General features: G+C 37.8%; 415 protein-coding genes, 13 tRNA genes and 6 pseudogenes (2 of these 434 running past the window's edge). 197 read left to right on the forward strand and 237 right to left on the reverse strand.

Features of this window, described 5'->3' with window-relative positions; all coding sequences use genetic code 11:
- From QUE72_RS09255 to QUE72_RS09345, 19 genes are all read left to right on the forward strand, one after another.
- Window positions 1-148, forward strand: partial view of a hypothetical protein gene (locus tag QUE72_RS09255; protein WP_286272925.1) — the final stretch only. 350 nt of this gene lie to the left of the window's left edge; 148 of the gene's 498 nt are visible here — the last part of the coding sequence; the start codon falls outside the window, past its left edge; the stop codon is at window positions 146-148.
- 13 nt (window positions 149-161) lie between these two features.
- Window positions 162-554, forward strand: coding sequence for a DoxX-like family protein (locus QUE72_RS09260; RefSeq protein WP_286272926.1), 393 nt, complete (start codon window positions 162-164; stop codon window positions 552-554).
- Between the two features lie 14 nt (window positions 555-568).
- Complete coding sequence (locus QUE72_RS09265; RefSeq protein WP_074499534.1) at window positions 569-1,021, forward strand: thiol-disulfide oxidoreductase DCC family protein; 453 nt, start codon at window positions 569-571, stop codon at window positions 1,019-1,021.
- Between the two features lie 212 nt (window positions 1,022-1,233).
- A complete protein-coding gene (locus tag QUE72_RS09270) occupies window positions 1,234-1,455 on the forward strand; it encodes a hypothetical protein (RefSeq protein WP_074499535.1) in 222 nt (73 codons plus the stop codon).
- Between the two features lie 194 nt (window positions 1,456-1,649).
- A complete protein-coding gene (locus QUE72_RS09275; RefSeq protein WP_286272927.1) occupies window positions 1,650-2,096 on the forward strand; it encodes a hypothetical protein in 447 nt (148 codons plus the stop codon).
- Between the two features lie 58 nt (window positions 2,097-2,154).
- Window positions 2,155-2,565: an LIC_13387 family protein gene (locus tag QUE72_RS09280; RefSeq protein ID WP_286272928.1), complete on the forward strand. Its 411-nt coding sequence runs from the start codon at window positions 2,155-2,157 to the stop codon at window positions 2,563-2,565.
- 362 nt (window positions 2,566-2,927) lie between these two features.
- Complete coding sequence (locus tag QUE72_RS09285) at window positions 2,928-3,545, forward strand: MarC family protein (RefSeq protein WP_286272929.1); 618 nt, start codon at window positions 2,928-2,930, stop codon at window positions 3,543-3,545.
- A gap of 70 nt (window positions 3,546-3,615) precedes the next feature.
- Complete coding sequence (locus tag QUE72_RS09290) at window positions 3,616-4,032, forward strand: hypothetical protein (protein ID WP_286272930.1); 417 nt, start codon at window positions 3,616-3,618, stop codon at window positions 4,030-4,032.
- Between the two features lie 104 nt (window positions 4,033-4,136).
- A protein-coding gene (locus QUE72_RS09295) for an IS3 family transposase (protein ID WP_286272963.1) occupies window positions 4,137-5,245 on the forward strand; the annotation gives its coding sequence in 2 pieces (ribosomal slippage) (window positions 4,137-4,386 and window positions 4,386-5,245; 1,110 coding nt in all).
- Window positions 5,246-5,841: 596 nt separating this feature from the next.
- Window positions 5,842-6,591 carry a gamma-glutamyl-gamma-aminobutyrate hydrolase family protein gene (locus tag QUE72_RS09300; protein ID WP_286268622.1) on the forward strand — a complete coding sequence of 250 codons (750 nt, stop codon included), beginning with the start codon at window positions 5,842-5,844 and terminating at the stop codon, window positions 6,589-6,591.
- Window positions 6,588-7,262, forward strand: coding sequence for a TVP38/TMEM64 family protein (locus QUE72_RS09305; protein WP_074498997.1), 675 nt, complete (start codon window positions 6,588-6,590; stop codon window positions 7,260-7,262). The genes QUE72_RS09300 and QUE72_RS09305 overlap by 4 nt, the downstream gene beginning before the upstream one ends.
- 18 nt (window positions 7,263-7,280) lie before the next feature.
- Window positions 7,281-8,357, forward strand: coding sequence for a DUF748 domain-containing protein (locus QUE72_RS09310; protein WP_286268624.1), 1,077 nt, complete (start codon window positions 7,281-7,283; stop codon window positions 8,355-8,357).
- 82 nt (window positions 8,358-8,439) lie between these two features.
- Window positions 8,440-9,363 (forward strand): MlaA family lipoprotein, encoded by a 924-nt coding sequence (locus tag QUE72_RS09315; RefSeq protein ID WP_074498995.1) that lies wholly within the window; start codon window positions 8,440-8,442, stop codon window positions 9,361-9,363.
- Complete coding sequence (locus tag QUE72_RS09320) at window positions 9,356-11,779, forward strand: efflux RND transporter permease subunit (protein WP_286268626.1); 2,424 nt, start codon at window positions 9,356-9,358, stop codon at window positions 11,777-11,779. Before QUE72_RS09315 ends, QUE72_RS09320 begins: the two co-directional genes overlap by 8 nt.
- 227 nt (window positions 11,780-12,006) lie before the next feature.
- Window positions 12,007-12,531 (forward strand): PEP-CTERM sorting domain-containing protein, encoded by a 525-nt coding sequence (locus tag QUE72_RS09325; RefSeq protein ID WP_286268627.1) that lies wholly within the window; start codon window positions 12,007-12,009, stop codon window positions 12,529-12,531.
- 433 nt (window positions 12,532-12,964) lie between these two features.
- Window positions 12,965-13,396: a GNAT family N-acetyltransferase gene (locus tag QUE72_RS09330; protein WP_286268629.1), complete on the forward strand. Its 432-nt coding sequence runs from the start codon at window positions 12,965-12,967 to the stop codon at window positions 13,394-13,396.
- 107 nt (window positions 13,397-13,503) lie between these two features.
- A complete protein-coding gene (locus QUE72_RS09335) occupies window positions 13,504-14,052 on the forward strand; it encodes an HPP family protein (RefSeq protein ID WP_074498991.1) in 549 nt (182 codons plus the stop codon).
- 126 nt (window positions 14,053-14,178) lie between these two features.
- On the forward strand, window positions 14,179-14,667 hold the full coding sequence (locus tag QUE72_RS09340; protein ID WP_286272964.1) for a YdcF family protein: 489 nt from the start codon (window positions 14,179-14,181) through the stop codon (window positions 14,665-14,667).
- A gap of 90 nt (window positions 14,668-14,757) precedes the next feature.
- On the forward strand, window positions 14,758-15,060 hold the full coding sequence (locus QUE72_RS09345; protein ID WP_286268631.1) for a hypothetical protein: 303 nt from the start codon (window positions 14,758-14,760) through the stop codon (window positions 15,058-15,060).
- Window positions 15,061-15,104: 44 nt separating this feature from the next.
- Here QUE72_RS09345 and QUE72_RS09350 read toward each other — a convergent pair whose 3' ends face one another.
- Window positions 15,105-15,689 (reverse strand): TetR/AcrR family transcriptional regulator, encoded by a 585-nt coding sequence (locus tag QUE72_RS09350; RefSeq protein ID WP_286268632.1) that lies wholly within the window; start codon window positions 15,687-15,689, stop codon window positions 15,105-15,107.
- Window positions 15,690-16,023: 334 nt separating this feature from the next.
- Between QUE72_RS09350 and QUE72_RS09355 the strand changes: the two genes are divergently transcribed.
- The 4 genes from QUE72_RS09355 to QUE72_RS09370 all read left to right on the forward strand — a co-directional run bounded on the left by QUE72_RS09355 (window position 16,024) and on the right by QUE72_RS09370 (window position 18,556).
- Window positions 16,024-16,584, forward strand: a complete 561-nt coding sequence (locus tag QUE72_RS09355) for a carboxymuconolactone decarboxylase family protein (protein WP_286268635.1) — start codon at window positions 16,024-16,026, stop codon at window positions 16,582-16,584.
- 35 nt (window positions 16,585-16,619) lie between these two features.
- Window positions 16,620-17,477, forward strand: coding sequence for a glutathione-dependent disulfide-bond oxidoreductase (gene yghU / locus QUE72_RS09360; protein WP_286272965.1), 858 nt, complete (start codon window positions 16,620-16,622; stop codon window positions 17,475-17,477).
- Window positions 17,478-17,506: 29 nt separating this feature from the next.
- A complete protein-coding gene (locus QUE72_RS09365) occupies window positions 17,507-18,151 on the forward strand; it encodes a DsbA family oxidoreductase (protein WP_286268636.1) in 645 nt (214 codons plus the stop codon).
- A 201-nt stretch (window positions 18,152-18,352) separates the two neighbouring features.
- Window positions 18,353-18,556: a hypothetical protein gene (locus QUE72_RS09370; RefSeq protein ID WP_286268638.1), complete on the forward strand. Its 204-nt coding sequence runs from the start codon at window positions 18,353-18,355 to the stop codon at window positions 18,554-18,556.
- 81 nt (window positions 18,557-18,637) lie between these two features.
- On the opposite strand, the gene QUE72_RS09375 is transcribed toward QUE72_RS09370, so the two are convergent.
- From QUE72_RS09375 to QUE72_RS09385, 3 genes are read right to left on the reverse strand one after another with little or no spacing between them, the layout of a single operon-like run.
- Window positions 18,638-19,309: a TVP38/TMEM64 family protein gene (locus QUE72_RS09375; protein ID WP_286268641.1), complete on the reverse strand. Its 672-nt coding sequence runs from the start codon at window positions 19,307-19,309 to the stop codon at window positions 18,638-18,640.
- A gap of 10 nt (window positions 19,310-19,319) precedes the next feature.
- Complete coding sequence (locus tag QUE72_RS09380; RefSeq protein WP_083602026.1) at window positions 19,320-19,754, reverse strand: DUF2141 domain-containing protein; 435 nt, start codon at window positions 19,752-19,754, stop codon at window positions 19,320-19,322.
- Window positions 19,755-19,764: 10 nt separating this feature from the next.
- Window positions 19,765-20,496: an SDR family oxidoreductase gene (locus QUE72_RS09385; RefSeq protein ID WP_286268643.1), complete on the reverse strand. Its 732-nt coding sequence runs from the start codon at window positions 20,494-20,496 to the stop codon at window positions 19,765-19,767.
- A gap of 77 nt (window positions 20,497-20,573) precedes the next feature.
- Between QUE72_RS09385 and QUE72_RS09390 the strand changes: the two genes are divergently transcribed.
- Genes QUE72_RS09390 through QUE72_RS09410 form a run of 5 tightly spaced genes read left to right on the forward strand, consistent with a single transcriptional unit; the run spans window position 20,574 to window position 23,104 of the window.
- Window positions 20,574-21,107: a Crp/Fnr family transcriptional regulator gene (locus tag QUE72_RS09390; RefSeq protein WP_286268645.1), complete on the forward strand. Its 534-nt coding sequence runs from the start codon at window positions 20,574-20,576 to the stop codon at window positions 21,105-21,107.
- Window positions 21,108-21,126: 19 nt separating this feature from the next.
- Window positions 21,127-21,549, forward strand: coding sequence for a hypothetical protein (locus QUE72_RS09395; RefSeq protein ID WP_286268646.1), 423 nt, complete (start codon window positions 21,127-21,129; stop codon window positions 21,547-21,549).
- A 2-nt stretch (window positions 21,550-21,551) separates the two neighbouring features.
- On the forward strand, window positions 21,552-22,196 hold the full coding sequence (locus QUE72_RS09400; RefSeq protein WP_286268647.1) for a DUF6058 family natural product biosynthesis protein: 645 nt from the start codon (window positions 21,552-21,554) through the stop codon (window positions 22,194-22,196).
- Window positions 22,197-22,205: 9 nt separating this feature from the next.
- Window positions 22,206-22,631, forward strand: coding sequence for a GNAT family N-acetyltransferase (locus QUE72_RS09405; protein ID WP_286268648.1), 426 nt, complete (start codon window positions 22,206-22,208; stop codon window positions 22,629-22,631).
- Between the two features lie 53 nt (window positions 22,632-22,684).
- A complete protein-coding gene (locus QUE72_RS09410) occupies window positions 22,685-23,104 on the forward strand; it encodes a hypothetical protein (protein ID WP_286268649.1) in 420 nt (139 codons plus the stop codon).
- A 69-nt stretch (window positions 23,105-23,173) separates the two neighbouring features.
- Here the strand turns inward: QUE72_RS09410 and ald are convergent, their stop codons facing one another.
- On the reverse strand, window positions 23,174-24,292 hold the full coding sequence (ald, locus tag QUE72_RS09415; protein ID WP_074498977.1) for an alanine dehydrogenase: 1,119 nt from the start codon (window positions 24,290-24,292) through the stop codon (window positions 23,174-23,176).
- Window positions 24,293-24,428: 136 nt separating this feature from the next.
- On the opposite strand from ald, the gene lrp reads away from it, so the two are divergent.
- From lrp to QUE72_RS09480, 13 genes are all read left to right on the forward strand, one after another.
- A complete protein-coding gene (lrp, locus tag QUE72_RS09420) occupies window positions 24,429-24,908 on the forward strand; it encodes a leucine-responsive transcriptional regulator Lrp (protein WP_074498976.1) in 480 nt (159 codons plus the stop codon).
- 159 nt (window positions 24,909-25,067) lie between these two features.
- Window positions 25,068-27,479 (forward strand): DNA translocase FtsK, encoded by a 2,412-nt coding sequence (locus QUE72_RS09425; RefSeq protein ID WP_139302612.1) that lies wholly within the window; start codon window positions 25,068-25,070, stop codon window positions 27,477-27,479.
- A gap of 4 nt (window positions 27,480-27,483) precedes the next feature.
- Window positions 27,484-28,152, forward strand: coding sequence for an outer membrane lipoprotein chaperone LolA (gene lolA / locus QUE72_RS09430; protein ID WP_286268651.1), 669 nt, complete (start codon window positions 27,484-27,486; stop codon window positions 28,150-28,152).
- Window positions 28,139-29,494, forward strand: a complete 1,356-nt coding sequence (locus QUE72_RS09435; RefSeq protein WP_286268652.1) for a replication-associated recombination protein A — start codon at window positions 28,139-28,141, stop codon at window positions 29,492-29,494. The genes lolA and QUE72_RS09435 overlap by 14 nt, the downstream gene beginning before the upstream one ends.
- On the forward strand, window positions 29,478-29,879 hold the full coding sequence (gene crcB, locus QUE72_RS09440) for a fluoride efflux transporter CrcB (RefSeq protein ID WP_139302610.1): 402 nt from the start codon (window positions 29,478-29,480) through the stop codon (window positions 29,877-29,879). The genes QUE72_RS09435 and crcB overlap by 17 nt, the downstream gene beginning before the upstream one ends.
- Before the next feature lie 20 nt (window positions 29,880-29,899).
- The gene (gene serS / locus QUE72_RS09445) at window positions 29,900-31,180 is read left to right on the forward strand and encodes a serine--tRNA ligase (protein ID WP_074498972.1); all 1,281 of its coding nucleotides are present in this window, start codon (window positions 29,900-29,902) and stop codon (window positions 31,178-31,180) included.
- Between the two features lie 129 nt (window positions 31,181-31,309).
- Window positions 31,310-31,789 (forward strand): peroxiredoxin family protein, encoded by a 480-nt coding sequence (locus QUE72_RS09450; protein WP_286268655.1) that lies wholly within the window; start codon window positions 31,310-31,312, stop codon window positions 31,787-31,789.
- 68 nt (window positions 31,790-31,857) lie between these two features.
- Window positions 31,858-32,985, forward strand: a complete 1,128-nt coding sequence (locus QUE72_RS09455; protein WP_074498970.1) for a M14 family metallopeptidase — start codon at window positions 31,858-31,860, stop codon at window positions 32,983-32,985.
- Window positions 32,986-33,023: 38 nt separating this feature from the next.
- On the forward strand, window positions 33,024-34,502 hold the full coding sequence (locus tag QUE72_RS09460) for an alanine/glycine:cation symporter family protein (RefSeq protein WP_074498969.1): 1,479 nt from the start codon (window positions 33,024-33,026) through the stop codon (window positions 34,500-34,502).
- Between the two features lie 100 nt (window positions 34,503-34,602).
- Window positions 34,603-34,932 (forward strand): zinc ribbon domain-containing protein, encoded by a 330-nt coding sequence (locus tag QUE72_RS09465; protein ID WP_286268656.1) that lies wholly within the window; start codon window positions 34,603-34,605, stop codon window positions 34,930-34,932.
- Between the two features lie 2 nt (window positions 34,933-34,934).
- Window positions 34,935-35,246: a YeaC family protein gene (locus QUE72_RS09470; protein ID WP_286268658.1), complete on the forward strand. Its 312-nt coding sequence runs from the start codon at window positions 34,935-34,937 to the stop codon at window positions 35,244-35,246.
- Window positions 35,243-38,056, forward strand: coding sequence for a DUF349 domain-containing protein (locus tag QUE72_RS09475; RefSeq protein ID WP_286268660.1), 2,814 nt, complete (start codon window positions 35,243-35,245; stop codon window positions 38,054-38,056). Before QUE72_RS09470 ends, QUE72_RS09475 begins: the two co-directional genes overlap by 4 nt.
- 68 nt (window positions 38,057-38,124) lie before the next feature.
- On the forward strand, window positions 38,125-39,204 hold the full coding sequence (locus QUE72_RS09480) for an ABC transporter substrate-binding protein (protein ID WP_286268661.1): 1,080 nt from the start codon (window positions 38,125-38,127) through the stop codon (window positions 39,202-39,204).
- A 43-nt stretch (window positions 39,205-39,247) separates the two neighbouring features.
- Here the strand turns inward: QUE72_RS09480 and ansA are convergent, their stop codons facing one another.
- The gene (ansA, locus tag QUE72_RS09485; protein WP_217693825.1) at window positions 39,248-40,255 is read right to left on the reverse strand and encodes an asparaginase; all 1,008 of its coding nucleotides are present in this window, start codon (window positions 40,253-40,255) and stop codon (window positions 39,248-39,250) included.
- Between the two features lie 82 nt (window positions 40,256-40,337).
- Window positions 40,338-42,197, reverse strand: a complete 1,860-nt coding sequence (gene sppA, locus QUE72_RS09490) for a signal peptide peptidase SppA (RefSeq protein WP_286268666.1) — start codon at window positions 42,195-42,197, stop codon at window positions 40,338-40,340.
- Between the two features lie 201 nt (window positions 42,198-42,398).
- On the opposite strand from sppA, the gene QUE72_RS09495 reads away from it, so the two are divergent.
- Window positions 42,399-43,103 (forward strand): HvfX family Cu-binding RiPP maturation protein, encoded by a 705-nt coding sequence (locus QUE72_RS09495; protein WP_286268668.1) that lies wholly within the window; start codon window positions 42,399-42,401, stop codon window positions 43,101-43,103.
- A complete protein-coding gene (locus QUE72_RS09500) occupies window positions 43,100-43,654 on the forward strand; it encodes a nitroreductase family protein (RefSeq protein ID WP_286268669.1) in 555 nt (184 codons plus the stop codon). Before QUE72_RS09495 ends, QUE72_RS09500 begins: the two co-directional genes overlap by 4 nt.
- Window positions 43,655-43,783: 129 nt before the next feature.
- Here the strand turns inward: QUE72_RS09500 and asnS are convergent, their stop codons facing one another.
- A complete protein-coding gene (gene asnS, locus QUE72_RS09505) occupies window positions 43,784-45,184 on the reverse strand; it encodes an asparagine--tRNA ligase (protein WP_286268670.1) in 1,401 nt (466 codons plus the stop codon).
- A gap of 146 nt (window positions 45,185-45,330) precedes the next feature.
- Between asnS and QUE72_RS09510 the strand changes: the two genes are divergently transcribed.
- Window positions 45,331-45,699, forward strand: coding sequence for a hypothetical protein (locus tag QUE72_RS09510; RefSeq protein WP_074498958.1), 369 nt, complete (start codon window positions 45,331-45,333; stop codon window positions 45,697-45,699).
- Here the strand turns inward: QUE72_RS09510 and bioA are convergent.
- Window positions 45,689-46,990, reverse strand: a complete 1,302-nt coding sequence (gene bioA, locus QUE72_RS09515; RefSeq protein WP_286268671.1) for an adenosylmethionine--8-amino-7-oxononanoate transaminase — start codon at window positions 46,988-46,990, stop codon at window positions 45,689-45,691. The genes QUE72_RS09510 and bioA overlap by 11 nt on opposite strands.
- A gap of 102 nt (window positions 46,991-47,092) precedes the next feature.
- Here bioA and bioB point away from each other — a divergent pair, with 102 nt between their 5' ends.
- From bioB to bioD, 4 genes are read left to right on the forward strand one after another with little or no spacing between them, the layout of a single operon-like run.
- Window positions 47,093-48,169: a biotin synthase BioB gene (bioB, locus tag QUE72_RS09520; protein ID WP_074498956.1), complete on the forward strand. Its 1,077-nt coding sequence runs from the start codon at window positions 47,093-47,095 to the stop codon at window positions 48,167-48,169.
- Window positions 48,170-48,174: 5 nt separating this feature from the next.
- Complete coding sequence (locus tag QUE72_RS09525) at window positions 48,175-49,329, forward strand: aminotransferase class I/II-fold pyridoxal phosphate-dependent enzyme (RefSeq protein WP_286268673.1); 1,155 nt, start codon at window positions 48,175-48,177, stop codon at window positions 49,327-49,329.
- Window positions 49,319-50,104 carry a malonyl-ACP O-methyltransferase BioC gene (gene bioC / locus QUE72_RS09530; RefSeq protein ID WP_286268675.1) on the forward strand — a complete coding sequence of 262 codons (786 nt, stop codon included), beginning with the start codon at window positions 49,319-49,321 and terminating at the stop codon, window positions 50,102-50,104. Before QUE72_RS09525 ends, bioC begins: the two co-directional genes overlap by 11 nt.
- Window position 50,105: 1 nt before the next feature.
- Window positions 50,106-50,771 (forward strand): dethiobiotin synthase, encoded by a 666-nt coding sequence (gene bioD / locus QUE72_RS09535; protein WP_286268677.1) that lies wholly within the window; start codon window positions 50,106-50,108, stop codon window positions 50,769-50,771.
- 68 nt (window positions 50,772-50,839) lie between these two features.
- Here the strand turns inward: bioD and pepE are convergent, their stop codons facing one another.
- A complete protein-coding gene (gene pepE / locus QUE72_RS09540) occupies window positions 50,840-51,559 on the reverse strand; it encodes a dipeptidase PepE (RefSeq protein WP_074498952.1) in 720 nt (239 codons plus the stop codon).
- A 19-nt stretch (window positions 51,560-51,578) separates the two neighbouring features.
- Entirely contained in the window at window positions 51,579-51,986 is a 408-nt protein-coding gene (locus QUE72_RS09545; protein ID WP_074498951.1) for a type II toxin-antitoxin system HicB family antitoxin, read from the reverse strand.
- 543 nt (window positions 51,987-52,529) lie between these two features.
- Between QUE72_RS09545 and QUE72_RS09550 the strand changes: the two genes are divergently transcribed.
- From QUE72_RS09550 to QUE72_RS09565, 4 genes are all read left to right on the forward strand, one after another.
- On the forward strand, window positions 52,530-53,711 hold the full coding sequence (locus tag QUE72_RS09550) for a tetratricopeptide repeat protein (RefSeq protein WP_286268678.1): 1,182 nt from the start codon (window positions 52,530-52,532) through the stop codon (window positions 53,709-53,711).
- A 111-nt stretch (window positions 53,712-53,822) separates the two neighbouring features.
- Entirely contained in the window at window positions 53,823-54,380 is a 558-nt protein-coding gene (locus QUE72_RS09555) for a phosphoribosyltransferase (protein ID WP_286268679.1), read from the forward strand.
- Between the two features lie 66 nt (window positions 54,381-54,446).
- Window positions 54,447-55,688, forward strand: coding sequence for an alkaline phosphatase family protein (locus QUE72_RS09560; protein WP_286268681.1), 1,242 nt, complete (start codon window positions 54,447-54,449; stop codon window positions 55,686-55,688).
- A gap of 97 nt (window positions 55,689-55,785) precedes the next feature.
- Complete coding sequence (locus QUE72_RS09565) at window positions 55,786-57,000, forward strand: EAL and HDOD domain-containing protein (RefSeq protein ID WP_074498948.1); 1,215 nt, start codon at window positions 55,786-55,788, stop codon at window positions 56,998-57,000.
- Window positions 57,001-57,004: 4 nt separating this feature from the next.
- On the opposite strand, the gene QUE72_RS09570 is transcribed toward QUE72_RS09565, so the two are convergent.
- The gene (locus tag QUE72_RS09570; RefSeq protein WP_074498947.1) at window positions 57,005-57,391 is read right to left on the reverse strand and encodes a response regulator; all 387 of its coding nucleotides are present in this window, start codon (window positions 57,389-57,391) and stop codon (window positions 57,005-57,007) included.
- A 289-nt stretch (window positions 57,392-57,680) separates the two neighbouring features.
- Here QUE72_RS09570 and nhaD point away from each other — a divergent pair, with 289 nt between their 5' ends.
- A complete protein-coding gene (nhaD, locus tag QUE72_RS09575; RefSeq protein ID WP_074498946.1) occupies window positions 57,681-59,099 on the forward strand; it encodes a sodium:proton antiporter NhaD in 1,419 nt (472 codons plus the stop codon).
- A 131-nt stretch (window positions 59,100-59,230) separates the two neighbouring features.
- Here the strand turns inward: nhaD and QUE72_RS09580 are convergent, their stop codons facing one another.
- Entirely contained in the window at window positions 59,231-59,734 is a 504-nt protein-coding gene (locus QUE72_RS09580; RefSeq protein ID WP_286268683.1) for a DUF2938 domain-containing protein, read from the reverse strand.
- 124 nt (window positions 59,735-59,858) lie between these two features.
- Here QUE72_RS09580 and QUE72_RS09585 point away from each other — a divergent pair, with 124 nt between their 5' ends.
- From QUE72_RS09585 to QUE72_RS09595, 3 genes are all read left to right on the forward strand, one after another.
- On the forward strand, window positions 59,859-60,269 hold the full coding sequence (locus QUE72_RS09585) for a helix-turn-helix domain-containing protein (protein WP_074498944.1): 411 nt from the start codon (window positions 59,859-59,861) through the stop codon (window positions 60,267-60,269).
- A 48-nt stretch (window positions 60,270-60,317) separates the two neighbouring features.
- On the forward strand, window positions 60,318-60,851 hold the full coding sequence (locus QUE72_RS09590) for an excalibur calcium-binding domain-containing protein (RefSeq protein WP_286268685.1): 534 nt from the start codon (window positions 60,318-60,320) through the stop codon (window positions 60,849-60,851).
- A 490-nt stretch (window positions 60,852-61,341) separates the two neighbouring features.
- Window positions 61,342-62,238, forward strand: coding sequence for a tyrosine-type recombinase/integrase (locus QUE72_RS09595; protein WP_074498942.1), 897 nt, complete (start codon window positions 61,342-61,344; stop codon window positions 62,236-62,238).
- Here the strand turns inward: QUE72_RS09595 and QUE72_RS09600 are convergent.
- From QUE72_RS09600 to yejK, 5 genes are read right to left on the reverse strand one after another with little or no spacing between them, the layout of a single operon-like run.
- Entirely contained in the window at window positions 62,227-63,012 is a 786-nt protein-coding gene (locus QUE72_RS09600; RefSeq protein WP_286268687.1) for a substrate-binding periplasmic protein, read from the reverse strand. The genes QUE72_RS09595 and QUE72_RS09600 overlap by 12 nt on opposite strands.
- 27 nt (window positions 63,013-63,039) lie before the next feature.
- A complete protein-coding gene (locus tag QUE72_RS09605) occupies window positions 63,040-63,870 on the reverse strand; it encodes a M23 family metallopeptidase (protein ID WP_286268688.1) in 831 nt (276 codons plus the stop codon).
- On the reverse strand, window positions 63,863-64,744 hold the full coding sequence (locus tag QUE72_RS09610; RefSeq protein WP_286268689.1) for a 6-carboxytetrahydropterin synthase: 882 nt from the start codon (window positions 64,742-64,744) through the stop codon (window positions 63,863-63,865). The genes QUE72_RS09605 and QUE72_RS09610 overlap by 8 nt, the downstream gene beginning before the upstream one ends.
- 7 nt (window positions 64,745-64,751) lie before the next feature.
- Entirely contained in the window at window positions 64,752-65,786 is a 1,035-nt protein-coding gene (gene pyrC, locus QUE72_RS09615) for a dihydroorotase (RefSeq protein ID WP_286268691.1), read from the reverse strand.
- A gap of 39 nt (window positions 65,787-65,825) precedes the next feature.
- The gene (gene yejK, locus QUE72_RS09620) at window positions 65,826-66,890 is read right to left on the reverse strand and encodes a nucleoid-associated protein YejK (protein WP_286268693.1); all 1,065 of its coding nucleotides are present in this window, start codon (window positions 66,888-66,890) and stop codon (window positions 65,826-65,828) included.
- 74 nt (window positions 66,891-66,964) lie between these two features.
- Between yejK and QUE72_RS09625 the strand changes: the two genes are divergently transcribed.
- The 3 genes from QUE72_RS09625 (at window position 66,965) to QUE72_RS09635 (ending at window position 69,059) form a co-directional block, all read left to right on the forward strand.
- The gene (locus QUE72_RS09625; RefSeq protein WP_074498936.1) at window positions 66,965-67,180 is read left to right on the forward strand and encodes a YejL family protein; all 216 of its coding nucleotides are present in this window, start codon (window positions 66,965-66,967) and stop codon (window positions 67,178-67,180) included.
- A 42-nt stretch (window positions 67,181-67,222) separates the two neighbouring features.
- Entirely contained in the window at window positions 67,223-68,908 is a 1,686-nt protein-coding gene (locus QUE72_RS09630; RefSeq protein WP_074498935.1) for a DUF3413 domain-containing protein, read from the forward strand.
- 74 nt (window positions 68,909-68,982) lie between these two features.
- Window positions 68,983-69,059 (forward strand) — tRNA-Pro (locus QUE72_RS09635).
- A gap of 125 nt (window positions 69,060-69,184) precedes the next feature.
- On the opposite strand, the pseudogene QUE72_RS09640 reads toward QUE72_RS09635, so the two are convergent.
- A pseudogene (locus tag QUE72_RS09640) lies at window positions 69,185-69,517 on the reverse strand (putative sulfate exporter family transporter); the annotation flags it as partial.
- Window positions 69,518-69,528: 11 nt separating this feature from the next.
- Between QUE72_RS09640 and QUE72_RS09645 the strand changes: the two are divergent.
- Window positions 69,529-69,861, forward strand: coding sequence for a LysR substrate-binding domain-containing protein (locus tag QUE72_RS09645; RefSeq protein ID WP_286272966.1), 333 nt, complete (start codon window positions 69,529-69,531; stop codon window positions 69,859-69,861).
- 5 nt (window positions 69,862-69,866) lie between these two features.
- Here the strand turns inward: QUE72_RS09645 and QUE72_RS09650 are convergent, their stop codons facing one another.
- A complete protein-coding gene (locus QUE72_RS09650; protein ID WP_407704912.1) occupies window positions 69,867-70,913 on the reverse strand; it encodes a serine hydrolase domain-containing protein in 1,047 nt (348 codons plus the stop codon).
- 159 nt (window positions 70,914-71,072) lie between these two features.
- On the reverse strand, window positions 71,073-71,393 hold the full coding sequence (locus QUE72_RS09655; protein WP_074498932.1) for a hypothetical protein: 321 nt from the start codon (window positions 71,391-71,393) through the stop codon (window positions 71,073-71,075).
- 700 nt (window positions 71,394-72,093) lie between these two features.
- Here QUE72_RS09655 and QUE72_RS09660 point away from each other — a divergent pair.
- The gene (locus QUE72_RS09660; RefSeq protein ID WP_286268698.1) at window positions 72,094-73,059 is read left to right on the forward strand and encodes a CPBP family intramembrane glutamic endopeptidase; all 966 of its coding nucleotides are present in this window, start codon (window positions 72,094-72,096) and stop codon (window positions 73,057-73,059) included.
- 279 nt (window positions 73,060-73,338) lie between these two features.
- Here QUE72_RS09660 and QUE72_RS09665 read toward each other — a convergent pair whose 3' ends face one another.
- The 19 genes and pseudogenes from QUE72_RS09665 to thrS all read right to left on the reverse strand — a co-directional run bounded on the left by QUE72_RS09665 (window position 73,339) and on the right by thrS (window position 89,620).
- Window positions 73,339-73,638, reverse strand: a complete 300-nt coding sequence (locus tag QUE72_RS09665; protein WP_286268699.1) for a type II toxin-antitoxin system RelE/ParE family toxin — start codon at window positions 73,636-73,638, stop codon at window positions 73,339-73,341.
- Complete coding sequence (locus QUE72_RS09670) at window positions 73,626-73,883, reverse strand: type II toxin-antitoxin system Phd/YefM family antitoxin (RefSeq protein ID WP_074498930.1); 258 nt, start codon at window positions 73,881-73,883, stop codon at window positions 73,626-73,628. Before QUE72_RS09670 ends, QUE72_RS09665 begins: the two co-directional genes overlap by 13 nt.
- Window positions 73,884-73,957: 74 nt before the next feature.
- Window positions 73,958-74,305 carry a hypothetical protein gene (locus QUE72_RS09675; RefSeq protein ID WP_286268702.1) on the reverse strand — a complete coding sequence of 116 codons (348 nt, stop codon included), beginning with the start codon at window positions 74,303-74,305 and terminating at the stop codon, window positions 73,958-73,960.
- Between the two features lie 29 nt (window positions 74,306-74,334).
- Window positions 74,335-75,777 (reverse strand): amidohydrolase family protein, encoded by a 1,443-nt coding sequence (locus QUE72_RS09680; RefSeq protein WP_286268704.1) that lies wholly within the window; start codon window positions 75,775-75,777, stop codon window positions 74,335-74,337.
- A 353-nt stretch (window positions 75,778-76,130) separates the two neighbouring features.
- Complete coding sequence (locus QUE72_RS09685) at window positions 76,131-77,105, reverse strand: transposase (RefSeq protein WP_286268706.1); 975 nt, start codon at window positions 77,103-77,105, stop codon at window positions 76,131-76,133.
- 121 nt (window positions 77,106-77,226) lie between these two features.
- Window positions 77,227-77,493 (reverse strand): annotated as a pseudogene (locus QUE72_RS09690) (transposase); the annotation flags it as partial.
- A 79-nt stretch (window positions 77,494-77,572) separates the two neighbouring features.
- On the reverse strand, window positions 77,573-78,154 hold the full coding sequence (locus tag QUE72_RS09695; protein ID WP_286268707.1) for a helix-turn-helix domain-containing protein: 582 nt from the start codon (window positions 78,152-78,154) through the stop codon (window positions 77,573-77,575).
- Window positions 78,155-79,411: 1,257 nt separating this feature from the next.
- Complete coding sequence (locus tag QUE72_RS09700; protein WP_286268708.1) at window positions 79,412-79,675, reverse strand: hypothetical protein; 264 nt, start codon at window positions 79,673-79,675, stop codon at window positions 79,412-79,414.
- A gap of 143 nt (window positions 79,676-79,818) precedes the next feature.
- Window positions 79,819-81,009, reverse strand: a pseudogene (locus tag QUE72_RS09705) (IS3 family transposase).
- Between the two features lie 547 nt (window positions 81,010-81,556).
- On the reverse strand, window positions 81,557-81,991 hold the full coding sequence (locus tag QUE72_RS09710) for a hypothetical protein (RefSeq protein ID WP_286268710.1): 435 nt from the start codon (window positions 81,989-81,991) through the stop codon (window positions 81,557-81,559).
- Between the two features lie 115 nt (window positions 81,992-82,106).
- The gene (locus QUE72_RS09715; protein ID WP_286268711.1) at window positions 82,107-82,901 is read right to left on the reverse strand and encodes a Cthe_2314 family HEPN domain-containing protein; all 795 of its coding nucleotides are present in this window, start codon (window positions 82,899-82,901) and stop codon (window positions 82,107-82,109) included.
- 148 nt (window positions 82,902-83,049) lie between these two features.
- The gene (locus QUE72_RS09720) at window positions 83,050-83,328 is read right to left on the reverse strand and encodes a hypothetical protein (RefSeq protein WP_286268712.1); all 279 of its coding nucleotides are present in this window, start codon (window positions 83,326-83,328) and stop codon (window positions 83,050-83,052) included.
- A gap of 110 nt (window positions 83,329-83,438) precedes the next feature.
- Complete coding sequence (locus tag QUE72_RS09725; protein WP_286268713.1) at window positions 83,439-83,780, reverse strand: hypothetical protein; 342 nt, start codon at window positions 83,778-83,780, stop codon at window positions 83,439-83,441.
- A gap of 465 nt (window positions 83,781-84,245) precedes the next feature.
- Window positions 84,246-84,458: a hypothetical protein gene (locus tag QUE72_RS09730; RefSeq protein WP_286268714.1), complete on the reverse strand. Its 213-nt coding sequence runs from the start codon at window positions 84,456-84,458 to the stop codon at window positions 84,246-84,248.
- 324 nt (window positions 84,459-84,782) lie between these two features.
- Window positions 84,783-85,886 carry a phosphoribosylaminoimidazolesuccinocarboxamide synthase gene (locus QUE72_RS09735; protein WP_286268716.1) on the reverse strand — a complete coding sequence of 368 codons (1,104 nt, stop codon included), beginning with the start codon at window positions 85,884-85,886 and terminating at the stop codon, window positions 84,783-84,785.
- Between the two features lie 493 nt (window positions 85,887-86,379).
- Complete coding sequence (gene rplT, locus QUE72_RS09740) at window positions 86,380-86,736, reverse strand: 50S ribosomal protein L20 (protein ID WP_074499380.1); 357 nt, start codon at window positions 86,734-86,736, stop codon at window positions 86,380-86,382.
- Window positions 86,737-86,754: 18 nt separating this feature from the next.
- A complete protein-coding gene (gene rpmI, locus QUE72_RS09745; protein WP_074499379.1) occupies window positions 86,755-86,952 on the reverse strand; it encodes a 50S ribosomal protein L35 in 198 nt (65 codons plus the stop codon).
- A 150-nt stretch (window positions 86,953-87,102) separates the two neighbouring features.
- Window positions 87,103-87,642: a translation initiation factor IF-3 gene (infC, locus tag QUE72_RS09750; RefSeq protein WP_074499378.1), complete on the reverse strand. Its 540-nt coding sequence runs from the start codon at window positions 87,640-87,642 to the stop codon at window positions 87,103-87,105.
- 67 nt (window positions 87,643-87,709) lie between these two features.
- Window positions 87,710-89,620, reverse strand: coding sequence for a threonine--tRNA ligase (gene thrS, locus QUE72_RS09755; protein ID WP_074499377.1), 1,911 nt, complete (start codon window positions 89,618-89,620; stop codon window positions 87,710-87,712).
- Between the two features lie 240 nt (window positions 89,621-89,860).
- On the opposite strand from thrS, the gene QUE72_RS09760 reads away from it, so the two are divergent.
- The 3 genes from QUE72_RS09760 to QUE72_RS09770 all read left to right on the forward strand — a co-directional run bounded on the left by QUE72_RS09760 (window position 89,861) and on the right by QUE72_RS09770 (window position 91,751).
- On the forward strand, window positions 89,861-90,481 hold the full coding sequence (locus QUE72_RS09760; protein ID WP_286268718.1) for an SRPBCC family protein: 621 nt from the start codon (window positions 89,861-89,863) through the stop codon (window positions 90,479-90,481).
- A 41-nt stretch (window positions 90,482-90,522) separates the two neighbouring features.
- Entirely contained in the window at window positions 90,523-91,389 is an 867-nt protein-coding gene (locus QUE72_RS09765) for a fructosamine kinase family protein (RefSeq protein ID WP_286268719.1), read from the forward strand.
- 149 nt (window positions 91,390-91,538) lie between these two features.
- Window positions 91,539-91,751, forward strand: a complete 213-nt coding sequence (locus QUE72_RS09770) for a CPXCG motif-containing cysteine-rich protein (RefSeq protein WP_074499374.1) — start codon at window positions 91,539-91,541, stop codon at window positions 91,749-91,751.
- Window positions 91,752-91,761: 10 nt separating this feature from the next.
- On the opposite strand, the gene QUE72_RS09775 is transcribed toward QUE72_RS09770, so the two are convergent.
- The gene (locus tag QUE72_RS09775; RefSeq protein WP_286268720.1) at window positions 91,762-92,373 is read right to left on the reverse strand and encodes a riboflavin synthase subunit alpha; all 612 of its coding nucleotides are present in this window, start codon (window positions 92,371-92,373) and stop codon (window positions 91,762-91,764) included.
- Window positions 92,374-92,437: 64 nt separating this feature from the next.
- Between QUE72_RS09775 and QUE72_RS09780 the strand changes: the two genes are divergently transcribed.
- Window positions 92,438-93,811, forward strand: coding sequence for an MATE family efflux transporter (locus QUE72_RS09780; RefSeq protein ID WP_286268721.1), 1,374 nt, complete (start codon window positions 92,438-92,440; stop codon window positions 93,809-93,811).
- Window positions 93,812-93,946: 135 nt separating this feature from the next.
- A tRNA-Val gene (locus QUE72_RS09785) sits at window positions 93,947-94,023 on the forward strand.
- Window positions 94,024-94,039: 16 nt separating this feature from the next.
- Here the strand turns inward: QUE72_RS09785 and QUE72_RS09790 are convergent.
- Complete coding sequence (locus QUE72_RS09790; protein ID WP_139302624.1) at window positions 94,040-94,489, reverse strand: GNAT family N-acetyltransferase; 450 nt, start codon at window positions 94,487-94,489, stop codon at window positions 94,040-94,042.
- A gap of 209 nt (window positions 94,490-94,698) precedes the next feature.
- Between QUE72_RS09790 and QUE72_RS09795 the strand changes: the two genes are divergently transcribed.
- A complete protein-coding gene (locus QUE72_RS09795; RefSeq protein ID WP_083602070.1) occupies window positions 94,699-96,741 on the forward strand; it encodes a S9 family peptidase in 2,043 nt (680 codons plus the stop codon).
- 72 nt (window positions 96,742-96,813) lie between these two features.
- On the opposite strand, the gene QUE72_RS09800 is transcribed toward QUE72_RS09795, so the two are convergent.
- Window positions 96,814-98,454 carry a M28 family metallopeptidase gene (locus QUE72_RS09800; protein ID WP_286268725.1) on the reverse strand — a complete coding sequence of 547 codons (1,641 nt, stop codon included), beginning with the start codon at window positions 98,452-98,454 and terminating at the stop codon, window positions 96,814-96,816.
- A 139-nt stretch (window positions 98,455-98,593) separates the two neighbouring features.
- Here QUE72_RS09800 and QUE72_RS09805 point away from each other — a divergent pair, with 139 nt between their 5' ends.
- Window positions 98,594-99,586: a 2-hydroxyacid dehydrogenase gene (locus QUE72_RS09805; protein ID WP_286268727.1), complete on the forward strand. Its 993-nt coding sequence runs from the start codon at window positions 98,594-98,596 to the stop codon at window positions 99,584-99,586.
- Between the two features lie 64 nt (window positions 99,587-99,650).
- Here QUE72_RS09805 and QUE72_RS09810 read toward each other — a convergent pair whose 3' ends face one another.
- The 5 genes from QUE72_RS09810 to zwf are packed head-to-tail and all read right to left on the reverse strand — an operon-like array spanning window position 99,651 to window position 105,257.
- Window positions 99,651-100,298 carry a bifunctional 4-hydroxy-2-oxoglutarate aldolase/2-dehydro-3-deoxy-phosphogluconate aldolase gene (locus QUE72_RS09810; protein ID WP_074499369.1) on the reverse strand — a complete coding sequence of 216 codons (648 nt, stop codon included), beginning with the start codon at window positions 100,296-100,298 and terminating at the stop codon, window positions 99,651-99,653.
- The gene (locus tag QUE72_RS09815) at window positions 100,295-101,269 is read right to left on the reverse strand and encodes a glucokinase (protein WP_286268728.1); all 975 of its coding nucleotides are present in this window, start codon (window positions 101,267-101,269) and stop codon (window positions 100,295-100,297) included. Before QUE72_RS09815 ends, QUE72_RS09810 begins: the two co-directional genes overlap by 4 nt.
- Window positions 101,266-103,092 (reverse strand): phosphogluconate dehydratase, encoded by a 1,827-nt coding sequence (gene edd, locus QUE72_RS09820; protein ID WP_286268729.1) that lies wholly within the window; start codon window positions 103,090-103,092, stop codon window positions 101,266-101,268. The genes QUE72_RS09815 and edd overlap by 4 nt, the downstream gene beginning before the upstream one ends.
- Before the next feature lie 3 nt (window positions 103,093-103,095).
- Window positions 103,096-103,788 (reverse strand): 6-phosphogluconolactonase, encoded by a 693-nt coding sequence (gene pgl, locus QUE72_RS09825; RefSeq protein ID WP_286268730.1) that lies wholly within the window; start codon window positions 103,786-103,788, stop codon window positions 103,096-103,098.
- Window positions 103,788-105,257, reverse strand: coding sequence for a glucose-6-phosphate dehydrogenase (gene zwf, locus QUE72_RS09830; protein WP_286268731.1), 1,470 nt, complete (start codon window positions 105,255-105,257; stop codon window positions 103,788-103,790). The genes pgl and zwf overlap by 1 nt, the downstream gene beginning before the upstream one ends.
- A 313-nt stretch (window positions 105,258-105,570) precedes the next feature.
- Here zwf and QUE72_RS09835 point away from each other — a divergent pair, with 313 nt between their 5' ends.
- Both QUE72_RS09835 and pyk read left to right on the forward strand, forming a co-directional pair.
- Window positions 105,571-106,419, forward strand: a complete 849-nt coding sequence (locus tag QUE72_RS09835; protein ID WP_074499364.1) for a MurR/RpiR family transcriptional regulator — start codon at window positions 105,571-105,573, stop codon at window positions 106,417-106,419.
- A 78-nt stretch (window positions 106,420-106,497) separates the two neighbouring features.
- Window positions 106,498-107,949, forward strand: coding sequence for a pyruvate kinase (gene pyk / locus QUE72_RS09840; RefSeq protein WP_074499363.1), 1,452 nt, complete (start codon window positions 106,498-106,500; stop codon window positions 107,947-107,949).
- A gap of 61 nt (window positions 107,950-108,010) precedes the next feature.
- On the opposite strand, the gene QUE72_RS09845 is transcribed toward pyk, so the two are convergent.
- Entirely contained in the window at window positions 108,011-108,856 is an 846-nt protein-coding gene (locus QUE72_RS09845; RefSeq protein WP_286268732.1) for a DUF6279 family lipoprotein, read from the reverse strand.
- Between the two features lie 81 nt (window positions 108,857-108,937).
- Between QUE72_RS09845 and QUE72_RS09850 the strand changes: the two genes are divergently transcribed.
- A complete protein-coding gene (locus tag QUE72_RS09850; protein ID WP_286268733.1) occupies window positions 108,938-109,975 on the forward strand; it encodes an ATP-dependent 6-phosphofructokinase in 1,038 nt (345 codons plus the stop codon).
- 32 nt (window positions 109,976-110,007) lie between these two features.
- On the opposite strand, the gene QUE72_RS09855 is transcribed toward QUE72_RS09850, so the two are convergent.
- The 6 genes from QUE72_RS09855 to QUE72_RS09880 all read right to left on the reverse strand — a co-directional run bounded on the left by QUE72_RS09855 (window position 110,008) and on the right by QUE72_RS09880 (window position 118,252).
- Window positions 110,008-110,832 carry a LytR/AlgR family response regulator transcription factor gene (locus QUE72_RS09855; protein ID WP_286268735.1) on the reverse strand — a complete coding sequence of 275 codons (825 nt, stop codon included), beginning with the start codon at window positions 110,830-110,832 and terminating at the stop codon, window positions 110,008-110,010.
- Window positions 110,833-110,836: 4 nt separating this feature from the next.
- Window positions 110,837-111,901, reverse strand: a complete 1,065-nt coding sequence (locus QUE72_RS09860; RefSeq protein ID WP_074499360.1) for a sensor histidine kinase — start codon at window positions 111,899-111,901, stop codon at window positions 110,837-110,839.
- Window positions 111,902-112,093: 192 nt separating this feature from the next.
- Window positions 112,094-112,447 carry a purine nucleoside phosphoramidase gene (hinT, locus tag QUE72_RS09865; RefSeq protein WP_286268739.1) on the reverse strand — a complete coding sequence of 118 codons (354 nt, stop codon included), beginning with the start codon at window positions 112,445-112,447 and terminating at the stop codon, window positions 112,094-112,096.
- An 8-nt stretch (window positions 112,448-112,455) separates the two neighbouring features.
- On the reverse strand, window positions 112,456-115,557 hold the full coding sequence (locus QUE72_RS09870; protein WP_286268740.1) for an efflux RND transporter permease subunit: 3,102 nt from the start codon (window positions 115,555-115,557) through the stop codon (window positions 112,456-112,458).
- Window positions 115,554-116,831 carry an efflux RND transporter periplasmic adaptor subunit gene (locus tag QUE72_RS09875; RefSeq protein WP_286268743.1) on the reverse strand — a complete coding sequence of 426 codons (1,278 nt, stop codon included), beginning with the start codon at window positions 116,829-116,831 and terminating at the stop codon, window positions 115,554-115,556. The genes QUE72_RS09870 and QUE72_RS09875 overlap by 4 nt, the downstream gene beginning before the upstream one ends.
- Window positions 116,832-116,836: 5 nt before the next feature.
- The gene (locus tag QUE72_RS09880) at window positions 116,837-118,252 is read right to left on the reverse strand and encodes an efflux transporter outer membrane subunit (protein ID WP_286268745.1); all 1,416 of its coding nucleotides are present in this window, start codon (window positions 118,250-118,252) and stop codon (window positions 116,837-116,839) included.
- A gap of 173 nt (window positions 118,253-118,425) precedes the next feature.
- Between QUE72_RS09880 and QUE72_RS09885 the strand changes: the two genes are divergently transcribed.
- Window positions 118,426-119,049: a LysE family translocator gene (locus QUE72_RS09885; RefSeq protein WP_286272968.1), complete on the forward strand. Its 624-nt coding sequence runs from the start codon at window positions 118,426-118,428 to the stop codon at window positions 119,047-119,049.
- On the opposite strand, the gene QUE72_RS09890 is transcribed toward QUE72_RS09885, so the two are convergent.
- Complete coding sequence (locus QUE72_RS09890; RefSeq protein WP_286268747.1) at window positions 119,046-119,444, reverse strand: hypothetical protein; 399 nt, start codon at window positions 119,442-119,444, stop codon at window positions 119,046-119,048. The genes QUE72_RS09885 and QUE72_RS09890 overlap by 4 nt on opposite strands.
- A gap of 284 nt (window positions 119,445-119,728) precedes the next feature.
- Between QUE72_RS09890 and ccoN the strand changes: the two genes are divergently transcribed.
- Genes ccoN through QUE72_RS09910 form a run of 4 tightly spaced genes read left to right on the forward strand, consistent with a single transcriptional unit; the run spans window position 119,729 to window position 123,024 of the window.
- Window positions 119,729-121,153, forward strand: a complete 1,425-nt coding sequence (gene ccoN / locus QUE72_RS09895; protein ID WP_286268749.1) for a cytochrome-c oxidase, cbb3-type subunit I — start codon at window positions 119,729-119,731, stop codon at window positions 121,151-121,153.
- An 11-nt stretch (window positions 121,154-121,164) separates the two neighbouring features.
- Entirely contained in the window at window positions 121,165-121,809 is a 645-nt protein-coding gene (ccoO, locus tag QUE72_RS09900; protein ID WP_074499352.1) for a cytochrome-c oxidase, cbb3-type subunit II, read from the forward strand.
- Between the two features lie 5 nt (window positions 121,810-121,814).
- The gene (locus QUE72_RS09905; RefSeq protein ID WP_286268753.1) at window positions 121,815-121,994 is read left to right on the forward strand and encodes a cbb3-type cytochrome oxidase subunit 3; all 180 of its coding nucleotides are present in this window, start codon (window positions 121,815-121,817) and stop codon (window positions 121,992-121,994) included.
- Window positions 121,987-123,024: a cbb3-type cytochrome c oxidase N-terminal domain-containing protein gene (locus QUE72_RS09910; protein ID WP_074499350.1), complete on the forward strand. Its 1,038-nt coding sequence runs from the start codon at window positions 121,987-121,989 to the stop codon at window positions 123,022-123,024. The genes QUE72_RS09905 and QUE72_RS09910 overlap by 8 nt, the downstream gene beginning before the upstream one ends.
- 134 nt (window positions 123,025-123,158) lie before the next feature.
- Here QUE72_RS09910 and QUE72_RS09915 read toward each other — a convergent pair whose 3' ends face one another.
- The 3 genes from QUE72_RS09915 to QUE72_RS09925 form a co-directional block, all read right to left on the reverse strand.
- On the reverse strand, window positions 123,159-124,370 hold the full coding sequence (locus tag QUE72_RS09915; protein ID WP_286268754.1) for a hypothetical protein: 1,212 nt from the start codon (window positions 124,368-124,370) through the stop codon (window positions 123,159-123,161).
- 6 nt (window positions 124,371-124,376) lie between these two features.
- Complete coding sequence (gene miaE, locus QUE72_RS09920; RefSeq protein ID WP_286268755.1) at window positions 124,377-124,949, reverse strand: tRNA-(ms[2]io[6]A)-hydroxylase; 573 nt, start codon at window positions 124,947-124,949, stop codon at window positions 124,377-124,379.
- Between the two features lie 97 nt (window positions 124,950-125,046).
- Complete coding sequence (locus QUE72_RS09925) at window positions 125,047-126,279, reverse strand: hypothetical protein (RefSeq protein WP_286268756.1); 1,233 nt, start codon at window positions 126,277-126,279, stop codon at window positions 125,047-125,049.
- A gap of 318 nt (window positions 126,280-126,597) precedes the next feature.
- Here QUE72_RS09925 and asnB point away from each other — a divergent pair, with 318 nt between their 5' ends.
- From asnB to QUE72_RS09940, 3 genes are all read left to right on the forward strand, one after another.
- Window positions 126,598-128,262 carry an asparagine synthase B gene (gene asnB, locus QUE72_RS09930; RefSeq protein ID WP_286268758.1) on the forward strand — a complete coding sequence of 555 codons (1,665 nt, stop codon included), beginning with the start codon at window positions 126,598-126,600 and terminating at the stop codon, window positions 128,260-128,262.
- A gap of 142 nt (window positions 128,263-128,404) precedes the next feature.
- Entirely contained in the window at window positions 128,405-129,190 is a 786-nt protein-coding gene (locus QUE72_RS09935) for a hypothetical protein (RefSeq protein WP_286268759.1), read from the forward strand.
- Window positions 129,191-129,876: 686 nt separating this feature from the next.
- Complete coding sequence (locus QUE72_RS09940) at window positions 129,877-130,890, forward strand: IS110 family RNA-guided transposase (RefSeq protein ID WP_286268761.1); 1,014 nt, start codon at window positions 129,877-129,879, stop codon at window positions 130,888-130,890.
- A 618-nt stretch (window positions 130,891-131,508) separates the two neighbouring features.
- On the opposite strand, the gene QUE72_RS09945 is transcribed toward QUE72_RS09940, so the two are convergent.
- From QUE72_RS09945 to QUE72_RS10055, 23 genes are all read right to left on the reverse strand, one after another.
- Window positions 131,509-132,072, reverse strand: coding sequence for a hypothetical protein (locus QUE72_RS09945; RefSeq protein ID WP_286268763.1), 564 nt, complete (start codon window positions 132,070-132,072; stop codon window positions 131,509-131,511).
- Window positions 132,073-132,139: 67 nt separating this feature from the next.
- Window positions 132,140-135,778, reverse strand: a complete 3,639-nt coding sequence (locus tag QUE72_RS09950; protein ID WP_286268764.1) for a PKD domain-containing protein — start codon at window positions 135,776-135,778, stop codon at window positions 132,140-132,142.
- 955 nt (window positions 135,779-136,733) lie between these two features.
- Window positions 136,734-137,744 (reverse strand): quinone-dependent dihydroorotate dehydrogenase, encoded by a 1,011-nt coding sequence (gene pyrD / locus QUE72_RS09955; protein ID WP_286268766.1) that lies wholly within the window; start codon window positions 137,742-137,744, stop codon window positions 136,734-136,736.
- 125 nt (window positions 137,745-137,869) lie between these two features.
- Window positions 137,870-142,711 (reverse strand): NAD-glutamate dehydrogenase, encoded by a 4,842-nt coding sequence (locus QUE72_RS09960; protein WP_286268769.1) that lies wholly within the window; start codon window positions 142,709-142,711, stop codon window positions 137,870-137,872.
- Window positions 142,712-142,968: 257 nt separating this feature from the next.
- Window positions 142,969-145,293, reverse strand: coding sequence for an efflux RND transporter permease subunit (locus QUE72_RS09965; RefSeq protein ID WP_286268770.1), 2,325 nt, complete (start codon window positions 145,291-145,293; stop codon window positions 142,969-142,971).
- A gap of 1 nt (window position 145,294) precedes the next feature.
- The gene (locus QUE72_RS09970; protein ID WP_286268771.1) at window positions 145,295-146,302 is read right to left on the reverse strand and encodes a YCF48-related protein; all 1,008 of its coding nucleotides are present in this window, start codon (window positions 146,300-146,302) and stop codon (window positions 145,295-145,297) included.
- A 69-nt stretch (window positions 146,303-146,371) separates the two neighbouring features.
- The gene (locus QUE72_RS09975) at window positions 146,372-147,730 is read right to left on the reverse strand and encodes a DUF1329 domain-containing protein (protein WP_286268772.1); all 1,359 of its coding nucleotides are present in this window, start codon (window positions 147,728-147,730) and stop codon (window positions 146,372-146,374) included.
- 12 nt (window positions 147,731-147,742) lie between these two features.
- Complete coding sequence (locus tag QUE72_RS09980) at window positions 147,743-149,803, reverse strand: DUF1302 domain-containing protein (protein WP_286268773.1); 2,061 nt, start codon at window positions 149,801-149,803, stop codon at window positions 147,743-147,745.
- Window positions 149,804-150,185: 382 nt separating this feature from the next.
- Complete coding sequence (locus tag QUE72_RS09985; protein ID WP_286268774.1) at window positions 150,186-150,407, reverse strand: DUF2835 domain-containing protein; 222 nt, start codon at window positions 150,405-150,407, stop codon at window positions 150,186-150,188.
- Window positions 150,407-152,974, reverse strand: coding sequence for an aminopeptidase N (gene pepN / locus QUE72_RS09990; protein WP_286268775.1), 2,568 nt, complete (start codon window positions 152,972-152,974; stop codon window positions 150,407-150,409). The genes QUE72_RS09985 and pepN overlap by 1 nt, the downstream gene beginning before the upstream one ends.
- An 82-nt stretch (window positions 152,975-153,056) precedes the next feature.
- Window positions 153,057-154,511: a Na+/H+ antiporter NhaC gene (gene nhaC, locus QUE72_RS09995; RefSeq protein WP_074499337.1), complete on the reverse strand. Its 1,455-nt coding sequence runs from the start codon at window positions 154,509-154,511 to the stop codon at window positions 153,057-153,059.
- 189 nt (window positions 154,512-154,700) lie between these two features.
- Complete coding sequence (gene prc, locus QUE72_RS10000; RefSeq protein ID WP_286268776.1) at window positions 154,701-156,743, reverse strand: carboxy terminal-processing peptidase; 2,043 nt, start codon at window positions 156,741-156,743, stop codon at window positions 154,701-154,703.
- A 15-nt stretch (window positions 156,744-156,758) separates the two neighbouring features.
- Entirely contained in the window at window positions 156,759-157,457 is a 699-nt protein-coding gene (gene proQ, locus QUE72_RS10005; RefSeq protein ID WP_074499335.1) for an RNA chaperone ProQ, read from the reverse strand.
- Window positions 157,458-157,479: 22 nt separating this feature from the next.
- Window positions 157,480-157,764 (reverse strand): hypothetical protein, encoded by a 285-nt coding sequence (locus QUE72_RS10010; RefSeq protein WP_074499334.1) that lies wholly within the window; start codon window positions 157,762-157,764, stop codon window positions 157,480-157,482.
- The gene (locus QUE72_RS10015; RefSeq protein ID WP_074499333.1) at window positions 157,761-158,237 is read right to left on the reverse strand and encodes a GAF domain-containing protein; all 477 of its coding nucleotides are present in this window, start codon (window positions 158,235-158,237) and stop codon (window positions 157,761-157,763) included. Before QUE72_RS10015 ends, QUE72_RS10010 begins: the two co-directional genes overlap by 4 nt.
- A gap of 94 nt (window positions 158,238-158,331) precedes the next feature.
- The gene (locus tag QUE72_RS10020) at window positions 158,332-159,087 is read right to left on the reverse strand and encodes an SIMPL domain-containing protein (protein ID WP_074499332.1); all 756 of its coding nucleotides are present in this window, start codon (window positions 159,085-159,087) and stop codon (window positions 158,332-158,334) included.
- Between the two features lies 1 nt (window position 159,088).
- Window positions 159,089-159,742 (reverse strand): DUF2057 family protein, encoded by a 654-nt coding sequence (locus QUE72_RS10025; RefSeq protein ID WP_286268778.1) that lies wholly within the window; start codon window positions 159,740-159,742, stop codon window positions 159,089-159,091.
- Window positions 159,743-160,057: 315 nt separating this feature from the next.
- On the reverse strand, window positions 160,058-161,236 hold the full coding sequence (gene prpF, locus QUE72_RS10030; protein WP_074499330.1) for a 2-methylaconitate cis-trans isomerase PrpF: 1,179 nt from the start codon (window positions 161,234-161,236) through the stop codon (window positions 160,058-160,060).
- Between the two features lie 121 nt (window positions 161,237-161,357).
- A complete protein-coding gene (acnD, locus tag QUE72_RS10035; protein WP_074499389.1) occupies window positions 161,358-163,976 on the reverse strand; it encodes a Fe/S-dependent 2-methylisocitrate dehydratase AcnD in 2,619 nt (872 codons plus the stop codon).
- Window positions 163,977-164,049: 73 nt separating this feature from the next.
- Window positions 164,050-165,177 (reverse strand): bifunctional 2-methylcitrate synthase/citrate synthase, encoded by a 1,128-nt coding sequence (gene prpC, locus QUE72_RS10040; RefSeq protein WP_286268781.1) that lies wholly within the window; start codon window positions 165,175-165,177, stop codon window positions 164,050-164,052.
- Between the two features lie 50 nt (window positions 165,178-165,227).
- Entirely contained in the window at window positions 165,228-166,118 is an 891-nt protein-coding gene (prpB, locus tag QUE72_RS10045) for a methylisocitrate lyase (protein WP_286268783.1), read from the reverse strand.
- A gap of 37 nt (window positions 166,119-166,155) precedes the next feature.
- The gene (locus QUE72_RS10050) at window positions 166,156-166,848 is read right to left on the reverse strand and encodes a GntR family transcriptional regulator (RefSeq protein ID WP_286268785.1); all 693 of its coding nucleotides are present in this window, start codon (window positions 166,846-166,848) and stop codon (window positions 166,156-166,158) included.
- 168 nt (window positions 166,849-167,016) lie between these two features.
- Window positions 167,017-168,297: an acyltransferase family protein gene (locus QUE72_RS10055; protein WP_286268788.1), complete on the reverse strand. Its 1,281-nt coding sequence runs from the start codon at window positions 168,295-168,297 to the stop codon at window positions 167,017-167,019.
- 157 nt (window positions 168,298-168,454) lie between these two features.
- Here QUE72_RS10055 and QUE72_RS10060 point away from each other — a divergent pair, with 157 nt between their 5' ends.
- Window positions 168,455-169,306: a LytR/AlgR family response regulator transcription factor gene (locus QUE72_RS10060; RefSeq protein ID WP_407704975.1), complete on the forward strand. Its 852-nt coding sequence runs from the start codon at window positions 168,455-168,457 to the stop codon at window positions 169,304-169,306.
- Between the two features lie 9 nt (window positions 169,307-169,315).
- Here QUE72_RS10060 and QUE72_RS10065 read toward each other — a convergent pair whose 3' ends face one another.
- The 15 genes from QUE72_RS10065 to yceD form a co-directional block, all read right to left on the reverse strand.
- A complete protein-coding gene (locus tag QUE72_RS10065; RefSeq protein WP_286268790.1) occupies window positions 169,316-170,545 on the reverse strand; it encodes a nucleoside recognition domain-containing protein in 1,230 nt (409 codons plus the stop codon).
- A gap of 412 nt (window positions 170,546-170,957) precedes the next feature.
- Window positions 170,958-171,725: a TatD family hydrolase gene (locus QUE72_RS10070; RefSeq protein ID WP_286268792.1), complete on the reverse strand. Its 768-nt coding sequence runs from the start codon at window positions 171,723-171,725 to the stop codon at window positions 170,958-170,960.
- Between the two features lie 17 nt (window positions 171,726-171,742).
- Window positions 171,743-172,069, reverse strand: a complete 327-nt coding sequence (locus QUE72_RS10075) for a PilZ domain-containing protein (RefSeq protein ID WP_286268795.1) — start codon at window positions 172,067-172,069, stop codon at window positions 171,743-171,745.
- The gene (locus QUE72_RS10080; protein ID WP_286268797.1) at window positions 172,050-173,012 is read right to left on the reverse strand and encodes a DNA polymerase III subunit; all 963 of its coding nucleotides are present in this window, start codon (window positions 173,010-173,012) and stop codon (window positions 172,050-172,052) included. Before QUE72_RS10080 ends, QUE72_RS10075 begins: the two co-directional genes overlap by 20 nt.
- 153 nt (window positions 173,013-173,165) lie before the next feature.
- Window positions 173,166-173,807 (reverse strand): dTMP kinase, encoded by a 642-nt coding sequence (gene tmk / locus QUE72_RS10085; RefSeq protein ID WP_074499321.1) that lies wholly within the window; start codon window positions 173,805-173,807, stop codon window positions 173,166-173,168.
- A gap of 199 nt (window positions 173,808-174,006) precedes the next feature.
- The gene (locus QUE72_RS10090; protein WP_286268799.1) at window positions 174,007-175,953 is read right to left on the reverse strand and encodes a M60 family metallopeptidase; all 1,947 of its coding nucleotides are present in this window, start codon (window positions 175,951-175,953) and stop codon (window positions 174,007-174,009) included.
- A gap of 375 nt (window positions 175,954-176,328) precedes the next feature.
- Complete coding sequence (gene mltG / locus QUE72_RS10095; protein ID WP_286268800.1) at window positions 176,329-177,366, reverse strand: endolytic transglycosylase MltG; 1,038 nt, start codon at window positions 177,364-177,366, stop codon at window positions 176,329-176,331.
- Entirely contained in the window at window positions 177,354-178,154 is an 801-nt protein-coding gene (gene pabC, locus QUE72_RS10100) for an aminodeoxychorismate lyase (protein ID WP_286268801.1), read from the reverse strand. The genes mltG and pabC overlap by 13 nt, the downstream gene beginning before the upstream one ends.
- A 76-nt stretch (window positions 178,155-178,230) precedes the next feature.
- Window positions 178,231-179,466: a beta-ketoacyl-ACP synthase II gene (gene fabF, locus QUE72_RS10105; RefSeq protein WP_286268804.1), complete on the reverse strand. Its 1,236-nt coding sequence runs from the start codon at window positions 179,464-179,466 to the stop codon at window positions 178,231-178,233.
- Between the two features lie 120 nt (window positions 179,467-179,586).
- A complete protein-coding gene (gene acpP / locus QUE72_RS10110) occupies window positions 179,587-179,820 on the reverse strand; it encodes an acyl carrier protein (RefSeq protein ID WP_074499317.1) in 234 nt (77 codons plus the stop codon).
- A gap of 169 nt (window positions 179,821-179,989) precedes the next feature.
- A complete protein-coding gene (gene fabG / locus QUE72_RS10115) occupies window positions 179,990-180,724 on the reverse strand; it encodes a 3-oxoacyl-ACP reductase FabG (protein ID WP_074499316.1) in 735 nt (244 codons plus the stop codon).
- Between the two features lie 8 nt (window positions 180,725-180,732).
- Window positions 180,733-181,668 carry an ACP S-malonyltransferase gene (gene fabD, locus QUE72_RS10120; protein ID WP_286268808.1) on the reverse strand — a complete coding sequence of 312 codons (936 nt, stop codon included), beginning with the start codon at window positions 181,666-181,668 and terminating at the stop codon, window positions 180,733-180,735.
- A 55-nt stretch (window positions 181,669-181,723) separates the two neighbouring features.
- Window positions 181,724-182,758, reverse strand: coding sequence for a phosphate acyltransferase PlsX (gene plsX / locus QUE72_RS10125; protein ID WP_286268810.1), 1,035 nt, complete (start codon window positions 182,756-182,758; stop codon window positions 181,724-181,726).
- 11 nt (window positions 182,759-182,769) lie between these two features.
- Window positions 182,770-182,940, reverse strand: a complete 171-nt coding sequence (gene rpmF / locus QUE72_RS10130; protein WP_074499314.1) for a 50S ribosomal protein L32 — start codon at window positions 182,938-182,940, stop codon at window positions 182,770-182,772.
- Window positions 182,941-182,964: 24 nt separating this feature from the next.
- Window positions 182,965-183,477: a 23S rRNA accumulation protein YceD gene (yceD, locus tag QUE72_RS10135; RefSeq protein ID WP_074499313.1), complete on the reverse strand. Its 513-nt coding sequence runs from the start codon at window positions 183,475-183,477 to the stop codon at window positions 182,965-182,967.
- A 118-nt stretch (window positions 183,478-183,595) separates the two neighbouring features.
- Between yceD and QUE72_RS10140 the strand changes: the two genes are divergently transcribed.
- Window positions 183,596-184,183: a Maf family protein gene (locus QUE72_RS10140; RefSeq protein ID WP_074499312.1), complete on the forward strand. Its 588-nt coding sequence runs from the start codon at window positions 183,596-183,598 to the stop codon at window positions 184,181-184,183.
- 50 nt (window positions 184,184-184,233) lie between these two features.
- Here the strand turns inward: QUE72_RS10140 and QUE72_RS10145 are convergent, their stop codons facing one another.
- On the reverse strand, window positions 184,234-185,424 hold the full coding sequence (locus QUE72_RS10145; RefSeq protein ID WP_286268813.1) for a DUF418 domain-containing protein: 1,191 nt from the start codon (window positions 185,422-185,424) through the stop codon (window positions 184,234-184,236).
- Between the two features lie 282 nt (window positions 185,425-185,706).
- Between QUE72_RS10145 and QUE72_RS10150 the strand changes: the two genes are divergently transcribed.
- The 5 genes from QUE72_RS10150 to QUE72_RS10170 are packed head-to-tail and all read left to right on the forward strand — an operon-like array spanning window position 185,707 to window position 193,576.
- Window positions 185,707-187,968 (forward strand): TonB-dependent receptor, encoded by a 2,262-nt coding sequence (locus tag QUE72_RS10150; RefSeq protein WP_286268814.1) that lies wholly within the window; start codon window positions 185,707-185,709, stop codon window positions 187,966-187,968.
- Between the two features lie 16 nt (window positions 187,969-187,984).
- Complete coding sequence (locus tag QUE72_RS10155) at window positions 187,985-190,036, forward strand: TonB-dependent receptor plug domain-containing protein (RefSeq protein ID WP_286268815.1); 2,052 nt, start codon at window positions 187,985-187,987, stop codon at window positions 190,034-190,036.
- A 15-nt stretch (window positions 190,037-190,051) separates the two neighbouring features.
- Window positions 190,052-190,786, forward strand: a complete 735-nt coding sequence (locus tag QUE72_RS10160; RefSeq protein WP_286268816.1) for an ABC transporter ATP-binding protein — start codon at window positions 190,052-190,054, stop codon at window positions 190,784-190,786.
- An 11-nt stretch (window positions 190,787-190,797) separates the two neighbouring features.
- The gene (locus QUE72_RS10165) at window positions 190,798-192,234 is read left to right on the forward strand and encodes an ABC transporter permease (RefSeq protein ID WP_286268817.1); all 1,437 of its coding nucleotides are present in this window, start codon (window positions 190,798-190,800) and stop codon (window positions 192,232-192,234) included.
- Window positions 192,221-193,576 (forward strand): DUF3526 domain-containing protein, encoded by a 1,356-nt coding sequence (locus tag QUE72_RS10170; RefSeq protein WP_286268818.1) that lies wholly within the window; start codon window positions 192,221-192,223, stop codon window positions 193,574-193,576. Before QUE72_RS10165 ends, QUE72_RS10170 begins: the two co-directional genes overlap by 14 nt.
- Before the next feature lie 56 nt (window positions 193,577-193,632).
- Here the strand turns inward: QUE72_RS10170 and pyrF are convergent, their stop codons facing one another.
- The 10 genes from pyrF to QUE72_RS10220 form a co-directional block, all read right to left on the reverse strand.
- Window positions 193,633-194,340, reverse strand: a complete 708-nt coding sequence (gene pyrF / locus QUE72_RS10175; RefSeq protein WP_286268819.1) for an orotidine-5'-phosphate decarboxylase — start codon at window positions 194,338-194,340, stop codon at window positions 193,633-193,635.
- Window positions 194,341-194,509: 169 nt separating this feature from the next.
- Entirely contained in the window at window positions 194,510-195,679 is a 1,170-nt protein-coding gene (gene lapB / locus QUE72_RS10180) for a lipopolysaccharide assembly protein LapB (protein ID WP_286268820.1), read from the reverse strand.
- 15 nt (window positions 195,680-195,694) lie between these two features.
- On the reverse strand, window positions 195,695-195,937 hold the full coding sequence (locus QUE72_RS10185) for a lipopolysaccharide assembly protein LapA domain-containing protein (RefSeq protein WP_074499303.1): 243 nt from the start codon (window positions 195,935-195,937) through the stop codon (window positions 195,695-195,697).
- A gap of 84 nt (window positions 195,938-196,021) precedes the next feature.
- Window positions 196,022-196,309 carry an integration host factor subunit beta gene (gene ihfB / locus QUE72_RS10190; RefSeq protein WP_074499302.1) on the reverse strand — a complete coding sequence of 96 codons (288 nt, stop codon included), beginning with the start codon at window positions 196,307-196,309 and terminating at the stop codon, window positions 196,022-196,024.
- Between the two features lie 81 nt (window positions 196,310-196,390).
- On the reverse strand, window positions 196,391-198,052 hold the full coding sequence (gene rpsA / locus QUE72_RS10195; RefSeq protein WP_139302621.1) for a 30S ribosomal protein S1: 1,662 nt from the start codon (window positions 198,050-198,052) through the stop codon (window positions 196,391-196,393).
- 111 nt (window positions 198,053-198,163) lie between these two features.
- Window positions 198,164-198,859: a (d)CMP kinase gene (gene cmk, locus QUE72_RS10200; RefSeq protein WP_286268822.1), complete on the reverse strand. Its 696-nt coding sequence runs from the start codon at window positions 198,857-198,859 to the stop codon at window positions 198,164-198,166.
- An 85-nt stretch (window positions 198,860-198,944) separates the two neighbouring features.
- Window positions 198,945-200,225: a 3-phosphoshikimate 1-carboxyvinyltransferase gene (gene aroA, locus QUE72_RS10205; protein WP_286268823.1), complete on the reverse strand. Its 1,281-nt coding sequence runs from the start codon at window positions 200,223-200,225 to the stop codon at window positions 198,945-198,947.
- The gene (gene serC / locus QUE72_RS10210) at window positions 200,226-201,311 is read right to left on the reverse strand and encodes a 3-phosphoserine/phosphohydroxythreonine transaminase (RefSeq protein WP_286268824.1); all 1,086 of its coding nucleotides are present in this window, start codon (window positions 201,309-201,311) and stop codon (window positions 200,226-200,228) included.
- Between the two features lie 82 nt (window positions 201,312-201,393).
- Window positions 201,394-204,108 (reverse strand): DNA topoisomerase (ATP-hydrolyzing) subunit A, encoded by a 2,715-nt coding sequence (gene gyrA / locus QUE72_RS10215; protein WP_286268825.1) that lies wholly within the window; start codon window positions 204,106-204,108, stop codon window positions 201,394-201,396.
- A gap of 339 nt (window positions 204,109-204,447) precedes the next feature.
- Window positions 204,448-204,984 carry an Mpo1 family 2-hydroxy fatty acid dioxygenase gene (locus QUE72_RS10220; protein WP_286268827.1) on the reverse strand — a complete coding sequence of 179 codons (537 nt, stop codon included), beginning with the start codon at window positions 204,982-204,984 and terminating at the stop codon, window positions 204,448-204,450.
- A gap of 140 nt (window positions 204,985-205,124) precedes the next feature.
- On the opposite strand from QUE72_RS10220, the gene ubiG reads away from it, so the two are divergent.
- The 5 genes from ubiG (at window position 205,125) to yfaE (ending at window position 210,721) form a co-directional block, all read left to right on the forward strand.
- Complete coding sequence (ubiG, locus tag QUE72_RS10225; protein WP_286268828.1) at window positions 205,125-205,838, forward strand: bifunctional 2-polyprenyl-6-hydroxyphenol methylase/3-demethylubiquinol 3-O-methyltransferase UbiG; 714 nt, start codon at window positions 205,125-205,127, stop codon at window positions 205,836-205,838.
- Window positions 205,835-206,494 (forward strand): HAD family hydrolase, encoded by a 660-nt coding sequence (locus tag QUE72_RS10230; RefSeq protein ID WP_286268829.1) that lies wholly within the window; start codon window positions 205,835-205,837, stop codon window positions 206,492-206,494. Before ubiG ends, QUE72_RS10230 begins: the two co-directional genes overlap by 4 nt.
- A 385-nt stretch (window positions 206,495-206,879) precedes the next feature.
- The gene (gene nrdA / locus QUE72_RS10235) at window positions 206,880-209,153 is read left to right on the forward strand and encodes a class 1a ribonucleoside-diphosphate reductase subunit alpha (RefSeq protein ID WP_074499294.1); all 2,274 of its coding nucleotides are present in this window, start codon (window positions 206,880-206,882) and stop codon (window positions 209,151-209,153) included.
- 111 nt (window positions 209,154-209,264) lie between these two features.
- Window positions 209,265-210,395 (forward strand): class Ia ribonucleoside-diphosphate reductase subunit beta, encoded by a 1,131-nt coding sequence (gene nrdB / locus QUE72_RS10240; RefSeq protein ID WP_286268831.1) that lies wholly within the window; start codon window positions 209,265-209,267, stop codon window positions 210,393-210,395.
- Between the two features lie 32 nt (window positions 210,396-210,427).
- Entirely contained in the window at window positions 210,428-210,721 is a 294-nt protein-coding gene (gene yfaE, locus QUE72_RS10245) for a class I ribonucleotide reductase maintenance protein YfaE (protein ID WP_254849583.1), read from the forward strand.
- On the opposite strand, the gene QUE72_RS10250 is transcribed toward yfaE, so the two are convergent.
- From QUE72_RS10250 to QUE72_RS10325, 16 genes are all read right to left on the reverse strand, one after another.
- On the reverse strand, window positions 210,718-212,067 hold the full coding sequence (locus QUE72_RS10250) for a diguanylate cyclase (RefSeq protein WP_286268834.1): 1,350 nt from the start codon (window positions 212,065-212,067) through the stop codon (window positions 210,718-210,720). The two genes, yfaE and QUE72_RS10250, sit on opposite strands and share 4 nt — an antisense overlap.
- A gap of 75 nt (window positions 212,068-212,142) precedes the next feature.
- Window positions 212,143-216,204 carry a response regulator gene (locus QUE72_RS10255; RefSeq protein ID WP_286268844.1) on the reverse strand — a complete coding sequence of 1,354 codons (4,062 nt, stop codon included), beginning with the start codon at window positions 216,202-216,204 and terminating at the stop codon, window positions 212,143-212,145.
- 112 nt (window positions 216,205-216,316) lie between these two features.
- Complete coding sequence (locus tag QUE72_RS10260; protein ID WP_286268845.1) at window positions 216,317-218,443, reverse strand: hybrid sensor histidine kinase/response regulator; 2,127 nt, start codon at window positions 218,441-218,443, stop codon at window positions 216,317-216,319.
- Window positions 218,443-219,609 (reverse strand): response regulator, encoded by a 1,167-nt coding sequence (locus QUE72_RS10265; protein ID WP_286268846.1) that lies wholly within the window; start codon window positions 219,607-219,609, stop codon window positions 218,443-218,445. Before QUE72_RS10265 ends, QUE72_RS10260 begins: the two co-directional genes overlap by 1 nt.
- Before the next feature lie 133 nt (window positions 219,610-219,742).
- Window positions 219,743-221,470: an ATP-binding SpoIIE family protein phosphatase gene (locus QUE72_RS10270; RefSeq protein WP_286268848.1), complete on the reverse strand. Its 1,728-nt coding sequence runs from the start codon at window positions 221,468-221,470 to the stop codon at window positions 219,743-219,745.
- 1 nt (window position 221,471) lies between these two features.
- Window positions 221,472-221,780 carry an STAS domain-containing protein gene (locus QUE72_RS10275; protein WP_286268849.1) on the reverse strand — a complete coding sequence of 103 codons (309 nt, stop codon included), beginning with the start codon at window positions 221,778-221,780 and terminating at the stop codon, window positions 221,472-221,474.
- Window positions 221,781-221,801: 21 nt separating this feature from the next.
- On the reverse strand, window positions 221,802-222,983 hold the full coding sequence (locus tag QUE72_RS10280; protein WP_286268850.1) for a methyl-accepting chemotaxis protein: 1,182 nt from the start codon (window positions 222,981-222,983) through the stop codon (window positions 221,802-221,804).
- Window positions 222,973-224,061, reverse strand: a complete 1,089-nt coding sequence (locus QUE72_RS10285; protein ID WP_286268852.1) for a protein-glutamate methylesterase/protein-glutamine glutaminase — start codon at window positions 224,059-224,061, stop codon at window positions 222,973-222,975. Before QUE72_RS10285 ends, QUE72_RS10280 begins: the two co-directional genes overlap by 11 nt.
- Window positions 224,062-224,072: 11 nt before the next feature.
- A complete protein-coding gene (cheD, locus tag QUE72_RS10290) occupies window positions 224,073-224,735 on the reverse strand; it encodes a chemoreceptor glutamine deamidase CheD (protein ID WP_286268854.1) in 663 nt (220 codons plus the stop codon).
- A gap of 24 nt (window positions 224,736-224,759) precedes the next feature.
- Window positions 224,760-225,605, reverse strand: coding sequence for a CheR family methyltransferase (locus QUE72_RS10295; RefSeq protein ID WP_286268856.1), 846 nt, complete (start codon window positions 225,603-225,605; stop codon window positions 224,760-224,762).
- 9 nt (window positions 225,606-225,614) lie between these two features.
- Window positions 225,615-228,371 (reverse strand): methyl-accepting chemotaxis protein, encoded by a 2,757-nt coding sequence (locus QUE72_RS10300; protein ID WP_286268857.1) that lies wholly within the window; start codon window positions 228,369-228,371, stop codon window positions 225,615-225,617.
- A 13-nt stretch (window positions 228,372-228,384) separates the two neighbouring features.
- A complete protein-coding gene (locus QUE72_RS10305) occupies window positions 228,385-228,894 on the reverse strand; it encodes a chemotaxis protein CheW (RefSeq protein ID WP_286268858.1) in 510 nt (169 codons plus the stop codon).
- A complete protein-coding gene (locus tag QUE72_RS10310) occupies window positions 228,876-229,430 on the reverse strand; it encodes a chemotaxis protein CheW (protein WP_286268859.1) in 555 nt (184 codons plus the stop codon). Before QUE72_RS10310 ends, QUE72_RS10305 begins: the two co-directional genes overlap by 19 nt.
- Window positions 229,430-231,550, reverse strand: a complete 2,121-nt coding sequence (locus tag QUE72_RS10315) for a chemotaxis protein CheA (RefSeq protein ID WP_286268861.1) — start codon at window positions 231,548-231,550, stop codon at window positions 229,430-229,432. Before QUE72_RS10315 ends, QUE72_RS10310 begins: the two co-directional genes overlap by 1 nt.
- Before the next feature lie 6 nt (window positions 231,551-231,556).
- Entirely contained in the window at window positions 231,557-231,919 is a 363-nt protein-coding gene (locus QUE72_RS10320; RefSeq protein ID WP_286268862.1) for a response regulator, read from the reverse strand.
- A 24-nt stretch (window positions 231,920-231,943) separates the two neighbouring features.
- Window positions 231,944-232,216, reverse strand: a complete 273-nt coding sequence (locus tag QUE72_RS10325; RefSeq protein WP_286268863.1) for an STAS domain-containing protein — start codon at window positions 232,214-232,216, stop codon at window positions 231,944-231,946.
- A 263-nt stretch (window positions 232,217-232,479) separates the two neighbouring features.
- Between QUE72_RS10325 and QUE72_RS10330 the strand changes: the two genes are divergently transcribed.
- The 6 genes from QUE72_RS10330 (at window position 232,480) to QUE72_RS10355 (ending at window position 236,505) form a co-directional block, all read left to right on the forward strand.
- A complete protein-coding gene (locus QUE72_RS10330; protein WP_286268865.1) occupies window positions 232,480-233,706 on the forward strand; it encodes a M24 family metallopeptidase in 1,227 nt (408 codons plus the stop codon).
- 125 nt (window positions 233,707-233,831) lie between these two features.
- Window positions 233,832-234,389: a septation protein A gene (locus QUE72_RS10335; protein ID WP_074499286.1), complete on the forward strand. Its 558-nt coding sequence runs from the start codon at window positions 233,832-233,834 to the stop codon at window positions 234,387-234,389.
- A 10-nt stretch (window positions 234,390-234,399) separates the two neighbouring features.
- Complete coding sequence (locus tag QUE72_RS10340) at window positions 234,400-234,702, forward strand: YciI family protein (protein WP_074499285.1); 303 nt, start codon at window positions 234,400-234,402, stop codon at window positions 234,700-234,702.
- Window positions 234,702-235,115: a lysozyme inhibitor LprI family protein gene (locus QUE72_RS10345; protein ID WP_286268866.1), complete on the forward strand. Its 414-nt coding sequence runs from the start codon at window positions 234,702-234,704 to the stop codon at window positions 235,113-235,115. The genes QUE72_RS10340 and QUE72_RS10345 overlap by 1 nt, the downstream gene beginning before the upstream one ends.
- Before the next feature lie 410 nt (window positions 235,116-235,525).
- A complete protein-coding gene (locus QUE72_RS10350; RefSeq protein WP_286268869.1) occupies window positions 235,526-235,930 on the forward strand; it encodes a hypothetical protein in 405 nt (134 codons plus the stop codon).
- A gap of 65 nt (window positions 235,931-235,995) precedes the next feature.
- Window positions 235,996-236,505 (forward strand): YchJ family protein, encoded by a 510-nt coding sequence (locus QUE72_RS10355; protein ID WP_286268870.1) that lies wholly within the window; start codon window positions 235,996-235,998, stop codon window positions 236,503-236,505.
- Between the two features lie 31 nt (window positions 236,506-236,536).
- Here the strand turns inward: QUE72_RS10355 and QUE72_RS10360 are convergent, their stop codons facing one another.
- Window positions 236,537-237,949 carry an aminotransferase-like domain-containing protein gene (locus QUE72_RS10360; protein WP_286268872.1) on the reverse strand — a complete coding sequence of 471 codons (1,413 nt, stop codon included), beginning with the start codon at window positions 237,947-237,949 and terminating at the stop codon, window positions 236,537-236,539.
- A 113-nt stretch (window positions 237,950-238,062) separates the two neighbouring features.
- Between QUE72_RS10360 and ccoG the strand changes: the two genes are divergently transcribed.
- Window positions 238,063-239,430: a cytochrome c oxidase accessory protein CcoG gene (ccoG, locus tag QUE72_RS10365; RefSeq protein WP_286268873.1), complete on the forward strand. Its 1,368-nt coding sequence runs from the start codon at window positions 238,063-238,065 to the stop codon at window positions 239,428-239,430.
- A 79-nt stretch (window positions 239,431-239,509) separates the two neighbouring features.
- Here the strand turns inward: ccoG and QUE72_RS10370 are convergent, their stop codons facing one another.
- The 7 genes from QUE72_RS10370 to QUE72_RS10400 all read right to left on the reverse strand — a co-directional run bounded on the left by QUE72_RS10370 (window position 239,510) and on the right by QUE72_RS10400 (window position 244,418).
- Complete coding sequence (locus QUE72_RS10370; RefSeq protein ID WP_286268874.1) at window positions 239,510-239,902, reverse strand: DUF4019 domain-containing protein; 393 nt, start codon at window positions 239,900-239,902, stop codon at window positions 239,510-239,512.
- A 184-nt stretch (window positions 239,903-240,086) separates the two neighbouring features.
- Window positions 240,087-240,776, reverse strand: coding sequence for an aspartate/glutamate racemase family protein (locus QUE72_RS10375; protein WP_286268875.1), 690 nt, complete (start codon window positions 240,774-240,776; stop codon window positions 240,087-240,089).
- A gap of 236 nt (window positions 240,777-241,012) precedes the next feature.
- Window positions 241,013-241,849 carry an MBL fold metallo-hydrolase gene (locus tag QUE72_RS10380; RefSeq protein WP_286268877.1) on the reverse strand — a complete coding sequence of 279 codons (837 nt, stop codon included), beginning with the start codon at window positions 241,847-241,849 and terminating at the stop codon, window positions 241,013-241,015.
- 283 nt (window positions 241,850-242,132) lie between these two features.
- On the reverse strand, window positions 242,133-242,651 hold the full coding sequence (locus tag QUE72_RS10385; protein WP_074499276.1) for a P-loop NTPase family protein: 519 nt from the start codon (window positions 242,649-242,651) through the stop codon (window positions 242,133-242,135).
- A gap of 290 nt (window positions 242,652-242,941) precedes the next feature.
- Window positions 242,942-243,496 (reverse strand): nucleoside/nucleotide kinase family protein, encoded by a 555-nt coding sequence (locus tag QUE72_RS10390; RefSeq protein WP_074499275.1) that lies wholly within the window; start codon window positions 243,494-243,496, stop codon window positions 242,942-242,944.
- Between the two features lie 101 nt (window positions 243,497-243,597).
- Window positions 243,598-243,945 (reverse strand): DUF488 domain-containing protein, encoded by a 348-nt coding sequence (locus tag QUE72_RS10395; protein WP_074499274.1) that lies wholly within the window; start codon window positions 243,943-243,945, stop codon window positions 243,598-243,600.
- Between the two features lie 203 nt (window positions 243,946-244,148).
- The gene (locus QUE72_RS10400; protein WP_074499273.1) at window positions 244,149-244,418 is read right to left on the reverse strand and encodes a hypothetical protein; all 270 of its coding nucleotides are present in this window, start codon (window positions 244,416-244,418) and stop codon (window positions 244,149-244,151) included.
- 237 nt (window positions 244,419-244,655) lie between these two features.
- Between QUE72_RS10400 and QUE72_RS10405 the strand changes: the two genes are divergently transcribed.
- The gene (locus QUE72_RS10405) at window positions 244,656-246,797 is read left to right on the forward strand and encodes a cation:dicarboxylate symporter family transporter (protein ID WP_286268878.1); all 2,142 of its coding nucleotides are present in this window, start codon (window positions 244,656-244,658) and stop codon (window positions 246,795-246,797) included.
- 174 nt (window positions 246,798-246,971) lie between these two features.
- Here the strand turns inward: QUE72_RS10405 and QUE72_RS10410 are convergent, their stop codons facing one another.
- The 11 genes and pseudogenes from QUE72_RS10410 to QUE72_RS10460 form a co-directional block, all read right to left on the reverse strand.
- On the reverse strand, window positions 246,972-247,610 hold the full coding sequence (locus tag QUE72_RS10410; protein ID WP_286268879.1) for a glutathione S-transferase family protein: 639 nt from the start codon (window positions 247,608-247,610) through the stop codon (window positions 246,972-246,974).
- A 175-nt stretch (window positions 247,611-247,785) separates the two neighbouring features.
- Window positions 247,786-247,980: a DUF4177 domain-containing protein gene (locus QUE72_RS10415; protein ID WP_074499270.1), complete on the reverse strand. Its 195-nt coding sequence runs from the start codon at window positions 247,978-247,980 to the stop codon at window positions 247,786-247,788.
- A 371-nt stretch (window positions 247,981-248,351) separates the two neighbouring features.
- Complete coding sequence (locus QUE72_RS10420) at window positions 248,352-249,224, reverse strand: DUF5694 domain-containing protein (RefSeq protein ID WP_286268881.1); 873 nt, start codon at window positions 249,222-249,224, stop codon at window positions 248,352-248,354.
- 242 nt (window positions 249,225-249,466) lie between these two features.
- A complete protein-coding gene (locus tag QUE72_RS10425; RefSeq protein WP_286268882.1) occupies window positions 249,467-249,661 on the reverse strand; it encodes a hypothetical protein in 195 nt (64 codons plus the stop codon).
- Between the two features lie 296 nt (window positions 249,662-249,957).
- Window positions 249,958-251,652, reverse strand: coding sequence for a DUF262 domain-containing protein (locus tag QUE72_RS10430; RefSeq protein WP_286268883.1), 1,695 nt, complete (start codon window positions 251,650-251,652; stop codon window positions 249,958-249,960).
- Window positions 251,653-251,804: 152 nt separating this feature from the next.
- Window positions 251,805-251,969, reverse strand: a complete 165-nt coding sequence (locus tag QUE72_RS10435; RefSeq protein WP_175573129.1) for a hypothetical protein — start codon at window positions 251,967-251,969, stop codon at window positions 251,805-251,807.
- A gap of 307 nt (window positions 251,970-252,276) precedes the next feature.
- Window positions 252,277-253,251, reverse strand: a complete 975-nt coding sequence (locus QUE72_RS10440) for a transposase (RefSeq protein ID WP_286268706.1) — start codon at window positions 253,249-253,251, stop codon at window positions 252,277-252,279.
- Window positions 253,252-253,563: 312 nt separating this feature from the next.
- Window positions 253,564-253,848 (reverse strand): hypothetical protein, encoded by a 285-nt coding sequence (locus QUE72_RS10445; RefSeq protein WP_286268884.1) that lies wholly within the window; start codon window positions 253,846-253,848, stop codon window positions 253,564-253,566.
- Window positions 253,849-254,280: 432 nt separating this feature from the next.
- Window positions 254,281-254,886, reverse strand: a complete 606-nt coding sequence (locus QUE72_RS10450) for a DUF6630 family protein (RefSeq protein ID WP_286268885.1) — start codon at window positions 254,884-254,886, stop codon at window positions 254,281-254,283.
- 339 nt (window positions 254,887-255,225) lie between these two features.
- Window positions 255,226-256,313: pseudogene (locus QUE72_RS10455) on the reverse strand (IS91 family transposase).
- A complete protein-coding gene (locus tag QUE72_RS10460) occupies window positions 256,310-257,146 on the reverse strand; it encodes a tyrosine-type recombinase/integrase (RefSeq protein ID WP_286268887.1) in 837 nt (278 codons plus the stop codon). The pseudogene QUE72_RS10455 and the gene QUE72_RS10460 overlap by 4 nt, the downstream one beginning before the upstream one ends.
- Window positions 257,147-257,472: 326 nt before the next feature.
- Between QUE72_RS10460 and QUE72_RS10465 the strand changes: the two genes are divergently transcribed.
- The gene (locus QUE72_RS10465; protein WP_286268888.1) at window positions 257,473-258,438 is read left to right on the forward strand and encodes an integron integrase; all 966 of its coding nucleotides are present in this window, start codon (window positions 257,473-257,475) and stop codon (window positions 258,436-258,438) included.
- An 89-nt stretch (window positions 258,439-258,527) separates the two neighbouring features.
- Here QUE72_RS10465 and QUE72_RS10470 read toward each other — a convergent pair whose 3' ends face one another.
- The gene (locus QUE72_RS10470) at window positions 258,528-260,762 is read right to left on the reverse strand and encodes an NADP-dependent isocitrate dehydrogenase (protein WP_286268889.1); all 2,235 of its coding nucleotides are present in this window, start codon (window positions 260,760-260,762) and stop codon (window positions 258,528-258,530) included.
- Window positions 260,763-261,268: 506 nt separating this feature from the next.
- On the opposite strand from QUE72_RS10470, the gene QUE72_RS10475 reads away from it, so the two are divergent.
- The 13 genes from QUE72_RS10475 to QUE72_RS10535 all read left to right on the forward strand — a co-directional run bounded on the left by QUE72_RS10475 (window position 261,269) and on the right by QUE72_RS10535 (window position 275,809).
- Window positions 261,269-262,519, forward strand: coding sequence for an efflux RND transporter periplasmic adaptor subunit (locus QUE72_RS10475; RefSeq protein WP_074499477.1), 1,251 nt, complete (start codon window positions 261,269-261,271; stop codon window positions 262,517-262,519).
- A gap of 23 nt (window positions 262,520-262,542) precedes the next feature.
- A complete protein-coding gene (locus tag QUE72_RS10480; protein WP_286268891.1) occupies window positions 262,543-263,265 on the forward strand; it encodes an ABC transporter ATP-binding protein in 723 nt (240 codons plus the stop codon).
- Window positions 263,266-263,283: 18 nt separating this feature from the next.
- Window positions 263,284-265,788: an FtsX-like permease family protein gene (locus QUE72_RS10485; RefSeq protein ID WP_286268893.1), complete on the forward strand. Its 2,505-nt coding sequence runs from the start codon at window positions 263,284-263,286 to the stop codon at window positions 265,786-265,788.
- A 32-nt stretch (window positions 265,789-265,820) separates the two neighbouring features.
- Window positions 265,821-267,257: a sigma-54-dependent transcriptional regulator gene (locus tag QUE72_RS10490; RefSeq protein WP_322111091.1), complete on the forward strand. Its 1,437-nt coding sequence runs from the start codon at window positions 265,821-265,823 to the stop codon at window positions 267,255-267,257.
- The gene (locus QUE72_RS10495) at window positions 267,254-268,588 is read left to right on the forward strand and encodes a sensor histidine kinase (protein ID WP_074496539.1); all 1,335 of its coding nucleotides are present in this window, start codon (window positions 267,254-267,256) and stop codon (window positions 268,586-268,588) included. The genes QUE72_RS10490 and QUE72_RS10495 overlap by 4 nt, the downstream gene beginning before the upstream one ends.
- An 80-nt stretch (window positions 268,589-268,668) precedes the next feature.
- Window positions 268,669-269,343 carry a pseudouridine synthase gene (locus tag QUE72_RS10500; protein WP_286268894.1) on the forward strand — a complete coding sequence of 225 codons (675 nt, stop codon included), beginning with the start codon at window positions 268,669-268,671 and terminating at the stop codon, window positions 269,341-269,343.
- The gene (locus tag QUE72_RS10505) at window positions 269,336-269,827 is read left to right on the forward strand and encodes an NUDIX hydrolase (RefSeq protein ID WP_286268896.1); all 492 of its coding nucleotides are present in this window, start codon (window positions 269,336-269,338) and stop codon (window positions 269,825-269,827) included. The genes QUE72_RS10500 and QUE72_RS10505 overlap by 8 nt, the downstream gene beginning before the upstream one ends.
- Before the next feature lie 108 nt (window positions 269,828-269,935).
- Window positions 269,936-270,781, forward strand: coding sequence for a hypothetical protein (locus QUE72_RS10510; protein ID WP_286268897.1), 846 nt, complete (start codon window positions 269,936-269,938; stop codon window positions 270,779-270,781).
- A 131-nt stretch (window positions 270,782-270,912) separates the two neighbouring features.
- A complete protein-coding gene (gene mnmA / locus QUE72_RS10515) occupies window positions 270,913-272,067 on the forward strand; it encodes a tRNA 2-thiouridine(34) synthase MnmA (protein ID WP_286268900.1) in 1,155 nt (384 codons plus the stop codon).
- A gap of 14 nt (window positions 272,068-272,081) precedes the next feature.
- The gene (gene hflD / locus QUE72_RS10520) at window positions 272,082-272,705 is read left to right on the forward strand and encodes a high frequency lysogenization protein HflD (RefSeq protein WP_074496543.1); all 624 of its coding nucleotides are present in this window, start codon (window positions 272,082-272,084) and stop codon (window positions 272,703-272,705) included.
- Window positions 272,706-272,725: 20 nt separating this feature from the next.
- On the forward strand, window positions 272,726-274,096 hold the full coding sequence (gene purB, locus QUE72_RS10525) for an adenylosuccinate lyase (protein WP_286268901.1): 1,371 nt from the start codon (window positions 272,726-272,728) through the stop codon (window positions 274,094-274,096).
- Window positions 274,097-274,193: 97 nt separating this feature from the next.
- On the forward strand, window positions 274,194-275,345 hold the full coding sequence (locus QUE72_RS10530) for a cupin domain-containing protein (RefSeq protein WP_286268902.1): 1,152 nt from the start codon (window positions 274,194-274,196) through the stop codon (window positions 275,343-275,345).
- Window positions 275,346-275,347: 2 nt separating this feature from the next.
- The gene (locus QUE72_RS10535) at window positions 275,348-275,809 is read left to right on the forward strand and encodes a GNAT family N-acetyltransferase (RefSeq protein ID WP_074496546.1); all 462 of its coding nucleotides are present in this window, start codon (window positions 275,348-275,350) and stop codon (window positions 275,807-275,809) included.
- Between the two features lie 36 nt (window positions 275,810-275,845).
- On the opposite strand, the gene QUE72_RS10540 is transcribed toward QUE72_RS10535, so the two are convergent.
- Entirely contained in the window at window positions 275,846-276,253 is a 408-nt protein-coding gene (locus QUE72_RS10540; protein WP_074496547.1) for a DUF4826 family protein, read from the reverse strand.
- Window positions 276,254-276,523: 270 nt separating this feature from the next.
- Here QUE72_RS10540 and QUE72_RS10545 point away from each other — a divergent pair, with 270 nt between their 5' ends.
- A complete protein-coding gene (locus tag QUE72_RS10545; protein ID WP_286272970.1) occupies window positions 276,524-277,567 on the forward strand; it encodes a Glu/Leu/Phe/Val family dehydrogenase in 1,044 nt (347 codons plus the stop codon).
- A gap of 209 nt (window positions 277,568-277,776) precedes the next feature.
- Here QUE72_RS10545 and ydiJ read toward each other — a convergent pair whose 3' ends face one another.
- Complete coding sequence (ydiJ, locus tag QUE72_RS10550; protein WP_286268903.1) at window positions 277,777-280,842, reverse strand: D-2-hydroxyglutarate dehydrogenase YdiJ; 3,066 nt, start codon at window positions 280,840-280,842, stop codon at window positions 277,777-277,779.
- A gap of 241 nt (window positions 280,843-281,083) precedes the next feature.
- On the opposite strand from ydiJ, the gene QUE72_RS10555 reads away from it, so the two are divergent.
- Complete coding sequence (locus QUE72_RS10555) at window positions 281,084-281,905, forward strand: alpha/beta hydrolase (protein ID WP_286268904.1); 822 nt, start codon at window positions 281,084-281,086, stop codon at window positions 281,903-281,905.
- 65 nt (window positions 281,906-281,970) lie between these two features.
- Here the strand turns inward: QUE72_RS10555 and QUE72_RS10560 are convergent, their stop codons facing one another.
- The 7 genes from QUE72_RS10560 to ppsA all read right to left on the reverse strand — a co-directional run bounded on the left by QUE72_RS10560 (window position 281,971) and on the right by ppsA (window position 289,638).
- Window positions 281,971-282,123 (reverse strand): hypothetical protein, encoded by a 153-nt coding sequence (locus QUE72_RS10560; protein WP_175573073.1) that lies wholly within the window; start codon window positions 282,121-282,123, stop codon window positions 281,971-281,973.
- Entirely contained in the window at window positions 282,124-282,369 is a 246-nt protein-coding gene (locus QUE72_RS10565) for a hypothetical protein (RefSeq protein ID WP_286268905.1), read from the reverse strand.
- Between the two features lie 412 nt (window positions 282,370-282,781).
- Window positions 282,782-284,266, reverse strand: coding sequence for a sensor histidine kinase (locus tag QUE72_RS10570; protein WP_074496551.1), 1,485 nt, complete (start codon window positions 284,264-284,266; stop codon window positions 282,782-282,784).
- Entirely contained in the window at window positions 284,263-284,985 is a 723-nt protein-coding gene (locus QUE72_RS10575; RefSeq protein WP_074496552.1) for a response regulator transcription factor, read from the reverse strand. Before QUE72_RS10575 ends, QUE72_RS10570 begins: the two co-directional genes overlap by 4 nt.
- Window positions 284,986-285,066: 81 nt before the next feature.
- Window positions 285,067-285,795: a spondin domain-containing protein gene (locus QUE72_RS10580; RefSeq protein ID WP_286268908.1), complete on the reverse strand. Its 729-nt coding sequence runs from the start codon at window positions 285,793-285,795 to the stop codon at window positions 285,067-285,069.
- Window positions 285,796-285,803: 8 nt separating this feature from the next.
- Window positions 285,804-286,502 carry a spondin domain-containing protein gene (locus tag QUE72_RS10585; protein ID WP_074496554.1) on the reverse strand — a complete coding sequence of 233 codons (699 nt, stop codon included), beginning with the start codon at window positions 286,500-286,502 and terminating at the stop codon, window positions 285,804-285,806.
- A 763-nt stretch (window positions 286,503-287,265) separates the two neighbouring features.
- Window positions 287,266-289,638, reverse strand: a complete 2,373-nt coding sequence (gene ppsA, locus QUE72_RS10590; RefSeq protein WP_286268913.1) for a phosphoenolpyruvate synthase — start codon at window positions 289,636-289,638, stop codon at window positions 287,266-287,268.
- A gap of 147 nt (window positions 289,639-289,785) precedes the next feature.
- Between ppsA and ppsR the strand changes: the two genes are divergently transcribed.
- From ppsR to QUE72_RS10620, 6 genes are all read left to right on the forward strand, one after another.
- Window positions 289,786-290,595 carry a posphoenolpyruvate synthetase regulatory kinase/phosphorylase PpsR gene (gene ppsR / locus QUE72_RS10595; protein WP_074496556.1) on the forward strand — a complete coding sequence of 270 codons (810 nt, stop codon included), beginning with the start codon at window positions 289,786-289,788 and terminating at the stop codon, window positions 290,593-290,595.
- Between the two features lie 196 nt (window positions 290,596-290,791).
- The gene (locus QUE72_RS10600) at window positions 290,792-292,102 is read left to right on the forward strand and encodes an IS4 family transposase (RefSeq protein ID WP_286268914.1); all 1,311 of its coding nucleotides are present in this window, start codon (window positions 290,792-290,794) and stop codon (window positions 292,100-292,102) included.
- Window positions 292,103-292,245: 143 nt separating this feature from the next.
- The gene (locus QUE72_RS10605; RefSeq protein WP_286268916.1) at window positions 292,246-293,298 is read left to right on the forward strand and encodes a 3-deoxy-7-phosphoheptulonate synthase; all 1,053 of its coding nucleotides are present in this window, start codon (window positions 292,246-292,248) and stop codon (window positions 293,296-293,298) included.
- A 99-nt stretch (window positions 293,299-293,397) separates the two neighbouring features.
- Window positions 293,398-293,811, forward strand: a complete 414-nt coding sequence (rcsF, locus tag QUE72_RS10610; RefSeq protein WP_286268917.1) for an Rcs stress response system protein RcsF — start codon at window positions 293,398-293,400, stop codon at window positions 293,809-293,811.
- On the forward strand, window positions 293,808-294,530 hold the full coding sequence (gene tsaA, locus QUE72_RS10615; protein ID WP_074496559.1) for a tRNA (N6-threonylcarbamoyladenosine(37)-N6)-methyltransferase TrmO: 723 nt from the start codon (window positions 293,808-293,810) through the stop codon (window positions 294,528-294,530). The genes rcsF and tsaA overlap by 4 nt, the downstream gene beginning before the upstream one ends.
- Window positions 294,531-294,543: 13 nt before the next feature.
- Window positions 294,544-295,440: a DMT family transporter gene (locus QUE72_RS10620; RefSeq protein WP_286268918.1), complete on the forward strand. Its 897-nt coding sequence runs from the start codon at window positions 294,544-294,546 to the stop codon at window positions 295,438-295,440.
- Between the two features lie 47 nt (window positions 295,441-295,487).
- Here QUE72_RS10620 and QUE72_RS10625 read toward each other — a convergent pair whose 3' ends face one another.
- From QUE72_RS10625 to sbcD, 5 genes are all read right to left on the reverse strand, one after another.
- On the reverse strand, window positions 295,488-296,777 hold the full coding sequence (locus QUE72_RS10625; RefSeq protein ID WP_286268920.1) for a metal-dependent hydrolase family protein: 1,290 nt from the start codon (window positions 296,775-296,777) through the stop codon (window positions 295,488-295,490).
- 169 nt (window positions 296,778-296,946) lie between these two features.
- Window positions 296,947-297,429, reverse strand: a complete 483-nt coding sequence (locus tag QUE72_RS10630; protein WP_074499020.1) for an FKBP-type peptidyl-prolyl cis-trans isomerase — start codon at window positions 297,427-297,429, stop codon at window positions 296,947-296,949.
- A 60-nt stretch (window positions 297,430-297,489) separates the two neighbouring features.
- Window positions 297,490-298,377, reverse strand: a complete 888-nt coding sequence (locus QUE72_RS10635) for a DMT family transporter (RefSeq protein ID WP_286268921.1) — start codon at window positions 298,375-298,377, stop codon at window positions 297,490-297,492.
- Window positions 298,378-298,484: 107 nt separating this feature from the next.
- Entirely contained in the window at window positions 298,485-302,231 is a 3,747-nt protein-coding gene (locus QUE72_RS10640; protein WP_286268923.1) for an SbcC/MukB-like Walker B domain-containing protein, read from the reverse strand.
- Window positions 302,228-303,487, reverse strand: coding sequence for an exonuclease subunit SbcD (sbcD, locus tag QUE72_RS10645; protein ID WP_286268925.1), 1,260 nt, complete (start codon window positions 303,485-303,487; stop codon window positions 302,228-302,230). The genes QUE72_RS10640 and sbcD overlap by 4 nt, the downstream gene beginning before the upstream one ends.
- 159 nt (window positions 303,488-303,646) lie before the next feature.
- On the opposite strand from sbcD, the gene QUE72_RS10650 reads away from it, so the two are divergent.
- Complete coding sequence (locus QUE72_RS10650; protein ID WP_074499016.1) at window positions 303,647-304,015, forward strand: VOC family protein; 369 nt, start codon at window positions 303,647-303,649, stop codon at window positions 304,013-304,015.
- 17 nt (window positions 304,016-304,032) lie between these two features.
- The gene (gene ybaK / locus QUE72_RS10655) at window positions 304,033-304,500 is read left to right on the forward strand and encodes a Cys-tRNA(Pro) deacylase (RefSeq protein ID WP_074499015.1); all 468 of its coding nucleotides are present in this window, start codon (window positions 304,033-304,035) and stop codon (window positions 304,498-304,500) included.
- Window positions 304,501-305,314: 814 nt separating this feature from the next.
- Here the strand turns inward: ybaK and QUE72_RS10660 are convergent.
- The 3 genes from QUE72_RS10660 to QUE72_RS10670 all read right to left on the reverse strand — a co-directional run bounded on the left by QUE72_RS10660 (window position 305,315) and on the right by QUE72_RS10670 (window position 306,938).
- Window positions 305,315-305,917, reverse strand: coding sequence for a hypothetical protein (locus tag QUE72_RS10660; RefSeq protein ID WP_286268927.1), 603 nt, complete (start codon window positions 305,915-305,917; stop codon window positions 305,315-305,317).
- A gap of 144 nt (window positions 305,918-306,061) precedes the next feature.
- Window positions 306,062-306,307 carry a hypothetical protein gene (locus tag QUE72_RS10665; protein WP_139302613.1) on the reverse strand — a complete coding sequence of 82 codons (246 nt, stop codon included), beginning with the start codon at window positions 306,305-306,307 and terminating at the stop codon, window positions 306,062-306,064.
- A gap of 112 nt (window positions 306,308-306,419) precedes the next feature.
- The gene (locus tag QUE72_RS10670) at window positions 306,420-306,938 is read right to left on the reverse strand and encodes a DinB family protein (protein WP_286272971.1); all 519 of its coding nucleotides are present in this window, start codon (window positions 306,936-306,938) and stop codon (window positions 306,420-306,422) included.
- 511 nt (window positions 306,939-307,449) lie between these two features.
- Here QUE72_RS10670 and QUE72_RS10675 point away from each other — a divergent pair.
- The 3 genes from QUE72_RS10675 (at window position 307,450) to QUE72_RS10685 (ending at window position 308,957) form a co-directional block, all read left to right on the forward strand.
- Window positions 307,450-307,905, forward strand: a complete 456-nt coding sequence (locus QUE72_RS10675) for a methylglyoxal synthase (RefSeq protein ID WP_286268929.1) — start codon at window positions 307,450-307,452, stop codon at window positions 307,903-307,905.
- 44 nt (window positions 307,906-307,949) lie between these two features.
- Window positions 307,950-308,339, forward strand: a complete 390-nt coding sequence (locus QUE72_RS10680) for a ComEA family DNA-binding protein (protein WP_286268931.1) — start codon at window positions 307,950-307,952, stop codon at window positions 308,337-308,339.
- Window positions 308,340-308,477: 138 nt separating this feature from the next.
- Window positions 308,478-308,957: a DUF2947 domain-containing protein gene (locus QUE72_RS10685; protein WP_286268934.1), complete on the forward strand. Its 480-nt coding sequence runs from the start codon at window positions 308,478-308,480 to the stop codon at window positions 308,955-308,957.
- On the opposite strand, the gene QUE72_RS10690 is transcribed toward QUE72_RS10685, so the two are convergent.
- The 3 genes from QUE72_RS10690 to QUE72_RS10700 all read right to left on the reverse strand — a co-directional run bounded on the left by QUE72_RS10690 (window position 308,954) and on the right by QUE72_RS10700 (window position 313,408).
- Complete coding sequence (locus QUE72_RS10690) at window positions 308,954-310,009, reverse strand: AI-2E family transporter (protein WP_286268937.1); 1,056 nt, start codon at window positions 310,007-310,009, stop codon at window positions 308,954-308,956. The two genes, QUE72_RS10685 and QUE72_RS10690, sit on opposite strands and share 4 nt — an antisense overlap.
- A gap of 106 nt (window positions 310,010-310,115) precedes the next feature.
- Window positions 310,116-312,668: an ABC transporter permease gene (locus QUE72_RS10695; protein ID WP_286268938.1), complete on the reverse strand. Its 2,553-nt coding sequence runs from the start codon at window positions 312,666-312,668 to the stop codon at window positions 310,116-310,118.
- Window positions 312,669-312,670: 2 nt separating this feature from the next.
- Window positions 312,671-313,408, reverse strand: a complete 738-nt coding sequence (locus tag QUE72_RS10700; RefSeq protein WP_286268940.1) for an ABC transporter ATP-binding protein — start codon at window positions 313,406-313,408, stop codon at window positions 312,671-312,673.
- Between QUE72_RS10700 and QUE72_RS10705 the strand changes: the two genes are divergently transcribed.
- Both QUE72_RS10705 and QUE72_RS10710 read left to right on the forward strand, forming a co-directional pair.
- On the forward strand, window positions 313,407-314,024 hold the full coding sequence (locus QUE72_RS10705; RefSeq protein WP_286268942.1) for an arylesterase: 618 nt from the start codon (window positions 313,407-313,409) through the stop codon (window positions 314,022-314,024). The two genes, QUE72_RS10700 and QUE72_RS10705, sit on opposite strands and share 2 nt — an antisense overlap.
- A 14-nt stretch (window positions 314,025-314,038) precedes the next feature.
- The gene (locus QUE72_RS10710) at window positions 314,039-315,622 is read left to right on the forward strand and encodes a cation:proton antiporter family protein (RefSeq protein WP_286268946.1); all 1,584 of its coding nucleotides are present in this window, start codon (window positions 314,039-314,041) and stop codon (window positions 315,620-315,622) included.
- A gap of 87 nt (window positions 315,623-315,709) precedes the next feature.
- Here the strand turns inward: QUE72_RS10710 and QUE72_RS10715 are convergent.
- The 5 genes from QUE72_RS10715 to QUE72_RS10735 form a co-directional block, all read right to left on the reverse strand.
- Window positions 315,710-315,785 (reverse strand) — tRNA-Glu (locus QUE72_RS10715).
- A 130-nt stretch (window positions 315,786-315,915) separates the two neighbouring features.
- A tRNA-Glu gene (locus tag QUE72_RS10720) sits at window positions 315,916-315,991 on the reverse strand.
- Between the two features lie 178 nt (window positions 315,992-316,169).
- Window positions 316,170-316,245, reverse strand: a tRNA-Glu gene (locus QUE72_RS10725).
- A 218-nt stretch (window positions 316,246-316,463) separates the two neighbouring features.
- Window positions 316,464-316,539, reverse strand: a tRNA-Glu gene (locus QUE72_RS10730).
- Window positions 316,540-316,607: 68 nt separating this feature from the next.
- Window positions 316,608-316,683: transfer RNA gene (locus QUE72_RS10735), tRNA-Ala, on the reverse strand.
- A 339-nt stretch (window positions 316,684-317,022) separates the two neighbouring features.
- On the opposite strand from QUE72_RS10735, the gene QUE72_RS10740 reads away from it, so the two are divergent.
- Window positions 317,023-317,937 carry a gluconeogenesis factor YvcK family protein gene (locus QUE72_RS10740; protein WP_286268949.1) on the forward strand — a complete coding sequence of 305 codons (915 nt, stop codon included), beginning with the start codon at window positions 317,023-317,025 and terminating at the stop codon, window positions 317,935-317,937.
- Between the two features lie 8 nt (window positions 317,938-317,945).
- On the opposite strand, the gene dcd is transcribed toward QUE72_RS10740, so the two are convergent.
- Both dcd and apbC read right to left on the reverse strand, forming a co-directional pair.
- Window positions 317,946-318,542 carry a dCTP deaminase gene (gene dcd / locus QUE72_RS10745; protein ID WP_286268951.1) on the reverse strand — a complete coding sequence of 199 codons (597 nt, stop codon included), beginning with the start codon at window positions 318,540-318,542 and terminating at the stop codon, window positions 317,946-317,948.
- Between the two features lie 123 nt (window positions 318,543-318,665).
- The gene (gene apbC, locus QUE72_RS10750) at window positions 318,666-319,763 is read right to left on the reverse strand and encodes an iron-sulfur cluster carrier protein ApbC (protein ID WP_286268952.1); all 1,098 of its coding nucleotides are present in this window, start codon (window positions 319,761-319,763) and stop codon (window positions 318,666-318,668) included.
- A 156-nt stretch (window positions 319,764-319,919) separates the two neighbouring features.
- Here apbC and metG point away from each other — a divergent pair, with 156 nt between their 5' ends.
- Together metG and QUE72_RS10760 are read left to right on the forward strand one after the other, a co-directional pair.
- Entirely contained in the window at window positions 319,920-321,956 is a 2,037-nt protein-coding gene (gene metG, locus QUE72_RS10755) for a methionine--tRNA ligase (protein ID WP_286268953.1), read from the forward strand.
- Window positions 321,957-322,087: 131 nt separating this feature from the next.
- Window positions 322,088-322,516 (forward strand): GNAT family N-acetyltransferase, encoded by a 429-nt coding sequence (locus QUE72_RS10760; RefSeq protein WP_286268954.1) that lies wholly within the window; start codon window positions 322,088-322,090, stop codon window positions 322,514-322,516.
- Here the strand turns inward: QUE72_RS10760 and QUE72_RS10765 are convergent.
- From QUE72_RS10765 to QUE72_RS10780, 4 genes are all read right to left on the reverse strand, one after another.
- Window positions 322,503-322,886: a glutaredoxin family protein gene (locus QUE72_RS10765; RefSeq protein ID WP_074500508.1), complete on the reverse strand. Its 384-nt coding sequence runs from the start codon at window positions 322,884-322,886 to the stop codon at window positions 322,503-322,505. The two genes, QUE72_RS10760 and QUE72_RS10765, sit on opposite strands and share 14 nt — an antisense overlap.
- 92 nt (window positions 322,887-322,978) lie before the next feature.
- Complete coding sequence (locus tag QUE72_RS10770; RefSeq protein WP_286268956.1) at window positions 322,979-323,680, reverse strand: SIR2 family NAD-dependent protein deacylase; 702 nt, start codon at window positions 323,678-323,680, stop codon at window positions 322,979-322,981.
- A 61-nt stretch (window positions 323,681-323,741) separates the two neighbouring features.
- Window positions 323,742-324,056: an ArsR/SmtB family transcription factor gene (locus QUE72_RS10775; RefSeq protein ID WP_074500503.1), complete on the reverse strand. Its 315-nt coding sequence runs from the start codon at window positions 324,054-324,056 to the stop codon at window positions 323,742-323,744.
- Complete coding sequence (locus QUE72_RS10780) at window positions 324,057-324,497, reverse strand: SRPBCC domain-containing protein (RefSeq protein ID WP_074500500.1); 441 nt, start codon at window positions 324,495-324,497, stop codon at window positions 324,057-324,059. It lies immediately after the preceding gene.
- A 339-nt stretch (window positions 324,498-324,836) separates the two neighbouring features.
- Here QUE72_RS10780 and QUE72_RS10785 point away from each other — a divergent pair, with 339 nt between their 5' ends.
- The 5 genes from QUE72_RS10785 (at window position 324,837) to infA (ending at window position 328,267) form a co-directional block, all read left to right on the forward strand.
- On the forward strand, window positions 324,837-325,418 hold the full coding sequence (locus QUE72_RS10785) for an AAA family ATPase (protein ID WP_074500498.1): 582 nt from the start codon (window positions 324,837-324,839) through the stop codon (window positions 325,416-325,418).
- 157 nt (window positions 325,419-325,575) lie between these two features.
- Entirely contained in the window at window positions 325,576-326,523 is a 948-nt protein-coding gene (trxB, locus tag QUE72_RS10790) for a thioredoxin-disulfide reductase (protein WP_286268960.1), read from the forward strand.
- A 19-nt stretch (window positions 326,524-326,542) separates the two neighbouring features.
- Complete coding sequence (aat, locus tag QUE72_RS10795) at window positions 326,543-327,259, forward strand: leucyl/phenylalanyl-tRNA--protein transferase (RefSeq protein WP_286268962.1); 717 nt, start codon at window positions 326,543-326,545, stop codon at window positions 327,257-327,259.
- A 3-nt stretch (window positions 327,260-327,262) separates the two neighbouring features.
- A complete protein-coding gene (locus tag QUE72_RS10800; RefSeq protein ID WP_074500491.1) occupies window positions 327,263-327,967 on the forward strand; it encodes an arginyltransferase in 705 nt (234 codons plus the stop codon).
- A gap of 81 nt (window positions 327,968-328,048) precedes the next feature.
- Complete coding sequence (gene infA, locus QUE72_RS10805) at window positions 328,049-328,267, forward strand: translation initiation factor IF-1 (protein WP_011043571.1); 219 nt, start codon at window positions 328,049-328,051, stop codon at window positions 328,265-328,267.
- 55 nt (window positions 328,268-328,322) lie between these two features.
- Here infA and QUE72_RS10810 read toward each other — a convergent pair whose 3' ends face one another.
- From QUE72_RS10810 to QUE72_RS10820, 3 genes are read right to left on the reverse strand one after another with little or no spacing between them, the layout of a single operon-like run.
- Complete coding sequence (locus QUE72_RS10810; protein WP_286268964.1) at window positions 328,323-330,347, reverse strand: transglutaminase family protein; 2,025 nt, start codon at window positions 330,345-330,347, stop codon at window positions 328,323-328,325.
- Between the two features lie 2 nt (window positions 330,348-330,349).
- Window positions 330,350-331,351: a DUF58 domain-containing protein gene (locus tag QUE72_RS10815; protein ID WP_286268965.1), complete on the reverse strand. Its 1,002-nt coding sequence runs from the start codon at window positions 331,349-331,351 to the stop codon at window positions 330,350-330,352.
- Between the two features lie 38 nt (window positions 331,352-331,389).
- The gene (locus QUE72_RS10820; protein ID WP_286268967.1) at window positions 331,390-332,337 is read right to left on the reverse strand and encodes an AAA family ATPase; all 948 of its coding nucleotides are present in this window, start codon (window positions 332,335-332,337) and stop codon (window positions 331,390-331,392) included.
- A 303-nt stretch (window positions 332,338-332,640) separates the two neighbouring features.
- On the opposite strand from QUE72_RS10820, the gene QUE72_RS10825 reads away from it, so the two are divergent.
- Window positions 332,641-333,678 (forward strand): M14 family metallopeptidase, encoded by a 1,038-nt coding sequence (locus QUE72_RS10825; protein ID WP_286268971.1) that lies wholly within the window; start codon window positions 332,641-332,643, stop codon window positions 333,676-333,678.
- Between the two features lie 5 nt (window positions 333,679-333,683).
- Here the strand turns inward: QUE72_RS10825 and QUE72_RS10830 are convergent, their stop codons facing one another.
- The 3 genes from QUE72_RS10830 to QUE72_RS10840 all read right to left on the reverse strand — a co-directional run bounded on the left by QUE72_RS10830 (window position 333,684) and on the right by QUE72_RS10840 (window position 336,969).
- Window positions 333,684-334,160: a GNAT family N-acetyltransferase gene (locus QUE72_RS10830; RefSeq protein WP_407704914.1), complete on the reverse strand. Its 477-nt coding sequence runs from the start codon at window positions 334,158-334,160 to the stop codon at window positions 333,684-333,686.
- Between the two features lie 150 nt (window positions 334,161-334,310).
- Window positions 334,311-335,183 carry a discoidin domain-containing protein gene (locus tag QUE72_RS10835; RefSeq protein ID WP_286268973.1) on the reverse strand — a complete coding sequence of 291 codons (873 nt, stop codon included), beginning with the start codon at window positions 335,181-335,183 and terminating at the stop codon, window positions 334,311-334,313.
- A gap of 166 nt (window positions 335,184-335,349) precedes the next feature.
- Window positions 335,350-336,969 carry a methyl-accepting chemotaxis protein gene (locus tag QUE72_RS10840; protein ID WP_286268975.1) on the reverse strand — a complete coding sequence of 540 codons (1,620 nt, stop codon included), beginning with the start codon at window positions 336,967-336,969 and terminating at the stop codon, window positions 335,350-335,352.
- Window positions 336,970-337,254: 285 nt separating this feature from the next.
- Between QUE72_RS10840 and sbcB the strand changes: the two genes are divergently transcribed.
- Complete coding sequence (sbcB, locus tag QUE72_RS10845) at window positions 337,255-338,715, forward strand: exodeoxyribonuclease I (RefSeq protein ID WP_286268977.1); 1,461 nt, start codon at window positions 337,255-337,257, stop codon at window positions 338,713-338,715.
- A 72-nt stretch (window positions 338,716-338,787) separates the two neighbouring features.
- Here the strand turns inward: sbcB and QUE72_RS10850 are convergent, their stop codons facing one another.
- The 3 genes from QUE72_RS10850 to QUE72_RS10860 all read right to left on the reverse strand — a co-directional run bounded on the left by QUE72_RS10850 (window position 338,788) and on the right by QUE72_RS10860 (window position 343,276).
- Window positions 338,788-341,532, reverse strand: a complete 2,745-nt coding sequence (locus QUE72_RS10850) for a leucine-rich repeat domain-containing protein (RefSeq protein ID WP_286268979.1) — start codon at window positions 341,530-341,532, stop codon at window positions 338,788-338,790.
- Window positions 341,533-341,871: 339 nt separating this feature from the next.
- A complete protein-coding gene (locus tag QUE72_RS10855) occupies window positions 341,872-342,363 on the reverse strand; it encodes a Cif family virulence factor (RefSeq protein ID WP_074500469.1) in 492 nt (163 codons plus the stop codon).
- A 43-nt stretch (window positions 342,364-342,406) separates the two neighbouring features.
- The gene (locus tag QUE72_RS10860) at window positions 342,407-343,276 is read right to left on the reverse strand and encodes an NAD(P)-dependent oxidoreductase (protein ID WP_407704915.1); all 870 of its coding nucleotides are present in this window, start codon (window positions 343,274-343,276) and stop codon (window positions 342,407-342,409) included.
- Window positions 343,277-343,396: 120 nt separating this feature from the next.
- On the opposite strand from QUE72_RS10860, the gene QUE72_RS10865 reads away from it, so the two are divergent.
- Complete coding sequence (locus QUE72_RS10865; RefSeq protein ID WP_074500466.1) at window positions 343,397-343,885, forward strand: glutathione peroxidase; 489 nt, start codon at window positions 343,397-343,399, stop codon at window positions 343,883-343,885.
- 73 nt (window positions 343,886-343,958) lie between these two features.
- Here QUE72_RS10865 and QUE72_RS10870 read toward each other — a convergent pair whose 3' ends face one another.
- Entirely contained in the window at window positions 343,959-344,534 is a 576-nt protein-coding gene (locus QUE72_RS10870) for a hypothetical protein (RefSeq protein WP_074500463.1), read from the reverse strand.
- A gap of 314 nt (window positions 344,535-344,848) precedes the next feature.
- Between QUE72_RS10870 and QUE72_RS10875 the strand changes: the two genes are divergently transcribed.
- From QUE72_RS10875 to QUE72_RS10885, 3 genes are all read left to right on the forward strand, one after another.
- Window positions 344,849-346,321, forward strand: a complete 1,473-nt coding sequence (locus QUE72_RS10875) for a sensor histidine kinase (protein WP_286268985.1) — start codon at window positions 344,849-344,851, stop codon at window positions 346,319-346,321.
- A 2-nt stretch (window positions 346,322-346,323) separates the two neighbouring features.
- Window positions 346,324-347,691, forward strand: coding sequence for a sigma-54-dependent transcriptional regulator (locus QUE72_RS10880; protein ID WP_286268987.1), 1,368 nt, complete (start codon window positions 346,324-346,326; stop codon window positions 347,689-347,691).
- A 161-nt stretch (window positions 347,692-347,852) separates the two neighbouring features.
- Window positions 347,853-348,065, forward strand: a complete 213-nt coding sequence (locus QUE72_RS10885) for a hypothetical protein (RefSeq protein ID WP_286268989.1) — start codon at window positions 347,853-347,855, stop codon at window positions 348,063-348,065.
- A 37-nt stretch (window positions 348,066-348,102) separates the two neighbouring features.
- Here the strand turns inward: QUE72_RS10885 and uvrB are convergent, their stop codons facing one another.
- Window positions 348,103-350,109, reverse strand: coding sequence for an excinuclease ABC subunit UvrB (gene uvrB, locus QUE72_RS10890; RefSeq protein WP_407704916.1), 2,007 nt, complete (start codon window positions 350,107-350,109; stop codon window positions 348,103-348,105).
- Entirely contained in the window at window positions 350,106-351,482 is a 1,377-nt protein-coding gene (locus QUE72_RS10895) for an MATE family efflux transporter (protein WP_074500452.1), read from the reverse strand. The genes uvrB and QUE72_RS10895 overlap by 4 nt, the downstream gene beginning before the upstream one ends.
- 564 nt (window positions 351,483-352,046) lie before the next feature.
- Between QUE72_RS10895 and QUE72_RS10900 the strand changes: the two genes are divergently transcribed.
- Both QUE72_RS10900 and QUE72_RS10905 read left to right on the forward strand, forming a co-directional pair.
- Window positions 352,047-352,123 (forward strand) — tRNA-Asn (locus QUE72_RS10900).
- Window positions 352,124-352,186: 63 nt separating this feature from the next.
- A tRNA-Asn gene (locus QUE72_RS10905) sits at window positions 352,187-352,263 on the forward strand.
- A 387-nt stretch (window positions 352,264-352,650) separates the two neighbouring features.
- On the opposite strand, the gene QUE72_RS10910 is transcribed toward QUE72_RS10905, so the two are convergent.
- The gene (locus QUE72_RS10910) at window positions 352,651-353,967 is read right to left on the reverse strand and encodes a hypothetical protein (RefSeq protein ID WP_286268990.1); all 1,317 of its coding nucleotides are present in this window, start codon (window positions 353,965-353,967) and stop codon (window positions 352,651-352,653) included.
- Window positions 353,968-354,030: 63 nt separating this feature from the next.
- On the reverse strand, window positions 354,031-354,621 hold the full coding sequence (locus QUE72_RS10915; protein WP_286268991.1) for a hypothetical protein: 591 nt from the start codon (window positions 354,619-354,621) through the stop codon (window positions 354,031-354,033).
- A 153-nt stretch (window positions 354,622-354,774) separates the two neighbouring features.
- Here QUE72_RS10915 and QUE72_RS10920 point away from each other — a divergent pair, with 153 nt between their 5' ends.
- Window positions 354,775-355,992 (forward strand): pyridoxal phosphate-dependent aminotransferase, encoded by a 1,218-nt coding sequence (locus QUE72_RS10920; RefSeq protein ID WP_286268993.1) that lies wholly within the window; start codon window positions 354,775-354,777, stop codon window positions 355,990-355,992.
- Window positions 355,993-356,004: 12 nt separating this feature from the next.
- Window positions 356,005-356,622 carry a 5'-deoxynucleotidase gene (yfbR, locus tag QUE72_RS10925; RefSeq protein ID WP_074496674.1) on the forward strand — a complete coding sequence of 206 codons (618 nt, stop codon included), beginning with the start codon at window positions 356,005-356,007 and terminating at the stop codon, window positions 356,620-356,622.
- A 35-nt stretch (window positions 356,623-356,657) separates the two neighbouring features.
- Here the strand turns inward: yfbR and QUE72_RS10930 are convergent, their stop codons facing one another.
- The 4 genes from QUE72_RS10930 to QUE72_RS10945 form a co-directional block, all read right to left on the reverse strand.
- Window positions 356,658-357,188, reverse strand: coding sequence for a VC2046/SO_2500 family protein (locus QUE72_RS10930; RefSeq protein WP_286268994.1), 531 nt, complete (start codon window positions 357,186-357,188; stop codon window positions 356,658-356,660).
- A 128-nt stretch (window positions 357,189-357,316) separates the two neighbouring features.
- Window positions 357,317-358,624 (reverse strand): thymidine phosphorylase, encoded by a 1,308-nt coding sequence (deoA, locus tag QUE72_RS10935; RefSeq protein ID WP_286268996.1) that lies wholly within the window; start codon window positions 358,622-358,624, stop codon window positions 357,317-357,319.
- Between the two features lie 11 nt (window positions 358,625-358,635).
- Window positions 358,636-359,052, reverse strand: coding sequence for a cytidine deaminase (cdd, locus tag QUE72_RS10940; protein WP_074496731.1), 417 nt, complete (start codon window positions 359,050-359,052; stop codon window positions 358,636-358,638).
- A 109-nt stretch (window positions 359,053-359,161) separates the two neighbouring features.
- Window positions 359,162-362,365, reverse strand: a complete 3,204-nt coding sequence (locus QUE72_RS10945) for a TonB-dependent receptor (RefSeq protein WP_286268998.1) — start codon at window positions 362,363-362,365, stop codon at window positions 359,162-359,164.
- Between the two features lie 638 nt (window positions 362,366-363,003).
- Here QUE72_RS10945 and QUE72_RS10950 point away from each other — a divergent pair.
- The 4 genes from QUE72_RS10950 to QUE72_RS10965 all read left to right on the forward strand — a co-directional run bounded on the left by QUE72_RS10950 (window position 363,004) and on the right by QUE72_RS10965 (window position 367,231).
- The gene (locus tag QUE72_RS10950; protein WP_074496678.1) at window positions 363,004-363,633 is read left to right on the forward strand and encodes a TetR/AcrR family transcriptional regulator; all 630 of its coding nucleotides are present in this window, start codon (window positions 363,004-363,006) and stop codon (window positions 363,631-363,633) included.
- A 2-nt stretch (window positions 363,634-363,635) separates the two neighbouring features.
- Window positions 363,636-364,814, forward strand: a complete 1,179-nt coding sequence (locus tag QUE72_RS10955; RefSeq protein WP_286268999.1) for an endonuclease/exonuclease/phosphatase family protein — start codon at window positions 363,636-363,638, stop codon at window positions 364,812-364,814.
- Window positions 364,815-364,830: 16 nt separating this feature from the next.
- Entirely contained in the window at window positions 364,831-366,213 is a 1,383-nt protein-coding gene (locus tag QUE72_RS10960) for an alkaline phosphatase (protein WP_286269001.1), read from the forward strand.
- 160 nt (window positions 366,214-366,373) lie between these two features.
- The gene (locus QUE72_RS10965; RefSeq protein WP_286269002.1) at window positions 366,374-367,231 is read left to right on the forward strand and encodes an AraC family transcriptional regulator; all 858 of its coding nucleotides are present in this window, start codon (window positions 366,374-366,376) and stop codon (window positions 367,229-367,231) included.
- Between the two features lie 79 nt (window positions 367,232-367,310).
- Here the strand turns inward: QUE72_RS10965 and greA are convergent, their stop codons facing one another.
- The 6 genes from greA to QUE72_RS10995 all read right to left on the reverse strand — a co-directional run bounded on the left by greA (window position 367,311) and on the right by QUE72_RS10995 (window position 374,471).
- Window positions 367,311-367,787: a transcription elongation factor GreA gene (gene greA / locus QUE72_RS10970; protein ID WP_074496682.1), complete on the reverse strand. Its 477-nt coding sequence runs from the start codon at window positions 367,785-367,787 to the stop codon at window positions 367,311-367,313.
- Between the two features lie 113 nt (window positions 367,788-367,900).
- On the reverse strand, window positions 367,901-371,125 hold the full coding sequence (gene carB / locus QUE72_RS10975; protein ID WP_074496683.1) for a carbamoyl-phosphate synthase large subunit: 3,225 nt from the start codon (window positions 371,123-371,125) through the stop codon (window positions 367,901-367,903).
- 21 nt (window positions 371,126-371,146) lie between these two features.
- Complete coding sequence (gene carA / locus QUE72_RS10980; RefSeq protein WP_286269006.1) at window positions 371,147-372,277, reverse strand: glutamine-hydrolyzing carbamoyl-phosphate synthase small subunit; 1,131 nt, start codon at window positions 372,275-372,277, stop codon at window positions 371,147-371,149.
- A 255-nt stretch (window positions 372,278-372,532) separates the two neighbouring features.
- Window positions 372,533-373,342: a 4-hydroxy-tetrahydrodipicolinate reductase gene (gene dapB / locus QUE72_RS10985; RefSeq protein WP_074496685.1), complete on the reverse strand. Its 810-nt coding sequence runs from the start codon at window positions 373,340-373,342 to the stop codon at window positions 372,533-372,535.
- A 21-nt stretch (window positions 373,343-373,363) separates the two neighbouring features.
- The gene (locus QUE72_RS10990) at window positions 373,364-373,795 is read right to left on the reverse strand and encodes a hypothetical protein (RefSeq protein ID WP_286269008.1); all 432 of its coding nucleotides are present in this window, start codon (window positions 373,793-373,795) and stop codon (window positions 373,364-373,366) included.
- Between the two features lie 52 nt (window positions 373,796-373,847).
- Entirely contained in the window at window positions 373,848-374,471 is a 624-nt protein-coding gene (locus QUE72_RS10995) for an FKBP-type peptidyl-prolyl cis-trans isomerase (protein ID WP_074496687.1), read from the reverse strand.
- Window positions 374,472-374,745: 274 nt separating this feature from the next.
- On the opposite strand from QUE72_RS10995, the gene QUE72_RS11000 reads away from it, so the two are divergent.
- On the forward strand, window positions 374,746-376,068 hold the full coding sequence (locus QUE72_RS11000; RefSeq protein WP_286269009.1) for a Na+/H+ antiporter NhaC family protein: 1,323 nt from the start codon (window positions 374,746-374,748) through the stop codon (window positions 376,066-376,068).
- 95 nt (window positions 376,069-376,163) lie between these two features.
- Here the strand turns inward: QUE72_RS11000 and bamC are convergent, their stop codons facing one another.
- Window positions 376,164-377,255 (reverse strand): outer membrane protein assembly factor BamC, encoded by a 1,092-nt coding sequence (bamC, locus tag QUE72_RS11005; protein ID WP_286269011.1) that lies wholly within the window; start codon window positions 377,253-377,255, stop codon window positions 376,164-376,166.
- A gap of 352 nt (window positions 377,256-377,607) precedes the next feature.
- Between bamC and QUE72_RS11010 the strand changes: the two genes are divergently transcribed.
- Both QUE72_RS11010 and bcp read left to right on the forward strand, forming a co-directional pair.
- Entirely contained in the window at window positions 377,608-378,138 is a 531-nt protein-coding gene (locus QUE72_RS11010) for a glycine cleavage system protein R (protein ID WP_074496690.1), read from the forward strand.
- 14 nt (window positions 378,139-378,152) lie between these two features.
- Window positions 378,153-378,620 (forward strand): thioredoxin-dependent thiol peroxidase, encoded by a 468-nt coding sequence (gene bcp / locus QUE72_RS11015; RefSeq protein WP_074496691.1) that lies wholly within the window; start codon window positions 378,153-378,155, stop codon window positions 378,618-378,620.
- Between the two features lie 69 nt (window positions 378,621-378,689).
- Here bcp and QUE72_RS11020 read toward each other — a convergent pair whose 3' ends face one another.
- Together QUE72_RS11020 and QUE72_RS19010 are read right to left on the reverse strand one after the other, a co-directional pair.
- Window positions 378,690-379,754 (reverse strand): AI-2E family transporter, encoded by a 1,065-nt coding sequence (locus QUE72_RS11020; protein WP_074496692.1) that lies wholly within the window; start codon window positions 379,752-379,754, stop codon window positions 378,690-378,692.
- 4 nt (window positions 379,755-379,758) lie between these two features.
- A complete protein-coding gene (locus QUE72_RS19010) occupies window positions 379,759-379,986 on the reverse strand; it encodes a sulfurtransferase TusA family protein (RefSeq protein WP_139302564.1) in 228 nt (75 codons plus the stop codon).
- Window positions 379,987-380,089: 103 nt separating this feature from the next.
- On the opposite strand from QUE72_RS19010, the gene QUE72_RS11025 reads away from it, so the two are divergent.
- From QUE72_RS11025 to QUE72_RS11045, 5 genes are all read left to right on the forward strand, one after another.
- The gene (locus tag QUE72_RS11025) at window positions 380,090-380,686 is read left to right on the forward strand and encodes a hypothetical protein (protein ID WP_286269016.1); all 597 of its coding nucleotides are present in this window, start codon (window positions 380,090-380,092) and stop codon (window positions 380,684-380,686) included.
- Entirely contained in the window at window positions 380,683-382,200 is a 1,518-nt protein-coding gene (bepA, locus tag QUE72_RS11030) for a beta-barrel assembly-enhancing protease (RefSeq protein WP_286269017.1), read from the forward strand. Before QUE72_RS11025 ends, bepA begins: the two co-directional genes overlap by 4 nt.
- 7 nt (window positions 382,201-382,207) lie before the next feature.
- Entirely contained in the window at window positions 382,208-382,546 is a 339-nt protein-coding gene (gene arsC / locus QUE72_RS11035) for an arsenate reductase (glutaredoxin) (protein WP_286269018.1), read from the forward strand.
- Between the two features lie 10 nt (window positions 382,547-382,556).
- A complete protein-coding gene (locus QUE72_RS11040; protein WP_074496698.1) occupies window positions 382,557-382,958 on the forward strand; it encodes a DUF2069 domain-containing protein in 402 nt (133 codons plus the stop codon).
- 84 nt (window positions 382,959-383,042) lie between these two features.
- A complete protein-coding gene (locus QUE72_RS11045; protein WP_286269020.1) occupies window positions 383,043-385,010 on the forward strand; it encodes a hypothetical protein in 1,968 nt (655 codons plus the stop codon).
- A 2-nt stretch (window positions 385,011-385,012) separates the two neighbouring features.
- Here the strand turns inward: QUE72_RS11045 and hda are convergent, their stop codons facing one another.
- Together hda and QUE72_RS11055 are read right to left on the reverse strand one after the other, a co-directional pair.
- The gene (gene hda / locus QUE72_RS11050; protein WP_083601909.1) at window positions 385,013-385,729 is read right to left on the reverse strand and encodes a DnaA regulatory inactivator Hda; all 717 of its coding nucleotides are present in this window, start codon (window positions 385,727-385,729) and stop codon (window positions 385,013-385,015) included.
- The gene (locus tag QUE72_RS11055; protein ID WP_286269022.1) at window positions 385,726-386,871 is read right to left on the reverse strand and encodes a DUF2066 domain-containing protein; all 1,146 of its coding nucleotides are present in this window, start codon (window positions 386,869-386,871) and stop codon (window positions 385,726-385,728) included. The genes hda and QUE72_RS11055 overlap by 4 nt, the downstream gene beginning before the upstream one ends.
- Window positions 386,872-387,036: 165 nt before the next feature.
- Here QUE72_RS11055 and purM point away from each other — a divergent pair, with 165 nt between their 5' ends.
- The 3 genes from purM to QUE72_RS11070 are packed head-to-tail and all read left to right on the forward strand — an operon-like array spanning window position 387,037 to window position 389,495.
- Window positions 387,037-388,083, forward strand: a complete 1,047-nt coding sequence (gene purM, locus QUE72_RS11060; RefSeq protein ID WP_074496708.1) for a phosphoribosylformylglycinamidine cyclo-ligase — start codon at window positions 387,037-387,039, stop codon at window positions 388,081-388,083.
- A 7-nt stretch (window positions 388,084-388,090) separates the two neighbouring features.
- Window positions 388,091-388,732, forward strand: coding sequence for a phosphoribosylglycinamide formyltransferase (gene purN / locus QUE72_RS11065; protein WP_074496711.1), 642 nt, complete (start codon window positions 388,091-388,093; stop codon window positions 388,730-388,732).
- 22 nt (window positions 388,733-388,754) lie between these two features.
- Complete coding sequence (locus QUE72_RS11070; protein WP_074496713.1) at window positions 388,755-389,495, forward strand: DUF3108 domain-containing protein; 741 nt, start codon at window positions 388,755-388,757, stop codon at window positions 389,493-389,495.
- A 9-nt stretch (window positions 389,496-389,504) separates the two neighbouring features.
- Here QUE72_RS11070 and QUE72_RS11075 read toward each other — a convergent pair whose 3' ends face one another.
- Entirely contained in the window at window positions 389,505-390,311 is an 807-nt protein-coding gene (locus QUE72_RS11075; RefSeq protein ID WP_074496715.1) for a class II glutamine amidotransferase, read from the reverse strand.
- Between the two features lie 153 nt (window positions 390,312-390,464).
- Here QUE72_RS11075 and fadE point away from each other — a divergent pair, with 153 nt between their 5' ends.
- The 4 genes from fadE to QUE72_RS11095 all read left to right on the forward strand — a co-directional run bounded on the left by fadE (window position 390,465) and on the right by QUE72_RS11095 (window position 396,195).
- The gene (gene fadE / locus QUE72_RS11080) at window positions 390,465-392,903 is read left to right on the forward strand and encodes an acyl-CoA dehydrogenase FadE (protein ID WP_074496718.1); all 2,439 of its coding nucleotides are present in this window, start codon (window positions 390,465-390,467) and stop codon (window positions 392,901-392,903) included.
- A gap of 190 nt (window positions 392,904-393,093) precedes the next feature.
- The gene (locus QUE72_RS11085; protein ID WP_286269039.1) at window positions 393,094-393,987 is read left to right on the forward strand and encodes an acyltransferase; all 894 of its coding nucleotides are present in this window, start codon (window positions 393,094-393,096) and stop codon (window positions 393,985-393,987) included.
- Between the two features lie 82 nt (window positions 393,988-394,069).
- On the forward strand, window positions 394,070-394,738 hold the full coding sequence (locus tag QUE72_RS11090; RefSeq protein ID WP_286269042.1) for a TetR/AcrR family transcriptional regulator: 669 nt from the start codon (window positions 394,070-394,072) through the stop codon (window positions 394,736-394,738).
- Between the two features lie 83 nt (window positions 394,739-394,821).
- The gene (locus QUE72_RS11095) at window positions 394,822-396,195 is read left to right on the forward strand and encodes an aldehyde dehydrogenase family protein (RefSeq protein ID WP_286269044.1); all 1,374 of its coding nucleotides are present in this window, start codon (window positions 394,822-394,824) and stop codon (window positions 396,193-396,195) included.
- A 110-nt stretch (window positions 396,196-396,305) separates the two neighbouring features.
- Here the strand turns inward: QUE72_RS11095 and QUE72_RS11100 are convergent, their stop codons facing one another.
- From QUE72_RS11100 to QUE72_RS11140, 9 genes are all read right to left on the reverse strand, one after another.
- Window positions 396,306-398,117 (reverse strand): acyl-CoA dehydrogenase C-terminal domain-containing protein, encoded by a 1,812-nt coding sequence (locus QUE72_RS11100; protein ID WP_286269045.1) that lies wholly within the window; start codon window positions 398,115-398,117, stop codon window positions 396,306-396,308.
- A 667-nt stretch (window positions 398,118-398,784) separates the two neighbouring features.
- Window positions 398,785-398,861: transfer RNA gene (locus tag QUE72_RS11105), tRNA-Asp, on the reverse strand.
- A gap of 42 nt (window positions 398,862-398,903) precedes the next feature.
- Window positions 398,904-398,980 (reverse strand) — tRNA-Asp (locus QUE72_RS11110).
- Between the two features lie 39 nt (window positions 398,981-399,019).
- A tRNA-Asp gene (locus tag QUE72_RS11115) sits at window positions 399,020-399,096 on the reverse strand.
- 24 nt (window positions 399,097-399,120) lie between these two features.
- Window positions 399,121-399,197, reverse strand: a tRNA-Asp gene (locus QUE72_RS11120).
- A 142-nt stretch (window positions 399,198-399,339) separates the two neighbouring features.
- Window positions 399,340-400,641, reverse strand: coding sequence for a TIGR03503 family protein (locus tag QUE72_RS11125; protein ID WP_286269047.1), 1,302 nt, complete (start codon window positions 400,639-400,641; stop codon window positions 399,340-399,342).
- Window positions 400,632-401,354: a DNA polymerase III subunit epsilon gene (dnaQ, locus tag QUE72_RS11130; RefSeq protein WP_074499259.1), complete on the reverse strand. Its 723-nt coding sequence runs from the start codon at window positions 401,352-401,354 to the stop codon at window positions 400,632-400,634. The genes QUE72_RS11125 and dnaQ overlap by 10 nt, the downstream gene beginning before the upstream one ends.
- Window positions 401,355-401,363: 9 nt before the next feature.
- Window positions 401,364-401,852, reverse strand: coding sequence for a DUF2919 family protein (locus QUE72_RS11135; RefSeq protein WP_286269050.1), 489 nt, complete (start codon window positions 401,850-401,852; stop codon window positions 401,364-401,366).
- 4 nt (window positions 401,853-401,856) lie between these two features.
- Window positions 401,857-402,588 (reverse strand): DUF599 domain-containing protein, encoded by a 732-nt coding sequence (locus QUE72_RS11140; protein WP_074499257.1) that lies wholly within the window; start codon window positions 402,586-402,588, stop codon window positions 401,857-401,859.
- Window positions 402,589-402,879: 291 nt separating this feature from the next.
- Here QUE72_RS11140 and QUE72_RS11145 point away from each other — a divergent pair, with 291 nt between their 5' ends.
- Both QUE72_RS11145 and QUE72_RS11150 read left to right on the forward strand, forming a co-directional pair.
- On the forward strand, window positions 402,880-405,249 hold the full coding sequence (locus tag QUE72_RS11145; protein ID WP_286269054.1) for a carbohydrate binding family 9 domain-containing protein: 2,370 nt from the start codon (window positions 402,880-402,882) through the stop codon (window positions 405,247-405,249).
- Window positions 405,250-405,412: 163 nt separating this feature from the next.
- Window positions 405,413-407,773, forward strand: coding sequence for a carbohydrate binding family 9 domain-containing protein (locus QUE72_RS11150; protein WP_286269055.1), 2,361 nt, complete (start codon window positions 405,413-405,415; stop codon window positions 407,771-407,773).
- A gap of 118 nt (window positions 407,774-407,891) precedes the next feature.
- Here QUE72_RS11150 and QUE72_RS11155 read toward each other — a convergent pair whose 3' ends face one another.
- Complete coding sequence (locus tag QUE72_RS11155) at window positions 407,892-408,425, reverse strand: hypothetical protein (protein ID WP_286269057.1); 534 nt, start codon at window positions 408,423-408,425, stop codon at window positions 407,892-407,894.
- Between the two features lie 8 nt (window positions 408,426-408,433).
- A complete protein-coding gene (locus QUE72_RS11160; protein WP_074499254.1) occupies window positions 408,434-409,282 on the reverse strand; it encodes an RDD family protein in 849 nt (282 codons plus the stop codon).
- 351 nt (window positions 409,283-409,633) lie between these two features.
- Here QUE72_RS11160 and cysK point away from each other — a divergent pair, with 351 nt between their 5' ends.
- The gene (cysK, locus tag QUE72_RS11165; RefSeq protein ID WP_074499253.1) at window positions 409,634-410,602 is read left to right on the forward strand and encodes a cysteine synthase A; all 969 of its coding nucleotides are present in this window, start codon (window positions 409,634-409,636) and stop codon (window positions 410,600-410,602) included.
- A 97-nt stretch (window positions 410,603-410,699) separates the two neighbouring features.
- Complete coding sequence (locus tag QUE72_RS11170) at window positions 410,700-411,134, forward strand: hypothetical protein (RefSeq protein ID WP_286269060.1); 435 nt, start codon at window positions 410,700-410,702, stop codon at window positions 411,132-411,134.
- A 46-nt stretch (window positions 411,135-411,180) separates the two neighbouring features.
- On the opposite strand, the gene ggt is transcribed toward QUE72_RS11170, so the two are convergent.
- Window positions 411,181-412,962, reverse strand: coding sequence for a gamma-glutamyltransferase (gene ggt, locus QUE72_RS11175; protein ID WP_286269062.1), 1,782 nt, complete (start codon window positions 412,960-412,962; stop codon window positions 411,181-411,183).
- Window positions 412,959-413,555, reverse strand: coding sequence for a tRNA-uridine aminocarboxypropyltransferase (locus QUE72_RS11180; RefSeq protein ID WP_074499251.1), 597 nt, complete (start codon window positions 413,553-413,555; stop codon window positions 412,959-412,961). Before QUE72_RS11180 ends, ggt begins: the two co-directional genes overlap by 4 nt.
- A 119-nt stretch (window positions 413,556-413,674) precedes the next feature.
- On the opposite strand from QUE72_RS11180, the gene rrtA reads away from it, so the two are divergent.
- Window positions 413,675-414,271: a rhombosortase gene (gene rrtA / locus QUE72_RS11185; RefSeq protein ID WP_286269065.1), complete on the forward strand. Its 597-nt coding sequence runs from the start codon at window positions 413,675-413,677 to the stop codon at window positions 414,269-414,271.
- A gap of 39 nt (window positions 414,272-414,310) precedes the next feature.
- Here rrtA and QUE72_RS11190 read toward each other — a convergent pair whose 3' ends face one another.
- Window positions 414,311-415,177 carry a flagellar protein MotY gene (locus QUE72_RS11190; protein ID WP_074499249.1) on the reverse strand — a complete coding sequence of 289 codons (867 nt, stop codon included), beginning with the start codon at window positions 415,175-415,177 and terminating at the stop codon, window positions 414,311-414,313.
- A 332-nt stretch (window positions 415,178-415,509) separates the two neighbouring features.
- On the opposite strand from QUE72_RS11190, the gene rnt reads away from it, so the two are divergent.
- Window positions 415,510-416,208 carry a ribonuclease T gene (gene rnt / locus QUE72_RS11195; RefSeq protein ID WP_286269067.1) on the forward strand — a complete coding sequence of 233 codons (699 nt, stop codon included), beginning with the start codon at window positions 415,510-415,512 and terminating at the stop codon, window positions 416,206-416,208.
- Here rnt and QUE72_RS11200 read toward each other — a convergent pair.
- The 3 genes from QUE72_RS11200 to QUE72_RS11210 form a co-directional block, all read right to left on the reverse strand.
- Complete coding sequence (locus tag QUE72_RS11200) at window positions 416,205-416,582, reverse strand: hypothetical protein (protein WP_286269069.1); 378 nt, start codon at window positions 416,580-416,582, stop codon at window positions 416,205-416,207. The two genes, rnt and QUE72_RS11200, sit on opposite strands and share 4 nt — an antisense overlap.
- 337 nt (window positions 416,583-416,919) lie before the next feature.
- On the reverse strand, window positions 416,920-417,525 hold the full coding sequence (locus QUE72_RS11205) for a peroxiredoxin (RefSeq protein WP_074499246.1): 606 nt from the start codon (window positions 417,523-417,525) through the stop codon (window positions 416,920-416,922).
- 85 nt (window positions 417,526-417,610) lie between these two features.
- A complete protein-coding gene (locus tag QUE72_RS11210; RefSeq protein WP_074499245.1) occupies window positions 417,611-417,958 on the reverse strand; it encodes a Grx4 family monothiol glutaredoxin in 348 nt (115 codons plus the stop codon).
- 260 nt (window positions 417,959-418,218) lie between these two features.
- Here QUE72_RS11210 and QUE72_RS11215 point away from each other — a divergent pair, with 260 nt between their 5' ends.
- The 4 genes from QUE72_RS11215 (at window position 418,219) to QUE72_RS11230 (ending at window position 423,852) form a co-directional block, all read left to right on the forward strand.
- The gene (locus QUE72_RS11215; RefSeq protein WP_286269070.1) at window positions 418,219-418,800 is read left to right on the forward strand and encodes a Fe-Mn family superoxide dismutase; all 582 of its coding nucleotides are present in this window, start codon (window positions 418,219-418,221) and stop codon (window positions 418,798-418,800) included.
- Window positions 418,801-419,074: 274 nt separating this feature from the next.
- Window positions 419,075-421,009, forward strand: coding sequence for a PrkA family serine protein kinase (locus QUE72_RS11220; protein WP_074499243.1), 1,935 nt, complete (start codon window positions 419,075-419,077; stop codon window positions 421,007-421,009).
- 25 nt (window positions 421,010-421,034) lie between these two features.
- Window positions 421,035-422,312: a YeaH/YhbH family protein gene (locus QUE72_RS11225; RefSeq protein ID WP_074499242.1), complete on the forward strand. Its 1,278-nt coding sequence runs from the start codon at window positions 421,035-421,037 to the stop codon at window positions 422,310-422,312.
- A 28-nt stretch (window positions 422,313-422,340) separates the two neighbouring features.
- Complete coding sequence (locus tag QUE72_RS11230; RefSeq protein WP_286269073.1) at window positions 422,341-423,852, forward strand: SpoVR family protein; 1,512 nt, start codon at window positions 422,341-422,343, stop codon at window positions 423,850-423,852.
- A 36-nt stretch (window positions 423,853-423,888) separates the two neighbouring features.
- On the opposite strand, the gene fadR is transcribed toward QUE72_RS11230, so the two are convergent.
- Window positions 423,889-424,599, reverse strand: coding sequence for a fatty acid metabolism transcriptional regulator FadR (gene fadR, locus QUE72_RS11235; protein ID WP_286269074.1), 711 nt, complete (start codon window positions 424,597-424,599; stop codon window positions 423,889-423,891).
- A 515-nt stretch (window positions 424,600-425,114) separates the two neighbouring features.
- Here fadR and QUE72_RS11240 point away from each other — a divergent pair.
- The 11 genes from QUE72_RS11240 (at window position 425,115) to dsbB (ending at window position 434,955) form a co-directional block, all read left to right on the forward strand.
- Entirely contained in the window at window positions 425,115-425,591 is a 477-nt protein-coding gene (locus tag QUE72_RS11240) for a Na+/H+ antiporter subunit E (RefSeq protein WP_074499239.1), read from the forward strand.
- Complete coding sequence (locus QUE72_RS11245; RefSeq protein ID WP_074499238.1) at window positions 425,588-425,854, forward strand: monovalent cation/H+ antiporter complex subunit F; 267 nt, start codon at window positions 425,588-425,590, stop codon at window positions 425,852-425,854. The genes QUE72_RS11240 and QUE72_RS11245 overlap by 4 nt, the downstream gene beginning before the upstream one ends.
- A gap of 23 nt (window positions 425,855-425,877) precedes the next feature.
- Window positions 425,878-426,204 (forward strand): monovalent cation/H(+) antiporter subunit G, encoded by a 327-nt coding sequence (gene mnhG, locus QUE72_RS11250; RefSeq protein ID WP_074499237.1) that lies wholly within the window; start codon window positions 425,878-425,880, stop codon window positions 426,202-426,204.
- Window positions 426,204-427,184 carry a DUF4040 domain-containing protein gene (locus QUE72_RS11255; RefSeq protein WP_074499236.1) on the forward strand — a complete coding sequence of 327 codons (981 nt, stop codon included), beginning with the start codon at window positions 426,204-426,206 and terminating at the stop codon, window positions 427,182-427,184. Before mnhG ends, QUE72_RS11255 begins: the two co-directional genes overlap by 1 nt.
- Window positions 427,181-427,537: a cation:proton antiporter subunit C gene (locus QUE72_RS11260; RefSeq protein WP_286269077.1), complete on the forward strand. Its 357-nt coding sequence runs from the start codon at window positions 427,181-427,183 to the stop codon at window positions 427,535-427,537. The genes QUE72_RS11255 and QUE72_RS11260 overlap by 4 nt, the downstream gene beginning before the upstream one ends.
- Window positions 427,537-429,042 carry a monovalent cation/H+ antiporter subunit D family protein gene (locus QUE72_RS11265; protein ID WP_286269079.1) on the forward strand — a complete coding sequence of 502 codons (1,506 nt, stop codon included), beginning with the start codon at window positions 427,537-427,539 and terminating at the stop codon, window positions 429,040-429,042. Before QUE72_RS11260 ends, QUE72_RS11265 begins: the two co-directional genes overlap by 1 nt.
- Complete coding sequence (locus QUE72_RS11270; RefSeq protein WP_286269081.1) at window positions 429,039-430,547, forward strand: monovalent cation/H+ antiporter subunit D family protein; 1,509 nt, start codon at window positions 429,039-429,041, stop codon at window positions 430,545-430,547. Before QUE72_RS11265 ends, QUE72_RS11270 begins: the two co-directional genes overlap by 4 nt.
- Window position 430,548: 1 nt before the next feature.
- The gene (locus tag QUE72_RS11275) at window positions 430,549-430,806 is read left to right on the forward strand and encodes a hypothetical protein (protein WP_286269082.1); all 258 of its coding nucleotides are present in this window, start codon (window positions 430,549-430,551) and stop codon (window positions 430,804-430,806) included.
- Window positions 430,799-432,520, forward strand: a complete 1,722-nt coding sequence (locus QUE72_RS11280) for a Na(+)/H(+) antiporter subunit D (RefSeq protein WP_286269083.1) — start codon at window positions 430,799-430,801, stop codon at window positions 432,518-432,520. The genes QUE72_RS11275 and QUE72_RS11280 overlap by 8 nt, the downstream gene beginning before the upstream one ends.
- Window positions 432,521-432,737: 217 nt before the next feature.
- Window positions 432,738-434,327, forward strand: coding sequence for a sodium/proton antiporter NhaB (gene nhaB / locus QUE72_RS11285; protein WP_074499230.1), 1,590 nt, complete (start codon window positions 432,738-432,740; stop codon window positions 434,325-434,327).
- A gap of 109 nt (window positions 434,328-434,436) precedes the next feature.
- A complete protein-coding gene (gene dsbB / locus QUE72_RS11290; RefSeq protein WP_074499229.1) occupies window positions 434,437-434,955 on the forward strand; it encodes a disulfide bond formation protein DsbB in 519 nt (172 codons plus the stop codon).
- 53 nt (window positions 434,956-435,008) lie between these two features.
- On the opposite strand, the gene QUE72_RS11295 is transcribed toward dsbB, so the two are convergent.
- Complete coding sequence (locus QUE72_RS11295; RefSeq protein ID WP_074499228.1) at window positions 435,009-435,650, reverse strand: LiaF domain-containing protein; 642 nt, start codon at window positions 435,648-435,650, stop codon at window positions 435,009-435,011.
- A 374-nt stretch (window positions 435,651-436,024) separates the two neighbouring features.
- Here QUE72_RS11295 and map point away from each other — a divergent pair, with 374 nt between their 5' ends.
- From map to QUE72_RS11315, 4 genes are all read left to right on the forward strand, one after another.
- The gene (map, locus tag QUE72_RS11300) at window positions 436,025-436,813 is read left to right on the forward strand and encodes a type I methionyl aminopeptidase (protein WP_074499227.1); all 789 of its coding nucleotides are present in this window, start codon (window positions 436,025-436,027) and stop codon (window positions 436,811-436,813) included.
- Window positions 436,814-436,832: 19 nt separating this feature from the next.
- Window positions 436,833-439,469: a [protein-PII] uridylyltransferase gene (glnD, locus tag QUE72_RS11305; RefSeq protein ID WP_286269087.1), complete on the forward strand. Its 2,637-nt coding sequence runs from the start codon at window positions 436,833-436,835 to the stop codon at window positions 439,467-439,469.
- 24 nt (window positions 439,470-439,493) lie between these two features.
- On the forward strand, window positions 439,494-440,324 hold the full coding sequence (gene dapD, locus QUE72_RS11310) for a 2,3,4,5-tetrahydropyridine-2,6-dicarboxylate N-succinyltransferase (protein ID WP_286269089.1): 831 nt from the start codon (window positions 439,494-439,496) through the stop codon (window positions 440,322-440,324).
- Window positions 440,325-440,566: 242 nt separating this feature from the next.
- The gene (locus QUE72_RS11315; protein WP_286269091.1) at window positions 440,567-440,902 is read left to right on the forward strand and encodes a hypothetical protein; all 336 of its coding nucleotides are present in this window, start codon (window positions 440,567-440,569) and stop codon (window positions 440,900-440,902) included.
- Between the two features lies 1 nt (window position 440,903).
- Here QUE72_RS11315 and truC read toward each other — a convergent pair whose 3' ends face one another.
- A complete protein-coding gene (gene truC / locus QUE72_RS11320; RefSeq protein ID WP_407704976.1) occupies window positions 440,904-441,644 on the reverse strand; it encodes a tRNA pseudouridine(65) synthase TruC in 741 nt (246 codons plus the stop codon).
- Between the two features lie 88 nt (window positions 441,645-441,732).
- Between truC and QUE72_RS11325 the strand changes: the two genes are divergently transcribed.
- The 3 genes from QUE72_RS11325 (at window position 441,733) to QUE72_RS11335 (ending at window position 444,897) form a co-directional block, all read left to right on the forward strand.
- A complete protein-coding gene (locus tag QUE72_RS11325; protein WP_286269094.1) occupies window positions 441,733-442,743 on the forward strand; it encodes a DUF3549 family protein in 1,011 nt (336 codons plus the stop codon).
- A gap of 8 nt (window positions 442,744-442,751) precedes the next feature.
- Window positions 442,752-443,051, forward strand: a complete 300-nt coding sequence (locus tag QUE72_RS11330; protein WP_074499222.1) for a DUF3301 domain-containing protein — start codon at window positions 442,752-442,754, stop codon at window positions 443,049-443,051.
- Between the two features lie 748 nt (window positions 443,052-443,799).
- Window positions 443,800-444,897: a hypothetical protein gene (locus tag QUE72_RS11335; RefSeq protein WP_286269096.1), complete on the forward strand. Its 1,098-nt coding sequence runs from the start codon at window positions 443,800-443,802 to the stop codon at window positions 444,895-444,897.
- 126 nt (window positions 444,898-445,023) lie between these two features.
- On the opposite strand, the gene QUE72_RS11340 is transcribed toward QUE72_RS11335, so the two are convergent.
- A complete protein-coding gene (locus tag QUE72_RS11340; protein WP_286269097.1) occupies window positions 445,024-445,950 on the reverse strand; it encodes a LysR family transcriptional regulator in 927 nt (308 codons plus the stop codon).
- A gap of 435 nt (window positions 445,951-446,385) precedes the next feature.
- On the opposite strand from QUE72_RS11340, the gene QUE72_RS11345 reads away from it, so the two are divergent.
- Complete coding sequence (locus tag QUE72_RS11345) at window positions 446,386-446,871, forward strand: VOC family protein (RefSeq protein WP_286269099.1); 486 nt, start codon at window positions 446,386-446,388, stop codon at window positions 446,869-446,871.
- A gap of 651 nt (window positions 446,872-447,522) precedes the next feature.
- On the opposite strand, the gene QUE72_RS11350 is transcribed toward QUE72_RS11345, so the two are convergent.
- A complete protein-coding gene (locus QUE72_RS11350) occupies window positions 447,523-448,116 on the reverse strand; it encodes a GNAT family N-acetyltransferase (protein WP_286269101.1) in 594 nt (197 codons plus the stop codon).
- A gap of 160 nt (window positions 448,117-448,276) precedes the next feature.
- On the opposite strand from QUE72_RS11350, the gene QUE72_RS11355 reads away from it, so the two are divergent.
- Window positions 448,277-449,455, forward strand: a complete 1,179-nt coding sequence (locus QUE72_RS11355; protein ID WP_286269102.1) for an IS4 family transposase — start codon at window positions 448,277-448,279, stop codon at window positions 449,453-449,455.
- 304 nt (window positions 449,456-449,759) lie between these two features.
- On the opposite strand, the gene QUE72_RS11360 is transcribed toward QUE72_RS11355, so the two are convergent.
- From QUE72_RS11360 to QUE72_RS11395, 8 genes are all read right to left on the reverse strand, one after another.
- Window positions 449,760-450,821 (reverse strand): nitrilase-related carbon-nitrogen hydrolase, encoded by a 1,062-nt coding sequence (locus QUE72_RS11360; protein WP_286269103.1) that lies wholly within the window; start codon window positions 450,819-450,821, stop codon window positions 449,760-449,762.
- 671 nt (window positions 450,822-451,492) lie between these two features.
- A complete protein-coding gene (locus QUE72_RS11365) occupies window positions 451,493-452,032 on the reverse strand; it encodes a hypothetical protein (RefSeq protein ID WP_286269104.1) in 540 nt (179 codons plus the stop codon).
- Between the two features lie 489 nt (window positions 452,033-452,521).
- The gene (locus tag QUE72_RS11370) at window positions 452,522-453,712 is read right to left on the reverse strand and encodes a retropepsin-like aspartic protease (RefSeq protein WP_286269105.1); all 1,191 of its coding nucleotides are present in this window, start codon (window positions 453,710-453,712) and stop codon (window positions 452,522-452,524) included.
- Between the two features lie 206 nt (window positions 453,713-453,918).
- Entirely contained in the window at window positions 453,919-454,698 is a 780-nt protein-coding gene (locus QUE72_RS11375) for a LamG-like jellyroll fold domain-containing protein (RefSeq protein WP_286269106.1), read from the reverse strand.
- Between the two features lie 310 nt (window positions 454,699-455,008).
- Window positions 455,009-455,851, reverse strand: coding sequence for a class I SAM-dependent methyltransferase (locus tag QUE72_RS11380; RefSeq protein WP_286269107.1), 843 nt, complete (start codon window positions 455,849-455,851; stop codon window positions 455,009-455,011).
- An 818-nt stretch (window positions 455,852-456,669) separates the two neighbouring features.
- Window positions 456,670-456,912 carry a hypothetical protein gene (locus QUE72_RS11385; RefSeq protein ID WP_286269108.1) on the reverse strand — a complete coding sequence of 81 codons (243 nt, stop codon included), beginning with the start codon at window positions 456,910-456,912 and terminating at the stop codon, window positions 456,670-456,672.
- A 185-nt stretch (window positions 456,913-457,097) separates the two neighbouring features.
- Entirely contained in the window at window positions 457,098-457,289 is a 192-nt protein-coding gene (locus tag QUE72_RS19015; RefSeq protein ID WP_407704917.1) for an integrase core domain-containing protein, read from the reverse strand.
- A 55-nt stretch (window positions 457,290-457,344) separates the two neighbouring features.
- Window positions 457,345-457,710, reverse strand: a complete 366-nt coding sequence (locus QUE72_RS11395; RefSeq protein WP_286269110.1) for a hypothetical protein — start codon at window positions 457,708-457,710, stop codon at window positions 457,345-457,347.
- 93 nt (window positions 457,711-457,803) lie between these two features.
- On the opposite strand from QUE72_RS11395, the pseudogene QUE72_RS11400 reads away from it, so the two are divergent.
- Both QUE72_RS11400 and QUE72_RS11405 read left to right on the forward strand, forming a co-directional pair.
- Window positions 457,804-458,220: pseudogene (locus tag QUE72_RS11400) on the forward strand (IS110 family transposase); the annotation flags it as partial.
- Window positions 458,210-459,147 (forward strand): annotated as a pseudogene (locus QUE72_RS11405) (IS110 family RNA-guided transposase); the annotation flags it as partial. The pseudogenes QUE72_RS11400 and QUE72_RS11405, both read left to right, overlap by 11 nt.
- 474 nt (window positions 459,148-459,621) lie before the next feature.
- Here the strand turns inward: QUE72_RS11405 and QUE72_RS11410 are convergent.
- Window positions 459,622-460,068 (reverse strand): hypothetical protein, encoded by a 447-nt coding sequence (locus QUE72_RS11410; RefSeq protein ID WP_286269111.1) that lies wholly within the window; start codon window positions 460,066-460,068, stop codon window positions 459,622-459,624.
- 133 nt (window positions 460,069-460,201) lie between these two features.
- A protein-coding gene (locus QUE72_RS11415; protein ID WP_286269112.1) for an IS3 family transposase occupies window positions 460,202-461,373 on the reverse strand; the annotation gives its coding sequence in 2 pieces (ribosomal slippage) (window positions 460,202-461,086 and window positions 461,089-461,373; 1,191 coding nt in all) (it continues 21 nt past the right edge of the window).

Genomic DNA, 461,373 nt, shown 5'->3' on the forward strand with positions numbered 1-461,373 from the left:
TGATGTCGAGCCATTTTTTCCTATTATTCTCGCGAACCCCTTTTTAGATTTAATGTCAGTGCCTATATTACATAAGATTTGCCTGTATAGTGGACTGATCGGCGCAGCCATTTATTATGGGATACATTGGCGGTTAAAAGCCAATTAACTCTGTTAAAACAATGAGGTTAGCTTTGACATCAATACAAATTGCAAGATTCATCATTACGTTTAGTTGGTTATATCATGGAATATTCCCAAAACTTGTGCATATATCCCCTTTAGAGAAAGTCATGACTGCAAGCATTGGTCTGTCAAATGAACTTTCTTATTTAGTGACAAAATTAGCGGGTGTGAGCGAAGTTATTTTTGGCATGGTATTTTTTGTTTACTACCGTAATAAGTATATAGTGTTATTAAACATTCTTGGGCTTTCTGGCTTATTAATCTTTGTTGCGATATTTCAGCCTCAACTGCTTATTGAAGCATTTAATCCAGTTACCACCAATATTGCTCTAATCGGTTTTAGTTTTATTATACTTAACGCGTTAAAAGACGAGTTTAACAATGAGTAGATAACGGAGAAAGTTTGAACGCTGAAAAATATCCTCCTAATATTGGTGCCGATGATCGTGTGATTTTATTCGATGGTGTTTGCAAGTTATGTAATGCTTGGTGTCAATTTATTATCAAGTACGATAAACAGCAGCATTTTAAATTATGCAGCGTACAATCACCTGAAGGACAGCAAATACTAGCGCATTTCAATCTTGCAACTGCTCACTTTGATACAATGTTGTATGTTGAAGATAATCATTATTTCGATAAAAGTGATGCATTTTTTCATGTTATAAACAAACTTGGGTTTCCGTGGCGAATATTGTCTGTAGGTAAAATTATTCCTAAAAGAATAAGAAATTGGCTTTATGATCGTATAGCACTTAATCGATATGCGTTATTCGGTCAATATGATACATGCCAGCTACCAAACTCAGAAAGTGATCATCGGTTTTTGAGCGCTAAAGAGCATTCTTCACGCTAGGTATAAAAACCGTAACGCGAAGTGTATTATTTTACCGCCCTGAAACGTTTAAATACTCGGAGTATTCACATTATACAAATGATTTTTGTTGAAAAAACAAACATTACGCTTGAAAAATATTAAATAAATGTTTAAATAATAATCTGGGCATCTAAAAAGCCTATTACATAATAATAATGAAAAATTGTAACAAGTTAGAAGGGGAAGTGAAGATGGGAAATGCGAATAACGATTTGTTAATTGAAAATGAAAATTTATTTCGAGCGTTATTTTCTGCCGTAGGGGCAGTGTTGTTTACCGTACTCGCGGTAAATTTTGTTATGTCAGCAGGTCTTTTGTTATTTAAAGTGTTATTTGTACTTGCTGCTTTGTACTTTTCTTTGAGCACGCTGGCATACGCAGCGTATTATACCAATGACCTTCAAGGCGACTAACGTTATATGTGTTTCACCAGTAAATTTATACTGGTGAAATGCTTGACTGAGCTATTGAACACAACAATTCTTTTATCTTCTACTAAACCCTACATCTTATTCTTGCTGATTGTTACACCTTCTAACGTTTTAAACATGTAATAACCGTATAATTTTTGCTAGCCTAAATATTCTAATTTTTAAAGGAATAACCAATGACGAATCAAGCCAGCAATAAATTACTCTTGATAGCAGCAACTTGCTGTATATTGGCTGCTCTGGCGCACATTGGCTGTATTGTTTTCGGTAGCGAATGGTATCGAATGTTAGGTGCAGGAGAGCAAATGGCTCTAATGGCTGAACAGGGGCACTGGTATCCTACAATAGTTACCTCTGTTATTGTTGTTGTGTTGAGTCTTTGGGCGTTATATGGATTATCAGGCGCTGGTGCGATAAAGCCTTTACCGTTTCTAAGGTGTGCGCTCATTATTATCAGTAGCATTTTTTTACTGCGTGCAGGTGCTTTTGTTTTTCTAATGCCTGTGTTTCCTGAAAATAGCCAAACGTTTTGGTTTGTTAGTTCATCTATTTGTTTATTCATTGGTGGAGTATTCTTTATTGGCACTTTCCAGCAATGGAAACAGCTTTCAAAGCACAATTGATAATTTTAAGCCTGAAATTGATAAATAATACTTTAGATTTTACAAAAGGAATGATGACATGCTTTCTCAAATATTATTAATCATAGGTGCTGCTATATTTGGTTTATTAGGCAGCGTGCACCTTATTTATACCTTTTATTCTAATAAATTTAATGCGTTTGCACCGGAAGTAACAGAAGCCATGAAAGGTACTTCGCCGGTCATAACAAAAGAAACAACTCTTTGGCAAGCGTGGGTAGGTTTTAATGCAAGCCATAGTGTAGGCTTGATCACGTTTGCATTAATTTATTTACCATTAATTTGTTTACATATGTCACTTTTGAAATCTAGTCTTTGGTTGATGTGTCTCCCTATCCTTGTAAGTGGTGCTTACTTATTATTAGCAAAAAAATATTGGTTTAAAGTGCCATTTTTAGGTTTTCTTATTGCAACATTTTGCTTTATCAGTGCTTATGTCGTTAATATTTAGTGAGCTACGTTAATTCATTAAGTAGAAGAGCATAAATCATTATCATTTTGCTATCGATTAGATCTTAAACTAGTGGTAAATATCATTGATTTTCTTTATTTAATTCATCAAGATTTTTTATGTGTTTTATGGTAAAGTATTTGTAAACATTGAAAAAATAGTTGTTTATATAAGCGTTAAGTATTATCGGTTGTTTTGCTTGCAACTACTGTATATATCTTATTTAACCTGAGCTCGGGTTAGTTATTATCATTTTCCTAAGTTGGCGACTAAAGTTACCGAACGGTTTGCTATTGGTTTTAATGTTTTTATAACGTCACTTTCTCCGTTCAATTTTTGTTTTTCTTTTTGGGTAGGTAATTATGTTAGATAATGTATTACACGACTTCTTAATTATTTGGGCTACCGTTGACCCTATCGGTACTATGGCACTTTTTGCCGGGCTCACTGCAAAACTCACCGCAAAAGAGCGAAGAAAAACAGCCTATAAAACCATATTATATGCTGCGCTCATTTTAATAGGAGCGATTGTTGTTGGCCAAGTTATTTTGAGTGCGATGGGAATTAGTTTGTTGTCTTTTCAATTAGCCGGCGGTGTGATTTTATTTTTGTTCGGGCTTCAAATGATTTTTGCAAGTGATACTCACGAAGATGAAGTAGATGCAAAACATGATATATCGGTTTTCCCTTTAGCCATACCTGCTACTGCGTCGCCAGGGGCTATTCTTGCTGTTATTTTAATTACTGATAATTCAATTTATTCTATCGAACAACAAGTAGTTTCAGCGATAACTATGTTGTCGGTATTACTCGTTACCTTAGTTCTACTATTGTTTTCTGGCGCAATTATTAGAGTTATAGGTACGGGTGGTGCTTCGTTATTAACACGTATAATGGGCATGATTTTGGCTGCATTATCTGTCGAATTTATAATGGAAGCGCTTGGCATAGGGCAGTGGGTTAATAACATTCCAACATAATATATTTATTAGCTCTTCTATATTGCTCAATTACGCTTTCGATGTATTTTATTCGTGTTAAGGAGTAAAAGTGATCTCTACTACTTATAATGAAATGTGGGATCGCTTTACTGATTCGGCAAAATCAAATCGTTTAATCGTAGATCCCTTAATACATTCAACACAAGATACGAGGCGTGGTATTACTGCACTTGCTTATCTTGACAAAAACAACAAGCAAGTCATTGATAAAATCAGTAAATTTTTAACCGCAGTAAACAAAATTGAACCAGAACAATATTTTTACCCTCGTACTGATTTACATGTAACAATTCTTTCGATTATTTCGTGTATTGAAGGTTTTACTTTATCTACGATAAATGTTGATGATTATATTAAGGTATTTAATCACGTAATGGCAGAGTGTCCCCCTATAGCAATTAACTTTAATGGTGTTACAGCATCTGAAAGTTGCATAGTAATTCAAGGGTTTCCCGTAAAAAATTAAGACAAGCATTTAAAGGGTTTCCAAATGCAACGTTTTGTCCACTTCCCTTAAACTGAGACAGACATAATTAGAGTTTTCTGTAATGATTAATGCAGGAGACGACTATGAAAAAATCACGCTATACAGAATCTCAGATCATCGCAGTATTAAAAGAAGTTGATGCTGGTAGAAAAGTCGAGGAAGTGTGCCGTCAACACGGTATCAGTAGTGCAACCTATTACAACTGGAAGTCCAAATACGGTGGGATGGAAGCCTCTGACGTCAAACGGTTGAAGGAGCTGGAAGAAGAAAACGCCAAGCTTAAAAAGATGTTTGCGGATGTCAGTCTAGAAAATCATGCGATTAAGGAGCTTTTCGCAAAAAAGGGCTGGTGACAGCGGATAAACGAGAATGCGTCAGCGTAATGGTTGGTGCGGGGCTAAGTATCGTAAGGGCTTGTCTGTTTGTTGGCATTGGCCGTTCGACCTTTTATCGCCCTGAACGAGACTGGCGTAAAGCAGATGCTGCTGTCATTGATGCTATCAATGCCGTACTTGAAAAGTCGCCACGAGCAGGCTTCTGGAAGTGTTTTGGCCGAATGCGCTTCAAAGGCTTTCCGTTCAACCATAAGCGCGTTTATCGCGTGTATTGCCAGATGGGGTTGAATCTAAAACGAAGAACTAAACGTGTGCTACCCAAGCGAATTGCTCAGCCTTTAGAAGTGCAGGAGCAAGCCAACCACCAATGGGCGCTCGATTTTATGCATGACACATTGTATTGCGGTAAACGATTCAGAACGTTGAATGTGGTGGACGAAGGAACGCGAGAATGCCTCGCTATAGAAGTGGACACCTCGTTGCCCGCTGGCCGTGTAGTTCGCGTGTTAGAGCAGTTAAAAGATGAGCGCGGGTTGCCCAAACAGTTGCGTGTAGACAATGGCCCAGAACTTATCTCTGCGACACTAACAGATTGGTGTGAGATCCATAATATTGAATTGGTATATATCCAGCCAGGTAAGCCACAGCAAAATGGCTTTGTTGAACGCTTTAACGGTTCATTCCGCAGAGAGTTTCTTGATGCCTACTTGTTTGAGAATCTCAGCCAAGTGCGAGATATGGCTTGGTTCTGGCGATTGTATTATAACGAAGAAAGAACACATGAGAGTCTGGGTAACCTGCCGCCGGCAGCTTACCGAGAAAAACTGGAAAATTCTAATTTAGAACTGTGTCATTAATGGGGAAGTGGACAGTTTGATTCAAGATATAAGTTAATTACGGCACATTGTTCAATACCAATTCGCATAAAGATTAAGTCAGTTCAGAGCGATGTCAGAGGTGGGAGAATAAGCGAAACGTGTGCAGGTATAGTTGTTCTACATCAAACACGTTTTGCGCAATTATCGTGCCTCTAAAGCGTTTAATTCTCGCTGAATGACCGAATATTTATGCGAATTGGTATAATTAGGTTTTGTCGACCTATATCAGATAGCCAAAGGCTATTTGATCTTTGCCAAGCAAATAGAGAACGAAACTTCGGCTCTATCGTCTTTAATCAATTTGAATTGGTATTTAATAACTGGTATCAACAACGAATACACACACAACTTCTCGCTTCTTCAAGGCCTATTAATCGTTAAATCAGTTTATATTTTTAGCATCACACTTGGCATGAAAAAATTACTTACTGATAGGGTGATAGTTACAATCATCAGCTCTTTAACTTAAATGTGTTTTATATTTATTTAATTTAAAAACAGTGGTTTAAGTTTATATTCTGTTTTAGGAATGCTATTTGCTTATCTAGTTATATTTAGTCGGGATAAGGCAATATATGAAAAGTAAAAAGCCAAAAATCGCAGTCACTGGGCCAAATTCGGGTGGATTAATGGCTTGGCTCTTTACCGCATTAAACGTCAAACTTGCTGGTGGAGCTCCTGTTAGGGTGACCCCAAATTCGTTTGATGGGGATTTAGCATTCGATGGTTATATTATCGGCGGAGGCTCAGATATTCATCCAAAAAATAGAGAAATAGAGAATGTGCCTCATTATCCTCGAACCCTAACCACAAAAATAAAAGAGGCTATGTTATACCCAATGGAGTTTATTGCGGGTTTTGGTGGGGTGAAATACGATAAACAACGTGATGAAATGGAAAAGCAATTTATTAAAAATGCATTACTAAATGATATTCCAATTCTAGGTATCTGTAGAGGACACCAATTACTAAACGCACATTGTGGCGGGACCTTGTATGCTTCCACCTTAGACGTACTAAAAGAAAAAGTACGTGCTCGTTCTGTGTTTCCAAGAAAAGAGGTGTTTGTTACCAGAAAGAACTCTCTTATTCGTGATATAGCTGGTAAGTCGCCTGTATCTGTTAATGCAATACATTCTCAAGCAATTGCAAAACCAGGTAATAACCTACGCGTAACGGGTATTGAAAAGTCAGGTATTGCTCAAGTACTTGAAGCAAAAGATAACAGTCCTGTGTTAGGTGTTCAGTGGCACCCTGAATACTTACCTTATTTGCAAACCCATCGTGCCATTTTTGCTTGGTTAGTTAATGAGGCGTCATCATGAAACATAAAAAAAATATCTTTAGAGTGCTCGCGGTAATAATTGCAATAGGCGTACTTGTAGCGATTTACTTCTTCACGCCCATAAATGATTATTTAACAGTCGATAAAGTTAAAGAATTAACCAATGATGTGCCGCAAGATTGGACAACCGCATTAATATTCTTATTAGTCTTTGCTGTAGGGGGGGCATTGTTAATTCCCATTCCACTGATGGCATTTTCAATCAGTTTAGTGTTTGATCTTTGGTTTGCTGTTCCTATTGCTATTGTTGGCTTTACCCTTGCGAGTTTGTCAGGTTATTTTATTGGCCGGTTTATCGGTGTCAATGCATTAGGTTCGTTCTTAGAGAAGCCCTTAAATGCTATTGAAGCTAAGCTTGACCATAAAGGCGGATGGGCTGTTTTTGCACTTCGGTTAGCGCCAACACCGCCTTTTACCGTCACAAGTATTATTAGTGGCACATTAAAAATTAACGCGACCCAATACTTGGTAGGTTCAACTCTTGGTATAGCTCCTTTAGGCCTTAGTGCTGTTGTTTTTGGTAAAGGTGCATTAGAAATAATGAAAAATCCGTCTAGTTTGGCAATAACTTTCATTATTGCGGCAACCATTATTTATATCTTTTACCGTGCATTACAAAAAAAACAGGCGTCAAAAAAAGAGAGCGCATAAGAAATAAAGGAGGCCACCGTGTTAAAAAAATCCAATATAGCGGTATATTGTTTAATTGCTTTGTGCTTGATTTTTGCGTTGCGTGTTGTTGCGCCTGATATTATTAAATACTCGATAAATCAAAAGCTAGCTAATACTAAAGGAATCAAAGGGCATATAGATGATATTGATTTAGCTTTATTTAGAGGGGCTTATCAAATTCAAGGATTAGAACTTTATTTACAGCCTAATATAAAAACAACACCAACGATATCTGCCGACGAAATTGATATATCTATGCTTTGGTCAGCTCTTTTCAAAGGTGTTGTTGTAGCCAAGGTACATATCAATTCAACGACATTTTCCTTTGTCGACGAACCAAAAGAACAGAACAAAATTGATCCAAAAGCAAAACAGCCTGATACTTGGTTAACCTTGATTAATTTTGCCAGCCCTATCAATATAGATGAAATACGCATTAGCGAAACTAAAATCCGGCTATTAAACGAGATTGAAGGGCAACAACAAGCGCATTATGTAAGTAATATTTTTGGGATAGTCACTAATATTACTAATAGTAGTGAGTTATCTGGCAGTTCAGTTGCAAATTTTCACCTTACTGGTGATTTAATGGGGCAAGCGCAAGTTCAGTTAAAAGGGTTTATTAACCCTGAAACAGTAGATCCAACATTTGATATTAACTTTAGTATGAAAAAGTTACCTGTTGATAAGATTGCTGGCTTAATTGAAGTTTATACGCCGATAGATATCGAGCAAGGAACTGTCGATGCTGCTATAGAATTATATACATTAAATGGTAAAGTGAATGGCTACATGAAAGCGGGTATTTATAATCCAAATATATTCACATGGAGAGAAGATATCGTGAAAGATAATGATGGTTTATTCACGGGTATTTATGAGGGGATCATTGACGGTCTTGCCGCTATATTTGAAAGTGATGAAAAAGGCTTGGTTGCTTTTAAAGTTCCCATTGAAGGAACAATAAATGATACAGAAATTTCTAAATGGGATGCTTTTACCTCACTTTTATATCATGCATTTATTAATGAATATGATTTAAAAGTTGAAAATACGGTACCAGAATCAAAGTAATAATAAAAAGTTAGCTGTTTTCCGGTGTTCTGTATTAGCGAGCACCAGTAAAATTAGCTGATATCAATATGAGAATAAATTAATGACTAAATTATTACCCTTATTTCTGCTAACAACTTCTCTGTTATGCTCTGCTTGTTCGAGTTCACCGAATTCAGCACCAACACCTGAGCCAGCAGCAGAAACTAAAGTAGAAAAGTTATCTGATAGTAATGTAACCACCATTAATACCTCTAATGGCCAAATTGAAATTGAACCGACTATCGTAGCTACCGATGATTCTACCCTTAACGGAGACCAACCATTTGATGATTCAGTTAACTATTATGATCCTATTGAATCATTCAATCGTAGTATTTTTCAATTAAATCACTTTACCTATACTTACTTATTTATTCCTGTGGCAAAAGGTTATAACTTTGTTTTACCAGATCCCGTAAAACAATCTGTTGCTAATGTTTTTGATAACATACGTGAACCTTTAAACTTAGTGAATAACGTTTTTAGTGGTGAGTTTGGCCATGCAGGTAATAACTTTGCTCGATTTTTGATTAACTCAACGGTTGGCTTAGTCGGGTTGTTTGATCCTGCCGATGCCTGGTTTGATATAAAAGCACAACCGCGTAATGTTGCACAATTACTGCGCCATCATAACGTATCGAGTGGGGCTTATTTAGTGTTACCGTTTTTGGGACAATCTGATCTACGAAACACGGCTTCTATCATTACAGAAGGCTTGGTGCATCCAACTAAGTACGTGCTATCAAGCCCTGATGATACAAATGCTCGAATTATTGGTGGATTCACCGATTTTTCTGAAAGAGCAGAACTCTACCAAACGTTATATGAACAAGCTGATGATCCATACGTGTATTTTAGAAACCAATATATTCAGGCAAGAAATCGTGACGAAATAGATGCCAGACAAGAAACCATAACCACTGAAACTACTGTTGAACTTAAAACGAATCAAGTAACAAAAGAGAATGAGAATAATAATGAGTAATAAAAGTGCGACGATCATCGAAAAAATAGGCGAGATCATTTTAAAACAACGCATATTAATACTTATTGTTTTCACTACGCTGTTTGTTATTTTAGGAAGTAATGCACTAAAGTTTAAAATTGATGCCTCTGCAGATACCTTGCTAACGAAAAACAATGCGTTGTATATAAAAACGCAACTCGCAAACCAGAAGTTCTCGCCAGATGAGTTTATTCTTGTTGCTTATCAGCCGAATAGTGGCGACGTTTTTACTGCGAAAACAATAGAAGGTATGAGTAAACTTTCTGATAGCTTTGCTCGAATAGAGAGAGTATCAAAAGTTCAATCAATGTTATCTGTGCCTCTGATTCAAAGTAAATCACAATTACTTTCGAATAGTAATGTCAGTGATCTCACTTACGAAAAACAGCAATATTCACCAGAAGAACTTCGCACGCTGCTAACCGATCATCCCATCTATACAGATCTACTCGTTAATCAAAAGCAAGATGCTGCTGCAATTCAAATAGTCTTTAAAAAAAATGAAGAATTGCAGACATTAAACGATGAAATTCTTAGTATTAATAAACATTTACTGACACGAGAACTCACAGAAGAAGAAAATCAAAAACTTGAATCCTTAAAACGCCAAGCAGATATCATTGAAGGTGAAATAGGGCAACAACGTCAACAAGAACTTATTCAAATTGAACAGATCGTTGAACAAGCACAACTTGATGGTTCCGTTTATATTGGCGGAAGTTATATTGTTGGTATTCGCTTAATTGAAATCGTTAAACAAGATTTACTCTACTTTGGCTCAGGTATTGGTGTATTAATCGTCTTGCTTTTAATGCTGCTTTTTAGAAGTATTAAATGGGTTCTCTTTCCCATGTTTGCTTGTGCGTCAAGTATATTGTTGACCATGGGCTTACTGGCACTTCTAAATCTTCCAGCGACGGTTATTTCTGCTAATTTTGTCGCTTTACAACTTATTTTAACACTTGCGATCATGCTTCATTTGATCACCTGTTATCGCGAAGTGAGTAGGGAAGACCCTGAATTAACACAACATCAAAGGCTAGTTAATACCCTCAAAGAAAAGTTAGCGCCTTGTTTTTTTGCCGCATTAACCACGTCTGTTGGCTTTGGTTCTCTGATCTTTAGTGGCATTCAACCTATTATTGACTTTGGCATTATGATGCTGATTTCAAATATTGTAACACTGAGTGTTGCCTTGTTATTGTTCCCGGTTTTGTTGAGTTATTTTTCAGCAAGTAAAGAGTCTAAAGAATATGCCTGGTTGTCCAACTTTCTCGCTAAATTAGGGAATAAAATAAAATCAGCACCTCGCTTTTTTATTATTATACCTTTAGTTTTTATGGGAATACTCGCTGTAGGTATTAGTCAGTTAAATGTTGAAAACAGTTTTATTGATTACTTCCACCCCGACACTAAAGTGTATCAAGAGTTAAGTTTTATTGATCAGCAGTTTGGAGGGTCAACGCCTCTTGATATCGTAATATCGTATGATGAGGCAACGAATAAATCTGATTTATTTATGACTGCAAAGCAAGTTAATACTTTACACCTAGGCCACGCAGTTGTTAATGCTTTTGATGCGACAGGTAATGTTACCTCACTGATAAGTTTTACTAAATTAGCAAAACAATTAAATGATGGAGCACCGATCACGGAATATGAATTAGACGTGATTTATTCAATGGTTGATAAAGAGACAATTGATAGTTTGGTCGGTGCTTACATTGATACTGATTCAAACACGATGCGCATTTCAACACGTATTCAAGATACTTTACCTGGGCTTAATCGCGCTGAATTTTTAGATAAATTAACAAAAGATTTAAACGCAGCAGGCTTATCAGAAGACCAAGTAGAGTTAACAAACTTATTTGTCTTGTATCAAGATATTCTATCGAGACTTTTTGATTCTCAAATTACCACATTAGGCATTGTATACGGGGTTTTAGCGTTAGTCTTGTTCGCCATTTTTCGTTCGATAAAAATTGCGTTAATAGCGTTAGTTCCCAATATCATTAATACGTTAGGTATTTTAGGTATTATTGGTTGGCTTGGGATCCCGTTAGATTTAATGACTATTACCATTGCGGCAATTGCGATGGGAATTGCGATTGATGATACGATACATTTTGTTGATGCCTATAAAAGCAAGTTGGATGGAAAACCTATGCAACATGCATTTTCACATACAGGCTTAGCGATTGTGTACACCTCTACCTTAATCGCAACCGGCTTTAGTATGTTTGTATTTTCAGATTTCGTACCGAGTGTGTATTTTGGCCTGTTAACAGCTTGTGCCATGATGTTAGCAGTGATTACAGATTTAACGGTGTTGCCTGGTTTATTGAAAAAATATATACACCCAGCAAAGCCAACACCCAATAGTAATCAATAAAACGTATAATATTCATAGTTTTACTAAGCCCTGAAGATATTCAGGACTTTAAAGATATTGGTTTTATTTTTACATGAGTTCAATACCGCTCACAATAAAAGTTTATGTCAGCTTATTTAACACATGGTATAATTGATTTTTTTATTTTTCTCATTAAAACAATGGGTTGTCAATATGGCTTAAAGTTTGCTTTTCTATAGATAAGTAAATTTTCAAAGGTAGTAACGATGAAAAAATTAATTGGTTTAGTATTAAGTTGTTTAATCTGTGTTCAAGCGAATGCAACACTGTTAACAGGTGAAGTTGCAGAAGATGCTTATGTAACGGTTGCAGGGTTTGATTTAGCTTGGGCTTCTCCTTGCTCTGACGGTGTTTTAGAATATTCTTGCGGCGCTATGGATATCACTGAACAGGCAGGTTATGGATGGAATATTATGACGTCTAACCTATTTAATACTTTAGGTATTAGTGCTGATACCTTTGTTGTTGATTATTCGTCAAGTAATACACAAACTTATAACGGCAAGAATTATGCAAAAGCAGCGGGGTGGTTTTCTAACAGCTATTCTCACATTGATGTTCAAAACGGCTTAGATGGTTTTTGGTCATTTCTTGATGTTGCAGATGGCGGGTCTTATTATGAGACGATAGTGTATCGTGTAGCAGACAGCGCTGTGCAAGTTCCTGAACCGTCAACAATTGCAATACTTGGTTTGGCACTTGTAGGTTTAGGTTTCTCTCGCAGAAAATAGCAAGCAGCTAACAAATTAATATTACAAAAGCCCTGAATCAACGCAGGGCTTTTGCGTTTAAGGGGCATCTAAAAAAACTCTCTCGCCTTTTGTAATCTATCTACTATGGTATATATCACTGTCTTTCCTTAAATTCGTATACTGTTATTCAAATTACTCGATAATGAATTAATCATATTTTTCTGGCTTATTCGTTTATTCTTCAATATTTTAATTAAACATCCCGTAACTTTTTTGAACGTTATTCGTGAAATATGATTATTGGCGCACCAAAACGGAACATTATTATTTGAAGTTATGGTTATGTTTAAAGATTATGGTCAATAGCGATTTGGTTTAATGCTAATAATTTGTTTTGTTCATATCGGTAAGTATTCCTGTTATATTCGCACTGCGACTGTGCAATGCAATGATTTTTCATAGAGATAACAGAATGAAAATAGAGAAAGCACACCCTCATCATTATGCAGAATTGCTAAATGTTTGGGAAAACTCAGTCCGAGCTACGCATGATTTTATTTCAGAAGAAGATATAGCGTTTTTTAAGCCTATTATTATCGAGCAGGCTTTTCCTGCGGTGTCGCTTCATTACGCTAAAAATATTGACAATATCATTATTGGTTTTGTGGGAATACATGAAAACAAAATTGAAATGCTCTTTGTCATAGAAGCCGCTCAAGGAAAAGGCATAGGTAAATTATTGCTACAATACGCCATTGATACCTATGCAGTTAAGTATGTAGATGTTAACGAACAAAATCCAAACGCTGTTGGTTTTTATCAGCACTTTGGTTTTCAGGTAACTTCTCGTTCGCCACTTGATGACTTAGGCAAACCATTTCCTATTCTACATTTATCACGTTAAGTTCGAATTTATATACATTCTGTAAGAAGAAACGCCCAACGCTAATAACGATGGGCGTTTCCGTTTTTTAATTACATATTATTTATCTTGTATTAAAGGTTTTAGCCATGAGAATATATTTTTCGCGTATGAAAACGAAAGGGCAATGCCCGCCAAGAAAGCCTTTCAAAAAAATTGTTTGGTCTTGGGTGGGGTCGTTTTTGGGTATATTTCTTATCGCCTATGTTGGTGAGGTTTTACATTACGATGAAAAAAGCTTAATGATGCTAATTGGCTCTTTTGGTGCTTCTGCTGTACTCATTTATGGCGCTCCGTTAGCTGAGTTTTCACAACCAAGAAATTTAATTGGTGGTCACGTAATTTCAGCTTTTGTTGGTGTAAGTGTCAGTTTAGTTTTTTCAGAAAATATTATGATAGCGAGTGCATTAGCTGTATCACTTGCAATTATGTTTATGCACCTAACTAGAACTTTGCACCCGCCAGGAGGTGCTTCGGCATTAATTGCTACGATTGGTGGCGAACAAATTTATGCACTAGGTTATTGGTTTATTGTCACTCCTGTTTTATTAGGGAGTATTTTATTGCTAGTAGTTGCCTTATTTGTTAATAACATGTCAACAAATCCAAATCGACATTACCCTGTTTATTGGATATAAACGTAAAGAGTAAAAACGAATATTGTGATCAATATGGTGTTTTGATTTAAATCAATTACTCTATCTTCAAGTGCTAAAGAAGAACAATTTGCCAACGTGAGGTGATTTATTAATTCTGCAATTGTACTGTTAGGCGCGCCCAATGATAATACCGGCAAGTTGTCAGTCATTGCGAAAAGCCGTTGCGATAAAGTGCTTGATGTCTTTCAACAGAATATGACTTGCCATATCCTTTGTACAGGTGGATTTGGAGAGCACTTTAATACCACAACTAAACCACATGCTCATTATTGCCAGCAATATTTACAAAGTAAGGGCGTTGCTAGAAGTGTGTTTTATCAGCCGGCCTTAAGCCGCTACACATTAGAAGATGCATTACTGGCAAAGCCTATTTTAGAACAACATAAGATAGATCACATTATTTTAGTGACTTCAGACTTTCACCTTGAACGTGCATTATTGGTTTTTTCTCATGTTCTGCCGAATAGGGTATTGAGCTATCATGCGGCAAAATCACCAATGAGTAGAAACGAACGTGATGCGTTAGTCGCGCATGAAAAAACTGCCATTATTAGAGAGCGCGACAACCTAAAAAACATAGAGAATTATTTATAAAAATCAATATTATAATATATTTTACCTTTCGAAAATCACTGCCACAGTGATACACTAAAAAGTAATTTATCCGTAGTTGTAGGGAATATCATGCGTAAAATATTCGAATTCAATGTAAAAGGGCGCAAAGTTAAAGTTATCAACCATTGGTTCGGTGGAATGAAATTGTATGTTGATGGAAATATTAAAGACACAGATAGTAGTTTGTTTGCTTTTGGCAAAACAGCGTTGTTGTCTACAGGTTTAGATGATCACGGTGTGTTAGAAATATTGCCTATTTCTAGAATGTTGTCAGTAGAAATAGATGCAGTGTTAAACAACAACAAAAAATTACAACATGTATATAGCTCTCATCGACGATTAAGCTTGCAACAACAACGTTTAGCTAAATGATCTTTTGTCACTGACAATATATATTCGCAGTAAATGTGTATTGTCTAGAAAGGGTAATGCGTAAAAATATCATCAATTAATCTATTTAGGTTGTTCTTGTCATTATTTATTTTTGCAAAGGTGCGTAAGCCTGCTATTTGAATTTGTACATGGTTTGCGAGCTCTTCTGCACTTTTATGTTGTTCAACTTCTCCCTTTTGTTGGGCTTCTTCGATAATCACGACGAATTGTTGTAAAATTTCGGCTAAATGCGCTTTTGTCACATTAAGTAAGTCTTGATTCTCATCGGTTAGTTCGCCAATTGTTTTAGATAACATGCAAATACCATTAGGAGCATTGTCTTGTGAATCTATGACCAAGTTTTTAACAAATGCTCGAAGTGCTTCAAGCGGTGAACTATGCTGTTCTTTATAATGAGCTAGTTGAGCAATACCTAAATCTGTGTAATTTCTTAATGTTTCTTTAAATAAACCATCTTTACTACCAAAAGCGGCATAAATGCTACCAGGACGCATGTCAATTTCGTCTTGTAAATTTCGCATTGACGTTGCATGAAAACCTTTTTTCCAATACAGGTTGGTAGCTTTGTTGATAACTTCCTGACGATCAAACTTTGCTATATTTGCCATAATTTTCTCATACTCTTTAAGCAAGTATTGAACAATCGTTCAATTGTATGGCTTTATGGCAACTAGGTAAAGAGGGTAATTGTTGGTTTCTATCTGATTCATCACTAATAAATATTTATTTTAAATTATATTATTAATAAAAAACAAAAACATAAGATAAAAGTCACGTATGTATTGAGCAATCGTTCAAAATGTACTTGAACGTTCGTTCATGACGTTCTATAGTCTACCCATGCATTAGCGAATAAATGAACAGTTACATTCTATTAGATACTAATAATGCAACTGTTTATCGAAAAAACATTATTAACGATACAACTTAGGAGAAACAGAAATGAGTGACTTTACTTTACATACGTTAGAAACCGCACCTGAGAAAAGTATAGAAATGCTTCAAGATGCTAAAAAACAAATGGGGAGTATTCCAGGGCTGTATGCTGTAATGGCTGAATCCCCTGAAACCTACAAAGGCTATAATGCATTACATGCTTTATTCGAAGCAACGTCTTTTGACGCTGAAGAGCTTACGGTTGTTTGGCAAACCATTAATGTAGAGCACGAGTGCCATTACTGTGTGCCTGCACATAGTGCAATTGCTAACTCTATGAAGGTTGATTCTGCTATCACAGAGGCTCTGCGTAATGAAACTGAATTACCTTCAGCTAAATTACAAGCACTTCATGATTTCACTTTAGCCATGGTGCGTGAACGTGGCGAAGTTTCAGCCGAAACGCTTAATGCCTTTTACCAAGCTGGCTATGGTCAAAAACAAGTGTTAGAAGTTATTCTTGGCTTATCACAAAAAGTGATCAGCAATTATGTGAACCATGTTGCAAAAACACCGGTTGATGCTATGTTCAAAGACTTTACGTGGACAAAAAAAGAAGTAAACTAACGCCATTTCTAAATTCATTAGCAGGAGTATTAGCAATGAGTGATCAATACCAACCGCCGAAAGTGTGGAGTCAAGATGCTGAAAGCGGTGGAAAGTGGGCGAGTATCAATCGGCCAGTATCAGGTGCTACTTATGAAAAAACATTACCTGTAGGAGAGCATGCTTTACAACTTTACTCTATGGCTACACCTAATGGGCAAAAAGTCACCATAATGTTAGAGGAGTTATTAGCACAAGGGAAGGGCGCAGATTATGACGCGCACTATATTGATATAGGCGAAGGAGAACAGTTCTCGTCTGGTTTTGTTGATATCAACCCTAATAGTAAAATTCCTGCGCTACTGGATCGCGAAAACAATAAACAAGTAAAGGTATTCGAATCAGCTTCTATCTTAGTTTATCTTGCTGAAAAATTTAACGCGTTATTACCGAATAATGGTATTGAGCGAACAACAGTGATGAATTGGTTATTTTGGTTACAGGGTGCTGCGCCCTATTTAGGTGGAGGGTTTGGCCACTTTTATGCTTATGCGCCTGAAAAATTTGAATACCCAATCAATCGTTTTACCATGGAAATTAAACGACAGTTAGATGTATTAGATAAACAACTTGAAAACAAAGCTTTTATAGTCGGTGATACGCTTTCCATTGCTGATATTGCCATTTGGCCATGGTATGGCAACTTAGTATTGGGTAATCTTTATGATGCAGAACAATTTTTGCAAGTAAAAGACTATACCCACGTACGGCGCTGGGCCAAAGAATTACTATCACTGCCTTCATTTCAACGCGGTCAAATTGTAAACCGTAGCTGGGGAGAAAAGTGGCAGCAGCTAAAAAATAGACACAGTGCGCAAGACATCGATAATGTGTTAGCGCTAAAGCATGAATAATACTCAGCCTATTTTCCACAAGGATTTATATGACCGCAAAGATTAACATTGACATCATTTCAGACGTAGTTTGTCCTTGGTGTATTGTGGGTTACAAGCATTTAGCAGCTGCAATTGCCGAGTTAAACATACAAGATAAGGTAGAAATACAGTGGCAACCGTTCGAACTTAATCCTGATATGCCATCTGAAGGTGAAGAGCTAAGCGCCCATATGGCAAGAAAATATGGTTCATCAAAGGCAGAAAGTGAGCAAGCCAGAAGAAACATAACCCAAGCAGCGGCTGAATATGGATTTCATTTCAATTATGTTGAAGGTATGAAAATTGTGAACACTTTTAATGTTCACTTACTGCTTGATTATGCGCATTCCCTTGGTTTACAAACAGCGCTAAAAATGCGTTTGTTCAGCGCTTATTTTTGCGAAAATAAAGATATATCAAATAAAGCGGTTCTTACTAAGGAAGCTGAAGAAGTAGGCATAACCTCTGAACAATCAACCGCAGCTTTTGAAGATAATGAAATTAAGCAGCGTGTTAAAGCCCTTGAATCACAATGGCAATCAATGGGAGTATCTGGAGTGCCTACCGTTATTTTTAATCGTACATCGGCTTTAACTGGGGCACAGCCTCAAGAGACCTACAAACAAGCATTGTTATCACTGATGAAACAGTAGTCATAAGTGTATGAAAGAGGCTAATAGCAAAAATTATTAACGTTTTTCATGAGTTTTCTTACACTTTTCTACTACTTTTTATTTAAATAAGGGTTTATCTTTGATTAGAGTCTGTTGATCTTTCGGGTTTAGTTCGAACAAAATTTAATCTCGAAAGGTCAATAGCCCCTACTTATTTTCTAAAAAATGCAATGGTGCTTTATGAAATTTTCAGTGTTCCTAATAGCTATAGCATGTATGAGTTGTAGCCAGAAGCAGCTTTATCAAATAGGGCAGGAACAACAAAAGAATGCCTGCATAAAGCATGCTATGACTGAGTCTGAATACCGTGAATGCTTACGTGCTGAGCAAGTAAGCCATAAAGAATATAAAAAAATAAGACAACAAGTGATCGAAGATAAATAACCAATGTATCACTTGTTTTCTACTTTCCAAATATTGGTACTTTGTTATGATCCCCGATCACCAAATTAGCAACGTTGTTATTTATAAGGGTTGCTTAGGCCATTGTTGTTTACTGATATACCGATGGTAAAAAAACCAACTGCACCATAACACACCAGAAATTCCAAGGGCGGCAATAATAGCGGGCTTAGGGTTTGATATCGAACTTACAGAACCTGCATACGACGCAATTGTTGCATAGGGAGCCGTACTTAGTACCCAAGCGAGAAAGAACCGATGAAAGGGCATCTGTGCAATGCCGGCTAAACAAGCTGATACTTCCGGTAATATTGGCATGGCCCGAGAGAGTAAAATAAAGATAAACCCATGTTGCTTAAAAGTTGAACTGGCTTTATCACGTTCTGTTTTGTCTTTTATTATTGTTTGTAGCACGAATTCACCATAGCGTGAACTTAACCAATAGCCAACAAATCCAGCTAAAGTCATACCCATTAAACTAGCGATTAGGGCAACATGAAAGCCAAGAAAATACCCCGCTAATAAAATAATGGTTAATGTAGGTACAGCGATAAACAAATCAGCGAATAGTAGCGCTACTACGATACTAAACACATACCCTTGATGGCTACTTTTAGCAATGATTAACCAGTGTTTAATTTGTTCGATAGACAATATTCCTGTTGATTTAATGAACAAAAACGTTAATGCAAAACATGTTGCCATTATTAGCATCACTTTTAATAATGCGAGCATATCTAGGCTCCTATGGGTAAATTATCGAAATTGAAATATTGCTTGGCGCTTGATGCAGGCTCATCTTAGATTTCTTATATACAGGTGGCCCTGTAAACCCTACTTTTTGTTTATTTGAGAACCCTAAACCTTCTTTTGGATAAATACCTGTCCAATTTTTCGTTACTTTTCCATCTTGGTTTTCATCATGTAATACTTTAATGGCAAATTCTTTTTCTTTGATGTTAAAAGTAAAAAGTTGCGTTTTATCAGTGACTAATTGAGTTTGACTCATCAGCGCTTGTTGATGCTGCTTAGGAAATCCTTCTTTTGCAAAAATCATCACGATGATGTTTCCTTGCCGCACTACGTCAATATTTAACACCTCAATGGTTACTTCTTTTGCTTTAACTAACATAGGCGTTACCGTAAATATTATTGTTAAAAGTAATCGTTTAATATTCATAAAGTTATCCTTAATATTTTTTCATCATATTTTTAGCGAATGATGGTGCAATGCGTAGTAATAGTTTTAGGAGCTTTACTTTTCCTAAAGCATGTTCAATTGTGTTTGTTTCAAGCCCTTTTAATATCTGTTCAGCGGCTTTTTCGGAAGAGAGTTTATTTACGCCTCTTCCAGCTGTCATTGGTGTATCGACTAACGGTAAAAATACTTGTTGTACGTGTATATTTGTCTTTGCTAATTGATAGCGTAATGATTGTGAAAAGTTGTTTAATGCGGCCTTAGTAGCGCAGTAAACCGCAGAACTAGTTTTCGGTGCTAAGGCAAGCCCTGAATTTACATTTAATATGATAGATTTTTCTTGATGTAATAGAGTGGGTAACAACTGATGTGTTAACAGACAAACACTGGTTAAATTAACATTAACTTCATCTATAATGTGCTGCGTTAGAAAAGTATCATCAATGAATAACTGACAATACTGGACAGCGGCATTGTTAATAAGTAAGTCGATATATTGGTATTCATTGACAATTTTTTCAGCAACAACCTTGGTTTCATTTGGTTTGGATAAATCGGCTTTTAGTGTAGTAATACCTGAAAATTGCTCTCGCAAGGCATTAAGTTTAGTTTGATCTCTTGCGATAACAATTAATTCATTATCAGAAAAAAGTTGTTTAACGAGCTGATAACCAATACCTGAAGTTCCACCTGTTATCACAATGCGTCTGTTTTTAAGTTCCATCGTTTGATCTCAATATATGTTAATCTGTAGCAAATTTTATCGTCGTAATATTCACAACACATTAACCGAGGTTAACAGTGACAACATTTTTTCAATATGTGCAAACGGAAGGAGAACGGGTTAGCAAAGAAAAGGGGCAATATGTTTTTAATCAAGGCGATCAAGAAGATGCCATATATTTTGTGCAGTCAGGTTTATTAAAAGCATTTTACACCTCAGAACAAGGCAAAGAATCTATAAAGTCGTTTTTATCTGCCAATGATGTTATTGGTAGCTTAACTGCACTTTATTTGCGTCAATCAAGCTCTTTTAGTCTAATCAGTTTAGCACCCACCGTATTAATTAAACTGTCATTTAAAGCCATTTTAATGCAGGCGAAACATGATATTATTTTTGCTAATGAGTTAAATGACCTGTTACTTACACTTGCCTTAAAAAAAGAAACACGAGAATATGAATTGTTATGTTTAACAGCAGAACAACGCTATGCAAAGCTTATTGAATCGACACCCACATTATTACAAAACGTTACACAAAGTGATTTGGCAAGCTATTTAGGCGTTACTCCTGTAGGTTTAAGTCGAATAAAAAAACGGTTATTTACGCGTTAACCTCATAAGGAAAATAGCGATGAAAATACAAAAAACAATTGCGTCGGTGATATTGATTATGTTGTTCTCACTAATAGGTCATAGCCAAGCGGCACAACAAATATCAACAATCGATTTTATTAAAATTAACAACCCCTATAGCAAAGAAGCACTTTATTTTTATGAAAATAACTGGCAAGTGCTACGTGAAAAAGCTATGAATAAAGGCTTTATTGATTCCTTCATGTTAATTAAGGTACCTGCAACGCCTCAAGCACCTTTTCATCTGATGCTAATTACGACTTATCGGAATAACGAACAGTTTGAATCACGAGAAAAAAATTTTAGTCAGTTAATGTCGGGCTCTACAGGCCCTATGTTGTTAAACAATGTGCCTCCTGAACAGTTTAGAACCATGATTTTTAATAAAACAAGTTCTGTAGTTGTCACTTCTGAGAAATAAATATGCAATTAATAAATTATCTAAATGAATGCTTTTATACAAAACACACTTTATTACAGCTAAGCCATATCTCTGCTAATAAGTTAGCGTATCTGCAACAGCAAAAGGTGATGCCAACAGCATCCTATCGTTTAACCATCCAAACGAGTTGCCAATCATTTTTAGCTGACCATTCTGAAGAAAGTGTTCAAGAGTATTATGCGAAAGGTTACGTAAAGTGGTTGGGTGTTGTTGAAGCGTTAATTGAACCGGCAGATATTTATCAATATTTTAATAAAAATTATCGACTTACAATTCAACAGTTAAAGCAACAAGGTTTTGTTTGTCATGACGAAAAACTACATGCCAATATAGATGAACATATTACCCAAGAATGGCAGCATTTTTTAAATGGAACTTATGGTCTATGTACCGCTTCTGGATTAGTACAAGATATTGCTCGAAAAGAATTTGCTATTACGTCTATTAATGAGTTAATTGCTGAAAATGAAACATCCCCTGATTTAGTGCGCTTAGAAAAGGCGGTTAATTTATTAGATAGTGCAAGCGCATTGTTTGCTCCACACGAAAGAATTAACAGTTCACGTAATCGTTTAGTCGATCAAATACGGAAAAAATATCAATTAACCTCTCCACAAATAACGTAAGGCAAAAGAATGGATATTACGCTACTTGCGAATAATGATGATTATGATCACGTGCTCGAAGTGTTGTTACAGCTACGACCACAATACAATAAAAAAACATTAGCGGAACAAATCAAGAAACAGCAGCAAACAGGTTATAATATTGTGTACGTTAAAGATAACGGCAAAGTTTTGGCCGTTGCAGGGTTTGTTATTGGCGAAAAGCTTGCATGGGGTAAATATTTATACGTCGATGATTTAGTAACAAATGAAGCATTTCGTTCAGCTGGGATTGGCCATGATATTTTAACTTGGTTAGAAGAATTTGCTAAAGAGCAGGGGTGTAGCCAATTACACCTAGATTCTGGCGTTCAACGGTATTCTGCACACAAGTTTTATCTACGAGAAGGGTTTGTAATAGCAAGCCATCATTTTTCTAAAACAGAGTTGGTATAATTTCATACTGATTCTTTAGTCATCATGTTCAAAATAAAGGGAATGGAAGGTCAATGTCGGAGAATAAAAGTGCATTGCATACTGAATGGCAGCTATTACAAAATCAATGTGATAGTTATGAAAAATATGCATTACTCATCAAGCTTGTATGTGTTTTTATGCTGTTTAATGCATTTGTTTTTAATGGAATTTCAATGTATTTAGTGTTGTTTATTTTATTAATGTGGGGGCAAGAAGCGATTTGGAAAACCTTTCAATCACGGATTGAACAACGCATTATTATTCTTGAACAGGCGATAATGGATGCAACATCTTCAATTCATCCATTTCAATTTCAACGTGAATTTATAGCCAATCGACCAAGTCAATTAACACTGATAAAAACATATCTACAACAGTCTATTAGGCCTACTGTAGCGTATACTTACCTTGGTTTGTTATTGATAGTTTTTATACGTTGTTATCTGTGGTAATGGTAACCATCAGTAATTTTTAGCTATAAAAAAAGCCGGCAAACCGGCTTTTTTCGAATTAACGATTTATTAGCTGTTTAAGGCTGTTACTGGCTCAACAAATTCAAAACCTAAGTTTTCAGCAACTTCTTTGACAGTCACTTTACCATCAATAACATTCAAGCCGTTTAATAAGTGCTTGTCATCATTTAACGCTTGCTTATAGCCTTTATTGGCTAGTTGAATGATGTACGGTAATGTTGCATTATTTAATGCAAATGTCGAAGTTCTTGGCACTGCACCCGGCATATTAGCAACACAATAATGCACTACATCATCAACAATGAAGGTTGGATCAGCATGAGTTGTAGGTTTTGAAGTTTCAATACAACCGCCTTGATCAATAGCAACGTCAACAATAGCAGAACCAGGTTTCATGTTTTTTATGTGTTCTTTGGTCACAAGCTTAGGTGCAGCTGCACCTGGAATTAACACTCCACCAATGACTAAGTCTGCTTCAAGCACATGCTTTTCTAAGGCATCGGCCGTAGAATAAATAGCTTTGATACGGTTGCCGAATTGATCATCAAGTTTACGTAAAACATTAACGTTACGATCCAACACAACAACATCAGCGCCCATACCTACAGCCATTTTCGCTGCATTAGCACCAACCATACCGCCACCAATGATAGCAACCTTAGCTGGCTCAACACCCGGTACGCCACCTAATAACATGCCTTGGCCTGCGTTTGATTTTTCAAGGGCTTGTGCGCCAGCTTGAATTGACATACGACCAGCAACTTCTGACATTGGTGCTAACAAAGGTAAACCACCTTGATTATCGGTTACTGTTTCATAAGCAATACAGATTGCTTTACTTTTTACTAAATCTTGAGTTTGAGGTAAATCAGGTGCTAGGTGAAGGTAAGTAAATAGAATTTGACCTTCGCGTAACATTGCACGCTCAATTGCTTGTGGTTCTTTAACTTTTACAATCATCTCAGCTTGTGCAAAAACATCACTAGCAGTAGGTAAGATAGTTGCGCCAATGTCTGTGTAATCTTGGTCGGTAAAACCAATTCCACTTCCCGCTTGGGTTTCTACCACGACTTGATGCCCATGAGCGATCAGCTCTCTTGCACTAGCCGGAACCATACCAACACGATACTCATGGTTTTTTATTTCTTTTGGTACACCAATAATCATATTTATTTGCTCTTAGTTTGCTCTATTGAAATATGGTGCTAGTATAGTTGCGAATCTTTAGAATAACCTGTCGTTATTTGAGTATTTTAAGAATTTATCACTATATAAATAGAATTTAATAGAGAAATATAAAGAAATGGCTGACAATGAGAAAAAACTTGATCGTATCGACAAAAACATTCTATCTGAATTACAGAGAGATGGTCGGCTTTCTAATGTAGAACTGTCTAAAAGGGTTGGCCTTAGTCCTACACCATGTTTGGAAAGGGTTAAGCGATTAGAGTCTGACAATTATATTATCGGCTACCAAGCAACACTTAACCCACAAAAGTTAGAAGCAGCCTTATTAGTGTTTGTCGAAATTACCCTGACACGAACCAGTCCTGATGTATTTGATGATTTCTCTAAGGCAGTGCAAGAAATTGATGTGATTCAAGAATGTCATTTAGTCTCAGGTGATTTTGATTTTTTGTTAAAAACACGTGTGTCAGATATGGCAGCTTATCGAGAATTACTTGGCGATACACTATTAAAACTTCCATTTGTCAGTGAAAGTAGAACTTATGTTGTCATGGAAGAAGTAAAATTGACGAATATCCTACCAATTAAGCGATAAACCATTTATCTAGCTCGTTTAGTTTGGTATTTTAGCGGTTATAAAAAGAAGTTTTGTAAAAAGGAAAGTAGATTGTCAGATCAAGTAGCGCCAAACAGTAAACTAAATGGTATTCAACGACTGTTAGAAGCAGGGTTGTTGGTGTCGTGTGTTTTTGCCATGTTTATGATGATCGCGTTATACAGTTTTGACCCAGCAGACCCTGGTTGGTCGCAAACAGGGTATCAGAATGATATACGTAACTTAGGCGGTGCAGTAGGGGCTTTTCTTTCTGATTTATTTTTAAATTTATTTGGCGCCGTTGCTTATATTTTGCCTTTTGTCATTGCATTAACTGGATGGCTAACGTTTCAAAAATATTATAAATTGATGCAGATTGACTATCTAACCTTAGGGCTTAAATTTATTGGCTTCATCATGTTTTTTATTGGTATAACTGCCATCGCAAGCATGAATTTTGATGATGTATTTTACTTTTCTGCCGGTGGCATCATTGGTGATGTAATAAGCCAAGGGGTTTTACCTTATTTATCTTTTGTTGGTAGTACGTTACTGTTTTTAATGTGTTTAGCCACGGGTTTTGTATTATTAACTGGCTTATCTCTGATACGTTTAATTGACTTGTTAGGTGAACACACAATTAATGGGGTAATTGCATTAGCTGATTTGCCCGCTTGGATAAAAGACAAGTTCAGTGCTTCTATGCAAGAAACGCCTACTTCTGGTGTAAGTTATTCAGATAACAATTCTGTTGTATTAACCACAGACCAACCTCTTGAAGAATACGACAATGAGCCAGAAGAAGAATCTCAGCCTTTCGCTAATCTAGACAGCATTACAGCAAGTAACACAGAACAGCCTTTTGCTGAAAGTAAAGACGACATACCATTTCGTGATAATGAACCTTATGTGTCAATTGATGACTTAATGGGTGAACCACTCGCGATTAATGTACAAGAGCACGTTAGTGCGGAAGAAATAACCGCTGCATTAGAACCAGTAGATCAAATACATGTTGAAGAACCTACTAGCTCCACTGATCAAGTAGACGAACACTCGAACAAAGTAAAAGATGTTGGTTTACCACCTTTATCGTTATTAGATAAACCTAATAAGAAACAACACCCAATATCGCAAGATGAACTTGATCAAGTCAGTCGTTTAGTAGAAGAGAAGCTTTTAGAGTTTGGCGTTAAAGCTGATGTAGTTGACGTATTACCAGGTCCTGTGATCACGCGTTTTGAATTAGATTTAGCCCCAGGGGTTAAAGTAAGCAAAATAACGAACCTTTCCAAAGATATTGCTCGTTCATTATCAGCTAAATCAGTACGGGTAGTTGAAGTTATCGAAGGTAAGTCAGTTATTGGTATTGAGTTACCAAATAAATATCGTGAAACAGTGTTTTTTGCAGATGTGTTACATTGTGATGCGTTTAAGAAATCTAAATCTAACCTAGCGATGGGGATCGGAAGCGATATTTCAGGAAACCCTGTAGTGGCTGATCTTGCTAAAATGCCACACTTATTAGTTGCTGGTACAACAGGTTCAGGTAAGTCAGTTGCCGTTAATACAATGATTGTTAGTATCTTGTATAAGTCACCACCACAAGATGTACGTATGATCATGATTGATCCAAAACAAGTAGAGTTGTCAGTGTATGACGGAATACCTCATTTACTCTCTGAGGTCGTAACTGACATGAAAGAAGCCGCTAACGCCTTGCGTTGGTGTGTTGGTGAAATGGAGCGTCGTTATCAATTAATGTCTAAGTTAGGCGTAAGAAACCTTAAAGGCTTCAATGATAAAGTAAGTAAAGCAATAGAAGCTGGCGAGCCAATGATTGACCCATTATGGCAACCGACCGATGCATTTACACAAACTCCACCGACATTAGAAAAGCTGCCTTCTATTGTTATCATTGTTGATGAATTTGCTGACATGATGATGATTGTTGGTAAAAAAGTAGAAGAGTTAATTGCACGTATTGCGCAAAAGGCAAGGGCTGCGGGTATTCATTTAATTTTAGCTACTCAGCGTCCTTCAGCAGATGTAATAACAGGATTAATTAAAGCGAATATACCTACGCGTATGGCGCTAAGGGTTCAATCAAGAATTGAATCACGTATTATTTTAGATCAGCAAGGTGCTGAACAATTACTTGGTATGGGTGATATGTTTTATTTACCCCCTGGTGAAGCAATTCCTATGCGTGTTCATGGTGCATTTGTTGATGACCATGAAGTACACGCTGTTGTGTCTGACTGGAAATCACGCGCAGAGCCAGACTACATAGAAGATATTCTATCAGGTCAAGGTGAGCAAGATGTGTTATTACCGAGTGAACAAGCCGAAGCGAGTGAAGACGCAGAGCTTGATGCATTATATGATGAAGCATTAGCGTTTGTCACAGAAACCCGACGCGTGTCGATTTCTAGTATTCAACGAAAATTTAGAATTGGTTATAACCGAGCGGCTCGTATTGTTGAAGATATGGAAGCGCAAGGCGTAGTGAGTATGCCAGGCCAAAATGGTGCGCGTGAAGTATTAGCACCACCTCCAATTAAGGATTAATTTTATGAAGTATCAATCATTAATCAACCTAGTGCTTGCTGGTAGCTTATTCTCTACTGGCAGTACTTATGTTGTGGCAGAACAAACAGTTGTCATAAAAAATACCCACAGTGAAATGTCAGATAAACAATTACTAAAAACACGTCTAGCGAAGCTAGAGCATTTTTCAGCAGCTTTTGCTCAACAAGTTAGTGATGGTGCAGGTACCGAACTGCAACGTACAACAGGTAAACTTGCAGTACAAAAACCTAATTTAGTGTATTGGCATACGAAGCAACCCGAAGAATCGTTGATTGTCTCTGACGGTGAATCATTGTGGCTATTTGATCCTTTTATTGAGCAAGCCACCGCTTATAGTTTACAAGATTCTATTGCCAACACACCCATTTTGTTACTGACCAGTGATGATGACCAACTATGGGCTCAATATCAGGTAATTAAGCAGTCTGATATGCATTTTACGCTATCTTCTATTGACGATAATGCCCAAGTACAATCTCTTTCGATTACCTTTGAACCAACATCCGTCAATATTAAACAATTCACGATTACTGACGCCACGGGGCAAGTAAGTGATATAGTTCTGTCAGAGGTGGATAGTCAGAGTAAAATAGACGCGGAACTCTTTCAATTTAAAGTGCCTGAAGGTGTGTATTTAGATGACCAACGCTAATGGCGAGTTAGCGCTCGGCTTTGACGATAAAATACATGAATTTCAGCCGCTAGCAGCACAGCTTCGTCCTCGTACTTTGGATGAATATGTCGGCCAGCAACATATTCTCGCTCCGCGAATGCCACTTCATCAAGCTATTGGCCAAGGTAAGTGTCATTCTTTAATTTTTTGGGGGCCGCCAGGGACAGGTAAAACGACCTTAGCTGAAATTATTGCAACTCATGCAAATGCAGATATCGCTAGAGTTTCTGCGGTCACGAGTGGGATAAAAGAAATTAGACAAGCTATTGATGATGCAAAAGCGAGAGCCATTCATCAGCATAAACGTACTATTTTATTTGTTGATGAAGTTCATCGATTTAATAAAAGCCAGCAAGACGCCTTTTTACCCTTCATTGAAGACGGTACTATTATTTTTATTGGCGCTACAACAGAAAACCCAGCCTTTGAACTCAATAAAGCCATTTTATCACGGGCGCGCGTATACAACTTAAAAAAACTGTCTGAGCAGGAACTTTCATTAGTGTTATCACGTGCGTTAGCACATATTTTACAAACAAAAACATTGTCAGTCTCATTACCCGAAAAATCAGCAAAACAACTTGTACTATTAGCAGATGGTGATGCGCGAAGGTTATTAAACTTGCTTGAAAACTGTATTGATCTAGCTGAGCCAAATAAAAATACAATTGAGATCACTCTAGCTACCATAAAACAAGTTGCTGGTAATAAAATTGCGTTATATGACAAAGGTGGCGATGCCTTTTATGATTTGATCAGCGCATTTCATAAATCGGTACGAGGATCAGACCCTGATGCAGCCTTGTATTGGTATGCTCGTATTCTAACTGGCGGTGGTGATGCGTTATATGTGGCAAGAAGATTACTGGCGATAGCAAGTGAAGATATTGGAAACGCCGATCCAAGAGCAATGCAGTTAGCAATTAATGCCTGGGATACCTTTCAACGAGTGGGTCCAGCTGAAGGTGAACGAGCAATCGCTCAAGCTACCGTATATATGGCTTTAGCACCAAAAAGCAATGCAGTATATTCCGCGTTTAAACAAGCATTATCGTTGGCTAAAGAAACCAGCTCATTAGATGTTCCTTTACACTTAAAAAATTCAACCAGTAGCATTACCAAAGAGCTTGGTCACGGGCAAGAATATCGCTACGCGCATAATGAGCCGAACGCATTTGCTGCCGGAGAGAATTATTTTCCACCTGAAATTTGCCATACGAGTTTTTATCAACCTACTGATCGTGGTTTAGAAAAGCAATTAAAAGATAAGTTAGCATTTTTACAACAATTAAACGGGCAGTCAGATGACCAGCGCTATTAATCAAGTCACCTTATACGCATTAGTTGCATTAGGTGGTGCCGCTGGTGCAAGTTTCCGATTTTTTCTTTCGCAATTAATCTTTAATTGGTTAGGAAAGGGATTCCCTTTTGCCACGTTGGCGGTTAATATTTCCGGTTCGTTGATCATGGGCACTTTATACGGTTTAATAGAACAAGGTGTCATCGAAGTGAGCGTTTATCGCACACTTATCGGAATTGGTTTTTTAGGAGCCTTCACAACATTTTCAACATTTTCGCTCGATACCTTGCTCTTAATGCAACAAGGCGAAATAATGAAAGCCATAATCAATGTACTACTTAATGTCAGCTTATGTATATTAGCAGCTGGTTTAGGTATGTATTTAGTTACTCTTTTACACAAATAAACTTTAGACGTGAATGAACAATGCTTGATGCAAAATATTTAAGAACAGACGTAGCGGCAACAGCAGCTATATTAGCAAAACGTGGTTTTACTTTAGATACCGCTTTATTAACGCAGTTAGAAGAACAACGTAAAGCGATACAAGTCAAAACACAAGAATTACAAAGTCAACGCAATACCCGTTCTAAGTCCATTGGCCAAGCAAAAGCTCGCGGCGAAGACATTCAGCCTTTATTAGCAGAGGTTGGTAAACTTGGCGATGAACTAGAAGCGGCGAAACAAGAGCAAGAAAAGGTATTGGCGCAAATTAATGACATTGCTTCTGCGATACCTAATTTAACTGATGAATCAGTACCTATGGGTGAAAGTGAAGACGATAATATTGAGGTTCGCAAATGGGGAACCCCTAAGACGTTCGAATTTGATGTTAAAGATCATGTTGATTTAGCAACTGCACTTGATAAAGGCTTAGATTTTGAAAGTGGTGCAAAGCTTGCCGGTACACGTTTCGCTGTCATGCGTGGCGGTATTGCAAAGTTACACCGTGCATTAGCACAATTTATGTTAGACGTGCATACTGAAGAACATGGCTACGAAGAAATGTATGTACCTTACTTAGTTAATCATGACTCATTATATGGAACAGGGCAGTTACCTAAATTTGGTGAAGACTTATTCCATACTGATTTAGCATCAAGACAATTTTCATTGATCCCAACAGCTGAAGTACCACTTACTAATTTAGTTCGTGATGAAATAGTCGACGAAAATACCTTGCCGATTAAAATGTGTGCCCATACACCTTGTTTTCGAAGTGAAGCGGGATCATCAGGTCGCGATATTCGTGGTTTGATCCGTCAACATCAATTCGATAAAGTTGAAATGGTGCAACTTGTAAAACCTTCTGAGTCTATGAAAGCGTTAGACGAATTAACCGGCCATGCTGAAAAGATACTGGAAAAACTAGGTTTACCTTTTCGCACAGTCGTTTTATGTACAGGAGACATTGGTTTTAGTGCGACGAAAACCTTTGACATTGAAGTGTGGTTACCGGCTCAAAATACGTATCGTGAAATTTCTTCGTGTTCAAATATGGGAGATTTCCAAGCACGTAGAATGCAAGCACGTTTTCGTAATAGTGAAACCAATAAGCCTGAATTGTTGCATTCATTAAATGGCTCTGGGTTAGCGGTTGGACGTACACTGGTAGCGGTACTTGAAAACTATCAACAAGCTGACGGCAGCATTGAAATACCAGAAGTGCTGCGCCCATACATGAAAGGCGCAACCAAAATCGGCTAAGAGATACTTTATAAAAGGGGTCAGGTACAATTTATTAAATGTACCTGACCCCTTTTTTGCTTTTAAAGAAATTATGTTACAGCATACAAGGTCTACTTAAGCCTAACACATATTTGGTTGGAGTTTTTTTTGAAAAGTATAGCTATACAAATTATTGTATTTTTTCTTATTTTTCAGTTTTTGTCGTTTATCAAGCAAATTGATATGCTTTCTACTGATACCTCGATGGCATCGGAGCAATTTGTACTTGAAACAACAATAGGGCAAACAGTTTCGTTAACTCCTACCAAAAAAACAGTACTTTATTTCTTTGCTCCTTGGTGCAGTGTTTGCCACGCAAGTATTGGCAACCTTCAAGCCGTTTATGAAAAAAATCCACATATCGATGTTATTGCAATTGGTTTAGACTTCATCGAACAAGAGGAAGTTGATCGTTTTGTCAGTCGTCATCAACTAACGTTCCCCGTTGCATACGGTAATGAATCTATTAAAAAAGCATACAAAGTGCTCGGATATCCAAGTTATTACATTATAGATGAACAAAATACTGTTATTTCTAAATCAATGGGATATTCAACGGAAATAGGTCTTTATATTAGATCACTTTAGTTCTTCTGATCTTACGCTTGATTGTGTACACTTAGGGTTTCATAAAATCAACAAAGCTAAATCGAACGATGCACATTTCTTCACATTTCGATAGCGGAAACATTGACGTTATTGATGCCACCAATATTAAAGATATTAAGTTGGCAATAAAAAAAGATAATCATTCTGAGTTTTATCAATGGTTTCATTTCAACGTTCATAATAATGAACATACCGAACATATTTTTCATATTACCAATGCAGGCCAAGCAGCTTATGTTGAAGGCTGGCAAGATTACCAAGCCGTAGCCTCCTATGACCGAGAGCATTGGTTCCGTGTACCAACCCAATTTGATGGGCAAAATTTAACCATCACCTTTACTCCAGAATTTGATAGCACATATTTTGCGTATTTTGCTCCATATAGTTATGACCGACACCAGTCATTAATACATAACGCACAATTGAGCGACGCCTGTCAGTTACAGTTACTTGGTCATACGCTTGATGGCCGAGATATTAGTGTTTTAAAAGTAGGGCAAGAAGCAGAAGGTAAGCCAGTTATCTGGTTAACCGCTCGCCAACATCCTGGCGAAACCATGGCTGAATGGTTCATGGAAGGCTTTATAGAACGACTGCTCGACATTGATGATGGTGTAGCTGTTAGTCTATTAAATACCGCTGTTTTTTATCTTGTACCAAATATGAATCCTGATGGTTCAGTTAGAGGACATTTAAGAACGAACGCTGCAGGGGTAAACCTAAATCGTGAATGGGACAACCCAACGATGGAAAATAGCCCAGAAGTATACCTAGTCCGTGAAAAAATGCTGGCTACCGGCGTTGATATGCACTTAGATATACATGGTGACGAAGCCCTACCTTATAACTTCGTTGCAGGTGGTGAAGGCATTCCGTCATACGATGAGCGATTAGCAAAATTAGAAAACTCCTTTAAAGATATCTTGCTTGCTATTACACCTGAGTTTCAAGATGATAAAGGTTACGAAAAAGATGAACCTGGAAAAGCGAACTTAAGCTTAGGATCTAACTGGGTGGGTGAGCAATTTAATTGTTTAGCATACACACTAGAAATGCCTTTTAAAGATAATATATTGCTACCAGATACAGAAATGGGCTGGTCAGATAACCGTAGTAGAATATTGGGTAAAGATGTATTAACGGCTATCTATCATCTTGTTGATGATTTAAGATAATAAAAATTTAATAATTATAATAATTTCAGGAGTTTGCAGTGGAACAATTTGTTAATACGCTTAACAGTTACATTTGGAGTTCTTACCTTATCTATTTATGTTTAGGTGCGGGTATTTTCTTTTCAGTGTTAACACGTTTTGCACAGATACGCCATTTTAGAGAAATGTGGCGCTTATTAATGTCAGGGAAAAGTTCAGAAAAAGGGATCTCGTCTTTCCAGGCACTGGCAGTATCCTTATCTGGTCGCGTGGGAACTGGTAATATTGCCGGTGTTGCAGCGGCTATAGGTTTTGGCGGGCCAGGTGCTGTATTTTGGATGTGGGTTGTTGCCTTCTTAGGCGCTGCGACTGCATATGTTGAGTCAACTAGCGCGCAAATTTTCAAAGAAGAAGAAAACGGCGTTTATCGTGGTGGTCCAGCTTATTACTTTGAAAAAGCGATGGGGCAAAAATGGTACGCTTGGATATTTGCGTTAGCGACAATTGTTGCATGTGGCTTATTGCTCCCTGTTGTGCAATCGAATGGTATCGGTGATTCACTCGTTAATGTATTTGGCGAAGGTGGCACGGTTAACTCATTCATGGGCGAATTACCATTAACGAAAGTATATGCCGCGGTATTTATTGTATTAATGCTTGGTTTCATTATTTTTGGTGGTGTTAAGCGTATAGCAAGTTTCACACAGATTGTTGTCCCGTTCATGGCATTAGCCTACATATTAATTGCATGTTCAATTATTGCGTTAAATATTGATATGTTACCTGGCATTTTTATGAGTATTATTTCTGATGCTTTTACACCAATGGCTGGCTTTGGTGCTGCAATTGGTTGGGGGGTAAAACGTGGTGTTTACTCAAATGAAGCAGGTCAAGGAACAGGTCCTCATGCTGCAGCTGCAGCTGAAGTTGATCACCCAGCACAGCAAGGCTTAGTACAAGCATTTTCAGTTTATATAGATACATTGTTTGTTTGTTCTGCAACGGCCTTTATGATCTTAATTACTCAACAGTACAATGTTATGCCGGAAGGTAGCAGTGTGTTTATCGTACAAAATGTTTCAGCAGATGTTGTGATTAATGGCCCTGGTTTTACTCAGTTAGCAGTTGATAGCGTGCTTCAAGGCATTGGTAAACCGTTTATTGCTTTAGCATTGTTTTTCTTCGCATTTACTACGGTACTTGCTTATTACTTCATTGCTGAAAACAATGTGTCATATATTAATCGCACCGTTAAAATGCCTGCACTGCGTTTTCTATTAAAAGTCGTTATTATGTGCGCTGTATTTTATGGTACCGTCGCTGAACCAAATGCTGCTTGGGGAATGGGTGATATAGGTGTAGGCTTGATGGCATGGCTTAATATTGTTGGTATAATCATTATTTTCTTTATGTCTAAACCTGCGATAAAGGCATTAAGAGATTACGAAAGACAGCAAAAAGAGGGTGTAGAAAAATATACCTTTGATCCAAAAGCACTTGACATCAAAAATGCTGAATTTTGGGAAAATAGAAAGTAATTGTTTATTCGCTTAAAATTAGTAAGATAATTAAAAATAAAAAACGCCTTTCGGGGCGTTTTTTTGTAGAATACCTTAGATTAAATATAGGGAGTAGAAAATGGCTGTAATCAACTGCCCACAGTGTAATAAAAAAATTTCTGATAAAGCAAAAGTTTGTCCTCATTGCGCTTTAGAGCTAGAAGACTTTGATCAAGAAAAATTTGCTACTATGCAAAAGATAAATTTTATCAAAAAATCCCAGCGGATAACGACATACTCGTTCATCGCAATGTTACTGTTTTGTGGTGGTTTTTTATATTATTACTCGCAAAATGTTCAATTGGGTACTACTGAGTTTTACATCTCTGTTGGCGCCGTTATCATCGGCTTTTTTATGTACATCGCAACACGTATACAACTAATTTTGCTAAAAAGAAGAAGAAAGTAATCATGGATATTTTGACGGCTGTAGAGAGTATGCCATTTGAAATGTACGAACGACTCAGATATGCCGCAGAAACAGGTAAGTGGCCTGAAGGTAATCTTGTAGACGATGCGCAACGAAAATCTGCATTACAACTTTCAATGGCATATCAAGCAAAGCATCTTAATTCTGGTGAAATGTTATCTGTTGGGGCTGATGGTCAAATTATCAATAAAACAAAGCGCCAATTAAAAGAAGAGTTTACTGGGTATTCACCACAAGAAATTCAATCTTGTGATAAAAGCGAGTTAGAAATTGCTAGGTTTAAAACACAATGATATTTGATCGGTTTTTCAAAGCGAATTGGCAACATAAAAATGCTAATGTACGCATACAAGCAATAGAAAATGAATTAAGTGTTGATAATGACACGGAACATGACATTCTAAATACACTTATTCAGCAAGATCCAAGTGACCTAGTCAGACGAACAGCTTTACTTAAAATAGATAATATTTTTGTGTATCTAGCTGCTGCACATGATAATGATATGGCATCGATACGTAAGTTTTCTCAAGCACAACTTGAGAAACAACTTATGGGGTCGTCTTCAAACGCGTTATCTATCGAATGCAAACATCAACTTATTAATGATGTTCGTATGAATAAAGGCATCTTGGAGCATTGGTTAAAAACTGAATCTGATCCAGAGATGATCAATACACTTTTTAAACGTATAGATAAGCCACAATTACTTACCTCTGTGTTTAAACATCATCAGCAGCCTAAAATACAACAAGCGTTACTTGATGATAAATTAACCATTGAACAACTAGAAAAACTGGTTAAGTATTCTTGTACCGAAGGTATTGAGCAAAAGATTGCTTTACGTATATCAACACTAAAAGCTCAGCAAGAGCTCCCCAATAAACTCGAAAAGTCTTGCCAATTATTGTTATCAAAATATTTAGCCCTTAAAGATGAAAAAGAATATCAACTACTTCTTGATAAACAACATGACTACGATGGTCAATGGTTAACTTTAAGAGCACAGTTTGATTGTTTATCTTCAGCGAAACAAGAAGTATTGGCTGCTAAATACCAAGAAATCAGCCAACAAGTAATACATGCACAACGTGCGAATGCAGAAGCATTTGAGCAGCAGAAAATAATCAAACAACAAGAGTTAAATCGCATTGCAGAGCACAAAGCGTTTTCAGAAGCAGTTCAAACATTAAAAAATCAGCTTCATGATGTTATTTTAAATGAAAACACTGAACAAGTTGAAGAAATTACACAGCAAACAGCGTTGTTAATTACTGAATTAAAAAGCAGTCAATTATCGATTAATCAACAAAAAACCTTGCAACAAAATTTACAAGTGATTAGCCAAAGGTTAGACAGAATTTCAGACATTATTGAAGCCAACGCACAGGCAACACAGCTAATAGCATCGTTCTCACAAAAGGCAGTGCCTGAATCTATTATGCAATACGATGCGCTTGTGCCGCAATATTATGATTGGCTAGCTAACTGGAAAAAATGTTATCAACAGGCATCTGATTATCTACCTGATTATGTCACAGAAGCTTATCAAGAAATTAATACTAAATGGCAACAAGCAATTGCGCCGTTTAAAAAACAACGTGAATCTGACTTTAGACATACACAACGAAAACTGAACGATACAAAGCACTTGATCCACATAGGTAAATACAATGCTGCTTTTGGTGTTTTTAAAGGTGCCAAAACGATGTTCGAAAAGTTACAGGAGAAGCAACAAGCTCGTTTATCAAAATTATATTTAACTGTTGAAGAGCAATTAGCCGAGCTAAATGATTGGGAACATTATGTTTCAACCCCTAAAAAGCAAGCACTATTATCAGACGTTGAACAACTGGCAAAACAACCTTTAGATAATCCAAAAGCACAAGCTGATAAAGTGAAAATGTTTCGTCAACAATGGAATAGTTTAGGGCATGCTGATGACACGCTAGAACAAGCATTAAATACAAAATTTAATGAATATTGTGAGCTTGCATTCGAGCCATGCCGTACATATTTTGCAGAGCAAGAAGCGATAAGAGAAAGAAACTACGCTGCGCGACTAAGTTTCATTGAACAAGCTAAGCAATTAGTCAGTGCAACAGATTTAAACGCTGAAATAGATAAAGCCGTTGCAAGCTCATTACGCACATTAATGCAAAAATGGCGTCAAGCTGGTCAAGTAGAGCGAGCAAAATACAAGCAATTAAACAGTGAATTTAACCGTGTAGTTTCACCTTTAAATCAAGCATTAAGTTCACAATATCAGAACAATGAACATGCCAAATTAACGTTGATTGCTAAAGCCAAAGAGTTGCAAAACTTAGCGGATATAAATCAAGCGGCTAATGAAGCAAAATCTTTACAGAATTCATGGAAAAAAATTGGCTTTAGTGGTCACGATGCAGAAAATAAATTATGGCAACAGTTTAGGCAAGTAAACGATGAAATATTTGCACGCAAATCTGCTGACAATGCCCAAGCTGATGAACAAGCTAAACAACAAGTTAATCAGATTAAGGAGCAAGTTGAAGCTATCGTTCACCACTGTAGTAACGAAATTACATCTATAACCGCCGGTATAAAACAACTTACATTGTTGGCTGAAGAGTCTAAGCAACAAAATATTGCTAAAAAAGTAAGTACTTCAATAGAGAGTGCTATTACTCAATTAACAAAGCAACGTGAAAAAATTAAAGAGCACCAACAACAGGAACATTGGCAAGTAGTATTTGAATTGCTAACGGCTATTGCCAAAGGTGAAGAAATGCCTAACAACACTTTTGAGACATTGACTAATAGTTGGAAAAAGAAAATAACAACTTGCGTGACTGCAACTGAACGCGACAATGAACAGCGTTTAGAAAAAACGTTTGCTATTGAAGTGCTGGCTGATCTCGATTCAGCAGAAGCTGATGCGAGTCAAAAATTACAAGCTCAAGTTGCGCTTATGCAAGCAAAAATGACATTAAAAAATATGACTGACATTGAGCTGTTATTTAGCCAATGGTTGTCACTTGGAAAACTAATTGAAGAAGATGTTCCACTATTAACTCGTATCAAGCCAGCTTTTTTAAATAGCAGCACATTCAATACTGATTAAATAACTTGCCTTCCCATTGAACTCTTATTTTCCTGCTATAGTTAAAAAGAGTTTAAAGGGGAGATAGCATGAAATTGTTTTTACTCTTTTTCATCGGGCTGATTCATTTTAGTTGTTTTGCCATTAATGTTACTTTCGTAAACCCTTCAGTACCTGGCACACCATTTTGGGATAGAGTGACTGCCGTAGCAAAAGCTGCGGCAGAAGACCTTTCTATTAACCTTACAATTGTTTACGGTAAAGATAACCGCATCTATAATTTTAAAGCCATCGAACAAGTAATTGCGGCAGATAACAAACCAGATTATCTTATTTTCATGCCCTATGATGGCAATGCCGTTAATACATTTGAGCGCCTCGAACATGCTAAAATTCCATTTGTGACCATCGAACGAACCTTAAAAACACATGAACAAGCAATGATCGGCTTTCCCCAGCAAAAATTTTCTTATTGGCTTGGAGAAGTGTTTCACGACAATGTGTTTGCAGGGCGATTACTCGCTGATGAGCTGATAAAAGCAGCAAAGAAACAACAGCCAAACAAAAACATTGTCGCAATAGGTTTAGCGGGAAGTTTTAGTGGTGAGTCGAACGAACGCACACAAGGATTAGAATTAGCAATTGCAGAAACTGACTTTGTATCTTTAGTCCAAGTTGTACCTGCTATTTGGAGTAGGGAACGAAGTAGAAATATTATCTTTCAACTCAATGCTAGATTTGGTCATATAGATATCGCATGGGCTGCTTCTGATGGTATGGCATTGGGGGTTTTAGATTCAATTGATAGTGGTTACAAAGGCTTAAATACTAACATGATTATTGGTGGGGTAGACTGGACAGAAGAAGGTTTGAAAGAAATTGAAAATGGGCGTATTGCGGCTAGCGTTGGAGGTCATTTCATGCAAACAGCCTGGGCGCTTATTAAGCTTTACGATCACCATAATGGCAAATCTTTTTTTAAACCAGGCGACCTCGGCAAAACCTACGATCTCGAAGCAATAACACGTGATAATATTGAACAATACAAAGTATTAACTAACAAGGTAGACTGGCGGCAGGTAGATTTTTCTCTGTTTTCGTTAGTCAATAATGAAAAGACAAGTTATGACTTCTCTTTTCATCATATTTTAACTTCATTGCACCAGTAGTTTCACGTATTAGTATGGTTACTATTTTATTAATATGGGTGAATTAATCACTTAATTCACCACGTAGGTTTTTAATGAATAAACCTTTAATTTGCTCGTTCGTTAATGATTGACTTAACAAGTAATGTAATTTTGTTAGCGTTGCTTCTAATGTCATGTCTTGTCCACTGATAACTCCGCATCGACTTAAAGCTGATCCCGTTGCATATCCTTCCATGTTCACTCGACCTTTAATACATTGACTACAATTAACCACAATAATGCCTCGTTCATTGGCATCAGAAAGTAGGGCTAGTAAGCGCTCATCTTGTGGAGCATTACCTACGCCATAACTTCGAACAATAAGTGCTCTTACTGGTTGTTGTATCACATTGGCGATTAACTCATGACTGATACCCGGGTATAAATGTACAACACCGATAGGCTGAGGAGTGATCCTTGTCATCTTTACTGTATCTGTAGATCCAGAGGCAATGCTACCGGCGACAATTTTTATGTTTATCCCAGCCTCTAGTAAAGGAGGCATATTAGGGGAATCAAAAGCATTAAAGCCATCAGCGTAAGCTTTTATAGCGCGGTTTCCTCTAAACAACCGGTTATTGAAAAACAAGCCGACTTCATTAATCGGGTAGTTTGCTGCAATGTAAAGGGCATTCAAAAGATTCACTTGTCCATCTGAACGTAATTGACTGAACGGAATTTGTGAACCAGTGACAATAACGGGCTTTGATAAATTTTCAAACATGAAAGATAAAGCGGAGCTAGTATAGGCCATGGTGTCAGTACCGTGTAAGACAACAAAACCATCATATTCTTGATATTTCTCTGCAATATCATCAGCTATACGTTGCCAATCACTTGGTGTCATATTCGATGAATCGATTAAAGGATGGTATTCTTTTAAAGTGAATTCTGGCATTTCCTCACGATAAAATTCAGGCATATTTTGAATAGACTCTATTAAATGCCCTTTAGCGGGTATATAACCTTGTTCACTTGTCTTCATACCAATGGTGCCGCCAGTATAGGCGATATAAATTTTTTTCTTCATAATGTTGAGTGCGTCAATGGTTAGTGCCCCCGTGAAAGAATAAATATCGGAGGCATTAATTATAGTAAAGTAAATTTATTGGCTAATTTAGCTCACATGCTATGCATTTAGCATAAATACCTTGTGGATCGTTTAACGTTGAAACAGCCATTAGTTCTTGCTTCACATGGTTTAATAATATTTGTAGCTGATCAGGTGTTTGCTTGGTTTGTGTAGGTAAAAAAGCACGTGTTTCAGTAAAAATATTTTGCCAAAAAAGTTCCTCTGTTGACCTTACTTTTTCAATTAACATTGTTTCGTAATTCGTTAAATTTGCAAGTTCAGCAGCAAGTGAAATAGCATCGTCTAAATCACCAAGGGCATCAACTAAGCCTAATTGTTGTGCTTGTATACCTGACCATACACGTCCTTGTGCTATTTTATCAACTTCTTGTAAAGACATATTTCTATGTTTAGCGACTAAGGCAATAAAATCTTGATAACCTCGTTCAATACCGAGTTGAAAAACTTGAGCTACTTTATCATTAAGAGGACGAGCAATGCTAAAGCCTGCTAAATCAGTTGTGCCAACACCATCTGTGAAAATGCCTAGTTTTTCTAATGACTTTTCAAAGGTCATAAAAAAGCCAAAAATGCCAATAGAGCCGGTAATAGTAGTAGGGGATGCAACAATGGCATCAGCAGGCGCTGATATCCAGTAGCCACCAGATGCAGCATAAGCTCCCATCGAAGCTACAACGGTTTTACCTGCTTGTTTAAGTAGATCTATTTCATGGCGTATTATATCAGAGGCAAATGCACTGCCTCCTGGGCTATCAACCCTGAGTACAACAGCTTTAACGTGATGATTTAATCGCGCTTGTTTCAAATATTTTGCTAACGTATCACCACCAATAGTGCCAGGAGGTTGTTCACCGTCTAAAATGGTCCCTTTAGCCACAATAACAGCGACTTTTTCTGTATTACCTTGTCCAATCGGTACCATTGATGTTGTTGCTCGAAGATATTGATTTAAGCCTATTTGATTGAAATTTCCGCGTGAGTTTCCGCCAACCATAGTTAGTAGAGCTTCATTTATTTCATCGTGAGTTTTTAGTTGATCTACCCAGTGATTATTTAGTGCGTATTGCGCAATTTTACCATCGGCTTTTTCGAGTTTATCAAGCAAAATATCAATAGATTCATCAAAGTTATCAATGCTAAATTCTCGTTGAGCTGCTACGTCTGTTTTATATTGAGACCATAACTGCGATAACCACAGACGATTGGCTTCTTTTGCTTCTTGTGACATATCATCACGAATAAAAGGCTCCACTGCAGATTTATAGGTACCAACACGAAATACATGCTGTGAAATTGCTAATTTATCAAAGGCTGATTTAACATATGTTTGATAGCGACCGTAACCATCAAGTAGTAACCACCCATTAGGGTTCATCCAAATTTCATCAGCGTAACTGGCTAAGTAATATTGATCTTGAGTGAACTGATCACCAACAGCAATTACCTTTTTACTTGTGGTTTTAAAGTCTTGTATATATTTAGCAATCATTCTTGCTTTTGTAATGTTTGCACTAGACATTTTAGCTAATTTTAAGACGATCATTTGAATACGATCATCCTCTTTCGCGGTAGAGATTGCATCTAATACATCTTGTAATAATACCTCTGGTCGATCATTAGGTTGATCGGTAGCCTCAGCTAAAAAGGCATCTAGTGGATCAATTTCAACTTTTTGTTCAACAACATCGCCTTCTATATTTAACACTAATGCAGCTTTGCTAGGCACAATAACTTCAGCCTCATCATTGGTGAAAATAATGACAACAATAAATAATACTAAAAAGAAGACAACATTAACGATAATTTTTCGGGAAATGTTTAGTAACTGAAATAAGCTTTTGCTGATCCTAACAATAGCGCTAGGGTGTTTATCACTCATAAATATTTAATCTTAAATAATGCAATACATGTTTATATGCTATAAGAATATCTATCGTTTAAGTAGTGCAAATTGTAAATAATGTTGAATAAAGCGCCGTTTTTCATGTTTTTCTTTTAATATGAATATAAGAGGATAAGGCATGAAAGGGTTTAGTATAAAAAACGTTCTATATAATATTAAAGATTTGTGTGAGAAATTATGAATATTATTGCGCTCTATCAAAAAAGTATTAGTAAGTTATATTGGTTTAATGGCATACCAGCGCTGTTATTGAGGCTGTTTTTAGCACCGATTATGATTATTGCAGGTTTTAGTAAGTTAAACTTGTCTGATCCTGATGTTACAGGGTTTGAAATTTTATTAGCAAGTGACAATGTCGTTAATTGGTTCAGCAACGCAGAATGGGGATTAGGGCTACCATATGCTGAGGTATTAGCCAACCTTGCCGCATGGACCGAGTTTTTAGGTGGATGGATGCTACTTATCGGATTATTCACTCGGCTTATTACTCTTCCACTAATGTTTACAATGGTTGTTGCGGCAACCACGGTACACCTTGAACATGGTTGGTTTGCCGTTGCACCCAGTAATTCTGCGGTAAGTACAGCGAATGTGCTTGACTGGCTAGGTATTGATGCCGCTCAAAGAAGTTTAGAAAACAGCGACCAAGTATATGTACGACTTAATAAAATGCGCGAAATTTTAGCAGAAAATGGCAATACAGATTGGTTATTTGAAAAAGGCAATATTGGCGTAATGAATAACGGCATAGAACTGGCGGCTACGTATTTTATTATGTTGCTTGCGTTGCTATTTATTGGCGGTGGACGATTTACTAGTGCCGACTATTACCTTTATACTTACTGGCTCAAACCTAAATTACAGTTGAACAATACTTTATGAATGCAATTGAGCTGCTACTAAACCGTCAATCTGATCCATCACTGACAATGCCGGCACCAAACAATGATGAATTACATACTATTTTAACGGCAGGCATGAGAATACCTGATCATGGAGCGTTAAAACCGTTCACTATTTCTGTGTATACCGACGAAGGCCTTAGTAAACTTAGTCGTGCATTTGTAAAGGCAATGACATTAAAAAAAGCAGAGCAAGCTAAGATAGATAAAGTAGCTAAAATGCCTTTTCGTGCCCCGATGGTTGTTGTGGTTAGTACTGATTACCAACCTCATGAAAAGGTACCTGAAAAAGAGCAGTTGATCACCGCTGGTTGTGTCGTTCATGCAATGCAAATGGCAGCATTTTCACTCGGATATGGTGCAATGTGGCGTACAGGAGATTTGGCGTTTAACAACGATGTTAAATCGTCACTCAATATTACATTACATAATGATATTGCAGGCTTTCTTTATATCGGTACGAAAGCCAAAGACATGCCAGTAAAACCTGAACGATATTTTGAAGATCGGGTTCGAATAATTAATGGGTAGAATACTGTTAGGTGATATGTTTGAAAGATAAACTCATGGTGATCTTCTTAATGACCCCTTAATATTTTATTTGAAACTAAAAAAAGCCACTTGTTTAACAAGTGGCTTTTCAATAGAACAATAACTAACTTAATAAGACGCGTTGTTAGGCGTACGTGGGAAAGGGATTACATCTCTTACGTTTTGCATGCCGGTTGCATAAGCAACTAAACGCTCAAACCCTAAACCAAAACCTGAATGAGGTACTGTACCATAACGGCGTAAATCTCTGTACCAACTGTAATCCGCTGGATCTAAATCCATTTCGCCCATACGTTTATCAAGTACATCTAAACGTTCTTCACGTTGACTACCACCGATAATTTCACCGATACCTGGTGCTAAAATATCCATTGCTGCAACGGTTTTTCCGTCGTCATTTAAACGCATATAAAATGATTTAATATCTTTTGGATAATTTTGAAGTACTACCGGGCCACCCACATGTTCTTCTGCAAGATAGCGCTCATGCTCTGAATTTAAATCAACACCCCATGAAACTGGGTTTTCAAAGGTTTTACCGCAGTTTTGTAGAATATCAATTGCGTCAGTGTAATCCATACGAACAAAGTCTTTATTGATCACAGCATTTAAACGATCTATCACGGTTTTATCAACGCGTTGTTGGAAGAAAGCCATATCATCAGCACGTTCTTCAAGTAATGCTTTAAACACGTACTTTAACATTTCTTCCGCTAAAGTAGCTGCATCTGCTAAATCAGCAAAAGCAATTTCTGGTTCAACCATCCAAAATTCCGCTAAATGTCGGCTAGTATTGGAATTTTCAGCACGAAAAGTTGGACCGAAGGTATACACTTTTGATAACGCGCAACAGTATGTTTCAACGTTTAACTGACCAGAAACAGTTAGAAAGGTTTCTTTACCGAAGAAGTCTTCAGCGTAATCAATATCACCTTTATCTGTTCTAGGTAGGTTTTCCATATCAAGCGTGCTAACACGGAACATTTCGCCAGCACCTTCACAATCACTACCAGTAATAAGTGGTGTGCTGATCCACATATAGCCTTTTTCATGTAGAAAACGATGAACCGCTTGTGCTAACGAGTTTCTTACACGGGTAACGGCACCGCCAATATTCGTACGAGGACGTAAGTGCGCATGCTCACGTAAAAATTCAATAGAATGACGTTTAGCAGCCATTGGGTAGGTATCTGGATCGTCCACTAAACCTAGCACTTCTACTTGAGTTGCTTGAATTTCAAATGATTGACCTTCTCCCGGAGATTCCACTAAAGTTCCTGTTACTTTAACAGCCGCACCTGCGGTTAATTTTAAAACTTCATCTTGATAATTATCTAAATTATTTGGCGCTATAGCCTGAATAGCATCGAAACATGAACCATCATGGATGGCTAAAAATGAAATTCCTGCTTTAGAATCACGTCTGGTACGGATCCAACCATGCACAGAAATCTCTTTATCAACAGGAAATTTACCTGCTAACACATCAGAAATAGCGATAACTGACATTTATCAAACCTCTTTTATGAGTAAAAAACTTGTTCTTAATTTAAGGGCTGATATGTTACCGTGATCATTAGGTTTCACAAGTAAAAACTTGCACTACGGCACGATTTTATCGCTATAGCATATGGTTTTAAGGAAATAATAAGCCAATGAGTCGTTTTTTAGGCCAAGAACGAAGAGTTCATTCAGATGTTTGGTTAAAAACCATTCAGATATTAACCTTAGTTGCATGGGCTGTTTTTATTGTTGCCCTTATCGTTTCATATTACGCTGCCCCTGATAATGAATTTGGCGTTTTACGCTATCATGGGATATCAGTCAGAAAGTTTTGGTTAACGCCGTTAACGGGTTATTTATATATTTTATTATGGATAAGCGCCTTACTAAGTTATTTCGCGCTTATCATCCATAAGTTTCGTAGTAGAAGAAAATCCGATAACACAAGATTTAATATTTTTTTATTGTTTATCGTATCAATTGCTTGGACAGTGTATATCGTCTTCCAACTTAGTCGTTAAAGAACTTATCATGAGGTAGTGCCGATGCTATCGCATTGATTAGCGTTTCTATTTGTTCTTGAGTAATAATAAGTGGCGGCATCATATAAATCAGCTTGCCAAAAGGGCGGATCCAAACACCTTGCTCTACAAAATGTTGTTGTATTGTTGCTACATTAACACTTTGGTGTGTTTCTACTACTGCTATTGAACCTAAAACTCGTACATTTTTGACTCGTTTATTTTCACCTAGAGGCTTAATCGCTTGGTTAAACCAAGACTCAATTTGTTTAACTTGCGCCTGCCAGTTATTTTGCAATAGAAGATCAATGCTAACATTGGCGACGCTGCATGCCAGTGGATTTCCCATAAAAGTTGGCCCATGCATAAAACAGCTTGCTTCACCATTACTAATTGTTTCCGCGATGTTAGTGGTGCAAAGTGTTGCTGCTAACGATAAATAACCACCGGTTAAGGTTTTTCCTAAACACATAATATCAGGTGAAATATCAGCCCACTCACAAGCAAATAGTTTACCGGTGCGCCCCAAGCCAGTCGCAATTTCGTCAGCAATAAACAGTACTTGGTATTTATCACATAATTGTCGAACTTTTTTGAGGTAATTGGGGTGATAAAAGCGCATGCCTCCCGTACCTTGTACAATAGGCTCAATAATAAATGCCGCTAATTCATGATGATGGTTAGCAAACAGAAATTCGAGTTGTTCAGTCTCTTTATCATCCCATGAATCGTTTAACATAATGGTAGGAGCAGGAGCAAAGATATTTTTCATCAATACTTTATCAAAAATTTGATGCATACCTGTAACAGGATCACACACAGACATAGCAGCAAATGTATCACCATGATAGCCATTACGTACCGTCATCAATTTATGTTTGTTTGCTTGTTTCTTACTTTGCCAATACTGAAGCGACATTTTTATTGCTACTTCTACCGCAACAGAGCCACTATCAGAAATAAACACTTTTTCTAGACCATCAGGTGTCAGCGATACCAACTTTTCTACTAGAGTAATAGCGGGTTCATGCGTAAAACCACCAAACATAACATGGGCTACTTTATCTAATTGTTCGGTTATCGCTTTATTTAGCTCTGGTCGGTTATAGCCATGTAAAACAGACCACCATGATGACATGCCATCTATTAATGTTTCACCAGATTTTAGTTGAATATTTACACCCTCAGCACGTTCTACTACGTATGAAGGTAGTGGGTTGCTCATCGAAGTATAAGGGTGCCATACATGTTTTTTATCAAAAGTAACAAGATCAGTATAATTATTAATCATTAGTAAACGTAGTGTGCAGGAATTTGTTGACAAGTTCATGGTGGTGCATAGACTACCCGTATTCAATTATCGTTGCAAACACTCAACAGCAGGCAATTTTTCATGATAAAAGCGAATTCGGCACTTAATTTCGAATTAGGGCAACTTAGGCATAACTGGTCAAACGCTGAAGTAAATGCGTTATTTGATCTGCCTTTTAACGATCTAATGTTCTACGCACAAAGTATTCATCGACAACATTTTAATCCAAACGAAGTACAAGTGAGTACCTTGTTGTCTATTAAAACAGGTGCATGCCCAGAAGATTGTAAATACTGTTCGCAAAGTGCCCGTTACAAAACGGACATTGAAAAAGAAAAATTAATGGAAGTTGAAAAAGTACTGGAAGCTGCTGAAAAAGCAAAAGAGCAAGGGTCAACGCGTTTCTGTATGGGCGCGGCATGGCGAAACCCTAAAGAACGTGATATGCCCTATGTCGTTGAAATGGTAAAAGGTGTTAAGAAGTTAGGTATGGAGACCTGTATGACTTTAGGCATGCTTTCTTCAGATCAAGCCAGTGAATTACAAGAAGCAGGGTTAGATTATTACAATCACAACCTTGATACTTCACCAGAACACTATAATCAAATAATCACCACTCGAAGTTATCAAGACAGGCTTGATACATTGAGTAATGTTCGTTCTGCTGGAATGAAGGTGTGTAGTGGCGGTATTGTTGGATTAGGTGAAAAAGCAACGGATCGTGCATCGTTATTAGCACAACTTGCTAATTTATCGCCGCAACCAGAAAGTGTTCCCATTAACATGTTAGTAAAAATTGATGGCACACCGCTTTCTGATGTTGAAGATCTTGATAATTTTGATTTTATTCGTTGTATTGCGGTTGCACGTATTATGATGCCAAATAGCCATGTACGTTTATCTGCTGGCCGTGATGCCATGAATGAACAAATGCAATCACTATGCTTTTTAGCAGGGGCTAATTCAATTTTCTATGGTTGTAAATTGCTAACAGCTGGTAACCCTGAATCTAATGCTGATATTGCGCTATTTAATAAACTTGGTATCAACACTGAAACAGTCGCAAATAATGTTGATGAAGAAGTGGAAGCACAAGTATTACAAGCGCAAGTCGCTGAACAAGAGAGTGACAGTTTATTTTATAACGCAGCGAAATAGCGTAAATGGCATTCGATTTTATTGATCAGCACTTAGCGACAAGAAAGGAACAGCACCTTTACCGTCAACGAGTGTTGATTGAACAGCAAAATGCGCGACATTTGGTGCATAACGGCAAACAATATCTTAACTTTTCATCGAATGATTACTTGGGGTTAAATCATCACCCTAAAATCAATGCGGCATTAAATGAAGGTGCTGAAAAATATGGTGTATGCTCCAGTGGTTCTAGCTTATTAACTGGATTCAATTATGCCCATCAATACCTCGAAAATGTAATTTGTCAGTGGCAAAACAAAGATAAATGTTTGTTGTTTAATAGTGGTTTTTCGGCCAACTTTGCCTCGTTGAATGCATTTGCCCAGCCTAGTGCTGCTATTTGGTTAGATAAACTGTCTCATGCTTCATTACTTGATGGCGCTTTTTCACAACAAGCGAAAGTTAAGCGCTTTTTACATAATGATTATCAGCAACTGAATAACTTAATAAACACCTCTTCTTACCGTGATCACCTTATTGTATCAGAAGGTATTTTTAGCATGGATGGTGATGGTGCTGATATTAACGCGTTAGCAAAAGTTGCTCAACAACATCAAGCTAAATTGTATATTGATGATGCGCACAGTATCGGTATTACCGGTAATGAAGGGCAAGGCAGTAGCAGCGTAAGTAATGATATAGATATTATTATGGCAACGTTTGGTAAGGCTTTAGCAACAAGTGGGGCATTTATCGCTTGTGATAATTATACATACGAGTATTTAGTTAATGTTTCTCGCCATTATATCTATTCGACAGCGATGTCTCCGGCTATTGCATGGGCAACGGCAAAAAGTATCGAGTTAGTGATCAGTGAATCATGGCGTAGGGAAAAGATAGCGCATTTAAGTCAGCTACTTAAGCAATCGTTAAATACGCAGATAACATTGTTGCCAACGGCATCTTCAATTCATGCATTAGTGCTGGGTAGTGAACAATTAGCAATGCAAAGCGCTGAAACATTAAAACAATACGGAATATGGCTAAGTGCGATTCGTCCACCAACGGTTCCAAAGGGCAGCTCTAGGTTACGCGTTACCATAACCTCATCCCATAAAGAACAAGATATCAAATACTTAGCAGAATGCGTAAATAAGGTTATAGGAAAAAATGATCGATAAAAGTAAACGCGATAATATAGCTAAATCATTTGGTTCGGCAAGCCAGTCTTACGATATTTCTGCAAGATTACAGCGTTTTAGTGGTAAAAATTTAATGCCTTGGTTACCCAAAAGGCATGATATTACGGTGCTTGATTTAGGCTGCGGTACTGGATTTTTTACCGATATTTTAGCGGCAAAGTATCAACATGTTATTGGCGTGGATATTTCTGCAAAGATGCTGTCATACGCACACAATAACCGAAATAAAATGATCACATGGTTAGAAGGTGACGCTTATCATTTGCCTATTGCAGATCAATCTATTGATCTTGTGTATTCAAATTTAATGATCCAATGGTGCGATCCGCTAGAATTAGTACTTAAAGAAGTATTACGGGTGTTAAAGCCTGGTGGATTATTTGTGTTTTCCACCTTATTAGATGGCACATTACACGAGTTAAAGTCATCTTGGAAAGCTGTCGACAATGATCGCCATGTTATTGATTTTAAATCATTACAAGAGCTTAAAAATTGTTTTGATATACCGAATGCTAAATTATTGGAATTTCATGATAAACCTGTAGTGCTTGAATACGAAAACGTACTTCATTTAGCTAGAGAGTTGAAAGGGCTAGGCGCTAATCATGTGCCTGAAAAATCGAATCGTGGTTTAGCTGGTAAAGAAAAGTGGCAAAAGATGATGACTGCTTACGCGCAGTTTGTAGAACAAGACAATATTTTCCCCGCAACTTATCACGTATTTTCCGGCCTAATGGTCAAATTAAAGGCGTAAAATGAAAAATTATTTTATCACAGCAACAGATACTGATGCCGGGAAAACCCATATTGGCTGTGCAATAGTCAATAAGCTGGTGAAACAAGGCAAGAAAGTACAAGTTTTTAAGCCAATATCCGCAGGCTGTGAATTCGTTGATGGCAAATTAATTAATGCAGATGCTGCAAACTTGTTGGCTTATAGCAATTGTGAGCAAACCATAGAGCAAGTGAACCCAATAGCATTTGCAGAGCCCATTGCACCGCACATCGCAGCTCAGAATAATCAAGTCGCAATTTCATTAGAGGAGATCACCCAGGCACATAAAAAAATGTGTCAGACTAATGCAGAAGTGACAATAACAGAAGGTGCTGGTGGCTGGCGGTTACCACTTGGTAATGGTAAGTTTTTATCCGAATTTGTACAGCAAACTGATCAACAGGTCATTCTTGTGGTAAATATGAAACTTGGCTGTTTAAACCACGCGATATTGACATATGAAGCAATAAAGAACGATGGTTTAGTCTGTGTAGGCTGGGTAGCCAATGTACAACAAGATATGGCATATCTTAATGAAAATCTTAATGAGCTTTTTTCATATTTTTCAATGCCTTTGCTTGGTGTTGTTGATAATAAACCTAATATTGAAAGTGTTTCTGAATTACTTGATCTTTCAACAATTTAATATACGTTATGCGGCAATGTTACACACAACACACATTGCCGTACGCCTTTATTAACCTGTCGTTATTTTTAAATATCTAAATTATCAGGTGCAGTTAATACAGCACGTTTAATGCCTCCTTTAAATAAGTACATAGGTTCGTCAATGTTATCAGCCGTAAGATATTGATAAGTTTCTCCATTTATCTGTAACGCAGAACCTTCTACAAGCCCAATTACTAGTGTTTCTGGCTCGACTATCATAAATTCCGCTAACCTTTGTTCTCGTGTTTCGCCATTAAAGCCCGGCGGTTTATATTCACTATAATGTGGATTAAGTTGGCAATTCACTAGCGCTAATGCCTCGAAGCTAAAGGGTTGTTCAATGGGCATATCATTGGTTGTTTTTATGCTTAACCCTGAAATATTGGCTCCAGCGCTCCAGCCAATATATTTCACCCCAAGTGCGTTTACTGCTGTTTTTATCCCCTCAATAAGTTCACTTTCATACAGTTTCTTAAGCAGTGAGAAAGTATTACCGCCGCCAACAATGATAGCATCAGCACTTTTAATCGCTTCTTTTTGATCAGTAAACGTATGCAAACCTGTCACTGATTTATTAATCGGACGTAGGGCAAGGTTTACCTTCTCTGTGTATTCATCGTAACTCATACCAATACCAGCATAAGGAATAAAAATGATGTTACTGGATTGCGTTAGGTGTTGTTCTATACATTGCAATGCATGACTCAAATAGGGCGTATTTCCAACCTTTGAACTACTGAGTAATAATAAATCTCTGTTTTTCATCAATCTCTCTTTTATTCATCTATTTGTTGGTAAGTTCGGTCATGCAAGCTGTTGCAATAAATCCCGAGCGTGTTTTGTACTGCTCTGATTTACTGACCCGATCATCAATTTGTTTAATCAGTAATTCTGGCAAGGTGACATTTATTTTATGACTTTTACCTAAGTAAGGCACGATATCAACATCAATTACCGCCCACACAATATTTGCCATTGGGGATGTAGATATAAAATTTTCAATATCACTCGCAGTAGGAATTTTTTCACCATACTCAGCCAAAATAGCTAAATGATCAGCGATTGCGTGATCTGCTTGTTTAAGCGTGTCGCTAATTGATTTCCCCTCTACTGTACAACCTTGTATATCAGGAATGGTTAATAACCAGTTATTTTCATCAGTTCTGTACTGAATTTTTACGGGATAATTCATCACTTAATCCTTTTAAAAAAGAAAATTAATGATAACCCTGACAACTCTTGATTGTCAACCTTCTGATGACCCTGATAACTCTTGAAAATAAATATACGGAACCCCAATAACCCCATTGGTATGGATGGATGTAACTCCAACAACTCTTTTGGAGTAAGGTGTGAGTATTTACATACGTTTTAACTTTCTATGTATGGAGAGAAAAATATCCGTAAGGGAGAAACCATCATTGTTGATAAATAAGAACATTCAATAGTTATTAGAGTTATTAATAAGTACTGTGACGATAATTTTTTAAGATATTAAATTGCAAAAAATAAAGAGCTTTCGTTAACAACAGGAATAACATAACCGCTTATCCCTCAATAACTACCGCTAGTCATTAAAGTGTAAAAACTTCTAAATGCTGTGTGATTTTTATACGAAATGCATGGTCTTATATTATAGTTAACTTAGCGAGATGACTTTTTTGTATTAAGTAACGGCATAAATACCAAGGTCAATAACGCTTGCTTTAATCTGCTAAGAGTATTTGGAGGATTTATGTTTTCTATTAAGATAAACGTATTGATCGGTAGTTTATTGGTGTGCTTAATTGGTTGCAGCAATTTCCAAACAGTTAGAAAGCCGGCTCCTAATAATTACCAGCAATTACTTAATGACGAGGCATTCCCAGGATATAAAAAGCATAATATTGAATCGCTCGATGAAGTGTTTGCATTAGATGCGCAAATGGAAGATTTCGTCGAAAAAAGATTAATTCCAGAAAAAAATTATTTACGAAAAGCGAGAAAACTCTTAAAACATATTTTCTCAAAAGAAGATATCAACCTTGCCTATCAAAATAACGCTAACTTAACGGCTTCTCAAGCCTATCATAGTCAAACTGCTAACTGTATGTCACTGACAATAATGGCATATGCATTAGCAACTGAAGCGGGGTTAAATGTTAAATTTCAAAGTATCAAAGTGCCAGAGTACTGGGTACGAAATGGTGAGCATAATATGCTAACTGGTCATGTTAATTTATCAGTTAGTGAGAAGCGTGCTTCTAACGTGGCTGTTGTTTACGGTGATGAATTAATGCAAATTGATTTTGACCCCGAAGTATATCGCCGTTCTTTTCCTAAAAAAACAATCACCAAGCAAGACATGTTAGCAATGTTTTACAACAATAAAGGCGCTGGTGCCTTAGTTCAACAAAATTATGATAAAGCATATGCTTATTTTAAGAGTGCGATTATTGCAAACCCTGCATTCTCTTCTTCTTGGGGTAATTTAGGTGTTTTATATAAGCTAACTAAACAATACGATTTAGCAAAAAAAAGCTATAACACCGCAATTGCTTTAGATAATGATAACTTAACTGCATATGAAAACTTAACAATCGTATTATCACACCAAGGAGAAAATAAAAGAGTAGAAGCTATTAAGCAAATGCTTCACGAAAAACGGCATAAAAATCCATTTTATCATGCAATGTTAGCCGATGAAGCGTTATATCGCGGAGAGTATCAATTAGCAAAAAGATTGTTTAAAAAAGCAATACGGTTGGAAAAAAAAGGGCATGAGTTTTACTTCGGCCTTGCAAGAGTATATTTTGCTCTAAAAGAAACGGATAAAGCTGAAAATGCGATTAAAAAAGCGATTTCTTATAATCGATATCCGTCAACAGAAAATCAATATATTGCGAAGCTAAATGTGATAACACAACATAATGAATAACCTTCACAAAATGCTAGGGGAAATAATACCAATAAAATGTTGACCAACTAGTTAAATAACTTTCTATTTTTGTTTATAATATTCACATTAAAAATAGTTAAGAGAGCACACATGCAAAAACGCTTTATTTCAGCACAAGAGCTTTTAGAAGACTCTTTTCGTGTTGCCCATCAAGTCTTTGAAGATGGATTTAAGCCCGATTATATCGTTGGTATTTGGCGTGGTGGGGCACCAATTGGTATCGCAGTACAAGAATATTTTGATTATAAAAATGTAGAAACAGATCATATTGCAGTTCGTACTTCGTCTTATTATGGTATTAATCAGCAAAGTAAAGAAATAAAAGTGCATGGTTTGCATTACATAATAGAAAATGCCAATACTGATGATAGTTTACTTATTGTTGATGACGTTTTTGATTCAGGTAGAAGCATAGATGCGTTAATTAAACAGCTAAAGCTGCAAATGCGCAATAACATGCCTACAGATGTTAGAGTTGCTTGTCCTTGGTTTAAACCTGAAAATAATAAAGTAGGTTTTGAACCCAACTACTTTGTTCACGAATCATCTGAATGGTTGGTATTTCCGCATGAAATTTCTGGTTTAACACCTGAAGAAATCATTGAAGGAAAATCAGACCTTCGTAATATTAAGTCATTATTTTCATAATAAATTCATTAGAGCGCGTTGAATTATTTGTGTTATACATATCATACGCTCTAATCACTAATACTAATGAAGCATAGTGATAACACTGTGCTTTTTTATTACTTTATGTTTAAACTTACCTTTTTATTATTTGTCGTATCTTTTTCATCGTTTGCACATTGCGTAAATAACAAAAACCCTGTTATTCTCATTTCACTCGATGGTTTTGCGGGTAAATACTTAACAACATATCAACCCCCTTATTTACTTTCGATGGCAAAGAAAGGGGTATTTACCGATGCATTAATTCCCGTTTACCCTTCAAAAACATTTCCAAATCATCTTACGATGGTGACAGGTAAGCCGCCAGCTGAACATGGTATTGTACATAATAGCTTTTATCACCGAGGTTTTAATACAAACTATACGTTAGGAAGCGGAAAACACAACAGTGCCTGGTTAACGGCGAAACCAATATGGACAATCGCTGAACAGCAAGGTATTAAAACAGCCGTGTATTTTTGGCCTGAGTCAGAAACGAAAGTAGACAATATATTGCCTTCGTATGTTAAAGCGTATCAACATAATACCCCTAACGAAGTACGTTTAGCTCAACTTGTCTCTTGGCTGCAGTTACCAGAACCAGAGCGTCCACAGTTACTGATTAGTTATATTTCAACCATTGATGACATTGGCCACTCACATGGAACAAAGGCTGAACAAACTAAAAATGCAATTCGTAAGGTAGATAAGCTACTTGAGGACTTTGTAAATAAAGTACAGCAAAGTACATCGTTAACACCTAATATAATCATTGTATCAGATCACGGCATGATCGATGTAAAGCATGGTAAAAAGCTTAACGTTGATAACTTACTTACTCCACCAACCGGCACTATAGTCGTGAATGGTCAAACACAACTATATATTTATAACGATAACCAAGTCGCACTAACAAGGCTACGAAATCGATTAACTAAACATAAAAATCGACAGTATTTTCGTACCTATTTAGCTACAGATTTTCCTAAGCATTGGCAGTTAAACCTAAGAACACACACAGCCCCTGATATGATTATTGAAGCAATTCCACCTGCTATATTTGTAAAAGAAGGAAAACATACACCTTTTGCTACTCACGGGTACGACCCTATAAAAAACGAAGATTTAAATGCGATGATGATTGCTTTGGGGCCGCAATTTAAGCAAGGACACCAAATAGATAAGTTAGAAAATAAACATGTTTTTCATTTAGTTGCTTCATTGTTATCTTTACAAAATATTGAACATTCAGAGGTGATACGAGCATTTTTTAAACGCACCCCTTAAATTAGTGTTACGTACATTTTATTCGATTGTTAATATTATCTTTTTAAGGTTAGAATAGGTGATGTAATTTTAATCTGATAATAGTATATATAAATAGATGTATAGTACCTATATTGCTCGACAAGCGATCTTAGATCGAAATTCTAATACCATCGGTTATGAACTTTTGTTTAGAGATAGCCCTGACAATAAATTTCCAGAAATTGATCAAGACGTTGCAAGTTCTAAGCTTATTATTCAAAACCATTTACAGGGTGACATAAAAGCGATTGCACTTGGAAAATTGGCATTTATCAACTTTACAGAGAAGTGTTTAATTAACAAATATCCGTTGATGTTTGACAAAAACTCAATTGTAATTGAACTAGTAGGGCATACATCACCAACTGATAGACTGTTAAAGATCGTTAAATATTATTGTGAGAAAGGTTATAAAATTGCACTCACGGAATATGATTTAGATGATCGCTGGGATGCCTTATTTCCCTATTTATCGATGATAAAAGTCGACATCGAAAAGCATAATCCAAAGTGCTTACAACCGATTGTGAAACGATTAAAAAATTACGATATAAAGCTTACTGCTGAAAAAGTAGAAACTAAATTTCAATTACAATCGTTAACCGAAGTAGGCTTTAACTTTTATCAAGGCTATTTTTATCACGAACCTGAAATTATAGAAGGGCAAACCCTAGCCCCAATAAAAGCGCAAATGCTGCATTTGATCAGCGAAACGTTCAATACCCCACTAGATTACGGAAAAATTGCAAAAATTATCAGCCATGATGTAAACCTTAGTGTGGGCTTATTAAAAATGGTAAATAATGTCGCAACAAGTACCCGTGTTGAAATTACTTCATTAAAACAAGCAACGGCATATTTAGGTGAAGAGAAACTTAAACAATTTGTTACGATACTTGCGCTGTCAAAATTGACGACAGATAAAACCGATGAAGCATCAAAACAAGCGTTAATTACCGCTAAGTTAATGACATCTCTTGCTAAAGAAAGTGCCTTTAAAGAAATAAGTGATTTTGCATTCATCACAGGTTTATTAAGTGCAATAGAAGTTATTTTAAGTATGCCAATGGATGAAATTGTCAAAACAATGCCATTAGCAGACCCTATTACCAAAGCGTTAGTTGATCATGACGGCTTACTCGGTGAGCTATTAGTGTTAACAACAAACTATATTACAGGCAATGGTGAAAACATATCAGACTTGATAAAGGCATATGGATTAGAAGCTGATTTTATCCATAATAAATTTGTGGAGGCAAGCCTTTGGTGTGAAGAGTTAGGTGTAATTTAATGCGCTAATGCTGCTTATGATATAACTTAGTAAGCAGCGCACTTAAATTAGCATATAAGTTCTTTTTAGATACGGCATAGTCAGCACCATAACAGTTAGCAGCATCTAAAATTGACTCATTTGGATTTTCAGGAGCCTCGCAGCCAGAAACTGCAATAACATTACCTTTCGTGGTGGGCTTAATTTTTTCTATAAACTCAAAACCATCTAATAAAGGCATTTCAATATCTGTGATCACCAACTGATAATTATTTTTATGAAAAGCATCGAGTGCAAGTAAACTATCAGTGTAAGTATCAATATTTTGGCTAAAGGGTAAAGACGTTTTAACAATATCTTCCAGTAACATAATATCGATAGATGAATCGTCAACGACTAATACGTTAAACATTATCATATCCCTTAATTGATAAACTCCTCTCTTTAAAAATAGTCAACGTGTACCTGTTAAGTCAATATTTATATTATTTAATTTTACAAATATACCATCATGGTTTGATAGCAGAAACTTAATCTTATCAACATAAATTAAACACTGCTTTTTCTAATAATTTGTTAAGGCCTATTGAACTTTGTCATTTAATTATTTTACTTGATGCTTTATTAGATAAATTACTCTAAAATCATGCCGCAACTCTTTCCGCTAATTATTGTAATAAAAAACAAGCAAGGACTTTATTTTGACTAAGTTACTCTTTGTATTTTTCAGTATTTTATTCTCTTTTCCTAGTTATGCATCGGGTGCTGGCACCGTTGATTTAACAGGTTCGGTTTTTGGCATTACTGCCATAGTGATATTTTCAATTGCTTATTTATTAGTCATTGGAGAAGAGTTTATTCATTTAAGGAAATCTAAACCTGTCTTGGTTGCTGCTGGTATTATCTGGTTAATGATTGGTTATATTTATACGCAACACGGTATCGCCAAACAAGCGGAAGAAGCATTCAATCATAATTTACTAGAGTACGCGCAACTTTTATTATTCTTATTAGTTGCAATGACCTACATCAATGCCATGGAAGAACGTGGTATTTTTGAAAGTTTACGTATCTGGATGGTATCAAAAGGGCTCAGTTTACGAAGCTTGTTTTGGACCACAGGCATATTAGCATTCGCCATTTCTTCATTCGCTAATAATCTTACAACGGCCATGTTGATGTGCGCTATTGTATTAAAAGTCGCCCCAAACAACCTAAAGTTTATTAATATTGCGTGTATTAATATTGTGGTAGCTTCAAATGCGGGTGGGGTGTTTAGCCCCTTTGGTGATATTACAACGTTAATGATTTGGCAAGCAGGTTTATTACAGTTTCAACAATTCTTTGTTTTATTAATACCTTCTTTGGTCAATTTTCTTATTCCAGCATTGATTATGAGCTTTTTCATTTCTAATCATAAATCTACGCCAATATTTGATAATGAGTTTCAATTAAAACGTGGCGCTAAGCGCATAGTGGCACTATTCGTGTTAACGATTATCACAGCGGTTTTATGCCATAGCTTAATTCAGATGCCACCCGTTTTAGGTATGATGTTAGGGTTAGGGTACTTAAAATTTCTTGGCTTTTATTTACGAAAAAGTTTACCTCGCTCTTTAGATAAAAAACGCACTAAAGCACAAATAAATAAAGATGAAAAGGCACTAAAACGTTTAGGAAATATTGTGCCATTTGATATTTTCGATAAAGTAGCAAGAGCTGAATGGGACACCTTATTATTCTTTTATGGTGTTGTGATGTGTGTTGGAGGCCTAGGTTTTATGGGCTATTTATCTTTAGTCTCCGAACTACTATACACAAATTGGAGCCCGACGTACGCAAATATAGCCGTAGGCGTTTTATCTGCCATTGTTGATAACATTCCCGTAGTTTTTGCCGTATTAAGTATGCAACCGGTAATGGACATACAGCAATGGTTATTAGTGACAATGACCGCAGGAGTGGGTGGAAGTTTATTATCTGTTGGTTCAGCGTCAGGTGTTGCGTTAATGGGGCAAACAAAAGGAAAATATTCATTTGTTGGTCATTTAAAATGGAGTTGGGCAATAGCATTAGGTTATGTTGCCAGTATCTACGTACACTTCTTAATTAACGGTTAGCACTAAAATAGGTAACAGGAATGTAAACCTGTTACCTTTTCTTTATATCTCTTCATGCCTCGACCTAACCCGCGGCTAAGCTGAACAAAAATTTAAAACACAGAGAGCAACTCGCTCTTGCTCAATAACTTTCAAGTTAGTGATTGATTAACAGTAATATAGGTGAGGGTAGCTACGTATAATCCAACACCAAAAACCATATGATTTATCAAACTTCGTATGCGTGCAATATTTGGCTTAGGGGCTTTTGATGCCACAAAGCCAAGCCCCATACAAGGCTGCATGATACAAAAGGGGAAAACGACAGTGACCATTCCAAAGATAACACTCGACAAAAACGAAACTGAAGTGAGGGTAACGCTTTCATTAACTATCAATAAAAAAGCACCGGCAAATATTACACCAATTATATAATGTGTCACCCACCCAATAAGTAGCTCATTATTAACCGCTTTACTCTGTGATATATTTTGATGATAAAACTTCCCGTCACTCATTAATCCTACCCATCTACCGACCATGCGCCAGTTAAGAGGTGGCACGTTAAATAGCTTCTCTATAAATAAAGACCATAAATCAAGTACTATGGTAGCTCCAATACCAATAAGCACGCTGTTAATTATCCATTCAATCATTTGTTAACCTCTTTGCGATATATTGTTTAATATTAATCAGCCAAATAAATAAGCATTTGTCTGTTTATTTTCATTTGATAAACTATCATGCCACTTCAAGTTAACTTTAAGTCAAGAGGAAATAATGAGTATTTTAGACATTGGAGAAGTTGTTAGGTTGTCAGGAATACCGGCATCAACATTAAGGTATTATGAAGAAAAAGGCTTAATTAACCCCATAGGAAGACATGGTCTTAGGCGACAATACGATCCCGCAGTGTTAACCCAGCTATCTTTTATTTCCTTAGGTAGACTCGCAGGGTTATCACTCAATGAAATCAATAATATGTTTGAACCTAAAGGAAAAATTGTAGTAGATAGAAGAAAACTACAACAAAAAGCAGATGAAATTGATCAAAAAATAATACAACTAACATCAATGAGAGATGGCTTACGACATGCCGCGGTTTGCCCTGAAGAAAACCATTTCGAATGCGAAAGGTTTAATAAGTTACTACGTACTTCAACTAGACGATTAAAAACCAATACTGTATAACTTTACTTCTCCTGATATTTTTCTCAATTATTACAAACAAGGATTGTGATGTACCGAGGTCAGTTAACTAAGTGGGACAATGCCAAAGGCTTTGGCTTTATAAACTCTGCTCAATTAAACCAAGATACTTTCATACATATCTCTGCACTCAAACATATGAGTAGAAAGCCTAAGCAAGGTGACTTCATTCATTTTAATGTTGAGCAACATAAAGGGAAGGCTCGAGCGACTAATGCTCGTATTGAAGGCGTAAAAGCAAATTCACCCTTTAAAGTTTCAAAAACGTATAAAACTCGTTCAGGCAATAAAGTTATCTATGCTGCTGTCATTATCGCAATCGCTGCATTTATCATTCAGCGCCTTGATTTAGGGCAAAGTAATCAAACACCGCAATCACAATTTAAAGCAACGCCAATACCAGCAAACATTGCTCCAACCCAGCACTTTACCTGTGATGGACGACAGCATTGTAGTCAAATGACATCTAGAGAAGAAGCTGAGTTCTTTACCAGACATTGTCCTAATACAAAGATGGATGGTGATAATGACGGAATACCTTGTGAAAATGATTCAAGGTTTTAATCAATGATATTTGATCTTGAATTTATTAAGCCTACATAAAGTAAATTAAACTTCAACCAAGCTTCCAAAAGAAAGCCTTCAGAAATGTTGTGATTTATTACTTATTAAAATCACGATTTTAAAAGATTATCTATTATTTAAACGATAAATCGTGTTACATTAGCTTTATAGCCTGTGTTGAGTGCAAATTTATTCATTGTGCTTTGTGATTACTTATCATTTATATCTAGGTATTTTTCACTACAGCCCAATGAAAACCGATACTCTCAGCATAAATATATTGTTTTATACGTTACGCTACGTGAAATTTAGCTGTTATGATAGCCAATAACTCTTATTTTTTTACGTACAATCACCATTGTATTTAATAGGTTTATACTTCAAAACCTATTTTGGTGATCGGGTTCGTTAATGTTGTTTATATTCAATCACATTATTTTATTTACATAAAATAAGTTTGTTAATAACGCATCACGTTTGTAGGTTTTAAATGTTTGCAAATAAATCCGCATCAGAAGTTTATCTGATGTCACTACAATCAGAACAAAGCCGTGTGACTATGGCGTCATTGTTAAATGTTGTTGCTTTTAAATTACAAAAAAAGAAATCGCATCAACATGTTGATTGGTCTTTTTTACATTATGAGCATATTCTTTATTTTCTTTCTGAGCTTTCATCACAAGGAAAATCTCCAGCAACAATAAACGTGTATTTATCTGCACTTAAAGGTGTTGCTAAAGAAGCCTGGCGGAAAAAAGAAATAGATGTAGAAACCTATCAACACATCAAAGAAATCAGACGTGTTCGTGGCTCTCGTAGTGTTAAAGGACGCGCATTATCGCTAGATGAACTTAATCAGTTGATTGATTACTGCATGATGCAAGATGGTGTAATTGCTATGCGCGACGCTGCGGTTGTGGCGTTAGTTTACGGTGCTGGATTACGTCGCCATGAAGCGGCAAATCTATTGCTCAGTGATTTAAACTTAACAGAAGCTACCTTGCGGGTATTAGGTAAAGGAAATAAAGAACGTGTTAATGCCTTACATAACCGTATTTTAGAAATTTTAGATGTGTGGTTATTAGAACGTGGTACTGAGCCAGGTCCTTTATTTCTTAGAGCGCGCAAAGGAAATAAACTCATTAATGCGCCGATATCCGGACAAACTATTTACGACATTATTATCAGACGTTATCAAGAAGCTGGTTTAAAACGTTTAACACCGCATGATTTACGCAGAACGTATGCAACGAAATTACTTGAAAATGGAGAAGACGTGTTCGTTGTACAAGATTTAATGGGCCATTCTTCTGTTGAAACCACTAAAAACTATGATAAACGGGCAGATATTGCGAAAAATAAAGCGGCGAAAGCCCTACCTTTTTGATGCTTGTAAACTTGTCCATTGTTGGTTGATTTCAAACAACTCGCCTGATTGTTGTAAACTCTTAATTGCATCATTAAATCGAGCTAAATCATCTTCATTCATCGTAGATTTACTTAACATCAAATAAATTTCATCTTGATATATTTCTACTGAGTGTTCTTCAAACTCATTGAATAGCTTATATTTTTCAACAAAGGCTCGCATGGTCACAGGATCAACTAGAAAACCATCTAAATGCCCTTTTAATGTTTGTTTTACGTTTTCTTCTAAGTCAATTACTTCACTAATATGTGCTCTGAACTCAGCTTGTAAGATCAGTTTTTTATACAATTTACCGTAATAATAACCACCTTCAACACCGATCATGTAATTACTTTTTGATAAATCAGCTAAAGAGTTAAGAATAATGTTTTGGCGTGTCCCTTTTCTTACATACAATTTAACTTGTTCTTTTCTATAAGGCTTGGTGAAGTATGCGTATTCAGTTCTGTCTTTCGATAGCGAAGCGCCCATGGCAATGTCCATTTTCCCCATTTTTATATATTGTAAATGGCGCTTCCACGGTAACTCAGTGTAATTAATATTGTATCCGGCTTTTTTAACAATTTTATTAAATATATCAATATCTAAGCCAACTAATTCATGTTGATTATTATGATATTGGTACGGATACCAAAGCTCCCAACCAACCGCAAGGGTTGATTTGGTGTTTGCAGATGCATTTGATAAGCATAAAAGAGTTGCTGTTATAGCAATAAAAATTTTAATATTCACAACAACACTTCCCTATATTAGATTGAATTATTCAAATGCTTTTAGTGCTAAAGTGGGGTCAAGTTTGACATGTTTCCAATTAATACGCCAATCAAGGTGCGGCCCTGTGGCACGCCCTGTGGCACCAATAGCCGCCACTTTGTCACCTTTGTTAACCGTATCCCCTTCTTTTACATAACTATCACTTAAATGTAAAAAGGTTGAAGTAACGCCGTGCCCGTGATCGATGATCATCGTACCACCTGAATAGAACATATCAGGAACATATAAAGTCACAATGCCTGACGCAGGTGCTATCACAGGTGTTCCTGTTGGTCCAGCGTAATCTAAACCATAATGTGGTCTACCAGGTTTACCATTATAAAAACGTTGGCTACCATAAACACCTGTGATTGTGCCAGTTGCAGGCGCAATAAAGCCTTGGGTAAAGTCTAATCGGTGGCTGGTTTTATTGCGAGCCAAGTAAACTTGTTCAGCGTCTTTTTTTGCCCGTTTAACGTTGTTCGGATCGGGATTCATTATTTTTTTTGCGATCCCTTCAACCCGTTGAATATTATATTGCTGCTTTTTAGGTGTTAACATTTTTGTGTAAACTGTGCCATCTGGCTTTTCTACCACAAGTTTTTTAGTTTTTGTTTCATCACGTGAAAAGCCGAAAACAAAATCACCGTTATCAGACAATAAAAGTGGTTCACCATTTAAGCTGACTTTACTGTTAGGTATGGTTTTGCCAATAATTAAACCGCCCTGCTTGATAACGCCTTTAAGTACTACTTCCTGAGCAGAAGCAGAAATGGCTATCGATGTAGATAGTAGAAATCCTGCTGCCAAACTAACGTAGTTTCTGTAGTTAAGCATGTGCAATGGCTCCTTTTCCAACACCCTCATACGCAATTACAGTAAAATTATCTTGAGGCTGTTGCAGTTTCAATTGACGTGCAATGTAATCAGCTAATAATTCCACGGTAGAGTCACAATCAACAACTTCAAGAACCTTTGTTTCAACGGCAATATCAAATCGACCTTGTGGGGCTTGATAAGCAAAGTATTGATGACTATCTAATAACTTTAAATGTGCATTTTCAGACAGTTGAATATGTTGTTTTGATACCCGATCATCTTCTGAGGCAATATAAATGTCTTGCCAACGATGACACCAAAAATGCTCTAAGTCAGTAGAACGATTGTCGTTGTGAAACAATTCAATTTTTGAACGGTGACCATGCGCAATTCGCTGACAATTTCCATCATGCAATTTAAGGCCATGAGTATAATGATAAAAATCACTGTCTATTTTTTCTGGTCGTAACGTTAACTCTAAGCCAGCCACATTATTAGGTAATTGCGCTAAAATAATAGTGGTAAGATAATCAGTGACAGAGGAAATAGTGATTTCACTTGCCGGCAACTTTGCAAAAGCGCATGCAGGTGATTGCAAGTAATATTGTGCACGGCTCGCAGATAAATCTATAAATTCATGATCCTTATGAAAGGTAGATTCTGACACTTGTACCGATGAACATTGCTCTGGGATCAACAATTTATGATCGACTGCATCATCAATAATCGCTTTGATCTGCTTTTTAACTACTGCAAAATCAAGCACCATTTTCATATCGTTTAACGAACCATCAAGCAGTACATCAACAATCCAACTCTCTCCTACTATTCCTCGTTCTGAGCAACAATAGGAAAAATCAATAACGGTTAAATCTTTGACAAATAATTGCATTACTTACCTATTTATCTAAAACACGCCAATGAATATCTTCACCAGCTCTGATTGGAACAACTATATCGTCACCAAGTGCCATCGTTTCAGGAACTGACCAAGCTGACTTTTCAAGGGTAATGGTGTCTGAGTTTACAGGCAAATTATAAAAACGTGGGCCATTTAAACTCGCAAACCCTTCTAATTTATCTAAGGCGCTTTCTTGTTCGAACACTTCAGCGTATAACTCGATAGCCGCATGAGCGGTATAAGAACCAGCACAACCGCAGGCTGATTCTTTAGCACCTTTGGGATGTGGCGCCGAATCTGTTCCTAAGAAAAATTTATTGCTACCACTTGTTGCTGCAGCAATTAATGCTTGCTGATGAATATTGCGTTTAAGAATAGGTAAACAGAAATAATGCGGCCTTATACCACCAACCAACATATGATTGCGGTTATATAATAAATGATGGGCTGTAATGGTAGCTGCAACATTTTCACTTGCACTATTTACAAAGTCTACCGCATTCTTAGTAGTAATGTGTTCAAGTACTACTTTTAAGTTAGGATGCTTAGCCACTAATGGTTTCAAAATGGTGTCAATAAAAACGGCTTCACGGTCAAAAATATCAATATCTGCGCTGGTTACTTCGCCATGAATTAATAATGGCATATCAAGCGATTCCATCTCTGCAATAACGCTGGCAATGTTATCAACATTGGTTACACCTGAAGATGAGTTTGTTGTAGCCCCTGCCGGATAAAGCTTTGCAGCATACACAATGCCACTTTCTTTAGCTGCTTTGATATCTTGCGCTGTTGTATTATCAGTAAGATATAACACCATTAACGGTTTAAATGTTGATGACGGATTGTTCGCCATAATACGTTGGTAATAAGCCTCGGCCATCTCTTTATTAGTGATTGGTGGTACTAAGTTTGGCATCACAATAGCACGGCCAAAGTAGCGGCTAATATCAGCTACAGTAGTACTTAAAAACTCACCATCACGTAAATGCACATGCCAATCGTCAGGTCGAGTAATCGTTAATGTATTCATGAATATCCTTTACTTGTGTTCTATATATTGCCAACGCGTTTATTCGAAAGGTTGGCTAGTTTGCGCCGCTCTATCTTCATCTTGCAACAGCTTAAGTAACTGTTCTTTTAAATTAGGCGGTATTTTATAAATGGTTAAACTATCGTTAACAGCATTATACACAACATCTTGCCCAAAATGACTGCGCTCGAAACTGATACTGATGCCTGCACCGTATCCTGAATATTTAGTCACTTTATTTACAATAGCTTGCTCATGCGGAAATGACTCTTCTAATGGATAGTCATTTTCTTGGCAAAAAGAGTAAAAGTCTTGCTCGGCACCTTCTTTAGATATCATATTACCAAGCTCTTTAATAGAAACATCTTGAGCAGAAGCTTTTTGATCTTTGCAATACGATAAAAGTTCCTTGCGAGTATCTTGTTTTTCATTTGCATCTAGTTGATTCACCGATACAAAATCTTCCACCGCTTTTACTAACGTTTGTGTTTGCTCTTTCGCATCTAAACCTTCTTGACAGCATAAAAAATCAAGAAAAAAATCAGAAATCTTTCGACCTGCTCGGCCTTTAATAAACGAAATATAACGATTACCCTCAGCGTTTTGCTGAAAATCAAATAAATCAATGCGTGCAGCAAGCTGTAGTTTAGAAGTATCTAAATGTTTATTGGCCGAGATGGTAAGGTCACCATCAACAGAATAATGCTCTGATACGGGAATAACTGCTACTAACAAATATCTGCCGCCCATATATTCATAATGGCAAAAAACCAAGTAGCCATTTTCTTCTATGTCGTACTTTTCTAGTTCAAGCTTCAATAGTGCTGTTGATTTTTTACTGAAATCATTGAAAGGTTCTGACTCATCAAGATAATCAGTGATCAATTCAATAAAGTTTTTGTGATCAGAAGGTGTTGGCTCATTAGAGAAATGGCCATATGCTTTACTGCCCTTTCCGTTGTATATGTTATGTAATGAATCAACGAAATTTTCAATGCGAGGTGTGATCTCAACCTGATCGGGGCCGAACGTTACCTGAACATCACTGTTTTCGCCAGTTCTAGTAATATAATGAAGTGCTATGTTAGAAATTATTAAACTCATAAGTATTGTCAGTATGATATTGAGTAAGCTTTTGATAAACTTAACGCAATTATTAAAGATTTTTAAATATTATTATGCCTATTGTATCTAAGTATTCGAACGAACGTGTAGAAAAAATTATTCAAGACCTACAAAATGTATTAGTTGACGAAAAAGTAACCGCTGATCTCGCCTTAATGTGTTTGGGTAATGTTGTTACCAGCATCATTGAGCATGATATAAAAGAAGCTCAACAGCAAGCGATGGTTGATAATTTTACTAACGCGTTAAAAAAATCGATTAACAAATAAATACACCTTAACAATAAACACGAATAAGAGTAACAAAGTTTAATGGTTTCAAATAAATCATCAACATACAGTAAACGGTTAATGCCTCTAGTTAGTTGGAGTCATTGGTTTACTTTTTTCAATATTCTGGCGGCAATTTTACTATCAACGTTTTATTTGTTTACCGAATCAATACCTGAAACGCTATTAGGTAAAGTGTATTTAATCACAACTTGGTTAAGCCATATGGGATTTTTAACCTTCATTGGTTTTGTATTGTTGATATTCCCATTAACGTTAATTATTCCTAAAACACGCTTCATTCGGGCTACTGCATCAATTGTGTTTACCTTTGGGCTTTTATTATTATTACTTGATGCCTTTATTTATGCACGACTAGGTTATCATTTAAACGCTTCGTCTAGCGACCAAATAATCTCATTAATTCAAACACAAATCAGCCAAAATAGCCGTGCTTTTTGGTTTATTAGCTTATTATTATTTTTTGCTATTTTTACCTTTGAATTAGTGGTGAGTAACTATGCCTGGAAACACTTAAGACAATTACAAAAAAATACATACGCAAAATTTGTTGTGTTTGGTTTAGTAGCGTCTTTCTTTTTTAGCCATATCACTCATATCTGGGCAGATGCAAACCTTGAATATGACGTGTTAAGACAAGACACGGTACTACCATTATCGTACCCTGCTACGGCAAAAACGTTACTCACTAAATACGGAATGTTTGATAAAAACGATTATATGGCAAGACGTACTAGTCCGTTATCATTTGGCAAACAAACACCTAAATACCCTATTATAACGCAGGCTTGTGAAACTGAATTCTCCCCTAGAAACAGCGCTATTTTAGTATTGACGAATAGCGATATATCTCAACGTCAAATTGCACAATTTTCTCGAAGAGCTAGTGAAAATGCCTTACCGCTCGTTAAACACATAGATAACGCGTTACCAAAAAACTCTTGGTTTAATTTGCTTTATAGCCTACCTACCATTTATAAAAAACCGATTATTGCAGAACAAAAGCCACCGGTGCTTTTCCAAGTTTTAGCGGCTAAAAATCTTACCACTAACCTTACCGTATTCTCTAGTAAAGAAGATGAAAGTCTATTGGAATATCAAGGACTTTTTGATCATGTAAATTATTTTGAAAATATTTCAAACTTTGTTGTCGGAAAAAAGCTATCTTCCAATAAACAAGCACTACATATTTATTACTTTGCAGAAAATGATCAGTATCAGTTTGAATTATTTGTTGATGCTTTATTACTTGCACAACGAAGTAAACAAGAAAAAGATACTATTTGGATCAGTGGCATTGGTAATAACCGAATTGAAAATGGTTTAAATATTAAACCCGCGCTCTTTATTAACCCAAAAAGTGAAGCTAAAGCACCAAATCGTTTAACCAGTCATTTTGATTTAGTTCCAACCATATTAACTACTTGGCTGAACTGCCCTCTTAGAGGAATTAATCATAGTGTTGGTAAAGACATCACAACGTTATATCAAAGTCGTATTATTGCCAATACGGTTGATAATGGCATCATGGTATTTAGCAAAGATAAATCAGTTTTAGTTGATCAGAACGGTAATTTTCAAAGTTACTCTCGTCAACTTGAATCCCCCATTATGGTCAATAGAGACTTTCCGTTAATGATTGATGGTGTTCACTTTATCAAACAATACAGTCAAACATCAGATAAAAAAGATGGCTCGAGTGATTAATAAAAAACCAATTAGTTTGTAAAGCAATATTATTGATTGCATTAAAAATATAAAGCGCTATTATACTGCGCTATCGGGATATAGCGCAGTCTGGTAGCGCGTGCGTCTGGGGGACGTGAGGTCGCAGGTTCAAGTCCTGCTATCCCGACCATTTTCATCTGAAAAATATTATAATTTACACTCATTGCTTATCGTTTCAAACGGATTAATTATAATATTGCTTCTTTAGTTATCTATAACAACATCACGGCATTTTAATACTACGCTGCTGAAAAATTATAGCCAAAACAACTTCATTAACCCTAAATTAATCACGTAACCACCAATACAGAGAAACAAAAATAAACAAAAAGCTAGTAACAATGGCTTGATCCCCGCGTTACGTATCGCACTTATGTGGGTACGTAAACCTAAAGCGACCATCGCAATAGTTAATAAAATATTATCTAACCAAGCAATGCTTTGAGAAACTTCATAAGATATCCATGAAGTTGAATGAACACCACTTGCTAAAATAAAAAATAATGCAAACCAAGGAAACTCAATGTGAGATTCATGCCCATTTGTATTATTTTTGTTGAGCCAAATGGATAAAAAGAATAAAAACGGTCAATATAAAAATCTGGTTAAGCAATCAGCATTGGCTTTTACGGGAGCCTGGTTCAGGTACGCTAGAAATTTCAAAACAGCTATTGGAACAAAAAAATATTAAAATTATAAATAGAATGCAACTAGGCAGCAATGAAGCCATTGCGAGAGCAGTTGCACAAGGTTTAGGCGTTGCCCTATTACCAAATGTTGTAACTGAAGAGTTAGTGCAGCTTGGTAAATTTAAACGTCTAGAACCGCTAAATAATGAGAAAACATCAAGATCTTTATACCAATTAAAATATAAAGAAAGAGCTAGTTCCCATGCCGCTAATGTGTTTGAAGCAATCTTATTTACTGTTTGAACACATTAATTTGGGCTTGTGTTTTTTTGATTTGTAAGTATTTTAGCGATCCGACTATTTATAATTTCTGATAAATTCCAATTATACAACTTAGGATCCGTTGTACTATAGAATTGAATTACCACAGCATCTAGGTCTTTGTAATAATTAGCGAAACTTTGATATCCAGGCACCCAACCAGCATGTTCGAACTTATAAATGCTAGAGTATATTTCCTGCTCTTTCCCTGAAAAAACAGAGCCGTCGTTTAATGCTTTTACAAAAAGGCCAACATCTTCAGCTGTCGCGAGCATACCATGTTCGTCTTCCTTTAAATCAAAAGGGTGTCCGACATGATAACCACTCATTACCTGTTCAAGCGTAACTTCATCTAGGCCTGAATATGTATTCACTAAGTTAAGTGGTGTAAGAGTTCGTGCTTTAATAAATTGAAAATTATCGTAACCCAAGGCCTCATCCATTATTTTATTTATTAACAGATAATTAGTATTGCTATATTCATAACCATCCCCGGGTTTAAAATTAGCCGGTTTATTTAAAATTAATGCTAAGCTTTCTTCGTAAGTTTCGGTTGGAGTACCCCAGAAATTTTCTGTATCGGTAAAATTTGGTATTCCACTTCGATGTTCTACCATCATTTTTAGAGTGATACTTTCTGCATATTGAATTTGACCGACTAGTTCTGGTAAATAATCTGCAAGGCTTTTATTCAATGAAAGCTTTCCATCGTTAACTAACTTTGCTACTGCAACAGCATCGTAAAGTTTGCTAATGCTGGCAATTTTGAAAAGCGCTTTAGGTTTGGCAGCTACTTTAGCTTCTTTATTATGCCAACCTGCTGTATAAACCTGAGCTGGCTGTCCTGTTTGGTTAATATATACAATCATGCCGTCAAAACCATGTTCTATGGCTTCATCTAATTGTTGTTGTATTGTATTAGGTAACGGTAGTAGCCATGCCTTTACTAATAGCCACGGCACAAAATATAATGAAAAAATAGACGTAATAATAAGCGAAAAACCGAATATTTTTTTTGCCTTTGGTTTTATCAAATTACACCTCAATATATTAATTATCAAACATTACGAATGATTTGAAATCGCTAACCCACTCCCTATTTGTTAGTATACTAAAAATTTACTAAACGACATCAACCAACTAAATTGAAAGAATAGATGAATAACTAACCTAGTTAGCACTATACCTATTTACTAAGTTTTTGGATAATACGACGTAAAAGTTAAGTCATTATGACCTTTAATAAGAAGATGCACCTCGGCTGGTTTATCCCAATTTATTTTTTCAAATACAGCAATGAATTCATGTAGCTCCAAATAATCTACGGCAGCAACAAACATATCACAACTAATCGTTTTGTGGCCACCAGCACTATTTTCTACTGAATTAAGCCTTGTGCCTTGATATTTTTTAGATAAATATTCATTAATTGTATCTATACTACCGTAATCACTGTTCATCCAAGCCCCATCTTGTATGGCGGTAGTAAGGATAATATTCGTTATACAAGTCATATGTTAATCAAACCTTTCAGAAAAATAACGTTAGTATCATATATGCAATACGCAAGATATTTAATAGCTATCCATCTAAAGAAGTGACCACTGCAATTATGGCTGAGATGATTTCTTTATGCTGAGAAATAATGCACTTTAAAACTTGCCTACTTCCTTGGTATATAACACATGTTAAAGACAAGTAATATATTGGCCAAAATAAGCGACACTGGAGCAAAAGTCAGCTGTTTTTTGCCCCATTTAATTTTCATCGTATAGATAATATCCCACAAAATAATAATACTTCCAGTGTAGTGAGTGCCTAACTTTAGCTGCCACTAATGTTTTTTGATTAATGTTCACTCAAAATAATTTATTGCGCTCGAGTGATTCTTGCTTGTGAGAAACTTGTGGACTTTGACACTTTATAATCATCATTTAAGTTAAAAAGGCTCCTTTTTCGAGGACTACCTTTTTACAATATAAATACAACAAAAAAATAAATACATGAGAACAAAGGCTTAACAGATAATTTACTTGTTTGTATTTTTATTGATTTGTTGTTTAACGTGAAGTTTTTTATTATTTAATCGTGCTTGATTAAGAAGTAAAAGCCGTTAATTAGCACAAAGTTAATAGACAGCCCAGCGCTATTTATATGCAGCCTCAAGTTTTGTCCTTTTTAATTAAAGCCTATATTTATCAACAGGAACACATAATGCGCATCCAAGAAAAGCCAGACGACTCACTCAAGGCTCGTTCTAAATGCAGTGATGATAATACAGATAAACCCAGTATTTTAGGAGCTCTATATATAACCTTTTTAGTACTCATTGGAACACTGCTTATTCAGTTTATTTTTCTTATACCACTCTTAATTAATGGCATGTTAACCCTTGATATGTTTAATTTGTCACAACGTGAATATAGTGAAGCACTTGGCACTGCTGGCGAATCATTTGTTTTATTAGCCGAGTTAATCGCTATTATAATTTGTATAAAAATAGCTTTTTACATCCAAAACATCCCTTTCAGTTCCTTAGGCTTTAAACTAAATGGTTATAAAACTGATGCGATATTAGGCGCGTTGGCGGGAATTATTATTATAGCAACATGTTTCTTTTTATTAGTCAGCAAAGGTTATATCTCATATACAGTTCGGCCATTTAACCTTGTACCATGGTTAGCAAGTTGTTCACTTTTTTTAATAGTAGCAATGTTAGAAGAAATTTTATGCCGAGGATTTATCCAAGGTCTTTTAATGAGGGCAACGACACCCTACTTAGCTTTATTTATTTCCTCAATGATTTTCATGGCACTCCATTTAGGTAATGATAATTGGACATTAATATCGCTAATTAACTTAGCACTAGCAGGTGTTACTTTTGGCCTTTATTATTTACACACCAGAAATTTATGGTTCCCCATTATGCTTCACTTTACTTGGAATTTTTTTCAAGGTACCGTTTTGGGCTTCGAAGTTAGCGGTCATAAAATGGAAAGTTGGCTAGTGATTGTTCGTAACGAAAACTCGTTAATTACCGGAGGAAACTTTGGTTTAGAAGGTTCGGTTCTAGTGACAGCCTTTGAAATACTATTAATTATATTGATCCAATTAACGTTTGCTGCAAGTAAAACTAAATCAAATGAACGAAAATTGATTAATTTATCATCCAGTGCTTAACGTTTCTCAGAACATGTAGTGTTTATCAATGAATTTATAAATGGTTATAAATGGTTATAAATACCAACGAAGAAGCAGAATAGATAGGACATCCAGTAGAATAGTTAAAAATCTAAAATCTTTAATCACAATCACCACAGTACCTAAAAATTATTTTGACAAGTTATAATACAGTCGCTAATTTAAAAAGGCAGAGCCATATCGAGTTTGTTCAAATTGTGTAGCAAAGCGGAACCACCTAAGCTGTTAACAGTCCGGCTTAAATTTTTGTTAGCCGTTTTAACTCTGTAAAAGAAACCTGCGTAGATCGCGTTCTTGTCGCATAACATGTAAAATATAAACTTTGTCGCTATCCACTTTATAAAAAATACGACAAGGATTAATATTCATTTCACGATAATTTAAGTTCATCAATTCATGTGGTCTTTTACCAGATTCAGGATGATTTTCTAATCTAGATATTTTATCAAATACTTTCTGAGTCAACTTTTTTGCAGCAGAAAGATTACTTAAAGCAATATATTCAGCGATCTCGTTTAAATCATCTAGGGCTGAGGAAGTCCATATTACTTCAGCCATTTACTCATTTTCTCTTTTGCTTCTTGATTTGAGAAAGTTTCACCATTTTTAATTGCTTGCTCACCGCGTGCTACACCTTCAAGAATAGCCAATCTCTGTTGCATAAACTCATAATCTTCTACATCAACTAAGTAAGCAGATGGTTGACCATGTTCAGTTATCAGTACGGGTTCTTTTGATGTATGTAGGTCAGCTAGAATTTTAGTAGCTTGCCGTTTAAGTGTTGTTACAAGTTCAACTCTCATGATAAATCTTATATAAACATTCAAATAATGTATCACAATAGTATCACATTAACTCAAGGTTACAATCTTACACCTTAGTGAACAGCAGATTTAATAACGTACCAGTTTCCGTTCTTCTTATATAATCCCATTTCGATAACTGCGTCCCGCTTTTCGTATATACCTTTCCATACGAATCTAAAAATATCTAAGCCATCAAATTTAGAGTTTCTCAACGAACCTAGAAATTTGTAGCCAGTATTCATGCCATTTCTTTCATGCATACTTTTGATGTCGTTTAAAAAATCTTCTTTAAAAAAATTTGCTAGATATTTTTCTTCGTAACGCTTGATGTATAACTCGAAATTCGAGGTGTCATCCGCTTCGAGCATTTCTTTAAGGTATTTTTCAGCGGTTTCTAATGCTAAAGAAGATTCTTTCATTACTTCATCCTTGTTTAACAGCTTGTTAGCTATTTATTAACCATCAAATTCTCTCTAGCTATGGGGTCTCCATGCAAGATAATCGTTTCTATACGGTTCCACGATTCTATAGAGTCTAAAGGATTAGTTTTAAGCAGCAGAAGGTTAGCAACTTTACCAACTTCTAAAGTGCCATAATCTTTATCAATTCTGAATTGTTTAGCATTATTAATGGTTGCCGCCGCCAGTACTTCTTCCAGCGATAGCCCTGCGGCAACCATAGCTTTCATTTCTTGGTAAGTTGTCAGTCCAGGTTGATTGGCAAAACTAGGACTTCCAGGGAAGTCCGAAGCCAATAAAATTGGATGGTTAGAACTTCTTAGATATTGAATGACTTTATTACCTTTTCCTATTCGCCCATATAAAAATGCATCTGAGATTGATTGATCAGGCATTCCATCAAAACCAATTCGAAGTTCCTCCTTGAACCACTGCGCCTCACTCGTTTTATACCAATCTATAAGTGACTTAGGCGTAATGGATGAAAATTCAGGAGAATTAACAATAGCAGGTAGCATTACTTCACCTAAGCCAGCAATCACTCTTTGTGTAGGCATATAGCCTATTTTGTTATTAATCATTACATCCAGAGTGTTAGATATCTCCTTAGGTATATCTTTCTCGCGATTATATTGCCCCCAATTCCACATACCATGAGCGATCACATCAACATCTGCGCCAAGTGCTAATTGTTGCATATCTAAGGCATTAGCATGAGCTACTATAAGTAAATTAAATTTTTCAGCCGCTATTTTAATTCGCTTTAGCGTATTGGTTGATAATGTTTGCCATTGACTAGCGTTACCATAACCGTCTTCAAAATAAATTTTTATACATGAAGCACCTGAATCGGCAATTTCACCAACTAACCTTTCTACTGAATTTACTGCGGTTGCCTCTGCACTTTCATCAATTAAATAAGTAAACATTGATCTTGATAGATCATCTGTTTTTTCTACATACGGAAAGGTATTCTTTGATGTTAATACCTCACAGCGAAAATAATCAGGGTGATGAGGCGCCGAAGTAAAATAGTCGAAACTCACTCCCGGATTAGGATCAAGTATTTGAGTGACCCCATAATATAAAAAGCTTCTTGGTTGTTGCTCAAAATAAGCCTTTACGAGTTTTGGGTTCTTAATAGCCACAGGTTCAACACCAAAACCCATACCAGGAATTGACGAAACATGCGCATGGCTATCCATAAGACCAGGCGTTAAGAATTTTCCCGAACCATTTATTTTAAGATCGTAGGATGTAATCTTTTTGTTAGTTATTTTGGTAATTCGTCCATCATTTATTAATACATTCATCTGAGTTTTTGGAACTTGCAAGTGAGATGAAACTATAGTGACATTTTCTATTAGAACTTTGCTCTCCGCCAATGAAGAAAAAGAAAACAAAGAAATTGAGAGTAATAATACCTTAATCATAATAATTCCATGTGAGATTATTTAAATAGCTAACGAGCCTGTAGAATAACTCGTTATTATTATTTTTGAATTCAAAAACTTAATTAAAACTTAATTAAAACTTAATTAACTTAATTAGACATCCACTATACCACTGCCATAACTTAATAACTTAATTAGACATCCACTATACCACTGCCAAGAAGTAACTGAATATCTAAACTTGATTAAAGTGCATAAAAATCGGTAATAAATCGCCTTCAACGAGTCAAACAAGTGAAATTTAGTATTTCTGCAGAGTAATGATCAAATCTAGGTCAAACAAACCTCTTCCATACAAGGAATTGTTAGACTCGATAAGGATAACTAGGTGTTTACGCTAATAGCTTTTCACAATTAGCAAGATTGCTTCGCCGTTTTCGGTGTTGGTGTTGGCAGTATTTAGTTAAGCTATCAACATCGCCTACAGCACCTCTAAAGCAGCGACTAAACTGTTGGCTTAGTGTAACCCAGTTACCGGCACTGATATTCAGGCGAGTCAGTAGTTTAGGTTGGTGCTGTGCTATATAGCCTTTTTTATCTTCTCTGATACAACGCCCAGTTAATTCCACAAGCTCAAGGTAATCTGTTAAACAAAACGGTAAGCCTGCAGGGCTACCTTTGCTCGGATTACCAACAAATGGTGGTAACTTTTCAGGCTGTTTGCCTTGAATAGCCGCCTTGATGCGTAGTTTGATGCTTGTAAAGTCTGAAGTTTCTGGTGTTTTGGCGATATTAGCTCGAATGGGGTTTAAGTCTACATAAGCCATACAAGCGGCAAGTGCTTTTTCATCAAGTAGTGCTTGAGAGCTAAACCGCCCTTCCCAAAATCTGCCTTTGCAATTGTCTTCTCGATTGGCTTGTCTGGCAATAGACTCATTTAATAACCGCATCAACCAACTAATGTCCATGAGTCGTTTACGGTATTGCTCAGCCGTTTGCCTAACGATATCTATCATGGGAGCTAAAAGCTCTTCACCGCGTAAATACTTTTGTGTAAGTAATGTACCCTTAAACAATTGATGCCAACGCTTTAGCACCTCATCCATCGACCAACTGTTTGCTGTTTCTTCATCAACAAACAAAACCAAATGTACATGGTTACTCATCACCGCATAAGCACACACATCAATGGCAAATACGTCACTAAGTTGAAACAGTCTATTTTCCACCCATTGTCTTCGGTGCTCATAACTTTTTCTAGTAACGACATCTTTGCCACACAAAAACGCACGGCGAACACAACGGGAAATACAATGATAATAAGGTGTAGCCGCCAAACATACTTGACGACTTCTGGCGATAGTCATTTCGCTTCCTTGCGATTGATTTACAATGACTCAAAGATTAGACAAACGTTGGAATTATTCAAGTTAAATATGGGTGTCTAGATTATTTTTTGTTCAAGTTAAAAATGGGTGTCTAGTTTATTTTCTTTTTAAGCTTTTGAATTGCAGACAGTTCTTTTTGGGTGGGGACTTTACTCATTATTTCATTGCTGCCCTGGTAGCGCTGATGCTTAGAGAATTTACCTTCTCTGTATTCCTTCCGCCAACGACTGAGCATAAACGGGTGAATATCAAGTGCTAAAGCAACATCCTTTGACATGACATTGTCTTTTAAGCTTAGTTTGACTACTTTGATTTTGAAACTTACTGGGTAAAACCATGTTTTTCTAGGTTGTGTATATTTGGGCATTGTAGCCTCCTCAATATGATGAGGAGGTGTCCACCAAAACGGGGGAGGTGCATGTCCGTTCTTGAGCGCCTTGTTAGGTCTATACTTTCACAAAGTTATGCCGTAGTTCTTTATACGCCATGATCAATAAGGCTGCACCACCAGCACCAAACATAAACAATAAGAAAGAAGGAGACATTCCATTAACTAACCAATAGATGCACGCAGCAATAAAAAGTGTAATTAATGGCGCACCGATAACAATTAACCCTGTTTCAATATACTTTTTGTTCCTGAATGCATAAGCTAAGGCTGGAGCAGAAACCATAAGCCCGATAATGAACCCCAATATATTTAAGGTGGCAAATAGATCTGATTGAGGGCTAGGTAGTCGACCCGATTCACTTACCGCCGCAACAGTAATGATTATTAAGCCAATTAATAACGAACCAAATAAAAATATAGGTCTCTGGTTTACAGATTCGTTCTCTTCTTCTTGCAAGTCCTTAACATTAACATTGAATGTAGCGGCAAGACTCACAACAGTATTAATAGATGCTATACCTTCTGCTTCAACACGCTGAATAGTACGCAAGCTTATGCCCGATGCTGTAGCCAGCTGATCTTGAGGCCAGCCTCTATCTAAACGCAAACGACGTATTGTATTAGGTGATATTTTCATTTCATATTCCATCGTAGACTCCTGTAGGTTTGTACTACGAGAACCCTACTAAATCCCTTATCCTTTCCATACGACACTTTACCGCCAACAGCCGCCAATGCGCCGCAAATAGACCTAACGCCCATATTAGCAGGCAAATTGTGCTTGGCTATAATTTGGAACGCAGTGACAAACGCCAAGCTCCATTTGTCCTGCTGAATTTTTTGTTAGGTGAATTTACTTGAGCATCAGTTATTTAGCAAGTGGTTCGATTCTCTACTGAGCCTGATTGTTTAACCCAAAAACTTAAACCTGAACTAAGCAACAAGCAGTGTGTAAAAATAACAGAAACTGCCCTGCCAATGACACCAAACCAAGCCGCAACTTTTTAAACACCAGAATCACAATAGTTGAGTTGAAAACAAATCAAATTGTTAAACACTAAACCCAACAAACGATAACTAAATGAGTTATTCACCCTAACGCTTATATTAAACGGCTTAAAATGATTGGTTTGCTTTTTTGCGCCTTGCAAAAAACGAGACAAGCTTTTTAAGTCCGATTTGAATTTTTTGTTAGGTGAATTTACTTGAGCATCTGGTATTTAGCAAGTAGTTCGATTCACTGCTGAACCTGATTATTTAACCCAAGAACTTAAACCTGAACTAAGCAACAGGCAGTGTGTAAAAATTAAAGAAAACTAGATTGACGATAACTCCAAACTAAGCCGCAACTTTTTAAACACCAGAATCACGGTGTTGGAATAAAAACAAATCAAGTTGTTAAACACTAAACCTAATAAACCATAAGTAAATGAGTTATTCATCCTAACGCTTATATTAAACGGCTTAAAGTGGTTGGTTTGCTTTTTTGCTCCTTGCAAAAAACGAAACAAGCTTTTTAAGTCCGATTTGAATTTTTTGTTAGGTGAATTTACTTGAGCATCTGCTATTTAGCAAGTGGTTCGATTCACTGCTGAACCTGATTGTTTAACCTAGAAGTTAAACCTGAACCAAGAAACAAGCAGTGTGTAAAACTAAAAGACAGCTACCCTGCCAATGACACCAAACCAAGCCGCTACTTTTTAAACACCAAAATCACAGTGTTGAAATATAAACAAATCAAGTTGTTAAACACTAAACCTAATAAACCATAAGTAAATGTGTTATTCACCCTAACGCCCAAATAAGGGGCTGATTAATAGTTTGCTAAAATGTGAAGCGGAGCGGAACCGAGCAAACTGTTAGCAGTCCCACTTAATTTTCTTGTTAGCTTGCTTTACCACTGTTCTTCTTTTTTGCGGATAATGCCAACGATACGATTTTGTTTTAAACCTATATAAACTCGATTAATTATCTCAAATAAAGCACCTATAAGAGCAATAACTATAATTATATCGAACACACTCACAATAGTATTCGTTGTCTCATTGATATCAAAGGAAAAGAAAAATGTGACTACCCAAATTACAGGTAATATAAGCAACCAGCTTATGAGACTTGCGATAAATCCATTTATTATTGAAATAATTAAAAGCTTCATTCTTTCCTTAAATGCCACTCTAGTCTATAGCTAGCTAACGCCTCATTAAGAGGCAAAAAATTGTTGGCTAAAATTAGCGACGAAGGAGCAAAAGCCAACTGTTTTTTGTGATCTTCCCCCGCAAAAGTGGACACCTTCCACTTTTATTTTCCTGCCAATTCAAACTCAACTGGTGGTTGATATCCTAAACTTGAATGCAATCGCTGTCTATTGTAAAAGTAATTTAAATAACCTTTTAGTTTAGAATGTAACTTACTCATTGTTTCAAAACGATTTCCTCGAATGATGTCAGCTTTCAATGAGTGAAAAAACGACTCCACTTCCGCATTATCTGTGCAGCATCCAGGCCGGTTCATACTGGCATTAATATTGTGAATTTTTAAGTAGTGCTGAACATTGTGGGCTCGATATTCGGCACCTCGGTCAGTATGAAATAATACTCTTTCAGTGGGTTTGCGTTTTTTAATGGCAAGCCGCAATGCTTTTAACGTCAGCTCAGTTGATTTGTTTTTACCAAAGGCCCAGCCAATAACACGACGAGAGTATAAATCGATAACGACAGCAAGGTAATGCCAACGTGCACCAACTTTAAGATACGTGATATCACCCGACCATTGCTGGTTTGTCGCTGTCGGCTTGTCTATATTTCTACGCTTATTTTGAATTTCCTTATAGAAAAATTTAACCTTAGCTGGTTTGCTATATGTCTTAATTGCTCTAGCTCTCAAGCCACTCTCTTGCATTAACCTTGCAACCCGCTTCTTGCTTGTTCTTATACCTGATCTTTTCAACGCATAAAACACACGGGGGCTGCCATACGTCTGATGATTAGCATGAAACACGGCTTTTATTTGCTGCAATAAATCTGCATCTCTTAACACTTTGGCTGATAAAGGACGATTACGCCAAGCATAAAAACCACTGGGAGAAACGTTGAGCCAATCACAAAGGTACTTCACACCTAAGATTTGTCCGAACTTGTGGATGAATCCAAATCGCTCTGATGTACTTCCGCCAGATACCGTTGCCACTTTTTTAGCAAGTCGTTCTCCAGTTTCAGACGCTCATTTTCCTTTTTAAGCTTTTGAATTGCAGACAGTTCTTTTTGGGTGGGGACTTTACTCATTATTTCATTGCTGCCCTGGTAGCGCTGATGCTTAGAGAATTTACCTTCTCTGTATTCCTTCCGCCAACGACTGAGCATAAACGGGTGAATATCATGCTAAAGCAACATCCTTTGACATGACATTGTCTTTTAAGCTTAGTTTGACTACTTTGATTTTGAAACTTACTGGGTAAAACCATGTTTTTCTAGGTTGTGTATATTTGGGCATTGTAGCCTCCTCAATATGATGAGGAGGTGTCCACCAAAACGGGGGAGGTGCATTGTCCTTTTAAATGACTTGTTATGTTTTTAGGCCAAGGGCGACATGAAGTCACCCCGCCAAAGATTACATCAGTAACAAAATCAAAAAAGCAGATGCTTTAATGATAGCTGCTACATCTAAAGTAACCTCGATTTTCGAAGTTTTAAATGTGAACATGATAGTTCCTAAATTAAACCCCGAGCCGGCTCAGGAAAATTAAACACCTGAGCTTTACGTCACAGGCCAGTGACGCCATAAGAAAGATTGCAGCCTTTCAGATGGATTAGGTGACCGACCAAAGTCACCGTCGAAGAGTGGCCCTATTAATGAAACTATTTAGCACCGCCAAATAAGAATAAATTAATAGCTCTTCTCACAACCTATCAGAGTACGACTCTGCTAGGTGATGTTCATTAAAAACATAACGCCTCGTTAAGAGGCAAATAATGCTTGGCTATAATTTGGAACGCAGTGAACAAAGCCAAGCTTTATTTGTCCATGCTTTAACGACTTGTTATGTGGCTGGCCACTCTGGCTCATCATTTTCGCCATACAACACGCCAAAATTAATATTTGTTAGTTTATTGAAGCTGAACTGAAGTTCTAGCCATTCTTTTTCATAAGTTACTGATACGAATGAGCCATAATCATCAATCATTGGTTCTGAATCCAATTCAGAACTAATAGTGGCTATAACTTCAGTCATAGCTTTACCAATAAGACGATGCCCAAATATTGTCACGTTATTATTGTGAACTTCAATCCACCCAAGGCGATGATCGTTTTCGGCTTCAAAGGATAACTCAAGTAAAAGTTCATTAAACTGCAATCGTTTATTTTCTTCATCGGTGAAGAAGATTTTGTCAGGTTTACCCAACGAAGCTATTACTTGTTGTTCAGAAAGACCAAAAAGAATTGAGTCCATTCCATAACCTAATGTGATTTCCAATGCTTGAATCCTTTAAAGCCACATAACGCCCGCCTAACAGGCGTAAATAGCTTGGCTAAAATTAGGAACGAAGTGACGTAAGCCAAGCTTTTTACGTCCTTTGTTGAGGCGCTTGTTAGCTATCTTTTACTCTGTGGTAGCCATGAAAATGATGTGAAACACCACTTTTAGAGTTTTTAGATAAAACATCGTGTCTATCGCGATAGTAAACGTATAGTTCATCTGCTAATTCAACGCACGCATGAAGAACTTCTTTGACCTCTTTTACAACAACATCATAAATTTTGTCTCGTGACTTTTCGTAAGTTTTGACCAAATCGTAGCCACTGATACTTGAACTGTGTGATTCTGCCCAAGACATATTTTTAAACATTTGGTCATCTTCAGTATATAAATTACAAAAGCCTTTATGAGCTCGTTCATTGCGATCTTGGCGAAGTGGAGCCCCTGTTTGATCTATAACTTTTAAGTGCTCCAGTATTTCGGGGTAATTTTCCCTTAGTACTTTGCTCAATTGCTTAATATTTAGCTTATAGTCAGGCAAATTAATTTCTAATACTTCGTTTACAAAATGAAATGCAATATCCCTCAAACTTGAAAATCGGAATAATGCTAAATCAACGATAGATTTTAACCAGTCGTATCTATTTATATTTTGAACTGTAGAAGGCAAAGGAACTTCTTTTGCTCCTAACATCTGAGGAATTACCCGTAAGTCTACAAACTGTTGTTCTAAAGCATCAAACCTGACATAAGTTAAATGTGCGTATGCCATATGTGGATCTGCTGCTTTGAATTCTTCCCAATTTTTGTACGGGTGGTCATGTAAGAAGTACATGTTAATAGAGTCATAAAGAACGCCCTTGAATGTTGACTCTTCAAGATCCCACCAAAAGTATTCAGTTTCCATCTTGCTCCCTGATTACACCGAAGATAGCTAACGCCGCTATCACTGGACAGCGGGCTGTAGTTGTAATTTATGTTAACGGAGCGGCAGCGTAGTGCATAAATTGCAACGAAGGACTGCTGTTCCGGTGGATAGCCTTGTTATAGCCAGATTACGATTTAGAATCATGTTGATTGATTATGCTGTCTTTGTCGCTATTGATTACCGAGCTAAGTAGATTACCATACACCTTGCTTACTGGATTTATTAGATAAGCGACACACAATCCCATAAGCTCAATGCCGATAATAATGAGCACTAAATCTAACTCCAAACCGCCTAAGAAGTACGCAAAAAGAACACCGAATGCGATGAATGTGGATATTTCATATCCTCGCTGCAATCTTATTAATGCACGATGTTTCTTAATATCTTCTGCGGATAATTCCATGATCCATCCTTAGCTATAACGCCCAAATATGGGGCCGTAGTGTAGGCGCGAAGCGCCGAAACGGAGGTCCCAGCAGCTTTGCTGCGACATGATTTGCTTGTTATATGCTACTACCACAATTGCCACCAACTCTTTGGCTTAACGTAGTTAATTTTAACAACGCTGGAACCCAACTGTTGGGGAGCCAATTCAATAATTCCACTAGATTGAAGTAAGCGGAGCTGACTCTCAACATCTTGGCTGAAACGACTCACCTTTAGCTCCAAAGTTGCATTACTAAAGCCAGATTGCGTAAGCCTGATGAAAGCTAGCAATTTACTCTTGGTCGAGGCGCCGCTTAAATCTCTAATGGTAAATATTTGAGTATGCGAATCAAAATCAGCAATGGACTTAATAGCGCCGTCTTCGTAGCACCACTCATCTCCCTTTTGAGTTTTCCAATTACTTCTCATGCTTCCCCGTGCATATAACGCTTATATTAAACGGCTTAAAATGATTGGTTTGCTTTTTTGCCCTTTGCAAAAAACGAAACAAGTTTTTTAAGTCCGATTTGAATTTTTTGTTAGGTGAATTTACTTGAGCATCTGCTATTTAGCAAGTGGTTCGATTCACTGCTGAACCTGATTATTTAACCCAAGAACTTAAACCTGAACTAAGCAACAAGCAGTGAGTAAAAATAACAGAAACGGCCCTGCCAATGACACCAAACCAAGCCGCAACGTTTAAAACACCAGAATCACGGTGGTTCAATTAAACACTATACTCGTAGTTAAACACTAAACTTAACAAACAATAAGTAAATGAGTTATTCACCCTAACGCCTCATTAAGAGGAAATTTTCAGTTGGCTAAAATGTTGAACGCAGTGAAAACAGCCAACTGTAAATTTTCCTGCTTTAATGACTTGTTATGTGTTTATTACGAACGGCCAAAGCGTCGAGAGTAACAACGTTTACAAATTTCCTTATCTTCACCATTGATTTTACAATGAAATGTTTTTTGACGATGAGGTGAAAGATCTGAATTACAGTCATTACAATACTTGTCATTTGGCATAACAATCAACAAATAGATAATTAATGGCAAACCAATAATTGCTAGAATAATTATTAGCGCATCATTCGAATTCAAAAGCTTCCTCCTTGAAACACATAACAGCTTATTCATAAGAACCATTCTCGCAAGTAACGCTACGAACAGCCCTTTATTTCATAAAATTGAAAATTTAAATTATCACTTCTTCTCAACTATATCAACGAGATGCTAATATTGATTCTCGCTTTCTGCGTTGAAAACGAGAATGGTTCTTGTATTTCCGTTAAAAACAAGAACAAGCACGAACTGTTTATATATGCAGTACAATTACTAAACTATCGCGGAAATTTTTTTAATTCAGTAAAATAAGCCCCAACAGATGTTGAGGCTTTAGTAAGTGTTAAACCTTAAGTTGCGATATTAATCAATTAACTGGTATTGCTCTTTTAACACCGCAATAATTTCTGCTTTAGGGTCGTCACTTAGAACGATTTTTTCGCCGGTAATCTTTTCAGCAATATCTATATAGGTTTTAGATACTGCCATTAGTACTCGCTCAGGTAACGCGTTGCTCTCTGCAAGTGCTGTGCGCTCTAACATTCGCTCTTTATTCAGTAAAATATCAGGATCTGGAAAATGAGACAGCAATAGTTGCCTAAAGCCCTCTTTCGAGTTCTCAACAACCTCACCATTACGATAAGATACACCATCCCAAATACGTGATGAATCTGGCGTGCCTACTTCATCCATGTAAATTAATTTATCATTACCTGCTCTATCTTTGACATAACCAAATTCGAATTTAGTATCAACAAAGATTTGGTCAAGCTTTGCAAGTGCCGTTGAAATAACATTAAAACCTTCGGTAAGTAGCTTTTCATATAAAGCAACATCATCCGTTGATTGAAAATTAAAAGCTTGGTAATTATCAACAATGTTCTCACGCGTAATGTTTACATCATCAGCTTCAAGCACGCCTGGAATACCCTTTAATATACCTTTTGTTGACGGCGTCATTAACAAGTTCGCTAATTTAGTATCTCGCTGTAGCCCTTCAGGCAACTTAATACCACAAAAATCGCGTTCGCCTTTTTCATAGGCGCGCCACATAGAACCAGTAATATAACTACGGCAAATCGCTTCAATCATAACGGGTTTAGCTTTTTGAACAATCCATACAAAGGGATGCGGAATATCAAGAATATGGCTATCAGCTAAGCCTTGCTCTTTGAATAATTTAAACCAATGATTTGATATTGCATTGAGCGCAGCGCCTTTACCAGGTACGCCTCGCATATTGCCTTCTCCGTGCCAAATACAATCAAACGCTGAAATACGATCACTAATAACCATGATGGCAAGTTCTGTATCAGCAGGTACGTTGTAGCCTTTTTCTTTAATTAATCGCGCACTGTCTTGTGCTGTTAACCAATAAACAGAGCGAACTTTACCGCTATGAACAGGTAAATCAGTACGAATAGGTAAATCGTCATTGACGGCTAAAACGCCATTAGCATTACTCATCGTTTAAACCTTTTATAAGTAAGAATCTATTTGTTTAACATCAACCGATGGTGATAAACGAATAAGTTCTCTCACGTATTCACTGTGGTTAGCAATTATATCTGAAATGCTACAATAAAATCGCGCGAATTTTTATAAAACAACCTAGCTGCATAGTTTTCAGCTTTAATAAGAAGCCACGCACTCGTAACTTAACACTTAAACAATTTAGATGAATACACCATCAGAAGACTACCTAGCTGCTTAGTTTGCAGAGCATAGGTTAAAGTTCAAGGAAAAATTACGCACTTGGAACTTAATACCTAAAACCACTTAAACAATTTAGATGAAAATTTTTGCCGTTAATTGATTTAAGAGCAAGGAACTAACGCGCAGTTTACGCAGGTAAATGAGCATTAGTGACGACGCTATTAGAGCAAATTAACAATAAAAATTATCTGTCTAAAAGAAAAAGGACGCCCATGGGCGCCCTTTTCATATATCAACGTCTCAATTAAGCTAAAGAAGCTTGCGCTTTTTCAACTAATACAGAGAATGCTGCTTTGTCATATACTGCAATGTCAGCTAGGATCTTACGATCGATTTCAATCGATGCTTTTTTCAAGCCATTGATGAAACGGCTGTAAGATAAACCATTTTGACGAGCTGCTGCATTTATACGAGCAATCCAAAGTTGACGGAATTGGCGCTTACGTTGACGACGGTCACGGTATGCGTATTGGCCAGCTTTAGTTACAGCTTGGAAAGCAACGCGATATACGCGACTACGAGCACCGTAGTAACCTTTCGCTTGCTTTAAAATTTTCTTGTGAGAACGACGTGCTACTACACCGCGTTTTACTCTTGCCATGTGCTAATCTCCTCTTAATTAAGCGTTGCGAAGTAATTTATCAACTGCTTTCACATCTGAAGCAGCAACCATGCTTTTAGCACGAAGATGACGTTTTACTTTAGTACGACGCTTAGTCAAGATATGACGAAGACCAGCTTGTTTGCATTTGTAACCGCCTGACGCAGTTCTTTTAAAGCGCTTTGCAGCACCTTTGTTAGTTTTCATTTTAGGCATTGATGTAAACTCCACATTGCCATTGAAATTTAGCAACGCAGGCGAAAACAGTGTTTAACGCTGTTTTACTTGTAGGCCTAACGTTACCCGTTAAAAACAATAGTGGTGAGCAGAAATTGCTTTCTACTACTTGCTAAAACCAGCTATTGATTATTTTTTCGGTGCAAGTACCATCACCATTTGACGTCCTTCCGCTCTACGAGGGAACGACTCAACTGTAGTAAGTTCTTCTAAATCGTTTTTAACACGCGTTAAAAGCTCAATACCCAGTTCTTGGTGGGCCATCTCACGACCGCGGAAACGTAAAGTTACTTTCACTTTATCGCCACCTTCTACGAAGCGCTTCAAGTTACGTAATTTAACTTGATAGTCACCTTCATCAGTACCAGGACGGAATTTAATTTCCTTAACCTGAATTTGTTTCTGCTTTTTCTTTTGTTCTTTTTGCTGTTTGCTTTTTTCGTAAAGGAACTTACCGTAGTCCATTACACGACAAACTGGTGGTTTCGCCGTAGGGCTGATTTCTACTAAATCTACCCCCGCTTGTTCAGCTGCATCTAAAGCTTCATCAAGTGAAACAACACCTAGTGCTTCGTTCTCTAAGCCTACTAAGCGTACTTCAGACGCAGTAATGGCTTCATTCAGTTTGTGTTGCGGTTCTTTTTGACCGCCTTTTAAACTACCTTTGATAGTTTATTCCTCCAAGCATTAAAACAAACAATTTAGCAAAAGGTTTGAGAGTATTCTCAAACAGCATTTATGCCCGTGAACTTACTTCTTCACTTAGTTTAGTAATGAAGTCGTCAACCGACATTTTTCCTAAATCTTCCCCACTTCTTGTGCGAATGGCAATTTCGCCATTTTCCATTTCTTTGTCACCTACGACTAAAAGATATGGAACACGCTTCAAAGTGTGCTCGCGAATTTTAAAGCCTATCTTCTCATTTCTCAAGTCTACTTTTGCTCTAAATCCACTTTCTTTTAGTTTTTTTACAACTTTTTGACAATAATCCGACTGTTTGTCGGTAATATTCATCACTGTTGCTTGATTTGGTGATAACCACGTTGGAAATTTACCTGAGTATTCTTCAATCAAAATACCGATAAATCTTTCTAATGAACCTAATATGGCACGATGAATCATCACCGGAATGTAACGTTCATTATCTTCGCCGACATAAGTTGCACCTAATCGTTCTGGTAACGCGAAATCTAATTGTACCGTACCACACTGCCAGTTACGACCTAAACAATCGAGTAAAGTAAATTCAATTTTAGGACCATAGAAAGCACCTTCACCCGGCAGGTACTCAAATTCAATACCTTTCGACTTCATTGCTTCAGCTAAACCAAGCTCAGCTTTATCCCACATTTCATCTGTACCAATACGCTTTTCAGGGCGAGTTGATAGCTTAACAATAATGTCTTCAAAGCCAAAGGTTTGATACACATCGTAAACTAATTCAATACATTTCGTGACTTCATTTTGCACTTGGTCTTCTGTACAGAAAATATGCGCGTCATCTTGTGTAAAACCACGAACACGCATTAAACCATGAAGCGCACCCGATGGTTCGTTTCGGTGACAACAACCAAATTCAGCCATACGTAAAGGTAAATCACGGTATGATTTTAAGCCTTGATTAAAAATTTGAACGTGGCCTGGGCAGTTCATTGGTTTAATTGCGTATTCACGTTTTTCAGACTCAGTCGTAAACATCGCGTCTGAATATTTGTCCCAATGACCTGATTTTTCCCAAAGTACGCGGTCCATCATTAATGGCCCTTTTACTTCGTCGTAATCATATTCGTGTAATTTTTCACGAACAAACTTTTCAAGTTCGGTATAAATTGTCCAACCATCGTTGTGCCAAAACACCATGCCTGGCGCTTCTTCTTGCCAGTGAAATAAATCAAGTGTTTTACCGATTTTACGGTGGTCGCGCTTTTCAGCTTCTGCTAATCGTTGAATGTAAGCTTTTAACTGTTTTTTATCCGCCCATGCCGTGCCATAAATACGCTGCAGCATTTTGTTGTCAGAATCACCACGCCAGTACGCGCCAGCTACTTTCATCAATTTTAAATGATGACAATGGCGCATGTTTGGTACGTGTGGACCACGACACATATCGATATATTCTTCATGATGATATAAACCTGGACGATCATCTTTTTCAATGTTCTCGTCTAAAATTTCCATTTTGTAAGGTTCGCCACGCTCTTCAAAAGCATCACGAGCTTCTTGCCAAGAAACAGTTTTCTTAACAACATCATAATTTGTTTTGGCCAACTCAAGCATACGCTTTTCAAGTTTGGCAATATCGTCTTCATTAATTGAATGGTCTAGATCAATATCGTAATAAAAGCCATTTTCAATGACGGGGCCAATCGCCATTTTTGCGCTTGGCCATAATTGTTTAATCGCATGGCCTAATAAATGCGCACATGAATGACGAATAATTTCTATGCCGTCTTGGTCTTTATTGGTGATCAGTTGTAATTCAGCGTCTGCTTCAATTAATTCACAGGCATCAACAAGTTCACCATTTACACGACCTGCAATAGTCGCTTTGGCTAATCCGGGGCCGATATCTAACGCAACATCCATTACAGATACCGCATTTTCAAATGAACGTTGACTTCCGTCAGGGAGAGTAATAACAGGCATGAAATTTCCTTTCTACAGTGGCGGCGCATACCAAGCGTCGCATGTGGTGTTAACAAAAATTAAATCAATCAAGCATACGGACTATTATAGAACTATAATATGGTTCAGAGAATCACGCGTAGCGCTTGTTTTTATGAGCGTGTGAATATAGGCGATTATCTCTTACAATGCAACGTATAATCGTGCTTTGGATAATTAATTATCCCGTCCTTTCGTGGTGTTAGTATTAAGATCATTATTATGAAGTTACTAACCTGTTTAAGCTTATTGTTTTGTACTTTTGTTGGAGCTTCTTCACAAAGTACATGTGGCTATCATTACAGCCTAGATTGGCAGCTTTGGCAAAGCAATGCTAATTACTCTGTTAGTACCGCTAGAATGCCAAATAACAAGTCAATCGCACTGCAAGCTAAGATTATCCTACCCACTAAAATTAACCATTTTTATCAATTTTTACATCATGAAGAAAGCGTCGCATTGTGGTTAGCGCGCGCTGAAGATGTTGAAATTACTCAAGTGGCAAAAAACCAGTCGATGATCACCACTTATTTTTCAGGAGGTTTCTTTATTAGTCCACGTGTCATGCAGGCAACTTCAACAGTCACAACACACACTGAGCGCAACATAGTTATTAAGGTTGAAAACAAGCCAACGCCTATTACCTTACCTGAAAGTTCCGTGTTAATGACACTGCATTTTGGTTGTTGGCATATCAAACAACTGTCACCTACAGCGCTAGAGGTTACCTATCAATTTTCAGCATCAGCCAATGGTAATATTCCTACATGGATAGCGAATAAAGTGGCTAAAAAAAGTTTGTGGAAATCACTCGAAAAGTTACAACAGCATTTTACAGGTTAACTATACTTACCCTGAAAGTATATTGTAAACAGGGGGGGCCTATGTGGAACAGCATTGCTAAATCAATTGAACAAGCATTATCAAGCTCTTTCAAAATAGAAAAGTATAGTGCTGTTACTGGCGGTGATATCAACGAAAGCTTTTTAATTAGTGGTGAACAACAACGTTACTTTGTAAAAGTGAATGATAAAGCTAGGCTTGAACATTTTGATGCTGAGGCATACAACTTAAATAAAATCAGAGAAAGTGAGTGTATCGCTTGTCCTTCTGTCATTACCACCGGCGTGACGACTGATAAGGCTTTTTTAGTTCTACATGTCATTGACTTCCATCAACCGTCCAACGCACTTTGGCGTAGGCTAGGTGAGCAATTAGCCACCATGCATAAGCAAACAAGCCATGGTCAATTTGGCTGGCAGCAAGATAATGTTATTGGCAGTATTATACAACCTAATAGGTGGAGCAGTAATTGGCGGCAATTTTTTGCTGAGCAACGCATTGGTTGGCAATTACAATTATTGAATGAAAAATCGATTGTCTTTGGTGATATTGATTTTATTACCAACGCTTGCCATCAAATACTCTTAAACCATCACGTTGAACCTTGTTTATTACACGGGGACTTATGGCGAGGTAACATCGGATTTGCTAATGAACAACCCGTTATTTTTGATCCTGCAAGCTATTATGGTGATCGGGAAGCAGATTTAGCGATGACAGAGTTATTCGGTGCTTTACCAGAAGATTTCTATCATGGGTATTATGACACTTACCCCTTACCTGAAGCCTATGGTGTACGTAAACATGTCTATAATTTATATCATGTATTAAACCATGCAAATATTTTCGGTGGTGTATATGTAGAACAAGCAAAAGCCTGTATAAACCGAATATTATCAATGGCGTGATTTTGTCTTGAATAATTGAATTGTGAGTAAATTCAAACGCTAATAAATAAGTTGCAGAAAGCTAATGATGAAAGTTAGCAGTTTTCAAATTTATGACCATACTTAGAAGTAAGACAAACAAAGCGATGCGTAGCATCTGGGGGGATATAATGCCGCATGATTCTCTTCCACAAAAAGTGTCAGATCTTCGAATAGAATGCCCTCATTGCGGACACCATGTTTATGTTACGATTGATCCAACATCCGGCGATCAAGATTATTACGACGAATGCTCAGCTTGTTGTAATGATATTCATTTGAATATGCACATTGATGAGTACCGACAAAAAATTGAATTAGCTATCAATAGTGATGAACAATAAACTTGTACCGTTAAAGCTTCATTCGTTCGATGGTATTAACAATGGTAATGGTTTGTTGATCACATTCAATATTCACCAAAGCCCCCATTGATAAGCTAGATAAATTTGTTCTGCTCAACGTTTCTGGGATCAAGTGAACGGTAAAGTGATTATCGATAACGTCACCTACCGTTAAACTAATACCATTAATGGTGATAAAGCCTTTCGCTAAGACAAACTTTTTCCACTGCACAGGTAACTTAAATGTCATTGAACAATTGGTGGCGGTTTGTTCGATATGACTTAAAGAAGCGGTGGTATGAATATGACCACTAACAATATGGCCGCCAAGTTCATCCCCTACTTTTAATGAACGTTCAATGTTTACTTTATCGCCTATTTTTAAATAACCTAAATTGGTAAATCTTAGCGTTTCATCGATTACATCAAAGTGAATAATACTGTTGTGTTGCTGCTGGAAAAATTTCACCACAGTTAAACAGCAGCCATTAACCGCAATACTCGCTCCAAGTTGTAACTGTTCAATGAGTTCAAGCTCACCTTTAACAATTAACCTCATTAACTTGTGGTTTACATCTGATGAAATAATTTCAGCTTGTGATTGCACTATGCCAGTAAACATATATGATCCAACGTTATAAAAGTTCCCGCATTTTAGCGCCCTGTTATTTTAAGTACCACAACTAATGCATATTCAAGGCTTTATTGATAATACTAAAAGGTTGATGACCTTAGCGTACCCTATTTTAATTGCTCAATTAATCCAAACATTAATGGGTTTTGCCGATACGGTTATGGCTGGCCGTGTAAGTTCTACCGATATGGCAGCAATTGCCGTCGCTAGTAGCATTTGGTTGCCTATTATTTTAACTATTTCTGGTGTGGTGATGGCACTTGCCGCTATTGTTTCACAATTATCAGGTGCCAATGATTATAAAAAAATTGGTGCAGCAACCCAACAAACCGCATGGATTTCATTTTTCATGTCAGTGGCGCTTATTGCACTTTACTACGGTGTAGCGCCCTATATTCAAGCAAATGTTTCTTTAGAACCCCAACTTCAACAATTGTTATTTGATTATTTAGAATATGTTGTATGGGGCGGCCCAGGCTTTTGTTTGTATTTGGTGTTCAGGAATTATTCTGAAGGTTTATCGCATACACGGCCTACCATGATTGTTAGCATTGTTGGTCTTATTATTAACATTCCTGCAAACTACATTTTTATTTATGGTTATGGAGACATACCAGCATTAGGTGGTGCGGGTTGTGGTATTGCCACTGCTATTGTTTATTGGGTAATGTGTATTAGCATGTATTTATATTGCATTTTCAGTAAACATTTAAAGCATGCTCCTATTTTTGACAAACTGTATTTACCTAACTGGCATGAAATTAAATATATCCTTATATTAGGTGTCCCTATCGCGTTATCTTTGTTATTTGAAGTCAGTTTATTTGGTGTGGTTGCCATTATTCTTGCTCCTTTTGGCGCTGAAACGGTGGCAAGTCATCAAATTGTGATCAACTTCTCGGGTCTTATCTTTATGATCCCGTTAAGCCTAGCGATGGCGGTTACTATTTTAGTGGGTACAGCAATAGGCAATAAAAAAATTGAACAAGCAAAGCAAGTGTGTAGCTATTCTATAGCACTTGGCTTGTTAATCGCTTTGTTTACAGCACTATTTACACTTGCTTTTCGGTATCAAATTGCGGAAATATACAGCCACGAATTAGTCGTTATTGAATTAGCAGCAAGCTTAATGTTATTAGCTACACTATTTCAGTTTTCAGATGCTATTCAAGTCATTGCAGCAGGTGCGTTACGCGGCTATAAAGACACAACAGCCATTTTATATTTAACCTTCGTTTCATATTGGATAGTAGGTTTAAGTGTAGGTTTAGTGCTGGGCATAACTGATTGGATAATAGCACCTATTGGCCCTTACGGTTTTTGGATTGGAATTATATCCGGACTAACAACCGCTGCTATTTTATTAGGATGGCGTTTAAAAGTGGTGCAGGCGCGGTTTGCAACTGAGGCTAAACAAACAAGTTAACGTGTTAAAATGAGCAATTGTTAAGCAAACAGTGACAAAATACTGATAAAACATTTAAAAACGCTTGCAAGACGAATATCAGATCGCTAACATAGCGCTCCGTTAAAGACGAGCCTTCGTCTTTAACGCTAAAGTGGGAGCGTAGCTCAGTTGGTTAGAGCGCTTGCTTGACATGCAAGAGGTCGCTGGTTCGAATCCAGTCGCACCCACCACTTCTTAAAAGATCCTCTATAGCGTTTTAAAATACTGTAAATAGCCATCTGCTATTTCATAACCTAATGATTCATATAATTTTTGTGCAGACACATTCTCCGTCGTTGTTTCAAGCCCTATTCCTTTGGCATGAGAGTTAATCGCAAGTTTTTCTGCGCGTTCTAATAACAGTTTCCCTATGCCAATACCTCTTGATTCTTCAATGACAAATAAGTCATTCAAGATCCATGTTGCTTGTGCAGATATTGACGAAAAGCTTGGAAATAACTGGGTAAAACCATGCACCGTGTTTGCATCGTCAATCGCAAAATAAATGGTTGATTCACCTTTGCTTAAACGAGTTGTAAGAAAGTCAATCGCGAGATTAATATCAGAGGTTTCTTGGTAAAATTGTCGATATAAGTCAAATAAAGGAGCGATTTTATTTGCATCGTCCACTGTTGCTTTATTTATTGTTATCTTCATACATTCACTTACTAGTTGTTAAAGAGCACCGAGAAATTTTCTTTACTTTTGAAATTGCAAAACGGTAATTGTAGTCACGGATACTAAATTAAGTACACCAAAATTGTAACAAAGTCGGTAAGGTGAACAATAAAAACGACAAATAACAGTGTAAATAAAGTAACTTACCCTAAAATGAACAGATACTAAAATTAATAATGGAACCTTGTATGTTAAAGCCAACCTTTAGCAAATTATTGTTAGCTACCGCGTTAACGCCATTTATGACAATCGCAGCAGATGTGTTCACTTCAACAGATATTTTCTCATTAGAATACGCATCTGATCCACGTATATCTCCTGATGGAAAAACAGCAGTATATGTTCGTAATGCCTATGACATTATGACCGATGGTAAAAATCGAGACTTATGGCTATTAAATATTAAATCAGGAATGCACGAACCACTATTTTCTGATGATAAGCAATATTCACAACCACGATGGTCACCTGATGGTAAAAAGTTAGCATTTATTAGTAATATTAGCGGCAAGTACCAAATACATATTCATTACTTAGAAAGCAACCGTACAGCGATGGTTAGTCAATTACAGGCAGGCATCTCAAGCTTAACGTGGTCACCTGACGGTAAGTGGTTGGCGTTTAGTCAAAAAGTAAATGCTCCAAACAGTAAGCTTGCAAAAATGCCGAAAAAACCAAAAGGCGCTAAATGGGCGAAACCAGTCGTTGTGATCGACAAAGCTTATTATCAAGCAGACGGTAGAGGTTTAATCAAACCCGGCTATAGTCATATTTTTGTTATCCCGTCCGATGGTGGTACACCAAGACAACTTACCCAAGGGAATTATCATCATAGAGGCACCTTGGCTTGGAATGATGCCAGCGACGAAATTGTATTTTCAGCAAATAGAAGAGATGACTGGGAATATAAAGGCTTAGAAGGAGATTTATTTTCAGTTTCCTTAAAAGATGGCAACTTAACACAGCTAACCTCTGCGCCAGGTAAAGAGTATGGTCCTAGCTTTTCTAATAACGGAGAGAAGCTAGCATTTTTATCAACATCGAATGCATTAAATCCATACCGTAATGCCAAACTTAACATCATGAACTGGTCTTCAAAAGAAGCGAAAATCGTTGCTAAAGATTTTGATCGTTCAATAAGAAGCCCACAATGGCTATCAAACAGTAAGCTAGCTTTTGCCTATGATGATTTTGGCAAACGAAAAGTTGCTACAATGACCACCAAAGGAAAAATTACTGATCTAACTGACAGTTTATCAGGAACCACATTAGGCCGCCCTTACATCAGTGGTGAATTTCATACCAATGATTCAGGAAAAATTGTCTTTACCAAGGGGACAAGTCAACGCCCTAGTGATGTTGCTGTGGTAAATACAAAAGGTAAAGTTTCGCAGCTTACAGCGCTAAACGAAGATTTACTCGCCCATAAAACCCTAGGTAAGGTACACGAAATCAATTACAAATCATCGTTTGACGGTGAAGAGATACAAGGTTGGTACATTACTCCACCAAACTTTGACCCTAAAAAGAAGTATCCGTTATTGTTAGAGATTCATGGCGGGCCTCATTTAGCTTATGGTCCTCACTTTTCAGCAGAACTACAACGCTTTGCTGCTCAAGGCTATGTGGTATTTTATGATAATCACCGTGGTAGTAGCTCGTACGGCGAACGCTTTGCTATGTTGCTTAAATATAAATACAGCTCAAAAGAAGACTTTGCCGATCATAATTCAGGTGTAGATGCCATGATCGCTAAAGGCTTTATTGATGAAAACAATTTGTTTATTGCAGGCGGTTCAGCAGGTGGGATTGCCACAGCATATGCAATTGGTTTAACAGACAGATTTGCCGCAGCAGCCGTAGTTAAACCTGTGATCAACTGGTTAAGTAAAGTATTAACCGCAGATAGTGGTTTACGACAAATACCCACGCAGTTTCCAGGTATGCCATGGGAGCATGTTGAACATTACTGGCAACGTTCACCTATGTCATTAGTAGGCAACGTAACAACCCCTACTTTACTAATGACAGGTGAAGAAGATCTTCGTACCCCGATGGCACAAACTGAGCAATATTATCAGGCACTTAAATTACGAAAAATTGATACTGTGTTGGTAAAAGTACCTGGTGCTCCTCACGGTATTGCAGGAAAGCCTTCACGCATGATCGCAAAAATTGAAAATACCTTAGCTTGGTTTGAAAAGTACAAGAATAAGCCTGCACAAAAGTAACGTTTTAACTGCTGAAACACAAAAAAAGGGATTAACGTATTTGTTAACCCCTTTTTTCTATAAAAGTTACTTTTATTTCATCATATTGTCACGATATGCTTTAAACTCTGTACCTTCACGCCAATTTGGCCATTCAGTAGTTTCTGCCAATAAATAACCTGTTTCAAAGAACAATTGCAACTCAGCGATTAAACCTTGCCAACCCCATGCTTCATTATATTCATCACAGGCTTGATGGTAACATTTTGCTACCTCGGCTTTAACACGGTCACCTATTTGCTTTTCAGAGTCGTTAAACCACACCGAACCACCACCTGCGCTAAGGGCTGGTACACCCTTTTTCGCTAAACTAAAGTGATCTGAACGATAATAATAGCCTCTTTCTGGCGTAAGTTCCGCAGTCAACGTTCTGCCTTGTCTTTTAGCTGCTTCAGATAAATAGCTCTCAAGTTCAGATTTACCATAACCTACAACAGTAACGTCTTTTTTCTTGCCTGTTACATCTAAACTGTCCATGTTAATCAAGCCAACTATTTGGTTTAACGGAATGGTTGGATGGTTAGCAAAGTAACGAGAACCCAAGCGCCCTTGTTCTTCCGCCGTAACCGCAGCAAAGGTAATAGAACGTTTAGGTGCTTTTCCTAATGCTTGATAAGCTTTAGCGATGTGCATTAAACCAGCTGTACCAGTAGCATTATCATGTGCTCCGTTATAAATAACTTTTTTGCCATCATTATCAACATAGCTACCTAAGTGATCCCAATGTCCCATATAAAGTACATGTTCTTCTGGATGTTCACTGCCTTTAAGTGTTGCAATAACGTTATTTGATGTAGAAGATTTAATCTCATTTTTTAAACGAATACTGGCTGTTAAATTAAGTGGCGTTGCTTTAAAGTTTTTAGTCAAAGCGTACTTTTTCATTTCAGTGAAGTCTTTGCCTGCTTTGGCAAATAACGCCTTTGCCTTTTCAATACTGATCCACATTTCTACATCAATTGCTGGCTCGTTAACTTCTTTGGCTGGTAAGTGATATTGCGCACCAGTCCAACTGCTTTCAATAACATTCCATCCATAACTTGCAGGTTTTGTTTCGTGCACAATTATTGCGCCAGCAGCTCCTTGCCGTGCAGCTTCTTCATATTTATAAATCCAACGACCATAGTAAGTCATGGTATTGCCTTCAAATAATTTAGGATCTTGCGTGGCAAAACCAGGATCATTGACTAAAACAACGACTGTTTTTCCTTTAACATCTACATTTTTATAATCATTCCATTGATATTCTGGTGCATTGATACCATAACCAACAAACACCAGTTCAGAGTTTTTAAGCTGTATCTTTTTTTGTGTTTTACGTGAGGTTGCAACAAAGTTTTTAGGAAATTCAAAACGTAGATCTGCAATATTTAACGACGTTTCAGGCTTACTGGTAATACTTACCATTGGTACTGCTTGCGTATATTTATCACCATTTCCAGGCGATAAGCCAAGCGATTTAAAACGCTCTATTAACATCTCTGTTGTTAGTGTTTCACCAACGCCAGAAGGTTCACGCCCCTCAAAAGCATCTGAAGATAAGATTTTAATATCTGCTTTTATCTCCTTTTCGTCAAAAGATTGGTATGCTTTATTGAAGTCATCATTTGCATAACTTACGGTACAATAACTGAGAATACATGCGGCAATCATGGTGTTTATTTTTATCGTCACTCTTATTATCCTAATCGTTGAGTTTGAATGCTCAGCTTAGCCACAAACGAGTTAGAACACCAGACTATTGGCTGAATTAACCTTTGCTCTGATGTAAAGTAGTAATCAGTTGGTATTAAAACATTCACAAGGAAGAATCATGCACCAAATAGCTGTTTTCAGCACTAAAAAATATGATATTGAGTACCTTAATAAATTCAATATTGATAATAAACTTACCTTTAAATTTATAGCATCTACGTTATCTCAAGAAACAGTATCATTAGCAAAAGGTGCAAGTGCTGTTTGTGTTTTCGTTAATGATGATATGGATAGTAAGGTATTAGAAAAATTACACACCATGGGTATAAAGATTATTGCACTGAGGTGTGCAGGCTTTAACAATATTGACTTGGCCAGTGCGAAAAAACGTGGCTTTAGTTTGTGTAGGGTTCCCGAATATTCGCCTGAAGCAGTCGCTGAACACACTGTTGGGCTTATGTTAACGTTAAGCCGTAAGTATCATAAAGCCTACAATAGAGTGCGTGAAGGTAACTTTGCCTTAGATGGTTTAATGGGGTTCAATTTACATCAGAAAACCGTTGGTATTATAGGAACAGGTAACATTGGAAAAGCCACCATTAAGATACTTAAAGGTTTTGGTTGTCAGGTATTATGTTGTGATCCTTGCCCTAGTGAAGAAATAACACAATTAGGAGCAAAATATGTCTCATTTAATGAAATTTTGACCAACGCTGACATTATTAGTTTACATTGCCCATTAAACGAGGAAACAAAACACCTCATCAATACACACACCATCGCACAAATGAAAAATGGTGTAATGTTAATAAATACCAGTCGTGGAGCTTTAATGGATAGCCGAGCATTGATCAGCGGGCTAAAATCACAAAAAATCAGTTTTCTTGGGCTTGATGTCTATGAATTAGAAAGCGAAATATTTTTTGAAGATCTATCAGAAACCATTATCGATGATGATATTTTTGAACGTTTACTATCATTTCCAAACGTATTGATTACAGGTCATCAGGGGTTTTTCACTAAAGAAGCCCTTGAAACCATCGCTAAAACAACGATCAATAATTTGCTGTGCCTATTAAAGGGTGAACGTTCCGGCAATGAGCTTTATTGAGTAAAGTTTAAACGTAAAAAAACCAGCAAATTGCTGGTTTTTTTTAGCGTCATATATCACTAAATTACTTAACGTGTGCTAATGCCTCTTTAGCCAGTTGAGTAATTTTACCCCAATCTTTAGCCGCAACAATTTCATCTGACACTAACCAAGAACCGCCACAACACATCACATTTTGTAACGCTAAGTAGTTATTAATGTTATTGATATTAATGCCACCTGTTGGACAAAAACGAATGTCAGGGAATGGACCGCCGATAGATTGAATCGCTTTTACACCGCCCGACGCTTCCGCAGGGAAGAATTTAAAGTGATCATAACCGTAATCTATGCCGTCCATAAGTTCCGAAATAGATGAAATACCAGGAATTAGCGCACAATCACCTTCGTTACCTGCCTGTAATAAATCTTTCGTTAACCCTGGGCTGATGGCAAACTTTGCACCAGCATCAGCAGAGCGCTGTAATAACTCACGGTTTGTTACAGTACCAGCCCCAACAACGGCTTCTGGAAGCTCTTTTGCTATGGTTTTTATTACATCTAGTGCTGCTGGTGTGCGAAGTGTCACTTCTAACACTTTTACATCTGCCGCTAATAAAGCTTCAGCGATTGGTAATGCATCTTCAACATTTTTGATCACTAATACTGGTACAACAGGCCCAAGGGCAAACAGATCTTTTGGCTGAATTTGCCAATTTTTAGCTAACGTCATAATTCCTCTTTATTATGTTGTCGAAGATAAGCTGAAGCGCCTAAAATTCCCGGTTGTGATTCAGTGATCACGAAGGTTGGTATTGTGTGATTAAACGAGCTTAAGCGCCCTTTACTCTCAAACCGGCTTCTAAACTCACTTTGTTTAAAAAATTCAATGAAACGTGGCACAATTCCACCAGCAATATAAACGCCACCAAAACTCGACATTGTTAAGGCTAAATTACCAGCAAAACTTCCTAATATTTTGCAAAACTGTAGTAACGTTTGATGACATATTCGGCAGTCACCAGAAAGTCCTAATTCAGATATTTGATTAGCAGAACGAGTAGGTAAACCTGATTGATGAATCTCATTTAATGCTTGATAAATTTGTTCAATACCCAAACCTGATAACAATTGTTCATAAGAAACATGAGAGTATTTTTTATCAAGATATTCGAATACTTGTACTTCAATTGCATCAATTGGAGCAAAGTCAACGTGCCCGCCTTCGCCGCTAATGGCATACCAATTATCATTAACGGGAACTACATTAGAAACGCCTAACCCTGTGCCCGGACCACAAATAGAAATGGGTTTGTTTGCAATAACTGAGCCTTCGCCAATTTGTATTTTTTGCTCATCATTCAAATACGGTACCGCATATGCGATAGCCGTATAATCATTAATTAACAAGAGTTTATTTAACTTAAGTTCTTGTTTTATTTCACTTACCGAGAATTTCCAAGGTAAGTTAGTCATCTGAATGATGTCTTTATCTACAGGACAAGCAATAGCAAAACATGCATTTATCGTATTATTCGAGATATGGTTTTCTTCAATATAGTGTCGAACTACCGCTTGTAAACTATTGAATTCACGACATTGGTAAACCGTTAATTCATTAACTTCTCCATTCGCCCTAGCAATGCCAAGACGAATATTTGTTCCACCAATATCAGCAACTAAATTAATGGTCGCTTGACTCATAACGTCGAACCTTCATCAAATAATGAACAAGCACCTGTATCAGCAGTGCTTAAATTACGACGCATAAAGCCGAATAATTCACGCCCCATACCTTGGTGATGGCCATTTACTTGGAATGTTGCGTTTTCACGTTGTGTAAGTTCGGCATCATCAACTAATAAGGTTAATTCACCTTTTTCACCGTCAACAAGCAACATATCACCATTTTGAATTTTAGCGATAGTGCCACCATCTAATGCCTCAGGGCATAAATGGATAGCGGCAGGAACTTTACCTGATGCACCGGACATACGGCCATCAGTAACCAACGCAACTTTGAAACCTTTATCTTGGAGTACACCTAAAGGTGGTGTTAATTTATGAAGCTCAGGCATACCTCTAGCTTTAGGGCCTTGGAACCTTACAACAGCAACAAAGTCTTTCTCAAGTTCACCCGCTTTGAAAGCAGCATCTAGTTCATGCTGATCTTCAAATACAACCGCTGGTGCTTTGATCACAAAACTACCTTCACGTAATGAAGAAGTTTTTAGTACAGAGGTACCTAAATTACCTTTCAATACTTTTAAACCGCCATCCGGTTTGAATGGTGCTTTAGTGGTAGCAATGACTTCTGGATCACCTGAAACATCAGTGCTGTCAACCCATTGCAATTTACCATCAACTATTTCAGGTTGTTTGGTGTAACGCTCTAAGCCCGGTCCACAAATGGTTTCAACATCAGGGTGCAATAATCCCGCACCTAACAGTTCTTTAAACAATAACGCCATACCGCCTGATTGTTGAAAGTGATTAACGTCTGCATGTCCATTTGGATAAATACGCGTTATTAACGGTACTGCATTTGATAAGTCATTAAAATCTTGGAAGTTAATAATAATGCCCGCAGCGCGTGCAAAAGCAATAATGTGCATCGTTAAGTTTGTTGAACCACCTGTTGCTAATAACGCAACAATGGCATTAACAATAGATTTTTCATTAATCATTTTGCCAACAGGCATATAATTACCTGACTGTTGAGTCAAACGTGTCACTTGGCGAGCGGCAGCTTTTGTTAATTCTTCACGTAATTGCGTATTTGGCGGAATAAAAGAAGCTCCTGGTAAATGTAACCCCATCACTTCTACAACAAGTTGATTAGAGTTTGCTGTACCGAAGAAAGTACAAGTACCTGCGGTATGATATGACGCAGATTCAGCTTCAAGTAACTCGTCTTCGCCAATTTCGCCTTTAGCAAATTGCTGACGTACACGTGCTTTTTCTTTATTTGGAATACCAGAAGGCATTGGACCTGCTGGAACAAATACCGTAGGTAAGTGACCAAACGTCATTGAAGCAATTAATAACCCGGGTACGATTTTATCGCAAATGCCCAGCATTAATGCGCCATCAAACATATTATGCGATAACGCAACTGCGCTAGACATTGCAATAACGTCACGGCTCATCAAGCTTAGATCCATGCCTGGCTGACCTTGGGTAACGCCATCGCACATAGCAGGTACACCACCAGCAAATTGCGCAACACCACCGGTTTCAGCAACCGCTTCTTTAATAACCTCAGGGTATTTTTCATAAGGTTGGTGAGCAGAAAGCATATCATTATATGCCGACACAATAGCAATATCAGAATGGTTTATGCCACGTAAAACATCTTTCTCTTGCTTGCTACATGCAGCAAAACCATGTGCTAAATTACCACAAGATAAATTAGCACGATGAACCGTGGTAGCTTTCTCATGTTCTATTTTTTTCAAATAGGCTGCACGCGTCTCTTTACTGCGCTCAATAATACGATCTGTGATCGCTAAAACTTGTTTATTCATCAGTTACTCCGCCCAATACACTTGAGTGTTAATTTCTGGGTCGTGCAAAAATGCCCTAATTGGCATTTCACGTCTATCTTGCTCAGATAGTGCTTTTTCCAACACCGATTTTTTATTTAAACCACTAATATGCAAAATAGTATTTTTGCTTGGCTTTAAATACGCGAAACTAAACGAAATACGCTCATAAGGTGCTGACGTAGGCTTTACTTTCAATAGTGGTGCAGTTGTCGACGATAAACATTCATCAATCTGCTCACTACACGGGAACAAAGAGGCTGTGTGGCCATCTTCTCCCATACCTAATATCAATACATCAAGTGGGAGTAATGCACTTTTCGCCGCTAAATTAAGATCAGCAAGTGTTTCTTGTGTTAAGTTTTCACCTTGTTTCAAATGAAAAAACTTAGCGTTTACCGCGTTGTTTTGCAGTAAGTTTTCATGCACTAACCGCGTATTACTTGATTCATTATCAATGTTTACCCATCGTTCATCCGCGAGAGTCACGGTGATATCTGTCCAAGGTAACTCTTTATTAGATAACGCTTGAAAAAAACCTTTCGGTGTTGAACCACCAGACACTGCAATACTTGCACGACCATTGAGTGCTACAGCATCCGCTAAAATATTCGCCACTTTGTTTGCAAGGGCGATGTCTAACTCTTCTCTTGTATTAAATTCGTTTATTTGATGCATTATTCTACCCATTGGCGATCGTCACGTGCGATCAATGAAATTGAAGAAACTGGTCCCCAAGAACCCGCAGCATAGGGTTTTGGTGCCTCATTAGTAGACTGCCACGCTTCGATAATACCGTCAGCCCATGTCCAAGCAGCCTCTACTTCATCACGACGTACGAATAATGATTGATTACCGTTAATCACTTCAAGCATCAAACGTTCATAAGCATCAACCACACGTTGATCCTGGTAAATTTTAGAGAAACTCAAATCAAGCTTGTTTTCATGGATATTAAGTTGTGATGCAATACCAGGGATTTTATTCATCATTTGTAACTCAACACCTTCATCAGGTTGAAGACGTATCGTTAACTTGTTTGCCGGTAAATCAGCATGGCTTTCTTTAAAAATGTTATGTGGCTGAGGTTTAAAATGCACAACAATTTCACTGTGCTTCGCAGGCATTCTTTTGCCGGTACGAAGATAAAAAGGGACGCCTGACCAACGCCAGTTATCAATTTCAGCTTTAATGGCAACAAATGTTTCTGTATTGCTGTTTTCGTTTGCACCGTCTTCGTTTAAATAGCCCGGTACTGGGCCACCATTTAAAAAGCCATCTGAATATTGGCCGCGTACCGTTGTATCTTTTACGTTTTGGCGAGAGATCGGCACAAGCGCTTTAATGACTTTGAGTTTTTCATCACGAATACTATCGGCACTTAAATCTGCCGGTGGTTCCATTGCTAATAATGACAAAATTTGTAATAAATGGTTTTGTACCATATCACGCATTTGCCCTGCTTCATCATAAAAGCCCCAGCGCCCTTCTATACCGACACTTTCAGCAACAGTGATTTGTACGTGATCAATACAATTACGATCCCAATTGGTGGTAAATAAAGAATTTGCAAAGCGAAGCACCAATAAGTTCAGAACGGTTTCTTTACCAAGATAATGATCGATACGGTAAATTTGATTTTCATTAAAATAGCGAGAAACTTGGTCATTAATGACCTTTGATGATTCAAGACAATGGCCAATAGGTTTTTCCATAACAACCCGATCTGCTTCTGTTACTAAGCCCGCTTTCTTGAGTCCGTCAGTAATATCACCATAAATCGCTGGTGGCGTTGAAAAGTAGTAAATACGGGTTTTATGACCGCCAGATAAGGTGTCAGCAAGTGCACTGTAACTATCAGTTTGTTTAAAATCTAATTGTTGATAAACCAAGCGAGCTTTGAATCTTGCTAACGTGGTTTCATCTAATCCCTCTTTGACAAAAGTGGTTAAATTTTCCAACACAAAGTCGTTAAACTCCGTTAATGAAATATCTTGTCGCGCAACGCCGACAATTCGACTTTTATCATTTAACAAGCCAACGTGATCTAATTGATATAGCGCAGGTAATAGTTTGCGGCGAGATAAGTCGCCAAGCGCACCGAAAAGTACAATTTCACTAGCCGACTGTTGTTCAGTATTTTTCATAGGGATAATTCTCTAATTTTATCTTGTCATTGTAACTAAACTACATTTGCTCATAATTTAGCGTTTGTTGAACGCTCAGTAAAGAACTTTTTGTAATTTTACTACAAATTTAAAAATGTTCGAAATATTTAGGCGCTGCAATCAGTAAAGTCTGTTTTATAGTATTAAACATTTGCAAAAAATTACCATTTTGTTTTATATTGTAATGCAAAATGAAATAAATTTTCATATTTACTGTTTTCAACACAGAAAATTAATTACAGCCAATAAAAAGATCTAGGGTACTATGTTAAAAGATCTAGGGTACTAATACATGAATATATTAGAAAAAATTACCAATGAACTAGACACATTCAGTAAATCAGAACGTAAAGTTGCTGAAGTGATATTGTCTTCTCCTAGCACCGTAATACACGCCAGTATCGCAGCGTTGGCTAAACAAGCCAACATTAGTGAACCTACAGTGAATCGCTTTTGTCGTCGTTTAGATACGAAAGGTTACCCAGACTTCAAATTACATTTAGCACAAAGCTTGGCAAATGGTACGCCATATGTAAACCGACATGTTGATGAAAATGACAGTGCCGATGAATACACGGCAAAAATCTTTGAATCAACCATGGCCAGTTTAGAGCTTGCTCGTAAAAGTTTAAATACCGGCACGTTAAACAGAGCTGTCGATTTATTAACACAAGCAAACAAAATTTCATTCTTCGGCCTAGGCGCATCAGCGGTTGTTGCCCACGACGCTTTAAATAAGTTTTTTCGTTTCAATGTGCCTGTTGCTTACTTCGACGACATATTAATGCAACGAATGAGTGCGATAAATAGTCAGCAAGGTGATGTCGTTGTTTTGATTTCGCATACTGGCAGAACAAAATCTCTCGTGGAAGTAGCAAGCTTAGCGAAAGAAAACGATGCAACGGTTATCGGCATTACCACAGAAGGTACTCCGCTAGCGAAAGAATGTAGCATTGTGTTATCAGTAGATGTTGCTGAAGACACTGATTTATATATGCCTATGTCTTCACGCATCGCACAGCTAGCGTTAATCGATATTCTTGCTACTGGCTTTACTTTACGCCGTGGTACTAAATTTAGAGATAACTTGAAGAAAGTAAAAGATAGTTTAAGAAGCTCAAGATTTGAGCGCAGAGACTAACAACAGTTAATCATTAATATATAAGGGTCGAAAGACCCTTTACTGTTTATATTTATATGCAATTTAATAAGGATTAAAATGCCTAGAAGAACGAAAATTGTTGCGACCTTAGGTCCTGCAACTGAAGATAGAGAAACGTTGAAGAAAGTGCTCGCTGCAGGTGTCAACGTTGTTCGTTTAAACTTTTCTCATGGTACTGCTGATGATCACATACAGCGGGCTAATACGGTGCGAGAATTAGCAAAAGAGTTAGGCATTTATGTCGGTATTTTAGGAGATTTACAAGGGCCTAAAATTCGTGTTTCCACTTTTAAAAATGGTCCTATCGAACTTAGCGTTGGCGATAAATTCGAACTTGATGCAACGTTAGCTAAAGGTGAAGGTTGTCAGGAAAAAGTCGGAATAGATTATAAAAATTTACCGAAAGATGTTACCCAAGGTGATATTTTATTACTAGATGATGGCCGTGTTCAGCTGAAAGTATTAAGTGTAAATGAGCACTCGGTATTCACAGAAGTTACCGTGGGTGGCCCATTATCTAATAATAAAGGTATAAATCGTCAAGGCGGTGGCTTAACAGCACCAGCACTAACTGACAAAGATAAAGCCGATATTAAAACAGCTGCAAAGATTGATGTTGACTTCTTAGCGGTTTCTTTTCCGCGTGACGCATCAGATATGCGAGAAGCCCGTTTATTAGCGCAAGAAGCAAACTGTAATGCCCGTTTAGTGTCAAAAATTGAACGTGCTGAAGCTGTAAACAATGATAAAACTTTAGATGATATTATATTAGCTTCAGATGTAGTAATGGTTGCACGTGGTGATTTAGGTGTTGAAATTGGTGACGCGGCCCTTGTTGGAAAACAAAAACATATTATCGCCCGTTCACGCCAATTAAACCGTGCTGTGATCACTGCAACGCAAATGATGGAAACCATGATCACACAACCAATGCCAACGCGTGCTGAGGTGATGGATGTGTCTAACGCCGTATTAGACGGTACTGATGCAGTAATGCTCTCAGCGGAAACAGCTGCGGGTAAATACCCTGTGGAAACCGTTACTGCAATGTCAAATGTTTGTATTGGTGCTGAACAACATCGTTCGGTAAATACATCAAAGCATCGTTTAGAACTCATGTTTAATGAAGTATCTGAAACAATTGCACTATCAGCAATGTATGCAGCTAACCATTTAAATGGTGTTAAAGCGATTATTGCATTGACAGAGTCAGGACAAACCGCAAAATTAATGTCGAGAATAACCTCTGGCTTACCTATTTATGCATTGTCACGCCATCAAAAAACGTTAAATAAAAGTGCCATTTATCGCGGTGTTTATCCATTAGAATTTGATTCAACATCAAGTAACAATGATTCCCTTTCAAATGATGTGTTAAAAGCAGTGATAAAACGTTCAGATTTAACCGAAGGTGATAAAGTTATTTTCACTCACGGCGATTTAATGGAAACTGTAGGTGCCACGAATACGCTTAAAGTTCTTACGGTTACTAAAGCCTTATTAAGCTAATTAATCATTAATTACATTTGGAAAGGTAGCAAAAATGCTACCTTTTTTATTGTCTGGAGCCTTAATCTTCAACTAATTCAGTTAAATCTTCAATTAAATCATCTAGCTTTTTCGTTAATTTCTTACGCTGCTTAGCTGTTAACGTGTTCAATACATGTACCGTTATCTCATGACTTATCGCATCATTTTGTTTATTAAGTTCAAGAAATTCTTCACTCCTTAAACGTTTTCTCCCGTTTATCATCAGATCAGTAAAGGCGTCTACATAGCTTTGATCTAATTGTTCAGGTGTTAACAGTGTAAAAAAAGATTGTTGCCAAGAGGTTCGATAAGCTAACCAATACTCTCGTTCACTCTGAAAGCCTTTAACTAACTGGTGAATTTTCTGCTTTTGTGTACTTGTTAGTTTTCCTACCCACTCTTTTAGATCTGCAATTTTTTCCTTTTCTCTCGCTTCTAACCACTCTTCTCTACTTAAATTTTCATGATCATCAATGCGTTTTTGGCGGATCTTTTTAATATTATCAACAAGCGACTCTCTTTGTTGTTTGCTTAATTGTAGAGAAAGTTGTGCAACTTCAGGAGCGACTTTTCGCATTAACACTTGCCAATGGCCCGTTATTTTTTCTTGATGTTCAGCTAAATCTTCTTTGCTAATACCTGCGGATATTTGTGATTTAAATTGTGTTAATTGCTCTTTATACTGATTTAGCTGTGTATCACGATGCCACTGGTGTAGTTCTTCAAATTTTAGATCGAAATTTCTTTGCTGATCTCGGGTTAAATCCACGTAATCATCAAGATACCAACCTACCCACCAATCAAGGTGGTTATACATAAACGTAGTACTACAACCTGTTAATAAACCAACAAATAAAATAATAAAAATCTTACCTTTTAATTGCATCTTAGTTTTCTTCCTGTGAATCTTGTATAAAATTAGGTTAACGTATTAAAAAATCAATGCAAAGTATGAATGTAACCACCCATGTCTGCAATAAATAAACAAAAAAGCAATACAATACATGTTGGTTTGCTTACCAGCGGCGGTGATGCTCCAGGCATGAATGCAGCAATACGAGCGGTTGTACTCGCTGCTGCCGCTAATAACATTAACGTTACCGGTTTTCACCACGGATATAACGGCTTAATAGATAACGAATGTAGCTTGCTGAGCCTTGATGATGTTCAAGGTATAATACGGTTAGGTGGCACTATTCTAAAAAGTGCACGTTGCAAAGCCATGACCGAAAAAAGCGGCGTTGATAAAGCGGTTGATACGTTGAAACAAAATAAAATTGACGCCTTAATCGTTATCGGTGGCGACGGCTCTTTCTGTGGATTACAAGCTATTCAAAAGCACTGGCAAGGACAAACAATTGGAATTCCTGGCACCATCGACAATGATATAGATGGTACAGACTACACTATTGGCTTTTCAACAGCAGTGAATACAGCAATTGACGCCATAGATAAAATACGTGATACCGCGAATGCATTTGATCGCGTTTTCATTGTTGAGCTAATGGGGCGTAAAAGCGGCCATATTACCTTTAATGTTGGAATATCATGTGCTGCTGAACAAGTGATATCTTTTGAAAACTTTCACCCCTCAGAAAAGCGATTAACGCTAAATAAACTAGCCGATAACATTCAACAGTCTATTGTTGTCAATCAAGCCAGTTATTTAATTGTTATGGCTGAAAATTTATGGCCTGGTGGCAGCCAAGTTTTCGCTGACGAACTTTCAGCGTTATCAGGAGTCGATTGCACACTTTGTACACTTGGTTATATACAACGAGGTGGTTCACCTGTCGCTAAAGATAGAATATTGGCAACAAAAATGGGCGTAGCAGCTATTCAAGCAATTATGCAGCAACAAACGGAAGTGATGATCGGCGAACAAAATAACGCCATGGTGTCCATACCATTAACTCAAACAACACTCCATCAGAAACAAGTGAGTCAGTCATTAGTTGATGCGCAACAAAATATCTTAGCTATGACTGCTCAAACGGATACTTAGAAAACATTCAATTGGATTAAGTCAATGTCATTTCAGGAGGTAATTGATTGTTTAACCTTTTCTTTATAGCTGCGACTAACCTTTAGTTCTTTACCATTAGTCATCACTAGATAATATTCTCCATTTAATTGACTGCAAAATTTATCAACATAATTTTTATTTACAATGGTTGAGCGATGGCTTCGAATAAATAACCGCGGATCTAAACTCTCTTCAAGTTGCTTCATGGTTTTACGTAAAATATGTGTCTCGCTATTTGTGTGAACACACATATAATCACCAGCAGCGTCAATCCATAGTATCTCTTTAACGGGTACCCGGCTGACTTCACCGCCGTCTTTTATAGCAAGTACGTCTGAAAAATGTGATACGGTAACAGGGTTATTGTTTGCTAGATCATTTATAATATCTTGACTATCGTGGCCAGTAACATCACTGACAAGCTTGACAAGTTTTTCAATGTGAACGGCATGCTCTGAGCTTGATAAATTACTTCTTACTCTATCCAGTGTTTGTGCAAGACGCTCTTCATCTGCTGGTTTCATTAAATAATCTTGAGCATGAACATCAAACGCTTTTAATGCGTATTGATCAAAGGCAGTAACAAACACCACTACGGGTAAGGTCAAATCTTGCTCTAACAATGCCTGCATTACTTCAAAACCATCTAAGCCTGGCATCTGTATATCTAGAAACATCAGATCAGGTTGATAAGCTCTAACCGCTTCAATCGCTTCTCTACCGTTACTACACTCCATCACAATGTCGATATCATCATGTGACTGTAATCTAACAGCTAGACCCTTTCTAGCTAGTGCTTCATCATCAACAATGATGGTAGATAATTTTTTGCCCATTAATTTACCCAACTTCGTATGGCATTCTGATGTTCACTTTAACACCATTTGGCGTATTATTGGATACAACAAGTGAAAAATTCACATCATAAAGCGCTTGTAAGCGCTCTCTTGTATTGGCAAGCCCTACTCCATTTTCTCGATATAAATTACCATTTGATATTTCAGCGCCAGGACCATTATCAGATAACTCAAGTAATAGATCATTACCAAAACTGGACACATTAACATTTATCGCGCCACCTTGTTCTTGTACGGCAATAGCGTGCTTAATTGAATTTTCAGCTAACGGTTGAAGGATCATGCTCGGCACCAATGCTTTTTGACAATTTGCATCGACTGTAAAATTAACCTGTAACCGCTCTTCAAACCGTACCTTTTCAATATCAAGATATAACTTTAATGCTTGCAACTCGCTTTCAAGCGTTACTTTCTTCATGGGATCTTTATCAAGTGAATATCGTAAAAATTCGCTCAGTTTGGTAACCATTTTATTAGCGGTATTATTTTCATTCACTAAAATTAAGGTAGAAATGGCATTTAAAGTATTAAACAAAAAATGTGGGTTTAACTGATATCTAAGCATTTTTAATTGCGCTTCATGCGCAACAGTATTGGCTTTTAGCACGTTTTGTTTTTCTTTTTGCAGCATTTGATAATATTTAGTCCCGAAATACAGTAAGCTCCAACTCAGTACAATAAAGAATGAAAACGTGGTATTTCTTGCGTAATAAATCAAATTATCAGGGCGATAACCGTGCTTATAAATTTCCCAATAGTTAATATTTTGCACTACTTGCCAAATTAGGCCGGTAATGTATGAGCATGCCAGAACATACAAGGCTATTTTTAACGGGGTGAAGTTCCATATTTTACGATATACATAACGCAGCGGAATGGTAAACAACCAACCAGCATAGGCATTTAATAAGATAATCACCGTAAATATATCACGTAGATCGTGCAATAATGACCCAAGGTAATGAACAAGCGCAAAGCCAAACCAGCCCGCAGTGTGCATTAACCAAAATAAACGGTTTCTATCTTCTATTAACTTCGTCCAATTCACAAAAACAACCTATTTTTCTCCGTTACTTATCATTATGATGGACGTAGTGGCATGGCGCATTACCGCTAGTCGTGACAAATGTACGACTTATCTCATTTTACGTTTGCTTGGCAAACTTTGCGGTTATTAAGGTCTGTTGTCTTTCGTGATTGACAGGGAATTTAAAAGGCGGCGAATACCGCCTTCTAACGATTAAGGCAACGATAACATTTTACCCAGTGGTTGCCCGCCAAGTAAGTGAAGATGAATGTGATAAACTTCTTGTCCACCATGTTGATTACAATTCATGATCAAACGAAAACCGTCTTCTGCAATGCCTTCTTCTTTCGCTAACTTTTTCGCGACAGTAAATAGGCGTCCCATAATTAACTCATCGTCTACTTCGATATCATTAACCGTTGGGATCAATTTATTCGGTATGATCAAGATATGCGTGCTTGCTTGCGGTGAGATGTCCCGAAACGCCGTCACTAATTCATCTTGATATAAAAGATCCGTTGGGATCTCTTGACGAACAATTTTTGAAAATATTGTTTCTTCAGCCATAGTAAACCTTATGCAGTGGTAAGTTTTGCTTTTGTCATTTTAGCAAACCTTTTGACATCTTCTACCAGTAAATAGTTAACTGGTATTAAAATTAGCGTAATAAACGTGGCGAAAATAATACCAAAACCGAGCGATACCGCCATTGGGATCAAGAACTGCGCTTGTGTCGCTTTTTCAAATAATAGTGGCATTAAACCTATAAACGTCGTTAACGATGTTAACATTACGGGTCTGAACCTTGATTGTCCTGCTGTTAATACTGCTTCCATTAAAGCAATACCTTCTGCACGGCGTTTATTAATAAAATCAACGAGTACTAAGCTATCGTTAACCACGACGCCAATCAACGCCATAATACCGAGTAAACTCATTATTGTGAGATCCATTCCCATGATCCAGTGCCCAATAACCGCGCCAATTGCACCAAACGGTATCACAGACATTACGATTAATGGTTGTATGTACGACTTAAATGGGATTGCCAATAAGCAGTAAATAATGAAAAACACAAAAGTTAAACCTAATTGTAAGCTACTGAATGAATCACTTTGCTCTCTAGCTTCGCCTTCCATAGTAAACGAGACCCCAGGATATTTAGTCACTAATGATTCCATAAAAGGCCTTAAATCATTATTTAGCACCGTCATATTGGTACTTTCTTTATCAACATCTGCAGTAACATTCACTGTTCTATATCGATCTATACGGTTGATGGCAGACGGACTTTTACCGGCTTTTAGTGTGGCAACATGAGACAAAGGAACTTGCCCTCCGCTTGGTGTTGCAATCAGCATTTCATTTAAGTTGGCAACCGACTGCCGTTCAGATAGTGGAAATTTGATCATCACTCTGACGTCATCTCTTCCGCGTTGTATGCGCTGGATTTGTGCACCAAAGAATGCATTCCTAACCTGACGAGTAATAGTGGTGCGGGAAATTCCCAATGCATGACCCTGTTCGGTCAATTCAATCTCAAGTTCTTGCTTACCATTAGACAAGCTATCTGAAATTTCAAATGCTGTAGGATAGGTTCTTAGCCGCTCTTTTACTTGTTCTGACACTTCTTTTAATGTGTCTAAATCATTAGCTGCTAATTGAATATCAATAGGATCACCACCACGGCCTATTTCGGCTCTAAAGGTTAAGCTTTCAGCACCAGGCACTTTTCCAATTAATTCTCGCCATTCATTCACAAGTTGTCTGGTACCTACACCAGAATGATTTTCATCTGCGGGGGTAATTTCAAAGCGTACACGTCCTTGTTCGTTACGTGTGATAGCCAATACATTTAAAATAATACTGGTGCCATTCTCATCACGATATTTATCTTGTAATTCTCTCGCTGCATTTGCCATTTTAACGACGTAGCTATCTACCACGTCATAATTAGTTCCAACTGGCATCGTTAAGTTTGCACGAGCTGTTTCACTGGCTATACGAGGGAAAAAGACAAACTTTGTCCAGCCTGACATAATAAATGCGATGATAATGAAGAACACCCCAATGAATAAACTTAGCGTAGTTAGACGATGCTTTGTTGCAATCGCCAGAATGGGTTTATAGTAGCGAATAATTGCGCCTTCAAAGCCATCAGCAAAATTTTGCTGCCAACGACTAAAACGTGATCCGGTCGAATTATCGGTATCTTTATTACGAATTTTTAAATGTTTTAAATGCGACGGTAAAACAAACTTTGACTCAATAAGGGAAAACAATAAAACCGGTATCACAACGACAGGAATTTGTGCGAAAATCGCACCGCGCATGCCGTCAATAAACGCTAAAGGTAAAAATGCTGCAACGGTTGTTAAAATACCAAAGGTAACTGGAGTAGCCACCTCTTCAGTGCCTTTTACCGCAGCTTCTAAGCCACTTGATGCCGTTTGGGAATGCCGGTAAATATTTTCACCGGTGACTATGGCATCATCAACCACGATCCCCAGCACTAATATAAAACCAAATAAACTCATAATATTAATTGAGATATCAAATACCGGCATCATGATAAATGCGCCCATAAAACTGACAGGGATACCAATAAATACCCAAAAAGCAATGGTTGGACGTAAAAATAATGTCAATAAAATCAATACGAGGAAGCCACCTTGTAGTGCATTACTGATAAGCGTATTTAAGCGGCTCTTTACGATTTCAGAGTCATCATCCCAATAACTAAGTTCGAACCCTTTGGGCAAGGTAGATTGACGATCTTCAATATATGCTTTTACAGCATCAGCAACATCTATCGCGTTCTGATCACCTATACGATAAACTTCAATCATCGCACCTTGCTTACCATTGAACCTAGCACGCATAGGTGTTTCTTCAAAACCATCATTAACGGTAGCAACATCACTTACATGAATAATAGAACCATCAGCATTGGTTTTGATCACAATCTGTTCAAATTCATCTTTGCGATATGCTTGCCCTTTACTTCGCACTAATACATCACCACCATCAGTACGAATGTTCCCTGCGGACATATCAGATGAACTGTTTTGAACAGCAGTTGCAATATCAGTAATGCTTATTTGATATTGACGTAATTTTTGTTGGCTCACTTCAATATTAATTTCATAGTCACGCACCGCATCTAACGACACTTGTGTAATTTCTGGTAACGTTAATAAATCATCGCGCACTTGTTCCGCAAAGGTTCTGATCTCTTTTTCGCTATAATCAGAAGCAACAGTGACTGCAATAACTTCTCTTTTACGTTGTAGTAACGAAATGACAGGTTTTTCAGCTTCCCCAGGGAATGTGTTAATCGCATCAACGCGGCTTTTAACATCATTTAGAAGCTCTCGTGCATCGTAGCCAGAATCCGCTTCAATACGCACCCTTGCAGAGCCTTCAGTTGAGGTGCTGCTGATTTTTTCAATACCTTCAAGGTCTTCTACAGCTTCTTCAATTCTGATCGCAACCCCTTTTTCAACATCTTCAGGTGTTGCTCCACGTAAACTTACTGAAACGTTGACAACGTCTGATTCAAATGAAGGAAATACTTCGAGTGGAATATTACTTTTTATTGACATCACACCCATCATTAAGATGGTGATCATCAACAAATTAGCGGCTACATGATTTCGAGCAAACCAAGCGATCATAGCTCACCTCCTTGAGGTTGCTTGCGAGCAGCTTGGTTAGTTAACTTATTGCCTTTTTTACCGTCTTTTTTCATCGTTCGCTTAGGCTTATCATTGCTGTTGGCAATTTGCCCATCACGCTCGTTTATCGCCACACGTGTACCCGAAGTGACTTGACCTAACGGCGTTAATACAAGCAAATCACCTTCAACGAGACCTTGATCAATAATAGCAACCTTGTCGTTCTGCCATGTCGTGGTGATTTCTTTACGAATTAACACATTATCTTCAACAACATAGACGTAACTTCCTTGGTAAATAGCTCTGTTCGGAATCGTGATAGCACCTTCAACGGTTTTACCGGTAATTTCAGCACTAACATACTGACCGATTTTTATCGGCATGCCATTGTTAACTTCAACACCATAAGGGTCTGTAATTTGTGCTACAACATATAATTGCTGAGAGTTAACATCATAGGCGCCCTCTGTGCGTACTACCTTACCTTGCCAAAATTGCTCCTTTACCAAGCTAGACTCAAAGCGTACCTCAGGTTGCACCTGTGCTTGTGATAAACGCGTATTTTCAGGTAAATCGATATAAGGTAAATCTTTATTTTTAAGCGGTAAACGAATTTCAACATAATCAATCGCATAAATTTCAGCCAATTGTGTTCCTGTAGATACCAACTGACCCACATCGACATTTTTGCTCAATATTCTGCCAGAGAAAGGTGCAATAATACGTGTTCGTTCTAATGCAAGTTCAGCTTTATGCAAACTTGCTTGTGCTGATTCAACATTTGCTTTCGCCGCTTGAATTTGTGGTTTTCTCATCACAAGATCTGGCGCTTGTTCGTTATTACCTAATCGCGTCCAGTCTTGTTTAGCCTGTTCTACTCTTGCTTGTTCTTCACTATATGTTTGACGAGCGTTCAATAAATTTGATTTCGCTATCGCAACTTCTGCCTTTAAGTCACGGTCATCAAGACGAACAAGTTCATCTCCTTTTTCAAAGAAGCCACCCGCTTGAAACTTTTCAGAAATACTCACGATTTGGCCTGATACTTGAGGATATAGAATGCTTTGCGTTCTTGGTTTTACCGTTCCATAACTTTCAATAATGACTGTAAAGCTCGTTGGATTGATGGTTTTTACATCTACATCTAATTGCGCTACACGCTTTGGTGCTTGTCTTTTACTCTGTGGTGGATTACCGATAATAAACATTGCGATTACGACACACGCGATAATCACAATTAAAGGAAGAATAAACGTTAATTTAAGCTTTTTCATAGTAGTTACTCATCGCTCCATAAACCATTGGCCAACTCACTGGTATTTCCACCAAGGGCTGCATGTAATGTTATTTTATTTTGTAATATTTGATTGGTTAGCTGTATTAGCTGTGTTTGGGTATCAAAGGCTCGTCGTTGTGCTTCAAGTACCGTTGAATATGTTACTAAGCCCTTCATATATTGATCGAAGGCGAGCTTTTGTGCCGCTAAGGTATTTTCTAACGACTGATTAAATTGGCTATATCTTTCTTGAAGCGCTTGCCTATTGCTTAAAGCATTCTCAACTTCAACAAAACTTGCGTGTAAGCTTTGCAAATATTGTTGTTCTTTTTGCTTAACCGTGATGCGAGAAATTTCTTCTTGTGCCGCTAATTTACCCGCATTAAAGATCGGTGCAGTTAAGCTACCAATTAATGACCAAGCTAAAGGGTCCCCACTTAATAAGTTACCGATATCATCGGCACTATCACCAATATTTGCACGCAATTGAATGCTTGGAAAACGTTGTTTGTGTGCAATGGCTAAACCTGCATCTGCAGCAAGTAAGTCATACCAACTACTTTTTAGATCAGGTCGGCGAGCTAGTATTTCTGAAGGAGTTCCAACTGCAATATTTTCGTTCAACACTGGTAACTCTTGAGTGTTAAAGCCAATAGGTTGCTCTGGCGATCCTAATAATAAAAATAGTTGTCGTTGAATTTGTCGTACTTGTTGTTGTTGATCCGCTACGCGAGCAAGTTGGCTACTGACATCATTTTTAGCTAAATAGACATCAAGTGCTTGATTTAATCCTAATCGATATGAACGCTCCATCATATCTAAGTTATCAGATAAATTTTTTGCCCGCTCCTGATACAGAGAAAGCAATTGATTAGCTTCTGCTAATGAAAACCACGTACTCGCTACTTCAGTGATTAATGTCAAACGCTGTTGCTCTAGTTGCGCTTTCGCTGCAGCGTATTGCAAGTTTGCTTGGCGTTGCTGAGCTGATAATTTACCCCATAAATCAATTTCATAGCTTAACTGTAAAGAAATATCAGCGGTATTATTATAAGATTGCGTGGTATTACTGGTTGTTTTTCTGCGTGATTGCTCGGCGGTTAAGCTTAATTCAGGTAATAAAGTTGCCCCTGCAATTGTTACTTGCTGTTCTGCCAACAAGAGTGAATAATAATTACTTTTATATTCTTGGTTATTATTCAATGCCTGTTCTATCAATGTAAGCAAAGTTTCATCTTGAAAGCTATTCACCCAATTATTGACAATAGGGGTTTGTTGCTCACTCATGGCACTAAGCCATTTTTCGGGCGCAGTAAAGTTTTGGGTGTTTTCGTGTATGGCTGAAGGTGCGCTGCACCCTGCAAATAATACACTGCTGACAATTAAACTTATGATGTTTGAAGGTTTAGCTAAAATCATTATTGTTTCGCTATATATACAAATTAATTAAAAACTTTTTGTTATTAAATATGTTACTTAACCCATTATAAACTCACAATGGTATTTACATAGCTTTACGTATAACAACTCAAGCATCGATAAAACGACAAAAAATCACGATAAATAACACTTAATTTTACTTTTAAAGCGACATTATGGATCTCTCAACAATACTTCTTTTTATATCGACCTTCTTCTTGATCAGTTTAACGCCTGGCATGTGCATGACACTAGCACTCAGTTTAGGCATGAGTATTGGCGTGAGAAAAACCTGTTGGATGATGTATGGTGAGTTATTAGGTGTTGCTATTGTAGCAATTTCTGCTGTGTTAGGCGTGGCAACCTTAATGTTAAGTAGCCCTTTATTATTCTTGCTGTTCAAGGTTATCGGGGCTTGTTATTTAAGTTACCTAGCAATTCAAATGTGGCGTAGTAAAGGTACGCTATCTTTACATGGTAAAGTATCAACGTCTCAGCAGACAGATATCAGCGCGTTATTCAAACAAGGCTTTTTCACCGCCATCGCTAACCCTAAAGGTTGGGCATTTATGGTTTCTTTATTACCCCCCTTTATCAAAAAAAGTTACGCGTTACCACCTCAATTATTTGTTTTGGTTACTATTATTCTTATTTGTGAGTTTGTTTGCATGTTTATTTATGCCAACGGTGGTAAAGGGCTTTCTCTGCTATTAGCTAAACATGAAAATGTAAAAATACTCAATAAAACTTCTGCGTTACTGATGTTTTTTGTCGCGATATGGCTAGTAATGAGTTAACGCAAATAACTAGGTACTGTGATAGAAAACGTTTCAGACTGTTCAGCATTATTGGTCACTGTTATCCATATACGCCACTGCATACCTGTATTACCACAACTACCAACAAATCCTTGCGCTTCATAGTACCCTTCTTTATCAGCGTTAAACATTAACGGTATTTTACCCATGTACATATTTTCTCCTTCCATATAGCCCGTAACTTTAATGATTTCGCTATTATTGCTTGAATCAACTCGCATAATAAAAGGCGTTTCTGCGACTAACCTTTGTCGATTGAACTTTAGATCAACTTGGTTGTTTAAAACCTCAACAACGCAAGCACTTTGCCCATCGATACAAATTGGATTTATTGTCTTTTCAGGTTTATGATCTGTACAGCTTATTAGCATCAAAAAAAGAAAAGTTAAGAAAAAATTTCGGTACATTTTATTCAGGGTAAGTCTTTAAAAATGTGGAATTTACAGGGAATTGCTGACAAATTAAACACTTTAACGATTTTTTTTGATTTAAAACAAATTTTCTCTTATCTACAGGTGACTTTTTGGTGCTAAATGTCTATTATTCGCGCGGGTTTAAGACTCGCTGTGTGATTAAGTAATTTTTAGGCTATAACTATTACTATAAATCACTCTTCAATTTGAAACTATTTTATAATTATAACTGCGGAAACCATACCATGACTCAAAATGATTCGTCAGCAGTTGACTATAACTACAATGTTGTACGTCAGTTTACTGTAATGACTGTAATTTGGGGTATTGTAGGTACTTTACTTGGTGTTATTATTGCTGCGCAGCTCATATGGCCTGCGTTAAACTTTGATACTCCTTGGTTAACCTATTCCCGATTACGTCCTCTTCACACCAATGCGGTAATTTTTGCTTTTGGTACCAGTGCGTTATTTGCGACTTCATATTTTGTTGTACAAAGAACGTGTAAAACCAGCCTTTTTGGCGGCTCCCTTGCGGCATTTACCTTCTGGGGCTGGCAACTCGTTATCGTGCTCGCGGTAATCACCTTGCCCCTTGGTTATACTTCTAGTAAAGAATATGCTGAATTAGAATGGCCAATCGATATTTTGATCGCGGTCGTGTGGGTGTCTTACATCATTGTTTTTTTTGGTACATTAATAAAAAGAAAAACTTCACATATCTATGTGGCTAACTGGTTCTTCGGCGGTTTTATTCTTACCGTAGCTGTTTTACACATTGGTAACAGTATGGTTATACCGGTATCGATGATGAAGTCGTATTCAATCTACTCTGGTGCTATCGATGCCATGATGCAGTGGTGGTATGGTCATAATGCAGTAGGTTTCTTATTAACAGCTGGCTTCTTAGGGATGATGTATTACTTTGTGCCTAAACAAGCTGAACGTCCAATTTACTCTTATCGCCTCTCTATTGTTCACTTTTGGGCATTAGTATCACTTTATATCTGGGCTGGCCCTCACCATCTACATTACACTGCATTACCTGACTGGGCGCAAAGTGTTGGTATGGTAATGTCTATTGTTCTATTCCTTCCATCTTGGGGCGGTATGATCAACGGTATTATGACCCTTTCAGGTGCTTGGCATAAATTACGTTACGACCCAATTTTGCGCTTCTTAATTGTTTCATTATCTTTCTATGGCATGTCAACTTTTGAAGGCCCTATGATGGCAATTAAATCAGTAAACGCATTATCACATTACACTGACTGGACTATCGGACACGTTCATTCAGGTGCATTAGGTTGGGTTGCCATGATTTCAATTGGTGCAATGTATCACTTGATCCCTGTGTTATTTAACCAAGGCCGTATGTATAGCATTAAGTTAATCAATGTACATTTTTGGATGCACACCGCAGGTGTAGTTCTGTACATCGTTGCAATGTGGATTTCGGGTGTTATGCAAGGGTTAATGTGGCGTGCTGTCAATACAGACGGTACGTTAACGTATAGTTTTGTAGAAAGCTTAACCGCTTCATACCCTTTCTATATTATCCGTTTCTTAGGCGGTGTTTTAGTTGTAGCTGGTTTTATATTAATGGCTTACAACATGTTCAAAACCATTTACGCAGAAGACAATGGTCTTAGGCGTGTTGAACAAGTATAAGGGGGCTGAACATGAAAAATAAACATGAAAAAGTCGAAAAAAGTGTAGGCTTGTTCTTTATCTTTACTATTTTCGCTATTAGCATTGGTGGTCTTGTAGAAATAACACCACTTTTCTTTCAAAAAGAAACAACGCAACCAGTAGAAAATTTACGTCCATATACGGCATTAGAACTCGAAGGACGAGACATCTATATCCGCGAAAGTTGTAACGTATGTCATAGCCAAATGATCCGCCCTTTCCGTGCGGAAACAGAGCGTTATGGTCATTATTCTGTTGCGGGTGAGCATGTATGGGAGCATCCATTTTTATGGGGTTCTAAGCGTACTGGTCCTGATCTAGCACGTGTGGGTGGTCGATATAGTGATGACTGGCATCGTGCGCACTTGATCGATCCTCGTTCAGTGGTACCAGAATCTAATATGCCAGGCTTCCCTTGGTTAGCCGAAAATACACTTGATGGCAACTTAACGGCAAAGAAATTGGAAACGTTTAATTTCTTAACAAGAAATAGAAGCCATAAAGATGAAGATGGTAATCCAATTCCATTATATTCAGCTGAAGATATCAAGAATGCTAAGTTAGCAGTAAAAGGCAAAACTGAAATGGATGCCTTAATTGCTTACTTACAATCTCTTGGTCACGCATTGAAGTAATCGTCATGGATTATGGAACGCTTAGAGGCGTAATAGCTTTATTAATATTAGCTTTATTTATCATCATTGTGATCTGGTCATATAACAAGAAGCGCAAGTCAACGTTTGACAAAGCTGCTAATTCTATTTTTGAAGAAGAACACAAAAAAGAAAATAACAAACAGGAGACTAATAATAATGTCTAGTTTCTGGAGTATTTGGATAACTGTTCTCACACTTGGAACGTTAGTAGGTTGTTTTCTCCTACTACGTTGGTGTTTAAAGAACTTTGTTGGTGTCCCTGAGGGCGAGTCAACTGGCCATGATTTCGACGGTATAGAAGAATTAAATAACCCCTTACCCAAATGGTGGAGCACATTTTTCTTGGTCACCATTATTTGGGGCTTTGGCTATTTATTAATGTATCCAGGGTTAGGTAATTTTAAAGGCTTATTTGGTTGGACAAGCTCTAATCAAGGCATTGTGAGCATGGAAGACTCAAAACAACAAGCCGCCGAAGCTAGAGAAAAAGGACTTATCGTTGAATACGATATGGAAATGAAAGCGGCAGAACAAAGGTTTGGCCCTATCTTCGATAAATTTGCAACATTTAGTATTGAAGAAATTGCGAGTGCTAAACATCAAGAAATTGATTTTGATCTTGACCAAGAACTAACACCAGCCCAAGAGCAATTGCTACAACGAAAAGAAGCGATTGAAGTAGGTAAACGTTTATTCTTGCAAAACTGTTCGCAGTGTCATGGTTCTGATGCTCGCGGTACTACCGGTTTCCCTAATCTTGTTGATAAAGATTGGTTATACGGAGGCACTCCTGCTGACATTAAACACAGCATTATGGAAGGCCGTAAAGCACAAGGTATGATCGCTTGGGAAACCATGTTAGGTGGTGAACAAGGTGTTAAGGATGTAGCTGCCTATGTGCTGAGCTTAAGCGGACGTGAAGCTAAGCAAGGTAACATTGAATCTGGTAAAGAAAAATTTGTTATGTGTGCAGCTTGTCATGGGGCTGAAGGTCAAGGTAGTGAAGCAATGGGTATTGCCCTTGGCGCGCCTAGATTAAATGATAACATTTGGCTTTATACAAGTTCAGAGCGTGGTATTCAAGAGTCTATTCGTCACGGACGTGCTGGTGTAATGCCCGCTTGGAAAGATATCTTAGGTGAGAAAAAAGTACATGTTATTAGCGCTTATGTTTACAGTCTTTCACATGAATAACAGCTAAATAAGTACGTTTCTAAAAACCTCTTTCATTTGAAAGGGGTTTTTTTATACCTTTTTTGTACTTCATCTTGTTTGATAGGATTATGATTACAGGATATATAAGAAAACTTTAAATGTACCTGACCCCTTTAATTCTCGCTTAATTGCATAAAGCATGCTTGCTCTATTGCAGAAGATAACAAAATATTCTCAACATCATTATCACGTATATGATGAATAAACTTTAACGTTTTAAAGGCATCAAACCAAACGATAAATTGCTTCTCAAACTGTATTTTTTTAGCACTTAAATGCTGTTCAACAAACTTTGTAAATCCGATAGCAATTAATGCATGTTTACTCTTCGTTGATAATTGTTCGAGCCATATGTTTAAAGAAAATCTTAATTCAAATAGCGTATCTACGTTATCTAACACATTTTTCAAATTATCAAAAATGGCCGGATGATAATAATAGTATCCTAATCCTTGTTCGGCTTTAGTGATTATCTTTTCAACCGCAGGCCCTGTACCAAAAGGTACTCTATCGGAAAGCCGCGCCTTTAAAATAACCGTACTGTGCTCAATAAAATAGACCTTACCAAGTTTGGCAAGTTTATTGATCAGATAAAAGTCTTCACCTGCACTTCGTTTAGGAAAACCCCGAACTTGGGCGTAGTGTTGAGCTTTAAACGCAAGTAAGCTACCTATAGTATAAAAATTATAAGGGGAGTTGGCATATGTTAATCCTGCTACGTAGTAACGCATTGCTTGTTCATATAGCGCATTTGCCTGATAAATCTTCTTATCATCACATTGATGAGTAAAATTATAGGTAGCAATGGCCACGTCTTCATTGCAACTTTTTACTGCTGAAAAATAATCAGTCGGCAAGGTTGCGTCAGCGTCCGTTGAATGAATCCATTGACTAAGCACCACCTGTTGTTGCATTAATTGGCAAGCGAGATCTGCTCCAATTTTTCGTGCCAGTCCCACCCCTTGTTTTGCTGGAATGCCTTTTGTGAATCTGTCCACCACTAATATTGCTGAAGGTGAATCAGCAAGTTGTACTAAAGCGAGATTCTGGTTTTGCCATAACAAGGGCCCGCTCGCTAACGCTGCAGTTTGAAGCGCCAATTGTAATCTATTCTCTTCATCTGTTTCAGGTTGATTTACAACAAGAATGACTAAAAAACCCTGTTCAAGTAAACTGCTTTCATTAAATTGTGTTAAGAAAGCAGTACACTCTTTATAGGCCGGTATTACCACTACGTGGTGATAACGTAAACCTGAAGGCAATTTATCGATTAACATCACCTCAGGCTCAGCATACCGCTGAAGATATTTTTCAATTACGTTCATCAGCGATTAATGTAACGCTGCTGTAAAGGGTAATTGTGAACAAATATCAGCTTCTGCTATCAAAATTTCTTCTAACCTTTGGTCAACTTCAGCTTTATCAAAATATTCATAGGCTAACTCTACAAAGAGATTTTTATGCTTTTCTTCAGATTTAGCAATACTGACATAGAAATCTTTTTCTTTCCCTTCAGGAAGCGCTTCAGCAACAAGAGAGAATCGTTCATGACCTCTCGCTTCAATAACACCTGCAACCAAAAGTCTATCTAAGAAGAATACGTCTTGACCGTGACGAAATAACCCGCGTATTTTTTTGATGTACACATCTTTCGCATCGTTGCCAAGTTGTATATCACGTGCCTGCATTAGCTTGATCACTTGCTTAAAGTGAATCAACTCTTCAATCGCTAAGTCTGTCATGGCACGTACTAATGTCTTTCTATCTGGATAATGAGATAACATAGACACCGCCATTCCTGACGCTTTTTTTTCTGCCGCTGCGTGATCTTGTAAAAAGGTATCAAAGTCTGCTAGCACAGCTTCTGTCCATTCAAATGGGGTATGGTATTTTAATTCAAACATAAGGCTCAAACAGTTAGTACAAAGATAATTGCGCGCTATTTTACCCTGCTTTTACAGAACAACAAGTAGAGAAGCTTCGAACGTTTAAAATGGTGATTTATTTATCCGTTATTGCTAACTGCAGCATTTTTTTCAGTTGTTGAATAATAGATTTTGATTTTTGAGGCTCATACCCTTTTATACTTGGTGTATGAATATGCCCTACCGCTAGCATTGGATTTAATTGATCACGTAACAATAAGCTTCGATACGACACTTCATTAGAAAGATAACCACCTCCTGAACCTTCTACTGAAGTACGTTTTTGCAATTGCATAATATGCTCAACCGTAAGTGGACCTGTCACTGTGGTTACACTGCGGTTATCATTTATTGCAAATGGACCTGCAGCGTTAGACATCGCTTTGACGGGTAAACTAAATTCAATAAATTCAGGTCCGTCTAGGTGATGATTATTTAATGACGGAAGCATTGGATCTTTTTTTGTCGCGCCAGTAAACATATTTAGATTATCAGGCGCATGTGCGCTACGTCGTAGGCCTGGAAAGCGTTCTAAATCAAAATCTGTACGTCCCATACTTACCGTTATTATATAATCAACTTCATTAAAATAAGGAGATAACAATGCTTCAACCATGCCTTGATCAAAGTCTGCAAACCTTACAGGTAATATTAACGTTTCAATTTCCACGCTTATACCATCTTTACTGATCAATAAATCATCAAGCGCTAACGCTGCAACGCCAGATGGATTACTTTGACGAATGTTGCGATCTAAAAAAAATGGATCAAACCCGGTCACTAACATTTTTTTATCGCTATTTTTATTAAAAGAGATGTCTTGCTGACCTCTAGAAATCAATTCAAACTTCCACATTAATGCTTGTTGCTGTGTATAAAGTGCTTCTTTAAAAGCCGGAGCAGCACGTAAAGCAGCAGACATTGATAACCTAGCCCAATAAAGACTTCTATCATCAAATCGTTTAGTTTGTTCAAAACTTGTAACACCTTCCTGCCACAATAAACGTGCGTGACGAATGACAACTTGCGTTAAGGCCGTAACATTACGTGCTTGCTTAATTTGTTGTTCAAAAGTTTCTACTCTTGATTTAAGTACATTAAACACATTAGGCATTGCTGTTTTCGCATCAACAATTCGTTGCTCTTCGACACTTTTTTCGATGATGGAATTGTTCGAAACATTTTTTGCGTTAGCTAAGGTATCTGGCTTTTCGTTTTGTGGTTGATATAAAGGTTGACTAAACACCGAGTAAGGCAGGCTCACTGAAAATAACGCAACCATAAGATATTTTGCTAAGAAGCCTTTCATATTAATCCCTTTATAATGCAATAAAATTTATCAACGCCTACTAACGATAATAAGCATAAAAATGACATGAGGAAAGCGATTTATCGTAACAAACTATCTTAATAACAATACTTAGGTTTCACTCTTAACGAGAACTATCTTTGCAATTAATGTAATAAAATTACAAACACCTATTGCTTTTTTAATTATTCATGGCAAAGTGTTCAGCACAGTTGTTGTATTTGTCCTGTCAAAGATAGCTTTCTCAATAAACTTCTCCGCAAGCAAGCAATCGCTGTATTCACAATTTGGTTTACATATACAAGAGGTAGCGCTTCAATGTGTTCGATATTTGGTATATTAGAAATAAAATCTGGGGCAGATGCCCTTCGTCCTAAAGCAATAGAATGTTCTCGTTTACTTCGTCATCGCGGCCCTGATTGGTCAGGTGTTTATAGCAATGATAATGCTATATTGGTGCATGAACGTCTCGCCATCGTAGATACAGAGCACGGTGCTCAACCACTATATAATGAAGACAAATCTCACGTTCTTGCAGTAAATGGTGAAATTTATAACCATAAAACGCTCGAAGAAAGACTCACCGTAGATTACCACTTTAAAACACATTCAGACTGCGAAGTTATTTTGCCGCTATATCAAGAGTTTGGTACTGAGTTCGTTGATAAATTACAAGGAATGTTTGCGTTTTGCTTATATAACGCAGAGGACAATAGTTATTTAATTGCTCGCGATCATATTGGGATTATCCCCCTTTATACCGGCCGTGATGAAGACGGAAATTTTTATGTGTCTTCAGAAATGAAAGCGTTAATGCCACTTTGTAAAACGGTTGAGGAATTTCCACCTGGACATCTACTAGACAGTAAAGATGGTAAATTAGTTAAATATTATCAACGAAACTGGATGGAATATTCAGCAGTTAAAGATAACTTCACCAGCAAAACAAAGTTAAGAGAAGCGCTTGAAGAATCAGTTAAAAGTCACTTAATGACAGATGTGCCATACGGCGTACTGCTTTCTGGTGGTCTAGATTCTTCATTAATTTCATCAATTACGCAGAAGTTTGCTGCTAGACGTATCGAAGAAAATGACTTATCGGAAGCTTGGTGGCCAAAAGTGCATTCATTTGCCTGCGGATTAGAAGGTTCACCTGATTTAATTGCGGCGCAAAAAGTCGCCGATAGCATTGGTACTATCCATCACAGTGTGGTATTTACCGAACAAGAAGGTATTGACGCACTCAAAGAAGTAATTTACCACTTAGAAACGTACGATGTAACCACAGTACGTGCCTCAACGCCAATGTATTTAATGGCACGTAAAATTAAAGCCATGGGCATAAAAATGGTACTCTCTGGCGAGGGTGCAGATGAAATTTTTGGCGGTTATTTATACTTCCATAAAGCACCAAACGCCCAAGAGTTTCATGAGGAGTTACTACGTAAATTAGACAAGCTGCATATGTTCGACTGTTTACGTGCAAACAAATCTATGTCGGCTTGGGGCGTTGAAGCGCGAGTACCCTTTTTAGACAAAAACTTTATGGATGTTGCCATGCGCATTAATCCTGAAGATAAAATGTGCGGTAACGGTAAAATCGAAAAAGGTGTTTTACGTGCCTCTTTCGAAGGTTATTTACCTGATGAAATTTTATGGCGTCAAAAAGAGCAATTTTCAGACGGTGTAGGTTACTCTTGGATTGATGGGTTAAAAGAGCACGTTGAGTCACAAGTGACTGATCAACAACTTGCTAATGCGAAATTTAAATTTCCTCATAACACGCCAGACACCAAAGAAGCCTATTTTTATCGGGCAATATTTGAAGAACACTTTCCGCTAGAGTCGGCGGCAAAATGTGTACCTGGTGGTAAATCGGTTGCATGTAGTACACCACAAGCACTCGCGTGGGATGAAGCCTTTAGCAAAATGGCTGATCCATCGGGCCGTGCGGTACAAAACATTCACAACGATAGCTATTAATTGTCGCTAGTGTGTATGAAAAACCGGCATATTTGCCGGTTTTATACTTTTAGTGAATTTATTTACCCAAAACTATTAAAACTTCTCACAAATTGATTTAAAGTTGAGGTTTACTTTAGTTAACCACAAAGAAGGCGTTATTTTGTCTAATCGCGTAGAACCAGAAATTCCAAACATTACGTTAGATGATGATCATATTAAGCCGTCATCAACCAAAACAACGAATACAAATAGCACAACACCGACTAAAACGGTAACTTCCCCAAGTAAAACATCCGGTGTGTCAATATTTTTTACCGTCGCTATTTACCTCGCACTGGCAGGTACAGGTTATTATTTTTTTGAACAAAATAAGCAATTAAAAACCTCTATTAATGAAGCTGATCAACGTATTCAACAGCTTGAAGATCAACTCTCTGCTACAGGCGAAGAAATGGGCGAGTCTACCGTTGCCCTAAAAGCGAAGTTACAAGCTATTTCTGAAAAAACCGAAAAGCTTTGGGCAGAAATGGACAAGCTATGGGCTTCTGCATGGCGAAGAAACCAAAGTGAAATAAAAGAACTACGCGCACAAAATAAAAAACAAGCGAGTGCTAACAACAACGTAACAAATACCGTCAATACGTTAGCCGCATCTGTTGGTAATATTACAGAAAAACAAACGGCTACAGAATTTACTGTTGATGCACTTTCTGAACAAGTACAACAAGCTAATACTTTAAAGCAAGAAATCAATCAACTAAGTGATGATATGGCAGCTATTCAACAAAACATTCAAGGAAGAAACAGTCAACAAATTGAAGTAGCAAGCAATGTTAACTCACTTGATATGCAAATTAAGCTGTTGATAGAGCGAATTGAATCGTTAGAAAATAAAAAAGCAGTGACCATTCCACCCGGTTCAAATATCCCTTCTGCTAATGAGTAAAGCAATTAGCCTATAAGCGCGACGTAACACTATTTACCAACGTCGCGCAACTAACTACATATTCTTATGTGTTATTTTTGTAGAAATACACCAACAAACGTATTTAAATGTGGAATTTCAAACAATATAGCTATTAGCTTACACAGTACGTTGATGTTCTATGGTTTTACTTATTTTATACCAATTCGCATAAAGATTAAGTCAGTTCAGAGCGATGTCAGAGGTGGGAGAATAAGCGAAACGTGTGCAGGTATAGTTCTACATCAAACACGTTTTGCGCAATTATCGCGCCTCTAACACGCTCCCAAAGGACGAGTTTAAACGCTTCATAGCCTGTGTTGTTGATTTTGAAAAGGACGCTACAAGGATGTAGCTTATTAGAGAACACAGGAGCACGTTCTCCTGAATAACCATTCTTTGCAATCAATGCCTTGCCTCTAACCCTTTTATTTCTCGCTAAGTGGCTAAATACTTAATTGAGTTGGTATTAGATAACGCAGGAGCACGTTCTCCTGAATAACCATTCTCTACAATCAACGCCGTGCCTCTAAAGCGTTTAATTCTCGCTGAATGACCGAATATTTATGCGAATTAATGGAATGGACTCTCTCCACTCCCCATCGGCGTCATAATGCGCCATAGTAGTTAGGGGTAAGTTTTCGCATAAACAAAGTAGAGAGAGTCACATGAATAAAGTAACAATAGGTTTAGATATCGCCAAGAACATTTTTCATTTAGTTTGGTTATCAAACATGGGAAAGGTGCTCAAAAAGAAAAAGCTGAAACGTGCGAATATTAAAGCGTACTTTGCTAATTTAGAGTCTTCGATTGTTGTTATGGAAGCCTGTGGCTCCACTAATTACTGGGCGCAAACTATAAAAAGTTACGGTCATGAAGTTAAAGTCATTGCACCGCAATATGTTGTTCCTTATCGAAAAGGTAATAAAAATGACTTTAATGATGCGGAGGCGATAGCTGAAGCATCACAACGCGTGAATATGCGCTTTGTTCCGATAAAAAATGTAGAGCAGCAAGATATTCAACTTTTACATCGAATCAGAGAACGACGAATAAAATTTAGAACCGCATTAATCAATCAAACTCGAGGGTTATTAGCTGAGTACGGTATAAGTATCGCTCAAGGGGCAAATCAAGTGAGAAAAGCTGTACCTGATATTTTAGAAGATGCAGAGAATAAACTCACCGTGTTATCACGCAGACATATATCCAATTTGTATGACGAATTAATTGGACTCGATGAGCAAATCAAGGCATTAGACAAAGAGCTAAGTACACTTAGTAAGACAAAGAAAGTATGCGAAAGATTAAAAACAATGACAGGGATAGGCGCTATCATCGCAACGGCTTTTTATAGTGCAGTTGGTGATGGAAAAGCGTTTAAAAATGGCCGTCATGTTGCTGCATGGCTTGGTTTAGTGGCCAAACAGCATACAACGGGGGATAATCCTAACTTAAAAGGCATTAGTAAACGAGGGAATACTTATTTACGAACCCAACTCATTAACGGTGCCAGAGCTGCATTAGTAAAAGCAGGGAATAAAACCGATAAAGTGAGTCAGTGGGCGAGTAGTCTACGTGAACGACTGCCGTTTAATAAAGCGGTAGTGGCCTTAGCCAATAAGATGGCAAGAATGGCATGGGCTATGGTTGTTAAGGAAGAAGATTATAAGTTTGCTTAAAGCAAACAATCACAGATAAAACGGAATAACATTCAAAAGCAAAAATTGCAAAGATAGATATTGACGGAAAACGGTTCAGAGCCGCTCTATTAAAACCTGATAATACCAAGGGCTGTTAGAAGCCGTCGAGATTGATAAGGTAATAGGGGCGGATATCCATCAGGGCTAGAGCGGATAAATCCGCTCATAAAAAAGCCGAATATATGGCAGCAATGAACTTTGAAACCCTATCAATTACTATCTTGCAATCGGAGAGAGTCCATATATGGTATTAATCATTTGTAAGCATTAAATAACCTGAACTCGGGATAAGAAGTTAGCTAATCAACTGAAACGGTGAGCTTTTTATTTATCACACTGTTCTAGCACGGAGTTTTTTCTTAGTGCAAGGCAAATTTTTGCGTCAATAACTTGTCTATTGCAAATAAATTTAACGCAGTAATAAGGAAAAACAGCTGCTAGAAATAAGTTGTTATCCCGGGCTCAGGTTAAAGAGTAAATAATCCACCTGCATAGTAGGTGGATTTTGACAAAGCTCCCTTCTAGGGAGCTTTTTAGTTAACAATAAAAGTAAACTCACTGTTTAATCGGTTTAGTAATTGAAAAATTTAATCTCTGTTACTGAACTCTACGATTGGCAGACAATAAAAACGGTACCAATAACATTAATGCTAAAAATATAGTGCTTGGTTCAGCTACTGATACTGCTTCACTATTTACGCTATTACCATTAGCAAAGTTTACATCATATGATGGTGTAACATTAAAATCGATAGCAAAACCATCGAGGCCTGAAATATCAAAAGAACTGGTTCCCTCCGTTTCAGCAACGAGATCAAATGTCGCAATAGTAAAATCACCTGTTACAGGAGAAAATACATCAGAAAACAAGAAACCTAAACCAAAACTTTCACTGGTTACCTCTAATCCATCAAACGCACCCAAGCTACTATCAACCAATGATAGATCACTGCTCATACTTACACTGTCAAAAGAAAAGATTGTATTATCAAAGTTAAAATCAAACCAAAACATATCACTTTCAACGAAATTTGAGCCATTAATCTCTACATTTATGGCACTACCTGTCGCTACGGTATCTGAACTAATGTTAACTGTGATCAAGCCAGCATTGGCATTCATACTTAACAGCAATAAAATACATATTATAAAGTTTTTCATTTTTACTTCCTTTCATTCATTAATATGGAAGCGAACCTGATTGTTAGCAAATCCGCTCCTTTTTTCGTTATTCAACTAAAGATCGACAACCTTGGGTATCAAAATCAGCTACAATAGTTGCCCCTGAGACATCTCCAGTGATCTGAATGTAACTCCAGTAATTCATTCCTGCTTGTAAATCGATGAACAAACATCCATTTTTATTCGCTTCAAGCATAGAATCATATATCTCTGAACCAATCGAAGGCCAGCCACCATTTTTGTAATACACTTTAAAATCACCTTCTGCGAAACCAATAGTTAACGCTAAGGATTGATGACGATCATTTTCTGGAATCGTAAAGTCAAAACGTGTTTTATCACCAGTGACGCAACTTATTTCACCGTTTTCTAATGTATTTCCCTCAGCAGGAACCTGATCATTACAGCTATCTTCTAGTGGTGGATAAGCTACATGTATAGTTTCAATATGAGTAGAAGTTAGTCCGTTGTTATTCACTAAAGTTAGCGAAACATCATAACTACCAACCGAACTAAAGATATGAATCGGATTTTTATCTGAACTTGTCGCGCCATCACCAAAGCTCCATTGATAGCTATCAATATAACTGTATCTATCGCTTGGATCCGCTATTGATTGTTCACTATTAAAGCTAGCGTGTTGATTAACAACCACAGAATCGGGTAGTGTTATATTAACCAAAGGCTCCTGAGATTGAGGCGCAATATTAGAACAATTTGCATATGAACATATTGCTTTGAAATAGCGAACATCTCTGTTATTAACGCGGCCATCTTTATTGAGGTCAAACGCACGGTCTAAGTTTTCACCTCGACGCAACGCAAGAATAAAATTTTGTAAATCAACTTTATCAACATCACCATCTGCATCCATATCGCCGGCAACTAAAATGTTAATATCAATACTTGTCGACGCTTCAGCACCATTATTATCTTTAACAGTTAACATAGGCTGATACTTTCCAAAGACTTGGTAAGTGTGTTGTGGGTTTGCATCGGTTGATGTATTGCCGTCACCAAAGTCCCATAAGTAACTAACAATATTACCATCAGGATCACTAGAGCTATCACCAATTAGTGAGGTTAAACCACCTGCATAAGCATCTCCAATACTTTCAATTTTGGCGATAGGTAATTGATTAGGTAAAGAGTTATCAGCATCATTGCGAATATCATAGTAAGCTTTAAAAGTAACGTCACTATAGGTACCTGCAGGGTCTATCATAACATTATACACACCACCTTCTCTGAAATGACAAACCTCAGCAGCCCCTGGACCTTCCCATGGTCGACAATCATAATTAGTTAGCGACACCTCTTGGTTTCTACTAACATGTAAATCGGGATCTCCAGAAGAGCCACCAACAATCTCAATAGCAACTAATGACGCAGCATCAGGAATAAGAAATTGATAATGTCTAGGCGCATCTCCTGCTTCTGCTGATAAGCCAATCTCTTCTGCTAAATACACACGATTACAATTTTCACATAAAGTCTCATCATCTGGATTTAACAGCGTGATGCTAGCTATCGATGTCGTGGAAGCAGAAATACCTTCGTTGTCAGTAATCGTTAAACTGACCGAGTAATCGCCAATATTTGCATAATTATGAATAGGATTAATTTCGGTGCTCGTTTGACCATCACCAAAATCCCACAGATAGCTTTCAATACTGCCGTCAACATCTATTGAGCTATTTCCTTTAAAGTGAACCTCATGCTCAACCACAGCTCTATAGTTTGGCGGAGTAATTGCTATAGGCGGCTGATTTGATTGATCCTTAGTTTCATAATAAACATGTAATGTACTTTCCCAATACTCTGCAAAAGGATCAATGAGTACATTCATTTTACCACCACGATCAAACTCACAATATTCTGCTAGTTTAGCAGCGCTAAATGGTACGCAATCATCTAACTCTTGGTTAATCACAACAGGCTTGTCGACACTAACGTACATATCAGGATCACCACCATACTTACCCGCTAATACAATTACTGTCTTTTCTACATTTTGTGGGATCTGAAAAGAAAACTGTTTAGGCGCTTTTCCCTTTGGTGACCAAATATCAGGTTGTATAAAAACATGATGGCGCTTACTCCCTTCAGCTAATAGTGGATCATCAACACCTATCGCGTCTAAGTTTGCATTGTTGTAATCAGAAAATGCATCAATAGTGATATAATAAGGTTTTGTTGTACTCGGCGATAAAACACCAATAAATTCGGGAGTACCTGCTGCTTCGAATGAAATATAATCAGCATCCCAGTTACCATCACTATCTTTTGCAGAGACTTTACCTAACGAAGCATACATATCTGGATCTTCTTTATAGCCAGATAGATAAAAGCCGACAGCTTCTGTACCCGTTGGTATGTTTATTTGATAATTATCAACATCACCTTTTATACCTGAAAGGTTATGCTGACTCGCGATAACATCGCCGCTTGGTGCTGTATCTATACCTGATACACCATCCCAATAACGCTCAGAGTTACTTGTAAACTGTTCAAGCCCTGTAGCAACTAAATTGCTATTAGACCATAGAGTGTTACGCATTGGACTATGAAGTGCAGCTGTTATACGTTTTACCTGATCTTGAGTAAACATCGCATAGTTACTGGTATAATGCATAAAATTCTCTGTATTGGTTTTTTTACCTAAACAATTTAAAGAGTTATCATACATGTCAGAGCTAAGAGACATTTGAGGAGTATCACAGCTTCTATCTCCTGTAAGACTACAAAACGTTTCGTTTTCTAATGAACAAGTGTCACCAGCAAAGGTATGAGGAAGGTTTAACCAATGACCAAATTCATGGGTAAGCACAGAGCGAAAATTTTCATCTGTATTGTCACCGACATATAATCCATTATAGACAACACGAGAGAGGTTCTTATCACTCATAGATGACTCCGGATACCAGGCAACACCTGAATTACTCGTTGAGCCATCATCGTATAAATCTTTCATGATATACACGTTCATGTATTTATAGTTATCCCAAGCATCTGATGCTATTTCCGCATCAAAACCGGAGCCGTTGCCATAGCCTTTTTGATTTCGTGAGTGGCGAACTATACCGTTAGATACTTGACCTGATGGATCTTTTTTAGCAAGAACAAATTCAATATTTGGATAACCTCTGATCGCCATAAATAAGGGATCAATAGGTCCATCTTGCGTATTAGTCCCTAAAAAATCTTCATTCGTTCGTCTTAGCGCATCTTGTATCTTTTCGTCCGTTAAGCAAGCTTGGCTTTCATCTGAACAATTAAATTCTTCGCCATAAATATGGAAAACAACAGGAATGTAATAGCGACCGTTTACCCCGTTGTCATCATAGGAAACATTTGCTAGAGATCTTAATTTCTTCGACTTGAGTTTTCTAGACAACGATTCTTTTTTAAGTTCTTTACTCAGAAGCGTTTGTAGTTTATTCCAATCTTGCCCGTTGTCATCGATAGCACAAACTTGATGTGAGGTTAGATTTTCTTTATTAGTAGAAGCTGATCTTTTTTTGTGTTTTTTACTCGACAACTGCTTTGAAAGACTCACCTCTTTAACCGTAAGAGGCTTTTCTTTAACTTTATTTGTTAATTTATTATTAGTTTCAATTGTAGCTGCTAGTGTGTGCAACGAACTAAAATATAAAACTAACAAGATAATTTTATTTAAATTCACAACCTTATATCCTTTTTATTTTTTTGTTTAAAGATCTTCAATAATCTAATTAACGTTAAATTAACACTTAGATATAAAATATACAATAAATTATACTATAAATATTATTTATAGTGGTAAGAGTGATATGTAGGGTATGTTGTTCTTTTGAATATAAATTTGGTACGAATTAATGTATCCGAAAGACAACGCTGCAAAGTGTATAGCCAAGATCAATTCGCGCTAATGAAGCACTAAGTTGATCAAACCTTTAATTCAATTGGTATAAGTAATATTGACACAACGGATTAAGGCTGAAGCTTAAATTGATGTCAATAGCAAATGAATAAGTAGGTTTGCTCCGATGCTGAGGCATAAGTAAAAATGTGTAGAGCATGCACATGTAGTGGTCAAATTAACTGCGATATTCACTACTTTGAAATTAACTTATCCATCAATATAAATCAGTTATACCAATTCGCATAAATATTCGGTCATTCAGCGAGAATTAAAAGGGTTAGAGGCAAGGCATTGATTGCAAAGAATGGTCGTTCAGGAGATGCTCCTGCGTTCTCTAATAAGCTACATCCCTGTAGCGTCCTTGTTAAAATCAATAACATAGACTATTAGCCTTTTAAACTCGCCCTTGGGAACTCATTAGTTCCCTGATAACTTCTCTAAATAATCAAACCATAGAGTAACTATGTTTACATTATTTAGCGTGTTTTAAGCGCGCTAATGAAGTGCTAAGTTGATCAAAGGTATTATACGGCAAGCGTACATTATAATTTCAGCGTCAACGAATGCGAAAACTACCATAATTCACCCTTCACCTTCATCGTATTACAAGGAATAGCGATTTTTCATCATAGGCATATATGAAGTTATCATTGACCTCATGAGTGCTGAAGAAACGGCAAAGCAAGTAAACATAACCATGCCTTTAGGCATTATTTATTATAAATTAAGATATTGTTCACAATTCGCGAACAATATCTTTAACAAGCTCTGGCCCTTGGTAAATAAAACCGGTATAAACTTGTACTAGCTTTGCACCGGCTTCAATTTTATCTTTTGCATCTTGGCCACTACTAATGCCGCCAACCCCTATTATGGGTAATTTATTATCTAGCGCTTTTGCTAATATACGAATGACTTCTGTGCTTTTGTCTTTAACAGGAGTGCCACTTAACCCCCCTGCTTCGTTGCCATGTGCTAAATGAGAAACTTCTTCACGAGCGAGTGTGGTGTTGGTAGCAATAACACCATCAATTTCATTGGCGATTAAACACTCAGCAATGGAATGTATTTCTTCTTCAGTTAAGTCAGGAGCAATTTTAACGGCGATAGGCACATATTTATCAAACTGACGAGCCAATGATAACTGTTCCGCTTTTAACGCTGATAACAAGGCATTTAGCGCATCTCCATATTGAAGTTCACGTAACCCAGGCGTGTTAGGCGATGAAATGTTTACCGTAATATACGTCGCAAAATTATACACTTTACGCATACAGTGAATGTAATCATCTTTCGCATTTTCTTCGGGTGTATCTTTATTTTTCCCAATATTAATGCCTAAAACACCACGGAATTTAGCTTTTCTCACTTGATCAACTAAGTAATCAACGCCTTTGTTATTAAAGCCCATACGATTAATAATGGCATTTGCTTGTTCAAGTCTGAATATTCTTGGTTTCTCATTACCCGGTTGTGGTCTAGGCGTTACCGTGCCTACTTCAACAAAACCAAAGCCCATATCATCAAACGCACGGATACACTCACCATTTTTATCTAGGCCTGCGGCTAAGCCACAAGGGTTTGGAAAATGAATACCCATCACTTGTACCGGCTTTTCTGATACTGTTTGTTTATAAGGAAAATTTAATAGTGATGCACCCGTGTTTTTCAGTGCTTTAATCGTAAAGTCATGTGTTGTTTCGGGGTCCATTTGAAATAATACTTTACGGATCGCTGAATAAAACATAGTACCTCTGCATGTGTTGACAAAAAATCACCAGCAAAAGTAGCTAATCATTTTGCGGTGTAAAAAAGAATATAGGTAATTTTAATACAAAAATCCCCGCAAGTGCGGGGATTTTTTATCTTTTTTTATTTCGTTGGATCACAATTTAAACTAAGTAGCATTAACTCTCGTAGCGCGACTGAAAATTTTGCAAACTCGTGAGTTTGCCCAATTCTGAAATCGTCAAGAATGTGTTGCCAGCGAGATAATGGTTGCTCATAAGCATCAAACCAAGAATCTAACAAAGCTTCAACATCTTCACATTTTTCATCAGTACGTAAAATAACACCCGTTAAAGCACGTTGCTGCCAATCTAGCTCTTCTCTAAATGAAGCTCGAGCTAGTGCTTGCCAATGGTTTGAAACTGGCTGTTTATTAATTTGATCTAAGAACCAATGTAAATCTAAACGCGCACCTAATTTAAAGTATAAGTGAGAAATTAAGCTAATTGGTCTGCCGTCTTGTTCAATCAAATCAGCTAAGTCCATCGCAGAGAATAACGTACTTAATTGCGATACTCTTCGAGCGACATTTTTAGGTGCTCCAGCATTGACCAAGTCGTTTTCAACACGTTTTAACATCTCAACTTCATCTTCAATTAAGAAGTCATTTAAATTTTCTGACATGACATCAAACGTAGAACGGAAAAATTTAATTGTTTGAGCAATATCCATTGATTTATTGCGGTGACGTAAAAACCATCTGGTTGCACGACGTACTGTTCTTCTTAACTGAAAAAGCATTTCAGTTTGGACCATGGTAGAGATCTTATTATCTAAATTACCAATTTGTTCCCAATAAGAAGAAAGCTCAAACACTTCACTGGCCATCGTATAACAATTTGCAATTTCAGCAACAGATGCACCCGTTTCATCACTCATACGGTGAACAAAATTAAAGCCCATGTCGTTACCGATATTATTCGCTAAATTAGTCGCAATGATTTCAGCGCGTAATGGATGCTCTTGCATTTGTTCACGATATTTATCTTGTAAATCATCAGGAAATGCTTCAATTAATAAACGATCATGATACGGGTTTTCAGTGATCTCAGGACAAACAAGATCTTCTTTTAACACCATTTTACTATAGGCAAGTAACACTGAAAGCTCTGGTCTTGTTAACCCTTTACCTTGTGCTAAACGATCGGCAATTTCTTCGTCATTTGGAATAAACTCTAATGAGCGGTTTAATTTGCCTGTACGTTCCAGTGCATTAATAAAACGAGATTGTTCTTTAAGTTGTGTAGAACCTCTCATTTCGGTAATTGAGATTGAATGTGTTTGACGGTAACAGTCTTTAATAACAAGGTCAGATACATCATCAGTCATATCAAATAGCAATTGATTACGTTGCTTTAATGTTAAATCACCGTTTTGTACTAAACCATTTAATAAGATTTTAATGTTAACTTCGTTATCTGAACAATCAACACCACCGACATTATCGACAGAGTCAGTGTTAATACGGCCACCATTAGCAGCATATTCAATTCGACCAAGTTGGGTTAAACCAAGGTTACCACCCTCTCCTACTACTTTAGCGCGTAGTTCATTACCATCTACACGTAAGCCATCATTTGCACGATCACCTACTTCAATGTGAGACTCTTTACTTCCCTTAACATAGGTACCAATGCCACCATTCCATAATAAATCTACTTTCATTTTTAAAATGGTTTGGATCAACTCAATAGGCGACATACTCTGCTTTTGAGTACCTATCATTTTCTTAATTTGTGGCGTTAGCTTTATCGATTTAGCAGAGCGATTGAAAATCCCCCCACCTTCTGAAATAAGTTTCTTATTGTAATCTTCCCAAGTGCAACCTGGTAAATTAAATAATCTTTCACGCTCTTTATATGAACTTGCCGCATCAGGTGACGGATCTATAAAGATATGCATATGGTTGAAGGCCGCTTGTAATCGAATATGCTTAGAAAGCAACATACCATTACCAAACACATCACCAGCCATATCTCCTACACCAATGACGGTAAAATCTGTTGTTTGACAGTCAATATCCATTTCACGGAAATGACGTTTAACAGATTCCCACGCGCCTCTAGCGGTAATGCCCATGCCTTTATGGTCGTAACCAACACTGCCACCTGAAGCGAAAGCATCCCCCATCCAAAAGTTATATTCTTCTGAAATACCGTTAGCAATGTCAGAAAATGTTGCTGTGCCTTTATCAGCGGCAACAACTAAATACGGGTCATCTTCGTCATGACGTACAACATTCGATGGAGGAATGACTTCCCCTTGAATAATATTATCGGTAATGTCTAATAAGCCGCGGATAAAGGTGCGGTAACATTCCTTACCAGCTTCAAATATTTCATTTCGATCACCTGTAGGGAGTTGTTTACAAACAAAACCACCTTTTGCACCCACGGGAACTATGACAGTATTTTTAACTTGCTGTGCTTTCACTAAGCCCAGCACTTCGGTACGGAAATCTTCACGTCTGTCTGACCAACGTAAGCCACCACGCGCTACTTTACCACCTCGTAAATGAACACCTTCTACTTGTGGAGAATATACGAATATTTCAAACGCAGGTACGGGTTGTGGTATATCTGAAATAACACTTGGTGTAATTTTAAATGAAATGTAAGGTTTTTCTTCGCCATTATCATCAGGTTGGAAGTAATTAGTTCGAATAGTCGCATTGATCATTTCAACGAAACGACGAATAATGCGGTCATCATCTAAGTTTGCAACGTTATCAAGTGATGATTCAATTTCTTCTAATAACTTAGCAATTGTTTTAGGGTTTTGTTTACCTTTAGGCTCAAAACGCAACTCGAAAAGTTTAAGCAATAGCTCGGCTATATTTGGATAACGCGCAAACGTATCTTCAATATAGTTTTGGCTAAACGTACCACCAATTTGACGTTCATACTTTGCATAGGCACGTAAAATAGAGACTTCACGACCGGCCAATTGTGCGCCTAAGATTAATCGGTTAAAACCGTCATCTTCAAGTTTACCCGTCCACACTTTTGAAAATGCATCTTGGAACAAGGTTTGTACTTTCTCTAAACTAAAAGCACCATCACCTGTTAATAACATCGAAAAGTCTAATATCCAACACATTTCACCGTCTGCTGCACGAACAGCATACGGACTTTCACCAATCACACGTAAACCAAAGTTTTCTAGCATTGGAAGCACGTCAGATAAGTGCAATGGCTCACCAGTATGGAATAGTTTTAGTTTAACAAAATTGCTGTCTGCTTTTTCTTCTTGCGGTTGGTAAAAAAGCATTTCTAACTTGTTGTTGCCTGAAACTGCTTCTAGTTTTTCAATATCAACAATTGCAGAACCTGGCAATACTTCATCTTTATATGCTTGAGGAAAACTGACATATTTGCGGCTAAGTGCTTTACCTTTTTCTTCACCTTTATGCGAATTTAAGGCATCAGCTAGTTTATCATCCCAGCTACGCGCTGCTTGATTCAAGTTATTTTCAAGTTCTTTCACGTTAATATCTGCTTTTGTTGAATTGACTCGCACAGTGTAGTGTGTTCTTGCCTGAGGTGACTCAGAGAAAAATGTTGTAAACTCTACTTCTTCATCACTATCAAAGGCTTTTTGAAGAAGTTTTTGAGTTTGCACACGTAATGCCGTGTTGTAACGTTCTCTACGCACGTAAACCATACAAGAATAAAAACGATCGAATGCATCTCTTCGAATAAACAAACCTGAATAATCACGTTCTTGCATTTGAAAAATGCCTAACACGTTTTTCAATAATTCTTCTGGGCGCGATTGTAATATTTCATCTCGTGGATATGTTTCTAAAATATTAATCAAGGTTTTATAAGCATGTGTATCTTTCGCATAACCGGAGTCTTCACATACTGCTTGTACTTTAGATTTAATTAAGGGTAGCTCCAACGCACTATTGGTATAGTATGCAGAGCCAAATAAACCAAGAAAGCGCTCTTCACCTATTACATTACCTTTTGCATCGAAGCGTTTGATACCGATGTAATCAAGCAACGCTGGGCGATGTACTCGTGAGCGAGAATTTGTTTTGGTTAAAATAAGTAAGTTATCACCTAAAGCAATTTCACGAGCAGATTCACTTAACTTTGAAAGCAGCCGTTCTTTAGTACCTTTAGAGTTTTTCATCAGGCCGAGACTAGTTTCATCATCAGCAGATAACGCCATGTCTCCTTTTAAGGATTTAACATCATAGGAACGATAACCTAATAGGGTAAAGTTGTTATCTAAAATCCATTTTAAAAACGCCAAACTTTCAGACTTTTCTTCATCTGAACAAGGTAGTTTGGCTTTTTCAGTGCGTTGAATAACATCTTTAAGTTTAGTTGTCATTGGTTGCCAGTCAGCAACTGTTATAACAATATCGTCGACAACTGATCGTAATTCATCTGCAATAGTATCAAGGTCAGATTGCTCACTTTGTCTATCAATTTCAATAAAGAAAACGGTTTCTGTCGAGGTTGCTTTAAAACGCTTATTTGAAGATGAGCTTAGCTTGGTAATATTACCGCTTTTATCTCTCACTAGCTTAATTGGATTATTAATCATCAAGTGTGGCGATAACCCTAAACGGGTAAGAGCAATACGAACAGAGTCAACCAAAAAAGGCATGTCACTGACAATAATTTCAATAATGGTATGGCTTGATTTCCAACCATTTTTAGACACTTGAGGATTAAACACCTTAATAACAGGTTTTTTATCCTTATGCCCATTCAGAGAGTTCCAAAGACTTAATGTTGCACCGTACATATCGCTATCGTTTCGATGCGCTAAATCTTTATGAGAAATATTGTTATATAACAGTTCAGCAAACTGCTCAACTAAAGGAGCGGTGTCTGCAGGAACTTTTTGCTGTATTAACTGTGCTACGTTCGAAAGTATCACTGAGGGTAAACCATCTACTAACGCCATGCCGTTTTCCTTTTGGATAAAACGTGTGAAATAATTTGTATAATTTTATATTTATGTCTATGAGCATAGACTATTTGATGAATTTTATTAATAAATTTAAGCGATTGCGAGAGATATTTTTTAATATTTACTAAGAGTTCACAAGTAAGCGTAAAGCTTTATATGCAGTGATAGTTGTTTATTCACTTGTTATAAATAGAAAATGGCCTTTCGGCCATTTTCTCGTTTATTTATGCAGTTTAATTTATATAAAAAATTTAGCTTTCTTGCCTTTTATCTCGCCACAAGAAACTCGCTATCGCGGGTAAAATAGTAATCGCGGCAAGCATGTTCACTAAAAACATAAAAGTAAGTAATATTCCCATATCCATTTGGAATTTGAGATCTGAGAAAAACCACGTTGAAACTCCAATAGCTAAAGTTACACCGGTAAATAGTACTGCGCTGCCTCTTTCTTGAAGTGCATTTAAATAGGCTTCATTAACAGTCATACCTTCTCGTAAACGAACGCTCATCGTTGACAGAATATAAATACCATAATCAACACCAATACCTACACCTAATGCAATAACCGGTAATGTTGACACCGTTAATCCGATATCTAAGACTGTCATTAACCATTGTGCGAGGGTAGAGACAATAAATAAAGGTAAAACCACCGAGATAGTTGCTCGAATACTTCTAAAGCTAATTAAACAAAGTAAAATTACCGCACCGTAGACATACATCATCATCGGCATTTGTGCAGCTTCTACCGCTTCATTAGTGGCAGCCATAACCCCTATTGGTCCGGAAGCAAGTTTAAATGTGAGTAAATCATTATTAAGTTCATCAATCGCTAATTTAGCTTGCTCTACCACACGAGTAATTGTTTCAGCCTTGTGATCTTCTAAAAATAAAATTATCGGCATTACAGAACATTCATTATTTAATAGACCAGTAGAGCTTGGAATATTAGAGAGTGCTTGGGCTATCGCGTAACGGTTAGGTGAAATAATACGCCATTTTAAGTTGCCTTCGTAATAGCCAGCATTAATCACCTTAAGTACTGAGGCTAAACTTACCGCTGACTGCACACCATTAACGTTCTCCATACGCCATTGTAAGGCATCCATCGTTTTTAACACTTCGCTATTGGTACAAGCGCTCTCTGTCGTTTCAACTAAGACCGACATGTAATCTACACTGATGGCATAACGATCGGTAATTAAAAACGTATCTTGATTATAACGAGATTCTTCATGTAGAGCCGGCGCACCTGCATGTAGTTCGCCAATTTTCAGCTGTTGTGAAAAATAAAAGCCTAATGAAAACAGTACGGCACTAATAATAAGAATAATAGTAGCAGGGCCACGCTTACTAAAACTGGCTAACCACTGCCAATTGTTATTACTGCTACTACGTTCATCTTTATCTTTAGTATTATGTTTGCTGACATCAAGGAATGAAATAACAATGGGCAACAACAATAAGTTAGTGAAAATGATTACTGCAACACCTAACGATGCAGTGATTGCAAGTTCTCGAATAATACCGATATCAATCGATAATAATGTGATAAAACCAACGGTATCAGAAAGTAATGCAGCAACCCCAGGTACCACCAAAGATTTGAAACTGAACTGAGCAGCAGCTTTCGTTGTAAACCCTTGTGCAACGCGTTTCCCTACTGCATTGATCATCTGTACCCCGTGACTAACACCAATGGCAAACACTAGAAATGGCACAAGAATAGACATGGGATCTAAGCCAAAACCTAATGTTGATAGTAGTCCCATTTGCCACACAACCGCAACAATAGAACACGCAATGGGTAACAGTGTTAACGATAGAGATCGGGAGAAAATAAATACCATGATAGCCGTGATAACAATTGCTACCGCAAAAAAGGTCACCACTCCTTTCGCACCGTCTGCAACATCACCGACCATTTTGGTAAAGCCGATAATGTGTACGGTTATATTGTCTTTTTCAAAAGGCTTTCTCACTTCATTTTCGAGCTTATTAGCTAACGCAATCGAATCAAGCTTTTCTCCTGTTTCAGGGTGATTCTCCATGAGCGTTGCTTTAACCATTGCACAACTGTAGTCGTCAGCAATAATTCGGCCTACAATGCCTGCTTTTTCTATATTGCCTTTAACAATAGCCAACCCCTCCGGCGTTGGTTGAAAGTCTGCAGGTACCACAGGACCACCAGCAAAGCCATCTTCTACAACTTCAACGAAGCGCGTGCTAGGAGAAAACAGTGATTGAACTTGAGTGCGATTCACCCCAGGAATAAAAAACAGTTGATCATGAACGCCTTTGAGGGCAGTAAAAAACTCTTGGTTAAAAATATCACCGTCTTTGTGGCACACCGAAATTAGGACATTATTCGCACCACCAAAATTTTCTCGATGCTTGAGATAGGTCTGCATGTATTCATGATTTAACGGGATATTTTTCGTGAATGCAGCATCTAATTTAATTTGTGAGGCTTGCACAATAAGAAACGCCGTGATCATCGCAAAAAGCGCTAATACTACACCACGTTTTCTAAATATAACGACTTCAATGCGATTGATAAGCGAATCTACATTCATATTATTTAGATACCTGTATTAATTTAATCCCAACTTCAGAAGCTACGATCAACTCATTATTAAACATAATTCCTGCTAGCATTGCTTTACCATCTATTTGAGCATTATTAGTAAAGCTTACACCATCGTCTTGGCTTTCAAGTAAAACTCCGTTATTACCTAAAATATAGATGGTATTTTCTTCAGTAAGCACTATGTCATTAAGTAACGCTGTTTCACCTGACTTGGTATATTGCCACGGTGCGCCATTTTGTTGTGTTCTAAAAATATTTCCCCGCAAGCCAACAGATAATAAATTACCTTGTTGTGTGCGAATTATATCGTAAAAAGAGCCTTGATAAATTTTCTCTAGTCGCTGCCAGGTTTTACCGAAATCATTGCTTTTAGCCATTAATCCCAATTCACCAACTAAATACGTGGTACGACCGTCAAGATATATACGATTAAAGTGCGGTAAAATATTTGCGCGCTCATCTAAATACGCTTGTTCATCTTCTTGCTTTAATTCGTTGAGGTATTCTTTATCTTCATCGGGTAGTAAAGAAATATGGTATTCACGTTGCCATGATTTACCCGCGTTAGTCGTTCGGTAAAATAATCCATAAGAACCAATCGCGACACCTTCTTGTTCATTTTTAAATACCACATCCATTAACGGCTTTTGTTGACCGGGTAAATATTGTTGAATTTTCCAGCTTTTACCACCATCTGCAGTATGTAAAATAACGCTGTCATGACCTACTGCCCAACCGATAGATTGATTAACCATAACAACAGCTGTTAATGTTGACTGCACAGGTGATGGAACTTGTTGCAAATTATCAATAGAGTCACCGCGGATAATATGCCCACGGTCACCTACTGCGACAAAAAATTCATTATCAACAGCCGTAATATCTAACAACAGTTTGTCAGCTGCCATTGATGACATAATGGCCGGTTTAGGGACTTGCTCACTATGAGCTACAACAGATAACAACAAGAAAACTGTCACCAAAATTTTTATCATGAAAAACCTTTAACCCTTGTTACAAAAAAGGCTGGCATTAAGCCAGCCGTTTATTACTAGATAAATATCTTATCTATTCTCAATGCGTAATGCTCTAGATCTAAACTTCGACTTTCTAAGTTTAGCTGAAAAGTCATACATTTTGTGCTCATTATCTAAACCAATAGCAATATAGCGTTTAGATTGTAAATCATGGAACACATCTAAAGTTGACCAGTGCGTTGGTACTTCGTAGTAATTAATACCATGTGCCATACCAACACGATACATTTCATCACGATCATCATAGATATCAGTGACTGCAATTTGCCAGCTATCTTCATCGATAAAGAAAACACGTTTCTTATAGATATGACGAGTATTCTCTTTAAGGTTAGCTTCAACTACCCAAACACGATGCTTTTCATAACGAACATATTCTGGGTTTATATGACCTGCTTGAACAATTTGTTCGTAAGTTAATTCATCACTATGCAAACGATAATCGTTGTATGGGATCAACAGTTCTTGTTTACCTTTTAGTGTCCAAGTGTAGCGATTTGGCGCACCGTTAAACATATCAAAATCATCTGTTGTTCTTAAACCATCTGAAGCTGTACCTGGGGCATCGTATGCAACTGTTGGCGCTTTTTGTTCACGACCAATACCTTTGTTATAAATCCATGCTTGACGTTCAGTTTTAATTTGATCCATGGTTTCGTGTACAAGTAATGCCGTACCCACTCTCGAATCTGGCTCAGTTACTTTTTGCTTAAACATGAACAAAATATTACTTTCTTCTAGCTTCTCAGGAGAGGCACCTTTTACACCATAAGGGATCATCAACTGTTCATCAAAGCCAATATAGGTGTAATCGCCTGAAGATGTAGGCATAACCTGTCCACCTTCGCGTGTTAAGGCTTCACCGCGATAGCGCAAAATATGATTCCAAATAGCTTCTAAGCCATTTGCAGGAATTGGAAATGGAATACCAACGGCTGCTTGGGTAATGCCATTACCTTGTTGGATCAGCTCACTTCTTGCAGCATTTTTTAACGTTTCATCATAAACGTGTTGCGGGTAAGATGCGGTACGGCGAGTTTGATATACGTTCATTTTGAATGTACTAGGATAGGTTTCAAATAATTTAATTTGACCTGGCGTTAATACGTTTTTATATTTCTCTAAGTTTTCTGCAGTTACTGTATAAAGCACTTTATCTTGCGGAAATGGGTCAAGATGATGCATACCTGGTTCATAACCTGCTGGAGGTGCTGTAATACCGCCTTTCCATGCTGGAATACTTCCATCAGCATTTGCACCGCGAACAGCACCAAATGGTGTTAATTCATTCGATAGTTTTTTTACTTGTTGTTCATCAACTTTAGCTTGCGCTCCAGTGGCAAATGCAAAGCTAACAGCAAGAGATAATAAAGTTATCTTTTTCATCTAATTTTGCCCTTATAAAGAATATTTAACATTGAAAGAAACGTAATCTCGATCTTCCATCTTATTTGTGGTTCCTACACCGCCCCAAAAGCCGTTATAGGAAATGTTAGCAGACCAGCGACTTTGGTAATCAAACGTGATACCTGCGCTAATTGATTTTCTATCTTCAACAAACAAGAACAATGGATCAGGGGTTATACCACTGACATCATGCGAAAACACAATTCTAGGTGATACATTTACACCAGCAAATACATTGTTGTAATCTAGCTTGGTAACAATGCGGTAACCCCAAGCAAAATCATCAGGAAATGGATTAGTTTCAATACCATTTTGTAGTGCAACTTCTAAGCCTTCTTTACCTTCAATACCACCATTTCGAGCTGTACCAGGGCCATTTAAACGAAGTTCATCTTCACTTGGCATATCATGTATATGGATACCGCCCACTTCTAATAACGAAGTAAACTGATCAGCGCCTAATGAAGGACCCCAGAACTTAGACAGCACTAATTGCGCTTGTGTGGTATCTGCAAGGATAAAACCATTGGCTTTTTGGCCTGGTTCAAATACAGGCATTTGCGAAACACCATCGAGCTCAGGGCGATAACTAATTGAGTCAGGATGTGCTAATTGCTGTGGCATCGCTGCGAAAAGTAATTCAACATCGTCTATTTGTAATGGTTCATCTTGGCGATGAGACATTTCACCAGCAATGGCAAACCCTGAATATGACGTGTTGAAACTTAAACCATAAAGCTTAATGTCTTCAGGGTAATCTAATTGAACCTTTGAAAATGCGTGTAAGTCAGCATAGTTATCTTCGGTAATAGTCGTTTGACTTAATGTCGCAAGATCTTGCATCACGGCTTCTGTCGTGAAATTAGCGGTAATACCACTAAAAACTGGGCGTCGACTATGATAATTAATGTGATATAAGCTTAATTCAGTATCACCAAATTCAGGTAAGAACCAAGACAAACGAAGACCATATTGTCCGCCATCTTCAGGGGCATTAATACCTTTATCACCAGGCCCTTTTAAGGTGATTTTTGTTGGATAAGCAAGGTAACCTGCACTTGCTGCTGCAATTAATGCCGGATCACCTGATTTGAGCATACCGCCAATTTCATTCAAACCTGCAATAACATAATCTAGATCCATATCTGGGTTACCAGTAAAACCTAGTTGTACATTATTATAATGCCCACCGTCACCGGCAAAATCATTGGTAGAGAAGTAAGTGCCTGGCGCAGGTAAAATGGTTTCTTCCCATGCATATTGGTAGAACATTTCAACACTAAAATCTTCTGTAACGCCTAATGAGCCCCAAACAGCCCCAAACGGAATAAATGCTTCTGTCAGTTCAGCGCCAGGTGCCTTCACACGCGAGATATCAATCGGGTTAATTTCACTAATACCGTGTGAAATAAGAAGACCTTCACCCCAACCGATAGTTTGCTGACCAATACGTAATGAAAAAGGCATTTCCCCGATGTCATAATTACCAAAGAAATAAGCGTGTAATAATCTTACGTCTTGGCACACTTGTTCTTTTGCTTTGCTGTCACGGCAAGGATCATTACGATTCCCCGATACGGGGCTAGTCCACGGACGATCACCATCTGACATTTCGAAATCGTAGAAATACATACCGCGTAGAAAAACACCCCAGTTGTCTTTCTTTATTTCTAATTCGTGCGTACCTTTGAATAACTGAGAAAACATCTCTCCAGCATCATAGTTCAAATTACCTAAATCGCCATTATTTGAATAGCTACCCTGGCCTTGCCAGATAGTATTTGAACTTGGTGTAGGATTTAAAATAGGATGGTAGTTAGAAAAATCTAAACCATTTTTTAGATTATTTGAAATACCTACATTATCACGCCAGTTACGATCTTCAACACGCCAACTTGCACCTACAGAAAATTTAGAGGTAAATCGAATGTCAAAATCCCCTAATTCAAAATTAGCTGCAGACGATTGACTAGCAATAGACGATAAGATCGCTGCAGTAATTCCAACCGCCAGCGGCTTTTTATAAAAGCGTTTTAAAGGGCTTCGTTTCATTTTTTTCTCCCCAGACTCGAAACGGCATTATTATTGTTTTTATGTAAATTCTTTATGTTTGAGTGTTAACGTAAATTTATTATAGGTCAACATTTCACAATTGATGATAAAAATTCACTTCATTCAAGAGTGTAGTATAAAACAATAATTGCATCATTTTATCACCGAGGCAAGTGTAAAAGTGGTGAATAATTGCCTTAATTTTAAAGACTTGTATACATCTCAACCACATTTACATGCACATGTTTTAAACAAGCGTTTAAAACACAAAACTTAAAGCTAAACTTTTTGTTACAACCAATGACTTTTACAAGGTTATGATATTTTTGTGATGCTTCAATGAAACATCCGATGGTCAGACCACATGTTTAAAGCAATAACTCTATTTAGTCATTTTTTTTAACGAAACAAACTTATTATTTTCTGTTTGTAAGCAAAAATACCCTTCTACCCCTGAACTTGTTAAAAAAGATCTTAAATGCATAGCGGGAAACTGTACGCGTTTCCCGGTTGATGAACTAACAATAATATCTTTCACTTTCCCTTGATAATAAGGTAAGTATTCATGAGTAGAAAGGTTGATATAAAAATAGTACGTTTGCATTATAAGTTCACGGAATCCAATTTTTCTTGTAAATCACGTGATAAATTTTCGATTGAGGCAATATCCTTTAATGCTTCACGCATCATCGTTTTATGCTTATCATTAAAACGTTTGTATTGAATTAAGGGTGTGAGTAACCTTGAGGCAACTTGCGGATTGATTTCATTCAAACGTTTAATATGTTTAGCAAGAAACTCATATCCTTTACCGTCAGCTTGGTGAAAATGCTTCGGGTTTTTTTGACTAAACACACCAATAAGCGATCTTGCTCTGTTTGGGTTACTCATCGAAAATAACGGATGTTGCTCCATTGTTGTTAACACATCGAACATATTTTCACGGTCTGCTCGCGCCTGTAAGCTGAACCATTTATCCATCACTAGCGTAGTATCTTGCCATTTATCGTGAAAATCTTGCATTAATTTATCAAAAGTAGAAATAGCGTGCTTACTCGCAGACCCAAGGCTCGCTAAAGTATCTGTCATGTTATCAGACTGTTGATATTGCTCTGTCAACAATGGCTGATAATCATCAAGCATACTTAAATAATATAAACATTGATTTTTAAGAGAACGTTTCGCGGTTGCTGTACCGTGATTTTCATAAGGTTGTCCAGTGAAATTTTGATATTGTTCAAGTAATGAATCTTGCAAACTCCGTGCTAAATGAGTTTCTACCTGCTCAATGGCTACAATGACTTTTTGTGGGTCTATTTGCTCTAGGTATGCAGTAATCACATCAAACGAAGGCAAAGTTAACGAAGCTGCTTTTAAGGCAGGGTCTAACGTTGATGCTAGTAATTGCTGATACGTTAAAATTATACTATTAGGTAACTCATAGGTTGGATCGTCTATTAAACGAGTGATGAACCTTATCAACAACGTTTGCCCAGCATCCCATCGAGTAAAGTCATCAACGGCATTACTCATGATGAACATTAACTCATCATCAGGTTGTTCAAATTCTACTTTGACTGGCGCAGAAAAATTAGATAAAAATCCAACCACAGGTTTGTTCTGATAGCCATCAAAATGCCAGGTACCCTTTTCTTCAGTTAATCCTAAGAGGTGTGACTGACTTCCTTTTTCGTTTAGTAACTCAATTCGAATGGGAATATGCAAATGATGTTTTGTTTGCTGTGTGCTGGTTGGTTGATTGACTTGTTTTACTGTTAACGATAATTGGCCAGTATTTTGATTAAATGATTCAGTTACTTGTAGTACCGGTGTGCCTGACTGACTATACCAATATTTAAATTGTGTTAAATCTATCCCCGATGCATCTGCCATTGCATCAACAAAATCATCACAAGTGACCGCCATTCCATCAAAGCGGCTAAAGTATAAATCCATGCCATTTCGAAAATGCTCCTCTCCTAATAAGGTGTGTATCATTCTGATCACCTCAGCACCTTTTTCGTATACTGTCATGGTATAAAAGTTGTTCATTTCTACAACTTTTTCCGGTCGTATGGGGTGTGCCATCGGGCTTTCGTCTTCTGGGAACTGTAACGCACGCAGATGACTTACATTATCAATGCGTGTTACCGATGCAGAATTCATATCTGCACTAAATTGCTGATCACGAAAGACAGTTAAGCCTTCTTTTAAGCTTAATTGAAACCAATCACGGCAAGTAACACGGTTACCTGTCCAGTTATGAAAATATTCATGCGCAATCACCGCTTCAATATTAAAGTAGTCAGTGTCAGTCGCACTTTCATGATCAGCTAAAACAAACTTGCTATTAAAGATATTTAACCCTTTGTTTTCCATCGCTCCCATATTGAAAAAATCTACCGCGACGATCATATATATATCTAAGTCATATTCAAGGCCAAAGGTTTGTTCATCCCAGCGCATAGAATGTTTTAAAGAGGTCATTGCATGGCTTGCTTTGTTGGCATTGCCTTTATCAACAAAAATTTCAAGTGCCACTTCTTTACCTGAGTTTGTGGTAAAGCTATCAGCAACAAGATCAAAATCACCAGCAACTAGTGCGAATAAATAACAGGGCTTAGGAAAAGGATCATGCCAAACAACAAAATGTTTATTGCCCTTTTCTCCTTGCTCAACTTTATTACCATTGGATAATAAATAAGGGTATTTAGTTTGTTCTGCAATCACCGTAGTGGTAAACGTTGACATAATATCAGGGCGATCTAAATAATACGTGATCCGTCTAAACCCTTCGGCTTCACATTGCGTACAAAAGGCATCACCTGATTTATATAGCCCTTCTAACGCGGTGTTATTTGCGGGATCAATCTGTGTATCAATTGATAGTACAAATTCCGTTAATTGTGGAGCAATTGTAATACGTAAACCAGATTCAGTGATTTGATAGTCTTTTGCAGGTACAGGTTGTTGATTAATCTTGATTGCTTTTAGGGTAAGGTGCTCACCATCTAGCATTAAATAGGTTGCATGCTGGTCAATACGTTCAATATGCATCACATTAGACACAAGAGATTGATGATCATCTAAATCAAACGTTAAATCTGTTTGGTTTATGGTAAAACTACTGGGACTATAATCCGCGAGAATGCGCGCTTGAGCGGAAGCCATAAAATTTCCTTTATTTTGCTGTAAATGAAAAAGCCTGTTAATTCAGTAAAATTAACAGGCTCATCTTTGTAGCTGCTAATCGTTATTCATCAGTTATTCTTTTAATTTTAAATTCAAAATAACCATATGCAATAGCAATGAATGGATTAATTAAATTAAAGAAACAATACATGATAAATTCATAATTGGTCAGGGCTAGTGTCGCAAACATAAAAGCACCACAAGTATTCCACGGAATTAACGGGGAAGTGATTGTGCCAGAATCTTCTAAAGTACGGCTTAACACTAATGGCGAAAGTCCCCTGCGCTGGTATTCTTCTTTATACATTCTACCGGGCATGACAATCGCGATGTATTGATCTGATGTGATCAGGTTAGTTCCTATACAGGTTGCTACTGTACTTGCAATTAAACTACCTGTTGATTTTACCGCAGATAAAATAGACTCAACAAACTTGCGTAACATGCCTAAATGCTCGAGAACAGCACCAAAACTTAGTGCACAGATAACAAGCCATATTGTATTCAGCATACTTGACATACCACCACGACTAAGTAGCTGATCCACTTCATCATTACCGGTATTTAATACAATACCATCGAAAAACGCAGTCCAAATAACCGTAATATTTGCTGTGCTTACCGAGGTGTCATTACCAGCAATTGTTTGAATAAGTTCTTGTTGGAAAACTAAAGCCCAAATACCACCAATTAAAGCACCAATACCAACAGCAGGAAAAGCTGGTAATTTTTTATAAGCTAACGCTAATAGCACAAATAACGGAATTAAATTGAGGGGGGAAATATGATAAGTTGATTGCAGCGTTTCAGTTAATAATTGAATATTTTCTGCAGTACCTGCTTCTACCGATGAATGATTGAAGCCTATGATTAAAAATAAAATAAGTGCGATGGAAATTGAAGGAATAGTCGTCCATAACATATATTTAATATGGGCAAATAACTCACTGCCTGCCACTGCTGGTGCTAAATTTGTTGTTTCAGAAAGCGGTGATAACTTATCACCAAAATATGCACCAGAAATCACCGCACCAGCGGTAACCGCAGTCGATAGTTCAAAGCCACCCGCAATCCCAATAAAAGCAACACCTACAGTAGCCGCTGTTGTCCAAGAACTACCAATACTCATGGCTACAATGCCACAAACAATACAGGCGGCGGCATAAAACCAGCTAGGATCAATAATTTGTAAGCCATAATAAATTAATGTCGGTACGGTGCCTGACAATAACCAAGTACCTATGAGAGCACCAACGGCAAGTAAAATTAATACCGCACCAAGGGAAACAGATATCCCTTTAACGATAGCTTCTTCCATAGATTTCCAAGTATGGCCATTGCGTAAACCAATGATAATGGCAACCCCCATACTGATCATCAAAGCAATTTGGTTTGGTCCATACGAAGAGTTATCTGAAAAATAGGTTACCGCAGCAGAAAGTAATATAACGAGCACTACGATTGGAATAAATGAATCAAGCATTGAGGGTGCTTTAGGTGGATTTTGATTTGTCATAAAATGTCTTTTTAATACTTAATTATAGTTATAAGTTAGCAAGCATAACATGCCGTGCCTTAAGACATTGTGCAAGTAATTTGTGCTGAAAAGCAGTGAGAATGCGATATTTTTCTTACTGTTGCTCAATTGTTGTACATTGAGGAGGTTACATATAAGAAAGCCGCCTAAATGGCGGCTTTCTTATACTCAGTCTTTACTGTTATTTTTTGCTACTTTTCCCAATGAGACAAAATCAAAGGTGATGCGTGCAGTTTCCTCTAACAATGGATCTAACTCTTCGAGCTCTTCAGGTAAATCATCTAAATTTTCTACTTTTTCAAGACCTAGTGCCACTAAACGTTCATTAGTTCTTGTCAGTTGTTTCGCCTTTCTTTCATCACGTTTAGCTTCACGTTTAGCTAAATTTAATGACACGGTTTTGTCGTCTTTTTCTGCTTGATATCGTGCAATGTCTTCTAACAGATAATTGAACTCTCGATTAGATTTCACGCGTTCTTGATACAACGACGTTAAATATTCAACATCAGTTGAAACATCCGTTAATGATTTGAAGTTAGCTTTAGGTACCATATCCCACGGTAATGCATTTTCCTCTTTGCTTTCACCCCAATCTTCTGGGTCAATCGCAGTGGGAAATGCAATATCAGGCACTACACCTTTATGTTGCGTACTACCACCATTGATGCGGTAAAACTTAGCAATCGTGTACTGTATACTGCCATAAGGGTTTTCATTAATATCATAAATTCTAGCAATGGGTCTGTGCTGTTGAACAGTCCCTTTACCAAAAGTCTGCTCACCAATAATAACCCCACGACCATAATCTTGAATTGCCGCAGAAAAAATTTCTGATGCGGATGCACTATAACGGTCAACCATAACGGTTAATGGCCCGTCATAGTATGTAACACCATCTTTATCACTATTGATAGAAATACGATTTGCACCATCTCGAATTTGCACTACCGGACCACGATCAATAAATAACCCGGTCAACAATGTTGATTCGGTTAACGAACCACCACCATTGCCACGTAAATCAATAATAATCCCTTCTACGTTCTCGGCATTCAGTTTATCAATTTCTTTTTTCACATGTGCAGAAAGGCCATTGTAAAAACTAGGTATATCTATCACACCCAACTTTTTACTATTCTCATCACCCGGCTTTTCGTAGATTACTTTTGATTTCGCTGCCCTGTCTTCCAAGACAATTTTATCACGAACAATTGATACAACTTTAATACTTGATTCATCAACTGCTTGACCAGGCAAAACCTGCAATCGAACTTTCGTCCCTTTAGGACCTTTAATTAAATCAACCACATCGTCTAGTCGCCAACCAATCACATCTTCAAACTTTTCATCACCCTGTGAAACACCAACAATGCGATCTTTCGGTTTTAATTGGTTCGATTTATCCGCCGGTCCACCGCTAACAACACTCTGAATAACGGTATAATCTTCTTCTGCTCGAAGCACTGCACCTATCCCTTCTAAAGATAGGTTCATTTCCATTTGAAAACGCTCTGCATTTCTCGGAGATAAATACGATGTGTGAGGTTCAACTACACGCGCAAAGCTGTTCATCACTAATTGGAAAACATCTTCGCTTTCGCTTTGTTTTAAGCGTTTAATCGCGTAGTTATATCGCTTCGTTAAAATTTCTTTAACTTTATCCCACTCTTTACCTGTTAATGTTAAATTTAGCGCATCATACTTTACTTTTTGACGCCACAATTCATTAAGCTCGTCTTCAGACGTTGGCCACTCTGCGTCTTCGCGGTCAAAAGTATAGGTTTCATCTTTAGTGAAATCGAAAGGTGTTTCCAATAGGCTTAACGCAAATTGATAACGTTCAAGCCTACGTTGTAAGTTAACATTAAAGATATGATACGGAATATCTAATTTTCCACGAGCAACAACCGTGTCAAAATCATCTTTATGTTGTTCAAATTCAGTGATATCACTGGCAAGAAAAACATTTCGACCATAATCAAGTTGCTTTAAATAACGATCAAAAATTTGTTCAGACAAATCATCGTTAATTTTTACTGGCTTATAATGTGAACGCGAAAACTTAGCAGCAATTCTTTTGCTGGAGACAGCATGCTGACTCTCTGGCGCTAAAATAGGCAGAGAAGTCTCTTGGTCATTAGAGAATGCGAAAAGATTAACGCTAGAAAACGTTAATGATATGGCAAGTGCGGTACGACAAATTTTTAGCATGCTTGCTACTCCAAATTATTCAATGTATATGTTCTTAACCTGTGTTTTGACAACCATTCCTGAACTTAGTTGCACCGAAATATCATTGCCTGAAATTTCAGTAATTACTGCGTCCATCGGTGCATTACCTAGTTGAACTTTAACGGCTTTGCCAACGTTTACTGCGCTAGCATCGACAGGTTTAAGTTTAGCCGCTGGTTTAGATTGCGCACGTTTAGATGCACTAACAGTTTTATATTTTGCTTTATCTTTAGCATTTGATTTTGCGTGAGAACCCTTATTTTCAGGCGTCTTACCTTTATAAGGCTTTTTCTTTTGACTGTCTTTAGGATTTTTGTTACCAAATTTTTCTTGGCTTTCTTTTAATGATTTTGCGGCATGATCAGCTTGCTCTTGATCAATCTCAGCAACCTCGTTTCCATCAATATCAATGCGTTGAGCACCAACTTTGATAGCCTTTAAGTAGCGCCAACTACTTGTATAATGTCTTAAGGCTTGTCGTAACCGTGTTTTACTCACGATTTCATCACCTTCAAGCCGTGCAGCTAACTCTTGAAATACACCTATTTTTAAAGGTTTTGCTGGGCCTTCAACCGAAAAGCATGCAGGAAATTTTTCCGCTAAATGCGCGATAATTTCTTTCGCACTTGTGCGTTTGTTTTCTTTTTCTGCCGGCTGTTCTGTAACCGCTTCAGTTTCTGTTTTCGTTTCCATAATAACTACTTAATTAATAAATTTATTCGTCGTTTAAATACTGTTCACGATTCATTAGTAAATGTTGACACCAATCACTGATGTCATCAAGTGTTAACTCTGCTAATGCCTCTTGCCCAATCCAATGTTGCCAAACTAGCTCTAAAAGCTCGCTTAATTCTGCTGGATCAATATCTTCCTCAGCGTAATCATATAACGTATGATAAAGCTGATTTATGTTTTCTGTTGCTTGTTCTTCATTGCCGTCCCAGTCACCAACGACTTCTTCAGAAACAAGGTAATCATGTATTACAACAAGCTCTTTCATAATGCTTGTTGCTCTAAATACAAGGTTTGTTCAAACACTTTCACTAAGCTTTCCAGCCCTTGTTGATCTTCTACATCAAACCTATCATTAATTGGGCTATCTATATCTAATACCGCGATAACTTTTTCTTGATGATAGACAGGAATAACAATTTCTGAATTACTTGCTGCATCACAGGCAATATGCCCACTAAATTGATGTACATCAGCAATTCGTTGTGTTTTTCCTTCACTTGCAGCCGTACCGCAAACACCTTTACCGAGAGGAATACGTATGCACGCCACTTTCCCTTGGAAAGGACCTAGCACTAATTCATCTTCGATTGAACGATAAAAACCTACCCAATTAACATCAGGTAGGTATTCAAACAATAATGCACTGATATTAGCCATATTAGCTACCATATCATGTTCGGTGCTTATTAACGCTGAAACTTGTAGCTTCAGTTGTTGATAAAGTTCGATTTTTGACATTCTAACACGTCAGCCTTTAAAATTGGCATAACATACCTTGATAAAGGCTGAAATTAAAGCTTTATGTGCGAGCCAGCCCAAATAAACCTTATTTCTACAAAATTATTTGAAATGTTATCGCAACTTGTGCAGAAACTGAACGTTCTGTAGCTTGAGAGTTAAAACCGGCTTTAGATTCCATCGCTGCCATACGATACACTGAAGGTGCATGATAACCAGTCTCCTTAATTGACATAACTTTTCCTACCGATACACCAAGTTGCTTAGCAATATTCCTTGCTTTAGCTTTTGCATTATCAATAGCTTGTAATAATGCACGTTGGTAAAGTGCATCAGGATCACTAAAACCTAGCTGTATGGGGGAAATATTACTGACACCTATTTTTACCAAGTGTTCTAAAACACTGTCGTATTGCTCAAGCGAATTTAGTTTTACAGAAATAGTACGGGCAACATCAAAAAGTCTTATTTTTTGTACTTTCTTTTCTTGCTTTTGTAACGGAAATTTTACTGTATTATTGTGACTAGCGCGGTGTTCTAATTCAGCGTTTTCTATCATAACTTCTGGTTTTTCAAAAATAGGATACATACGTAACATTGACGAATCAATGTGAGACTCGGACACCCCTTGCTTGATAAACATGCTGACGACCTGTTCACTTTTTTTATCAACAATTTGCTTTACTTTGCTAGCGGCGATGCCACGTTCTTTAATACTAATTGTTAAGGAAAATTGATCCGGCTGAGCTTTCACTTCTGCTTTGCCTATTACTTCTATGCCTTCATCTGCGCTTACAGCACTAGACAAAACGAGACTTATAATTACACACGTTTTTATCAATAATTTCATATTACTTTCCTTTCTTTGATTCTAGATTAACTTTGTCTAAAAACTCGACTTTTTGCTCAGTAGATGCTTTTTTCCACCAATAATGAAGCATTTCAAGCGGCATCTTATCGGTAAATTGATGAATGGAATCTGAATGGCTTTTTTCTGTAACTTGTTGAGGTAGCTTTTCATCCTGCTGACTTATCAGGCGTGTAGATTTATCATGTATTGTTAAATTAAATTGATTGCTTTGTTGTGATTTGTAATCTTTAACATCGTATAATGTGTGATTGATGTTTCGCTGGTTTCGATCAACTAAAAGAATGGTTGGCTTCTTTGCGTAGGCTCTTACCTGTGTTTCAGAGTTAAACTCTGGTACAAGCAGTGTTAAGTCTTTTGCTGTTTTAAGCGTGAAAATAATCACGAATGGCTTAGAGTAAATGATGGTATGGTCGTCGTTTTCAACATCCTCAACCAATTCTTTAAATTGTAAGTGCAATTCATTTAGACCAATACTAATAGCGTATGAAGTACTTCGGTCAAAAAAACTTGCAGTATATTGCGTATCGTTAACTTGCAATACTTTAATATTCGCCGGTATTTTTATTTCACTTGCAATGGCATGTACCGACACAAAGTACAAAAAAGTCAAATTAACAATGAAATTCTTAACCATAATCAATTCCTTTGAATAAAACTAACCCTAGCAAATAACCTAAGGTAAGTAATAGACCTTAAGTAAATTCAAGACAACAACACTGACTTTATCAGTGTTGTTGTCTAGTTTACAGAAGTCAAAGCCAATAACTGTAATCAAAAGTAACAACAGTTAAGCCCTGTTGATCTTTTCCGTTTATTGGTATTTAGACAAGGCATTGCGATTAATCTGTGGTTATTCCACATGAAAAAGCAATAACGACGTATAAATGACAAAAAACGCTGCTCTTTGGGTTCAACTAAAGCGCTGAAAAGTCATGCAGGTGTATTTCCGTTAAAAGCTATCAGCAGGTATTCGTACCCAACCTTCCATTAGCACGCGTGCACTCCTACTCATAGTCACTTTTTCAACTAACCACTTATCGTTAATATATCGCGCACTTGCACCTACTTTTAACGTACCCGACGGGTGGCCGAAATTAACACTTTCTCGTTCACCACCACCTGCGGCTATATTGACAACGGTCCCGGGAATTGCTGCAGCTGTACCAATAGCAACAGCCGCTGTCCCCATCATAGCATGGTGTAACTTCCCCATTGATAACGCACGCACATTTAAATCGATGTCATCGGCTTGGATCTGTTTTCCACTAGATGCTTGGTAACTTACTGGCTTGCCAACAAAAGCAACTTTAGGTGTGTGTTGTCTACTTTGCGCCTCTGCTACCGTTTTGATCAAACCCATTTTTATCGCACCATAAGCACGTATAGTCTCAAAATAGCGAAGGACTACTTCACTACCATTAATATCACCTTGTAGCTCTGTACCAAGATAACCAATATCTTCAGCATGAAGGAAGATTGTTGGAATACCCGCATTAATCATAGTCGCTTTAAATGTGCCTATACCCGGCACTTCCAAATCATCAATAATATTACCGGTAGGAAACATTGCGTCATTAGGATCAACCGGAGAAAGAAATTCTACTGGTACTTCAGCTGCGGGAAAAGTAACGCCATCCAAGGCAAAGCCTCCAGTTTCTTGCACCTGTCCATTATTAATGGGAACCTTAGAAATTATTGTTTTAGCAATGTTTTTCTGCCAAATTCTCACTGTACAAAAACCATTGTCTGGAATATTACGTTGATCTACTAGTCCAGACGTTATAGCAAACGCACCAACGGCAGCCGTTAAATTACCGCAGTTTCCAGACCAATCAACGAACGGTTTATCAATAGCAACTTGACCGAATAAATAATCAACATCGTGATCTTTTTCTTCTGATTTAGACAATATCACTGCTTTGCTAGTACTTGACGTTGCACCACCCATTCCATCTGTATGTTTGCCATAAGGATCTGGGCTTCCCATCACACGCAGTAATAACTTATCACGCGCAGTTCCTGCTTTTTGACATGCTTTTGGAAGATCGGACATATTAAAAAATACACCTTTAGATGTTCCACCCCGCATATAGGTCGCGGGTATTTTAATTTGTGCTGCAAAAGACATTTTAATTTCCTTAACTAAAACGTTACTACCTTACATCAATTTATATCTACAGTCGTAAGGTGATTATTATGGTTAAAAAAGGCGACATAAGCCGCCTAACAGTAATGTGGCATATCACCTATTACACTTTTGACTCTAAAAAATCAGTAGCAAATTTTTGTAAAACGCCGCCGGCACGATGCACAGTAACCTCTTCGCCTGTATCTAGACGACACTTAACAGGTATTTCAACTTTTTCACCGTTTGCCCTTACCATAATAACCTTCATATGGCCGCCAGCGGAGGTTTGACCAACCACATCAAACGTTTCGCTACCATCAATGTCATAGGTATTACGTGTATCACCGTTAATAAATTCAAGTGGTAGTACTCCCATACCAATTAAATTGGTACGATGTATACGCTCAAACCCTTCAGCAATAATTACCTCAACACCGGCGAGACGAACACCTTTTGCAGCCCAGTCACGTGAAGAGCCTTGGCCATAGTCAGCGCCGGCCACAATGATCAGCGGTTGCTTCCGTTCCATATAAGTTTCTATCGCTTCCCACATGCGACTTTGAGTTCCTTCAGGTTCTATACGCGCTAAAGAACCTTGAATAACATCACCGTTTTCATCTCGTACCATTTCATTAAAGAGTTTAGGGTTGGCAAATGTTGCACGCTGTGCCGTTAAATGGTCACCGCGGTGTGTAGCATATGAGTTAAAATCTTCTTCTGGCAACCCCATTTTGTCCAAATATGCACCAGCTGCACTGTCTAACATAATAGCATTAGATGGCGACAAATGATCAGTGGTGATATTGTCACCTAGTACCGCAAGCGGCCGCATATTTTTCATTGTTCGTTCACCAGCAAGCGCCCCTTCCCAATAGGGTGGACGCCTAATATAGGTAGACTTTTCGCGCCAGTCATAAAGAGGACTTTCAGCAGGCTCAAATGCGCCTAAATCAAACATTGGCGTATATATTTTTTTGAACTGCTCAGGTTTTACACAGCGTTTAACAATGTCATCAATCTCTTCATCACTTGGCCATAAATCTTTCAAGGTAATGTTATTACCTGCTTGATCTTTGCCTAATATATCTTGCTCAATATCAAAGCGCATAGTGCCTGCAATAGCATACGCTACTACTAAAGGAGGAGAAGCTAGAAATGCTTGCTTAGCATATGGATGAATACGACCATCAAAATTTCGATTACCTGACAGCACCGCTGTTGCATATAAATCTTTATCAATGATCTCTTGTTGAATATCAGGATCTAATGCGCCTGACATACCATTACAAGTCGTACAAGCATAAGCAACAATACCAAAGCCTAATTTTTCTAATTCAGATAGTAGTCCTGCTTCCTCCAAATATAACTTCGCCACTTTAGAACCAGGAGCAAAAGAGCTTTTTACCCATGGTTTACGTACTAAACCAAGTTCATTAGCACGTTTTGCGACTAAACCAGCAGCAACCACATTCCTTGGGTTAGACGTATTTGTACAAGAAGTAATTGCAGCGATAATTACAGCGCCATCCGGCATTTCACCTTTTGCCTCTTGTGCTTGGCAATCGGTTAAATTTTTTGCAATATCTTTCGATACAAGCTCAGAAGTCGCCAAACGACGATGTGGATTTGATGGCCCTGCCATGTTACGGCCCACGGACGATAAATCAAAGGTTAATACACGTTCATAATGTACACCTATTAAATCATCTGCCCATAAACCCGTATGCTTTGCATAGGCTTCAACAAGTTCGACTTGTTCTGGCTCGCGACCTGTAATTTTAAGGTAATCGATAGTTTGCTCATCAATATAGAACATACCGGCTGAAGCACCATACTCAGGCGTCATATTAGAAATAGTTGCACGATCCCCAATGGATAAACTACGAGCGCCTTCACCGAAAAACTCAAGGTAGGTGCCTACCACTTTTTCATTACGTAAAAATTCAGTAATAGCCAAAACAATATCAGTCGCAGTAATACCGGGTTGTCTTTGTCCAACTAATTCAACTCCAACGATGTTCGGTAAACGCATCATAGATGGGCGTCCTAGCATCACAGTTTCCGCCTCTAGGCCGCCAACACCAATGGCAATAACGCCTAAAGCATCTACGTGAGGAGTATGAGAATCTGTACCTACGCAAGTATCAGGAAAAGCCACACCGTCTCGCAGCTGTATAACAGGTGACATCTTTTCAAGATTAATTTGATGCATGATGCCGTTACCTGCTGGAATAACATCAACATTTTTAAACGCTGTTTTCGTCCATTCGATAAAATGAAAGCGATCTTCATTTCGTCTATCTTCAATAGCACGATTTTTTTCAAAAGCGTCAGGATCAAAACCCGCGGCTTCTACCGCTAATGAGTGATCAACAATAAGTTGAGTTGGTACCACTGGATTTACTTTTGCTGGGTCACCGCCTTGCTCTGCAATAGCATCACGTAGACCGGCTAAATCAACTAATGCGGTTTGACCTAATATATCGTGACAAACAACACGAGCAGGATACCAAGGGAAGTCTAAATCACGTTTTCCATCGATAATCTGTTTTAAAGCATCCTGCAAGGTACTTGGGTCACATTTACGTACAAGTTGCTCGGCAAGAACGCGCGATGTATAAGGCAGCTTGGCGTAACTACCCGGTGTTATCGCCTCTATTGCAGCGCGAGTATCGTAAAAATCAATAGGCATCCCTGCCATTTTGAAATTAGGTAATGGTTTGCGATATTCATAGTTCATAACGTAGTCCACAAAAAGTGAAATGGCGGCCATTTAGCCACCATTGAAATTAAACATAACGAGAATGTTAAGATTAATCGCGATCTGCAATTGCAACCCAAGGCATAGATTCTGGGCCAGTGTAATCTGCAGATGGGCGAATAATGCGATTATTCTCGCGCTGCTCCATCACATGTGCTGTCCAACCAGAAACACGCGAACAAACGAAGATTGGTGTAAATAGCTTTGTTGGTATTCCCATAAAATTGTAGGCTGAAGCGTGAAAAAAATCAGCATTACAGAACAGTTTTTTCTCTCGCCACATCACAGCTTCACAACGTTCAGAAACGTCATAAAGGCGTGTATCACCATCAAGTTTCGCGAGTTTCTCAGACCACTTTTTAATGATTGCATTTCGGGGATCTAGTTCACGATAGACCGCGTGACCAAAGCCCATTATTTTATCTTTGCGCGCTAACATTCCCATAATGGCTTCTTCTGCTTCATCAGCAGATTGCCATTGTTCAATCATGTCCATAGCCGCTTCGTTCGCACCACCGTGCAATGGCCCTCTTAAAGAGCCTATTGCTGCTGTTACGCAACTATGTAAATCAGACAATGTTGATGCACAAACACGCGCGGTAAAGGTCGAAGCATTAAATTCATGCTCGGCATATAAAATCAATGATGCATGCATAACATCAACATGCATTGGCTCTGGTTTTTTATCGTGCAAAGTCCATAAGAATTGTTCAGCAATTGAATCTGCATCTGTCTCAACATTCACGCGGATGCCGTTATGGCTAAAGTTATACCAATAATTAATTAACCCAGGGAAAATTGCTAATAGGCGATCTATATGATCTCGTTGCTCTGCAAAACTGTTTTCAGTTTCAAGGTTGCCTAATATAGAACAACCGGTTCTCATAACGTCCATAGGGTGTGCTGTGGCAGGAAGCAGCTCTAATGCAGATTTAAGTGCATCAGGCAAAGAACGCATAGTCTTTAATCTTTTTTTGTAGTTAGTTAATTCTGTTTGATTAGGTAATTTTCCGTATAAAAGTAGATACGCAACTTCTTCAAATTGTGCGTTTTCAGCAAGGTCGTTAATATCATAACCACGGTAGGTTAACCCTGCGCCTGTTTTACCAACAGTACATAAAGCTGTTTCTCCAGCACTTTGTCCACGTAGCCCTGCGCCACTTAACTTTTTATCAACCATGTTCTTTCCTCACTTTTCTTAGGTGCTTTCGTACTTATTCTTTTGTTTTATTATTTGTTTTTGCCTTTCGCAAATAACGAATCAAGTTTCTTTTCGTATTCGTGATAACCAAGGTAATCATACAGTTCCATGCGAGTTTGCATGTTCTCTATTTCTGTTTTTTGATCGCCTTCAGCAAGCAAGGTTTTATATACAGATTCAGCCGCTTTATTCATTGCTCTAAATGCTGACAATGGATAAAGCACAATTTGGCATCCCCACTCACCCAGTTGCTTTTTATTCCAAAGCTCTGTTTGTCCAAATTCAGTAATATTGGCTAACACTGGCACATCTAACGCTTCAGTAAACGCACGATAATGTTCTTCTGTTTTTACCGCTTCAGCAAAAATACCGTCTGCACCTGCAGCAACATAAGCTTTCGCTCGTTCAAGTGCTTTTTCTAAACCTTCTTGAGCGAAAGCATCGGTTCTAGCCATTATAAAAAAGTCAGCATCTGTTCGTGCATCAACAGCTGCTTTAATGCGATCGACCATTTCCTCTGTAGAAACAATTTCTTTATTTGGACGATGACCACAACGTTTTTGCGCCACTTGGTCTTCTAAATGAACAGCGGCTGCCCCTGCCTTTTCCATATCTTTAATCGTTTTAGCGATGTTAAATGCACCACCCCAACCAGTATCAATATCCACTAACAGTGGTAAACTTGATGCTGAGGTAATACGCTGAACATCAACAATTACGTCATTCAGCGATGTCATACCCAGATCTGGTAAACCATAAGATGCATTTGCTACCCCACCACCTGATAAATAGATGGCTTGATGGCCTAACTGCTCCGCCATCATGGCGCAATAGGCATTGATTGTGCCGACTACCTGCAAAGGCTTATTTTTTGTAATGGCCTGACGAAACTTTGCGCCAGGTGATAAAAGTGTAGACATCGTGAGCTCCTCACTTGCTATATATGAATTATGTTATTTATTGCGCGTTATGCGCTAATTGTTTAATTTTTTGTTCGATATTTTTACGTGACGCACCAATGTGTCTGCGCATCAAAATTTCTGCTAACTCACCATCACCGTCGATTATGGCTTGTAATATATTGGCATGCTCATTAAACGCTTTTGTGGCTCTTGGACTGTTCATGCCAAATTGAATGCGATACATACGGACTAAGTGGTACAGTTGCCCACAAAGCAAATCAATAAGTTGTTGATTATGACTTGCTAAGATGACTTTATAATGAAAGTCGAGATCGCCTTCTTCTTGATAATACGCAATGCCATCTTTCAACGCTTTTGACTTAGCATGCATATCAAGCATAGCTTGCATGTCGACAATTTCCTGTTTTGTCATATTTTCAGCAGCAAGTCGACACGCCATACCTTCAAGTGCTTCCCTTACTTGGTAAATTTCTAATAATCCTTCAATAGTGCATTCAACAACACGCGCCCCCACATTAGGTTTTCGCACAATTAAGTGGCACTTTTCTAGGCGACTTAATGCTTCCCGAAGCGTTGCTCGACTGACATCAAAGCGTTTAGCCAGTTCAGGCTCGCTAATTTTACTACCTGCTGCTATTTCACCTTCAACAATGGCAAATTGTAATTGCTGAAATACTTTATCTGCAGTTGTGACTGCTTGGCGATGTGTTGGGTTATTATTCGGCATAAATTGTCGACAATTTAAAAGATATTGCAGCGATCATAACCGATAATAAAACTATTTCAAGGGTTCAATAAATATAATTGTCGACACTTAAGGTGTAAAATAAAAAATAAACGCTGTGATGCGACGCTAATCATGTTTTAAACATCATCACATATTGCGTTTGATTGCTTAAAAAATTAATTGATAAATTAAAGGGCTGATCAACAGGCCGCCGATAATATAACCTAGTGAGACACTCCATGAAGGATAACTACCTTGCATTTTCAAGCCAAAGAATGGGCGTAATAGCTCAATACGTTTGATCAGCTCAAAAAGTAGAAAACACATGGCTGTTGTAATAAATAGCAGTATCAATGATTCAACCGCTCCGCCTAACGATAACTGTGTTAAGTAATAGCCTACCACCAAAATAATAGACTGATGTAAAAGGTAAAATGGATAAACTGCGTCGTTGAAGTAAGCGAGTTTTTGTGTTTTTTTAGTTAAAAAACGATGGCTAAGCGCTAACACTAAAAATAAACCTACTATGCGTAACGCACTATAAATAAATAAACTAATCGCTTCAATTAAGTAAGGAAGCTCAATTCCTTTATACATATCAAGATAATAAAGGTTATAGACAATCAGAAAGCAAATACAAAGCACAATAAAACTAGCGCATAATGGCCTTATAGCCGTAAGCAGTTTTTGCCAAAATACCGTATGCCAACCGACCAGATAACCTAGCATTAAAAACAGAAAGCCTATGGGATAACGTGTCTCATCATTTCTCCATATTATTTGAACAGCAAAAACGCAGACAATTAAGCATAAAACCGTCCAAAATCCATGTTTACTCGCTAGCCATGATTTAAGCCCTTCGATAATGTTACTGTTTAAAGCGGGTAACAAAAATACCAGCGTTAATGAGTAATACCATAACGATCGTAAGTACCATAAATGGTTCACATCAATATGAGGCCATATACCTGCCTGATACTGTTCAAATAATGTTGATTGTGGATCATAAAACGCCTGCATAAATCGCCAAAAATCCATGACAATATCGCCATTTGCCGTCATTTCTATATATAATTGAGGAGGGACGACAATAAAGATCCCGAAGGCTAATGGTAATAACAGTCGTAAACTGCGTAGTGAAATAAAAGATAAAATCGTCACTTTTATTAGAATAAACCTGATAGCGACACCGGAAATAAACCAAATGGCTGGCATACGCCAGGGCTCAACCACTAAAAGCACACTTTCTAACCATTCATAGCGGTATTGGCTTTTTGCATGGAACCCCCAATTGAGTACATAAAACATACCTACATGATGAATAATTAATAAACTAAATAAAATGACTCTCAACCAGTCAAGATCATAACGTCTTTGTGGCATCTGTGAGTGATCTTGAGGTCGAAAGTTAACCTTTTTTATAACATCCTTTATTAATGGGTAACTCATAGTATTGATATTCCTTTGTGTTCAAATACTGTTATGATGAATGAGTTTATTAACGGAAACTGTGAAAAAGGCTTAATAAACAATAGTTAGGGATAAACGGTGGCGTTTAGGGATAAGGTTAATTACAAAAAAGGTAAAAATCGTTGTGGATACATTAATGCATTACCAGCGGAATAAAATGCGCTATGAAATGCTGTTTTTATTTTGTTATTTTTTCATTAATGCCACAGTACTAGCAACATCTGTACTGATGGAAGCCAAGCGTACCGGAGGCACTTTGCCTTTTAGTTTATGGGAGCCTTTTACATGGGAATATACTAGCGCTTTAAGCTCACTTCTATTGTTTCCATTAATCATCACTTTAATCAATAGAGTCCCTCTTAACGGGCAACAAATTAAGCGTACATTCGCTATCTATTTTAGCGCTGCAATTGTCTTTTCATTCTGTCATGTCTTATTGATGGTACTTATGCGAAAATTTATCTACGCAGTAAATTCTCGTCACTATGATTTTGGTAATATCAGTTTCGAAATGCTCTATGAGTTGAGAAAAGATATTTGGTCTTTTGTGTTTTTTGTGATCTTTATTCACGCTTACCGTTTTATACTCAGTAGATTACAGGGTGAAGCAAACCCTATTCAAGAAGGAGAGACACAAATTGAAAGCCAGCAACTTACTACCAACATTGATCGGCTATTAATTAAAAAACTTGGCAAAGAGTTTATTATAAAAATTGAACATGTAGAGTGGATGGAAGCTTCAGGAAACTATGTAAATTTACATATTGATGAGCGTGTGTACCCTATTCGTTCGACCTTAACGGCATTAATAGCAAAATTGGAAAACAAAGGGTTTTGCCGAATTCACCGTTCTCATGCGGTAAGGTTAGATGCAATCGAATCTATTACTCCGCTGAGTAGTGGCGATAGCGAAGTAAAAATGCAATCAGGCAAAAGGTTAAATTTATCTAGGCGCTACAAAGACGGATTAAAGTTAATGTTAAGCTAATCGGCCTTATTATCCGAAAAACCAGTAACACACTGCTATAGCTGCTGACATGCCAGCAACATCGGCGACTAAACCACAGCTAATGGCATGTCGTGTATAACGAATACCCACAGAGCCAAAATATACTGCCAATACATAAAAGGTTGTTTCAGTTGAGCCCTGCATGATTGAAGCTAATCGACCCGCAAAAGAGTCAGCGCCATGAGTATTCATGGTCTCTACCATCATAGCTCTAGCCCCAGAACCGCTTAACGGTTTCATAAAAGCAGTTGGCAAGGCATCGACAAAGCGCGTATCAAACCCAACATAAATCACCACTTGCCGAATAGCGTTGATGAGCACATCTAATGCACCACTTGCACGAAAAACCCCAATTGCAACTAGCATAGCAAGTAAATAAGGAATAATGTTAATACTGGTTTTAAAGCCTTCTTTTGCCCCTTCTATAAAACTTTGATACACATCAACCCGACGAAAATAAGCAGTGATAATGAAAACGATTAACAATGAAAAAATAACTACGTTGGCCATTAATGAAGATTGCTCGGCGACTAAATTCGCCGACAATGTAGCAAAATAAGTAACAATAGCTGCCAAACACGCAAACATTAACGCGAAATAACTAAAGACAACTAAATTAAATAATTTTAATCGTTGAACCATTGCAACCACAAGCAAGCCTGCGATAGTAGAAGCAAAGGTTGCTAACAAAATAGGAATAAACACATCAGTTGGTGAAGCAGCACCTTGTTGAGCACGGTAAACAAATACCGTTACAGGAAAAAGTGTAATAGAAGAGGTATTTAACACTAAAAACAATATTTGTGCGTTAGAGGCAATCTCTTTTTTAGGGTTTAATTGTTGAAGATCCTGCATTGCTTTTAACCCTAAAGGGGTCGCAGCATTGTCTAAGCCAAGGACGTTTGCCGATAAATTCATCGTCATTGATCCCATAGCAGCATGGCCTTTTGGTACTTCTGGCATCAAGCGGCAAAATAAGGGTGAAATAGCACGTGATATCGCTTGAATTAATCCGGCATTTTCAGCGATTTTCATGGCACCTAACCAAAAAGACAACACACCAATTAAACCGATTGCAATTTCTACTGTGACCGATGACATATTAAAAACGGCATCCATTACTTGCGCGAAAACAGCGGCATTATCGAGAAATAACCACTGATAACAAGCACTTGCAAAAGCAATAACAAAAAAGGAAATCCAAATATTATTTAGCACAGTATAAATCTACAATCAAAGTTGGTTGGTATCTTGACATAATAAAAGCATATTACCAATGGAGACCACATAAGCAACACATACACTTTCACACGCCTTAATAACTCTGTGCATAAGGTGTGACAATGCCGTTTATAACCTTAGGGTAACTTTCAATCACCAAGCGTATACATTGGATAATTATCATTGACTATCAATATCTTATAAATAAATAAAAAATTATCTAGCAATTCAACTTTTATGCACTACAATTACTTTTAACAGTTCAAATATTAAACAATGATGCTCGCTTACCTATTCATTGATTTGCGATAGAACTTGTTAATTAGCGCACGGCTCATTTCTTATTTTGAGCCATCCCCTGAGCCCGAAACTCCTCGTTTCGGGCTATTTTTTGGGGCTAATAAATCAATTAAAGTTTAAATAACCGACGGTAATTTTCAGAGGATAGCCTAGCAACATCTTCCACAGATTGGCCACGAATACTTGCTAAGTGCTTAGCTACTTCCACGACATAAGCGGGTTGATTTTGCTTCCCTCTATGAGGAACCGGCGCTAAATAAGGAGAGTCTGTTTCAATTAAAAAACGGTCATCTGGCACTAATTTAGCCACTTCCCTTAAAGCACTGGCATTTTTAAACGTCACGATACCTGAAAATGAAATATAAAAACCTAATTCAATCGCTTGCTCAGCCATGTCCCAAGTTTCAGTAAAGCAATGTAAAATACCACCAACATCACTTGCTTTTTCATCACGTAGAATTGTTAATGTATCTTGTTGAGCATCACGAGTATGAATAATAAGCGGTTTATCACATGCTCTAGCAACACGAACATGCTTACGAAACGAATCTAATTGTAGGTCTTTAGTTTCAGGTGCGTAATGATAATCTAACCCTGTTTCACCTATAGCAATAACACGGGGATGCGTCGCTAACTGGGCAAGGTTTTTTTCATCTATGGCATCTTCTTGGTTTAAAGGGTGTGCACCGCAAGATAATAATACATTATCAAAATGTGCAGTTTTCTCAGCCATTGCGGGGAAGTCTTTTAGCGTCACACAAACACACAATAAGTGGCTCACACCAGCAGAAGTTGCTGCTGCTACAACATTATCTAAATTATTATCAAACTCTGATAAATCAAGTCGATCTAAGTGACAGTGAGAATCAATATACAACGAATATTCCTTAATATTTACATGGTAAGTGTAGGATCAGATGAACTCAGCAAGCGTCCTATCGATTTTTCTATTTGGCTTCGAGTATTTTCAGGATCTTCAATAAAGCTGATCCCAATACCTGCCGGCGTGCCATTTTGAGCACCTACGGGTGTTATCCAACACACTTTACCGACAATAGTTGAAGGCTCTAATGAATCAGGCAAAAGTACCTGTAATTCTATATCTGTATCAAGCTCAAACGTTTCTGTAGTTCTCACAAATAAACCGCCTTTTTTTACAAACGGCATATATGATTGATATAAATCTCTTTCACTTACAAACTCAAGATAGAGCGGTTCCATATTCGTTCTCCTTGTTTTGCAAAATCATTTGTATATCGACCAGTAGTTTTTCTAAACCAAATTCACGATTAAACTGGCTTAATTTTGCACTTTTTTGATTAAATTGTTTGATGATATTATATATTTGCCAAAACTGCTGCTTTGTTAGGTCATTAGTAAATGATACGTTTGTTGGTTCAACATGCAACCATTGTGATTGCCCTCGAACTAAATCAGTTATTATTTTTTCTAGCCAACGAGCACTATTATCATTAGATTTTAAAAGTTCAAGCAATGCCATTCGACCATGAGTTGTCGTGATAAAATAATGAAACTTTTCACGTGTTTGATGAAACTGTGCCATTATTTTTGGATCAGTAATTTCAGGTAAATGTGACAAATTTACAAATGGGTCATCACTTTGGCCGCCTAATTCCTGTAATAAATCCTCACCGATAGGCGGTCGAATAGCAACGACACGGCATCGACTAATTAACGTCGGTAATAAACGTTGTTCATCATTTGCAATCAAGACAATAAAGCTATTTTTGGTTGGCTCTTCCAGTGTTTTTAGTAACGCGTTACCAGCCGATTCCGTAAGTCTATCAGCTTGATGCACAATTGCCACTTGATGTTGGCCAAACTGCGCGGTTTTTTCAAGAAATCGGCCTAATGCTCTTACCTGATCAACTCCAACATTATTGCCGGTTAACTCAACATGTAATAAGTCAGGGTGAGACGCTTGTTTGACTAAATGACAACCTTTACATTGTAGACAAGGCACAATGCCGTTTGTCTCATCTACGAATGAAACTTGGCACAATAATGCTTGTGCTAACCAATTCACTAATTCAAGTTTTCCTGAACCTGTAACGCCTGTAACCATTAAAGCATGCGGTAATGTTTGCTGTTTTATCTGCTGTAAAAGCAGTTGCTTATGTGACGATAACCAAGATGTAGTCATTACATTAACCTGTGATAAGCTGGAGAAACTTCTGCTTGTGAATTGCAAAAAACGAATAACAGCACAAACACTTGATAATTACACTATCGAATATGCTTGAATTTAACACCTTGATCTTACCATTAGTTATTTTAGTAAAACATAGCTAAAACGTTAAATAATACCACGAGCAACAAGCAATGAATTTAAACAGCGAATAGCATCGTCAGCAACCTGTTGTTTAGTATTAGCAGCATCAATGACGGTAAAAGTATCTGGATTCTCTCGTGCCTGCGCAAGGTAACCTTCTCGTGCTTTGATCAAGAAATCTAATTTTTCATCTTCCATCCTATCTAATTTATCACCGCGGCCATATACGCGCGATAAACCAATAACGGGATCAAGATCTAAAATAATATTCATATCAGGCTGGAAACCATTTTTTGCAATGTCATTAATGGTTTTTATCAAGGTTAAATCAATACCTCTCGCATAGTGTTGAAAACTAAACGTCGCGGCATCGAACCGATCGCAAATAACCACGGCACCGCGTTCTACTGCTGGAAGAATCTTTTCATTGACGTGTTGTGCTCTAGATGCTGCAAATAATAACAATTCGGTAATATCAAACATTTCTGCGTTATTCTTATCGAGTATTATTTCTCTAATTTTTTCGCTTATCGGTGTACCACCCGGTTCTCTCGTTAAAACAACCTCTAAGCCTTGATGAATAACATGCGCTTTTAACTTTTCGATAACCGTTGTTTTACCTGCCCCATTACTGCCATCGCATACAACCATTAACCCTTTTTGCATCTTTACTCTTAATAATGAATTCATTTTATTGATGGAATACATGATATACGTATCAAGAAAAATATTCAGCTAATGCTTTTTAATCCTTGCAGTTTGTTTGCAATATATTCTTTCTTTAATATCAATATTCGATTAATTAAAGGTCAAAAAAAGGCACAACATAAGTTGTGCCTTGTTCTTCATTCTATCATCACTGAATTTACTGTGGATTCACACCTGAAATATTTACTGGTGGTTGAGGTAAATTTTTATCCGCTACTTTTTGATAACTTGCTTCGGATACATTAACTCCCCAGGTTTTAAAATGAGTTGTTAAGTCATAGCCAGTAATATCGCTAAGCAATTCAAACGTCATGCTAAAACTAGCTTCATCACTTTGGCATACTGATGCTTGCTGCGTAGTATCCATCTCTCTAAAACGTCTATTTAATTGTCTAAACATATCCCAACCGATATCAGGTAGAGCATGTTTAATTTGCATTAAAAAGACTAATTTATCCCAGACATCTGCATCGTTTGTAAAAGAAAAGTTATCATTTAATTTATTAATCGCATTGGTATATCTATTTTCTATTTGAATTCTAGAAGGTTGATTGACGTTTTCTTGTACGTAAAGTGAAAATAAATTCACGGTTGATTCTGTGCCAAACGCGCTGCTCCATAAACAGAACTGCTGGTAGTTATGACCAGTTTCATGCCAGTTACCCCAACCATTATTTTGTGCGGTATCTAGTGAATATAAATTCCAGCCTGGGCTAGCCATAATGGGAAAACCTGCATGGGCAAAACCTGCGGTGATTTGAACATCAGAAACAAAACGCTCTTTTAATGTTGGCATTTTATGCACACCCGTAGCATCATCTTCAAAGCCAGCGAGATCGCGTACAAGGGTTACAGTTTGATCGAAGGTTTTTAATAACTTTTCTGGGTCATCAACTTTTTGCAATTCAGCTTTAGATAAATCAAGTACCGCATGCTCGCCTTCTAATACGCCCCAAGGCGCACTTTTATCGCGAATTGATAACCAATCACTAAAGCTATCTCGTCCAAGTTTGAAATAGGTAGTTTCGACCACATTAGACACACTAATTGTCACATCACTATCATCTGACATATTAGATGCGATCACTACTTGGCCGCCATACTGGCTACGTAATTGGTTCTTACCATTGTGTAATCTAATTTTTGTAGAAACACTAGGAAAACGTTTAACACTGTTGTCTGCAACCACATTGGCCGAATTTAACCCTAATGCATCCGTATGTACATTAATAATGGCGTATAACTCATCAACATTTTCTTCTGCTGTTACATCAATTTCAATAATTTCACCTGCAACAGCGTAAGTGCCGGTATTAATCCAATGCTGTCTATCCAATGTATCTGATGTGGTATCTTCATAGAAATATCGATTAAAAGTGACTTGCTTCGTAATACGTGGTTTATCAGCTGAAACGTTACCAGGAAATTCACTCACATCTCGCGGAAAAGGTAATGCTTCGTCGATCGGGGTTCTTCTGTTGATGATATCCATGGTTTGTTCCATGGTGTAGGCGCTTTTATTAGAGCGTGAAATAGGAAAGTTACTCACATAGCTTTCATCAATTGATTCAGCGGCCACAGAAGGTACAAACCATTGCTGGTTAATGCCGCCGTGAGTTGCATAAACAATAAGGCTTAGCTCACTCATATTAACATCAAAAGAATGTCCATCTTGTGAGAAAATATTATCTTCAAATACCCATTGTTGGTTAGCTGAATTTTGACACGTATTAAGTCCCAAAGCACTATCAATGGTGGTTACACATTTATCTGTTGATTCATTAATCAATAATTTATCTGCTAAATCATAACGCCATAACTGGCTAGGCTTAGTGTTTTGGCAATCTGTTAAGGTAACTTTATTGTCAGCCGTAGTATCGATACAAAGGTTAGGATCAGCTGCTGTTACAATAAATTGCTTTTCAAATGACAATGTTGATTGTTCAGGCTCTTCTGTGTTGTCTGGCACTTCAACAACATCTTCAGTAACTGTTTCTTGTTTTGATTCAGAGCTTCCCCCACTACCACAACCGATTAAAACCCCACCTACAACGCTTGTGCACATCATTAAAGCTAAGCTTATCTTATTTTTTGTTATTTTCATCTTTTATTCCCTTTCAAAAATACGTATTAATTACGAAACCCTGTGTATTTTGTAACAAAAGGAAAGACAAAGATCAACAACCGAAAGAATAAGAAACCTTCAGTAACCAGCAAAACAACTAAAGAAAATGAACTTTTTTATAGCAGTTTATGCCATTAAAGTAAGATAAAAAGAAACGTGAGATATGAGAAAACCGAAATATCTAGTGGCAACTTCTACTGCAAATAATACTTAATGTTACCAATGCGCACTATGATGAAATTCGCCTTTTAAATACTTTTAATATTGAAAGGCATTACTGATAGTTTAACGCTAATAAAAGCACATTAAGCATGTCGCTATTGATCGGCTAGATTACAATATTAAAAAAGTAAGTTATTGCCCTAATTGATATTTTGCGACGGCACGATTATGATCTTTTAAATTCGTTGAAAAGATATGCTTACCCTTTCCATCACTAACAAAATAATAATAATCCGTTTGGGCAGGTTGCAGTGCGGCTACAATCGCTGATTTACCTGGCATTGCAATTGGTGTTGGAGGTAAGCCGTTTATTCGATAGGTATTATATTGGGTTTTCTCTCTTAAATGTTTGCGAGTAATATTGCCTTTGTATCGATCAGCTAAGCCATAAATTACTGTAGGGTCAGTTTGCAAGCGCATGTTTTTTTGTAAACGATTAACGAACACCGATGCGATTATTTGATGTTCGGAATGTTGACCACTTTCTTTTTCTATAATTGAAGCCATGATTAACGCTTCATAAGAGTCAGCGTATGGTAGGTTTCCTTGCTTTTGTTGCCAAGCATTATTCAAGTGAATTTGCATTTGCTGATAAGCACGTTTTAATAAATCAATGTCTTTAGTTTTATGAGTAAACGCATAAGTTTCAGGAAAAAACAATCCCTCCGGATGAGTTGTATCAAGATTTAATGCAGAAGCAACTTGTTGATACAAAGAGTTGGTTTCTTGGTAATCGAGCGTTTTTGTAATATTGGGATGTTTAGCAATTTGTACTAGCCATTGCGCTAGTGTAGAGCCCTCAACAAATGTGATATTAAATTGATGTTCTTGTCCTTGGCTGACCATCAATAATATATCTTTCAAGCGTTGGTCATTACGTATTAAATAATTGCCTGCTTTTATCTGCGTGAATGAAGGATTAAGTTTGCCATAAACTTTTAACCAAAGAGTTTGATTAACTATCCCTAGCGTTGATAATTGGTAAGCAAAGCGATTGAAACTCATACCTCGCTCTATTTCTATCATGGTGTCTTGGTTAAGCGGGTTCAGACGCTCCATTTTATATTGTGTCATTCCTAACAAACCAGCAATACTCACCACACAGAGCAAAATCAACAGAAATATCGTGTTAATGAACTTACTCTTGATGAGATATTTTACGAATTGCATACTAACTTTCCAATAAAACGAGAAGCCACTGACAATGACAATGTATGCCCATTAAAGTTTTTAACTGGCACATACCCCATCACACTATTACAAATAATCATTGCATCAATATCTACCAGAGAATCTAACGGCTCTTTAATTAACTTTATCTCAGAAAGTTGTCTTATTGTTTGATTTCTCAATAACCCAGAAACGCCTGAACTACCAAGTTCAGGCGTAAAAACATCGTTATTTTTTATCCAAAACACATTTGCACAGCTTGTTTCTACTATATTATTTTGCACATCAGTTACGATTAAATCTTGCCACTGACTTTCATCAAGTTCCTTTCTGATCAGCACTTGTTCCAACCGGTTTAAATGTTTAATACCTGCTAAGTTGGGGTTTATACCTAATCGAGTCTTTGCAATGCCTATGCTAACGCCTGCCTGTTGCCAGTCGATATAATGTTTTGGAAATTCATGAACCATCACAATCACATTCGGCTTTGATACGCCAATTCGAGAATATCCCCTGCCGCCTGTTCCTGCAGTGATCATAACTTTTAATACCGCTAGAGGAAAAGCTGTTGATTGTTTAACAAGCTCAGCTTTTAATGCATGCCAGTCAATATCCGATAACGCAATGCGAGCGCAGCTTTCTTTTAGACGTTCAATATGCTCCATCAATAATAGGATTGTACCATCAACAATTTTTGCCGTAGTAAACACCCCATCACCGTATGCTAAACCTCGATCTGTGATAGAAATGTCTTCAGTACGAATACCATTAAGTGAACAATACAACATGAAATTTTTATGATCAGATATAAAAAAGCCCGAATAGACAGTATTCAGGCTTATGCATTGAGATTCAAGAAGTTTTCTAAATTCTTTTCAATACTAATGAACCATTAGTGCCGCCAAAGCCAAATGAATTACATAGTGCATATTCAAGTGATACGTCTCGTGCGGTATCTCGAATGTAATCAAGATCACAACCGTCATCAGGGTTCTCAAGATTAATTGTTGGTGCTACTTTTTGCTCAAATAGAGACTGAGCTGTAAAAATTGTTTCAACAGCACCAGCTGCACCTAATAAATGTCCGGTCATTGATTTAGTTGAACCAACCATTGTTTTGTAGGCATGTTCACCAAAAATTGCTTTTACAGCATTTATTTCAGCAATATCACCTGCCGGTGTAGAAGTACCATGAGCATTAATATAACCAATTTTTTCAGGTGTAACTCCTGCATCTCGCAAGGCATTAGTCATAGCTAAAGCCGCACCGGCACCATCAGCAGGTGGTGACGTCATATGATAAGCATCACCACTCATACCAAAACCAACAACTTCTGCATACATTGTAGCGCCACGAGCTTTAGCATGTTCGTATTCTTCAACAACCACCATGCCAGCACCATCGCTTAACACAAAGCCATCACGATCTTTATCCCAAGGGCGACTTGCACTTTGTGGATCATCATTACGGGTTGATAAAGCTCTTGCGGAACAAAAGCCACCGATACCAAGTTCAGTAGATGCTTTTTCAGTACCACCAGCTATCATTGCATCAGCATCGCCATGTGCGATCATACGCACAGCGTGGCCAATATTATGAACACCAGAAGTACAGGCGGTTACAATAGATATATTTGGCCCTTTCAAGCCTAAACGAATAGATAAGTTCCCTGCTGCCATATTTAAAATAGTAGAAGGACAGAAAAATGGTGAAAGCTTTCTTACACCACCTTGTAAATACTTGCTATGGTTTTCTTCGATAAGGCTTAATCCACCGATACCAGAACCAACAGCCACACCAATGCGGTGAGCGTTTTGTTCTGTAACGGTTAAGCCTGAGTGATCCATGGCTTGGATGCCAGCTGCAAGACCATATTGAATGAATATGTCCATTTTGCGGCTATCTTTTTTTGTAATACCATAATCTTCAGCATTAAAGCCCTTTACTAATCCGGCAAATTTAGTGGGAAAGCTGCTAGTATCAAAATGTTCGATGGTATCTATGCCACTTTTACCCGCAAGTAAATGTTGCCAAGTTGTTTGAGCATCATTACCAAGTGGGGAAAGCATACCAAAACCGGTTACTACAACACGACGCATGGGAAGAGTTGCCTCCGATAGAATTGAATCGTTGAAAGGTGAGCTGATTTTTTGAATACGTCAGCAGAACGTATCTAACAAAATTCAGGCGGTAAAATTACCGCCTGAAAACTTTACTTATTACTGGTTCGAAGTGATGTAATCGATCGCAGCTTGAACAGTAGTAATTTTCTCTGCTTCTTCGTCTGGGATCTCAGTATCAAATTCTTCTTCTAACGCCATTACTAATTCTACTGTATCTAATGAATCAGCACCTAAGTCGTCTACGAAAGAAGCTTCAACTTTTACTTCATCTTCGCTCACACCTAATTGCTCAATAGTAATTTTTTTTACGCGTTCTTCGATAGTACTCATTTTTTTTCCTTTAGTAGAAAATACAATTTTTCAAAATTGCGTGTAGTGTATTCGCCTACAGGCTAGCTTGCAAGCTTATCGTTTTGCTTTTATTGCTGGTCTAACCTGTTGACAGTTATGCTATTATGCTTATTTATTAAATATTATCAATATGTTAAATAAACATTGTTTAAACCATGTACATGCCGCCATTAACATGTAATGTTTCACCTGTTATGTATCCTGCAGCATCAGAGGCTAAAAATGCAACAGATTTTGCTATTTCTTCTGGCTTACCTAAACGATTTGCAGGTACTTGTGAAAAAATACCTTCCTTTTGTTCGTCTGTTAGCGTCTGTGTCATATCAGTATCGATAAAACCTGGAGAGACAGTATTAACCGTGATACCACGTGATGCAACTTCTCTTGCTAACGATTTCGTAAAGCCAATTAAGCCGGCTTTCGCTGTAGCGTAATTAACTTGACCTGCATTACCCATTGTTCCAACAACTGAACCAATGTTAATAATACGACCAAAGCGCTTCTTCATCATAGGGCGCATAACGGCTTTACTAATTTTAAATACCGATGATAAGTTCGTATCGATGATATCATTCCACTCATCGTCTTTCATACGCATAAATAAGTTATCACGCGTAATACCTGCATTATTCACTAAAATATCAATAACGCCAAACTCTTGTTTAATCGTTTCAAACATTGAGCTAATTGATTCATCATCAGTAACATTTAAGACTAAACCTTGACCGGCACCTAAATATTCGCTGATTTTTTCAGCACCATGTTCAGACGTTGCAGTACCTACTACGGTTGCGCCTAATGCTTTAAGTTGTTCTGCAATAGCTTTACCAATACCACGACTAGCGCCTGTCACTAATGCAACTTGACCTTCTAACGAAAACATATATGTTCCTATTGTAATAAGTTATTTGCTTGTTCCAATGACGCATTGTCATTCATTGAAGTACAAGAAATTGATTTATTGATCCTTTTTACTAACCCTTGTAAAACTTTACCTGGCCCTATTTCTAACGCAGTATCTACACCATCTTGGGCTAATTTTTCTACGGTTTCAGTCCAGCGCACAGGGCTATATAGTTGTTTAATTAACGCCATTTTAATGGCTTCTACATCTGATTCAACAGTCACGTCTACATTATTAATGACTGATATTTCAGGGGTATTAAACGTGACTTGTTTAAACTGTTCAGCAAGTTGCTCAGCCGCGTCTTTCATCAAGGCGCAATGCGAAGGCACGCTAACTGGTAGTGGCAAGGCACGCTTTGCACCTGCCTCTTTACAAAGTATACCTGCACGTTCAACCGCCTCTTTATGACCGGCAATGACGACTTGGCCAGGTGAATTAAAGTTCACTGCAGACACTACCTGTCCGTCTGCCGCCTGAGCACAGGCTTCAATCACTTTATCGTCAGCTAAACCGATAATTGCATACATTGCTCCAATTCCCTCCGGGACAGAAGCTTGCATAAATTCACCTCGTTTTTCTACCAATTTAACGGCATCTGATAAAGAAAGAACACCAGCACAGACTAAGGCAGAGTATTCACCTAAACTATGCCCTGCGAGAACAGCGGGTTTAATGTTAGATTGACTTTGCCATAAACGCCAAAGGGCAACACTTGCAGTAAGTAAAGCGGGCTGTGTATGGTTAGTTTGATTTAACTTCTCTGCTGGACCTTCATTAACAAGTTGCCAAACATTATAATCTAATGCCTCAGAGGCTTCGTTAAAGGTCTGCTGAACAATCTCATTATCAGTAAAGTCTTTTAACATACCTACAGCTTGTGAGCCTTGTCCGGGGAAAATAAACGCTAAATTTTGTTGCATAGAGTTACCTATTGACTTTTAACTGGCTATTCCAACCAATTAATCTGTAATCTGTTTATGATAAATGGGTATTCGTTATACCATGTTCAAGTTTTTTCGTTATTTTTTCAGGAACTTGACGTTCAACTTCTTTCATTGCTTCAAAAATTGCATTGGTAAACGCAGTTACACCAGCATTGCCATGACTTTTAATCACAATGCCGCGCAATCCTATCAAACTTGCGCCGTTATACTGGTCGGGGTTCAGGGCTTTAAAGATTTTTTTTAAGGTTGGAGCGAAAAATCGACCGAGTAATCGTGCAAAAATATGTTGCGATAACACACTTTTTAGTTTTTGATACACCAAACGAGCAACGCCTTCACACGTTTTTAGGGCCACATTTCCAACAAAGCCATCACAAACGATAACATCAGCTTTGTTATTAAAAATATCATTGCCTTCAATAAAGCCTATATAGTTAATATCAGGGTTCTCACTTAATAAGGTTGCGGCCATTTTAATATGATCGCTACCTTTAATTTCTTCAACGCCCATGTTTAATAAAGCAACCCTTGGCTTATTAATCGCTTCAACTTGCTCTGCCATTACCGTGCCCATAACGCCAAACTGGTATAAAACCGATGAATCACAAAAAACATTAGCACCAAGATCAAGCATAAAAACATGTTTATCATCGTGGTGTGTAGGTAACGCTGAAATAAGTGCTGGTCGCTCAACAGTAGGTAGTGTTTTTAACACAAAATGTGCTATTGAAAACAATGCACCTGTATTGCCTGCACTAACACAAGCATGAGCTTGACCGGAATGCACAAAATCAATCGCTTTACGCATTGATGAATCTTTTTTGGTTCGTAATGCTGAACTTGGTTTTTCGTCCATTGTCACCACATCAGTTGTGTGTTTAATGGATAATCGAGGATGGTCTTCTAGCTGATGCTGTTGAAGAAAATTTGAAATAAGTGTGTTGTCACCACATAAAATCAACTTAAGATCAGCAGATTTTTCTATGGCAAGCATTGCGGCTGGCAATGTTACAAGGGGGCCTTGATCGCCCCCCATAACATCGATGGCGATGGTTAAATCGCTCAATGTAGTATCCGCTATTTAGCGACTACTTTAACACCTTTATAAAAGCCATCAGCGGTAACGTGATGACGACGGTGTGTTTCACCTGATACTGGATCTACTGATAAGTTTTCAGCTGTTAATGCGTCATGTGAACGGCGCATGCCACGTCTTGAACGAGACTTCTTGCTCTTTTGAACTGCCATTGCCTAACTCCTAAAATCAATTAATTATTTAAGTTTTTTTAACACGTCAAATGGGTTCGGCTTCTCTTGCTCTTCAGGCAACTTTCCCCAAACACTATCAGCCGGAGACTGACAATCTTGTTGATCATGCCTAGGAATTAGTGGAATCGCAAGGATTAACTCGTCTTCAACTAACTCACGCAGGTTCACTTCACCATTTTCATCTAATTCTATTGCGTCATAATATGACGGCAATTCGTCAGCAGCTTCCTGATTTTTCACCGGACTGAAAACAAAGTCAATTAATAATGTTGACTCTAAAGACTCAGTACACCGCTGACATGTTAACGTAGCAGGAACCGACCCTTTGCCTGATATAGTTATCAAACCCAGTTCATCCACTCCGAATGCAACATTAACATGTATTTGTTCACTACAGCTTTCGCACGCAGCCAACAATCTATTCATTTCCGACGACTCAAAAAAGCCTTCACACACTAACCGACGTTGTGCGCTTTTATAGGGATCTATCGTGATCGGAAGTTTCAGATTCTGCATAAGGCGCGCATGATATAGCCGTTCAAGCCGTGTGTCAAAAGAAAATTAGCGAATTTGATTTAAAAATTCTTTATTGCCCTTATATTAGCAGAAACCGATTAAATTTTGAGTCATATCAATGAAAAAAATAGTGTTAGGGTCAACATCCCCCTTTCGTAAAGAAATTCTTAATAAACTAAAAATAGAATTCATTTGTGATAAGCCTAATATCGACGAAACCGCCCTTCCTGATGAGTCGGCTATTCAGTTAGTGGAGCGACTCGCCATTGAAAAAGCACAAGCAGTAGCCAAGCTACACGATAATGCGCTGATCATTGGCTCTGATCAAGTTGCTCTTTGTAATGAAAAGATACTAGGTAAACCACACACCAAAGAAAATGCTATTAAACAATTAATGAGCTTTAGCGGTAAGCGTGTAACATTCTATACGGGCTTATGTGTACTTGATAGCGATAGTGGGCAGATCCATGCTGTGGTTGAACCTTTCCACGTTTACTTTAAAACATTAAATAAAGCAGATGTGGAGCGCTACGTTGATGCAGAAATGCCACTTAATTGTGCTGGAAGTTTTAAAAGCGAAGGATTAGGTATTTGTTTATTTGAAAAGTTAGTGGGAGATGATCCAAACAGTTTAGTCGGGTTACCGTTGATAAAACTCATACATTTATTTGAAAAACATGGCTTTCATGTACTACAAGCAATTTAATATCGTGTGATATTGTTAATGTTATAGCACAATGGTGGCGACGTAACCCCCTAAGTAAATCGTCGCCAAACATACTCTAATGGACCAAGTTGATACTTCTTTAACCAAAAGCGAGCAAATAGAAGTTGTATTGATATGATGCAAGTGCCAAAAACAATAATAGAATAAAAAGGCACTTTCCCCATCCACGCAAAACCATAACCATAAAATAAGAAAACACAAACTGTGGTTTGCATCAAATACATGGTTAGTGCCATACGGCCAAGCTGCGATAAGCCTGAAAAGTTAACACCGTTATGCGATAAACGATAAAGCAATGCCATATAAGCAAGCGCCATCATTATACAACCCACCTGATAAACTAAGCCTTGAAATAAACCGAGCAAATCCGTAGAAAATGGGCTGCCCGTTATTGCTTTAATATAAGCATAAATAAAACTAAACCCTGCTCCAACAACAAATAACTTTATAATGTTATCCTTCGATGGCACATGAACTTGTCCACGTAAATATAAGCGAGCTAAATATACGCCAAGTAAAAATTGCCCTAACACCTGAAACGGCCGGCCCGTTTTTAAATATGCCATAGGACGTGGAATGGCACTAAAGATATTGCCCCAAAAAACATCCTTCGCTTCTTGAGCAGTGCGTAAAGATAACAAACTGACTTCTTGATAACCTAAGCTTTTTCTCAAATTATAAACAGTTTCTGTTAATGCATTCCAACCATTTAATTGTGAAGTTAACGATAATAATAGATGCATCAAAAGTGGTGCACACAACAATACAATAATCCAGCGGCATAAACGCGTATCGTCGATATCCTTAAAATACAACAAACAAACACCTAATAAACTATATAGGGTTAAAATATCACCATGCCATATTAAATACATATGGCTTATGCCCATGACAAATAAAACCAACATTCGTTTTAACCAAAAGGCGGTAAAATTTTTATTTTGTCGTTTCAATTTAGCGTATTGAAGAGCAAAACCAGCACCAAGTAATGTGGCAAAAACACTATAAAATTTACCTTCAATTAAAAAATCAATAACAAACAAAACCCCGCGATCCCACCATGGTAATGCTTGAATTTCATTGAAGTTAAGTGAATAAAAACCAGTAAAGCTGACCAAATTAGCAAAAATAATTCCACATAATGCAAAGCCGCGCATGGTATCTAGCGCACCAATACGCTGTTTAGTCGAGTGAACTCTATCTTTAGCAGTTAACAGCATTCTGGTTAATTCCTCTTACAAGCCTGTCGCTTTGTTATTGCCCTGTTAATAGTTTATTGATATCTTGCAACCAATATTAGTTATGTTATAACATAACTTTAAATAGAATTAAAAGATTAATAACGAGATCAATTTATTACACATCATTTTATTGTTTAGCTGGTTTCTCAAGTGCATTTACATTTTGTGTGCTGTTTGTCGGCTAACTGAACAAAAAACAACTCAATATAGCCTTTAAGCTTTATTAACAAAGAACTAACTTATACTACTAGGAGTATTTTTATGCATAGTATCAACCGCTATGTGTCACGCTTTACTGCATTAAGTACAGCACTATCAATAGCTTTTGTTACTCAGGCGCAAGTATCAGATACGACCGCTAAAAACGAAGACATTGAAGAACAACAAATCGAACGATTAGTGATCATGGGTAGCCCCGTTGGCACCCTTGGCCTAAATAATGAATCAAGCACAGCAAGCCGACTAGGCTTAAATGCAATGGAAACACCTGCAACAATTGAAATTGTTGATGCCGAGCTAATGCGTGCGCGAGGTTATACAAAGTTATCTGATTCATTAGCAAATCTACCAGGTGTTGTAACCGGTGAGCACCCTACTTCACCATCAACATTTTCAATGCGAGGCTTTAGTCGAGGACAAATTACCGTATTGCGTGATGGATTATGGATTGGACCAAGCACAATGGTGATGCGGCCACAAAATACTTTTAACCTTGAACGTGTAGAAATACTGCGTGGCCCAGCATCCGTGTTAAATGGTATCGGTTCTGTAGCAGGAACGGTAAATGCAATAACTAAAACAGCATACGCTGGCATGAACAATGGCACAAACTTACAACTCGGGTATGGCAGCCATAATTCATATCATTTAGGTTTAGGTAGTCAAGGTGAATTAGATGAAAACCTATGGTACACCTTTGATGTAAGCCGATATGCCAGTGACGGTTACGTTGATAACACCAATTCAGAATCAAATAATTTCACCACCAGCCTTTTATGGCAAGCAAGTGACAAACTTTCCTTGAAATTTAGTGCCGATTATTTAGAGGATGATGTAGGTAGTTATTACGGAACGCCTTTAATACCAGCAAATGATGCTAAAGATCCGTTGGGCATTATTGAAACAGGACGCGGTGAAGTACTTGATGGTGCTATGCGATACAACAATTATAATGTTGCAGACGCATACGCAAAATCTGATCAATTGTTCCTAAGGCTAGATGCCGACTATCACATACATGAAGATATGCGATTACAATATACCCTGTTTAAATTTGATGCTTCGCGCGCATGGCAAAATGCAGAAGGTTATGTTTATTGTACTGAAGTAGCCGGTACTTGTAACAATTACGGGGAGGTACAACGCTATTATGGTTACTTTATATTAGATCATGAGCAAGACGTTTTAGGTAACCGTATTACCTTAAATGTAAATTCGACGTTTGGCGAGATAGAAAGTCGCCTGGTGACTGGCTTTGAAACCACATCATTAGACTTTGTTAGATCTCGTGGTTTTCGTAGACAAGTTGAACAAACGCCCGCAGATGCCCTTGATCCATATAGCCCACAACCTGGCGTTTATGGTCAGCGAGAGTTACGAGGTGTCAGCCCAACAGATATGACAACGCGTGCATTTTTCTTTGGTAATGCATTACAACTTACCGATAAATTAAGCCTTGTTACAGGCGCTCGCTATGAAACATTAAAACTGACAAGAGAAAACTTTAATGCTGAAGGTGAAAATGAAAACAGTGGCTTTAAACGAGATTATAACTGGATAAGTTGGCGTATTGGCAGTGTTTATAAACTCACTGATGATACCGTACTATATGGCCAATATAGCAATGCTAAAGATCCTATCAATTCAAATATTTTTTTAGTTAATAACAATCAAAACTTTGACTTAACAGACGCAACTCAATTTGAAGTTGGTCTAAAAGCCAGTTGGATGCAAGGTAAAGCAGAAACTACTCTTGCTTATTTTAACATTGAACGTGATGATATTTTTGAACGATTTGCTCTTGATAGTGTTACCAATGTTGGTGGTCGAAGTTCAAAAGGTATCGAAGCATCAACCTCATTACTATTAAGTGACAATTGGCGACTTGGCGCGAATGCCGCCTATACAGAGGCTACCTTTGAACGTTCTGCAAATGTTGAATTATTTGCAGGGAACACCCCGCCTAATGTACCTGAGCTAACGGCTAATATTTATTCTAGTTACGATAACATCGCCAACTTACCAATAGAAGTTGGGGCATCAATACATTTTGTTGATGACCGTTATGGCGACAATCCTAATACCGTTACCTTAAAAGCCTATACCTTGACCAATATTTTTGCTTCTTATAAAGGCGACAACTATCGAGTTACGGCTCGCATAGACAACCTTTTTGATAAAGCATATGCACCTTGGTCTGATGTGTTTTATTTACATCAAGACAGTCCAGGCTTTATTTATGCGAATGAATTATTAATCGGTGCACCACGTAATGTACGTGTGATGTTTGATTACCAATTCTAAAAGCAAAGGAATGATTATGTTTAACGTCAATCATGCATTATTTTGGCTAAGTTTATCTGTTATATGTGCTACTAACATACCGTTTAATGTAAAAGCTGCTGAGCATAAAGACGAAGTTTATTCAACGACGTTTTTTGATCAGTATTCGCCTTTAACAGCATTAGATATGGTGAATCAATTACCAGGTTTTACGTTAATTGAAACCGACGATGATATACGAGGCTTTACTACAGGTGCTGGTAATGTATTGATTGATGGTCGACGCCCAACCACTAAATCAGGTGGAATAAACGAAACTCTTTCACGTATTTCCGCTGCACAAGTCGCGTACATAGAAATTTTACGCGGTGCATCTGGTTCCTCAGACGCCGCAGGTCAAGCCGTTGTTGCCAATGTAGTAAAATTGAAGCAAGGCGCAGCTAAGCATTGGAAACTTGCCTTTGAAAAAACAGGTAACGGTGAGCTTTCACCAAGTACTGAATGGGTTTTATCTAACCACATAAAGGGATGGGACAGCGCGTTTAAGTTTAATGCCATCAGTCAAAAATCACCTAGAGATGCTAACATTTCAACTTATGGTCCCACAATGGAGCTGCTCAGCTATCAGCAGGAAACCCGGCCCAGTACGCTAAACGATATTTTTATTTCAGGAGATAGCAAAAAACAATTCAATCAACATACTTTTAGTATCAACGCGAGAGTTGGTTGGAGCCAGTTTGTTACCGATACCGAGCGTTTAAGCTATACACAGCCGCAACAAAATCAAATCATTAATCGATATCAAAATGATCGTGATAGCCAATTTTATACGGGCGAATTAGGTCTAGAATGGCAAAAAATCCTTGCCCCACACTGGCAGTGGCGAATTTTAAACATTAACAACGTGCAGAATTGGTTTGTTAATTCATTTTCATTCGACAAGCCACCTAATGAAGATATTAAAAACGCCACCCGTTTACGATTTGATGAACATAGATCTGAACATGTTTTACGTAATGTATTTAGTAGAACGGGTGGAGAACAAGGCATGCTAAAACAGCAGGAATATGGGCTAGAAGTCGCCTTCAGTACTTTAGAAAGTTGGTTGACACTTGAACGACAAGATTTATTAACGCCGCAGTTAACGAATAAACGTTATTCACAGGCGAAAGAAATACGAGGTGAAGCCTTTGCTAACCTTAACTGGCAATGGCAAAAATTAGTATTAGATACCGGTATTGCTGCAGAATACTCTCAACTTAACGTGACTGGCGATAATAGCGATGAACAATCATTATTCTTTTTCAAACCCTCACTTGCGCTCGCTTATAACAGCGATAAAAATCGCCAATATCGAATTAGTCTGCGTCGTTCAGTAGGTCAACTTGATTTTAGTGATTTTGCTGCCAGTGCTGATTTAGTTAACGATCGTGAAATTTCAGGTAATCCCCGCCTACGCCCAGAAACAAAAACAAAAGCCACTCTAGCTTTCGATCAACGATTTGCTGAAAAAGGCGCATTCTCAATAGCACTGTATTATGAATGGCGACAACATGTATTAGAGCACATAATTTTACCTTCAGGGGACTACGCACTTGGCAATGCAGGTAAAGCAGAAGTTAAAGGTATCACATCCTCTTTAAATTTACCGCTACATCAATGGGTCAAAGGAGCACAAATAGCATTTCAAGCAAATTTTATTGACTCAACCTTTATTGATCCCGTGACTAACCGTAACCGCCAGTTAACAGAATTAACCACCCCTGACATTACGGTAGATTTTAGACAAGACATAAATCAACACCATATTTTTTGGGGGATCAGCTATCAAGACTACCAACGTCGTAAAGAATTTTATGTGAATGAATATAGCCATTTTCACACATACGGGCGATGGCATGTATATGTTGAAGGGATAGTCTTTAACGACTTAAAAATACGAGTTGATATCAGCAATATAGGTGATGACGAAACGAAATGGCAACGAAAATTATATCACCCCTCTCGTCACGATGCCCTACAACAATTACAAGTGACACAACGTCATCGAGATCCCACCGTTAACATTAGCTTTAGTCAAACATTTTAATTCAAGGATAACCCTATGTTACGCATCGAAGAATTAACGAAAGCATTTAATGACAATTATGCTTTGCAACAACTTTCATTAAACATTGAACCAGGTGAAATATATTGCCTACTTGGTAGTAATGGTGCCGGTAAAAGTACAACACTCAACCTGTTACTTGGTTTTTTAAAAGCAGACAGCGGACACATCTATATTGATGAAAAACTTGTGGATGTAAATCAAAAACATTCACTTGCTACAGCGAGAGATAAAATTGCGTATATCCCAGAACAAGTAAATTTATATCCGCAGTTTAATGCCATGGAGAATCTAGCATATTTAGCGAATTTAGGTGGCATTAAACCCGCCTACGAGCAATTTGAGCAAGCATTAACACAAACAGGCCTTGCTAAAAATATGTGGCATAAGCCGCTAAAAGATTATTCAAAAGGTATGCGACAAAAAGTCGGTATCGCATTTGCTATTTTACGCCAAGCAAAGCTATTACTGTTAGACGAACCAACCTCTGGGCTTGATCCAAGTGCTACACAAGAGTTTATTCATATAATAGATAATCTTGCACAACAAGGTGCTGCAGTATTAATGGTTACTCATGATCTTGAGTGTAGCACTACATTAGGAGATAAGTTTGCCATCCTAAAGGAAGGAGAAGTCATAGAGCAGTTTAGTCAAAAAGACCTTGCTAGCGTCCCGCTTCATCAACGCTACCAACAATCCATTTATCCTCAACCCATTAATTTAAGTGCATAGCAGGTGAAACGATGAAACAAATTCGCGCTATTTTTATCCATGAGTGGCAACAAAAACGTCGTAGTGATCTGCTGATTTTATTGTTTATCACGATGCAAATTTTATTATTAATTGCCTTACTAACCGCCTGGGGACAATTTAAACATACGCTAAATCAACAACAAAGTGCTCAAACCATCGTTGAACAGCAATGGCAACAGCAACCTGAACGTCACCCACACCGCGTTGCTCATTTTGGACATTTTACCTTCCGACCACCAAGTTCATTAAGCTTTTTTGATAATGGCGTTAACCATTTTGTTGGTAATGCCATATACATAGAAGCCCATAAACAAAACAGTGCTAATTTTGCCAATATTCAAGACAGTGATGTGCTATTAAGGTTCTCTGAGTTATCTGTCGCTAATATTTTATTATTATGTTGGCCCTTATTGCTGATAGCACTTGCCTATAACAGCATGGTGACTGAACGAGAAACTGGCACATTACGTCAGCTTCTATCGATGAATATACCTCTGACACGCTTACTCATTGGTAAAGGATTAGCTTACTTTGTTGTATCTATTTTATTTATCTTTCCCACTTTTATCTGTACATTTGGTTTGATTACGTTTAGTGGTCTTGGCTCTAATGTCGATACATTATTGCGTATTTTAACATTGTTCGTGCTATATCTGGCGTATTGTGGTTTTTGGATAGGGCTAATTTTAGTCATTTCTAGTGTGGTAAAGTACTCCTCACAAGCACTTAATATTTTGATCGCCATTTGGTTTTTATTAACCATTATAAGCCCGCGATTATTAGCGGATATTGCAGGTGAAAGCTACCCTCAACTTAACCGTAATGCGTTTAACCAACAAATTAAACAAGCCATAAATCAAGTAGGTGATAGCCATAATCCAGACGATCCACACTTTAACGATTTCAAAACAAAAGTATTAGCACAATATGGTGTAAACCATATAGAAGAATTGCCCGTTAATTATAGAGCACTAGTTATTCAAGAAGGCGAACGTATTAGTTCTGAAATTTATACGCGATTGTATCAGCAGCAAGTTGAACAATTACGTAAGCAACAATCGATGCTCGCTAACTGGTATTGGATCAATCCTTATTTATTAGTACGTGATATATCAATGGCACTATCTGCTACTGATGTATGGCACTTTTATGACTTTGAACAGCAAACAGAAGCACATCGCTTTGCTAGAATTTCAAAACTCAATAAAATACATGCTGAACATATCGAACGTGAACATGATAGTTCATCAAAAGCTGATTCAACTCACTGGCAAGACTTTGAACGCTTTGAATATCAAGTACCGTCACTCTCTTTCTCATTAGCACCATTTAAGCAAGTTTGGTTTATGCCATTAATATGCTTTTTTCTCATTGGTGGTTTGTTATTTAGCAAAATCTTACGTAGGAGTATTTATGCATTGGCTTAAATTTGAAATTAAACTCTTATTATCTAGCGTTGTCACAAGAATGACACTTTTGTTAGTGATCACATGTGCGTTATTCGCGATTAAATTCGGTGATAATGCATTACAACAGCAAAAACAAGCGCAGGCCCAAAGCCAGGCAAAATTTGAACAAACACTGACGCAATATCAAAAACAAACGTCACCCCCAACTGCCGGTCATTTAGGTTATTACTTATTTGGAGCAACACAGTGGCAGTTATCACCTTGGTCAGCTTTATTTATAGGTCAAAGTCAAACCGCCTATGCTGATATGCCGGTAAGAGCGTTAGCATTACAAGGACAGATTTATACGCAAGAAATGTTGAACCCAAACCAACAAAAAGCGGGTCGTTTAGATTTAGGTTTTGTGTTCATATATTTAATGCCTTTATTACTGGGAGCGTTAGCGGTAACAACATTAAGTGATGAACGACAAGCAAACCGGTGGCGAATACTTAATTCCTTAGTTCAAGCAGGTACAGGATTAATCTGGCGGCGATTAATACTTTGCGGTTTGTTGGTATTAGGGCTCAGTTATAGCTTACTCGTATTAGCCGTGATTTGGTTAAACCTTAATATCAGTGAAATTTTCTGGTGGTTAATTTGCGCGCTAGCCTTGTATCTTTGTTTTTGGAGTTTAGTGGTTGCCCTGATCATATGTTTGGGGAAAAACTCCGTATTTAATACCTTCTCATTTGTCGCTATTTGGTTAGCGATAACCATATTACTGCCAGCAAGTATACAATTGTATTTAAATCATCAGTATCAAGACCACCCTGCACTTGCGGCAACACTAGAACAGCGAATGATAATGAATAATGGCTGGGATGCTCCGCCACAACAAGCATTTCAACAATTTATTAAACTGTACCCACAATACCAGAACTTTGAACTTCCTGATGCAAGTGGTTCTTGGCCATGGTATTACGCACAACAACACCTTAGTGATGTGCAAGTAAATCATCAATGGCAGCAATATCTGCAACAATCAGAAAGTAGATTCGAGACTTTAAAGGCCTTAAGTTGGTTGACGCCTAGTCTACAATTACAATTGAATGTCAATCACCTTGCTGGAAGCGACGGTGAAAGTTACTTACACTACCTTAAAAGTATTGATAACTATCATCAGGAAATTCGTGAGTATTTATATCAGCATTTATATACTGAAAATAAAATTAATCAGCACAGCTTACCCCAGTTTCCTCGTTTTAATAGCCAGCAAATACAGAGCGTGAACTGGTCAGGTTTACTCAAACTCGTCGTACTCATTTTAGTGCTGTTAATATTCTTTGATTGGCGGCGTAAAAAATTACCTGAATATTAATCCTGAAAATTCATTAATAAAGGGGCTAAATGTTAACATTTAGCCCCTTTAATTTTTCATTTATTAACTTCGCTAATTGACGCGTTAATTGCGTTTAATACTTCTGTTGGTTGCTCTGATTTCGTGATGGGTCGCCCAATAACGAGGTAATCAACACCATCTGCCACCGCTTGTTCAGGCGTCACGATACGTTGTTGATCATCACTTGCTGCACCTTTTGGACGAATTCCAGGAGTGACCAAAGCGAAATCTTGTCCAAGCTGCTCTTTTAATAATTTAGCTTCTTGAGCCGAACAAACGACTCCATCAAGCCCTGCTTTTTTTGCAAGCTGCGCTAAAAATTGCACTTGCTCAGCAGGCGTTTTATTAATACCAAGGGTTATTAAATCATCTTGGCTCATACTGGTGAGTACCGTAACACCAATAAGTAATGGCGCTTTGTCACCATATGGTAGTAACGCTTCTTTTGCTTTCTGCATCATGGCAAGACCACCAGAAGTGTGTACATTAACCATCCATACACCCAACTCAGCCGCTGCAGTTACTGCCTTTGCGACCGTATTAGGAATATCATGAAATTTAAGATCTAAGAATACATCAAAGCCTTTAACTACCAATGTTTTAACAAACTCAGGTCCAAAGTAAGTAAACATTTCTTTGCCTACTTTTAATCGACATGTCGTTGGGTCAATAGTATCAACAAACGCTAACGCATCAGACTGATTATTAAAATCTAATGCAACAACAACTTTTGCATGGCTCATAGAATTATCCTTAAAATAAACTTGGAAGTATTTTACCGTACTTAGTACCAATAAATAAATAACGACTTATATTCTAAATAGAAAGGTACTAATTGAAGCGGAGAGACGCAGTTTGCTAATGCAAATGAGTATCGACAAAAGCGGTGCCTTTATATGACGAATATAAGCGTTATTCGCCTTCTAGGCCACGCACGGGTTTAAGCTGTTCCCAATCATGGCATGATGGGCATGACCAATAATGTGTACTACTATTAAATCCACATGTACGACAATTATAACGCTGTTTAACATTTAAATAGGCTGAAATAAGTTGTTTGATCATCTCTAACGATTCAGTGTCATTCTCAGCAGACTTGTCTTGCATTTGCATTTTAATAAAATGCTTAAACCCTTTGATCGTTGGTCTACGTTTTAACGCTGTCAGCAAGAAATCTTGTGCTTTTTTATTACTATGTTTTTGTTCGATATATGAGAGATATTCAATTAACGCACTACTTGAACCCGTTTCATCATAGACTTTTTTAATAAAGCTATAAAAACTATCTAACTCTCCTAGCTCTTTAAAGCAATAGTACATTCTATCAATAACATCAGGGAAAAACTCACTATCTTGACCGTAGATTGCCTTGTAACATTGGCAAGCTTCATAATACTGCTGATGTTTTTCATATATTTGTGCGAGTAACCAATTTGCACGACAAGAATTTTCATCATACTTTAGCGCTTCTTCTAACAGTTCTATTACATCAATAAATTGATCATTATCTAAGGCAACTGTAGCTAGCTCACAATAAAAATTTGCCAACACATGAAGTAGCTTTTTATCTTTTGACTTTACAATGACTTTCTTTAACGCAATGCCTTGCTGCCAATCATTGGTAGATTGGTAAATTTGCAACAGATAATTAAGTGATTTAAGACCAAACGCTTTGGTTTTTAATAGGCCATGAAACATTGACTCAGCGCGATCATATAAACCAGCACTTAAAAAATCTTTACCAAGCTCATATGCTGCTTGTTGTTTTGCCTGAGTGGGTAAATGCTTTTGACGTACTAAATGTTCATGCACTTTAAGCGCTCGATCTAATTCGCCCCGCTTGCGAAATAAGTTCGCCATGGCAAAGTGCGCTTCAACAGTATCATCTTCTAGTGTAAGGGTTTCTAATAAGTATTCTATTGCTTTATCTTGTTGGTTAGACAACAGATAATTTAAACCTGTGGAATACTTGATAGAAAGATCTTGTTTTGCTGTTTGCTGGCTTTGTTTGACGCTATTGCGCCCCATGAACCAGCCATAGCCCATTGCAACAGGTAATAAAAGGAATAAAAGTTCCAACATTATTGAATAATAGCCTTATTTTATTTGCTCAACGTGTTTGCGACGCTTTCTCATTGCCATGGTTAACTTCCATAGCACAGAAAATAAAATACCAATGAAAAAGCCGATAACGGTAAATAAACTAACCGCTGAAGCCACTGTCATTTCTTGTTTTGCAATTAAATAATTCAGGGTAATGTCTTGATTATTTTGACTGCCAAATACGAACGCGATGAGTAAAAGCAAGACAATAAAAATTACCGTAATGTATAAGCGCACAGGCTATGGTCCTATTCAAGCTATTTAGTCTTATTAAAACAAAAACGGCATGCTAATGCATGCCGTTTCTTCAATTTTTTAATGCTATGCTATTGAAGCATTTACGCGTTCGCGTAATTCTTTACCGGGTTTGAAATGCGGAACATATTTACCAGCCAAATCAACAGATTCACCAGTTTTTGGGTTCCTACCAACGCGTGGTGCTCGGTAATGCAACGAAAAACTACCAAAACCTCTAATTTCGATACGCTCGCCTTTTGACAAAGTTTGCGCCATCATCTCAAGAACTTCTTTAATAGCTTGTTCGACATCTTTTGCTGATAAGTGATTTAACTTATCAGCTAACTTTTCAATGAGTTCTGATTTGGTCATTCGACCCTCCAGTGTCCATCCTACATCACGACAAAGGTAACAAAATGGAGAGAACGTTTCTCTCCATATTACCGGTTAAAATTAGCTCTTAGCGTTTTTAAACGCTTCAGCCATTGCACTTAAACCTGTATCTTCTGGTTGGTTTAAGTTATCCATAGCTTCACGCTCGTCTGCTTGATCTTTCGCTTTGATTGATAAGCTAATAGTGCGGTTCTTACGATCTACACCCATGAACTTAGTTTCAACGTCATCACCAACAGATAATTCAGTAGTAGCATCTTCAATGCGGTCACGTGAAATATCAGAAACACGTAAGTAACCTTCAACGCCTTCTGCTAATTCAACTTTAGCACCTTTTGCGTCAACTTCAACTACTTTACCTTTAACAATAGCACCTTTTTTGTTATCTGTCAGATACATATTGAAAGGATCGTCTTCAGTTTGCTTAACGCCTAATGAAATACGTTCGCGCTCTGGGTCAACTTGAAGTACAACAGCTGAGATTTCATCACCTTTCTTATATTCACGAACAGCTTCATCACCGCCATTCCATGAAATATCAGATAAGTGAACAAGACCGTCAATACCACCGTCAAGACCGATGAAGATACCGAAGTCAGTGATTGACTTGATCTTACCAGATACTTTATCGCCTTTGCTGAAGTTCTTAGCAAATTCTTCCCAAGGATTTGGAACACATTGTTTCAGACCAAGAGAAATACGACGACGTTCTTCGTCTATTTCTAATACCATTACTTCAACAGTATCACCTAAGTTAACAACTTTAGATGGGTGGATGTTTTTATTTGTCCAATCCATTTCAGAAACGTGAACTAAACCTTCAACGCCTTCTTGAATTTCAACGAAACAACCGTAGTCTGTTAAGTTTGTTACGCGTCCAGAAAGTTTAGAGCCTTCTGGGTAACGGTTAGCAATTGCTACCCATGGATCTTCGCCAAGTTGCTTCATACCTAATGAAACACGAGTGCGTTCACGATCAAACTTTAATACTTTAACTTGGATCTCGTCACCAACATTTACAATTTCACTTGGGTGCTTAACACGCTTCCAAGCCATATCAGTGATGTGTAAAAGACCGTCAATGCCACCTAAGTCAACAAATGCACCGTAGTCTGTAAGGTTCTTAACGATACCTTTAACTTCAATACCTTCAGCAAGTGACTCAAGAAGAGCATCACGTTCAACACTGCTTTCTGATTCGATAACAGCACGACGAGATACAACAACGTTATTACGCTTTTGGTCAAGCTTAATAACTTTGAATTCTAAATCTTTACCTTCAAGGTGAGCAGTGTCGCGAACTGGGCGTACATCTACTAATGAACCCGGTAAGAAAGCACGAATGTTGCTAACTTCAACCGTGAAACCACCTTTAACTTTACCGTTGATAACACCGATAACAGTTTCTTTTTCTTCATAAGCTTTTTCAAGAACTTGCCAAGCTTCGTGACGTTTTGCTTTTTCACGAGAAAGAATTGTCTCACCGAAACCATCATCTGTTGCATCTAATGCAACATCAACTTCATCGCCAACATTAATTTCAACTTCACCCGTTGAGCTTTTAAATTGGTCAATTGAAATAACAGATTCAGATTTTAGGCCTGCATCAACTAAAACGTTGTCTTTGTTGATAGCTACTACGGTTCCTTTGATAATTGAACCTGGGCGTGTTTCGATTTCTTTTAAACTTTCTTCAAAAAGTTGTGCAAAATTTTCAGTCATAATAGTTATATGAGCTCTATATAATTTATCCAATCCACATTCATGTGTCATGGGGTTATTAAAAACGCCTTAAGCATCCATACTTTTAGGCAGCTTCATCAAAGCTTTTTATTAAAGCTCTGATGATTGTGTTAATTTTTCATTCGTAAATGAAAGTATTTTATCGACGGCCTGATCTATAGAAAGTTCAGTAGAATCAATAACAAAAGCCCCTTTAGCAGGCACGAGTGGCGCAACCGAACGATTCTGATCTCGCTCATCACGCTGACGTATGTCATCCAAAAGGCGCCCGATTTTAACATCATAACCTTTGTCTTTCAACTGATTATATCTACGGTGCGCGCGTTCTTCTGCACTTGCCGTTAAAAACACTTTAACAGGCGCATCAATAAAAACAACGGTGCCCATGTCTCGGCCATCAGCAACTAAACCAGGAGAGACACGAAATGCTCGTTGTCGCCGTAATAACGCTTCTCTAACACGTGGAAATGCTGCAACTTTTGAGGCAATAGCACCAATTTCTTCCGTACGAATAGTGTCAGTAACATCTTCGCCTTCTAAGATAACTTTGCTTTGCTCTTCACTGCTAATGTCAAATTGCACATCTAAGTGTGCTGCAATAGGAATAAGTGCCTCTTCATCACTGATATCAAGATGATGATATTGCGTTGCAACAGCTAGAACACGATAAATTGCACCACTGTCAAGTAAATGCCAACCTAACTGTTCAGCAACTAAGCGTGCTGCAGTTCCTTTACCAGCACCACTAGGGCCATCAATTGTGATCACTGGGATGCTTTCCTGCATACATTTTTCTCCTAATGTCGAAAATCGGCAGAAGTATACGAGATTTAGCGCGTAAAATCGCGTAAAAATTGCGAAATTTTACAGATTAACAAGACACATCAGCTAATTTTGTAAAATAATCAGGAAACGTTTTCGCTGTACATTTAGGATCATTTATCGTGATAGGCGTCTGACTTAATGCCACTAATGAAAAACACATTGCAACACGGTGGTCGTTATAAGTGTCTATGTCAGCATGGTTTAATGTTTTAGGTGGCGTGATTGAAATATAATCCTCCCCTTCAACAACTTCAGCACCAACTTTTCTAAGTTCAGTGGCCATCGCGGTTAAGCGATCAGTTTCTTTAACACGCCAATTATAGATATTACGGATGGTAGTAGTGCCTTTGGCAAAAAGCGCAGTCGTTGCTATTGTCATCGCTGCATCAGGAATATGATTCATGTCCATATCAACGGCTGTTAGTGGTTGTCCTTTAACCGTGATTGATTCATCTTGCCAGGTAACTTCTGCGCCCATTTTTTCTAACACATCGGCAAAGTGTTTATCACCTTGCACACTTAACGTACCTACTCCGTGTACGGTAATTTCTCCACCTTTAATAGCGCCTGCAGCTAAAAAATACGAGGCTGATGAAGCGTCACCTTCTACCATATATTTTTCAACGGCTTGATATGATTGATTACCAGTAACCTGAAAAGATTGATAATCATTGTTTTGTACCGTAACACCAAATCGTTTCATAATATCTAACGTGATATCAATGTAAGGCTTTGATACAAGTTCACCGTCAATATTAATATGGGTATCGCTAGCTAATAATGGTGTGATCATTAAAATAGCGGTTAAAAACTGGCTTGAAATCGAACCGTCAATGGTCACAGAGTTACCTGATAACGCCTTACCACGAATATTAACCGGTGGATAATCTTTAGTCTCAAGGTATTCGATATCAGCATTTAGTTGCGTTAATGCATCAACTAAATGCCCTATTGGACGCTCTTTCATGCGGGGTTCACCGGTAAGCACAAATTCGCCTTCACTCGCTGCAAGTGCAGCACATAAAGGGCGCATTGCCGTACCTGCATTTCCGAGGTATAACTCAAGCTTATCTTGAGCCTTAAAGAAACCTCCGTTACCGATCACTGTACATTCTGTACCACAATCACTTAAGGTAAATTCTACGCCTAATGTGGTTAACGCATTTAACATATGCTTAATATCATCACTCACTAATAAGTTTGTGATTTTGGTTGTACCATTAGCTAATGCAGCAATTAACAAAGCGCGATTAGACAAGCTTTTTGATCCCGGTAAGAATACTTCGCCATTAATTTTACCGATGGGCTGTACTGTTAATTGCTCCACTTAACTATTCCTCTGTTCAAACGTTTTCATAAAATCTACTAATTTTTCTACACCTTCTAACGGCATAGCATTGTATATACTTGCACGCATGCCACCCACCATACGGTGACCTTTTAGTGCTACTAATCCATTTTCTTTCGCTGCTGATAAAAACGCATCATTTAATGACTCGTCTTTAAGCCAAAAAGGTATGTTCATTCTACTTCTGAACATTTCATCAATATGGTTTTGGTAAAAGCTACTACTATCAACATAGTCATAAAGCAATTTAGCTTTACGTTTATTAACGTTTTCAATCGCACTTACACCACCAATACCTTTTAACCATTCAAATACTAACCCTGCCAAATACCAAGCATAAGTTGGCGGGGTATTATACATAGAGTCGTTTTCAGCTGAAGTTGTGTAATTCATAATACAAGGCGTATCTTTACGAGCATTGCCTAGCAAGTCTTCTCGAATAATAACAATGGTTAAGCCTGACGGTCCGATATTTTTCTGTGCGCCTGCGTAAATCAAGCCAAACTTATTAACATCTATATCATGTGACAAGATGGTCGAAGACATATCTGCGACAATTGGAATATTTCCAAATTTTGGGATATCAAATAGTTCTAAACCATCTACTGTTTCATTGGGGCAATAGTGAACATAAGCAGCATCAGGTGAAATTTTCCACTGGTCAAAAGGTTTAATGGTTTTAATGCCGTCATGCTCTTCAACAACAGATTGTTGACGTATTTCACCAAAGTTTTCCGCTTCTTTCGCTGCCGCTTTCGACCACGATCCAGAAACAATATACTCTGCATGACCACCAACGGGTAAAAGGTTCATCGGGATGGCTGAAAATTGCCCACGACCGCCGCCATGACAGAAAAGCACGCGATAATTTACCGGAATATTCATTAATTGTCGCAAGTCAGCCTCTGCTTTCGTTGCTAACGCCATAAATTCTTTACTACGATGGCTTAATTCCATGACAGAACACCCTGTATTCTGCCAATTAATAAATTCTTGTTGTGCCTTGCTCATTACCGCTGTGGGTAACATTGCGGGTCCTGCACAAAAGTTGTAAACCGCTGACATGCTTTGTAATACCTTTTGTAAAATTTTATCAAAAAAATAGGCGGTTAAATAACCGCCTATTTCCAATCCGTTTTAGCGGTGATTATTCATCATCGCCTTGGTCGAGACCTTCTGGCTTTTGTTCTGTTTCTGAAGAAACTTCACTTTCAGATGTAGCACCCTCAACTTCTGCACCTTTTTCAGTAGCTTCTGCAAGTAATTCTACATCTTCTACTTCATCAATGCGTTGTAATGCCACCACTTGTTCTTCATCACCTGTTCTGATAATACGAACACCTTGGGTGTTACGACCGATAATGCTTACTTCATTAACGCGCGTTCTTACTAGCGTACCATTATTGGTAATAAGCATGGTTTCGTCGTTATCTTCAACTTGTATCGCACCAACAACCTTGCCGTTTCTGTCACTTACTTTAATTGACACTACACCTTTAGTTGCACGACTTTTTGCAGGGTATTCATCAAGTTCAGTTCGTTTACCATAACCATTTTCAGTAATGGTTAATACTGCACCATCGTTCTTCGGCACAATTAAAGAAACAACTCGCTGCTCACCTTCAAGTTTGATACCACGAACACCTGTTGCCGTTCTACCCATGGCACGAAGTGCTTGTACTGGTTCACCTGTTTCAGGGTCTTTTTTCACTTCACCTGTTTCACTATCGCGAGCAAGTTCATTGAAACGTACCACTTTACCCTCATCAGAAAACAACATAATGTCATTTGTGCCATCTGTAATATCAACACCAATTAACGTGTCATCATCACGTAAGTTCAGGGCAATAATACCGTTAGCGCGTTGATTCGAGTATGCCGTTAATGGCGTTTTCTTAACCGTACCAGACGCCGTAGCCATGACGATATATTTACCTTCTTCGTACTCGCGTACAGGTAAAATAGCAGTGATACGTTCATCATTTTCAAGCGGTAATAAATTCACTATCGGTCGACCACGCGCTGTTCGACTTGCAAGCGGTAGTTGATACACTTTTAACCAATACAATTTACCACGGTTAGAGAAACACAAAATCGTGTCATGAGTGTTGGCCACCAACAAGCGCTCGATGAAGTCTTCTTCTTTCATGCGTGTAGCAGATTTACCTTTACCACCACGACGCTGTGCTTGATAGTCAGTCAACGCTTGATATTTAACATATCCTTCGCTTGATAACGTGACTACAACATCTTCTTCGTTAATTAAGTCTTCTAACGATAAATCATGAGAAGCATCAGTAATCTCGGTACGACGCTCATCACCGAAATCATTACGAATCACTTCAAGCTCTTCTTTTATGACTTCCATCAAACGCGATGGGTTTTCTAAAATGTGCAACAATTCTGCAATGATGTCTAATAACTCTTTGTACTCACTTAGAATTTTCTCATGTTCTAAACCAGTAAGTTTATGCAAGCGAAGATCGAGTATTGCTTGTGCTTGTTGTTCAGTCAGGAAGTATTGATTGTCTCGGATGCCAAAGTGGTCTTCTAACCACTCTGGGCGCGCAGCATCATTTCCAGCGCGAGCGAGTAACTCACCAACGTTGCCAAGTGTCCAACCTTGCGCCATTAACTTTTCTTCCGCTTCTTTTCTTGAAGGAGAAGTTTTAATAAGTTCAATGATTTCATCAATGTTAGCTAAGGCAATCGATAAGCCTTCTAAAATATGTGCACGTTCACGCGCTTTTCTTAGTTCGAAAATAGTGCGACGTGTAACTACCTCTCTGCGGTGAAGAATAAACGCTTCGAGCATTTCTTTAATGTTAAATAATTTTGGCTGACCTTCGATTAAGGCAACCATATTAAAACCAAAAGACACCTGCATTTGCGTAAGCTTATACAGGTTATTTAACACAACCTCGCCTACTTCGCCGCGTTTCACTTCAACCACCATACGCATACCGTCTTTATCAGACTCATCACGTAGGGCTGAAATACCTTCTAAGCGCTTTTCTTTTACTAGCTCAGCCATTTTTTCAATTAAGCGAGCTTTATTAACTTGGTAGGGTAACTCATGAACAACGATTGTTTCTTTACCTGACTTTTCGTCAACTTCAATCTCAGCGCGCGCACGAATTTTTATTTTACCTCGGCCAGTTTTGTAAGCTTCAACAATACCAGCGCGGCCACTAATAATACCTGCGGTTGGAAAATCTGGACCAGGAATATGTTCAATAAGTTCATCAATGGTGATGTCATCATTTTCTATTAACGCCAAACAACCATCGATAACTTCCGTTAAATTATGTGGCGGAATATTTGTTGCCATACCTACCGCAATACCTGAAGTACCATTCACTAATAAATTAGGAATACGCGTCGGCATAACCGCGGGAATAATCTCCGTACCGTCATAGTTAGGTACAAAGTCAACGGTTTCTTTGTCTAAGTCAGCAAGGATTGAATGCGAAATTTTTGCCATACGGATTTCCGTATAACGCATCGCCGCTGCTGAGTCACCATCGACAGAACCAAAGTTACCTTGACCATCTACCAACATATAACGCAGCGAGAAAGGCTGGGCCATACGTACAATCGTGTCATAAACAGCAGTGTCACCATGTGGGTGATACTTACCGATTACATCACCAACCACACGTGCTGATTTTTTGTAAGGCTTGTTGTAGTCATTACCCAATACATTCATCGCATAAAGTACGCGTCGATGCACGGGTTTTAAACCATCTCTAACATCAGGAAGTGCGCGCCCTACTATTACGCTCATCGCGTAATCTAAGTAGGAACTCTTAAGCTCATCCTCGATATTGACTGGAAGTATTTCTTTTGCCAGATCGGTCATAAATTGACAGTATCCCTAAATGTATTTTTGGAAATTATTATTTTATAAAGGCAATACGTATACGCTAGTAACTAGTGGACAGTATACGGCCATATAACCTGACATTTTGCTCTGGTTAACGCCGTATTTCAAGTGATTATTTTAATTGAATCTCTTTTTAACTAACATATTGAATATTAATGCATTATCCACGCAGTATACTGTACAACATTTGAACAGTTATACATTTTATAACAACACCGTCGTTTATTTGAACATCGCTTTCTCTAAAGCAGTACATACGATAGGCTAATATCGGTTTTTCATCACGAATATTTAATAGCCTGAAGCAACTAAACCCTAACCGGGTATTTTATCTTTCTCGAAAACTTGTCGCTTTTCAATCGCCAAACGTGTCACTTCTTTGTTTAAATCAGACAGTTTTCCACACGCAAAACAAAGTTCAGCCAGTAAAAAGAGTGGGCCAATTAACAACTGATTTAAGTCATCAACAAATGCAGGCTTTGCCTTCTCATACCCATGACCAATAAATTGAAATATCCAACCGATAGCAAAAGCACCAATTGCTACAAACCACTTATGATCCATCGACGAAAGAGCAAGAGCACTATAAATAAGCGACCCGAATAACAAAAAAGCCACCAAAGCTAATGTCGGTGACAAGATAAAATAATACCCCAAGATCATTAATGAAATAATTGTTAACAGGTTTACCTTAATATCTGTACCGGTAAACGTTACCGTAAACTCTATAGAAGATAACATTAATGCTGCAGCCCAAATGATCAATGGAATGCCTACCACATGTGTCCATATATTTTTGTGATTTAAATGCACACTTTTATACGTTGAAAGCTGCGTAGTTAACGATTTCATGATAGCACCTAATAATTATACATATGTACTAAATTATAATTAATGCATTATTAGGTCAACTTAGTATGGTGAATTTTTACTGCCGCTTTTATCTGGTATGGTTTAACATAGTCAGCAATTGTAAATAAAAAAACGACACTATGACCAACTCTATTAATGTAAACCAAGATGAAATAGCCAAATTTGAAAAGGTTGCGCAATTTTGGTGGGATCTCGAAGGTGACTTCAAGCCGTTACATCAAATAAATCCCATTAGACGTCAATTTATCATTCAGCATGCGCAAAACCTATTCGATAAAAAGGTGATCGATGTCGGCTGTGGCGGCGGAATTTTAGCGGAAAGCCTAGCAAAGTTAGGCGCAAACGTAACAGGTATTGATATGGGCGATGAACCTCTTAATGTTGCAAAGTTGCATGCACTTGAATCAGGTATTAATGTCGAATATTTAAAAAGTACTGCAGAAGAGCACGCCGCTAAACATACAGCACAATATGATATTGTGACTTGCATGGAAATGTTAGAGCATGTGCCTGATCCGGCTTCTGTCATTGCCGCCTGTGCAAAAATGGTTAAACCAAAGGGTTTTGTTTTCTTTTCAACGTTAAACAAAACAACAAAAGCTTATTTATTAGCCATTTTAGCGGCTGAAAAAATATTAAAAATAGTCCCTGATGGCACACATGAGCATGACAAATTTATTCGTCCTTCGACATTAATTGATTGGGCTGAATCACATGAGTTAACATGCCTCGATGCTGCAGGTATCCATTACAACCCTATCACTGAAAATCATAAATTAATTGATTCATTAGACGTAAACTACATTCTATGCTGTCAAAAGGTGAGTGAATGAAAAACAATAAATACCAAGGCGTACTTTTTGATTTAGATGGTACGTTATTAGACACCGCGAATGATTTAGGCGCGGCATTAAATTATGTGTTATCACAATTTGACTTACCCACAGTAGAAAAGCAGGTATTTAGACCCGTTGCTTCTGATGGTGCTCAAGGTCTACTTGCATTAGGGTTTGCAGATAAAATCACTGAATATGATCAGCCAGCCCTTCGTCGTATGTTCTTAGATTATTATGAAGAAAATTTAGCCGCTGAAACATGTTTGTACCCTGAGGTACCAGAGTTACTTCAAGCGCTTAATGAGCGTGATATTCCGTGGGGAATCGTTACCAATAAGCCAGAATACTTAACCACACTATTGTTACCTAACTTTACAGAATTTACACACAGTAAAGTCATGATAGGCGGTGATAGCCTTGCGGAACGAAAGCCTCATCCATTGCCACTATTACACGCTGCAGAGCATATAGGTGTTGCACCTGAACAATGTTTGTACGTTGGTGATGCATTAAGAGATATTCAAGCAGGCAACGCTGCAAACATGTCAACAGCAATTGCTCAATGGGGGTATATAAAAGAACAAGATAACCTTGCTACTTGGCAAGCTAAATACATTAGCGCATCCCCTGAAAAATTATTATCGATTATATAACAGACAACCTGTTCAAGAAAAAAACAACTAATGTAACTAATTGTTTTTATTGATAAGTTATTTCTATATTACTTTTTGTAATATGGGAATAACTATAAAACCTAAAATAAATCTATTGGATAAAAAAAACAAAAATAAAGATTGCCTTTTACAAAAAAGCAAATCAATTACTCTTACTAAGTTAGTTGTTACTAACAAAAGAATTTGTCAAAATTTATCAAGTAAATTTATGTTTTTTTTATGCTTGCAATGAAGCTCAAACCTCATTATCTTGTGATTAGTTTAGTGCTCACCCCCTAGATATTGTGTATTGAGTATTTTGATGCACCGTTGTGAGCTTACAGTCTAAAAAATTAAAAAAACAAAACACATATACAGGTTTTTCATGAACAACAACCTTTTTGTCACCAAGCGCAACGGTAAGAAAGAACCCATCGATTTAGAGAAAATTCACAAGGTAATTGCCTGGGCTGCTGAGAATTTAGAAAATGTCTCTGTTTCACAGGTCGAACTGAAATCTCATATCCAATTTTATGATGGTATTAAAACGGAAGATATTCATGAAACCATCATAAAATCTGCCGCAGATTTAATTTCTGAAGAAACACCCGATTACCAATATTTGGCCGCTCGGTTAGCTATCTTCCATTTACGTAAAAAAGCCTATGGGCAATTTGAGCCACCAAAATTATACGAACATGTGGTGAAACTTGTTGAGTCTGGTCGTTATGATCAACACATATTAGCTGATTATACCCCAGAAGAATTCGAAGCAATGGAGCAATTCATTGATCATCGTCGTGATTTAAACTTTAGTTACGCTGCTGTTAAACAACTTGAAGGTAAGTATTTAGTACAGAATCGCGTTACCGGAGAAATTTACGAAAGTGCACAATTCTTATATGTATTAGTGGCCGCATGTTTATTTGCAAAATACCCTGCCGAAACAAGACTGAGTTACATAGAAGGCTTTTACAACGCCATTTCTACCTTTAAAATTTCATTACCTACCCCAATAATGGCTGGTGTACGTACACCTACTCGTCAGTTTTCTTCATGTGTATTGATTGAATGCGATGATAGCTTAGATTCTATAAATGCCTCTTCTAGTGCCATTGTGAAATATGTATCACAACGCGCAGGTATTGGTATTAATGCTGGCAATATTAGAGCACTAGGTAGCGCAATAAGAAACGGTGAAGCATTCCATACAGGTTGTATACCGTTTTACAAACACTTTCAAACAGCCGTAAAAAGCTGTTCACAAGGCGGCGTTCGCGGCGGAGCAGCTACGCTATTTTATCCTTTATGGCACTTAGAAGTTGAAAGTTTACTGGTATTAAAAAATAACCGTGGTGTTGATGAGAACCGCGTGCGTCATCTTGACTACGGTGTTCAATTCAACAAATTGATGTACCAACGTTTAATAAAGGGTGAACACATTACGTTGTTTAGTCCAAGCGACGTACCTGGTTTGTACGATGCCTTTTTCGCAGATCAAGATGAATTTGAAGCGTTATATGTAAAATATGAAGCAGATGAGTCAATTCGCAAAAAACGTATTCAAGCCATTGAACTGTTTAGCTTATTTGCTCAAGAACGTGCAAGTACCGGCCGTATCTATTTACAAAATGTGGATCACTGTAATACACACAGCCCGTTTGAACCAAGCCAAGCACCTATTCGCCAGAGTAACTTGTGTCTTGAAATTGCCTTACCCACGAAACCTTTAAAGGATATTAATGATCCTGAAGGTGAAATTGCATTATGTACGTTATCAGCATTTAATTTAGGTGCTATTGATAGTTTAGATGAGCTAGAAGAACTTGCTGATTTAGCAGTACGAGCATTAGACAGCTTATTAGATTACCAAGATTATCCTGTTCCAGCTGCATACAATGCAACCATGGGTCGAAGAACACTTGGTATAGGTGTCATTAACTATGCTTATTATCTCGCTAAAAATGGCGTGTACTATTCAAATGGCAGTGCAAATAACCTAACTCACCGTACTTTTGAAGCGATTCAATTTTATTTATTGCAAGCATCGAATAAGCTTGCAAAAGAGCAAGGTGCTTGTCCTAAGTTTAATGAAACACGCTTATCTCAAGGCATTTTGCCCATTGACACTTACAAAAAAGAGATCGATAAAATCACCAATGAGCCGTTACAGCTAGACTGGGAAACGCTACGTGAGAACATTAAGCAATATGGTGTGAGAAACTCAACGTTATCAGCCTTAATGCCTTCTGAAACATCCTCTCAAATATCTAATGCGACTAATGGCATTGAACCACCGCGAGGTTTGATCAGTATTAAAGCAAGTAAAGACGGCATTTTAAAACAAGTTGTACCTGAGTACGCCACGTTAAAAGATAATTATGAATTACTTTGGAAGATTCCAAACAACGAAGGTTATTTACAGCTTGTTGGTATTATGCAGAAGTTTATTGATCAAACTATCTCTGCTAACACGAATTACGACCCTTCTAAATATGAAGGTGGTAAAGTGCCTGTTAAACAAATCATCAAGGATTTATTAACTGCTTATAAATTAGGTGTTAAGACACTTTACTACCACAATACCAGAGACGGCGCAGCTGATGGTCAGGTAGAAGCAGAAGACGATGACTGTGAAGGCGGTGCGTGTAAAATCTAAGTTTTAATAGCCACAAGCAATGTGGCGATTATTTAACGGTAATATTTCTGAAGAATTTAACGAAGCAGCTTACTGAACAATAACACTAAAAGCTGCTTCAAGGAGCAATAAATGACCTATAGTACCTTTAACCAAGTTCCCAATAACCCATTGCTAGAACCAATGTTTCTGGGTAACAGTGTTAATGTTGCACGCTATGATCAGCAAAAGTTTTCCGCGTTTGAAAAACTGATTGAAAAACAACTTTCATTCTTTTGGCGTCCAGAGGAAATTGATGTATCTAAAGACCGCTCTGATTGGCAAGGATTGACCGATTCAGAAAAGCATATCTTTATTTCCAACCTTAAATATCAAACGTTACTTGATAGCGTAGCCGCTCGCTCAGTTAACGCGGTATTATTACCGATTGTCTCTTTACCTGAATTAGAAACTTGGATTGAAACGTGGGCCTTTAGTGAAACCATTCACTCTCGATCATACACACATATTTTACGCAATTTATTTACCGACCCAAGTGAAGTATTCGACGATATTGTTGTTAACCCCGCAATATTAAAACGTGCTTCTAGCATTGCAAAGTATTTCGATCATGTCATTGTGACAACGCAATTAATGCAAGCGCAAGGTGAAGGAACCTACGAGGTTGAAGGCAAGCAATTAGAAGTAAGCATGCGTAAGTTAAAAGAACGCTTATTTCTTGCTATTTGTTCAGTAAACGCGCTTGAAGCCATTCGCTTTTATGTGAGTTTTGCCTGCTCTTTTGCATTTGCAGAACGTGAACTTCTTGAAGGAAACGCTAAAATAATCAAGCTTATAGCTCGAGATGAAGCGTTACATTTAACTGGCACACAGCATATTTTAAATAATTGGTTTTCTGGCAAAGACGATCCAGAAATGAAAGAAATTGCTCATGCATTAAAAGATGAGGGATTGCAAATATTTTTAGATGTTGTAGAACAGGAAAAAGAATGGGCGCAATACCTTTTCAAAGATGGCTCAATGATCGGGTTGAATGCTCAAATATTAAATCAATATATTGAGTATATTAGTAATCAACGTTTAGCCGCCATTGGCTACGATATGCCATTCTCTATTAAAAGCAATCCACTACCCTGGATGAATGCTTATCTTGTTAGTGACAACGTGCAGGTTGCACCACAAGAAACTGAAATCTCAAGTTACTTAGTTGGCCAAATAGATTCGGCTGTTTCAAGTGATGATTTTGATGATTTTGATTTGTAACATATCTCTAATACGCCATAGCTTTCTTTGCTATGGCGAACTGCCCTACTTTTAATATGTCTAAGCCTCCTGCTAAAATCGTTACTGCAAATCAACAAAACATTGAATATCAAGATCAAGATAAAACCCTGTTAAATTGCCTAGAAAAACACGATGTTGAAGTACATTATCACTGTAGAGATGGCTTTTGTGGTGCATGTCGAGTGACATTAAAAAAAGGCCAAGTGTTATACCCTCAAGGAGAACCTTTAGCCTTTGTTGGTGACAACGAAATTCTTCCCTGTTGTTGTATCCCTGCTAGTAACATTGAAATTGAAATTGATTAAAATTTATCGCCTAACTTAGCAGATATACCGCCAACAACAATATCGAGTTGATCCGCTACCGGTGAAAATAAAGCGTTATACTCATCAGAATTATGTTCATTAATCGCCACATCTAGGTGTTTACAATACTCATATAAGCTCATTGCACCTATTGAACACGAAACCCCTTTTAACGTATGTACAAGTGACTTTAGTAATTCGTAGTCGTTATTTTCAATGGCCTGCGCGATCTTTTCTTTATCTTTGCCATGATCTTGACAAAACATCACCAAAATCTCTTCAAACAGTTCTTCGTCACCTAAAACATTATTCACACCAACTTCATATTCAATCCCTGGGTATTTCCCTTGCTCAGTATCACTGGTTGCTGAATTAGAAGCTGACAATTCATCGCTTGTATCATCAATCATCATGGTATTTGTATCACCTTCTATATTTTCGTCTAAAATGGTTTGGTTTCTGCCAGATTGTTTAGCGTTATATAATGCGTTATCCGCCACATGTAATAACTCATCGAATGTCATAGACTGTATGTTTTGGCAAGTAACTCCAATGCTTACCGTAAGTGTAAATTCTTTGATGCCGTCTTTATACTCAACTTTCATTGGGTATTTTTCTAGCATCGTTCTACATCGCTCACATGCAAGGTAGGCATCATCAATTTCTGTGCCTGGCATACATACTGCGAACTCTTCACCGCCTACCCTACCGACAATATCATAATCACGAAAACAATCTTTGAGAATAGTAGCAAACTCTTTAAGTGCAATATCGCCAGCTTCATGACCGTAAGTATCATTAACCTTTTTAAAATAATCAAGATCAAACATTGCAAGGGAAATTGGCTGATGCTTACGTTTTGCTTGACTGATCACTGAACTTACCAATTCCTTAAAGCTACCTCTATTATGCACTCCCGTTAAACTATCAGTTCTCGCCAATTGCTCAAGCTGCTTAGTTTTTTCCATAAAGCGTAATGAGTTTCTAATTCGTGCAAGTAACACGCTTGGAATATATGGCTTTGTTACATAGTCGTCAGCACCATTCTCTAATGATGAAACTATCGCTTCTTCTTGGCCTGAGGCAGATAACATAATCACAGGGATATTTTTAAAAGCGCGGCTATTTTTAAGTGTTTCTAAAAACGTTAGCCCTGACATTGCTGGCATGTGCATATCTAATAAAATGAGATCAACATTTAACTCTTCCAATAATGATAACGCTTGCTCACCAGACTCTGCTGTTAACACTTCATACCCGGATTCAGACAAATCAAAGGCTAAAAGCATTAAAGTGTCTTTGGCATCATCCACCGTTAAAATCGTATATTGATCATCTTTACTCACATTTGATCCTTTAGCTATGTGCAATAACTTTTAATTTCAATAATACTACAACGTATATCATTGTCTAATATTAACTTACTTATCATTTAGTTGCTCGCACAGTACTTTATATTCGTTTGCTAAAGTATCGACAAGCGTGTTAATTTTTTGGATATCCTTTTGCTCAGCCTCTGATTCAATGACTGTCGCAAGTTTACCAAGTTTATTCGCGCTTAAATTAAAACTACTTCCTTTAAGCTTGTGAGCTAATCCTTTCAATTTATCAAAATCTTTAGCTTTGGCCGCGTGGTAAATCTCACTAATTAAATTAGGAGCTTCAGCTAAAAATAAACTAATCAGTTGCTCTGCCAAGCTAGTATTGTGCCGAACCCGAGCATAAAATTGAGATTTCGCCCATACTTCATCACTCTCATTCGCGTCTTCTACTTCTTTTTGGCTCTTATCAGCAAGTTGATTTACAGCGTTATTCTCTAAGGTATTCACCGTAAGTCGTATTTTTTGATCTTCTACACCTAGCCAATGGCAAAGCTTTTCTTGCAGTAATTCAGCATCAACGGGCTTTGCAGCATAATCATTCATACCCGCGGCTATACATTTTTCCATATCGCCTTTCATAGCATTTGCGGTCATGGCAATAATCACAATCTCTCGATAATGGTCTCCCGCTTCGCCGTGTCTAATAGCGGCAGTTGTCTTATAACCGTCTAAAACCGGCATTTGACAGTCCATAATAATGACTTCATAAGGAGCATCATCTGGGCAATGCCGTAATAAATCTAACGCTTCTTCACCATTACCCGCTATGTCGGCTGTTAAGTTTATATTCGATAACATCCCTTTAAGAACAACCTGATTGATACGGTTATCTTCAACCACCATAATTCTGGCTTGTCTAGGCTGGCTAACCTCCAATGACGTTTTATGCATACCAAGTAATTTTGTTTGTGTGATAATTTCGGTTTCCTTTACGTTGGCTTTATCATTCGTAACAATTGCTAACACGTTAAACAAGTCTGCTGTGGTGGCCGGTTTTGGAAAATACGCAGCGAAGCCTAACTGACTAAAGTATGCTGCATCGCCTAGCTCACTCATTGAGGTCATCATAATGAGTGGAATATCCTCACCTATTGGGTCTTGCTTTAATTTTTTACCAAGCATTGCGCCATCCATTTCTGGCATTTGACCATCGAGTATTGCCGCTGAAAAATAGCCTTTAGCAGTTTTCGCCACTATAGATAATGCTTGTTTTCCACTGGTCGCTTCAATAACAGTAGCGCCCCATTGCTCTAATTGCCCTTTCAATACGACTAAGTTAGTTGTATTGTCATCAACAATTAATATTTTTTTATCGGAAATATCTTTATCAGGTAAAACAATGGTTGATTTGTTGCTTTTCGCTAAGCTAATACTGAAAGAAAATGTGCTCCCCCGACCTTCAACAGTCTTTACACTTACACTACCTCCCATTAATTCACACAGTTGTTTAACGATTGCTAAACCTAAACCCGTTCCGCCATATTTTCTTGTCGTGGATGCATCTACCTGAGTAAAAGAATCAAAAAGCGAAGATACTTTTTCAGATGGAATACCAATACCAGTATCTTTAATATCACAGTGTAACATTAGCCCTTTAACATCATCTTTAATAGAGGCGCGAATCACAACTTCACCTTTATTCGTAAATTTGATCGCATTACCGACTAAGTTCGTTAAAATTTGTCGCAATCTACTGGGATCACCTATTACAACCGAATGCTCCACATGCATCAAATCAAGAATTAATTCAATCCCTTTTTCTTCTGCCTTAAATGCCATTGATTCAGCAAATTCCCCTAATTGGTTGCGTAAATCAAAATCAACAAGCTCTAATTCTAATTTACCCGCTTCAATTTTAGAAAAATCCAAAATATCATTAATCAAGGTTAATAACGATTGTGCGCTTGATAAGGCTAGCGTTACATAATGTTTTTGCTTGGTCGACAATTCACTATTTTCAAGCAAGCCTAACATGCCTAATACACCATTCATCGGTGTTCTGATTTCATGACTCATCGTTGCTAAAAATTCGGATTTTAGTCGTAATGAGCTTTCTGCTGTTTCTAACGCAGTTTGTTTTAATTGTTGAAGTTTAACTTGCTCAGTATTATCTTGATTAGTGCCAACAATATGAGAGCGTACACCTTTCGCATCGAAAAATACCTGAGCATGACCTTCAATATACTTTTCTTCGCCATTATCCAATACTATTCGATGCCTATAGTGTAATTCCTGCCCTTCATTGGACAGGTTTTCCAACATTCGGTCGACCGTTGCAATGTCATCAGTGTGCACTCGTTTGTACCATGCGACTCTAGCTGATTGATACTTAGTGGGGTCAATATCAAATAATTGATACATGCGATCATCCCAATGCAATTGCCCGGAAATTAAGTCAAGCTCCCATACCCCTATTTTAGGTGCTGATAACGCAAAATTAAGCCGCCAAACCGCGTTCTTAGTTTCCGATAACATTCGTTTTCTCTCAGCATCAATTATTTTTACTTCAGTAATATCTCGAATCAAGCCGGTATAAATTGCACCGTGTTCAGTCTTTACTTCATTAACACTCAAGTGCATGGGAAAGATTTCACCATCTTTCCTCAGTGCTGGAAGCTCTCTACCTATACCGATGATGTGCGCAATATTAGCACGAGCATACCGCGATAAGTGCTCATCATGTGAATGTGCGTATTCCTCTGGCATTAACATTGAAATATTTTCGTAGATCACTTCATTTTCTGTGTAACCAAACATTTTCTCTGCAGCATAATTAAAAGAGAGTATTAGGCCTTTATCATCTATCGTGATAACCGCGTCAATAATTGAATTTAATATCGCTTGTAAGCGCAATGATGTATTCTTTGACTCGACCATAAGGCTGTATTGACGCTGATCTTGTTCTTCTGCAGTTACAACTAAATTATGAAAACTTCTCGCTAAAACACCGAGTTCATCTTGTTCAGAAATAGGTAAATGACCATCTACTTGCTGTTGACGAAACGACTTTGCGTAATTAGTCATTTCGGTGAGTGGTTTACTTAACTTTTTACTCAGGTAAAAAGCGACAATAAACCCCAGGCAAGCTAACCCTAATGAGAGAAAAATTGCATGGTTTTTAATCTGGTTAATGCGGTTTAGGTAATGTTCATTTCGGTTCTCCAATAACAGATGCAATGGCGGTAAATTAGGGTACGTTGACAGCGTTATCGGCGAATAATACGCCACACTAGCATCGCTATTCTCTTGGTGATATTCGTGAATTTCAAATTGATTAGTTAACATCCGTTGTTCATAATCATTAATTGGGAATGCAGTAAACTGCGACGCATTTTTTGTGTATGAATTTATTAATCTTCCATTATTATCAGCTAAATACATAGGGATTTCAGCGAGAATATCCTTTTTAAGCGTTTTGATATATCCTGAAAATTCGATGTCGATAACGACTATGCCTATTAACCTATTAGACTCGCCAAAAATCGGCATAGCAACATAGAAATAGGCCAATCGATTATTTCTATGTTGCCCATCAAATTCTACATGGGAAAAAAACAGCTCTTGAGTATTCATGTCTAAAACGTCTTTTAAGGCATCAAGTTCTAAATTGTTGGCAAGTTCTGCTTGGGGGATAATCCTGACACGGTCTTCATCACGTAAAGCACTCAATATGACATTTACACTTTCGCCCACTTGAAGTATTGAAATTTTCTTATAATAATCATAAGTATCCAGACGTTGTATCATTAAGTTGGATAAGTAATGCTGATCGCGTTCTACTGCTTTTATTGGCTCACTAAAAGAGTTTTTAGTGATATTCGTTGTTGCATCTATTGATGAAATAAAAGTCACATCCTGTTCTGCTTGTTTAAACAACTGAAGTATTAATGGTGAAATAACGTTAACTTTCAGTGCAAGTTCGTCCATTTCTTGTTCTATTAATACATTTCGGCTTTCAAAGTAGAAGACTAAACTACTCGCTAAAGAAATAAACAAAACAAAACAAAAACCTACCAAAGGTAACTTAATCGTTAACGGGTACTTCACTTCTCCAATTTCAATTTTTTCAGCTACATCTGATTGTGATTTTGGACTCATCATCTTCACTTTTCAACACAATTAACAAGGTAATATATCCAACAGTGTTTCGCTTTACACAACACGAATGTCATCTGTAATAATTTAAAGTATGAAATGGCCATGCACCTCGTTGTTACCTATGCTCTTTGAGAAAACTAGCAAGTTCTTTAGCGTTAAATGGCTTTCTTAATACTGGGTAATGCCACTCGTTATTTTCCTCTGCGATATAACCACTCATCGAATAGACTTTAATATCAGGGTAAATTGTTGCTACCATGTCAACCGCTTCTCTACCTGATAAATCTGGTAGGATCATATCGGTAATAAAAATATCATATCGTCGTTTATCGTTTAGTTTTGCTTCTAATTCAACCTTGTTGGTAACAAATTCAGTGTTTGCTCCTTCGTCCTCTAAAAATAAGGCAACAAACTCTGCAATACTCACTTCATCATCTAATATCAGAATTGATTTTCCTTCGATTCCTATATCATTTTGATCCTCTTTAACAAGGTTGTTTTTCCCATCTAAAAATTTACAAGGAAATAATAAGGAGAACTCTGCACCTCCTAAATCACACTCACCAGCTACCTGTACTTCACCATCATATTTATACATGGTGCTATAAACATTTGCTAAACCAATTCCGTTGCCTTTATTTACAGATTTACTGCTATAAAAAGGATCAAAAATTTTAGATAAATTTTCTTGCTTAATACCTACACCACTATCTTTTACACGAATGCGCAGTTTATTATTATCGATTATGTTTACGGATAACTGAATTTCTCCATTAGGGCTTTTCTCTCTTATCGCATCTTGTGCATTTAATACTACATTTAACAAAATGTTAATAAACTCTCCTTGAGGAAACATCACAACGCACTTAATGTCGCTATGTTCAACATTAAACGTAATCGTATTTAATAATAATTGCTTGAAGAGGTATAAGTTATCTTCAATTTCTTTAATTGGATCAAATTCAACAACTTTAACGGTAGGTTTTCGTGTAAATGCGAGTAACCGTTCTGTTACCGTTTTACCTTTATCAATCGCATTTTTTACGCGATCAATATATTTTGATATATCACCCTCACCTTTTGCCGCTTTTAACTCCAACATTTCTGTTGCTCCGAGCGCAACACCAAGAACATTATTTATATCGTGTGAAACATTACCAAAAGTGTTACCTAATAATGCTAACCTATTACTAATAAATTGCTGTTGGTCTTGGCGAAACTTCTCCGTTGTATTTTCTACTATCCAAATATAAATGCCTTCATCGGGTTCATAGGTTACTGACAGGGAAAAGACGGAATTATATTTATCAAAACTAATATCTTTTTCTATAACTTGACCTTTTTCCTTCGCTAACCGTTTATAGTATAAATAGTCTTTGATACTGAAATTAATATAGTTAAACAGCACTGCATTTTGATTACCCATTTGTGGAGATAAGTCTTGATAAACAACATTGTCTTTATCATCGATAAAAAAGATAGGTACGGTAATGGTATAGTTGACAAGCGCTAATAGTTTAAGCTTTTCAAAAACTTCTTCATTTTTGGTAATGTCTCTAAAAACGCCATATATCGCAACGACGTCACCTTTTTCATTTGTTTCAATGTCACCAATCACTTCTACCTTTACTTTTTTACCAAGTGTGTGAATTATCGAACTTTTGAAATGAAAGCCACATTTGCCTTGAATAGCTTGATTAATAAAGTGCTCAACTTTTGGACGTTCGCTTATCTCGTAAAAATCTATAGCTGTCGCTAAAGTCGGAGAATACTCTTGTTTGTTAACGCCATGTATTTCATAGATACCGTCAGACCAATATACCTGCTGTTTATTTAGGTCTAGACGCCAATGTCCCGACCTAAAGAGTTTTTCAGATAACTGTAAATAACTACTTTGCCGCGTTGGAACACGATTATTAGAAACTGGTAAGATCTTAGTTAGATAAAGAATTGCGTCAATTTCGCTATGTGTCACTTTAATCGAACAGCTTACCGATTGCGTATTTTTGTTGATAATAGCAATTGTTGGATCTTGATCAGCGTTCTTTTCTAAATCGCCATTCAATAATTGCTCTAGGTTATCAAAACCGCTTTGAACAAATTGCTCTATATAAAGCCCTTCTATTTCTTGCGAAGCATAGCCAGTTAATTTTTCAGCAACATGATTACACTCAATAATGCGTGCTTGAGTGTTAACACGAATAACAGCATACGGAATACTTTCTAGATTCAGCTGTGTCATTAGAACAACACATCCTCATCATTAAATTCGTTGTGAACTTCTTCCTCTTCTTCTGAACGATTAAGCGCTTTTAACTCATCAACCTTTTCTAATGCGCCATCCAGCAAATTTGTCACTTCGAAAAAATTCACATCGTCTTGCGTATGTTTTTTCAACGCATTATGAACAAGGTCAGTTAAATACTCTTCTTGTTCAATGGTCATATCTAAGACATGAAAACTCAAACCAATACTTTGTACTATTTCATTCATCACTTCTTGGTTATGGTGTTTAGAGACTTGAATCATTTTCTTTGTTTTTGACACCGCCTGCTGGATTTGTTCTTGCACGTTGATAAGCGACTCCTTGTAAATGAGGAACTCCATTCGAGCACCAACACATTCAATAACAGAAGCAAAAGCATCAACATAAATGTCAGTGTCTATACTATCTTCTTCTAGGTTTAATACGAGGATAGACACTAAAGGATGATTAAATATGGTTCGATTACCAAACCGATGTAACCTAGGTTTTATCTTCAATAGCTCCATCACGCTCTTTTCAACAGGGGAGCAAAAACCATTGGTTGAGTTAAAGTATTCAGCCTCTTTATTAAGAGGATAAAAGGCAATACAGCCTTTTAATGACATGGTATAAAAAAAAGAAAAGATTTCATCACGAATTTTTTCGATTGAAAAACAGCTATTTAATCGAGAGGTAAGTTGCATACAAGCACCGTATTTTGATGCTTGCGCCATAGACACATTAATCACATGTTCCTTTGATGATATCTCGTGCTCAAATCGGCTAATTTGCTGTTGATAGGTGATCAATTTCTCAAGCTTATTGGTCAGCGCTAACAAAGAAATAGGTTTTGCTAAAAAATCATCTGCGCCGCACTCCAGACCTTTTAAAATGGCTTCTTCAGTAGCTAACCCCGAATACAGAACAAAGGAGCGAGCGACATTACCTGATGCGGTGTGATTTTTAATCCATGCAGAACCTTTCTCCTCACCTATGTTTTCATCGACAAGAGCTATATCAAATACATGATGGTCTTTAATAATTGATTCCGCCTGAGTCAGCGTAGCGGCAATTGAAACTTGAAAGGTACCTTCAAGTGCCTCTGCTAATAATTCCAAATAATTGATGTCGTCGTCAATAACTAACACTGTAGGCTTAGACATTTTAAAACTCCCTTTTTATTCACTGGCATTAAAGTAAAAATAAGCGATAAACACATAATTTACAGGACTATTTACTGAACCTTACGTTACCTCAGTATAGTCAATTTAAATTGTTTACATTGATAGCATGCCACTAATTCCATACATAACTTGCTTGTACTTGGTTTCCTCGGTCAACATATTCTAATGACTCGCATAATTGACTCACTAATCGAATACCTCTACCACTTAATTTTGTCGTTTCTTCAGCTTTATTCATTTGATGTTTAATAATCATGTCATTGTATTTTTTAACATTAAAGCCATTGCCACTATCTGCAATACCAATAACAACACGACCACCTGAAAAATTAGGATAGAAGCTTAAATTGATCTCTACAAAGCCACCTGTAATCACTTTTAAACGGCGCTCTCTTTCCATAAAGTACTCTGCAAACCCATCCGCGCAAGATTTCATCGTTGAGTCTAGACCCAACACACCATGATCAAGTGAATTAACGAAAAGCTCTGTTAAAATAGTAAACAAGCTTTGCAAGTGGTCTTTATTACCTTCAATTTCTTGGATTTGGCTCATCGCTAAGGGAATAGGGTTAACATGAGATAACTTGCTGCCTACTAATTTAAGTCGCCATTGCCAAGTAGCTTCAACATCAAATAAAGAGTCGCTTTCTTTATCTAGTAACGGAGCAGCACTAACCGCAAGGGTTTGTTGCCAGCCCTGGCAAGGGATATCAATGAGTGAAATGTCATCTTCTTGTGGCATATTTTGACAAAACTTTTCAACACTCGTTGACACTTCGTTTTTAATGTTATCGCGTAAAATACCCGTGGCGGCAGCTTGTTCAAATCGTTCAAATTCATACATTTCACCTTGTGAATTTCGCGCTTCGACAATGCCATCACTGATCAGCACTACTCGGTCAGTTTCTTCGACCGTAAAAACACTTAACCTTGCATCTTTAAGTAAGGCAGGCATTACACCTATTGGAGGATGATTTGATGAAATTCGATGCTTGATATTGCCTGATTGACCAAAAATATAAACATCAGGGAGACCGGCATTAAAGATATATACCGTATTATCATGGCTAGACACCGTGACAAAAGCCGCCGCTAAAAAAAGATCTGGCGGTAACAGCTGATGTAACTGCTGATTAACTTGGCTAATAATATCAATTAAAGAAAATCCTTTTCTTGTCATTGTTCTAAACGTTTCAGCTAAAGGTATTGCACCAATTGATGAACGTAAGCCATGACCAGTAAAATCGCCTAACATAACATTAACATCACCATTTGGACCTAATGCTGTCAGTTGAATATCACCACTAAATAAAGCTGCTGCCTTTTTAAGAATACCAATTTTATCTCGTGCATAATTCCTCGCTTCAATGACACCTGACATCAACTGTTCAGCCAGTTCTGCATCTTTTTGCTGGGCTTGTTGCAGTGCTTTATTTTTTAATATTAAATCACTAATACGTTGAATTGATTTTATTTTTGCTTTAAACACTGTTGGGGAAAATGGCCTGACTAAAATACCATCTCCGCCAGCTTCAATACTGTCGATATACGCCTGTTCAGTCGACATACTCGTTATGAATATTAATGGACAAAGGCTATTATCTTTAGACAACGCTTTTATTTGTCTTGCCGCTTCATAACCATCCATGATAGGCATATTTATATCCATCAATACCAAATCTGGTTGATATTTGATATACATTGAAACGCCTTGAGCACCATCACTTGCGCATTGTACGCGATAGCCTTCTTCCTTTAACAATACTCCTAGCACTTTGCATTGCATATCCGAATCGTCAACAACTAAGGCAAGTTTTTCGTTACCGATTGTTTTATTCATATTAGTGCTCTATGGTCATTAAGCGATGAAACTGCGCTATTTCTAATATTTTATTTACCGCATCATTCGGGTTTACAATTTTTAAATGTCCAGACACATTTTCTGCATGATCTTTTAACAGCAAAATCATCCCTAACGCTGAGCTATCCATATATGAAGTATGAGACAAATCGAGTATAAATGAAGTACCTAACGTATTAGCCTCAACATAAGCTTCTTTAAATTTTTGATGCGAAGAAAAGTCAAAGCGATCATTAATCGAAATGGTGACTGTTTTATCATCTGCTGATACTTGTTTTTTTACGTTCATTTTTATTCCTAAATCGGTTACTTAAAATAATTCCACATCGCCTTCATCCATTGAAGACTGGGAAACACTGCGTTTACTATCCATATCATGGGTTCTGTCTATGATGTTTTGGCAATCATTTGCTAACGCTTTAAGCTGCTTGGAAGCACCCTTATCTTGCGTATCAAATTGAACAATACGCGTAGATAATTGTTTTAAACTATCTAGATTATGTTCAAGAGACGATAAGGATTGATAGGTCAAATCTTCAAACTGTAATGATCTAACCGCTATGCCTACTGTCTCAGATATTTTTGGTGAAATTGTGGCAAGTTCTTCAACAATATGTGCACTTTGTTCATTCATATCTTGCACTTGTTGCATCATGATACTGACATTATTTTTAGCTTCTAATGTAGATGTCATATCAGCTGAGGCCATTTGCTCAACAGCGTCTCGTAATTTTTGAATAATGGTTTTTGCATCACTAATCTGAATACGTATGTCATTATTTAGTTCGGTTGAGCTAACAGATAACGTCCTGACTTCATTAGCAACTACAGCAAACCCTCTGCCAGCATCACCCGCACGTGCAGCTTCTATCGCAGCATTAAGCGCTAACAAATTAGTTTGGCTTGCCAGATTTTCAACCTGACTGATTAAATTAAAAATACCGTCAAACTGTTCTACCATGTCATCAGTATATGACATCGTTTGTAGACTTTGCTTACTCGTATTAACAATCACATCGACAAAGCTTTCTAAGGTTTTACCTGAATCAAGTACAAACTCTTCTAACGTTGTTGAGTGATCCTCACCAATACCTTGGCTATTCTCAATAACAGCGTTAATCATTTGTTGTTGCTCAACGCTGAGACTCTGTAAATATTGGAAACTATCTGAAATGCCAGCCACCGCATCTTTTACCAATGTTTTCGTGCGACTTATTTCTTTTTCTATCACATTTACTTGTAATTCAATAACTTTTTCAATTTGACTTAAAGTATCTTTAATCGCAGGGTCTTGGTTTATATTTCGCTCTACCTTCTGCGTTGACGTAACATTTCCCTTGTGTTTCTCGAGCCAAAACACACCAATTAAACAAACAAAGTTTGCAACTAAGCATATTATGCTAAGCGCTGCCCAGTTCAATAGCAGCATATTAATGCTCAACAATATTGTTGAGAGTAACAATGCAATAAATAACTGTTCTCTATTGACCATTCAGGTAAACCTCCCGCATTTTTGTTCGCTCTAAACCTGCATATTTTAGAAGCTGCCCTGCTATGTTAGTTAAATCAAACTCTTCGCACTGAGCATTTAAGCGATGTGCACTACCTGGCATCCCCCAAATTAGACTACTTTGTCTATCTTGAATGACGGTTCTTGCACCCAGCTCTTTTAAACACAACATTCCTTTCGCACCATCCTGCCCCATTCCTGTAAGTAATACCGCTTGTACGTTGTCAGCTACCTCTTGTAACGAATAAAAAAGTACATCAACAGATGGTTTATGACGGTTCACCGGTGGTGAATCGTCTAAAACACAAAATAACCCACCACCTTTATGCGCGACTGTTAAGTGCATGTCACCTGGCGATATATAGGCATTACCACTTTTAATCTTTTGTCCATGTTTTGCTTCTTGTACTTGTATCTCACAACACGCATTTAAACGATTGGCAAACCTTTCACTGAACGTTTTAGGAATATGCTGGGTGATAACAATACCAGGGGCGTTGGAAGGCATAGATATTAATACCTGTTTAATGGCTTCAGTGCCACCGGTAGAGGCGCCAATTGCGACGAGGTGATTTGCTCTTTTAGAACCAGTAAAGCGAATCGCAGTATGCCCTTCTCGCTTCAATGACGCTTTTGCTAAAGCATAATTTTTTTGATCTATCGCTACCGCTGATTTAACCTTTTCAAGCAACACCGATTCAAAGCTGTCTTTGGTACTCAATAAGTCTTCAAAACTAGGTTTAGCAATAAAGTCTACAGCACCTAATTCAAGGGCTTCCAGTGTTATATCAGCACCATGTGTGGTTAAAGTAGACAGCATAACAACAGGCATAGGCCTTAACCGCATTAAGTTACTTAAAAACGTTATGCCATCCATTTTCGGCATTTCTACATCAAGTGTTAGTACATCAGGGTTTAATTGTTTAATTTTTTCTCGAGCTTCAAAGGGATCTTTTGCTTCACCTACAACCTCAATTAACTCATCTTGGTTAAGAATCTCGGTCACTATATTGCGTATTACAGACGAATCATCAATAACAAAAACTTTGATTTTATTCATTGAGACAACCTTTAAAAGAGTTCAATTTCGCCATCAACCTGTTGAGTATCAATACTCGATCTATAATTAGTTTCGCGTTTGGCAATAGTATCGTTGTGCAAATTATCAAGTTTCTTCACAAGCGCACGGCCACTTTTCGGGTCAAACAACACTTTTCTTGGATAATAAGAGCCGATATCTGACCCCATTATTTTTATGTTTTCTTTTTCAAGATATTCCAAAACAAAGGTTATATTTTTTTGTCCGACATCAGACATTTGCTTTAATACCTTGCCGCCACCAAACACCTTCGCGCGCAAATTTATTCTTCTGCCACCGTTTTTTAAAATGGTATTAACAAGGTGTTCCATGGCAAAATTACCATACCTTGTTGCATCACTCGTTTGCCCCCTTTGTCCCCAATCTACTTCATGGGCTTCTTTATCGGTCAACGGCAACATAAAATGATTCATGCCTCCTAAACCAACTTTATTGTCCCAAATACAAGCAGAAATGCAGGAGCCTAATGTCGTCGCAATCATGACGTTGTCTTGGGTCATATAAAACTCACCGGGTAATATTTTTGCAACGACCGTTTGCCGGTGTTTATCCCAATAATGATTAATATGCTCAAACTCAGGTAAACAGTGTATGACACATTGTTGTACTTCATGTTGATGGCTAACTAAGCTCATAAGTATTGCCCATATACATTGTTGCTACTCCGGTTTACGAAATATAGTTCGACCAACATTAATAAAATATTTCTGATAGCTTCCCAAGTTTTCACTGTGACCAAGTATTAGTAAGCCGCCAGGTGCTAACATTTCGTAATAACGTTCAAACAATTCAAGCTGCGTTGGTTTATCAAAATAAATAATGACATTACGACAGAAAATCACATCAAATGGTCCCGACATAGGCCAACCATTTAATAAGTTTAGTTGCTTAAATGTGATGAGTTGTCGAATGGAACTATCAACTTTAACGTTGTCGCTATTTTTCCCTATTCCGCGGTGAAAAAAGCGCTTCTTATAGTCTTCAGGTAAATCTTCGATACGATTTTGTGCATAAATACCAGATTTTGCTTTTGCTAATACTTCACTATCAATATCTGTAGCAAGTACTTTTATATCCCACGAAGAAAGATAAGGTTTCAACGCTTTATATAAGGTAATAGCAATGCTATATGGCTCCTCTCCAGTAGAACACGCAGAAGACCAAGCACGTATTCTTTTCCTGTTCGCATTTTTCAAAATCAACTGCGGCAATTCATGAGACAACAAATAGTCAAAGTGATGCTTCTCTCTAAAAAAACTTGTTAAATTTGTTGTGATCGCGTTAATAAAAAATGGTGTCTCTTGCTCACTGTTATCTCTGAGTAAACAACAATACTCACTAAAAGAGGATAGCTTTCGTTCGCGTACAATTCGCGTTAAACGACGATAAACCATTTCACGCTTACTATTGTTTAGTACAATGCCAGTACTTTGGTAGACGAATTGACAGATAAAGCTGAATTCTTTATCTGTCAATCTAAAAGCCTTCTCCCTGATTTGACTCATAAGTAACGCTTAAAACTCTTCCCACTCTTGATCTGATGCGATTGGCTCACGTCTTACTCTCGCTTTACTAATGGGTTTATCTATTGCTTTTCGTGTAATACGCGTTACAGGAGCAACACTCGCTGGTGCGGCTTCGTGTTCACCATTGTTAAAAAATGAAACCTGTTCTAATAAACTTTGTGCTTGGTCTTCCATTGATTTACTTGATGCAGCTGCTTCTTCAACCAACGCTGCATTTTGCTGCGTCATTTCATCCATTTGACTGACGGCAGCACTCACTTCACCAATACCCGCAGCTTGCTCTTTACCGGCACTATCAATGTCACCGATCATTTTTCCAACTTCTTCGATGGATGCCACTAGTTCTGTAAATGTTTGCCCTGTTTCATCTACAAGTTTGGTACCTTGGCCTACTGCATCAACACTATCGTTGATTAAGCCTTTAATCTCTTTAGCGGCGCCTGCCGAGCGCTGTGCTAAGTTACGCACTTCGGCCGCTACAACGGCAAATCCTCTACCTTGCTCGCCAGCTCTTGCAGCTTCAACGGCGGCATTTAGTGCCAACAAGTTCGTTTGAAAGGCGATTTCATCAATAACGCTTATAATATCGGCAATTTTCTTACTCGACTTATTAATATCGCTCATTGCCGTAATGGCATTTTTAACCACAGCACCGCCATTTGTTGCTTTATCCATCACATCAACCGATAGCTTTCTTGCCTCAGTTGCATTATCGGCATTTTGTTGCACAGTACTGGTGATTTCTTCCATTGCCGATGCTGTTTCTTCAAGACTAGAGGCTTGTGATTCTGTACGATGACTTAACTCATTATTGCCTTCTGCTATCTCTCGTGCAGAATCAAATACGTTAGTAGAAGCGGCTCTAATAGCTTCCACCATATTGTTTAGATTATTAATTGAGCCATTCATTGCATTGGATAGCGCTAAAAACTCACCTGCATATTCACCATCCATTGTTTGAGAAAGATCACCATCAGAAAGCGCTTGGGCAACATTAATTGCTTCGGTAATGGGTTCGACAATTGCATTCATTAAATTATTAATTGATTCACCTAAGCCTTTCATGAAGCCAGAATATTCTTCTGTAGCAATTCGACTATCTAATTTTCCTGATATTGCATCATTAATGAGTTTCTCGACTTGATTTTGAGCATCCCTTTCTTCGGTGAGATCTAGCCATTGCACCGCAGTTCCTACATGATTGCCATCTTCATCTTTTAACGCAATTGCGATAAGTTCAAAGGTTAACCCTGCAACCGATATTTCAGCTTTATAGGGCAAATTTTCAGGGTTACCAAGTAAGTTTTGCTGATGTGCGGGGTTTTGATGAAAGCTATCAAAGTTTGTTCCTATCATGGTATCTACACTGAACGAAGGTAAAACAGTTCTTAACCGCGCTTCACGCCTCTTAAGCATAGCCTTCACTGCGGGGTTCGCATATACAATATTACCTTTTAAATCAGCCATCATTAAGTTAGTTGACATCCCCTCTACTGCAGATGTTAATCGCCCCACTTCAACTGATTTTGCTCGCGCAACGGTTACATCTTGCCATTCAAGACTATTACCTATGTAGTTACCACGTAAATCCAACACTGCAGTAACATTCAATTCAAAAATCAGATGTTCAATTCGAATATCCGTTTTAAATGGTAAGTTACTTGGATCACTCAATAACTCACGTTGGTGTGCTGGGTTTTTATGGAAACCGTCAATACAGGTGCCTAAGATTGATTCTTCATCAGCTTTAAATCCTGGCCACTTATTTGCAAAGGTTGCTTCATGCTTTTTCAATAGGTCTAATGTCGCGTAATTGGCATAGGTAATGATAAAATCACGGTCAATTAGCATACTGGGGGTAACTGATTGATCTATCGCACCTTGTAGTTGTGCCGCTTTATCTTCAGCAGCCCTTGTTGCTGTTACATCACTCCACTCCAGGGAGTTGCCAATATAATTGCCGTCTGCATCATTAATCGCCGTTACATTCAATTCTATAATAAGGTGCTCAATGTTAATATCAGTAACATAAGGTAGATTGCTGGGATCAGACAACATTTTACGTTGATGCTCAGGTTTAACATGAAAGACATCAATGCATGTACCTAAAATTTTATCTTTTTCTGCTCTAAAACTTGGCCATTTCTGTTGAAATACAGCTTCGTGCTTTTTCAATAATTTCATCGTTGATTCATTAACGTAGTTAACAATGAAGTCTCGATCTATCATCATAAAAGCAGTGCCAGACTGCTCTATCGCAGCACTAATAAATAGCCCTTGGTCGTCAGTTTTACTGTTCATAGCTTTAGTGTTCCTTGTCGAGTTATCTTTTATATCTGCTGCATTCGCAGCCGCAATCATGGTTGTAGATAGTTTTTTATACACAGCGAGCCAAGCTCGCTTAACTGGTGCTTTAAAATCGTCACCTAAGCCAATTTCTAGCGTTTTAATAAGCGCTTCTCCAACCGTGTCATAATGCTCTGGTTTTACACCGTACTTAACGTGGCCTACACCTAATTTTTCTACCGATGGTATTAATTTATCGGGTTCATTCAAAAGTTTTACAGCGGTATCTAGCATCGCCATTAATTTTTTACCTTGTGCTTTCATATCGTTTTTAAACATCGGCTTCAACGACGGGTCTAACTCAAATAGATTGCTGTAAAAAATTTCAGCTGCCTGAGGGGCAATTGGTAACACATTTTTCCAACTTTCCTGTACCAGACTAATTTGCTTTGGTGTCATATGTATTGCTCCTTTACTCAGCTGCTTGGCATTCGCTTACTGACTGATTAGGCTCTTTAGTTTTAGAGGTTGGTGATAAACTGTAGAGCTCATCTTGATCTAATAATGTCTTGGTATCTAAAAGAATAATGAGTTTATTCTCTATATTTGCTAACCCTTTTAAAAAGCAATCATCAACCTTACTGCCAAATTTTGGCGGTGTTCTAATCGCGTTAAGGTCAAACTTATATACTTCAGAAACAGCATCAACGACGATACCCACAACCATGGACTGCTCTGTTGATTGACTTTTTAAAATAATCGTAACGGTCTGTTCGTCATACTCTAGTGGTTGCAAACCAAAACGTTGTCTTAAATCAATAATAGGTATGATGACACCACGCAGGTTTATCACGCCTTTTAAATAGTCAGGCTTGTTTGGTAATTCAGTCACACTTGACCAAACTCTGATCTCTTGAACACAAAGAATATCAACGCCATACTCTTCACCATTTAGCATAAAGGTTAGGTATTCTTGATCCATTGCTCCCCCCTTGCTTTCAACTGGTGTGACTCTAATTGTTTAAGTGCTTCAACATTAAGTAAGGTAACAACATTGTCACCAACATTTACAAGACCCGCTATAAAGTGCTGTGGTACACACCCCCCAAATGCTGGGGCACTTTTTATGTCGGTGTCTTCAGCATTCAACACATCTGAAACAGCATCAACAACAAAACCAATCGTTTTTGAGCAGCCATCGCTGTCTATTGATAAAACAATGACAACGGTTGTATCTGTGTAAACGGCTTCACCAATGGTAAATTTCAGTCGTAAATCTATAATAGGAACAATTACGCCCCGCATATTGATCACACCGCAAACATGCGAGGGAGAGTTCGGAATAATCGTCGGTTTTTCCCAACTACGAATTTCTTCGACACATAGAATATCTACAGCGTATTGCTCGTTAGCCAGTGTAAAGGTAAGGTATTGTTCACCACTGGTAATAAAATCAATACCTTCAAGTGAGTACTCTCCCTCAATAGGTATCTCACCAACAAGCTCTTGAATGTCCATTAGATCATAGCTCCTTCAGTACCTATACTTTGCAGTTTAGATGAAAGACGTTGATTGGCATTTTGCATTGCTAATTCAATCAACCCTGGAATATCTAAAATCATCGCAACAGAGCCATCACCTAAAATTGTTGCGCCAGATATTCCTTCAACTTGTTGGTAGTTTTCATCTAAACTTTTTATAACCACTTGCTGCTGCGCAAGTAAATCGTCGACAAGTAAACCGACTTTTTGACCATCAGCTTCTACAACAACGAGTAACGCTTCTTCCAAAGTGTTCGCTTTTGCGTCGCTTTCAATACCAAAAAGTTCATAAATAGGAATGATAGGAACATTGTCTTCTCGTAAGCGATAAAGCACCATATCACCAGAAACACGGTTGATTAATTCCGCTTTCGTTTGTAATGATTCTACAATGGTAATTAGCGGTACAATGTAGGTTTCAGAGCCTACTTTGACGAGTTGACCATCAAGAATTGCTAATGTTAAGGGTAAATTGACTTTAAACGTTGAACCTTCTCCTGGTGTAGAATCAATTTGAATTCGTCCACCTAATGCTTGAATATTCTTTTTAACAACATCCATGCCTACACCGCGCCCAGAAATATCACTAATTTCTTGAGCAGTAGAAAAGCCTGCTTCAAAAATCAATTCAAATACTTGGTTATCAGTAAGTGAAGCGCCAGCATCAACAATACCTTTTTCAACGGCTTTATTATAAACTGCATCTCTATTAATACCGCCACCGTCATCCTTAATTTCAATAACAATACTCCCGCCTTGGTGATATGCATTGAGAGTAATTGTGCCTTTTGCTGTCTTTCCATTAGCCACTCTAACATTGGCAGGCTCTATACCATGATCGACTGCATTTCGAACAAGATGAACTAACGGATCGCTAATTTGCTCCATCACTGTTTTATCGAGTTCGGTTTGCTCGCCTTTTAGCACTAACTCAATATCTTTACCTGTTTTATTACCGAGATCGTGAATGAGTCTTGGAAAACGGTTAAAGGCGAAGCTAATAGGCAACATTCGGATACGCATCACACTTTCTTGCAGTTCTTTGGTATTTTGCAATAATTGTTCTAATCCGGAGGTTAATCGTTCAACTTTCGAAATATCAAAATCAGTACCTAACTCTGATAGCATAGACTGCGTGATCACCAATTCGCCAACAAGATTGATTAAGCTATCAACCTTATCAACGCCAACACGAATTGAGCCAACATCAACCTTACTTTTAGTAGCTGGTTTAGCTGCCGCTTTTACAACTGGCTTTTCTAGTTGAGCATTTTCTGTAACAGTATCTATTGCAATACTTTCTTTAGTAGCTTCAACAGGTTGGGTTGAGGGATTATTTTCTGCCGTACCTGTTGAGTGGCCTTCACATTCAATTGGCTTATTCTGCGTGATTGTCAGTTCACATTCATCTTCAACCCATTCAAATACTTCTCTTATAAGTTCTTCCGTTGCATTTTCTGATCTCAACGTTAAGTTCCAGCTAAGGTAAAGCTCTTGTGGATCTGCATCTAATATCGAAGGTAAATTGCTGCTGTTGGCTTCTACTGTCAACTCACCGAGTTCCGCTAACGCGTTAAACAGTAATAAAGGATCATTGCCTGTTTGAACTAGGTGATGCTCAGGAATAAAGGTTATTTTCCATTCCAACATACCATCTTTGCTTGTAGTTGTTGTATCCGTGCTTTTACTCGGTATTTCAAGTAAATCTGGCTCTTTGCCGTTTAACGCCACAAGCAAGAGTTGATAGGTTTCATCGATCTTATCTTTGTCGTAATCACTCTCATCACGGATTGCTTCGATCAACATTTTCATACAATCAACAGATACCAGCAGCAATTCAACATCATCCTGCTTTATTGCTCGTTGACCATTTCTCATTTCATCTAACAATGTTTCAACTAAATGAGTAAATTCAGTTACGTGATCAAAACCGAATGTACCCGCCCCCCCTTTTATTGAGTGGGCAGCTCTAAAAATTGCATTGATTGTTTCGTCATCATCTTGCTCTAGATTCAATAAACTTGATTCCATTAACTCAAGCCCTTCGAAACTTTCAGCTAAAAAATTAGGGATAAACTGAGAAAGATCTACGCTCATGGCAAGTTACCTAACTACGCGTTTAATTGTCGCTAATAACTTTTCAGGATTGAACGGCTTTACTAGCCATCCCGTTGCGCCTGCAGCTTTACCACGCATTTTCATGTCACCGGAACTTTCAGTCGTTAACATAAGAATTGGCGTGAACTTAAATGGGGCTAATTTTCGTAACTCCTGACATAAGGTAATACCATCCATAATCGGCATATTGACATCTGAAATCACTAAATCGAAACTACCCGCTTGAGCGCGTGTTAATCCTTCTTGACCGTCTTTAGCTTCTACGGTGTCATAGCCCGCACTTTTCAGAGTAAAGCTAACCATATCGCGTATAGAGTTAGAGTCATCTACAACTAGGATTTTTGGCATACTTTTTTCCTTCTAAAATTTTTTTTAATCAAGATTATGAAGTAATGAGGGATCATGAATTCCAAGCTGTTTAACGCTAGAGTTTACAACAGAGGATTTGTTTTGCCAGGTAAGAGACTTCTTTAACGCTACACTATGAAGAACCATCGCAAGCAATAGTTGAACGCCAACAGTATCGATTCGGTTAACGTCACTATCGTCAAGCTCTATGTCGTCATGCGCTTCAATATATGCTAAATATTGCTCTCTACATGCTTCTACTTGAGCGATTGTTAAATCATTAGGTAATGTAAACACTAGCGCTTCCTTACATATTTTTCTCATTACTTTGAAAGATATAATAAAATCTGGATATCGCAAGTTTACGGCTAATATAGCTATTAAATAGCAATCTATTAACAACAATATAACAAGAAGATTCACATTGTTAATGTAAATGCTCTTCAATGATGCAGTTATAAAACAATGAATTATTTTATACTGTATACGATATTTCATTATAAAGACTATCGTGTCATAATTCTGCCCTTGCTTAAATCGACAATGTAGAGTTAAAAATCATGACAATTGGAATTGGCGGCTCAACAGCCGAAATTGAATTAGAAAAGCTTAAAAGCCTTGCGCCTACTATGCCAGGTATTTCCATTGAAGAGTACCAAGCACGAATAAATAAAGCGACTGAACTAATGTCAGCTAACAATATTGACGCTGTTTACTTAAACGCTGGAACAAATCTCCACTATTTCACAGGTACGAAATGGTATGCGAGCGAACGCTTAGTTGGTGCCCTTTTAACTAAAAATGGAGCTGTAACTTACATAGCACCCCATTTTGAAATTGATACATTACGCCAACACATGGTGATTGAAGGCGACGTTCAAGGATGGCATGAACATGAAAGCCCTTTTCAATGTTGTATAGACACGCTTAGTGATATAGCGCCTCATTGCCAAACATTAGCCATTGACGAATCTACCGCTTTTTTTATCGCAAATGGTATTCAAAAGGTTGCCAAAAACCTTGAACTTATTGATGCAAAACCAGTTACCGCTGGTTGCCGCATGCAAAAATCTGATCATGAAATAGCAATTTTACAAACAGCAATGAACATGACATTAGAAGTGCATAAAGCTGTTGCAAAAATTCTTCGTGTTGGTATTTCAACACAAGAAGTAGAAGCATTTATTGATCAAGCTCATCGAGCCGTTGGCGCAACGAACGGCTCTTATTTTTGTATCGTGTTATTTGGACAAGACTCTTCTTACCCTCATGGCGTTAAAACCCCTAAAAACCTTGAACACAATGATATGGTATTGATTGATACTGGTTATCAGCTTCACGGCTATAATTCCGATATCACAAGATCTTATGTGTTTGGTGAAGCAACTGACAAGCAACGAAAAATGTGGCAAGTAGAAAAGGATGCTCAGATTGCAGCCTTTAATGCCGCGCAGATCGGTAAGCCTTGCGGTGTTGTTGATATAGCTGCTCGTGACTTCCTTACAAGCCAAGGTTTAGGTCCTGATTATCAAACACCCGGTTGTCCTCATCGTACAGGTCACGGTATTGGTTTGGATATTCATGAATGGCCTTATTTAGTTCGAAGTGAACAAACACCACTAGCCCGTGGTATGTGTTTTTCTAATGAACCTATGTTGGTGTTTCCACAAGAGTTTGGCATTCGTTTAGAAGATCACTTTTACATGACAGAGCAAGGGGCTAGATGGTTTACAGAACCTGCATACAGTATAAATAACCCATTTGGATATCCACAAAACGAAGAATAAATGCGTTTTAATATATCAAAGACGTTATAGAGTAAATAAGCGGGTTTTATTTCTACAATTAAAGTTTGGAGATCTAGCCCGCTTTTAGATAGAATCTTTATTATCAGTCAACAACAAACTTTCGTATGCACGCATTTTTAGAATACCTTCCTCTTATTGTTTTCTTTATTGTTTGGAAAATAGCCGGCATTTATTGGGCAACAGGTGCGTTAATTATCGCCTCAGCCATTCATCTTTTATCGTTTGTTATTCGAAAACAACCAATCCCTAAAAGACAATGGATTTTCTTCGGGCTTATCGCTATTTTTGGTGGCCTAACGATTTTTTTCCAAAACGACCAATTTCTAAAATGGAAGGTAACAATCATTAATGGCTTATTTGCCAGTGTACTCATTATCAGTGATACCTTTTTTGGTAAAAACTTGATCAAACAACTCATGGGTGAGTCTTTAGCACTTCCTGAAAATATTTGGAAAAAATTAAACCTCTCTTGGGCAATATTTTTTGCTCTTTGTGCGATACTAAACTTATATATCGCGTATAATTATTCTCAAGAATTTTGGGTGAATTTTAAAGTATTTGGTTTAATGGGCATGACGTTTGTTTTTGCCATATCAACCATTTTTGCTATTTATAAATATTTACCTCAAGAAGAATCAGAATCCCCAAAAGATCCAAAATAAGAGATAATAAATGTATTATTTGATCTATAGTGAAGATATAGAAAACAGCTTAGCATTAAGAATGACCGTTCGAGATAAACATTTAGCGCGATTATCTTTGCTACAAGAACAAGGCCGATTATTAGTCGCAGGTCCTTGCCCTGCGATTGATAGTGAAAACCCAGGAGACGCTGGTTTTACTGGTTCATTAATCATTGCTGCCTTTGATAGCCTTGAAGCTGCACAAACATGGGCAAATGACGACCCTTACATTGATGCTGGCGTGTATAAAAATGTTACCGTTAAACCTTACAAAAAGGTATTACCTGCGTAATGAAGCTAATACGTAAATATACACATTATTCACTGCTATGCATTGCAAGCATCATCAGTTATCAAGCAAGTGCCGTGAATGAAAAAACAATTGAAGTTTGTGAGCAAAACTATAACAAGGTTGACGAGCTTTCAATGTGTTTTGACAGCGTAAAAGAAAACGTAGATAAAGAAATGCAAACGTGGATTAATAACCAAACATTTGTATTGGAAGAGTTTTCTATCGTTACTGGTCGAAGAGCAGCATTAAATATGTTTAAGCGTTCACAACGTAACTTTATTACTTACCGCGAGAATAACTGTCGATGGCAGTATTTACATATTTCACCAGACAAAAAAGCGGCTTCTGCCTACAAAAAGTGCTATATCTTGTTAACGCAAAGCCGTATTAAAGAACTTAGTCGTCTTAACTAAGCCGTCAATTTTTCATAATTTGCTCTTGCATTCTTCATAATATCCCCCTCGCATTAGTGGCACACAAGTGCCACTAGCGTTAATTGATAACACATTTAATTTGATTTCTATGCGTCCTTCCTACTATGCAATGTAAAAATAAGCATAATGTAAATTCGATTAAACCACGCAATAATCTTTAAAAAACCTATGTCTCATCACCTAGAAGTTTCCCAACTAATTGCAAAAATAATCTAAAAGCAATTGATCTGAAATGATATTTTATACAATTGTTTATCTCTCTGAACATAAAGTTGAATTATTTACACGCAAGCTGTCTTTGATCATCAAAAATATTGGTATTTTTTTCTTGATTTACGTTAAAAATACATATACTGTTGCTTTATACAGTATATGTACAGGTAAACAGTATGAACAATTTAACAACCGTTTCAACAACAGCTAAACGTCCAATTCACTGGCTTAATGTAAAATCAATTCAAGAGATTAGCCAAGCATCATTGCAATATGTGGATATATGCAAACGACATGCGCTTGACAAAAAGTGGGTACTCTTGGTAAATCCAGAAGGTGAAGCGATTGCAGCATTAAATGACCTACCTCATTTAGATAAAAGCAAAATATTGAAAGTAAATACCACCAAAACGCCTGTCAGTTTTGACAATATTAAATCTGCATTATGCAAAGGAAACTGCTCGGCTGTCGTGCTATGCAACCCTTGCTTAAAACAACAAGAAATTGCAGAGTTACAAAAATATGCACGTTTAGGTAAAACAGAATGTGTGGTATTAACAAACAATAAAACGATCCATTAACACTAGGTTGGTTGCAAATATCTCGAATCACCATAAAATAGCGCTCAATACTATTTTTGGGAATAATGATGCTTTGTCTTTGTGGCAGTAAACAAAACGAAAACGCGTGTTGTAAGCCTATCGTTGAAGGCAGTCGAGTCGCAAACTTCCCAGAACAGCTAATGCGTTCTAGATATTACAGTTATGCTGTGAAAAATGTTGACTACTTATGTAATACATATACTTCACCTCAAAAGGTGGCAAGTTTGAAGGCTGATATTTCAGCATGGTGCCAACAAACTCAATGGTTAAAGCTCGTGATACATGATGCTGAAAACATTTCACGAGAAGAGTTCATGCAACGAGCGTTTAACGCTCAGTCCTCGCCTTTACCAACAGTGACCTTTTCTGCATTTTTTATCGTTGATAATGTATATTGCCAGATATCTGAGAAGTCACACTTTACTGTTGAAGATAACCAATGGCGATATGAATCAGGCGACGTTATAGAGCAAATTGAGATTGCAAAATTAACACGAAACTCTCCATGCCCCTGTGAAAGTGGTAAAAAATACAAACGCTGCTGCATGGGTTAAACAATAAGCTTTTTGATTTTACGCTGATAAGTTAACTCTGGCTTTCAACCTCAGTGATTAACGCGCCTAACGTTTTTAATGCTACTAATCGCTTACTTGTCATTGAATGATTAAAACTCATTCTCAGATAATGTGGATAATGCTCAGACACAGAAAACAGTTGCCCTGGCGTTAAAGTAATACCAAATGCTTTTGCCTTTAAATATAATTGATGACTATCCACAGTTTCAGGCAAAGCAACCCACAAACTATTACCACCTTCAGGGTTTGTATAAAGTACGCTACTAGGTAAATGTTTATTGATAGCACTGATCAGTTGTTGCTTTTGATGAGCTAAGTTTACCATTAATTTTTGTAAGTGTCGGCGATAGCCCCCATCGGACATGAATATTGCTAAACCTTGTTGTTGTGCACGACTCGTTGCCAAGCTCGTTGCCAGCTTTAAACGAACGAGTTGAGATTGAAACTGACCACCAACTACCCACCCAATACGTAAATCTTTTGAAAGCGCTTTTGACATTGAACCACATAAAATAACATGATTGTTTTCATCAAGCGCTTTTAATGGACTACGTAGATGAGAAAATGACATATCTCCATAAATGTCATCTTCGATGATTGTAAAGTGGTATTCATTAGCTAACGCTAATAATTTCAACTGATGCTTTATTGGCATACAAGCACCTGTAGGGGTTGCAAAGTTAGGAGTAACGACACACACTTTAACTTGCCATTTCATCAAAGCTTCTTCTAAGGCATCAACCTTGAGTCCTGTTTCTGAGCAAGATGGAATTTCAATAATATTGAGGTTTAATTGTTCAAGAGCTTGCAAAACACCATAAAATGCTGGGCTTTCAACAGCTACATTGTCTCCTGGCTTAGTTGTACATAATAGTGATAAAAATAAGGCATGCTGACAGCCCGAAGTAATACAAAACTGCTCTTCCGTAATCGAAGCACCGCGATGCCGATACCTCAGACTAAGTTGCTGTCTTAGCATGGGCTCACCAAGAGGTTGATCGTAATACATTGCGAAGTCATTAGGTTGATTACGTGTTACACGATTGATTGTGCGGTTTAGCGCTACAATTGCATTATCAGCACTTATCTGTTCACTTTTTGGTAAAATATCGAAAGCCGCACCCGTTGCCATCACATCATAAAACAACACAGGTAAATTTACTTTCACTAAGGCTAGATCATGTGACAATGTCATTGTTTGCTGATGTTGGGCCACTTTGTTTTTCACGAAATAACCACGCTTAAACGACGCTTCAACGATTGATTGAGCCTCTAATTCACGTAATGCGTGCACGACGGTATTTATCGAATACCCATACTTTGAAGACAGTTCCCGGATCGACGGTAATTTTTCACCATTTAACCATTGATGTTGGTTAATTTGTCGCGTTAGCATCTTTGCTAATACTTTATATTTATGCATGTTTTCAATAAAATTATTATTCTGTACCCATTGTAATTAAAAATTCTGTATCTGTAACCAATAAACGTAACATTCTAAAATTCTACTATTAAGTAGTATTAGAGCTAATGTTCATGTCTCAACCAAAGCAAGATCAAGTAATTTTTCAGACAACACATATCGATAGTCCCATTTATATAAAAGAACAAAAAGGTCATTATCAACGGGTCAGAAGGCTTTTATCTTCAATGTTACTTTGTTTATTTATTGTTATTCCATTTTTTCAATATCAAGGGCAACAGGCTGTCCTCTTTGACTTAACATCACAAAAGTTGCATTTCTTCTCATTCATTTTTTACCCGCATGATCTCTTGCTTTTTGTGTTTATTTTTATCATTGCAGCGTTCTTGTTATTTGTTGTATCTAAAAAATATGGTCGTGTTTGGTGCGGGTTTACGTGTCCTCAAACAATTTGGACCTTATTGTTTGTTTGGGTAGAGCATAGAATTGAAGGCAATCGAGCACAAAGAATTGCGCTAGATAGTACGCCATTAACGATTAAAAAAATAATGTTAAAAACCACTAAGCATTTTATATGGCTTTTAATTTCGGCACTCACTAGTTTAGTTTTTATGTCTTACTTTAATCCTGTAATGTCCTTGTATACTGATCTAGTTACCGGAAACTTATCCAGTACTTTCTTAAACTGGACATTCTTTTTCTTAGTGTGTACTTATATCAACGCTGGCTGGATACGTGAAAAAATGTGCGAACATATGTGCCCATACTCACGCTTTCAATCGGTAATGTTTAACGAAAGTACCAGTATTGTTACTTATAACAATGAGCGTGGCGAACAACGAGGTGCACGAAAATTAAAACATTCAAAGCCCGCACACTTAGGCGATTGTGTTGACTGCAACTTATGTGTGCATGTTTGTCCTGTTGGTATTGATATTCGAGAGGGCCTTCAATATCAGTGCATCAGTTGTGGGCTTTGTATCGACGCCTGTGACCAAGTGATGGCTAGGTTCGGCTATAAAGAGCGACTAATAAGTTTCGCAAAAACGGTTAGGCAGACAAAAAACACTGCAGTTATTTTTTACACTCTTACAATTATAGCGTTAGCGATTGCCTTTTCAGTTTGGTTATCATACCGAAGTCCAATTGAGTTAACCGTTATTAAAGATAGAAATACGTTATATCGTCAACTTTCTACTGGTCAAATTGAAAATGTATTTCAACTAAAGTTTATCAATAAGTCTATGCAACCAATAACGCTTACACTAAACACAACTTTAGAGAATACTTTTTCAATCAGTGGCGGTAATAGTATTACCTTAATGAGTCAACAAAGTTATCAAAAGACTCTCGTGATTAAGTCCCCTGTTGACTACAATACGGTAGTAAAACCTTTTAATTTTATTCTTAAGGATGCTAAAACCAATAACGTTGTGCTAGCGAGAAAATCAAATTTTCATGCGTTATCGCATACTCAATAACACAGTAAATATATAGAATAAAATCCAACAACGTTACGTTGTATTAGCGCTTATACAACGTAACTTAAGTTCTTTATTATTATTTAATGAAGTAGCCAAGCGCACGCCACTGCCCACTGCTTTTACTTAATGTTATCGTTTCAACCGCTTCCTTTTTATTGGAAAAATTCGTTTTATATTGGATAACGACATAATCACCTTTAGGCATATTGGGTAATGAATCATATTCTTTATGAATTAAAACTTCACGTGAGTTCACATGACCTAAAGGAGTACGAACGCTCTTAAGTGCCTCATCCCATTTTTGTTTGGTAAGTTGATCTTTAAATGTAGGATCTGCCTCTTGCCAGCTTTTCGTATAATTTGCTTTATCAATAATATTTAACCACGCTTTTCCCGCGTTTAATGGTTCATTAGCCAAAACTGGCACGGTAAAGCATAAAGATAATATGAACAGTAACTTTTTCATCATAACTCCTTTTAATAAATCGTAAGTCCACCTATAAACGGCAGAAAATACACATTGAATTCAATTTTCAATATTGACGATATACATCGTATTCACTGAGGAATATATCGTGTATTGATTAATCGAAAGGCTAGCATAAAAAGGCAGCTTACCCAAATTAGTAATATCAAAGCTTATACTTATAAAATTATATCGCGGCTTTCACCGCTTTTTCGGCGTGAATTGACGTGGTGTCTAACAGCGTAACACTCGTATCTGGTTGTTGAACCAACATACCGATTTCAGTACACCCTAATATTACAGCCTCTGCGCCTTGTTCAGCCAAGGAATTAATAATTCTTAGATATTCCGCCTTAGACGCTGACAAGCATTCGCCAAAACATAGCTCTGTATAAATAACGTTATGAACAATCTGTCTGTCGTTTTCATCGGGTACCACTACTGATAAACCGTATTTTTCACTTAACCGCCCTTTGTAAAAAGGTTGTTCCATTGTGAAGGCTGTGCCCAACAAACCCACTTTTTTGATACCTTTTGCAACAAGAACCTCAGCGGTTGCATCAGCAATATGTAATAATGGAATAGTTATTGATGCTTCTATTTGTGGCGCCACTTTATGCATAGTATTAGTGCAAATTAGTAAAAAATCAGCACCTGCAGATTCAACTTTTCTTGCGGCATCAACAAGTATGTCGGCAGTACCTTGCCAGTCACCACTGTGCTGTAGCTTTTCAATCGGTGCGAAATCAACACTATACATTGCAATTTTTGCCGAATGTAAACCACACAGTTCCGCTCTAACCCCTTCGTTAATCGCTTTATAATAGCCAACTGTGCTTTCCCAGCTCATACCACCTAAAAGGCCAATTGTTTTCATACGTAATCCTTCTTTAAACTCACTTAGATTTAATATGAGTTAAACAATAACTACAATTTGAATAGCTAATGCTACTTAACAAAAAATCGCTTAGGGTTTTAGTGTCTATATTTGCAAAACTTGCCTTAACGCAATAACACTAAAATACCAATGTATTTAACGTTGTGCTACCAAATACGTTTGGATGCATTAAAAGCAGTCATTAGCACACAAAATACAACGGTTAGTATAAATGATCATTTCGACACTGCCTGTTCAGCTTTTATTGTTTTTTTCACTTGCTGATTAAAAAAACCGACAGAAAATGGCCTAAACTTTTTACTAATTTCTTTTAGTTCTTCGTTATTTAAAATAGCATCAACCGATACACCTTGCGCACTTAACTCGGCTATTTTGTTATACCACAAAGTTGCTTTTTGTTTAAAGTTTGAAAGCTCTGATTTTTGTGCTGTCAAACGCCCATGTGCGGTAACGATATTAGTTGATTTATTTGCTAATAAGAGGGCTTTATTGATAACGCTAAACTGTCCTTTACTACCACCAACATAAGCATGTGGATAAGTATTATGCATATACGTATCGCCCATGAAAATTGCATTACTGTTACGAAAATGAATAAGAATGTCATCTTCGGTATGTGATATAAAAGGGTATAAATCTATTGTGTCAGCTCCTAACTCTAGGGAGTATTTTTTGTCCATCGTTAAACGCGTGTTATTTTCATAAATGGCACCGTTTTTATTTGAAATTACCGTAGCACCAAGCTCAATATAGAACGTATTTGCACCGGTATGATCCCTATGACTATGTGTATTTAGAACATACTTAATGGGTTTTGTTGAAATTTTATTGATCGCATTCACTAGTATTTTATTATGAGATTTACCAACCACAGGATCAATTAACACAGTATACGCATCACCAATATATACCCCGACATTGGTGTTTGAATTATTAGATTTAACTACGAACAAATGGTCCGTTAATTGTTGGCTCGTAAAATTTGCCAATTGCTGAAACGAATTATCAGCTGCAAAACCGGCCCAACATACCGCACTAAATAGAAAACTCAATATAGTTTTGATAAGTCTCTCCTTAATTATTATATTTATGTTTTAGCTTTTATTTAAAGTTCGCTTAAAAATCATACAGTACCATATCAAATTCAACGTAAAAATACATAGCCAACGTTGACTTTCCACTTTGATATTATTTGTCATTCACTAGAGCGTGTTGATCTTTGTTGTTTAAGTTTTGTTCAAATTAAATGCCTTCTGATCGCGGCACTTGGATTATTGCATAGTCATTCTATGGTTAATTCAAGTAACAAAGAGCAGGAGGCCGTAACATTACCAATCAGAGGAGTTGCTTTTTATGAATAAACGTATTTAATTCTGCAACTGAATGAATAATAAAAATTGATTTACTCTCTGAAAGTGTCGCTAAATGTTTTGCAAAGTTATCATTCCAAAAATTAGGGCAACGCTGTAACACCTGATAACTTTTAATCGTGCCCTTTATAATTGAACTTCCTTCTGGCCAACCTTCTGGCTTAATAAATAGACCTTTTAACAGTCGCTTCGTTACATACCAATAACTAACCCTGTAAGGTAAGTCTATATAAATCAAAGTATCAGCAGTTTCTAATCGCCTGTAAAACGAATTCATCGAACCTAAACCATCGATAATCCAACTATCTGAACATAATATTTTCTCATGTTCGCTTTCATAAATATGGCTTTCGACCAGGTCACCATTAGGTTTATATGTCATAGAATCGAGTTGGTGCAATGATATACCTGTTGTTCGAGATAAATTTTTACTCAACGTAGACTTACCACTACCTGGCTTACCAAAAATAGCCACTTTGTTCATATTGCCTCCACAAATAGGGTTTACTCTATAAGGCAGAAGCAACAAACCCGCCTTATAGGCGGGTTTGATAAAATTAAATACATCAAAGAGCCACCATCCCTAAGGAATGATGATAATAATTTGATCTATCTGATGATTGTCTATATTCATATGGTAATAATGTTCAATGATTATAATAATGTCAATGTGTTAGTGTCTAAATATCAAAATAGCATGGCAACATAAGTAGCATTTATGGGGTTCAGCTTTACAAACTAGGCCAATTGACAACAATAAAAACTAAGATTTCGTTACTTTTTTCGCTCTTTCTCGCCCAACCAGTTGCTAATAAGATCACAAATATCATTTATTGACGCTATTTCATCAACGATCAAATCAGCATTGTTTCTTACTTGATTTGTTACCGTTATATAGATATCCCTTAAATGATCTTCATATTTATTAAGATACGCTAAAATAGTTTCTGTTGAATGTGAATGCTCAGTATGCCTTTTTATAATACGCGCTAAACAAAGTTCTAACGGGGGCTCTAATAAAACAACGTAATCAATTAATTTTGAAATAGCATCACGTTGCTTACCAAAAGGTTCTTCAAGAAAAATATAACGGCTGTTATTGATTGAAAGTAACTGTTCCAGCGAACTGACTAACGTTGGTGTTTTAATCAGTGAGACATCTGCGCCACTTTTTAGCCATTGCTTCATATTGTCAGGATATGTTTTTGTGTCTGTATGTTCATCAAACAGTAAATAAGGGCAACCAAGTTTATTTGCTAATTGTGTTACCAAAGCTGTTTTGCCAGAGCCAGATGCCCCGCTTAACGCGACGACTTTTGTTCTATTCATGCTATCTCATTGCGACAGAAACAATATCTGCGGTTATATTTTTGATTGTCTTCACGTTGTCAGTGCTTTTAACGCCAAATAATATTAAAGGAGTATTAACCTTAAATTAACTTTTCTAAATATTCTTTTAAAACATGAGCATGACTATATTTTTTATCTTTTGCACCATACAATAAAATGAGATTTTTATGGCTCACTTTTTCTAAGCACTCTTTCGCATGCTCTTTGTTTTCACTTAACTCGCTCATGTATTTTTTTCTAAAGTCGTTCCATTTTTCTGGTTCATGGTCAAACCATTTTCGTAGCTCACTACTAGGAGCTAAGCTTTTCCAATGATCATCAAGTTGTGCTTTATCTTTCGATATGCCGCGAGGCCATAGACGGTCAATAAGGGCATAAAAGCCTTGTGGAAATTCATCTTCATAAATGCGGTGGATTTTAATATTCATTTACCCCCCCTTTTTCTCGTCACTTGCGAAAAACATTATATTTCACTTGAATACACTCATTCCGAAAGGCGCTATCTTCTGTACCTATCAACTTTACACTGTTATTAAATTTCAGAGGCTACTTTACTTGTATTAATCAGTAAAAAATACGGTTTATCTTAAAAAAGCGCTAACTTCGCCAAGAAAAGTCATCTCAAAAAGCATTAAGGTTTTGTACGACTAGCTAACGCTTTTTTATATTTGTATTCAGTTACATACCATACGATAACACCAAATAAAAAACCTGCAACAGGCCAAGCAATATAGTGGATGATGGCCGCTTTAGACAAAAAGCCCTCGGCAAAAGGTTTAGTCACAAAGGCCATCATGATAAACATTGGTAAGCCATAAGATAAAACACCGCTGATCAAGATAAAATTCAATTTTCCTTTTGAGCGTGTAACCCCCCATGCTTTAAATTGCTTATCTTTCATCTAACTAACTCCTCATTATTAAATGGCAAACGGTGAGTATTATTAGCCATTGTAGAACTATTACGAACAAAAACCTGTTATTCGAAATTATATTGATTCATTAGATCAAATTTACAGACTCCGTTCAATCATTTATCCTTTACCACAGTGATAATTGAGATGAATAAAATCTGGTCCATTGATTCTCAATTCATATCTATTCTCCCTAAAGTCAATTCCATTAAGGACAATTAACACGTGCTCAACCCTCTTAAACTACCTTTAGCTGCGAAAATATTAATCGCGATGTTTCTTGGATTAGCCTTTGGTAGCCAATACACCATGCACACCAGTATTGACTCAATCGCCAATGGCTTCGTCATGCTATTACAAATGACAGCCTTACCTTATATTGCATTAGCCCTGATAGTGGGGATTGGTGGCTTATCACCTGCCAAGGCAAAATCAACCTTACGTTTTAGTGTGTTAGTACTTTTAGGGTTCATTTCAATCAGTGTTTTCTTTATTTTATTAACCTCTATTGCTTTTCCTGACTGGGAAAATGCCTCGTTTTACAGTGCGAGTACCATAAAGCCACAACCAGAATTCAGCTTCGTTGAACTATTTATACCCGCTAACCCTTTTAGCGCCTTTGCCAATGGTGTGATCCCTGCGGTAGTTTTATTCAGTTTATTAGTGGGTGTAGGATTAATGACCATAAAAGGCAAACGCCATACTTTATTGGTTTTAACCAGTCTTCAAACGTCTTTAGCCAACATTGCTAGTTTAGTGATGAAATTAGCACCAATCGGTATTTTTTGTATTGGGTATCGTGCAGCAGCAACACTAGACCCTTCATTACTAGAAGGCTTGACCGTATATATCGTTACAACCGTTATCTTAGTGATACTGTTAGGCTTTATTATTTTTCCAGCTACTGTCGCTATTATCACACCATTTAGTTATCGGCAAACCGTGAATATTTGCCGTGTAGCGATGATCACTGCCTTTGCTACGGGTAGTTTTTTTGCGGTGTTACCGGCTATTATCGAACACACAAAAAAAGCACTAGCAGAATTAGAAGGTTGCCCACCTGAGGTAGCTAAAATTCCTGGTATTATTGTACCCATTGTATTTAGCTTGCCCGTTGGCGGCAAGCTATTGGCATTATTGTTTACTTTGTTTTCAGCTTGGTTATCGGGCGCATACATTTCAACCGACGATTACTTCAACCTCATTATTTTTGGTGTTCCACAGCTTTTTAGTAATGCAACAGTTGCCATACCGAGCTTACTAGAATTATTTAATGTCTCTAGTGCTATGTTTGAGTTGTTCTTAGTCGCTGAAAATTTAATTATTGGCCGTTTAAGTGCCCTACTTTCCGTGAGTTTTGCAGTTTGTTTTCCTTTAATTATTGCTTGTCATTTCGCCAAAAGAAATCAAATAAAGTGGCGTTATTTAATTCGAAACTCAATTGTAATTCCCTTGATAGCAATCGCCAGTTTTATGGTATTAAAAGTGAGCTTTGAGCAGTTAAGTTTGCAATATCAAGGATACGATAAGTTTATTCAACGTGATTTAATTTTTACAACCACACCTTCTCGTTACCTTACCGAACCTGAAGAAAACATTAGTGACACAGCATCATCAAGTGATGTTTTAACTCGCATACAACAAAGGGGCTTTATTCGCGTTGGCTATTTTCGCGATGATTTACCATACTCTTTTCACAACGACAAAGGCAAACTTGTAGGCCACGATATTGAGATAATCAATTTACTCGCGGCAGATTTAAATGTTGATATTGAATACGTCAGAATTTTTCATCACCAAACAAAGTCACTCCTTGCTTCTGGTTATTTAGATATAACCACTGGCATTCCAGTTATTCCCGACAATATGAAGCAATTCACGTTAACTAAACCTTATTCAACGCAACCTATAGCGTTACTTGTCAAATCAGAACGCCGTGAAGAGTTTACCCATTGGCAAAAAATTCTCGATAATAACAAACTCATTATCGGCATTCCTGAAACATTTTTTTATAAAGACAAAGTTCAGCAGAGTTTTGTCACCACCACGGCATGGGAAATTTCTACACCACGTTTATTTTTTAAAGAAAAATATCAACATATTGATGCAATGTTATTTGGTGCAGCCGCTGCTTCGGGTTGGACGTTATTACACCCAGACTACACTGTAGTTGTTCCTAAGCCTGTTAGACCACCAATATTTATGGCCTTCCCTATTAATAGGTATGACCATGATTTTGAACAATTTATGGCCAATTGGATTGCAATGAAAAAACAAAACGGTACTTTGTCTATTATTTTTGATTATTGGATAGAAGGGAAAAAAGCGTCGCCAAGCATGCCAATTAATGCATTAGACAAACATTAAACCAAAAACTATTAAAGCTACGGCATAAGAGCAGCACTACACTTATGCTGTAGCTAAGTGATTTAACCTAAGCTCGGGTTCTTTAGTTTCAATCATTGATTAAGGTTTGTCTAAGCAATGAGATATTGATTGCCTACCACATTGTGTTGCATGTTGTTTCAAAATGAAGCAAGGTTATTGTGCCTTTGCAAAGTGAGCAAGTTGATCTGCGTGTGCTTTCTCAAACTTAGGACGAGACGTCGCCCGAATCACATACTCACGACAATTTGGATAATCGTAAAGACCATCAAATCGATGAATAAGCCGCAATACATCAGTCATCGCTATGTCTGCAATTGAAAAAGACTGTGCAAGCCACTCTTTCTGCTTCAACGTTGCCTCCATATGCTGAAGGCGAGAATGAAGAAACGCTCCTATACGTTTTTGCTCTGGTGACTCACTGTCACCGCCAGTAAACTTAAAAATGAACCAAGGTAAACTAGCCATTTCGACTGAATTTAATGCGGCAAATAGCCATTCTTGAACCCGCGCGCGTTCTCGTGGCTCGGTGGGTAGTAAAGTCTCGCTATACTCACCAATATGCAGCAAGATCGCCCCGCTTTCGAAGATTGAAATATCTCCTTTTGTTAGCCAAGGTACCTGTCCAAAGGGTTGATGCTCAAAATGATTAGAACTACGTTCATGAAATGGGACACTATGAACATCATAACTTAAGCCTGCTTCTTCTAATGCCCATCGTGCACGAAGGTCACGCACATATCCACGAGGAAATTCCGGAACCCAATCAAATGTAGTGATAGTAAAGTCAGCCACCGTTCGCTACTTTATCAATTATTTGTGATTTACATGTGGTTCGTTAGCTTCGCTAAAACGCCCACGTAAGGGCTTTTTATAAGTTTACTAACATTGTGTAGCCAAACAAAGCCGAGCAAACTGTTACGTATTCAACTTGAAAAACCTTGTTAGGCATTTGATATACCCAGCGGTTTTATATTTCTTTTTTCATAATTCCAGAAAATTCTAACCGGCCTTCGAGTTCACGAAAATCTGCATTCACGAGTTCCCAACCTTCTGTTCCAAGTTTATTAAGGTAAGCTTCTACGTCTTCGCGTTTTTTACCTTTAAATAATCCCGCTGAATCAACATCCTTAGAATCTACAATTTTATATTTATACTTTCCCATGAGTTCTCCATAACCTACTTAATTTTGGAATGCCTAACACTTCACAAATGGCCGCATAAGTGCTTGGTTAAAATAAACGACAAAGAAGCAAAAACCAACTGTTATTTTTCTTAAAGTGACTATGATGGGCCAAGCTTTTGACTAAACTGCAAGGCGACTAAACACAAAGGAGAAAGCTCTACGAAATTCTCTACTCCGTTTCATCAATTTTATTGTAGAATCGAGCTACACGCATGACTTTTATATGTTTTTATCCTTGACGAACGCGGTAACAAGGTGCTACACGCGATTTATTTCACCTAAGACATTTCATTCACAATTAGCAACCTAAAAAGGTAGCATCGCAAGTAATTATTAATCATCATATTTAATTATTCCGTTTTTAAATACTCTAAAGTATCAACCATTTCAAATTTAGGGCTTCGCTTTATAAACTCTCTTAAAAAAGCTGTATGTGCCGCTCCCATTAGAATAAATACTCGATCGCTTTTATTCATTTTAATCCTGTTAAGGTTAGAATAAATCTTCATGTTTCTGTGGTAAAAGAGAGCCGCATTGTCTGCACCTTCAAAGTTATCATCTAAACCCACATATAACAGTTTATCTGCATTAGCATTTATTGAAGCGTCCAAGTTTATCGGATGGTTTATAAACTTTAATTTCTCAAGTAACGAAAGTGACTTGTATTTTTTATCTAATGCGGCAAGTTCAGGATAATGTTTAAATGGCGTATTGGTGATCGCTAAATAGGTTTTAGGATCTATCGAATTGGTTAGTTCGGGGCTATTTTCAATAAAGTCACCTACGCTATAGTTATATCCCATGTGATTATCTATGCCATAAATTTTTTCAATGTTGTTTAATCTCGCAACATCAAATGCGATCATACTGGTTTCACCGCTTGACGTAATTAACTCAGACTGATGCTTTAAAAATTGTTGATATAATAAATTAAGTTGCTCATTTTTTTCTGGAACTGACTCCACACAAATAATAGTTGGTCGAAATTTCGCAATCATTTTAGAGATTGCTCTTACTTCTTTATGTAAACTTTTGTTTTCTTCGTCAAATTCGGTGCTATTTGCATCAGGCGTTGGTCCAAAATGAAAAGTACCAAAATTAAGGACTTTAATTTTAGAGTGGTTTATCTGTGTTTTAGTTGTCTGTAAGACATTACTTTCACGACTTACAACATTAAAACTTAATAACACTAAAAGACTGATTATTACAGCTGTATATCGCATCGTTTAATTTTCCTTTTAATGAGGAGTATTCCTATATTTATTTTCAAAAACGTTATTAACATTAAAAAATTTATCGAAGTAAATGCTTCAAGCTTTGGTTACTTAAATGCTTTAACCCCAGCTTTTTTTTGCAATAGTTCATAACCACAAACTTAAACGGATAAAAGTTGGTGGTTATGTCAAACCAAGCCGAATTGAGCCTCTTTAGCAGCCCTATGCTTTACGCGCTTGTGAGACAACAATTACAACTTCCAAGCAATTTCATTTCTTAGTTTTTCAACCAGTTTAACATCAGCCCCTGCAACAGCCGTATACACAAAAGTTTGTTTATTAACGCTTACACACTTTATTGCCGCTCGGTTACTGCTGAAATTACCATAAACATAGTTGCCATTTTTAACAATAGATTTAAAGCCTAAGGACGATAAAATAGACACTCCTTTCACTGCACATAATTCAGGTGTTTCTTTTAATAACTTATGATGTGACCACAGCTGAGGTGTATATTCTTTTTCAACTGTGACCAATTTAGTTTTAGTGATAATTTTTGGTTCAGGTGTATTCTCTGGGCTGAACGCACAACCTGATAATGCAATGATGTATGCTAGAATTAAATACTTAATGAGACTCTCCTTATCTTTTATCGCTTCGCCTCACATCATCTTCTGCACAAACAGGGCAATATATGAGCAGCGCTTTTTAGTGTACGAGTGCATGCTATTATTATATTTTGTTAGCAATTGCTCATAATTACATTAATGATCTTATCTTTTCGCTGTTGAATAATTACCCTGCTCCAAATTCCGTTTTCAGGCACAAGTCCTTTTACTTCACGTTGCTGTTCATTGTGAATATATGTTTCTAGCTTTTTAGTCAGAGGAATATTACCCACAGCGCAATTATGCGACTTTGACAACAACAAATAATTTCCCAGACAGTTCAAAAATTGATTCCTAAATTCTTCGTCATAGTTGTCATAGCCATGAGGCTTGCTTTTTGGCTCAGTGGTAGGCGCAATATGTTCAAGTTCTGGACTAATAACTCTATCGAACCGAGTTTGTGAATAACCGGCCTTTCCTTGTTGCTCTAGATAAATTTCATATTTCCAGAGTAAATATTTTGCAACCGAATGGTTGATACTTCCTTGTAGAGATTCGTTAAATCTTTCATTGTTCCAATAACCCCACCACCAGTCCGTTGTGGTTTTCATCCACTCAATGCGTTCAATTATTGGTGAAATATCTTTTTTGCTTTCGGTGAATTTCTCAAATACATCATTAATTCTTGAAGTAATATCAGCCCGCGTTCCTATCAGACGATGCCTAAGTACCAAAGATTCCAATGACGAGCAAAGTTTTCCAATTTCATCAAGCGGCAAGCCATATCGGTACGCCTTAATGACAAATGGAATCGCGACCGCTATTCCGCCAAGAGAAATGAGGGAATGAATGGCAAAGCTTTCTCTCTCATTTCGGCCAAAAAACTGTGATAAATGTTCAAAGCTTGTCGAGAGTGACCTAGAGAAAGACTTGATAAAATCGAGTGGTTTTTCATTAGCCAACATCTTATTAATTTTGTCTAAAGAATTTTTTTCCCAGAGCGAATTAAAGTAAACCCGCAAAGTATAGAGCAATACATCATCTTCATTAATTCTGTATTCAATCGATGAAATAGATTTGTAGATTTTCTCAAAACGCCCTTTTATTTCATCAATTAACAATTCCACTTCGTCGCTACCCTTGCCGTGCAAGTGAACTTGATGCATGAATTGAGCTTTGACTATTTCAAGGTTTGACGGTCGCTTTCCACGGCTGTTTTGAAAGATAAACATCTGTATCGCCTCTGATTCATTTTGAACCGGATGCGTGGTACAGGTTGCATCACCAACGATAGACAACATTTTGGTCAGATACCCTTCTGACTTGTTAGAAAGATGTTTTTTGAAAAAATCGAATGCTCTGACAATTCGGCGTGACGACTCTGTTTCAAGACCATTATGGTCAAACTTATTTTGATCTATTACATAGTCAACGAATATTTGATTATCGTAATCAACAGTCCAAAAGCGAATTGCGCTTCGCCTCTTCACCATATCTTCAAAGCAAATTTCTTCTTCCTCAGATAAAGCCCTTATGGATTTCAGCTTGGCAAACAGAGCAGATAAAAAAATGACAATGGTAGTTAAGCGTTGTTGGCCATCTATTACGTTGAAAGATTGTGCTTTTTCCTCAAAAAGGAAGTGGCCGAAATAATAAGGGTTAATTGCATTGCTTCTGCTATATTCTTCTAAATCTGACGCGAATACATCTGTTTGCGTGTTTTTGTCTGATTTCTCCACCGGAGTATCCCAAGAGTATGCACGCTGATATGAAGGCACGACAATTTTGTTGCCCGCCATCATCTTTCTAATGGTTGTTGAAGCTTCCAATTTTTTACAGCTCCTTTGGGTTGTGGTTTTGAAGCCTAGCGCCCGTTGAATGGACAATAAAATAGTTGGTAGAAATAAGCGACGAAGATGCAAAAACCAACTGTTTTTTCTTTTATATTTTCGTGTTAGCTGATTACTACCTCATACAGTGGTTATTGCTTAGCTGCCATATAAAACAGAAAGAGTACAAAAGCACCAAGCAAAATAAGCCCAATTATGACCATAACGGTTAAGGCTTTTGATTTTTGCATCGAATCTGTTAAGCCCTTTGCTGGAACTAATCCTAATGCCATTAGAATGTTAAGCAGAAAGTCCATATAAATAATCTCTTTTTACTCTTTGCCAAGAACTTAATTAGAACTTAAAACTTAAAACTTAATTAGACACCCACTAAAACTTAATTAGACACCCACTATAGAAACTTAATTAGACATCCACTATACCACTGCCAAGAAGTAACTGAATATCTAAACTTGATTAAAGTGCATAAAAATCGGTAATAAATCGCCTTCAACGAGTCAAACAAGTGAAATTTAGTATTTCTGCAGAGTAATTATCAAATCTAGGTCAAACAAACCTCTTCCATACAAGGAATTGTTAGACTCGATAAGGATAACTAGGTGTTTACGCTAATAGCTTTTCACAATTAGCAAGATTGCTTCGCCGTTTTCGGTGTTGGTGTTGGCAGTATTTCGTTAAGCTATCAACATCGCCTACAGCACCTCTAAAGCAGCGACTAAACTGTTGGCTTAGTGTAACCCAGTTACCGGCACTGATATTCAGGCGAGTCAGTAGTTTAGGTTGGTGCTGTGCTATATAGCCTTTTTTATCTTCTCTGATACAACGCCCAGTTAATTCCACAAGCTCAAGGTAATCTGTTAAACAAAACGGTAAGCCTGCAGGGCTACCTTTGCTCGGATTACCAACAAATGGTGGTAACTTTTCAGGCTGTTTGCCTTGAATAGCCGCCTTGATGCGTAGTTTGATGCTTGTAAAGTCTGAAGTTTCTGGTGTTTTGGCGATATTAGCTCGAATGGGGTTTAAGTCTACATAAGCCATACAAGCGGCAAGTGCTTTTTCATCAAGTAGTGCTTGAGAGCTAAACCGCCCTTCCCAAAATCTGCCTTTGCAATTGTCTTCTCGATTGGCTTGTCTGGCAATAGACTCATTTAATAACCGCATCAACCAACTAATGTCCATGAGTCGTTTACGGTATTGCTCAGCCGTTTGCCTAACGATATCTATCATGGGAGCTAAAAGCTCTTCACCGCGTAAATACTTTTGTGTAAGTAATGTACCCTTAAACAATTGATGCCAACGCTTTAGCACCTCATCCATCGACCAACTGTTTGCTGTTTCTTCATCAACAAACAAAACCAAATGTACATGGTTACTCATCACCGCATAAGCACACACATCAATGGCAAATACGTCACTAAGTTGAAACAGTCTATTTTCCACCCATTGTCTTCGGTGCTCATAACTTTTTCTAGTAACGACATCTTTGCCACACAAAAAAGCACGGCGAACACAACGGGAAATACAATGATAATAAGGTGTAGCCGCCAAACATACTTGACGACTTCTGGCGATAGTCATTTCGCTTCCTTGCGATTGATTTACAATGACTCAAAGATTAGACAAACACTGGAATTTTACAAGTTAATTGTGGGTGTCTAGATTATTACTCCCCTGAACAACTAAAGGACTGACAGATTCAGGCAGTGATTGAGTTCACATAAGAGAGCCTCAATATGTGTTTGCCGTAAACAATTTTAACGGTCACAGTGACAGAACGAAGTAGATTATTTTGCTGATTGATTAACAATTAGCTGCCTAGCGGCAGCTAAAAAAAACACTATTGCCTATTTGACGGAAGAAGGTTCATATGTGTTAGCAGTAAATTACTAGTTAAGATTCTTTTACGCACTTAAAACGAATTTCAGTTTTAGGGAAGTTACCAAAAATATATGGAGGTTTCGCGTCTATGGTTTCTATAACCTTAACTATTTTTTGTGACTTTTGACATTGTGCATACGCTTCTTTCATAGCTTCGGCTTTAAGCGTGCCCATACCAGAAAAACCTGTAGCTGCTTGACGAGAAACCATATAAGTATCTCCCCCCATTGGGATTATGCCTGAGTTTTGGGCACAACCCGCCATAAGAATAACTAGAGATAAAATTAAATATTTCACGGTTTGAAAACTCCTTTTACTGCTAACGCTTATATTAAACGGCTTAAAATGATTGGTTTGCTTTTTTGCACCTTGCAAAAAACGAAACAAGCTTTTTAAGTCCGATTTGAATTTTTTGTTAGGTGAATTTACTTGAGCATCAGTTATTTAGCAAGTGGTTCGATTCACTGCTGAGCCTGATTGTTTAACCCCAGAAGTTAAACCTGAACTAAGCTACAGGCAGTGTGTAAAACTTAAAGAAAACTAGATTGCCGATAACACTAAACCAAGCCGCTACTTTTTAAACACCAGAATCACAATAGTTGAGTCGAAAACAAATCAAGTTGTTAAACACTAAACTTAACAAACGATAATTAAATGAGTTATTCACCCTAACGCTTTAAACAGCGGAAAACGCGAGCGTAGCGAGTGGTTTTCCGCTGCTTTAACTTGTTACACACCGTTACCGTAGATGTTTATTTTTAACTTCAGTTGCTGCGAATACTCTTTAAGCTGAGTCACATTGCGACTTGGCACTAAAGACAAGACGAACGAATCTGTGCCATTGTCGATTCCAATTATTTCTAACCCAACGTTTTTTGCACACGTTGAGAACAAAAAACCAGATTCGTGAGATTCCAAATAGTAAGATATATTTGACTGAGTTTTCTGCATATCGGACGCTAACTCTTTCGATATGCTGCATTTAGAAAGTGTATTCTCAGATATATCGTTCAACAAATTAAAGACATATTGTGCATCTTCTCTCCAATCTACAACTGCTACACGGTTAATACTTTTGAGGCTTTCGGTAATTACAAATGTAAAGTCAAATGAATCTTCAAAAGCGCCATCAAATCCAGATTCTTCTAGTCCGTCTTTGTGTTTTGCTTTGTATGCTTGCTTATTAGAAAGATAAAGTTGAACGTCATCCAAAATGCTCTTATCCCCTTTACTCATAATCCTAGCTACTACAATTTCTGGAGAGTCATTTTTCGACTCCATTTTATTACAGCCTCCTGCGATCAAAGCGGCAATAACTATAAATAAATTTTTCATTCCTTGTCCCCAAAATGGTGTGTAACAATTTAGTATTTATGCGACACGCAGTTTGTGTTGCATAATCGCTTGTTGGACTGAGGCGCTACCTGCTCGGTGTGTCAGAGTTGGTGTTCTTTATGCTATGGGAATTTGCTTTTTATGACCTAAGCGATATCTAGCCAATTTAATTGACGTGCCTATCGTATCTAAGCTATCCCTGCGCTACTCAGTATTTATTATGTGCTTCATTACACCTAAGTTTGGCTAGATAAGCAACTATATTTTTCACGCAAAAAGGCTATTAGCCTGAGCAGTTAAGCAGGTTAACTCATTGATTTGATGCAGCAAGCAAGGCTGCTAACTCGTTCGCTCTGTATTAGCCGCCACTAACTCCAAGTTAAACACGCCAATAAACCGCAAGTTACCTACCTTACAGTGCTGACAAGGCCAGTGTGCTATCCGAGGCGGGCTCTCTACCTTCACCTCTCTGCTTTGCGAACGTGCGACGCCTGTGACCTTATCAACGCTAATTTTCGTTTGCGACACGCATTAGCTAAAAAACCATAGTGACGAATACGCATAAACCCTTTTGGCAGTACATGCTGTAAATAACGCCGTAAAAACTCATCATTGCTTAGCGTCATCACTTTTTCACGATAATTATCTGCGTAATCTCGGTATCTAAAACTCACCGAGTGCGTATCCATCGACACTAAACGTGATTCTGACATCACGCCTTTTCGGGTATAACGTGCTAGATAACTGACTAGCTTTTCACTGTACGTTAAACAGGCTTTGCTATAAACACACCACTTGGTTGGCGTGCTTATTTTCGTCAATGAGCTATCACTTTCATTTAGCGCTGCAAGCATTTTTCCTCTAAATACGCTTGATAACGCCTTTACTGGGTATAAATAGCCTTTTTCTATCTCATACCAATGCGTCTTGTTGAGCGTTCCCGCAGGAATTAAGCAATGTAAGTGAATATGCTGACTTAAGGTTTGCCCCCAAGTATGTAAAACACTTGTCATCCCCAATTGACCATGCCCTTTTCGTTTAGCAAATTTATTCAAGGTTTGCCATGCTGCCTTGAATAAACAATGATATAAGACATTGGGGGTATAGTGGGCAATGATATTAAGCTCATGAGGAAGCGTAAAAACAAGGTGGAAATAGCGGCATGATAATAAGTTTTCTTGCTGCTTTTGTATCCATGTTGCCGTTGCTATCCCTCCACACCGTGGACAGTGGCGGTCTCGGCAGCTACACCCTAGCTGCTGCGACTCACCACAGTTATCACATTGCCATGATTGATAACCGAGCTGTCCCGTTCTGCAGGATTGAATATGCTGACAAACGCGTAATTGCTGGTAACTCATTTTATGATGTTGCCGATAATGCCCAAGACTCACATTTAATATATCAGCTAGGTGTAAGGCGCTCATTTTGTACGCCAACCCGCGAGTAAATCAATACCGCCATGCCCCAATTCGGGCAGCCAATGTAAGTAGCTTTGTGTCGTTTTAATGTCACTATGACCAAGCTGGTGCTGAAGTTGGTGTAATGGCATACCTGATTCTAGTTGATGTGTAGCATAAGCATGACGTAAGGCATGTGGATTACACTGTGTTAAACCACACATCTGTGCATGTTTCTTCAATGCTTTCCTGAAACTCGATGGTGACATCGGTTTATCCATTAACCATCGCGAGTAAAACATCCACCCTGTTGGGTGATACATTGTCCAATAGCAACGTAATTGATTTAGCACACTATCAGAGACAACCACATAACGCGATTTATCGCCTTTGCCCTGTTCAATTAAAATAGTTCTTCGCTGCCCATCAATGTCTTGTACTTTTATACGTAAAAGCTCACCGATTCGGAGACCACACCCGTAACACACCATGATTAACGTTTTCAATCGCATATCATCAGCGCAGCTTTCTATTAGCCGCAGTATATCGTCGCGTGATAAATACGCAGGGGCGCGAGACTTGGCTTTGGGTAGTGAAATATCTAATTTCAGTGGACGGTGAAGGACATTTTTAAATAAGAACCAAATACTGTTTATTTGTATTTTCTGGCTTGCTCTAGAGAGTTTACGAATAGCAGGATCTTTAAAAAACGCATTAAGTTCACTATCAGTAATCGAATCAAGCGGTTTATTAAAGTAATGGCTGAGTTTGAGTAGATGATCACAGTAGCTTTTACAGGTATTTTGCGAATAACCTCGAAAGGCTATTTCAGTTTTAACTTGTTCAATGAGTGGGTTCATGACTTACCTCCAAGTGATGGAATAACCCCAAGGTAAGTGTGAGCCAAATTCTAGCAGTTGCACTCTCCGCGTAGCGGCTTAGTTCAACAGCTTATTCATAGGAACCATTCTCGCAAGTAACACGACGGGCTGCTCCTATGTTCATAAAATTGAAAATTTAAATTACCACTTCTTTTTAACTAAATCAATGAGATAGTACTTCACATTCTCGCTTTCTACGATTAATACAAGAATCATTCTCGATTTCTTGCTAAAAACAAGAAAACAACTAAACTGTACATTCATACAGTATGTGGTAAAATTAATTTTGATGAAGGATTATCAACATGGCCTCACCTTTTTTAGCCGCTATCAAAGAGTTTATGTGGACGCGTCGTTACGCTAAAAGAACGATTGAAACCTATTTATATTGGATCAAATACTACATAAACTTTAATAAACAGAAGCACCCTTTAGATTGTCATAATAAAGACGTTGAACGATTTCTTAATTATCTTGCAAACCAAGAAAATGTTGCACCTAAAACTCAAGCCGTTGCATTAAACGCAGTAAACTTTCTTTACAAAGAGTATTTATCTAAACCTTTGTCACTAGCACTAAATTACAATAAATCTCGTGTACAACCTAAGTTACCGGTGGTATTAACACCAACAAAAATAAAAACGTTATTTAAATACATTGATAATGATTACAGGCTTCCCTGCGCATTAATGTATGGCAGCGGTTTACGAGTAATGGAGGTAGTTCGTTTACGAATACACGATATAGACTTTAATTTTCATTGTATTAGTGTTTGGTTTGCTAAAGGTGGAAAACATCGTCGTGTTACCCTAGCCCCTGAATTAGTCAATGATCTAAAAAGCCAAGTAAAGTTTGCTAGCATCCATTTTAAGCGAGATATAAGAAACCCGAGTTATTCTGGAGTTTATTTGCCTTTTGCATTAGCCCGTAAATACCCTAACGCGAATAAAGAAGAAGGCTGGCATTACTTATTTCCATCTCACAGATTAAGCGAAGATCCAGAAGTAGGCTTGCTACGCAGGCACCATATTCATGAAACTATGTTAAGAAAAGTGATAAAACGTGCCGCGAAAAAGGCGTTATTAAAGAAACCTATTAGTTGCCATACCTTACGGCACTCATTTGCTACGCATTTACTACAACGCGGGGCTGACATTCGTACCGTTCAGGAACAATTAGGCCATACTGATGTGCGAACCACACAAATCTATACCCATGTTATTGAAAGAGGTGCAAATGGTGTGAGAAGTCCATTGTCAGACTTATATTAAGTTTACCCGTGCGGTTCATTAACAAATAGACAAACAGAAAAAACCCAGCGCTAAGGCTGGGCTTTCAAAATTGCTACTTCTTTAAACGCTTATAAAAGGCTAGAAAGAATCGTATTTAATGTTTCACTTGGGCGCATTGCCTTAGTCGCTAAGTCATCAGCTGGTTGGAAGTAACCACCGATATTTTGCGCTGGTCCTTGTGCTTCATTTAACTCTGCAACAATTTTATCTTCTTGCTTGGTTAACGCTTGCGCCACAGCAGTAAATGCTGATTTTAACGTTTCGTCTTCATTTTGTGCTGCAAGCTCTTGCGCCCAATATGTCGCTAAGTAGAAGTGAGAACCACGGTTGTCTAACTCACCTACTTTACGAGAAGGCGATCTATTCTCATCTAAGAATTTACCTGTAGCGGCGTCCAACGTGTTTGCTAATACTTGTGCTTTAGCATTTCCCGTTGTATTGCTTAAATGCTCTAAAGAAGCTGCAAGCGCTAAAAATTCACCTAAAGAATCCCAACGTAAGTGGTTTTCTTTCTCAAATTGTTGAACATGCTTAGGCGCTGAACCACCGGCACCGGTTTCAAATAAACCACCGCCATTCATTAATGGCACAATTGAAAGCATTTTTGCTGACGTGCCAAGCTCTAAAATTGGGAATAAATCAGTGTTGTAATCACGTAATACATTACCTGTTACAGAAATTGTATCTTCACCTTTACCACAACGCGCTAAGGTAAATTCACATGCTTGTGTAGGCGCAAGAATTCGTAGGTCTAAACCGTCTGTATCGTGCTCTGGTAAATAAGTGTTAATTTTTTTGATCATTTCAGCATCGTGCGCGCGATTCTCATCTAACCAAAATACTGCTGGAGTATTTGATAAACGCGCACGTGTAACGGCTAGTTTCACCCAATCTTGAATGGGTGCATCTTTCGTTTGACACATACGGAAAATATCACCTTCTTCAACATCTTGAGAAAGTAACACATCACCTGTTGCAATATTTACCGCACGAATAACACCTTCACCTTTTGCCATGAACGTTTTGTCGTGTGAACCGTATTCTTCGGCTTTTTTCGCCATTAAACCAACATTAGGAACAGTACCCATTGTTGTTGGATCAAATGCACCATTTTCACGGCAGTAATCAACAACAGCAGAGAAAACACCAGCATAGTTACGATCAGGGATCATAAACTTAGTATCTTTTTGCTTACCGTCTGGGCCCCACATTTGACCAGAAGCACGAAGCGCAGCCGGCATTGACGCATCAATAATAACGTCACTTGGCACATGTAAGTTAGTAATGCCGCGGTCAGAATCAACCATAGCAAGTGGAGGCTGAACATCATATACAGCATTTAAATCTGCTTCAATTTCTGCCTTTTGTTCCGCAGGTAAACGTTCAATTTTAGCGTAAACATCACCAATACCATTGTTAACATCAACACCTAATTGTTCGAAAGTAGCTGCGTGCTTAGCAAACACATCTTTGTAGTATACTTTTACCGCGTGACCAAAAATCACAGGGTCAGATACTTTCATCATCGTTGCTTTCATGTGAAGAGAAAGTAAAACATCTTCGTCTTTTGCTTTTTGTGTTTCTGCTTCAAAAAATTCAACCAGTGCTTTTTTGCTCATCACTGATGCATCAATCACTTCTTTATCTTCTAAGGCGACTTTCTCTTTTAAAACAGTAATGCTGCCAGCAGTATCTACGTATTCGATACGCATATCAGTTGCACCATCTACCGTCATCGATTTTTCACTGCCGTAGAAGTCACCCGACTCCATATGAGCTACATGAGACTTTGAGTCTTTTGACCAAGCACCCATTGAGTGTGGATTTTTCTTTGCATAGTTTTTAACAGCAGTAGGAGCACGACGGTCAGAATTACCTTCACGTAATACAGGGTTTACCGCCGAACCTAACACTTTAGCGTAAGTTAATTTAATTGACTCTTCAGCTTCATTTTTTGGCTCTGCTGGATAATCAGGTAATGCATAACCTTTAGCTTGCAATTCTTTAATTGCAGCTTGTAATTGTGGGATAGATGCTGAAATGTTCGGTAATTTAATGATATTTGCTTCTGGTGTTTTCGCAATATCACCTAATTCTGCTAATGCATCACCAATGCGTTGTTCTTCTTTTAAGTATTGTGGAAAATTAGCAATAATACGACCCGCTAATGAAATATCGCGTGTTTCAACGCCAATATCAGAAGAAGCTGTGAAAGCTTGAATAATCGGGAGTAATGAATGCGTCGCTAATGCTGGCGCTTCATCAGTAATGGTATAAATGATTTTAGATGATTCTGTAGTCATTTTTGTTCCTAGTTATTTTCAGCGAGTATGCAATAAAATGAATAAAAACCCGTAAATGTAAAATTAACATTCATTTTATTGAAAAAAATATTTGCGCGCGCATAGTAAAGGAAACCGCGTTTTAACACAAGAATTCACTATGCTTTGCTCATAAAAAAGCACGCTATCTTACAACATTTTGTCATGGATACCTTGTTAAGCGTTAGCGTCGCAACATCGCTATGTATGGGGGGTCAACTGTTATTTTTCAAGTAGGCTATGTCCTTATAGTCATCGAACACATTTTCAGGTTGATCTTGAGTGATCGTCTCGATTTCGACATTTTACGCCCTATTTTCACGTCTCGATATCGAGATTAATAAAGCCTCTCATCTAAAAATAAAACTTAACAGATTGAATTTTAAATATATTTTATATTTGGCATTGTCTTAGCTTTATCTAGGTGACAAACCGTTCACTGAACTTAAAGCGCCCTGCTCGCTTTCGTTGATGTAAAAAGGAATACGATGGATATCGTTAGAAAAAAACAAAAAAATTTCACCCCTGTCATAAAGTGGGCCGTTATTACCGTCGTTATTATCTCATGTATATGGGCATTAACGTATGCCAGTAATAGTGGTCATAAAGTGTCAGCCAACAATGTGCTGCTTGATGCGGTGCAATCTGGCGAACTTACCCTTGACGTTAGAGGCATTGGCGTATTAGTACCAAAAGAAGTGTACTGGGTGGCTACCGAAGTAAATGGCCGTGTTGACAAAGTCTATAAGAAAGCAGGGGCTGCCGTTAAAAAAGATGATTTAATCATTTCAATGAAGAACTCATCTCTTACCCAACAGTTAGAAGAAAGCCAATGGGAGCTTGAAGAAACAAAAGCACAACTTAACGCACAGCGCGTTGCGCTTGAATCACAAGTGTTAGATCAAGAAACGCTAGTGATCAACAGTCAATTAAATTATGAAAGCGCCCTGCTTACGCTTAATGCTCAAAAAACATTATTAAATCAAGGTATCGTTGCCATTTCAAAAGTGGAGCATGAAGAAGTTAAAATTGAAGTGGAGCAATTATTACAACGATGGCAATTAGAAAAAAAGCGCTACGCTAAAGCACAAGAGAATTTAGTAGCGCAAAAGCGTGCATTTAACGCGCGTTTAAAACGTATGGAACGTGGTACAGCAAGAATTCAGCACTTGGTGAACAGCTTAGACATACGTGCTTCAATCGACAGCATAGTGCAAGAAATGCCATTAGAATTAGGACAACAAATAACGGCTGGTACGAATGTGGCACGACTAGCCCGTAATGATGAATTTATCGCAGAAATTCGTGTGCCTGAAAAACAAATTTATCAAATCGGCTTAACTCAAGCAGTAACCCTTGACACGAAAACCAGCAAAGTAAGTGGCGAAGTCATTCGTATTGACCCATCCGTTGTTAACGGTTCCGTGCAAGTTGATGTAGCTATCACAGGAAAATTACCCAAAGAAGCAAGGCCTGAGCTCAGTGTTGACGGCATTATTCATGTTGCCCATCTAACAAACACTCTTTATGTAAAGCGTCCTATGTATGCTAAAGCGAATGAATCAAGTGCTGTATATGTCGTAAACACGGAAAATAACAGCGTGGCTTTACGTGACGTAACCTTTGGCCGCTCATCGCAAACTCACATTGAAATTATTTCTGGTCTTTCTGCTGGCGAAAACGTTGTAGTATCAAACGTATCGTCATGGAAAGACAAACAAATTAACGCGATACAATAGTTAACAATAATAAGGAAAGCACAATGCAAAACCAAGCAAAGACTCTCGTGACCTTGAATGCCTTAGACAAAATATTTTATACCGATGATGTAGAAACACATGCATTAGAAGGTATTAATTTAACCATTCACCAAGGTGAATTTATATCGATTGCCGGCCCATCGGGTTGTGGTAAATCTACCTTATTATCTATTTTAGGTTTATTAGATACGCCTACTAATGGTAATTACCAGTTATCAGGACACGACGTGACGAGTTTAGATAAAGACGAACGTGCACTGATCCGAAATGAAAAAATTGGCTTTATTTTCCAAGCCTTTAATTTAATTAGTGATTTAACTGTTCAAGAAAATGTAGAGCTTCCTTTATCTTATCGCTCAGATATTAGCAAAAGCGAGCGCCAACAACTGGTAACTGATGCTTTAAAACAAGTCGATATGCAACACCGTGCCAATCATTTTCCCTCACAATTATCAGGGGGGCAGCAACAACGTGTTGCAGTAGCACGAGCCATTGCCGGTAAACCAGCTATTATTCTTGCCGATGAACCAACCGGTAATTTAGACTCAAAAAATGCAGGAGCTGTCATGGAGTTACTGGATAAACTTCATGCTAATGGCGCGACTATTTGCATGGTTACTCATGATCCTCGCTCTGCAAGCCGCGCCGATAGAATCATTGAAATTTTCGACGGCAAAGTAGTGGCCGACCGTCCATCAGAAACCCCAAGCGCTATCGCCATTTAGTGGGCTGAGGATATAAATATGAGTTTATCTATAGAATTTAAGTATTCAATGCGCATGTTGCTAAAAAAGCCGTTGTTTACTTCATTAACTATTTTAATCGTTGCCATAGGACTCGGTTTAACCGTTTATACTTTTTCATTATTAAACGGCTTGGTCTTCAAACCACTTTATTTAAATGGTGAAAAACAAATCGTCGCCATAGAAGCACAGTTTGATCACAACCATTTATCGCGCCGTGCAGCTGATCCATATCACATTAATTTAGCGGCAAAACAACTGGGCATTTTTGAAAATCATGGTTTTTTTACTGAGGGTACTACCTTCATTGGTGGAAACTCTAGCCAGTATTCAGCACTCTTTACAGCCAAAAAAATGAACGCCAGCTATACCAGTGTCAACATTTTCGACATGACAGGTATACAACCATTACATGGAAGAGGCTTTATTCAAGATGACTTTGTTGATGGTGCAGAGCCTGTGGTGGTACTTAGCTATAACGTATGGCAACAGTACTTTAATGCAGATCCAAAAGTCATTAACCAACAAGTTGCTCTTGATGCGATGCCAGGTAGAATAATTGGTGTGATGCCTGAAGGGTTTTCTTTTCCTGATAAAGCACAAATATGGCAACCATTAAATGAACGTATTGTTAACCCCGTAGAGGCAACTTTTAGTAGTTATTTGGCATTTGCCCGTTTAGCTGAAGGAGTCACCATAAAAGAAGCGCAAGCTGGTTTAGATACGATAAATCAACAAATTGCATCTTCCATAAAAGAAGACTTCAATTTTCGTATCCCAGATGATGGTAGATACTTAAATGTGTTGCCTTACAAACAAGCAAGTATTACCCAGTATTACAACATTTTTATCGCCTTATTAATTGTTGTATTTCTCATTCTCTTACTTGCATGTATTAACGTGAGTAATTTATTACTCGCTCGCGTGAATGAAAGAATTAAAGAAGTAGCTATTCGTTTAGCGCTGGGCATTCCACGTAAAAAACTCATGGTACAAATGCTTTGGGAAAGTGTGTTTATTTGTACCATTGGTGGTTTACTCGCCCTGCTATTTGCTGCATACGGTATTGAACTTACCAACAATATGTTCAACCAAGCGTTTGCCATTAATCATGAAAAACCTTTTTGGTGGACATTAACTATTGATAGTCAGGCTGTGGTCATTTTAGTATTCTCAATTATAGCTATGGTGTTAATTACTGGTCTTTTCCCTGCTTATAAAGCATTAAAAAGTGATTTTAATGCAGTAATACGTGACGGTACGCGCGGTGCATTAGGTAAAAAAGCAGCTAATGTTGGTAAAGCTTTGGTCATTTCTGAAATTGTTTTATCTTGTGTGGTGCTCGTAATGGCAACCGTTTTATTATCAACTGGCTATTTTGCAAGTAAAGCTGACTACGGCGTTGAAACGACTTCACGTTTAACTGCTCAGTTACAGTTGCCTCCAGAAAAATATCCGGTAAGACGTGATACCGAGCATGATTATCAAGACCGTATCAATCGCTCACAAGTTTTTTATCGAATTAAAAGCGCCATAGACGCCATGCCTAACATTAATGCAAGTGCCATGATGACTCAATTGCCTGGTACAGGTGAAGGTACTAGTTTCTTTGAAATTGAAGGTAGAGCTGCCGCTATTTATAATGAAAATCCTTACAGTAATAATGAATTAATAGCCAGTGACTCTTGGCGAGCCTTGGGTATGAAAGTCATTCAAGGACGAGACTTTGATCACCGTGATGCCGAAAATGGTGCGCTTAGTATTATTATTAATCAATCAATCGCAAGCGCTTTCTTCCCTGATGGTGATGCCGTAGGAAAACGAGTAAGACGCGCCGGTAGAAATGGCCAGCGTGGTGATTGGTTTACTATTGTTGGTGTAGTGTCTGATACCTTCCATGGTTCAACAATGAGCTCGTCAAGTGCTTCATATAACTCGTATCACTCTATGGACAACATAGGACCAATGAGACAGTACATTGCCGTACATTACACCGGTGATCAAAGAACAGCGACCGAAGCCCTAATGCAAGCCATTGCAAGTGTTGATTCTGATGTCGGTATCTATCATATTCAAACTTACGATAATTTGATCCAACAGCCGATGAAATTGTTACTCTCGGTCAGTAAAATATTTTTGTTCTGTGGTATTGTAGCTGTGATTTTGGCGGCAAGCGGAATATATGCGATGGCTTCAAACAGCATATTGACTCGAACACAGGAAATCGGTGTTCGTCGTGCGATTGGTGCACCTGACAAAAAAATTATGCTTATGTTTTTAAAGCAGGCTGCAACACAATTATTTATTGGATTAGCATTAGGTATTACTCTATCTATTGTACTAACAGATTATATGTCTAATACCATTGTGATCAATCCTGAAAGCTATGGTATAGCGCTGGTTGGAATTCCATTATTAATTACATTTATGGTGATAATAGCTACCTATATTCCATCGCGTTCAATTTTGCGATTGGAACCAAGCGACGCATTACATTATGATTAATAAAAAGTAGTAATACTTAAAAATGGCGGTCATTGACCGCCTTTCTATTGTTAACAATGTCTTTAGCAACAAGCAGTAAAGTGATTGAAAATATAATGAACCATTCAAAACCGAGTATTTTAATCGCCGATGACGATGAAAACGTGCTTTCAGCATTGACGCTTGCGTTAAAGTGTGAAAATTATCAAATAAACAAGGCAACAACACCTCATCAGGTAATCACCCTTTTATCGCGCAAACAGTTTTCTTGCTTATTGCTTGATTTAAATTATACCCAAGACACCACTTCTGGCTCTGAGGGTATGCAACTAATTGAAGCTATACGTAACATTGATAGCCATGTGCCAATTATTGCAATGACAGGTTACAGTAGTGTAGATATTGCCGTTGAAATGATGAAACTTGGCGCAAATGATTTTATCGAAAAGCCATGGAGAAATGCGCAACTAAGCAATAAAATAAAGCAACAAATTGAACGAGTAAACATTGTTCGAAGAAATGAAAAGCTATCGCAAACTAACGCCCTGCTGACCAATAAACAACAAGGTGTTATTGCACACTCTGCTGAGATGCGCCAAGTACTAACACAAATAGAGCGCATAGCAGTCAGCGATATGAATGTATTATTTACCGGCGAAAATGGTACCGGTAAATCTATGCTAGCACATTATTTACACCAACATTCAACGCGAAATAACAACAGCTTTATTGCTGTCAATATGGGAGCGATCACTGAATCTTTATTTGAAAGCGAAATGTTTGGTCACGTAAAAGGTGCATTCACTGACGCAAAGGAAGATCGTATAGGTCGATTTGAACTCGCATCACAAGGCACTTTATTTTTGGATGAAATCGCCAATATTAATCTTAACCAACAAGCAAAATTACTTCACATTTTAGAAGAATGTAAGTTTGAACGTGTTGGTTCTCATATCACTTTAGAGGCTGACGTAAGAGTTATTTCTGCAACCAATGCCAACCTTGAGCAATTAGTTATTGAAAAGCTGTTTAGGCAAGACTTATTGTATCGATTAAACACGGTAGAAATTCGTATCCCGTCACTAAAAGAACGCGTTGATGACATTATTCCTCTCGCAACGTACTTTATAGAACAATTTTGCCAAAAATATCGTATGCCGACAAAAACGTTAAGCACGGAAGCAGCACAGGCGATGATGTATTATCAGTGGCCAGGAAATATACGTGAGTTAAGCCATACCATTGAACGAGCGTTATTTTTGTCGCCTGAACAGGTCATTCAGTTAACCGATTTAAATTTACCTACAAATAAGGCGACCATTAGCCAATCTTTACAAGAGAAAACCCTTGAAGACATAGAAAAGCAAATTATTATTGAACGTTTACAACGCTTTGGGCATGATCCACACAATACTGCAAAATCACTAGGGCTATCTCGAAGTTCTTATTACCGTAGGCTTGAAAAATACCAATTAACTAACGTTCAATGACCCATAAAGCTGCATCAACTTCATTCGAAAATAAACTGACTCAACAAAGTTTATATATTTCTTTAGTACCAACTTTATTGTTACTGATATTACTTTGGCAAACATCATTATCGTTTTATCTAAAAATCATCATCGCTATCTTCACCATAGCGTTTGTTGCGATCGGTAATTTATTAATTTGGCGACGCATTCGAAACCAATTGCGTACCACAACGAACCTTGTAGAAGCATTAATCACCGGTGATACCACCATGCGACCAAGCTCTGCCATTAATAGCGGAGCGCTATCTGAACTTAATTTGGTGATCAACACAGCTGCTATTCAGTTAGCGGAACAACGTTTAGTTTCTAAGGAACACCACATTGCGATGGCAAAGGTATTAGAGCACATTAACGTTGCTGTAATTTGTTTAGATGAACATGCTGTTGTCACGTTACTAAACCCAAAAGCCAAGCAACTGTTTGCGCTGCAAGATGAAATGATAGGCATGCCGGCACGAAGTTTCGGTATTGATAAATCATTATTAGCACAACATGTTCAGCAAGTGGTTACAATAACCACAGATAAAATAGAAAAACGAGTATACCTCCAAACAGATAGCTACCGACTGTATGGTAAAACGTATACCTTACTGTTTCTAAATGATGTACAAAAATTATTGCAAAATGAAGAACGCGTTGCATGGCAACGTTTACTAAGAGTACTCAGTCATGAAATTAATAATTCACTCGCCCCCATCGCTTCAATTGGTGAATCACTAACACAAATGGTTACCACGGCGAAAATGGAAGCTGAATTATCTCATGATCTTAACGATGGTTTACGGATCATGACAGAAAGAGCGTTAACCTTAAACGGCTTTATTAAGCAATATCAATCATTAACGCACCTACCTACGCCTGAAAAAGCCACTTTTTCAATAATGCGCTTTGTTCATGATCATCGTGAATTATTTCCAGAAGCCGCCATTGAAATAAACACAAACAATGATATAGAAGTTTTTGCAGACAAAAGTCAACTATCACAAGTAGTGGTCAATTTATTAACAAACGCAATTCAAGCCTGCGCTTCACATGAACATTGTCATATCGAACTCAGTTGGCAAGTTAACAACGACACTGTACACATAATTATTTGCGATAACGGTGATGGTATAAAAAACCCTGACAATATTTTTGTGCCATTTTACACGACTAAAAAGCATGGTAGCGGTATAGGTTTAGTGTTATGCCGTCAAATTATGTTTAATCACGGTGGTGATTTAACCTTGACGAATAGACAACTGCAAACGGGTGCAGTTGCCACTATTTCATTACCAACGACAGTATGATCATTACTTTAATTGCAATGAATTGGGCAGCATCAACAATTAACGCTAGCGAAAAATTTCTCAACCTCTAAAATAGAGGGATGAAACAAGAATACTCAAGAACTTCACGTAAAACCGCCACAACCAAAAAGCGGCTACCCAATCCACGTTTACGTCAGAGCAAAAAAGTTAGTAAACCACCCCTTGCAGAAAAAGATCGTATAATTGTGCTGTTAAACAAACCGTTTAATGTGCTCAGCCAGTTTAGTGATAATAACGAATTACATCACGAAAGCCGACAATCATTAAAAGCCTTTGTGCCCATTAAAGATGTTTATCCTGCAGGACGTTTAGATCGTGACAGCGAAGGTTTATTACTATTAACCAATGATGGAAAATTACAGCATAAGCTGGCTAACCCAAGACAAAAAACAGAAAAAACCTACTGGGCACAAGTAGAAGGTGCTCCAACAGAGCAAGATATTCAACAATTAAGAGACGGTATTACGCTTAAAGACGGAGATACCTTACCTGCGAAAGTTAGCATTATTAAAGAGCCTACAATTTGGCCAAGAACTCCACCCATACGTGAGCGTGCAAACATTCCAACGACCTGGTTAGAAATAAAAATTACAGAAGGACGTAATCGACAAGTTCGCCGAATGACAGCACATATTGGCTTTCCTACGCTGAGATTGATCAGATACGCCATTGGTAACTACACCATTGAAGGCATTAAAAACGGTGAATATAAGGAAATAAACCCTCATGGATAATACAACACTACTTATGCAACTGGACCACGGTAGCCAACAATTTAAACCTAATACAACGGTTGCAGCAGTCATTTATGCTGAAGATAAATTCTTATTGGTTGAAGAAAAAGAAAAGGGTAAAACCGTTTATAATCAACCTGCTGGACATTTAGAAGCTGATGAAAATTTAATATCAGCTTGCAGCAGAGAATTATATGAAGAAACAGGTTTAGCATTAACCCCTGACTACTGCTCAGGCATTTACTACTTCCATCGACCCGAATTAAACCTGTATTTTTTAAGGTTTTGTTTTGTGAAAACATTAAATAAAATTCAAACATGCACACCACACGACAATGAAATCATTGCTTGTCATTGGTTCACTTACGAACAAATAATTGAAAGAAAGCAACAACTGCGCAGCCCTATGGTACTGCAATGTATCGATGACTTCTTGTCTGAACAAAAAATTCCGTTGTCGTTACTAAGTTCTAACCTTCAATAAAAACATTGCTAAATCAAAAAAATTGTATAAATTAAGAACATATGCTGTTGATTTATAAATCACTTACGTACTTGATAATAAAATGAACAGCGAATAAAAGGAGATGATATGGGATTCAGTCGATTAGTCGCTATTTTTATTATTACTAGCACCTTATTATTGCCTATTAGCCATGCAGCTAAACAACCGATTCAAATCAATATCGCGGCATTCGATAAAAACCATTTATTCAGGGAACAAGGACCTATAAGGCAGTTATTAACTGAACATGTAAAGACCTATTTACCGCAATATCAACTAGCCTATGTTGATACAAGGTTTACCGAATTTTGGCATTCAGTTCAGCATCAAGAATCTATTTGTCACGTATTTGCCAATCCCCATATTAGTGATTTAAACACAATTAAAAGTAAACGCGCAACGCTATTAACACCTATGCCAGCGGTAGTCATGCATAATCGTTCACTGAAAAAACTATCTTCGCAAAACAACGCCTCTGCTGAGGCTATTTTACAGCAAGAGAAGTTTGTTGGTGGTTATAATGCAGGCCGTCGCTACCCTACCTATTTACAACAGTTAATCGATGATAAAATAAGCGATAGAAACTCATCTTTATTTGGCGGGCATTTCACCATACATCAACTGCACCAGCACACAAACGATGGCCAGCTTGATTATTTTATTGGCTTACCACAAATTATGCCGACAATTTCAGGTATCAGTCTAAACGATTTCACTATTATTCCCTTTGAAGTACAAACACCTCAAGCATTGTATTTTGTCTGTAATGATTCCCCTAAACACAAAACGTTTTTACAACATTTTGATCGCACTGCCTTCCATTGGTATCATAATGCGCAATTTCATCAGATTTGGCAGCTTTTATTTCCATTAGACACCGCAAAAGAATTCCCGTTATTAAATCAATTTATTAATCAACAAATGCATGATTAATTCAATATAATGTAATCGTCCATTCATTAAGAAAATTTAATCTCGAAAGTTCGCACCTCGCTAGTGAATTTCTTTAGGATAAATGCTACAATCTCGCGCCATTTTTTAGCAAGTTTGATTAAATTTTCAAAATGACCAATAGCTGTTTAACTGCAAACTCACCCGACACACGCGCACCAAAAGACATTCGCGTAATTGTTGGTATGTCAGGTGGTGTTGATTCTTCCGTTTCTGCGTACTTATTACAAGAACAAGGTTATCAAGTAGAAGGCTTGTTCATGAAAAACTGGGAAGAAGACGACACAGACGAATACTGTGCTGCAACAGAAGACTTAGAAGATGCCCAGAAAGTATGCGAAAAACTAGGCATAAAATTACACACCATCAATTTTGCCACTGAATATTGGGACAATGTGTTTGAATACTTTCTTGCTGAATACAAAGCAGGAAGAACACCAAACCCTGATATTATGTGTAACAAAGAAATCAAATTTAAAGCGTTTCTCGAATTCGCTTGCGAAGATTTAGGTGCAGATTACATTGCAACAGGACACTATGTTCAACGCGAATATCGCGATGGCCAATGGCATATGTTACGTGGCCTTGATCAAAATAAAGATCAAAGTTACTTTTTATATACCTTAGATGAAAAACAGGTGGGGCAAACACTTTTTCCTGTTGGAAATATTGAAAAGCCGCAAGTACGTTCGATTGCTGAACAAGCTGATTTGATCACACATAACAAAAAAGACAGTACGGGTATTTGTTTTATCGGTGAGCGCAAGTTCAAAGATTTTTTACAGCAATATTTACCTGCACAGCCTGGCAAAATAGAATCTGCTGAAGGTGATGTCATTGGTGAGCATGATGGTTTAATGTACCATACGCTTGGCCAAAGAAAAGGTTTACGCATTGGCGGCTTGTCAAATGCTGGTGAAGCTCCGTGGTATGTTGTTGATAAAGATTTAACACGTAACGTCTTAATTGTTGGTCAAGGTCATGATCACCCGCGTTTGTTTTCAACAGGCTTAATTGGTAATCAGTTACATTTGATCAACCGGGAACCACTTACCGATTCTATCTCCTGTACAGTGAAAACGCGCTATCGACAGCAAGATGTGCCGTGTACCTTATCCCCTATTAAACAAGATGATGAATATACCGATGAATATATCGTTACCTTTGAAACACCACAAAGTTCAGTAACACCTGGACAATCAGTGGTTTTTTATCAAGGTGATGTTTGTTTAGGTGGCGGTATTATCAACACCTTAATTCGCCAATAACGTTGACGAACACTATGCAAAATATACAAGAACAAACAATTACTTTAGCCGCAATTTGCCAAATTAGTTACCTCGTGCAAAAGCTTGCACGTCATGGGCAATCTGACAATGAAGCTTTGTCTATCATGCTCAATAGCATCTTGGTAACGTCTCCTAAAAACACGATGGAAGTGTATGGCGGAGAACTACAAAATATTCGTAAAGGGTTATCAACACTGGTAAGCCATTTAGGTAATGGTGAACAGCAAAAAGACCCTGAAGTGACTCGTTATGTAGTCAGCCTATTAAGTTTAGAACGCCGATTAACAAAAAATAATAAACAACTAGCAGCGCTTGGTAATCGAATTGAGCAATGCCAACGTCAATTAGATCATTTCTCTATTGAGAGCGACACGATCATTGCAAGTTTAGCGAGTATTTATAGCGATATAATCAGTCCATTGGGTACGCCTATTCAAGTGGCAGGAAACCCAGAAATTTTAAAAAACACAGCAAACCAGCATAAAATCAGAGCGTTACTCCTAGCAGGAATGCGTTCTGCTGTGTTATGGCGACAGCTTGGCGGTAAACGCCGCAGTATTTTATTTTCACGTGCAAAGATTGTTGCATGTGCTCAACAGTTACTTAAACAAATGTAAATATTATTCAGGAATCTACTATGGAACTTTCAGCATTAAGTGCTATTTCACCCGTTGATGGTCGATACGGCAGTAAAACCAAAGCCTTGCGTCCTATTTTTAGTGAGTTTGGTCTGATTAAATACCGTGTAACGGTAGAAGTGCGCTGGTTACAGAAACTCGCTGCTACGGCTGAAATCTCAGAAGTACCTGCATTTGGTGATACTGAAAACGCCCTACTCGACGCAATTGTTGCTAACTTCAATGAAGAAGATGCACAACGTGTTAAAACCATTGAAGCAACCACAAACCACGACGTTAAAGCAGTTGAATATTTCTTAAAAGAAAAAGTAGCCGCAAATGACGCATTAAATGCCGTATCTGAATTTATTCACTTTGCTTGTACTTCTGAAGATATTAATAACCTGTCACACGGTTTAATGCTAAAAGAATGTCGTGAACAAGTTTTGTTACCTGTTATTGATGAAATATTAGCTGAAATTAAAGCCTTGGCGATTGAATATCAAGCCATTCCTATGATGTGTCGTACACATGGACAGCCGGCTTCTCCAAGCACTATGGGTAAAGAATTTGCTAACGTTTATATTCGTTTAAAGCGTCAGCGTGATCAAATTGCCAACGTTGAATTACTTGGTAAAATTAACGGGGCTGTCGGTAACTACAATGCTCACCTTTCTGCATACCCTGAAGTTAACTGGCACCAATTTTCAGAGCAATTTGTTACCTCATTAGGTTTAAGCTGGAATGCATTCACTACACAAATTGAGCCGCATGACTACATTGCTGAGCTGTTTGATGCTGTTGCACGTTTTAATACCATCTTAATTGATTTTGATCGTGACGTATGGGGATATATTGCTTTAGGTCACTTTAAACAAAAAACTGTTGCGGGTGAAATTGGCTCTTCAACTATGCCGCATAAAGTTAACCCAATTGACTTTGAAAACTCAGAAGGCAACTTAGGCATCGCTAATGCCTTATTTTCACACCTTGCGCAAAAATTACCTATTTCGCGCTGGCAACGTGATTTAACTGATTCAACCGTATTACGTAATTTAGGTGTTGGTTTTGGTAACTCGCTTATTGCCTACGCTGCAACCCTTAAGGGCATGAGCAAACTTCAAGTAAACGAAGAAAGCTTACGCGCTGAACTTGATAAAAACTGGGAAGTACTTGCTGAGCCAGTACAAACAGTTATGCGCCGTTACGGTATTGAAAAACCCTATGAAAAATTAAAAGAACTTACCCGTGGTAAGCGTGTTGATGGCGATGCTATGCGTGTATTTATCGATAACTTAGCGTTACCAGAAGAAGCAAAAGCTAGCTTACGTGAAATGACACCAGCAAGCTATATTGGCCGTGCGGTTTCTTTTATCGCTGAGCTTGACTAAGCTTTATAAAATGTTGAAAAAAGGAACCTCAGGGTTCCTTTTTCTTTGCAGAAATGCCAATAGCTATTTGATCTAGAATGAACCAAGGAACACAGTGATGATGGAAATTTCTTGGGGTGACATAACACCCGAAAAATTTTTACACGAATATTGGCAAAAAAAGCCATTGTTAATCAAACAAGCGGTAGCTAACTTTCAAGGCACTATCGAAGCAGATGAGCTTGCCGGCTTGGCTATGGAACAAGAAATAGAGTCCCGTATTATCAGTCATGATGGTAATAGTCAGTGGCAGGTTAAACATGGCCCCTTTACTGATTTTAATCAGTTTGGTGACAACAACTGGACTTTACTCGTTCAAGCCGTTAATAACTGGTCACGTGAGACTAACCAACTGTTATCTTTAGTTAATTTTATTCCTCGGTGGCGCGTCGATGATGTTATGGTGAGTTTTTCAACGCCTGACGGCGGTGTTGGTGCGCATTTAGACCAATACGATGTATTTATTTTACAAGGTGAAGGACGTCGTCGTTGGCAAGTAGGCGCACCTGATGAAAGCTTAACTACGTTATTACCACACCCTGATTTAAAACAAGTTTCAGCCTTTACGCCTATCATTGATGAAATTACTGAGCCCGGTGATTTATTGTATATTCCACCTAATCATCCGCACAATGGCGTTGCGATTGAAAACTCATTAAATTTCTCAATCGGTTTTCAAGCACCAAGTAGCCAAGATCTTTGGTCTGGTTTTGCCGATATGTTAATTGACAAAAACCTCGGTGAAGCACGTTTTGCTGATCAAGATCGTAACATGTGTAACGATCCTAGTTTACTTGATGAAAATGACATTAATGGTTTACAGCAATTTATGCTTACGCAAGTCAAACAACCAGAAGTATTCAATGAATTTACAGGTAAGTTTTTAACCCAAAGTCATCACGCTCTTGAATTATTAATCCCAATGGAGCCATTTGAACCGTCATATGTTACGGAACTTTTAGATAACGATGACATACATTTAGCGCCTGTTTCTGGCGTTAAAGCATTGATAATTAATACCCCAACACCACAACTTTTTATCAATGGAGAGGTATTTCAATTAAGTGAGGAAACAAAACAACTCGCAATTAAATTAACAAAAAGCGAACCTTTGACTACAAAAGAGCTAAAAAGTTTCACCGTTTGTTTGAAAAACACACAATTGTTAACTAGTGTTTTAAATAAGGGGTATTGGTTCATCGAAGAGTAAGCATGTCATATAGTATTAGTCGAGTTAGGTGGGAGCAAGCTGCTCCCTTATTAAAAGATGTCAGAGAAAAGGTATTTATTTGTGAGTGGCGAATACCTAAACATATCGAGTTTGATCGAAAAGATAGGTTCGCCTTTCATGTGTTAGTGTGCGACGATAAAACACAAGAGCCTATTGCAACAGGTAGAATACTCGCTACAGGCGAAATTTCTCGAATCGCCGTATTACTGCCATATAGAAAAAAACAAGTTGATGGCATTGTAATGCAAGGTCTACTTAGTATCGCTCAAGAGTTACGCTTAGATGAAGTATTCATCTATAGCCCGCTCGATACTGTTGAATATTACCGACGATTTAATTTTAATAGCGCTGGTGCTGTATTTATGGAGGCAGGCATGCCTCGACAGCGACTGGGCTGCCAATTAGACGATATACAACATGCTAACTATTGTTATACCCATTAACACTTACCATTAACAGCCTGCTTTTAATTTCGTTAATTAGCTTGATTGCCAAACGTTATTATCATCAAATAATTGATATAAATCTTCAGCACGAGAAATTAAATGCTCAGCCAGCCTTTTACTTTCTTCTTTTTTATCTTTACGTAAATTTTCAGCTTGTAACTGCCACTTCAACGAAAAATGCCTTACAGCTTCTCGGGCGTCACCAGCAACAGAGACGGGAGAATAATCAGTAGGTAAATCACCTGAAATTGCCCACACAGTGGTGTTATCAGTTAAATTAATTTTCCATACCGACATTAAGGGGATTAAATAGCGACTTTCTTTGTCGGCAACACTTTTAGTGATCAAGCCGCGATCAGCAAGAAATTTAGTTGCGGCTTGATATTGCTCTCTTACCCACTGCTGTTGCTCTTGTTCAGTCATGGTTCGTTGTTCTGTCATGGTATATATTTAATTTTTACTACTAAAGGTAGTTAGACTAGCCAAAGAAAAACGGATGTACAAGCGCATTATTTTTCACGACTAAGATGATGTTCATTTTTGTTAACAATGGTGCAGATTTACCTAGCAAAAACTAATGACAAATCTCACTGGTTCGACTGGATAAAGCCAATAACTAATGGTATTGTGCGCGCCAAGAAATATTACACCCCTGGTTTCATTTTATATTTATTTTCATTGTGAAACCCTTTAATGCACGGAGAAGTAGAAGTGGCTTTTTTCGATTTAGTTGATTTTGATAATCACGAGCAAGTCGTTTTTTGTAGTGATAAAGCAACAGGTTTGAAGGCAATAATCGCTGTTCATAGTACAGCGTTAGGTCCTGCTGCGGGTGGTTGTCGTTTTTGGGATTACGCCAATGATGAACAAGCATTAACTGATGTACTGCGATTATCAAAAGGAATGACCTATAAAAATGCCATGGCAGGCCTTAAACTTGGTGGCGGTAAGGCCGTTATTATTGGCAATCCAAAAGCGCTTAAATCGACAGCATTATTTGAAGCCTTTGGCCGTGCAGTTAATAACGTTGGTGGCCGCTACTATACGGCTGAAGACGTTAATATTACCACAGGCGATATGGCGACCGTAAATCAAGTAACTGACTATGTTGCTGGCCTAGATGGTAAAAGTGGTAACCCTGCACCGTTCACAGCATTAGGTACATTTTTAGGCATTAAAGCCGCTGTTAAATTTAAGCTCGGTAAAGATGACTTGCATGGAATAAAAGTCGCAGTACAGGGTTTAGGTAGTGTTGGTTATGATTTATGTGCCAAGTTACACACTGCAGGCGCGCAATTAATTGTCTCTGACATAAACCATGAAGCATTAGAGAATGCAGCGGCAGAGTTTGGTGCAACTATCGTAGAACTTGATGAAATATACAGCCAAGAGGTTGATGTATTTTCACCTTGTGCATTAGGTGCCTCTATTAATGACGATACCATACCGCAATTAAAAGCTTCTATTATTGCCGGTTGTGCAAATAATCAATTAGCTGCTGAGAAACATGATCAAATCTTAAAAGATAAAGGTATTTTATATACACCAGATTATGTGATTAACGCCGGTGGTATTATTAATGTGTCATTAGAAATCTATCCAGAACCTTATTGTGCAGATGAAGCAACACGATTAGTTGAAAATATCTATAACACTTTAACGACAGTTTTTACGACTGCAGCAGAACAAGATAAACCAACGGGTATTGTTGCAGATCAAATGGCACAAGAAATCATCGCAAAAGCCAATCAGTAAGTTTGATGCGGTGATTAACACCAAGTAAGAGTTGTGTTCTAAAAAAAGAAGGTGGCCAAGGCCACCTTTTTAAATACTTCAATTTGGGATGAAATGTGAGCGCAAGACAACCCTGTCCTGCTAAACAATAGCCTAAGTTAATCACACAAAAATGGCGAGATTAAAAGCTTGTTTTAATGTTGTGAAAAGCTTGTATATCGTTACAACCTTTATTCGCCTAACTGTGCCACTAACACTTCAACCGGATGTTTGGTTTTCTTGTTCGATAAACGTTTTATTTGCGAACGACATGAATAGCCTGTCACAACAAGTTGTTCTGCTCTTGCATTATCAACCTTTTGTTGCCAACTCATCTCGTATAATGTTTTAGAGTTCTCAAAATTAACCGCTTCATGACCGTAAGTACCAGCCATTCCGCAACATCCAACAGATTGCTTTTCTAACGATAAACCAAAGTAATTAAAAATATCTGACCATTGTTTCTCGCTACCTGCTAAAGCCGTTTTTTCAGTGCAATGCGCGAACAACTTAAATGTGGTTGTATTTTTTCTAAACGTAAACGGATTATTTTTTGATTTCAGATGATCGATCACCGTTAACAGCCACTCGTGTGCTAACTGCACATGAAAATTGCCTCGCTCTTCTTTTAATACTTGTTGGTATTCATCACGAAAACACAACACTGTAGACGCATCAGTACCGATCATAGGTATGGCTAATTGCTGTAATTGATTAAGAAAATCTGCTGTATTTTTCGCTGTTTTAGCAAATTTGGTTAAAAACCCTTTGACATGTTGTGGTTTGCCGTTTGGTTTAAACGGTAATAACACTGGACTATAACCAAGTTTTTGTACCAATAACATCAGGTTTTCAACAACTTGAGCATCATAAAAAGAAGTAAATGGATCTTGCACAACAAATACATAGTTTGCCTTTTCTTCACTCGTCATTTGTTGAAACTTAGCTAATTGAAACGATTCAAATTGCAATGTATTAACACGCTCAGATAATGTAGGCACTGATAGCAGTGGTGTATCAATGTAGCCTATAGTTGCTCGACTCGCTTTGTCATACAGCTTAGAACTTAACACACTATTCACGAGTTTCGGTGATTTCGCCATCAACGGTGCCATGTGCTCGACGTTTGCAACAAGATGATCTTTTAGCGGTCTAAAATAACTACTGTGGTAAAGATTTAAAAAGCGTGCTCTAAAATCAGGCACGTCTACTTTTATAGGGCATTGGCTAGCACACGCTTTACAGGCTAAACAACCTGACATTGCTTCCATTACCTCATGGGAAAAATCTTCATCACGTTGTGTGGAAAGCGCATTTTTCACTTTGTCTAACAAACGCTTTACTGACCAGCCATTGATATTTTGTTCTAATTGTAAAATATCAACGCCTTTATTCTGCAATAAACGCAGCCATTCACGCATCAAACCTGCTCTACCCTTGGGTGAATGCCTTCTATCGCGTGTTACTTTGCTCGACGGGCACATTGGGCTGGCTGTATCATAGTTAAAACATAAACCGTTTCCGTTACATTCCATTGCAGATTTAAACGACTCTTTAACGGCAATGGGGATTTGTCGATCGTAAGTTCCACGTTTAACGCCATCCACTGACACTAAAGGTTCCGATGAATCGATTGGCGTACAAATTTTACCAGGATTCATTTTATTATTCGGATCAAACGCTGTTTTTATTTTTCTTAATTCTAAAAATAACGCTTCGCCAAAAAACTCAGGGCCGTATTCGCTTCGATACCCTTTACCATGCTCACCCCACATTAAACCGCCGTATTTTGCAGTTAAGGCAACGACTTTATCTGATATTGATCGCATGGTTTTTTCTTGTTCAGGGTCACACATATCAAGGGCTGGCCGAACATGTAAAACACCCGCATCAACATGGCCAAACATGCCATAATGTAATTGATAACTATCAAGGAGTTCACGAAACTCAGCGATAAAATCAGCCAGTTTTGCAGGAGGTACTGCAGTATCTTCTGCAAAGGCTAATGGTTTTTGCGCTCCTTTCGTGTTTCCAAGCAACCCTACGGCTTTTTTACGCATTGCGTAAATTTTACCAATACTGGCTAAATCAGTCGTAACTTGATAACCAATTACACCCGTTTTATTGGCAATATCGTTATCTAGCTGCTCAGTTAACATGGCTACTTGTTCAGCTAAACCTTCAATTGATTGACCATTATATTCAACGATATTAATACCATCCATGACTTGGCCTTCAACATCAGTGATCAAATCACTCACTGAATGCCAAATAATATCTTGTTTCGCAAGATTCAATACTTTGCTATCGATGGTTTCTACTGATGTTGCTTTAGCTTCAACAAGCGTTGGCGAGTGCCTTAGCGCTGAATCGAAGCTATCATACTTAATGTTAATAAGTGTTTTTGCAGGTGCTATTGGCGTTAAATTTAATTTAGCTTCACATACAAAGGCGAGTGACCCCTCAGAGCCGGTGATCAAACGCGATAAATCTATCTGAGATAAGTCGTCAGATACAGCATGTTCTAAATCATAACCGGTTAGAAAACGGTTTAATCTTGGAAATTTAGATAAGATTTGTTCTCGCTTACCAATGCTGGTTGCAATCACTTGTTTAACAATGTTACCAATGGTGGAATCTTGCTGCGCAAGCTCGTGTGCTTGTTTAATTAGCATTGGTGAAGTCGATAGTAGTTCACCATTTGCTAACACACTTTCTAGTGCTAAAACATGATCAGAGGTTTTTCCATAGATTAACGAGCCTTGGCCAGAGGCATCCGTATTGATCATCCCGCCAACCGTTGCCCGGTTACTCGTAGACAAATCAGGTGAGAAAAAGAAACCATGAGGACGTAAATAATCATTAAGTTGATCTTTTATAACGCCTGCTTCAACACGCACCCAGTTTTCTTCAACATTAATTTCAAGAATACGATTCATATACTTAGATAAATCAACCACAATGCCTGGCGTTAAACTTTGGCCATTAGTACCTGTACCGCCGCCTCGTGCGCTAAATTTTATTTCTGCAAACTGTGATTGATTTGCTAATGTTGTGATTTCTTGTACGTCTTGTTTACTTCTCGGATGTAACACCAATTGCGGTAACTGTTGATAAATACTGTTATCAGTAGCTACTGCAAGCCTCGCACCATATTGAGTACTAATATCGCCATTGTAGGCTTGAGATTTAAGTGCTTGTGCGAATTGTTGATAAAGTGGTTCAACAAGTTCCTGAGGATCTAACCGAGGTAACATAAGGCCTAGTATATATTTTTCGAAAGATAATAGGTGGTTAGTATATCACGGTATTTTTTTAAAAAGAAAATACCACGCTATATTGTTTATCACTGATTAAATAGCAATATATTCTAACAATAGTTAAGGTATTATTTATTTTTCACTTTTTCTGCTATCAATTATTTTTTGATAGTAAAGCGGTGGAGTTCTTAAAAAGTAAACAGTCATCGTGTTGAAACATTTCAGTAAGGAAAATTAAATGTTTAAAAATATTATACTAGCGGCCTTACTGCTAAGCAGTATATCTGCTGATGCTCGTAACCAATTAGAAATTATAGACAAAAGTAAATTTACCATTGGTGACCGCATGACATTTAACTCTACAGTGTTAAATGAAAATAGAATACTAAATGTCTACCTGCCAAGTAGTTATAAGGGGTCTCCAGATAAAACATACCCTGTTATTTATCTCTTAGACGGTTCAGCTGAGGAAGACTTTTTACACTTAGCAGGCTTAGTGCAATTTGGTTCATTTTCTTGGATACAACAAATACCAGAAAGTATTGTGGTAGGTATTGAAAACGTCGATAGAAAGCGTGACTTCACCTACCCTACTAATCATCCACAAGATCAAAAAGACTTCCCAACAAGTGGCGGTTCTGCCAAGTTTATTGAATTTATTAGCTCAGAGCTTCAACCAATAATAGAAGAAAACTATCGAACCAATGCCAATAAAACAATTATAGGGCAATCATTGGGCGGTTTACTTGCTACTGAAATATTATTTAAAGCGCCAGAATTATTTGATAATTACATTATCATTAGCCCAAGTTTATGGTGGGATGATGAATCGTTACTAGCGCAACCCCTAAAAACTTCAGCCACTGAAAAATTAATCTATATAGGCGTTGGTAAGGAAGGAGACATTATGGAGCGAACCGCCAAGGAGTTATTTGTCAAAGTTAATAAACAAAAACCTAAGCATTATTCAACATATTTTAAATTCTTTGAACAGTTAAGCCATGGCGATACCTTGCACTTAGCGGTATACAACGCCTTCGATAAACTTTTTAGACAATAAAAAAAGTAAAAAAAGGGGTCAGGTACAATTATCTAAAAATTAATGTACCTGACCCCTTTTATTATTTAGTCGTGTTGTTCAACTAAGTATAACCAAGTAGGTAAAACGGTATCAGGATTAAGCAATACACTATCAATGCCCTGCTCTACTAACCATGCGGCGAAATCTTCGTAATCAGGTGGACCTTGGCCACAAATAATTCGAAAAGAAGTGAACATTCATGGCGTTTGGCGATCAAAACTATCGATAAGCGCATTGCTTAATAACGTTTTTTCTTCTGAAAAGCGATTAGAGTAATGGCTATCATAATCTACGGCATTTAAATTTCTTACTTTCAAATGTCTTTCTAGATTCGTTAACTCAGAACGAAAAGGAGTAATATCACTCTTTTCTTGGATATTTTCATTGCTTTTAAACGCGTTATATTGTGTGTTAAATGTATTATACAGCAGGATTAACACCATATTTTTGTCATTAACTACTGGCCGAAAATATCAATTTCGCTTTGATGAGAATGGCTAAACGGTATAGTGCATTTTCTCGATATACAATGCCATCTTCAACTCTTCATGCTCAATATCATGTTGGTTCAAAAACGTATTTCCGTCGACAGCGGTCATTAGTGCATGTTGATTAAATGCTAAATCTTCTTTAGCATGCTGTTGATCATTTATGCTGTTTCGCGCCCTAATAATCGCGGCTAATTAGCCTAGTGTTCGGCAGCATTTAATATGTCAGTATAACCCCTTATTTTCCACAGAGTAAGGCGAATGCGTTACCCTGTTCTGAGTCAAATAACCTAACCTCCTAACTGTCCTTATGTGCTGATTTGGGTACATAAAGTAACTGCTAAAGTAACGAGTATAGTTTCCATAGCTAATTTACTGACACTTTCTTCAACGCAAAGCTAAACGCTGCACCTTGTCCTATTTCACTAGAGACTGATATTTCGCTGTGCATGAGTTCAAGCAGTTTCTTGGTAATCGCTAATCCTAAGCCAGCATGTTTTTCACCAGCATTGATAGCATTACTAGCGCGATAGCGAGTATCAAAAATATACGACAACTCTGCTTTTTTAATTCCGGTTCCGGTGTCTTTCACCGTCACCTGACATTGATGACTTTTAATCTCATCTACCTGCAAATATATCTGCCCGCCTTGCGGTGTATGTCTTATCGCATTTTCAATTAAATTACTCAGTACGCGCTCTAGTTTAGCTATGTCCGCTAAAATCAGCGTATTTGAATGGCTAGGCTTAATCGACATTTTGATCTCCTTGGCTTGGCATTTTAAGGAGAACTTTGCTAAAACATCATACAAAAGTTCAATAATGTTAAAGCTTTCCAATTGAATAGATACTTGACCTCCCTCTAAATGTGCTAATTCAAAAATTTGATCAATTAATAATTTAAGATCTTGAGCATTTTTCAGCGCTGTTTGTAGATATTTATTTTTTTGCTCAGCCGTTAAACTATCAAGCCCTAGTGCTACCGTTTCAACATACCCCTGCAACGATGCCAATGGTGTACGTAAATCATGAGAAATATCTGCCAATAACTCTCTTCGTTGAAGATCAGCCTGCTTTAGTTGATTTAATTGCTCACTAATTTGTTGCGCCATTTCTTCGAAAACGATGCCCAATTGATGCACTTCATTCGAAGTATTTCTTTTCCAAAGAGCAAGCTTCACCTTGCTTTGATCAAATCCAGCCGCCTTCAGCGTATGAATATCGCCAATTAATTTCCTAAGCGGTTTAGTAAAGTAACGAAACAAGCCTAACATCACAACGAACAAAAATAACATGGCGCCGGCAAATGCCATTAATGATAATTTTGCTTGTTGATTGAATTGAGGATTAGCAAAAGCCGACTCATATTGCTCCCCTGCGACAATAACATATAAATAGCCTTGCAATGCCTCACCATTATAGACAGGTGCAACTGAGAATACTTTTTGCCGTGCTTCATTTTTTGGATCGTCACCATAAATAGGTAAAGCAATGTTACTTTCAATAAGATTTAACAGCGGTGCTAAACTCACTTGATCACGCTTAATCAAGTGCTTATCAATGGAGTGAGTCAATACCTTTCCTGTAGGATCTAACAAATAAAACTCAAAAGCTGGTCCAAGTACCATCAAGGTATGAAATAAATTTTTAAGTGCCTCATAATCATATACGCCCTTTGTTAATATCGGGTTATCGTTGACTAAATTTTCAGCTAAAGATAAATGTAAACCTTGCTGTGCTTCATACCTAACTTGCTTTTCTAATGAATTAGCCCAGCAGTAGAACACGATCAATATGGCGACGAACACTGACAGCAGAGATAATGACAACCGCTGATATAAACTCAACTTCACGCCGCTACCCCTTGTTTAGATAGCTTATAACCGACCCCCCAAACAGTTTGCACAATTTCTGGCTTAGCGGCATTTTGTTCTACTTTAGTACGCAGGCGATTTATATGCGAATTAACAGTGTGTTCATAACCCAAGTGATGATAACCCCAAACAGAGCTTAACAATTGCTCTCTTGAAAACACTTGCTCAGGGTGCGATGCTAAAAAATACAGTAAATCAAACTCTGTTGACGTCAATGGAATGTCTTTTCCTTTAAGGTAAGTTTTATGACTGATAATATCAATTTGAAGTGCTCCTAAGGTGAGTTGCGCTGCCTTTACTTGTTGCTGACACGTTTTTGTTCGCTCTGCAATTACATGTGCTTTGCGTAATTGTGCCCTTATTCTGGCTTGAAGCTCACGAATACTAAATGGCTTGGTCATATAGTCGTCAGCACCTAGCTCTAACCCTAACACCCGGTCAATTTCACTGTCTCGGGAAGTTAACATTAAAATAGACTGCTCAGGATATTTCTCTCTGATTTGGCGACATACGTCTAAACCAGATATACCGGGCAACATCACATCAAGTATCACTAAATCAAAATGACGACTTTCTATTAATGCTAACGCGGCTTCGCCTGATGATTGATGAACAATTTCAAGTGACATGTCTTGTAGGTTTACCTTGATCAGTTCTGCGATATCTAAATCATCTTCAACTAAAAGCACTCTATCCATACTGTTTCCCCAGTGGTTTAATAAAGAGAAACGGATAAAAAGAGAAAGCTCTTGCCTTCCCTTTAACTGCCTGAACTATGCTTATTCCGTTCTAGCAATGGTGATGCTCAATGTTGGATTATCAAACTTATGTCCGGCATCAAGCACAGATGTCGCAAGGCCATCATCACTGCTGACGACACCAGGATGCATAGCAACGTGATCAGCAATGTCATCTCTGGCTTCATTATAACCTTCTCCCTCACCACCAGATGCGGGACCAGGAATAGAAGCTGCAGTTTCAGTGTTAAATTCCGTTCCTGCATCATAAGAACGGGCGGTAAAAGAAATACTTTCGCCGACCATTAAATTTGAGATGTCATAGGCATTAACGCCAGTAAATGCATCATTGGTATTCACCAACATCGTAGCGATAGAAACCATCATTGGCATAGTATCAGTCAAGGTAATATTGATAGACTCTTGCATACCGGGCATGAGCAAACCTTCGCCTGACTGACTGGCAAGAACCATGTCAGCGGTCAATACTTCAGTATTGTCACCCGCTTCTGCTAACAGTTCTAATGCTGCCGCTGCAGGTTCGCCGATTTGCCACAACATGCCCTCATTGTGCAGTATCACAGCAATAGGCGACATAGGCTGTGCATGGGTTAAATTAGTCACGGTAATTTGGTAACTGTAATCAACTGGGGTTGGCGCGGGAGGTTCAACGACCATAGGCGCTTTTGATGAGTTACTGTCTCCACAAGCAGCAAGCAATAACAGCGGCGTAAGCATTAATGCACCTAGTTTTAAAGATGATATATTCATGGCCCCTCCTAGTTTACGGTGACAGTGATACGAACGACAGGGTTTAACCAGCGGTGAACGGTATTATTTAGATCACTATTTCCTCCTGCCACATCATCATCACCCAGGCTACCACGATGAATGTGGATCATCGTATTTGACTCCATGTCTGTCACACCCGAAGCACCCGTTCCGCCATGACCACTAGGGTCAACTGGAATACCCAGCATACCAGGAGCACCGCCGCCATTTACCACCTCATCATTAGCTTCAGTACCTGCATCATAGGCACTTAGGTCGATAGTATAAGTGCCGGGTTCTTCAGGGATCATCCAACTGTTTAAGCCAACAAATCCATCATTAGTTGGTAGTAACATAGACACGATAGATAAATAATTGTTGCCCTCTGTTGTATCTAACATCAAGCTTGTGCTCATTGCGGGTGCAAGCAAACCTTCAGCCGGGTTTTCGTTTATATCTGCACTGATCGCACCAAGATCGGAAGACAAACCAGAAATGTCTCCACCTTCTGCCATCATTTGTAAGTTTGCCGACGCCTCAGCCCCGACAGTAAACAACTTACCATCTGCGTTGTGAGCTGCGACTAAAAAGGGCGTAAAATAAATGCCTTGCGTAAGGTTAGTAATGTTGATGTCTAACTGTTGTGCTTGGGCTTGAATGGATGCTATGGCAATAGCAGCGCCTAAAATCGAGTGTTTTAATTTCATGTTATTTCCTTGTCATTATGGTGAAATGTTCAATTCATCAACAGTATGCAAAGAAAATATCTCGATTTTTTCACGAAATTATCACAAAAGTCTCACAAAAAAATCAAGTTAACGTTAGGAAATTAACAATCAAAAGAAGTGGTCTTAATAGAGTTATATTAGCGTCTGTTACTCTTTCGTGTTTATCTTTCAGCCGTTTATGGGTAGGTAGACAAGGCATTGTGATTAATGTGTGGTTATTCCACTTGAAAAAGCAATAACAAAGTATAAATGACAATAAAAGTTGCCCTTTGGGTTCATCTTAATTTAATTTCGAAAGTTCAATCGCCCCTAAACAACGAAGTTCTATGTTGATCAAACCTTTAATTCAATTGGTATAAAGACCAACGTGACATGAAAACCCTTCGGTAAAATAATATAGTATGTTGCATTATCAGCAATTGGCTTGACCAAAAACGGGTACATCGAAAGAGCGTTGCGTTTGTCTCTATTAAAAGGGTTTCAAGTAAGCACATTAAAGAAGCATACGTCTTGCTTGCATATATGGAGTAACAAGAGCAAGCGTCTTCTTCAATATAGGGAACATTCATGGTGTTTACGATTGGTTATTTTTGTTTTGCGATAAAACTGTTCACCAAATACCATGAATGCTCCCTAAGGATCTAAACTACTTTTTCGAAATATAAGAATTATTCCTGAGGTTTCCTCAGTACATGACCCATTTTATTATAGGTTGCTAATAATTGTACCTGACCCTTTTTATTTAGCCGTGTTGCTCAGCTAAGTATAACCAAGTAGGTAAAACGGTATCAGGATTAAGCGATACACTATCAATACCCTGCTCTACTAGCCATGCAGCGAAATCTTCATGATCAGATGGACCTTGTCCACAGATACCAACGTATTTGCCGCGCGTTTTACACGCTTTAATCGCCATTTCTAACAGCTTTTTGATCGCAGGGTTACGTTCATCAAACAAATGGGCAATTAAGCCTGAATCACGGTCTAAACCAAGGGTCAATTGCGTTAGATCATTTGAACCAATCGAGAACCCATCAAAAATATCTAAAAATTCATCAGCAAGTAATGCATTAGAAGGTAGTTCACACATCATGATCACACGTAATCCGTTTTCGCCGCGCCTTAAACCATTCTCAGCAAGAATATCAATAACCGCTTGGCCTTCTTCTAATGTACGAACAAAGGGGATCATCACTTCAACATTCGTGAAAACCATGTCATTTCTTACCCGTTTAATTGCTTCACACTCCAGTGCAAAACAATCACGGAAATCTTCAGAAATATAACGTGAAGCGCCACGGTAACCAATCATTGGGTTTTCTTCGTCTGGCTCAAATTCTTCACCGCCTACAAGGTTAGCATATTCATTCGATTTAAAATCTGACATGCGTACTATCACTTTTTCTGGCGCATAAGCACAAGCAAGTGTAGAAATACCTTCGGTTAACTTGGCAATGTAAAACTCAACGGGATCACTATACCCTGCCATGTAATCGCCAATTTCTTCTTGTAAATCAGCTGATTGTTGATCAAAATTTAGTAAGGCTTTAGGGTGAACACCAATCATTTTATTAATAATGAACTCAAGTCGCGCTAAACCAATACCTGCATGTGGTAATTTTGCAAACGCAAAGGCGCGATCTGGGTTACCAACATTCATCATTATTTTTAATGGCAGCTCAGGCATTTCATCAACTTGTGATGTGGTGACGGTAAAATCTAATTTACCTTGATAGATAAAACCAGTATCGCCTTCTGCACAAGAAACCGTAACTTCATCCCCAGCATTAATTTTACTGGTTGCATCGCCACAGCCAACAACAGCAGGAATGCCCATTTCACGTGCAATAATGGCAGCATGGCATGTTCTTCCACCACGGTTAGTCACAATAGCGGACGCTTTCTTCATGATGGGTTCCCAATCAGGATCTGTCATATCGGTAACGAGTACATCTCCTGGCTGTATTTTATCCATTTCATCAAGTGATGCTAATACTTTCGCCGCTCCGCTACCTATTTTATGGCCGATTGAACGACCTTCACAAATTATGTTACCTGAACTTTGTAATTGAAATTGCTCCATTACATTTGCTTGTTCACGACTACGTACCGTTTCAGGGCGTGCTTGTACGATATATAATTTGCCGTCTAAACCATCTTTTGCCCACTCAATATCCATCGGACGTTGATAATGCTTCTCAATGATAACTGCTTGTTTTGCCAGCGACTGCACTTCTTCGTCAGTTAATGAAAACTGATTTGATAAACTTTCATCTACATCAACAATTTCAACTTGCTTGCCATGCTCTTGCGTATCGGTGTAAACCATTTTTATTGCTTTGCTACCAATGTTACGGCGTACGACGGCAGGTTTTCCGTTAGTAAGTGTTGGTTTATGCACATAGAATTCATCTGGATTTACAGCACCTTGCACCACCATTTCACCTAATCCGTAGCTAGAGGTAATAAAAACAACATCTTCAAAGCCAGATTCAGTATCAATAGAGAACATAACGCCACTTGAAGAAATATCGCTGCGCACCATACGTTGAATACCAGCGGATAATGCAACGCCACGATGGTCGTATCCTTGATGAACTCGATAAGAAATAGCCCGATCATTAAATAATGATGCAAATACATGTTTTATAGCGATCATTACCGCATCTAAACCGCGGACATTGAGAAAAGTTTCTTGTTGCCCTGCAAAAGACGCATCTGGCATATCTTCAGCGGTAGCAGATGAACGAACAGCAAACGAAGCATCTTGTGAAAATTCTCCGGCAAGTTGTGCATACGCATTTTCGATGTCTTGCTGCATAGCAGGCAAAAACGGTGTGTCGATAATCCACTGTCGAATCGTGCTGCCACATTGTGCTAGCGCATTAACATCACTGACATCTAATGTGTCTAGTAGCTGATAAATTTTATCGTTTAAGCCACTTTGCTCAAGAAACTCATTAAAGGCAAACGCTGTAGTAGCAAACCCTCCTGGCACTTGAACACCAACATTTGCTAAATTTGAAATCATTTCACCAAGTGATGCATTCTTACCGCCAACACGGTCTACATCACCCATCCCTAACTCTTGATACCAAAGAACGTTTTCTTGCACAGCTAATTCTCCACAATGGACAAATAAATTTAAGTATAGTTATATCTAACGTGTTCGTGCATTTTACACATAGCAATTTAATTCTGAAAGCTTTAATGTAACCTTTCAGTGTTAATTTCACCTATATAATAATTATCAGGAATATTCATGAGAACAGCATTTTACATATCAGACGGTACTGCCATTACCTCAGAAGTTTTTGGTCATGCATTATTGTCGTTATTTCCTTTAGAGTTTAATCACGACACCATAGCTTTTGTTGAAACTGAACAACAAGCGCTTGCCGCAAAAGATAAAATTAATCGCGCTGCAAAAATTACCGGTGAAAAGCCTTTAGTCTTTCATACGTTTGTTAATCCAAAAATACGAGAGATTATTGACAGTTGCGATGCCATTATTTACAACTTCCTTGAGCATTTTATTTCTCCAATTGAACAAGAGTTAGGTGTATCAGCAAAGCCTAAAGCACATAGAACACATAGCATTCATGAAAATAGCTATGACAATCGTATTGATGCAGTTAATTATTCTCTTGCGAATGACGATGGTTCAAACATTACCAATTATGAGCAAGCAGACTTAATTTTAGTGGGCGTTTCACGATCGGGTAAAACGCCAACCTCGTTATACTTAGCCCTTCAATATGGGATAAAAACAGCCAACTATCCTTTTATTGACGAAGATATGGACGCATTAAAAATTCCTGACTTTTTAAAACCGCATAAGAAAAAGCTTTTTGGATTAACAATCGACGCACAACGATTAATGGATATTCGTGACGGTAGAATGGCAAACAGCAAATATTCATCAGCAAGACAATGTAGAATGGAAATACGTGCGGTTGAAAACCTTTATAAAAAAGAAAAAATTCCTTTTATCAACACCACCAAACTGTCAGTAGAAGAAATCACCGCAAAAATACTCGCACAAACAGGTTTACAGCGTTATAAATATTAGGATCTGTTGACCTTTTTAGATTGAATTTTGTTCGAGGCGTGAGCAATGCCTCATGGTTATTCCATGTAAATTGCGTTCAACGATGAAAAAATAACGTTTAGTTGAACCCTAAGGGCTGACGAATCCCCAAAAAATGACAGGCACAACATTTTATGATCTTATTAGTTCGCCAAAACAAAAATAAGAGTAAAATGCTATGCCTGAATCCTTACTTTGCCATAACTTCTTTGATAAGTCCTTATCGAATTTCAATCAAGCGAGAATGAAGACACTTAAAGCATGCTCTGAAGCACTTATAGCGTCTGATAGATTAACCTTAACAAGTTTGGGGCGTTACTTAGCTGGACGTGCGAACATTAAGCATAAAATAAAAAGGGTTGATCGTTTTCTTAATAACGAGCATTTGTTTAACCAACAAGTTGAAATATACGCTTCGTTGGCCAAACCAATCATTAGCAACTTGCCTTATTTAGCCATTGCAGTGGACTGGAGTGGTTGTTGTCGTTCAGATTACCACCTGCTTAGAGCGAGTTTACTCGTTGACGGCCGTTCTTTAGTGCTTTACAACATGGTTGTTGAATTAAAAGATTTTGATACGCCAGAAACCAATGCCAGATTTTTAGACAACCTCCTTCAAGTTATTGGTGAACACCGGTCCGTTTATATTTTGTCAGATGGTGGTTTTCTTACTCCTTGGTATACTAAAGTCCGTTCATTAGGATGGCACTTTATTGGCCGTCTCAGAGGCACGATGACATGTAAGTTAGAAGGTAAAAATACTTGGGAAAAACTCCCTGCCTTTCATCAGGGAGCGAGCTGTCAACCAACTCGACTTGGCAAAGCGAGGGTTACTCAACACAGTCCAACAGCATGTGATGCATTTCTCCATTTGTACAAAGGAAAATACAAAGGACGAAAAGGGAATAGCCGTTTTACTAAAGATACTCGCATGTATCGACGGCATGCTCATGAGCCATGGTTACTCGCAACATCAGATAATACACTCACTAGTGATCAAGTAATTAAGTTGTACAGTAAAAGGATGCAAATTGAGCAAAACTTTCGCGATGACAAAAGCCAACAATATGGCTTTTCGTGGCGGTTTAGTAAAACACAAGGCGTAAGGCGAATGAGTGCCTTGTGCTTAATTGCATGTTTAGCCAGTCTATTACTTTGGTTTGTTGGCTTTGAAGCGGAGCAGCGCAATTGGCAAATAATGTTTCAGGCTAATACGATAAAACACCGCAGAGTTCTATCGTTTCTTACATTGGCGAAGCAAGTAATTCGGCATAGACTCCACAAAATTAAAAATCACTATCTACAGAAAAGTCGAGAAAACTTTTTAGCTTATTATCAAATATGTTCAGTTATAGAAAAATGGGGATCCGTCAGCCCTAAGGGCAGCGTTTTTTTGTCATTTATACGTCGTTATTGCTTTTTTATGTGGAATAACCACACATTAATCGCAATGCCTTGTCTAAATACCCATAAACTACTGCAAAAATAAACGCAAAAGGTCAACAGACCCTAATTAATAATAATTTATTCTTTGTTTAATGTTCACAAAGTTGCTGAATTTAGGTATGTTAGCGCGATAATTTAACCAAGTGTATTGCGTTACCCGCAATGCCTTGCATATCTAGGTTTAGTATGACCATCAAAACAGACGAATTTAGAACGACACTGATAGACAGTTTAGTGTCGCCGCAAGAATTAGCAGATCAAATACCTTTGTCTGACAATACCGCTAACTTTATCATTGAAAGTCGCAAGCAAATTGAAGCCATTATTAATGGCGAGGACGATCGGTTACTTATCATCATCGGCCCGTGCTCTATTCATGATACTAAAGCAGCGATTGATTACGCGAAGAAGTTAAAAACATTGCACGATAAATATAAAGATAGTCTTTATATCGTTATGCGCGTGTACTTTGAAAAACCTCGAACCACCGTCGGTTGGAAAGGACTCATTAGTGATCCTGATTTAGATAAATCATTTAAAGTAGCGAAAGGCTTAAATCTTGCGCGCAGCTTATTGATGGAAATTAACGAGCTAGGTTTACCCGCAGGTACTGAATTTTTAGACATGGTAACAGGCCAATACATCTCAGATCTAATCTCTTGGGGTGCTATTGGTGCTAGAACGACTGAAAGCCAAGTACACAGAGAGCTAGCTTCAGCGTTGTCTTGTCCCGTTGGGTTTAAAAATGGTACCGATGGTAATATTCAAATTGCCGTTGATGCGATAAAAGCGTCAAGCGTTCCACATGTGTTGTACTCACCTGATAAAAGTGGCCAAATGTGTATATATCAAACTCATGGTAACCCTTTTGCTCACGTTATTTTACGCGGTGGCAAAACACCAAACTATCATGCAAGTAATGTTAGCGACACATTAGAAAAGTTAACCGCTAATGATATTAATACCGGTATTATGGTTGATTGTAGCCACGGTAATAGTGACAAAGATCATCGAAAACAAATTAATGTTGCACGCTCTATTGCCGATCAAGTTACTAACGGCACCAAAGGAATTTCAGGTGTAATGGTGGAAAGTTTCTTAGCGGAAGGTAAGCAAAAAGTTGTTAGTAACGAATCGTTAGTATACGGACAAAGTATTACCGATGCCTGTGTTGATTTAACCACTAGCGAAGATATGCTCGATATACTTGCCACAGCCGTTAAAAACGCAAGAAGTTAACATGTTGAATTAACTAAGCATTAGGTTGGAATTATTTCCGGCTTAATGCTTAGCGTGTTATAAATACTCTATTCGATAAATTCTCAAATGATTCACGCTATGAAGCACTTCACTTTTTCAATTTTAGTATTAGGATTTTGCTCGTTACTGATCAGTGCATGCACCAACCAGTACGCTGTTAACACCAATCTAGATAAAGAGAATTTTTCTCAATATTTTTCACCTGCTGCGGTTACCATTTATCAAAATGAACAAGAGTTTACAGCGAAATATAAATCACTTGGTGGTGTTGAGGGTGAGTCTTGCCAGCGTAAAGCACACCACGAACTTCCAAATGAAATTGATGCAAGAACGCATGCACGCAGCGCGGCTTATCAACTAGGTGCTAATGCCATAATTTTCTCAGGTTGTACTTTGATAGAAGATAACCAGGCAAATAAACAATGTATTCGCACGCGGGTGTGTTATGGCAGAGCATTTTTTATCGATAAGACGAATAATACAAAGCAATGAGTAGTTTTCAGTTCTCACCTATTGGTTATGTACATTCTCCCTATAAAGAAAAGTTTGCGATACCACGGCAACCAGGTCTAGTTAGCGCAGCACACGGCACTATTGAATTAATTAACGACTTTAACCAGCAAGAGTTTACTCGGGGTTTAGCTGATTTTAGTCATATTTGGGTATTGTTCGTTTTTCATCAAACCGCCAAACAGGGCTGGAAACCCTTAATTCGACCACCGCGCCTTGGTGGAAACAAAAAAATTGGTGTACTCGCTTCTCGATCTACGTTTAGACCAAACCCTATTGGCATGTCAGTCTTATCGTTAGATGATATATCCTTTACTAAACAACAATGTTTGTTGCATGTGTCTGGTCTTGATTTACTAGAAGGTACTCCGGTTTTAGATATTAAACCCTACGTGCCATACTCCGATTCAGTACCCGAAGCTAATGCAAGCTATGCCAATCAAGCCCCCAGTGAACCTATTACCGTCAGTATCACCAAATCCGTCAATGAATTTCTATTGCACGTTAATACACGATACCCACAGTTAACGTCATTGATCACACAAGTACTTGAACAAGATCCTCGGCCTGCCTATAAACAACAGCAGGTTGACGATAAAATTTACGGCATTCGTCTTTATGAATTTAATATAAAGTGGCGACTGATTTCCGCCAGAAATATTGAAGTATTTGACATATGCTATGACAATAAAAACAAATAGCTAACTGGTAAACATGAAAACTCACCCTGCCATTGAATTTATTTTACTCGCTGCTATTTGGGGCGCTTCTTTTTTGTTTATGAAATTAGGCGTGCCTGAATTTGGCCCTATCACCTTTATGGCAATTCGAACGCTAATAGGTGCGCTTGTGCTGTTGTTGGTGTTAATCATAAAACAACAAACGCGTACTTTAGTTCATGCCCCGTGGCAGCTTTTTATCGTTGGGCTCTTTAATACGGCTATTCCTTTTGTATTATTTGGCTGGGCGACACTTAGCTTAACTGCAAGTAACATTTCAGTGCTAAATGCCACGACTCCGCTATTTGGCGCTTTGGTTGCTTACATATGGTTAAAAAATCGCTTAACAAAATTGCAAGTGTTTGGGTTATTACTTGGTTTTGCTGGTGTTTACGTTTTAATGTATCCGCAATTAACAATTGCGCCAGCCGATACCTTATTGCCGACCTTAGCGGTACTATTAGCGGCAGCTTGTTATGGTATTGGCGCAAGTGTTAGCAAACAATATTTAACAAACGTTAAACCTCTGGCCTCTGCTGCAGGAAGTCAAATAGCAGGTAGTTTAATACTTGTACCAATTAGCCTATTTTACTTGCCACAAACGATACCAAGTATCACTGCGATTAATGCTGCATTAGCAATCGGCATTTTATGTACAGGCTTTGCGTATATCCTTTTGTTCCGCTTAATTAGTGACATTGGACCAACTAATGCTATTTCAGTGACTTATTTAATTCCTGTTTTTGGTATTTTCTGGGGAGTGATGATCCTAAATGAAACGATTACTGAATTTACCTTTTATGGCAGTGCATTAATCCTAATCGGTGTGGCCTTTTCGACTGGAGCATTTAAATTGAACGCACTGTTTAACAATAAAAAAAGAGCACTATAATAAAGTGCTCTGTTTCTTGTTATTTTAACGGAAGTACTAGAGCGTGGTTATTTTTGTTTATGAATTACGCCTGATTTCATCACAAAATCAACATCCATTAATTCTTTAATATCTTGTAACGGGTTGCCATGAGTCGCGATAATATCGGCATATTTCCCCACTTCAATCGTACCTAGTTGCTGCGACTTACCAATTAAATCCGCGCTATTAATTGTTGCTGACACAATAATATCTTGAACGTTCATCCCTGTTTCATACATTAATAATGCTTCTTTAGCATTATTGCCGTGCGGTGATACGCCGCTATCTGTACCATAGGCAATTTTAACGCCGGCTTTATGTGCACGCGTAAAGTTTTTAGTCATGTCGCCCCCCACGCGAATAGCTTTAGCGCGGATGGCTTCAGACATAAACGTAGTGTTTTTAGCAAGCTCAACCACCGTATTACCCGCCATTAATGTAGGTACTAGATAAGCGCCCGATTGTTTGAACAGTTTAATGCTGTCTTGATCTGCATAGCTACCATGTTCAATACTGTCAACACCAGCGCGTAGTGCAGCATTAATACCAGCCGCGGCATGTGCATGACTTGCCACTTTTCTTCCTAATGAATGTGCAGTTTCTACCACTTCTTTAAGTTCGTCATCTGCCATTTGCTGTCCAGTACCAGTATTAGTATCTGATAATACACCGCCTGTAGAGGTAATTTTGATCACATCAGCACCGTATTTAATCGCATGTCGTGTTGCCCTGCGACAATCAGTAGCACCGTCACAAATCGTTTCAGGTGTGCGCAATTTTAAAATATCAGGATTCATTCCATCAACATCGCCATGGCCACCGGTAACAGCCACACTGCTACCCGCAGCAACAATGCGTGGCCCTGCAATTAAGCCTTTTGCTATACCATCTCTTAACGCGTAAATTTGTTCAGGCTTACTGCCAAGATCTCGTACTGTCGTAAAGCCAGCTAATAAGGTTTTTTCAGCGAAATGAATGCTTTTCACTAGATAGTCAGCATCCGACGAACGTAGGCTATCGCTATCATTACGTGGCCCAAGTTCTCCCTGTAAGTGAACATGCATATCCATTAATCCGGGTAGTACAAAGCTTTGTCGCAAATCAACCACCTGCGCGTTATCAGGGGTAATAAAACCTTGTTTAACTTCGGAAATTATCCCATTATCAATAACAACTGAATAATTAGCTAACGGGGCTTTACCAGGCGTAGCTAAGAGCTTACCGGCGTGAATAACGGTAGTTTTAGCAACACTATTACCAGAAACGATACTACTGGTAACGATAGCTAAACCTATCAATTTGATGGCGGTTTTCATCCTATGCTTTCCTATTTTTATTGTTTTACTTTACGGTGGATAATGAATATACGACGATTAAAATTCACTGACTACAACCATAGCAAGTTTCACCTATAGTACAAAGCAGTGTTTAAATTCGTGCAAAAAAAAGCCAGCTTCCGCTGGCTTGTTCAATTAGTATCAATGATTAATGTTGGTGACCACCAACGCCATGCGCATGACCATGCGATATTTCATCTTCGGTAGCTTCACGCACATCAATCACTTCTATATCAAAGGTAATGGTTTTACCCGCTAGTGGGTGGTTTACATCAACATCAACCATAAAACGACCAGCTTTAATTACAGTAACTTGACGTGCACCCTGCTCTGTTTCAACAACAGCTTGCATACCTGCACGCCATTTTTTAGCGCCTTGTAAATGTTTTGCCGGTACTCGTTGTACCGCATTTTCATCGCGCTCTCCGTAACCATCAACTGGCGCAACAGTCACTGAAAACTTATCACCTGCTTGTTTACCGGTTAACGCTTTTTCAACGCCTACGATCATGTTTTTATGACCATGAAGATATGCAAGAGGCTCATTACCAATTGAAGATTCAATCTCTTGGCCTTGATCATCTTTTAATGTGTAATGAAACTGTACAACGTTGTTGTCTGAAATATTCATAAATTACCTTACATACGGGATTTTAATGGCGGCGAGTTTATCAGAGTTATAACGCTAACACTACGCCCACAATAAAAGAATCACTACGCTGAGCATGATCAAAAACATGCCTACATATTCTTTGAGACTGATACGTTCCTTAAAAATGCGATAGGTTAATAGTAAGGTAATGAAAAACTCTATTTGTCCCAGCGCTTTCACATAAGCAGCGTTTTGAAAACTAGCAGCAGTAAACCAACCAATTGACCCTAAAACACTGGTAATGCCAACAAATAAGCAAAGTCGCCATTGGCTAAACATCACCAAGATTTGTTGTTTGTTTTGAATAGTGACATACAACAATGAAAGAATGGATTGTACCGTTATCATAAACACTAAGGTCACTGCTGCACTGATCATTAGATCACTGTTTAATGCTAAGCTAGATTCTCTAATGAGCAATGTTGTGATCGCCAGCGCTAGACCAGAAGCCAAACCAAAACCAGCCCCTGGATTTTTAAACACATCATTAAAGGTAAATTGTACTTTTGATACAATCAGCACACCTACTACGCCAATAATTACCGACAACCAACCAAGCACACTTAACGTTGCAGAAAACAATAATACTCCTAAAATAGCCACCTGAATCGCTTCGGTTTTCGCTAAACTGGTAGCTACAGCAAAATTGCGGTAATTGAATGCAGCAACTAAGCAGGCTGTACCAATTATTTGCATGACGCTAGCGATAAGCGCATATACAAGGAAAGTATCATTCAAACTTGGGATTGTTTGCTCGCGAATATCAAGAAGCACAAACAAATAAAGATAAGCAAAAGGCAACGCATACACATACCTTACACTCGTTGTTGCCATAGCATTAAGATGCTGACCAAGTTGCTTTTGCCCAGCAGTACGCACGGCCTGCATAAAAGCAGCCAGCAAGGTAAAATAAATCCAAATTTCCACAGTGGTTAGTTGCACACTTTAATTTACAGTTGTCTTATTTTACCACATGTTACTACTGTTATTCAGTGAAATTAACGGTAAATGCGCTTATTAATAAAGACTTATCATCACGGAACAATACGAAAAATAGGCGATAATTCACTGTAACCTAAGCCTGATTTTTTATGCACTTTAACCTGAACATCAACCCGTTCTTTTAACGCATCAACATGACTAATAATACCAATCATTTTACCGCTTGCATTAAGACTATCTAACGCATCTAATGCTATTTCCAGAGTTTCATTATCTAAAGTACCAAAACCTTCATCAAGAAATAGCGAGTCTATTTGTGTTTTAGCACTAGCAAGATCAGAAAGTGCTAGCGCCAGTGCTAAACTGACTAAAAATGACTCTCCGCCTGATAACGTTTTGGTATCACGCACAGTATCAGCTTGCCATGTATCAACCACGGATAAGGCAAGTTTTTCTTCGTTGTTACATTGTAGTTGATAACGACCGTGCAGCTTTTCTAATCTATGGTTCGCCAAATACACTAAATGGCTTAGCGTCAAACCTTGAGCAAAACGCCTAAATTTGTCACCATTTGCTGAGCCAATTAAGCCATTTAAATGTGATAAATCATCAAAGTGCTGTTGCAACGTTTCAATATGCTCAAGTAGGGTTGATTGTTTCTCACGTTGTTTATTATCTTGTAATAGTGTGGCTTGAAGTTGCCCTAAATTAAGTTGCAATTGCTTTAATGACAACTCAATTTCAGCCAGCTTTTCTTCGCATTGTGACCTATTTTCTGCAGAAACTTCTTGTTGTCTTAATTGCTCGATCTCTGGTAACAACGTAGCATTTCGCTTTTTAACCTCATTTTGCAAATGTTCCGCTTGTTGCTGCTGTTGTTCTATGTTTTTTGCAATAACAGTAATTGCTTTTTTTTGTTCGCTATCCATCAACGCTTGTTCAAATGCTTGCTGATCAGAAAATTGACTTTGCGCTAAAGCATGTTGCCAAGCGGCATTAGCTTGTTCTGCTTTTTTACTTTGCTGATGATGTTGTTCATTCAAGTTTTCAATGATCGCTTGGGTATTAGTGAACAAAGCTTGTGCGGTGTTTAATTCATCTTGTTTTAATTTCAACGTATTATCAGCATCGTTTTTTTGACGGTTCAATTGCGCACGAATTTCTTCAATGGTTTGTTCACCCACTAGTTCAACCCGGTGTTTTTGCAAAGTGGTTACTTCATTAGTCACACTATTTAGCTGTTGTTGATGTTTATCATATGCTTGCGAAATTGTGGTGATTTGTTGATTTAACTGTTCTATTTTGTAGTTAAGGTCAAGCAGCGATTTTTCTAGTGATTCTAATGAACTCTTATCTCGTCGCCAGTTATCCAATAATGCCGATTTTTCAACTAGCCAATGTTTAAATTGCTCAAATAAGACATCATTTTCATCCTCTGATAAAAAGGGTAATGTTTCATCCCCTGTTAATGTCTTAATTTCTGTAATTAATTGCTGAGCATTTCTGTGCTGTTGCTGTTCAAGATCTTGTAATTGCTTCGAAAGTTTTTGTAATGATTGTTGTTGGCTTACAAGTTGGTTACTGATTATCGCTTGTTGACTGATTTTTTGATCTAATTGCTTTTGTTCATTTTGTGTTACTTGTTGTAACTGTTCTTTTTCTTGGCTAAGTACAGATAACTTATTCAATGCATCCTGCAAGGTATTAATTGAACTATTATTATCGGCAATTAATTGATTGAGGTTAGCAATGCGTTGATTATTATTTCCTGATAACATCTGTTCAGATAAACCCTGTGCTTTATCTGATAATTGATTTGAGCTGTTTATGAGTTGCTGTTGTAATTGCTGCTGTTGATTATTAAGGGTTTCTATCGCACTTGCCAGACGGTCAAAGTCTGAATTAATGCTTTTTCCTTGCTTTTCAATTTGCTGTAGCTCATTCGTCAGCGCAGCTAAGCGTTGTTGATGTTCATCTGGCTGAACATGCTTATACTCGTCAATTAACGGGTGTTCGGTTGCTCCACATAACGGGCAAGCTTGATGTGGTGATAAATTTTCTCGATGATGGCTCAACGACATAATTGCCTGTTGTTGGTTTACAATCAGTTCTACGTCTTTTACTTGTTGTTTGACCTGTTTAAAGCGTGTCCTACATTCTAAAAGTGCCTGTTCCGTCGTTTGACTTTGCGAGGTTTTTTCAGATATTTGCTGATTTATATCACTTAATTGTTGTTCAATAGTGGTGATATTTGTCGTGATATTGACACAGTCATTGAGTTGCTGCCCATACTGTTGCTGTGCTGAAAGCTGCTGATGTAATTCACTTTCCGATTGACATTCAAACGCCGTTAAAAGCTCTTGATGACGCTCTAAAATTTCTTGTAATTGATTTTGCTGCTGCTTAAAAGGTGTTTGCGCAGATTCAATATCAGCTAGTAAGGCTTTTTCTTGGCTAATCGTTGATTGATGTTGTTGTTCATCTTGAAGGTACTGTTGTTTCAGTTGTGAATAGTGTTGCACTTGTTGCGTCAGTGATTGTTCTTGATGATGCCACAGCGGCAATTTATCGCTTAAAGCTTCTGCATAAGTTAGCTTGCGCAAACTTTGTTGAGTATCATTAACCTGAGTTTGCTGTTGTTGTTGCTGTTGCGTTAACTTTAGCAACTGCTGTTGAGCACTGTCATGCTCTGTTGCGGCTTGCAATACCGTTTGCTCTAGCGTTTTTTGTTGGTCTGTTAATAAGGCTATTTGGCTATCAAGTGGTATCACCTTAGCGTTTAATAATGTTTCCTTCTCTGTAATGACTTGTAGCTCGGCATCATGCAACTTTTTCTGTTTCTCTAATGTTTGTTGATGAGTATTAACAACTTGTCGGGTTTCTAATACGTTTTTGTTTCTTTGCTCAATCGTCTTTGTTAATTCAGTTATTTGAGCTTGGTGATGGCTAAATTGCCCAAAAACGGTTCGAAGTTGCTCTGCTGGCTCAGCAAGGGTTAATTGCGTTAATTGCTGTGCATTTTTCTGTGCTAATTCAGAGGCAGATTTTTCTAACTCAGCGGCCTTTAGTTCTTGTTGTGCTAACTCATGTTGCTGTCTAAGTTTATCGGCTAATTGCGTCCAACGTTGTTTTTCAGCAATAAGCGTTTGTTCATCTGTTGCTAGCGTTTTTTTCTCTTGTTCATACGCTTTTTTAGCGTCGTCATCAAGTAACTCTAATTGGTCTAACTGGCTTTTCGATAACGTTAACTGTTCTTTCGCATCGCGAAAGTTCTCATAAACCTGTTGAGAAATAACACTATAAATTTCAGTACCTGTAAGTTGTTCTAATAACTCAGCGCGGTCTCTGTCACTCGCGTTTAAAAAAGCAGCAAATTGCCCTTGTGATAGCATCATCGATTTTGTAAATCGGGAAAAATTCAACCCAGTTATCAACTCAACCTGTTGCTTTACTTCAGAAATTTTATTAGCAATGATAGTACCGTCTTGCTGAGCAAGTTCAGTGACCTGTTTTTGTAATTTGCCATCAAGCTGATTTTTTGCACGTCGTTGACTCCAAAAAGCACGATACCCTTTATTGTTTACCTCAAACTCTACTTCAGCCATACAGTTTGCTGTGTGACGTGTCATCAGTTGATTTTGGCTTTCTGAAATCGCGATTCGTGGTGTTTGATGATAAAGCGCTAAACAAATCGCGTCTAATATCGTTGTTTTACCTGCCCCTGTATCACCTGTTATCGCAAATAACGCGCTTTCATCAAACGGTGCTTGAGTAAAATCGATAAACCATTGGCCCTTAAGCGAGTTAATATTTTCAAAGCGTAGCGACAATATTCTCATGATGTCACCTCAGATTGTTCACTTTCATCTGTGCTTTGCTGTTCACATTGCTCAACAGCTTGGTTAAATAAAGTGGTTAATCGTTGTTTTAAATCGTCTTCATTTGACCAATCTTCGAGCGCTAAACGTGCTTGAAACACATCATCAACCTTCAACTCTTCTAGGGTTACGTTGTCTTGTTGTGAAATGTTGAAGCGGGACTTTTTCGTTTTTCGTACCAGTAATATATCTACAGGGTAATCAGCAAGTAACTCTTGAACTCTAGCGGTTAAATCTAATAAATAATCTCCTTGGCTAAGCTCTATATCAAGCCAAAGTTTTTCGTCACCTTCTAGTGATAATTGCGCTAATGTATCAGCTACCTTGTTTTCTAATTGCTCTAAAGATGTTTTTATCGTTGCCATTGCTTGAAAAGTAGGTATTTCAACAGGTTTACATTCAGACATTTTGCCTTGTTCAAAACTAACTACATTGACATTTTTCGGCTGAGCTGTTTCGTCGAAACTTAAAGGTATCGGTGATCCACAATAGCGAATATGGGGTTGTTTACCGATAATCTGCGGTCGATGTATATGACCAAGCGCTAGATAATCTACAGTAGGAAATTCGCTAGCAGGAAAGGCGTCTAATGAACCAATATAAATATCCCGAACTGAGTCACTACAGCTTGCCCCGACAGTGGTTAAATGGCCTGTAGCAATAACTGCAGTATTTGGTGGTACTGTTGCTCTCGCTTCATTCACTAATTGCTGATAATGCTGAGCAATTGCATATTGCAACTGCTGCTGTTTTTCTTTGGCCGTTTGGCCTGCTGTACTGGTTAATACATCACGAGGACGAATAAAAGGAACTGCACAAACAACAGCTTGCTCTTGTTGAGCATTTTCTAAATAAATCAGCTGTTCAGGTGCCTGTGTTATCTCTTGTGCCTTAACCACAACATGGCAATTTAACGTATTCAACAAACTCGATGATTCATTTAGCATCGCGACTGAATCATGGTTTCCTGCCAAAATGACTGCTGCGCAATTACGTTTATGTAAAGCGACAATAAACTTAAAATATAACTCTCGAGCATAACTTGGCGGCGTACCCGTATCAAAAATATCGCCCGCAACAATGACTGCATCTATTTGCTCTTTTTCTACTTGAGCTAACAACCAATCAATAAACTGTTGATGTTCCCTAGCTCTACTTTTTCCGTAAAAATGTTGGCCTAAGTGCCAATCAGAAGTATGTAATATCCGAAATGCCATGTTAGAAAATAAGTGATTATTATAATGCGTAAAATTCTATCGTAGATCGCAAGCAATAAGAATCATATTTGCAAAATCTCTTAAAGCTAGCCATATTAACAATGGTTAGATTGTTGTGGTACGAACAACACAAAACTATCATAAATTTAAGGAAGCATTATGGACAATCAAATTGTATGGGTAGATGTTCCAGTGATCGATCTAGATCGCGCTATTTCATTTTACTCTACCGTGTTAGCTGCCGAAGTGAAAAAAGAAGTATTTGAAAATTTTCGTTTTGGTTTATTACCTCACAGTCACACCAGTGTTTCTGGGTGCCTGATTGAGTCACCTGCTGAGCATATAGCCCCTTTTGGACCTTTGCTTTATTTTAATGTTGAAGGCCGATTAGATGATGCAGTTTCACAGGCAAAAACGTTCGATGTTGAAATCATTGAAGAAAAATTTCAAATGGGTGAGCATGGTATCAGAGCTGTAATTAGAGATACAGAGGGCAATCGTATTGCTTTACATAGCACCGTTAGTTAAGTATATAAGGCGAAACAATGACTCCGGCAGTAAAATTGCTCGATAAAGCAAAAATTAACTACCAATTACACAATTATGAGCACGACGCTTCAGCACAAAATTACGGACTTGAAGCATCAGAAAAGCTCGGTATAGACAGCAACAAAGTGTTTAAAACCTTAGTGACTGAAATAGATAATACTCAACTTGTGGTAGCAATTATACCTGTATCAAAAAAACTGAGTTTAAAAGCCATAGCAAAAGCCATCGGCGGTAAAAAAGCGATAATGGCAGATCCTGCCAAAGTACAAGCATCAACAGGCTACATACTCGGTGGTGTCAGCCCTTTCGGCCAAAAAAAACGATTAAAAACAGTCATTGATAACAGCGCAAAGAGATTTGATACGATATATGTCAGTGGTGGGAAACGCGGGCTAGAAATTGAAACGTGTACAGCAACGTTTGAACAAATACTCGCCGCTAAATTTGATGATATAGCGGCGTAGTCGCATTATTTGACGTGGTTAGATGTTTGCAACGGCGTGTTAATGCCGATTCACGGTACTGTACCCCTACAACTAAATTAAGCTTACTAGAGCGTGTTGATCTTTCATGTTTACTTTTGCCGCAATTTGTTTGGTATTTATACAAGGCAACACTTGCGCTGTGTAGTTATTCTACTCCAGTCAAGCGTTAACACAGTAGAAATGCCAAACAGATACAGCCCAAAGGGTTCAACTAAACAGCAAAGATCAACACGCTCTAGCTATTATTTTACGCTTTATCAAAAAATGAAGTCGTTGTTCAGCATTATCAAGAGTCAAAGCAAGCCGTTAAAAAGTTCCATTTCTTTCATGGCTTATCATGAATCATTGATAACAACTACAAATAATACATGACAATATTTATTCCGAGATAAAACCCACCAATTAAATTTATTATTTTGTCGCTAGTTAATAATGACTTTTCATCGTTGAATCTAATTGACGCTTTATAATTACCAAGCAAATAAAACAATACGGAAAGAATCATAACAAATGGCAACAAAATAGCGTAAAAGGGTGCAATATATTTGAATATGGGAAACTCAAATCCCCCTAAAAGTGTTGCTCCTTGAAAACACGGCAACATAAAGACACCGAACATTTTCAATTTGTAATGTATATCTTCCATGTTTTATCTCTATCGACAAACTACCATAAATTAAATATTGTTGAGATTTGCTCTGGCTCTTTTATATAGATAAACGATACTTCATTCGCTTCTCTCAAATAAATCCCGTTTCATTCGTGCACATTAGTTATTATGCCCTCGTACAGTTTAACATTGCTTTACTTGCATTTTGTAGGCCGAAATATTCACATCGAAAACCTTGCCAAGCGGCATTAACATCGCTTGTAATCCGAAGATAACTGGTTCATTTATTGAGCATTCAAGCGTAGTTTTAACAATCATTTCTGTCTTAGGCATAACAGGCGACTCATCTTTGTGATAAAAAAATATGTCTTCATCGTGCACATTTCTACCGGTTTGAATAACGCCTTCTTTAAGTAATTTCTGGTTTAACTCTGAGAGTTGGCTATTCAATTGGTCAGCTGAATTTTTGGTCATTTGACTGTGAAGGTGAATTGAAACGACTTTATAGTTTTCAACACTAACTTTTAACGTTGTCTTGGCTTTTTTATTAGAAGAAGAACGACATATCCAAAAACTCGCACCTAAATATTCTTTAGTACTGCAATTAAAGCTCCCTTTTACCAGCGCTTCTAGTTCCTCAACAGAAGAATTAAGTGTCAGCCCACTTATCTCAAAAGACTCGATATTATCTCTTATAAAAATATCCGATGCGAAGGTTTGCATTGAAATACAGGTTAAAGTGGTAAATAGTGCACGATATATATATTTAAGGTGTTTTTTCAACATGGCTTCGTTTCTCCAAAGTGGTTAACAATAAAACACTATCAAATGCCTCACTCAAAGGCAGGTATTAGCTTACAAAAATGCAAAACGAACTGACACCGAAGAAGTTATTAATAATTCCTCTTCTGTTATGGCTCGTTAGCTGTACTATGCTTGGCAATCAACTATTTTTCTTATTTCTACTTGTTTACCGCTGCTATCTGTTTCAACAGATTTAATACGATACCTATTGATAATTACTTTCTTGCCAGATTCATTTACACCATTAAATTTAATGCAATAATCTGATGTTTCTTTATCGAGTTGAGCAAACAGAGGTGTAACTTGAGTAGAGCAACCTGTTAACGTGATTGTTATTAAGAGACCTAGCTTGTGGATAATACTTAATTTCATTACATGTCCTTGTACTGCTAACGCCACGTTTAGTGACACAAAATAGCTAGCTAAAATTTTCAGTGAAGCGAACACAGCTAGCTATTTTATGTTCGATTACTCTAACACCCTGTTATCTACGACTACCCTCTGAAACTATGACAGGTAAATCCATACAGCCGTAATCCACACCAAACTGACTCAACACACAAGTTAATTGGCCTCTATGATGAGTTTGATGATTAAATAAATGTTGAGTTACGTCTGCAACTGATTTAGATATCAAGTCACCTTCTGTCGTAGAGTAAGTAATGAATTTATCACAATCCTCTTCTGTTAAATTAACGCAATAGGTATTGATTAACTCATCGACTTGCTGCCTTAAAGGCGCAAGTTCAGTTAATTGATTGTGATAAATATCTTGCGGAAATTTCGGTGATGGGAATTTATCAAAGTCTTTAAATGTTAACTGCCCTATTTCATTTGACGCTATGCGCCCTAATAAAATTAGATCCCCGAAAAGAATATGATTCCAATAACTTATAATATTAGGGAAGAAAGAATTGGTTTCGCGCTCAAGAGTATCAACGGGTAAAGCCAAACAAAGATCCATTAATTGCTTATTCATTCGCTCATTATAAAGCGACATCATCCTGAAAGTATTTGACAAACTCAATTGAAACTCCTGATACCAACTTAATTAAACATTTGGTCACTTAACGAGAGTTAAAAGAGTTAGAGCCAAGGCATTGATTACAAAGAATGGTCGCTCAAGAGAACGTGCTCCTGTGTTCTCTAATAAGCTAATCCGTGCAGCATCCTTGTTAATAACATCAATAACACAGCCTATAAGCCTTTTAAACTCGCCCTTGGGAATTCATTAGCACTTTAATAACGCAATGTCGTTCCCTCAATTTCATAATAACTTAAATAACCGATTAATCAATAAGATGCAACACGCTTTGATGAAAGCGAGAATTATTCTCTATTTCTTGTAGAAACCGAAACAATGCGTTGCCTGTGTAGAAATCAACAACCATTGTGAACAAAGAAGACCGTGATAATTCGCATATAAGGCTAAAACAATTCACTCTAAGCAAGCGCTAGCATTTTATTTTGTGTTCATGCTACGCTCAAGTAGATAATTGACGATGAGAACCGCTATGAATTATATGCAAATTACCGCACCAGCCAAAAAGTCTATTGCCCTAGTTGCACACGATAATATGAAACCTGAATTGATCCTATGGTGTAATAAGTATAAAGCTAAACTTGCTGAACACACTTTATACGCTACCGGCACCACAGGCTTACATATTGAAAAACAAACGGCATTGCCAATACAAAGGCTGATCAGCGGTCCATTAGGCGGCGATCAGCAAATTGGCGCGTTAATTACAGAACAGAAAATCGATATTATGATTTTTTTCTGGGACCCACTAGAGGCACAGCCTCATGATCCAGATGTTAAAGCGCTACTTCGTTTGGCTGCTGTATGGAATATCCCCGTAGCTTGTAACCGTTCTACCGCTGACTTTCTCATTGAGTCATCGCTATTTGATCACGCTTATGACAAGTCTATTCCTGATTACGAAAAATATATTGCATCAAGAAGTTAATTCCTCGCATCAACTAAATAGTTACGTTGATGAAGCTGAAAAATTTGACAAAGTTGATTTTCACTTCTAGAAATAATGCCAAGTGCCGAATTGGTTGGCACTTATTTGGACTTAACATTACCATCAAGGATATGATGATGAAAATCAAAACACTCGTAATACTGACGGCATTATTGTCGTTCAACACCATTGCTGACGATATTGTTAGCAAAGAGCCTACATCAACAAACCAAGCTATCGAGACTAAAGTCGCCTTAAATAATGCTGATGTGCAGCAACTATCAACATTAAAAGGTATAGGTACAAAAAAAGCGCAAGCGATTATTTTATATCGTGAACAAATTGGTCAATTCTCATCTATAGATGATTTGCTCAATGTGAAAGGCATTGGTAAAAAAATATTGGTTGATAACCAAGCATACCTAACACTTTAATCATGACGGTTTAGGTATTCAAAGCAAGTAGTCATGCTACAGCCATTGTTCGATGATTACTTGCTTTATTTAACCAAACAGTATGCCTTACTGCCACTTCATTGTTATACTACGACTTTTTAGTCTACCTGTGATTACATGACTCATTTACCGCTTGAACAATTTAAACATGCTTGGATTTTTCGTCATCAAAGCATGCCACTTTCAGCAGAGCAACTCGCTCAAATAAAGCCGATGTCAGAAGAAAGGTCAGCAACACTTTGGGATACTTTTATCAGTAAAAATGCTGTTCACCCTGAACTTTTCACTAAGCATGATTGGCCAACGCAAGAAAAACATTTAACACAACATATACCGTGGGAGTCTCGTTGGGAAAGTGATAACCCAAGCTTGCCAGATGAACTATTGCTACATATAAACTGGGAAGAAAATACCACGGTCTATTACTGTTTACATCGTCAATGTATCTTGGAAACTACTTGGGGATTGTTTAAACAGTGCTGGAAAAATTTTTTATTCTTAGATGATGGCAGCTTGCTGATCGGGAAAAAACGTCAACAAGCTGTACAGTTTAATTCTAATGGTACATGTCGCTATGGCGATAAGCCCAAAAACTAAGCCGTTTTAGCATCAGACTCTTGTACTTCATCACCTGACAATAATACCGCAAGCCACTTTCCTTCTTTAGTACTTTCAAGGGCAATTTTGATGATCATCGTTAATGGTACCGACAATAACATGCCAACGGTACCCAATAACCAGCCCCAAAATATTAAAGAAAGAAATACCACTAGCGTAGACAAACCTACGCCTCTTCCTAAATAACGCGGCTCAACGATATTTCCCATCACCGTATTAATCAGCAAATAGCCTAAACCAATGAAACCAGCGTACGCAGGGCCTAATTGTAACACGGCTAATGACATGGTAGGTACAGCAGCAATGATAGAGCCAATATTAGGAATATAGTTAAGTAAAAACGCTAACACTCCCCAAAGCACAGGGAAATCTAAACCAAACGTCCAAAGCATCAGTGAAACACATACGCCTGTAGCGAGACTCACTAAGGTTTTAATGGCTAAATAATCATTAACGGAAGTTAAAAATTTACCAATTTGCTTTAAACGCATTTGCGGATCATCAAGGGCTACGTGCAGTTTATGTGGCATTGATGGCGCTTCAAATAACATAAAAACGACGGTGATAATGATCAAAAATAAATTTGCCATCACATTACCTAAACCGCTGAGCATATCAGCTGCAAGGCTCATAGCAGCTGAAGGATCAACATGCTCCATGACTAATTCTTTCGACAGAATGACGTTAAATTGCGCGATGTATTCTACTACCCATACCAGCTGCTCATTAAGTTGCTCTCGATATGTAGGCATCTCTTCAGAAAGTTGGGATAGTGAATTCCCCACTAGTCCAGCTAACGATAAAACAATACTAACGAAGATTATTACAACCAAAAGCACCGCTAGCGGTTTGGGTATTTTGTAACGCTCCATTCGACAGACCAATGGATTACAAATAATGGCGATAAAGGTCGATAATAAAAACGGCACTAAAATAACAGAAGCAGACTTCAAACCTGCTAACACAACAAATAAAGCCGCGGTAATTAATAAGCCCTTTAGCACGCCAGAGGTTGGTTGAGATATTCCCATAGTCACTTTTTCTTATACTTTTGTGTTTGCAATATAACTGATTAAGGTGAAAAAGTATCGCTAATGAATTAAAAAAAGCGATACTTTTTATAGCATTAAAGCAGAGCTACATTGTTCGTCTGATCAACGTAACACTGGTAAGATTTAGCAGTCGCCAACAACTTAACATGCCAATAGTACCAACAAAAGCAGCACCAGATAAAATACCCACCAGCCAATAGCTAAAGTGGAACGTGGGTGTCATCTCAAAAGTTTGTGTTTGTAAAATAAACACACCGATCTCCATACCGACACTTGCCATGAAACCAGCAATAGCACCCAACGCAACAAATTCAAATAAGATACTATTACGCAATAATGAACCTTTTGCACCTAAGGTTCTTAATATGGCTAATTCACGCTCTCGCTCTTCCATACTTGCTTGCACTTGTGCAACCAGTACCAAGCTACCCGCGAGCACCACAAGCACTAAAATCAACTCTATCGCAATGGTTACTTGCTCAATCATCTCATTGAGTTGTTTCATAATTGCGTCAAAATCGATCATTGAAATAGTTGGGTATTGAGCAATTAAATTATAAAAGGCATCCTTTTTCTCTGGCGCTACTTTCCAGGCGGAAATTGATGTTGAAGGAAAGTCAGCAAAAACAGCTTGGTTAAATACCATGATGAAATTCAATTGGCGTGTTTTCCAGTCGACTTCTCGAATGCTGGTCACAGACACTGTAAAAGTGCGGCCGCCAAGATCAAACGACAACTCGTCACCCAATTTAATTGCTAACCGTTCTGCAACGCCAGATTCAATTGACACTTGTGGAGTTATATCTTCAGCTTGCCACCAGCTACCTTCGATGATCTTATTTTGATAAGGCACATCATCTCGCCAGGTTAGCCCGAGTTCACGACCCATACCACGGCGACCTTCGCTTTCCTGTTCACCTTCGGTGCTCTCTTCGCTTTGTTTAACCTCTTGCTCTTCATCTTCTCGTTTAACTCTAATCGTTTGTTCACCATTGATAGCCGTTAATCGCCCGCGATAAACAGGATAAAAGCCTCGATGAGGAATATCGTATTCTTCAGTAAATGCTTGAAGTGGTGCTATTTGTTCTTCAGTAATATTGACTAAATACTGATTCGGCGTATCTGCTGGAAATTGTGATTGCCATTCATCGATAATCGATGTTTTCATCACCGTGATTAATAACAATAATTTAATCGCTATGGTAAAACTAACAAGTTGCACACTATTTTCATTGGCACGACGTTTTAAATTCGCTAACGCTAAATGCCATGACTTACCCGCTTTTGTACCCACACTTCGGCCAGCATTCATCACTAATCGACCAATCGTTAATAAAAGTGCTGATACCAATAAGCCCCCCGCTAATAACGATATACTCATGACAATATCGCCACTAAACATGAGCAGCAACGCAAACAAGGCGATTAACGGAATAAGCTGATGACTACCAAATTTTGGTAATTTTGTCGCTGAAAAACCACGAATAACCGATAAAGGCGAGGTTTGAATAAGATCTTTTATCGGGTGAATAGCAAAAGCAACTGCACAAATTAAGCCGGTTACAATCGCTGTTAAAAATGGCACAAACGTTAAAGGGGTATTATCTAAAGATAAGTAGCTTTCTATTGCATTAGCCCCTAACAGTAGCAAAATATAACCAAGTAACAAACCAACAACAATGCTGATCACACTTAATAATGTCCAGTGTAAACAATATAGGTTTCTCACATGTGACATGGTTGCGCCAAGCGCCCGAAATACAGCGACTACTGATTGATGACGTTGACCATAGCGGCGACTCGCTACCGCAACAGCTACCGCCGCAAGTACGATACCCAACATACTTGCTAAAGATAGAAAGCGCTCGGCACTATCTAAGGTTGTTGACAAGCGATTTTGCGCCCGTTTAGCGTCATACCAGCGCTGTGTATCATTTACCTGCGGCTTTACCCACTCTTCATAATCTTCAATATTGTCTTGTTCACCTGCAAATAAATAACCATGATAGATACGACTACCGGGTTGTATAAGCTCTGTTGCTGGTAAGTCATCAACATGCATGATAATACTAGGGCCTGCCACTAAAAAGCGATATGAACGATCGGGCACATTCACTAAAACGCCAGCAATGGTAAGTGGCGCAACACCTATTTCTACCGTATCACCAATTTTAACCCCTAGCCGACTTAATAAGCTTCTTTCTACCCAAAGTTCGCCACGCTTCGGGCCACCTACAATTTCTTCCTCGCCGTTAATGGAACGTTTAATGGATAACTCACCTCTTAAAGGGTAATTTTCGCTCACCGCATCAAGCTCACTGAGTATCATATTATCGCCATGAAAAACCATGGAATCGGTATACACTTTTTTGGCAACAGCTAAATTCAATGATTTAGCCTTTTCAATAAATTTATCATCTAAAGGCCTATTTCCGCTAAACACGCGATCAGCAGCAATGGTATTGGTGCTGTTTGCGACAATCGCGTGTTTTATTTGCCCAGAAAAACCGGTTAGTGAAAACACCGTAGCAACAGCTAACACGATAGCTAAAAAGATTATCGTTAGCTCACCACGTCTTAATTCATGATCTAATAAACGCAGTGATTGTTTGATCCAAATAGTATTATTTTTTGTCATTATTAACCCATGTTCGCTACGTTAACTGCCGATCTATCTACAAAATCACTATCCGTTTGCGCATCTGTTAAAACACCACTATCCATTTCTACTTGCCGTTGGCAACGTGCAGCTAGCTTAGGATCATGCGTAACAAGCACCAGCGTAGTACCGGTTTTTTCATTTAATGCAAAAAGTAAATCAGTAACTGTAAGCCCTGTTTTTGTATCAAGGTTACCAGTAGGTTCATCAGCAAATAAAATATCAGGCTCAGTGATAAAAGCACGAGCAATCGCAACGCGTTGCTGTTCGCCACCTGAGAGTTGGCTAGGATAATGTTCCATTCTATCGCCTAATCCTACTTGTGCTAATAACGCTTTACCTCTTTCAACAGCATTTTCTGTATTAGCAAGTTCAGCAGGTAACATCACATTTTCAAGAGCGGTTAAGCTATTAACGAGTAGAAATTGCTGGAAAATAAAACCAACATGCTGTGCCCTTACCTGGCTACGTTGTTCTTCATTAAGCTGGTGTAACGGGTGGTTTTTAAGATACACTTCTCCTGAGCTTGGTAAATCTAACCCCGCTAAAATTGATAACAACGTTGTTTTACCTGAACCAGATGAACCAACAATTGCGAGTGTTTCACCTGCATTAACCGTTAATTCGGTTGGCTGTAAAAGTGATAATGATTTATCTTCTAACTGAACCGATTTGGTCAGCGCATTAACTTTGAGAATTGTTTCGGAATTTACCTGCATGAAAAACTACCTACTTTTTATTTACTTAATACTATTTTCTTTAATCATTGGATCAAAAGCTCAAGCATTTAACACTATTTTACTCTTAGGTGATAGTGTCAGTGCAAGTTACAGGATGCAACAACATCAAGGTTGGGTGCATTTACTGAATCAAAAGCTAGCAACACAAAACGCACCGTACACAATTCTTAATGCTAGCATAAGCGGTGAAACAACGAGTGGCGGTTTATCTCGCCTTCCGGGCATTTTAGCGGAAAATAGCATTGATCACCTAATTATTGAATTAGGTGGCAATGATGGCTTACGGGGTTACAAACCTGAAGCGATAAAAAATAATTTGTTACAAATGGTTAAAATAGCACAAGAGAAAAACATTCCCGTTACTTTGATGCAAATTAAGATCACGCCTAACTATGGACCACGTTATAACAAAATGTTTGAAGCCGTATTTAAAGAAGTGGCAGCAGAAACCAACGCAACATTATTACCTTTTTTTATGGAACAAGTCGCGCTAAATCCAGAGTTGATGATGCAAGACGGTATACACCCTAATGTAAAAGCACAACCGATCATTGCTGATTATGTTGCTGAACAACTTAAAAACCTTATGAAATAAACGAGTAATATTGAATGGAATTTATCTGGATTTTATTTGCCTTTCTTTGCGGTTTTGCTGCAAAAGTTATTACCTTACCACCGTCAATTGGTTATTTATTAGCGGGGTTTATTTTACATTTCCTCGGTTATCAAGCGGATGACTTAGTGTTAACACTCGCGAATATCGGCATTACATTAATGCTTTTTACCATTGGTTTAAAATTAAACATAAAAGACTTAATCAAAGCAGAAGTTTGGGCGGGCAGTTTATCGCATACGTTAGTGTGGATGGTCGTTGGTATTGCCAGCTTTAAACTACTTGCCTTACTTTCTGTTACCTTCTTCGCTGATGCAGATTACCAAATAGCAGCCTTGGTTGTTTTCGCGCTTTCTTTTAGTAGCACTGTTTGTGTGGTTAAACTACTTGAAGATCACGGTGAAATGAAAACTCGTCACGGCAAGTTAGCCGTTGGTATATTAGTAATGCAAGATATTGTCGCCGTTGGCTTTCTTGTTGCTGCTACCGGTAAAATACCCACAGTTTGGGCCCTATTACTATTACTTTTAATTCCGATGAAGCCATTAATAAACCGTGTAATTTCTAAGGTTGGGCATGGTGAATTACTTCCCCTTACCGGTTTTTTCTTAGCTTTTGGTGCCTATGAGCTCTTTGAACTTGTAAAAATTAAAGGTGATTTAGGTGCTCTTCTTGCTGGTATGTATTTAGCGAGCCATGTAAAAGCGACAGAGATCACAAAGTCATTAATGAGTTTTAAAGATATCTTCTTAATTGGTTTCTTTTTGTCGATTGGCTTTACTGCATTACCCACCTGGGAAATGTTAGCTATTGCAGGCGTGCTGACTTTAATGCTGCCTTTAAAGTTTGCGTTATTCTTTTTCTTATTTATCAAACTTAAACTACGCGCGCGCACTGCATTCTTATCTTCATTAGCATTAGGTAACTTTAGTGAGTTCGGGTTAATCGTTGCTTCGTTAAGTACCAGCGCTGGCTGGCTACCAAAAGAATGGCTAGTGATCCTTGCATTAGCGGTGTCGATTTCATTTGTTATTACCAATGTACTTTACAATTTTGCCCATGAGTTTTATGCAAATCATAAAACAAGTATTTGTCGCTACCAACAACCAGAAAAGTTACCTGAAGATAGCTTTATTCAACCATGTGATGCGCCTATTGTTATCATTGGTATGGGCCGTGTTGGCATGGGTGCTTACCGAGCCTTAAATACTCAGCACCCTAATCAAGCATGGGGATTGGACACCGATAAAACTAAAATTGACTTACTGGCTGAAAATGGCGTTCAGGTCTTCCAGGGAGATGCGGAAGATGCAGACTTTTGGGAAAATATGGACTTAGCTAAGATCAAACTTGTATTGCTTGCACTACCTTCTGTACAAGACATCATGAATATAACTGTACAGTTAAAGCATGCAAACTATCAGGGAAAAATTGCCGCTATTGCACGGTATGATGATGAACGTAGCGCATTAGAAGAATTCGGTGTAGATAAAGTCTTTAACTTTTACAGTGAAGCTGGCGTTGGTTTTGCTGAAGAAAGTATCAGCCTGTTTAATACCTCTAACGAGCTTTCAACATAGACAATAAGTGGTTAAGGAAGTTAATATTAATTAACTTCCAAGTACAAAAAAACCAGCATAAGCTGGTTTTTTTGTACTTCTAAGAAGTGGCATCCCTAAGGGGATTCGAACCCCTGTTACCGCCGTGAAAGGGCGGTGTCCTAGGCCTCTAGACGATAGGGACACAAAATTTGTTTATTGAAATTACTTTCAATAACCTTGTGTCAATCAGTTTCAGTCTTTCGACCAAGGTATAAAGTAAGACCTAGATTACTTTACCCTTCACTATGCCCTGTTACAGTCATAGTTAAATGTGGCATCCCTAAGGGGATTCGAACCCCTGTTACCGCCGTGAAAGGGCGGTGTCCTAGGCCTCTAGACGATAGGGACACTAAAACTGCTAATGCGTTTCAGCGCAAAGGTTGACAGCCTTTATCGCTTGTTAAATACAATGATGATTTTCATCAGCATGATTTAACGGTATTCGTTCAATCTTTCGATTAAGGTATAAAGTAAGACCTAGATTACTTTATCCTTCACTATGCCCTGTTACAGTCATAGTTAAATGTGGCATCCCTAAGGGGATTCGAACCCCTGTTACCGCCGTGAAAGGGCGGTGTCCTAGGCCTCTAGACGATAGGGACACAAAATTTGTTTATTGAAATTACTTTCAATAACCTTGTGTTTACATTAAACAGTGTTTCGTTTAATACAATGCACAAACAAATCTTTTTGAGGTTACCCTCAACTGATTATCTTACAACAACCAGTGTCAATCAGTTTCAGTCTTTCGACCAAGGTATAAAGTAAGACCTAGATTACTTTACCCTTCACTATGCCCTGTTACAGTCATAGTTAAATGTGGCATCCCTAAGGGGATTCGAACCCCTGTTACCGCCGTGAAAGGGCGGTGTCCTAGGCCTCTAGACGATAGGGACGCTGATTTTCGAAAAGCTATACTTTTCTTTTTCAGCGCCAGGTAACAAGTTACCTAACACTTAAATTTTGGTGGAGCTATGCGGGATCGAACCGCAGACCTCTTCGCTGCCAGCGAAGCGCTCTCCCAGCTGAGCTATAGCCCCGCTAGCTAGAATATAAACGGCCTAGTGCTTATATTATAGACATCAACGTGTAGAGTTCTACTCGTTGAAAGCGAGGCGCATTTTAGGCACCCCCCTATTAACTGTCAACCTTTAATTTAGTGTTTACGCTATTTTTTTGCTGATTTATGTTTAAGTGGCTAGATAAGCATCAACTTGACTATTTTTTATATATTCAACAGGTTAATGATGATATTTCCGTTAATACCCTATTGAATGAGCTTCGAAGCTAAAATAAATGTCGAGGTACTTAACTGGTGACTTTATTTTTCTCTGAAAAATAGCTATGGTAGGGGCTCAGGTAAAATATTAGAATCTTTCATGCTACTAAAAAATGCTAAAGTTGTTGCGATTGGAGGTGGGCACGGTCTTGGTCGTGTGCTTTCTTGTTTATCTTTTCTAGAAAAAAATCTTACAGGTATTGTAACAACAACAGATAATGGCGGTTCTACTGGTAGATTACGTAAACGCAGTAGTTCGATAGCATGGGGAGATTTACGCAATTGCTTAACTCAGTTAGTCGATGAGGATTCTATTGGCAGTCAACTGTTTAATTTTCGCTTCGATGGGCAAGACGAACTTGGCGGTCATAACTTAGGTAACTTAATCTTATTTGGTCTGGGTCAAATTCAATCTAGACCCTTAGACTCAATCAAACTAGTAAGACGCTTATTAAGGGTAAAAACACCTGTTTTACCCATGTCTGAAACCCCTACCGATTTAATGGCCTTTTATCCTGAAGGTCGATGTCGTGTCGGCGAACTTTCAGTTGATGACATGCCAGTGATGCCAAAAAGCCTAATGTTGGCTCCTCTGGTTAAAACATTAAGCAGCGGTAGAAAAGCGCTTGAAGAAGCTGATTTAATTATTCTTGGTCCTGGCAGCTTTTTAACCAGTGTAGTGCCACCACTTTTAGTGCGTGATATTGTGAATGCTATTAACAAAAGCAAAGCACATTGTGTATTTGTTGAAAATATTGTTGCAGAAGCTAGCCCAGCGGGAAAGGCAACACTTGATGAAAAATTAACGTGGTTAACAGATAATATCGGTTGCATGCCGATTGATAGCGTAATTGCGCCAGAAGGTGTTACTTCATCAATTCTACCTACTATTAACTGTCAATTAGCTTCAACAACTGTTGCTCATTATCATGATAAAGAAAAGCTACTTAACGCATTACAACAATGTATTGATATATCAGCCGAAACAACGCTGACACAAGTGGTAAACTCTTAACTCAGCGATTATTTAGCTGAGTTATCGTCTTCACTGATCCTACTGGCTACCGCTCCCATTTGCCCCTTATATTTGGCATCATTGCGTTTATTGTATGGGCGAAGCGCAGCACCAGACATAGTTTCAAAATTAAGCGCGGCTATTTTCATTTTAGGCCGCAACGCAAGCGGTAACTTACCACTGTTGTAAAATTCTAAAACAATTTGCCCTGACCAACCTGGATCAATGCGATGTGCCGTAACATGCACCATTAAACCTAAGCGCGCTAACGAAGAACGCCCATCAAGCCAGCCGACTATATTATCAGGTAATGTTACCGACTCGTGGGTAACCGCAAGCGCCAACTCACCTGGATGTAAAAAGAAAGCTTCGCCGTCAGGAATGACAATTTCATCACTCATTACCGAATTCATGGCTTTTTGTACCGATTCTTTCTGCCCACTCAAATCTATATAAGGTGCAGTGTGATCTTGAAAAACACGAAATTCATTACCTAAACGAATATCGACACTTACCCCTGATATCATACTTTCATCTGGCATTGGAGAAATTATAATGCTTTCTTGTTTTAGTAATTCTTGAATATCTTTATCGCACAATCTCATAGGGCTATCTTTCTTATTTTTTCAATAATTGCAATGATGTTATTTCTAACGACTTTTTGATGATTTACCGTTAAAAAGGCAAACAGTCTGAACCATGACGTATTAAACAAAACGAGGTAAAAACTATTCTACTTGTTTAACAAATAACTCGGTGCTGTCAGGACTTTGTTCTGATTTTTGTTTATAAAGCTCAGCAGCAATGTTGCCCGCTATTCTACGGTATTGTTGCGCAATATCACTAGTGCTATTTTCAATTAATGGTGATTTGCCATTATCTGCATATTGGCAAATATCGATATTTAACGGTAACTGTCCCAATAAGGGTGTGGAAAATTCATCGCTAAGTATTGTACCGCCACCATGGCCAAATAGTTGTGATTTTTCACCGCAGTGTTGGCAAATGTGGTAACTCATATTCTCAATAATACCAAGCACAGGTACATCCACTTTTTTGAACATTTCAATCCCCTTCACAGCGTCTGCTAAGGCAATATCTTGTGGTGTTGTAATAATAATTGATGCGGCTACAGGTACTTGTTGGGCAAGGGTTAATTGAATATCCCCCGTACCCGGTGGCATATCAATCAATAAATAGTCAATATCTTGCCAAGCAGTTTCATTCAACAACTGATTAAACGCCCTGCTTGCCATTGGGCCTCGCCATACGGTGGCATCTTTTTCTTCAACCAGAAAACCTATCGACATTGCGGCAATATCATTTGTTTCTAGTGGTAACATTTTTTTACCATCTGGAGAAGTGACAGGTTGTCCTTCTAAACCCAACATTTTCGGTATCGACGGGCCATATATGTCCGCATCGAGTATGCCAACCGAAGCACCTTCTGCAGCCAATGCGTAGGCTAGATTTACCGTTGTGGTTGACTTACCTACGCCTCCTTTACCAGACGCAATAGCGATAATATTTTTTATCCCTTGAATATTGTGTCGCTTTATCATTTGCACCTGTAATTGGCTATTCACCAAAATGGAAATATCAGTATACGCCAATAAACTTGATGCGAATCGATCTAACGCACTATCACAAGCGAAAGGCACTTCTATGGCAACAACTACATCTTTTTTAACCTTGACTATTTCTGTGATTTTACAACATTTAGCAATGCCGTCGGGGAATATACCTTCTTGGTATTGATTGAAAAACTCAGTGATTTTATCGCGTGTTTCAGTAGGTACAGACGAACCAAATAAAGATGAAAACATGATCAGACTATCGTTTTGTTATGTTTTAAGAAAGAAAATCTCACAAATACAAGATTTGTCGATATTAGTTAATGATAAATTCAATTAAATTCTGTACCATTCCTTCCTTAATTACCACCTAATTTTAGTCACAATTAAATTCAGTTAGAAATCTATATGCAATCACCAAATAAACGCAAAATTCTTGTTACTTGTGCTTTACCGTACGCGAATGGTTCAATCCATTTAGGACACTTATTAGAACATATTCAAACCGATATCTGGGTTCGTTTCCAACGAATGCGTGGTCACGAAACATATTTCGTATGTGCTGATGATGCTCACGGTACGCCAATAATGTTAAAATCACAGGAACTTGGCGTTAGCCCTGAAGAAATGATCGCGGGTGTGCGTGAAGAGCATATGGCTGATTTTAGTGATTTCATGATCAGTTTTGATAACTACCACTCAACGCATAGCGACGAAAATCGAGCGTTTGCCAGTGAGATTTATAATAAGCTAAATGAAAGCGGTTATATTAAATCACGCACGATTTCACAGTTGTATGATCCTGAAAAAGGCATGTTTTTACCTGATCGTTTCGTTAAAGGCACCTGCCCTACCTGTAAAAGTGAAGATGAAAATGGCGATAGTTGTGATAGTTGCGGCGCTACTTACTCACCTACTGAGGTAATTAACCCTCGTTCTGTTGTGTCGGGTGCAACACCCATTTTAAAAGACTCAGAACACTTTTTCTTTGATTTACCAGCCTTTGAGAAAATGCTAAAAGATTGGACCACTGGTGGCTCTTTACAAGAAGAAATGGCGAACAAACTTAACGAATGGTTTGAGCAAGGATTACAGCAATGGGATATAAGCCGTGATTCGCCCTATTTTGGTTTTGAAATTCCAAATGCCCCAGGAAAGTTCTTTTATGTTTGGTTAGACGCACCTATCGGTTATATGGGTAGCTTTAAGAATTTATGTGATAAAGAAAACATCGATTTTAACGCATACTGGCGAGAAGATTCTGAAGCTGAGCTTTATCACTTTATTGGTAAAGACATTATCTATTTCCACAGTTTATTTTGGCCAGCAATGCTTGAAGGTTCTGGCTACCGTAAACCCACTTCTGTTTTTGCTCATGGTTTTGTCACGGTTAATGGCGCAAAAATGTCTAAATCAAAGGGTACGTTTATTAAAGGCCGTACGTTTTTAGAACATTTAAATCCAGAGTATTTACGCTATTACTATGCCGCTAAATTAACCAACCGTATTGACGATTTAGATCTTAATTTAGAAGACTTTGCACAACGGGTAAATTCAGATCTTGTTGGTAAAGTTGTCAACATTGCATCACGCTGTGCAAGTTTTATCACCAAACGTTTTGATGGTATGTTATCAGCAAATGTTGACGATCAAGCGTTAGCAGATGAAGTAACCTCAGCAGGTGATAGACTGGCAGAGCTTTACGAAAACAGAGAGTTTGCTAAAGCAATGCGTGAAATCATGGCATTGGCTGATAAAGTTAACGAATATATCGCGGTAAAAGAACCGTGGGTGTTGATAAAAGATGAAAGCAAACAACAAGCAGTACACGATGTTTGTTCTCTAGGCATCAACCTATTCCGAACACTGATGATTTATTTAAAACCAGTGTTACCAAAGCTTGCAGAAAGCACTGAAGCATTTTTAAATGATGAACTCTTATGGCATGGTCATCAGACATTGTTAACCAACCATAAGATCAATAAATTTAAAGCCTTATTACAAAGGGTTGATATGGATAAAGTAGAAGCAATGGTAGCCGCATCAAAAGAAAACCTAACTGAAACAAAACCTGTTGTTACTGGCCCAATAGCTGATGATCCTATTTCACCCGAGATACAGTTTGATGACTTTGCAAAAATTGACTTACGTATTGCAAGAATAGTGAAAGCTGAGCACGTTGAAAAAGCCGATAAACTCTTACGTTTAGAATTAGCGCTCGATAATGATGGCAACGAAACCCGCCAAGTTTTTGCTGGTATAAAATCAGCATATCAACCTGAAGATTTAGAGGGTAAGCTTACCGTTATGGTCGCTAATTTAGCGCCGCGTAAAATGCGTTTTGGCATGTCAGAAGGCATGGTCTTAGCTGCTGGCCCAGGGGGTAAAGACCTGTGGATATTAAACCCAGAAGATGGTGCTCAACCTGGCATGCGTGTTAAGTAAGCTTACCTTCGTTGAGCTAACATACATGAAGAAACACTAGGCGCTCATCGAGCGCCTTTTTCGTTAATATCGTTTACAAGTAAACAATTTAACCCTATATGAAAACAACTGCTAATTTAGCAACTAACAGCATGATCCACAAACTAGATAAAACCGATAAAAAAATGCTATATAGGTTTTATAAAGCCCAAGGTTATTCGGCGAGTTTAATGGGATATGATACGTGTTATACCATTAATAATAAGCACAGTGAGATTATTGCTGCGGTTATTGTTTCTCAACTCGTTCAACAGAATCAGCAAGCTTTGCTGCATGGATTGGTTGTTTCAACTGAGCACAGAAACAAAGGTCTAGCAAAGAACCTTATTAAACATTGTGTACATAATCACGACACTGTCGTGTGTTTTGCAAGTAGGTCCTTAAAGGATCTATATCGAAGGGCCGGGTTTTCGATGCTGCTAAATCAACAAATCGAGCAACATCTTAATCAACTGTTGATAACACGCTTTCGTATTTACCAACAAAAACAACCATTATTACAGGTGTTTATTCAGCGTTAACAACTGAGCTATTTACACGGTTAGTTAAGTAATTAATGATATCATTTGATTCATACAACCATTCAACCGAATTATTGTCATGCTCAATCCGTAAACAAGGTACTTTACGCTTACCGCCTTGTTCAATTAATGCTTGATTTGCTTCGTCTGATTTATTTATATTCTGTAGCGGTAAGGCAATGCCGTTACGTTTCATCGCACGGCGAACTTTAACGCAAAATGGGCAAGCAGGTAATTGATAAAGGCTCATATTTTCAGTTGCCTGTGCAATATCAGCCTTTTGTGCCGAAGTAAGCTTTGGCGAACGCGGAGAAAAAACAAAGTCAAAAAATAAAATAATACGGCCAATAACCCATCGTAAAATAAACATCTATAGCAAAACCTTTGGTTTGATTTTAAAGGCGCGCATTCTATCAGCTACGCCCATAAACAACAAACTTGAGCCGATTAGCTCCCTTTTTGTTATTGCAATATGGTCGCTAATAATGTTGGTAAACCTACGGCCGCTGTTTGCTCAATAACGGTAAGATTTTCTCGCGCTTTTAAAGCATTATTAAATTGTGGTTTAGGATCAAGGTAGAAAATCTCAGCTTTCTCGGGGGCAAAGCTCACTAAATTTGCTGCTGGGTATACTTGCATCGAAGTACCCACAACAATCACGATATCAGCAGCAGCAACCTGAGAAATCGCTTGATTCAACATCGGAACATCTTCGCCAAACCATACAATAAAAGGCCGTAATTGAGCACCTTGAGGACAAGCATCGCCAAGTTTAATATCGTCCACCCATGAGCATATATACTCAGGATACAAAGTACTTTGGGCTTTTTTTAACTCACCATGCAAATGTATAACATGCTCACTGCCAGCTCTCTCGTGAAGGTCATCTACATTTTGCGTAATAATGGAAATATCAGCCGCCTGCTGTGCTTTAGCAAGTGCTATATGCCCATCATTAGGCAATACTTCTTTTAGTTGCTTACGCCTTTGGTTATAGAAATCAAGCACTAATGATTGGTTTTGATTCCAGCCTTCAATACTGGCAACAGACATAACATCGTGGCCTTCCCATAAACCATCCGCATCACGAAAGGTATTAATGCCACTTTCTGCACTCATACCGGCACCACTAAGCAGTACAACCTTTTTACGACTCTGTTTCATTATAGCGTTACGACCAAACTCAAGTTTAAAACATAAATTGTATTGCCAAACACAGCTAATGTTAAGATTTACTCTCTGCAAAGTTTTTTAATGCAGCTAAGCGTTGATCCCACTGCTGCTCTATTGTTGCAATAAACTGCTTAGCGGTTGTTAAAGTTGACAATTCTAAGTTCACTTGTGTTTCACGTCCTTGCGGTGTAAGCCTAACAAGGTGGGCTGATACCAGCACTTGAAGTTGTTTTCTAGCCCCTTGCCGTGTAATACCAAGATCTGTTGAAAGTTCACCTATTGTGTAGTTTTCACCATTGGCAAGACGCTTGATCATCTCTAGCCGTGTTGAGTCACCCAACGCTTTATAAATATTTGCTTCATTCATTTAAGCAGTTTCTACGTAGCTTACTAATCTGTCAATCATATGCTCCCATCCTTTTGTGTTTTGTTTAACAAATTTTTCAATAAGTTCCACAGGTAACTCGTCAAAGCCAGATTCAGTGAGTATCACTTTGCATACACCATCTTCTTGCTCTTGAATATGAAATTCCACCAAGGTATTAGGTACACTTAATACATCACCGACAAAATTACTCTCTCCTGGTACCCACCGAAAAGCAAAATAAGAACAAGGATCAGCCTGCGTAATATAGAGAGCACTTTGACCGCATTCAGAGAAATCAAAAATAGCTTGTTCTCCAGCGCGGTAATTACCGGTTAATTTATCCGGAAACCAGGCTATTACTTGTTCTGGCTCTGCAATGGCGTGATAAATTTTCTCTTGAGTCGCATTAACAATAATTTCACGTTTAATTGTATTTTTCATTATTTTTTCCTTAGCACTTGTACAATGATTCGTCTTAAGTAAAACAGATCAAACACAAATAAGCAACCAAATGGTTGCTTATTTGTGTTTTAGAATCAATTTGAAAAACACAAGATATATACAAACGTTAAATAGCCTATTGTTTTCGTTTAACTTTAGGCTCGAAGGGGGAAAACAGCCGATTATTACTATGAACTTTCAGTCAACCCAAGCTTCGATACAAGGCAAAACTATTTGAAGTAACCACTTTAATAACATATTGTTTATCAGATTGTTAGAAGCGGACAACCTTGCAAATATTAACAATAGATTTAAAGCAATCATTAAGGAACCAAGCCAATGAAAAAACGGATAGTCTTAACAGGGGGGCCTGGCGGAGGAAAAACCACGGCTCTCGACCTTATTCGTAGAGAATTCAACGGTAAAATTGCTGCAGTACCTGAAGCCGCAACCATGATGTTTAGCGGCGGTATTGAACGCGCTTTAAATGACAACGTTTTACGCAATCAACAAACGGCGATTTTTACCTTACAAAAACAGCTGGAAGATATACAAAGAGCAACTTTCCCAGAATGTGTTATTTTATGTGATAGGGGCAGCCTTGACGGACTCGCATATTGGCCAGATGGCGAACAAGATTTTTTCGCCCAAATGAACACTACATTAGACCAAGAGTTTTCTCGTTATGATGCGGTAATATTTTTTGAAACAGCAGCAAAGTCAGGGGAAAGTATTCGAAGCAATAACCCAGTAAGAAATGAATCTGAACAAGCTGCTATCGATCTTGACAGCAAATTACAAGCTATTTGGTCACAGCATCCTAACTTTAACTTAGTGGGTAGCTCCGAATCGTTTATTCGAAAAGTGATGTTCGGCATTATGACCATTGAAAATGTAATCGGCCAGTATAAGCATTATTAAGTTAACAGATGATCTTAATGAAAATGATGTACAGAATTTCGTGCAAATTAGACAAAAGTTAAAAATAAATTATTAAAAAGTTATTTTACCATCTTGAGATATTTCCTTAGAATCCCAACTATAAAGCAATTCGCATTAAATTAATTTGGAGTTTTTCATGAGCGAAGCAAGACATTGCCCATTACTCATTTTGGGTTCAGGCCCTGCTGGTTACACTGCTGCTGTATATGCTGCGCGTGCAAATTTAAACCCTGTGATGATCACAGGCATGCAACAAGGCGGTCAATTAACCACAACAACTGATGTTGAAAACTGGCCTGGTGACGCTGATGATTTAACAGGCCCAGCATTAATGGAACGTATGCAAAAGCATGCTGAAAAATTTGATACTGAAATTATCTTTGATCATATTGAATCAGTCGACCTTAACTCTCGCCCATTTAAATTATCGGGCAGCAGCGAATATACCTGTGATGCATTAATCATTTGTACCGGTGCTTCTGCACAATATCTTGGTTTACCTTCTGAAGAAGCTTTCATGGGTAAAGGTGTTTCTGCCTGTGCAACCTGTGACGGGTTTTTCTATAAAAACCAGAAAGTTGCAGTTGTTGGCGGTGGTAATACAGCGGTTGAAGAAGCGCTATACTTGTCAAACATCGCATCAGAAGTACATTTAATTCACCGTCGTGATATTTTCCGTTCAGAAAAAATATTAACGGATCGTTTAATGGAAAAAGTGAAAAACGGTAACATTACTCTACATGTAAACCGTACATTAGATGAAGTATTAGGTGACCAAATGGGTGTGACAGGCGTGCGTATTAAAGATACTGCCTCAGATGCCACCGAAGTGTTCGATCTTTCAGGTGTTTTTATCGCGATTGGCCACAAACCAAACACCGATATTTTTAAAGGCCAGTTAGACATGAAAGATGGTTACTTAACCATTAATAGTGGAACGGCTGGAAATGCAACACAAACCAGTATCGAAGGTGTGTTTGCCGCTGGTGATGTAGCAGATCACATCTACCGTCAGGCGATTACATCAGCGGGTGCGGGTTGTATGGCTGCACTTGACGCTGAACGTTATTTAGACGCGAAATAACCAACGGTTATTTGATTTTATGTCAGAGGCTATTCCATGGCTTGAGTTAGGAAGCCTCTCATTCCCTCCCCCAGAAAACGCTTTGCATGATCCTAACGGTTTGCTAGCAATAGGGGGAGATTTAAGCCCACAAAGGCTGTTAAGTGCATACAGTGCTGGTATATTTCCTTGGTTCAGTGAAGCTGATCCTATTTTATGGTGGTCACCTAACCCGAGAGCCATCATTCCAATTGCTCACCTAAATATTAATCGCACATTAAGAAAGTTTATCAAAAAATGTCCTTACACCGTGACCGTTAACCGCGCGTTTGAAGAAGTCATTAATTTTTGTGCCGATGCGCCATTTCGTGATGATGAAACCTGGATTGTCGAGGAAATGAAGCAAGGATATATCAACTTACATCAACAAGGTGACTCTCATTCAATAGAAGTTTGGCAAGAAGATGAACTGGTAGGCGGTTTATATGGTGTTGCCATAGGTGGATACTTTTCTGGTGAATCGATGTTTTATACCAAGAGCAATGCATCTAAGGTCGCACTTGTGGCGTTAGCTCAACTGCTAAATGCTCAAAACGTTGCTTTTATCGACTGCCAATTATTGAATCCCTTTTTAGCCGACATGGGCTGTATAGAAGTATCACGCGCTGCTTTTTTACAACAACAATCAATTGAAAAACAACGCAAAGTAACGAAAGATTTTTGGCAACCAAGAACAATTTCCTTGTCTATACTGTAATTTATGAATACTAGTTACCAACTTGGGGTAAGCCAAGCATTTCCTTGTAATTACTTACCTGAACAAGAAGAACGATTGCTGATTGCTGTTGACGAACGATTGCAAACCAGTGATAAATACACTTGGCTTATGCATCAAGGTTTTCGCCGTAGTGGCGATCAAATTTACCGACCCTATTGTGAACATTGCAATGCCTGTCAATCGCTACGTGTGGTTACCGCAGAATTCACACCAACAAAAAGCCAAAAGCGACTGCTGAAAAAAAATAAACATCTCGAAGTGGTTATTAATCATAAGTTACAAGACTTTTACTACCCACTCTATGAAAAATACATTAACGAAATTCATTATGACGGTGCGATGTTCCCGCCAAGTAAATCACAGTTTGAATCGTTTCTATCATCACAGTTATGTCAGCAATTATTCATTGAGCTTTGGCATGACGATACGCTGGTAAGCGTTGCCGTTACTGATGTATTAGTTGATGGGTTATCAGCAGTTTATACATTCTATCACCCAAAATACCGCGCATCGGGCATTGGTAATTTTTCCATATTAAACCAAGTGCAAGTTGCAAAGACATATAAGAAGCCTTATTTGTATCTCGGCTATCAAATTGATGACTGTCAAAAAATGAATTACAAAAATCGCTACTTTCCACACCAGATATTACGAAATAATCGTTGGCAAACGATAAATAAATCATAGTATAGCTTTACTTTAGCGGAACATTTGTGCATGATCTGCGCAGCTTTTTTATCAATGCACAAATTAGAGGTTTAACGCCCAATGGCGAAAGAAGAAAATATTGAAATGCAAGGTACGGTTTTAGATACCTTACCAAACACTATGTTCCGTGTTGAATTAGAAAATGGACACGTAGTTACAGCTCACATTTCAGGCAAAATGCGTAAGAACTACATCCGTATTTTAACTGGCGATAAAGTTACCGTGGAATTAACACCGTACGACTTATCGAAAGGCCGTATTATTTTCCGTGCTCGATAAATTTACCACAAAAGAATGTTTATAAAGCTCCTTCATGGGGCTTTATTTTTATCTATCAAACTCTCGCTTTCTTACACTTTTTCAATTTTGTTAAACGTTTCTTTAACGCATTGATGATACTACTGTGTCTTTTATTAGCGTAAACATATTGGTTATATAAAGTGAGAATAGCAGCTAGTTCAACTGAAGCAACGACGCTTACCTTTTTAACACGTGAAATATATTGCTGATCAGTTTCTTGAAGGTTGCGCGTTACCCCCATTTTTTCAATATGTTGACAGGCAGCTTTATAAACTCTTAAAGCTGGTGAATTCACATTCCCGGTTAACCTTCTTAACCAACGCGTAAGAAAAAACAAGGCGACAATCAATGATAAGGCTGCCAACAACACAACAACTACTTTGAGGGTGACGTGTTGACCAAACCATGATTTTAAAAGCTTAAATTGCTGCTCAGTTGAATAATTAATGACAAACTTTGTCCATTGATAGTCAATGGTGTCTAAATATAACTGTACCGTTTGCAAGAGACCTGCTTGTAACCATGTCGACATATCAAAACCAGCTAATTGGTCACGTTCTTTTAATAACTGTGACGAAAAACCTTGCTCTACTCTGCTAGGATCTACTGCCGCGGTTGGGTCAACTCTAACCCAACCTTTACCGTCTAACCAAACCTCACTCCATGCATGGGCATCACGTTGATACACACTAAAATATCCGCCTTGTTTATTTAACTCCCCTCCTAAATACCCTAAAACCACCCTAGCCGGTATACCTGCCGCACGCATCAAATAGGTAAAGCTACTCGCATAATGCTCACAAAAGCCCGCTTGGGTGTTAAAAAAGAATTCATCTAATGAATTATTGGTTAATAAAGGCGGCTCTAATGTGTATCTAAAAGGGTTATTTCGATAGTGTTTAAGTGTCGAATCAATAATGTTTTGCGCATTTAATGCATTTTCTTTTAACGTTTGCCCGAACTTAAAGAGCTTAGGGTTACTATTGCTATCAATGCGTAAATTACCCTGAAGCACCGATGCATTTTGGTACAGTGTTAAAGGTTGAGTTAAGTTACTCGTTACTTGGTATGATATTGGCCGCGTTATTTTGCGCGGTGAATACACGGAATAATCACGTAAGGTAGCAAGGTGTTCTGTGTCGCGGTTGCGATTCAACTGTCCCACATCTAATAAAAATAACCAGGGCTGAAAACTTGGCGTTAATATCACTTGATACGTGACTAGTTGATCTTCACCTGAGTATTTCAAACGCTTTCTAGGCACTTGTTGATATTGCTTAATATTCGCTACTTGTTGGTATTTTCTATTCCATTGTTGATCATCGAAGGTATCTAACACTATAGCGCGCCAATACAGCTGTTGATAATCTGGCACATCAGTTGAAAACTCAACCCTGAACGCTAAATCATTAGATAATGCTAGCTTCGCGATATCCCCTATTTTCAATGAATCATTCAAGCCAGTTTCAACGCCTTTTGATTGTGGTACTTGCCAAAAAGGAGGAATTTTAGGAAATATTACAAATAACAACACCGCTAATGGCAAGCTTTGCGCCACTAACTTTAGTGAAAACTTCAACTGCTTATTAACCGGCGATAACGGGCTAAATAAACTATTTAAAAACATAAGGTTGGCTATAAAAACAACCAGCACCAGTAAGGAAAAGTAAATGGATTGCTGAAAAATTAATGAGCAACACATCAATAACAAGCCAATTAAAAACCATTGGTATATGTCATAGCGTTTCTTTAATTCTAAAGGTTTTAATAAGTAGGAAAGGCACAATAGATGCAACATAGCAGAAAGTAAGCCAATGGCTTTACCTGTCATTACTAATAATACACAACCAGCAATAGCAATAATAACTTTGATCCAACCTTTGCCAATAGCCATAATGTTGCGATGAATGGCCCACTGCCACAACAACGTTATTAACGCCATCGCAATGAACCATTGTGATAATTCAGTCAGTAACAACGATAAATTCAATACAGGTAACAAAAGTAACCAATTCGATGCAAACACCGGCATCTGTTTTTTGTTATCTTTCGAAAACATGTTTAGCAACCTATCGTGTGACGATGTAACTCTTTATCGTCAATAGAGGAATGCGTTTTACTATCTTGATCAGTGCCATATTGAGCAATTAAACGTAAACATTGTTGGCTATGTTTCTCGCCTTGCGATTCAGCGATCATTTGATGGTCTAACGCCAATGAGAAGGGTTGCTGCCCATAGCTTAAATCAAGCACCAAATAGCATAGTTGCTTTAATTGTGTTTCAAGATCACGACCTGGCATGTCGGCCAAACGCAATACATGACGATCATAACGTACATAGTGAGCTGTTTGCTTAATTTGCCATGCTTGCCCTTTCGCTACGTTTTTCCATGCCACTCGCGTTAATGGCCAACCTTGTTGATACGGCGCAAGCGCATAAAAGTCATCACCTTCGAATAATGGTTGGGCGGTAAGGCCTAGATCATCTTGAACCGTAACATTAGTTAATTCAACAAGTTGACAAGCTATAGGGTGCGGATACACCACAACAGATAGAGGAAACCTCACGTATGTCCATGTTTTAAATAGGCCTAACGGAAATTCACTTAATAGGGTAAAACGACCGACTTTTTTCACACCTCGATGATTAAATAACAATATTGCTTTTAATGAATTTTTGCTTCCAGCAACGTGAGTAAACTGTCGATTTTGTTGTTCAAATCCATAAAAAACATGATAAATTTCACGAGAACTTTTTATATCAATTTCAAGTTTAAGTTCTTGTTCAGTCTGAACAAAGTATTCCCCCTGACATGATACTTCGATGCCTAACAGGTTATGAAAACTGTAAAGCATGGCAACAATAAATGCACTTGATAACAAATAGCTAACAAACAAAATAAGGTTATTCTGATAGTTTGTACCTAAAACAAACAGTAATAAAATAAAGCCTAAAAAACAGCAACCAAAACCGGTTGGTAAAATATAAATTGTTCTATGTGTTAGTACATGTCGAGCATGTTCAGGTAGCCTTTTATCAACAAACGCAGTGAAACGTTTCATTATTGATATTTTTATCGAACTAAACATTGTTCTTCTAGCTATGAGTATTCAAAAGGTTGATGACTATTAACCGATGACAATAGCTGCTCAGCTAATGATGAATTGCCTTGGTATTGACTATCACCCTGAGGCTGTTGTCGACTGCCCACTAAACGATGCTCACAAACGGAATTAAACACTGCTTTTATATCGTCCGGTAAAACATGATCACGTTGATGAATATATGCCCACGCTTTAGCTGCAGCTATAAGCGATTTACCTGCGCGAGGCGATAATGGATTCACTGATAAGTTGGTATGTCGAGAACGTTCACATAATGCGACCACATAATCAATTAACTCATCAGCGACATAGACTATGTTTACCTCTTCTTGAATGGCCGCTAACTGGGTTAAATTAATACATGCAGGCAGTTGTTCAAACAAGCGCGCATTATCTCCTTTTAATATCGCCTTTTCTGATGCACGATCTGGAAAGCCTAACGATATTTTCATCATAAAGCGATCAAGTTGAGATTCTGGTAGGGGGTATGTACCCGCATGAAAAAGTGGGTTTTGAGTAGCAATAACAAAGAATGGTTCAGGTAACTCATAGGTGACACCATCAACACTAACGCGATTTTCTTCCATCGCTTCTAACAATGCACTCTGCGCTTTTGGGCTGGCGCGGTTTATTTCATCAGCAAGTACTACTTGATTAAATAAAGGCCCTTTGTGAAACGTAAACGCAAGTTGTTGTTGATCGAATATTGAAACACCAATGATATCTGCCGGTAACAAATCACTGGTAAATTGCACACGTTGATAGCTTAATCCTGAGGTACTTGCTAATACGTGCGCCAATGTAGTTTTACCCATTCCAGGTAGATCTTCAATCAGTAAATGCCCTTTTGCTAACAAACACGCTAACGAGAGTTTTACTTGTTCAGGCTTTCCAATCACAACACGTTCAATTTGCGCAATGATGTTTTCAATATAATCTGACATATCAACTCACTCATTTACAGACGAACAGCCATTAAAACATATATTTCAACTTGCAAACAAACCTAGCGGAATAAATCTTTATGAATACAAAATTATCGTGACTTCTCCATGTAATAAACCAAGACAAATAGTTCAAAATTTGATTTTCATCAACATTTAAGACTTAAAAGGCCTTTAATATGCTTACTTCTGAATAGGTGTCTGTCTCTTTGGCATTAAACTGCTAGTACTGGTTACTGATAATAAACGACTTATACCTTTCGACTTTTAAACCGTGACGTAATCAACGAAGGTTAACACAGCATGGAACTAGATTTTCAAGCCATTGAGTACTTAAAAAACCCAGATCAAATGCTACTAAAAGGTGACTTTCAGCAGTTTTTATTATCCCTAGATGTGCCGACCATCATTGATATTTCGGGAAAAAATGTTGATAGAACACGCGTTATCACGACATTATTACATGGTAATGGACCGTCAGGATTTATTGCCATGCACCGTTGGCTTACGGGTGATTCACATGACAATAAACCTGAAACCAACTTACGTTTTATTATTGTGTCAGTTGAAGCAGCAACAAGCACTCCCTTATTAACAACCTGTTATTTAGCAAATGGTATTGATATTAATCGTTGTTTTGGCAGTAATTTAAATCATGGATATTACCAACGCGCAAATCTTATCGCTCAGGCGATCAAGGAAGTATCACCTGAAGTTGTTATTGATATTCATAACACGCCGAGTGATGGCCCTTCATTTGGGGTTACTCCTTTAGTTTCAAACGATGGTTTAACTGCTAGCTCATTTTTTTGTGACACTTTGGTTTTATCTGGTCTATCCCGAGGTGCGTTAATGGAGCAAAACTTTGGCTGTCCGGTGATCACCATTGAATGTGGTGGTTCAAAAGATGAACAAGCCCATGCAGTTGCTTTGCAGGGTATAACAGAGCTTGCCCACTGCCCTAACTTATCAAATTATCATCAAAAAAATAATGTCAAGATCATCTATAAACCTTTATGTTTAATGGTTAATGCTGATGTTGATTTACATTTTTCACAACACGACGAAGGTTATTCAGGTGTTACATTTATCAATAAAATAGAACAACTTAATTATGGCGGGGTAAAAGAAGGACAAATGCTTGGTTGGCTTGATGAACATGGTCTAAATAACTTAATGTTAATCAATGATGTTGGAGACAATGTTATTGATAAATATTTTGCTGTTAGAGACAATCAATTAATTAGCCTAACGTGCCTAAAAGTGTTTATGGCAACAAATAATGTTGACGTTGCAAAAAATGACTGCTTGTTTTATATCGTCAACATGTCAAATAGCTAATTTTGCTAATGTGAGCGTTTATGTGTCATGAAAATGCTGTTTGGATCACTCTGATAACCAGCAAATGGCCCGCATTCGGTAAAGCCGTGACGTAGATATAAATCACGGGCAGGTTTAAAAAAAACCATTGATCCTGTTTCTAAGTGAAGGGATGTATAACCCTTTATTGTGGCTTGATTCATCACGTAGTTTAGTAAACGAGTTGCCACCCCTTGACCTCTCGCTTCGTTTATTGTGCGCATAGACTTTATTTCTGCGACCGTTTCACTATGCGTTTTAATGGCGACACAACCTAGGGTTTTACCTGAATACTTAAAGGAGTAAAAAGTAATATTAGGTTGTTTAAGTGCTTGGGTATCAAGTGCATGTACACTTTCTGCGGGAGAATTCGCAAACATATCTTTGAGGTGTTCTTCGAGTATGCTAACGATTTGACCGTCAGTTAAATCATCTTCTTCAATCAATATATCAGATTTTTTCAAGATATTTTGTTTATATTAGGCGGAAACTATTGAACATGTTAACAAAAAATTCATCACTGAAAAGTGAAATAAATTCATCTATAAGACAACGTTAGCTTGATGAAAAGGGACTAACGCCCCTTTTCATCAAGCTAACAAAAATAGAAATATTTAATTTGAATAAACTTCAAGTTCATCTATTTCAATAAAAGCGTCGCCTTGATTAGAATTCACCTGAATTCTAAATATTTTAGCTTCGACCTTTGTCGGCAAATTTGCTCTTTGGTCAATCGACTTGCCTAAATTGTATTGGCCTTGTTCTTCAAATTGATCGCCCTCAAGCGAGGTTAATATTGTTACATGTCGTGGCCCACGACCAAGCTCTGTTGCTTTTGTATTAAGCATCACTCTAAAACCGGATATGGTGACAGGTTCTTCATACTCAACTTGCAGCCAATATGTAGTTTCTTTATTTTCGGTATCTTTTTTGACTAACCAAATTCCCCGATTAATCAGGCTACCTTCACCGTCAACAATTTGCTCATTAAAAATATGACCATCAAATGCTGCAGCTGGCACGTCTGCGCCGTAATTATCACTTGCATGATAGCTCGACTCAGTCAATCCGTTAGTGTAGATTTGTGCAATATTACCGTATTGTCCAGTACGCTCTAGCGAATCACCCACTTGGCCATCATCAACTATTCCGTCACCTTTTAATAGCGCAATATATTCAATCGCGCATTCACTATCTTCATTTTCTGCGTAGCCAATTCGTATCGTTTCTTGTGTTCTACGCACTAAGTTCAAAACATCAAACCAATCATTTGAATAATCATAACCACGTTCAAAAGTAAATAACCACGGCTGATCTGACTCTTGCTTCCAACAAGTAATTGATTGTTCATCAGATTCTTCTACACCCACCTTAATCAGTTGCGACTTACCGATTAAAATATCAGTTACCTTGCCTTTGTACTCCACAACATCCGCTTGTGTGAATAGTGGTAAACAAAAGAGTGATAGCAGTGCGATCTTTTTCATACATTAATCCCTAATAAAAGTTGTCATACTGCTTTTCAAGATTAATGCCAATGTAACTGACAAGTTTTTGACTTTACTGGTTAAAGTTGAGCTCAAACAATCCAAGCGCTACGTGCTCCTCACATTTTAAATACAATAAATAAGGAGCAATAATTTGGAGTAATCATTAAATCGTAAAATAGTCGAGCTGCGATAATACATGACTGCTAGCATTTTTCATTTCGTTACTTTTCTCATTTGAGGTATTCACGAATACTGCATTTTGATCAACTAATGCTTTTATATCATGCATATTTTTACTTATTTCAACAACAACTGTACTTTGTTCTTCAGCTGAGGTTGCAATTTCATGCGCCTGGCTATTCACATCATTTACTTTATGGCGAATATCTTCCATTAACTCGTTACTATGAGATACGCGTTCATTGAGTGAGTGCGCTAAATCACTACTTTGATTCATTTGTACCTGTGCTTGATCGCCGGCAGTCGTTAAACTACCGAGTAAGGTTTCGATCTCGTTTACTGAAGTTTGCGATCGCTGAGCTAAGCCTCTTACTTCATCTGCTACAACCGCAAACCCGCGGCCTTGTTCTCCCGCTCTTGCAGCTTCTATCGCAGCATTTAACGCCAGTAAGTTTGTTTGTTCAGAGATCGCTTTAATGACATCAAGGATTTTTTCAATATTAACGGTTTCAGACTTTAAATTATCAACCGTATTACCCGTTTCTTTCAAAGCATTTACCAGTATTTCGATTTCCTTAACAGATTCTTGTGAGGCAGATAAACTGACACCCGCCAAGTCATTAATTTCACCGGCTGCTGCAGCTGTTTGCGTAATATTTTGCGCAATGTTCTGACTGGTTTGCGCCATTTCTTCTATCGCAGTAACCACGAGATCAATGTTATCAGTAATAGCATGTGCGCCATCTTGCAACTGATTATTATAACTCAGCACTTCATCGCTATTACTCGCCACAATATCGCCAGAAGATTTAATATCTGCCATTGTGTTACGCAATCTCTCTACCGTTGTATTTATCGACTTTGCTAACTCTGACATTTCATCACGCGTTGATACTGCGCAAGAAACATTCAGTAAACCTTTCGACAGTTTAAACGCAACGTCTTTAACTTGGGTGACTGCATTACTAATACCACGTGCAATCAGTTGACTTAGTATGATAGATACAACAAGGGAAAGTAGTAAACCAATATAGAAAACATAGGAAGCAATGGAAATGGCTTGTTCAATCTCTTGCTTAGTGTCTAATGCTGAACGGTCTACATGCTGTTTAAAATCATCGAAGAAATCCACTAAGACATAATAACTATCAACAAACGATTTAAATATTGGATATGGTGCTTTATTATCAGGTGCACTTTCCATCGCTTTTACAAAGTCATCTGCTTTTGTCTGATAATCCTCAATTAAGCTTTTTAGCTGGGTTATTTTACTTTTATCACCTTGATATGACGCGACAATTTTATTCACTAAATTCGGGGTTTGTTGATGATTTTCAGCAATTGTTGATAAGTACCCTTCGGTTTGTTCTTCTAACGTTAGTAAGTAACTTATCTGTAGACCTCTTATATTTAACATAGTATCAACTTGGACTTCTTTGATACGTTCAAACTGCATGGATGTGGTAAAGTTATTTTGATAAAACTGATTAAATTTATCTCCAATTTCATTGCTATAAAATTTAATCACCAACAGCGCTAACGTAAACACAACGACTATTGCCAATGATAAGGCTTGCAGTTTTCTTAATATTGTCCAGCTCATTGTTATTCTTCAATAATTAGTTAACTTTCTTAAATACTAGTATAGATTTATAAAAAACAAAGCTATATATTCACAACAAGCAACGAAAGAAACCTCGCGTTAACAGAACCATGGAATAAGGTGCATTAAAAGGCTTTGAAGTATGCCAGCAAATATTAATCACGAAATGGGTTGATAAGTGAATGATGTCATTCCTATAATTGCTGTATTCAATACAGTACTTATCATCAATCTACATGAATGTGATAACCAGTTTCCAATAATGTCTAAGGTAATATTCTTTCTATGGTTAGTCAGCAACAACCCACCATTTTGTGGCACGATTACGAAACATGGGGCATCAACCCTAAATATGACAAACCATCACAATTTGCAGGTATTCGAACAGATCTTGATTTGAACATTATTGGTGAGCCTGAAATGTTCTATTGTCAGCCGCCTAGTGATTACCTCCCGCACCCTGAAGCAGCATTAGTAACAGGCATTACCCCTCAAAAAGCATTACGAGATGGCATGTCAGAAGCCGATTTTGCTCATCGCATTCATCAGCTTTTTTCTCAAGCGAATACTTGTGTAGCAGGCTATAACAACATTCGCTTTGATGATGAAGTAACCCGTTATTTGTTTTATCGAAACTTTTATGACCCCTACGCGCGTGAATGGCAAAATGGTAATAGCCGCTGGGATATTATCGATATGGTTAGGGCTTGTTACGCTTTAAGACCAGAAGGTATTGAGTGGCCAAAGGTTGTAGATAAACTAACAGGTGAAGAGCGCGTTAGCTTTCGGCTGGAATTGCTGACTCAAGCGAATGGCATAAACCATGAAGCCGCGCATGATGCAATGAGTGATGTTTATGCAACGATTGCTATGGCAAAGCTCATTAAAGAAAAACAACCCAAACTTTACGAGTTTTTATTTGATTTACGTAGTAAAAAGCACGTGAGTGAATTATTAGATGTTTACAACATGACCCCTGTTGTTCATACATCGAGTAAAATTTCATCTATCCATGGCTGCACTAGTTGGTTTGCGCCGGTTGCGTATCATCCACAAAATAAAAACGCCGTAATCGCCATTGATTTAGCACAAGATCCCACTCCCTTGTTTGAATTGAGTAGCGAGGAAATCAAAGCACGATTATATACAAGACATGATGAGTTGGCGGAAGACGAGTTACCCATTCCCGTTAAACTTATTCATGTTAATAAATGCCCTGTTGTTGCGCCTGCTAAAACGTTATTACCCGAAAATGCAGAACGATTAGCGATCCCGCGCGAGACTTGTTTAGAGAACCTAGCAAAACTAAAAATGCACGTTGAAATACGGGACAAGTTAAGTGATGTATTTGCACCAGAATCTTTTGATGATGACGAACAGCCTGATGCTGAAGAAGCATTATATGGCGGTGCTTTTTTCAGCTCAAGCGATAAAGCGCAAATGGACATATTGCACCAATTGCCAATAGAACAATTGGCAACACACCCGTTTCAGTTTCAAGATGAGCGTTTATCAACCTTGTTATTCAGGTTTAGAGCTAGAAACTATCCTCAAACGCTTAATAACGAAGAACAATTAAAATGGCAGAGCTATTGCCAAAGTAAATTGCAGTATGGTGGTAAAGGTATCCTTTCTGCTGATGAATTTATGCTAAAAATTGAAAATCTTGTGCATGAACATGAGAGTGATCAGAGCAAAGTGGCAGTGTTAAAAGCCTTGTATGAGTATTTACAAGGAAGTGTTTAGTTAAATCAATTCAAAAAAAGGCGTCACTTAGAGTAAGTGACGCCTTTTTAAAGCTAAACATATCGTAACGAATTATTGGCAATGCCTTGGTACATTGACACTCAAATTACTGATGCTTTGTTCTAAATCTTCAATTTGAGCACAATCTATATTTTCATTTCCATAGAGGTTTAAGTAATTTAACTTCAACAAATTACTTAGTAGCGTTACATCATTTATATCATTATATGATAAATATAGTTCTGTTAGTTCACCTAACGACTGTAACTTACTGATATTTAAAACCTTATTGTTTTTTAGGTTTAAGTAAACCAATGACGGCATATTATCAATGTAAGTTATTTCATCAATAATGTTAGACTCTAGAGTTAGGTACTTAAGTGCTGGTAAGGTATTTTCAATATTAACAGAAGCAATTCGATTGCCACGCAAATTTAAATTAGAGAGTTTAGGGAGCTCTGAAAAGTCAGGTATAAAAGTTAATTGCCCATATATAACCTCAAGCGTAGTTAGATTTTTCAGTTCATTTAAAGGTGCGTAGTCAATATCATCCCCCAGATAATACAAGCTTAATTGACTAATATTATTCATCTGCTCTATACCATTAAGTGACTTAATACCACTCGAATAGCAGCTAATATACGTAATATCAGCGATATCATTACCTCTGTTTCGTATGCATGCTGCAAGTGTTTCATCATCAAACAGTTCAAAGTTTATTGGACGTTCAACACAATTAGAAGAATATTTTAAAGTAGATTCAGGTCTCGCTTGCAAATAGCTATTAATGTCTTCACACAATAATGAAGAATTATTCGTTAAATCAATAGTCGTTAGTTTTATTAAATCAGTTAATGTACTAATATCAACTAACTGACTCATGCTTGTCATTTTAAGCGACTGTAATGAAGAAAGGTTAGCTAGCATATCTAATGAAGTTACATGATTATTAACGTAAACTTCCAATTGTTTTAGGTTGACTAACGATGATAGAAAATCCATCGATTCAACGTTGTTAATATTCATCACTGTTAACGTCTCTAATTTTGTCAAAGCACTAACAGGTGTCATATCATTTAAAGAATACATTCTGGTTAATGAAAGTGATTCCACATTAACAGCCCCCTCAAGGCCATCTAAAGAGGTTAAGCTCGTTAGGTCCTCTAACACAACTGATTTCAACGACAGTAGATTTGTCATATCAAACAATGTCGTTATATTAGCCGAGCTAATAGAAAGTTCTTCAAGCGCAGTTAAATTAACTAGCTCTTCAAGATTTTCATAGCTATTTTGAGCAAGTATTAATGCTGAAAGCTTTGTTAAGCCAGCAAGAGGAGAAACATCAATTGCAGCGTTATAATAAAGTCGCCCAATGTTTAGGTATTCAAGGTTGGTAAGGTTTTCTAGTGAGCTTATATCATCTAAATTACGGTTATTTGAAATATCCAAATAAGTCAGTTGAGTTGCAGTAGACAGTCCACTAATGTCAGATAAACGACTATTTTCTTGGATATTTAGTTTTTCTAAATTGGGTAATGATTCAACGAAAGAAACACTGGTCAAGTCTGCACGCTGCAATGAAAGTTCTTTTAATTTAGTGAGTTGCTTTAAACTATCTAAATTACTAATAGCGCTAACATTATTCATATTTAGCGCTTCTAGGTCTATCAATCCTTGAAGTTCGCTCAAGTCTATTTCTGCGTAATTATCAGAAATATCGAGCGATACTAATGAGGTCATATCACTGATAGGTGTGAAGTCAGTTGTGCCAATGCCATTTAACTTAAGATGTGTTATCGAATCTTTTAAAGCTAAGGCGCTTAAATCGGTAACATAATTATTATGACTAATGTCTAAATGCGTAAGGCTTTCTAGCTTTGCTAAAAAGCTCAATGCGTTAAAACGAGAACCAACATTTGATAACTTCAAATCAGTTAAGTTCACCAAGTTTTCTATCCCTTGTGGGTTTACAAGGTAAACATTACTTAAATCAAGCACAGTTAATTGTGTTAACTCAGAAAAGCTATTAGCATCTAAAGAATAATGGTATGTGCCGCTACTAAACAAAAAGGTTTGTAACTTTGCTAGACGTTCAAACGCTAAATTATTTGAGTAAACACTATTATTGCTCAAATCTAAATGTATAAGGTTAGCTAAACCAAATACCGTATCTATGTTTTGAATACCATTATCCGATAAATCTAAATATGTCAGCAGCTCTAATTCTGGTAGCGTTGATATATCATTAAGCTTAGCGTTGGAGATAGATACTTTGGTAAGGTTGGGGAATAACGCTAAATCAGCTAACGACGTAAATTCTATGCCATCACAGTGAATTTCAGCAAGCCCAAGATCATTTTCCGCTGAACTTGGTAAACACTGTTTAAAGCCATTATCTTCAAAAACTGCATTATCAATTGCGTCATAAGCACTGATGCTAATATCGACAGATTTACTCACAGATGCGCCGTTATTATCTGTTGCTTGCAACGTAAACGATAGTGTTTCATCTGCTGACACCGAGGGAGCAATAAAAGACAATTCCTTTTGATCGTCAACTAGTGAAGAAACCGTGGTACCCGCTGTTTGTTGCCACACATAACTTGTAATAGTACCATCACTATCTGAAGCATTCCCTGTAATAATAATGGCGTCACGTTCGTAAGCCGTAACTTCACCAAAATCCGAAATCACGGGAGATTGATTAGCTTGTTGCTTCGGGATGTTTGCTGAGGCAGAGCTAGAGCCTCCACCACCACAACCTATAGATAAGAGTGTTAACATCGATAATAACACTACATTTTTATTTTTAATCACAGTCAAGTACCATCCTTTAGATAAAATTTGGACGGCCACAACCAGTTAGCAGTCCATTGCTATTTGTACAATTGTTACATAAATGTTAACTACGAGACAAGAAGATATTGTCTTTAATGTTACAATAACTTTCCAATCTATAGCTGTAGATAATAAAAAAGGCACTTTACGTGCCTCTTCGTTTTACGATGCTTTTCTTCTTACATTATCAAACCAAGTGTAGCTTAACCCAAAAGAACGATTGTCGAAGGTTCAGGAACACGAGCAAGGTACTCATCCACACATATGAGCTATAACTCGCAATCTTCCTAAAATATAAAGCTCTATTAACGTATAAAGCTAATTAATACTATCCCAAACCTGCTGTTCTACTTGTTTAATATGACGTTCCATCATAATCTGCCACTTGCCATTTTGTTTCACCAATAACGCTTCAAAATGAGCGATAAACGGTGATTTTTTACCTTGGCTACCTATACTGTAATAATAGAAATAACCGGTTTGATGTGCCGTTGTGTTACTCAATAACGATGATGTAAACTTAAACGTTACCCCTGCTTTCATATTACCTGCTTTGGTGTCATCAAAGCCTTGTTTCCAGCGTGTTAGCGCATTAGCAATCGGGTAGCTTGTTTTTGCAATATCCGATACTAAAATAGCGTCTGAATGAAAAGTTGCTGAATAACCGTCAAAATCACCTGTTGCAACCGTTTTTTCTGCTTCTTGCCAAAAGGCAGCTAACTCTTTTTCTACCTCAGTATTTGCTTGAGCCTGAAAGTGAGTAAAGACACTGATCAACAGTAATAATGTTATATAATGTATTGTTGGCATGCGGTAATCCTTTTATTTGTTATTGTATGTTGTTTATAAACTATTACTCAGGTTTTTTATAGCGAGCAATTAAGCTTGAAGTATCCCAACGATTGCCGCCTAATGCCTGTACCTCTTCATAATAATTATCAAGTTGTTTGGTGATAGTAAGATCTACACCGAGATTTTCAGCTTCATCAAACGCCATACCAAGATCTTTGCGTACCCAGTCAACAGCAAAACCAAAATCAAATTCACGGTCACACATGGTTTTACCACGATTATCCATTTGCCAAGAGCCAGCTGCACCTTTAGAAATTGTTGCCAATAATTTATCGGTATCAAGCCCTGCGTGTTGGGCAAAGTTTAGACCTTCTGCTAACCCCTGTACGGCATTGACAAAGCAAATTTGATTCACCATTTTCGCGAGTTGCCCTGAACCGATGTCGCCCATTAGCTGGCTAAATCGTGCGTATGCGTCCATCACGGGTTGTACTTTGTCAAAAGTTACTTGCTCGCCTCCACACATAATGGTTAGTACACCATTTTCAGCACCTGCTTGACCCCCTGAAACCGGGGCATCAATAAAGCCAATACCATATTCATTTGCAACATCATGCATTTCTTTAGCAAGAGACGCAGAGGCGGTAGTATGATCAACAACCGTACTTCTTTTAGTTAAGCCTGAGAAAACACCATTTTCGCCCGTTAATACTTGCCTAACGTCATCGTCGTTACCTACACAAACAAACACTATTTCGCAGCCTTGCGCCGCTTGTTTTGGCGTATCGGCATATTGTCCATTAAACGCTTCACTCCAGCTAACTGCTTTTGCTGTCGTGCGATTATAAACCGTAACCTCATGCCCTGCTTTGACTAAATGCCCTGCCATTGGGTAACCCATTACGCCCAATCCGATAAATGCAACTTTCATAATGATCTCTATACAACATACTGAAAACATAGTTTATAACATGATTCAGCACATCAGATAGTTGTTAAATTAACTTTTATCTATTATCGTTACCAAGACATCCGACCACAGGAACCAAAGATGAGCAACAACTTCTACCAATACCAAGTTGTCACCAATAGAAAACAAGCGTTTGAGTTAAACAGTTTAAAGAATAAAGTTGTACTGATTATCAACACAGCAAGTGCATGTGGCTTTACACCTCAATATGCTGGATTAGAAGAACTTTATCAAAAGTATAAGGATAAGGGATTCGAAATCCTAGCCTTTCCGTGTAACCAGTTTGGTAAACAAGAAAAAGGTGATAATGAAGCCATTCAACAATTTTGTGATCTAAATTTTAAGATAAACTTTCCGTTAATGGATAAAGTGGAAGTAAACGGTGACAATGCAGCACCATTATTTACCTTTCTAAAAAAAGAAGCGCCAGGTATTCTCGGCTCTAAATCAATTAAATGGAACTTTACCAAGTTTCTTGTCGACGGTAACGGAAACGTTGTTAAGCGCTACTCCCCTACAACCAAACCAGAAGAACTTAGTCATGATATTGAACGTTTATTAGCCGTATAGTACTCCATAGATAGTCACAAAAAAGCCACCTAAATTTTAAGGTGGCAAAAAGCGTTTGAATATGAATTAAAAATTAACGCTTTGCATCTAGTGCCTGTTGAATGTTATCTAAGTCATCAACGGTAAACTCGCCTTTTTCAAGCAACTTCATGATAAGATCAGGTCCAACGTGACCAGCTTTTTTAATCTGAATGACCTTATGTTCTCCATCATGCTTAATTTCCTTGACGATTTTCTTAGCGATATTGCTACCAGAACTCTCTTCTTCGATTTCGAAAACAAAAACTTGTTCTGCGTTACCATCTGTCCAAGTAGAGATTGATTCTGAATTAGAATGTATTTTTATCATATCTGCATCGACATGAATGTTACCTAATTGTTCTGCTACCTTGTCGCGCAAATCTTCTGGCAAAACACTTAACGCACCTTTCAATGCAGTTAGATCATTAAGTGTCGCTTCTGATAACACTAAATCAGCAACCTCACCATTTGATTTTACGAAAACTTGAACGTCTTTATCACCATCAGCGATAACTTCAATTTGATGTTCTTTACTATCCGATGTAGACATGGCTATTGCAGACATGCTACTCAGAGCCCCTAATACAGAAAACGCAATGGCTAATGTCGTTTTATTTATAGTTTTCATGTTAATTTTCCTTTCAATATTAAATGCGATAATCGTTTACGAAAGGATAATAGCGAATACTATGCCAATGAATAATTTTCTTTATTTTACATGGGATTAATGAAAATAAGTTACTAATTAATCATTGAAAATTTCCTGATATCGGGAACCGTTATTCCTGATATCAGTCAACCCAGCAGGTAAGCAAGGCCAAATAAAAAGCATGCTTTATTAATACGTTGTTTTTATTATAATAATTTTTACGACTATCTTGGCATTATACTTGTTACTGTTACAACATAGTGGAATTTACATTTTTAATACGTTGGTATCTTATGTCATTGCGTGGCTATCTATTTTTACTTATTGGTGGGTTGATCACATTATTAACCTTGATTCAATTAGTGTTGGTGTATTGGATCGAAAAGAATATCGCGAAAGAAGTTGACTTAAAAGCACGCCAATACTCCGAACAAGTCATAGAGCTCGCGGTAGAGCAAATTAATGACCAACCAACAAACTTTATTGTTGAAACGCCCAAAGACAGCACTCATACATGGCAAGTTGAACAAAAAGTAATAACTACCGACGCTGAAAATACTAATGTAAAAGTGTATCGTTTTGAAGATAAAAAAGTTATCGATATAACAACGGAGCCTACTTCTAAGCCAAAAAGCCCAAATAATTCAAAGAAAACTCATCAAGAAAACGAGACGCAAGTACACATCAACAAAAAAATCCTCAAGAAAGAGTTCAAAACAATCATTGATAATATTCATCAACAGAATATCGACAGGCAAAGTAAGTCTCCCGATAACTTAAAAACGTTTATTGTAAAGTCGCCTAATGTTCATCAACAAACGTGGGTGTCTACAAGTCGAATTAGTGACAGCAGTAAAGCATTATTTGAAAAAATTCAACTTATGTTGATTGTTGTTGCCATAATTGGCCTGTTATTCGCGTTTTGGTTAAGCTCACAATTTAATAAGCCATTGAGGTTACTGACCAAAGGGTTTAAGCACTTATCACAAGGTGACTATAAACATCATGTTCCACAAGTAGGTATTAAGGAAATACGCACCACCATTGCTCATTTTAATAAACTTGTGCAACGTTTAGAACAACTTTCAAAAGCAGAACAACAGAACAAAGAACTTACTCACCTCGCTGAACTTGGAGAAGTGAGTCGAGGTTTAGCACATGCGTTACGTAACCCAATACACACAATTGGCTTATCGATTGAGCAACTTGAAGAGGATTCGCTTGATGTTGATCATAAACATAAACTACTCGCCACAATTCAACACAAGATACAGCATTTAGACAAAAGCATTAAGGCACTGCTAACGCTCACTGCCAATGGCATTTCACGTGATGAACATGTGCCGATATTAGCCGTCATACAAGATATTATTCTGGAATATAAATCGACCATACAAAAAACAATTAATTTTACCTTGAATGTGCAAGAAAACCTTACCATTAAAGGCGCTGAGTCGGAAATTAGAAGTATCTTACATACGTTGATAAATAACGCATGTGAAGCATCCAAGAGTGGTGATAACGTCACAATAAACGCTCAGAATGGTGAGCAAGGAATCGAAATTACCGTTAAAGATTGTGGTGTAGGCTTAGCTTCGCATATCAAACAGCAATTATTTCAACCGCATATCTCAACAAAACCAGAAGGTGCAGGTATGGGGTTATATATTGCCAATCGCTTAATAACATTACACTATCAAGGTAATCTTACGTTAACTAACAATCAAAAAATAGGTTGTACTGCATGCGCAGTCTTTGGAGTTTAAGCATGAATGAATTACCTTTTCAATTTCATATTTTAGTAGTCGAAGATGAGCCCGACCAGCGACAGCTTATCTGCGATATTTTGGTCGCCAGTAACTTTAAAGTCACAAGCGCCGACTGTGTAGAATCGGCAATTTTACTCACTAAAAAACAGCCATTTGATGTTATTTTTTCTGACTGGAAATTAGGTGAATTAACAGGCATTGATTTGCTCAATTATATAAGACATCAAGAAAACGACGTAGGGTTCGTGATAGCCACCGCTTACGGCACAATAAATCATGCTGTAGAAGCACTGCAAAAAGGAGCTGATGACTACCTTCCTAAACCTTTTAAACGACAAGAACTTTTGTTGACCATTGACAAAGCATTAAAAGCCAAACTTTTGCGTGGTGAAAACAAGTCATTAAATGCACAACTCAGTGAACAAAAACAACTAGTCGGTTTAGTGGGAAAAACCCCCGCAATGCAAGCTGTTTATCAACGAATAGAGAAAATTTCTGGTACTAATGCCACGGTATTGATTTTAGGAGAAAGTGGTACCGGTAAAGAGCTTGCTGCAAGAGCATTACATGACAAAAGTTCGCGTAAAAACGAAAAGTTTGTCGCCATTAATTGCGGAGCCATTGCAGAATCTATAGCAGAAGCTGAATTATTTGGCGCAGAAAAAGGTGCATACACAGGCGCAAACACCACAAAAATAGGTCGCTTTGAAGCAGCTAATAACGGCACAATTTTTCTCGACGAAATTGGTGAACTATCACCAAATTTGCAAGCTCACCTACTTCGTTTTCTACAAGAAGGAACCATAACTAAGCTCGGGAGTAACGACGAGATAAATCTTAATGTTAGGGTTATTGCCGCAACACACCGCAACTTAGAGCATGAGGTAAAAATAGGTAACTTTAGAGAAGATCTGTTTTATCGGTTAAATGTCGTGCCAATTAACATGCCGCCATTACGCGAGCGACAACAAGATATTCCATTATTAGCAGATCATTTTATCCAAGTACATGCCAAACAACACCACTGCCAAGCAACAGCCTTAACTGATGCAATGTACCGTAAACTTTTAGAATATCACTGGCCAGGAAATGTTAGAGAGCTATCAAACCGCATTGAACGATTTGTCTTGCTCAATGATGATACCGAGTTAACAGGTTCAAGCGACATCAAAAGCAATTTAGCAAACGATATACCCACTTTTTCATTACCGCCTGATGGGTTTAACTGGGAACAATTTGAATGTCATTGCTTAGCTGAAACGTTAAAAATGCATCAAGGAAATCGAACCAAAGCAGCTAAATACCTGCAAATGTCATATAAAGCGTTTTTGTATCGTCTCGAAAAGTACCAAATAACAAGCGATTAGATTGTTATTATAGTAGAGCATCTATAATGCGTTTTTTTTAATAACAAACTTGTATAAAAAACAACCAATAGTTGGCTAAACTTAATAGAATGGTTCAACAGACCGTGTAGAGTTTATAAGCAAGGAAAACGTACACCTTGTTTTTTCATGAGGTAAAGTTTATGAGCGCATTATGGAGAAGTCATGCCAGTCGATTAGCAACGTTAATTGCAGATAATAATGAAACGCAAGCACATTTATATTTAGAGCAGTTAATGCTTTTTCCGGTTGATATCCAAGATAAAATCATCGAAGACATTAGTCACCTCAGCAATTGTAATAGTGAAGCAATTTCCAATGTCATTTCAAACTATACGATGTTTGAACTCAAGTAAAAGTAATACGCCAGCAACCACTTAAACAGCTTGTTTATTATACTTTTAACTGTTGTTGGCGTAGCTTAGCAATTTCATCGCGCACACTTGCTGCTTGTTCAAATTCTAAATTTTGTGCGTGATCAATCATTTGTTTTTCAAGTTGTTTCACTTTGTCATCAATCTCGCTAACTGACATAACATGGTATTGTGCGTCTGATTCAGCAGCTTTAGCTTTTTGGTTAATAATTGCTTGTTCTGGTCTATCACCAACATCCATTACATCGGTAATTCTGCGTTTTACCCCTTGCGGAGTTATACCGTGTTCAACATTGTAAGCTTGTTGCTTCTCTCTTCGTCTATCTGTTTCATCAATGGCTCTTCGCATAGAGCCAGTAATGCGATCAGCATATAATATTGCTCGACCGTTCACGTTACGCGCTGCCCGACCTATTGTTTGAATAAGCGATCGCTCTGAGCGTAAAAAACCTTCTTTATCAGCATCTAAAATCGCAACTAGTGATACCTCTGGCATGTCTAACCCTTCCCTAAGCAAGTTAATACCAACTAATACATCAAAGTGGCCAAGGCGAAAATCACGAATAATTTCAACACGTTCTACGGTATCAATATCAGAATGTAAATAGCGTGTTTTAACCCCGTGTTCATCTAAATATTCAGTTAAATCTTCTGCCATACGTTTGGTTAACGTGGTTGCTAATACCCGCTCGCCTATTTCAACACGAATACGGATTTCTGATAGTAGGTCATCTACTTGTGTTTCTACAGGTCGAACTTCAATTTGAGGATCTAACAAGCCTGTAGGTCTAACGACTTGTTCTGCTACTTCACCAGAAGATTTCTCCAGCTCATAATTGCTCGGCGTCGCTGAAACATAAATCGTTTGTGGTGCTAGACTTTCAAACTCGTCAAATTTCATCGGTCGATTATCAAGCGCTGATGGTAAACGAAAACCATATTCAACAAGGTTTTCTTTTCTTGAACGATCACCTTTATACATCGCGCCAATTTGCGGTACGGTAACGTGTGACTCATCAATAATTAGTAGACCATCATCAGGCAAATAGTCGAACAGCGTTGGAGGCGCTTCGCCTGGCGAGCGTCCAGACAAGTAACGTGAATAGTTTTCTATGCCAGAGCAATAACCAAGCTCTGTCATCATTTCAATATCAAATTGTGTTCGTTGAACAATTCTCTGCTCTTCAATTAACTTATTATTGTCTTTAAGCTGTTTCGCGCGTTCGCCTAATTCTATTTTAATATTTTCAACAGCAGCTAGAATTTTTTCTCTTGGTGTCGCGTAATGTGTTTTCGGGTAAACCGTTACACGTGCTAGCGTGCGTTCAACTTGACCCGTTAATGGATCAAACTGACTAATTCGCTCTATTTCTTCATCAAATAATTCAACACGCAAAGCTAATCGATCTGATTCAGCAGGAAAAATATCAATCACATCACCGCGTACGCGATAGGTTGCACGCTGAAAGGCAACGTCATTACGCGTATATTGTAATTCAGCGAGTCGACGTAAAATATCACGCTGATTAATAATATCGCCCTGACGTAAATGTAACATCATCGTCAGGTATGAATCAGGATCACCTAACCCGTAAATCGCCGAGACTGAAGCAACGATTATAACATCTCGTCGCTCTAATAAAGCCTTTGTTGCCGACAAACGCATTTGCTCAATGTGATCATTAATTGAAGCATCTTTTTCAATGAAAGTATCGGTCGTTGGTACATAGGCTTCAGGTTGATAATAATCGTAATAAGACACAAAGTATTCAACAGCATTATTAGGAAAGAACTCTTTCATTTCACCGTAAAGCTGTGCTGCTAACGTTTTATTAGGTGCTAACATCATGGTTGGACGATTGACCGTTTGTATCACGTTTGCAACGGTAAATGTTTTACCTGAACCTGTTACCCCTAATAAAGTTTGGTGTGCCAAGCCATCTTCAAGGCCTTCAACTAACTTGGCGATCGCAGTAGGTTGATCACCATTTGGCGTATATTCGGAATTAATTTGCAATGACTTCATGATGAAACAGCCTTTGGTGCTAAAGAAGTGTCGTCGAATTGTTTAGAAAAGGCTTTATAAGAAATTGCTGCCATTATCACGTTTCCAAGTAATCCCCCAATAAAAAAACCTTCAATGCCGTACCATAAACTGCCTAAATAAGATAATGGCACATAGCAAACAAACAATCGTAATATGCTCAAAAATAACGCGACCATGGGCTTATGTAAGGCATTAAATGAGGAGTTCGTTAGAATGACAATCCCTTGAAATCCATATCCAAGTGGTAACACCCAAATAAACAATTTGATAATCTTAGCAACGTGTTCTTCATCGGTAAAAGTGGTCGCAATAAGTGGTGCTGACAACACTAAAGTAACATAAATAACTATTTGCCAAATCATGACAAATTTTATCGACGTTTTATATCCTTGCTGTACACGATGCATGTGCCCAGCACCGAAATTTTGGCTAATAAACGGTGGTAATGTCATAGATAATGCTAAGATCACTAAACAGGCAATTGACTCAATGCGTGTTCCTACACCGAATGCCGCGACTACAGGCTCTCCGTAGGTTGCAGCAATTGCCGTTAAAATAGCAGCGGCAATTGGCGTTAACATATTCGCCCCTGCTGCTGGCAAGCCAATATGTAAAATAGTTTTAGACGCTTTAAAAAAAGTACTGAATAAATCAAGCGTCGTGTGTATTAACTTGCGTTGATAACCAACAATATACAAGACATATGCAAGCCCAAATACCCATGAAATTAACGTTGCTAAAGCAGCACCTTGTATGCCCATCGCCTCAATAGGCCCAAAGCCAAAAATAAAAATAGGATCTAAAATCGCATTAATAATACCGCCAAGCCCCATAATAATACTGGGCGTTTTGGTATCGCCACTGGCACGTAAAATAGCGTTACCAATCATAGGGCCAATTAAAAACACACTACCTAAAAACCATAAATCCATGTATTGATGAATTTCTGGTAATAGATCTTCATTGGCACCTAATAATGTGAAAATTTCATCAGTAAACACATAGCCCGTATACGAAAGTATACCAACCACTATTGCCGCTAATATCAACGCTGAAGTAGCTGAGCACTTAGCAAAGCTATCATCCCCTGTTCCTAATGATTTAGCGATAACCGCTGATGTACCAATACCAAGCCCAATGGTTAAGCTAATAACGGTAAATGTAATAGGAAAAGTAAAACTTATCGCAGCGAGCGGCTGAGTTCCCAATAAGCTAACAAAAAACGTATCAACCAAGTTAAATGTCATCAGCAAAATCATGCCGTAAATCATTGGAATGGTCATTTGTTTTAAGGTTGGCCCAACAGGATCTGCCAAAAGATTTATTTGTCGACTATTTTTTTCCGCTACCATGACTTATTACTTTGTTACCACCACAAAATGTGAGCGTGTATTGTAAAAGATACTAAGAAGAGTCGCTATGTAAATATTAACTTTCATTGTTTTAGTTATATTTAATCAAACTGGATGAACATTTAAAAAATTTAAAAATAAACAGGACTGTGTATAACCCAACTTAACACACACATTTTGACTTAAAACACTGGTTGAACAAAAATAGCACAACAAGGCTAACGAACAACAAGAAAAACATATAACATATTGTTTAATAATGATTATTAAAAAAATAACAATTATTTACCACCGACAAAAAACTAAGTATACGTCAATGAAAACGTTTTATTACACTTTCATCCACGTAGTTATCCACAGTTTTGGTGGATAACTTCAATTTAATAAACACTTACAATTGATTGCAGAAAGCTTCACCGATCGTTGATGTCAAATCAGCCAGACTGAGCGGAAAACGAGCAAACGATCCATGAAATCAAATTTTTCTTCATTTTGGGTTGACACACCGACTAGCTGCCATTAATATTCCGCCCCGTTGACGAGATACAATCTCTTAAACATGATTCCCCTGTAGCTCAGCTGGTTAGAGCGGTGGACTGTTAATCCATGTGTCGTCTGTTCAAATCAGACCAGGGGAGCCACTTATTTATATGTAATGGCACTTATTTATAAATGCGGTTACTGGCGAAAGCCAAAAGAATTATTCCCCTGTAGCTCAGCTGGTTAGAGCGGTGGACTGTTAATCCATGTGTCGTCTGTTCAAATCAGACCAGGGGAGCCACACAAAGAAAAGCTGCAATTTATTGCGGCTTTTTTTATGTCTATTTTTAGAGTTTAAGGTTATCAACTACCGCTAGAGCGGTGGACTGTGCTCTTGTTAAGCTCGCATGTGCCCTCTGTTTCAATCAGACCAGGGGAGCCACACAAAGAAAAGCTGCAATTTATTGCGGCTTTTTTTATGTCTATTTTTAGAGTTTAAGATTATCAACTACCGCTAGAGCGGTGGACTGTGCTCTTGTTAAGCTCGCATGTGCCCTCTGTTTCAATCAGACCAGGGGAGCCACACAAAGAAAAGCTGCAATTTATTGCGGCTTTTTTTATGCCTATTTTTAGTGTAAAGGTTATCAACTACCGCTAGAGCGGTGGACTGTGCTACTTTAAAAACATGTTACCAACCTAACTGATACAAAGGTAACGTTTCTAATCGTGCATCTATCTCTTTTAACATCTGCTGATAATCTTGATTATTGATATCACGATACGTTTGTTCAAATTCAGCGTGGGATATCCCTTCGTCTAAACCTTCTATACTAGGGAGTAGCGTTTCATCGGTTATATTTAATAATAAAGATTGCGCGCGCTTAGCTTTATTTTCACTTGCAACTACTATCTGGGCAAAACGAGTACCAGCCCTATCCGCCATTAAATCGGCAAAACTAAAGCCTGAACCACCTCGATTACTGTCTAAAAATTCTTTGTATTCACCAATAGCATCACTAGCTCCCAAAGTACTGAACATTTGAATAGCCATAGAATAGACGAAATGTTTTTGTAAATCATTTCGTCCCCGCAATGTTGCGTTACTTCTCAATTTATTACGAACAACAAGCTGATCAAAATCATCATCGATGATATTTCCCACGAGTAATTCAAAACGATCAGCACCAAAATAAATAATAAGTGCCATCGCTGCAGACTGGTTTTGTACAGTGGTATTGGTATTAGCTATTGAGTTAGATCGCTGACTGGCAAGCGAAAATACTTCTCTAACATACCCAGCCAATGAAGCATTTGATTGTTGTTTTGCTGCATATTGAGCAATCGATTGATAATAAATAGCAATTTCCTTGGCGTTACCAAATAGCGATAAGTCATCTCTTAAGCGCATTAACAATGATTTATCATTATTTCGTGCCAGTAAACGCGTATCAAAGTACATATCAAACTCAACAAATGATTCACTGATAGACACACGTTTAATAATCGCCAACATATCATCAACTAGATTCGGCTGAATGAAAAAATCAGACATCAAACGCACCAAGGTAATAAAATGATGCCCGGCTAATGAAAGATGACCTATATTAACTTGTTCAATCATTAGCCCACGTTCAGAAGGCAACACCTTTATAGATACATTAAGGTATTTAATTAATTCAGGTAATGGCAAGGTCACTGACAATGAAGCATTTAATGCTTTGGGGGTTAGCGTTACATTGGCTGCAGATTGTGGCACAGCACGATGTAACAGTGCTGCTAAACCGTCTAGTTCATCTTTAGTTATTCGAACTTGTTGTTGTCCCTGCTGTTTAGCGCTAGTAATTAATTTTTTAACTAATTGTTGACTTTGCTTAGCTTTTTGCGCGGAAATTTGATGAAGCTGAACAGTTTTAGGCTGGGTTTGCAAAGACAACAATACAAGTGCACAAAAGGCAAAAATAAAAATAAACGTAAAAATAACAAAACAACGAAAGAGAGTTTTCAAAATACGATAACAGCTTGTTAAAAGTTAAGTGCTAGTGTACTAAAAACACAGCAACATTAAAGGTTAAACATCCAGTAAATCCCAATAAATAACGCGATCAAATTTAAAGGCAAGTTGCCGGTTTAATGATTTAAACGTTGAAACTTTACCTGCGTTTGGTGCGAAACATTGCCAAATAAATTGATGACAATTATTTTCAATCAAATGATAATTTCGATACTGATAGATTTGCTCAATTGCTCTTAGCGCGGCTTGTTCACTTGCTATAGGTTTAGCAGTAGAGTCGCATGCTATAAATACATTTTTTCCCGAACGCTCTTTAGTAAATCGAGCCAATGAAACAGGCTTTATCAGCCCTTCTCCGCCAAGTTCAATAATGGTATCGTCGTCTACCCAAATACCGGTATGATCAAGTACCCCACCAATTCCACAACATATTAGCGCACCAACAACGGGTTTCACTCGCTGCTCTGTTGCCATCAACTCAGATGGATATATAGCCACAGGCGATTCATGCCGATTTAAATCCCTAATACGTTGTGGCAATAAATATTTTAGCCGGCGCTGTTGTTGCTTTTTTCGATCAGTTGACAGCTCATTTAATGTTAACGCAGAAATTGCTGCCGCACCTAACCAAACTAAGGGTAATGGCATACTCCCTCCAAAATACGCAGTGTTTAATAACAAGATGACGACCTTTTAATGAAAAGGCTATAAAAAAAATGCAAGTAACTGTTTCATTGCTGGAAATAGTTGGCACAATAGAGTGTAAATTCACACTAAATCATTTAATAAAAGTAGTAAATAATGCAGAGCGTCAAAAAATCTTCCAAACTTAATAATGTCTGTTATGAAATTAGAGGGCAAATAGCGGCTGAAGCTCGTCGTTTGGAAGATGAAGGCCATAAAATTTTAAAACTCAATATTGGTAACCCTGCACCGTTTGGTTTTGAAGCGCCTGATGATATTTTAAAAGACGTTATACATAACTTACCTACCGCACAAGGCTACTGCGACTCAAAAGGCATATACTCTGCGCGTGTGGCTGTCATGCAGTATTTTCAACAAAATGGCATATTAGGCCTTAATGTCGATGATATCTTTATTGGCAACGGCGTTAGCGAATTGATTGTCATGTCAATGCAAGGTTTACTGAATGATGGTGATGAAGTCTTAATTCCTGCACCTGACTATCCATTATGGACAGCGGCAGTATCATTATCAGGCGGCACACCTGTACATTACCAATGTGACGAAGAAAACAACTGGTTTCCAAACTTGGATGACATTGAAAATAAGATAACTGAAAACACGAAAGCTTTGGTGTTAATTAACCCAAATAATCCTACAGGTTCAGTGTATTCAGAAGAAGTTTTACAAGGCCTTTTAGCGCTCGCAAGGAAACATCAATTAATTGTTTTTAGTGATGAAATCTACGATAAAATTTTATATAACGGTGCTAAGCATATTCCAACAGCCAGTTTAGCCAATGACGTATTAATTATTACTATGGGTGGCTTATCAAAAAACTATCGTATCGCAGGGTTTAGAGCTGGATGGATGGTGATAACTGGTCCTAAATTACATGCAGAAGACTTTTTAGAAGGGTTGAATATACTTGCCTCTATGCGACTATGTGCAAATGTTCCTTGTCAGCACGCTATTCAAACGGCATTGGGTGGTTATCAAAGCATCAATGAATTAATCAGCGATAATGGCCGCTTAATTAAGCAGCGTAATATTGCCCATAAGATGATAAACGATATTGATGGACTTTCATGCAATAGCGCCATGGGCGCACTGTACTTGTTTGTTAAAGTTGATGCTGAAAAGTTCAACATTACCAATGATGAGAAAATGGTACTTGATCTACTAAAACAAGAAAAAATATTGGTGGTCCATGGCAGTGCTTTCAATATCCCGCAAAAAAATTATTTTCGTTTAGTTTTCTTACCGCATAAAGATGAATTAATCCCGGCTTTAGAGCGAATAAAAGACTTTTTTTCTACCTATAAACAAGCATAAATTGGAGTCAATATGGCGACGCTAAAACCGAAAAAACAAAGTACGTTTTTAGCATGGATGTTCCGCATGCCGTTGATCAAACGATGGGCATTAATGTTTTGTGTGAAACCTGAAAACGTTGCTGAACATTCACACCAAGTAGCCATAGTGGCACACTTGCTAGCGGTGATAAAAAATAAAAAATTCGGTGGTAATATCAATCCTGACAGAGCCGCAACGATTGCGCTTTATCACGAGGCAAGTGAAACCCGTTATGGGGATATAGTGTCCCCTACTAAGTATGCAAACCCTGAAATTGCCCGAGAGTTTAAAAAGATTGAATCGCATGCTGAACGAGAATGTTTGCAATCATTGCCCGAAGAATTTCAATCGGTATTTTACGACATTATTGTTCAAGATCATGTTGAACCTGCTTACAAGGCACTTGTAAAAGCTGCTGACATACTTGTCGCTTACATTAAAGCGGTTGATGAGCTTAATCATAACAACCATGAATTTGATCATGTAGAAGAACGTCTTGGTCGTAAGCTAGATGATTTGAAAAAAGACTTGCCCGAGGTTGAGTATTTCTTGGCAACCTTTTTACCCGCATGTTCTGCTACGGTTGATAAGCTGGCAAAAGACGGCTAATGATTAATACAGTCGTACTTGAAAGTTTGGCTAATTTAAATGACTTGAGGCTGCAAAGGTGAATTAACGACAGTATTTTGCAAAGTCTGTAGCCATGATTTAGCGTCAAATTCTTTACGTTTTGTCGGTAATACGTCTGATTTTTGATGCTTTAGCTGACAATATAAGCTTGTATTTTCTAATACATTACTAGGAATATGACATTTATCATTTCTAAAAGCGATTGGTTTTTCCTTCAACATATTAGTCAAATGTATACTAGAAAATAAGCCTTTCTCAGCTAATTCTGCTTGGCCATATTGGCCAATTTGCGTAATCTGCGATAGCGCAAGAGGTGCTTTATCGGGCAATGAAAAATGACGCCTTAAGCTATCATCACTTACTTCTGGCTCGGTAATTTCATCATGGGGTAGATGAAATTGACTATGCATTCGAACATCATCAACCAGCATCGCTAACATTAATGAGAAGTCACTGTGCATAGGTTTGCGTACTGATTCATTCAGTCGTTGACCTAGTTGTGCTTCTTCTAATAACGGTTTAGTTGTGGTTTCAGTAATAGCCAAAGTAAGTTCACTACAATAATGCTGACAACTTACTATCGGCAAAAAGATGAGTTACTTTAGCGATATTTCAGATATTTAATAATAAAAAAGCATGCGCTAAAAAACACATGCTTGCATTAAAAGCAGCACTAAACGATATGCTGATAGATTAGCGTTTGTTCTGGTGTGCTTTCTGAAATAGATACAGCATCAAGGTAACCTTGACTAGCTATCGCAAGCTCTTGTTTGTTATTAGCATGACAACGAGCAATCACATCGCCTGCGCAAACTTTAGCACCTAAAGGTTTGATAGCATTAAAACCTACACTATGATCAATTTTCTGACCATTTGCAGTGCGCCCACCTTTCATTCCTACCACTTGCATACCTATTTTACGGGTATTCATTTCACTAATGTAGCCACTTTTATCTGCCACAATATCACCGACCTGTTCGGCCTTTTGCATTGTTTTCCATGGGTTTTCGATAAAGTCAGTGGGACCACCCAACTGTGAAATCATACGATCAAATCGTTCTGCAGCTTGTCCTGAAGACAGCGCTTTATTGACTAAGACTTCAGCTGTACCTTTATCCTGTGTAACACCAGCGCTTATCAACATTGAACACGCAAGTTCGACAGTTACGCCATGTAATCTGGGACAACGACTTTTACCGGTTAAATAATCCACAGTCTCAATCATCTCTAACGCATTACCTGCCGAAAAACCTAACACTTGGTTCATGTCAGTGATAATAGCTTGTGTGCGCACACCTGCACCATTGGCAACACTAACAATAGACTTGGCGAGCGCTTGTGCTCCAGCTAAATCTGTCATCATGGCACCATTACCCACTTTAATATCCATCACTAATGAATCTAAACCGGCAGCCAATTTTTTGGATAAAATAGAAGCAGTGATCAATGGAATGGACTCGACAGTAGAGGTAACATCACGAATAGCATAGAGTCTTTTATCAGCTGGCGCTAAACGATCTGTTTGAGTAATAATCGCCATATTATTCTGTTTTACGAACTGCTTAAAATGTTCAACACTAGGCTGTACATCAACACCTGAAATACTTTCAAGCTTATCAGAAGTACCGCCGGTATGGCCCAAGCCTCTCCCTGCAATCATAGGTACATAAACACCACATGAAGCTACAATGGCTGCCAACATAAAGCTCACTTTATCTCCGACGCCACCTGTTGAGTGTTTATCAACTATTGGACCATCTAGTTCTGGCCATGACAAAACATCACCTGAACGCATCATATTATCTGTTAATGCAATCACCTCTTCTGTGACCATACCTTGTTGAAAGATCGCCATCGCCATCGCACCAACCTGGGCATCATTAAAAGTATTGTCGACTAAACCTGTCGCAAAAGCGTTTATTTGAGCATTATTAAGCGATTTTCCATCGCGTTTAAGACGTATTATTTCCTGTGGTAGCATGTTTAAAGTCCTTAGATTAAGTCTTTCGATAAAAAGGCATCGGGTAACAGATCCGCCACCGACCAGTGTTTTTGTTGATTCAAGTGGTTCACTGAGGTAACTTTTCCATCCTCAGGCATGAACTCTGCTATCACTTGTCTACACGCACCACAAGGAGGCGTGAGCTTCTCTTGCTCGGTATAAACAACAAGATGCTCAAACGTTTGATTACCCATTACTACCGCATTCGCGATGCAATTGCGTTCAGCACACACACCTAAACCATATGAAGCGTTCTCAACATTACAGCCATTGAATATTTGCTGATCTTTGGTCATTAAGCTTGCTCCTACCTGAAATTGACTATAGGGCGCGTATGCATTCTTGTAGGCAACTTTTGCCGCACTCACTAACGCATCAATGTTTTCAATTTTGTTGTTCTCTTGCATGTGCAACCTTAAAAATAAATTAACCATTTGGTCAGGTTTTTATCTTAACGAATTCCATAAAAAAAGCCAACAGATTATCTGTTGGCTTTTTAGAAAGAGTTAACTCATTTTAGAAGTCGTATTTAACCCCTAAGCGAATTTCCCATAAAGACTGCGTTAGGAATGTTGTCTGTTCTGCATTAGTCGGGAAGAACTCGTTAAACGAGTATGTTCCGTCATCATTAATTTCAGCTTGAACAACATTTTGCGCTGTAAAGTTACCTACCTTTTTCACACCCCAATCATCATTTAGCATATTACCTAAGTTTTTAACAACCATGAAAACTCTTGCTTTATGATCTTTCGAAAAACCTGGTAATTGTTGGTCAATTCTGAAATCTAAACGTGTGTGCCATGAAGCATTGTGCGAATTACGAGAAACAATTTCGCCTCGTTCAAACCCTTTATCGTCAATAAATGCATTAAATGCATCTATGTCAAAGTCATCGCCATAAGTAACGTTTGGATCATTTTCAAGTGGAACATATAATAAATGACGTCTGCTCTCATATTCAGTCGCACCAACAGATAGTTCATCAAAGCTATATGACATAGCACGACCTTGCGTACGAGAACCGAATAATGTAAACGCTGTTTTGTATCCATCAAAGATTTCAGTTGAATAACGTAAATTCAAGGTAAATCTATGTGGTGTTTCATAATTAGACGTCGCTAAAGCAGGATTTTGTGCATCCGATGTTGCAAAATTAGTGAAGTTAGAATAAGACACTGCACTTGTCATCGGTGATACATCTTCTGCTTTGTTAAATGCATAACCAAATTGCATATCTAAGCCAAAATCGTATTCTTTCTTAACACCAAATGAAACCGTAGTTGTTTTACCATCTTGATCAGCATTGGTTAACACTAAGTCACTTTTACGGAAGTTACGAGTAATATCACTGCCATTATCGCGTTGACCAACAACAAAGTAATCATAAACCGCACGCCCATCGAATAACTCTTCGCGATTTTCATTATCCCAGCTTGCCGCATGAATTAATGCGCCATCTTGCTGTTTTGTTAACAATAAGTCTGCTTGGAAAACATATTCATTATCTGTGATGTATGTTAAGCCTACGTTATATTTCCATTCTGTAGGAATTTTGAAGTTAGGATCTACCGCATTCACTGAAGGTTCATTACCTAATGACGGATCATTTTCAGCAACTTCATCAACCATATCTTGTAACGGGTTATAGATAGGCTCGCCTGAACCACTAATACCTGCTATTGGCGTTCCATCAGGGTTAAGTAAGTTAACGTCACCACGATAGGTATCTATGTTGGTCACACCGTCATTTGAGTAAGAGTTAGATAACCAAACGTTGGGATTACCACCTGAATATAGACCTATACCACCACGTAATTCTAGGTTTTCATCAATTGCGTAGTTAAAACCAAAGCGCGGTTGGAAAATACTCTCACCATCAAAGGTATGATCATTTCTATAACCATATCTGTCGTGAAAAACAGCATTGTAACGTGGCTTATCATCACTTGTGTACCAATCGTAACGCACACCGAATACTAAGGTTAAATCTATGTCATCAAAGATGTATTCATCTTGAATATATGCTGTATGTGTTTGATATTCAAAATTTGCAGCCGCATCATCTGGGTTATTAGTACCCGCAGAATTATTGTAATAAACATCATCGGCTAAACCCGCTTCAAAGTCGTCGATACCGGTAGCATCACCTAAAATGTTTCTACCATAATCACCACCAAAACGATATTCACCAATGGTATGTTGCATAAATACATTAAAGATTTCTAAGTTTTCATATTCGTAACCACCTGAAATTTTATGGTTACCAAAAAAATACGTACCCGAGAACTTTAACGTTTGGCTTTCCCAGTTCATCTTGTTTGTTTGACGAGAATCATCAGGGCCTAAGAAAATCGTTGCACCATTATGTGAAATTTGAACTTCACCAAAACCGCTGTCTGCGTCAATTGAATTCTGGCGATTTAATAACTTAGAGTTGCCGATACGAAGTTCAGTCGAAAAGTCGTCATTCCAATCTGAATATAATGAAGCAACAAAAGAGTTTAACTTTGCGCCAACTTCATAGAAATGATTAGAGAATGTTACTGAATTATTACGTTCATCAGATTGGTCTAATCTAAAGCCGTCATTGTAGTTATATACAAATGATGCACGGTGATCTTCATTAATATTCCAATCAAGTTTCAATAAGACCTTTTCATCTTCTACAGGCATCGAAGCAGGCATTCCACCTGGATCGTAGTTATATACATCTTTTGAAATTTGTACTACACGATCAATTTCAGCTTGAGAATAAATACCGTTAGTTAATGCATCATATTGGAAGATTTGTGCACCTTCTAACTTGTCGTAGGCAGCATAGAAGAATAGTTTGTCTTGTAATAAAGGAAAGCCAACATCAAAACCATAGCGCTTCTCTGTATAGTCACCAGTGTCAATGTCATCCCCTTCAATTTTATCACCACGAAGAGAATCACTTGAGTAATCATAAAAAACACTTCCGTGTAATTCATTGGTGCCTGACTTAGTCACCCCATTGATGTTACAGCCTGTAAAACCACCAAAACGCACATCAAAAGGCGCAATTTCAACCGTTACTTGATCTAGAGAGCTAAATGAAAATGGCATTCTAACCGTAGGATAACCATTAAAATTCAAACCGAAACTGTCGTTCATGCGAACGCCGTCAACAGTTAAACTACTATACCGTGGGTTACTACCACCACAAATGATCGCTTCTTCACCGTCACTTTCTTCGATATTAATACGAGGATCAATACGCACTAAATCTTTAATATCACGATCCGCTGAGGCAGCAAACTCTAAATCTTCTAGATTAAAATTTGATGCTGGGCTCGTAGAGCCTAATTCAGCAGCAGTTAACTGACGACCTGTAACTTCGATTGTTTCAATTGCTTCTTTTTGCAATTGAAGATTCAAATCTAATGGTTCACCTAATTGTACATATACGTCAGTTATCACGCGATCCTGAAATTTATCAGAATCTAAAGTAAGAGTATAAGGTCCACCGACTCTTAAACCTTGTGCATTAAATAAACCAGAAGCATTAACTACGGCTGTTTTAACTGTTCCAGAAGGTGTATGTAAAATAGTGATTGTTGTACCAGCAGCAGGGTTGCCTGCAGGACCGATAATTTGACCTTTAATTGTCGATGTTGTTGTATTAGCAAGAGCAGATGTTGACAGCCCGAGTGCTAATACTATCGCACTAGTGACACTTGAGAGGCATTGGGTTTTCATGTTGTTAATTTCCCTTGGTGTATGTTTTATTTTATTAGTCATACATTTTGTTGACCAGTTGTTCAAAAAGCACAACAAAGATGTACGGTTCAAAGTCTTTATTTATTATAAATTAGAGCAGACTTTTTTTACACTTTTATTACACTATTTCACAAACATGATAAATACAAGTTAAAAAACAATTAAACATCAGCGTTAAAAAACCGACCACAAAAATAAAAACACATATAAAACAAATGGTTAAACATTCATTACTCTAATGGCATTTATTTTGATTTTTTCTCTATTTTAATATGATTTTTTTCTAAAGAATCGACACCTTATAATATAACCATTTAGTCAAGATATTAATAAGTAGCAATATAAACAAATAAAAACAATGAGTTACATATTAAAACTTAAATAACCAAATAATCATATAATATTTCATTCACAATACTAATTATTCATTTCATATCGAATAACTTAGCTTTTGTAAAAGTCTCTTTATAAGCGTTATAATCATCACTTTATTAACGCTATTTATTGCGCTAAAGGCGAACTACCGCATTGTGATTGCATGCAGAATACAATCTCTGCTAGTGTAAGCAACATTAAAATAGTCGACCGATTAGACAACCATAATAATAAGTAAACATATGACTGATACTTCAAACAAAAAGCAAGGAAAGATCCGCATCAAAAGCGAGCAAAAAATATTAATTGCTGCGCAAGATGAATTCATAACCCATGGCTATAAAGGTGCTACCGTTCAATCAATAGCAGACCAAGCCGGATTGCCAAAAGCAAACGTATTGTATTATTTTAAAAATAAAGAAAATATTTACCATGCGGTATTAGAACAAACATTAGACATGTGGGATGAAGGAATTGGTGATATTATTTATGAAGATGGCCCAAAAGTCGCCATCGAAAAGTTTGTTGCTGCTAAAGTTAACATGTCATTTAAAGCGCCTAAAGCGTCTAAAATATATGCCATGGAGATTATTCAAGGCGCACAACATTTAAAAGAATTTGCTCGAACATATCTAAGAAAGTGGGTTAGAGAAAAATCAAAAGTGTTTCAACAGTGGATTAACGAAGGAAGGATGACAGAAGTAGACCCTGTCAACTTAATTTTCTTAATTTGGTCAACAACGCAACACTATGCTGATTTTGAAACACAAATTCTGACGATAATGAACCGTGCAGATTATGAGGAAGAGGATATAGAGCATGTTACGCAGTTTCTAACAGGCTTTATTTTAAAAGGACTAGGAATAAAATAAACATGAAACTACTTATTACAATTACAGGCTTTTTACTGCTAATGTCTACTCACGTTCAAGCGAAAAAACCGATACGCGTTGCAACCTTTAATGTCAGTATGGAAGCGTTAAATTATATTCAACAAAACGATAACAGCAAGGTCACAGGTACAGAACTTCTTGATGCAATGAAAAATGAGCATCAACAAATCAAAAATATTGCCGAAATTATTCAACGTGTGAACCCTGATATATTATTAATCAATGAGATTGATAACCATAGAAATGTTGGCCGAGAAGCCATGCTAACATTCATGGATAACTTTTTATCGGTTGGTCAAAATGGACAACAGCCGATCCATTATTCTTTTTCGTACCAATCGCCAGTAAACACAGGTGTTTTATTACCAGCAGATGCTAATGGTGATGGAAAAATAACACACCCTAGCGACACTCACGGTTTTGGATATTTTCCAGGACAATATTCAATGGCGATAATGTCGCGCTACCCCATTGATGCTCAATATATTAGAACCTTTCAGAAATTTAAATGGAGTGATATGCCTGGCGCATTAAAGCCAGTAGACCCTAAAACTGGAGAAGATTACTACTCTAAAGAAGTATGGCAAGCATTAAGGTTATCTTCTAAAACCCATTGGGATATACCTATTCGAATATACGATACCACATTACACGTACTCGCCAGTCACCCTACTCCACCAGTATTTGATGGACCAGAAGATAGAAATGGTAAACGTAATCACGATGAAATACGATTTTGGCATGATTATATAACACCAGGTAAAAGTGATTATATCTATGATGACAACAAAAAATCTGGTGGCTTAAATAAAGGCGATTTGTTCGTGATTGCTGGAGATTTAAATGCATCCCCAGTTGAAGGCGATGCTATCAATAGCAGTATAAGTGCACTCATTGATCATCCTAATGTTCAAGATCCTAAACCAAGTAGTAATGCAGCGTCACAACACTCACCAGACAACAAACATGCCGCTAATCATACGGCCTATTGGCGTATGAGAGCAGACTATTTATTACCTTCTAAGCATGGCTTTAAAGTGGTTGATTCAGGTGTTTTTTGGCCAGAAAAAAATGATGACAATTACCGGTTAATAGAGTCTAGAAAGGCGTCTTCAGATCATCGTTTAGTCTGGATTGATATTTTATTAACCGATTATTAATTTTATGGAAAAGCAAATGAAAAAACTGTTAATCTCTCTTGCCGTTGCTTCAATCACTTTAGGTTGTAATACGACAAGTGAAGCCACCAAACAACCTGTAACAAAAACCCCCACTACTAATGTGATTATGATTGTTGCAGATGGCATGGGCCCGGCCTTCCCTACAGCATACCGTTATTATGCCGACACCCCATCAACACCCAATATAGAGCAAACTGTTTTTGACAAACACCTTGTTGGCATGAGCAGCACCTATCCAGCCCAGGAATCTGGCCGAGTTACTGACTCTGCAGCAAGTGCAACGGCCCTAGCAGCGGGTGTGAAAACATATAATTCAGCCATTAGTGTTGATGTCAACAAACAGCCCGTTGAAACGGTATTACAACGCGCCAAAGCATTAGGTAAAAAAACGGGTGTGGTCGTAACTTCACAAGTTAATCATGCTACACCAGCGGCATACATCACTCACAATGAAAGCCGAAAAAACTATAATGCCATTGCTGATAGCTATATTGATAATGGTATACAAGTCGATGTGTTACTCGGTGGTGGTTGGCAGTATTTCATTCGAGATGATAGAAATTTAGTGAATGAGTTCAAACAAGCAGGTTTTGATTATATCGACAACTTCGAACTACTTTCGCAAACAAATACAAACAATAAACTACTTGGTTTATTCGCAGATGTTGGTTTACCTCCAGCCTTAGATAATGGCGGAGGTAAATTATTAGAAATGACGAAAACCGCGTTGTCTCATTTAGAAAACCCTAATGGCTTTTTTATGCTAGTTGAAGCAAGCCAAGTTGATTGGGCTGGGCACAGCAACGATATAAATAGTGCAATGGCTGAAATGCACGATTTAGCACAAACATTAGCGTATTTAGAAAGTTATGTTGATTCTAATCCAAATACACAAGTAATTTTAACTGCAGATCATAGCACTGGTGGCTTAACATTAGCGGCTAAAGGTGAATACCGATGGTCACCTGAAATGCTACGAGAGATGAAAACATCAACGTCTGCTGCCGCTCAAGTTCTGGCTGATAGTGAAATTTCAAAAACAAGCCTAAGTGCTGCACTAGCAAATATAACACTAGAAGACGAAGATGTTACAAACGTTATTGAAGCGAAAGAAAAAGCGTTATCTAAGCTACAAGCATATTTACAGTTAACCCCTGAGCAACAAAAGAAGCAACGTAAACCAAGTGTTAAGTATGCGCTGTATCGCGCATTAAATAGCATTATTGATCGCAAAACGAATACAGGCTGGACAACCTCCGGTCATACAGCGGTAGATGTACCTGTTTACGCCATTGGTGCCCAAAGTGCTATTTTTGAAGGATTAATAGATAACACTGATATTGCGAAGGGTGTGTTTACCTTGATTGAAAATAACTAGGGTTAATGAATTACTGTTAAACTAATCGCATTAAACACAAACGCGAAGTTCTTCACGAATAAAAGCCAGCAAATTCAATTGCTGGCTTTTTTACGCAAGTTTTATCAAGCACACTTGAGTTCATCGGTTTAAAGTAGCTAAAAATCATTCAGGATTGTCAATGTCGCAATATTCTATAAAGATACAAACGCTGATTAACTATATTGAAGAAAACCTCGCGGAGTCTCTTACCCTTTCAGAGTTAAGTAAGCAATCGGCTATTTCAAGTTTTCATCTTCATCGATTATTTAGCGCCCAAGTAAAACAACCACTTCGTCAGTACGTGCAAACAAGACGATTGATTCGTGCTGCTCATCAAGTGTATTTACGCGATCAAGATATTACCGACATTGCTTTTGATGCCGGCTATCAATCTTTAGAGGCGTTTAGTAGAGCATTTAAAAAGAAGTTTAAACAATCTCCTCGTGATTTTCGATTAACACCAAACAATAAACCATGGCTTATTACGCCAGCATTAGCTAAAGAGGAAGCTAACATGATCCATTATAATAATAATGACGTATCAATTATTGATTTTCCACGTACCTGTGTTGCCACCTACCGACATCAAGGCGATCCCGCAAACATAATGGCCAGTGTGCAACATTTTATTCAATGGCGAAGAGCACATCACACACCTCCTGATCAGTCTAAAACTTTTAATTTACTTTACAGTGATCCAGAACAAGCTGAACCAAGTACATTCATTTTTGACATTTGCGCAGAAACTAAACATGAACTTTCAAATGAACAATATCAAATTTTCAGCCAAATAATTCCTAAAATGAAATGTGCAAAATTACCTTATCAAGGGCCCGACCAAGGGCTAGCAACCGCACTTAACTTTCTCTACAGTGATTGGTTAAACCATAATGATGAAACTCTTGCTGACTTTCCCTGTATCATTGAACGATTAACCATGTACCCTGATGTCGCGCCACATCAAGCAACATTAAATATCTATTTGCCGCTACAATAACGAAATAACACCGTCAATATTGCAAAAAAAACCGATAAACAAGGTTTATCGGTTTTTTAACAGCTGAACCTAGCAAATATTACTTATGTTCTACCGCGATAATTTCATATTCAACCAAACCAGATGGCGTGGTAATTTCAACCTCAGAATCAACCGTTTTACCAATTAGCCCGCGAGCAATCGGTGAATTTACTGAAATGCGATTATTTTTAATATCGGCTTCATCATCACCTACAATTTGGTAAGTCATTTCTTCTTCTGTATCTATGTTTAAAAGCGTTACTGTAACACCAAAAATCACTTTACCATTATTAGGAATTTTAGTTACGTCAATAACTTGTGCGTTACCAAGTTTACCTTCGATATCTTGAATGCGCCCTTCACAAAAGCCCTGCTGTTCACGGGCTGCATGATATTCTGCATTTTCCTTTAAATCACCGTGTTCACGAGCTTCAGCAATTGCCTCAATGATTTCAGGGCGCTTTTCTGATTTCAAATAGTTCAATTCATCACGCAAGGCTTCAGCACCTTTAAGCGTCATAGGGTATTGATTCATTATTTCCTTTTCCTAAAAGATAAAGGTGGTCAAAGCCACCTTTATATCAAACTTTATTACCAATAATGACTAGCTTAACAGAACTGTCATCATTCGACAAAGAATACTCTACGTTAGCCTTTAGCGCATAACGCATGTAATTCCTGAATAGAGTTAACCGTTTTAAGTGCATCTGCTGCATGTGCTTGGCATGATGCATAAGCGGCATTCAATGTCGTAGTATAAGGTACTTTATAACGTAATGCCCCACCTCGCAATACTTTAGAGTCTTCAATGGCTTTACGCCCTTCTGTCGTATTAATGATGTAGTTATATTCGCTATTTTTAATTCTATCAAGAATATGTGGGCGACCTTCATGTACCTTATTGACAAGACGACACGGTACATTGGCTTCACCTAACACAACAGCAGTGCCGTGCGTAGCATCTATTTCATAGCCAAGTTCCACCATTTTTCTACCCAGTTCAACAACACGTTCTTTGTCGCTGTTTCTGACAGAAATAAGCGCTCTACCTGATTTAGGCACCGATACACCAGCACCAAGGTTAGCTTTAGCGTATGCATCTTCAAACGTTTTACCTACGCCCATTACTTCACCTGTAGAACGCATTTCAGGACCTACAAGAGGGTCACTACCATGGAACTTATTAAACGGGATAACCACTTCTTTTACAGAGAAATAAGGTGGAATGACTTCTTCGGTAATACCAAGCTCAGCCAGTTTTTTACCTGCCATTACTCGTGCACCAATTTTTGCTAAAGGAACTGACGTTGCTTTAGAAACAAACGGCACAGTACGTGCTGCACGCGGGTTAACTTCAATGAGGTAAACCTGACCATCCTTCACTGCCATCTGAGTATTCATTAAGCCAACAACACCTAATTCAAAGGCAAGATCTGATACTTGCTTACGCATAACATCTTGTACTTCTTGGTTCAAGCTATACGCAGGTAATGAACATGCGGAATCACCAGAGTGAACACCTGCTTGTTCGATGTGTTGCATAATACCGCCAACAACAACACTTTCGCCATCACATAACACATCAATATCAACTTCAATCGCATCATCTAAAAAGTGATCAAGCAATACTGGCGCTTCATTGGAAACACTTACCGCTTCGTTCATATAACGGCGTAAGTCTTCTAGGTCGTATACAATTTCCATTGCACGGCCACCTAAAACATATGATGGACGAACCACTAAAGGAAACCCGATCGCTTCTGCTTTTACAAGCGCTTCTTCTACAGAAGTAACCGTTGCATTCTCAGGTTGTAATAACTCTAAACGCTCAACCGCTTGTTGAAAACGTTCTCTATCCTCTGCACGGTCAATAGCATCAGGGGAAGTACCAATAATCGGAACACCTGCAGCTTCTAACGCTCGTGCTAATTTCAACGGTGTTTGACCGCCATATTGCACAATAACGCCGACAGGCTTTTCAACACGTACAATTTCTAATACGTCTTCAAAAGTAATCGGTTCAAAGTACAAACGATCTGACGTATCATAATCGGTAGACACTGTTTCAGGGTTACAGTTAACCATTATTGTTTCATAACCGTCTTCACGCAATGCTAATGCAGCATGTACACAACAGTAGTCAAACTCTATACCTTGACCAATGCGGTTAGGACCACCACCTAAAATAATAATTTTCTTATTATCAGTAGGCGCAGATTCACACTCTTCATCATAGCTTGAATACATATAGGCAGTGTCTGATTTAAACTCTGCTGCACAAGTATCAACACGCTTGTAAACAGGGAATATTTCAGCACTATGACGTTTTTTACGTATCTCAGTTTCACTAACACCAATTAATGATGCTAAGCGTAAGTCCGCAAACCCTTTACGTTTCAATTGACGTAAGTACTCAGGTGTTAGCCCCGCCATACCATTTTCTGCAACATTTTGTTCTTCAAGTACAATATCTTCAATTTGCACAAGGAACCAACGATCAATTTTGGTCAACCGGAAGACATCATCAACCGAAAGACCTAAACGGAATGCATCAGCAACGTACCAAATTCGATCAGCACCGGCTTCTTGAAGCTCATGCATAATCTTTGTTTTTGCACCCGGTTGAGTGACATCAACTTGTGGGTCAAAACCAGAAGCACCAACTTCTAAACCACGCAATGCTTTTTGCATCGATTCTTGTTGGTTACGGCCAATTGCCATGACTTCACCCACAGACTTCATTTGCGTGGTCAAGCGATCTTCAGAACCAGCAAATTTTTCAAAGTTAAAACGTGGGATTTTAGTCACAACGTAATCAATGGTAGGTTCGAATGATGCTGGCGTTGCACCACCGGTAATATCATTTGAAAGTTCATCAAGGGTATAACCAACAGCCAGCTTGGCAGCAATTTTAGCAATTGGGAAACCTGTCGCTTTAGATGCTAGTGCCGACGAACGTGAAACACGCGGGTTCATCTCAATAATAACCATTCGGCCAGTATCTGGGCAAACGCCAAACTGTACGTTTGAACCACCCGTTTCAACACCAATTTCACGCAATACCGCCAAAGAAGCGTTACGCATTATTTGGTATTCTTTATCCGTTAGCGTTTGAGCAGGTGCAACCGTGATTGAATCACCCGTATGAATACCCATTGGGTCAAAGTTTTCAATAGAACAGATGATAATACAGTTATCATTTTTATCGCGAACCACTTCCATTTCATATTCTTTCCAACCAATTAATGATTCATCAATTAATAATTCGTTGGTAGGTGAAAGATCTAAGCCTCGTGTACAAATGGTTTCAAATTCTTCTTGGTTATAAGCAATACCACCGCCTGTACCACCCATAGTAAACGAAGGACGAATGATACAAGGAAAACCGATGCGTTTAGCGGTTGCTTTAGCTTCTTCCATTGAGTGAACAATTTCAGCACGCGGCGTTTCAAGGCCGATACTTTTCATTGCTTTGTCGAAACGACTACGATCTTCGGCTTTGTCTATCGCATCAGCTGTTGCACCAATCATTTCAACATCAAATTCTTTTAGAACACCATTCGCTTCTAATTCTAGCGCGCAGTTTAATGCCGTTTGGCCACCCATTGTTGGTAGCACAGCATCAGGGCGTTCTTTTTCAATGATATTACGTACAACTTCCCAATGAATAGGCTCAATATACGTTGCATCGGCCATGTCAGGATCTGTCATGATCGTTGCAGGGTTAGAGTTCACTAAAATAACTCGAAAACCTTCTTCACGCAAAGCTTTACATGCTTGAGCGCCTGAATAGTCAAACTCACAGGCTTGACCGATTACAATAGGACCAGCACCTAAGATTAGGATACTTTTTATGTCATTACGTTTTGGCATAGTGTTTAAATCTCCACAATCTTATGAGTTACGAGCGTTGATAAGTTCAATAAAGTGATCAAATAACGGTGCTGCATCGTGGGGGCCTGGGCTTGCTTCAGGGTGCCCTTGAAAACTAAATGCAGGCTTGTCAGTACGGTGTATACCTTGTAGAGAACCATCAAATAATGACTTGTGCGTTATTTTTAAATTTTCAGGTAAATTCTCTTCGTCGACAGCGAAACCATGATTTTGCGAAGTGATCATCACAACATTACGATCAAAATCTTTTACTGGATGGTTTGCACCATGATGACCAAATTTCATTTTGGTTGTTTTTGCACCACTGGCTAAACCAAGTAGCTGATGACCTAAACAAATACCAAAAATTGGCATATCGGTTGTAAGAAAAGCGTTAATAGCCTTAATCGCATAATCACAGGGTTCAGGGTCGCCAGGGCCATTTGATAGAAATATTCCATCAGGTTTAAGGGCTAGTACTTCTTCGGCAGTTGTTTGCGCAGGCACTACTGTAAGTTTACAGCCTCTGTCCACTAACATACGTAAAATGTTACGTTTCGCACCAAAATCATAGGCAACTACGTGAAAGTCAAACTTTTCAGGTGTTACATGACCTGTACCTAATTGCCAACTTCCTTCTGTCCATTGGTAAGATTCTTTAACAGAAACCACTTTCGCTAAATCCATTCCTTTTAAGCCAGGAAATGCTTTTGCTTTTGCTAAAGCAGTTGCTTCATCAATGTTTTCACCAGCAACGATGCAACCATTTTGAGCACCTTTTTCTCGTAATATACGTGTTAATTTACGTGTATCGATATCGGCAATACCAACGATATTATTACGAATAAGGTATTCAGTAAGCGTTTCTTCGTTTCTGAAGTTACTAGCAAGTAATGGTAAATCCCGAATAACAAGGCCTTTAGCCCAAATAGTCTCAGACTCTTCGTCTTCTTTATTTGTGCCTGTGTTGCCAATATGGGGATAAGTGAGGGTAATAATTTGTTCTGCGTACGAGGGATCAGTTAATATTTCTTGGTAACCAGTCATTGAAGTATTAAATACTACTTCACCAACGGCGGCCCCTTCTGCACCAATAGCGGTGCCCTTAAATGTTGTGCCGTCTTCTAGCACTAAAATTGCAGATTTAGTCAATTTAACCTCCGAAAAGAAGAAATAAATCTTAATATTTTACACCATCAAAACATGGTGATATTAAGCGCGAAAGTTGCTTTATTAATCTGCCAATCAATTCACAAAAAACAAATTTTTGACAAATTCCGCGCATTCTACGCTGATTTAATAATAACGTCCAGTTAAAAATGTAAAAAGTAGCCTTTAGCCGCGAAATTGTATCTAAAGGGTTAAAAAGTACATTTTACTTAGTTAATACTTAACAATAAACTAGGCCTAAACGTCTTTTAACCCTAGTACATCCTGCATGTCATAAAAACCGGGTTTTGCTGTGTTAAGCCATGTAGCTGCACGCATTGCACCTAAAGCAAAAGTCATGCGTGTGGTTGCTTTATGCGTAATTTCTAATCGTTCACCCAAATCAGCAAAAAAAGCAGTATGCTCACCAACAATGTCACCCGCTCTGACGGTAGCAAAGCCAATAGTATCTTGTTTCCGTTCGTCGCTTATACCTTCTCGGCCATAAACAGCAACTTTATTAAGATCACGCCCCAAGGTATCTGCAATGACTTGGCCCATTTTCATTGCCGTTCCTGACGGAGCATCTTTTTTAAACCGGTGGTGTGCCTCAAAAATTTCAATATCGGTAAAATCACCAACCGCTTTGGCCGCCATTTCTAATAGTTTGAATAGAACATTCACCCCTACACTGGTATTTGGCGCTAAAATTACCGGAATATCTCGGGCATATTCTTTTACTTTCTCTACTTGCTCATCACTAAATCCTGTAGTACCAATGACTATCGCTTTATTATGTTGTTGGCACCAAGCTAAATGCTCAAAGGTTGACTCAATAGAAGTAAAGTCGATAAACACATCAGCAGCAAGTAATGATGAAAGTTCAGTCGTTGCCTTTACGTCTATCTTACCTATGCCAGCTAATTCGCCTAAATCAACTTGAGAAAAAGAAGAGCTTGCTCTAACCGTGCCACCAACCAACAAGGTTTGTTGATGTTCTACTGCAGCCTGTATTAAGTTTCTACCCATTCGACCGCTGCTTCCCAAAACAGCTACGTTAACATTCATAGTATTGTTCATTTCCAAAGTCTAAATATTATCAAAATTAATAGTTGTGCTAAGATGCTTTAACTCACTAAGATCATGTGATATCACATGACGAATTGTTGCCTTCCCCTGAGCAGTCAATTCTATATGATAAAAAGCACAAAATTCTGCAAACGTTTGTTGGTTCTGGTCAATAAATTGCCAATGCAAACAAACTAATGCAAGTTCAGTGTTTATGGTATCAAAACTGCCATACGGCACCTTTATTTCTGCCACATTAGCAACAGATAACTGAGAAAATATTTCAAGCAGAGTGCATTCTAATTGTGCATCATCAACGATATATTGCATTTCTTCGGGTGTAGTTAACGTGCAAGGCGTTTGATAGCAACTTGCTACCTCAGCAAGGTTTTGCTGAATAAAGCCGGCAAGATAACGTTTAAACAATGCGTTTATGTCTGCTGCAACTAACATTATATTGATCCCATAAAAAAGCCGGGAACACCCGGCTTATCGTTTTGTTTAATTAGCTGATGATGTCTAATAACTCAACATCAAACACTAAAGCAGCGTATGGAGGTATTGCTCCTTGAGAGCCTCTTTCGCCATAAGCTAGGTTATAAGGTACATGTAAACGCCATTTAGAACCTACTGGCATTAATTGTAGTGCTTCAGTCCAACCTTGAATGACGCCACCAACAGGAAACTCCGCAGGTTGACCTCTATCATAAGAGCTATCAAAAACATCACCGTTAATGAATGTACCGTGGTAATGCGTACGTACTGTACTTTGAGCTGTTGGTTTTTCCCCTTCACCTTCAGTGATCACTTCATATTGAAGACCAGACTCTAAAACAACAACGTCATCACGCTTAGCGTTTTCTACTAAATAAGCTTCGCCTTCAGCAGCTTTTACTTTTGCTTCTTCTTGTTCTTGTTCTTGTAGTTTTTTTGAAACAACGGAAAAGGCTTCATTTAAATCAGCTTCAGATACTTGGCTATCTGCAGCTGCCATTGCGTCAGCTAAACCCGCTTGAACGGCAGTAACATCAAAATCTTTAAAAGGGTTGTTGCGAAGTTGATCACCCAGTTGACGGCCTACACCGTAGCTTACGCGTTGTTCAATAGTTTCAAATAATTTATCAGACATAATATTCACTTTTTTAGCTACCTACCTTTTACAGTAGATATGGATAGAAAATTCGCGCTAGGATAGCACAAACCATTGTATGTCTGTAGTCACAATCGGGCTCATTTTGTTATTTATTATAATTAAACCAAGCACCACGCTTTATAGCAGGATTGACGCCATATTCGATTAATTATTTGCTCGGCCTAAAATATTTGCACAGAAAAGTCATAGACATTTAGAAAAAAAACTTTATTGTTGGCAATAATAAAAATTATTCTTTTGAAATATTCCAATGACAGATCAATCCGCAACAACTGCGCCTACTAAGAACTTATTTAGCCTGTTTCCATTTGCTGTTTTTCTCAGTATATTTTTAGGTACTGGTATCGTGTTAACCATGCAAGGAGTTGAATTTGCGTTTTATCAACTTCCTGCGAGCATCGCTATTATTCCAGCCATCATTATTGCAATTTTTATGGGTAGGCAACCTATCAGTGAACAGATAGGACAGTTTATTAATGGTGCAGGCCACCCGAACATTATTACCATGTGTTTCATTTATTTGTTAGCAGGGGCATTCGCCGTTGTTGCCAAAGCGACTGGAAGTGTTGACGCGAGTGTTCAACTTGGCCTTTCCTTATTTCCAGATTTTTTACTTTTACCGGGTTTATTTTTAGTTGCCGCTTTTATCTCTACTGCTATGGGCACATCAATGGGCACTATCGCTGCAATTGCCCCTATAGCACTAGGCTTGGTTGAAGCTTCTGATGTCGATAGTAGTGTCATTGCAGGGGTGATTATATCGGGCGCTATCTTTGGTGATAACTTGTCTATTATCTCTGATACAACAATTGCATCGACCCGATCTCAGGGGGCGAAAATGAAAGACAAGTTTAAAGTGAACTTCACCTTTGCTGTACCCGCTGCCATATTATGTATTATTTTATTTGCCAGTATGGGCGTTACTATGCCTACTATTGCCGCAAGTGAAACAAATATCATTGGTCTTCTTCCTTATATCGCCATCCTTATACTGGCGCTACTTGGCGTCAATGTATTTATCGTTTTAGTCATAGGTATTGTTTTAGCTGCTGGTGTCGGGATGTGGCAAACAGGTTACGCTTTATCAACCTGGATAAATGATATCAATCAAGGGTTCGCCAATATGCAAGATTTATTCATATTAGCGCTATTCATTGGTGGTTTAAGTGAATTAATCAAACGACAAGGTGGCTTAGCGGCATTAACAGACCTTGTAGAACGTATTGCAAGACGTATTTATCGTAATAATAACAAACGGGCAGCTGGCTTTGGCATTGCTTGTTTAGCTTTCATTTGTAACTTTTTTACCGCAAACAATACCGTATCTATAATTGTTACAGGCGAGACCGCTAAAGAGCTCGCAGAAGATGGCGCGTTGTCACCTGCACATTCTGCTAGTATTTTAGATATATTTGCTTGCATTAACCAAGGCTTATTACCATATGGCGCTCAAGCATTACTGCTTGGAACAACATTGCAATTATCACCATTAGCAGTGGTGTCACATGCCTACTACCCAATGATTTTACTATTTGTAGCAAGCTTTGCATTTTGGCGAGTGACAAAGAAGTAACAGCGTAGCTTACAAAAAACAGTTATTTCTTTAATAAAGTTTTGACATAAAAAAGGCCAGTTTTACTGGCCTTTTAACGTTAAGTTATCGTTCAATTAATAAATGTCACGAAATGATAATGCCGCTTCCATCACGGGGAAAATACGCGTTAAGGTTTCTTGGTCTAACACGTTGCCTTGATCATCTATAATCGTCACTGTTGTTTTACTATCATCTTCTATCGATTCAAGTACAAACTGATATTGTTGGTCAGACAACTCAAGCACAGGCACGTCATCACCCCATAGTTTGTCCCATAAACCAACATCTGGCTTAACAAAGTCAACATAATATATTTTTTTAGACTCATTAAGATCAGTAACAGTAAAGCCATAATCTTCAAAGAAAATAGGCATATTCGGCCATAATGAGTCTAATGCCATCTCAACAATATATGCTGGCTGTCCCTGTGAATTCTCACCCGTAGAGACCAACTTTTGATTAGCGCGCATCAAACGATTTTCTTGTTGTTGTTTACGATACTGAAAATCAACTTGCGCAACAATCTCATTTAACATTGCCATTTCAGCACGTTCTTGATCCAGTAATGCCATTTTTTTCGAGGTACCTGATTGATCAGTACGCATATAATCAACTAACTTAACAGATAAAGCGACACTTCTACCATGGGGCTTCGTTTCAAATTGATAGCGAAACCTAAAACTCTCTGTTAACTCGACTTCCTCAAATAACCAAACTCCTGATTCTTTCTCACGGTTATACCACTGAGATTCGTAAATCAGGTTTTCTGCATCGATAACATCTAGGCCAACACCATCATCTTCAAGCTGAGTTTTTAACGCCTGATAGATAAAATCGAGCAACTCACGCTCTTCAAGCACTTGATCAAACCAAATTTTCGCATTATGCGTGGTTGATTCAACACGAGAAGAAGTGGCAACAGGCAATACCAAAGAAGGCGCTCTTACGTCAACTTCACGACCAATAGAACCCTGATGATTAATGTTATCTGGTACCTCAAAATTTTGCTTTTTTTTCGGTGCAGATAAATCTTTGGGAATTGATAATGTTTTTGCTTCCTTTATTTCGGCGTATTCAAAATCGCCGCTGGCTTGTTTTTTACTAACGTTACTACATCCTGCTACAGCTAATGCTACTAGCGAGAAACCAAAAAGCTTACGATTCATTCATACTCCCAACGTATTCACTATACATGTTTATCAATCTTATTAATGTAAGTGACAAGATAGACGCTTTGTTTAAGACAAAGTTCATTTATTATATGGATTAATTAAGGCTACATGGTACTTGTAGAGCTATGCAAACTCAAGAATTATTCTTGAGCATAACACTAAATAACTTGGATCTGTTCAACTTTAATTCATTGTAAAACAGGTTATTAAACGCGTTGACTTGTAGACCTAGTAGTGGCATCCACGCAATTATAAGTCATCGCATAAATCAGAAATATTGACGGGTGCACTATTGTTCAATTTTCGGTACAATGCTGCCCCCTTTTCAACTGACTATAGGTAAAAAATGTCATCACAGTATTTGGTACTAACTGTTATGGGACCTGATCGAACAGGTAGCGTTAGTAATTTAACAAAACTTGCGAGTGAATGTAGCTGTAATATTGTTGACAGTAAAATGGCAATTTTTGGCCTTGAATTTACCATGATCATGTTACTAAAAGGTAGTGCAAAAGCCATTAACCAACTTGAAAGCAAGTTGCCTGCTGTTGCTATCAAGCGTGATTTGATCACCATGATGAAACGCACCTCTGACTATAAACGGCAAGACTATACAGAACATTATCAAGTTGACTATGCTGGTATTGATCAGCCAGGTCTTTTAAAAGCTGTTACCGCTTTTTTTGCGACCCGAAGTATCGATATTTCTTCATTAAAATCAGAGATCGACCCTGAAACAAATCATATGAGTGCCATGGTGCACATCGCGCTTAATGAAAAAATGCCGATTGAAGAATTAGAGAAAGACTTTTTTGCATTATGTGAACAAATTGACGTTCAAGGCCGTATTAGAAAAGTCACACAACACTCTTTATAAATAGGAACATAATTATGAAAACATTAACCGTTGGTGAAACTGCTCCGCTGTTTTCTTTATTGAATGAAAATGAAGAAAGCATCAACTTAGCCGATTATATTGGTAAAAAGCAGGTGTTAGTATATTTTTATCCTAAAGCCATGACACCTGGTTGTACGGTACAAGCACAAAACTTAAGAGACAGTAAAGCAGCTCTTGAAGAACACAACACGGTTGTTTTTGGTATTAGCCCTGATGCCCCTAAAAAACTAAACAAGTTCTGCCAACGTGATGAATTAAATTTCACCTTACTTTCAGATGAAGATCATCAAGTTGCTGAAGAATTTGGTGTATGGGGATTAAAAAAATTCATGGGCCGTGAATATGATGGTATTCATCGTATTAGTTTTCTTATCGGACTAGATGGCAAAATTAAACATGTTTTTGATAAATTCAAAACCAAAAACCACCATGAAGTCGTTTTAGACGTTCTTGCAAGCTAACTTGACAGCTTACTAAAGTCTTTCAAATGAGGGCAGATATCTACTGCCCTTTTTAATGTGCTTCACACCTTATTGAGGCGTAGCAAACTCAGCACTTGGCCATGCATTTAGCACTGCTTTTACCAATGTTGCTAACGGAATAGCGAAAAACACTCCCCAAAATCCCCACATACCACCAAAAATGATCACGGCAATAATAATGGTAACAGGGTGCAAATTTACCGCTTCTGAAAACAATAACGGTACTAATAAATTACCATCTAATGCCTGTATGATGGCATAAGCAATCATGACATAGCCAAAGTCCGTCGTAACACCCCATTGAAAAAGTGCAACGACCATCACCGGAAAAGTCACTAACGTTGCGCCAACGTATGGCACTAATACTGACAGCCCCACTAACACACCCAACAATAATGAATAATTTAACCCTAAAATGGTGAATGTGATCGTTGATACTGCGCCAATAATGATTATTTCAATCACTTTACCGCGAATATAATTCATAATTTGTAGGTTCATTTCATCACCCACCTGAGATGCCATTCGACGTTCCTTGGGGAAAAACGACATAAAACTAGCAAATAATTCTTGTTTATCTTTAAGAAAGAAAAACACCATAATGGGTACAAGTATTAGGTAAATCATTAAGGCAACAACGTCTGAAATAGAGTTCAATGATGCTTGTAAAATCAACTGTCCCCAATCTATAAACTTTTCTTTCGTAAGCGTTAATACTGATTCAATTTGATCCGCTTTAATAAACTCAGGATACCTTTCAGGTAAAGTTAATAAATATTCTTGACCATGCGCCAACATCGCTGGTACTTCTTGTAATAAATTACTACTTTGTCGCCAAATAATCGGCATTAAGCCTAGCATGGTGACAAGCGTTATCCCGACAAACAAGCAGACAACAATCACGGAAGACCATTTGCGCGAAAGTCCTAAATGCGATAAGCGATTAACCGGTAAGTCCAAGAGAAAGGCAATCGCTATTGCAACTAAAATCGGCATTAATAAACCTGATAGAAAGTAAACAGCGATAAACGCAATCAATAAAATAACCACAAGTGTGACTGCTTGAGGATCAGAGAATTTTTTTTTGTACCATTGAGAGAAGAAAGAAAACATATACTCACTTACCTGTTGTTATACGAAGCTCCGTCACCTTAATGTTAAGCTGTGACTGCTGAAAATGATAACCTTTTTGTTGAAGAAACTTTGGAATATCCGATAAAGAACTAGGATCAGATATTTGAATAACACAAACATCGTGTTTTGTTAATTTTTTTAACAAAACACGCATCTTCACTAAAGGCAATGGACACTTGTCATTTGTGCCATCGTATTGATAAATCGTCAACGTTTAAACACCAAATCACACTTTCGTTTGATTATCTTATTTGCGACAATTGATTACAATAACATATATAATATATATTTAATTAACGATATGGTTTTGATGAATGAATGATGCGCCCTTTCCTTTCGACTTGAAAACAATCAATGCGAAGAAAAAGCAACTTGCTTGGGGAGATGTGCCGCCAATTTATCAGCTAACCAGTAATGCCTTAAGCGAATTAGAAAGTATACTAACACACGGGTTTGAAAGTGCTTACCGTCAAATATTGGATAGAAACAGCTGGAATTTGTCATTATTAAAAGCTTCTCAAAATGAAAAAGGCGACATTGTTGTCAAACATAAGCCTAAAATTGCATTGCAACATGTTTACACAAAACACGATTACGAATTGCATTGTTTTCCAGTGATGAATGGTGAAAAATTAGCGGTTAGTTTGCATAAACATCCTAGGTGCCCTTTTATTCATTGGGTACCTGAAACTATGCAAATGCTATTTCGTATTAATGCTATTGTGTCTTTTATCATTTTTTCATATAAAAAAGGTGATGAAGCTGACTTAGCGTTAATTCGTTTTGCTCATAACAAAACAATGGAGTTAATTGATATTTTAACGGAATCATTTGAGGTCGTTGACGTCATAGGTTATAACATTGCTCAATTTTGCCAAGAAATTGGGTACCGAAGCCAAGTAGAAAAATGAGCGCTAATTTGAATAAAATCATCTCTTCAATGAAATCATCTCGCAGTATTCATCGTTTCTGTATAAAACCGATTTTACATTCTGCCTTAATTTCTTATGCACTTTTTAGCGCGCATTTACACGCACAAGAAAATAATCGAAATGCGTTACCAGATATAGGCGCAGCAGGGATCAGTGTTCTATCTATCGAAAAAGAACGGCAGGTTGGCGATGCAATGATGCGTCAGTTGCGAGCTACGCAACCTATTGTTCATGATCCTATTCTGAATGAATACATCAACGACCTTGGTAATCGTATGGTGCGAAATGCCAACGACGTAAATTATAGCTTCAAGTTCTTTTTTCTAAACAATCATGAATTAAACGCCTTCGCCTTTTTTGGTGGTCATATCGGTATTCATACCGGTTTATTAGCCGCCGCAGATACAGAAAGTGAACTTGCATCTGTTGTGGCGCATGAAATATCTCACGTAACCCAGCGCCATTTAGCACGTAGAATTGAAACACAGCAACAAAACCAAACATTATCAACAGCAGGATTAATTTCAGGAGTGTTATTAACGCTCATTAACCCAACTGTCGGTATGGCTGCATTAAGTACCAGTATGGCGGCTTCACAACAAGCAGCAATTAACTATACTCGAGGTAACGAAAAAGAAGCGGATCGCGTAGGTATTAGATTGCTAGTAGATAGTGGTTTTGATCCAATGGGTGCACCTAATTTTTTTGGTAAAATGGCTGAAACATATCGTTATACGAGCAAGCCGCCTGCAATGTTACTCACTCATCCTTTACCTGAATCTCGTATTTCTGATGCACGCGTTAGAGCACAAAACTATAATACCCGTAACGTCAGACCTAGTTTAGCTTTCCACCTAGCAAAAGCACGAATAGAAGCGCGCTATCAAGGTGAAGCGAAGAATAATATTTTGACATTCAAAAAACGAATAAATAAAAAACAATATGCCTTCAAAGCCGCAGCTGAATATGCTCTCGCTGTCGCTTATTTTGAAAATAAAGAGTATGAGCAGTCACAACAAATATTGTTAGATTTACTCGCTGCTGATGAACATAATTTGTTTTATATTGATGTATTAACGGATATTTATATCAACACCAAAAATTTTGACGCTGCACTTGAAATGTTAAGCAAATTAAACAAGCTCATGCCAAATAACCAAGTTGTTGCACTTAATTATAGTAATGCGCTTATTGAAGCTGAAAAATACGCAGAAGCTGAAACACTTTTAGAAGACTATTTAATTTTACAACCTGACAGTTACATTGCCTACGATTTGTTAGTCACGGTTTACCGAAAACAAAAGAAAATGGCAATGATGCATGCAGCAAAAGCTGAAATCATTGCTTTATTAGGCGGCTTTTCACGTGCAGTTGATGAACTGCAAACAGGCTATAATTTCGCTGATGAGTCACCATTGATTAGAAAGCGCATTAAAGCCAGAATTTTACAATTTCAATCTCAAGAAGAAAAACTTAAACGCTTAAGCAAATAGGACAAATATGTTAACCATTTATCACAACCCAAGATGCTCAAAAAGCCGTCAAACATTGCAATTATTGGAAGAAAAAAATGCTGAAATCAACGTTATTGAGTATTTAAAAACACCACTTAATGAGTCAGAGATTCAAGGTTTAATGGCAAAATTAGGTGTTTCAGCCATTGGAATGATGCGAACAAAAGAAACTGAATTTAAAGAACAACATTTGAAAGATGCCGATGAACAAACATTAATAGCTGCCATGGCAAATACCCCTAAATTAATAGAACGCCCTATTGTCGTTAATCAAAACAAAGCAGTGATTGGTCGTCCTCCTGAAAATGTTTTAGCCATTTTATAAGTCACCATAGATGAAGCAGTACTTTTCAACCCAACAACATAAAAAAATAGCCCTAACAGGCTATTTTTCGTTATTAATTTATATACCACTCTGGTTATTATGGTTAAATCCTTCAGATGAACTTTCACCAACACTTAGCTTATTATTTTTTTGGCTCCCATTATTGTTTCCGCTTCGAGGATTACTGAAAGGAAACCCCTACACCTTTGCTTGGTCAAACTTTATTGTCATGTGGTACTTTCTACATGGCCTGACGACTCTTTGGGTATCAACCAGCGACTTTTGGTGGGCTATTATTGAACTAACCTTTGCCACTATGATGTTTATCTCTGGCACCTACTTTGCGAAATATCGCGGGCAAGAACTCGGTCTTAGTATTCGTAAGAAAAAAGATACAGATCAGGCTGATTAAATGAAACATTAGCTATTAACAGTATATTAACAAGTGTGTTAGTATTTTCCGGCTAAATTTAACAAACATATGAAGTATTAAACGATGAAAAAAACTCTTATTACAATATCGTTAGGGCTCGCCCTTTCCGCATGTGGTGGCGGCGGTTCCTCATCAACAAAAGCACCAACAACACCTATCACACCACCGGTAAATAGTACATCGGCAGAGGTTGTACAAGCAGAACAAACAGTAGCACTAGGTCAATCCACTGAATTAGTACTATTAGCACCTGGTAGCACGATCAGTGATATTCAATGGCAGCAAACGGCAGGTGATACCCTTGAAGTTTATGCTACCACCAGTAAGGTTATTGGCTTTACACCAACGGTTGCGGGTGATTATAGCTTTGAAATCACCTTTAACGAAAATGGTCAACAACAGTCATTAACTAAAGAGTTTACCGTAACAAGTGATGTAGCTACATTAACTGCTCGACTTGGTCATGCGGTAGTTGAAGGCAACAGCGTTTCATTAATCTCATACGCACCTCAATTAATTGATTTAACAGAACAAGAGCAAGCAAGTTTATCGTGGACCAAAACTCAGGGTCCAGATGTAGAATTTACTGCTGACAGCACTGATGGCAAAGTTGCCGTTTTTTTTGATGCTCCTGACGTAAGCGAAGACACCCTGTTAACTTTCACCGTATCGGGTACGCTTAACGGTGAATCAGTTTCTGATGATATATCAATATTAGTTGAAAGCAGTACTACTGTCCTTGGGGAAAGAAATTACGTTCCATTTGATGAACGTATCGCTGATGTATTCTTATACAACGAAAATTCACCTGCGGGTCAAAAGCTCATTGATTGTGTGTATTCAAACAAAGCGACTTACAGCAACTCATGTAACTTTAACCAAACGCCATTAATAGCGCATATTTCTGAAACACCAACTGTTGACGAAATTATGGATCGTGTGGTGGTTTCACACCAATGGATGGGCGATCAATTTAAAAAGTTCCTTGAACAGTATGATGAACACGATGACTTTAAAAACTTGTTAAGAGCCACCACCGCAGTTGTGCTTTCTTATGATATTCGCCCGTCATTTTACCATCCATATACTGGCGCCATTTATCTTGACCCAAGTGATTTATGGGAAACACCCACACAACGTGACACGATAAACCAAGCCCCTGATTTTCGCGCGGGCTTTGGTAGCGAATTGCAGTTTGAAATTCCATGGCGCTATGTAAAAGATAACGAATATGCTAGTTATTACTACCCTCTTCGCTTTAGAAGTACTCGCTCAATGAAAAATGCTGAGTACGATTTTGCTTCATTGCTCTACCATGAACTTGCTCATGCCAATGATTACTTCCCATCTACGAGTTGGGATGAATTAAACGAAAGCAATACTACTTTCTTAACGTTAGTAAACCGACTTTTTACTGATCAAGAAATTCAATCTGACGATTTACAACGAGCATTACCGTTAGACCAGGGTTGGGCGACAGGTGGGCAAAATGAAATGACGAAACTTGGTCAAGTCCGCTTCCAAGATCCAACGTTAATTACTGAGCAACAAAAAGCCTACACCATGGAAGATGTCGCCAACCTGTTTAAAACAGAAGGTGCACCGCAATTTTACAGCTATAGTTCAACACGTGAAGATTATGCCATTTTATTCGATGGTTTTATGATGAAAGCACGCTACGGTGTAGACCGTGATGTTGCTGTAAGCGACCAAGACTACGATGATATTGTATGGGGCCAACGTGGCCGTGAAGGCGAAACACAAATAAAGCCGCGCGTGCAATTTGTTACTGAGCGTATTATTCCTGAATTTGCAACAGAAGCAGCAGATTTTCTTGCAAATATGCCAGCAGCAACACCGTTAGATCCATCTAAAAGCTGGTCAGAAAGTATCAATATTTCAGAAGATGCTACCATTAACGCACACTCTTTAGCGGGGCAATTAGCCGCTAAAGCTAAACAAATTGATACTAGGTTGATCCCAAAAGATGGAGAAAAGCGCCACGGTAAAGGCCGTAAATTCGTTTACTAAGCTTAACGGTTAAGTAACACTTCTTTAATAAAGGGAATAGTGATACGTCGCTGTTCCCTTATTGACGCTTTATCGAGTGTATCTAATGCGGCCAATAAGCTGGTCATATCACGGTTTATTCTTGCCAATAAGAATCGCCCTACTTCTTCACTAATATATAAACCACGTTGCTGCCCTCGACATTGTAAGGCTTCAAGCTTTTCATCGTCATTGAGTGGTTTGATTTGTAATACATGTCCCCAACTCAACCGAGAAATTAAATCAGGTAAAGTCAAGCCTAATTCATTTACCCCTTTATCACCTGAAATTATAATACGTTTATCGTATTCTATAACCCGGTTATACAAATCAAAAACCGCTTGCTGCCATTGTATATCTTGATTAATGCATTGAATATCATCCAAGCAAATCACGTCAATGTTTTCTAAACCCTGTAGCATTTCAGGTGATAACTGTTCTTTCTCAGTAAAAGAAAGACAAACCGACGATAAGTTCACACTTTGCGCAAAAGCACAGCAAGCATGCAATAAATGCGATTTTCCAACATCATTAAGGCCAAACAAATAAGTACTATGGATACTTGAATCAATTAACTGTTCTTGTGCAATAAAGCTTGAAAGTAATCTCGTTGCAGGCTCATTAATCGATGATCGATAACTCTCAAACGTTTCGTCGTCAGGTAATTGTACCGATAACGAAAGTTGTGGCGTTGGGCTCAAAGCGACTCCCAATAAAACAAAGGGGTACCTTGCAATGAAGTAGGATCTAACGGATCAGCATATCGTTTCAGCGACTTATTTAACTTAAGTGCGGCCAAAAAGGCTTGCTCTGACCCTAATAATGATAAACTGAAGCGTCGCTCATTACCCTGTGCTTTAACTAGCTTCACCGCTTTAACAGCAGAAAGTTGCGATAAAAACTGAGTAACCTCAACATACTTAGCCAAGCTATCAACATTAGCGACATCTATCACATAATCTAAATTCATATCTGTAGTGACGGCGTAACGTTTTGCCACCATATCACTAATCTGACTTAACGTTTCAGCTAAAAGTGTTTGTTTGTTTTGACCATAAACACGCTCACCAAAATGCGGAAGTTGATCAGTATTCAACATTGATAAAAAGCTCCAATCTAGCGCCACGGTTGGTTGACAATCATCGCTACAATTGTTGCCAAGTGATAGTTGTTCTTCTGACAACAAACTGTTATCAGATAAACGAACCACCACAATTGCCTCGGGTTGATAACGCATTGAAGCGCGCACAATTGGTCGAGTAAATCGCCCCCAAAGTTCATATGTTGTAATTTGGTTACTATCAAGTAAGTCCATTATGGGCAAGGTAAAAGGCAAACCTCTATTATCTTCAACCGCCTTTACAACATCATTAATCGGGTTATCAATGTCGGCACTAATGATATTTCGGGTTAACTGTTGTTCTTCAATTACCCATAACACAATTTGTGGTCGTAAACTCCCCCATATTGGCAAGTTAGCCCCAACAAATAATTGATTAATTTTACTTTCATCGAAGGTAACAACCAACAAACTTTTATCGTTTTTACGCTCATAACGAAAATTATTCACAAAAGATTGATAACGAGCTCGTTGCTGTTTAATTGTTGGGTTTTGTAAGATATCCGTTTGACCACTAATTTTAACCAATACGATATCTAATGCCTTTTTAAATGCAGCATTCCTTGCTTGTACGCTTTGATTCGATACTTCAACACGGGCTAAATACAGATCTTTTACTTCTACAGCATTAACGTGCTTAACGATTATTGCATTAAACAACATCACTAAAAAAAACGGTACACAGCGCATAGTAAAGCCAACAATAATTTGTTTCATAACCATTATGTTACCACAAGAAATTGTCGCTAAAAATCGATAAATATCGCAAAGAAAAAAATAATTCATTGAAAAGATTCTCAGGGCGCTTTTGCACTGGTAGAATATGCGCTCTTTATCTCTGCTCGATGCAGCAGGCAATATCAAACGGTTATAAATGAGGTTTCTCCCGTGAGTGAAGAAAAACAGTCACTAAGTTATAAAGATGCTGGTGTGGATATCGATGCAGGTAATGCGCTAGTTGAAAATATTAAAGGTGCGGTAAAACGTACCACTCGTCCAGAAGTGATGGGTGGCTTAGGTGGCTTTGGCTCTGTTTGCCAACTTCCTAGCGGTTACAAAGAGCCTGTGCTTGTAGCAGGTACAGACGGCGTAGGCACTAAACTTCGTTTAGCGATAGACCTAAACAAGCATGACACCGTGGGTATTGATTTAGTGGCAATGTGTGTAAACGATTTAATCGTACAAGGCGCGGAGCCATTATTCTTCTTAGATTACTATGCAACAGCCAAACTAGATGTTGACGTTGCATCATCTGTGGTTAGTGGTATTGCAGAAGGATGTGTTCAATCCAACTGTGCACTAGTTGGCGGTGAAACAGCCGAGATGCCAGGAATGTACCATAAGGGCGATTACGACATTGCCGGTTTCTGTGTTGGTGTTGCTGAAAAATCACGCTTACTTGATGGCAGTAAAGTTGCCGCTGGTGATCAACTTATTGCTTTAGGCTCCACTGGCGCGCACTCCAATGGTTACTCACTCATTCGTAAAGTATTAGAAGTGAATAACACCGATACCAATGAACTATTAGATGGTAAATCAATCGCTGAACGTTTATTAGCACCAACCAAAATTTATGTGAAATCAGTACTAGAACTTCTAAAAACAGTTGACGTACATGCCTTATCACACATTACTGGCGGTGGCTTTTGGGAGAATATCCCTCGGGTATTACCAGATAACGCACAAGCAATAATTAATGGTAATAGCTGGGAATGGCCAGTTATCTTTAACTGGTTACAAGAAAACGGTAATATCACACAACATGAAATGTATCGCACGTTTAACTGTGGTGTAGGCATGATCATCGTAGTGCCAGCAGATCAAGTTGATAACAGTTTAGCGATATTACAAGAACAAGGCGAAAATGCTTGGCATATTGGTGAAATAGCGACACTAAGCCAAGGTGATGAGCAAGTTGTGATCAATCAGGACTAATGCATCAATGACCTCTCGAATTCTTGTACTCATTTCGGGTAGTGGTTCTAACTTGCAGGCAATTATTGATGCCTGCAAGTCACCAGAATATCCAGGACAAGTTGTTGGTGTTATCTCTAATGTTGCCGATGCGTACGGCATTACCAGAGCCGCCAATGAAAATATCGATCATAGTATATTATCTCACCGTGATTTTTCTTCGCGAGAAGAATATGACAGTGCATTAATTAAGCTTATTGACAGTTACCAAGCAGATGTGATTGTATTAGCTGGTTTTATGCGAATTCTTACAGAAACATTTGTTAATACTTTCGCAGGAAAATTATTGAACATCCACCCTTCTTTATTGCCTAAGTATCAAGGATTAAATACGCACCAAAAAGCAATAGAGGCTGGTGACACAACGCACGGCGTTAGTGTACATTTTGTCACAGAAGAATTAGACGGTGGCCCCGTAATTTTACAGGCAAAAGTGCCTGTATTTGAAACAGATACTGTGCAAGTGTTAGCAAGCAGAGTGCACGAGCAAGAGCATCGTATATACCCTTTAGTAATAAAGTGGTTCTGCTCAGGAAGGTTAAAAATGCAAGGAGATGCAGTAATATTAGACGGTGAAGTATTACCTGCTAGTGGATACGCTAGCGAATAATAATTAAAATATAGAGGTAAGTATGATTAAAACGCTATGCTTAGCAACAACCATGTTATTTTCTTTATCAACATTCGGTGAGCAAGTTGTTAACGAGACTAAAAACAATGAAAGTATAGCTATATCCCCCTTTACTGCAGAATACAGTATTCTTCACAAATCATCTCCAGTGGGAAAAGGCAGTCGTTCATTAAAAGCGCTCGACAATGGTTTATTTGAATATAGTTATCAAACAAAGATTGAATGGTTAATCTTTTCTGATGAACGTGAAGAACGCTCGATATTAACAGTAAATAAACATCATGTTACTCCGCTTGAATATCATTATGAGCGTTCAGGTACTGGCAGAGATAAGTCATATTTCTGGACGTTCGATATTGCCGAGAATAAAGCAACCGATGAAAAAAATAATCAACTGCATAACATTACGTTCCCTGAAAATATTCAAGATAAGCTGAGTTATCATTTACAGACGCGTTTACAGCTAAAAGAAAGTCCCGATCAGAAAGTATTTGTATACCCCGTTATTTCCACTTCTGGAAGTATTAAAAATTATGTTTATCAATACGATGGTACTGAAGAGTTAATGCTTCCTTATGGCAATTTACAAACAATAAGGTTAAAGCGTGAGGTCGTTGAGAAAAAGCGCATTACTTATGCTTGGTTCGCGCCTGAACTTGATTACGCATTAGTGAAATTATACCAATCAAAATCAGGAGCTGAGCAATTTGAAGCTCAGCTGACAAACTTCACTAAACAGTAAGACCATTCCTTAGTCAGTATTTTTTATCAAGGTTGGAGTCTGTCCCTTTAAAATAGGCTCCCCTAATTTAAATAACAACCATTCACCTGCTTGCATTTTATGCCAACGTTCATCACCCGTTAATGGTTGTGTTGCGATCACAGTGACAACATCATTTGCTGTAGTAACCTGTTGAAAATCAACCGTCATTTCTGCATCAATCAAATTTGCTTCGCCAAAGGGTGCTCGACGAGTAATCCAATGTAAGTTATTGGAACAGTATGAAAATAAGCAATCACCGTTAGATAACAATAAATTGAATACGCCCAATCGGTTTATTTTCTCACTCAGTGTTGCAATATAAGCAAATAGCGCTTCATCATCTGGCTCTTCAATACCAAAGTGCAAATGAATTTGATCCAGTATCCAACAAAAGGCATGTTCACTGTCTGTAGTACCCACCGGCAGGTGATATTTTACAGGTAATGTTTCTTGAAAGTCTTTCAATTGCCCGTTATGCGCATATGTCCAATGTTTTCCCCACATGTGCCGCGTAAATGGGTGGGTATTTTCTAAACATACAGCGCCAGAATTTGCTTGCCTTATATGACAAATAACCGCTTCACTTTTAATCGGGTATTCTGTCACCAACGTAGCAATTGGAGATTGAGCACTTGGTAACGGATCTTTAAAGCTTCGGCAGCCTTTACCTTCATAAAAGGTAATACCCCAACCATCTTTATGAGGACCTGTATTACCTCCTCGTTGCATTAAACCACTAAAGCTAAAGCAAATATCGGTTGGGACATTCGCACTCATCGCTAGTAACTCACACATAATATTAATAAATCAATAAGATAACTTAATAAAGATTATAACACTGCAAAGCAAAAATTTACCGCTATATTATAAAAGAAAGCATTGAAAATAGTTAAGAAGCGATCTATGCTTACTTAGTGGTCAGACCTCTAAATTATATAAAGGTGTAATGTGGAATTATTAACTTGGTTTATTTGCGCAATCGCCCTAACAGGCTTCATGGCGTACAATCGTGCCTCACTCTCAACCTATACACTGTCGTTTGCAATTTTGATGGCATTAGGGACAGTTTTTCAAGTAGTGTCATTTTTCGGTTGGCTTTTATTTGTCATCATCGCACTACCTTTCAATATTCGTGATTTTCGAAAAACATATATCAGTCAACCACTGCTAACAATGTTTCAGAAAATCATGCCTGAAATGTCGCGAACAGAAAAAGAAGCGATAGATGCAGGTACAACGTGGTTTGAAGCGGATTTATTTCGCGGAAATCCAGATTGGCAAAAGCTGCACAATTACCCTGCCCCTCGCTTAACAGCCGAAGAACAAGCGTTTTTAGACGGCCCTGTTGAAGAGGTATGTAAAATGGTTGACGACTGGGAGACAACTCACGACCGCGCTGATATGTCTCCTGAAGTTTGGCAATATTTAAAAGACAATAAGTTTTTTGCCATGATCATTAAAAAAGAATATGGCGGCCTGGCTTTCAGTGCTTTTGCGCAATCTCGCGTGTTACAAAAACTTTCTGGGGCAAGTACTGTACTTGCCAGCACAGTAGGTGTACCAAATTCTTTAGGTCCCGGCGAATTACTACAGCACTATGGAACAAAAGAACAACAAGATCATTACTTACCAAGATTGGTTAAAGGCGATGAAATTCCGTGTTTTGCTTTAACCAGCCCAGAAGCTGGTTCAGATGCTGGTGCAATCCCTGATTATGGTATCGTTTGTAAGGGTGAATTTAACGGTGAAGAAGTGTTAGGTATGAAACTAACATGGAATAAACGTTATATTACGTTAGCGCCTGTTGCCACCGTGCTAGGCCTAGCATTCAAACTTCAAGATCCTGATGGGCTTCTTGGAGAGACAAAAGATTTAGGCATTACCTGTGCATTAATCCCTACAGATATAGATGGTGTGGATGTTGGCAGACGCCATTTCCCACTAAATGTTCCTTTCCAAAACGGTCCAACTAAAGGTAAAGATGTTTTTGTACCACTTGATTTTATCATTGGTGGTCCCAAAATGGCTGGCCAAGGTTGGAGAATGTTAGTGGAGTGCTTATCTGTTGGTCGTGCAATAACATTGCCGTCGAACAGTGCTGGTGGCATCAAATCTATCGCACTTGCCACAGGAGCGTATAGTCGTATTCGTCGACAATTTAAATTGCCAATCGGCAAAATGGAAGGTGTAGAAGAAGCGCTAGCAAGAATTGGCGGTAATGCTTATTTAATGGATGCCGTAACGACCATGAGTACAGGTGCTATTGATCTTGGTGAAAAACCATCCGTTATTTCGGCAATAGCTAAATACCATTTAACAGAAAAAATGCGCAGTTGTGTGACTGACGCCATGGACATTCATGGCGGGAAAGGCATTTGCATGGGGCCAAATAACTATTTAGCACGTGGCTATCAAGGTGCTCCTGTTGCTATTACTGTGGAAGGTGCCAATATTTTAACGCGCAGCATGATTATTTATGGCCAAGGCGCAATTCGTTGTCACCCTTATGTACTTGCTGAATTAGGCGCTGCGAATAACCCTGATCCAAAAGAAGCACTTGAGCAATTCGATCACGCTTTATTTGGTCATATTGGTTTTGCTATGAGCAACATTGTTCGCACTAAATGGTTAGCATTTACTGGCGCACGTTTTACCAACGCACCTTTTAATGATCATACTCGTCGCTACTATCAATTAATGCAACGCTTCAGCGCCAATTTAGCCATGTTATCTGATATTGCAATGTTAACGCTTGGCGGTGACTTAAAACGTAAAGAACGCATCTCTGCACGATTAGGCGACATTTTAAGTTATCTTTATCTTGCTAGTGCAAGCTTAAAACGCTTCAATGATCAAGGCCGTCAACAGGGTGATATTCCTTTAGTTAATTGGGCAGTAGAAGATAGCTTATATCGTGCACAGCAAGCAATTGATGAACTAATCAGTAACTTTCCAAACAAAGTGGTTGCCGTTGCTTTACGCTTAATGATTTTCCCGTTTGGTACGTGGTTAACTAAACCTTCTGATCTTACTGATCATCAGGTTGCTAGACTTTTACAGACGCCAAGTGAAGCAAGAGATCGATTAGGTGCTGGCCAATACCTTACCGATGATGGCGCCAATAACTTCGGTGCACTAGAAAGTGCCCTAAGCTTATTAATTGCGTGTGAACCTATTTACGACAAAGTTTGTAAAGCACTCAATGAAAAACTACCTTTCTATTACTTAGATAAGGTGGCAGAAAAAGGCTTAGCAGAAAAAGCGATTTCTCAAGAAGAAGCAGACATGTTGGTCAATGCTGAAAAAAGAAGGCTACAAGTGATCAACGTCGACGATTTTGATCATAATGAACTCGTTTCAGGTACCTTTGCTAAAAGTGAATCATGAAATCACTCAACACTTAAATAAGATTGTTGTATAGCATTAGAGCAACAATAGTAAAAAGCCTAATTTAGTAATGCGCTATTTTAAGCTTTTTTTGTCTCTGTAATCTCTGTGTGATCCTAAAAACCAATACCCAAGTCGATAAAAAGCCAGTAGAATAAAGTGAAGTAGTGGTTACTATAAATTTTGTAAGATGTTGTCATTTCTACCTTCTTTTATCTTAATGCCGATAAGTTTTTCACTTTTTTGTTTAAATTTGGCGTTATGTGGCTCATTTGTTTTTCTTGGTGGAGTCTGTAAATTATTACTGCCTTTTTCCGCTTTTCACCGTGCTTTAGTGCACCCAATGAATTTTTTCTATCGTTTATGGGCACTTAACAATTACCTGCTCATCATTATCTTTAATCGCGTTTCTTGGACAATAAAGGGCGACGCAGCACTGAATAAAAAGGCTTGGTATTTGCTAATTGCCAATCATCAAAGTTGGTTAGACATCTTTATTCTTTCACACTTTGCCCGAACACGGATTCCGGCCCCAAAATATTTTCTAAAAAATTCATTAAAGAAAGTGCCATTCGTTGGCATGGCCTGCTGGGCACTTGATATGCCATTTATGAAAAGGTATAGCAAAAGCTATATTAAAAAACATCCACATCTTATCGGTAAAGACATAGCGACAACTAAACAATCTTGTGAAAAGTTCAAACACCAACCTACAACAATTATAAACTTTGTTGAAGGTACACGCTTTACCAAAGAAAAACATCTAAGACAAAAAAACAACTTTAAGCATTTACTTACCCCTAAACCCAGCGGCATTGCATTTACTGTTCAAGCCATGGGTGAGCAATTTGATAAAGTATTATTGGTCTCATTGATTTACCCTCAAAATCCAGGACATATTATGAAAGATACACTTCAAGGAAAGTTAAAAGAGGTGATCATCGATATTGAACAAATTAATCGCAACGAATTATTACAAGGCGACTATAATAACGATGTAAACTACAAACGTAACTTTCATCGATGGCTAACACAACTTTGGCATCTAAGCGACATAAAAATTAACAAATATTTGACAAGGTAAGCGCTTCCAAGGCTACGGTTTCATTGAACTAAGACACAAAAAACGTTAATTTATTGTTACATGAATTACACTGGATGGTCTAATGTCGCAAACACAGGAACACATCGTTGTTAAACGCCGCTCAAAAGGTGAATTAACACGTCTAAAAATACTTAATTCAGCTATTGAAGTATTGGCAGAAAACGGTATAAAGGGAACGACTCACCGCGCGATTGCAAACCAAGCAAAACTTCAACTCTCCCTGACAACGTATTATTTTAAAGACATACAGCAATTAGTGCATGAAGCCTTTTTACTTAGCTCAAACCGCACTATTGAGATAGCAACAAATGCTTGGCAAAGAGTCTTTGAGCTATTAGATAGCTACACAAAAACACGATTGAAAAACATGTCTGTTCGACGCGAACTTGCCACAACACTGTCAACCATAGCCTGCAATTATCTCGTTAATAAAATTAAAGAAAACCCGATAGATTTAGCGGTTGAGCAGTTTATGTTTACCGAGGTTCAAGTGTCGCCTGAATTACAACAGTTAGCCGCCACGCACAGAACTGCACTAATGACCCCTTTTGAGAAGTTATGTACTTACTTCTCGCCAGAAACGTCAACAATTGATGCCGATATAATGCTCACGGTTTTCACACAACTAGAATACCGTAACCTTGTTGATCCTTCAGCGGTAAACACTGCGTATATCTATAGTGTTGTAGAGCGATTAATTATGGCAGTTCTACGTGTTAAAAGAAAATAAATCAACACGATTATCTTTGTACAATCGTTCAAAAAAGAAGTAAAGTGTTCTTCTACTATTTTTAGTTTTCGACAGAGGATTTCGTGACTTTTAAACAACTTGTAGCAGATCAAAAGACATATTTTAATACGCTTGTCACTCGTGATATTCAATGGCGTAAAACTCAATTACGTCAAATCAAAAAAATGGTTCAAGAAAATGAGCAACGTTTTTTAGATGTCTTATCTGAAGATCTTGGTAAGCCGTCCTTAGAAAGCTGGATGACAGAAGTTTCTTACGTTGCTGGTGACGTTGATCATGTCATTAAACGGTTGAACAAATGGTCAAAGAAGCGAAGAGTATCAACGCCGATTGTTGCACAACCAGGCCGTTCATACATTCATCCAGAGCCTTTAGGTAGCGTTTTAATTATTGGTGCATGGAACTACCCTGTACAGCTTGTACTAGCTCCACTTGTTGCAGCAATTTCTGCGGGTAATTGTGCGATAATCAAACCTTCAGAGCTTGCACCGGCAACCTCTGCATTACTAGCTTCACTTGTTCCACAATATTTAGACAGTAATGCTATTTCAGTTGTTGAAGGCGCTGTTGACGAAACTACCGCATTACTCGCACTTCCATTTGATCATATTATGTACACCGGTAATGGACAAGTTGCTCGAATAATCATGGCTGCAGCAGCCAAAAACCTGACACCCGTTACCTTAGAATTAGGTGGTAAAAGCCCTGTTTTCGTTGATCGGAGTGCTGATATCAACATCAGTGCACAGCGTATTGCATGGGGTAAGTGGCTGAATGCAGGACAAACTTGTATTGCTCCAGATTATGTCATGGTTGAGCATTCTTTATTGCCAGCATTCATTACAGCGCTAAAAAAACAACTTCAAACTATGTTTGGCACAAATCCTAAAGTGAGTAAGTCTTACGGACGCATTGTTAATCAACGACACTGTGAAAGAATTGCGAGTTATCTCACCAGTGGTGACATTGTTCATGGTGGCGATATTGACATTGATGAACGATACATTTCACCAACGATTGTCGTTGATCCCGACTTAGATAGCCCTTTAATGACGGAAGAAATCTTTGGTGCGATATTACCTATTATTACTGTGCAAAATTTCGAGGCAGCAAAAGCAACGGTAGTGACAAGAGACAAACCATTAGCCGCGTATTTATTTACCCGCGATAAAACTCAGGAACAACAATGGTTAAACGAGATCAGTAGCGGCAGTTTATGCGTAAATGATGTGATAATGTTTAACGCCGTGCCAGATCTGCCATTTGGTGGTGTAGGTCCTAGCGGAATGGGACAATACAGTGGTAAGGCGGGGTTTGATAACTTCAGCCACTTAAAGTCTGTATTAAAACGCCCGTTCTTAAAAGACTTACCTGTTCGTTTCGCGCCATTTACTGCTTTAAAGTTTAAGCTGTTAAAGCTTATTAGGCACTTATAAACTTTCATTCTACCGCTTCACTATTTAATCGGAATAGTTAACCATAACCAGACAGTAAAAAAGCGCCTAAGGCGCTTTTATTTTAATGGTAATATATCAACTCACCATCTTTACAATAACTCTTGATCTAACTGCATTAACGATTTTGGATCTGACATCATCGTTGCCGCAAGTGACTTAGTTCTTGGTAAAATACGCTCAAAGTAGAACTCTGCTGTTTTGATTTTTGCACGGTAAAAGTCTCTGTTATCTACCTCTCCTGCAAGTTTTTCATAAGCAGACTGTGCCATTTGTGCCCAGAAGTATGCCATGACGATGTACCCAGAATACATTAAATAATCTACTGATGCTGAACCAACAAAATCACGATCTTTCTTTGCTTTCAACGAAAGCCTAAGCGTATATTGTTGCCAGTTAGCTACCGCTTTAGTTAACGGCCAGATAAATTTATTCATTTGACGTTTATGAGGATTACTTGAAAGCATACTTTTATCTTTACACCAACCCAACACTTCCATTGAAAAACTTTTCAATGATTTACCTCGGCTCAATAAAATTTTACGTCCGAGTAAGTCAAGCGCTTGTATTCCTGTGGTCCCTTCATATAGAGTGGCTATTCTAACATCTCGAACAATTTGCTCCATACCCCACTCTTTTATATAGCCGTGACCACCAAATACTTGTACGCCTAAATTCGCACTTTCTACACCAACTTCTGTTAAGAACGCTTTCAAAATTGGTGTGATAAAACCAAGTCTGTAGTCTGCACGTTTTCGTGCTTTCTCGTCTTTAGCATGCTCTATTTCATCAGCAAGTTTCGCTGCATAATAGATCATCGCACGACCGCCTTCAGCAAACGCTTTTTGGGTCATCAGCATTTTCCGTACATCAGGGTGTACAATAATGGGGTCTGCTACTTTGTCTGGCGCTTTTTTACCAGAAAGCGAGCGCATTGATAAACGCTCTTTTGCATACATTAAGGCATTTTGATATGAAAGCTCTGTGGCACACACACCCTGTAATGCGGTACCTATTCGTGCAGTATTCATAAAGGTAAACATACATTCCAAACCTTTATTAGCAGGACCGATCAGCTCTCCTTTAGCACCATCAAAATTAAGTACAGCCGTCGCGCTACCTTTAATACCCATTTTGTCTTCTATAGAGCCACATTCAACAGCATTTCTATCGGTGATTTCACCTAAGTCACTGATGTTCATTTTAGGCACGATGAATAATGAAATACCTTTGGTACCAGCAGGAGCATCAGGTAAACGCGCTAAAACAATATGCACGATGTTTTCAGTCAGATCATGTTCACCTGCAGAAATGAAAATCTTTGTTCCTGTGATTGCATAAGTGCCATCGTCATTAGGGATAGCTTTCGTTTTCACTTGACCTAAGTCAGTACCACATTGCGGCTCGGTTAAGCACATAGTGCCGGTCCAAACTCCTTCTGTTAGCCGTGTAAGGTACGTTTCTTTTTGTTTATCACTACCATGAATATCAATCGTATTCATAGCGCCATGACTAAGACCGGGATACATAGCCCACGACCAATTCGCAGTGCCCATCATTTCTGATTTAATCATACCCATTGAAGGAGGCAAACCTTGCCCGCCGTACTCAGTGCCATGAGATAACGACTGCCAACCACCTGCAACATATTGATCGTATGCTTCTTTAAATCCTTTCGGCGTTTTTACTGCTCCGTTATCAAATCGACAACCTTCTTTATCGCCAGATTGATTTAACGGTAATAGCTCTTGTTCACAAAATTTCGCGCACTCTTCAAAAATCGCATCAAAAAGATCCGGAGTCGCTTCTTCAAACTCTGGAAATTTTTCATAATGAGGATAAAAGCTTAAAACGTCTTCAAATAAAAATTTTATGTCTGTAATTGGTGCTTTATATGTCAGCATAAAAGCTCTCCATTCTGGTATGACCTGTTATAATTATCTCAATACTAGATAACTCTACGACATAAATCAACTGGTCTTACCTCTATATTTGCTAACCAGCAACTTTAACCAATTAAAGCATAGCAGTAATTAGACTAAAATTAATACCAATTCGTATAAAGATTAAGTCAGTTCAGAGCGATGTCAGAGGTGGGAGAATAAGCGAAACGTGTGCAGGTATAGTTGTTCTACATCAAACACGTTTTGCGCAATAACCGCGCCTCTAACACGCTCCCAAAGGGCGAGTTTAAACGCTGCATAGACTGTGTTATTGATCTTAACAAGGACGCTACAAGGATGTAGCTTATTAGAGAACGCAGGAGCACGTTCTCCTGAATAACCATTCTTTGCAATCAATGCCTTGCCTCTAACCCTTTTATTTCTCGCTAAGTGGCTAAATACTTAATTGAGTTGGTATTAGATAACGCAGGAGCACGTTCTCCTGAATAACCATTCTCTGCAATCAACGCCGTGCCTCTAAAGCGTTTAATTCTCGCTGAATGACCGAATATTTATGCGAATTGGTATAAGTGCGTAATACGAGACATTTATTCTCGTTATTAACAATTGGAGAACTTATAAAGAGAAGATAAATAATGAAAATTTTGATAATACAATGAAGATAATTTGGCGGAGTGGACGGGACTCGAACCCGCGACCCCCGGCGTGACAGGCCGGTATTCTAACCAACTGAACTACCACTCCGCACAGGGGAACGTATTTTATAAGGCGACCCTTATGAAACATTGGCGGAGTGGACGGGACTCGAACCCGCGACCCCCGGCGTGACAGGCCGGTATTCTAACCAACTGAACTACCACTCCGCATTGTCTCAATTCTATTACTTGTTTTTCATTATCTATTGGCGGAGTGGACGGGACTCGAACCCGCGACCCCCGGCGTGACAGGCCGGTATTCTAACCAACTGAACTACCACTCCGCAGAGATAACATTTAGGAAGAGTTGGCGGAGTGGACGGGACTCGAACCCGCGACCCCCGGCGTGACAGGCCGGTATTCTAACCAACTGAACTACCACTCCACACAAGTATTCCTAAATTCAACAACAAGTCGTTGAATGCGGCGGGAATAATACGGATAACAGTGCAAGGCGTCAACCCCTTTTTTACATTAATATTACTGCTTGCATAATTGCTGAACAATAAGTTGAATTTAGCAGCATTTTATTGCTTTTTACGTCTCATAAAAAACACTGCACCCCCAGCTAGTAGCAATAAAATCACATTCGCGACAATTACCATAATAATATTTTTTTGTGCTTGTGCCTCTGCTTCAGCTGCTTTTTGTTCTTTTGCTTGCTTCAATGCTAATTCACGCGCTTCTTTTTCTTGCTCTAACTTTAAAATTAACGCCGCCGCTTGTTTTTCAGCTTCGCTTTGTGATGATTCATCTAAGCTAGGGACTAAAGGCCCGCCTTCTCGTTCAACATTAAAGGTAAAGTCTGGCACCACTAAACGAAACTCTCGCCCGTTTTTTGTATTTCCGAATGCATTTAATGTGATTCTATGTACCCCTGGTTCAGTATAACCAATTTCTTTAACCCGAGCGGTTCCATTACCTTCCATAATAGCGAAAGGTTCAGATTGGCGATCTGGATAAGTAATTTTACCTTGAAAAATTAAACTGTCAGGGTCAACATAGCTATCATCGATATGAATAGTTACTTCATGAAACGCGAGCGGATCTGTTGTTGGCTTAACCTCGATAGAAATAGGGTTCGGACGAACGATAACAGGTTTTTGTCGTAACTCCCTAGTTGCCATTGGCATAATTACTCGATAAATGGGTGTCCACTCACCGGGTGAAAAGTTCAATTCAAATTCACCAGTAAAAATACCGTCGCGAGCATATTCATCTAACTCGTAACCGTCGTCTCTAAACGTACCTATTTCTATAGGCTCTGCACCAAAATTATCGTAACCCGTATTATTAGTGCTATAAAAGTCGATGGTTAATTTGATCACATCATTAAACAGTGGATCATCTATCGCTTTTTCTTGATTATATAATTTACTGGTTATCTTGAGGGTTTCACCGGAAAGTAAAATGTCAGCTAATGGTTCTACTTCTAGCTTAACTTCTGAAACAATCATTATTTTGCTATCAGGTAAAATTGCGCCTATCGCTTGCCATGGTCCAGGCATAGGACGCACAATACGTATCATATCGAAAGTAGTATCATCGTACCATTCTACTTTACCTTTCTCCGCATTAGTGACTTTAATCTTACTGCCATCAGGGCGCACTAAAATGATGGGAGGTGTTCCACTTCGACGATAAAACAACAAGGTAATTTCTTCAAGCTGTGCATCAATGTGAAACCTATTGTCAAAATACGGAACACGATTTGTTACGTTATCTTGCTCATAATAATGAATTTCAGTTTTAGTGTCTTGAACAGCAACGCCAGGTATCGCATAAAGCCCTACTGTTAATAACACAGTCAACCATTTCATTATTGCCATATTGGCTCACTCCCTTTGTCAGCGATTAGCGCTAACCTTTTTTTATGTCGTTCTTCTTCATCGGCAGATGCACGTACAATCTTTAATTTTTGTCGTTCACTTGATAAACGTTTTATAGCATTGCTGTCTTCGCCGTTTTCCTGGCCGTCACCCATGGAAAAATTAAGCGTAGATTGTTTACGTGTCATTTCAATATAAACAAATGCAAGTAACTGAGCATCAATCAATGCGCCGTGATAAGTACGATCAATTAAGCCATCTACCCGATAATGTTTTGCTAAGAAATCTAAGGTTTTTGGTGAGCCAAACTCATCTTTAGATACTTTTAACGTATCAGTAACTGTACAAATGTCTTCAGTCATTGGCAGCTGTGCCCTAGCCATGCTAAATTCATGATCCATAAAGCCAACATCAAATTTAGCATTATGGATGACTAATTCGGCGCCTTTGATAAAATCAATAAAAGCTCCAGCTACGTCAGCAAACAATGGTTTATCGCGTAAGAATTCATTCGTTAAGCCATGAACGTCGATAACTTCCTGTTCCATCTGAAATTGAGGGTTGATATACGCATGATACGTTCGCCCCGTTAATTGGCGGTTTATCATCTCTACACAGCCAATTTCAACAATCCGATGACCTTCTCGAGGGTTTATACCTGTTGTTTCGGTATCTAGAATAACTAACCGATGCTCTTGTTTGTCATTACTCACGTTCTCACCCTACTTTTCTGGTAATTTTTCTGGGAATTCTTGTACATTGATATTAACTCTTTTACTCGAGTATAAATAAATCACGGCTATTATTATGGTAACTGAATTAATCAATAGCCATTCTTTACTTTGCATTTGCCAAAAGTAATAGGCGACTAAATTTATCAACCAATCGAAAAACAGCGCAATAAATAAAATGTTTTTTAACTGACTGCACATTTTTTTGATAAAGCTATTTGCACCAGGCCGGCGTAAGCTCAATAGAAATACTGTTAATATACCGCCTAAACCAGATAGCAAGCTTAAATAAAATAATTTAGGATCAGGGTAAACCCACGCAATAATACTGACACGGTCTTGCATATTCGTGACAGACATTAGCCAGATAAGATAACCGCGTAAGATAAACAGTAGAATTAAGTAAACCCCTAAGGCAATTTTCACACAATCAAACTTGTCAAAATCCGCCGGGCCAAAATTTTCGTATTGCTTTGACATTCTGCTAGCGGCTCAACTTATTAAGCTTCTCATTTCGTTCACTATGCAATATTTCTTGCCCAGCTGTGATGGCACGCACGGCCTTTGATCTAAACTCGCGATTATATAACGTATACACAACCAACACGCTAGCTAGAATAAATAATAACGGGTGAAAAAACCAACAAATCGCCGCTATTGAAAAATAATAAGATCGCAAACCATAATTATAAGAATGTGCCGCTTGGTCTTGCACTATCGCCATTTGCTTTGCGTAAGCTAATAAGTTTTTATTGGTACCCGATTGATCTGTTGGAGAAGCGCCAACCATAACATTAATAAAGCCGTACTGCCTCATTGACCATGTAAACTGGAAGAAGGCCATGACAAAAATGAACGCAAGTAAGCCTAGCTTTAGCTGGATTATGGTATGGTTAGGAAAATCAGCATAGGGAATAGTTGCAATAACCGCCTCTAGTTTTTCTACTTGAGCAAAGAGGGTTAGTACGCCCGCTAAGACAAGTAACGTTGATGACGCAAAAAAAGCAATGTTTCGCTCTAAATTAGCAAGTAATGCAGCTTCGCCAACTTTGATGTCTCGTGTGATCACTTCGTACATCCAAAGTATTCTATGCTGATGTAAACTACGCGCTATACAGTTAGTGGTTTTTGCTTTTTTTCTGGCAAATTCTGTGTAACCCATCCAGCAAACAATAAAGACCACCAGCGCCAATAAATTAAATAACAAATTAGACATGAAGCATCGAGAAAATGTTAACTACGTTACATAATAAGTTATCATATTTTTGAAGTGGTTAAACCTTTTATCTGAGCGTTTCATTAGGGCCTGTTGATCTTTCGCGTTCAACTTTGTACAAACACTAAATATGAGACTAGAAATGTACAGCAACATTCAACACGCCCTACAAATAAATACGTTATTAAACTGATGTAAAAAGCAAGTCATCGAAAATACTTTGACATAGTAAGGCACAATTTTTACATTGCGCGCTCTCAACAATGATAATGATAAAAAAGAATGCTATCGATGCCCTCTGTCAAAACGCTGTATATTTTGGCTTGTAGCCTAACCATCTTCTGTTCATGTATTACTAGCCATAACGCTTACAGTAAACAAAAAAAAGACATACATATTCCTCGTATCCAAGGAGATATTTCTGTTGATGCTGATCTAACTGACCCTCAATGGCAACACGCAACTAAAGTGTCGTTAGACATTGTAACCCGTCCATATAACAACACAAAAAGCCCGATAAGTACCGAGGCTTTATTGATGGAAAATGGCGAAGTATTTTATCTTGCTTTTGTTGCACAAGATCCAGACCCAACCCAAATCAGAGCCTTTATACGTGACCGCGATAAATCATGGGGCGACGATATTGTTGGTATTAAAATAGATACCTTTAACGACCAGCGCGCTGCCTACCGGTTTTTAGTCAATCCAATGGGATCTCAAATTGACGGTATCGAAAATGAAGTCACACAAAAAGAGAGTGATGCTTGGGATGGTATTTGGGACAGCGCTGGTCGTCTTACCGAGAACGGTTATATTGTTGAAATGGCACTTCCGCTTCGCATGCTTAACTTTAAAGAAAAAACAAGCTTGCAAGACTGGGGCATAGAATTAATGCGCTTTTATCCTCGAAATGAGCAATTACGCATTTCAAATATTGTACTGGATAGAAATAATAGTTGTGAGCTTTGTCAACTACATACCGCAACAGGCTTTAAAGGAGCTAAACAAGGCGACAACTTAATTATCGCACCTTCACTGGTATCAGGTATTCACCAAGATAAAGATAATAATGGAGAGTGGCACAAAAACAATAATACCGAAGCCAGCTTAGACTTACGCTGGGGTATTACCGCCGATACATTGTTAAATGCCACTATCAACCCTGACTTTTCAACCGTTGAAACTGACAATGCGCAGCTAAATATTAATAATACCTTTGCATTATATTACGACGAAAAGCGCCCTTTCTTTCTAGACAATGCTGATTATTTCGACACCAACTATAACCTTATTTATACACGTAACATCAATGCTCCTAACTATGGTGCGAAATTAACCGGCCGACATAATAATCACACATACGCACTGTTTGTTACTGACGACGACACCACTAACATTCTAATTCCAGGAAATAGATCCTCATCGGTTGCCAGAATTGATGATAAATCAAACGCAGCAGCTATTCGTTACCGCTACAGTTATAATAAAGATATTACCGTAGGTTGGGTATCAACCTTACGTGATGCAAAAAATTACCATAATGCTGTTCACGGTATCGACGCAAGATTTAAGCTATCAACGTATGATGTATTTAAATTTCAATATTTGCATTCAAATACTGAATATCCTGACGACTTATTCCAACAATTTTGCAATGAAGACAACCCCGAAGCTTGCCAGCAAACTACACCAGTAGATTGTCAATTTGGTTCATGTGCTTACAATGAAAATGTATTAAGAACACAAAAAGAAAAGCCTTTTAGCGGCAATGCCTTACGTGCAGGTTACTACCATAATGATGAAAAGTGGCATTATTTCGCTACTTACGATACCCAAAATGCAGGCTTCCGTGGGGATTTAGGTTTTATTTCTTATGTTGATCATAACAAATTTGCTATTGGCGGAGATAGAACTTGGTACGGAAAAGCAGGTAGCTGGTGGACCCAAGCAAAAATATATTCTGATTGGGACATTACCCATAATGATGCAGGTGATTTAATAGAGCGTGAGTTTGACATTAATGCCTCGATAAACGCGACTTATAGTTCATGGGTTCAACTTTACTATACACAGCGAGATAAAGTAGGCACAAGACACAATAAATCAATCTTAACGATAAATGATAATACTACATTGTTTACAGAACAACAGCTTGGTATTCGAGGTAATATTAAGCCGATTTTAGGGCTTTATTTATCGGCAAACGCCAGCTATGGTGACGCCATTGATTACAGTAATAATCGCTTAGGCAAAAACAAGAAATTTGACACGCAAGTCAATTGGAATGTTAACAAACACCTAGAAGTGCGATTAAAGCATATCTTTAATCAATTAGACGCCGACAACCAGAATGTATTCAATGCACGATTAACAGAACTGCGTACTACCTACCAATTTAACGTGAAAAGCTTTTTACGTTTTTCATTTGTGTATAACAACACAAACCGTAATGCGAATAACTATTTATATACCGCACCTGAAAACATTACGCCTTACCATAAAAGTGTTGGAACCGAATTACTGTATGCCTATAAAATCAATCCACAAACGGTATTTTATTTAGGGTATTCAGACAATCACCAAGCAGAGCGTAACTTTCATGACTTAGAACAGCAACAACGAAGTGTTTTTATTAAAGTGAGTTACGCATGGATAAAATAACTACAACATTCAGCACTTTTATTTAATGATTTAAAAAGCCGTCTGTGATGGCTTTTTTTATTTTATACGTTGTTAAGTTTGTAAAAATTTGTAAAAATTCGCCTTCAAAAGGATTTCCAGAAACATTCTGGTTTAACAAAACAATAATAAATTTGGAGCAAAAATGCAGTTTTCGTTTAAATACTGCGCCATCGTGATGTTAATTTCACTAACCTCACTATGTAGTAACACCGCACACTCAGAAGAAAAAAATTATCAAATTCCATACGTTAATCAATCCGCAGTAATAGACGGAGAATTAACTGATGATATCTGGAAAAAAGCAAAAGAAATCCCATTAACAATTGTCAACAGTCCATGGAACAACAAGCCTAGCCCTGTCAGCACAACGGCTAGAATAGTTGAGAATGGTGAATTTATTTATTTATCGTTCGTGGCAAAAATCAGAGATAATGAAGAAGTGAAAGCCTTTTTAGGTGATCGTGACTCTCGATGGTCTGACGATATTGTTGGTATCAAATTAGATACTTTTAACACTAGACGATTAAATTATGAGTTTTTTGTTAATGCTTATGGTGTACAGCACGACGGCATTAATAATGAAATGACACAAACACCTAATCGCGCCTGGGATGGTATTTGGGATTCATTTGGCAAACTCATTAAAGGCGGTTATCAAGTAGAAATGGCTATTCCCTATGGCATTTTAAACTTTGAAAATAGCACAAATATCAAAACATGGGCGTTTGAATTAATTAGGTTATACCCTGGCGATACAAAACTTAGAATATCCAACCAAGAAATAGATAGAAATAACGATTGTTGGCTTTGTCAATCTCCTGAAATATCTGGTTTTAAAAACGCTAAAGCCAGTAAAAACCTAATGCTAACACCTGCCATTGTTGCAACAAGAAATGAATCGAGAGATATCTATGATCCTTCCGATGAATGGCACAGTAAAAATAACGTTGATGCAGGACTTGATTTACGATGGAATATCAACAGTAATAATTTATTAAATGCTACCATTAACCCTGATTTCTCTACGGTAGAATCAGATGCAGGTCAATTAAATATTAATAAAACCTTCTCGCTTTTTTATGATGAGAAACGCCCTTTTTTCCTAGATAACGCAGATTATTTTAGCTCTAATTTTGATTTAGTATATACCCGTAACATTGCTGATCCAGATTATGGCGCCAAGGTAACCGGTACTGAAGGTGCGCACAGTTATGGTGTTTTTGTGACTAACGATACTGAAACTAACTTTATTGTGCCGGGTAATACTGGCTCAAATATCGCCTCGTTAGCACAAGACAGTCACTCAGCGGCTATGCGGTACCGTTATGATATTCATGAAGATTTTTCAATTGGTACCGTTTCAACATTACGTGACAGTGATCAATATCACAATTATGTTATTGGTATTGATGGTAATTATCGCATCAACGAATCAAATCAATTAAAAGCTCAATTACTGGGTTCAAACACTCAATACCCGTCCGATTTATATCAAAGCTTTTGCTACGGTAGCGCTTTCAATGATTGTGATAAACCAAAACAAACAGCGTGTAACTTTGGCGATTGCGCATACACCGAGCAAGTACACAGAAGTAATAAACAAGATGATTTTAGTGATCATGCCTTTCTTGCCAGTTATGAGCATAGTTCAGAATATTGGGGCCTGCTTGCCGAGCACAAACAAATCGGTAAAGACTTTAGAGCCGATTTAGGGTTTATGACGTTAGCAGATTATCAGTCGAATAAGCTAACCTTAGATCGCTTTTTTTACGGCGATGAACATACACCGTGGCAAGAAGTTAAAGTAAGTGGTAGTTGGCAAATCAAACATAATGAAAATGGTGAGTTGCTGGAAAAAAACTTACAGTCATTAGTAGGCATAGATGGCCCGATGCAATCTTACTTCGAGCTTATTTTAAATTATGACGATAAAATAGGCTTACGACGTGATGAAACTCAGCTAACCATTGATAACAACGCAACGTTATTTACCGAGAAAGCGATCACACTGTACGGTCAAGTAGAACCGGGAAATAATTTATTGTTGCAGGCAGAGTTTATTGCTGGTGATAAGATTGACTATAACAATAATCGACTTGGTGATTACCAAGAAATATTCGCTGGTATCACCTATAGTTTCACCGAAAAACTATCAGGCGAATTTTATTACACAAACGCCAGCCTAGATGCAGATAAACAAGATGTCTATCAAGCCAAACTCTCAGAATTACGATTATCTTATCAATTTAATGTACACAGTTATCTGAAACTTAACCTTGTGTACAGTGATATTGACCGTAACCCTGATAACAACCCCTTTATTGGTGTGTCAGCACGCAATAATGATCTATCAACACAGCTTATATACGCCTATAAACTTAACCCACAAACCGTCTTTTATTTAGGGTATTCAGATAGTAGTTACCAAGATGATTTTCTAGACCGGTTAACACGAGAGCAACGCACATTTTTTACTAAAATAAGCTATGCGTGGTTGCCTTAAAGTAAGCAGTTATAGAAGGCTGTATTATAGCCTTCTATAACTTTATCACTATATGCCTACTTTTTTTTAAAGCACTAATGACTAAAATGTGATTTCTTAGCGCACATTTAACTACAAATTATTTGAAAATAACCTCTTTATCACTGCGTTGATATACTCTTGTTTCAGGTGTTGTCCAAGTACCTTTCTTAAAGTATGACGTTGATACTTTCATTGAATTACCTAACAGTTCATTTGTTGACTTTACCTGTGTTATTCCTTCTTTGTTACCACTAACCTCTTCATAAGCAATTAAGGTTTTTTCATCGATTAAGTCCATATACCCAGTAGTATGAAAACCTGCCGTAGTGAAATAGTAAAACACAATTTTTTGTTTTTCTTTATCATAAAAGATTAGTGACTCACCGCCATATTCACCTTGGTTAATTGAGTGCAATGTTCTAATAGCCATGCCATTTAAAGCTCGCTCCCAACGGGCAACATCTTCAACTTCAGGTTGCCCTTTACTTACCGGAAACTGTGATTGCCAAGTCCCTAAGTAGTCTTTAAATAACATAAGTTCCGGTGCTAACGTTTTGCTAGTTGCCCATGTAGTTGGAGCAAAAAGTATAAAAAGTAATAATGGAAAATAACGTAAAACTGTCGTTTTCATAAGCGGCCTCATTGTTCTGATTTAACGCGATAGCCAGCTTGTTGAGCTGGATGATTTTCGCGCTTTGCTTTTGTCACATCAATCACGATTGTAGATGATATTTTATCGTGTATTGCTTGCCTGTTAGGGTCCCAATAAATTTGAATAAAACCAAGTAACCCTGTTGCTAATCCGGCACCATACCCGCCATACCTACCGAAACTGTCCCAAACAGACAACGGCGTACCATCAAGCTGTACAACACGAATTTTTAGTAATTTTTTTCCTGGCGTTTGACCATGCCAAATAGCAGTTAATACAGAAAAGTATAGTGCAGCCCAACCAAAACCTAATCCCAAATCTTTCACCACGCTTTGTGACCACTCAACCCCTTTATTAAAAGTTTGTTCAGCAAACGATGTTTTATCAGCTGATGTAACTTCAGGTTCAGCTTCAACTTTTACTGACTCCGTGTCGCGGGATTTCCAATAGCTTTCATTAAACATAGGCGGTATGGTATCAATAAGCACAACAAAAATAACAAGAGCACCTGTGGTTTTTAATATAAAGCGTCTAATCCCTCGCTTTTTCCCCATTTGTTTAGCGCGTTTTTTACTCCCTAAACGAAAAAAGGTTAACGCAGCTAATAACGCTAACAGTTCGCCTGGCGTCTCAGCAAGCATGGCAATAATGATAAAGTCTATCAATAATGCAACGCCTCTGCGCCACGGAACAGCTAAGGGTAAACCGAATAACTGCTTATTTATCTCAAAAGCAAAGGGGGTCAATATTGTTTTGGTTTCTTGTTTTGATAATGGTAACGCATGTTGCGTTTCAGCTTCGGGTTCAGCTAACGCACGTTGATTTTCTTCCATCATATTGCATATTTCTTTTTAATTATTGTTTAACTAGCTAATTATTTATTACTTTTTAGAATATAAGATATAACTAATTGGCACTTCTTTTTCTATTTTTTATGTCTACTATTAATCATTAGCATACTAGGGTGTGATGACTTTTTGAAATGTACTATTAGTCTGAATGCTAGCCTTTGTGAATACCTCAAAAATGTATACACATTGGCACTTTATTAATGTAAATATACAAATAATTTTTTGTAAAAACCATGACAAAATACACACTCCCTAAAAGTATACAAACAAACAATGATAAATTCGATCATGCTGATCAACATTGAAATTGATTAAGCAAGAATAAAGGATGCGCACATGGCAAATATATTCCAAGATAACTCAACCGCAATTGGTAACACCCCTCTAGTAAAATTAAACCGCGTTACGAGCGGTAATGTTTATGCAAAAGTTGAAGCACGCAACCCAAGCTTTAGTGTTAAATGCCGAATTGGTGCAAACATGATCTGGGATGCTGAAAAGCGTGGTGAGTTAGTCGAAGGCAAAGAAATTATTGAGCCTACAAGTGGCAACACAGGCATTGCATTAGCCTTCGTTGCTGCAGCAAGAGGTTATGCTATTACCCTAACGATGCCAGCAACTATGAGCTTAGAGCGCCGTAAATTATTAGCGGCCCTTGGAGCAAAATTAGAGTTAACCGATGGCGCAAAGGGTATGGGTGGTGCAATTGCTAAAGCACAAGAAATTAAAGATTCAGCACCAGAAAAATATGTGTTGCTAGGTCAGTTTGAAAACCCTGCGAATCCTGAAATCCATGAAAAAACAACCGGTCCTGAGATTTGGGAAGATACCAACGGTAATGTTGATATCTTTGTTGCAGGTGTGGGTACTGGCGGTACGATTACAGGCGTTAGTCGTTACCTTAAAAAGACACAAGGTAAAGATGTACTCTCTGTTGCCGTAGAACCTACCGATTCTCCTGTGATTAGTCAAAAGTTAGCGGGTGAAGAATTAAAACCAGGACCACATAAAATCCAAGGCATTGGTGCTGGGTTTATTCCTGGCAACTTAGATCTTTCTGTCGTTGACGCTGTTGAACAAGTATCAAATGAAGATGCTATGGCAATGGCGCACAAGCTCATGAAAGAAGAAGGTATTTTAGCCGGTATTTCATCAGGTGCTGCAGTAGTAGCTGCGAAGAGATTAGCTGAAAAACCCGAAAATGAAGGTAAAAATATTGTCGTTATTCTACCGAGTTCAGCAGAGCGTTATTTATCAAGTGCGCTTTTCACTGATAGCTTCTCTGATAAAGAACTAGTGCAATAAGCACATAACTCAATAAGATAAGGCGCACCATGCGCCTTTTTTATTGGCCAAAATAATGTATTATTGCCTTATATTCAGTTTAGATTGTAATATCATCATGAGAAAATATATTTTACTTATTGTCCTACCTTGTTTGGCCATGTTAGCTGCTTGTGGCGGTAATGAAGATGAGATTAAAGAATTAGACAACCCTGAGAAAATCACCATAGCGTTTTTTCATGCACTTTATAACGAAAGAGATGTACAGAAAGCTGCGTCTGTTTGCTCTCCCAAATTAGCGCGCATAATTTTACATTACAAGTCACCTCGTGCAGTGGCTCGTCACTTATTTAACATGTCATTTGATCAAGTAGAAATTAAGCCAGACGATACCGGTGTAAAAGTGAGAGAGCAATTTAAAGATCAAGCCGTCATTACCGTTTATTTTGATGGAACTTACCACGGAGAAGTATATAAAGATGTTAAACGGATCTCGTTAATTCAAAAAGACGATACTTGGGTCATCAATAAAATTTTAAAAGATCCGTTCTAACATACGAGCATGGAAGTAGCTAAAAGCCTGAGAATACTCGGGCTTTTTATTTCCCCATTACTGTCCCTTCACGTCTTGGATCAGCTCCCCCCACTAAACTAGACTTTTTTACTTCAATAGCGTGAATACCACTATTTAAGTCACGAATGGCAATCTCGTGCCCTTTCGCTTTTAGTTCTGTTGCTAAGTCCACTATGGACGTTCCCTTTTCTAAGGTGGTAATACGATTGCGGTTGGTCACCTTAGGCATATTTATCGCCTGCTGCGGATCAAGCCCCCAATCTAATACCCCCATAATAGTTTGAGCAACATAGTTAATAATTCTGCTGCCTCCTGGCGACCCAACCACCAGTGTCAGATCATCTCCATTAAACACCATGGTTGGTGCCATAGAACTTCTTGGTCGTTTATTTGCTTCTAAACGGTTAGCAACCAACTTACCATCAACCGTAGGTGCCAATGAAAAATCTGTTAGCTGATTATTTAATATAAAACCTTCTGTCATCACTGCAGAGCCGAATGCCATTTCAATACTCGTCGTCATAGAGATAGCATTACCGTCAGCGTCAACAATCGAAATATGGCTCGTTGAAGGTAACTCTATCGATACGTTATCAGCTAATGCTGTTAATGATTCAACTTCACCTGCTGTTGCTTTACCCATATCTTGATGAATATTAATGAGTTTACTTCGTTGATTAAGGTATTGTTCACTCACTAACGTACTTGTAGGCACGTTAACAAAATCATCATCTGCAATGTATCTTGCTCTATCAGCAAAAGCTAAACGCGAACTTTGTGTAAATAAATGGACTGTTTGCGCATCTTCAAAAGCTAATTTTGCTATGTCAAAAGGTTCAAGTTGTTTAAGAATTTGCAATACCGCAACACCACCTGAACTAGGAGGCGCCATACCGCATATACGGTAATCACGATAGCTACCACATACTGGTGGCACTTCTTTCGCTTGATAGCTTGCTAAATCTTCAGTAGACAGCTTGCCAGGAGCTACCGGTGAAGATTGCACAGCCTTGACGATACTCTTTGCAATCCAGCCTTGATAAAAAGGACTGATACCTTCTTCTGATAAACTACGATACACCTTAGCTAACTTTTTATTTTTCAGTGTATCGCCCGCTTTTACTGCATGACCATTAGGGAAAAAGTATTCCCTAATTTCATCAAGTTCAGTGATGCCTGGGTTGTATTGCATTTCAACTAATTTTTGTAAACGAGGTGAAACGATAAAACCCTCTTCGGCAAGCGTTATCACATCAGTAAAAAGGTGCTTCCAAGGAAGCTTACCATATTTATCATGCGCTTTTTTTAGCGCCGCCAACACTCCAGGAACGCCGACAGAACGCCCACCAACTACTGCTTTAATCCATGGAACAGCTTTATTTTTTTTATCTAAGAAAATATCAGGCGTTGCTGCTTTTGGTGCAACTTCTCGCCCATCAAACGTTGTTAAATGTTGATGCTTTTTGTCCCAATGAAGAATAAAGGCGCCTCCCCCAATACCTGATGATTGAGGCTCCACTAAGGTCAACGCTAATTGCACAGCGATAGCGGCATCAATAGCGCTACCTCCTTGATCTAAAATATTATAACCAATTTTCGTCGCATAAGGGTTTGCAGCAGCAACCATAAACTGCTTTTTAATTACAGCCTGCTTCACCGTGATCCCAGTCGCTGCTTCAGGCTCCCTATCTTCTTGAACATGGTATGGGGTATTACTAGCCCAGCTTTGCATAGGTTGAAAAACGAATAAACTCGCAATTAATGCACTTGTAACGGAGTACGGCTTAAACAAAAGTAATTTCCTCATAAAGTAGAAGGTCTAAAGGCTAATAGTTGTTGGTTAAACGCTTTAAAGCTATTTAATAATTCTTGGTATTTTATATCATTGTCTTCTAATTCTGACAATGTATGACAAGCAGCCTCTAAAGTAGATAAGCCACCTTTTTTAGTGGTTGATCTAGCATCATATAGGCTAGATATATTATCAGGTAAGCGAATATGCGGTAACGAGTGAAGTTCAGGGTTACACATATACATTCGATAGGCCTTCTTCCATGTACCATCTAATAAAATTATTCTTTCAATTGCACCTTGTTGATGATTTTTGTTACTCAGCTGACTAATTAATGCAGATTTATCACTAGGATATAACAAAACCGTGTTATGATTTTTTTGCAAAAATAATTTTTGGTAATCGGCATTACCCTTAAAAGACTCTCCTTGCAATACATGGCAATTTTGCAAAGAGCCCTTTAACAACGTAACACTACCTTTGCTTTGCTTAACCTCACTTGGGTGCTGTAAAATAACAATTTCAATATCATTGATAATTGAAACAAATAAACGGCAAATACAACTGGTTTTAGGTCGCTGACAACTTTGGCATATTGCTCTAGGCATAAATAAAATCTTGAATTATGTGATTGATAAACAGAAACTAGCAGGCTGAAAATGCAAAGAAACCCTATGGTATGCCACTACATTATTAACACGAGACAGCCAACTTAAAAAGCCATTATATGCCTATGCTATTACCTTTCCCACTACGCCGTACAGATCTTTATCCAATAGCGCTTTTTCTCATTTGTATTTTAGCATTTTTCCTAAATGAACAATATTATCAACTCTTTGAGTTTGACAGATCTTCTCTTGAGCAAGGACAGTTATGGCGACTGCTTACCAGTCACATGTTACATACAAACCACCTCCATTTACTACTTAATTTGGCAGCCTTAGCGTTATTATTTTTACTACATCGCCGTTATTATTATCGCTATGAATTTCCTTTACTTATGTTTATTGCAGCCATTATTGTTAGTGTCGGTGTTTATTACAGTTCACCAGAGTTACAAAGATACGTAGGTATGTCAGGGGTACTACACGCATTATTTATTTGGGGTGCTATTCAAGACATAAAGCAAAAAGATCACACCGGCTACCTTCTTCTTGCTGGCGTGCTCATTAAGGTTGGTTATGAACAATTATTCGGCGCTAGCGAGCAACTCGCCAATATGATTGATGCGAATGTTGCGATAGATGCACATTTATGGGGAATAATTGCAGGAATTATTTACGTAATAAGCACTGATTTTTTCTTCGTAACAAAAAAAGAATAAAGCCTTGTAAATAAAAGACTTTATTCTTGAAAATTACATTTAAGGTTTGTCCATTCTGATCACAACGCGGCGGTTTTTTGCTCGACCTAAAACCGTTTGGTTAGAGGCTATGTGGCGCTTTTCACCATAACCCTTCGCTTCAATTCGGCTAGGTTCAATACCATTTTCAATAAAATACTGGCGTATTTTATTCGCACGTTTCTCAGACGTTTTTAAGTTTGTATTTCTACCGCCGTAACTATCGGTAAAGCCATCAATTAACACAATATCTAACTCTTGATCTAACGATAAATACTCTCTGATCATGTTAATTTTTCTTTTCGACGCTTTAGTAAATTTATCGCTACCAAATTCAAAATTTAACACCGTATATGAAATATCATCAAAACTATAGTTCAATAAGTTACCAACACACGAAACAAATTTTTGATATGCCTTGTGGAAACGTGAAGTTGATAACCCTACTGACACTTTATCGTGATCGTTGTACCAATCATTATAATAGAAGGTCGGTGACATGCCTTTTTCTAATTCAGAAAGTAATGTCCACGCAACTTTTTTAGGGAGATCAGGAGAAAACTGTTTATGAAGCTTCATGTTCGCGAGCGTTCTGCCGGCATTACCTGGTCGCCAATTAGGCGCAACTGAACGTACTTCCGCTAATGAATAGTTATCGGGTAAACCAAGCATATCTAACTCAAAGAGCATATTTGAATTTCGATTTGCTTTCGCAGAAAATGTGGCTTCACCATAATTGGGAATACTGTGCGATAACGTACATTGTAGCCTTGATTCATCGACCAAGTGCCACTTAGAACTTGCTATATCTGCTTGATATTGTCGAATACCAGCACTAGCTTGGCTTACAAACAAGGCGATTGAGGCAGCAATAAGTATTTTTTTCATAATCACTATTCAATTTTTTGGCTTAAAACTTATATCGGCACGGTTCAAAATTACTTTAAAAATTATTTAATAACCACAACACAGACAAACTAGGGAAAGGATGCAGGCAAAAACCCGCTTTTTATTGTTCACCTATCGATCTATGACATGAATCTTATTACGTTCATTGAAAGTTCACACAACCAAAGGCTAGAAAACAATCAACGTCATAGTGAGTTTACCGCAAGTAATGTAAAACTGCGAATTGATAACGATTTATTCTCCACCGAGTTAGTTTTCACTAAAAATTTCTGCGATAATAGCCACAAAGCACGTCCAAAGATAAAAAATTAATGCTCGATAACAGTAGTAACCAGCAATCAAACATTGAAACGCCAACAACGTATAAATTTTCAGAGCGTTTTAGAGGGTATTTTCCCGTTGTTGTTGATGTAGAAACCGCAGGCTTTAATGCGCAAACAGATGCATTATTAGAGATAGCAGCTACTACGCTATCTTTTAATGAAGAAACCGGCATGTTATCACTCGATGAAACCATACACTTTAATGTTGAGCCTTTTGAAGGAGCAAACCTTGAACCTGCAGCATTAGAGTTTACCGGAATAGACCCAACTAATCCGCTAAGGGCTGCCGTTTTAGAAAGCGAAGCATTAAAAGAAACATTTAAATTTATTCGTAAAAAAATGAAAGCTGCTGGCTGTAAACGTGCCATTATGGTCGCGCACAACGCTGCTTTTGACTTAGGCTTTGTTAATGCAGCTACTGAGCGCTGTTCAATAAAACGCACCCCTTTTCACCCTTTCGTCAGTTTTGATACCACAACATTATCAGGCTTGGCGCTTGGACAAACCGTTTTAGCAAAAGCGTGCGAAGCAGCGGGATTAGCCTTTGATAACAAAGAAGCGCATTCTGCGTTATATGACACTGAGAAAACTGCAGAACTTTATTGTTACATCGTAAATAAGTGGCAACAATTAGGTGGGTGGCCATTACCCACCTCCTCTGCAGTTGACCCCGTTAGCAACGATTAAAACAGCGATTGTTTACGTTGTCGATTATGACGCCGGCAAACTAGGTTTCTTACCGCCCAAACAATCAATGCAAACGCAGAAAATTGAAGCAAATCACTTGTTCCAATCATCAGTAAAAATACACCAATCGCAAGATAAACAAATGGTAAGTATTCATAGATAAGTTCAGGTAACCATCTCTTGTTTTGTTTACGGTACTGTTTATCTAAACGACGAAATGCCGACCTTTTGACCAAAACAATGCAAGCCGCCATATAAAAAATAAATGCTGAAAAAATGAATACATGGCTTGTTTCACCTAGTGTTAAAAGTGCACCACTGATCAAAAAATAGAGGTAAGGAAGGTTTTCATAAATAGACTTTGGTAACTGCATATTTTTCCTTAACGGTCGGTGCTATCTTATATCATAGATGCATTTGTCTATTTTGTTTAATCCCCGTTACATAAAAAGTCGCAGTAATCACTATTGGCAAACTTAATATTTTAATGTCTCTTCACCCATTAACCTATATTAACCTCAGGTTTGCATAAGAAATAGTGTAATACTAATAAGTTCAATAGCCTAACAAATGTTGTTCTTTCTAACGAGGTACTTTTTTGCTGAATTCAAGGCATATTACTGTAGGAATAGCCCGCTATTGCAAAGCAACGTTTGAAAGGCACAAAAAAACCGACGTTATACGTCGGTTTTTAAAAAGCATTAACTTAAATTATAAGTTATCAGCGTTATCCGTTAAATAAGACGAAACACCTTCTGGTGAAGCAGTCATACCTTTATCACCTTTATTCCAACCTGCTGGGCATACTTCACCGTGCTCTTGGTGGAATTGTAAAGCATCGATCATACGCAACATTTCGTCAACGTTACGACCTAATGGTAAATCATTCACTACTTGATGACGTACATTGCCTTCTTCATCAATTAAGAATGAACCACGGAATGCAACACCAGCTTCTGGATGTTCAACATCATATGCTTGACAAATTTCGTGTTTAACATCAGCAACTAACGTGTATTGAACTGGACCAATACCACCTTCATTTACTGGGGTGTTACGCCATGCATTGTGTGAAAATTGTGAATCAATTGAAACACCAATGACCTCAACACCACGACTTTTGAATTCTTCAATACGACGATCGAATGCAATAAGCTCTGATGGACAAACAAATGTAAAGTCTAAAGGATAGAAAAATACAACAGCTTTTTTACCTTTAATTGCTTCGGATAATGTGTAGCTATCTACAATTTCACCGCTACCTAATACTGCTGCTGCCGTAAAGTCTGGCGCCGGACGACCCACTAATACACTCATTTTATTCTCCAATGTTATTTATGTATGTTTACTAATACCTCAATAGTATTGAGGCATCAGGAATAAATTCAACCTGTTCTGAAAATTATTTTTCTTCTGATTGTTCTTTTGCAGCTGCACGCTCTGCTGCTTCTTTTACTAGAGGCGCTAATTCACCTTGCTGATACATCTCAATAATAATATCGCAACCACCTACTAACTCACCTTCAACCCATAGTTGAGGGAATGTAGGCCAATCGGCATAAATAGGTAATTCACTGCGAATATCAGGATTTTGCAAAATATCAACATAAGCAAATTTTTCACCACAAGACATTAATGCTTGAGACGCTTGTGCCGAGAAACCACAGTTTGGTAACTTAGGTGAACCCTTCATGTATAGTAAAATGCTGTTTTCTGCGATTTGCTGTTTAATACGTTCTACTGTATCCATTTTATGCCTCTATCTATTTACGCGAACACAATACATAGTGGAGATTACATTGCCATTATTCAATGATGTAACTACTAATAATAAAAATATTTAAATAAAAGCGCTTAGCCTTGATAATTGGGCTAGCAATACCTATATATTTGAGTACACTATGCATAATTAAAAATACCTGAGTATTTTACTCGGATTATTTTAAATTCAAACCACTAATTTATTTTAGGGCAAAATAAATATTTCTAATCAATTCCTGGAGAGTATAAATGGCTATTGAGTTACCAGCATTACCTTACGCGATGGATGCACTTGCTCCACATATTTCACAAGAAACTTTAGAGTATCACTACGGTAAACATCACAATACGTACGTAGTAAAATTAAACGGCTTAATTGAAGGTACTGATTTCGAAGGTAAGTCTTTAGAAGACATAGTTAAAGCTTCAGACGGCGGTGTTTTCAATAACGCAGCACAAATTTGGAATCATACTTTTTACTGGAACAGCTTAAGCCCTAACGGCGGCGGTGAGCCAACAGGCGCACTTGCAGAAGCAATTAATGCAAAGTTTGGTTCATTTGAAGCATTTAAAACCACTTTTAACGAGAAAGCAGTAAATAACTTTGGTTCAAGCTGGACATGGTTAGTGAAAACAGCGGATGGCGGTGTTGATATTGTAAACACGTCTAACGCAGCTACGCCATTAACTGATGATAGTTTAACACCGTTAATGACAGTGGATTTATGGGAACATGCTTACTACATTGATTACCGTAATCTTCGCCCAAGCTATTTAGAAGGATTTTGGGCATTAATTAACTGGGAATTTGCTTCTGCAAATTTTGCTTAAATAAAAAATTCTTGCTAAAAAACCAGCGCACTGCCGCTGGTTTTTTTATGTCTGACTGATGACGTTCTACCTCGTTATATTTCATGGTTATATATTTCTCTCGATAAATTCTATCATCTTAAAGAATCCGTACTAAGCTTAAAGTAGCGCTTTAAAAATTAAGACTTTTAATTGCCTTGGCAAGCATTGTTTAACTTAGTAAACGTACAGTAAAGCCCGTTAACTGAAAGCAGTCGCGCCACCGCATTCGAGTACATTTTTCGAGGAGACGGTTATGAGCATCTTTAAACATTATCAATCTCGATATGATGAACTTCAGGAAGAAACTTGTTCAGTGCAAGAGTTCCTGTCTTTATGTAGAGACAACAAAATGGCGTACGCAAGTGCAGCAGAGCGCCTATTATCAGCCATTGGTGAACCCGAAATGATCGACACTGCCAATGATCCCCGATTATCACGTATTTTCTCAAACCGCGTCATCTCTCGCTACCCTGCCTTTAAAGAGTTTTTCGGCATGGAAGAAGCAATAGAGCAAATAGTTTCCTACCTTAAACATGCCTCTCAAGGGCTTGAAGAAAAGAAGCAAATACTCTATTTACTTGGTCCAGTAGGTGGGGGAAAGTCTTCGCTTGCTGAAAAATTAAAAGCCCTAATGCAGCAAGAGCCTATTTACGTGCTTAGCGCAAACGGACAACGTAGCCCAGTAAATGATCATCCTTTTTGTTTATTCGATAAAAATGCCGACGGTAAAATTTTACTCGAAGAGTATCAGATCCCAGAACGCTATTTAAATACCATTATGTCACCCTGGGTTGCCAAACGTTTACATGAATTTAAAGGCGACATCAGCAAATTCGACGTTGTAAAAGCCTACCCTTCTATCCTTGATCAACTTGCTATTGCAAAAACAGAGCCTGGCGATGATAACAATCAAGATATTTCTGCGCTGGTAGGTAAAGTTGACATCCGCCAATTAGAACATTTCGCCCAAAATGATCCAGATGCATACAGTTACTCAGGCGCCTTATGCAGAGCAAACCAAGGGTTAATGGAGTTTGTAGAAATGTTCAAAGCACCAATAAAAGTATTACATCCCTTACTAACTGCAACGCAAGAAGGCAACTACAATCCAACAGAAGGTTTGTCAGCCCTACCATTTGATGGAATTTTATTAGCTCACTCTAACGAATCTGAATGGCAAACATTCCGAAATAATAAGAATAACGAAGCGTTTTTAGATCGCGTTTACATTGTTAAAGTACCCTACTGTATGCGTGTATCTGAAGAAGTTAAAATTTATGAAAAGCTGCTAACCAATAGTGAATTATGTCACGCACAATGTGCGCCTGATACCTTAGAAACATTAGCGCAATTTAGTGTGTTATCACGATTAAAAGAACCAGAAAATTCAAGTATTTTTTCTAAAATGCGCGTTTATGACGGAGAAAGTCTTAAAGACACCGATCCTAAAGCAAAATCTTTTCAAGAGTACCGAGATTATGCAGGCGTAGATGAAGGTATGTCAGGGCTTTCAACAAGATTTGCCTTCAAAATATTATCACGTGTTTTTAATTTTGATCACGCAGAAGTTGCTGCCAACCCTGTCCATTTATTTTATGTACTCGAACAACAAATCGAACGAGAACAACTACCTAAAGAAACCAGTGAGCGTTATGTAAACTTCCTAAAAGAATACCTAACGCCACAATACATTGAGTTTATTGGTAAAGAAATTCAAACCGCCTATTTAGAATCTTATTCAGAATACGGACAAAACATATTTGATCGCTACGTAACTTATGCAGATTTTTGGATACAAGATCAAGAGTATCGCGATACGGAAACGGGGCAATTATTCGATAGAGAAGCATTAAACAATGAACTAGAGAAAATTGAAAAACCCGCGGGGATCAGCAATCCGAAAGATTTTCGCAATGAAATTGTTAACTTTGTTCTACGGGCTCGTGCAAATAACAAAGGTAAAAATCCTAATTGGACCAGTTATGAAAAACTGCGCACTGTGATAGAGAAGAAAATGTTTTCGAATACCGAAGACCTACTGCCAGTTATTTCATTCAATGCAAAAACCTCCAATGATGATCAGCAAAAACATGACGACTTTGTCAAACGTATGATGGCTAAAGGCTATACCAAAAAACAGGTAAGACTATTATCTGAGTGGTATTTACGTGTAAGAAAAGCGTCATAACAAGCGTTTGGCAGGAGCAGTAATCATGGCAAACTTTATTGACCGACGGTTAAATGGTAAAAATAAAAGTACGGTGAACCGACAACGCTTTATTAGGCGCTATAAGTCGCAAATTAAAAAATCGGTTGAGCGCGCTATAAATAATCGTGGTGTCACCGACACAGAAAGTGGTGAGAGCATTACCATACCGAAAAAAGATTTATCCGAGCCTGTTTTTCATCAAGGTAAAGGCGGCGTGCGTGATCGAGTACACCCAGGAAATGATCAATATAGTGCAGGCGATCGCATTAAACGTCCGCCACAACAAGGTGGCCAAGGCTCAGGTCAAGGTAAAGCAAGTAATAGTGGCGAAGGGGAAGACGATTTTGTCTTTTCCATTTCTAAAGACGAGTACTTAAATTTACTGTTTGAAGATCTGGAATTACCTAACCTAGAGAAAAACCAACTCAATAAATTAATTGATTACAAAACTGTTCGATCTGGTTACTGTGCTGAAGGTGTGCCAGCAAACATTGACATTGTAAAATCATTACAAGGCTCTGTGGCCCGCCGCATTGCGATGACATCCTCAAAAAGAAAACAATTAAAAGCCTTACAATTACAACTTGCTGATCTTGAAGCAGACACGTTTGATCACGTAGCAGAAATAAAAACGCTTAAAAAAGCAATAAACGCCCTCGAAAAGAAAATAGCAGCTGTACCTTTTATCGATACTTTCGACTTACGATTTAGAAATTATGCTCGCCAACCAATGCCTACATCAAAAGCCGTGATGTTTTGTTTAATGGATGTTTCGGGCTCTATGGATCAAGCCACTAAAGATATTGCTAAACGTTTCTACATTTTACTGTATCTTTTTTTAACGCGTACCTATAGCACAATTGATGTGGTGTACATTCGCCATCACACCCAAGCAAAAGAAGTCGATGAACAAGAGTTTTTTTATTCACAAGAAACTGGCGGAACTATCGCATCAAGTGCTTTAGAATTAATGATACAAGTCATCAATGACAGATATAACCCAACAGAATGGAATATCTACGGCGCACAAGCATCTGACGGCGATAATTGGGCAGATGATTCACCCCATTGCTATCAATTAATGATGGATAAAATTATGCCCGCCTGTCGGTACTTTTCCTATATTGAAATTACCCAGCGCGCTCATCAAACACTGTGGCAACAATATGAAAAAGTAGCGCAAACAAATACACATTTTGCTATGCAACATATCCAAACAGCAGATGATATTTACCCTGTATTTAGAGAGCTCTTTAAGAAAAACACGCAACAAGTAGCGTAGTACTCTGCCCTACTTGGAGGAAGCTGAAATGGTTAAAAAGAAGATGTTATCTGATGGCCCTGACTGGACCTTCGAACTATTAGATCAGTATCAAACAGAAATAGCCCGTGTTGCTAAACATTACAAATTAGACACCTACAAAAATCAAATAGAGGTAATCACCGCTGAGCAAATGATGGATGCTTATGCCAGTGTAGGTATGCCTATAGGTTACAACCATTGGACTTATGGGAAAAAATTTATTCAAACGGAGCAAAACTATAAACGAGGTCAAATGGGGCTCGCTTATGAAATTGTCATCAATTCAGATCCATGTATTTCTTATCTAATGGAAGAGAATTCAATAACGATGCAAGCGTTAGTGATGGCGCATGCCTGTTATGGCCATAATAGTTTTTTTAAAGGAAATTACCTATTTAAGTCATGGACTGACGCCAGTTCAATAATTGATTACTTACTCTTTGCTAAAAACTACATAGCAAAATGCGAACATAAATATGGAATAGATGAGGTGGAATCTTGTTTAGATGCTTGCCATGCACTCATGAATCATGGCGTTGATCGATACAAACGCCCACAAAAAATTTCACTCGAAGAAGAATTTAAACGTCAAACCGCACGTGAACAATACTTACAGTCTCAAGTGAACACCTTATGGCGCACGTTACCTGCTGATAAACAAATAAAGACCAAACATGCAGATAACTTTCCAAAAGAACCACAAGAAAACATTTTATACTTCATTGAAAAAAATGCGCCATTATTAAAACCTTGGCAACGTGAAATAGTGCGAATAGTACGAAAAGTATCACAATACTTTTACCCTCAAAAACAAACACAAGTGATGAACGAGGGCTGGGCATGCTTTTGGCATTACACTATTTTGAACCACTTATACGATGAAGGGTTACTGAGCGATCAATTTATGATCGAGTTTCTACACAACCATACTAATGTTGTTGCACAGCCCGATTACAACAGCCCATATTATTCAGGCATAAATCCATACGCTCTTGGTTTTAATATGTTCATCGATATTAAACGGATTTGCGAAGCCCCCACCGAAGAAGATAAACAATGGTTTCCTGATATTGCCGGCAGCGACTGGTTAGAAACGCTGCACTTTGCAATGGAAAATTTCAAAGACGAGAGCTTTATTAGTCAATTTCTATCACCCAAACTAATGCGTGATTTTAAACTTTTCCATATTCACGATGATGAAAAAGAAAATTTTGTTGAAATTGCAGCGATACATAATGAATCAGGCTATCAAGCATTAAGAACGTCACTTTCTAATCAATACAATTTAAGTAATATTGAGCCTAACATTCAAGTAATAAACGCAGATGTGAGTGGCGATAGATCATTAACCCTAAAATACACACCCCACAATGAAATTCCGCTAGCCGAATCAAGCGAAGAGGTCATGAAACATTTACATTACTTATGGCAATTTGACGTTAGGTTAGTTGAAGAACATCACGGCGAAGAAAAGGTTATCGCGCAATGTCCCGCATTAGAAAAAGAAAAAGCGAGCTAACGACACGTTGCTCGCCATTTCTATCTTCAATTCAATCTAGGCAGAAAGCTCTTTTAATACATCTTCTTTAAGCTCTAGCCACAGTTTTCCTGATTCAACACCATATTTACGCACGGTTAAAACTGAATCATCAAATTTATTTTCTTTTGCTAATTCAATAAGTTTATCGTAATAAGCTCTCGAGATTTCTCTACCTTTTGGGTGAGCAAAATATAAACTACCAATACGAGAATATAAGCCTTTAAAGCCATTTAAAATCAATAAATATATCGGATTTCCTGATGCAACCACCAATTCTTTATTGAGTTGGTAATCAAATTCAGCGTACGCTTCACCAGTATCTTCAATATCTTTATACGCCTCAAGTAGTTCAATGGTTTTTTCAGGATTGTTTCTGATTGCACCACGAACATAGATGGCACTGATGTTTGTGCGAGCTGACATTAAATTATCAACTAAGTCAGGAACGCCCTCTTGATCTAATTGTGCAAGTGTTTCAAGCACATTTAAACTAGACGTATCCCAGAAATTATTCACTTTAGTTGGTTTGCCGTGCTTAATGGTTAACCAGCCATCGCGAGCTAATCGCTGTAATACTTCTCTAAGTGTCGTTCTGGTTACTCCAATCAATTCAGAAAGCTCTCGTTCTGCAGGTAAAATTGATCCTGGAGGAAAGCCCCCATTCCAGATGGATTCGACTATATACTGCTCAGCAAACCCTGCCGGACTATGTGCTTTAATAACCATAAGGCTCCACGCAACGACGTTAATTAAAAGTGAACTGATTGTACCAGAAGAATATTTTGGCACAAGAAAATTAGTGACAGTAATAGTTAAGCAACAACGAAAATATAATTTAAAGATTAAAAATCAATGAATTAAAGATAATTCAGGTAAGCAGCAATCATAAATATTTAAACAGTTTTCTAATAATAATAATGAATCTATTTTACAAACGATACTATTAGACATAAACTGAAAACTCGTATAATTTACAATAACTAATATAAACATTATAACGAGAACCTTCGACGAAATAGCGTTAACCTATAGAACATAAATTACTGCTAACAGATGATACGTATAGACGTTTGCCGATAAAACCGTCAAACGGGTGTAACTAACCCTTTAACAGATTGCCTATCAAAGTAGCATTTTAATTTAAAAAGCCTGTGCTTTTACGTTGTAATTAAGTTAACGAATTGAATATAAAGATTATTAGAAGTCCGTTAGGTTTTAGTGATAACAAAAAGGTCACGATTATGCATCTGTTGAAATGGGCAATATTACTTTTCGGTTTCTGGCTTCTGCTCTCTGGGTATTATCAACCATTACTGCTCACCTTTGGTTTAATATCAGTTGCTATTGTTATTGTTGTGATTAAACGCATGGATAACGTTGACCAACAAGAAAAGTCAGTAAGTACCGGGTATAGGGTTTTGCGTTACTTCTTATGGTTAATTAGCGAAATCATCCGCTCGAGTTTACAAGTAACTAAGCTTGTTTGGGGCCCCTCTAAAAGTGTATCGCCATCATTATCAAAAATAAATGTCAGCAAAATACCGCATAATTCTCGTGTTTTATACGTCAACTCTATTACCTTAACACCAGGAACACTGAGTGTAGATTTAGAAGGTGATGAATTAACAGTCCACGCGCTTCAAAAAAAATCTATTGATAGACTTAAGAAAGGTGATATGGAAAATAAATTAAAAATTATTTGGGGAGAAAACGAATGACACCCGTTCTTGCCGCTGTATGTATTACAATTCTAGTGGTCATGGCATTAGCTTTAGCACGAGCATTTAAAGCTGAAACCGTTTATGACCGAATCCTCGGTGTTAATATGTTTGGCACTAAAACTGTTTTGTTTATTGCTGTTGTTGGTTATCTCATGGGGCGACCTGATTTTTTAGATATCGCCATCGTTTATGCACTCATTAATTTTATTGGTATGGTAGCTGTACTTCGTTTTTTCGAATATACAGCACCGATCGACTAATCATCACCTATAAGGGTTAATTTATGTTATTACTCGACATTATCAGTGGTGTATTACTTATCTTTGGTGCTTTTTTCGGGCTAAGCGGTGCCGTTGGTCTTTTTAAGTTCCCTGATTTTTTTACGCGCGTTCATGCCGCCAGTGTTACCGATTCGATTGCAGCAATATTGGTACTTGGTGGTCTTATATTACAAACCAATTTAGATCTGAATACTGCTAAGTTATTATTTATTTTGATTTTTCTATTAATCACGAGTCCGACGGCATCTCATGTTCTAGCAAAGTCAGCCCGACATGGTGGCTTACTTTCTATGCCAGAAAAAGAACAACAAAAGGAGAATGAGCCTTAATGGAACTATTAATCGATTTAGTCTTACTCGCAATGCTAGCATTAACCGCATTGCGCATTATTTTTCTTAAAGATTTATTCGCAGTTGTAATGCTATTTAGTATCTACAGCTTTCTTTCTGCGTTAATTTTTATCAACCTTGATGCTGTTGATGTTGCTTTTACTGAAGCTGCCGTAGGTGCCGGTATATCAACCGTATTGATGTTAGGCACAATCGCTATAACCGGGCGTACAGAAACACCTCCTGCCAAATCAAAGCTTTTACCGTTACTCATAGTGGTCGTTACAGGCGCTGCCCTCATATACGGTACGCTCGACATGCCTCCTTTTGGTCATGCCGAAAACCCTGTTCATGAACACGTTGCGCCAAGGTACATTGAAGAGTCTCCAAAAGAAATTGGTTTGCCTAATATGGTGACTTCAGTGTTAGCAAGCTATCGAGGGTTCGATACGCTAGGAGAAACCGTGGTTGTATTTTCTGCAATGATTGGCGTGTTGTCGCTGTTAAGGCTTAGAAAACGTGACGCAGATAAAAATCCTGAATCTGGCATTAAAGCGCATAGAGTATTACAAGTGATCGCTAAAATTGTTATTCCTATGATTATTTTGTTTGCGCTTTATGTGCAGTTTCATGGTGATTTTGGTCCAGGTGGAGGATTCCAAGCAGGTGTAATTGCTGCTGCTGCATTCATTCTTTATGCATTGGTCTTTGGTTTATCAAATGTCTTTAAAGTGGTTGGTCCTACGTTTTTACGAATCCTCGCCGTGTTTGGCGTACTTCTGTACGCTGGAGTTGGCGTATACAGTATGGCAATGGGAGGCAACTTTCTTGATTACAATTATTTAGCTGAAAATCCGTTATCCGGTCAACATTACGGCATTATTCTAATAGAGCTTGGAGTGGGCATAACAGTCTTCGCCGTTATGCTCAGTATTTTTTATGCCTTTGACAGCCAAATTGAGAGGGCGAATATTCAATGAGTTTTATTGCAGATTACTACAATTACTGGATCGTCGTATTCTTGATGATGACAGGGTTTTATATTGTTATTTCAGCGAGCAACCTAGTAAAAAAAGTTGTTGGTTTAAACATCTTTCAAACCTCGGTTTTTATGCTTTATATATCAATGGGTAAAGTTAAAGGAGGCACGGCACCTATCTTAACCGAAGGGGCTACTCAATATTCTAACCCATTACCGCATGTACTGATTTTAACCGCTATTGTTGTTGGTGTTGCTACTACAGCCGTTGCTTTGTCTCTAATTGTACGTATTAAAGAAGAATACGGTACGGTTGAAGAAAATGAATTTGAAAACAAGGATGATGCTATCTGATGATTGAACAACACTTAGCCACTCTACCTATTATACTGCCTCTTATTGCAGCACCTATTGCGCTTATTTTAGGGCGTTCAATGCTTACTTGGGCGTTCGCAACGTTAGTCAGTGCTTTATCTTGTATCGCATCATGGCAACTGTTAATGATAACGCTTTCTGATGGCGCATTAAGTTATGCGCTGGGTGGTTGGCCACCTCCTTGGGGAATTGAACTTAACGTTGATGTCACTAATGCTTTTGTTTTATTAGCCGTCAGTGCAATGTCAACCTTGGTATTAATCTATTCAAAAGACAGTATTGAAAAAGAAATCAATACCTCTAATCATTCACTTTATTATACAGCGCATTTACTCTGTTTAACGGGTTTATCTGGTATGTTAATTACCGGTGATGCCTTTAACTTATTCGTCTTTTTAGAAATATCTTCGTTAGCTACTTATACATTAGTGAGTCTAGCGTCTGATCGCCGTTGTTTAACAGCAACCTTTCGTTATTTAGTCATGGGTACTATAGGAGCTACCTTTATTCTCATTGGGGTTGGCATGCTCTATATGAAAACGGGTACGCTGAACATGGCTGATCTCTCAACGAAAATGGCAGCCTTTGAAAGCAATCGTACATTAAATACCGGCCTCGCTTTTATTATGGTAGGTGTAAGTTTAAAGCTTGCACTTTTCCCACTACATATGTGGCTACCTGCTGCTTATACCCATGCGCCATCGTCAGTAACCGCATTCCTTGCAAGTACTGCCACCAAAGTTGCCGTTTACGTGATGATACGCTTCATATTCTCGGTGTTTGGTGCATCACATGTATTCGAAACAATGAGCATGGAAATCATACTGATGATTTTAGCCATTGTTGCTATTTTTAAATGCTCATATATGGCAACTGTGCAAAGTAATGTAAAAACCCTACTTGCCTACAGTAGTGTTGCTCAAATAGGGTATATGGTACTGGGTATTAGTTTAGTGAGTATCCCTGGTCTTATGTCAGGGTTAATTCATATTTTCAACCATGCATTAATGAAAGGCGCATTATTTATGGCGGTAGGTGCGGTGTTCTATCGTATGGGTTCAGTTAACATAGAAGCCTTTAAAGGTTTAGGTAAGAAAATGCCACTTACGATGGCAGCCTTTACTATTGCTGGGTTAAGCATTATTGGTGTGCCCCTAACCGCTGGTTTTGTCAGCAAGTGGTATTTAGTGACTGCAGCGTTAGAACAAGACCTATGGATAGTTGCAGCTTTAGTTTTATTAGGTTCTTTATTAGCCGTCGTTTATATCGGCCGCGTATTAGAAGCTGCTTACTTTCAGGAACCGCCGGAGTCTCAAGATGCTAACAACATTAAAGAAGTGCCATGGTTAATGCTTATGCCGATGTGGATACTGGTCTTAGCAAACATTTATTTTGGAATTAATACCAGTTTAACGGTTGAAGCTGCAACAAGTGCATCGCAATGGCTGTTTCAAGGATATAACCCAGCGGGGGTAGCATTATGAACCTCTGGCAAAATATAGACCCATCACTACTGATTAGTTTATCAATATTAGTCCCTTTTATTGGATCTCTACTGGTAATTGCAGCAGGTAAATTCCCTAATTTAAGAGAAACAATAACGTTAGTAACGGCGGCGATACTCTTTACGATAGTGCTCGCCATTACCGATTACACATTTCAAGGTGTGGTATTACAGCAACACGTCATTGATTTGTTTCCGGGGTTAGCGCTCAGCTTCACCGTAGAACCTCTTGGGGTACTATTTGCGCTAGTAGCCAGTTTCCTTTGGATCGTCACCAGCATTTATGCCATCGGTTATATGCGTGGCCACAACGAAAAGAATCAAACACGATTTTTTTGCTGTTTTGCCTTAGCGATTAGCTCCGTAATGGCTATCTGTTTTTCTGGAAACTTGTTAACTCTCTTTATTTTCTATGAAGTATTAACATTATCAACTTATCCATTGGTAACACATGCTGGCAATGATGCAGCCAAACGAGGCGGACGTGTTTATTTAGGTATTTTGTTAAGTACATCAATCTTATTTTTACTTTTTGCCGTTATGGGTACCTATGCTTTAACAGGTAATTTAACCTTCCAAGCCGGTGGAGTTTTTGATAACTCGCATAGCAAAATGATAATGGCTATTTTATTAGTATTATTTTGCTACGGTATTGGTAAAGCAGCAATTATGCCGTTTCATCGCTGGTTACCTGCAGCAATGGTGGCACCTACGCCTGTCAGTGCATTGTTGCATGCTGTTGCAGTAGTCAAAGCTGGGGTTTTCAGCATCTTAAAAATCGTCATTTATATCTTTGGTTTAGATACCCTTAAAGAGTTAGCGACCACTGATATAATGCTCTATATTGGCGCCGCTACTATTTTACTTTCTTCATGTATCGCCATGACTAAAGACAACTTAAAAGCTAGGTTAGCCTACTCTACAGTTAGTCAACTAAGCTATATTGTTGTTGGTGCCCTATTAGCATCCTCTATAGCGAGTGCGGGTGCTGCACTCCATATTGCAACCCATGCGGTTGGTAAAATTACACTATTCTTCTGTGCTGGCGCCATTATGGTTGCTAGTCACAAGAAAAACATCTCAGAAATGGTTGGTTTGGGTAAGAAAATGCCGATTACCATGGCCGCGTTTGCTATAGGTGCTATTAGCATTATAGGTCTACCGCCAATGGCTGGTACTTGGAGTAAATGGTATTTAACCATTGGTGCCCTAGAAACTGATAAATTATTAATTGTAGCTACATTAATGATAAGCTCATTACTGAATATAGCGTATTTATTACCTATACCAATCAAAGCATTCTTTAATAAAGCAAGTACTGATAACCAACCTTGGAGTTGGCAGCAAACACAAGAAGCACCTTTACCTATGTTAATCGCTATTTCGGTAACATCTTTAGGTTGTATTGTACTATTTTTCTATCCACAGCCCTTGATTGATTTAATCAATCTTATTCCGGGCGTTGCTACTAATGGAGAAGGTTAAGATGGCTGAGCAAAACCATGAACAAAGTGGCTTCTTCGATAAGCCTGAAAACATTCGTAAAATGTTAAGAGTTTTTTATATCATTTGCGCTTTACTCGTGATTGTAGACCTTGTTGTTAACCGCCATATTTATCATGACTGGGAAAACATTCCTGCATTTTATGCTCTCTATGGTTTTGTTGGCTGTGTCGTTTTGGTATTAATCGCCACCGAAATGAGAAAGTTTTTAATGCGTAAGGAAGATTATTACGATGAATAGCTTAATACTGCTTCCGCCCTTTTTACCGCTATTATTCGGGGCGCTAGCCGCTTTATTTTTACGTGGTTGGTTACGAAACACTGTGATGTTAATCGTACCCATTATTGGTGCGTTAAATATCTATGGTCTAGATACTGGTGTATTTTGGTCATTAGAATTTATGGGCTATACCTTAGAACCCGTAAAGGTCGATAAGCTCAGTTTAATGTTTGGCTATCTTTTTCATATTGCTTCGTTTATCGCTATTGTTTACGCGATACATATTAAAGATACCCTTCAACATGTTGCAGCATTAGCCTATGCAGCAAGTGCTGTTGGTGCTGTATTTGCTGGTGACTTATTAACCCTGTTTGTATTTTGGGAGTTACTCGCACTTACTTCAGTATTTTTAATTTGGGCCAGAAGAACTGATAAAGCGTACGCTTCGGGTCTACGATATTTAATTATTCAAGTACTCTCAGGTGTTATGTTGCTTGCAGGTCTACTTATCTACGCTCAAGTCAATGATAGTTTATTGTTTACTGAGATTGGTTTAGAACATCAAGGTATTGCACAAATTGGTGCTTGGTTAATCTTTTTAGCCTTCGGTATTAAATGTGCTTTTCCTTTTGTACACAATTGGTTAACTGATGCCTACCCTGAAGCTACGCCTACAGGAACAATATTTCTAGCTTCTTTTACGACCAAAGTAGCAGTCTATGCTTTTGCTCGTGGCTACCCTGGCACTGAATTACTTGTTTGGATTGGTGTCACTATGGCATGTTTTCCAATTTTCTTTGCTGTTATAGAAAATGATCTAAGGCGCGTACTTGCGTACAGTTTAATTAACCAAATCGGCTTTATGATAGTCGGTATAGGTATTGGTACAGCGGTCGCGTTAAACGGTGCTGTTGCACATGCTTTCAATGACGTTATCTTTAAAGGTTTGTTAATGATGACGATGGGGGCTGTGTTACATATGACAGGGAAAATAAATGGCTCCGAATTAGGAGGCTTATACAAAAGCATGCCTAAAACGACCATTCTCTGTATTGTCGGCGCTGCATCTATTTCAGCCTTCCCGCTCTTTAGTGGCTTTGTCTCTAAATCGATGATTATGAGTGCGGCAGTTGCTGAAGGCTACGATGTCGTTTGGCTATTATTATTGTTTGCTGCAGCAGGTGTATTCCATCATGCAGGGATCAAAATTCCTTACTTCGCATTCTTTGCTCATGATTCTGGCATCAGAACCACAGAGCCACCTCGTAATATGCTAATTGCCATGACTTTAGCAGCTGTAGCTTGTGTGGTTATTGGTTCATTCCCTGCACAAACGGTTTATGCATTGCTGCCATGGGAAGCAAACTACCAACCGTATGACTTAACGCATGTATTAACGCAATTACAATTGTTATTCTTCTCTGCACTTGCTTTCGTATGGCTTAACCAACGAAACATGTATCCACCTGAGTTGCCCTCTACAAACTTAGATGCGGATTGGTTTTATCGTAAATTGGCACCGAATGTAATAAAACGGGTTGCCAGTGCTGTCTATCACAGCTATCAACGTGCTGAACTTGCTGTGGTAATGTCAATTAAGCATATAGTACAGCGTTCATACGATGCAGATAAAAATGAACCTAGAGGCTACTTTGCTCGATTTTGGCTTACTGATACGATGGTAGTTTGGGTGGCAATTTTACTTGTTGCCTATTTATTGTTGTATTACATCTAGCGTATTAAAGCGATTTAATACCAATTCATTTGATAAAGCTCCTACATAATGGGAGCTTTATTTTTTTAAGCCTATAGTGACGTCGTTCACTCTATAAAAGAGTAGACTTGCCTACCAATAGAATTAATTTAGATGAAAATAGTCTTTGCAACCACAATATGACCCTGTTATAAATCTGCCGATTTTTTAGCTAACCTAGAAAAAAGGCTCTTCCGAGATGAACCAATCTGCCATTAGTGCATTTTACCAAAACTTTTTAGGGAACTCCCCTAGATGGTACAAACAAGCCATTATTGCTTGCCTCATTATTAATCCAATATTGTTCCAAATTAGTCCTTACCTTGCTGGTTGGGCACTCGTACTTGAATTTATCTTCACGCTTGCAATGGCACTTAAATGTTACCCATTACAACCGGGTGGCTTACTGGCAATTGAAGCCGTTGTTATTGGCATGACAAGCCCTGAACAAGTCATGCATGAAATCCAAGCCAACATTGAAGTATTACTGCTATTGATTTTTATGGTGGCAGGCATCTATTTCATGAAGAATTTATTGCTATTTCTATTCGCTAAAATTGTTACTAAGATTCGTTCTAAAACAATCGTTTCCTTATTGTTTTGTGTAAGTAGTGCTTTCTTATCAGCATTTTTAGATGCGTTAACGGTAATTGCCGTTATTATTGCAGTAGCGGTTGGTTTTTACGCGGTTTATCACAAAGTCGCTTCTGGAAAAGATAATCACCAACATGATCATGATCATACTTGTGACCAAGGTGTTCAAGAGCCCTCCCGTCTTGATTTAGACAATTTTCGCGCATATTTACGAAATTTAATGATGCATGCAGGTGTTGGTACAGCTCTTGGCGGCGTCTGCACCATTGTTGGTGAACCACAAAACTTAATTATTGGTCAACAAGCAGGATGGGATTTCATTGAATTTTTCATTCGAATGTCTCCGGTAACAATTCCTGTTTTTATCTCAGGTATCATTACCTGCATTTTGCTTGAAAAGCTAAAGTGGTTTGGTTATGGCTCAACGTTACCTGAAAGTGTACGAAATATCTTAATCGATTATGAAAAAACTCAGTCTAAAAAACGCACCAAGAAAGATAAAGTAAAATTAATCATGCAGGGAGTTGTCGGTATTTGGCTAATTGTTGGTTTAGCCTTGCACCTTGCTGCTGTGGGTTTAATTGGATTAACCGTTATTATTTTTGCCACTTCTTTTACCGGGATCACTGAAGAACATCAAATTGGCCATGCTTTTGAAGAAGCACTCCCCTTCACCGCCCTTTTAGCCGTATTTTTTGCCATTGTCGCTGTTATTATAGATCAACAGCTCTTTACACCGGTTATCACTTGGGTATTAACGTTCGAAGGTAATATGCAATTAGTGATGTTCTATTTAGCAAATGGCTTTTTATCCATGGTCAGTGATAACGTTTTTGTTGGAACTGTTTACATTACTGAAGTACAAAAAGCGCTATCAGCTGGTGTGATTACGCGTGATCAATTTGATTTATTAGCGGTGGCAATTAATACCGGTACAAACTTACCTAGTGTTGCGACCCCTAATGGACAAGCAGCTTTTTTATTCTTACTTACTTCTGCAATAGCGCCACTTATTAGGTTGTCTTACGGCCGTATGGTAATCATGGCATTTCCATACACAATTGTGCTGACCATTGTTGGTTTATTAGCCATATCAAGTGGTTTATTAGAAGGAAAAACTCAAGAATTTTATGATGCAGGCTTAATATCACATCATGTTGCAGATGACAGTAAAGCAACTTCAAACGCACATTAACCGTGAAAGGCGCCGAAAGGCGCTTTTTTATTAACTATTTACAATTTGCTTGATGACAATAAATTCGCTTAAAGGTAATCTAGCGATCAAAAAACAATAAGGAATACCTGTGAATTTTTTAAGTAACTTAACAACAAATAAAAACGCTTGGTTATTACTGTTCATTAGTGCTTTATCACTAGAGCTTGCCGCTTTGTATTTTCAATACATGATGGAGTTGAAGCCTTGTGTGATGTGTATCTATCAACGTGCTGCTATGTGGGCCATTGTGTTTGCTGGTATCGTTGGTTATTTCACTTGCTCTTCTGTTTTTGGACGTTTGATTGCTTATGGTTTATGGGCAACTGGTGCTATTTGGGGCCTATTAATCGCTAACGAACATGTTGATATGCAAAATGCTTCGATGGCGTTTTTATACGGTTGTGAGTTAGTACCCAACTTTCCACAATGGGCGCCGTTACACGAATGGCTACCTGCACTTTTTAAAGCTGATGGTAGTTGTAGTGATATTGATTGGCAATTCTTAGGTTACAGTATGCCACAATGGATGGTGGTCATTTACAGCGTTTATACGGCTCTATTTGCTGCGGTTCTTCTAAGCAGACTTAAACAAACCAAAATGTTTTAATTTACCAACCCCAAAGGTCATGTTGATGGTCTTTGGGGTTGATTATCATCAGGTTAATTGAACATATTTTTCATACTGTCAGCAAAAGCGACAAACTTTTCTTTAATAGTACGTTTCAATTTAATATCAACACCACCAAACACAACAAAACCTTCAATGATAATTGTTGGTGCGTTTTTGTTACCAAATGAAGGGGCTTTATTCGAAACACCACCAAAAACACAAAAGGCTTTTGAAACAACGTTTACATTTTCGGGAACATAAACATTTTCACCACCGAATAAACAAAACACTTTTAACGTTGTACGCTGTTGTGAAAATACTGCTTCACTAAAATCAATGTTGCTTCCACCAAAAACACTGATGGTTCTTAATTCCTTGGCAACTGACCAGCACCCACTACGATCACTACCACCAAAGATATTCACCATGTAATCAACTTCTTCACCCTCATGAGGGGCAAATTGTGGCTCAAAATCGCGTTGCTTGTTTTCAACATAGTCTTTATCTACTTCTAGATCTAAGTCTTCAGCTAGCGCTGCGATTTCAACATTGTTTTGGCTATTCATTGCGATATCTAGCCGTCTTTCAAAAGCTTCAAATGATAGTTTTCCATGACTGTAATTCATCACAAGTTGGTCAATCACTTCATCACGAACTGCTTCTGTTGGTCTATCTTCAATTTTCACCGGCATAAGAACGTCCTATTTCATTGTAATATTATGATTCAAGCAAATTATACACCAACAGAATATAACTATTTAAAACAATAATCTAAGCAAGTTAATTAAGAATTTAAATAGTCAATTTCACGTTTATTCGTTAAATTAACAACATTATCGCTTAATTAGCCACTGCTAAGATTCCAGCCGTTAATAAGTATTAGCGTTTTTAATAACAAATAAATCAGATAAACGAACACGCTCTATTACAATTGTCCCTTATTCTATAGTCAAACTTTTAAAAAAAAGTGAATAATGGGTTACTCAATGTAGGAATGTGAAAATATTCCATGTAAAATCTGAACGATTATTACGTGACCCATAATTTGGCATATATTGAGACTTTAATGACCATTAATATTAAAAGCCTAGAAGAAATAGAAAAAATGCGTATTGCTGGCAAGCTAGCATCAGACGTTTTAACAATGATTGAGCCGCATGTAAAAGCAGGTATTACTACTGACGAGTTAAATACTATTTGTGCACAATACACAGAGCAAGAGCAACAGGCTATTTCAGCCCCGCTGAATTACCATGGTTTTCCTAAATCAATTTGCACCTCAGTTAACCATGTTGTATGTCATGGTATTCCTAATGATGTGCCACTAGAGGATGGCGATATTATCAATATCGATATAACCGTGATAAAAGATGGCTTTCATGGTGATACCAGCAAAATGTTTTTAGTAGGTGATGTTTCACCGGAAGATAATCGATTGTGCCGTATTACCCAAGAAGCACTCTATGTTGGTTTGAAAAAAGTAAAACCAGGTAACACTTTTGGTGAAATTGGTAGTGCTATACAAAAATTTATTAAGAAATCAGGCCGCTATTCGATTGTGAAAGAATATTGTGGCCATGGTATTGGTACTGAGTTTCATGAAGAACCTCAAATTGTGCATTATAAAAATAATGACAAAACCAAAATGCAAGAAGGTATGTGTTTTACGGTTGAACCGATGATTAACCTTGGACGTGCAAACACGGTATTAGATAAACAAGACAACTGGACGGTATATACAATAGACGGCAAAAAGTCTGCACAATGGGAACATACCATTGTAGTGACTAAAACCGGTTGTGAAATTCTTACTTTGCGAAAAGAAGAGTCTATTCCGAGAGTATTACATAACTAATTCAGTAATTAACTTATAAGTGAGTGCAATTTTGCTTGATGAAAGTATAGTTCCTCAATGCTTTACCGATCGCCTTTGTATTAGCGCTCCCAGCATTGACACCGTTGATATTTGCCAGCTAAATGAGGAATTCTACCTTTGGCAAAAAGAACAATTTATCAACGAAGATGTAAGTTTTGTACTGAATGCAAGGGCACACTTTGTTGATAAAGTATTAACAAAACTCTGGGCACAACATCAACTTGACGAATACCAGTTAAGTTTATTAGCAGTAGGCGGCTACGGTAGAGGCGAATTGCACCCTTTTTCAGATGTCGATATTCTACTGCTAACCCAAGAAGACCTACCACAAGATTTGGCTGACAAAATTTCAGCATTCATCACCCAACTATGGGACATTAAACTCGATATTGGTCATAGTGTTCGCAGTATAAAAGAGTGTTTAAAACAAGCAGTAAATGACGTAACCGTTGCAACAAACTTAATGGAAATGCGAAAAGTGTGCGGAAACGATGCACTCACAGAGCATTTACAACCCTTATTAAATGAAGATGTCTTTTGGACATCAAAGAAGTTTTTTGTTGCCAAACGTGAAGAGCAATTAGCACGTCATAAACAATACAATGGTGCTTCATATAACCTTGAGCCTAATTTAAAAGCTAACCCTGGTGGACTTAGAGATATTCAAACCATCGGTTGGGTTGCTAAACGTCATTTCAATGCAGATTCACTCGAAGAGTTAGTAGAACACGAATACCTCACCAACAACGAATATAACGAGCTACTTGAGTGTCAAAATTATTTGTGGCGTATGCGTTGCGCCTTACATTTTATCGCTAATCGTAGTGAAAATAGATTGTTGTTTGATCACCAAGCTGATGTTGCCAAGTTACTTGGCTTTGGTGATCAGGGTAAAGTTGCCGTTGAACGAATGATGAAGCGGTTTTATCGCATTATCGGCCGTGTTGCTGAACTTAATAAAATGTTATTACAACATTTTGATTACTCAATTATTCGCGATAAAAAACATAATAAAGAAGTCATACTTAATGATGACTTTGTTATTTTAGATGGTTATATAAAAGCAACCAACAAACATATTTTTATGCGTTCCATTAACATTATGGAAATGTTTTTGTTGATTGCAAAGCATGAAGAAATCATTGATTTACATTCTGAAACGCTACGATTAATGCGTAACGCACGCAGACGTTTAGTTTCAGGTTTGATGGATTACGCGCGTTGTAGAGAGATTTTCTTAGAGATAATCAAACATCCCCGTGGGCTAGGTTTACCCCTTTCATTGATGCACAGACACTCAATTTTGAGTGCGTACCTTCCTGCTTGGCGTAATATCGTTGGGCAAATGCAGTTTGATTTGTTCCATGCATATTCCGTAGACGAACATAGCTACCGTTTATTGAAAAATCTTTATCGTTTTACACTAAAGAAACATTCTCAAGAATTTCCGTTGTGTAGCCAAATAGTACAACGGATCAGAAAACCTGAAGTGTTGTTTTTAGCTGGCATTTTTCACGATATCGCGAAAGGCAGAGGTGGCGACCATGCTGAATTAGGAGCTGTTGACGCCCTACAGTTTAGCCAGGATCATTTACTAAATAAACACGACGGTAGAATGATTTCTTGGTTAGTTAAAAACCATTTATTAATGTCTGTTACCGCACAAAGACGCGATATTTCAGACCCAGAAGTGATCAAAAACTTCGCCAGCATTGTTAGAGATGAAGCGCATCTTGATTACTTATATTGTTTAACGGTTGCAGATATGCGAGCAACCAATGAAAGTTTATGGAACAGCTGGAAAGAGAATTTATTAAAAGAACTATATTCTTCCACTAAAAGAGCCTTTAGACTTGGTTTAGAAAAACCAGTTGATTTACGTGAACAAATTAGAGAAAACCAGCAAGGTGCTACGCAATTATTATTAGCGCAAAATTTCAGCGAAATTGAGATTAAAACGCTTTGGCGTGAATTTAAAGCAGATTATTTCTTACGCTATGCGCCTGTGCAAATTTCATGGCATTGTTCGCATATTTTAAAACATGACCGTGAACAACCTTTAGTATTGATCAGTCCCACACCCTATCGTGGCGGTACTGAGGTTTTTGTTTATACCAAAGATAGAGCAAATATCTTTGCAACAATTGTTGCACTGTTAAGCGTTAAAGGCTTTTCAATTCATGATGCTAAGATTATCACCAGTAAAGCAGGTTATACCGCTAATACGTTTGTTATTTTAGACCAACAAGGTAACGCCATCGACGATAGCTACCGAGCAGTTGAATTAGGGCAGTCTTTAACAAACGTATTAGCGCAAGGCACGATTGAATTTACATCAAAACCAAGAACAAAACGATTACAACAATTTAGAGTGCCTACGCAAATTAGCTTTGTTGAAACACCTACGCAACGTAGCACATTACTGGAAATAGTCGCCTTAGATAAACCTGGGTTACTTGCTGATTTTGCCGATGTGTTTCAACTTTGTAAAATTAACATTCACTCAGCCAAAATTACTACCTTTGGTGAAAAAGCAGAAGACGTTTTTATTATCTCAAATGCTGAAAACAAAGCGCTGACCGAAGAAGATAAAGCGCAATTAACAGCAAAATTGAAAGAAGAATTAGATAGTTAGAATTAACCAAGATTAGGAAGAACTATGTCAGAATTACAATCAATCATTGAACAAGCGTTCGAGCAGCGTATGGAAATAACGCCAGCAACCGTACCAACGGAAATAAAAAATGCAGTGTTAGATGCGTTAGAAGCACTAAACAATGGCTCAGCTCGTGTTGCAGAAAAAATTGCCGGTGAATGGGTCGTTCATCAATGGCTTAAAAAGGCTGTTTTACTTTCATTTCGTATTTGGGATAACGAGATTATTGACGGTGCGGAAAGCAAGTTTTATGACAAGGTTCCTCTAAAATACAGCGATTATACGGAAGAAAAGTTTGCCCAAGAAGGCGTACGCATTGTACCACCGGCAGCAGTTAGAACAGGAAGTTACGTTGGTAGAAATGTTGTAGTGATGCCGAGCTATATCAACATTGGCGCATTTGTCGACGAAGGTTGTATGGTTGACACTTGGGCAACTGTTGGCTCATGTGCGCAAATTGGTAAAAACGTACATTTATCTGGTGGTGTTGGCATTGGTGGTGTTCTTGAGCCTTTACAAGCCGGTCCAACGATCATTGAAGATAATTGTTTCATTGGTGCTCGCTCAGAAATTGTTGAAGGTGTTGTAGTAGAAGAAGGCGCTGTTATATCAATGGGTGTGTATATCGGGCAAAGTACACGTATTTATGATCGTGAAACTGGTGAGGTTCATTATGGTCGTGTACCTGCTGGTTCAGTGGTTGTGCCTGGTAACTTACCCTCAAAATGTGGAACTTACAGCTTGTACGCTGCGATTATCGTTAAAAAGGTAGATGCAAAAACAAGAGCAAAAGTCGGTATTAACGCACTTTTACGTTCTGTTAGTGAAGAATAATCGCTAAACTTTAATCCGTTAATAACGTCTTTCTTTGATAAAAAGTAAAGGCGTTATTTTTTTGACACCTACGGATTGAACAAATATTTCCTTTAACCTCACAGCTAAAATCCCTTTTCATCACCATATTTATTAATCTTTATATTCAATAGGTTAAAGAAATATCAAACACTAATAAAAAGATAAAAACACTTCTGGCATACCCTTTGCGATAGCACATTGTGTTTCAAATTAGGTGTACAATGATGAATGTGATCAAATGGGCAATGGTAACCGCAATACTGCTTTGCACGGCATGCAGCAGCACAGAGCCTCAAGTAAGATATATTGACAAAAAGCCACTCGTATCAGATCACGAATTAATGATGTCATTACTCGATCGACCAATTACCACAGACCAGCGTATCATGCTTGCCTTTGCAAACTATCAAACAGAGATGCAACATACGTTAGATACCACGACTTTTGTGCGCCCTATTTCAATCACAGGCTCTACCAGCAGTAATGGCATTCCTAACTACTACCAAACATTAATTGCTAACGATATTAATGCAGCCGCAATTCGTGGTCCTGAGTAGCTTACTGCAAAAATTGTGGCCAATTCAGTGTGTGAAACACCTTCTCCCATTGTTGGTCAAAAGAAGCCTTGATTGTTACCTCACGGTTAGTTATCGGATGAATAAATGACAACGATTGCGCATGCAACATTAAACGCTTAATACCAAAGTGCTGATAAAAAAATGGGTTTTGTTTATTATCACCATAATTTACATCACCAATTATCGGATGTTTTAAATGCGCTAAATGTCTACGAATTTGATGCCGTCTACCAGTTTGAGGAGACAATTTAATCAATGAATAACGTACAGTTGAATACTTTCCTAACGGTATTGGTAACGTTGCTGTTGCAACACTTTGATAATCGGTAATTGCATCTTTTGCTTGTTGATCTTTGTTAACAAACTTATCGCCAATTTTGTCTAGCTTTATTTTTATAGGGTGATCTATTCTCCCCTCTCCTTCAAGATGCCCACGAGTCAACGCATAATAAGTTTTGTGCATTCGCTTTTCTTGAAAGGCACTATTTATTTCTCGGGCAACATTCTCTGAAAGTGCAAACAACAACACGCCTGATGTTGGTTTGTCTAGCCGGTGAACAGGGTAAACATATTGGCCTAAATGATCTCTTAATAACTGCAGCGCAAAATATTTCTCGTCTTTGTCTAGAAAGCTTCGATGTACAAACAAACCTGCCGGTTTATCAATCGCTACAAGATACTGATCTTGGTATAATATTGTCAATTCAGGTTTTTCAGTAATAATCGCAGACAAAAAGTTACCGCCTAATGTTTTGTTTGTTGTGTATTATCTCTATAATACGCGCACGTTTCGAGAGTTATTTTTCCCTATGAGCACTATTGCAACAATCACCGAATTACTCACTTTATCCCAATGCCAATATCGCATTTATGATTTGGGCCGACGAGTAGAAAAACTGAGTAAAGAGCTCTTCGAAAAGCTCGAACACAATCAATTATCTCACCCTACACCTATTCAAGGACATGCGCACTTTGCTGTATGTTTTTGGCAACAAAAATCAGCAAGCCCGTACTTATGGTTTATCAAGTTACCACTTGATGAGCGTGGATTGATTAACCAAGGAGCCAGAAATCATTTTATTGCCATCATTGTTGAAGCTTTAGGTACTGATTTATCAGTAAATCCAACAGAAAAACAAGAAGAGCTACTTAAAAACAACCCCTATATTTTTACCCCAAGCCAATACAAACTTGCCATGCTTAATAGTTTTATCACCGATGAACTAAAACAGCCTGCAAGCAAGTACTACCAAGGGGTTGTCACATACTTATCAGAGCAGAATTGGCAAAATTGGCAGCAAATAGGTGCGCAAGGTATTACTGACTTTGCTGTACGCTTTAATCACGATAATCATCAAGAACTTCTTATTGAAGCTTTACCTCAGTTGCCAAATGACGTATTGCAACCAATGTGTAGCGCACTTGAAAACATCACTTTACCTTTAAAGGTGATTCAAGCCGTTATTGAGCGCTTAAAAAACACTGAAAATGCGATAACACAACAATCAATGTTTAGATGTTTAGCCACAAGTGCCGAACACCCATTCGTTGTTGACTATGTTGATCAGATGTTAGCTGATGAAACACTTACCCCTGAAATGCTTGTCATTTTAGCTGGTAGATGTTGGCAAATACTTGCTGATAAAAACCGTTGTCTGGTTTTTTTAGAAACCTTAGTGCGAAAAGCCCCAGATATGTTTGCCGCGCTATTTAAAGATTTAGTTGCGATCCCGAGTGTTCGCCCTTATCTCTTCCAATGTATGCGGGATACCGAACGTAGCCCTGCGCTTGCAAAAGCAATTGGCACCTTGTTTAATTAAGGAACATCATGGGCGATTTTTACATTATCATTTTAATTTTTCTAATTTTTTGGTTCTTTATTTTTCAACGTAAAGTGTCTGAAACCGCCAAAAAGCATGTAGATCGCTATTGCCAACAGGAAGGTTTACAATTTATATCTGTGGCTAGGCGGTCTACTAAACTCTCATTTTCAAAAAGATACGGGCCTTATTGGCAATGCGTATTTGATTTTGAGTTTAGTGGTGATGGAGAGTCTACGTATACCGGCGTATTATCCATGGCGAATTTAAAGCTAGAAAACATCATAACGCCCGCGCATCGTATTTAGCTTGATATCTACTTTAACCATTGCAAAATCAAGTTGATGGTTAATATCATGATTTGACATAACACCAAAAAGAAAAAGCGACATAATGTCGCTTTTTCTCTATGCTCCGGTACGTCCTGTACCTGAACTATTGCCCAGTGTCTTCCTGACGGGTGTCCATACTTATTTTACAAACGCTCCTTCGTACAAATAATAGTTGTTCCCTGTATCAACATCCTGTTGAAACGTTATCCTTATTAGCATCCTGCTACTATTATTTGAGTAACATCCTCTGTTTATTTTCCGTTTGCTTTCCTTTTTTAAACTGAGCCATAACAGTTATTTGATTATCCATAACCAATTATTACTACATCGTCCCTAATACAAAATTCCTTTTCGCATTGTCTTCCTGACACGATTAATTCTAGCAAAACGGTATAAATGGAAAACCAAAGAAAATAAAAAAATGTCAGAAAATTATAGGCACATTAAAACAAAAACTATTTAATCAAATAAATTCAATAATTTAAATAACAATAAAATAACTAACTTACAATTTTCATCTCTAAATCTGACATCATCGTAAGAAATATCTCACAGGCTTAACTTCCAAATGCGCATCACTGAAGTTTTCAATATCGAACAAAGATTAAACGAAAAAATAAACTTCTATATGAATAGTAAAAATTTCGCTGACATTTAAGTAAAAAATGATTACCCTTGCGGTAGCTTTATTTCAATCCTCTTAAGCGTTTCATTTGGAGAGTTTGTGCCGTTATTTTTATCTCTTTTTTGTAAACATGGTGTTGATAATAGAATTCGCTTTAGCGTTATTATTCTTGCATGCCATATATGTTTTTTACTTTTTTCAGCAATGTTTCACACTTTTATCGCTATAAAACTGTTTAGCGCAGTTGTTGGTAGTATTATTATTTTCTATTCAAGTAAACGTCGCTTAGCTGACGCACAGCTTCATGGCCCATGGTTGTATGTTCCTGCCGTTAGCTTTTTATTTTCAGCATGTTTAATGACCTTTATCGATATTGTCGCATTATATTGGTTAATCTTGTTACCTTTGGCATTAGCGTCTTTGTTGCTTACATATCCAGGTAAAGCAAAGAACATCCGCAGGAAGTACATTCTTGGTTATGCTGGCCCAGTGGATTTATCTATCTATAAAGATAAGCAAGTACAAGCCAATCAGAGTCGTGTTGAGCCCAATATAGGTGGCGTTAATCAGCCATTAATTGCAGAGGCAGAATTGGCAACTAACCACTATCAACATCAAGCGCATCAGGCTAAACCAACAAATAGTACAAGTGATTTAGGTGAACTGATTAGAGCCAAGCTACTCGGTAAAAACAGCAAATATACGCTTAGCGCATTAGCTGCGATAGTCATTTTAGGTATTGTCATAACGAGTCTATTATCCATTGACAAAAATCCAGAAGAACCCGAGCCATTAATCTCTACCCAACCAAAGCTTAATAGCAAGGTTCTTGAACGCTTCAACCCAATTTCACTACCTGATGAATTTACATTAAGTTTAAGTGCGTACGAAGGAATATTTATAAGTTGGCAAGCTGATATTACTGAGCAAAAAACCGTTTGGGAGCTTAAAACCGGACAAGGCGATAAATCATGCAGTCATTTAACTTTTAATAACCAAAAAGCATTCAGGCCATTACAAGTCATGGTAGAAAATCAAGACACCTATATTGCCTATTTCTCGCCATTAGATAGCCCCGATATCTTAAACAATATTGTATATCGAGGTAGCTTTACTTTGTGTGGCTATGACTTTTCATTAAAGGGTACTCAAGCAATAATAGGCAAAAGTAACGAATACGCAAAATTGTTACCTTAATGCATTGCTATTGTTTTGTAAGCTAGTTAATAACTCAAATATAGCAAAACAACCCTGTGATTGATCATTTTAGCCACCATTCACAAGGTTGTTTTGTTGGCTTTACCTATGCAAATACCACAACTTTTATGGTTCGTTTTTTGTTTCAAAAATACTTCCTTCAAAATGCTCCCCTAACATTGTTTTTATTAAGCCAAAACGTTTAGGTAACGATCTACCACGCTTTTTCACAATATATAGTGTTTCCACAACGTGCTTTTTAGTTTTAAATATTTGTAGTTTTTCACGATCATTAAAACTATCGACTGCACTTTTAGGTAATACAGTAAAACCTAGACCCCTTGCAACGGGTGCCAATATCTGGCTAATTTGATTTACATAACCGGTCACAGGTATTTTCTCTACATTAAAATCAGCCTTAATAAGTTGATCGTTTTGTGCAAAATATCGCGTTAAATAATGTGTTGCATCAGGGTGACTAATTAAGCCTAGGCGCATTAACATATCTTCTGTATCAGGTTCCTCATCAGCATTAGCGTCAGCCGGAACCACCAAGCAAAGCTGCTCTTGACCAACTTTTTGAACATCAAGTATCCTATGGTCTTGCACGTCAGTGACTAAGCCAAGATCAACTTCCCCATTTTCTACTTCAGTTAAAATCTGTTCATTTGGTGCTGCCTTTAATTGTATGATAAGTGCAGTATAACGGCACTGAATCGTTAACAATTTTGGATATAAAATCAACGCAAGCGCACCTGAGCATGCCAATGTGCATTCACCTGAATATGGGTCATCAAAGGTTAACTGTTCAAGTACCTGTTCTTCATTCTTTTTAAGTTGCTTTGCATAATCGTAAATTAAACGGCCTTGTTCAGTTATATCAAAACTTTTCTTCTCTCTACGAATCAATTGATGACCACACACCACTTCAAGTTTTCTGATGTGCTGACTAACACCGGGTTGTGTCATATAAAGCTTTTGCGCTGCTTTAGTGAAATGCCCAGTATCGATTAACGTAACAAACGTTTTAAGCCAGTTAGGATTTAACAACATTCATCCTTGATAATAAAAAATTATTATTTTAATTATATATGATAATTTTTATTAATTTAAATAGTTCCATATACTTCTCCCACTAATACCAATTCGGATAAATATTCGGTCATTCAGCGAGAATTAAACGCTTTAGAGGCACGGCGTTGATTGCAGAGAATGGTTATTCAGGAGAACGTGCTCCTGCGTTCTCTAATAAGCTACATCCTTGTAGCGTCCTTTTCAAAATCAACAACACAGGCTATGAAGCGTTTAAACTCGCCCTTTGGGAGCGTATTAGAGGCGCGATAATTGCGCAAAACGTGTTTGATGTAGAACAACTATACCTGCACACGTTTCGCTTATTCTCCTACCGCTGACATCGCTCTGAACTGACTTAATCTTTATGCGAATTGGTATAACACCATAAATGAAGAAGTAGATTGGGAGAAAATAATGAAAATGAATCATGTTGGCATCATGGTAGGTGATATGAACAAAGCGGTTGAGTTTTATACCAACGCACTTGGCCTCAAAGTCATTATGAATAACACGCAAGTCATTGAAGAGCGTGAAACAGCAATTGGTAGAATGTGTATTGCAGTTTTTGGTCCTGGCTTCAAAGGGTTTAATATTGCTCACTTAGTTACTACAGATGGTATTGGTGTAGAATTATTTGAAATGAAAGATCGTCAAGAACGTCATCCTGTTGACTTTTCTCGTATTGGTATTTTCCATTTTTGTTTGCAAACAGATGACTTTGAAAGTGTGATAGAACGCACCAAAGCCTTTGGGGGTAAAGTACGTATGGATATTATGCGTTATCACCCTGAAGATGATAGTAAACCTGCTAAAATGGTATATTTAGAAGATCCATTCGGTAATTTATTTGAGCTCTATTCACATAGTTATGAAGAAACCTACGCTGTTGAATATGAATAAATAAATTAACCGTAGCGGTAAAAGAAAAAATGCGGCTCATCATGAGCCGCACTTCTCTAACTAGCTATATGCATCCTGCATTCAAGTATCCCGCTTCATCCCTAAACAGCTATCCTTAGCCTTTCCTTGTTAATTCCATTAACGTCCTTCAAGTTCCCTCTAAGCAGCTTTTCTAAGCCACAACAAAGTCCTTAACGTTCCGTGTTTCAGCGTTCATCCTTAATACAAGTCCGTTTGGCCTACTATAACCCCATCCTAGGGTTTCTCCTTGAGAGCGCAATGCCCTTGACCTTCCTAGTCAATGTCTTCCTGACATGATTAATAATACGCTGAAACAGGTATTTTTCATTAATCTATTCACATAAAAAATATTGTAAAGTAAGTGTAAATTAAATATTAATTAAAAAAATCTTTATATAACAATAGATAATGAAAATATACTTCCACTTAGCTACGATAAATAACTCAATATCTCACGACCTTGTAAGACATATCTTACAAATTATGTTGCTAATGTCTGCATTAAAAAATTAGCACATGTGTTGTTCACTTAAGAAGTAAAATATTAATATTTTCTTGCTTACAATAAGATTAATTTAATTACTCTTATAAAGAGTTTAAAATCAAAAGACTATGTCATCAGCCCTTTTGTTATTTACTTAACGTTAACGCCATCGTTGTTGAGCCACTAAAACCTAGAAACCGCTTTAAGTATGGATAATATTCGGTTTTCACCACTACAAACCCTTTACGTTTATATAACACCTTTGCCTTTGGGTTTGTGTCAATAACATCTAATCGAACACTCTTAAAGTGATTTTCTTGGGCATAATCGGCTACCTTTTCAAGCAGTTTACTGCCAATACCTTTTCCTCTTGAGTCAGTATGAACCACTATACCATCCATTAATAACTCACTTTTTTTAGGTTTTCTTTCATAAAAACTAAAAATGATAGCGGCCCAGTTCCCTTTAATAAAACCTAATTCAGAAAGTAAGTTTTTATAAGTGATCCCATTTGTTAAAGAGCCATTTTCAGTATGAAAACCAGCGATACCGAGTAATTTGTTTTCTGATATTGCCACAATGGCAAACTCTGATCTAAGCGAGCGTTGTATAAGAGCAACTCGTTTGTTCTCGGATTTCACTGCAACCGAAAGTTTTTTACCAAACGCCTCATCATACAAAATTGCAGCTTCTGATTTTAAATGTCTCGGCAACCCTACTTGATATACAATTTCATTCATAAGCAAATATGTCCTTTATATTTTACTAAAGCTAGGGTCTATTGAACTTTCGAGATTAAATTTAGTTGGCCCCAAAGGGCTGACGAATCCCCAAAAAATGACAGGCACAACATTTTATGATCTTATTAGTTCGTCAAAACAAAAATAAGAGTAAAATGCTATGCCTGAATCCTTACTTTGCCATAACTTCTTTGATAAGTCCTTATCGAATTTCAATCAAGCGAGAATGAAGACACTTAAAGCATGCTCTGAAGCACTTATAGCGTCTGATAGATTAACCTTAACAAGTTTGGGGCGTTACTTAGCTGGGCGTGCGAACATTAAGCATAAAATAAAAAGGGTTGCTCGTTTTCTTAATAACGAGCATTTGTTTAACCAACAAGTTGAAATATACGCTTCGTTGGCCAAGCCAATCATTAGCAACTTGCCTTGTTTAGCCATTGCAGTGGACTGGAGTGGTTGTTGCCGTTCAGATTACCACCTGCTTAGAGCGAGTTTACTCGTTGATGGTCGTTCTTTAGTGCTTTACAACATGGTTGTTGAATTAAAAGATTTTGATACGCCAGAAACCAATGCCAGATTTTTAGACAACCTCCTTCAAGTTATTGGTGAACACCGGTCCGTTTATATTTTGTCAGATGGTGGTTTTCTTACTCCTTGGTATACTAAAGTCCGTTCATTAGGATGGCACTTTATTGGCCGTCTCAGAGGCACGATGACATGTAAGTTAGAAGGTAAAAATACTTGGGAAAAACTCCCTGCCTTTCATCAGGGAGCGAGCTGTCAACCAACTCGACTTGGCAAAGCGAGGGTTACTCAACACAGTCCAACAGCATGTGATGCATTTCTCCATTTGTACAAAGGAAAATACAAAGGACGAAAAGGGAATAGCCGTTTTACTAAAGATACTCGCATGTATCGACGGCATGCTCATGAGCCATGGTTACTCGCAACATCAGATAATACACTCACTAGTGATCAAGTAATTAAGTTGTACAGTAAAAGGATGCAAATTGAGCAAAACTTTCGCGATGACAAAAGCCAACAATATGGCTTTTCGTGGCGGTTTAGTAAAACACAAGGCGTAAGGCGAATGAGTGCCTTGTGCTTAATTGCATGTTTAGCCAGTCTATTACTTTGGTTTGTTGGCTTTGAAGCGGAGCAGCGCAATTGGCAAATAATGTTTCAGGCTAATACGATAAAACACCGCAGAGTTCTATCGTTTCTTACATTGGCGAAGCAAGTAATTCGGCATAGACTCCACAAAATTAAAAATCACTATCTACAGAAAAGTCGAGAAAACTTTTTAGCTTATTATCAAATATGTTCAGTTATATAAAAATGGGGATCCGTCAGCCCTTCGGGCAGCACCTATTTGGCATTTCTACTATGTTATCGCTTGGTTTGAGTAGAATAACTACACGGCACAAGCGCTGCCTTGTCTAAATACCCATAAACTGCTGCAAAAATAAACGCGAAAGATCAACCCCCCCTATAAAGTTCTTTTAATGATCGCCAATTCAACATCTGTTAAATGCGCTTTTGAACACTTTACTATACTTAAAACTCGATTATTAAAAACACCGTTCCAGCCTGAACAACCCTTATAAAGTAAAATTCGATAACGATGTTAAATATAATAGTTAATTTACGCCAAGGGTGCATTCACAAACAGACATTTCCCCCATAACAGTCGTCCACCATTGACCGTCCCATGTAGAACTGAATTTATCGCACGTTGGTGGGCATTTTTTGGGTGCGTCAACTGCATTATTCCATATAGGGCCAGATTCAGCGGTAAACTTAACAGGAATGTTGAAAACAGTTAGTGCTGCTGTTGGGTTTTCAATTTCTACCGCTTTACCTGTTGGACCAGCATAACCACTTGTACCGCAGTATAACGAAGGTAGATATTTACCGTAATCTCGGGTTCCAAGTCCGTTGGCTCCAACAACATTAGCCGACGAAAGAAAAACGGCCGCCTGTGAAGCATAGTCTGCCGCATTAAACCCTGCCTTGCCACAGTCGCTTTCATTACCCGCAGCAATCCCCCATGGCACAATAACAAATTCTGGTTCAAGCGTTTTCAACGCCTTTATCGCTGTTCCTGGGTTGTATTCACTAGGAATATAAGCATCCGCACAAACTAAAAGAGCAGTTTTACCAAAAGGCGTTTGAACTGTGCTAACGTCAGAAATAGGACCTTCACTATAATTACACTGTTCTTGATTTAAGATTCTTTTGCAATCTTCAGGGTTAAAAGCGTTTTTAAGTACATTATTTTTACGATGATGTATTACAAGCTCTCCTTGGGGATTAATTAAAATGCCTGAGTCATACGCATAATAGGCATTTGGAAGCGCCCCAGCTCCTGCTTTAGGCCCTTTTTCAGCCAACCCCGCAGCTATCCATATATTCTCGCTAACGGCAATTTCTGCAAACTGATCACTAAAGGCTCCGGGTATCGGCTCAGCTTTGGTAAATACGTCAGGATTTAACCAACCGAATACAGAACTTTCTGGGAATATAACTAATTCAGCACCTTCATTTTTTGCCTGAATCACTAAAGATTTCATTTTTTCAAAGTCACCAACATCAGTGGACTTTAACTGTACAACAGCTACGTGAGATAAAGCCTGTTCAGCATTAACGTAAATGGTAATACTAAAGAGCAAGGCGACTTGTATCATTTGACTAATTTTCATAACAACTCCTATAATTTAATTGAAAATGTGACAAACCTAACACCACAATGAGTAACGCATAACATATGCAGTTGGCTAAAATTGTGAGAAATTAACAAAATGCCAACAGTTTTTCTCCTTTTTAAATGGCTTACATAAGGGAATTAATCCAACAAAAAATTAATTGGACTTTCAAAGTTAATGACTATTTTTACTTGTTCTGAAGGCATAGCCAACACAACAAGAAATACGAAAAACAAGGATGTGGAATAAAAACTAATTAGAGGGGCTCTAGTAAGAGTCATGTCGCTTCCTTGCGAAGTAAAATTGCAATGCCTTTAGCATAGTTCAAAATTGCATTTTTACTATCAAACTAACAAAGGTTTAGTAACTTTATTTGGTAGGCTTTGGTGGATTACCTATCTAATACTTAGCAATGTAGGTCAAATCAGCACGTTGTAAAACAAAGCCTCCTTTATTTATGCGAACATACGAATAATTGCGGGTAACTCTCAAGGTTGTCACATGCAACTTACGACTCACCAAAAACTGCTCTATTGCTTATATTTAAAAGTTGATTTTGATTATAAGCGCTAAGTAACCTGAGCTCGGGATAAGTAAAAACGTAACATAAAGTGAAAAACACTAAAGATAGTAAGTTAACAACAATACTATAATCTTGTATTTGGCTTTTAGTTGGTGATTTGTGTGAAATAATTATCTAATGAAATAGAAGAGTGCCTTGTTTCAGGCGTTTCGCCAAGATTTGAACCTGAATTTTGACCAAAATATAATTTTTCACTATCCATATAAATTAACGTATAGTTTGTAGGCAAGTCTCGATTATCTGAATTATAAATAAAGGTTTCATTTAAACCATTTGCTTCGATGCTTTCATCAGTAATCACTTTGCCTGTTACTTTAAATGTTGAGACATCTAAAGCATCAAACATCATTACCTCACATGCTTTATCAGTGGGGTGGAAGAATTCTGTTCGGTAAGTAGCTTTGAGTGAAGAGTCTATCGTTAACTTAATTGTTATGTTCCATAATTCCTTTGTGTTGTCAGTCGGAATTTTACTGTAAAGAGAACATTCGCTTTTCCAGGTAGTATTAGTTAATGTTGTTTTAACATCACTTTTTGATGTGTTAGATGTGCCTTGTTCAGACCCACCACAAGAAAATAACATCGCTGAACAAAAAGCAGTAATCAATATTGTTCTATTTTTCATTTGCACTCCATGCCTAGATAAATCTAATACCGCGTCAAACGGCAATAATACTTGCAAGCATTAAAGACGTAATAGTGTCTAGCAAACAAATAACAACCAACATCACCATTGCTGTCCGTTTTTCCGCTTATCAATAAAGTAAGCAACATCGATATGCCATGATTTAGTTTTTTTAAAATTATTAATTTTTTTGATGACGGTAAACGATGAAAATCAACGTTTATACTTCACTCTACTTAGAACACTAATGTAATTTAAAGGTGTTTACAAATCAACATACGCCACATCGGTGTTAAAGTGTAGTTATTAAAAATAGGCGAATAATTGCTTACTGAATACAATAAAGTAATCATGAACAGCCTCAAGCGTCATTTAATGGTTTGACATTGAAGTGTTATGAGAAATTAAGCCAAACAAACGTAATTGAGATCTATACTAAACAATTAGGGTTACTCATGCATTTTTATCTTTCAACGTTGAATACAGGCTTTACTCGATGGAAATGAGATGTTTTTTTACTAACTTAACAGACCCACCTTTCCAAGTTAATTCTATTGTTTGACCTTCCAAAGCTTCCATTGCTCTATGTAAACCCTCTTTTGTAAACTCTACCTCAATATTATTAATTGATTTTAACGCTAAACCAGCTTGAAGCCCAGCAGCTTTCGCAGGTGAATTTTCCCATACTGCACCGATAGAAATATTGTTATCAAAAGCCAAAGAAAATCCAAAAGATGATTTTGCAAGTACTCCATCAGAATACTCTTTAAAGTACGCCTTTTCAGAGCGTGAATCTAAAGTAACAATATAATTTTCGAGAATTCTAGCACCAATCAGGCTTGGTGATAACTTTCTCCTTTTAGCAACAACACGGCCCAGTTCAAGTTTATCAATGACTAGATTTTTCAACTCTGCTTGCAGTAGTTCAGTGTTTGCCGCTTGTCCGCCCAGAGATGCACCAGGCGAGCCATAACCAGAGACTGTTTTACCGATACCATTCGCCTTTTTAGCCCCGTTAAAGTCGGCAAAAGAGATAGCAAAAAATGTTGGAGATCCTGTATCAAACATTGCTTTACTTCGGGCTTTTTTTGCAAATGATACATCGAGTATTGGCATATATGGGTAGCCAAATTGATATAATTTCAATTGCTTTGAACCTTTAATATAGTCTAGGTCTTGCAAGTTTGTATTGAAACGAAGAACAGCGTTTTTTAAGTCTAATTGCCAAACACCAAGAGGCAGTAAATCTGAGCCTAATACCCCATCACCTATAAACTCTTTAGTTACTATAGAAGATGAAAAGTTTGCCGCCATCATTGGTATTTTTTGAATAACAACCTCTCCTATTTTTAGGTTCGCCTGTACAATTTCCGTTTCGATGATAGCGCCATGAGCATCAATGCCTTTATTGGTATCAACAGTTTTTAGTCCCAGCTCTTCAACGAGTGCACTATCAATCATGGAGGGCGATCCTGTATCAAAAACAAACCGTCGAGGTTTGCCGCCTATCTCTATTTCGACATACATTTTCGTACCAATTACTTTGATAGGTATTTCAAATGAAGCTGGGGAACTTTCTATAAAAGGCCCTTCACTAACCCAGCTTGGTGGCGTTTGTTTTGCCATTACAATATTTGCAAAAAAAGTAAGTCCTAGTATCACTATGATAATATTTTTCATCTGAGCACCTTTATTTATAATAATTGTAAAGATAACCTATGATTTAGAGTAAATTTAAAGTAAGCGAATACATTGAATTAAAAACTAAAAGCCAACTAAACACCTTCCTACTTAAACGTTAAGATTTACCAATAAAATACCGTTTAAGTAGCAAAAGTGTTAAAAAATCCGTATTTGCTTGTATTCTTATGCAAAAAGTGCAATTTCTATAAGCCACCATTTGAATAAGCTTTTACTTCGTTATCAGAAAATGCACGTGAATAAATCTGAAGTTCATCAATAACGCCTTCAAATTGAAGATCTTGATGGCTTTGTTCTCCAGTGCGAGTACCACCAATTACGCATGCATTAACTGCCACCAATTCACTTGGTGACCATGCTTTTTTATATGTTCCCTCCATTTGAACACCGTCTATGAAGATTTTGATATTTTCTTTGTTTAGTATATCGCCTTTGTTTGCAGACAATATAGCCACAACACTATGCCATTTTCCTTTAACGACAGCCTCAACGTTTTTAGGCGTTGTAAAGCCTTGTCCTTGCGTATCAGCAAGTTTATATTTATTACTCTTTGTGATCCAAAGCACGAACAGATCGTTACAAGCGAAGATATGTTGGTGTAAGTTCGGCGTTGATATTTTTAGTTTAGCCGCAACGGTTATCGGGCCAGTTAAATTAAACGTTGAGCTATTAGGAATAATGGCAACATCTTCTTTTTCGCTGAAGGCTAGTGCTTTTCCAAAAAGCCCTGTAGTACTGTGTATTTTAGTCAGCTTAGCGTGATTACCAAGAGGACTAAAATCGCGTAAAAGCCCATCACTGGTATAAGATTCAAAATCATAAGCAGCTATGAGACCATTAGTTGATATAGCTTTCGAGCCTGTGGGAAGTTCCTTAGTGGTACCGCTGTAACCTTCTCTTTCATTGGCTGATAACGACACATTAAAGCCAATAGAGAACATGAGTACTATGATCAGTTTGTTCATTAGTTTTTCCTTTTTATTATTATTTATACTATTCTTGATTTTTATTGATTATTTCAACACATCATTTTAGTTTGCAATTAACGCCTGCTTGAAGGCCGATAATCAACGAACTTAGATTGTTAACGGTAACGAAAATTACCGGCTCTAAATTGATCGAAAACGTTCAACGCAACCTAAAAAACTTCTTCGGTACTAAACAATTTCAGCGCCTAGTTAGGCAGAGCTAGTAAGCAAAGTAAAACTAAGTCTTACTTTGAGCACATCGATTTAACATAGGTCAGAACAGGTGATAAAAAGCGAATTCATCCATTTATTGAGGTATTTTAATAAATTTCAACGTCATCCGATCCGACTCACCTATTGCTTCATATTTCTCTTGATCTTTTTCACCCAAGCGAAGTCGCGGCGGTAACGTCCAAACACCGTTTTCATAGTTTTTTGTATCTTTTGGGTTTGAATTCATTTCTGAGCTAGCAACTAATGTAAACCCAAACGACTCAACTACATTGATAAGGTCAGATTGCTTCCAACGTCCCAGTTTTGCTGCAGCCTGTCGGTCACCTGCAAAATCTTCATCTGCTCTGTGTTGTACAATCGCTAAAATACCGCCGTCTTTTAATATCTGCCACGACTGTTTCAAACCAACATCTACCCGACCCTGATTTTGCCAGTTATGCATGGTACGAGCGATAAAAACGACATCTAAGGAACCAGCTTCAACGGGTAATCCCTCAGTAGCAGGTAACCAAGTTCCAACTGCATTTGAACCATAAAGTTCAGGCGCATCTTTAATATCTTGTGCATATTTGGCAAGCTCATTTGCCCAGTCAGGAGATTTTCTATAGTAATCAGGATTGTGTTCTAGGCCAACATAACGCCCCTTGTCTTTAAGCAGCGGCGCAAGTATATGTGTATACCAAAAACGCCCAGGTGCTACTTCACCAACAGACGATTTTTCATTGATATCAAAAAAACGCAGTACTTGTTCTGGGTGACGATATTGATCACGTTTAATTTCCTCAACCGTTCTATGTGGATTTTTATGAACTGCATGCCAAATTGCGTCTTTGTCATTAGTGTTAGCAAACACGTTTGTTATATTCATGATAAATAATACAAATACTGGTCTAACTAAAGATCTGAATGTAAACATTTCCCAATTTCCTTCTATTAGGTCTGAATTATTGTTTAAGTCAAACAGCGTTTAAAATATCCTATAAACACACAGTATCTTGGCGTTTTTCAAAAAAATGTGACAACTATTTATAGTCAGTATTTAGTCACTGATTATTAGGTGTAAGATACGTGAACAAAACAAAAGCGGGTAAACATAAATTGTAAAGAAAAATGTAAACACAACCACTATAACTATCCAATTGTAGAGAAAGTAGTGCTTTAAAGAGGGAAAAACAAAAACAGCAGGTAACGAATACGCTCGATGTTTTGCGTGACAATAATGTCAGCAATACAATCAATTCCTGTATTTAAAGCACTATTTTAGCCGACTTTTAATGTCAGAAATTATACACAATCGCAATAACCACGTTCATAAAAAAAGGTGCTCATGATCTTAGATAAAATGATGAGGCCTATAAGATTTGCTCACGTCGTAAGACCTGTTCCAGTAAACTTTATAGAGTCAAAGAACCTTACTGCTATAAAGTGCGGTAATATCTCAAGGGTCTCTGATTGTCTCTAGACAATTAATGACAAATATCATATTCAATTGATGACAACCTTCAATTCCCCATACCTTTCATAATCGACATAATAATTATCAACAAAAAGCAATTCCCTTATAAATCAAAGGGATCATTTATGGCTGCTAATAGTGCAATTATTAACAATCTCACGACAAATAAACTTGCGATAAATATTCAAGCTGAAAGCAATCAACCGACAAAAGCTCCAACTGTCGCGTCAATTCGAAACGTTTGTAAGAGCTTTGATGATACTCTCCTTGTTAGGCTACTATTTGCTCATAACCAATAGACCTTGGAATTTAGGTTCAAGTTTATTTTCTATTTTTGCCACACGCTCTTCAATTTTAGTAGTTGAAGAATTAACTTTGTTTAACTGGGTATTTAAAGTAGAGATTTGGCTAGTTAGTTTTTTATTTTGATCTGATATTTGATTATTGGTATGAACTAATGAAGCTAAAATTACTAATAAAATAGCAATTACGATTGATTGGAAGTTGAAAATTTTATTCATGGTATATCCCTAATTAAAAAATTTAATCCATTTACATAGTCGTGATTATACAAAAATAGTTTAAATATGGTGTAAACTTATTTAGTAACTGGTATTACCCATAAAAAGTAGACACTGGTTATGCGCCAATGCGCTCAAATTCAGAAGGACTGACATAGCCCAACGCTGAATGCCTACGTAAACGGTTATAAAAAAACCTCAATGTATTTAAATATACCCAATTTAGCTTCATCAATCGAGCGATATTGCTCAGCGTAAACTAGCTCTACTTTCAAACGACTATAGAAAGATTCCATCACTGCATTATCCCAACAATTGCCTCGGCGGCTCATACTGACTACGCCACCTTTGCTGCGAATTAACTCTTGGTATTTCACCGCACGATATTGTACGCCTCTATCGGAATGAATGATTAGCCTTGGTGCTATGTCCCTACTCTGTAGCCAAAGTTAATTCTAATTTCGGTGATACATTAACGATTGTTGTATTAAAAAATATTCCGCTAGTCATGTAGCCACCAACCATTCGGGTTGTTTGACCATTTTCAAAATATATATAAACGTCGAACTCACTGTCTACGCCATTATAAAAATACCATAGACTTTGAGCTGAATTACTTTCGATTTTTTCAAAAGTATATTCTTCTCCACCAACAGCTACTGAAGCGTTTGTAATTATTTGAGTTGAATTATTTATAATCTTTATTTGGTTAGGTTGATTTAGAATTACCCCAGCTAAGATTGCCCCAAGTAAAGTAATAATTGCTAATGATGAAATCAATCCGTGTTTCAAACTCATAACCTTCCTTGTATGCTAGACATAATGACTCCCCACGAAAGTACTGATCTCCAACCATTCGTGGATTAGCTGAAAGCCAGAGCCATAATTAGTTTGTTAAATACTAAAAAAGGAGATCAGCATGAATACCATAGCATAATTTTTATTGGATTAGATACTCATAAAACATTTACACAACTCGCTGCTTTAAAAGACAAACGAGGAGCTAAACCTGAATCATTAGGTAGAATTAATACCAATAAATCTGCCTTTATTAAGCTCGCTAGGCAACTACAATCAAAATACCCTAAAGCAACACTGCACTTTATTTATGAAGCAGGCCCTTGTGGCTATTGGATTTATCGTTTGTTAACCAGCCTTGGCCATTGCTGTTATATCGTAGCTCCTTCACTCATTCCTAAAAAACCTGGCGACCGAGTAAAAACAGATAAACGTGATGCGGCTAAACTAGCGCTACTTTTTAAGGCAGAAACGCTCACCGCTATTTATGTACCCGAAGCAGAAGATGAAGGCCGATAAACAGGCGTTATTATCACTTCTTCAGCCCTATATTGGGCAAGTAGTAATTGGTGTCGAGTGTATGCATTGCTGGTATTGGGTCAGTGATTTATGTGATGAGCATAATATTGATTTTCTACTCGGCCATGCTTTGTACATGAAAGCCATTCATGGTGGTAAAGCCAAAAACGATAAAATTGATTCATATAAAATTGCCTGCCTTTTAAGAGGCGGCAATTTTCCCTTAGCCTATAACTATCCGTGTGAAATGCGGGCAACCCGTGATTTATTGCGAAGAAGAACCAAACTGGTTCAGCATAGTGCTCAACTCAAAGCGCATATTGTTAATACCAACAGCCAATATAATTATCCAGCCCTTGAATTACACATGAAAAACAAAAGCGTTCGAGAAGAATTTAAAACGCGTTATGAAGACCCAGTTGTTCAGCGAAATATCAATTTCGATTTAACGATTCTCGACAACTACGCCAAAGAGCTTAAATATCTTGAATATTTTATTGAGCGCAAAGCAAAACAACACCGCCCAGACTATTACGCACAACTAAGAACAATTCCTGGCATCGGCATTATTCTCGCGATGACAATTCTTTATGAAATTGGCGACATCAACAGATTTAGCTCTGTACAGAAATTTGCCTCCTACTCTCGGTTAGTCAAATGCAAAGCAGAATCTGCGGGAAAACCTACGGAACAAGCGGTAATAAGATTGGTAACGGTCACTTAAAATGGGCATTTAGTGAGGCGGCTATACTTTACTTACGAGGAAACGACAAGGCCAGACGTTACTTAAACAAGTTACAAAAACGCATGAGTAAAGCCAAAGCGTTATCAGCATTAGCACATAAACTTGGTCGTGCGGTTTACTTCATGCTAAAAAACAAAACGGTGTTTAATGATGAACGATTTCTAAACATTTAAGTCGCACAATGGGGTGAGCTGAACGCCTAACTAGATAAGCAAGAACTATCTCGTGTTATTTGTAAGCTATATGCACAACAACATGATAATGCAGGTAAATATAGTCGCGGTATAAGCTACTTGCGCTTGATTAGACACCCCATTGGTGCGCATTAACAATGAGCAAAATTGTTTACACCTTAGTTGAGCCTGAAACTAACTGGACTTATGAGCCAACTGACTTGAATAGTGCCTTCGTAAGGTTAACCGATGAATGTCTAGTGCCCCTGAACAACTAAAGGACTGACAGATTCAGGCAGTGATTGAGTTCACATAAGAGAGCCTCAATATGTGTTTTCCGTAAACAATTTTAACGGTCACAGTGACAGAACGAAGTAGATTATTTTGCTGATTGATTAACAATTAGCTGCCTAGCGGCAGCTAAAAAAACACTATTGCCTATTTGACGGAAGAAGGTTCATATGTGTTTTGTTTTTAATACACTTTGATATTAAATGTTTGTAACAAACAACTAGATTTAACACCTGGCTCAGAGTATTTTTGATTGCTAATACGCTCAATACATTTAAGTGCATTTTTAGTAGAAAAGTATCTATTGTAGTTTAAGCCTTTTTGACACATAGACTTATATACTTTCAACCTACTTCCCGTTGTACCTGATGAAAAAGCCACAGCAGCACAAGTATTTTCTGAATATTGAGCCCAACTTTCCATTTGTTTAGTAAATATTCTGGACTCATATGAATCTAAATATTTCAATATTGACTTGTTAAGGCCTAAAGTAAGTTTGTTGTAATGCTCAGCTCTTTCCAAGTTCTTCTGTTGAGCCCAAGGCGCACTGCCACTAATATATGTTTGCTTAGCTAACGAGTTAAAAGAAATTATAAGAAAAAAACATTTGATAAGTATAAATTTGTTCATCGCAAATCCTTTGGTTGATGAAAACATAACGCCTAATTAACAGGCAAAAAATTGTTGGCTAAAATAGCGACGAAGGAGCAAAAGCCAACTGTTTTTTGTGATCTTCCCCCGCAAAAGTGGACACCTTCCACTTTTATTTTCCTGCCAATTCAAACTCAACTGGTGGTTGATATCCTAAACTTGAATGCAATCGCTGTCTATTGTAAAAGTAATTTAAATAACCTTTTAGTTTAGAATGTAACTTACTCATTGTTTCAAAACGATTTCCTCGAATGATGTCAGCTTTCAATGAGTGAAAAAACGACTCCACTTCCGCATTATCTGTGCAGCATCCAGGCCGGTTCATACTGGCATTAATATTGTGAATTTTTAAGTAGTGCTGAACATTGTGGGCTCGATATTCGGCACCTCGGTCAGTATGAAATAATACTCTTTCAGTGGGTTTGCGTTTTTTAATGGCAAGCCGCAATGCTTTTAACGTCAGCTCAGTTGATTTGTTTTTACCAAAGGCCCAGCCAATAACACGACGAGAGTATAAATCGATAACGACAGCAAGGTAATGCCAACGTGCACCAACTTTAAGATACGTGATATCACCCGACCATTGCTGGTTTGTCGCTGTCGGCTTGTCTATATTTCTACGCTTATTTTGAATTTCCTTATAGAAAAATTTAACCTTAGCTGGTTTGCTATATGTCTTAATTGCTCTAGCTCTCAAGCCACTCTCTTGCATTAACCTTGCAACCCGCTTCTTGCTTGTTCTTATACCTGATCTTTTCAACGCATAAAACACACGGGGGCTGCCATACGTCTGATGATTAGCATGAAACACGGCTTTTATTTGCTGCAATAAATCTGCATCTCTTAACACTTTGGCTGATAAAGGACGATTACGCCAAGCATAAAAACCACTGGGAGAAACGTTGAGCCAATCACAAAGGTACTTCACACCTAAGATTTGTCCGAACTTGTGGATGAATCCAAATCGCTCTGATGTACTTCCGCCAGATACCGTTGCCACTTTTTTAGCAAGTCGTTCTCCAGTTTCAGACGCTCATTTTCCTTTTTAAGCTTTTGAATTGCAGACAGTTCTTTTTGGGTGGGGACTTTACTCATTATTTCATTGCTGCCCTGGTAGCGCTGATGCTTAGAGAATTTACCTTCTCTGTATTCCTTCCGCCAACGACTGAGCATAAACGGGTGAATATCAAGTGCTAAAGCAACATCCTTTGACATGACATTGTCTTTTAAGCTTAGTTTGACTACTTTGATTTTGAAACTTACTGGGTAAAACCATGTTTTTCT

The organism is Thalassotalea hakodatensis (assembly GCF_030295995.1).
In the GTDB taxonomy this organism is placed as follows: domain Bacteria; phylum Pseudomonadota; class Gammaproteobacteria; order Enterobacterales; family Alteromonadaceae; genus Thalassotalea_C; species Thalassotalea_C hakodatensis.

Bases quoted from the DNA above. Each gene is read 5' to 3' on its own strand.
- yceD (WP_074499313.1), bottom strand. From the start codon at position 183,477: ATGCAGAATCTGAAACTTCCGATCACGATAGATCCCTATAAAAGCGCA.
- QUE72_RS09510 (WP_074498958.1), top strand. From the start codon at position 45,331: ATGAGTCGTTTTTTAGGCCAAGAACGAAGAGTTCATTCAGATGTTTGG.
- QUE72_RS09380 (WP_083602026.1), bottom strand. From the start codon at position 19,754: ATGAATATTAAACGATTACTTTTAACAATAATATTTACGGTAACGCCT.
- fabD (WP_286268808.1), bottom strand. From the start codon at position 181,668: ATGCAACAAAATTTAGCGTTTATTTTCCCCGGACAAGGCTCACAAGCT.
- QUE72_RS11010 (WP_074496690.1), top strand. From the start codon at position 377,608: ATGTCATCACAGTATTTGGTACTAACTGTTATGGGACCTGATCGAACA.
- QUE72_RS10440 (WP_286268706.1), bottom strand. From the start codon at position 253,251: ATGACTATCGCCAGAAGTCGTCAAGTATGTTTGGCGGCTACACCTTAT.
- QUE72_RS10090 (WP_286268799.1), bottom strand. From the start codon at position 175,953: ATGAAAATAACAAAAAATAAGATAAGCTTAGCTTTAATGATGTGCACA.
- QUE72_RS10400 (WP_074499273.1), bottom strand. From the start codon at position 244,418: ATGAAAGATAAGCAATTTAAAGCATGGGGGGTTACACGCTCAAAAGGA.
- asnB (WP_286268758.1), top strand. From the start codon at position 126,598: ATGTGTTCGATATTTGGTATATTAGAAATAAAATCTGGGGCAGATGCC.
- QUE72_RS09280 (WP_286272928.1), top strand. From the start codon at position 2,155: ATGCTTTCTCAAATATTATTAATCATAGGTGCTGCTATATTTGGTTTA.
- QUE72_RS11255 (WP_074499236.1), top strand. From the start codon at position 426,204: ATGGAACTATTAATCGATTTAGTCTTACTCGCAATGCTAGCATTAACC.
- QUE72_RS11270 (WP_286269081.1), top strand. From the start codon at position 429,039: ATGAACCTCTGGCAAAATATAGACCCATCACTACTGATTAGTTTATCA.
- sbcD (WP_286268925.1), bottom strand. From the start codon at position 303,487: ATGGCATTTCGGATATTACATACTTCTGATTGGCACTTAGGCCAACAT.
- deoA (WP_286268996.1), bottom strand. From the start codon at position 358,624: ATGCTACCACAGGAAATAATACGTCTTAAACGCGATGGAAAATCGCTT.
- QUE72_RS10690 (WP_286268937.1), bottom strand. From the start codon at position 310,009: ATGGGAATATCTCAACCAACCTCTGGCGTGCTAAAGGGCTTATTAATT.
- QUE72_RS10390 (WP_074499275.1), bottom strand. From the start codon at position 243,496: ATGAATAGAACAAAAGTCGTCGCGTTAAGCGGGGCATCTGGCTCTGGC.
- QUE72_RS09470 (WP_286268658.1), top strand. From the start codon at position 34,935: ATGGATATTTTGACGGCTGTAGAGAGTATGCCATTTGAAATGTACGAA.
- lrp (WP_074498976.1), top strand. From the start codon at position 24,429: ATGGCTGACAATGAGAAAAAACTTGATCGTATCGACAAAAACATTCTA.
- zwf (WP_286268731.1), bottom strand. From the start codon at position 105,257: ATGAAAAATACTGAACAACAGTCGGCTAGTGAAATTGTACTTTTCGGT.
- QUE72_RS09775 (WP_286268720.1), bottom strand. From the start codon at position 92,373: ATGTTTACTGGCATAGTGCAATCACAAGCTGAAATTATTTCATCAGAT.
- QUE72_RS09455 (WP_074498970.1), top strand. From the start codon at position 31,858: ATGCACATTTCTTCACATTTCGATAGCGGAAACATTGACGTTATTGAT.
- QUE72_RS10990 (WP_286269008.1), bottom strand. From the start codon at position 373,795: ATGTTAGTTGCAGCAGACATAAACGCATTGTTTAAACGTTATCTTGCC.
- QUE72_RS10055 (WP_286268788.1), bottom strand. From the start codon at position 168,297: ATGAGTTACCCATTAATAAAGGATGTTATAAAAAAGGTTAACTTTCGA.
- QUE72_RS10395 (WP_074499274.1), bottom strand. From the start codon at position 243,945: ATGAATATTAAAATCCACCGCATTTATGAAGATGAATTTCCACAAGGC.
- QUE72_RS09405 (WP_286268648.1), top strand. From the start codon at position 22,206: ATGGATATTACGCTACTTGCGAATAATGATGATTATGATCACGTGCTC.
- QUE72_RS11135 (WP_286269050.1), bottom strand. From the start codon at position 401,852: ATGTCAAAGCAATACGAAAATTTTGGCCCGGCGGATTTTGACAAGTTT.
- QUE72_RS09565 (WP_074498948.1), top strand. From the start codon at position 55,786: ATGTATAGTACCTATATTGCTCGACAAGCGATCTTAGATCGAAATTCT.
- QUE72_RS11395 (WP_286269110.1), bottom strand. From the start codon at position 457,710: ATGAGTTTGAAACACGGATTGATTTCATCATTAGCAATTATTACTTTA.
- purB (WP_286268901.1), top strand. From the start codon at position 272,726: ATGGAACTTTCAGCATTAAGTGCTATTTCACCCGTTGATGGTCGATAC.
- lapB (WP_286268820.1), bottom strand. From the start codon at position 195,679: ATGTTGGAACTTTTATTCCTTTTATTACCTGTTGCAATGGGCTATGGC.
- QUE72_RS10810 (WP_286268964.1), bottom strand. From the start codon at position 330,347: ATGTTTTCGAAAGATAACAAAAAACAGATGCCGGTGTTTGCATCGAAT.
- QUE72_RS10565 (WP_286268905.1), bottom strand. From the start codon at position 282,369: ATGGTGTTAATCCTGCTGTATAATACATTTAACACACAATATAACGCG.
- serS (WP_074498972.1), top strand. From the start codon at position 29,900: ATGCTTGATGCAAAATATTTAAGAACAGACGTAGCGGCAACAGCAGCT.
- QUE72_RS10170 (WP_286268818.1), top strand. From the start codon at position 192,221: ATGCATTGGCTTAAATTTGAAATTAAACTCTTATTATCTAGCGTTGTC.
- yejK (WP_286268693.1), bottom strand. From the start codon at position 66,890: ATGAGTTTAATAATTTCTAACATAGCACTTCATTATATTACTAGAACT.
- QUE72_RS09300 (WP_286268622.1), top strand. From the start codon at position 5,842: ATGAAAAGTAAAAAGCCAAAAATCGCAGTCACTGGGCCAAATTCGGGT.
- QUE72_RS10995 (WP_074496687.1), bottom strand. From the start codon at position 374,471: ATGTCTGATAAATTATTTGAAACTATTGAACAACGCGTAAGCTACGGT.
- QUE72_RS10155 (WP_286268815.1), top strand. From the start codon at position 187,985: ATGTTTAACGTCAATCATGCATTATTTTGGCTAAGTTTATCTGTTATA.
- QUE72_RS09770 (WP_074499374.1), top strand. From the start codon at position 91,539: ATGCCGCATGATTCTCTTCCACAAAAAGTGTCAGATCTTCGAATAGAA.
- QUE72_RS09385 (WP_286268643.1), bottom strand. From the start codon at position 20,496: ATGGAACTTAAAAACAGACGCATTGTGATAACAGGTGGAACTTCAGGT.
- QUE72_RS09665 (WP_286268699.1), bottom strand. From the start codon at position 73,638: ATGGCTGAAGTAATATGGACTTCCTCAGCCCTAGATGATTTAAACGAG.
- pyk (WP_074499363.1), top strand. From the start codon at position 106,498: ATGCCTAGAAGAACGAAAATTGTTGCGACCTTAGGTCCTGCAACTGAA.
- QUE72_RS10330 (WP_286268865.1), top strand. From the start codon at position 232,480: ATGACAATTGGAATTGGCGGCTCAACAGCCGAAATTGAATTAGAAAAG.
- QUE72_RS09305 (WP_074498997.1), top strand. From the start codon at position 6,588: ATGAAACATAAAAAAAATATCTTTAGAGTGCTCGCGGTAATAATTGCA.
- QUE72_RS11055 (WP_286269022.1), bottom strand. From the start codon at position 386,871: ATGGTTATGAAACAAATTATTGTTGGCTTTACTATGCGCTGTGTACCG.
- QUE72_RS10760 (WP_286268954.1), top strand. From the start codon at position 322,088: ATGATCCACAAACTAGATAAAACCGATAAAAAAATGCTATATAGGTTT.
- QUE72_RS10695 (WP_286268938.1), bottom strand. From the start codon at position 312,668: ATGACAAAAAATAATACTATTTGGATCAAACAATCACTGCGTTTATTA.
- QUE72_RS11315 (WP_286269091.1), top strand. From the start codon at position 440,567: ATGATGAATGTGATCAAATGGGCAATGGTAACCGCAATACTGCTTTGC.
- QUE72_RS11275 (WP_286269082.1), top strand. From the start codon at position 430,549: ATGGCTGAGCAAAACCATGAACAAAGTGGCTTCTTCGATAAGCCTGAA.
- sbcB (WP_286268977.1), top strand. From the start codon at position 337,255: ATGGTTAGTCAGCAACAACCCACCATTTTGTGGCACGATTACGAAACA.
- pepN (WP_286268775.1), bottom strand. From the start codon at position 152,974: ATGGCTTCCGCTCAAGCGCGCATTCTCGCGGATTATAGTCCCAGTAGT.
- tmk (WP_074499321.1), bottom strand. From the start codon at position 173,807: ATGCAAAAAGGGTTAATGGTTGTATGCGATGGCAGTAATGGGGCAGGT.
- QUE72_RS10700 (WP_286268940.1), bottom strand. From the start codon at position 313,408: ATGCAGGTAAATTCCGAAACAATTCTCAAAGTTAATGCGCTGACCAAA.
- gyrA (WP_286268825.1), bottom strand. From the start codon at position 204,108: ATGACCGATCTGGCAAAAGAAATACTTCCAGTCAATATCGAGGATGAG.
- QUE72_RS10270 (WP_286268848.1), bottom strand. From the start codon at position 221,470: ATGAATAAAACAATCGGTAACGAAAAACTTGCCTTAGTTGTTGACGAT.
- QUE72_RS11000 (WP_286269009.1), top strand. From the start codon at position 374,746: ATGACAGATCAATCCGCAACAACTGCGCCTACTAAGAACTTATTTAGC.
- QUE72_RS11375 (WP_286269106.1), bottom strand. From the start codon at position 454,698: ATGAACAAACTGATCATAGTACTCATGTTCTCTATTGGCTTTAATGTG.
- QUE72_RS09940 (WP_286268761.1), top strand. From the start codon at position 129,877: ATGAATAAAGTAACAATAGGTTTAGATATCGCCAAGAACATTTTTCAT.
- QUE72_RS10285 (WP_286268852.1), bottom strand. From the start codon at position 224,061: ATGAATAAAATCAAAGTTTTTGTTATTGATGATTCGTCTGTAATACGC.
- QUE72_RS09550 (WP_286268678.1), top strand. From the start codon at position 52,530: ATGTTTTCTATTAAGATAAACGTATTGATCGGTAGTTTATTGGTGTGC.
- nrdA (WP_074499294.1), top strand. From the start codon at position 206,880: ATGAACAACAACCTTTTTGTCACCAAGCGCAACGGTAAGAAAGAACCC.
- QUE72_RS09910 (WP_074499350.1), top strand. From the start codon at position 121,987: ATGTCTAGTTTCTGGAGTATTTGGATAACTGTTCTCACACTTGGAACG.
- QUE72_RS11190 (WP_074499249.1), bottom strand. From the start codon at position 415,177: ATGAAAAAAATACTTATTGCTGCCTCAATCGCCTTGTTTGTAAGCCAA.
- bioD (WP_286268677.1), top strand. From the start codon at position 50,106: ATGAAAAATTATTTTATCACAGCAACAGATACTGATGCCGGGAAAACC.
- QUE72_RS09905 (WP_286268753.1), top strand. From the start codon at position 121,815: ATGGATTATGGAACGCTTAGAGGCGTAATAGCTTTATTAATATTAGCT.
- pgl (WP_286268730.1), bottom strand. From the start codon at position 103,788: ATGCATCAAATAAACGAATTTAATACAAGAGAAGAGTTAGACATCGCC.
- arsC (WP_286269018.1), top strand. From the start codon at position 382,208: ATGTTAACCATTTATCACAACCCAAGATGCTCAAAAAGCCGTCAAACA.
- QUE72_RS10580 (WP_286268908.1), bottom strand. From the start codon at position 285,795: ATGAATATATCATCTTTAAAACTAGGTGCATTAATGCTTACGCCGCTG.
- rpmI (WP_074499379.1), bottom strand. From the start codon at position 86,952: ATGCCTAAAATGAAAACTAACAAAGGTGCTGCAAAGCGCTTTAAAAGA.
- QUE72_RS10280 (WP_286268850.1), bottom strand. From the start codon at position 222,983: ATGGTCAATAGAGAACAGTTATTTATTGCATTGTTACTCTCAACAATA.
- QUE72_RS10640 (WP_286268923.1), bottom strand. From the start codon at position 302,231: ATGAGAATATTGTCGCTACGCTTTGAAAATATTAACTCGCTTAAGGGC.
- map (WP_074499227.1), top strand. From the start codon at position 436,025: ATGACCATTAATATTAAAAGCCTAGAAGAAATAGAAAAAATGCGTATT.
- bamC (WP_286269011.1), bottom strand. From the start codon at position 377,255: ATGAATCGTAAGCTTTTTGGTTTCTCGCTAGTAGCATTAGCTGTAGCA.
- QUE72_RS09795 (WP_083602070.1), top strand. From the start codon at position 94,699: ATGTTAAAGCCAACCTTTAGCAAATTATTGTTAGCTACCGCGTTAACG.
- QUE72_RS11025 (WP_286269016.1), top strand. From the start codon at position 380,090: ATGAATGATGCGCCCTTTCCTTTCGACTTGAAAACAATCAATGCGAAG.
- QUE72_RS10080 (WP_286268797.1), bottom strand. From the start codon at position 173,012: ATGACTACATCTTGGTTATCGTCACATAAGCAACTGCTTTTACAGCAG.
- QUE72_RS10815 (WP_286268965.1), bottom strand. From the start codon at position 331,351: ATGAAACGTTTCACTGCGTTTGTTGATAAAAGGCTACCTGAACATGCT.
- QUE72_RS10785 (WP_074500498.1), top strand. From the start codon at position 324,837: ATGAAAAAACGGATAGTCTTAACAGGGGGGCCTGGCGGAGGAAAAACC.
- prpB (WP_286268783.1), bottom strand. From the start codon at position 166,118: ATGTCTACACTTTTATCACCTGGCGCAAAGTTTCGTCAGGCCATTACA.
- cheD (WP_286268854.1), bottom strand. From the start codon at position 224,735: ATGAGCTTAGTTAGCCATCAACATGAAGTACAACAATGTGTCATACAC.
- yfaE (WP_254849583.1), top strand. From the start codon at position 210,428: ATGGCGAACTGCCCTACTTTTAATATGTCTAAGCCTCCTGCTAAAATC.
- QUE72_RS10295 (WP_286268856.1), bottom strand. From the start codon at position 225,605: ATGAGTCAAATCAGGGAGAAGGCTTTTAGATTGACAGATAAAGAATTC.
- QUE72_RS09500 (WP_286268669.1), top strand. From the start codon at position 43,100: ATGAATGCAATTGAGCTGCTACTAAACCGTCAATCTGATCCATCACTG.
- QUE72_RS10145 (WP_286268813.1), bottom strand. From the start codon at position 185,424: ATGCTGTTAACTGCTAAAGATAGAGTTCACTCGACTAAACAGCGTATT.
- QUE72_RS10560 (WP_175573073.1), bottom strand. From the start codon at position 282,123: ATGTTCACTTCTTTTCGAATTATTTGTGGCCAAGGTCCACCTGATTAC.
- QUE72_RS10920 (WP_286268993.1), top strand. From the start codon at position 354,775: ATGCAGAGCGTCAAAAAATCTTCCAAACTTAATAATGTCTGTTATGAA.
- QUE72_RS11230 (WP_286269073.1), top strand. From the start codon at position 422,341: ATGGTTAAAAAGAAGATGTTATCTGATGGCCCTGACTGGACCTTCGAA.
- QUE72_RS10675 (WP_286268929.1), top strand. From the start codon at position 307,450: ATGAATTATATGCAAATTACCGCACCAGCCAAAAAGTCTATTGCCCTA.
- QUE72_RS10945 (WP_286268998.1), bottom strand. From the start codon at position 362,365: ATGAAAACCCAATGCCTCTCAAGTGTCACTAGTGCGATAGTATTAGCA.
- QUE72_RS09595 (WP_074498942.1), top strand. From the start codon at position 61,342: ATGTTTGCAAATAAATCCGCATCAGAAGTTTATCTGATGTCACTACAA.
- QUE72_RS10965 (WP_286269002.1), top strand. From the start codon at position 366,374: ATGTCGCAATATTCTATAAAGATACAAACGCTGATTAACTATATTGAA.
- rcsF (WP_286268917.1), top strand. From the start codon at position 293,398: ATGAAGCACTTCACTTTTTCAATTTTAGTATTAGGATTTTGCTCGTTA.
- QUE72_RS11385 (WP_286269108.1), bottom strand. From the start codon at position 456,912: ATGAATAAAATTTTCAACTTCCAATCAATCGTAATTGCTATTTTATTA.
- QUE72_RS09805 (WP_286268727.1), top strand. From the start codon at position 98,594: ATGCACCAAATAGCTGTTTTCAGCACTAAAAAATATGATATTGAGTAC.
- QUE72_RS10915 (WP_286268991.1), bottom strand. From the start codon at position 354,621: ATGCCATTACCCTTAGTTTGGTTAGGTGCGGCAGCAATTTCTGCGTTA.
- QUE72_RS10875 (WP_286268985.1), top strand. From the start codon at position 344,849: ATGTCATTGCGTGGCTATCTATTTTTACTTATTGGTGGGTTGATCACA.
- QUE72_RS09545 (WP_074498951.1), bottom strand. From the start codon at position 51,986: ATGAATTATCCCGTAAAAATTCAGTACAGAACTGATGAAAATAACTGG.
- QUE72_RS10335 (WP_074499286.1), top strand. From the start codon at position 233,832: ATGCACGCATTTTTAGAATACCTTCCTCTTATTGTTTTCTTTATTGTT.
- QUE72_RS10895 (WP_074500452.1), bottom strand. From the start codon at position 351,482: ATGGTAGCGGAAAAAAATAGTCGACAAATAAATCTTTTGGCAGATCCT.
- QUE72_RS10825 (WP_286268971.1), top strand. From the start codon at position 332,641: ATGGAACTAGATTTTCAAGCCATTGAGTACTTAAAAAACCCAGATCAA.
- rpmF (WP_074499314.1), bottom strand. From the start codon at position 182,940: ATGGCAGTTCAAAAGAGCAAGAAGTCTCGTTCAAGACGTGGCATGCGC.
- QUE72_RS10360 (WP_286268872.1), bottom strand. From the start codon at position 237,949: ATGCATAAATATAAAGTATTAGCAAAGATGCTAACGCGACAAATTAAC.
- metG (WP_286268953.1), top strand. From the start codon at position 319,920: ATGCAATCACCAAATAAACGCAAAATTCTTGTTACTTGTGCTTTACCG.
- hinT (WP_286268739.1), bottom strand. From the start codon at position 112,447: ATGGCTGAAGAAACAATATTTTCAAAAATTGTTCGTCAAGAGATCCCA.
- QUE72_RS09480 (WP_286268661.1), top strand. From the start codon at position 38,125: ATGAAATTGTTTTTACTCTTTTTCATCGGGCTGATTCATTTTAGTTGT.
- ihfB (WP_074499302.1), bottom strand. From the start codon at position 196,309: ATGACCAAATCAGAACTCATTGAAAAGTTAGCTGATAAGTTAAATCAC.
- QUE72_RS10160 (WP_286268816.1), top strand. From the start codon at position 190,052: ATGTTACGCATCGAAGAATTAACGAAAGCATTTAATGACAATTATGCT.
- acnD (WP_074499389.1), bottom strand. From the start codon at position 163,976: ATGAACTATGAATATCGCAAACCATTACCTAATTTCAAAATGGCAGGG.
- QUE72_RS11345 (WP_286269099.1), top strand. From the start codon at position 446,386: ATGAAAATGAATCATGTTGGCATCATGGTAGGTGATATGAACAAAGCG.
- QUE72_RS10670 (WP_286272971.1), bottom strand. From the start codon at position 306,938: ATGATGTCGCTTTATAATGAGCGAATGAATAAGCAATTAATGGATCTT.
- QUE72_RS11220 (WP_074499243.1), top strand. From the start codon at position 419,075: ATGAGCATCTTTAAACATTATCAATCTCGATATGATGAACTTCAGGAA.
- QUE72_RS11225 (WP_074499242.1), top strand. From the start codon at position 421,035: ATGGCAAACTTTATTGACCGACGGTTAAATGGTAAAAATAAAAGTACG.
- carB (WP_074496683.1), bottom strand. From the start codon at position 371,125: ATGCCAAAACGTAATGACATAAAAAGTATCCTAATCTTAGGTGCTGGT.
- QUE72_RS11170 (WP_286269060.1), top strand. From the start codon at position 410,700: ATGAGAAAATATATTTTACTTATTGTCCTACCTTGTTTGGCCATGTTA.
- edd (WP_286268729.1), bottom strand. From the start codon at position 103,092: ATGAATAAACAAGTTTTAGCGATCACAGATCGTATTATTGAGCGCAGT.
- pyrF (WP_286268819.1), bottom strand. From the start codon at position 194,340: ATGAGCCATGCAAAAGTTGTTGTTGCATTAGATTTTAATAATCAGTCT.
- fabG (WP_074499316.1), bottom strand. From the start codon at position 180,724: ATGTTTTCGTTAGAAGGTCAAGTTGCATTAGTGACAGGCGCTAGTCGT.
- ggt (WP_286269062.1), bottom strand. From the start codon at position 412,962: ATGAGGAAATTACTTTTGTTTAAGCCGTACTCCGTTACAAGTGCATTA.
- QUE72_RS09555 (WP_286268679.1), top strand. From the start codon at position 53,823: ATGCAAAAACGCTTTATTTCAGCACAAGAGCTTTTAGAAGACTCTTTT.
- QUE72_RS10150 (WP_286268814.1), top strand. From the start codon at position 185,707: ATGCATAGTATCAACCGCTATGTGTCACGCTTTACTGCATTAAGTACA.
- prpC (WP_286268781.1), bottom strand. From the start codon at position 165,177: ATGGTTGATAAAAAGTTAAGTGGCGCAGGGCTACGTGGACAAAGTGCT.
- QUE72_RS10355 (WP_286268870.1), top strand. From the start codon at position 235,996: ATGATGCTTTGTCTTTGTGGCAGTAAACAAAACGAAAACGCGTGTTGT.
- QUE72_RS10015 (WP_074499333.1), bottom strand. From the start codon at position 158,237: ATGTCAAAAATCGAACTTTATCAACAACTGAAGCTACAAGTTTCAGCG.
- QUE72_RS10705 (WP_286268942.1), top strand. From the start codon at position 313,407: ATGAAAAACTACCTACTTTTTATTTACTTAATACTATTTTCTTTAATC.
- rrtA (WP_286269065.1), top strand. From the start codon at position 413,675: ATGCCTATGCTATTACCTTTCCCACTACGCCGTACAGATCTTTATCCA.
- pabC (WP_286268801.1), bottom strand. From the start codon at position 178,154: ATGTTGTATTGTTCACTTAATGGTATTCGTACTGAAGACATTTCTATC.
- QUE72_RS10385 (WP_074499276.1), bottom strand. From the start codon at position 242,651: ATGAACAAAGTGGCTATTTTTGGTAAGCCAGGTAGTGGTAAGTCTACG.
- asnS (WP_286268670.1), bottom strand. From the start codon at position 45,184: ATGTCAGTTATCGCTATTTCTGATGTGTTAGCAGGTAAATTTCCTGTT.
- fadR (WP_286269074.1), bottom strand. From the start codon at position 424,599: ATGGTTATTAAAGCACATAGTCCGGCAGGGTTTGCTGAGCAGTATATA.
- QUE72_RS10620 (WP_286268918.1), top strand. From the start codon at position 294,544: ATGAAAACTCACCCTGCCATTGAATTTATTTTACTCGCTGCTATTTGG.
- QUE72_RS11155 (WP_286269057.1), bottom strand. From the start codon at position 408,425: ATGAAAACGACAGTTTTACGTTATTTTCCATTATTACTTTTTATACTT.
- QUE72_RS10535 (WP_074496546.1), top strand. From the start codon at position 275,348: ATGTCATATAGTATTAGTCGAGTTAGGTGGGAGCAAGCTGCTCCCTTA.
- QUE72_RS10765 (WP_074500508.1), bottom strand. From the start codon at position 322,886: ATGTTTATTTTACGATGGGTTATTGGCCGTATTATTTTATTTTTTGAC.
- QUE72_RS10020 (WP_074499332.1), bottom strand. From the start codon at position 159,087: ATGAAATTATTGATAAAAACGTGTGTAATTATAAGTCTCGTTTTGTCT.
- QUE72_RS11370 (WP_286269105.1), bottom strand. From the start codon at position 453,712: ATGAAAAATATTATCATAGTGATACTAGGACTTACTTTTTTTGCAAAT.
- QUE72_RS10855 (WP_074500469.1), bottom strand. From the start codon at position 342,363: ATGCCAACAATACATTATATAACATTATTACTGTTGATCAGTGTCTTT.
- QUE72_RS10530 (WP_286268902.1), top strand. From the start codon at position 274,194: ATGATGGAAATTTCTTGGGGTGACATAACACCCGAAAAATTTTTACAC.
- QUE72_RS10435 (WP_175573129.1), bottom strand. From the start codon at position 251,969: ATGGACTTTCTGCTTAACATTCTAATGGCATTAGGATTAGTTCCAGCA.
- nhaB (WP_074499230.1), top strand. From the start codon at position 432,738: ATGAACCAATCTGCCATTAGTGCATTTTACCAAAACTTTTTAGGGAAC.
- thrS (WP_074499377.1), bottom strand. From the start codon at position 89,620: ATGCCTGTTATTACTCTCCCTGACGGAAGTCAACGTTCATTTGAAAAT.
- hflD (WP_074496543.1), top strand. From the start codon at position 272,082: ATGCAAAATATACAAGAACAAACAATTACTTTAGCCGCAATTTGCCAA.
- QUE72_RS09975 (WP_286268772.1), bottom strand. From the start codon at position 147,730: ATGAAAAAGATAACTTTATTATCTCTTGCTGTTAGCTTTGCATTTGCC.
- QUE72_RS10345 (WP_286268866.1), top strand. From the start codon at position 234,702: ATGAAGCTAATACGTAAATATACACATTATTCACTGCTATGCATTGCA.
- QUE72_RS11085 (WP_286269039.1), top strand. From the start codon at position 393,094: ATGTTGTCATTTCTACCTTCTTTTATCTTAATGCCGATAAGTTTTTCA.
- rpsA (WP_139302621.1), bottom strand. From the start codon at position 198,052: ATGACTGAAAATTTTGCACAACTTTTTGAAGAAAGTTTAAAAGAAATC.
- proQ (WP_074499335.1), bottom strand. From the start codon at position 157,457: ATGGAAACGAAAACAGAAACTGAAGCGGTTACAGAACAGCCGGCAGAA.
- QUE72_RS10775 (WP_074500503.1), bottom strand. From the start codon at position 324,056: ATGAATGAAGCAAATATTTATAAAGCGTTGGGTGACTCAACACGGCTA.
- QUE72_RS10505 (WP_286268896.1), top strand. From the start codon at position 269,336: ATGGATAATACAACACTACTTATGCAACTGGACCACGGTAGCCAACAA.
- QUE72_RS10370 (WP_286268874.1), bottom strand. From the start codon at position 239,902: ATGATGAAAAAGTTACTGTTCATATTATCTTTATGCTTTACCGTGCCA.
- ccoG (WP_286268873.1), top strand. From the start codon at position 238,063: ATGTCTCAACCAAAGCAAGATCAAGTAATTTTTCAGACAACACATATC.
- mltG (WP_286268800.1), bottom strand. From the start codon at position 177,366: ATGCAATTCGTAAAATATCTCATCAAGAGTAAGTTCATTAACACGATA.
- QUE72_RS10630 (WP_074499020.1), bottom strand. From the start codon at position 297,429: ATGAATATTTCAGACAACAACGTTGTACAGTTTCATTACACATTAAAA.
- QUE72_RS09425 (WP_139302612.1), top strand. From the start codon at position 25,068: ATGTTTATGATGATCGCGTTATACAGTTTTGACCCAGCAGACCCTGGT.
- aat (WP_286268962.1), top strand. From the start codon at position 326,543: ATGTCAGAGGCTATTCCATGGCTTGAGTTAGGAAGCCTCTCATTCCCT.
- QUE72_RS10275 (WP_286268849.1), bottom strand. From the start codon at position 221,780: ATGAACGTAAAAAAACAAGTATCAGCAGATGATAAAACAGTCACCATT.
- QUE72_RS11145 (WP_286269054.1), top strand. From the start codon at position 402,880: ATGCCCTCTGTCAAAACGCTGTATATTTTGGCTTGTAGCCTAACCATC.
- QUE72_RS11355 (WP_286269102.1), top strand. From the start codon at position 448,277: ATGCCTGAATCCTTACTTTGCCATAACTTCTTTGATAAGTCCTTATCG.
- infA (WP_011043571.1), top strand. From the start codon at position 328,049: ATGGCGAAAGAAGAAAATATTGAAATGCAAGGTACGGTTTTAGATACC.
- QUE72_RS09610 (WP_286268689.1), bottom strand. From the start codon at position 64,744: ATGCAATTATTTGTCAAAGATTTAACCGTTATTGATTTTTCCTATTGT.
- QUE72_RS10025 (WP_286268778.1), bottom strand. From the start codon at position 159,742: ATGGTTAAGAATTTCATTGTTAATTTGACTTTTTTGTACTTTGTGTCG.
- QUE72_RS09570 (WP_074498947.1), bottom strand. From the start codon at position 57,391: ATGTTTAACGTATTAGTCGTTGACGATTCATCTATCGATATTATGTTA.
- QUE72_RS09590 (WP_286268685.1), top strand. From the start codon at position 60,318: ATGTACCGAGGTCAGTTAACTAAGTGGGACAATGCCAAAGGCTTTGGC.
- QUE72_RS10625 (WP_286268920.1), bottom strand. From the start codon at position 296,777: ATGAAAACCGCCATCAAATTGATAGGTTTAGCTATCGTTACCAGTAGT.
- ubiG (WP_286268828.1), top strand. From the start codon at position 205,125: ATGACCAACTCTATTAATGTAAACCAAGATGAAATAGCCAAATTTGAA.
- bioA (WP_286268671.1), bottom strand. From the start codon at position 46,990: ATGATTAATAATTATACTGATCTTGTTACTTTTGATAAAAAACATGTA.
- QUE72_RS10375 (WP_286268875.1), bottom strand. From the start codon at position 240,776: ATGAAAACAATTGGCCTTTTAGGTGGTATGAGCTGGGAAAGCACAGTT.
- QUE72_RS11200 (WP_286269069.1), bottom strand. From the start codon at position 416,582: ATGCAGTTACCAAAGTCTATTTATGAAAACCTTCCTTACCTCTATTTT.
- QUE72_RS09780 (WP_286268721.1), top strand. From the start codon at position 92,438: ATGCATATTCAAGGCTTTATTGATAATACTAAAAGGTTGATGACCTTA.
- apbC (WP_286268952.1), bottom strand. From the start codon at position 319,763: ATGTTTTCATCTTTATTTGGTTCGTCTGTACCTACTGAAACACGCGAT.
- QUE72_RS09655 (WP_074498932.1), bottom strand. From the start codon at position 71,393: ATGACTTGTATAACGAATATTATCCTTACTACCGCCATACAAGATGGG.
- QUE72_RS09815 (WP_286268728.1), bottom strand. From the start codon at position 101,269: ATGAGTCAAGCGACCATTAATTTAGTTGCTGATATTGGTGGAACAAAT.
- lolA (WP_286268651.1), top strand. From the start codon at position 27,484: ATGAAGTATCAATCATTAATCAACCTAGTGCTTGCTGGTAGCTTATTC.
- QUE72_RS09845 (WP_286268732.1), bottom strand. From the start codon at position 108,856: ATGCAATTAAAAGGTAAGATTTTTATTATTTTATTTGTTGGTTTATTA.
- nhaC (WP_074499337.1), bottom strand. From the start codon at position 154,511: ATGACAAATCAAAATCCACCTAAAGCACCCTCAATGCTTGATTCATTT.
- QUE72_RS09715 (WP_286268711.1), bottom strand. From the start codon at position 82,901: ATGGAAACTGAATACTTTTGGTGGGATCTTGAAGAGTCAACATTCAAG.
- QUE72_RS10495 (WP_074496539.1), top strand. From the start codon at position 267,254: ATGACCCATAAAGCTGCATCAACTTCATTCGAAAATAAACTGACTCAA.
- QUE72_RS09870 (WP_286268740.1), bottom strand. From the start codon at position 115,557: ATGATCGCTTGGTTTGCTCGAAATCATGTAGCCGCTAATTTGTTGATG.
- QUE72_RS10865 (WP_074500466.1), top strand. From the start codon at position 343,397: ATGAGCAACAACTTCTACCAATACCAAGTTGTCACCAATAGAAAACAA.
- rnt (WP_286269067.1), top strand. From the start codon at position 415,510: ATGCTCGATAACAGTAGTAACCAGCAATCAAACATTGAAACGCCAACA.
- QUE72_RS10660 (WP_286268927.1), bottom strand. From the start codon at position 305,917: ATGTTGAAAAAACACCTTAAATATATATATCGTGCACTATTTACCACT.
- QUE72_RS11245 (WP_074499238.1), top strand. From the start codon at position 425,588: ATGACACCCGTTCTTGCCGCTGTATGTATTACAATTCTAGTGGTCATG.
- QUE72_RS11260 (WP_286269077.1), top strand. From the start codon at position 427,181: ATGAGTTTTATTGCAGATTACTACAATTACTGGATCGTCGTATTCTTG.
- QUE72_RS09270 (WP_074499535.1), top strand. From the start codon at position 1,234: ATGGGAAATGCGAATAACGATTTGTTAATTGAAAATGAAAATTTATTT.
- QUE72_RS09605 (WP_286268688.1), bottom strand. From the start codon at position 63,870: ATGCTTAACTACAGAAACTACGTTAGTTTGGCAGCAGGATTTCTACTA.
- QUE72_RS09850 (WP_286268733.1), top strand. From the start codon at position 108,938: ATGTCTGCAATAAATAAACAAAAAAGCAATACAATACATGTTGGTTTG.
- QUE72_RS10710 (WP_286268946.1), top strand. From the start codon at position 314,039: ATGGAATTTATCTGGATTTTATTTGCCTTTCTTTGCGGTTTTGCTGCA.
- QUE72_RS11240 (WP_074499239.1), top strand. From the start codon at position 425,115: ATGCATCTGTTGAAATGGGCAATATTACTTTTCGGTTTCTGGCTTCTG.
- QUE72_RS09410 (WP_286268649.1), top strand. From the start codon at position 22,685: ATGTCGGAGAATAAAAGTGCATTGCATACTGAATGGCAGCTATTACAA.
- fabF (WP_286268804.1), bottom strand. From the start codon at position 179,466: ATGCGTCGTGTTGTAGTAACCGGTTTTGGTATGCTTTCCCCACTTGGT.
- QUE72_RS10835 (WP_286268973.1), bottom strand. From the start codon at position 335,183: ATGAAAAAGATCGCACTGCTATCACTCTTTTGTTTACCACTATTCACA.
- miaE (WP_286268755.1), bottom strand. From the start codon at position 124,949: ATGTTTGAATTAAAATACCATACCCCATTTGAATGGACAGAAGCTGTG.
- QUE72_RS09970 (WP_286268771.1), bottom strand. From the start codon at position 146,302: ATGATAAAAATTTTGGTGACAGTTTTCTTGTTGTTATCTGTTGTAGCT.
- QUE72_RS09475 (WP_286268660.1), top strand. From the start codon at position 35,243: ATGATATTTGATCGGTTTTTCAAAGCGAATTGGCAACATAAAAATGCT.
- bioC (WP_286268675.1), top strand. From the start codon at position 49,319: ATGATCGATAAAAGTAAACGCGATAATATAGCTAAATCATTTGGTTCG.
- QUE72_RS09855 (WP_286268735.1), bottom strand. From the start codon at position 110,832: ATGGGCAAAAAATTATCTACCATCATTGTTGATGATGAAGCACTAGCT.
- QUE72_RS10950 (WP_074496678.1), top strand. From the start codon at position 363,004: ATGACTGATACTTCAAACAAAAAGCAAGGAAAGATCCGCATCAAAAGC.
- QUE72_RS09835 (WP_074499364.1), top strand. From the start codon at position 105,571: ATGAATATATTAGAAAAAATTACCAATGAACTAGACACATTCAGTAAA.
- QUE72_RS09695 (WP_286268707.1), bottom strand. From the start codon at position 78,154: ATGAAAATATCACCTAATACAATACGTCGTTTGCGTTTAGATAGAGGC.
- QUE72_RS09325 (WP_286268627.1), top strand. From the start codon at position 12,007: ATGAAAAAATTAATTGGTTTAGTATTAAGTTGTTTAATCTGTGTTCAA.
- dcd (WP_286268951.1), bottom strand. From the start codon at position 318,542: ATGAGATTGTGCGATAAAGATATTCAAGAATTACTAAAACAAGAAAGC.
- QUE72_RS11020 (WP_074496692.1), bottom strand. From the start codon at position 379,754: ATGTTTTCTTTCTTCTCTCAATGGTACAAAAAAAAATTCTCTGATCCT.
- QUE72_RS10320 (WP_286268862.1), bottom strand. From the start codon at position 231,919: ATGCCAAAAATCCTAGTTGTAGATGACTCTAACTCTATACGCGATATG.
- QUE72_RS10165 (WP_286268817.1), top strand. From the start codon at position 190,798: ATGAAACAAATTCGCGCTATTTTTATCCATGAGTGGCAACAAAAACGT.
- QUE72_RS09660 (WP_286268698.1), top strand. From the start codon at position 72,094: ATGCGCATCCAAGAAAAGCCAGACGACTCACTCAAGGCTCGTTCTAAA.
- QUE72_RS10650 (WP_074499016.1), top strand. From the start codon at position 303,647: ATGGACAATCAAATTGTATGGGTAGATGTTCCAGTGATCGATCTAGAT.
- QUE72_RS09725 (WP_286268713.1), bottom strand. From the start codon at position 83,780: ATGAGAAGTAATTGGAAAACTCAAAAGGGAGATGAGTGGTGCTACGAA.
- QUE72_RS10960 (WP_286269001.1), top strand. From the start codon at position 364,831: ATGAAAAAACTGTTAATCTCTCTTGCCGTTGCTTCAATCACTTTAGGT.
- QUE72_RS09945 (WP_286268763.1), bottom strand. From the start codon at position 132,072: ATGAAAAACTTTATAATATGTATTTTATTGCTGTTAAGTATGAATGCC.
- pyrD (WP_286268766.1), bottom strand. From the start codon at position 137,744: ATGTTTTATTCAGCGATCCGTAAAGTATTATTTCAAATGGACCCCGAA.
- QUE72_RS11090 (WP_286269042.1), top strand. From the start codon at position 394,070: ATGTCGCAAACACAGGAACACATCGTTGTTAAACGCCGCTCAAAAGGT.
- QUE72_RS09675 (WP_286268702.1), bottom strand. From the start codon at position 74,305: ATGAAAGAATCTTCTTTAGCATTAGAAACCGCTGAAAAATACCTTAAA.
- QUE72_RS09560 (WP_286268681.1), top strand. From the start codon at position 54,447: ATGAAGCATAGTGATAACACTGTGCTTTTTTATTACTTTATGTTTAAA.
- dapD (WP_286269089.1), top strand. From the start codon at position 439,494: ATGTCAGAATTACAATCAATCATTGAACAAGCGTTCGAGCAGCGTATG.
- QUE72_RS10415 (WP_074499270.1), bottom strand. From the start codon at position 247,980: ATGGGAAAGTATAAATATAAAATTGTAGATTCTAAGGATGTTGATTCA.
- QUE72_RS09915 (WP_286268754.1), bottom strand. From the start codon at position 124,370: ATGAACGTAATTGAAAAATATCTTCAGCGGTATGCTGAGCCTGAGGTG.
- QUE72_RS10475 (WP_074499477.1), top strand. From the start codon at position 261,269: ATGGATATCGTTAGAAAAAAACAAAAAAATTTCACCCCTGTCATAAAG.
- cysK (WP_074499253.1), top strand. From the start codon at position 409,634: ATGGCAAATATATTCCAAGATAACTCAACCGCAATTGGTAACACCCCT.
- QUE72_RS09875 (WP_286268743.1), bottom strand. From the start codon at position 116,831: ATGAAAAAGCTTAAATTAACGTTTATTCTTCCTTTAATTGTGATTATC.
- QUE72_RS10450 (WP_286268885.1), bottom strand. From the start codon at position 254,886: ATGAAAAATTTATTTATAGTTATTGCCGCTTTGATCGCAGGAGGCTGT.
- QUE72_RS09465 (WP_286268656.1), top strand. From the start codon at position 34,603: ATGGCTGTAATCAACTGCCCACAGTGTAATAAAAAAATTTCTGATAAA.
- QUE72_RS09275 (WP_286272927.1), top strand. From the start codon at position 1,650: ATGACGAATCAAGCCAGCAATAAATTACTCTTGATAGCAGCAACTTGC.
- QUE72_RS10265 (WP_286268846.1), bottom strand. From the start codon at position 219,609: ATGTCTAAGCCTACAGTGTTAGTTATTGACGACGACATCAATTATTTG.
- QUE72_RS11360 (WP_286269103.1), bottom strand. From the start codon at position 450,821: ATGAAAATTAGTCAAATGATACAAGTCGCCTTGCTCTTTAGTATTACC.
- QUE72_RS11350 (WP_286269101.1), bottom strand. From the start codon at position 448,116: ATGAATGAAATTGTATATCAAGTAGGGTTGCCGAGACATTTAAAATCA.
- QUE72_RS09435 (WP_286268652.1), top strand. From the start codon at position 28,139: ATGACCAACGCTAATGGCGAGTTAGCGCTCGGCTTTGACGATAAAATA.
- QUE72_RS11215 (WP_286269070.1), top strand. From the start codon at position 418,219: ATGGCTATTGAGTTACCAGCATTACCTTACGCGATGGATGCACTTGCT.
- QUE72_RS11325 (WP_286269094.1), top strand. From the start codon at position 441,733: ATGAGCACTATTGCAACAATCACCGAATTACTCACTTTATCCCAATGC.
- QUE72_RS09810 (WP_074499369.1), bottom strand. From the start codon at position 100,298: ATGACGTTAGCTAAAAATTGGCAAATTCAGCCAAAAGATCTGTTTGCC.
- QUE72_RS09985 (WP_286268774.1), bottom strand. From the start codon at position 150,407: ATGCAAACGTACTATTTTTATATCAACCTTTCTACTCATGAATACTTA.
- bioB (WP_074498956.1), top strand. From the start codon at position 47,093: ATGATAAAAGCGAATTCGGCACTTAATTTCGAATTAGGGCAACTTAGG.
- ansA (WP_217693825.1), bottom strand. From the start codon at position 40,255: ATGAAGAAAAAAATTTATATCGCCTATACTGGCGGCACCATTGGTATG.
- QUE72_RS09925 (WP_286268756.1), bottom strand. From the start codon at position 126,279: ATGAAAGGCTTCTTAGCAAAATATCTTATGGTTGCGTTATTTTCAGTG.
- QUE72_RS09685 (WP_286268706.1), bottom strand. From the start codon at position 77,105: ATGACTATCGCCAGAAGTCGTCAAGTATGTTTGGCGGCTACACCTTAT.
- QUE72_RS10600 (WP_286268914.1), top strand. From the start codon at position 290,792: ATGCCTGAATCCTTACTTTGCCATAACTTCTTTGATAAGTCCTTATCG.
- yfbR (WP_074496674.1), top strand. From the start codon at position 356,005: ATGGCGACGCTAAAACCGAAAAAACAAAGTACGTTTTTAGCATGGATG.
- QUE72_RS11340 (WP_286269097.1), bottom strand. From the start codon at position 445,950: ATGTTGTTAAATCCTAACTGGCTTAAAACGTTTGTTACGTTAATCGAT.
- QUE72_RS09580 (WP_286268683.1), bottom strand. From the start codon at position 59,734: ATGATTGAATGGATAATTAACAGCGTGCTTATTGGTATTGGAGCTACC.
- QUE72_RS09585 (WP_074498944.1), top strand. From the start codon at position 59,859: ATGAGTATTTTAGACATTGGAGAAGTTGTTAGGTTGTCAGGAATACCG.
- QUE72_RS11210 (WP_074499245.1), bottom strand. From the start codon at position 417,958: ATGGATACAGTAGAACGTATTAAACAGCAAATCGCAGAAAACAGCATT.
- QUE72_RS09400 (WP_286268647.1), top strand. From the start codon at position 21,552: ATGCAATTAATAAATTATCTAAATGAATGCTTTTATACAAAACACACT.
- QUE72_RS11380 (WP_286269107.1), bottom strand. From the start codon at position 455,851: ATGTTTACATTCAGATCTTTAGTTAGACCAGTATTTGTATTATTTATC.
- QUE72_RS09760 (WP_286268718.1), top strand. From the start codon at position 89,861: ATGAAGTTACTAACCTGTTTAAGCTTATTGTTTTGTACTTTTGTTGGA.
- QUE72_RS09365 (WP_286268636.1), top strand. From the start codon at position 17,507: ATGACCGCAAAGATTAACATTGACATCATTTCAGACGTAGTTTGTCCT.
- QUE72_RS10420 (WP_286268881.1), bottom strand. From the start codon at position 249,224: ATGCGATATACAGCTGTAATAATCAGTCTTTTAGTGTTATTAAGTTTT.
- QUE72_RS10780 (WP_074500500.1), bottom strand. From the start codon at position 324,497: ATGAAAAATACAATTAAACGTGAAATTATTGTTAATGCGACTCAAGAG.
- tsaA (WP_074496559.1), top strand. From the start codon at position 293,808: ATGAGTAGTTTTCAGTTCTCACCTATTGGTTATGTACATTCTCCCTAT.
- QUE72_RS10585 (WP_074496554.1), bottom strand. From the start codon at position 286,502: ATGAAATTAAAACACTCGATTTTAGGCGCTGCTATTGCCATAGCATCC.
- QUE72_RS10255 (WP_286268844.1), bottom strand. From the start codon at position 216,204: ATGATGAGTCCAAAATCACAATCAGATGTAGCTGAAAAAATTGAAATT.
- QUE72_RS09880 (WP_286268745.1), bottom strand. From the start codon at position 118,252: ATGATTTTAGCTAAACCTTCAAACATCATAAGTTTAATTGTCAGCAGT.
- QUE72_RS10820 (WP_286268967.1), bottom strand. From the start codon at position 332,337: ATGTCAGATTATATTGAAAACATCATTGCGCAAATTGAACGTGTTGTG.
- QUE72_RS11045 (WP_286269020.1), top strand. From the start codon at position 383,043: ATGAAAAAAACTCTTATTACAATATCGTTAGGGCTCGCCCTTTCCGCA.
- ybaK (WP_074499015.1), top strand. From the start codon at position 304,033: ATGACTCCGGCAGTAAAATTGCTCGATAAAGCAAAAATTAACTACCAA.
- QUE72_RS09350 (WP_286268632.1), bottom strand. From the start codon at position 15,689: ATGGCAAATATAGCAAAGTTTGATCGTCAGGAAGTTATCAACAAAGCT.
- QUE72_RS11265 (WP_286269079.1), top strand. From the start codon at position 427,537: ATGATTGAACAACACTTAGCCACTCTACCTATTATACTGCCTCTTATT.
- QUE72_RS09980 (WP_286268773.1), bottom strand. From the start codon at position 149,803: ATGAAACGAAGCCCTTTAAAACGCTTTTATAAAAAGCCGCTGGCGGTT.
- QUE72_RS09355 (WP_286268635.1), top strand. From the start codon at position 16,024: ATGAGTGACTTTACTTTACATACGTTAGAAACCGCACCTGAGAAAAGT.
- QUE72_RS09720 (WP_286268712.1), bottom strand. From the start codon at position 83,328: ATGGAATTATCCGCAGAAGATATTAAGAAACATCGTGCATTAATAAGA.
- QUE72_RS09320 (WP_286268626.1), top strand. From the start codon at position 9,356: ATGAGTAATAAAAGTGCGACGATCATCGAAAAAATAGGCGAGATCATT.
- ccoN (WP_286268749.1), top strand. From the start codon at position 119,729: ATGACTCAAAATGATTCGTCAGCAGTTGACTATAACTACAATGTTGTA.
- QUE72_RS09680 (WP_286268704.1), bottom strand. From the start codon at position 75,777: ATGATTAAGGTATTATTACTCTCAATTTCTTTGTTTTCTTTTTCTTCA.
- pepE (WP_074498952.1), bottom strand. From the start codon at position 51,559: ATGAAAAACAGAGATTTATTATTACTCAGTAGTTCAAAGGTTGGAAAT.
- QUE72_RS09375 (WP_286268641.1), bottom strand. From the start codon at position 19,309: ATGCTCGCATTATTAAAAGTGATGCTAATAATGGCAACATGTTTTGCA.
- QUE72_RS10465 (WP_286268888.1), top strand. From the start codon at position 257,473: ATGGCCTCACCTTTTTTAGCCGCTATCAAAGAGTTTATGTGGACGCGT.
- prc (WP_286268776.1), bottom strand. From the start codon at position 156,743: ATGCTAAAAATTTGTCGTACCGCACTTGCCATATCATTAACGTTTTCT.
- QUE72_RS10605 (WP_286268916.1), top strand. From the start codon at position 292,246: ATGACCATCAAAACAGACGAATTTAGAACGACACTGATAGACAGTTTA.
- QUE72_RS11205 (WP_074499246.1), bottom strand. From the start codon at position 417,525: ATGAGTGTATTAGTGGGTCGTCCGGCGCCAGACTTTACGGCAGCAGCA.
- QUE72_RS10860 (WP_407704915.1), bottom strand. From the start codon at position 343,276: ATGAAAGTTGCATTTATCGGATTGGGCGTAATGGGTTACCCAATGGCA.
- QUE72_RS09630 (WP_074498935.1), top strand. From the start codon at position 67,223: ATGGTTTCAAATAAATCATCAACATACAGTAAACGGTTAATGCCTCTA.
- QUE72_RS10060 (WP_407704975.1), top strand. From the start codon at position 168,455: ATGCATTACCAGCGGAATAAAATGCGCTATGAAATGCTGTTTTTATTT.
- QUE72_RS10480 (WP_286268891.1), top strand. From the start codon at position 262,543: ATGCAAAACCAAGCAAAGACTCTCGTGACCTTGAATGCCTTAGACAAA.
- QUE72_RS10305 (WP_286268858.1), bottom strand. From the start codon at position 228,894: ATGGATCAAGAATACCTAACCTTTATGCTAAATGGTGAAGAGTATGGC.
- rplT (WP_074499380.1), bottom strand. From the start codon at position 86,736: ATGGCAAGAGTAAAACGCGGTGTAGTAGCACGTCGTTCTCACAAGAAA.
- QUE72_RS10010 (WP_074499334.1), bottom strand. From the start codon at position 157,764: ATGAAAGAGCTTGTTGTAATACATGATTACCTTGTTTCTGAAGAAGTC.
- QUE72_RS09395 (WP_286268646.1), top strand. From the start codon at position 21,127: ATGAAAATACAAAAAACAATTGCGTCGGTGATATTGATTATGTTGTTC.
- QUE72_RS09965 (WP_286268770.1), bottom strand. From the start codon at position 145,293: ATGAATGTAGATTCGCTTATCAATCGCATTGAAGTCGTTATATTTAGA.
- purN (WP_074496711.1), top strand. From the start codon at position 388,091: ATGACCTCTCGAATTCTTGTACTCATTTCGGGTAGTGGTTCTAACTTG.
- crcB (WP_139302610.1), top strand. From the start codon at position 29,478: ATGACCAGCGCTATTAATCAAGTCACCTTATACGCATTAGTTGCATTA.
- QUE72_RS11410 (WP_286269111.1), bottom strand. From the start codon at position 460,068: ATGAACAAATTTATACTTATCAAATGTTTTTTTCTTATAATTTCTTTT.
- QUE72_RS10665 (WP_139302613.1), bottom strand. From the start codon at position 306,307: ATGAAATTAAGTATTATCCACAAGCTAGGTCTCTTAATAACAATCACG.
- QUE72_RS10470 (WP_286268889.1), bottom strand. From the start codon at position 260,762: ATGACTACAGAATCATCTAAAATCATTTATACCATTACTGATGAAGCG.
- QUE72_RS10540 (WP_074496547.1), bottom strand. From the start codon at position 276,253: ATGACAGAACAACGAACCATGACTGAACAAGAGCAACAGCAGTGGGTA.
- greA (WP_074496682.1), bottom strand. From the start codon at position 367,787: ATGAATCAATACCCTATGACGCTTAAAGGTGCTGAAGCCTTGCGTGAT.
- QUE72_RS10315 (WP_286268861.1), bottom strand. From the start codon at position 231,550: ATGAGCGTAGATCTTTCTCAGTTTATCCCTAATTTTTTAGCTGAAAGT.
- QUE72_RS09790 (WP_139302624.1), bottom strand. From the start codon at position 94,489: ATGAAGATAACAATAAATAAAGCAACAGTGGACGATGCAAATAAAATC.
- QUE72_RS10340 (WP_074499285.1), top strand. From the start codon at position 234,400: ATGTATTATTTGATCTATAGTGAAGATATAGAAAACAGCTTAGCATTA.
- pyrC (WP_286268691.1), bottom strand. From the start codon at position 65,786: ATGAATACATTAACGATTACTCGACCTGACGATTGGCATGTGCATTTA.
- sppA (WP_286268666.1), bottom strand. From the start codon at position 42,197: ATGAGTGATAAACACCCTAGCGCTATTGTTAGGATCAGCAAAAGCTTA.
- QUE72_RS11365 (WP_286269104.1), bottom strand. From the start codon at position 452,032: ATGAAAAATAGAACAATATTGATTACTGCTTTTTGTTCAGCGATGTTA.
- uvrB (WP_407704916.1), bottom strand. From the start codon at position 350,109: ATGAAGTCATTGCAAATTAATTCCGAATATACGCCAAATGGTGATCAA.
- QUE72_RS10770 (WP_286268956.1), bottom strand. From the start codon at position 323,680: ATGAAACAGAGTCGTAAAAAGGTTGTACTGCTTAGTGGTGCCGGTATG.
- QUE72_RS11280 (WP_286269083.1), top strand. From the start codon at position 430,799: ATGAATAGCTTAATACTGCTTCCGCCCTTTTTACCGCTATTATTCGGG.
- QUE72_RS09345 (WP_286268631.1), top strand. From the start codon at position 14,758: ATGCGTAAAATATTCGAATTCAATGTAAAAGGGCGCAAAGTTAAAGTT.
- QUE72_RS09260 (WP_286272926.1), top strand. From the start codon at position 162: ATGAGGTTAGCTTTGACATCAATACAAATTGCAAGATTCATCATTACG.
- QUE72_RS10840 (WP_286268975.1), bottom strand. From the start codon at position 336,969: ATGAGCTGGACAATATTAAGAAAACTGCAAGCCTTATCATTGGCAATA.
- QUE72_RS10740 (WP_286268949.1), top strand. From the start codon at position 317,023: ATGCTACTAAAAAATGCTAAAGTTGTTGCGATTGGAGGTGGGCACGGT.
- QUE72_RS11160 (WP_074499254.1), bottom strand. From the start codon at position 409,282: ATGATGGAAGAAAATCAACGTGCGTTAGCTGAACCCGAAGCTGAAACG.
- dapB (WP_074496685.1), bottom strand. From the start codon at position 373,342: ATGAATGTTAACGTAGCTGTTTTGGGAAGCAGCGGTCGAATGGGTAGA.
- mnhG (WP_074499237.1), top strand. From the start codon at position 425,878: ATGTTATTACTCGACATTATCAGTGGTGTATTACTTATCTTTGGTGCT.
- QUE72_RS09525 (WP_286268673.1), top strand. From the start codon at position 48,175: ATGGCATTCGATTTTATTGATCAGCACTTAGCGACAAGAAAGGAACAG.
- acpP (WP_074499317.1), bottom strand. From the start codon at position 179,820: ATGAGTACTATCGAAGAACGCGTAAAAAAAATTACTATTGAGCAATTA.
- QUE72_RS11140 (WP_074499257.1), bottom strand. From the start codon at position 402,588: ATGTCTAATTTGTTATTTAATTTATTGGCGCTGGTGGTCTTTATTGTT.
- ald (WP_074498977.1), bottom strand. From the start codon at position 24,292: ATGATTATTGGTGTACCAAAAGAAATAAAAAACCATGAGTATCGTGTT.
- QUE72_RS11295 (WP_074499228.1), bottom strand. From the start codon at position 435,650: ATGCCGGTGAAAATTGAAGATAGACCAACAGAAGCAGTTCGTGATGAA.
- QUE72_RS09330 (WP_286268629.1), top strand. From the start codon at position 12,965: ATGAAAATAGAGAAAGCACACCCTCATCATTATGCAGAATTGCTAAAT.
- ppsR (WP_074496556.1), top strand. From the start codon at position 289,786: ATGAGAACAGCATTTTACATATCAGACGGTACTGCCATTACCTCAGAA.
- QUE72_RS11150 (WP_286269055.1), top strand. From the start codon at position 405,413: ATGCAGTTTTCGTTTAAATACTGCGCCATCGTGATGTTAATTTCACTA.
- QUE72_RS10485 (WP_286268893.1), top strand. From the start codon at position 263,284: ATGAGTTTATCTATAGAATTTAAGTATTCAATGCGCATGTTGCTAAAA.
- QUE72_RS10500 (WP_286268894.1), top strand. From the start codon at position 268,669: ATGAAACAAGAATACTCAAGAACTTCACGTAAAACCGCCACAACCAAA.
- yghU (WP_286272965.1), top strand. From the start codon at position 16,620: ATGAGTGATCAATACCAACCGCCGAAAGTGTGGAGTCAAGATGCTGAA.
- cmk (WP_286268822.1), bottom strand. From the start codon at position 198,859: ATGCAGGAAAGCATCCCAGTGATCACAATTGATGGCCCTAGTGGTGCT.
- QUE72_RS09700 (WP_286268708.1), bottom strand. From the start codon at position 79,675: ATGAAGCTTTTAATTATTTCAATAATAAATGGATTTATCGCAAGTCTC.
- QUE72_RS10050 (WP_286268785.1), bottom strand. From the start codon at position 166,848: ATGCCGAATAATAACCCAACACATCGCCAAGCAGTCACAACTGCAGAT.
- QUE72_RS09625 (WP_074498936.1), top strand. From the start codon at position 66,965: ATGCCTATTGTATCTAAGTATTCGAACGAACGTGTAGAAAAAATTATT.
- QUE72_RS09370 (WP_286268638.1), top strand. From the start codon at position 18,353: ATGAAATTTTCAGTGTTCCTAATAGCTATAGCATGTATGAGTTGTAGC.
- QUE72_RS09765 (WP_286268719.1), top strand. From the start codon at position 90,523: ATGTGGAACAGCATTGCTAAATCAATTGAACAAGCATTATCAAGCTCT.
- QUE72_RS11070 (WP_074496713.1), top strand. From the start codon at position 388,755: ATGATTAAAACGCTATGCTTAGCAACAACCATGTTATTTTCTTTATCA.
- QUE72_RS10880 (WP_286268987.1), top strand. From the start codon at position 346,324: ATGAATGAATTACCTTTTCAATTTCATATTTTAGTAGTCGAAGATGAG.
- QUE72_RS10220 (WP_286268827.1), bottom strand. From the start codon at position 204,984: ATGAAATCGTTAACTACGCAGCTTTCAACGTATAAAAGTGTGCATTTA.
- QUE72_RS11075 (WP_074496715.1), bottom strand. From the start codon at position 390,311: ATGTGTGAGTTACTAGCGATGAGTGCGAATGTCCCAACCGATATTTGC.
- prpF (WP_074499330.1), bottom strand. From the start codon at position 161,236: ATGTCTTTTGCAGCACAAATTAAAATACCCGCGACCTATATGCGGGGT.
- QUE72_RS10260 (WP_286268845.1), bottom strand. From the start codon at position 218,443: ATGACACAGCTGAATCTAGAAAGTATTCCGTATGCTGTTATTCGTGTT.
- QUE72_RS10885 (WP_286268989.1), top strand. From the start codon at position 347,853: ATGAGCGCATTATGGAGAAGTCATGCCAGTCGATTAGCAACGTTAATT.
- QUE72_RS11330 (WP_074499222.1), top strand. From the start codon at position 442,752: ATGGGCGATTTTTACATTATCATTTTAATTTTTCTAATTTTTTGGTTC.
- cdd (WP_074496731.1), bottom strand. From the start codon at position 359,052: ATGCAAGAGAACAACAAAATTGAAAACATTGATGCGTTAGTGAGTGCG.
- QUE72_RS11180 (WP_074499251.1), bottom strand. From the start codon at position 413,555: ATGCCTAGAGCAATATGCCAAAGTTGTCAGCGACCTAAAACCAGTTGT.
- ydiJ (WP_286268903.1), bottom strand. From the start codon at position 280,842: ATGTTACCTCGGTTAGATCCTCAGGAACTTGTTGAACCACTTTATCAA.
- ccoO (WP_074499352.1), top strand. From the start codon at position 121,165: ATGAAAAATAAACATGAAAAAGTCGAAAAAAGTGTAGGCTTGTTCTTT.
- QUE72_RS09735 (WP_286268716.1), bottom strand. From the start codon at position 85,886: ATGAGTAATGCTAATGGCGTTTTAGCCGTCAATGACGATTTACCTATT.
- trxB (WP_286268960.1), top strand. From the start codon at position 325,576: ATGAGCGAAGCAAGACATTGCCCATTACTCATTTTGGGTTCAGGCCCT.
- QUE72_RS09315 (WP_074498995.1), top strand. From the start codon at position 8,440: ATGACTAAATTATTACCCTTATTTCTGCTAACAACTTCTCTGTTATGC.
- QUE72_RS09960 (WP_286268769.1), bottom strand. From the start codon at position 142,711: ATGGCGTTAGTAGATGGTTTACCCTCAGTGATACTTTCGAACGTAGCA.
- QUE72_RS10555 (WP_286268904.1), top strand. From the start codon at position 281,084: ATGTTTAAAAATATTATACTAGCGGCCTTACTGCTAAGCAGTATATCT.
- QUE72_RS09670 (WP_074498930.1), bottom strand. From the start codon at position 73,883: ATGAGAGTTGAACTTGTAACAACACTTAAACGGCAAGCTACTAAAATT.
- QUE72_RS10685 (WP_286268934.1), top strand. From the start codon at position 308,478: ATGACTCATTTACCGCTTGAACAATTTAAACATGCTTGGATTTTTCGT.
- QUE72_RS10460 (WP_286268887.1), bottom strand. From the start codon at position 257,146: ATGAACCCACTCATTGAACAAGTTAAAACTGAAATAGCCTTTCGAGGT.
- QUE72_RS10800 (WP_074500491.1), top strand. From the start codon at position 327,263: ATGAATACTAGTTACCAACTTGGGGTAAGCCAAGCATTTCCTTGTAAT.
- QUE72_RS10870 (WP_074500463.1), bottom strand. From the start codon at position 344,534: ATGAAAACTATAAATAAAACGACATTAGCCATTGCGTTTTCTGTATTA.
- QUE72_RS10140 (WP_074499312.1), top strand. From the start codon at position 183,596: ATGAAAAAAATAGTGTTAGGGTCAACATCCCCCTTTCGTAAAGAAATT.
- QUE72_RS10230 (WP_286268829.1), top strand. From the start codon at position 205,835: ATGAAAAACAATAAATACCAAGGCGTACTTTTTGATTTAGATGGTACG.
- QUE72_RS09285 (WP_286272929.1), top strand. From the start codon at position 2,928: ATGTTAGATAATGTATTACACGACTTCTTAATTATTTGGGCTACCGTT.
- QUE72_RS09335 (WP_074498991.1), top strand. From the start codon at position 13,504: ATGAGAATATATTTTTCGCGTATGAAAACGAAAGGGCAATGCCCGCCA.
- bcp (WP_074496691.1), top strand. From the start codon at position 378,153: ATGAAAACATTAACCGTTGGTGAAACTGCTCCGCTGTTTTCTTTATTG.
- serC (WP_286268824.1), bottom strand. From the start codon at position 201,311: ATGTCAGCGGTTTACAACTTTTGTGCAGGACCCGCAATGTTACCCACA.
- QUE72_RS10575 (WP_074496552.1), bottom strand. From the start codon at position 284,985: ATGGATAGAGTGCTTTTAGTTGAAGATGATTTAGATATCGCAGAACTG.
- QUE72_RS10310 (WP_286268859.1), bottom strand. From the start codon at position 229,430: ATGGACATTCAAGAGCTTGTTGGTGAGATACCTATTGAGGGAGAGTAC.
- QUE72_RS10510 (WP_286268897.1), top strand. From the start codon at position 269,936: ATGGGATTCAGTCGATTAGTCGCTATTTTTATTATTACTAGCACCTTA.
- QUE72_RS11100 (WP_286269045.1), bottom strand. From the start codon at position 398,117: ATGCTGACATATAAAGCACCAATTACAGACATAAAATTTTTATTTGAA.
- mnmA (WP_286268900.1), top strand. From the start codon at position 270,913: ATGACCAATAGCTGTTTAACTGCAAACTCACCCGACACACGCGCACCA.
- nrdB (WP_286268831.1), top strand. From the start codon at position 209,265: ATGACCTATAGTACCTTTAACCAAGTTCCCAATAACCCATTGCTAGAA.
- QUE72_RS10075 (WP_286268795.1), bottom strand. From the start codon at position 172,069: ATGGAACCGCTCTATCTTGAGTTTGTAAGTGAAAGAGATTTATATCAA.
- QUE72_RS11040 (WP_074496698.1), top strand. From the start codon at position 382,557: ATGAAGCAGTACTTTTCAACCCAACAACATAAAAAAATAGCCCTAACA.
- QUE72_RS10350 (WP_286268869.1), top strand. From the start codon at position 235,526: ATGAACAATTTAACAACCGTTTCAACAACAGCTAAACGTCCAATTCAC.
- QUE72_RS10955 (WP_286268999.1), top strand. From the start codon at position 363,636: ATGAAACTACTTATTACAATTACAGGCTTTTTACTGCTAATGTCTACT.
- QUE72_RS10300 (WP_286268857.1), bottom strand. From the start codon at position 228,371: ATGACACCAAAGCAAATTAGTCTGGTACAGGAAAGTTGGAAAAATGTG.
- QUE72_RS11125 (WP_286269047.1), bottom strand. From the start codon at position 400,641: ATGGCAATAATGAAATGGTTGACTGTGTTATTAACAGTAGGGCTTTAT.
- QUE72_RS09495 (WP_286268668.1), top strand. From the start codon at position 42,399: ATGAATATTATTGCGCTCTATCAAAAAAGTATTAGTAAGTTATATTGG.
- bepA (WP_286269017.1), top strand. From the start codon at position 380,683: ATGAGCGCTAATTTGAATAAAATCATCTCTTCAATGAAATCATCTCGC.